A 461,373-nucleotide genomic window follows, 5' to 3' on the forward strand; every position below is an offset into this window, starting at 1 on the left:
CAAACCTAAAGCACAAACCTAAAGCACAAACCTAAAGCACAAACCTAAAGCACAAACCTAAAGCACAAACCTAAAGCACAAACCTAAAGCACAAACCTAAAGCACAAACCCAAACCCAAACCCAAACCCAAACCCAAACCCAAACCCAAACCCAAACCCAAACCCAAACCCAAACCCAAACCCAATCTTTAAACCAAAGACCTGGCGTCACTCCGGTGAAGCCTGGGGCTTTCGGCTGTATTCATCCTATAGCGAATACTTCTCAACAATGAAAATAGGTCTCTATTCCAATTAAGTGCATTTTTGTACCTTATATTCCTCATTTGAAGAGAAAAATGGAATATAAGGGCATTATTGTACCTTATTTTTGCGAAAATACACTGAAGAAGCATAGTTCCGAAGAATTAACATGCAAAAATGCACTTATTTAACTTTTCCGATTAACTGCAGCTGATTTAAGGTACAAAAATGCTTCTATTTACACTTGGGGCGCAATAAAGCAATGTTACTCTTCAATCGACGTTGTTTGTTCATACATCCTATTACATCAAGCTATTGTTACTTATGACCTTAACGTTGGTGCGCCAACAGAAAAATGCCCGGACGCGAAGACCGCGTACCGGGCACATGAAAAGTTACTTGCTTGCAGGCTGTACAGTGGGATTACCAATCCCTTTTTCACGAACAAATTCCTGCAGCATCGAGAGATACGCCTTGACGGGGTGGCTCAGGAACTTACCACGATTATGAATAATCGCTACCTGACGGTTCAGCACGGGATGAACGATGGGGATAGCGCGGATACTACCGTCATTGTAGAGATGGATCAGCGATTTGGATAATACACTGACGCCTGCACCGGATTGGATGAGGCTGAAGATGGAATCGATGGTGTTCGTCTCGATGAATGGCTCCAGCGAGAAGCCGGAGGCGCTACATGAGGCGTCTACTAACTGGCGGCATCTATGCTCTTTAGGGAACATGATGATCGGCAACTTTTGCACCTCAGCAAATTCAATCGAAGGCGAGTCGGCTAAAGGATGTTCGGCGGGTACGGTCAAATAAAATTGTTCCTCATACAGCAGGATCTGCTCTAACCTGTCATCCTCAATCGGAAGGATGGTCACGGCGATATCCATTTCATTGTGAAGGATGGGATCTACGACATTTTCAGCGGCAACGATTCTGATCTTGATCTTCGGAAAACGACGGTTGAACTCCACCAGCAGCAGTGACACAAGATGATTCAGTTCGCCTGGAAGTGAGCCGATCGTAATGGTGCCGCGCTCGCCATCCTGCAATTCTTCCAATTGTTCCTTGGCGCTATGCATTACATTGAAGATGGTGCATGCATGGGTATATAGTATAGATCCGGCCTCAGTGATGGCGATTTTTTTGCCGATTCGATCGAACAGCGGAGTGCCTAATTCATCCTCCAGCGCTTTGATCTGATGGCTAAGTGTAGGCTGGGTAACGCCCAATTTGTCTGCCGCACGCGTAAAATGCAGTTCATCGCAGATGGCTTTAAAATATTCCAGTTGTCGCAGTTCCATGTGTCCGTCTCTCCCTGTTACATTATCGTTGCCTACTATAGCAGAAGCCCTCTTGACAGGCAAATGATTTAATACTTTATAGACAACATCCGTTATAATAAGCAATGCGGAATGTCAGCAAGGGAGAGGGAGAGATGAAGATTAAGCGGATTATCTGGAAATGGTTCAGCGGAATGACGTTCAAGAGTAAGCTTCTGACCGTCTTTATACCTTTAATTGTCGTGTCGCTCAGTATTTTGGGAGTGGTGTCCAGTGAGATTTTTAGCCGTTCTCTCATCAACCGTAGCGTCAATGACGTCATTGATCAATCGGGTCTAATTATCAACAAGCTGGATTCCATTACGAAAAATATGGAGATTTGCTCCAATATGCTGGTCACGGATGTGAATCGGTTATATGATAACTTTCCCACTGAACGAAATGCTGTAGAGGAGAATCAGTTCCGGTCCACCATACAGAGCCGTCTGGCGATTGATCTGTCCTTGTTCGCGGAAACTGATGCAGCCGTTTTCATTGACAATAACGGAAAAATCTATACATCCTATCCAGCACGAAATGATGAAAGCGGAGCCATTCGCAGTGGCGTTCCTGAAGAATTGCTAAAGCAGGGCAGCTACGGTTCAGCTTACTGGCTTCCTATGCAGAAACGGAATTACATGACACCAAGTCCTGATGTGCCTGTTCTGACTTTGGGAAAGGTTGTTATCAACATCAATACGGGGGAACGCTTTGGTACGCTTTTTCTGATTATTAAAGAGCCTACGTTGTCAGCTTTTCTTGTAAGCGGGAACAAGATTAATCAGAAGAACTATTTTCTCGTGGACGAGCGCAAGATCATCGTGGCTAGCCCGGATAAAGAGCAGGTGCTGACCCCAATCACGAATCCAGTGGAGCTTGAACTGCTCCAATCGACCTCCGGCCTAGCCGACACGGCTACTCGTAATACAGACGGTAAGCGATTAATCACCGTTACAGATTATCCAGGGATGCGTTGGAAGCTGCTCAATGTAGCAGATCTGGATGTGCTGACGAAGGATGTTGGCAAAAATACAAAGCTCACGATTCTGATCGGCTTCAGCTGTCTGCTCCTGTCTTTGCTCGGGGCTCATTTTCTCTCCAAGGTGGTTTTGAATCCGTTACAGGATCTGACCAAAAGAATGCGCCGAGTCATGGACGGCAACCTGTATGTGGAAGCACCGGTTCACACCAATGACGAAATCGGTTTGATTTCGCGGGTGTTTAACTCCATGATCAAGCAAATTCAGGAGCTGCTGCAGAATAAGGAGAAGGAACAGAAGCGGAAGCGACAGTATGAGCTGGCACTGATTACTTCGCAGGTGAAGCCGCATTTTTTATATAACACACTAGATACGATTTACATTCTGAACGACATGGACCGTAATCAGGAGGCGCGGGATACGACGAAGGCCTTGGCGGATTTTTATCGGGTGGTGCTGAGTAAGGGCCGCGAGCTTATTATTCTGGAACAGGAAATCAAGATGACCACCGATTATTTGTCCATCATGCAGATGAGGTACCCCGATGTGTTCCAGTATGAGGTTCGTATCCCGCAAGAACTGCGGAATGCTCCGATTCCGAAGCTATCGCTCCAGCCGTTGGTGGAGAACGCTATCTATCATGGCCTGAAGACCAAGGGAGAGCGTGGACTCATTGTGATCTCTGCTGTGAAAGAAAAGGGGAAAATCATCATCCGGGTGGAAGACGACGGAGTGGGCATGAACGAAGAACAGTTGAAGGAGGCCTGTTGCTTCCATGACGAGGACAAGGAGGTCAAATCCATTGGCGTCTATAGTGTTCAGGAGCGAATCAAATTGTATTTTGGATCGAAATACGGTATAACCATCTTCAGTGAAGAGGGAAAAGGAACAAGGGTGGATATTACCGTTCCAGGAAGAACAACAGGAGGGCAAGGAAATGTATCGGATCATGATCGTGGATGATGAACCCTTGTTTCGGGATTATTTACGGATGAAAATGGATTGGGGAGACTACGGCTACGAGGTATGCTGTGAAGCCCGCAATGGCAAAGAAGCACTGGAGGAGGCAGAGCAGCATCGTCCCCACTTGGCTCTAATTGATATCAATATGCCGTTTATGAACGGCTTTGAGCTAGCAGAACAGCTGAAGATTCGCTTCGCGGAGATGACGATTGTCTTCGTAACGGGGCATAATGAGTTTGAGTATGTACAGCAAGCCGTTCGGCTGGGCGTTCATGATTATTTATTGAAACCGTTTAATCGGGAAGAGCTGGCGTCCATGCTGGAACGGATTCAACCGAAGCTGCCGAAGCTTCAGGAATCGCCTGAAGTAGAGCAGACTGCCCCGCTGGGGTCCGATGCGACGATCAAGCAATATCCTGCGACCGCGATCCAGGAGAGTATTCTAATCTCGCTTAGGCTCAGTGATCAGGACACGTTAAGTGAGGTGAAGCGCGCCATTCAATCGCTCCGGTCCCATGATGTGAACAGTGAATACGTGTACACCATGCTTATGGGGTTGGTCTCGATCGGGCTGTCCTTCGCTGGAGAGCGGGGAGTGGCTTTAGAACATTTGCTTGAGAATATGACTGGACCGTCTCCTGACAAGTACCTCCGCGGGTGTTCGACCTGGGATGAGATCGAGGCTTGGCTCCTAAATTTCTTCGAACGGATCATCTGCTTGACGGAAAGCACCAGACAGACCAAGTCTTATAAGCTTTATACCGATGCCAAGGCATATATTGAGCACCATTACACCGAAGAAGAGTTATCCGTTGAGGCTGTCGCTGCCATCTTATTCGTGGACCCCAGCTATTTGCGGCGCGTGTTCCGCAAGGAATCCGGCTATTCGGTGCTGGATCACATCACCCACATCCGCATGAAGAAGGCTAAGGATCTGATCCAGAAGGGCAATATGAAGCTGTCGACGATCGCCTATGAAGTAGGATACAGTGATCCGAATTATTTCAGCAAAAGCTTCAAGAAGAAATTTGGCATGACACCGACGGAGTTTGAACAATTAAGATGAAAGGGAGCCGAGTCTGCTCGGCTCTTTTATTTCTTGCTGAAATGGATACTGTCCCTTAGAGACAGCAAAGCCGTTTCTACGTATTGTCCCGTTTTTTACTTATCCGGCCCGTTTTGCTCATTCTGCGGAAGGCATGGATCATTTTATAATGAAAGCGCAAACAAGAAAGCGCTAACTAAACTAAATTAAGCTACAGGGGGAAAAAAGATGAAGAGCACATGGAATAAAACGTGGGCTGGAGTACTTGCACTGACGCTGGTTGCGTCCCTTACCGCTTGTGGCGGCGGATCTTCTTCAAACAAACCGGCGAACACAGGCGCTTCAGCTTCAGGTGGTAACGAAGCCGGAGCGAACGACAAAGTAAAACTGAAAGTATACGCTCAACATTTTGATGATGACACCTCTAAGCCGTTTGACTATGCGGTTGAAGAATTGAAGAAGGAAATGCCGAATGTGGAGATTGAGCTTGATCCGGCGGTTCAAGACGGATACCAGAAGCTGAAGACTTATGCGGCGACAGGAAATCTGCCTGATATCTACTATACGGATTGGAACACACTGCAAACCTTCTCCAAATCCCAAAATGTACAGGTGCTCGATGATTATGATACCACCAAAGAATACAAGGCAAATCTTAATCCAGGTGTCGAATCCCGTATGGTTGCTCCAGATGGTCACGTCTATGCCTTCCCGGATACAGGTGTAGAGTTCGAGCTTCTGTATTACAACAAGAAGATTTTCCAAGAAGCTGGCATTTCGGTGCCAATCAAAACGATTGACGAACTCGCCGCAGCAGCCCAGAAATTAAAGGCTAAGGGTCTTGTACCACTCTCAATCTTTGCCAAAGAAAAATGGATCACTACAGCGTTCTACAATGCCTTCTTGACACGTGAGGATGGTATCGGAACAGGCGTATTCGAAAAGGGTAACCCTACGGAAACTCCGCAAAGTGCTGTTACTGCTGCTGAGCAAGTGAAAAAGCTGCAACAAGCCGGATTGCTTGATGTCAATGCAACCAATACGAACTATGACCAGGCCTCTTCCATGTTCTATACCGGAAAATCCGCTATGATGATTAACGGCCAATGGGAAATTTACAGTGCGCAAGAGAAGATGGGCGACAATGTTGACTTTATGTACTGGCCAGCCAAAGACGAGCAGACTTACGAGAACATGAAGTTCCAAATGAACGGTTCCGGTGGTCCTCAAGGATATGCTGTATCCTCCAAGAGCAAGAATGTAGACGTGGCTGTCAAAGTAGCTGCTTTCATCGCCAAGAAATCGGCTGAGTATAAATTCACAGTACTGGGCAACCCGATTGTTGCACCAAAAATTGATAAGCCTGTTACAGCTACAGATATTCCGGCAATGATGAAGCGCCTGACTACGGATGTACTGCCTAACGCTAAGGGCTACGCTGTAGCAGTCAGCAAGTTGAGCATCAGCACGGCGATTGATGATAACACGCAAAACCTGCTGGTTGATGGATTTAGTGTAGACGACTTTATTAAAAATATGAACCGCGCTTTGGGAAAATAAAGAGATAGCTACAGAGAAACGTTTAAGAACCCTGGACTTCAAGCTTCGGCTTGGGGCTTCCGGGGTTCTAAACCAGAGAATATTTATTTTGGAAAGGAGCTGTGGAGGGCCATGAGAAATTACTTGGGCAATAAAAAAGCTATTCTATTCTTCCTTCTGCCCGCCATGCTAATCTACACCGTCATTGTCATCTATCCTGTGCTGCAAACCGTATTCCGCAGCTTTTACAATTGGGACGGTCTCAGTGAAGCAACCTTCAACGGGCTGGGGAATTTCCGCGATTTATTCACGGACCCGCTCCTGATGACATCGCTAAAAAACGGCGGGATTTTTGCTTTAGTACTTGTTGTGTTTCAGATCGGCTTAGGTACGATTTTGGCTCTGGTCTGTGCAGACGTTACGGTTAAGGGACGCAAGCTGCTAAAGACAGCTTACTTTATTCCGGTCGTATTGTCCGTGACGGTTGTCTGCCAGCTCTGGATCGCGATCTATGATCCGACCAACGGGCTTATTAATCGCCTGCTGCAAATGCTTGGTATTCCTTATCAGCAGCATTGGTTAACTTCACCGACTACATCGATTATCGCGATTGCGTTCGTTAATGCATGGCAGTTTATGGGCTATCAATTCGCACTCCTGTATGCAGGCGTCAAGTCGATTCCTGAACAATACATGGAGGCCGCGACGATCGATGGCTGCAGCAAATGGAAGGCCCACTGGAAAGTGACTCTACCGCTTATGAAAGAAACGTACAAGTTCTGCTTTACGATCGCCATCACCGGCGGGATTAGCGCCTTTACACAAATGCTGATCATGACCAACGGTGGACCGGGAACGAGCAATTATACGATGACCTTCATGGTATACCGTTACGCTTTCTTGGAAAGCAATTATGGTTATGCTTGCGCCGTAGCGGTGGTTCTGGTAATCATCTCGCTCATTGCAACTGTGGTTATCAACAAAGTATTTGATCGTAACGAGGTCTAGGCAGAAAGGAGAACGTGACATGAAAAAAGCGTTAGGCTTACTTTACCAAGTTCCGCTCTGGATTTATTTTATCGTATCGGTATATCCGCTAGTCTGGATGATTTCGTATTCATTGAAAAATAACGATGAAATCTTCTCAACCAATCCATTTGGGTTACCGACACATTTCCGCTTTGAGAACTATGTGACTGCGTGGTCACAATTCAATATTCCAAAATATTTTATCAACAGTATTGTCGTTTCAACGATCGCTACAGTCTTTATTCTGCTCTTTGCACTGATGTTTGCTTTTGCTGTAGCACGGTTGACCTGGAAGTTCAGAGAGGCTGTTCGGGTCTATATGCTGGTGGGGATGTTCATCCCGCTTCAGGTCATTATGATTCCGCTTGCGATTCTGGTTCGAGACTTCCATCTGTCCAATACGTATGGAGCACTGATCGTGCCTTATATAGCCTTGGGACTACCTTTCTCAACTATGATCTTCTATGGATTTATGCGGGGAATTCCTACTGAGATTGAAGAGGCAGCTTGTATGGATGGCGCGAACATTTACCGGATGTTTTTGCAAGTCATCATGCCAATGGTTATGCCGGCAGTTGCAACGGTTGCAATCTTCCAGTTCCTCACGAACTGGAACGAATTCACCCTGGCGTATATCCTTATCTCTAATGAAGCAATGAAAACTCTGCCGCTCGGTCTCTTGTTCTTCCAAGGACAATACAGTACAGACTGGGGTGGTATGGGGGCTGTTATGACGATGGCTTCACTGCCGATGATTATCGTGTATCTGTTCTTCAGTGAGCAGGTAGAAAGAGCGATGACTGTCGGGTCCGCGGTTAAGGGATAAACTCAATACGCTGAAAATAGCACGGAGTATAAACTTTCTGTCTTTCGAGACAGAGAGTTTTTTTATGGTTTTTTTGAAATGAATCGCCCCCATGCTATAATGTTCAGAAAAACAAACACAGGAGACTGGAATGACTACATTAATTGATAAAATAGCCTGGGTTCATATCGTAGAAGGTCGTGTGCTGGCTGCCCGCTCCATTGGAAAAGATACATATTATTTGCCTGGGGGGAAACGTGAGCCCGGCGAGACCGATGAAGAGACACTTGTTCGTGAGATAGAGGAAGAGTTGTCCGTACAGATCAAGCCGGAGACGATCTCCGCCTTGGGCGTCTTTGAAGCAGAGGCGCATGGTAAAGCGGAAGGCGTGACCGTGCGAATGACCTGCTATTTTGCAGAATTTGAAGGGGAGTTAGCCGCTGCCTCGGAAATTGAGGAACTGGCTTGGTTAACCTATAGTGATCGGGATCGTGTATCTGCCGTCAGTCAATTGATTTTCGACAAACTGCATGAGTTGAAGCAGCTAATCTAAATGAAGTCCTGAAAATTCTAAACGAAGCTCTGAGTAAAAGTCCGTTTACAGCCTATAATAGGCATGAAGCGGGCTTTTTTTGTTCAAATATAAGAATTTATATGTTTCACTTTATAAATCATCCTTATATTTCTCGCTGAAACGGATACCGTCCCTTAGAGGACGGCAAAGCTGTTTCTACTTGCTGAAAGCGGAATTTTCGAATTAAGGACAGATGTCCTTCCCTGAATGGGTCCGAATGTCTTTTAATAAGTAGGAGAGTTAGATGAAGGAGAGAGACAAGAGATGAGAGGAATTATTTTTGCATTTTTGGGTGGGGCCTGCATTACGCTGCAAGGTGTCGCAAACGCGAGAATCAGTCAGGATATTGGCACCTGGCAAGCTGCAACGATCACTCAGTTGACCGGATTTTTGATGGCATTGCTGATCCTGCTGTTCGTACGGGATGGCAAGCGGGATGGTTTTAAGAAAGTGAAGCCTTTATATTTGCTGGGAGGCTCCTTCGGGGCTATTGTTATTTTCACCGAGGTTACAGCGATTCAGATGATGGGTGTGACGTATACGATCTCTGCGCTGCTAATCGCCCAGCTATGCCTGACGTTCTTAATTGATGTTCGCGGATGGTTTGGGGTCAAAAAACTGAAGCTGCGGGTACCGCACTTCATTGGCATCGGGATGATGATCGCTGGTGTCGTAATTATGAAATTCTAAAACTTTAATACACAAATGGGGGATACACATATGCTAGCGGGAATACTACTGGCGCTTATCGCGGGTTCTTTTGTCGCCCTGCAAAATATTTTCAACAGCAAAGTTAATCAACATACGGGGTCATGGTCGACCACTACATTGGTACTTGGTATGGGTTTCATCGCTTCACTAATCATCAGCCTGATTGTTGAAGGGAAAAACACCTTTGCACTGCAAAACATGCAGCCATGGTACTGGATCAGCGGGATGATCGGCGTTGGTGTTGTAATCTGTCTCGTTCAGGGAGTGAAACTGCTGGGGCCTACCTATGCGATCTCCATTGTAATGACTTCACAACTCGCTTTTGCTCTGCTGTGGGATTCTATGGGGTGGCTTGGATTGGAGAAGGTTCCGTTTAACATTAATCAGTTTCTTGGAGTACTGGTCATTGTCGGTGGCATTATTGTGTTCAAATTTGCCGGCAAAGCAGATGGGAAGGAAGCAGCACAACCACCTGTCCTTGGCAGAACGGGTACACAGGAGTAAAACTCACATTATAGAAATACAGAAAAACCAACATCCTCGTTGCTGCGTGGCTCCCGATGGCGCAGACAAGAGGTTTGAGCACCACCTTAGGCCCCGCACCGCGCGCCGGGAGGCACACGCGGTGCGGGGGAACTGTTTAAGTACATCGAGCAAATTGTATCCATTGACTTTAACTGAATGATCATTTAAGGTGAGGTCATGAGACATAAAGACGAGAAAAAGAGTGAAGCCATCTTTGAAGCAACGATTAAACTATTGAATGAAATTGGATTTTCGGATATTTCCATATCCAAAATTGCCAAGGTGGCGAACGTCTCCTCGGCAACCATCTACGTGTATTTCGAAAATAAGGAGGATATGTTAGCCAAGCTTTACGTGAAGGTTAAGGAAAAAATGAGTCAGCAGATGAGCAGGGGATTGGATGAATCCCTGTCCTCCCAAGAATTGTGCGAGCAACTTATGCGCAATTCTCTGGATTTTATCATGAACAACAAGGATTACTTCCTGTTGCTGGAGCAGTATCAGCACTCTCCCTATGTTGAACGGCTATGCCTAGACGATACGACATCGATGTTTGTTGGGCTGTATGAACTATTCGAGAAAGGGAAGCAGAAGGGAGAGCTTAAAGCACTGGAGACTGTGTTGTTGCTGTCCTACTGCTATCTGCCCGTCACCTATTTCGCCAAAGCTGTGTTCAAGGGGCAACTAGAGGGCAGCGAAGAGAATTTACAGCAGATTATTCGTATGAGTTGGGATGCGGTTAGTGCTTAGCAATTGGAGTAACCATCCGTGTGTGGATGAGTGAGCTCAGGACTTAAATCCTGCGGTAGGTGATTACTGTGCCGGTTCGTTCCCGTCCTCGGTACTGGTAGAACAAGGGTTTCAGCTCATTTGAGCTGGAACCCTTATTTGTTTATAAGCGGTTTTGCTAACATTTTGCTAACGACGCTTCTTTTTTATCGATTTGAAGTTTCTGATACGCTCATAATTATGTTAGTACTGACTTCACGATAAAGGCTTCTTGTTTAGACTCTGTGTTCGAAAATTTCGCCTTCGTCTTGATCGTTAACACTAACCATAAACATAGTATTATAAGTGATGCTATGGCCGTCTGAATCATCTCCTACAACCTCATTTGCTTCTCCGAATTTTGTAATAATTTCTTCTTTCGTCATGATCTGCATTTTTGATAGCTCATAAACTGTGGAGTCTCCTCCTGAAGATAATGCACTGGCGGCAATGATTACAACGAAAGCCGCAAGAATCCAGAACTACCAACGTTTTAAAATGGGCTTCTTGATTTTCTTGGTCTTTGTGACTTGTTTCGCTTCAGTTGTGGACATGAGTAATAGCTCCTCTATCTATCTTTTAAGTTCAGTGATTTTTTCTTATCGACAATCATATTAGTATTGTCAATCAAGACTTCAAGTAAGATTGCTTAATCTGTTCAGGGGTAAGAACGGCAGATGATTGACTGCAAAGCGTTGTTGAACCTCCTCCCTTAGAATCAACAAATAATAACAAGTCGATTAGAGCGATTCCCAAAGCCTTGGATATTTTGTCCAAAGTCTTTATAGTAGGATTCTTTTTTCCTCGCTTTATCTGACCAATGTAGGATGTGTTAACTCCTGCATTGAGTGCAAGCTGCTCCTGGCTGAGACCATTTTTCAACCGTGAAATTCTGATGTTTTCCCCAATAGATTCGATGCTGTTCATTTCCCTTCACCCCTAATCAAACGATAGAATTTTTTGGTAGGAGGCTCAACAGGATATAGTGTGGATTTCAGTGCCTATAGTAGAGAATTGATACGGAGTGTAGTTAAACCGTGGATAAAAGTATTTAAGAGGACGTTTTTTTCATTTGATTATGTGAGGAATATACAAATCGAATTTAGAGAATTTAGAAATGACCATGCTCTTTCAAACTGTAGAAGCGATTGCCACCAATAATTACGTGATCAAGGACTTCTATTCCTATGATTTCACCAGCGGCTATGAGTCGTTTTGTCAGATTCACATCCTCTATTGACGGCTCCGGGTCACCGCTCGGGTGGTTGTGAGCGCAAATGAGCGAGGCGCTACAGCGTCTAATCGCTGCATGGAATACTTCTCTAGGATGAACGATAGCGGTGTTCAGAGATCCTATAGAGATTAACATCTTTGAAGATGAGACGGTTCTTGGTATTGAGGAAAAGGCAGATGAAGTGTTTTTTTTGTTCAAACCGTAGTTCGGATTCGAGGAGATTATAAACGTCTTTTAGACTACGAATCACATGTTGATTCTCATTAGGCAAGGCCAAAACCTTTGCAAGTTTTAACATAGAGATGATTTGACGGGCTTTTCCTTTGCCGATTCCTTTTATTAAAACCAATTGTTGTTCCGACACATCCATTAATTCTGTAGCTGTAGGAAAACGATGGAAAAGCCCTTGAATTGTGTAGCTATCAGTGCTATCCCTTAAAGATTCAGATACTAATTGTCTCAAATCATTCTCCTTAACCTGTCCCATAATGTTTATCCTCCCAAGTTATTTCTGATTATCGTATGTATAATATAGATTTATAATTTTCAAATTTACGACATATTTACATGATTCCCTTAAATAGAACGCTTGTTTGGAAGGAGATGGTAGATTATTGACGAATTATGTATTTTGGTCTAGTTCTAAAGTATGTAATTAGGTAGTTTCAATATTTAAATTATCTAGTTTTAGCATAGAATGTTTCATCGAATAGCAATATAAATGAACGGGAGAGATTAACCATTTCTATCAATACAAATAAACATGTTGTACCGGGAAGTATTTCTGGTTATTTATTTCAGCCTGAAAGAGCAGTTTTTTGGCTGGCTAAAAGTAGAATAGGAGCAAAGGTGGGAATTGAAACAGAAGATGATGTAGTAAGAATAGCTAAGGAAGATGAGGGACATGTCTACGAACAGGATAAACATTCAATCTCGGATAATATTCCCTTTGGTGATCATAGCAAAGATTTATGGAATACTCTGTGTATATGGCTTAAAGCTGCTTCAGAACCTGGATTTGATTTAGAAAATACTGAATTTCATCTGGTAACTAACAAAATAGTTAAGAATGGACTAGTAGTACTAATTGCACAGGCAGAATCGGATCAAGAGTGCGAAATTTGCTCAGACCAGATACTAGCTATTGCGACTAATGTCCCTGAAGGTATTAAAAAGTATGCCAATAAGGTATGTGAATATGATATTAGTTTACTTCGGAAAATAGTAAGTAAAATCATTTTATGTGACGGTAATAAGGGAAGTTATGGAGATAAACTGAAAGAAGAAATAAAATCATTATTACATGTATCAGCAATATTGCCTTTCGAGGAAATTTACAATTCTTTATTAGGTTGGGTTCATAATACAGCTATGCATTGCTGGCGAAATAATAAACCCGCTTGGCTGTCTAGAGATGCCTTTACAGAATATTATCAAAAAATACTAAGTAGATATAATCTTAAACGCTTTATTGAAACGGATCAGTCTCTCATCTCTCTATCTTTGGTTGATAAGGAAGCTCAATATAACGAGTTATTTGTTAGACAGCTTTACTTGCTAGCACTTGAAAAAAATGATGACCTCCTTATTAGTTCTATTGAAGATTATTTACGGTGCAATCACGAAAGAACTCGATTTAGCATCGAAGGAGATATAACAAAAGAAGAAATGGATAGGTTTGATCAAAACTTAATAGAGAGATGGAGGCTTATTTTTGCTCAGAATGTTAGAAAATACAAAAGAGCACTAAGTACCTCCCCAGATACTAACGCCCTAGGTGAAGATGCTGGATTTGAGATACTTGCCCAGACTCTTGATCATAGAGAATCCTTAGCAAACCAGCCTACGGAGCAATATTATTTGACACGCGGTAGCTATCACAGACTTGCAAATAATAAACAATTAATTTTGGGTTGGCACCCTGAGTTTACACTATTGCTTAAACAAGGAGAATAAGAGTATTGGAATATTTAGATGAGTATGAAATCGTTCAAAATGTAGCTCTAGCTTCTTTAGTTCTGTGGTCATTTACCGTGAAGTATTACTCCACAACTGAAGAAAATAAAGGTATAGATTTACAAACCCTCATGTTAGTTCTTCCACTAGTATTTAATGAGAGTATTGTTGAATCTATTCACAGGAGAAATTTCAAAAAAGGATTCTTTATAGCACTAAATGACAATAAGAGTTTTTTTGTAGGGTTGCAAGAGAGGACTCAAAACATGTCAAAAATGACTTTTAGTGCTATTAATATGTGCCTCTCTAGCAAACTCCTCATGTATGAACAGGAAACCTTCAATTTTATACCAGTACGGACTTCTGTTCCAAAATACAGTGAAAACGAAAGTATTAAGCGAATGATTGCAGCATCTGATCGTCTTGGTTATTGGTTTGCAACGATTGACTTCTCTGAACTATGTTATCTGTTAAAAGTGAGGTTTTAATTATGGATTTTAAGATAAAACATATCATATTGTGGCCAAAGGACAAAAGTAAAGAGGAAAGAATTTTAAGTTTCGATCTGACAAAAATCAACGTTATTACTGGTGATAGTCAAAAAGGAAAATCCTCTATAATCCCCATAATTGATTATTGCTTAGGGAGTTCTAAGTGCACAATTCCTGTGGGTATTATAAGAGAAAAAACCGAGTGGTTTGGTATTGTAGTGGCAATCAAAGGAGAACTGCTATTACTGGCTCGTAAAGAGCCTGGAATACATAGCCAAAGTGGCGATGTATTCATTTTTGAAAATGTGGATATGAAAAAAATGCCCAGACCCGAAGCTAAACGCAATGTTGAATTTCTGAAAAATAAACTTAATGAAATTGCTACCCTTCCTTTCCTAACATTATCCGATGAGAATGATAGTGAATCTTCTAACAAAAGAGCAAGTTTCAGAGATTTTTCAGCTTTTCAGTTCCAACCTCAACATATAGTAGCAAACCCATATACTCTTTTTTATAAGGCTGATACATATCAAAACAGAGAGAGATTGAAAAATATCTTCCCACTTGTCCTTGGTGCAATTGATAAAGAAATTTTATATTTAAGACAACAACTGAAAGAATTGGAAAAGGAGCATAAACAGAAGCAGAACGAGCTTGCTGAACTAAAAAAGATCAATTCTCATTGGTTGTATAATTTGAAAAGTTACTATGCTCAAGCAAAAGAATACGGATTACTCTTAAATCCCTCTAGTTCGGAATTAGGCTGGTCTACGCAAGTGTATATAAGTCAATTATCAGAAATACCAAAAAGAATTCAATCAAAGACGTTAACATTTAAGGACATAGATACACAGGCTGCTGTAACAGAGCTAAGTAATTTATTTAAAGAAGAACTTAATCTTTCTCATGAAATTGGCTCTCTGAGACAGAGATTATATAAAATGACAAGACTTTTTGAATCAGAAAAGCTCTATCAGGAATCTCTTGATGCGCAAAAGGAAAGGTTACAGCCGTCAAATTGGTTAGTTCAGTTACTAGAGCCTAAAACAATATGTCCATTTTGCGGTTCTGAAAACAGTAAAGCACATGATGAAATACATCGGCTTTACAATTATCAATCTAAAATCAGTTCAACATCAAATAATATTGAAAAATCCTCCGCTATGTTAGATAGGGAAATTATAAAACTTAGAATTCGACTGAAGGAATTAGAAAGTTCACTGAACTACGTTAGAAAACAAAGAACTGAATTAGAAATAGAATCAGAGGAATTAAGAAGATCCAGACAAACTGAACAAGAGATTTTTCGATTTATTGGACGTTTAGAAAAATCATTATCTGATTATAAATTAACTCATGAAAATAATGACTTAGAAACCGAAGTAAAGGCACTCGAAGAGCAAATATTTATTTTAAGGCGGAAAATAGATCCTAAGAGTATTGAGGCAAAACTTAAACTAGCTTTAAATACAATCTCAGAAAAAATAAATAGGTATGCGGACTTTTTAGGTGTTGAAGATGCAGATCAGCCAATTGAACTTGATATAACTAATTTAACCTTGAAAAAAAAATCCGGGCAAAGGGAAGATTATCTTTGGGAAATTGGTAGTGGTGCTAACTGGATGGGGTATCATGTAGCCACTCTACTCGCCTTACATGAGTTTTTTATTGATTTGAAATGGAACCCTGTGCCTCAATTCCTTATCATTGACCAACCTAGTCAAGTATATTTTCCTGAGAAGATTGTACAGAGTAGATCAGAAGATCAAGCTGAGGAAGGAGAACAAAGTACTTCTCTTCCTGTTTTTCGACAAGAAGATATATTACGAGTCCAAAAAATTTTCACTGCTCTTTCAACCTGTTTAGGTTTAACAAAACACTCAGTTCAGTTGATAATTATTGAACATGCTGATGAAATTACTTGGAGTGGCACAGAACAAGACATATTTGTAGTGGAAAGATGGAGAGGAGAAAGTGAAGCTTTAATTCCTGGTGACTGGTAAACTGGATTGTCAACAGTAACTCAGACAGCTTTTTTAAGGGCTGTAAGGCGATCATGTAGCCAAGTGTTTCGTGAATCCGATGCTTGTTAAACCAGTCGACGTAATCGAATAACTCCAATTCCCAGTGACGAAGGCTCTGGAAGCTCATCTGATGGATGAATTCCGTTTTCATGACTTTGTAGGTGGCTTCAGCCACGGCGGTGTCATAGGGGCAGCCTTTCATACTCAGAGATCGGCCGATTTTAAAGCTCTCCAGAAGCTCGTCCATCTTTTGATTTTAAAACTCACTGCACCGGTCCGTATGAACCACTGAATCTGCTGTAGATCACCCTGAACGGTTGCGAAGGCACGAGAAACCAGCGCAGCATCCTTTTGGGGACTTGCACTATAGCCTATAATCTCTCGACTGAACAGGTCGATGAGCACACAAATGTAATGCCATCTGTTTTGAACCTTCACTTACGTCAGATCGCTGACGACAAAGCGTTTGGCTTGCTTCTGTTCAAATGCACGATCAAAAACATTTGTGATCGTTGCTTCATTACAAGCCGATTTACGGGCCTTGTACGAAACTACCCGTTTAGGTAGAGACCAATCCTTGCTCTTTCAAGATTCGCCAAATCCGACGTCTGGACACGATGAGTCCTTGTTCCTGGAGCTTGACTTTAATTTTACGTGTGCCGTAGATTTTGCGATTCTTGCGAAAAATTTCCACAATCGCTGCTCTGGTTTTTCCATTTTCATAGAGCTTCACCATTTTTTTAAAACTCAGTTGTAAACGTACGTCGTTGTTGTTTTGGCATTGTAGAAATCCGCTCCTTAGCATTATAGGTTTATTCTACAAGCCCTTATTTTTTTCTGTCCAATTTAGTGTAGCCAATCCAAACAAAAGCTTTTTCAACGACAGAGAGGGTTTCTGAAATGAAACTCTGATGGAGAAAAGGATAAGAATTTTTTAATACTTTTTGTGGATAGAGATGAGGATGAGAGTGAAATATGAAAATTTCAATTGAAAATTTTAAAGGGATCAAAAGTTTGGAAAGTTTTGAACTGAGTCCTATTACTATTATTTCAGGGGTTAATAGTGGAGGGAAAAGCTCCCTTATTCAATTAATGCTTATGATTAAACAAACACTTGAGAACAATTATTCTGAGCAACTTCTTTCACTTAATAAACCCTATGTTTCTCTTGGAAGATACAAAGACATAATTTATGAAGGCAAGATTAAAAATAACCCATTAATGTGGGAGTTAATCTTCAGTAAAAAAGATATTCCTCCCTTTCTTTCAAGGACGCCTTTCTTTAGAAAGCTTGATCAAAACAGTGTTGAATCACTTACAGTTCGTGTGAGGTTCGCTTCATCAGCTATAAACAATCCTGTTTTTGTAAAAGAATTTTATGTTGGTTGGAAACTATCTAAAAAACCGTTAATATATCTAAAACTTGATAAAGACTACGGTAATATATATAGAGTTGCTAGCAACAGCCGACTTTTCTTTAAAGATAGCTATAATGAATTTATAAGGGAAAGGAGAATCACCAAACTTACTTCCGATTTGGGTGAATGGAAAGCTAGAATAGAGTTTGATAAATTTTTTCCTTTTGAAAGCATCTCTACTACTCTTGATAAGGATGCAGCATATGCGGAAGAGTATTTTTCGCCACTAGCTTTACAACTCATTAACAGGATCCTTGCAACATATTTTGAAAGGATATCTTATTTAGGACCTTTAAGAGATGAACCTCATCCATTTTATGTTAATGATGATGATACAAGTAAAAAAATTGGAAATAAAGGTGAATTTGCTGCTCATATTCTTGAGCGAAACTCCAAGAACAAAGTAATTAACTATAGAATGAGAATGAAAAAAGATGGAGTAATTGAATATTATGATGTCGAAGAAACACTTCAAGATGCTGTGAACTACTGGATATGTGATGTTTTTAAAATGGCAAATTATATAAAGGCTAATCCAATTCAGAGTGGATTGATGTACCAAATTGAGATTCAAGATGTTAGTGGAATTAAAGTTCCTATAAATCACGTGGGTTTCGGGATAAGTCAAATATTGCCAATTGTTATTGAAGGTCTGTTGTCCTCTAAAAAATATACCTTAATTTTTGAACAACCGGAGATACATTTACACCCCAATGTTCAAAGTATGTTATTTGATTTCCTCTATAGTTTAACTCTCAGAGGAAAGAATGTTATCGTAGAAACACATAGTGATCATCTGATAACAAGGCTTCGAAGAAGAATAGCAGAAGATACTAAAGACGAGTATCTTACAAAAATCAAGCTAACTTTTGTTATTAAGGAAGGGTATACTGTTCTGGAACTCACAGATAAAGGTAGCCTTACTTATTGGCCTGAAGATTTTTTCAATCAACTTGATCAAGATATTAGAGCAATTGTGAGGGCTCAAGCTAAAAAGAAAACGTTGAATAAAAGTGAGACAAGTGAGGAAATTCGATGAATTATATAGTAGCCTTAGATCCTCAATGCATAATATGGGAAGAAAATGATTATACATCAGATCCTGTTAAATACTCTCAATTATCAGTTGAATTGCTTGATTTTATGGATATGATTGAATCAATAGATAATAAATTAGTATTAAGTACAGTTATTCAAAACCAGCTTGAATATTATTTCCCACATCTTGATCAAAACTCTGATATTTCACGAGCTATATTTCGTTTTCTTTCAAGAGTATCTGATAATATTATTGATTGCCACAATGAAGCGCTACCTGGTATTATATCTTCTCCCGAAGTTATTAATTATACACTTGATACTGAAGTTCAATCTGAGATGAAAAAGTTATTATCTTATATGCATGAATATAAAAATGAAGAGAAAGAGAGGGAAATTGAAGATATAGTTTTTTTTACTATATATAATCATAATTCTCAGTCGCTTAAAATTTTCTATCGAGAAAAACAAAACCTAGTTTCAATATTAAATAATAGTGGTGAACTCGAAGATTTATTAAAAAGATCCTCAAGAAAGTTTGAAATGAATCCTAAACATGATCCTACTGTCGGGTGGGGTTCTCCGTTAAGTGTTGGAGTAACTCAAGCTCAGAAAATGTTGAATGATGCCATAGCAAGCAAAAAGAAAGAAACATCACAAGCTTTATATTACTATGATTTTGAAAAAAAAGTGACAATTGTATTTAGGCCTCATACCAATAATACATATCATGGTTATGAAAACAACGATACTGAATCTTTGCCTTCGGATATACGGAAGGAATTTAAACTATAAATTAACTTTTAGTCATTTTTAAGTTTTACTACTTAGACTTTTGAGTGGTTAGTTAAATATGATTTTAAAAAACGCCTACACCTGGCTTCTTTCTCTAATCTCATTGCCGATCAGATTTCGTCTTGACAATGTAGGGCATAGGGGACCTAACTATCCTATAGATATTTTCAACTAAAAAAGACTAAGGACACAAGGCTCCTAATCTGCTAACATAACTGCATACCCAAATCTCTGAACGCAGAAAGTATGGAACATAAAAAAGAACCTTAAATCCTTGTGGTTAAAGGCTTTATGTCCGATCTTTCCGTAGTGTAGAAAATGGACTAAGGGAGCTGTTTCAGGACTTAAAACCTTCGGTAGGTGACTACCGTACCGGTTCGATCCTGGTCCTCGGCACTAATAAAACAAGGGTCTCAGCTCATTTGAGCTGGAGTCCTTGCTTGTTTTTAAGCGATTTTGCTAACACTGCTTATTTTTCGTGCCCCGTAGAAAAAACGTTTGATACTCAATCACCTACATTAATTTGAACCCCATGCTGGTCAATTGGTTTATTACTATTAGAAATATTGGGCTTACTATTGTTATTATAGTTGTTTGAATTAGACAAAGGGATAAAGTAGTTGTTGTAGTCATTTGGGTAAGCGTCAAATTCGCCACGATATTGATTCTTGCTATCCCATATAAATGTGATTCCGAGGTTGCCACTTTCAATAAAATTCAATGGAACAAGTGTGCGCCCCTCAGATTAAGTAAAAGGAGCAGGGTCCAAAGTCTTCAAAGATTCCTTCACATAAGCTTTGGTATTATTTAAGTAAAGAGCGACATTGTTATTACCTAGTGTGAGCGAGGCTTGATGATCCGCGAAATTCTTAAATAACACTTGCGATAGGAATCATAACTCGGTTATTTCTAATTTCAGGAGTTGCATACAATTGTGAATCAAGAAGTGTAGAGGTAGTGACGTCAACTAAAAACATTCCGGTGTCATTGACTTTTAAAATAACCTTTTTGGGAGTTATGACCGATTCTGCTGAAGCGGCATTTCCATAAGCCATAATTATAGAGGCGGCGGTTATCGCCACGACCCATTTTCGCGTTCATGTAGCACCCTTTTTTCTGGGATTTTTGAAATTTGATAAGCTATGTAGCTGCTGGGGACGTTTGAAATCATTCTTCAAAGTGTCGATATGATTTCAGAGCGTTCAATGTCACCAAATCTGTGTGCTCAATTAGAACTTCCAACAGGCATTGCTTGATTCTAGCGGGGGTAAGAATTTGCATGAATTGGATACTCACTCCTTTCTTCGGATTTGAGTGCAAAAGTAAATCAAGTAAGGTTACTTTGAGAGCTAGCGCTATTTTCTCCAAAGTTTTTATCGTTGGATTCTTCTCTTCGCATTCGATTTGGCCGATATGGGAGGTGTTTACTCCTGCATTCAAAGCCTGCTGTTCCTGGCCCTGTCCTTTACCAGTCCGCAGAATTCGGATGCTTACTCCGATAAATTCGATGTTTTACAATTCCCATCACCCCTAACAAAACAATAGAATTTTTTTGGAAGGATGCTCAACAGGATATAGTGAGGATTTAAGTGGTTATAACCATGAATTAATACAGGGTGTGGCAATTCAGATGCCAGAGGTATTTATTGAGAGGTTTTTAGTAAGAGGAACATACATTAACAAGGTGGTTTTAGGATTATATCAAGCAGTGCTCCTTCAAACTGTAGAAGCGGTTGCCATCAATAATTACATGATCAAGGACCATTATTTCTATAATTTCTCCAGCGGCTATGAGTCGTTTTGTTAAATTAACGTCCTCAATTGACGGCTCCGGCTCTTCGCTCGGGTGATTGTGAGCGCAAATGAGCGAGGCACTACAGCGTCTTATCGCTGCATGGAATACTTCTCTAGGATGAACGATAGCGGCGTTCAGAGAGCCTACTAAGATGACTTCCTTAAAATTTAGGCGGTTCTTAGTGTTGAGGAAGAGACAGATGAAGTGTTCTTTCTGTTCAAAGCGGAGTTCGGGTTCAAGGAGATTACATACGTCTTCGGGAATTCGAATAGAACTGTTAGTCTGCTCAGGGTAGGTGAGTGCTTTTGCAAGTTTAAGCATATCTATAATTTGTCGGGCCTTTCCCTTGCCGATTCCTTTTATAGATATTAACTGTTGCTCTGATACATCCATTAGTTCTGTAGCTGTAGGAAAGCGCTCGAAAAGCTCTTGAATTGTGTAGCTGTCATTGCTCTCCCTTAATGATTCAGATACTAATTGTCTCAAAACATTCTCCTTAACCTGTCGCAAAATGTTTATCCTCCCAAATAATATTTCATTATCGTATGTATAATAAATAGATTTTTAATTTTCAAATATACGACATATTTACAAAATCCCCTTAAATAGAACGCTTGTTTGGAAGGTTGTGGATGTTATGATGTCGAAACTTACTATTAAAATAGTTCATAAGTCTTATTCACTTTTTTTGTGGTAGTAGCGAACTTACCTTTAGAGTTATCAACTCGGAATATACTTATAAAAAAGCCATAGATGATATTACTGTAGTTGATGTTTTTAGTTTCATTACTTAAAAGCTGGCACTATTAAAGAAGCCGGTCTTGATTCAACTACGCTTTTTAAGACGAGATGCAAAGCTAATTAGTAGTACCCTTATAAACAAGGAGCCAAAAAAATGATCAAGTCACTTAGTTTGCAGACTATAAATGATTGGTTAAATAATACTTTAAACGAATCAGATGATAAATCTTACAGGCACCTTTTGCTAAAAGAGAATTGGGCTGCTAGAACACAAGTGATTGGCACATTAACGCAGATGGTGCATGAAGCTCATGAAGATGCAAGGCTTCGCTTAAGGAAAGCTTTTGAAATTTCTTTAGATCCGATAGAGAATGATCAGAATGATATATATGATCCAACATTTGGATATCCGGAAGTGTTTGATATTACCACGCTAAAAGGATATTTTGGTGAAATTTTTGCTGGCATAATTGCAGAAAATTTCTCTCCATTTAACGAACAATCTTGGAGGGTGCCGGCATTTTCTTTTAGGTATCATGAAATAGCATTTGACCAGTTAGAGATGTTAATGATGACAGGAGAAATGATTAGTGCTATTCCCGGTAGAACCGGTGATGATTGCCTAGCATTTGTAATGGAAAATGAAAAAATAATAAAAGTTCTTTTTTGTGAGGCGAAATGTACAGCTAGTCATTCATCAACTTTAATCAGTGATGCCCATGAAAAGATAAGTAGTAAAAACTCCATCCCTGTAGAAATAAGAAGATTAATTGAAATATTGCGTGATTACGATGATGACGACGCATTAAAATGGATAGATGCTTTACGCAAATTACGGGTGAATATGGAAAAAGACTGTGAGAGATACGATCTTGTTAGTTACATATGTGGTTCATCCCCAAAAAAACCTAAAAACAAAACAACCTGGATGGCTTTGGATGTACCACATGTTAAATATACCGGAAAAAGAAATTTGGAAGCTGTTGAAATACATTTATCTGATGTTGAAGAATTGATAAAAATGGTTTACGGAAAGGAAAATTAACAATGGAAGATAACGGCCAAGCAGAAGCAAATCACTACAGTGATCTAGTGGAGCAAATATCAATTCTTCCTTCAGCTATTGCTAAGCTATATAGCCAATTTACGAGACTTAAGATGAATCAGCCTAGTCTTAAGGGGTGGTATGGCACGCAGGAGTTCAAAGATCGTTTAGATGATGCAGTTCATTTAATTGATGCTGGATTATACGAGCGGGAACTTAGTGGGAAGAAATGGAGAGATTTATTAATGCGCGCAGGTGAAATATTGGAATGGTTGTCTTATCCTGCAATTAATCAATCTAACTTACCCCTTCGTTTGTTGTCGGCTTCTGCTTATCAATTGGCCGGATACCCAGCACTTTCGCTGGGACTATTGAACAAAGATTTGGGCGAAAATAATGAATCACGAATTCTTGGTTCGTTTTTAAAAGCTAATTTTCCAGAACTAATTTCATACATACTAGATTATTGGGAAAAAAGATTCCAAACCAAAGAGACTCAAACAATCACTTATAATACAAAGATAATTGATGAAACGATTAGGGCGTTGGGAGTTATAGCCTCGTATATGAGATGGGGGGAAGATACTCGTTTAGAAAAAGCAAATAATAAGTTCATTGCTCTTTCAAAGGTAATGGTTGACGGAACAGATTCATATTCATGGTTAGTTGCTAAGTTAAGTGCTGAAGTCATTATGGAATTTAACGATAATTCTCTACGGAATCATACTGAAAGTCTATCTTTAGGTTCGACCCCGATAGGGGTAGAAGCTTTTCAAAGATATCTTCGAAACAACTTTATCAGTGGGAAATCCATAGCATGGAGTTCTCAAATTAAAGGTATTGATCGTTTAAAGACGGATAAATCATTTGCGCTTTGTACCCCAACAGGATCGGGGAAAACGACTATTGCAGAACTTGCGATAATTCAGAGTTTATTCAAATCTGATAATAAATCACTCACTGAACTCACTGGGGTATATCCCATAGCTATGTACTTAGTTCCTTCAAGGGCTCTAGCTACTGAGGTCGAGTCAAAATTATCTCGTGTGCTAAATAATTTAGGTAGTCGTCCTATTCAAGTAACAGGTTTGTATGGTGGTACAGATTGGGGGCCGACTGATGCGTGGGTTACTTCAGATAGTCCTACTGTTTTAATATGTACTTATGAAAAAGGTGAAGCCCTTTTAAGATTTCTAGGACCTTTATTTATAAATAGACTAGAACTTGTAGTAATTGATGAAGCTCACGCGGTTCAATTTAATGGGGATTATAAAACCTTAGTCACTGCTGATAATAGAGGTTTGAGGTTAGAGACATTAGCGAATCGGTTGATCAATAATTCAGAAAAAAGAAAAGTAATCGCTTTGTCTGCAGTTGCAGAACAGGGGAATCAGGCGCTGTCTGATTGGATATCTAGTTCTTTGAATTCAGCACCTGAGATTACTCCATATAAAAGTACTCGACAATTGATTGGTCGTTTAGAATGGTATAAAACTGGAAAATATGAAATTCGATACGATTTATTAAATGGTAATGATTTAAGTTTTGCAGAAGAAGAAGATATAGATAACGTTCCATTTATCCAGAACCCATTTGATAGTTTCCCTTTAGGTTATGATGAACTACCGAAGAAGTATACCTCAAAGGGTGTAGATAAACGTCAGCGTCCATTGTTATTTTGGGCAGCTTTACAATTAATTAAGCCCGATGATTTAGGAAACCAGCATTCGGTGTTGATTTCAATTACACAAAACATTAGTGGTTATGCTGAAGATTTTGTCTATTTTTTCGAGGTGATTTTAAAAAATAGAATTGAAGAAATGGTATTCAATACTCCTAGTGATCCGCCTAGAAAGAGTTTATGGGAAAAATGTTTATTATCTTGCGAGGATTACTTTGGAAAGAACTCAGACGAATATAAATTACTAGAAAAAGGAATTGTTGTACACCATGGAAATATGCCAGGCCGGATGGCTAGATTGTTAATTGAAGTAATTGAAAAACGTATAGTTTTTCTTTCATTAGCTACATCTACACTCTCAGAAGGGGTGAATCTACCTTTTGAAACAGTACTTATACCAACGATAATGAGAAATGGTAAGCCCCTAAATACTTCTGAATTTAAAAACTTGATAGGACGGGCTGGACGCCCTGGTTGGGGGACGGAGGGACGAAGTCTTATTATGTTGGAAAGTGCTTCCTCTGATTGGAGTGTTCAAAATGTACGTAGTGCATATTTTAGTGTGATTCAGGAATTATCAGAATCACATATAGACGATATGGGAACTAAAAAAAGCAAAAGTCCTCTGGCAGAGTTACTTAAATATTTAGCTACTCAATGGGAGATTCTTTCTGGCGCAAATTCTATTGAACAGTTTTGGAACTGGTTAGAAACTACAATCCCATCAGACATAATTGAAAACATGAATGCAATTGATGCTGAAAATTCTTTAGATACATTAGATGGTTTACTACTTTCAATAATAGTTGAATACGAGCAACGGAAATCAGAAGTGTTGACCCGCGCTGAACTTGAAAATCATCTAAAAGAATTATGGATCAAAATGTATACTTATTATACAAACTCCAAAAACGAGAATATATGGATGGAAAAGATTTTCTATCGCCGAGGTGGAGCTATAATTGATCATGTTTATCAAGATCCTTCATATCGAAGAAAACTTTATCGTACCAGTTTATCACCTAGGTATGGTAAACAGTTAATACATCAGCACAATGATATAATTGCTCAATTAAAAATGGGTGATAAATATGCGGTATGGTCGGTTGATGAAAAACTAAGTTTTATTTTTAATTCAGTTGAAGTAATAACAAATCTTGAAAAATTCAAGATACCGAATGGGATAGGTTCCAGAACGTCATTTAAAGAATGGAAACAAATATTGCATTGGTGGCTCCATCCAAGTAGTGCTACAAGTCATCCGAAAAACAATGAGATTTCAAAATGGATTAAGTTTATCAAACAGAAGTTTGAGTACTTATTTAATTGGGGACTCGGAAGTGTGATTTCTTTATCAATGGACTCTGCAAATGAGGGGACGTTGAGAGCGACAACAATTCAGGAATGGCCAAACTTAGAATTACCTTGGATCGTATTTTGGTTAAAGGAACTTATAGTTTGGGGTACACTTGATCCAGTCGCAGCTTATTTTCTTGCTCATGGTATTGACAACACACGCATTGAAGCTGAAAAAAGAGCTGAATCATATTATTATGATAAAAGTTCTGAGCTAGATGAAGAATTATTAAATGCTTCTAGTATTAGATCATGGGCAGAGAGTCAATATTCTAGCTTAAATAAAAGTAATCTTCTTATAGCTAAAGAAATGAAAGTAGAAGTTAATGATAGAGTCTTAAAAAGTTCTTGCAAACAGTGGAGAGTATTACCTATAAATACTGGTGATAAAATAACATGGATTGACGCTGCTGGGTATGAACTAGCAACAGGCTCAATTCCAAGTAATTGGAATTATCAGGTGGCTCACAATGTTGATTTTATCTTAAATAGTGATAAGTCAATAATATTAAGCTCAGATTATCTATAAGTGTTGTAATAGAGCCATCCTAAATATTAATAGCAGAACGGAAAGTAAGTAGATCAAATCTGCTGTTTTTTAGAAATCATTCAAGAATACTGATTTACTTAATGAGAGTGGGGAAAATTATATGTCCTATAATTCTAAAATTAAGCATTCTAAAGAAAAAGTATATAGTCATGCCATTGCAACAAAGATTCTAGACTTGATGGATAAATTGAGATTTGATGAAAATGAGGATTCTTCAAGACGCTGGATATGGGAATTATTACAGAATGCAAAGGATGTAGCCCATGATAACAGCAAGCTTAAAGTTCAAATTGATTTTAAAGAAGAATTCGGAGACAAAATTGTTGAATTTAAACATAGGGGGAAACCATTTACAACTGATAATGTAACCTTTTTAATAGAACAAGTCTCTACAAAAGAAAGGTCAACTCAGGAAAATGTAAAGAAAAAAACAACAGGAAAATTTGGCACAGGTTTTCTAACGACACACTTGCTTTCCGAAAAAGTTGAAATTGAGGGTATCTTAAAGGAAGTGGATGAACCCTATAGAAAATTTAAGATACAACTTGATCGTAGCGGTACTAATATTCACGAAATTATCAGCTCAGTAAATAACTCACACCGTTCACTTGAAGGGATTGATCTACAACCTCCATTTGATGGTTACTCACCGAATGAATATAATACTGTGTTTAGGTATGTTTTGGACGAGAATGGTGAGCAAGTAGCAAAGAAAGGGATTAATGACCTTCATACTGCCTTAACCTACACACTAATCTTTTTACCCGAGATAGAATCCGTGAAAATAGTCGATGAGAATGTTGATTATGAGTTATCACCAGATATCCGTGAATTAACTGATAATATTAATGTTTACAAAGTGGTCAAAACCATGAATGGGGATAAAGCCGAGACTTTGATTGTGGTTTTAAACGAAAACGATGTTTCTATAGCTGTCGAGATTGAATTTATTAATGATAGAATATTTCTAAAAGAGTTTAATCCATTAATTCCAAGACTATTTTGTGATTTTCCTTTAGTCGGTACTGAAGATTTTTCATTTCCTGTTATTGTTAACAGTGCGAACTTTAATCCAAATGAACCGAGGAATGGAATATATCTTACTGATCGTTCTGGGGGAAAGATCGAGGAGAATAAATCTATAATACTCAAAGCTGTTAAACTCTACAGTGTTCTGTTGGAACATGCCTCAAGAGAGAACTGGGGAAATATTCATATTCTTGCAAAGATTCCGACACAGAATGAAAAATCGTGGATTTCTAAGGAATGGTTTAACAATGAAGTGATTCAACCTATTAAAACAAAAATACTGAATACTCCAATAGTAGATACTGAAGATAATAAAAGAATTACTATTCTTCGTGGGGATGGAACAGCAAATGTATGGTTTCCATCAGCTTCTTCTGAAGATTTAAGAAAAAAAATTTGGGATCTAGCATATCAATGGATTCCGTCGATGTTGCCACGGAAGGCTCATGTTGATTTGTGGAATGAGCTTTCTTGGCTTGAAATAAGTAAGCTTACATCGAATGTGATATCTAACTCGATCCAAAAGAGACTTGATTTGGCAAGTTTGGAGAAAATGCTTGTTAAAGGAATTAGCCCAATCGATTGGCTAAATTCTTATTATGAGATATTAAATTTAGATCAGTCTTGTTTGAATGATGTGAATAACGATGTGTTTTCAGTTATCCCTAACCAGAAAGGGATATTTAAGAAAAAGTCAGAACTAAATATTGATGATAATATAGAGGAAGAACTAAAGAATGTAATGGAACTTCTAGGAATTGATACTCGGGACTACTTAATAAAATGTAAAATATATACTGGCCAACTCAAGTATAAGGTTAAACGGCAAGAAGACATGATAGAAGAAATAAACAAGATCATTAGAGAGGGTAAACGCGAAAAGATCTCAAAAGCATGCAACTATTTGGTGACTTTATTTTCAGATGCGGTCGATTTTCCAGAAAAAAGAGAATTGATCTATCAATTTTGTAAGGCAGTCTATCCAAATGAGATAAACGAAAAGAAAAAAATATATAAGTGGTCTGAAAGTATCTGGAAAGAAGTCGATAAAAAACAAATCGGTTGGATCGCACAGGTGATATCGAGAACAGAGAGCGTTCCAGCATTAACCGTACATTTAAAATTGGAAAATGATCTTCAGACTCTAAATTGGTTAGATGGGTTTATTTCATATGTAAAGAACAATTATGTTGATTTTTTAAACGATAGTTCTAATCCTATTCTTCCTAATCAAAAGGGTGAATTTATCACAATAGTCGATTTGTATTTAGATGCTGGTGGAATTGATGAGATCTTAAAAAAAATTTCTGCTGAATTAGGTTATGATTTCCGAAAAGAACTGCTTGACTTAAATATTTTCTTCGATATATTACCAGATACCAGAGTTAAGAATGAACAGGATATAGCAGATCAAATATCTACCATGTTAATAAAAAGATTAAACGAATTTCCTAGAAATCCGGATACCAAACTATTATTTAGAAAATTATATATATGGTTTAACGAAAATAAAGAAAAGGCTAAAAAGATGTTTCCTGAAATTCATAAAAACAAACATAAGCTAATAGATGATGAAGAGATTGCTGATAATATGGATAAAGCCGAAAAGTTCGATAAAATATTGGGGAAATATGGGCTTAAGGATGAGGGAGCTTTAGACAAACTATTAGCTCAATCTAAAGTAGAAAGTAATTTAATCGATGAAAAGCATAGAATAACAGAGGAACTTCTAATTCAATCTGGAATATTCTCGGATGAAGGATTGGAAAAAGCATTTGAGAACAGCTCATTCGCTGATAATTTCATCCATACATCTGATAGGGATGCTATAAAATATAACTATGTTCAAAAAATATTAAATAGATCAAAAGATCGAATTATTGAATACTTAAAAACCAAAAAAGAATATAATTTAGATAATATCATCCCAATCGATAAAACGATTTTTTTGATATCGAAAAATGACGAGGAAATATATCTTATAACCAGACCGTCGGATTATGGCCAAATAATAATTTATTATGACACAGAAAGAGATGTACTTGATTATGAAAAAGATTGGGAGATATGGGTTGAAAATGGAGAGGATGATCCTGAAAAGATAACATTTGGAAAAATACTAAAAACGACTGGTATAAATAAAATCCCACTAAGAAAAATTCGATAGGTGCTGAAAAATGTCCTTAGCAATCGATATTGAAGAAATACTAACAAATAAAAGTAATACCAATCTTATCTGTAGAGAATTTCAATTAAAACCTAGTGCTATTGCAACATATATATGTGCCTTGGCAAATACAGAAACTGGTTATATTATTATTGGTGCTACGTATGAGGATCAAAAATTTCATTTGAATGGAATTAGCCCAACATTTAATTTTCAAAATATAGTTGATAATGCCCTGAAGTTATTATCGTTTAAACCTGATATCAATTACGAGGTTCTAATTAATAAAAATAAACACTTATTTGTGATTAAGGTTCAAAAAACCGAGATAAGCATTTTGGTTAATAATAGAAAATATATGTTGGAAGGTTCTGAAATAATAAAATGTAAAGAGGAGATAATATTGGATACTACAAAAGTTTTTATTGTACATGGTCATGATAATGAGGCTAAATATACAACAGCACGATTTGTTGAGAAGTTAGGTTTAGAAGCGATTATTTTACATGAACAGGCGAGTAAAGGAAAGACAATTATTGAAAAAATTGAAGAGCATTCCAATGTTGGATTCGCAATTGTTTTATATACCTCATGTGATGTTGGAAAGTCTAAAGATGAGCAAGATTTAAAATCAAGGGCAAGGCAAAATGTTGTTTTCGAGCATGGATACCTCATTGGAAAAATAGGGCGAGAAAATGTATGTGCATTAGTGAAGGGACAAATTGAAAAACCTAATGATATCTCAGGTGTTGTATATATTGATATGGATACTCATGGTGCATGGACCATAGCCTTAGCTAGAGAAATGAAGAGTGTAGGCTATCAAATTGATATGAATAAGATTTAAATGAGTTTTAAAAGTAGTTAGACAGTTTCTAAACCCAAAATAGAGGCTTGAGTTATCTCTGCCGATTGAAAATAGGTACATTTTCAGTGAAGAAGCAAATTTAACTCCTGACCTTCATTTTGCTAACATTTTTGCTAACATGGCTGCATATCCAAATCTCTGAACGCAGAGTGTATGGAACACAAAAAAAGCCTTTAACCCGCATGGCTAGAGGCTTTATACTCGATCTTCCCGTAGTGTAGAAAAGGGACTAAGAGGGCTACTTCAAGACTTAAAATCCTGAGGTAGGTGACTACCGTACCGGTTCGATCCCGGTTCTCGGCCCCCTTGATTTATAAGGGTTTACGAATGTAGCCTTTAAAAAAGCTTCCGTCAAAAGCTAAAGATTCTGTGTATCTAGGAATTACATTCCAACACACAGGACCAAGACGATAATACTCCTTTTCAGTGCTTGTCTAATCACAAGTTCTGGAGAGGAGTTTTTATTATGGTTAGAAATACAAAAATTAAGAACACCAAGGCAGTATTTTGGACAGAGACATTGACGCAATTTTTATTTTGGAAGAAAGCACAGGGTGTCAGTGAACAAACAGGGAAGGATTATGAGCAGCATGTGATGCTCTTCTTCAAGCGGTACAGAAACTCGTTTGAGACAATGGATTATCTTAAAACAACCTGTTTGAATATCTAGAACTATAAGGTATTAAGCCATGCACCTATAACAATCACCTAGTGTATTTGAGGACGTTTCTAAATTGGTGCGTAGAACAAGAGTTGATTGACTCTAATCCTGTGAAATCACTTAAGAAACGTAAAGATGAAGGACGAGATGTAAATATAGATCAGGATATAATAATGAAGTTGCTCACAATTCCCAATAAGGATACTTTTGTTGGACTGCGGGATTTTGCTCTAATTCTCTTGACCTTGGATACTGGTATTAGACCAAAAGAAGAGTTGGCGCTTTCAATTCCAGACTTTAACGCACAATCTTAAGAGATCTATATAACCTTTGAAATGGCAAAAACAAGAGTCTCCAGAACATTACCGATTTCAGTGCCAACCATCAAGGCTATTGTTATTTTTAACAAAATGGAATATGAGGAACCCCCTTATGTCAAAAGCTCTAAAAACAATCATGACTTTTTGTCGCATCCCTGGCATGAAAGAGGCTTTAGCGCAGCCCAATGCCTTCCATACTGAATATTACTGCGATTGGACGGAAATACGTGACTCTTTTTGGTAGTTCGACCCTGTCCCAAAAACTGTAAGCATTCGTATTGTGCACAACCCCATGCTGGCTTAGCGTTCCTCAGCTGAATGAACACTTATAGAGAAATGGAGACTTCACACCAATGCTCCAATTGTCTATTACATGGAGCCTAGGTTCCCGAAATAGCGTAGTGACATTATATTCTCAAAAATGGTTGATGTTACCTTTATATACATTGTACAATGTGTAACGAGACTGGTGTTCATTATGGCGATCATTTATCAAACTAATCTGCTAAAAACCGAGGCTTCTACCGATCACCCGCTTTTAGCGCAGTTTCTATAGCGCAGCCTACCCGTTAGAAACAAATCGGACAGGCCATCGGCGTTGCAACTGACCTCAAGACTTGTTTCTCTGACACCTACAGGAAGATCTTGTCCATATCCTATTATCTGATTCTAGCAGGAAACAACTCACTCAGCCGTTTTTCTCGTGGATAGCGCATGCCAATTCACCCCTCTGTAGCAGATATTCCTTCTTAGCGAAGCAGCAAGCTGTTCCAGTCGATTGAAGAGGCTCAGAGTATGGCCTTTATCGAAAGACAGGGGAATCCAACGAAATGGAATACTGGGCATTTGCTATATATGCTGACGGTAGTCGTTTTTGCTCTCGTGGCTGTCCTCTTGTTTTGGCGTTACGTCCATATCTATGAATTGAACTTAAATATATGTTTGTGGGGTTTGCTTATGGTGAAGAGAATAAAACTTCGCACGTTGTTAATAGGAGGGTGTATTACCCTTTTTTTTCTTGCTTTGCTCGGCAGAGTATTCTGGATTCAAGTGTTGGACCGGGATTTCTGGCAAGCCAGGGCCGCAGAGCAATGGGCCCATACCTCGGTGATTAAAGCGGTGCGTGGCACGATCGAGGACCGCAACGGCAAGGTGCTGGCTAGCGATATGCCAGCCTACACGGTAGTGGTCAATCCGGCTGCGATTGCCACACTCGGCATCGGGAAAGAAGTTATCACCGGTCTGCATAAACTGCTCGGGAAGCCTGAGGATGAGCTTAAGGCGCTCGTGGAAGCTAAAGACGAGAACGGAAAGTATCTGAAGAACCGGGAGATTCGTAATGAAGGCTGGAAAATAGACCGGGAGCTACGTGACAAGGTCGATGAGTTCATTGAGAAACTGAAGGATGAACATGACACTCCAGAGACTGGCGTCGGCCTGATTAGGGAGCAGAAGCGCTATTATCCGCAACAAGCACTGGCTGCACACATTTTGGGCTATACAGACCGCGACGGCAATGCGGTGATGGGGTTCGAAAAGTATTTTGACAAGCAGCTTAAGGGTGCGGATGGCAAGCTATTCTACCAGAGCGACGGCAAAGGCATTAAGCTGCCTAACTCGGAGGATACTTACCAGCCGGTGGTCAATGGAAGTGATTTTAAGCTGACGATTGATAGCACAATCCAGTATTTTATCGAACAGGCAATGCATAAGGCCTATAAAGAATATAAGCCCAAGAGTATCACGGTAATTGCCGCGGATCCGAGCACCATGGAAATATTGGGACTGGCGAATATGCCGACCTTTAACCCAAATGAGTTCTGGAATTATGCCTCCGATCCCGGGGTATTCTTCAACCATGCCATCAAAACAAGATTTGAACCAGGCTCTACGTTCAAGATTGTACCGCTTGCCGGAGCAGTGGAAGAGAAATTGTTCGATCCGAATGCAACCTTCATGTCCGGTTCGATCCGCATTAAGGGGTACGGCAAGCCGCTGTTTGACCAGAAGAGAAGCGGCTATGGCGAAATCTCCTTCCTCGAGGGTGTTAAGCGTTCAAGTAACGTGGCCTTTGTCAAGCTTGGCTATCAAATGCTCGGCCCGAAAAGGCTGCTGAAATACGTGAATGATTTCGGATTTAACGAACTTACCGGTATTGATCTGCCGGGCGAAATCAGTGGAATCGTCAATCCGACACCAAACAATGCTTCGGAGAACGCGACGATCGCATACGGGCACGGCAAAGTACTTGTTACTCCGATTCAACAGCTTACCGCCATCTCGGCCATCGCGAACGGCGGCAAACTGATGGTGCCGCACGTGGTCAAGAAGACCACGGATCTCAATACCGGCAAGACTATCGTAACCCAGTCGCAGGTGGTACGTCAGGTTATTTCCGAGGAAAGTGCCAGAGAAACCAGCAGCTATCTGGAGCAGGTCGTTGCAGATCTGGACCATGGAACCGGCCGTCGTGCGTACATTGAAGGCTATAGGGTAGCAGGCAAGACCGGTACGGCGATTAAACCTGACGGTAAGGGCGGGTATGACCGTAACAAGGTGCACTCGTCCTTTCTCGGATTCGCACCGGCTAATAATCCGAAGATTGTGGTCTATGTCGGCATTGACGAGCCTGCTAATGCTGCTGGTGGTGGTGCTGCGGCGGGACCGGTGTTTAAAGAGATCGTATCCGAGGTATTGTCTTATATGGGTGTGCCAAAAGTTACAACGGGCGACGGAGACAGTGTTTCCATGTCCGTCAAGAATGCACATTCCGCGCAGCGCTCTACACCCGATCTTACTGGAAAAATGGTGCAGGTGGCCAGAAAATCACTGATTGATCAGGGCTTTGACTTTGAAACGGTCGGAGGTGGAAGCAACGTGGTCAGCCAGTATCCAGAGGCGGGCACTCTACTTGCTTCGGGACAGCGGATCTATCTGTTAAGTCAGCAGGGCGACCAGGCATCCATTCCTGACCTCCGGGGACAGTCGCTGCGTGATGCGCTGGAGGTGCTCAATCTGCTGAAGGTCAAGATTTCGTCGAAGGCGAAGGGTATATCACCGAGCAGACAGAATCAACATGGCACTCCAAAAGGATTGTACAGCTGAAGCTTAGCCCGATGGGTGCATACGGCGAGGATATTTCGGTATCTACGACGGAAGAGGAAGATACGGATACCAAGGAAAGAGAAGGGTAGTCGGCAGCTAAGAAAAAGGAGTCCCAGCAGCCTATTAAAAGGCTATTGGGACTCCTTTTGAATCTTTAGTGTGAACCGAACCATTCTTTGGCTTCAGTCTTATTGAGTCTCCATACAACGAGGATGGGCAGGATGATGCCTACAAGAAATCCTAAGTTGTGCCAGACAAAATATTCAACGATTCTAAGCACGATTAATATAGAGGCAAGCAGGACTGCATTCTGGCGGCGGGAAGGTGCAGGATATCCCAGGCGGCTAGCTACCCACAAGGCTACAATTCCAAAAATGATCATCACGGCTGCAAGGACAACCTTCATGGTCTGCTGGCTGCCGATGGAGTAAAAACCGTTGAATAGATTCACTACCGCAGCGAGATATAAAAGGATCTGAGTCAACATCACTGCCGATGGTTTCTTGCTTCCTGTGCGTACATTGCTTGACATAAGGATCACTCCTCTTTTGAGATAGAATCTGTGTGAGTTGCTGCTGTTAATACGGCTTCGGCCTGGTCACACCAGGCTAAGGCGGTTCGGGCGAATTCCATCCCGTATTGCTTCAGTAGCAAGGGAACGGTCAACGGAGACGTGTCTTCAGATGATTCCCAGCTTGCTCCCGGCTGTACCTCCTGAATGGTATTCAGGAACCATTGAAAGCTATCACGCCGTTCCTTGATCAGGTTTAGCAGCAGTTCAGGATCTTCCTGACTGGCGAACAATAATTTAACCAGATTCTCGTCCCTGATGTGTAAATGGGCAGAGGAAGTGGACAACCAGGCCCGCAGTGCTGCGCGGCCTTTTTCGGTTAGCTGCCACCGCTGGCGGGATCTGGGGCCTTCGACTCCGTTGAAAGGCTGAATCAGTTCTTGCTTCTCTAGTACTTTCAATTGAGGATATAACTGCCCGTCACTGATGCCCCAGAAGAACCCTGCGGATCGCTTGGCTGCTTCACGAATTTCGTAACCGCTGCGTGGTTGCAGAGAGAGAAAACCTAGGATCGTCCATGCGGTTGGCGTCTGCTCCATATGCGCCGGTTCTGGCGTCATTACTGGCTGCACAGGTGCTTGTTCACCATTGGCAGAAAGGTCATTATTCATCTATTAGTTCACCTCGCTTAATACCTCTGGCAGAGATATAATCGCATGAAAAAATGAAATTGTCAATTTTCATCATTTTTATAATTCCTGATTAGAGCTGCATTATGCAACAAAAAGGAGGAGCCCAAGGCACCTCCTTTTTGTAACAGGCGATTTATTTACCTTTAAAATAGTTCATACCCATCGCCTCGCGCACCTCAAGCATCGTTTCTTTGGCGGTCAGGCGTGCTGTCTCCGTGCCTGATATCATGATCTCATCTACACGCTTGGGATGATTCTGGTAGGTTACACGCCGCTCCCGCATCGGCTCCAGCAGGTCATTGATGGCAGTGAAAATCTTTCTTTTACACTCTGAGCAACCCATTTGCCCTTTAGTACAGTCTTCATGAATTTCCTGCGCCCCTTGTGGGCGAAAGGCCTGATGATAAGTGTAGATTGGACAGATGTCAGGATGACCGGGGTCGGATTTGCGGATACGGGCGGGGTCCGTAGTCGCTTTTTGAAGCTGCAGGCTGATTTCCTCCGGTGTGGAGTCCAGATAGATGGCATTTCCAAGACTTTTGCTCATTTTGCTGTTTCCATCCAGACCGACGAGACGAGGGATCTCCCCCACAAGGGCTTTAGGTTCGATTAACACGGGCTTATACAACTGGTTGAAGCGGCGGACGATTTTGCGGGACTGCTCAATATGGGGCAGCTGGTCTTCACCCACCGGCACCAATGATGCTTTGCAAAAGGCAATATCTGCGGTCTGACTCACTGGATACCCCAGGAATCCGTAATACATATCCTGAAAGCCGCGCTCTGATGCCTCTGCCTTGATTGTAGGGTTATGGCGCAAAGCGTTCACCGTTACGAACATGGAGAAATAAGCTGTCAATTCTGCAATCTCTGGAATCAAGGACTGTACCACAATGGTAGCTTTCTCAGGCTCAATTCCCGCTGCCAAATAGTCCATGGCCACTTGACGCAGGTTCCGCTGAATTAGCTCCGGCTGTTCGAAATGGGTCGTGAGGGCCTGCACATCCGCAAGCAGTAAAAAGGTGTCATATTGATGCTGTAAATCTACCCGGTTCTTCAGACTTCCGACGTAATGTCCAAGATGGAGCTTCCCTGTAATCCGGTCTCCAGTTAATATACGTTCTTTCATGAATAATCCTCCTCAATAATAGGTTTTTGCAACAGGAATTCGGGAACCACCAACCATCGTCCATGGACATCACCTCCTTTAAAAAATACAAAAAACCCCGTCCGTAAAGGACGAGGTTATCGTGGTACCACCTTTTTAACCGCTACCAAGCGGTTCACTAAAAGTACAGGAAGACGCCATAAATAGGCGGTCTTGCGATACTCCTCTCTTGGTAACGGGGAGAGACTCCCGGCAGCGCCTACTTAAGGTTTCAGCGTAGCGACTCAGAAGCCCATTCGGCATCAGGTGAGGATCGGTTCACAGCGACCACCGACTCTCTGGACCTCAACATCTGATGCGTACTTACTCTTCGTCAACATCGTTCATCCGTTTCACATTTCTGTTATTATAATCCATCTTATGTTGAAAATCTAGATCTCAGGCTTTATAATCTTCAATTCGTTCAGGACTGGCTTCGGCCAGGGCCTGGCGCAGACTGTCCGCACCATGCTCCCGGTAGCTCGGTGTACCCGGCTGCTGACGCCAGGACTCGTCCAGTCCGCCAGCATCTATAGCGTCAAAGCCTAGCTCTTCGACAAGTTGAAGCACAATTGTCTTGGCAGCGGGATCATCCCCGGCAACTGGCAAGGCAATGCGGTTGGGTGAACCAGCAGGCACGCCGCGTTCAAGCAGATTAGCAGCGGTAATCCCATTGAACACTTTGTTGATGGGGCGTTTCAAGTGCTGCTCGACCCAGCGACTCTCCGGCAAGCCAGCCTCGATCTCCGCAATGAGGCCGTCACGCTGACGGGGATAATAATTACCGGTGTCAATAATGACAGCGTCTGGTGCAGTGTGATCGAAGAGACCCTCGGGAAGATCAGGAATGTTCTTTTGCGGAATCGTGACAATGACCAACTGGGCTCCACGGGCAACTTCCGTAACATCTTGAGGCGTGGCACCGGTCTCTGCGGCGAGTTCTGTTAAGGTGTGAGGAGCGCGAGAATTGGCAATTGAGACTTCATGTCCTAGCTTGGTAAGACGACGGGCAAGATTTCCACCGATATTTCCGGCTCCAATAATTGCAATTTTCATATATTCCGACTTCCTCTCCCGATATAATGTGGTATTGCAATTCAACTGTAGCAGAGAACTTAGAGACTGTAAACAACTTCTTGACTGATCGTTACAAATTATCTATACTGTGATTTATCTTTACATAGAGAGGGGGGCAGATTACCATGACCAAAGGCGGGAGACCGCGAGAGTTTAAAGACACGGCTGTAATTGATGCTGCCATGGAAGCCTTTTGGATACACGGATACGAAGGGTGCTCCACTGAGGATTTGTGCAAACAGACAGGCCTTGGCAAAGGCAGCTTGTATAATGCGTTTGGCAGCAAACATGAATTATACTCACAGGCACTTCAGCGGTATCATGAGCAGGGTATACGGGAGCAGGGTGAGATTTTAAAGCGTCCAGTGTCATTGAAAGACAGGCTCCGTGGGCTGTTGGAGTGGGCCATTGAGGAGGACTTTTCTGAATCGGAGCGAAGAGGGTGTTTTTTGATCAACGCTGCGATGGAACGGGCAGGGAGCGACCCCATGGTGGAACAGGTGGCAACGCGGCATATCGCTTACCTGGAAGAGGCATTTTATTTGTTAATGGAGCAGGGCATTGCGACCGGCGAGATCACATCAGGGAGAGATGCGAAGGAACTGGGAAGCGTGTTTCTTAGCAGCTATTACGGACTGCGCGTACTTAACAGTTCTGCACAGAATCGTGTTTTGGCCAACACCATTGTCGAAGGCACATTGGCAGCCATTTATTAGCCGGATATCCGGCGCTTTTTTTTGCGCTAGAATTGTACCGATCATTACAATACTTAGATTTTACAATATATTATGAAAAGAGGAGATTAAATTGCCATTTGCCATCTATGTGCTTAGTTTGGCTATCTTTTGTATGACCACCTCAGAATTTATGGTAGCGGGAATGATGAATACACTTGCTGTAGAATTCGGAGTAACCGTATCAGCGGTGGGATATCTTATTACCGCCTTTTCCGCAGGGATGGTTGTGGGTGGCCCATTGCTCACCGCAGCTTTGCTGAACACAGCGAGGAAAAAAGCGTTTATAACCCTAATAGCCGTCTTTTTTGTCGGTCAACTGCTTGGCGCAATGGCCGGGAGCTATGAGCTGATGATGGTCTCACGTATCATAACTGGCATTGCTTCCTCGGCTGCATTTGGTGTGTCGATCTCTATCTCCGCTTCGCTGGTGGAGGAGAATCGGCGTGGACGTGCGGTGTCGATTATCTTCGGCGGCCTTATGATTGCCACTGTTCTCGGTACACCTGCTGCGACATGGGCCGCAGATGCTTATGGCTGGCGCTTCAGTTTTTGGGCTGTCGCTGTAATTGTCCTGTTGTCAGGAATTACCGCGCTGCGCATGGTTCCGGTATTGCCAAAGCCCGAACCTACCAGTCTGCGTCATGAGATGAAGTCTTTTCGCAATCGTAGTCTTTGGGCAGCATATCTCACCAGTTTTCTAATTATAGGAGCGACATTTGCAGCGTTCAGCTATTTCGCGCCTATTTTCACTGAGTTGACAGGCTTTTCTGCTGCATCGGTTCCACTGCTCTTTGTCGTTTATGGAGCTGCGACTGTAGTTGGGAATTTAATTACGGGTAGGCTGGCTGATCGATATATGATGTCACTGCTGACCATAGGTCTGGTTCTTCTGTCGGTAGCGCTCCTGATTTTTGCTATAGGTGTACATGAGCCTGCTGTAGTCATTCCGGCTGTTATCGTCATCGGACTGGCTGGGGTTCCTATGAACCCGCCTATGGTAACAAGAGTTATACGAGCGGGAGGAAGTGGTCTTATGGTTAACACCATACATACCGCGATCGTCACTTTTGGTGTAGTGGTAGGATCGTCGGTTGGGGGGCTGGCGATCAGTGCTGGCTATGGCCTGGTCGCACCGCTCTGGGTAGGTCTTATCCTCGCCCTGGCGGGTGTAATTTCCTTGCTGCCATTTTTGCCCGGAGTCTCTCGCAGTAAGGGTACAGAGATAAATTAATCCTTTGCAAGCTATGCTAAGGTCACTGATTTAGTTTTAAAAAGGGGATCCCACGACATGGAGTGAACTCCATGGGATAAGATACAGAAGAAATGACAAGCTTGGGTGGTAAAACGCCCAGTTAAAAGATTGTAATATCAGAACAAAGAACAGGCTGGAGGAAAAGAACTCTGACCTGTTTTTGCTGTGAACCTAAGTATTATTTGGAACACCTTGGAAGTAGGGCGGAAGCATCACATATGGGAAACAGGGCATGGATTGAAATTCCTACTTATGGATTATTTGACTCCATTATCATGAAAATGCCTATATTTACCGTAGGATTGCTACTTATTGCTGGCCAGTGATGCCTCTATAATGAGTGTGAATGTCATAGAAGGGAGGATCGCCTGCTATACCAGATAGTCCAAAGAAGATCGGGTCGGACAAGAAAGGGTAAGCGCTTTAATGAATGGATGCGTTTTTTTGTAACCGCTAACAACTCGTCCATTTATGGGAATTAAAGCTTTTAACGTATCCACACATTACTTGAGGAGGAATATAATGCGCAACAAGTATGTAGCGTGGTCACTCGTGTTGACGATGCTGATTTCAAATTTATTCCTGACCATTGGATCTCCCGCACCTGTATCAGCAGCCGGTGGACCAAACCTGGCACTGGGCAAGAATGTTTCTGCAAGCGGATATACTCAAACTTACAGTCCGAACAATGTGAATGACAGTAATCAAGGGACTTACTGGGAAAGCACGAACAACGCGTTCCCCCAATGGATTCAACTGGATCTCGGTTCCAACACCAGTATTGACCAAATCGTGTTAAAGCTGCCGACTACCTGGGGTACAAGAACACAGACACTTGCCGTCCAAGGCAGCACGAATGGTTCAACGTTCACAGATATTGTCGGGTCTGCGACTTATGAATTCAATCCATCCACTGCTGGCAATTCCGTTACCATCAATTTTGCTGCGACCAACACGCGTTATGTTCGTTTGAATGTGACGGCTAACACCGGCTGGCCAGCGGCCCAATTGTCCGAATTCGAAGTTTATGGTGCCAGTGGTCCGACACCGACACCGACACCGTCGCCGACCGCAACAGCAACGCCAACTCCGGTGCCAACTGCATCGCCAACCGCTGTTCCTACCGCGACACCAACAGTCACTCCAACGGTCACACCGTCGCCAACAGCCACACCGACGGTTGCCCCTACAGCAACACCTACTGCGACAACGACTCCAACGCCAACGGCAACTCCAACGCCAACGGCAACTCCGTCGCCGATTCCTACGGTAACACCGACGGCAACACCAACCTCTACGCCTCCAACCGGTAGCAATATCGCCATTGGCAAGCCGATCACAGCTTCTTCCAACACGCAGTCCTTCGTAGCTGCCAACGCCATTGATAATGACACCAATACCTATTGGGAAGGCGGCAGCAATCCAAGCAGTCTTACACTGGAACTGGGTGCAAATCATAACATTACTTCCATCGTTCTGAAGCTGAACCCGGCTTCGGTATGGAGCACACGCACACAGACCATTCAAGTGCTCGGTCATAACCAAGACACAACAACCTTTAGTAATTTGGTTGCTGCTCAATCCTATACATTTAACCCGGCTACCGGCAACACAGTAACGATTCCGATTACGGCAACGGTTAAACGTCTGCAATTGAACTTTACAGCCAACTCCGGTGCGCCTGCCGGGCAAGTAGCAGAATTCCAAGTATTCGGAACACCAGCACCGAATCCTGATCTGACGATCAGTGGCATGTCCTGGTCCCCGGCTTCTCCGGTGGAGGACAATGATGTGACCCTGAATGCTACGGTCAAGAACATCGGCTCTGCCGCTGCTCCGGCAACGACAGTTAATTTCTACCTGAACAATCAACTGGCTGGCTCTGCACCAGTATCTGCGCTTGCAGTTGGAGCAACGGCGACTGTATCGATCAATGCCGGTAAGAAAGCAGCTGGAAGCTATACACTCAGCGCCAAGGTAGATGAGAACAATATTATTTTTGAAGAAAACAAAAACAACAATAGCTACACCAATACTTCTCCGCTCGTTATTGCACCGATCAGTAGCTCTGATCTGGTAGGTACCACTTCCTGGACACCTAATAATCCGACGGTTAATAATCAGGTTGCCTTCACTGTTAATCTCAAGAATCAAGGCAACATTGCAACAACAGGTGGTGCACATGGAGTTACCGTAGTACTTAAAAATGCTTCTGGTGCAACGCTTCAGACCTTGACCGGTTCTTACAATGGTACATTGGCGCCGGGTGCATCAGCCAATATTAGTGTCGGTTCCTGGACGGCAGCTGTTGGCACATACTCGGTAACTACTACGGTTGCTGCGGACGGCAATGAAGCACCTGTCAAACAAGGCAACAACGTTAGCACTACTGACTTGACAGTGTACTCGGCGCGTGGTGCAAGCATGCCGTATACCCGATATGATACGGAGGATGCTACCCGTGGCGGCGGGGCCACATTGCAGACTGCTCCGACCTTCGATCAGTCGCTGACCGCCTCTGAAGCTTCCGGGCAGAGTTATATTGCTCTTCCATCCAATGGTTCCTATGCACAATGGACTGTTAGACAAGGAGAAGGCGGTGCAGGGGTAACTATGCGCTTCACCATGCCGGACTCTGCGGATGGTATGGGGCTTAATGGCTCGCTGGACGTGTATGTGAACGGAACCAAAGCGAAGACGGTTCCATTGACATCCTATTATAGCTGGCAATATTTCTCGGGTGATCACCCAGGAGATACGCCTGCTGCGGGCCGTCCATTGTTCCGCTTCGACGAAGTACACTGGAAACTGGATACACCGCTGAAAGCGGGAGACACGATTCGGATTCAGAAGGGCAATGGGGACAGTCTGGAATATGGCGTGGATTTCCTGGAAATCGAGCCCGTTCCAGCAGCGATTGCCCGTCCGGCCAACTCCGTCTCTGTAACAGATTTCGGTGCGGTACCGAATGATGGCAAGGATGATCTTGCAGCGTTCGAAGCGGCTGTGCAGTCCGCAGTTTCAACTGGCAAGACATTATACATTCCAGAAGGTACTTTCCATTTGAGCAGTATGTGGAAGATTGGTACGCCTGCCAATAAAATTAACGATATTACAATTCTGGGTGCAGGCATCTGGCATACGAATATCCAGTTTACTAACCCGAACGTTTCCGGTGGCGGTATTTCCTTCCGTGTTCAGGGCAAGCTTGATTTCAGCAATATCTACATGAATTCCAACCTGCGTTCACGTTATGGCGAACAGGCCATCTATAAAGCGTTCATGGACAATTTCGGTAAGAACTCCAAATTCAACAACGTTTGGGTAGAGCACTTTGAATGCGGCTTCTGGGTAGGGGACTATGCTCACACACCAGCCATCATCGCTGATGGTCTGGTCATTGAGAACAGCCGGATTCGCAACAATCTTGCTGATGGTGTGAACTTTGCTCAAGGTACCAGCAACTCTACCGTTCGTAACAGCAGCATCCGTAATAATGGTGACGACGGTCTGGCGGTATGGACCAGCAATGTGAATGGGGCACCTGCCGGTGTGAATAACACGTTCTCCTTCAATACGATTGAGAATAACTGGCGTGCAGCAGCTATTGCATTCTTTGGCGGTAGCGGACATAAGGCAACCAATAACGTGATTGTTGACACCGTTGGCGGTTCCGCATTCCGCATGAACACCGTGTTTCCTGGTTACCATTTCCAGAACAACACAGGCATTCTGTTCTCTGATACGACGATTATCAACAGTGGTACAAGTAAAGATCTGTACAATGGTGAACGTGGAGCCATCGATCTTGAGGCCTCTAATGATCCTATCAAGAACGTAACGTTTACCAACATTGATATTCAAAGAACACAGCGCAGTGCCATTCAGTTTGGATATGGCGGCGGCTTCCAGAACATCGTGTTTAACAACATCAACATTAACGGAACAGGTCTGGATGGTATTGAGACATCGCGCTTCACTACACCGCATAAAGGAGCAGCGATTTATACCTACACCGGTAACGGTTCGGCAACCTTTAATAACCTGAAGACCAGTAATATCGCTAACCCGAATATTAACTTCATTCAAAACGGCTTCAACCTGATCATCAACAACTAATGGTTAAAATCAAAAGCAGGGTGCTCTTCGGAGTACCTTGCTTTTTTTCATTGGGTTATTCCAAAAGAAAGTCTGGAATTAGAAATATAAATTCAGGAAAAATAAATAAAAAATACAATTTATTACCTCTATTATCATGAAGATGCATACATAAATCGTAGAATTACCACTTATTTCTTTGGCTATGATTCATCTATAATTGGGTGTATGTCATAGAAAGGAGGATAGATAGTAATTACGATTCGTAGACAGAGAGGCGGGTAAAGAAGGAAAAGAGCATTTTATTAAACAAATTGTAACCGCTATCAATCATTCGTTCTATGATACTATGCTTTATCGTACTCACATCTACCTTAGGAGGAATAGAATGCGTAAAAAATATATCGCGTGGTCTCTGGTATTGACTATGCTAATCACAAACTTATTTCTGACAGTTGAATCTCCTGCTCCAATGTCTGCCGCCGGTGGACCGAATCTGGCGTCAGGGAAAAATGTAAGCGCTAGCAGTTACACTCAAAATTACGGACCAGGCAATGTGAATGACAGTAATCAAGGAACTTACTGGGAGAGCAACAACAATGCTTTTCCACAATGGATTCAAGTAGATCTTGGTACGAATACGAACATTGATCAAATCGTGTTGAAACTGCCAGCGTCCTGGGGAACACGGACACAGACATTGACTGTACAGGGAAGCACGAATGGTTCGACGTTCAATAATATTGTGGGTTCTGCCAACTATACGTTCAATCCTAACGTTGCTGGCAATTCTGTTACCATTAATTTCGCGGCTGTAAGCACCCGCTATGTTCGCCTGAACATAACAGCTAACACGGAATGGCCTGCAGGACAAATATCTGAATTCGAAATTTATGGTGCAGGCGGTGCGACTCCTACACCAACGCCGGCACCTACACCAGCACCTACAGCCACTCCGGTTCCAACGCCACCAGTTAACTCCAATCGTGGAGCAAGCATGCCGTACACCCGCTATAATACTGAAGACGCAACTCGTGGCGGCGGGGCAACACTAAAATCCGCACCGAATTTCGATCAGTCACAGACAGCTTCGGAGGCTTCTGGCCAACGCTATATTGCCCTTCCTTCCAACGGTTCCAGCGTACAATGGACTATAAGACCAGGTGAAGGTGGCGCAGGTGTAACCATGCGTTTCACGATGCCAGACTCTGCAAACGGTATGGGTCTTAACGGAGCACTGGATGTCTACGTGAACGGAACCAAAGCTAAGACCATTCCATTGACCTCTTACTACAACTGGCAGTACTTCAATAGCGATCATCCTGGTGACACGCCAGCAGACGGACGTCCGTTGTTCCGCTTTGATGAAGTACACTGGAAGCTGGATACTCCGCTTAAATCCGGAGATACCATCCGCATTCAGAAGAACAATGGCGACAACCTGGAATACGGTGTAGACTTCCTTGAAATTGAGCCTGTTCCGGCAGCCATTGCCCGTCCGGCGAATTCCGTATCTGTAACGGATTTCGGCGCCGTAGCCAATGACGGCCAAGATGATATTGCTGCCTTCGAAGCAGCCGTTCAATCGGCAGTATCTACAGGCAAAACGCTCTACATTCCAGAAGGCACCTTCCATTTGAGCAGAATGTGGAAAATCGGCACAGAGACCAACATGATTAACAATATTACGATCATGGGTGCGGGCATCTGGCATACAAATATCCAGTTCACGAACCCGAATGTTGCAGGTGGCGGGATTTCCTTCCGTGTTCAAGGCAAACTTGATTTCAGCAATGTCTACATGAACTCCAATCTTCGTTCACGTTATGGTGAACAGGCGATCTACAAAGCGTTCATGGACAATTTCGGCAAGAACTCCAGAGTTAGCAATGTTTGGGTAGAGCACTTTGAATGTGGTATCTGGGTGGGCGATTATGCTCATACACCAGCTATGATCGCCGACGGCCTGGTAATTGAGAACAGCCGTATTCGCAACAACCTTGCAGACGGCGTTAACTTCTCCCAAGGTACCAGTAATTCCACTGTGCGTAACAGCAGCATCCGCAACAATGGTGACGACGGTCTGGCGGTATGGCCAAGCAGTGTCAATGGTGCGCCTCAAGGTGTGAACAACACCTTCTCCTTCAACACTATCGAGCACAACTGGCGTGCTGCGGGTATCGCTTTCTTCGGAGGCAGCGGTCACAAAGCCACTAACAATCTGATCGTTGATACAGTAGGCGGTTCCGGTATCCGTATGAATACGGTGTTCCCTGGTTACCACTTCCAAAACAACACCGGAATCACTTTTTCAGACACTACTATTATCAACAGCGGTACGAGTAAGGATCTGTACAATGGTGAACGTGGAGCGATCGACCTCGAAGCATCTAGTGATTCCATTCGTAATGTAACGTTCACGAATATCGATATCATCAACACTCAGCGCAGTGCCATTCAATTCGGGTACGGCGGCGGGTTCCAGAATATCGTATTTAACAACATCAACATTAACGGCACAGGTCTGGATGGTATTGAGACTTCACGCTTTACCTCCTCGCATAAAGGGGCAGCGATCTATACCTACACAGGCAATGGTTCGGCCACCTTCAATAACCTGAAGACCAGCAACATTGCCAACCCGAATACCAACTTTATTCAAAACGGCTTTAACCTGACCATCAACAATTAATGGTTAAAGTCCAAAGGCAGGGTGCTCTCCGGAGCACCTTGTTTTTTTATAAACTAACTGTTCCCTTTCTACATTATCCGTGCCGCCAGCGATCAATAGGAAATGATTTACTATACTGTATACATATGATACGATGCCAACAGGAGATGTTACGAAAGGAGCATGGACTGGTATGGGAGATATCCTTTAATGGCTACGTAATGGAATAGATGGGCTGATGTCTTCATTAATGGAGGGGTCAATTTTGTCTATTTTCAATTTAACCATTATAGGAATCGCTGGGTTCATGTGCTATAAATACGCCAAGCGAATGCCTGCATTAGGGTATTCGTTTTTTATTGGCAAATTACATCTCCAAGTAGTACATTATTCGGCGTTTCCGCAAGGAGATGCTATCGAATGAGATCATTAATGAATAAGATTGCGATTGTTACTGGAGCTAGCAGGGCACAAGGGATCGGTACTGCAATATGTCTAGAGTTAGCTAGAGCAGGTGCTGATATCTTTTTCACGCATTGGTCCGTGTATGATCGCGGAATGAGCTATTATATGAATGATGATTTAGACTGGCCGCAGCAACTGAGAGAGGAAATTGTCAGCTTGGGAGTACGGTGTGAGTCCATGGCGCTAGACCTGTCGCAGCCGGATGCACCACAGATATTATTGGATGAAGTCCAGAAGCAACTGGGTTCTCCGTCTATTCTAGTGAACAACGCAACCTATTCTGTGGATGTAGATTTCCGTTCCATCGATGCAGCAATTCTGGATGCTCACTATAGCGTGAATGTCAGAGGAACATGTCTCTTGATGGTTGAGTTTGCCCGCCGGATAGAAGGACAACATGGTGGACGTATTATTAATATGGTGTCAGGCCAAGACAAGTCACCAGAGCCCGGGAATTTAGCCTATGTTGCGACCAAGGGGGCGATTTCTACGTTTACCAAATCCGTTGCGCTTGAATTAGCCCCGCTGCAAATTACAGTTAATGCGGTAGACCCTGGACCTACAGATAGCGGATGGATGGACAGCGGATTGAAGGAATACTTACTGCCTAAATTTCCGATGGGTCGGATCGGTGAACCTAAGGATGCTGCGAAGCTAATCGTTTTTTTGGCAAGTGAAGATGCGGGATGGATTACGGGGCAAATCATTCATTCGGATGGGGGCTTCTGGTAAAGTAACGATTTATATACTAACAAAGGGAAGGACAACATGTCCTTCCCTTAATTGTTCGCTCAGCTATTCATTAGCTATTGTCATACTCGGTTCCAGTTCCTTAAGCGTTAGCCATTTCATCCCTATTTCAAAATCTTCTTGGAACGTTGTTTCCAATACAACTTCAGGTTCAACAGGCATATAGTGCTTGGCCCTGTACTCCTTCCAGTATTGCGCCCAATCTGCTGGGTTCATCTGTTGCTGATAAATGATAATTTTATGCGGAGCGAGAATCGCATTGGTAATATGAATCGTCTGGCTAACCGCCTCGGCAAACACCTGAAAGTCCAGAGAGCTTCCCCAATCTATATTTTGCGGGAGGAATTTAATTTCACCAGCCATGCCATCTTTTCCTTTGACAATTCTACCATCCAGATAGATGCCCATACCGGGAGGGGCCTTGTCTGGAAAATAGATGCTGACTACAGATTGTTCTTCTTCAGCCTCTCTCTCTACACAATATCCGACCACAGCGGCGTTGACGTCATTTTCAAGCACGACAGGTAGGCCAAACGCTTGCTGCAAATCATCAATGATCCGAATTCCATTCAGCCGTTCATGACTGCTTACCGTAATTTCACCACGAACAGATTGGCCAGGAATACCAAGCCCGATGACATTAACAGAAGGATGCTGCACTAGAAATTGATTAATAATTGCCAGGAAACGTTCTTTTTCAAAGAAAGCCATGACATAGTCTTCTCGTGCTAATACATCTCCTTGCAAATTGATTACTGTCGCAACAAAGGTGTGCTGCCCCTGATCTTCCTTCATATAGAGGACTAGTGCCAAATGGAAGTTGAAATTATACCGATAATTTAGAGCCGGTCTTCCTCCGCTGGATGAAACTAGCTCATCCTCTAATAACTCTCCATCCTTTACAAGATCTTTGACAAGCGAATTAATGGTCACGACACTTAACTTCGTTAACGCTGATAATTGAGGTTTTGTTGCTGAGTGTACTTGCTTCATTACTCTTCTTACGTGATTCAGGTTAATTTCTTTGATAAGGTTCTTACTCGGCTGATTCATCTGGAGCCTCCATTATTTCTTAATGAAGATTTTAATTCACTATGCCGTAAGAATGATTCTAAAGTCAAGTGCAGTTAGAGCGCGCAAGTTCATGAAACTGCTTGGAACAGTATTGCAAGAATTAATCTTGACAATAAATTCGTACTGCATTATAAATAAAGTGTATTTATAAAGTTAGTTTAGTAAGTGGCTGATCAGTCAATGAAAGCGAGGAATTAACATGTTATCATACATGATCTTATGCATGACAATATGGACAGGGACTTATTTATGCCTAAGGTTATCCAATGAACCGATAGAAGTGACACCCGTTCAATCTATTGATGATCTGTTCGAATAGGAGAGGATAATAAATGAATCATACCTTAAATCATCGCCAAGTCCAATTGTGGCGGATCGCTATATATTTTATTTTTGCACTACCCGGGTTTGCTTTTGCGTCATGGGTATCTCGTACTCCGATGATACGGGATACACTTGGTGCCTCTACGGAACAAATGGGGTGGATCATTTTCGGGCTGGCCACAGGCTCGATCATCGGGCTCCTGAGTGCCAGTCATTTGATTGCACATAAAGGCGGACGTTTTGTCATGATGATGGGCCTGATCATTAGTTCAGCTGGACTCGTTATCGTTGGTCTGGGTGGATCATGGCTGTCGAACGAATTTCTCGTATTTGCGGGACTAGCTGTTTTTGGTTTTGGAAACGGAATATGCGATGTCGCGATGAATGTGGAGGGGACTGCAGTAGAGAGAGCTGCTCAGAAGTCGCTTTTAACTGGTTTTCATGCTGCATTTAGCGTAGGTACACTGCTTGGGGCTATGTTTGGATCTGCCACAATCCATTTAAACCTTCCGCTACCACTCCACATGGTGATTGTTGTAGTCATTATTATTTGTTCTACACTATTCTTCTGCCGTCTCGTACCCGCAGGAACCGGAAAAGAAACCGGTGATTCAAATGTACCGTCAATGAGTGCGAAGGAGCGCATGGCGGTGTGGAAAGAACCACGTACTGTTCTGATTGGTACCATCGTCCTTGGCATGGCCTTCGCAGAGGGCGCAGCAAATGATTGGTTGCCACTGATCATGGTAGACGGTTATGATGTGACGCCTGCTATGGGCTCATTCGCTTTTGGAATGTTTGTAGGTGCAATGACGATAGGGCGTATTGCAGGTGGCTTCTTGCTTGATCGTTTTGGTAGAGTGACCGTTCTGCGAGCGTCTGCAATTTTTGCAATTACAGGATTACTTATTGTTATATTAAGCCTAAGTTATGAGGTCGCGATGATTGGAATTATACTTTGGGGACTTGGTGCGGCCTTCGGATTCCCGGTAGGATTGTCTGCGGCTGGCGATGATCCTCGCGGAGTCGCTGCAAGAGTAGGGGCAGTATCCACTGCTGGCTACCTCGCTTTTCTTGTTGGCCCACCGGTGCTTGGAATCATCGGCGAATCAGTTGGATTACTTCGGGCCTTGATTGTAGTACTAATTGCTGTAAGCATAGCGGGATTATTCTCACATGCAGCAAAGCCTATTCGGGAAAAAAATAGCCAATCAGAAATGTAGTGAGCCGAATTTGAAGTCCGCGATCGTCGCGGGCTTTTTTTCGTTATTCGTTATTTTTCATTTATCGGCAGGGGTACGCCCTTTTGTAACGTCCATTAAGTAGAGGCCTCTTTTCGTTTAAGTTAATCTTAAGATTTATGTAAGTAAGTTGAAAGAATGGATATGTACAATGAGATGCAAAAGGAGATATTCCTAAATTTAAAGGGAGTGAACTTATTGAGTATCAAGGCACGTAAAACGGTATTGCAATCTCTCTGGCTGCTGTGGGAAAAAGGATTTGCGCTACTGTCCCATCTTCGCAGTTCACATACGTCCCAATTTGGCATTTGCAAGGTGCTGCTAAAAAAACACAGGGGGAAGTCTATTGTTTGCGAGGATTCCACTGTGATTCATTATGGGGATTGGGTAGGGGAGATTCATCTCGATAATGAAATGGTTGTTAAGCTCCATCAATCTGAAGGAAGTGGCCGCGCTGCCTTGCAAAGTGCACGAATGCTTCGCCGATCAATGCAGCAGATTCAAGAAGCGTTCGAGACTAGGGATGAGTTCCAGGAGGTTAAGGGGTTGCTTGGAATTACGCTGCTGCATCGTGGATTGATTCACGGCTTGGGATTCGAACAGAGACCCATGAAGCCAGGCTTTTTCCGCTGGTTTACAACGATTTATCTGCGTTTACTACTGTCCTCTCTTCACCCCGATGGCAGGGACAGGGTCAACCGGCGGACTGAGAAACTGGTACCCATGCATTTGATTCACACCCGTGCTTCAATGAAGAAACGGTTCGCTCCGTTACAACAAATCAGCGGTTAAGACGAATATTCGTAAAAAAGGGAAACGAGCTATTCTCCCCTGACATTAAACGCATATATTTAATTTACCATCATTATTTTTCATATGGAGGAGAATCATGCTCGAATACCTGGCAGGTGGAATATTGTGTGCAACCTCATGTTACATGTTTATTCCCAGCATGATCAGTCGATTGACCGGTCTTGGTGTTTTTCGCAAGGGAAGAGCTCAAAAGCAGGTAGCTTTTACTTTTGATGATGGCCCGCACCCGAAATATACCCCGGAATTATTAGATTTATTGGAACTGTACCAAGTCAAAGCAACCTTTTTTGTGCTTGGAGAGCAGGCAGAGCAGTATCCAGAGCTTATACGCAGGATAAACCGCGAAGGCCATCAGATCGGCATTCATAATTATAATCATAAGACCAACTGGTTGATGCTGCCCGGTACGGTTCGGCGTGAGCATCTGGAACGTTCTGCTGATATCATAGAATCGATTGTTGGAATTCGGCCGGACCATTACCGCCCACCTTGGGGCTTAATCAACCTGTTTGATTTTTTCCATTTCAGACATTACCGTATTGTTCTCTGGTCGCTAAAAGGCGGCGATTGGAGCAGCAGGGTCTGTCGCACCCGCTTACAGTCCACACTGTTAGGCCGTATTACCGATGGTTCCGTTATTCTGCTGCATGACAGTGGAGAGACCATGGGGGCAGACCCGAATGCGCCGTACTATATGATGCAAGCGTTGGAGGAGGTACTGGGAGAGCTAAAGACCCGGAACCTGCAATTCGTGCGTCTAGATGAGATGGCTTAGGGGAGAAAGAGAGCTGGGGTCCGTTACGGACCTCAGCCTTTTTGCCTTTTATCAAAGGTGATTCGGGCGATCGCATCATGCTGATGAATAGATTCCTCATTACGGCATTCCACGGTGAATCTTTCCACAAAATCATATTCGTAGAGATCAGCTGCAACCAGCCTGGCAAGATCCTCGACAAAACGGGGGTTCTCATAAGCCCGCTCGGTCACCATTTTCTCATCCGTTCGTTTCAGTACGGGGTGAAGTGCAGCACTGGCATTCGACTCAGCAGCCTCCAGCAGTAGTACATTCCAGCTAGCGTTCACAAGCAGCGGGTCAACACTGACCTTGATCGTCACCATTCCCCGCTGATTGTGCGCACTATATTCACTAATTTCTTTGGAGCACGGGCAAAGTGTAGTGACAGCGGTAGTAATACCCACCGTAATTTCAAACTTCTGATCCGCAGACTCATCATACTTTATTTCAATATAAAGCTCGGAATGGCTTAATCCGATTAGACTAGAGGCAGGTGCCGAGCGCTCATAGAACCACGGGAACTCCATCACCAGCTTCGAGCTACTCTGATTCATGACTACCGCCAGTTCTTTTGTCAATTCACATAAATGTGCAAGATCCGTAGATAACCCCCTCTGCCGATAGGATTCCAAAGTTTCCGTCAAGCGGCTCATATTGATCCCCTTGCTGTTTTGCCCCAGGTTGGTAGTCAATTCTATCCTGGCAATGGTCGTCTGAACACGCGGCGCCATCGTTGAATGGATGGTGATGGGATGCGAGACTCTTGTAATGCCCACCTCTTCAATCGCAAACAAATAATCTTCGCTGTGATTCTGCAGGTCTGTCATCTGTTCTTTAAGAGTCGGTTTACTGCCGGGAACGGGAGGGACAGAACCGAACAAGACATGTCGTTCTTTTTTGGCTGGAAAAATGGGCTTGGTCATCTATATGAACACTCCTTATTGTAAAGTAAATGAATTATTATATTAATAGTAAACATTACTAATAACAAGTCAATAACTTTATTGGAGCAGGAGCCATATTTTATCCCATAATTCGACAAAAAGGATAAAGAATCTCGTTTATAATAATTGAAGTGTTTCTGGGTGAAGGAAGTTTGGCATTGTTAAGATACTAAAGGGGAATGGTCGATGAAAAAATGGTTGTATGTGTGTTTGTGTATTAGTTTGCTGATGAGTCTGGGTGTGGGTAAGGAACCTGTGGCCTCTGCTGCAAAGACTCAACAGGTATTTCGGATTGGGGTTGAACATCTGCCACAATCGCTCGATCCAGCATTAGCAGAGCCGGGCAGTTCTAATACGATCGTAAAAGGGTTATTTGAGGGCTTGGTTCGTCTGAATAACGCGGGACAAGCTGTTCCGGGCATGGCTGAAAAATGGACGCTTTCGGATGATGGCAGAACGTATACCTTCACCCTTCGATCTGCTGCCAAGTGGAGCAACCAGCAGCCAGTGAAGGCGTCGGACTTCGAGTATGCGTGGAAACGGGTTCTTGCGCCGAGTGCTGATAATCTGTATGCGCCCAACTTCTTCGTGATTGCTGGCGCGGAGGATTACAACAGCGGACAGCTGAAAGATCCTGCGAAAATCGGCATTAAAGCATTAAATAATAATACGCTGCAGGTAAAGTTGACGCAAAAAACACCTTCTTTCCTCCAGCTTCTTGCACATTCGATCTTTCTGCCGGTTCATGCAGACACGGTCAAGGGAAATAAGAATTGGGGCAATACGGACAAAACCATGGTCACTAATGGTCCATTCAAGCTTAAATCGTGGGATGACAATGAGGCCGTTTTGGTCAAAAATCCCGACTACTACTTGGCGCAAGAGACTTCTTTCTCTGAGGTTCGTGTAGTGGTTCCAAGAATCAGTCTGGATAGGATCAACGCTGTGACATCAGCTTATCTTATGAACGATGTAGATTGGGTGGGCGGAGAAGAGAATATAGATTACGAAGGTTTGGACAACAAGACTTCCCGTGATCTGATCAAAATGCCATACGGTAGCACGTATTTCTACCAATTCAATCTTAACAAAGCGCCGTTCAAAAATCTAAAGATACGTAAAGCGTTGGCGATGGCCATTGACCGGGAAGCACTGCCTTATGGCACGCCCGCATATGGTTTTGTTGCTCCAGGTATTCGGGGGACTAAAACGGAATTTCGCTCAGAAATTCCCGATACTGCATACTTCAAAGAGAATCTGGCCCAAGCCGGGCAGTTGCTAAAGGAAGGTCTGAAGGAAGAGGGACTGAAGGTACTTCCAAGCTTCTCCATTCTTATTAACGAAGGTGATATGCATAAGTCTGTAGCACAAGCAATTATTGGGAACTGGAAGAAGAACCTTGGCATTAACGCAAGCATTGAAGTGAAGAGTTTTGTAGAAATGATCGATAAACGGTGGAAGGGGAACTATAGCATAGCCAGAGCAGGTTGGAGTGCAAGCTTCAATGATCCAGAGACCTTTTTGGAGTATTTCACCTCTTGGAGTGATTTAAATTATTCAGGCTGGAACAGCCCTCAGTATGATAACTATATCAAACAAGCGCAGCAGACCTTTGATATTCGCAAACGCATGCAGCTTCTAGCTAATGCAGAGAAAGTTTTGATCGACCAAATGGTCATCCTTCCGCTTTATTATTATGTGGTTGATGTTTTACGTAAACCCGATATCAAGAATGTGTATATTGATTATGATAGATCGGTTATATTCAGCAGAGGATATTTTCTGTGAAATTTAACGTGTATTTTTGAAGATCATCACATAATGCCCGCGGTTTGCGGGCTTTTTTAGCTGTCTGGATACAAAAATTAGATAAGAGTGTCCGTTTCTAGTGGCCTGCGGTGTTATATAGGTATTCATATAAGAGAGGGGGACTCCACAATCGACACTACAGGGATCGAAGATTATATTCAACAGGTGCAGGAGGGGAACGTGGAAGCGTTTATCCCTATTGTAGAGGCTTATCAGCGGCAGTTATTTATCTACTGTTGTCGGCTGCTGGGTGATGAGCAGGATGCTGAGGATGCGGTTCAGGATATTTTTCTGAAAGCCTATAAGTCAATTTATAGCTATGCGCAAGCCGTCAGCTTCAGTGCCTGGCTGTACAAGATTGCTTACCATCATTGTCTGAATTTGATTCGTAAACGTCAATTGTACGATAAGCTCAGCCGACTATGGAAAGGGCATTTTGTTGCAGAGAGCGCCGAACAGGAGTATTTAAGAGGGGTTTTCAATGAGCCACTTTCTAAAGCACTGACCAAACTTTCTGCGGAGGAAAGAAGCTTGCTAATTCTGTATGTTTTTCATGAGAAGAGTTATACAGAGATTGGGGAAATTGCAGGCAAAAGCCCGGAAGCCGTTCGAAAAAAAATAACCCGGGTTCGCAATAAGGTGAAAGAAAATATCTATTCATGTCAGGAGGAAGGTCAATGGGAGCATTCATGGATTCAGACGAAGAGTTAAGAAGGTATTCCGTGTCCGACGATCATTTTCGAGAGATAGACCTCACGTCCAGCATCAGTCAGGAAATTGCGAAGATGGGGCATACCAATGCTACAAGATCCCGGCCTGTTAAAAGAAAAACGATTCTATCCATTGCTGTAAGCTGTGTTTTTCTGCTCTCATTTACCGCGTATGCGGCCTCTGGACATCTGCAAATCTTTAATAGTAAAGGGGAAGTTGTCGTTAAAACGACCGATCCATTGCCTTCGTTGCCTAATAAGCTGAGCAATGAATTGGAGATATACCATAAACAAGTATTAAGTATTTTACAACCCGGCGAAGTGGCGGCTTATTACATCAAGGATGATTATATCAACAAGCTGAACGGCTATGACACGGTAAATGAACTTAAATTCGAACAGCTTCCCATAGATTATCGATCCTATAAAGATTTCTTGGCTGAGCAGGCACGGACTTCGGCACCGAGACTTCAGCAGCCCGGATATATTCCCCAAGGGTTAAGCTTCTCTTACGGAAAAGTATTTCTTGAGGTACCTCTTGGTAAGGAGCGCGAACCGTTAAAACAAAAGCTAATCGATCGGGCGAATGCTTCCAAGAACACAGATAAATTATTTATCGAAAAATTGCAGGGGGCCAAAGCTTATTCGTCAGTCCTCCATTTAACAGATGGGAAGAACGATACCGCTGTGGGAATCATGGCCAGTTATGGCCAGGGAATAAGTCTGACCAAATCACCGGATGCTACGTCCGAGATCATACAGCTAAAGCAAGTGGAGGCGATGTATCTCAAGCAGCCTACCCTTGGCGAAACAATCACCTGGTATGACAGCAAGCAAGGCATTGTATACACGATAATGGTGAATAAAGAGGGGCTAATGAGTAAGACGGAGCTTATAAAGATGGCGGAAAGTTTGGTTTCTGAGTGATATCTGCATTGCGTTAGCAACGGCTGATTAAGAAGGAAGCCAGCCATGTGGCCATGGGCTCATGAAGTGAAACACAACAAAGGAGGCTGATCCCAAAGATATATCTTCTTATGGGACAGCCCCTTCTTTTTGTAACAAATCTAATTTGTTGTGATTCTAAACGGGATATGTGGCTGTTAATTCATCTGCATGAGTGCCTTCTTGTTCTGAAGCTTGAAATTGAATGTTATATAACTGTGCGTAAAGCCCATTTTTTTCTAATAAAGAATCATGTGTGCCTTCCTCAACAATAGTACCTTGATCTAAGACGATAATTCTAGACGCTTCTCGCACGGTTGAGAGTCTGTGCGCAATCACTAGTGTTGTTCGATCCTTCATTAACAGATCAAGTGATTCCTGAACCATTCGCTCGGACTCGTTATCGAGAGCGGAGGTAGCTTCATCCAGAAGAAGGAGTGGAGCATCACGAAGGAAAGCTCTGGCTATGGCTATACGTTGTCTTTGTCCTCCGGATAAAGTCGATCCATGTTCACCTAGCAAAGTGTCATAACCGTTAGGCAGCTTCGATATAAATTCCTCTGCACCTGCGAGACGGGCGGCGTGCTCTATATCTTCATCCGTTGCTGTACTAGAACTGTAAGCAATGTTATCCCGTATCGTCCCTGAGAACAAATAAGGGGATTGTGGGACATAGGTGATCATTGCCCGGGCTTCTTCAAGCTGATCGGGAATAGATCTTCCATAAACAGAGATGCTACCTGCATTTGGCTCATACAGTCCACAGCATAATCGAACGAGTGTCGTTTTCCCCGACCCGCTTGGTCCTACAACAGCGACGGTTTCACCGTGCTGGATGTGGATATTAACACCAGTAAAAAGCGGGGATTCATTACTCATGTTAGATGAATAGCTATAATGGACATTCTGTATTTGTAGTGCAGCCACTTCATCAGAAATTACAGGTAATACGCCCGGTTCTGGTGAAGAGTGATCGTTTCCTTCATCAGGGGAATCTAGTATAGCGAATACGCGGTCTGATGCACCTAAAGCTTCCTGTACGCTGCCCCATGTTTGGGACATATGGACAAATGGCCATTGAACCCTGCCCATCAGAATAATAAAGGCGAGTACTCCACCTGCAGTCGTCCCACCTTTTAAAGCAGATAAAGCTATTAAAGCCGCACATGTTATCATAATGATATTGTTGATAAAAGCAGAAGATTGCCATAGGAGTCCATTAAGAAGGGATCTTCTCAGCTGCATTCTTCGTAGCTTCTCACGTTCTAACGCATATTTGTCTAAGAGAATTTCTTCTAGTGAGAAAGCTCTGACGACTGCCATGCCTTGCAGTGTTTCTTGTAGAATCCCACGCAATTCTGCCTCTTTAGCATATATTTCAGTAGATAATTTACGTAGCCTGCGATCAAAGAAGCGACCAGAAAGAAATACAAGGGGGCCTGATCCGAGAGCAAGCAGTGCGAGCCAGACATCTGTTTTGGCCAAGTATAGAAAGGAAATAAAACATAAAAGAAGGTTATATCCTAAATCATATACGATGCTATTAATCATACCAATGGCTATTCCTGCATCCTGATTATTACGTGAAGTCAAATCACCGGAATGCATGGATTGTACTTGCTGAAAAGGTAGTCGGTTGCTCTTGCCAAATAGCTTACCACGGATATCCCAGGCCATCCGGCTCTGTATGACAAAGCGGAAGTAATGCTGTAGCATGAGACAGAAAATGATGATCACACAGACAATAGCACAAATAACGGTTATTCGCGTAAGCGCATCCATATTGGAGCTGTTGATCGTATCAATAAACACCTGCTGTACAGCCGCAATTCCTACATCCATTACTAACCTGGCGGAGAGGAGGAGTAAAGCAACAATAAAGCCAATACGATAAGGCCTAGCATAAGACATTAATCGACGCAGCACATATCCTAGTTTAAGCTCCTTGGATTCAGTTATATTCATTGTACTTCCTCCATGACCGCTGTAGTGTTGTCATCGTTGTTCAATGTTGTCTCTACCATGTTATAATACTTTCCTTTCAAATCCATTAGTTCCAGATGGGTCCCCTCTTCGACAATAGAGCCTGCTTCCATGTAATAAATATGATCTGCATTTCTGATGGTAGAGAGTCTGTGGGCAACAACAACGGTAGTTCGATCATGCATGAGTTCTTGTAGTGCTTGCCCGATGATTTCTTCATTGTGGCTGTCGAGCGCTGCAGTGGGCTCATCAAGAAGCAGAAGCTTAGGCTTTCGGACAAACGCCCTGGCAATGGATAGTCGCTGTCTTTCGCCTCCAGATAATGTAAGCCCCCGTTCACCGATAAAAGTCTCATATTGATGAGGGGTTGTCATAATGAACTCATGGATACCTGCGCTTTGTGCCGCTGCAATAATGTCTTCAGCAGTAGCATCAGGTCTTCCCCACGCAATATTCTCATAGAGTGTTCCGGAGAATAGATAGGATTCCTGAGATACATAAGCCAAATTCCTACGCCATGATCGATGTGGAATGCTGTTTAACAGCAGATTACCGGAGTGAATTGTACCCTCATTAGGCTCATATGAGGACAGTATTAATTGAAGAAGGGTACTTTTTCCGCTACCGCTAGGGCCGGCAAGTGCGGTTACCTTACCAGGTTGAATCGTTAGATTGACGCCTGTTAATACTTGATCATTACCATAACCAAAACCGACGTTGTTAAAAGAAATTGGATATAATCCGCTAACCGCCTGATTGGTGTTGGTCGATGTTCCGAAATGAAGATCTTTACCATTGGAATCACGGCGTACACCTTCTTCTTGTAAATCAAGGACCTCGAATAACCGCTTACCTTGCGCCAAAGAGCCTTGTAATTCGGTCCATAGATTCGCAAGCTTCGATACTGGATTCGCAATTTGCTCGAAGCATACAAGAAAGGCTGCCACAGCGCCCACATCCAAACGACCATGAATAACGAGATATCCACCATAGGAGAGAACATAGAGCAAACCACCAAGAATAACGGCAAGAGGCATATTATAAGCTACAGCTTCTAAGCGTGAGACCGGTAAATGTATTTTCAAATATTTCATAACCCGCCCTGTGAATTGCTGCTGAAGCTTGGGCGCAAGGGAGAAGGTACGAACAACCTCAGCACCCTGTACCGTATCCTGTATAAACATTTGTTGAGTAGTTTCAATGTGCTGTCTTTGCTCATGCATGGAACGTAGGCGAGAAGAAAAGGGAAGCATCACAAGCGGAACCAATGAGCAGATCAATAGCATCCCCAAGGTTAAGGCATATTGGAGAGAGAGCAGATAGGTCAGAAGAAATGTAATTTGCATCAGATTACTGAAGAGATCAATCGTCTTCTGATTGATGCCTTGTTGGGCAGCAGTCGCAGAATCATTAATACGACTGATGAGATCGCCAGAATGATAACGGTCTAAATCTTTCATTTGAACATTTAATAATCTGGACAGAACAGATACCTGAAGCTTGGAGGTGGATTTGAACTCAAGTACACCTGATAAGTAAGTTTTTAGAAAATTAGCCGAAGCCTCCACAGTAATGATTACTATTGCAATAATTGCTCCGGAAATCAAACTGGACAAGTCTTTATTCGTAGCAGCATTGATTATCCGCCGTAATGATTCAGCGATCCCAACTGCTGCAAGAGAAACGATTGCTGCCAAGATACACAATATGAGATACCAGCCAAAATAGGGTTTTCCAAGTTTCAGTAAACGCATAAATGTATTCGAAATGGCTCGTGATTTCTTTGTTGGCTCCGCTTGAGCATTCATCGATTTATTCAAATTAAATCCTCCCTGGTTCCTCATCTAGCATGACCTTGGTAGTGATAGCCAGCAGTTCTCGCAATTTATCTACTTGAAGATGGTAATATAACCGATGATCTTCTCTTTTGATCTCGATGAGGTCTAAGAAGAATAAGAAGTTGGCATGATAAGATACCGCTGCGGGTGTGATGCCAAGTGCTGTTGCAATTTCTTGCCCATAGTGAGGGCGATTGCGTAATAGTAACAAGAAGTCTAAACGTCTTTTATCCGAGAATGCCTTTAAGAATAATTCCGTTTTCTCCCGATCGGCGGCAGGGCCGAATATAAGATCATTATGTACTCCGAAGATTACTGTTACCACACGTTCAGATTCTGATGTGTTAAAAAAGAGACAATGGTTTCCAAATTGAGTTATGAAGCTAACGTGAAAATTAGTAGGGACGTCATATAAGGCAGGTTCATTTTTGTTAACCTCACGAATAAATCGTTCAGGATTATCTAGGAACATTTCTTCATACCGCCGGGAAGCTTCTTCAGATGCCTTTCTTAGTGGCTCTTTCAAAAGTGAAAACACATCTCGATAGAACTGTTTGAAGAGCTGCATATAACGTTGCTTCGTATCCTCCGGATGATTGAGGCATTCGAACAATGGTCCATGAGCCTCAATAACCTCATGATGTGGTTTTGTTCTAGTTAGAAGCTCTGTCATTAAGCGAAAATCCTTTTTAACGACCTCCCAATCGTTTCCATCGAGTAGTTCTTCTAATTTATCGTAATATACGCCATATACCATCTCTGCAACTACCTTCTTGGCTGGGCTTTCCTCCAAACGAGTGATCCATGCTTCAGCCGTTAGTGGTTCTGCCCAGGTACAGATGGACTCAAAGAAAGCAAAGTCCAGTGCTTTATGAAAAAAGTTAAATTGAAAGAAAAACAGGAGTTCCCGGTGTGCATGAGGCGACAAAAGTGACCGTGCTTCTTCATGATAGGATAAGGCAAGGGGATCCAGTTCAATTTTATAATCCGCTGCCCACGTCCGTATCTGCTCTTCATTAGCAATCATCCCCATGAAAAGAATGAATTCTAAAGCCTCGTTGTAAGCAAAATTAATGTTCTTTAGTAAGGTATTCTTCATCGTATCTGCCATCTTAGCCTCCATTTTTGAATAAAGTGAAATTTAAATATTATGTATGATTGATCAATGTTCAATAATCACTTAATGTTAAAATAAACCATATCCTATTTTTTGTAAAGATAAATATTTATTTCGTGATTTGACGATGTAATTCAATTTGAACAATTTTGAGGAACTGAAAAAGTTTGTGTGGTAAATTTTTCATGGTAAACTATGGAGAATTAAATCTCTTTTGGAGTAAGCATAGAGGAGGAAATGATGATATGGAAGTTGGAAAAATATTAGGTATAGCCTACAATGTGATTCCTGTTAAGGATCTGGAGAAATCGGCGGCATGGTTTGTCAAGCATTTTGGATTTAATATTAGACATCAAAGAGAAGATTATTTAAGCTTATTTAGAGATAACAGACCGATTTTAGATTTAATTCAAAGTGATAATGATTCACGAGCGGTCTTTGAAATAAAACAGAAGAAAAGATGGATCATTACATTTTTCACTAATGATATTGTATCTTTACATGACTATTTGAAATCAGAAGAAGTTAAGGTAGGAGATATTAGTGATGAGGGGGAATACGGGAAGTTTTTTGTGCTTGAAGATTTGGATGGTAATATATTTGATGTATGGCAACATCATGATTGTGAGCTAGTTTACTAGATATAATTCCCACGAAACGAGCCCTACAAGTGATTCTAGAGGCTCGTTTTTTCTCGTATGTTCTTAATGGAAACTCCTTCAGCGGCCTCATCACCAACAGTGTGGCTAGTTTAGTTCTTTTGATGAGACTCGTTAAACCATGCAAGTGCAAGCTGTTCTATATCCCTTACAAATCCTTTTTTAGCCGGGCTATTTCTTCAGGATGGCATCTTAAGTAATCTCTAAATATAAGATGTCGTTTAGTAATCTTCTTCCTGCAATGCCCCATTCTCCTGCAACATCATATCCGAGTGAGTTCATCTTGTCGTTAAATAAATCGACTTTTTCAATGTCTCTTACAATACACATCATGTCGATAACAGGTTTAGCTTTTAAGCCTGGAACGGATGTACTGCCGAAATGTTCAAAGCGTATTATTTCATCACCAAATATTGTTTTTAAAAATTCGGCTTCATCTTGAAACAGTCTAATCCAGTTTTCATTATAATCAGCTAATCTTACTTTCACAGGATATCCTCCTAAAAAGTCTTGATAATAGCATCGCGGAACGCCGAAAGGTGATAGATTGCCCGCTTGAAAAAAGGAGCAGTTCAGAAACTAATAAATAGTTCTGAACTGCTCTTATGTGTTTGAAGTGTCGCCCCGGTTCACTTCTTCTTGGTGTTTATTATTTTTAAAAAATCATTCCAAAAAGACTATTCCGCAGTAATAAATCTTCTGCCAAGCCACCACATTCCACTGCTGATTGCCAGGAAGTATAAAGGCATTGCCAGCAATGAACCATTATGGAGAAGGCTCATTCCCCATGTAGTCAGACTTACCAGTAAGTAGTACCCCAAGCTGAATATTGCACCCGCTGTGCCAATTACATCGTGGAATTGAACAAGGGCAAGACTCAGGCAATTAGGCAATGCCATACCGGCACCAATCAACATCACGTACATGGCTATTAAAATGCAGATCACGACCAGGATGTCCTTCACCCCGGGCAGATTACTTCCCAGCGTTAAAAGTAACGCTCCGCCAGTCATCACCAGACAACCCCGATGAATGATTGTTTCCGGTGCATACAGGGTTAACAATCTTCTGGAGATCATGGCTCCAACAACGGAGGCCAGAGCGACGATAATGCCCATAAAACCATAGACTCCCGGGGACAGCTGGAAGTGCTCGATGAAAATGAAGGGCGCTTCGGCATAATAACTGAATAATACTCCGTTAATTCCACCAATTATTCCTCCGAACACCAGCACACGAGGCATAGCAAGCATTCTTCGAACTACCGGCAGTATATCTACCTTTGATCGCTCAGAGACGTTTGTTGTCTCCGGGAGTCTCAAGTAGGAATATACAAACAACAACACACTCATTACCACTAGGACAAAGAACACCGCCCTGAAACCGAAGACCTGGTCAACCCATCCGCCAATAAGCGGTCCGACTGCTGGTGTAAACGCAATAACCGCCGATATTTGGGCGAACATGATATGTCTTCGCTCTCCTGATACACTTTCACGGAGCATCGTTTGGGTGATGACCGAGCCTGTTGCAGCACCAAAAGCCTGTATGAAACGGCTGACAAGAAGCCAATCAATGGATTTTGCATAAAAACACATCAGGCTTCCAATGCCATAGACAATAAGACCGCCCAACATCGCTGGCCTACGTCCGATCAAGTCGGACAACCAACCCCAACAGAAGACACCCAGAGCAAATCCGATAAAATAGATACTTAAAGTGGATTGTACGGAACTATTGGATACACCAAGTACCGCTGCCAGATCCGGTAGTGATGGGGTATAGATCGTCTCACTGATTTGTGGAAAAGCCACAAGAACAATCATTAAAAGCAACGATGGTACTGCATACTTCTTCATTATATTTTAGCCCTCCTACAAGCTTATACTCCGTTATGACAACAAGAATATGAGCCTAGCTAGGGAAAGGGGGGCATCATGATGGCGAGACGATTATAAATCATCATATCTTAGAATGGCCTTTCGTTCGTGATTGATTTAATGATAAGTAGGAGGGTTTACTAATAACTGCTAACGCATCGATTTAGGGTATCATGTCAAATTATTGAAGTCAACACTGACATGCTTAATAAATTTTTAATAATCTGCGCGTAAACTGACTGTATCAGTTTGGGATATCGCTAAACGATGATATCGGAGAGGATGACTATGATCAAAGTATTATTAGTAGAACAGGTGATAAGTGTAGCAAGGGTCATAGCGTCGGAACTAGAGCATGAATTGTACAGCGTAACGATTGCTAAAGATGGCGTTACAGGCCTGCAACTGGCACAAGATGAAGAGTGGGATATCATTATTCTGAGTTTAAAGCTTCCCGAGAGAAGCGGGATTGAACTGTGTAGGCAAATCCGGAGCATGAAGCAAACACCGATCATTATCATCGGAGCCCGAAATAATTTTGAGGATAAAATAAACAGCTTGGAGAATGGGGCGGACGATTATATCTTCAAGCCCTTATCCACCCGGGAACTGCTGGCACGTATGAAGTCCCTATTACGACGAACAGGTGCCTCAAGAGGAGAAGTGCTAGTGCTGGGCAATATAGAGCTGGATATTGAAGGGTGCTCGTTGAAGAAGAACAACCATGGCATAAAACTGACCAAACGCGAGTTCGAAATCCTCTTGGCCCTAATGAAGAATCGCGGGCGAGTTATGACCCGTGAAATGTTATTGGAGTCTATATGGGGCTATGATTCGGATGTGGATACGAAAATAATAGATGTGTATATCAGCTACCTGCGTAGTAAAATTGATGAGGTTGGACAACCCAGTGTCGTTCAGACGATGCGCGGTATTGGGTACATAATCCGAAATTAATCCTTTGGGTTAAAATAAGCCCAATTAGAGAAGCCCGCGAAATGGCGGGCTAGTTGAGGGGAGCGAGTCTATCCTATTGTACCTTTTATTCGTAATAGCCTTCAGTTGATTTACGGAGTTGCTTGAATTGATCCCCGTCATGGCCGAACCACACTTGAGAATTCGTTCGTGCAGCCAGGGTGCGAATTCTTTCTACCGTGTCCCGATACCCAAGCAGATCATAAATAATGCCTGGCGGCCGGACGGGTGGACCATAGCTTTCCGCTGAATAGATCGCATCCGAAGCCAGAATGATTCCTCCAGTGTCTGGTAGCTCAATATGCAAGCCAATCATGCCCCAAGCATGTCCGCTGCCAAAATTGAGGATTTTAATGCCTTCAGCTAGTTCCAGATTATCCTCCTGGCGTTTGATGGTTTTCCATTGCAGATGATTTTTGATCCAGGCATCAATGTCGTCCCAGACATAAGCACCTTCCTTGATATTACGGGCATAACTCTGCAGCGCACCGTTCAGCTCATCCTCATGCACGATAATGGTCGCGTTGGTGAACATCTCCAGACATCCCGCATGATCCAAATGCAAATGGGAAGCAACGACATACCGAATATCTTCGGGTCGTACGTTCAGCTGTTCCAGTCGGTTATGCAGATAACATTCCTCACTGGCGACCCATGGAGAGGATAATTGGGTGGATTCAGCCCAGCGCCCTTGCGGGCCCATTGAACTTGGATTACATGCGGTATCGAACAAAATCTTCCCCTCGGGATGGTCGATCAATACGGTATAGATCGGAAATTCAACAAATTGCGTCGCCGCATTAGGATTATTAATTGTAGCCGGATTGTACATGGCAATGATCCAGTTCTTGTCCATACTCATCGTTCCGTTATCCATGACATACAATTTAGGCTGTGGTTTAATTATGTTCGCCATACTCATTTCCTCCTGATGAAGAGTTATATTCATTCCATTGCACACTCCACTCGTAACAGTTACGCTAGTGTGGCAGCAGGTATAGACATACCTTAATCTAAAATCTAAACTTACATAAGGAGGCACTTTAAAGTGCCCAGGGTACCTACAAGTTCATAAGGGGGAAGAGGAATGACATCCTCAAGCAGAAAACAACAACCCGACATCACACGGGCGGGCTGTGGCTACAGCAGAGTCCTTGATATTATTTCTAATAAATGGACGGCGCTTGTTATTTACGCATTAGAGAATGGACAGATCAGATATGGGGAAATCTCCAGAAGAGTTGATGGTATTTCCAAAAAAATGCTGACCCAAACGCTGCGGAAGCTGGAGCGCGATGGAATCATAAAACGTCATATCACACCTGTGGTGCCTCCAATTGTGGACTATTCGCTAACATCATTAGGCGAAACCTTACTTGAACCGATGAAGGAACTAAGGCAGTGGGGCAGAACGAATTATTCGCAAGTTGAAGAGGCACGGTTTCACTATGATCGGACTTTACCGGAACGAGGAGGCTAAGCAAGTAAGAGCCTCTTTTTTGGCGATGCAGAGGTTCTAAATGAATTAATAATTCCTTAAGAATTGTTTCATAACCAGTTTATACTTGGGCATTACATTGGTTTAGACGAATTTTTTAATTGAAACGGAGTGAATATTCGTGCACCAATTGTTATCTTGGATATCTGAAACAGCCCTGCATCTGGTAAACACAATGGGGGTATGGGGGATATGGATAGGAATGATCTTGGAGAGCGCCTGTATTCCGATTCCGAGCGAGGTGATTATGCTCAGTGGCGGCTGGCTGGTTGCTCAAGGCTCACTTTCGTTTGTGGAGGTAGCTGTAGCGGGAATCATTGGGAACCTCTTGGGTTCAATCCTTGCTTATTATGTGGGCAGAGCCGGGGGACGACGCCTACTCCAGAAGTACGGCAAGTATATTTTGCTGAATGAGCATCATCTGGAGCAAGCGGAACGCTGGTTCGAGCGTTTTGGAGAGAGCACGGTATTCTTCACCCGTATGCTTCCCTTTGTCCGTACCTTTATCTCCTTGCCGGCAGGGATTGCAGGCATGAAGACCTGGAAATTTGCTGCATTTACCTTACTTGGCTGTATTCCCTGGAATTTGGCCTTGCTGTATTTGGGGTATCGTTTAGGAGGAAACTGGAGTATTGTGGAACAATATTTACGTCCAGTTAGTTACGCCATTTGCGGTGTGGTACTGTTGCTTCTCGTGTGGTGGTTGCTGCGCAGAAGAAAGGATCGAACAGTCTGACGTCACAACAACAGGCTTTGTACTTTTAGATGTCACATGCAATGTCGTATGATAAGTACATCCTGGAACAAATAGAGGTAGGGTGATTGGCCTGTATGTCCATTCGATTGAAGTTTCTGCTGTCTTACGCGGCAATGCTGGTAGTACCACTGTTTCTGATTCTGATAACAGCTTCGCTGCTAACTATCGTCTATCATGGGGATGTGCAAAGCCTTAAAAGTGCCTATGGAAGTAAATTTGAAGGCATGGAAGAGAGCGATACCCGCAATCTGATCAAGCACACCTTTATGCAGAATAAAGATTTACTGACAGACCCTGTTTTTTTGAATGAACTATCCGCAGATATGCTCAAGAAGAACACTTCTATTTATATTCGTGCCGACCATAAGGCATTGTATGCATCAGACGATGTCCTCCTGAAGAAAGGGCTGATAGACAGCCTGCCGGGTTTTAAACAAGCCGGAACTAATAATGAGCCCTACAGGGAGAAATATAACAATGAATGGTATCAGATTGCGCAGTTTGATTTATTATCCAAGGATGCAGAGCCGGTAAGTATTTTTTTGGTGAGTAAAATCGACCCGTTGGTTCAATTCGTGCGAACGTTTTTTCCGATTCTGTTTCTGTCCACCGTCGTTGTCCTATTTCTGACACATACCTTGCTGACAACCTATATGTCGAGACGAATTATTCGTCCCTTGCTTGAACTGCGTACAGCAGCGCGGATGGTGACCGATGGTGATCTTGATTTCAAGGTGGAGATTAGCGGCAAGGATGAACTGGGACAATTAGGCATGGCCTTTGAAGAGATGAGGTCCCGGCTTCAGGAGTCTATTCAAGTCCAGCAGCAATATGAGAACAACCGCAAAGAGTTGATTACGAATATTTCCCATGATTTAAAAACACCGATTACTGCTATTAAAGGCTATGTGGACGGGATTTTGGAAGGCGTAGCGGACTCACCTGAAAAAACTGAAAGGTACATGCGCACCATCGCCGCCAAAGCCGGTGAACTGGATCATCTGATCGATGAATTATTTTTGTACTCCAAGCTGGATATGCAGAAGCTGCCGTTTTCCTTTGAATCCGTACCGATTCTCCCTTTCCTGAATGATTGGGCGGACGAGCTGAAGGTGGAGTTGGAAAAACAGGAGGTAGATTTGCAAATTGATATGGATGGCGGAAACACAGCCAAGGTTGCTGTAGACCGGGACTCATTTAGACGCGTGCTCAGCAACATCATTCAGAACAGTCTGAAGTATATGGATAAACCGAACAAGAAGATCACCGTGAGCACCAAGGTAGAGGCGCGATCCCTTACGCTGGCTATCGGAGACAATGGTCCCGGCGTTCCTTCGGAAGCTGCTGAGCATATATTCGAACGGTTTTACCGTGCGGAGCAGTCTAGAAATACAAAAACAGGCGGAAGTGGTCTTGGTCTTGCCATCGCTAAGCAGATCATAGTAGAACATGGCGGAGCCATTTATGCGGACAGTCAGGAAGGTGTCGGAATGGTGATTACAATTGTGTTACCAATAGAAGAGGAGGCGCTGGTCAATGCAGAGAACGATACTGATCGTAGAAGATGAGCCTTCCATAGCCGAGCTTCAGCGGGATTATTTGGAGATGAACGGATATCGAACGGAGATCGCTGTGGATGGGGAACAGGGGCTAGAGCTAGGTCTTAGCGGCAAATTTGAATTAATCGTGCTGGATGTAATGCTGCCCAAGCTGAGTGGCTTTGAGGTGTGCAAAAAAATCCGTGATGCGCTGGATATTCCTATCCTAATGGTCACTGCGCGACGGGAGGACATCGACATTGTGCGTGGCCTTGGGCTTGGCGCGGATGACTATATGACCAAGCCCTTCAAGCCTGCTGAACTGGTCGCGAGAGTAAAAGCCCATTTGTCACGTTATGACCGTCTGAAGGGGAGTGGGAGTGGATCTTCCACGACAGAGCTTGAAATCAGGGGGCTACGATTGAACCCCGACTCCCGCCGTGCTTTTGTCAGAGATGAAGAGGTCACACTGACGACCAAGGAATTTGATCTGCTCTATTTTTTTGCTCTGCACCCCAATCATGTATTCAGTAAAGACCAGCTCTTCGAGCGGTTGTGGGGCATCGACTCACTTGGTGATACACAGACGGTGACCGTGCATATCCGCAAACTGCGGGAGAAAATCGAAGAGGATTCCGCCAATCCAGTGTATATTGAGACGTTATGGGGGGCTGGCTATCGATTCCGTCCTTAAAATGAATATGGCAAAGCCAAAGCTAATCTGCGGATGATGCTTTGGCTTTTTTTGTTGCCGGGGAAGTTAATATTTTTTTAAGAGTCTGTTCACAGCCATTTTAGATTTACCCTGTAGTCTAGGGTTGCGGGAAAGCTTACGGGAACTGGACATTATAGCTAAGGGGGAGTAGACATGGAGGATATAGCGAAGTTAACAGAAGTAAGCAAGGAATTCCGGAACGGTAGAGGCATTAGCGGTGTGAATCTGGTGCTGCAAAAAGGAGATATCTACGGATTGCTCGGACCCAATGGTGCCGGCAAAACAACTCTTCTAAAAATGCTGACCGGACTCATTTCTCCAAGCTTCGGAAGCATTACATTGTTCGGACAAGATTTGGAGCATTCCTTCGCATCAGGCATGCGAAAAGTGGGCTGTATGATTGAATCCGCTGATTTTTACGATTATGTCACCGCGATTCAATATTTGAAGCTGAATGCCAGCTTTTATCCGAATATCACACCACAGCGGATTGATGAAGTACTTGAGGCGGTTGGTCTTACAGCGTTTGGCAAAGAAAAAATAAGACACTTTTCCACCGGTATGAAACAGAAGCTTGCCATGGCCTCATCGATTCTGCACTCCCCCGAACTTGTCATCTGGGATGAGCCGACGAATGGACTGGATATTGAAGGGGTTGTTCACTTCCGCTTGCTAGTTAAGCAACTATCTGCTGAACAGGGAATTACCTTTCTGATCTCCAGTCACATGATTCATGAATTAGAGCAGCTCTGCAATAGAGTTGGTATTTTGAATCAAGGCGTTCTGATCCGAGAGGGCAACGTGCAGGAGCTGCTGACGGATAATCTCTCACTGGAGCAGTATTATATCGGGGAACTTCAAAAAGGAAAGGAGCTGATGAACGATGGACGGCTTGGCAGCAGGACTTAAAAACGAACTACAGCTCATGATCTATCGTAAAAAGACAATCTTCTTCTTCGCTATATCCGTATTCATTCCGGTGCTGCTGATTGCACTATTCCATTCGCTGCAGCCTGTTCTGGGACTGTTTGCAGTCAGTCCATCTTATCCGATTCAGATGCTGGAGATGTACACGATCTTCTTGATTCCGTTGTTTCTGTTTCTGGAGATTGCTGATTTATTTCCACAGGAAGTCTCCTCCCGGACTTTGAAACTGGCCCTGCTGCGACCCATTACGAGATTAGGTGCTTATACGGCTAAGTTTCTTGCGCTGGGGGTAGCCATCGGAGCATTGCTGCTTCTTCTCGGAATCGTGAGCACCCTGTGTAATCTAATGCTTGGAACCCCGGGCACAGGAAGTATCGACGCTTTCGGATTGCTAAAAGCTTACGTAGCAGCGTTCCTGTCCATGTGGTCCCTTGCAGCATTGTTTGTATGCGTGGCCCAATTTTTCCGGAGCGCTGGCGGATTTCTGGTGTTCTCAATTCTATTATACGCGGGGACCAAAGCCGCTCCTTACTTTCTGCAAGGCTTCTCCTCATTCTCCATAACTTCATATACAGACTGGTATTCTTTATGGCTCGGCCATTCCATCTCAGTTGCCAAACTGGCAACGGGTTCGGTGTTTGTGTTATCCAGCCTGGTTCTGTTTCTGGCCCTAGGCTACATCTTCTTTGAGAGGAAGGAGGTCTAGTCTGGAATTTTGACGGTAAGCAAATCACTCATGTTGTTATATGAAAGGGGAACGGGTCAATGAATAGCACAAGCACTTTAGTAGAGAGAGAAGAGCAATTATGGAACAAGGTTCCGCAGGTCACGATCTTTTTCTGGATGATTAAAATCATGGCTACGACTGTGGGAGAAACGGCCGCAGATTATCTCAATTTCAATTTGAATTGGGGATTAACCATCACCACTCTCGCAATAACGGGTCTGCTGATTGTCGCCCTGTTCTTCCAAATGTCGGCCAATAGATATATTCCTTCATTGTATTGGCTGGCAGTCGTGCTGATCAGCGTTGTAGGGACACTAATTACTGACAACCTCGTTGACAATCTCGGGGTACCGCTGGAATCAACAACTCTATACTTCTCGTTGGCCCTGCTGGTTACCTTTGTAGCTTGGTACACAAGCGAGAAGACGTTGTCGATCCATTCCATTACCACAAGAAAGCGGGAAGCGTTCTACTGGCTGGCGATTCTCTTCACCTTTGCACTGGGAACAGCAGCCGGTGATCTTTTCGCCGAAACTCTGGACCTGGGGTACCTGGTCTCTGCAGTGATTTTTGCCGCTATTATTGGATTGATCACTTTGGCACACTTCCGTCTGAAGCTGAATGCTGTTGTGGCGTTTTGGTTGGCGTATATTCTGACCCGTCCTATGGGGGCGTCATTGGGAGATTACTTGTCGCAGCCCCGCAGTGAAGGTGGACTTGAACTGGGGACGACTGGCACTAGCATTATTTTTATCGTCATTATCCTGGGCTTGGTTCTATATTTGACAAAAACTAAGAAAGACCAGATATCTCTGAACTAGAGGGCAAGCGAAACGAGGAGTTTTTCTATGAAGCAGAATCCAGTAGTACTTATTGTAACCTCCAAATTCGGAGACGGTCATTTGAAAGTCGCTGAGGCCATCGAGATCGCTTTTAAAAACAGAGGCATTCGCCGTATCCACACCATAGATATGCTTGCTGAAGTATACCCTCGTGTGAATGAGCTCTTCCGCAGATTCTATTTGAGTGGCTCTGTCCTTTCACAAGAAATCTACGGATGGGTGTATTCACTGACGAGCAGGATGAATCCGGGACACCCCTTGGGGAGCTGGGTTCATTCCATGGGCAAGCGGCAGGTGCAGGAGATCCTTGATAAGATACGACCGGATATCATTATTCATACCTTTCCGTATTTAGCTGCCGCTCAGCTTATCAAGGAGACGGGGCGTCCAGTCCCGACATTCACAATCCTGACGGATTATGTATTGCATGGTAGATGGCTACATCCCCATACCACCAAGTATTTTCTCGCCGCCGAAAGTGTGAAGCCAGCCTTCCTGGATGCAGGAATATCGGAAGAAGCACTCATGGTTAGCGGAATTCCCATTCGTCCAGATTTTGAACAGCTTCAGGATCGTGAGGACCTCTTCGATAAATATGGTCTAAGTATTAACAGGCGTTATCTTCTTCTAGCGGCAGGCGCATACGGTGTGTTATCTAACATTAGCGGTTTGATCCAGAGTGTGGTCGATAAATCCGATTTTGATGTCATCGTCGTGTGTGGGAATAATCACAAGCTTCGAACGGCGACTGATGATTTATTTCAGAAGAACAATCGTGTTCATGTGCTGGGCTATACGGATAAAATGCACGAGTGGATGTCTATCGCATCTTATCTACTGACCAAGGCGGGCGGGATCACCTTGACGGAAGCGATTGCTCAATCCCTCCCGGTTCTGGTCTATCGTCCGCTTCCGGGACAGGAAGCAGGCAATGCAGAGTCGTTGGCAAGCCAAGGAATCATTGATGTTGTTAACAATGAAGATCAGTTCATCCATCAGCTTCAGCAGTTGGAACAAAGAAGCTATAGAGAAGAGAAGCAACAATTAATGAAGAGTTTTTCGCGAAAATCCTCTGCGGAGCTTATTGTCTCAGAAGTGCTGCAAGTGACAGAGGCTCGGCAACCAGTGGCTCGGCACGCCAAACCCAGAATCACCGAAGGGCAGGCGACCACCATCCACGGTCTCTAAAAGAAAGTCCGCGAATTCATGATTTAAGATTTATTTAATAGTCTCTTCACGATGAGTTTAGGATTATCACTTAGGATTAGCATTGTGCAAGATAAAACTAGCAATGAAGGGAAGGTAGAAACATGAAGAAGAAATGGCTCTTAACCGGAAGTGCAGTTGGAATTAGTGGTGCGTTGATGTTGGCCACCGGCCTTACGGCATTTGCGGGAACCTCGGGGTATGAAGATTACAAGGCTGCGCTGAAGAATACGGGTCAGAATCTGAAAAGTGTGACTGTTCAGGCAGATGCAGTCCTTAAGGATAACGGTTCCCTGCTTAGTCAGGCACAAAGTACATTAAAGGCAAACCTGAAGAATGAAGCGGTGAGTGGAACCGTTAAGATTAGCGGAAAAGCAGGTTCTCAGAACCTCAACCTTTATAGTCAGCCTGATGGACAAGTCTGGAAAAGTGATGCCTCCGACACCTACTATGTGAAGAAAGACAAAGTGGATAAGGATGATCAGGAACATGGAAAAGAGACTAAGGATGGGGCTTGGTTCAACAGTCAGGAAGAGACGGTTATTGATGCACTGATCGGTAACTTGAAGAATGAAATCACCTCTACCACGGCAAACGACGGATCCAAGAATATCTCCTTGCAGCTGGATAATGCGCAAATTCCGGCGGTTGTTCAAGCACTCGCACCAGTTGCTTTCAAGCATTTGTCGGATCAAGCACAGCGGAGTGACCTGAAAGACAGTGGGGCCAAAACCCAGCTGAATGGTCCAGAGAATCTGTTCAAGCACAACCTGTTTAATCTCAAGGATATCGCGCTGACCGAGGGTGTGCAAATTCAAAACATCCAATTGGATGCAGTGATCAATCCAGCCAACGAAATTCAGCGCCAGCAATTTGACATAACATTTACCGGTAAAGATGCTCAAGGTGTGTCGCATACATTGACTGCAAGTCTGGATGTTCAATTGTCTGCTTTGAACACAACAACACCTGATACCATTGACTTGAATGGGAAAAAGGTGCAGCAAGTACAGGATCATCATGAAGGTAGACATCACGACTAAACGGAGCTAAGAATAGCATCTACACAGAACTAAAGACGGATAAGAGCCTTGAGTTCTTATCCGTTCTTTTTAAAAGTCACGATAAGGATGAGGAGCGCACGATAATATGCATGATTACATTACGGCAATTATTCAAGGCATTGTGGAGGGAGTTACCGAATTCCTACCGGTATCCTCCACAGGCCATCTTATTCTAAGCGGGGAGCTACTGAAATTCACAGGAGAGAAAGCCGATACGTTCGAGATCGTTATTCAGTTGGGAGCCATACTTGCTGTGGCCATTATTTACTGGCGACGGATTCTCGGCTTACTGGGTCTGGTAAAGGTTGAATCGGAATCCGGGAATTCATATGGAGGGCAGAAATTGAATCTGCTCCATGTGATCCTGGCCTGCTTGCCGGCAATGGTGCTTGGTCTTGTTCTTCATTCTGTGATCAAAACGTATTTGTTCTCTCCCTATACGGTACTTGCAGGACTGGTGCTGGGAGGGGTTTTTATGCTGTATGGACAGAAGAAACAGACTTCGATCACGGCAGGAAATATAGATCAGCTATCTTATAAGCAAGCTTTCACAATTGGTTTATTTCAATGCTTGGCGTTATGGCCTGGATTTTCTCGTTCCGGCGCGACGATTGCAGGGGGCCTGCTGACGGGTGCCAGCTACAAAGCGGCTACGAACTTTTCATTTCTCATCGCGATCCCGATGATGGTTGCTGCAAGCGGCTATGAGCTGCTGAAGAGCTATCACACACTCACAGCTGCCGACGCTAGTTTTTTCATCACTGGATTTGTAGTCGCTTTTGTTGTGGCCCTGTTAGCGGTCATTACCTTCTTGAAGCTGTTAGAACGGCTGAAGCTTGCCCCCTTTGCCTATTACCGGTTTGGACTTGCAGCGGTGTTTGCAATCTACCTGCTGGTTCGTTAATTTGGCAGAGGACAACTTTAGCTTGATTTACATGCAATTGAATCCGTATCATGGAGAGGAGCTATACAATGAACGAGGAGTAATAACGAGAACTGATTAGTCCTATGTTTTGGAGGAATCGACGTGAGTGCAATTTTTCAAATCCATCACTTGGCCAAATTGAATTGGTCGACAGATGCTAACAATCGGAACAAGTATTTATTCTCACAGATCTCTGCGGAGATCGCCGAGCCGACCAGGATTGCATTGATTGGTGCTTCTGGACAGGGGAAAAGTACGCTGCTGCGAATCATGGCGCTACTGGACACGCCGGATGAAGGGGATCTGCTGGTCAACGGTAAGTCCTATCAACATATTCATGCCCGGCAATGGAGAATGGCTGTTACCTATGTGGCCCAACAAGCGGTTATGCTTCCAGGTAGTATTGAGGATAATTTGCGCACGGTAAGCAAGCTGCATGGGCAGCCTTATGATGTTTCCCTTGCCACCGAGCTTCTGGAGCAGCTTGGACTTGATTACCTGGATCTTGGTAAAGTAGCGGAGGATTGTTCAGGCGGAGAGAAGCAACGGATTTCCCTGATTCGTTCGCTGCTGCTCAGGCCTGAGATTCTTTTGCTGGATGAGATCACAGCTTCACTGGATATGAACAGTACACAGAAGGTGGAAGCGCTGCTGCTGAAATGGCATGAGGAACAAGGGACAACCTTCATCTGGGTCACTCATGATCTAGAGCAAGCTCGTAGAATCAGTAATCGAACATGGGTAATGGACAAGGGTGGGCTTCAGGAATACAGCAGTGAATCTTTTTTTAATGAACCAGTGGCGGACTTGGCGAGAAGATTTGTTGGGCCCATGGAAGGAAGGCTCCAGCCATGACCTTAACCGCACTCAGCTTCACACTGCTCTTTGTCATGGGCACCATGATGATCTCGATCTGGCAAAAGCTTGGCCTGGAAAAGGACATTGCTGTTGGAACTGTACGGTCAGCGGTTCAGCTACTGGTCGTTGGCTATGTGCTGCAGTTTATTTTTAATGCCGATCATGTTATATACATAATCCTGATAATTCTCTTTATGATTGCTGTAGCCTCATGGAATGCCGCCAAGCGGGGAAAGGGCTTGCCAGGACTCTTCTGGAGGATTGCCTTGGCGATTTCAGTTTCGGAGGTGCTGATGATGGGGATTCTGCTTGGTCTGCATATCATTAAGGCAACCCCTCAATATATTATTCCCATCAGCGGAATGACGATCGGGAGTGCTATGGTTGTCTCCGGACTGTTCATTAATCATATCAAGCAGGAGGTTCAGTCGAACAAGGGAGAGATCGAGACCCTGTTATCTCTTGGCGCAACCGCCCAGCAGGCGATGCAGAAGGTCCGGGCAAGCTCTGTGAAATTCAGTATGATTCCAACGATTGACGGGATGAAGACGGTAGGCCTTGTACAGCTGCCCGGGATGATGACCGGAATGATTATTGCCGGGACGGATCCTATCATTGCCGTCCGCTATCAGATTCTAATCGTATTCTCTTTTACCGCCTCTGCTGCGATTACCAGCATACTGCTCAGTGTGCTGATTTATCGGCTCTTCTTCACGGCTGGTCTGCAGCTGAAGCGGTAAGGAGATTATTTCCAGATGTCGATAGGCTTCGCGTCTTTGCTTTTTCCAAGGGCGCTCAGCCCGTAGACTTCTTCAATCGTACGCAGCAATGAGAAATGATTCGTCTTTACCGAGTATGCGCCTTTTTTGACATTGGCTCCCACAATGATTGTCGGTATTTTGTTATGTTGGCTCATATCATCCTCATCCCAAGTTACAATAAGCAGGCTATTGTGGGTAGTGGCCCAGGTAGCATAAGAGGACAGATGCGTCTTTAGCCACAGATCTGCTGTTTTAATACTGCCGTCGTGCATATCATTATCCAGGTTTGGAATGACAAAAGAAACGGTAGGTAAGTTATTGAAATCCTTGGGAAAGCTGGATAAAGGCAAGTTGACGCTGGCTGGAACATTGGAGAAATTGACCCACGGATTATGCTTTCTCGCGTACTTGGTCTTCAGATCATAGGGACCTGTGTACCCTATTTTAGGCAGACCTTCTGAATAGCCTCCGAATGTATAACCATTACGAAGGAGCTCAGAAGCTAAATTAGCGTGGGCTGTAGGAGGATGGGACCGGTCATCGGTTATACCTTGATTGGAACCCGAAAACAAGTCCAAATAATTGGGCTGGCTCGGATGTTCGATCGCATAATGATTCGTAAGACTCAATCCTTGCTTGACCAAGCTGTTCATGTATGGAGCCGCCGGGTTATTTAAAATCTTTTGTGAGGAATGATTCTCTTCAACCACGATCACGATATGATCTACAGCAGCTTTAGAAGCAGCAGTGTTTGAATGGGCAGCAGGCAGAGAGATTACGCCCAGCATCGTACTTAAGGCGAGTGAAGCGATCATTAGCTTGGATTTGAACATATATTCTCCTCTTTCTTATGTAATCTTTGGAATACTCTTATTCTATATGCCATTTATTAAAATTTTCTAAACAACAGGAATAAATCCAGGGTAGCATCACGCTAGACAGGAAACTAAACATTGACTATAATTGATACTGATTATCATTATCTTTGTTAAATAGTTATTACACAAACACTGCCCAAATGGGTAGTGTTTTTTTCTAGAGAGAAGGGAGCCCGCAGGCTATGCTAACACCGGTCAAGGCAAATCAATTTCTCCAAGGTGTACTCTACGAAATCGTGGAAGCACGCCAAGATTCTTCAGTACCGGCCTGGGCGAAGAGCGAACCATTGGCTCATCATACGCTTTTATACATCGCACGCGGTAAAGGTCAATTGTACGTTGATGGTCAGCAGCACCAGTTGGAACGCAACTCTTTGCACTTGTATCGGCCGGGAACCCGTTTGCAGCTTACAGCTAGCAATATAGGGGAAGAACTGCAATTCTACTGGATTGCTTTTGATATCTATCGATTAATGGAAAGGGACATGCGTCGCAGAGAATATATTCGAGAGCTTGAATTCCCGCTTCAAGGCCACATCTCAGTCGGCGGTAGCCAGTTCAAGAGACTCTTTTACCTCATGGTTGCGGAAGGAAAGCTTGTGAACGATCGGAATCCTTTTATAAGTCAACAGTACTTGCACGATATGCTGGATGGAATATTACGGTATGCTGAGCCTCAAGCTCCCAACGATATGGATATCCGGTTGAAGCTGACGCTCGATTATTTGCAGAATCATTACCGTGAAGATATTCGGATTGACAAGCTGGCAGAGATGGCCGAGCTGCATCCGTCTTATTACTCCCAGGTATTCAAGCAGGCTATGGATAAGTCCCCGGTGGTTTTCCTTACGCATCTTCGGATGAATAAAGCCAAAGAAATGCTGCTTCAATCTGACAAGACCATTCGGGATATCGCTGTGGATGTCGGGTATAAGGATGAGTTCTATTTCAGTAGACGATTTAAAGAGTCCAGCGGTTATTCGCCAAGGGCTTTCACAAAGAACAAGGACAAAAAAGTCATTTCGCTCTCATCGCCTTATACAGATCATTTATTCACGCTTGGCTTAATTCCAAGTGCAGCTCAATTGCATCGTCATCTTCCCTCGAGCACTAAAGGTCTCACACTCCCTGAGCATGCCAGAGATCCATGGGGAATTAGCCGGGAAGTTTTTCTATCCGAGCAGCCGGATCTGATCTTGTGTAAGGATAACGTACTGTCCAAAGCTCGGGAACACATCAATGATGTCGCCCCGATTATAGCCATTCCGTGGGCAAGCCAGGATGTGTACGCTCATCTAATGATCATTGCAGAACTGGTTAATAGGGAGGCAGAAGCGGTACGGTGGCTACATAATCATGAACAGAAGGCTGAAAAATACCGCAAATCGCTCCGCTCTATCGTTGGTGAGGGCACTGTAGCGATATGCGTCTGCCGTGAGTCTGAGCTGCGTATATACGGGGCAAGGAATATCGGACATGTCTTCTACCGCTCCTTGCAGCTCACGCCTCCTGAGAGAATTCGAAAAGAGATGGAAAGGCATGACATCGGCACGGTACATAGCTGGACTGCGATATCCCCTGATGAGCTAGGGGAGTATGAATCTGATTTTTTATTTTTTGCGGTGGAGACGGAAGGGGACAAGCGCCGAGTCCTTGAACTACAGAAAACGAATCCGGTCTGGAAGCGGCATGCCGCGGTCAGAAGCAGACGGGTCTATTTTATCGACTGGGAAAAGTGGATGATCTATGCTCCTTGTGTCATTAACCAGCAGTTGGAGGAAGCTGCTTCATTGCTGAGCCGCTCTGCGAGCCTTGCAGAAATCTAAAAAAAGTCCATGTTCCGATCTTGGATATTGGCATGTACCTATCTGGGAAGTCAGATATAATAATTAAGTGATAATGATTCTCATGATCATTAGGTGAGGGGGAGGCTTTCGTAGCGCAGTCCTATGAGATTAAATCGAAGTATCTTTAAGTTTCTATGGTTTATCACCGCAATAGCAGGATTATTGCTTACGATCTTTCTGGCGATTTCCTTTGGCGCCAAGGGAATGACACTGGACACCGTATGGTTGGCCGTCTTTCAATATGATCCTTCGCTAACCAATCATCAAATTGTGCATGAACTGCGACTTCCCCGGGTTCTTGGTGCGGTTGTAACGGGGATGGCTTTTGCTGTGGCGGGCGCAATAATGCAGGGTGTAACGCGCAATCCGCTGGCAGATAGCGGCATCCTCGGTGTCAACGCAGGCTCCGCCTTTGCGGTATGTCTCTGTTTTGCTTTTATGCCAGGACTCTCCTATTGGGGACTCATTATCTTTTCATTCATGGGTGCAGCTATGACCACTTTATTCATCGTGCTGCTTGGTTCCTCAACCCGGGGCGGACTGACCTCCCTAAGACTAACCATCGCCGGGGCCGTTGTTGCTGCGATTCTTCATTCACTGAGCACAGGTGTCGCGATTTATTTCGAATTGAGCCAGGATTTGGCCTTTTGGTATGCCGGCGGTGTGGCGGGAGTGAATTGGGAGCATTTGCGCATCCTGACACCGATAGTCTTGATAACTATCCTATGGGCGATTAGTATGGGGCGGCCAATTACCTTTATGTCGCTCGGAGACGAAACCGCCGCTAATCTGGGAATACATACGAACAGAATTCGTATCCTGGGGCTGATTGCTGCTGTAATTCTGGCCGGTTCATCCGTAGCTGTAGCTGGTTCTATAAGCTTCGTAGGTTTGGTTGTGCCGCATATCGCCCGTCGTGCAATGGGAGTGGATTATCGTTTATTGATTCCATTCTCAGCCCTACTCGGAGCGATATTGCTTGTCTGGGCTGACTTTGCCTCACGAATGGTGAATCCGCCGCAAGAGTTCGCCATAGGTGCAATGGTAGCGATGGTTGGGGTCCCGTTCTTCCTTTACCTGGCCCGTAGAGAGAGGAGAGACCTCTAGCGTGGAATCTAATATAACAGCTGTGGAGACAAAAAGGAACAAACGCGCACTTTTTGTAAGTAGTATTCTGCTGCTGCTTGCTATAATCATTACTATGATTAGTCTTAACACAGGAACTGCTTCCTTAACCCCGCTAACTGTGTGGAAGACGCTGCTAGGCTATGGCACTAGTGATGAACAAATGATTTTATTTGACTACCGTTTGCCGCGGATTATCGTAACGATGCTGGCTGGAATCGGACTCGGGATCGCGGGTGCGGTATTTCAGGGCACGACACGTAATACACTTGCCGATCCAGGCATTCTCGGAATTAATACTGGGGCAGCGTTGGGACTGATCATCTTCGTCTCTTTCTTTCGGACAATGGAAGGGCCTGTTGCCCTTTTGATTCCGCTGTTTACCTTTGTTGGGGGGACGGTGAGCGCGCTAATTATTTTCCTGTTCGCGTATGACCGCTACAGAGGATTAATGCCGATTCGCCTCATCTTAGTTGGGATTGCTGTAGCCGCCGGGATTAGTGCCGTTACACTTTTACTATCCTTGAAGCTGGATGATAAGACCTATGCCTTCACAGCGCGCTGGTTAGCAGGAAGTGTCTGGGGTAGGGATTGGATACATGTAGGTGCGCTTCTGCCATGGATTGCTGTACTTGTTCCGTTAATCTATAGTCGCTCCAAAGCGCTGGATCTCTTCGTGCTTGGCGACGAAACCGCCTACAGCGTGGGCAGTCATGTTACCCGAGAACGGCTATCCTTGCTGGGCATGGCTGTTGCACTCTCTTGCGCCAGTGTGTCGGTTGCGGGTGGGATCGGATTTATTGGTCTGGTCGCTCCCCATATTGCGAGACGTCTGGTTGGTCCACAGCATCGCAATTTTCTTCCGGTAGCAGCGCTTATCGGCCTGGTCATTCTGGTTACAGCAGATACGATCGGACGATCGATTTTTCGCCCTAATGCCATTCCGGCAGGTGTGGTGGTTGCCGCAATCGGCGGCCCTTATTTTCTGTATTTATTGTTTAAAACAAAATAAAAGATTGAACGTTCTGGAGGAAATGAATCAACATGAAAAAACTCACTTTAGCTATAATCTCAATGATGTTGCTCGCAGTGTTAGCTGCCTGTGGAAAGTCTAACGAAGCGACAAGCACAGCAACAGCAAATTCCGAAGTCACTTCGGATTCAGCGCAATCGGAATCGGCTTCACCGACACATAGTCCAGATGCCAAAATCGCCTCCATGTCCATTCACATCACCAACAATCTACTAGCGCTGGGCATTACTCCTGCTGGCTCAGTAATCGGTGGTGATCTGAAAGATTTCCTGCCCCATGTGGCTGATCGACTGGAAGGTGTGACCAAGCTCGGGGTGGTAACAGATCCGGATATGGAAGCGGTACTAGGGTTAAAACCGGATGTAATCTATATTGATAAAGTCTATTCCGGCGAGGATTTGCCCAAGTTCGAGAAAATCGCCCCAACGCTGACCATTGATATGGATAGTGGAACCTGGCGTGATCATCTCTCACGGATTGCTGAGCATGTTGGACGCGAGAAGGAAGCCCAAGATTTCATTCAGGATTACGACGCCAAGGCCGAGCGGGTCAGTGGATTGATTAAGGAACAGTTGGGTGAGAACGCGAAGGTAATGGCTATCCGAATGACGGCGAAAGAACTTCGTGTGATGGGGACAAAACGTCCGCTGGGACCGATCATGTTCGAGGATTTGAAGCTGAAGATGGCAGATGGTGTAGAGAAAATCCCAGCTAGCGATCCATACCAGGTAATTTCTAAGGAAGTGCTCCCAGATTTTGATGCCGATGCGATCTTTGTGATCATTAGTAAAGGAAACGAAGCCAAGAGCAATTTCGAAGAGCTGGAGAAAAATCCGGTCTGGAAAAATTTAAAGGCTGTTAAAAACAATCATGTCTATATGCTGGACGGGCAAAAGTGGTTGGATTATTCCTCCATTGGCCAAAGTATGGCACTTGATGATGCTGAACAGCTGTTTCATAAGTAATTTTTGAAAAGAAGAGATTGTCCTTTCAGTTTCGTAGAAGGGGCAGTCTCTTTTGTGTTGAGGGGAAAAGGTATAATTGAAAAAATAAATCGTTTTTCCGGTGAACTGCGTCTTACCTTTAGAACGAGGGGGAGTGATGGTGGAAAATACAATAGATAAGATCAGAGAGACAGATTTTGCACTGTCAGAGGAAGAAGCCTTTTTTAAACGCTGTCTCAGATGGGCCTCTAGAAACTAAAAAGCTGCTACCGAAACTTATCGGAGCAGCTTTTACTTAGATGCCCAGCACGGGCATCATCTCTAAGGTGAAAGTCCTGAAAGGGAGCTTGCACAAACCTACCGTCAGCCAAGGACAAGAGTGTGTCATGAGGCGGAATATGAGGGTAAAAACCATGGCCTGTGAACGGCTTCCCGCCTCAGTGTAGATGTTTTTGCTATTTAAAACTAAATTGAGCTAAAAGCAAACATAATTTCTGCTTCACAAACGAGTTCATTGTTAACCGTAGCTACACCTTTACCTTTGACGATCTTTCCTTTGATGCGAGTTACATCGAATTCGAGCAGGAGGTGGTCACCTGGCTTTACTTGCCGTTTGAAGCGACAATTATCAATGCCCGTCAATAAGCCTATTTTATGCTCATCGCTCACTCCATTAGACATTACGATCCCACCGACCTGTGCCAATGCTTCTACAATTAAGACGCCAGGCATAACGGGATAGTCGGGAAAATGACCAAGAAAATAAGGTTCATTGACGGACACATTTTTAAGTCCAACAGCTCTCTTTCCTTCATCAATTTCCAAGATTCTATCGACCAGCAGAAATGGATATCTATGAGGAATCATCTTTTTAATGCTTTCAATATCAAACATGAACGGCCTCCTAGGAATAGTGTAATACTATTTTATCTCGATTTGGAAAAATTGACCACGAAAATCCGTGTATGCTGCGTGAACCGGTTGTTTTGATGAGGTTATTTTTGCAAACACCTGATATTGACAGTGAGCCATTTTCACAAAAAATGTTTTATAAATCCGCTCCATTATGCAAATCCTATTTAGAAGAAGCCTGCGCTCAAATTCTAACAGGAGCTGATAACAGTTATGGCGAAAAAGCAATGCTTATTCTGTGATCAAATCGTTCCATTGGAAACCAGTGGGGATTATGATAAATTTATTGACTGCCATTGTGCTCCGGGGGATTCTTACCGTTTGCTCCGTGGCAGCTATGAAACCGTTAATGCATTGTCCCATCAGGACAAGCGGCAGCTTTTCCCCATTTTGTCGGCATATATTCGGGAGCAGATTGATCGGGGAAATCAAGTGGTGCTGGCCGCCGGGGAGCTGGAGTCGATCGCCAACTCACCGGACATTCCGGCCACCATCGAGGAGAAGGGAGCGCGCTTCCTGCAATATCTGTACAGACATTCAGAGGCGGCAGGCGAAGCGGTGGTTATCCAACCGTTGGCCAACAGCTATAATATAACCTACTCGCCGAACCTACAGGAACTGGTCTATATTATAGATAAACTCGCTGGCGAAGAGCTGTTGGTGCGCGAAGGGATGAGCTTCAAGCTGACGGACAAAGGCTGGGCGGAAGCTGCCGCAAGAGCAGGTGGAAGAAGGCTTAAGCCATGCTGTGTCCTGCTGTCGGCCGATCCGGTGCTGCTCGAAGAGTGGTCGACTCATGTGCTGCCCCGAATTGAACAATGCGGGTACAGCCCGCAAGTATTCAATGCAGCGGAGCAAGACCGCCGTGAAACCTATGCCCTGGACACCATCGCCGCAAGCAAGCTGATCATCGCGGATGTGACAACTCATTCACCAGAGGTCTATTTGGGAGCAGGGTATGCTCTTGGACAGGACATTCCGGTGCTCTGGACGATGAAAAGTGTTCATCATGAGCATGGTCCACTTCTTCCAAGCGAGATACGTCTATTGCTCTGGGACACGGCAGAAGAGCTGGCAGCCATTCTGCTACAACGATTGAGTCGTTAATTGTTCGCGCCAACTCCTCCTGTTTTCCAGTTTTATACACCCGAATAAGCCATAAATCCGCCGTCTACAGGAACCGTAATTCCCGTAATAAAGCCAGAGGTCTCTTCATCGGCGAGCCAAAGCAGTGTGCCGAGCAGGTCCTCCGGCTGACCGAAGCGACGCATTGGGGTATGGGCAATAATTTTCTGCGAGCGCTCTGTTAGCTCTCCGTCTTCGCGGATCAGCAGCTTCTCATTCTGTTTGGTCAGAAAAAAGCCGGGGGCGATCGCGTTCACGCGGATGCCCGCGTCTGCGAGATGGACAGCCAGCCAACTCGTGAAATTGTTGATGCCCGCCTTGGCGGCGCTATAAGCTGGTACCTTGGTCAACGAGGATTCAGCGCTCATCGATGAGATATTGATGACAGCAGCACCTTGTCGTCCAAGCATCTGAGTGGCAAAAATCTGGGTAGGAATCAGAGTTCCGATCAGATTGAGATCAAGCACTTGCCGAAAACCCGGAACACTGAGATCGAAGAATGAATGCACGTCAGGATTATCCAGATCCCCGGGCTCATAGCTCTCTTTCGTAGTATTGGCCGAGGCATCATTGCCACCGGCACCGTTGATCAGCAGATCGCAAGGACCCCAGCGCTGCTGCACCTCATTAGCGGCACTGGCTACGCTATTCTTGTCCGTTACATCACAAGCAATTGCGTAAGCCTGCCCGCCTGCCGCTTCAATCTCGACCTGCAGAGCCTCGCCTTTCTCTAAAGTACGGTTAAGAATGGCCACCTTCGCGCCTTGCCGCGCCAGTTCAAGTGCCATCGTACGGCACAAGACACCCGCCCCGCCTGTAATCACCACTACTTTTTCTGCCAGTGTAGGATGTATTGCCAGCTTGCCCATAAGAATCGCTCCTTGTCATGTGATAAGTTATTGTGCTTATTTGGTACTGATCCGGTAAGCGGAGGGAGAGACTCCCGTATTCTTCTTGAAGCTTTTGGAGAAATGCGCCAGCTCCATCCCAACCTGCTCGGCAACGCTGGAGATACTGGAGTCCGAATAGGAGAGAAGCCGCTTGGCATACTCTATCCGTTTGAGCTGAACATACTGCATGGGAGGGACCCCGACGAATTTTTTGAAATAAGGAATAAAGTAATTCGGATGCAAATGCACAAGCTCGGCAAGATCTTCAACCTCCAGCGGCCAATTCAGGCGTTCATCAATAAAATTAAGAACATTGGCCAGCTTGCCCTGATCCCCGGTCTGAATGAATTCCTTCATGAAGTCCTGGTACCCGCCAGATTCCAGACATAGGGCCAGGAGATTCATCAGCGAAGCCTGGGTACGCATTTTGGAGAAGAAATCGTTCCGGTGAAAATTGTCGATCATCTCGGAAAAAATCTTTCGCACAGCGTCCCGGTCCGGTGCATCGCTGATGTACAGCTTGCCTGCGGCATGGAACAGCGGCCATTCCCCGATGCGGGCATCGAAATGACAGTAATAACGGGTGTATGGATTGTCACGAGAAGTATCCGTGGTCTGAGTTGTACCTGCCGGCATAATCATTAACTGCCCAGGCTTCGGGTAGTAGGTCATTCCGTTAAGTACCACCTTGCCCTCGCCCTTGTCTATGTAATAGAACCGGCCAAAGGAGGGTGTCTCATTGGTCCGGTTCCAACCGGGATATTTGGTGCTGACTTGGGCATAGGATACGTTGACTGTCAAATTTTCCAGCATACCACTTGTAAGATTGGGAGGGGTATTCATCATCAGGGCTCCTTGTGAAGCGTTCTAAATCCATTATAGCGATTATTGTGGATTTATCTAATGTATCTTATTTATTTACAAAACAATCTTAATTCCTGGCATGTTCACTTTCCGTCAGTCGTTATATTCTCAAGTCATACTTATGAACAGGGAAGTGATCCACTATGCCAACCGTACGTTATGGAATTATTGGAGTAGGGAATATGGGCCGGGCTCATGCGATTAATCTATTGAGTGAGATCAAGGGCGCGGAGCTGGCTGCAGTCTGCGATATTAGCCCGGAACGTCTGGAGTGGGCCGGAGAACATTTACCGGAAACTGTGAAGCGGTATAGCAGTCCTGCGGAACTGTTTGCAGCGAAGACTGTGGATGCTGTACTCATTGCGACACCGCATTACGACCACCCGACGCTGGCAATTGAGGCGCTTAACGCAGGATACCATACCTTGATTGAGAAGCCGGCAGGCGTTTACACCAAGGCTGTGCAAGAAATGAACGAGACGGCTGCATCTCATCCCGAGTTGAAATTCGGCATTATGTATAACCAGCGTACGAACCCGCTATACCAAAAGCTGAGAGACCTGATTCAGTCTGGTGAGCTTGGTGAGATCCGACGCACCAACTGGATCATCACAGACTGGTATAGGACGCAGAGTTACTATAACTCCGGTGGCTGGCGGGCAACTTGGGGTGGGGAAGGCGGCGGTGTACTGCTGAATCAGGACCCGCACCAGCTTGATCTGTGGCAATGGACGACCGGCATGATGCCGAAGCGTGTGCGTGCGTTCTGTCATTTCGGCAAGTACCGGGACATTGAGGTTGAAGATGATGTAACCGCTTATGTGGAGTATGAGAACGGGGCTACGGGTCTGTTCATCACGACAACCGGAGAAGCACCGGGAACGAACCGTTTCGAAATTACAGGTGACAATGGGAAAATAGTGGTCGAGAACGGCAGCCTGACCTTTTGGCGGTTACGCACCCCAGAGCCGAAATTCAATGCGGAGTACGAAGAGGGCTTCGGCGCGCCGGAAAGCTGGAAATGTGAGATTCCGGTGGAGCCGGGCGGCGGTGAACAGCACAATGGCATTCTGCGGAATTTCACCCGTGCGATCCTGCACGATGAGCCATTGCTGGCTCCGGGAGAAGAAGGCATCCGCGGCCTGACGCTTTCCAATGCGATGTATTTATCTTCTTGGACCGACAATTGGGTGGAGTTGCCGATCGATGCTGAGCTGTTCCATGAGAAGCTGACTGAGAAGATTGAAAGCTCTACTTTTCAAAAAGCAGCAGCCGGCAATAAGACTCTTGATGTCAAAGGCACCCACTAATCTACTATCATTCAGGAGATGATTCCCTATGCAACATTCCAATATCGCATTGCAAATGTATACCTTAAGAGATTTCACCCAAACACCGGATGAGCTCAGAACAACTTTTCAGAAAGTGGCGGCCATCGGCTATACTGCTGTCCAAGTATCAGGTATCGGACCGATTGACCCGGTAAAAGTGAAGGAATACGCTGACGAGGCTGGCTTGAAAATCTGTGCCACCCATGTTTCTTGGGACCGCTTGGAGAATGATCTTGACGCGCTGGCTCGCGAACATCAGTTGTGGGATTGTAAATATATAGGTCTTGGCGGGCTCCCGGATCATTATCGTACCAGTCAGGAAGGTTATCGGACATTTGCACGGAAGGCCTCGGAGATTGCCCGTCGTCTGAAGGAAGAATACGGCCTGCAATTTATTTATCATAATCATGATTTTGAATTTGAACGGGTGGATGGTGTCACAGGAATGGATATCCTGCTGAACGAGTCTGATGCGGAGCATTTCGGGCTTGAATTGGACCTGTATTGGGTGCAGGCGGGCGGTGGCGATCCAATCGAATGGACACACAAAGTAAAAGGACGGATGGGCGTTGTTCATCTTAAGGATATGGCCATCGTAGAGAGAAGGCAGACTTTTGCCGAATTGGGTGAAGGAAACATGAATTATAAGGGGATTATTGAAGCCTGTCGTGAGACGGGTGTGGAATGGTATGTAGTCGAGCAGGATGCGTGTCGGCGTGATCCTTTTGAGAGTGTGACGATTAGCCTGGATTACTTGCGAAGCTACCTTCAGGGAGGGTCCAAATGAACCGCAAGGACGGGATGAATTATGCCCCTCGCCACGCGGCCAAGCCGGTGGTGCAGTCCGGAGAATTCGTGATTGCAGCAATAGCGCTGGATCACGGTCATATCTACGGGATGTGCAACGGTCTAATCGAAGCTGGGGCACAGCTGAAATGGGTGTATGATCCTGATCCTGCTAAAGTGAAGGTCTTCATGGAGACCTACCCAGGGGTAAGGGCTGCCCGATCAGCGGAAGAAATTCTGGATGATGCTGCGGTTCATCTCGTTGCGGCCGCTGCGATCCCTTCGGAGCGCGCTGCGCTCGGCATGAAGGTCATGGCGCACGGCAAGGACTACTTTACAGATAAGACACCGTTCACGACACTAGATCAACTGGCAGCTGCCCGGGTTCAGGAGGAACGGACCCGGCAGAAATACATGGTCTACTTCAGTGAACGGCTGCATGTGGAAAGCGCAGTTTATGCCGGGCAGCTGATCCGCGAAGGACGCATTGGTCGGGTGCTTCAAGTTATAGGTATGGGGCCGCATCGTCTCAATGCGCCAAGCCGTCCAGATTGGTTCTTCAAGCGGCAGCAGTATGGGGGGATTCTCTGCGACATTGGTAGCCACCAAATTGAGCAGTTCCTGTATTATGCCGGCTGCCAGTCTGCCAAAGTGTTGCACAGTAAAGTGGGCAATTACAATCATGCCGACTACCCCGAGCTGGAAGACTTCGGCGATGCAACGCTTGTTGGCGATAACGGTGCTACCCAGTATTTCCGTGTAGACTGGTTCACCCCGGAGGGCCTTGGCACTTGGGGTGATGGACGAACGATGATCCTCGGGACAGAAGGATATATTGAATTGCGCAAATACACCGATCTGAGCCGCGCTAACAGCGGGGATCACGTCTTCTGGGCGGATGCGAAGGGCGAGCATTACGAGCATGTCGCAGGCAAGGTCGGCTTTCCTTTCTTCGGCGAGCTGATCCTGGATGTTCTGAACCGGACTGAGCTCGCCATGACTCAGGAACATGCCTTCAAGGCAGCAGAACTGTGTCTCGTTGCTCAGGACCAGGCAGTCAATCTGACGCCGGACCAATTACGTTAGCGCAGGCAGCGCGGAAGGAAGAGCGAACCATGCAAAATACGAAAAAGCTTGGCGCAGCGATTATTGGCTGTGGTGCCATCTTTCCTCTGCATGCTCAAGGTTTAGCCGGGCTGCAGAACGTAGAGCTTCTTGCCGTTGTAGATAATGATCTATCCAAGGCCGAACAGGCCGGACGTGAATACAACTGTTTGGCAATCGATGATTATCGAACCATCATCGACAACGACGATATTGATGTAGTTCATCTGTGTACCCCGCACTACTTGCATGCGGAGATGGCGATAGAGCTGCTCCGAGCCGGTAAGCATGTACTGACTGAAAAGCCTCTGGCTGATAGTCTGGATGCGGCTCACCGCCTGCTTGAGGCAGCAGCCAGCAGTACAGGGCAGCTGGGCGTAGTGTTCCAGAATCGCTACAATGACCCATCCGTGCGTATCAAGCAAATTATCGAATCCGGTGAACTGGGGCGGCTGGTCTGCCTGAAAGGCGTCGTTACTTGGCACCGGGATGAAGCCTATTACCAATCCAGCAGCTGGAGAGGTCGCTGGGCCACAGAGGGCGGAGGGGTCCTCATGAATCAGACCATTCATACTCTAGATCTTCTGCAATGGTTCGGAGGCGAAATTCGCTCGGTACGGGGAAGTGTGACAACAGATGTCCTGGACGGCGTAATTGAGGTTGAAGACACCGCACATGCGTGCATTGATTTCAGTAATGAAGCCAGAGGGCTTTTCTACGGAACGAATGCTTATCTGGTTAATTCACCAGTAGAGCTGGAAGTGGTCTTCGAGCACGGAACGCTGCTGCAACGCAGGGATTGCCTGTATCTCTGGAAGGATGAACAGGAGACACTCCTCTGTGAACCATCAGCCAAATCCGCAGGAGCTAAATCCTATTGGGGCACTGGACATTTCCGGTTGATCGAGGATTTCTATAACCACATCCGTGAGAATCGGAAATTCTGGATCGATGGTGAAGAAGGCTTTAAGGCGATGAAGTTGGCGAAGGATATTTATAGCTCATCTAATGCGAGATCCTAGAAGAATTTATGATTTCATATCCATGTTAGCACGTATTCAGCAGGCCGCGATAATTCGCGGCCTGTTCATTGTATAAGCCCAGTAACCGAAACCTCTTTACCGGAATAGAATAACAAATGGAGAATCAGCATTTCACATTCATTAAAGAGGCGGGAGGATTACTATGGCTTCCCCTGGAAGGAACAAAAAAACAACGGTTTCATCTAACAGATCAAAGAATGGAGCAAGTGCAGAACGTTCCATTCAGGCACTCCTTAATGGTGGTAAGAACTTGGAGATCATTGTTGCAGCCTTACTCTTAACCGGGAAGCTGAATGTCGATTCGGTAACTATATTCAAGCAAGCTACGCTGCTTGTCGGGCTGACTGGTAAATATAAAACGCTGATTAAGAACACCAATGTGGACAATATGGTAAAGTTTCTTAACGACAATGGTGATATGACGATCGACGAGGTACTTCAGGCTTTTACACAGAAGAGCCAAAAAGGCTAGAAGAGATCAAGACGATGGCGAGCTAATTACAAGCAAAGGAGCAGGTGAATAATGGGCGAAACTGTTGGTCCGGATTTTGGGATGTGGGTTATTTTTTTCATATTGTTTGGACTATTTTTCTTTGGCTCCACCGACATCGAGAATCTTTCTAGTCAACCGACAGAGGCCTAGTCTATGTAAGGCGTCCAGCATGTAGCTTGATCCATATTGACCTCGGCAGTTAATTGTGTCTTTAATATAAGTAGATACATGACTGGATAGAGAGAGGACTTATAATGATGGAACAAGCTATGTTTGCTGGAGGATGTTTTTGGTGCATGGTCACCCCTTTTGAAGAGTTGCCGGGCATTCACGGTATCGTCTCGGGATACGCTGGCGGACAGACAGTTAATCCTACTTACGAAGAGGTCAAGACAGGAGAGACAGGCCATTACGAGGTTGTACAAATTACGTTCGACCCCGCATTATTTCCATATGAAAGGCTGCTTGAGCTGTTCTGGCCACAGATCGATCCTACTGATGATGGCGGTCAATTTCAGGACCGTGGTTCCCAGTACCGGACAGCGGTTTTCTATTATAATGAGGAACAACGCTTGGCGGCTGAAGCTTCCAAGGTAAATGTAGCAGCCAGCGGGCGATTCGAAGGACCCATTGTGACAGAGATTCTGCCAGCACCGGTCTTCTACCGTGCGGAGGAGTATCACCAGGATTATCATAAGAAGAACCCCAAGCATTACAAGGAGGACCGGGAGCAATCCGGCCGTGACACCTTTATCGAGAAGCACTGGTAATCAAAGAGAAGTAATATTCGTTGTCTATTTCGGAGGGAGTTTGAAGGTGTGAGCAGAACATTGCAAAGTATTTTGTTTGATCTGGATGGTACGTTAACCGATCCGAAAGAGGGAATCACGAAAAGTGTAGCCTATGCCTTGAACCAACTAGATCATCAAGTAGAGGACCTGGATACGTTGCTTCCTTACATTGGACCGCCATTATACGATTCTTTTATCGAATTGAACGGTTTCTCGGAGGACAAGGCTCGCCGTGCCGTTGAACTCTACCGTGAGCGCTACAGCACCATTGGCAAATTCGAGAACGCCGTTATTCCAGGTATCCCTGAATTGCTGGAGGGATTGAAGGAGCAGGGATATCGTCTGTATGTTGCTACCTCCAAACCGACTGTGTTTGCTGAGCAGATTATCGAGCATTACGGACTTGCCTCTTACTTCAAGCATGTCGTAGGAAGTAATCTGGACGGAACGCGTTCCAAGAAGCAAGAAGTGATCCAATACGTTCTGGATCAGAATGATATCGCTCCAGAGCAGGCAGTGATGATCGGCGACCGGAAGCATGATATTATCGGGGCCATAGGCTGCGGTGTGGAATCTATTGGCGTCCTGTTCGGATATGGTTCAGAAGAAGAGCTTAGCAGTGCCGGTGCGGATCACATCGCCAGCCGGGTGGAAGAGGTTGGGGAGATTATCGCCTGCATTCGTGAAGTTGGAATCGTAAGCGGAGTCTAACCAGCATATTGTGTAGAGAAGCGAGAAGCCCGAAATGGGCTTCTTTTTTTACTTGAATGCACGATTTCAGCATTTTTCATACAGAGTTGTGAACTAAGGATCATGAGAGTTTTTTTGTACTACAACTTCATTTTTAAATTTGAACTATTACCATAAGCTTAGTGGGCAGTAAATGCTGCGCTATAGTTAAGAACGATCAGAGAGAATGTGGTTATGCGTTTATTCGAGATGATATATTTCACCGATGCCCAGCTATTCTCTCCGCTACTTCGATACCACGGTATTACGGGTAACGTTAGCGAAAAACACGGGGCAGATATCGTGAATCGTTACGTTTTGGACTTCTTCAACAAGGAATTGGAAGGGGCGGACGAAGCCCTGATCAGCGGTCAGAATGCATCATTTCCCAAGGTGAAATTCCAGCGTTCTGGCAGGGAAATTGTAGAATAAAAAACTAGTTGATTTCCCCCCCTTTGGTAAAGCATACTTGGTCTTGGAAGACCATTTTCTCAAGTTCTATCATCCTACCAAAGGGAGCGTTGGATTCACATGTGGCCTACACACCTTGATGAACTGTCAGGCGAAGCTATACGACTTGTTCCAATGGAAAAAAGTCACACTGCCGGGCTGGCTGCTGTATTGGCAAGTCCTTCAATCTGGGAGTATACCTGGAGGCAAGTCACTACGCCTGAGCAGATTGACCAATTACTATTAACCGCACTCACGAACAAAGAAAATGGCACAGAGGCTCCTTATACTATCTTCGATAGGGCTACTGATCAAATCATCGGCACGACCCGTGTTCATCACTTGGACATGAATCACCGGAATGCGGAGATTGGTTGCACCTGGATCGCTCCTGACTACTGGCGTACAAGGGTCAACACCGAGTCCAAGTTCCTGCTTCTTCAGCACTGCTTCGAAGAACTGGCACTGGTCCGCGTGCAATTCTCAGTGATCGGCAATAATCAAAGGTCCCAGCGTGCTGTTGAACGGATCGGCGGGGTTAGAGAGGGCGTACTGCGTAATCACCGTCTTCGCTCCAACGGTACCGTGCTGGACAATGTCATCTATAGCATTCTCGATTCAGAATGGCCTACCGTCAAAGACAACCTCCATTACTTGTTGAATCATAAATACTAATTCTATTATGTGAAATTAAAATTCAAACAGAAGACTAGGTGGTATTCTGGTGAGGTTAGGGCGTAAGGATGCAAATTCCTCATCCCCTTTCCCAGTCTTCTTACAGTGAAATTGGTCCATCACCTCAACTAAGAGCATTTTTGTACCTTATTTTTCTTGAATAAAGATAAATAAGGGAAATAAGAGCATTATCGTACCTTATTTTAGGGAAAATATGCAGAAAGACCTGTTTTGGAAGAATTAAGGTACAATATTGCCTTTAATTCCTACTAACTCGTAACTGCAGACGAATTAGGGTACAAAAATGCCGTTAATTTCACTTCGGGAATCAGTAATGTAAACTCTCTTTTTCCTGGCTTTGTTTGTTATTTTAATGTGTTCTATAGAGCAGTAATACTCAATTATGCTATAATAGAAACATACATTCCCGTATGCTAAGAGGTATGCTGCAATCTCCAACCCATATTGCTCCCCTTCGAGGGGCGGATATGGGTTTATGTTATTTTTTTGGAGGCTGATGGAACTGATGGATTTGCTAGAGGAGAGATTTGGTAGGAATCGCACCCAAAACATAGAGTGACTTTAAAATGGTTTGAAGAAGAAATCATTAGGATTGTTTATACGTACCGATTCGATTACGAACGTAACAATGGGTTCAGTGTACTAGCGACGGCTATTGAAGAGCTGGTGTCCGAAGGATTTTTAACACCCATCAAATCAAGTCAGAAAACCTATAAATCACCTTTTATACATACTGCTTATTGGTTAAACGAAAACGCTCCTGCATCAGGTAGCTGGAGTACGTCTGCTATGCTGAGAATGCAAGAGTTACTCGATCTTCATTTCTACGACAAACATCCTGAAACTCAGACAGAAGAGAACTGGGCAAGGATAGAGCGGGTGTATTCTTTTCTTCGTATACTAACAGACAGAGAACTTGTTACAAGAGAGGAACGATTGCTAGCAAAAAATCTGAGAGTGCCTCAGGAAATCTTAAACTACGAAGTGATGGCGAGGTTGGCTGAACGATGAACTGGTCTGATTTTGGTGAGCGGAATAAACGGCTGAATCCCTTGTGGAATCTGGGTGCTGGTATGAACCTTGGGGAGATTCATCCTTATAAAGAGATGCTGGCGCTAAGCGTTCTGCTGCAAGTCTATTATCTGGAACTAGAATCTAATGAGAGACGGTCCAAAGAGGATATTATTTCGCTGGCTTGGACTGCGCTGGAACGGTTTAATATAGCCCTGTTAGGTACAACGGAATCTGTGGAACGTCTGGTAGACGGTTTGCTGTGGAGCGGGAACGGCGGGGATTTTGAATCCTGGTATTACGACGATGCGACGCGGCAGATGACACTGCAGAAATATAAATATTTTACGGTGGATGAGGATGCAACGCGGAGTAGCTGGGAGGAGAACGGGAAGACGATCTACCGGCTCTCGGAGTACGCGATGGAGCTGATCTTCATGAGCCACGAGATTATCGATGAATTCCAGATCAGCATCAAGCTGCTGGAAATTCAGATGCATATCAAGCATGGCCGGGTGACCCGGGCGCTGCAGGATGTCAATGAGCTGATCTCTCGTGTACGCAAAATGACGCAGCAGCAACAGGAATACCGGAACGCCCTGCGCCGTAATCCGAAGCATATTTTCAGCGAATACGGGGTATCGCGCCACCAGCGGCTGGAAGAGATTCATCAGCAGTTCGATGAGGAGCGCAGGCACTTTGACAACATCCACCGCTCTTTGGCCCGGCTCGCCAATGATGAGAAGGATGTCATCGATTTTAATGAGATTCGTCTTTTGTCGGAGCGGGTGGAGCTGTCCAGGCGGGTGCATGATGAGCTGGCCGAGATGGTTCTCAATATTTTCGAGGTGGAGACGAATCTGCGGCTGAATTTCCCGGAACTGTTCTGGGGCGCGACGGGCTTCAATTTCCGTACACATGTATGGGAGGAATGGGTCAAGGAAGAGGGATTACCTGCCGGGGACAGTCTGGAGCTGATGATCGCCGGTCTGTTTGCGCCGAATCAGGATTTTGCTTATCCTCTGCCATGGGCTTGGGAGGAACAGGACGTTGGTTTTATGCCTGAACTATTGATGGATGAACTGGAAGAGGAAGAGCAGGACTTGTCTCCACCGTATGTTGCCAAAGGCATTCCTTGGGCAGAAGTGACCGAACTGTGGATGCCAGTATTTCATACCTTGGCAGAGCAGGGGACGTTTACATTCTCGGCGGAGGCATTTACAGCAGAAGAGCAACGCAGATGGGCTACTACTCCCGATGCGGTCGATCTATGGATTCAATTCTTTCACACCGACATTACAGTGCAAGAGCAGGAGGATAACAGCGGCAGTGGGAATGACGAATGTCAGCAGTTGATCGCGCGTTTGTTAACGGGCAATCCTCATCTAGAGGTGCTGCGTGGTAAAAAGCTGCGGACGTCGATCGCTGTGGAAGGGTCGCAGCGTGTGTTCTGGCCTGGTCTCGATATCAGTCCATATGAGATTACGATTGTAGAATAGAAAGGTGAGAAGCACATCATGAGTTATTCACTGGAACAAGTGCAGCAGGCGTCACGGCTGTTTTTTGAGCTGCTCCGTAAAAAGGTACTGCCCCTCGATGATCCCGCCGCCGCGGAATGCTTGCAGGATACCGCCTCATATGACGCACTCCAATATGTAGCGAGAGAAGCGGGCTGCCGGGTGATGAACTCCGGGCATCGACTTCACCTGCTGGTGAATCCGCTGGGTTCGGTATTTGCTACAAACTTTACGCAACTTAAGAATAAATACTCGCGCATCGAGCGCAAAACCCATTTACATACGATTAATATCATCATCCTAGTCTTCCTGGCAGAAATGGATCAGGACGAGACGAACTTCAAGCCGGGACAGGACAGCATGTCATATATTCAGATTGCCGATCAGGTATCCTCGTTATTTCAAGCCTGGATTCAGATGGATGAGGACGGCCGGTTCAGCCGCCAGTGGCAGCTTGATATCCAGGCCATGCACAAGGTATGGTCCAGTCTGTATATGCAGACCAAGAGCCAGGAGGAGAGCGATCTCTTGTCGAGAGGTGCCAATTCGCGGATCGGCCTTATTCATGAAGGGATGAAGCTGCTAGAAGAGGAGAAGCTGGTCTTTATCTCCGAACAGGAGAAACGGATTTTCCCGCGTGAAGAGCTTTATGAGAGAATGCGCTACCTGTACCATGATGTCGATCGTTATCAGGAATTAAGAGGCTTGATCGGCCGGACTTTGGCGGAAAAGGAAGGTGAAGTCCATGCCACGGATTGAACGCATTCGGATAACCGGACTTAAATATGAGAAAATGCTCAAGAAGTATGACGATATGGTGCTGGATCTGTGCAACGAGGAGGGACCCGCCAATACGCTGATCACGCTGATGAACGGGGGCGGGAAAGGGGTGCTGCTGCAATCCATTTTCCAACTCCTGATCCCGAAGACACCATGGGGAAAAGATAGCGAGAACCAGGTCGAGGCTTTTTTTCATAATCATAAAAAACAGCTCAAGCCCTACACCTTCCACGTGGCGATAGAATGGCGGCTCGATAACAGCGAACGCAACGAATATATCACGACTGGTATCGCTATGACGGCGCATAACTCGCTGGACCAGCAGGATATCAAGGTCGATTATCTGCTATATGCGTTGCTGGAATACGGTGAGGGTGCTGAGCTGAATCTCTCCACCTTACCGCTCTATGATGAGACCACTCGCGAACCGGCAGACTTTGAGACCATTCAGCAATTGGTTCGTGAACGTCGCAATGAGATCCTGCCATTTGGAAGTCACAGCTCGGATATGAAGAGATATTATGATTTCCTGGCGGTTAGGGATATACATATCGCCGAATGGCGCAATATGCGTAGAATTAACGGGGAAGAAGGCGGAATCAAGGGTTATTTCAAAAAGCATGATGCCTTCACGAACCACAACGTGTTCGAGAAGCTGATCATCCCCGAGATCGGTGCCAGCCTGAACGAAGGGTTGAAGGAAGACGATAACTCTCTGCAGCGGATGTTCATTGATGCGGCAACGGTAGCGCAGCGCCTACCTATGCTGGAGCAGCGGGAACAGGCGTATACTGAGTTTCTAGGCATGGCCGGTCCACTGTATGACTTGGTTGAACAGGGAACTGCTGCAGATGAAGCTGTACAGGAGACGGAGCTGCTGGGTCGGCAGATGTTCACCGTGATTCACGAGGAACTGAACAGTACGGAGGCGGAGCGCCGCCGGATCGCAGACGAACTGGCAGGGCATCATCAAGAGGCGGACCAGCTTCGTTTCGAAGGGGATAATCTCAAGTATCTTCGCAGCAAGGACGAGCTAGAGACCAAGCAAGCGGAGTTCAACACGCTGAGCGATCACCAGAATCGTGCACGCACCCGGCTTACTGACTCCAAAGAAATGGAGAAGAAGCTGGAGATCGCCTACTCCCTTGCCAAGCGTAAGCTCCAGATATCGCAAATAGAGCAGTGGCAGAAGGAAATTCAGGCCATTGAAGGCTCCATGGAAATGAAAGAACGCCAAGAAGTAATTCAGGAGACGAAGGAGAATCTGCGACAGCAGTGGGATGTTGTTGCCCGTTTATGGCAGCAGACGCTTAGTGGTTTTGCAGCTTCTCTACATTCACTTACCGGGGAAGAAGAAACGCTGCGGAAGGAGCGGGATGAATCCCTGCGGGAATTGGCTACTCTTGATGTTATGATCAATGACCTGACGTCAACCATCCGTAAGTATAGCGAGGATATGGGTACCTTTGCCGCCAAGTATGGATCGGAAGCTGCTCATGCGCCCGGCCCTGCGCTTCAGCGATCGCTTGCCACCGTACAGGAACTGGAAGAGACGAACGCATTGTTGAAAGAGCAGGTCAGAGCAGCCGAAGAACAACGTTTGACGCTGCACACAACACATACGCGGCTTTCCGAGCAATTTGCTGCCAATGAACGGGACACCGGTGAGCTAAGTGTACTACTGGATACGCAGAATCAGCGGGAATCACAGCTGTGGTCACAGCTTGTCGTGCTGTTGGAACTGTATGAAGAGCATAGCCAGCTTGGAACTACAGCGCTATATGAAGTGAAAGAAGCCATAACCGCAAGGTTCCTGCACCGCATCGAGGAGACAGGGCAGCAGAACAAGCGCCTGCGCCGGGATTACTATCACCAACTACTGGATGTGGAGCTTCAGAATCAATCGTATTGGGTGCCCAATGGGGATATTCTGACCGTTAAAGATATGCTGGATAATTTAAAAATCCAGTCAGTAGCGGGCAGCTGCTACTTAAATGATCTTCCTTATCTGGCCCGGGAAGAGGAGCTAGAGCGGTATCCGCTCCTGCCTTATGCTCTGATCCTCACCAAGCGCGAAGCGGAGAAGATCCAGCCGGATATGCTGAAGGAAGTACTGCTGAAGTCTCCTGTACCACTATTTATCCGTGAGGATATGGCAGCTATGGATTCTCCAGCCTTAATGCTTCTGGCGAGCGAAGGGCCGCAAATGGTATTACAGCCGGAACGGTTTATGAACTGGAAGAATGGAATCACCGCTAAGCTCAAAGAACGAGAGCAGGAGCTGCAGGATGGTGAAGCGTATCTATCCAAGCTGAGATCTGCTCGTCAGGAGTATGAACGACTCTTCCAACTCGATAATACGTTGGTCCTGCGCACCAAGCTGGATGCCTTGACGCTATTGGATCAAGAGCTGCGTCAGAAAATTGGGCAGCTGAATGCTGAGCTACAGGATCACGAAGATCTAATACTCCGGCTAAGTCGAGAGATTGCGGAAGGCTCTACAGCTATCCTCGAACAGCAGCAGCGCCAGCTCGCCCTGCAGAGCTGGATCGAGCGGACCCGGGCGCAGGAGGAGGCGCGTCAGGAGAAGCAGAAAGTGGTAGATCGGAAGGGGGTGCTAGTCAGAGAGCTTGCAGCCCGAGATCAGCAGCTTCTCCAGCTTGCCGGACAAAGAGAGAACATGGCCGGACAGCGTGAAAAATGGATGGGCGATACGCGATATTCGCTATTCCCAAGGCTTCAGCACTGGTTCCCGGAGCTTGTATTCCCGGTTGATCAGCCCGCGCCTCAATTGACAGAGAACACAGCCCCAACTGCTGAGACTGTAGACCCTGCGGAACAGAATACGCTGTTGGAACTGCTCAGCACCGTGGAAGCTCTTCAGCAATCGCTCTCTCGCAGCGAGCTGGATATCCGTACTCGAGGGGCGCAGATCACCGCTGCCCGGGAGAATCTGAACGAGCTGGAAGCTACGCTCGGCGGGATCGATATCGGCTGGCGCAGCGCGCCTGAGCCGGTCGACAGTGCTGATTCCCTCATGGCGGCTAGAGTACGCCAGAAAGCCGATACGGCGATGCTGGAGGAGGATTACCAGCAGATCCATGATGACTATATCCGCTGCCAGACGGTGACGGATAGTCTGCTGAAAGAGCTGAGCAAAGCGGAGAAGGCCATCAAGATGAAGCATGAGCGGCCGATTGAAATCTGGACGGAGGGGCTGGATTATAAAGAGCAAGAGATCAGCCAGCGCATCCAGGACAACGAGCGCCTGTTTGGTCAATGCAAACGAAATCTGGAGCGCACGGACCGTTTGATCCAGACCTTATCGAATCAGCGCCAAATCATGAACGCCCATATCGAAGAGCGTGTGAACCTGCGCGACATTCCCGAAGAGGTGAAGCAGCGCGTTCAGGAGAGCTGTGAGACGTTCGTATCACAATGGCTGCTCCAGATCAAGCAGCGCAGAGACAAACGGGCAGAGATATCGAAGAGAGTCAAAGAGGAGAAGAACGCACTGAGCAGCAGACTCTCCAAGAGCGGGTGGAATGCTGAACTGGAGACTAAAATTCAGGATCGGCTGAACACCGTGCACTGGGACGATTTTCATATTGCTCGCCAGGTTCTGGATTCTATGCTGCGCAGCTCCCGTGATCAGATCGAGAGTATCCAGAGCGACAAGGAAGGGATGGAGCTGTCCCGCAAGCTGTGGGTCGGTCGGGCGGCCAAGCGTGTCATTCAGATTGTGGATATCATGAAGCGGATGGAGCGGCGGATGATCATTCATAATGAGAACCAGCATGCTTTTCCACTGGTTAAGCTGAGCTATAAGAATATCAATGTGCCGCGTGCCACCGACGATGTAGAACCGCTGGTCACGGACTATTTCAATCATTGTATCCAGGATCTGTTGAAGAAATATCCTAGAATGGAGCAGGTACCGGCTGCCGCAATCAAAGAAATCATTAACGACGGCCGGATCGTCTATGCCGCCTTCCAGAATCGCTTCCCTGTTCTCCAGGTGTATAAGCCGGTTACAGAGAATTACTTCCTGTATGCTGCTCCTGAGGAATACCATTATTCCGATTGGGAAGTCATCAACAGGGGGGCCTTGGATGAAGCGGTCGGCAGCGGTGGTCAGCGACAGTCCGTTCAGCTACTGGTAGCGATGATGATTATGACACACAAACGGGTGAACCGTGAGAACAAGGGCTGGACCGTCTTTTTATATGATAATCCATTTGGCGAGATGGTCTCGAACAACGTGCTGGACCCGGTGTTTGAAATCTCCAAGGCTCTTCGGTTCCAGTGGCTGATTGTTACCCCGCCGGAGCTGGTCAAGAATGATGTAAGTATTAGATTCGGTGTATACTGGCAGCTCTACTTTGGCGGTATCAAAGGGGATATGCTAGAATCAACGCTGGTTAAAGGAGGACGGAAGCTGGTCCCTTCAGCGCTGTTCTGATCTTTTGTACAAGCAGAATTATGAAACGAGGGTCCTTTACCTTCACTGAAGGCAGGGACCTTCGTTTAGTTTGTGAATTTGCAGCTCTATTGTTCACGGTTGAAAAAAATTAAATATCTGCTACTATTAATACATAGTAAACATATGGGAAAAATGATAATAGGAGTGAGAAGATGGGAAACATTTATCAAAGCTTAACAGAGCTAATCGGGAATACCCCGCTGCTTGAGATTTCCAGATACAGCGCCATTCAGAATCTGGAGGCCAGAATATTGGCCAAGCTTGAATATTTTAATCCTGCGGGCAGCGTGAAGGATCGAACCGGATATGCCTTGATCAAGGATGCCGAGGAAAAAGGCTATATCAACAAGGATTCTGTGATCATCGAGCCTACGAGCGGAAATACGGGGATCGGGCTGGCTTTTGCCGCCTCCAGTCTGGGGTACAGGCTGATTATTGTGCTTCCTGAGACGTTCAGTGTTGAACGCCGCAAGCTGATGCTGGCCCTTGGCGCCGAGATCGTGCTGACTTCAGGTGCGGAGGGCATGAGCGGCGCTGTCAAAAGAGCAGAGCAGCTAGCCGCGAGTACGCCCGGCGCGTTCATTCCACAGCAGTTTAGCAATCCGGCGAATCGGCAGATTCATCGGTCGACAACGGCCGAAGAAATCTGGCGGGATACCGATGGGCAGGTGGATGTTTTTATTGCCGGGGTCGGTACCGGCGGAACGGTCTCCGGTGTGGGTCAGCTATTGAAGGAGCGAAATCCAGACGTTCATATCGTTGCTCTTGAGCCGTATGATTCTCCGGTTCTTTCCGGCGGCGTTCCCGGTGCGCATCCGATCCAAGGGATCGGAGCCAACTTCATCCCGGACAACTATCGTCCAGAGTTTGTGGATGAGATTCTCCAGGTAAAAAGCGAGGACGCCTTTGCCACGGCAAAGGCGCTGGCCAAAACAGAAGGGTTGCTGGTCGGCATCTCCTCCGGCGCGGCGGTATACGCGGCGGCAGAGCTTTCCAAACGTCCGGAGTTTAAGGGTAAGACGATCGTGACGATTTTACCGGATACCGGGGAACGTTATCTATCTACGCCACTATTCAACTACGGAGAGTAATTTTATTCGAGATATCATTCATGGATAATTAGGGAACGGCAGACATCCTACGAGAGCAGGAGGCCTGCCGTTTCTTTCGTGATGCCACTATAGCCAAGAAGTGAAGTGCAGCCAAAATGAAGGATACCTGGAAACCTTTGTAGAATACAGTTACTTAACGTAAGCTCTGTAATTCAGGCGAAACTATTCCCGGAGCTCACCGTATCCGATAAAGAGAAGAGGAACATACAGGAGGTGCACTTATGAAGCATAAACCACTAAAAATCGCTTGGATTGCCATTATACTTACGATGCTGTTTCCCGTAATGAGCTTCGCTAAGGGTACATTGCCGGAGCATACCGGAGCTTTTTACGTGAATGATTTTGCGGGCGTATTGAATGACAAGACCGAGAATTATCTGGTGAATTACGGAATTAAGTTACATAGGAAAAATGAGGCGCAGGTCGTGGTGGTGACTGTTGATTCTACCGGAGGAATGCCGATCAAGGAGTATGCTACATCCTTGTTCAATAAGTGGGGCATCGGCTCCAAGGAGAAGAACAACGGGGTACTGCTGCTCCTTTCCATTAAGGATGACGATTACTGGGCGGTGCAGGGCAAGGGGCTTGTGAACACGCTACCGGATAGCAAGATTTCAGAGATCCTGTCCCAGCAGTTAGAGCCTGATTTTGCAGCCAAGAACTATAGCAATGGTGTCTATAAAACATATGGATCGTTCATTCAAGCGCTAGGTGGTACTTGGATAGAAACTGTAGGCAACAAGACATATGTTTCGGATAATGCCGGGGTGTTCAAGCAAGTCACGAAGGATTACCTTAATCAGTCCAGCAACAGGTATAAAGACACCACCGGGAGCGGGATTTATGTTGTCACAGTCAAGAATACAGGCGGAAAAACCTTGCAGGATTACACCTATATGAAGTTTGCCTCTGTAGGTGCGGGACCGAAGGATACGATGCTCGTGCTGGACATTGGGGGAGATGACTACCATGTGTTGCAGGGCAAGGATGTGGATCAGGTTCTGACCAATGAAGTAATCAAAGACATTCTGAATAGCGTCCTGGAGCCTTCCTTTGCCAAAAAAGATTATGCCGGTGGAGCCACAGCGACAGCGAATGCTTTCTATAATTTCTTCCTGTCGCGAGCGGACGTCTCACCAAGCGCGGCAACTGGTAATAAAGCATCCGCTCCAGCAACTGCTACACAAACTAAAGGGGTCAGCGAGAAATCCGATAATTCGGGAGTGTCTTCTGGCATGTTCAAGGTCTTTTTGGGAATCATAGGCCTCTTCATCTTTTCTTCCTGGCGGCGGAGCCGGAATCTAGCGAAGTATGGTGTACGACACAATCCCTACACCCGGCGCAATAGACATCGTTATAGCCGCTGGGACAGGGATGACTATCGTCATCATCGTTCCTCCTCTTCAAGTGGCAGCTCTTCCAGCGGACGCCGTTCCTCCGGGGGCAGTAACTGGGGCGGTGGCGGTTCATCCAGTGGTGGTGGCGCTGGGCGTCATTCCTCTGGAAGTAGTTCTTCGGGAAATAGCGGCGGCGGCGGTTCCAGCAGCGGCGGAGGATCGGGTAGACAATCTGGCGGAGGAGGTTCTTCCGGTGGTGGCGGCAGTGCAAGCAGCGGTGGCGGCGTAGGACGGCATTAGGGCAAATTCTTAGAGAGGTGGATGTATGATGAGTGTAAACAACATTCCATGGAGCAGCGGAACCTGGACGGTAGCACCGAAATCGGCAAATACAGAAGGACACACGCTCAATGTTGAGGCAGTGGAGGGCAGCGATTATTGGGAGAAAACACTCTATGAATTTCAGCATGACAACGGCCATGCACTTCTGGCTCCCTGGGAGGACGATCAGGGCGTCGAAGTGACCTTCCGGCTAGACAGCTTCACCGAGTTGTACGATCAGGCTGGGCTAATGCTCTGGCATAGCCCTACGCAGTGGATTAAAGCAGGCATCGAGCTCAATGACGGGGTTCCTCACATTGGAGCTGTCGTTACCGACGACTACTCCGACTGGTCTTTGTCTCCGGTAGCAGAATGGGCAGGGGAGACCGTCACCATTCGTGCTTCCCGGTCCAATGATGCGGTGATCATCCGCGCTCGTACCGAGCACCATACGTGGCGAACAATACGCGTCGCTCGCTTCCCTTATTTGACAGGCAAACAGGCTGGACCCTTCCTGTGCGCACCTACACGTGCAGGGTTTCAAGTGGTCTTTACAGCATGGCGGCATACGGAGCCTGATGAGGCGCTTCACACCGATCCACCAACATTTTCCGATAAATAATGACTTACAGGTTGTTAGGAGAAGTCGAAGGGGCGCTAAAAATTGAAGAAATTGATACCTTTACTCTCGCATTTTCGTCTATGATTAAAAGATACGTTAAGTATTCTTTTTATTCATGGCAAGAATCAGGGAGGAAAGAAAAGAGTGAACTCACCATCATTACCGGAGCGCTCGACCAACCGCAACAAGAAAACGGTCAAGAAGCGCAAGAAAAAGAGCTTTTTTCGTAGACTGTTGAGAGTACTGCTATTTTTGTTAATTTTGCTCCTTGCCGGAGGAGGCTGGCTGTATTTTGCACCGTCGGCCCAAAATCTGCGCTATACGATTGCGGATACGCTGATCACAACCCAACATCGGCAGTGGGCCAAATATATCATTGGTGAGGAAGAGCTGAAGGAACGTGTAGCCGAGTACACCAAACGCTTCGATAATATGGGGGATGAGAAGGATACCCATACCATTCATACACCTCCACCGGAAGTAAAAGAGAAGCAGCTGGTGGAGATCGAACCTGTCTCCGGTACCGGCTACTCTGGATATGTCATGATCGTTAACGATCCGACAAAGATCCGGCTCGGAATTCCGAACAAAGTCGGCTCCGGGGAAAAGGTCACCAGTATGGTGAAACGACTTGGGGCGATCGCCGGAGTAAATGGCGGAGGATTCGCCGATCCGAACTGGAGCGGGAATGGTTTTAAGCCGATAGGGATCGTCATTTCTCAAGGAAAGCTCTATTACAATGGGCTAGGTGGAAAGAAATCGACGCAAATCGTAGGACTGGATAAGCAGGGCAAGATGATCGCGGGGAACTACACGCTGGATGAACTCAGTAAAATGGGGGTTCAAGAGGCCGTATCGTTCCAGCCACGTATCATTGTCAACGGCAAGGGACTGGTCAAGAACGCAGCCGATGGCTGGGGGATTGCACCACGGACAGCGATGGGTCAACGTGAGGACGGTGCGATCATTTTCGTGGTGATTGACGGCAGACAGCCAAGCTACAGCATTGGCGCGAACCTTTACGATGTACAGCAAATCATGCTCGAGCACGGCGCCGTAATCGCAGCGAATCTGGACGGCGGCTCCTCGACGGTTCTCGTCAAGGACAACGAGATTATCAACAAACCTTCTTCGCAGTATGGTGAACGTTATCTGCCTACCGCGTTTCTGGTTTTTGATCATCCGGATCAGGTGGATATCCCGAATATCTGGAAAGGCCTGGACCCTTCCAAAATCGATGCCGCGAAGAAGCGGACAAAATAGTAAAGTTTGAAATTTGTGCTACCTGTATAGGGTGAGATAAAAGATCGGAGGAATGCCTCCGGTCTTTTATTTTTGTGCGCCATCCTGGGGTTATGTAACAAACAAATCTGACGATTTTGTTAGTCAACAGGAGAAGAACACAGAGACACGGCGGCGTAGTGAAGTGCTGGAGAGCACTATTTTACAGGCCGCTTGGGTGGAACTTAACGCGGTTGGCTACGTTCCGCAGCTTATGAATTCAATAAAGGAGAACAAGCTGACCCTAATCATGAAGGCCATTCTGAATAACGCGGAGAAGTGGGGAGAGGTCGCCCTGGCTAAAATCAATGAGAGGGTGATTGCATTACCCATAGATCTGCTGAGATACGAATTGCTTACGACTCATGAGCCGTTATCTGAACAATGGATTACTGAGATTATTGACGATATTTTCACACCACTTGTGCGTGCTTAACATTGTACTTTTAAGATATTCAGGTGCGTATGGGATCGTTTTTATGGTGAAAAATTACGCCATAAAAAAAGACACGATACTAGGTACCAGTGTCTTGTAAAATATATTATTCAGATTGGGGTTCCTACCAATCTCTTTCTTGTAATGCCGTTTCAATATCGATATCCACTTCAAAAAAGTTCAAAATCTCTTCCACAGTGATCGCGATAGAATCTCTTGCAACCGTCTCTAATTCGCTGTCGTTTTGGTAGAACTCATCTTGTATATCATTAATCGCCAGAGTCATTTTATCTAGTTGTGCCTGTACTTCATCATTGTTATAAGATCCGCTTTCTAGAAACAACACAACTTTAACGATCTGTTCTTTTATTTTGTCGACGAGAAATGTGGGGTAATAGCTATCTGAGTACATATCTTTCAGGTATTGAAAATTTGAATCGAGTGTTTTCATATAAGTCTCCTTTCGATCCCGCTAAGTTTTAAAATTCGCTTTCAGGTTTGAGAATAGTTTCTCTTAAATGTGATTCTACCATTTTTTTAGTGCGAACCCCAAGCTCACATGAAATCCCTGGGAGATTCGCACCAGATTTATTACATTTATTGTATAAAAACTTGAGTCTGAAGCTGTTGACGCTTTAAGTTTTTCGTAATAAAGTTATTTTATGGAAGCTCATTAAGCGATTATACTCTTTTTAAGTCTGGAATCGCTGTCGCTCTCCGTGCGAGAGCGTGGATTGAAATACTGCTTCGCTGGCAAATTATAAGCTTTGTTCACGGGTCGCTCTCCGTGCGAGAGCGTGGATTGAAATGGCCAGTGATGTTGAAGTCGAAGACCTTGTACAAGTCGCTCTCCGTGCGAGAGCGTGGATTGAAATTATAAATCCCTTGCCAGCCAGTTCGGCCTTTACCGTCGCTCTCCGTGCGAGAGCGTGGATTGAAATTGTTCAACGCGCGGCGGACTTGCTGGCCGGAGCCGCGTCGCTCTCCGTGCGAGAGCGTGGATTGAAATAGCATGGGAATGTAGCAATGATGATCATGATCCTGACGTCGCTCTCCGTGCGAGAGCGTGGATTGAAATATACTCCGACTGTGAATAGTCAGGATTGAAGTTGTCGCTCTCCGTGCGAGAGCGTGGATTGAAATTGAATACGCCAGCCGCTTTAGTGGCCTTAAGCGCCGTCGCTCTCCGTGCGAGAGCGTGGATTGAAATTCACTAAAGTTACAGTACCTACTACAGCGAATATGTCGCTCTCCGTGCGAGAGCGTGGATTGAAATACCAATACACTTGAGTTGTTTGAATAGGAGGAACGGTCGCTCTCCGCGCGAGAGCGTGGATTGAAATATGAATGTTATAAAGGCCAACTGCCGGTGAATATCAGTCGCTCTCCGTGTTAGAGCGTGGATTGAAATAGCCCTCTTATAGCAGTTAGCTCAAAAAGCAGGGGTGTGAATCAAGTTATTCCGACTGTGAATACTCATATGTTTAAACAGACAATGAAGAATTGATTCATCTGGTGCGAACCCCAAGCTCACATGAAAACCCCGGGGGATTCGCACTAGAATTATTACAAATAATGTAATAAATCTAAACGTTGTAGTTATTGACGCTTTGTACTTAGCGTATTAAAGTAATTATACCGATCACTTTAACGAGATTATGACATTTTTACGTGTTGAATCGCTGTCACTCCCTACACGGGAGTGTGGATTGAAATTACTTTGGCAAGCTCAAGAACCGTAACGCTAAGGGAGTCACTCCCTACACGGGAGTGTGGATTGAAATAAGTTAATGCTCACGGTCATTACCTTTTCTTTCGTCACTCCCTACACGGGAGTGTGGATTGAAATCATTAATTAGCAGAGGTACAGCACAATTATTAGCGTCACTCCCTACACGGGAGTGTGGATTGAAATGATGGACGGTGTAACGAACCTATGTATGCAAGCGGGTCACTCCCTACACGGGAGTGTGGATTGAAATCTACGATATAACCGATAACCTCCGGTTCAGGCGCGTCACTCCTTACACGGGAGTATGGATTTAAATATTTTTGAGTTCTATACAGACGGCCTTCTTTCTGGCCTGCTGTTAACTTTTTCATTCTTGCCCCAACCGTCTAACCCCTTAACCTTCCAACAATCAAATATGATAAAAAGCAGTAGAAGCCTGCAGATCTCGCAGAACTTTCACTGCTTTTTATCACATACAACATCTCATTACACAAGTATCAGTGCAAGAAGACCAACCGCCAACGTTCGTACTTCTGGTTAAAAGTATTGCCTCGAAGCATCCACATTTGATTTTTCAACTGAAAATAAAGTAACAGCGCGACCCTATTAGGTCGCGTTTTTTGCATTTATTACCTCTATAACGAATGATAAATTTTATTTTACCCGGGTAATATTGATTTTTTATTTTTACCCGGGTATAATTGAGGCAATCAGAGAGGAGGTCAGCATGAGTAATTCCATAACGCACTTTAACTGCACGGCATTTTTGGGTGTGGGAGTCGTCGCCAGTGGTTCGTTACAGCACGTTGTTTCTACAGTGAAGGATGCTCTGGATGACAGAGACCTCACAGAGTTGCTTATTTTTGACGATTCCACGGGGAAGCCAATAGATGTTGATTTTCGTGGAAATACAGATGATGTGCTCAAACGATTAGGAGAACAGTATGGTGACTTACCCAGTACGGAAGTGAACCATGAGCCCGCACGGCGGGTCGGTCGACCCAAGCTGGGGGTTGTATCCGGTGAAGTTACGTTATTGCCACGGCAATGGGAATGGCTTAAGAGTCAACCCGGTGGGGCGTCGGTAACATTGCGAAAACTCATTGATGAAGCACGCCGTGCCGGAGAAAAAGAGAGCAATATCCGAGAGTCACAAGAAGCAACCTATAACTTTATGACGGCTATGGCCGGGGATTTCCATCAATACGAGGAAGCTCTGCGGGCACTGTATGCTAGTGATTTGGAACGTTTTTACCATTTCATCGATGACTGGGCACCTGATATCAGAAACCATGTCAAGAAATTAGCCGCTAATGCATTCGCTGAAGAGGACGTATGAATGAAAGCAAGTGAAGGCGTAAAAAAATAAAAGGGAAATATGAAAGGAGTCGCTATGACTGAATTAGAATCTACTCGTTACATCGAACCATCACAACGAGCTGGCATGAGGTTCATACAACGAGGCATTGAAGGTAACATCGTCATGCTGAACCTGCTGCGTTTTCGTGATGTTGCTGATTACACAGCCAATCCTGAACTAACACCGGAGGTCTCCATTAGCGGTGCCGAAGCTTTCAACCGCTACATTGAGCACACCCTCCCATATCTCCGTGAAAGCGGAGGTGAAATTGTGTTTCTTGGCAATGGCGGGGAGTTTCTTATCGGACCCGAAGACGAGAAATGGGATCTCGTCATGCTGATCCGCCAGAGTAGTGCGCAGTCATTCCTGGCTTTTTCAAGTCATCAAGACTATCTGACCGGTATCGGTCACCGCACTGCAGCGATCGAAGATTCACGGCTTCTACCTATAACAGAGCTTCCGATCCCAAATTAATTGAAGGAGAACATGATTATGAATATTATGAAAGTCAATGGCATTGAGCTAGCCTATGATAGCTTTGGTAACGAAAATGACGAGGCAATTATCCTAATTGCCGGGCTTGGAACCCAGATGATCCGATGGACGGTTCCGTTTTGTGAGCTATTAGCAGCGCGGGGGTTTCGCGTCATCCGCTTTGACAATCGCGACGTAGGTTGCTCGACACACTATAGCCATTATCCCACGCTGGATTTTGAAGCACTGGCAACTGCGCTTATGTCGGGAAAGCGGCCGGACATTCCTTACACACTCGATGACATGGCCAGCGATGCTATCGGACTGCTCGACGGACTTTCTATTGACCGCGCACATTTCGTTGGCAGGTCAATGGGCGGAATGATCGCCCAGGTTGCAGCTAGCAGATACCCTGAACGGGTGCTGTCACTCACCTCTATTATGTCTACTTCCGGTAATCCTACTCTTCCGCAAGCTTTGCAGGAGGTCATGGCGCTGATGACTACACCGGCGCCGAATCCCTTTGAGGATGAAGCAGGATTTTTGGCACACAGTTTCTCATTTGCGAAACGCATCGCCGGCACTGGTTATCCGTTTGAAGAGGACGCTTATCGGGCGCTCATTCTGGAAGAAGTCCGGCGTGCTTACGATCCAGGCAGTGTCGGCCGACAAATTGCTGCGATCGCTGTCTCCGGCGACCGTCGTCCGCTACTGGCGACCATAAAAGTACCAGCACTTGTCATTCATGGAGTGGATGATCCCTTGTTCGTCCCGGCATGTGGCGAGGACACGGCTTCTGCGATCCCTGGCGCCGAGCTAATGTTGGTTGACGGCATGGGTCACGACCTGCCGCATCAACTGTATAAAGTAACCGCTGATGCTATAGAGCGAACGGCTCGTCGCAATGGACACGTACTTCCTGAATAGGAAGCAGATCCATTTTAATTAACGGAGTTTCGTAACAGAGGATTCAACTGAACGTATATATGGAAGCAATCGAAAAAAGCGCCGGTTTCATGCTAATATCATGAGCCGGCGCTTTTTAAATTCATATTTTTCTAAAAAGAGGATGGTCACAGTCAGAAATGAATGATTCAGGTTGCGGGCACGCTGTCCCATATAACATGACCTGCGCCAGGAGAGATTTCCGTGAAGCCTGCCATTTTACGCTCCATAAATCCAATAGAGACATGGCTGCCGATCATCACGATGTTCAGCACATCGCCAGCATTGTCAGAAGGAAGGGCAAAGGCTCTCGTATAAGCAAATGTATGGCCCAGTGTAGTATGAATAGCGTTAATCATCCGGTCCTGTTCGCCTCTACCCATCAGATTCAGAATCACGGCTCCGCGTTCATCCAGCTTCTCAGCAGCCAGTGTGAAAAATTCCTCTGAGGTCAGGTGGGAAGGCGTACCCTTGTCCGTGAAGGCGTCAACGATTATGTAATCGTAGCTTTGCGGCGCTTCGCTGCTGAGAACAGAACGCCCATCTCCAACCACGACGTTGTCTCTGTTATACCCGAACCACTGTCTGCTGATCTCCAGCACCTTTTTATTGTGTTCAGCGACTTTCATCCTACGGTCTGCAAAATAACTGGCTATCGTCCCAATCCCATGTCCGATTAGAAAGGCAGCCTCAAACTCCGGAGCGTTATGTTCCATTAAGTGGATGATCGCTTGGGGATATTCAAATAAAACCCGATCCGGACGGTTCAGATCCATCGCCCCCTGGATCGCCTCGTTGGAGAATTCCAGCACCCGAAAAGCACCTTTTTCTCCATACAGTTCTGCCGTATCGTAGACCAATATCTCGTAGTTACCGCCAGAACCTTCGTCTATTTCCTTGTGCAGCAAGTTCAAATGTCCAATCTCCTTCTCTTTCTGTTGCCCAACCAGCTTCCAAGCCATCGTTACGTATTTTCTAAATATATCTTCTATTATGGATAGAGGCAACGGCAATCATCGAAATAGCTTCATCTAAAGTAATAAGGGGACCCGACACCTCATAATCTGTAAAAGGGGAACGAAGCAGCGTCTCTTTGGGAGAGGAGATACACGTCCGAGGAGCCATCCTTTACGAAGGAATGGAGGCGGACGCAGATGAGTATCGATCAGCTCATTGCATTGCTCGTTCTTGTCATCATGATCATACAGTTAGCAAACAACAACAAAGGCAAGTCCTGATTACGGCGCAGCCGGATGGCTTCCGAAGCTCAAGAACACTTGAGTCTCGGAAGTTTTTTTTCAAATTACATATTACGTTCTTGAACCTGATAATCCCCGCTCGGCATACGCCTCTCTAGCGTAAATTCTGTTTCACTATAGAGTAATTTCTCTATGCAGCTTTGAATCCGTCCGAAGAGTCCGATCTTGATTTCCCGCTCCTGATATCCTTTTAATTTTTCTATGATATATGGATGTTCCAGCATGACGTGATCCCCACTTTCTCTCTTTTGTTAAGGCTAATTATGTGCTTTTCAAAAGGGGACAAAAAGCGTATAATTGCCTCTAACGATTTCCCCTTTTAGGGGAAAAGCACGGGAAGGAGGCCACAAAAGGTGATCATGGCTGAACGTTATTTAACGCTTTATGAGCGCTTTGGAGGGAATAGCAGTGGGGGAATGCCTGTTGAGGCCACCTTGGAGGATCTCTCGGAAGCCTTATTCTGTACGTCCCGTAATGCGAAGCTTATCTTGCGCAAGCTGGAGGAAGAAGAGCTGATTGACTGGCTGCCTGGGCGCGGGCGCGGTAATCGCTCACGGATTGCATTCAAAGCCGACAAGGAGAGTTATCTACTGCAATTGGCTCAAAGCCGGGCAGAAAAAGGAGACTACAAGCAAGCTTTTGAGTTGCTGCAATCGTTCGGGGAAGGTACGTTGGCCAAGCCGAAATTTCTCGAATGGCTGAACGGCCAGTTCGGCTATCATAAAGAGGAAGCCAGCGATGGTATTTCTACCAGTGACACACTGCGTTTTCCCGTATATCGTCCTGTCACGACATTAGACCCGGCCCAGGTGAACTATTCCATTGACGCTCACCTGATGCGGCAATTGTTCAGCCGCCTGCTTCAGTTCGATGAGGGTGCTAGCAAAATTGTCCCCAGCATCGCTCATTACTGGACATCCAATCCAGAAGCGACGGAATGGACTTTCTATTTGCGTAAAGGGGTGCGTTTTCATAACGGCCATGAACTAACGAGCAGAGACGTGGCCTTTTCGCTGGAACGCTTACGTGGAGATACACTGAACCGCTGGCTGCTGCGCGGTGTGTACCAGATTGCAGTACTCGGACCACGGGTCCTGCGCATTCATCTCAAGCAACCGAACCGAATTTTTGACCGTTTCATGTGTTCCAACGCCGCATCGATCCTGCCTGTGAACCTTGGCGGTATGGAGGAGGAAGAATTCTGGCAGCTTCCGATCGGCACGGGGCCTTTTCGAATGGTCTCGCAGTCATCACACTGCATCGAGCTGGTTGCCAATGCGGCTTATCACGAAGGCAGACCTTACCTGGATGGCGTGGATGTAGTTGTTATGCCAGAGGAATGCCGGGATACAGCGGTCGACATGCCTGAGATGCTGCATAAGGGCTATGCCGGGAATCATCTTCTGGAGAAGCACATGGAGAATTGGCAGCTGCTTAAGAAGCTCTGTAGAGGATGCACGCTGCTCACCTGGAATCTGCGGCGTCCCGGCATCCAACAGTCGGAGGCATTTCGCCGGGCGGTACGCATGATCCTGAATACGAGTGACCTTGTCACGGAGCTGGGCGGGGACCGCGTAATGCCAGCCTACGGCTTCCGACCGGAAGGGAGCCAATCCCGCTCCGCAGATCCGCTTCTACCGGAGCGGGTTAAGACTGCGCTGCGTGAATCTCATTATGATGGCTCGGTTATCACTTTTACCGCCCATGAAAATTACGAAGAGGACGCTCGCTGGATTGTGGAGCGGCTTGGGCAATGGGGCATTCATATCGACCTCAAGATCCTAACCTGGGCAGAAGCGCCTGGCTGCTCTACGCCACTCCATGACGAGGACTTGAAGATCCACAGCTTTATTTTGCCTGAAGATGAAGTATGCGAGATTGAAGCCTATGAGCACGTAGATAGTGTCTTTAAGTTCTATCTGGATGACGAGCTGCACAACTGGATCCACGGGCGGATCGACGAGGCTTTAAGTGCTGATACGGAGGGCTTAAGACGCCAACACTTGAAGGTGATTGAGGAGCATTTGCGAGACGAGGCCTCCGTTATTTTTCTCCATCACAGGGAGCTACGAACCTATCTTCACCCGACCATTAGAGGCGTCAGTCTGAATGCCCTCGGCTGGATCGATTTCAAAGATATTTGGTTGGAAAAGCTGGACTGATACCAGGTGCCATCTGATCTTTGGCCTAATGACACGAGCGTTCTCTTTACGTATATTCAACTCCTCACTCGGAGATAATGGAACAATGATTCCAGTCTACAATTGAGGAGTTTTTGGTATGCCGAATCAAGACTCGAACCCAGCGCAAGATTCATCAGCTGTGCAAAGTCCGGTTTATAACCAACATGAACCGCTGTCTTTTGTGAATCGAATTAAGGATTATCTACATAGTCCGCCTGACCTTATCATTCACTCGCTAGTCATTTCGCCAGGCATTCCTTGCAGCTGCTTGTTTCTCGATACCTTAACCGACAAGGACAAGATTGAGCATGAATTGTTGTCTTTTCTATCGGAAAAAGCATCCTTCGAGGATGTCACCCATGCAGATGAAATGATTAACGTCCTCAAGAGCCGCATTCCCTTCAGTTCTATTTCTTCTTCCAACGATTTCACGTTTTGTGTCAACAGTTTACTAAAGGGCGTCTGCCTGATTGTGGTTGCCGGCGCACCTGAAGTGTTATGTATCAACGTTTCTCAAACTAGCAAACGCAGTGTAGCGGAGCCAATGACAGAATCCACCGTACGGGGACCTCAGGTAGGATTTACGGAGGATATTACAGTTAATCTGTCGCTGCTCCGCAAACGAGTCCGCAACGTGCATTTGGTTATCGAGCAGGTCACAGCCGGTACGGAAACCGAGACCAACATGGCCTTGCTCTATCTGGACAATTTAGCATCCGGCCCAGTTATCGAAGAATTTCGTAAGCGTCTCGCAGCCATCCATACGGACAGCATTCTGGATAGCGCCTATGTGGAAGAATGGTTGCGGGAGCGTGCCTATTCGCCGTTCTCCACAATCCTTAGTACGGAGCGTCCGGATATTCTGACCTCGCATCTACTGGAGGGAGGGGTAGGCGTCCTGGTAGATGGAAGTCCTATTGCACTGGTCGGCCCCATTACTTTTTTTCAATTCTTCATTGCCCCCGAGGATTATTACCAGAGTGCTGATATTGCTACACTGCTGCGCTGGGTTCGCTTCCTGTCGTTTATGCTGTCCGTATTGGTACCGGCTCTGTATGTAGCAGTCGTGTCTTTTCAACAGGAGCTACTTCCTCATTCTCTCCTGATTAGCATTGCAGGGCAGAGGGAGGGGGTTCCTTTTCCCGCATTTGTTGAGGCTGCGCTGATGATGGTGACTTTTGAAGTGCTGCGCGAGGCGGGTCTTCGAATGCCACGGATCGCCGGGCAAGCGATCTCAACCGTTGGCGCACTGGTACTAGGGCAAGCGGCAGTTACAGCCGGGCTTGTCTCGACGGCGATGGTTATTGTAGTGGCGATTACGGCCATCTCCAATTTCGTATCCCCATCATACAGCTTTGGCATCACACAGCGGCTACTACAGTTTTTTTATCTGATGCTGGCTGGCGCGCTGGGATTTTTTGGTCTGCTATGCGGGGTCCTGATTACAGTCGTACACCTTGCTTCTCTAAAATCATTCAACGTTCCATACCTGTCGCCTATAGCTCCAACCGTGTTATCAGACTGGAAGGATATTCTTGTCCGTGTACCCCGGCCATGGATGGACACCTATCCCAAAATGAACGGAACCAGGAAGAGAAGAAGGAAAGAGCCATGAATGCTACCTTCCAAAAGCTTGCAGTCGCCGGAATCACGCTGTGCTGCCTGACCGGCTGCTGGGATCGAATAGAGATCAACGAATTGGCAGTCGCCGGCCTGACGGGATCGGAGATCGATCCACACACTCATGAGCAAATCGTGTATTACCAAATTATCAATCCTGGAGCATACGCCTCGGAATCGAGCAGTCGCAGCAAGGCTCCAGTGTACACATATAAAGTGCAAGGGAAGACCAAGGGCGGACTGGCTCAATTATCCAGTGTCACGTTACCTCGCAAGCTTTTTACAGATCATTATCAGTCTCACATCGTGACCGAACAGTACGCCAGAGAAGGCCTGCGCACCTTCTTGAACTATTATGAACGGCAGTTCAACAGGCGCTCGAGCCTCTATTTGTTCGTTACAGACTCTCCGCTTTCGGATGTGATGATGACCTATACGCCGCTGGAACAGCTGCCCGGACGGCTTTTGCGGTCACTCATTTCGAATACGAACAAGACCACAGGCCGAATCAGCCTGAAATCGCGGGTGAAAGACCTGGTAGAGAATATGGAATCATCCACGTTTACAGTGCTGCCCATAATCAGTCTGAAAGGAGAGAAACCGCTTCCTAGCACGACTCGTTTCGATGAGATTAACGGCAATCAAGGGAATTTAATGCTAACGGGAGCAGCCGTGTTCAAGCAGGATCGGATGATCGGGAAGATCTCACTTTGGGAGAATGGTTATTACAATTTATTGAAAGGTCAAGCTGGAAACTTCTTCGAGTCGATCGTGTTAGATAATCGGGTAGTTGATCTATATGCTCATAAAATAAAAACCAAGCAGCACCTGTCACTTATCAAAGGTGTACCTACCTGGAATGTGGAGATCACGGCCCATCTGGCTCTGCGAAATGATGAACAGACCGAGAAGCTGACTTGGGACAACTTATCCAAGATTACCGATCAATTTGATCTCAAGCTTATCGAGACTTCACAGAAACTCTATGCACAGGCTATAGACAAGAAGTGGGATTTGTTCGGGCTGGAAGACGAGATGAAGTACAAGCGGGGAAGCGCATGGAAGAAGCTGCAACAACAAGAAAATGGCTGGACTGAGACCAAACTGAACGTAACGATTAAAAGCAAAATTGAAGATATCGGGGAAATTGTTGATCCATATAAAGGAGGGGCAGGAAATGGAAAAGAGTAGGCTAACGGTTTGGCAGTTTTTTGTGCTGACCCTTTCCTTTCTAATCGGCACCTCCTTTTTCTTCATTCCCGGTGGCTTAATCGCCGTTGCCAAGCAGGACGCATGGATCGTTCCGTTATGGGCGGGAACAGCAGGTATTCTTGCCGCGTTGATCTGGTTACATTTATCCAAACTGCATTCGGGATTGTCAATCGTACAAATCTGTATCCAGGTTGTCGGCAAGCCGATAGGTAGTCTCTTAGCACTCTTGTATATCTTCTATTTCATCCAGCTTGCGGCTTTTATTACCCGGAATCTGGGTGACTTTATGAAACAAACGCTAATGCCGTTAACCCCATTAACTGTTTTTCATGTGATGTTCCTCTTTATTATTGGTTATGCAGTTTTCAAAGGGATTGAGACCATCGCCAGATCGTCAGAATTATTGTTTCTGATCATGGTAGTCACCTTTATTTTTGTGGTCTGTCTGGCACTGCTTGAGTGGGATTGGGGACGATTTCAGGGAATATTCCGCATGGATGTCTGGAAGACAATGAAGGAGACTAGTTCTATCTTTGGATTTCCGTTTCTGGAGGGGTTGATCTTTCTTATGCTGTTTCCATTTGTTCAGAGCAACAAAGTGAAGAGCAGCTTTATTCTGGCGTATGCGTTCGCGACGATTCTGCTAAGTCTGTCGACCTTTTTGACCATAGGCGTACTTGGCGTGACCCGCGCTTCCCACGATACTTATCCGTTCTTTGTCATTGTCCAAGAGATTCATATCGGCAACTTCTTCGAGCATCTGGAATCTACCATGGCGCTGATTTTACTGCTTGCGATTTTCATCAAACTGTCGATCGCTTACTATTGCTCTGTCCTGGGAATCTGTCAATTGTTTGAGATCAAGAACAGGTTTTGGGTAACGCTCGCACTTATTCTGCTAATTTCCGGTCTCGCTATGGGCTACGATAATGTGGTCGAGAATATAGAATTCAGCAAAAAATATGATTTTGAATACACGCTCTTGTTCAGTGTAATTCTGCCGTGTCTACTCTTGCTTGTCACATGGATTCGGAGAATCCGAAAGAAGCGAACGGAGGAGCCTGCCTCATGATCTGGTTTATTCTTTTTATGGCGGCGGCGATCGGGCTGAGTCTGAGGGTAATGGTAAGGGTGCGTACCCAAACCAAGGAAATTCTGGTGTTCTTGGTTATTGTTCTGCTGGGTTTCGCGGATTGGATTAGTATATTTACAGACCACAAGTTCAAACCAACCAAGCTGATTTCAATGCTACTGGATCTTGTGGGACTGTGAGAATTGGATTTCATCTAAGAGAAGATCAGTGATGATCCGATATAGTTAATGCTGAATATGAGCGGATACATGCGAAGTTCGTGATCATTTTAAGCCGTGCTCTTGTTTAACAGAACATTAACTCCATCCCGAACGCCAGCAAAGAGTTAAGGTTCTGTTAAAGTTATGTTTTACAAGAGCTAATCTTGGGTTGCTACAATGAGGGGGAAATAAGCGGGGGGATCAAAAAAATAAAGCACCCAGAGAGGAACTAATCTATGAAGAAAATACTGTCTTTTATGCTTAAATCAATAGGCGTTCTATTCTTGGCCATTATTCTTTTTGTTGTCGGTGTGTTCGTCGTCAATAAGGTCAGCAACAACGCGGAGCTGGGGAAGATAGAACCTTATGGTCAGAAGGTGTCGGTGGATGGAAAGAACATGAATGTCTTGATTGAAGGGAAGGGAGACGAAACCGTCGTGTTACTTACAGGCTTTGCAACAGCAGCCCCAGGCCTTGATTATAAACTACTGATAGACCAGCTAGCTCCCTTTTATAAAGTGGTAGTGGTAGAGCCTTTCGGCTATGGACTAAGTGATCTCACAGACAAAGAACGCACTATTGATAATATCGTAGCTGAGACTCATGAAGCGCTGCAAAAGTTAAATATCAACCACTACACACTGATGGCACATTCGATTGGCGGAATCTATGGATTAGAATACGTGAATAAATACGAAAATGAAGTTAAAGCATTTGTTGGGATTGACAGTAGTTTTCCAGCGCAATTGAGCAAGGAAGATGAAGAGTTTCCAACAGGAGTGTATAAGTTCCTTCGGGACTCAGGGTTCAACAGATTGCTCATGAAATTAAATCCTGACCAAGTGTTTGCACCGGACGGCGATGAGCATATAAAAGATCAAACTAGAATGATTACGCTTAAAAATGCGTTTAATTCAGATATGTTGAATGAAGGGGAGAACTTCGCGCATAACTTTAGAACTGCTGCAAGCTATAGCTTCCCTAAGAACCTTCCGGTACTCTTCTTCTTAGTCAAAGATACGACAGATGTTGCAGGCTGGAAAGAAGGGCATGAAGAGCAAATCAAAGACTCTGCATATGGAAAGATAATCGAGCTTGAAGGGGAGCATTATCTGCACCATACCCGTTCCAAAGAGATCGCGCAAGATTTCAGAAGCTTTATGGCAGAAGTTAAGTGAAAAAATATAAGGGCCGAATGAATCCATACTCCTATGGGTTCGTTGGGCTTTTCTATTACTTTGGTAACAAATTGAAATAAATATGTAATTACTTGTTGCAATTATTCCCAGCAGAGTGTATAACTATTAATGAAAACGATTACATTGAATGTTTGAATAAACCTGAGCCCGCTAAATTTGACTTGTTAAGAGGAGGTGTGAACGGAGAGAGCTGGTAAAAATCAGATTCGACACTATTTTTTGCTGCAAAATGAAATCGATTTCATTTTCTGCTATTTTGCATTATAGCCTACAAATCAAAAAGGAGTTGAGTTCATGAAAATATGGAAAAAGAGTGCTCTTGTACTGCTGTCCGGTCTTTTGATCTCTGCTGGTTCAACAGTACCTAATGCGGCCCACGCTGCTGGGGAACAGGTGGAGGTATGGATTTCGACCTCAGATCCCAATTCTGAACCCGCTGTTGGACTGAGTCCGACTGCCCGGCTGACCCGGATCGCGGATAAGAATTTCAGTAGTAATTCTGGCAATGCTGATGTCACGATTACAGTGAATGAGAACCAAAGGTATCAACAGATGGATGGTTTTGGCGTCTCTCTGACGGATGCTTCGGCCTGGCTTATGAACTACAAACTGGATAACACTAAACGTGCAGAAGTGATGGAGCGGCTGTTCGGAACTACGGGAATTGGTCTCAGCCTGCTGAGGCAACCTATCGGGAGCTCGGATTTTGCTTGGGCAGCCTATACGTATGCTGATGCGCCAAACGATACGTCACTGAACCAATTTACAATCGACCGGGACAAGGCTTATATTCTTCCAATGGTGAAAGCAGCTATCGCTAAGAATCCTAATATCAAAGTCATGGGCTCACCATGGAGTGCACCAGCCTGGATGAAATATTCCAATACGTTGAATGGTGGCAAGCTAAGAGCAGAGCACTATGGAACTTATGCGAACTATTTCAAAAAATACATCGAGGCCTATCAAGCAGAGGGAGTACCTATTTATGCCGTAACCCTGCAAAATGAACCCCTGTATGAACCATCCCATTATCCTTCTATGGGCATGAATATACAAGATCAAACAGGCTTTATTGGCGACTATCTCGGACCTACGCTGCGTAATGCAGGGATCAACACCAAAATCATCGCTTTCGACCATAACTATCTGGATTGGAACTTCCCTAATCAGGTTATTACCAATCTTAAGAATGCGGGCAAAGGCAGCTACGTTTCTGGTAGCGCTTTCCACCACTATGATAGCGGGGACGGCTCGCAGATGACTTCGATCCACAATAATCATCCGGATAAGGACGTCTGGTTCACGGAGGGTGGCTTCGGCAACTGGAATGATCCGCAGAACGGTACATCGAGCGGGTTCGATAATATGATCAATGAGTTTATCAATATTACGAGAAACTGGTCCAAGTCGATCATTACCTGGAACGCTGCCCTGGATCAAAAAGATGGTCCGGCCCTGCTTGCGGCGAACAACAGCAATAAAGGTATGCTAACGATCCGCAATTCGGATAACCGTAATGACGCGCCTGAGAACAATGTAACGTATCATAAGCAATACTATTTGCTCGGTCACTTCAGTAAATTTGTTGTACCGAATGCTTATCGCATTGACAGTAACACCGGATCAGAAGTTAAAAACGTCGCATTCCGCAATCCAGACGGCTCTAAAGTCGTAGTGGCGTACAACTCTTCCAGCGCACAGCGTAATGTGAAAATCCAGTGGGGCAGCCAAAGCTTCACTGTTACTATTCCAGGCAAGTCGGTCATGACTTACAAATGGAGCGGGACCGTTTCATAAAATCATATCATCAGGCCTTCGATACTTGATATCGAGGGCCCTTTTATGATCTGATGCGATTCTTTGTATAGATTTACTTCATTTTGGAAATACCGCCGCTGATCAGGTTCACTTTGATATCGAGCTTGTCAATGCTATTCGAATCGAGAGGTACTAGCCCCTTATCATTTAACTTGTTCCACGTTTGTGCATTGTTACGATAGAAGACATCCGATAGTCCATATACATCGGCACCAATCTCTAGACCTTTTGTGTAAGTCTTCATAATTTGCTCATTAATCTCTTCTATAGCTCTCAGTTCAAGCTTTTTCTTACTTAGATTTGTGCTGATCTCAGGAAGAGTGGCCTGCATAGACAATTTTATCTCGAAGACAGGTTTGCCGTTCTTCAGCTTGGGACGAATGGAGGATTTAATTTTGTTCATGACCAACAAAGCGAGGATGTCGTTTTGTTCATCCTTAATAACCAGGGGTGTTCTTATCGTACTTTTTTCAAGCCATCTATTCCCTAAAACATCGTTATCCTTCAAGCAGCCCCGAAATTGCTGGTTCTGCAGAAAACAAATTCCCTTCATGCTAATATTGGGTGAGGACGCTTTGTTACTGGTCCAGGCCGGTATAATTTCTAGATAAGGTAGTTGAACCGTTTCCGCTTTTTCTCTCCACTTCCAAATAAACTTGTAGAGGTACATCGGAGCGATGATGGAACTCTGTTCATAAATTCGCATAGGACTGTTAAGCTGCGAGTAGATCACCGATAAATCGGCGATTGACGTCGTATTCAGCACTTTATCCATGGAATCACTAGTCCCCATGGTCCAAACGGTATAACGAAATTCATAGTATCGATCCCACACTTCCAATACCTGGTTTACAACCTCTCTCTTCTTTAGCGCTGCTTCACTAAAAACGATCGTCTTCACATTACTCCAGACAATTCTTTGCGGGCTAGTCGAATACAAATTGAAAATCGCAGTATCAAAGGATTCACCGTCAGCTTTTCCTACGTATGTTTTCTGTTCCTGGGCTTGACCTGATTCTTTCTTGGCGATGCCACTAAAGTTAACCATCTGGATGTAAACAACGACCTTGTTATCTACATAATCGACTCCGAGTGTATTCACATAGATCATGTGCTCAATTTCCTTTGCTCCCCAACAACCTGTAAGGAGTGTGGAAAGCAGTGCAGGTATAAGAATGCATCGGATTATTCTCATTATCGATCTCGTCCTTTAATCCTCGTATTGTCAGTTAATCTTTTTTTCCCCCATGGCATTCTGAAAAACACCTTATACCATTCCTTAAACTGTGGCGGGGATAAAGGAGAAAGATAGTAGGTCCCGAAGGAACGTAAATTGACCATAAAGAGGATCAGTGCAAGCAGACAAGTCATCGTTCCAAACAACCCAAGAAACCCGCTAATGATGAGCACGGCAACCCGAAACAAGCTAACAACGCTAACTAATGACTGATTTACTAATGTAAAAGTGGCAAGTACTGAAATGGCGATAACCACAATCGTACCTGGACCTGCAATCCCAGCAGATATGGCCGCCTGACCAATAATCAGACCTCCCACCACCGACAAGGTCTGGCCAAAAGCGGAAGGCAATCGCATGCCCGCTTCCCGGAAAATTTCAAACAAAATAAGCATGACAATGGCTTCTAAAGGAGCGGGAAGAGGCACTCCCTGTCTGGAGTTGACTAAGGTTGCAAGCAATGTAAACGGGATTTGATCCTGGTGAAACGTAGTGATTGCGATCCAAAAACCCGGTAAAAACAAGGAAAGCAACACACCGAATACTCTTAATAACCTCGAAAAAGCAACAAAGAAATTCACCATATGTGCATCTTCCGAGGTGTTTAGCAAAAAGTTAAAGGTCACCGGCGCCATTATTACAGTAGGTGAACCATTCGTTAAAAGTACAAATTTACCATGAAGAAGCGAATTGGCTGCATAATCAGGTCTTCCTGTATAAGTGAATAATGGAAATAACGAAAATCGGGTCAGACTTTCTTCAAGCTGGGTACTACTAATCAATCCCCTCATTTGAACATTGTTCAGTTTTGTCTTTATTAAATGTAAAACATGAGGCTTGATCGTATCCTTGAGATATAAGAGATGAACTTTAGTCGCAGTTTGGGTTCCAATCGTGAATTCTTCAACCGCTAATAATTCGGTTTGGAGTCTTTTGCGAATAAGGGCAATATTGGTGAAAGAATCTTCTGTAAAGCCATCCTTCGGTCCCCGAGTTGACACTTCCGTATTCGGCTCCTCAGGTTGACGTTTAGGTGGATCAGCCAATTTGACAGTGAAGAACTGATTCGAAGGTGTAAATATCAGAAGAAGATCACCGCCCAGCACGGTTTCTTTCATCGATTGTTCGATCTCATCCATTGGCAGGGAAGTCATATGAAACGGAACCTTCTGCTGAAGATCAAGTCCATTGGATAAAAGGATAGATTCTGGAATTTTTTTTAATTCGGGTATAATGAATTGCTCCACCTTGACTACATCGCACAATCCCTGACAATAAACCAGTTGTACGGCATAATCCGAGGTAGACAAAGAGAGATCCATTCTCAAGATATCCGAACTTGACCCGAATAATGTTATAACTACATCCTCGATTTTTTGGGAATCCTTTTGCTCTTGCCCTGTCATGATGCTGCTTTCCCCTTTCGATGAGCCAAGCTAATCAACCCCGCAATAACTACAGAAAAAATCAGCACCCCCCATAAAGAAAAGGGAAGTACGTAGGAAGATAATAATTTCAGAAAAAATTGATCACTAAAAGGGATAGCTGTGAACACTACAATCATTAAAAAAATGCATCCAAGTATCCACATCTTCATTTTTTTGCTTTGAATTTGGAATATGTCGAGAATAAGGAACATGGTTAGGGAAATTCTCAGAAAAGCACCGCTGAACCATTGGTAAACACTAAAAAAGTCCAAATGCTCAATGTAACTGCCAATCGTCAATAATCTCCATTCTTCATATGCAGGAAACCTGAGTTTACCTGCCTCATCCGGACCAAATTCAACAATTGCTCCAATAATCGGCCCCATGGTGAGACCCAAAATAAGCAGGATCATAATCAGAAATGAAATGTAGGAGAGGCGAGATTTGATGTGATGCTGCATAAATAGAAGCATGATGACCTCAACAAAACCCGCACCAACGTAGAGAGTTCCGTTCCAGACTGGTTGTAGGCCATGCTCAAGTATAGGTTTTAACAAGGAATAATCTTTATGGGTTGTGTTAGAGAACATTATAAAAAAGCCCAATATAACAACAAAAGGCAATAAAATACCGGCGGTATTAGCGAGGGAATGAATGCCTAAATAAGCATTTATGGCAGAAATAAAAAGTAAGATGAGAGTAAGTACCAGTATGGGGGTCTCCGGGGAAAAGGTGAGATGCACCCAATATACGGTGTCCCTAGTTGTAAGCATGCATATCACAAACAAATATACGCCAGCGAACACGGCAAGCATACGGCCAACGAAGGGATGATATGCTTTTGCCAGCCATTCGAAAAGATGCTGTTTCTTAATTTTGGTACTGCTAATGTGCAGAATAAAAATCCAGACTAGCGCACAGGCGCCTGCCAACAGTACCGAGATCCAAGCGTCCCGCTTTGCCGCATCCAGCAGGATAGGAATGATGATGACATGATTTAGAAGGCCAGTGCTCAGCATAATAATCATGGTGGATTGAATAAACGAGATGTTTGTTTTTATTTTCCCCATCCTCCTAAATAAACCGGCTCATCTTTACCTTATAGTGTCATTCTTTTCAGTGAAATATTCTGCTAAATCATCGAGAAGCTTTTACGAAATAAGCAATACAACGCAAAAAAACGTAGTCAGTGCACTTATTGTGCAGCGGCTACGGTTTTTTCACTGTGGGACCCTGGTTCAGTTCTTTCGAGGTTTAACTTTTGCAAATAGCTTAATATTGCCCGATAAGAATAGCCCAATCACAACAACGACAGTTGCCACGATATCAAAGGAGGTTACTTGTTCATGGAGAACAACCGCTGCCAGAATAAAGCCGAATATAGGCGTCATGAACAACCAATTGTTAGCTCTAACAGGGTCTTGTTTTAATAGATAGAACCAAAGCAACATAGTCCCGATGGAGATGACGAAGACCAACCAAAGCAGCGAGCCAAGGAGATGCATATCCGGCTTTAAGAAAAAGATATCCTTTTCGAGAAAATAGGCAATGGGCAGTGCTACGATCCCACCGATACATAACTGCCACGTGTTGATCACGATGCTGGGTAAATCCAGATTGATCTTCTTGAAATAAACACTCCCCACTGCCATTGAGAGCATCCCGATCCCTAAAATGATCAGGCCGCTTATACTAGCCTCGCCACCCGCGATAGACGGCCAGGTAGCTATCAACAATCCGCAGGCCGCGACTAACATCCCCAACCATTCTTTTATCGAAATGCCTCGTTTCAGCCAGAGATAGGAGAGGAAGGCAACGAGAAAAGGATTGGTGGCCACGAACAAATTAAACAAGCCCGCGGACACATAGGTTAACGCCCAAAAAGTCGCTCCCAAGTAAATTGTTGTGTTCAGAAGTCCCAGCACAATTAGCGGCAGCCATTGCCGGGGCTTCGGCCAGGAAAATTTCCTGTTCAATCCGTACACATACAGAAAAAGCAGCAGTCCGGCCGAAAGAAAACGAAACGTGGCCAATGCCAGTGGTGTTGTAGAGTCCAACCCGAATTTGGTGGCTATGGCCGCAGAGGACCATAAGAATGTGAATAGTAAACCCAATGTTGTCGACATGATTCTGCTCCTTCAAATGAAATGCCCAAAAACCGCGATTCACAGACAATCACAGTTATAAGGGGAACTTGCCATGTACTTGCACGGGTCAAGTTCATATTCATTTTACAGGGTCAGAAGTGGGCATTTTTGTCTGGATTTCAGGTTGATTTTACACCGTGCCAGATGTGGTATGCTGTTTACGGTATTGGCTCGGGGTTGTCTTCTCGATTTGTTGGAACAAACGGGTTAAGGAAGATTGATGCTCCAAGCCTACTTGAAGGGCAATCTGCAGCATGGAGTAGTTGGTTTCGCGCAGTAATTGCTTCGCTTTATTCAACCGGACGTCTTGCAGATAACTGGACGGTGTTGTCCCAGTTTCTCTAATAAACCAATCAGAATAATATGACCGATTATAATGCTCTAGTTCCGCTAACTGCTGCACCGTTATATTCTCGTGATAGTGCTCATGAATATACTGGATGGATCTAGGCTGCCGCTGACTGATTAAATTATGCGAAATATAAGGGTACAGCTCTTTAAGAGCGGAAGGAGAGGCCGCTTCTTGGCTCAATTCATTCAGGATAAGATACCGGATGCCTTTCCACTTGTTGTTTAACGCGTACGGGGTTCCTTTATGGTCCAGCCTGCTGGATGGAATCATCACATCTGGAATATCCAACACCAGAAACTCGTTACGTACATTGGAATGAAAAGAATGATCACATTTAGGAGGGACGTAAAATAATAGCTCGTCACCGAGCACATAATTTTCAGCACCTGCTTCGATAGCCATTTCACCTTGCAGCGGCAAAATTAATTGTGCATAGGGGTGGGAGTGTGTCACCCGAGAGGCGGTATAGGTTCGTCGTTCTGCTATAAGTTCTCTATGGATGTTCATGGTAAGTTCCCCCTCGACAGTTCAACAACGTTAATATATATATCCTTACGATTACTTTTGCCTAATTCTACGATGAATTCATTGATCTAGCAATCCCCGTATTTCTGTCTGTAATGACTTAATGCGAGCAGCGGCCAGATGTAACGGTAGCTATGATAATGGATATAAAAGTTGCCGGGGAGACCAGCACCTGTTGGATAAACAGTCTTCCAATCATCTTCATGCATGGAGGTAATAAGCTTGCGAATCCCTTGATCTATCGCGGGTATTGGCTTTGGGTGAGTGGCGATTAGCGCATCTAAAGCCCAGGCTGTTTGGGAGGGGGTGCTTTCACCTAAAGGGACATAATGAAGAAGGCGATCACTATGGCAGGATTCTCCCCAGCCGCCGTCCGGGTTTTGGATGCTTAAGAGCCACTGGGCTCCTTTTTGCACGGAATCATGACTTGTCGGCACGCCGACAGCCACCAAACCGGTTAATGCAGCCCATGTCCCATATATGTAACAAACACCCCATCGTCCATACCATGAACCATCCTTCTCCTGATTATGGATTAACCATTTACTGCCCCGTTTGATGAATTCGTGCCGCATATCTAGCCCGGTAAAGTTCCCGAGATACTCCAAGGTACGGCCTGTAAGATCTGCCTCGGAGGGATCGGTGGCTGCGGATTTGGCACCGTCGATGGCGAGCCATGTGAGCATTTCTTTGTTGGTGTTTTTTTCAAAAGCCGGCCAGCCGCCGTCTTTATTCTGCATGGACAGCACCCAATTCAGTCCGCGATTCCAGGATTCCTGATACGCTCCCGTTGTTCTTGACAAGCTATAGAGCGCCCGTAATGCAGCTGTCGTGTCATCTACATCCGGATTAATCGTATTAGACTCGGAAAAACCCCATCCTCCCGGTTCTACATTGGGATTGTGGATGCTCCAATCTCCCCGTTTATGGTGCTGTCTAGACAGCAAATAGGATGCAGCACGAGTAATCGCTTTGTGATCATCTCCTATTCGGGACTCTTGCAAAGCATAAGAGATTAGAGCAGTATCCCATATGGTGGAGGGAGAGTTTTGCATTGTTGTTTTAGCTGGGGAACGGTACTGCATCGCTGTAAGTCCTTCAATAGCTTTAGTAATCAGAGGGTGCTGCTCATCGTATTTCAGGGCCAGCAGGGCAAAAATCATCAGAATTGTACTGGTAGCGTAGCTGTAGAGGGTGCTGTCAGATTCGATGCGTTGGAGTATGAACTGTTCTGCCTTGTCCCTGGCGGCTTCATGGATAGAGCGGGGTGTTCCAATAAGTCTGCTTAAACCTGAGTGAATGTCATCTTGCATCTCCTGATACCCGTGTAAGTCCGGCTCCTCAACGTCAATTCGTGAGTCTAAGAGGTCTGACAGGTCGGGAGCATCAGCGGTTGTAATCGAGAAACGCCGGTCGGCCATGATCAGCATAGGGGTGAGGTGGACTCTTGAATAACCGGAGAACTCATAATAATTAATGGGGAAGTAATTGGGGAACATCAGCACTTCCAGCGGAATGAGGGAGATCGATAAAGGCCATTTGGATTGCCCGGTAGCAGCGAGAATGGCTTTAGTTAAAATGCTGGTGACTTTTGCAAGTCCACCTTTGGACTGGATATAACGCTTGGCTCGCTGGATAGGCTCGTCTGTGATTTTGCTGTATCCGGAATAGAGCAGGGCGTAGTAAGCTTCCACAGTTGCGGATAAGTTCCCGTCCTCTTCATCTGGGTATAATCTCCAGAACCCTCCTGGCTGCTGTTCGTTAAGGATACGGTCATACAGCTTCCGGATCAGCGCCTCATTCTGCACATTCAATATCCGGAACAGAATAATGACATAGGCATCAATGACGATTCCGTTCTCAAAACAATAATGCCACGATCCGTCTTGCCGCTGCTGCTGCAACAGAAATGATGTCAGCCGGTCAATTTCCTTATCTACTGTGCTAAGAACATCGCTCATTCTTGGGTACCTCCGAAGACCGTAATTAGTCGCATTATATGAAATTATATGATGATGGAATGGTGGAGATGATTGAGTCAACTTTATTGCAGCAGCTTGTGGCAGAGCCAATAAGAGTTTTTGTTAGATCGGATCATGTAATTCTGAATAAAAGTTATAGGGCTGCAAAGTTGCTAGGTAGCAACTCTACAGCCCTATTGTAGCTTGAAAGCGATTCCGTTTATTAATTTTCAACTATTCAATTACTATGCGGTTCAACTTGAGATTGACTGGAGCGGCAAGGGTGTCGCCTACAGGGCATTTACTCTCTAGAAATTGCACGAATTGCTCGATTCTTTCGGCAGGCGATGAGGATTTTATGTAGAAGGTGTAGCGAATATCGGAGTATCCTGGACGGACTTCAGATCGGTTGAAAAATCCATCGAGATCCAGATCACCTTCAACCTCAACTCTGAAATCTTCCAGCTCTACTTCAAACTTGGGAGCATAGACTCGGGCTACAATGGATTGGCAAGCGCCTAAAGAGGCAAGCAAAGCCTCGACAGGATTCATTCCTGTATCCGTACCTCCAAGGCTTTGAGGTTCGTCGATGATGAGCTCGAATTGTCTTGCCTTCGTTACGACTCTGACGCCGTCTTGCAGATGGGCAGTGGCTTTGAACGTTTGAACATTTGGCATGAGGTAGGCTCCTTTTTCTGGACGCTCCATAAAGTGATGGGAAGCTTCGCGGTGTTTTAAATCCTAGTATTTAACTTTGATTAATTTAGATTATAGTTCTATTGCTTACAATCTGTCAATCTTTGAGAGATTAGCACCTAGACATTAATTTGAATTGGTTATTTGACGTATAAGTAGAGTGGTGGGAGAATTAGTTAATGAAAATAATTCCCCGATGTTACATTTTCAAAGGTCAGTATAGTCATTACTAAAATGGAAAGAAGGATGACGACATGGGAATGCGTGGATATTACTTTGCTATGGATGACAGCTTGGTGCAGCAAATCGCAGCAGGCGAGATTGCATTGAAGAGTTTGAAAATAGACGATTATCCCGGACTGGACATTGATAGATCCTGGGAGGCAATCCACTATTTGCTTTGTGGAGTTATTTCCGATGGAGATGCCCCTCTTGGCTATGTTGTTCCGCTGACGTCAGACAAAGGTATCGAATTCGGCTCATTCGGGGCGTTCTCCTTACGCGCCGGGCAAGTTGCAGAAGCGCTTCAGGCTATGTCTGAGCTGGATGAAGAGCAGCTCCGCCTGCGGTATGATTTCCCGGCCATGGTAAAGGAGGAGGTATATCCCCTTGACCCTGAAACTGTTTCAGACGAGGATAAGGACGAGTTCTTTGGCTATATGCTTCAGTATTTTAACGAAATCCAGCGTTTCTACAGCCAAACTGTAGCCGAGGGTAAAGGTCTTATCTTCTATATTTTCTGATTCCAATAATTTGAATCCTCGCAAGCGGCTGCGGGGTTTATGATCATTCCTGGGGTGTGAGTCATACGGAGGGGGTCTATGAGCTAAGTCTGATATAATTAATAGATGCAGAGATTAAGGGAAGGAATGTTATTGTGAAGAAAGTTATCATCATTGGATCAGGAATTCTAGGAGCTTCGACAGCTTATCAGCTAGCAAAAATGGGTGCAGAGGTCCTTATCATAGATCGTCAGGATAGCGGACAGGCTACGGATGCGGCAGCGGGCATAATCTGCCCCTGGCTTTCTCAAAGGCGCAATCAGGCGTGGTACCAGCTGGCAAAGTCCGGCGCACGTTTCTACCCCGGATTAATTACTGAACTCTTAAACGAAGGGGAAACTGAGACGGGCTATGCACAAGTAGGCGCGCTTAGTATTCATCATGATCTGGAGAAAATCGGGAAGATGGAGGAACGGGCGCAAATACGCAAAACTGATGCACCGGAGATTGGTGAAATAACCCGACTTGATGACAAAGAGACCCATGAGCTATTTCCACTATTAGAAGAAGGTTATCATTCTGTTCAAATTAGCGGAGCCGCTCGGGTCGATGGCCGTGCATTACGCGATGCACTGCTTCGATCTGCGCAAAGAAATGGAGCTGTCCTTGTACACGGGGATGCCAAGCTACAATTTCAAGAAAACCGTGTAACAGGTGCAACTGTCGGTGCACAAAGCTTCCTGGCGGATGAGGTCATAGTTTGTGCAGGGGCATGGGCACCACAGTTGCTGCAACCTTTAGGGGTTCAATTCGAGGTTCGTTATCAAAAAGCACAAATCATGCATTTGCAGGTCGAAGACCAACAAGATATAGGTAGCTGGCCGGTTATCATGCCGCCGTCTGACCAGTACTTGCTGACTTTTGCTGGGCAGAAGATTGTGATTGGGGCGACTCATGAGAACGAGATTGAAGGCTATGATACCAGGATTACCCCCGGGGGGATGCAGGAAGTTCTGAACAAAGGGTTAGAACTGGCACCTGTTCTAGCCAATAGTACGTTTCAAGAGGTACGAGTCGGATTCCGTCCGTTCACACCCGGTTTTCTTCCGGTGCTGGGGGCTATACCTGGCTGGGAGGGACTAATAGCAGCCAACGGTCTGGGAGCGTCGGGGTTGACGATGGGGCCTTTTATCGGCAGCCAGCTGGCGAAGATGGCACTGGGATTGGATCCCGATATTAATATCCTTGATTATGATATTGGACAAGCTTTGAGCAAAATATGAGTTAAGATCACTAACTAATTCTATGAGAGCCTCCTTATCTGTACGACGTACGGGTAAGGGGTTCTTTGCGTTGCATTCGATGTGAACATAATATATGCATGTAAACCCAAAACAAGGTAATAATACAGTTGTTATCGGTAACAAATGGAGGACTCAAATTTGAAACTTACCCGAAATCAAATGATGTGGCTCGTCTTTTGCATAAATGTCGGGCTTCCGATCTATCTGTCCGGGACGATGAAAGTCACCAAGCAGGACGCCTGGTTCAGTGTGATTCTGGCGGGCGTCGCGGGCTTTATCGTGCTGGCATTGGCCGTACGTAACGCAAAATATTTCCCGGGCCAGACTTTTATAGAATTCAGCCAGGAAGTGCTCGGCAAATGGGTGGGGCGGTTTTGGGTGCTTCCTTATTTAGCCTATTGGATGATTTCACTTGGGAATACCTTGCGATCCGTCGTTGATTTTATAATCATGGCTTTGTTTCGGGAAACGCCACTTACGGCTGTAGTTATTGTCTTGTTTGTCGTCGTTGCCTTTGCTGTAGCTACGAATGGAATCAACACCATCGCCCGCTGCGCCGAACTGATGGGACCTTTCATTGTGTTGATGTTTTTTTGTATATATATATTGAACTTGAGCAACCTGGATTTTGCATTTCTATTTCCTATCGCTGCTGATACGAGTCCTTTAAACATGGCTAGAGGCACCTTCACAATGATGGAGATGTACGGGGATTCTTATTTGCTTGTGTTGGTCTATGGATTCTTGAACAAACAAAAGGGGGTAACCCCGAAGATTTATGTCGGATTTGTACTGGCGGTTGGGTTAATGGTCCTCACAACGACTTTTATCCTGTTAACCTTCGGACCGGGACTGGCCGCTAAGATGCAATATCCGCTTTATGAGCTGGTCCGGTATATTGAAGTCGGTGAGTTTCTGCAGCGGCTTGAGGTCGTGATGATCGCGCTGTGGGTCTGCAGCGCATTCATCAAGCTGGGGTTTTATTTATTTTGCCTTAGTTACGGGACTGCACAGTGGCTTGGTATTAAGCAATGGAAGCTGCTCATTATTCCCATTTCGGTGCTTGCCGTATGGGCAGCGGGTCTTACGTCCAGTCTGCTGACAACCCGGGCGCTTCTCTTGAGATACATTGATCCGATAGTGCTTCCGCTGCTTTACCTGGTCCTTCCGGTAGTTCTCTGGATCATGATTCTGCTGCACAGACGAAAGCAACAAAAAGCACAAACTGGTGTAGTCCCCAAAATCCCCAAGGTGAGCCTGGGGTGGAAATGGTCCGGGGTTACGCTGCTGATTCTTATGCTCAGTATGTATTACTATGTGTACATTCACTATTTCAAAGTCTAGCCACATGAATAAATCAGGATAAAGCGAGGGATGGTTTTGAGTAACCTGCCACGAAACCCGTCACGGTCAGATCAAACTCCAGACCACGAGTCGCATTCTATCCGTTTGACGGAAGATCTGGATCAGACTGAACAAGCGATGCGGGATATTTTTGCTGACTGTACGGATGTTATATTCAGACACTTTGAGTTTGAGGGCCCTTCCCGGCTGCTCTTCATTTATCTTCAGGGCTTTACCGATCCTCATTTGTTGAATCTCGATATTATTAAGCCTTTGAGTGAGCTTCATAGTAACGAGCCCTTTACTGCTGACGTGCTCAAAACCTACGTATCTTCTATCTCTGAACCCATCACTGATATCGATGAGGCAGCGGGTGCGATTGCTTGCGGTGACATTGTCTGCTTCAGTCATGGGGAAGCGGCTGCGTACAGTATGGAAGTTAGCCAGCCTCCTAAGCGAAGTATTGAGGAGCCCAGCAATGAGGTCGTAGTTCGGGGACCCCGGGAGGGGTTTATCGAGGATTTGAACACCAATATTACGATGCTACGCAGAGCGCTACCTAATCCAACGCTTAAGACCGAGGCTTTCCATGTGGGGGAGACCGTCAAGCGAAAGGTTGTCATCGCCTACCTTAAGAATATAACGCCCGTCGACATCGTGAATGAAGTCAGAGAACGGATTCTGAACATAAAGGCCGATCAGGTCTCGAATTACATGGAAGAGTTCATTGAAGAATCCGCGTTTACCCTGTTTCCGCAGATCCAGAACACAGAACGGCCAGACATTGTCAGCTCCAGTCTACTGGAGGGGAAAGTGGCCATTCTTATCGATGGCAATCCGTTCGTCTTAATTTTGCCGATGACCCTTTTGTCAGGCCTGCAAGCGGCTGATGATTATTACGAGCGGTTCATTTATACGTCGGCAATCCGGGCGGTTCGGCTAATCCTGTTTCTCATCTCCATCTATCTGCCGTCCCTGTACATTTCGATCACTTCCTATCATCCCCAAATGCTGCCGACTAACCTGTTACTGAGCATATTGTCCGCACGTGAAGGGATTCCCCTGCCCGTTGTATTTGAGGTGCTTATTATGGAATTTATGTTCGAAGGACTTAGAGAAGCAGGGCTCAGACTTCCGAAGCAGATCGGCTCTGCAGTCAGCATTGTAGGTGCACTGGTCATTGGACAGGCGGCTGTTCAAGCTGGAATTGTCTCCGCTCCAATGGTAATCGTTGTTGCGGCCACCGGGATTTCCTCTTTTGCAGCTCCCCGCTACAATATCGGTACAGCTGCGCGCATGCTCCGGTTTCCAATGCTGATCCTCGCGGCGTTATTCGGTCTCTTCGGGATTATAATGGGGACGATTCTCTTGATCGTTCGTCTAACGAACCTGTCTTCTTTCGGCACTCCTTATCTGAGTCCACTCGTTGACAGGGAGGGCCAGTCCCTGCGGGATACTTTCATTCGCGCTCCGCGCTGGATGATGCACCGCAGACCGCGTCCGGCCGTGCGGAAAACACCTCCAACGTCCGGCACACCACGATCAAATCCGCGTGAGGAGAGGAATTCATGAGATGGATGCTTCACAGACTGCTTCCCTTGGTTATTATTTCCTGTATGCTCGCCGGATGCTGGGATCGGCTGGAGCTTAATGACCGTGCTGTTATTCTTGGATGGGGGATGGACAAAGATAAGGATGGACAATATTTGGCCAGTGCGATGATTTTCATCCCACAATCGAATACTAACAACAACGGCGATGGGAATTTAGCTTCCCTGAGCAAGCACTTTGAAGTATTTACTGGAAAAGGAAAATCGATTATGGAATCGGCTAATCAGATTCAACCCAAGTTGTCACGTACCATTTTTGCCGGAAACCGTCGAATGATCGTCATCGGCGAGAGTATGGCCAGAGATGGGTTATCCAATATTTTGGACGAATATAGCCGGAATAAAGATGTTCGTCTTAGAACCGATATGATCATTGTGGAGAAGGGGACCGCCTTAAGCTTACTGGAGATGGTGTATCCGCTCGAGGATTCTCCGGCGACGGGAGCGCTGAAAATACATCAAAACACAGGCGGATTGGCAGACAAGGCCATGGTCTATTTTCTGCAAGCTATTAATGATCCGGGAAAGAGCCCAACACTCCCGCTTCTATCTCTATCCAGCAAGGAGCAATCGCATAAACAGGAAATGCAAATGACAGGTATTGCGGTCTTTGATAATAACCTGAAAATGAAATACAAATTAAATGTGGAGGAGACTCATTCCTTTTTTTGGCTCACTAAAAAAATCAATAAATTCAGTATCACGGTCCCCATAAAAGGAAAAGGGGTGATCAATATGGATATGCACCGCTTGTCCAGTAAAATTGCCGTGAAACTGGTTCAGGGAAAACCGCAATTTGAAGTGAAACTCAAAGGTGACGTAGTGATCGTAGAGAACGAAACTGCGCTGCATCTGGATCAGATGGAGGATTTCAGAAAGGCCGAGGAAGCACTTAATCAAAAATGTAAAACAGATATGGAAGCCTTCCTTCAACATATTCAGCAGGAGAAGACGGATGTCGTTGGGTTTAACGGTTATATTCACCGCAAATATCCTCGCACCTGGAGAAAGGTGGAGCCTAGCTGGGGGCATGATTTTGCCAATGCATCTGTTAAAGTAGAGGCGAATATGACTCTCCGCCAAATCGGCCTCACCGGAACCTCTATCGAAAATGAGGAGGACCCGGACTAGAGCAGCTTAATGTATAAAATTTCATTGATGCTATACCTTTTGAAATATGGTGCTAGAGCGTCTGTCGATGACTCGAGAAGGGCACTTCAAGAAAGAAGCTTTTTTCAGAACAAGTGAAAGTGGGCAGCCTATGTGGCATGATGCGTATCAATATTCTATCTTGAATGAAGAATGGAATGTTGATCACTGTAACAAATGAATATTCTTTCAAAAAACACTGATTCCCCACGGGAACAGTGTTTTTTTACAATGCCTTAGGGGCATTCACTGAGTCTCACTATAGATGGTCATTGACTTTCTTCAACAACTCTTTGAAGGTCTGTCGCTCATCCTCGGAGAGGGATTGAATGATTTCTGCCTCCACCTGTTGAAAGGACTGCTCGAAGGCTTCAATAAGCGCAATGCCTTTGGGCAGAACATAGATATTCTTTTGTCGCTCGTTATGGGCAGGGATTTTACGTTCGATGTATCCCTTTTTTTCAAGACCTTGAAGCATGCTGGTGATGCTCGCGCCGCGTACGTGGAAATGATCGGAAAGATCCTTTTGAATCAGACCCTTATCTTGATGTTCATAAATATAGCCGATCATCTTACCTTGCTGAGAATTTAACCCCAATTCTTTGATGCTCTCGTCGGCTCGTTTCTTTATTTTCAGTGAGACAAGTTGCAGCAAATCCAGGCTGAGTGTATCTTGCTCGGTATCCATTAAAGTGCCCTCCTTTGAAATTTGAACAATTATACTTCTAACTATCAGTAGTTGAACTATATAAGGATTTTCTAGTGTTTGTCAACCAACGCTATTAACAAACATCGCTTATAGAGCTTCTTGACAGGTAAATTGAATTAAAGTTATCATAGATACATTAGGTCTGTAATTGAAAAGATGAGCTTCTTGCTTAATATACACTGCCCTTACGACTGTGAAGGGCAGTGCTACAGTTCATTTAATTATAGATATAATATATCTGTATAGTATTTAATATATCTGATGGAGGTATTCAACTTATGACGATCTACGATTGTGCCATTGTCGGCGGCGGGCCGGCAGGATTAAATGCCGCACTGGTGTTAGGTAGAGCGAGAAAGAGTGTGGCGCTTCTTGATAACAGTCAGCCCAGAAATGGGGTGACACATGCCTCTCACGGATACCTTACACAGGATGGGGTTACGCCAGCCGAGTTTCGTCGTGTAGCCTATGAGGAGGTGTTGCGTTATCCATCTGTTCGCCATTTACCGACCGAGGTGATTGATATCCAGAAGACAGATCTTAGTTTTTCTCTGTCCACCTCTTCCGGTGAGCCTGTGATAGCTCGCAAGCTGATATTGGCTACCGGGATGAAGGAGGTGTTTCCCGAGATTGAGGGGCTTCGCGACTTTTACGGGAAAAGTCTGTTCAATTGTCCTTTTTGCGACGGTTGGGAGCTGCGAGATCAACCGCTTGTTGTCGTTTCCGACAATCCTGGTGTATTCCATAAGGTCAAGCTGGTCTTGGGCTATAGCCAGGACATCGTGGTTTGCACGAGCGGCCATGATATTCTGAATACCGATCAGCGGGAGCAGCTTACATCCAGGGGTGTGTCTATCGTGGACACGCCTGTCGCAGCTTTTTCCGGGAGAGAGGGGCTGCTGGAACGGGTACATTTTACAGATGGCACGATTGTGGAGCGCAGGGGAGGATTTATTGATCCTACTTTACTGCCTCACGCCCGGTTCGATAAATCATTAGGCTATGAGATTGCGGACAACGGTGCGATCGTTTCTGATGAGACGGGCAGAACCAAAGTAGCTGGACTATACGCAGCCGGAGATTCGGCCTATGTGATGCCTTCTCAGTTGATTTATGCCGCTGCTTCCGGCAGTAAGGCTGCAATGTCTGTTGTTGCTGATCTGATGGAAGAAGATTGGAGTAAATTCTCGAAGTAGGCTCTGAATAGAGAACTTGGGAACAAGTGAAAATCAAGAAGGCTTCTCATGGTTCGATTGAACACGTGAGGAGCCTTTTTATATGCAAACTTTGATTATGCATTTTACAAATTTATTTTGCGAATGTATCGGTCATCCATTGCGAGAATTTAGCTTTTTCTTCAAATTGAGGGTAATGAGCGGATTGATCGTATATTATAAGTTCCTTCTGAGGCGCCTCTAGCTTCTCCATATACTTATGAGCTGAATCCGCAGAAGTCATATAGTCGTATTTCCCCATAATAAAGTACACAGGTAAATTTAGTTTGGTGACTAGGCTTGGTAGAGGTTTATCCATAGCTGGCTTTAATAAAGTATCCTGTGAGTAAAATAAGCCGCGATAAAAACGGATGATATCCAGTAAGTTATACTCCGGTCCGAACAGGAAACCGTCCCTTATGTCGGTAGCTTCATCGATCAATCTTGCTGCCCCGCCATATTTTCGGAGATAATCTCGTGGAGCTAACTGCTCGCCACTCTGGATTTTATCGGTTAATCCTTGCAAATGCTGGACATCGGTTGTATTGCCGCTTGATTTGGCTTGATCGATCATGTAATTCAAGGCATCCAGTTCACTCTCTACGGTATCTGCCATCTGACCAATTCCTATGTAGGCTTCATATTTTTCAGGAGCTTGCTGTACTGCCTGTGTAGCAATATAGGTACCAAACGAATGCCCCATCAGAATAACCTTCTTCTTATCCAAACGATCACTTATATAATCTGTCAAAACCAGCAAATCCTTCACTAATAGATCACTCGTGAGATTCGAGTAGTCTTCTCCAAAGTGATACGATTTCCCGGTGGCCCGTTGGTCATAATGAACGATCGTGAAGTGCTTTTCTAATTCATCCTGGTATTTGGTCACATAAGGTATTTCAGAAACACCTGGACCGCCATGTACAAAAATGACAACAGGATTGCTCTTGTCCTGACCCCGGATCATCAATTCATGACCAGTGCCATTAATTTCGACTTGCTTGAGTTCGCTAATGCTGTTTTCTCCTTTTATTGCGGGTGTCCATGTTGGGAAGATCAACCCTATGCCCACAAGTAAAAGAATCGCGAGTCCGAGATACAGCAGAATCCGTTTTACTTTTCTAATAATCTCATCTCCTTTATCTGGTGTAAAAGAATAATATAGCATATAAAGAATTTTTACCCAATACAATAATAACCTTTAATTGGCTATAGTGGATAATTATTAAACGTGTAGAAAATATCAATAAAGTAATACACTTCTTTTATTTACATAATAGATTATGATTTTACAATAATCATTTTTTTCACAAAGGAGCTGAACAGGTCTTGATCAAAATATCCGATCACTCGCTGGACACAATGGCCAAGAAATTCGGTACCCAAATGGATGCCCTGACTTTTGTGGGCGGTGGAGGAGAGGAATCAGACGGTATTCTCTATGGCTATCGTTCCGGGTCCCGCGATATGGTTCTCAAGATTATGGCCGTTCCGAAGAAAGATGCTGATAGGGCATTTAAAGAAATGAACGAACGCACCCGGTTTATCAACTATCTAGGAACACATGGGATGGACATCGCTTATCCGGTAATGAATGCGAACAATAACCTTATCGAAACACTGGATACAGGTGACAATATCCTGGTAGCTTATACGATGGAGAGAATCCGCGGGAGTGTTCCAGGGGTCAATGATTTCACCAAGGATTTCCACACCAGATACGGAGCAATGATAGGAAAGCTACACCGGCTCACAAAGGATTATCCCACTTGGAAAGGGAATGCGCAGGAGAAAGACAGTGACGCAATGAACTGGGAGGGTGAATGGAACTCCTTTTATTCATGGTGTAAAGATGTAGAGGTTAAGCAGGCTTGGAAGAGCCTTAAGCGTGAACTGTCTGAACTTCCGATAAACCGGGATACCTTTGGCTTTATTCACAACGATCCGCATATAAATAATATTATGCTAGAACAAGACCGGATTGTCCTAATCGACTTCGATGTTGCCTGTTATCACTGGTTCGCGAATGATATTGCTATCGCTTCACAGTTTCTGTTGTTTTCGACAGCTGGTGGAATGAAAGAGCCGTTCAAGGATATGGATAGTTTGAAATCTTTCTACACGCATTTTATGAACGGTTATGAGACGGAAAATCATCTGGACGCCTTATTTCTAAATAACCTCGAATTATTTATAAATTACCGCAGATTGCTGATGTATACTGTTTCTCAGAGTTGGCTGGAATCGAACCCACAGGAAAATGAAGCGTGGAAGCGAATGATCCTGAACAGCCCGCAGCTTCATTTATTCAATTAAATCTAGTTCAGCTGGTGGACCCTTGACTAATATTATGGTTAAGGGTCTTTTGTATCTCTGAAAGTAGCGTTTCGGTCAGATCAATTACAATTCCTGTCTTTTTAATGAAGTAAATCCAAACAAATTATCGGGATTATGTCGATAAATAAATATATTGCTAGTAATTATCAACTCTGGAGGGATACTATTGAACTACTCAACGTTAGGAAAACAATTTATTGCTGGCGAATGGAGAGATGGCAAAAGCGGTAAAACGCTGGTCGACATTAATCCTTACAATGATGAGGTAATTACCGATTTTCAAATTGCGAGCGTTGCAGATATTGATGATGCTTATCAGGCTGCCTATAAAGCTAAGCTCGAATGGGACAAGGTTAACCCGTATCATAAACGTGATATCCTGGAGAATGCGGTTAAATATATTGAAGCGAATGAAGAAGAAATTACGTCCATCATTGTTCAGGAGCTGGGCGGAACACGGCTGAAGGCTGCTTTTGAAATCGGACTTGTGAAAAATATGGTTAAGGAAGCGGCGACGTTCCCACTTAGAATGGAGGGTAAGATTCTACCTTCTACAGAGGACGGTAAGGAGAATCGCCTATACCGCATTCCGGCTGGCGTAGTTGGTGTAATCAGCCCATTTAACTTCCCGTTCTTCTTGTCGATGAAGTCAGTTGCTCCAGCACTGGGGGCCGGCAATGGGGTAGTGCTGAAGCCGCATGAGGATTCCCCTATTACTGGTGGAACGCTGATTGGCAAGATCTTTGAAGAGGCGGGTATCCCGAAAGGTCTATTGAATGTTATAGTTACAGACATTAACGAAATTGGTGATGCGTTCGTCGAACATCCGATACCGCGAATCATTTCCTTCACAGGCTCGACAAAGGTCGGAAGCTATATTGGCCAGCTGGCAGTGAAGAACTTCAAGAAGCCACTGTTGGAGCTCGGCGGGAACAGTGCGTTCATCATTCTGGAGGATGCAGATATCGACTACGCGGTACAAGCGGCGACATTTAGCAGATTCACGCACCAAGGCCAGATTTGCATGTCGGCCAACCGGATTTTAGTACATAAGAACATCTATCAAGATTTTGTCGATAAATTCAGTGCGAAGGTCTCTACGCTTACAACAGGTGATCCGAGTGAGCCAGGGACCATCATTGGCCCTGTTATCAACAATCGTCAGGCTGACACGCTGCAGAAGCTGATTGCGAGGGGGATTGAGCAGGGTGCGGTTCCGCTGTTGCATGGTAAAATTACCGGTAGATTGGTAGAGCCTACAGTACTGGCCAATGTCACACGTGATATGGATGTAGCTCAAGAGGAGTTGTTCGGCCCCGTTGTGTGCATCATTCCATTCGAGACAGAAGAGGAAGCGATTGAGATTGCTAACGATACTCGCTTTGGACTTAGCGGGGCTATTCACACTTCCAATCTTGAGCGTGGTGTAGAGATGGCGAAGAAGGTCCAAACGGGTATGATCCATGTGAACGATGTCACGATTAATGACGAGCCTATTGTAGCTTTTGGCGGGGAGAAGCAGTCCGGTTTAGGCCGATTGAACGGGGAATGGAGCCTGGATGAATTTACTACGTTGAAATGGATTTCGGTTAATTATGGCCAAAGGGCATTCCCGTATTAAGAACTGGAGGAAAACGAATGAGTACAGTAACTGAAGAGCAAACACAGCATGAATTGATTAGAGCTTTTGTAAAGGTAGCTCCACTATTGAATAGCCTTACTAACGACGACATTACGATTGGCATTTATGACACGGAGAAGCTGATCATCAACATTCCAGGCGCTACCTTCTCACTGAATGTCAGCCCCGGGGACCCGCTACGGGAAGGGGATATAGTAACGAATGCAATCAAGGCTAATAAGCCTTTGTCCGCTGTCGTTCCCAAAGAGTTGTTCGGATTTCCACTTGCTGCACACGCGATCCCGCTGCATGATGAACAGGGCAGAGTTATCGGCGGTGTAGGGATGGGGACCAGTCTTGAGAAAGCAAATAAGCTTTTTGAGATGGCCGAGAGCTTCTCAGCAATTGTCGAACAGACTACTGCATCTATTGAAGAGATCAGCGAGGCTGTAACTCATCTAACCGACCGTGTGACTGACGTTACGAGTCAAGTGAAGGACGTTAGCGCCAGTGCGCAGCAGATCGGTAAAATTTCCACTGTGGTGAAGGAGATTTCGGATCAGAGTAACATGCTAGGTCTTAATGCTGCCATTGAAGCGGCACGAGCAGGGGAAGTGGGCAGAGGTTTCTCCGTTGTTGCCGATGAGATCCGGAAGCTGGCGACAAGCTCGAAGGAGAATGTAGACCAGATTAATGGGATTACGAAAAATATTCAGGAACTTCTACTACGCTTAAATAATACGTTCACTGATATTCACAAGCTAGCCGATGGTCAATCAGGCGCGATTCAGGAATTCACTGCAACCATCCAGGAGATCAGTGCTAAAGCAGAAGAATTAGCGCAGGTAGCGGAAGAATCCCTTTTTTCCAAAGATAACGGGTAATAAGGAGTAACTAGAAGAATCCCAATTTCTCAGGTTTAAAATGAGAGGTTGGGATTTTTTGCTGCTCCATTAAGGGGAAGATCAATCTCATTTGACCAAAATAACATTAAGCTTAGGGGTCACTTTAGTTCAAACCATTTTTTCTATATCATGTAAACCTAACAAATGATACGGTGAATTCATAATAATCACATGCCGTATCTGTGGGGAGGACACAATGTATACATATCGGAAAAATGAGGGTCCGTTGCACGCTATGTTGAATGATTTTACCACAAATGGTCATATACCGGCATTAGCTGTCGGAATAGTGAAGGGCAACGAAATTTACTTTACAGGTGGATATGGAACAGCCAATCTATCGACTGGTGATCCTGTTGTTCATAGCACTTTGTTCCACCAAGCCTCCGTCTCCAAAACATTCGTTGTTACGGCCATTATGCAATTGGTTGAGTGTGGACAATTAGATCTGGATTCTCCAATCACGAAATATCTTAGTTACTTTAAACTGGATGACGATCGGTATCCAAATATCACAGTTAGGCAGCTTCTGAATCATACCTCTGGCATGCCGGACGAAGAAGATTATGCGTGGGATCGGCCGGAATATGACGAGCAAAGTCTTGAAAGATACGTAAAGAGTATCAGCTGTTACAAGCTACTGAGTGAGCCAGGACTTAATTTTGCTTACAGCAATATAGGCTATGAGATTTTGGGTGACTTGATAGCAAAAGTGAGCGGTATGAGCTTCGAGCAGTACATGCAAGAATATATTCTTGCACCGGCAGGGATGCAGTCCAGTTCCTTTTTGAAACAGGAGGTGGAAGCTCAGCTTGCCGCACCCCATGTGCTAAGGACTTCGGATGGCTACGGCGGCTATATCAGTGAAGTATTTCCTTACAATAGGGCACATGGGCCTAGTTCTACTCTGTATACCAACGTTGAAGATATGTGTCAGTATATGCTGATGCATCTTAATCAGGGTCTTGCAAAGAATGGATATCGTGCCTTGCAACCTGACTGCTATGATGAAATGTGGAAGCCTCATGCTACAACGGGGTACGGGCAAGAGAAGAATCAGATTGGTCTGGGCTGGTTTATGGGGGAATATAAGGGTCACCGAATCCTTTCACATTCAGGATGGGATACTGGCTTTCTAAGTGATCTGATTCTGCTTCCTGATGAAAACATCGCTATTTCTGTGATGACCAATTGCGACTACATCTGGCTTGGTAGCGTAACCTTTCCAATTCTTGATCTAATGCTTGGTTCGAACATTCAGCAGCTAAAGAAATCAATGGCACATAAAGTTGCTGAGTTAGTCGTATCCGATGGAGTAGAGAAGGCGTTGGAAGAGTATCATCGCATCAATGGAATGGAGTATGGGCAGTATTATTTAGTCGATTTTGAATTTTTGCGAATCGCCGAAGCATTAACTTGGAATGGCCACGAAGAGGACGCTTTGCGCATTCTTACCTGTGCTGCCGCAATATTGCCTGATAGTGAATCAATTTCTAGAAGGTTGCAGCTATAGACTCTGAACGGGGAATATTTCAGGCTATCCACACAAGCCGTCGAAGCCACATGGCATCGACGGTTGAATTTTGTAAAAAACATTACAGCCGCATTGGATCAGACTTCTTTTCCGCAAGGTCTTTCTTGTATGCAAAAAAATTATCGGCATCAGCAATCCCCAATCTCAACACTCAAGCTTCTCAATCCGTTGAAGAAATTCAGGTGCATATTGATCAGTCTGTCTAAAAGACTTGGAAAGCTCCGTGATGATCGCCCCCATTTCTACAGCAGGAAGTGGCATGCCGTTCATGAGCCAGTCAACCATGATTCCGAACGTTCCGCTCAATTGATACTTCAGCGTATATCTATAATAGAGTTGTTTTCTTAATTCTTTCTCATTTCGATATAACTTACTATAGGTGCGTTCCAAACGCTCGAAATGATTCATTAATAAATGTTCAATGTTAGCTTTCATTAACCTCGTTGTGATGTTGCTCTCCCGCTCCAATTTCTCAAAGAGAAGCTTCGGAATGACATCCTCGTTGTCTTCACTGTACAATCTTTTAATATCCGTAATAAATTCATTAAAGAGTGTCTCCAGATACGTATCAACAATATCATCCTTACTCTTATAATTCCTGTAAAATGTCTGTCTGGCGACACCCGCTTTATGGGTAATGGCGGCAATCGTGATTTTCTCATAAGGGATGGTCTCAAGCAGGATCAGCAAGGCTTCCAGTATCCATTCTCTGGTTCGTTGAACTTGAGTATTGACTCTGTGTTGTAGTTGCAACACTTTCACCTCTTTTGTCCATTTTCGCCCATCCGACGGGTATTTCGTTTGAACTCCACTTCTATTCAAATTATAATACACTAGCAATAACTGTAACAAATGTCACCTTTACAACCTTATCACAGGCACGAAAGGAATGAACATTATGGGACAAAGATTAGAATGTGGTAAAGCTATAGTAATCGGCTCAGGTATTGCTGGATTAATGGCCGCACGAGTTTTGTCTGATTATTATGAGGAAGTCCTGATTGTTGAACGTGACGAATTCCCCACAGAACCTGTAAGTCGTCAAGGTGTACCCCAGTCGTTTCATCCCCACCGTGTGCTTCCCCGTGGCAGAATGATTCTTGAACGCTACTTCCCTGGCTATATAGACACTTTAATAGAGCTGGGCGCTCAACCTACCTTTGGAGAGTCAACAGTATCGGTTAATAAGTATGGGAGCTTTGTCAACCAAATCTCTGATAAAGATGCTTCTAGCAGCAGAGTTCTGCTGGAATGGGTTCTTTATCAGCGTGTTCAGCAGACTTCAAATGTAAGCTTTCTCACAAGCACAGAGGTCAAAGGGTTAATGACTTCAGAAGACCAGCAAACGATCATAGGTGTGTATACGAAATCTCGTGACGAACTGAAAACAGAAGCTTCATTGACAGCGGATCTGGTGGTAGATGCAGCCGGCCGATCTTCTAAAGTCATCAAATGGCTTGAATCGCTCGGACAACAGATTCCAGAACCGGAAATTCTGAAAGTTCCGCTTGGCTATAGCACCCGTAACTATAAAATCCCTCCACATGTTGATCAAAAATGGAAATCCTTCTTCTATGATACTCAGGCGGGCGAAGGGGTAAGTGCCGTCATGGTGCACCGGATTGAAAATCATATTGCGGGTGCAACCATCGCCAGTGCGGGAGGAGAACATTATCCTTCAACAAACACTGCTGAATTTGAAGAAGAGCTCAAGCGCTTAGTGACGCCGGATATAGCAGAGCTGCTCGAAGAATTAGAGCCGCATCAAGGACCACGGGGGTATCGGTTGGCGGAATCTGTTCGACAGCATTTTGAGCAGCTGGAGGGCTGGCCTTCAGGACTGTTAGTGCTAGGGGATGCCTTATGCAGCTTTGACCCTATTTATGGCCAAGGCATGACTGTTGCTGCGATTGAAGCCGAGACTCTGGCAGCAAGCCTGGAAGAGCAGCTAGCCAATCCTCAGCCTGAGTTTGAGCTACGTGCGCTGCGCAGAATGCAGCAAGCTCTTGAGCCTGCATGGTGGCTTAGCTCTGTTTCAGATTTACGTTGGAAAGGTGTCGAGCATGTCTATTCCAAACCATTGAAGGGCATCAGATTTGCCCAGAAATATATTGACCTATATACGAAAAAAGCGACTAAATTGGCCATTGAAGAAGGCAACAAGGCTTCCTTTTTCACCCTGTTTATGATGAACGGATTAGTCCTTCATCCTCGTGAATTTTTCAATGCTGATATACTGACCATGCTGTTGAATGACAACGGATCTGTGCAAGAGCAGCAATTAAGAGCAGAGCTGGGAGTAGAGGACCCTCAGAAGTTCCAAGACAGAATCGATGAACTTATTCCTTCTTTTGAAGCTGCCTACGATGACCGCCTGAAGGAGATACTGGCCGCAATGTATCAGCATGCAGCAGCAGAGTAATTTATGTCCCTACTAAAAGAACGATCGCGATGATTCGCGATCGTTCTTTTTTTGACTATGACAATGTTTGTCACTATTAATGGTTATACTTTCGCTTGTAAGTTCAACTTAAATCTTATTTCGAAAGGGGAAAGATTAAAAATGTCGAATTCTCATCATGAAATTACACCAGTGCGGAAATATTTTAAATCAGGAAATCTCCAGCTATCCTATCTAGACTTTGGCGGGGAGAGCGAACAAACAATGGTGATGCTTCATGGGGCGATGGCAAATGCCAGAACATTCTCGGAATTAGCGGTTAAATTCGCTAACTGGCGAGTGATTTGCTTAGATCAACGCGGTCATGGTTGGAGTGAGCATGCACCTGAGAGGGAATACTCTAGAGATCATTATGTCACGGATGTGCTGAATCTGATTCAAACTGAGCTTGGAGGGCAAGCTGTAACAATTCTGGGACATTCCTTAGGTGGGATAAACGCTTATCAATTCGCCGCCCGTTACCCTGAATTGGTCAATGCCGTGATTGTCGAAGATATCGGTGCAGAGATTCATTCGGACTTCTCCTTTGCGAACAAACTCCCATACCGATCAGCATCATTAAAAGAACTAAGAGATTCGCTTATAAACATAGGCCTCCGGGCGATCGATTATTTCTCAGAAAGTGTGCTGGAGGATGAACAGGGCTGGGGGTTCCGCACCGATCTGAAAGGTTTGCAAACTATCATAGTGCAAGTAAATGGGGATTGGTGGGAAGATTGGTTAGCATCCAGCTGTCCTATCCTGCTGATTCACGGTAGAAAAAGCTTCTTTTTCGACTTACCCCAAGCGAAACAGATGGAAGCAAGCAGGCCAAACACAAAACTTGCTGTTTTCGAAGATTGCGGACACGGTGTCCATTCCGATGATTTGAATGGTTTTTATCAAGTTATGAATGAATTTCTTAATGACCTAGGAATTCTCGATAATCCCGCCGTGTTCGGCAATATCCATAAATGTTCCAATTGCTATATTTAAAATACAGCCTCAGCAGTTCCATATCTGTGGTAGTACGAAAAAAAGACTGATGCCTCCTCACTGCCCTTCAGCAAGCTGACCATAGGAACACATCAATAACAATGAAAGCAAAACAAAAAGACGAGCTGAAAGCCCGTCTTTTTGTGCTGCCTTTGTAGTAATAACTACTTCTTTACTTGAAAATTGGAATGTTCATCATTTGATCACTTGCTGGCGCTGGCGACCCAAGACTGCTTTATCCATCTCCACCATTGGTAATGAAGTCGAGTTCATTCTTCTCGTAGCGTAATACATTAATCCTACTACAAGCCATCCAGAACCTAGCAGCAATGAAGAGATATCCAGCAGTGTTATGAGATAAAATACAAATCCAGCGCCGATGAGCGGACAGAGCAATCGTAAGAATAGATCCTTCGGAGAACGTTGTTTTTGACGAATCACATAATGGAAAATGACGGAGAGATTCACGAACAGAAATGCGGTTAATGCGCCAAAATTAACAAATTTTATCGCTGTTTCAAGACTGATGAAGATCGCGGATAACGAGATTACGCTTGCCAAAATAATGTTGAATACAGGGGTTCTTAATGTAGGGTGGACAGATGCGAATTTTCGCGGCAATAGTGAGGTTCTACCCATTACGAACAGTAGGCGAGTCACAGTCGTCATAGAAGACATCCCTTGGGACAGTACAGAGAAGATAATGACAAAGGTGAAGATGGAAGCAAGCAGACGTCCACCGATGGATTGCATAAGTTCAAATCCTGCCGAGTCCACGTTGCTGGAAGTGAAGGAAGGGTACATTTGCTGAATGAGATAGGCAGTGCCGAAATACATTAAGCCAGCCAACAAAACAATGATAAGAATGGCACGGGGGATGATTTTTTTCGGATTCTTGGTTTCTTCAGCCATCGTAGTAATGGAATCAAATCCGAGGAAAGAGAAACAGACAAGCGAAGCTCCAGCAAGGATAGATGAGAAAGACACACCTTCTTTAACTGCAAAAGGGTTCAATCCTGCAGTTATGCCACCTTGCAGCGCTTTATACACCAGCAACGCGCAGAAACCGGCAATGAAGAGGATCTGCATTAGCACAAAGATTTTACTGACATTGGCTGAAGTCTTAATCCCGATGATATTAATGATCATAACTACAAGGGTACAGCCAATAATCCAGACGGAAGAAGGGATGGAAGTGAATTGCGCATGCAGATTAATACCGAACATGAGTACTGCAATGATACAAGAGAATAGATAATCCAGTAGAATGGCCCAGCCCACCAGGAAGCCAATGAAAGGATTCATGGACTTCGTGACATACGTGTACGCAGAACCTGACACTGGGAAAGCGCGAGCCATTTGACCATAGCTCAAAGCCGTGAACAAGATCGCTACAAAGGCCAGGAGATATGCGGCCAGAAGCATACCGCCGGATCCTGCATATAACACACCGAAGCTGGTAAAAAAAATCATGGGCGACATCCAGGACAACCCCATAGTCACGACATGCACCAGAGATAAATTTCTTTTTAGGGTCAGATTATCTGACATAAAAATCTCCTCCTTCATTTCACGTAAAATACTTGCTGTTTTGCGCTTGTGTCATGACACCTCACATTTAATCAGGGTTTTTCGTAAAAAACAAGCTTTTTTTCTTTGGTTTTCAAAAATAAAAGCAATAACCTAACATTAAAATCATCGCTATTATTGAAATAACACAAAATCAAAATAATTCCTTGTCATTATGTTCATTTGTATGTTAGGATTGTTTACACAAATCGAATATCAAATGTTTTCTAGGGTTCCGAGCTGCTCTGGCGGTTGGCTGGTCCGAGAGAAAACGCATGGATGCCACTTCGCAACTATGTACACGGCGGGAAAAAAGCCCGGGAGAATTTACCAAGTCTTATCTTTGGTATTTCTCCCGGGCTTTTTTATTTTTTTCACTAACAGGAGGGAATGACATGAGTTCAATCCGTATTCAAGCAGGCGGCAAATGGTCTGGTTACATCCGTAGAGGGAAAAGCATCCGAATTACAGCAGCTGGCGAACGTGCCAATCTGACAACACTGCTATTTCATGCGTCTGATCCTTCCGAGCGCTATAACATGCCTGACACCTTAAAAGCTCAACATACGGCTTATTTGACAGCCGGCCATGTACTTATGAGTGATCAGGGCCGGGTGCTTGCCTCGATCACCGATGACACGGTGGGCTGGCACGACACTTTAGCTGGCTATACAACCCGTGATATGACGGATAGAAAATATGGTTACAGCCGTTATCAGGATGAACGTAATGCCTGGTTCCGCAGCGGTTATGAGAACCTGATCGTTGAGATGTACCGGCATGGGCTAGTCCCGCGCGATCTTAGTACTCCGGTGAACTTTTTTTCCAAAGTGGTGTGTGAGCTGGACGGCACTATGACATATGTGCAGCATCCAACGGCAGGTACATCGGTTACTCTACGCACGGAAATGGATGTACTGCTCGTGTTGTCCAACACACCTAATCCACTGGATCCGGAAGCGAGCTACCCCGATACTTCCATTGAACTCCTGTTCAGTGATGCTGAGCCTATCAGACCTGATGACCGCTGCTTGATTCACTGTAATGAGAACCGGAGAGCTTTTGAGAATACATGGAATGCCTATTCGTTACTGAAGGGAGCGAACTAACATGAGCACTTATACATTTGAACCCATCCACAGCACGCTCGACCCGGCCAAAGCTGTTTATGACAAAATTATACCGGCAGGTGAGGGCTGGATGCATGATCTTGCCGCTGGACAGGTGCTCCGCATCCTTGATCTGGAAGGAAACCAAGCGGTCGATACGTTATTTTACGCGGCTGAAGATCCTGCAGATCACTATAGCGCTATTCAGACGATCACCAGACAGCAGAATCTGTATTTGACGACAGGCTCAGTGCTGGTCGCTGAATCCGGACGGGAGCTGCTCCGGATCACCGCAGATACTTGCGGACGGCACGATACGATTGGAGGAGCTTGCTCGGCTCAAAGCAACACTGTCCGTTATGCTCACGAAACGCTTCCCATGCATAATTGCCGGGACACGTTCATGTTGATGCTGTCGGGTCGGAGTGAATTTTCCAAAAGAGATCTCGTGCCCAATGTGAACTTCTTCATGAATGTGCCCGTTACACCGGAAGGTGAGCTCACCTTCGCAGATGGTGTGTCCGGTCCGGGGCGTTATGTGGAGCTGGTCGCGCTGGTTTCTGTAACCGTGCTGATCAGTAACTGCCCGCAGCTTAATAACCCATGCAATGCCTACAACCCTACACCCGCACAAGTGCTGATCTGGGATGCAGAAGGGAGCGAATCTCATGTTTAAAAAAGTCCTCATTGCCAATCGCGGTGCCATTGCTGTAAGAATTATTCGTACGTTGCGCAGCATGGGCATTGCATCAGTTGCAGTGTATACCAAGGCTGACCGGGACAGCCTTCATGTTGAACAAGCGGACGAATCGATCCTGATCGGAGACGGTCCCGCTAAAGAAAGCTATGTGAACGCAGAGCTTATTTTACAGACAGCGGTAGCGGCCCAAGCAGATGCGATTCATCCGGGCTATGGATTTCTGAGTGAAAATGCTTCGTTTGCGAGAGCCTGCGGAGAACATGGTATCACTTTTATTGGCCCTTCCCCGGAGCATATTGAGATGTTTGGGCTAAAACATACCGCACGTTCCATTGCCGAGCAGGCTGGTGTTCCCCTGCTGCCTGGTACAGGGCTGGTTCCCTCCCTTGAACTGGCGGTCGAACAGGCTGCAGAAATTGGATATCCGGTGATGTTGAAAAGCACAGCCGGTGGCGGCGGGATTGGGATGAGAATATGCGCCGATGAATCGGCGCTGCGCGAAGCCTATGATTCTGTAACGCGTCTGGCAACGACGAACTTTAACGATGGCGGCGTTTTTCTGGAGAAATACATTGCACGGGCTCGTCATGTGGAGGTTCAAATCTTCGGGAATGCCCTAGGCGAAGCCGTTGCTCTAGGTGAGCGGGATTGTTCAGTACAACGGCGGAACCAGAAGATCATTGAAGAGACCCCTGCTCCGAATCTGCCGGATAGCACGCGTCATGAGATGCACGAAAGCGCTCGGCGTCTGGCGGCGACAGCCGGGTACCGCAGTGCGGGGACGGTAGAGTTTTTATACGATCCTGAATCGAAGGGATTCTATTTCCTGGAAGTGAACACTCGGCTTCAGGTAGAGCATGGTGTAACAGAGGAGGTGCTGGGAGTAGATCTGGTGGAATGGATGGTCATGGAGGCTGCCGGAGACCTTGCGAATCTCGCCGAACGCATCCGTACTCCGCAAGGTCACAGTCTTCAAGTTCGATTGTACGCCGAGGATTGCTTCCATGATTTTCGTCCTAGTGATGGTCGTATCGATGATATTGTATGGCCGGAAGAGGCCAGAATTGAAACGTGGATTCAAAACGGTCTTGAAGTGACTACGCTGTATGATCCAATGCTTGCCAAAATCATTGTTCATGGGGATTCAAGGCCTGCGGCTATTGCGAAAATGAGAATGGCGTTAGACCAATTACGTGTGTACGGAATAACGACGAATCAGACTTACATTTATACGTTTCTGGCTACAGACCTGTTTCAAGAAGGACTTGTCTATACGAATATGCTAAATGGGTTCAATCCTGTCGAACATGCACTTGAAGTGCTTGACGGGGGAGTCCAGACAACCGTGCAAGACTACCCTGGACGAAAAGGCTATTGGGATATTGGAGTTCCGCCTTCCGGGCCGATGGATGCTCTGTCCTTCAGAATAGGGAATCGCTTGCTCGGAAATGCCGATAGTGCACCTGGACTCGAAATGACCTTGCGTGGCGGGTCCTATCGCTTCAGGAATGAGATGGTATTTTGCCTTACCGGATCAGATATGGCAGCTACGCTGGATGGCAAGTCTGTACCCTTATATACACCTACACTGGCAGGCACAGGCTCGACGCTGGTTTTGAATGAATCTGTCAGCGGCATGCGAAGCTACTTGCTTGTAGGCGGCGGATTTGATATGCCCCTAACTCTCGGCAGTGCCTCTACATTTACACTGGGCGGATTCGGGGGCCACATGGGCAGTGCACTTCGTCCCGGCGCGGTCTTGAAGGTGCATCGCCATCAGGGTACAATCCAGCAACCGCTCTCGCTGCAAGCGATCCCTGAATTTACACAGAAGTGGACCATTGGTGTGATTCCGGGGCCTCATTGTACGGAGGAGTATTTGCTAACTGAATATTTGACGCAATTAACGGAGACGGAGTGGGAAGTGCATTTTAACAGCTCACGGACAGGAGTGCGGCTGATCGGTCCTGCGCCATTATGGGCAAGGGAAGACGGTGGGGATGCAGGACTTCACCCCTCGAACATTCACGATAATGCTTATGCTGTCGGTGCGCTGGATTTGACCGGAGACATGCCTATACTGCTTGGACCGGACGGACCGAGCCTGGGAGGATTCGTATGTCCGGTTACGACGGCTTCCGCCGAATTCTGGAAGGTGGGCCAGCTGCGTCCGGGCGACAAAATCTCCTTTAAACTGATTACGGTAGAAGAAGCAGAGCAGCTTAGAGAGGAGCAGAATTCCTTCCTGGACGCCATAGTGCACGGTCAAACCACGCCAACACTGCCCCAGTTACAGGACATTTCTTCAGGTGATTATATGCCACTGCTTGCTTATGAAGAGGCTGGGCGCCGTTTCAAGATCGGGATTCGTTGTTCTGGAGACGAGAACATTCTGATTGAGTACGGTGATCGTGAGCTGGATCTGCTTTACCGCTTTCAGGTGTATGTCTTAATGCAGGCGGTGCAGGATAGCGGCAACATTCCTTTTATAGAAATGACGCCGGGCATCCGGTCGCTCCAAATTCATCTGGATACGACCCGAATTACGGTCAAGGAAGCGGCTGCGCTCATTCTGGATCTGGACCTGCAATTGCCGTCACTGGAATCGATCGAAGTCCCTTCGCGAATTGTGAAGCTGCCCTTGTCATGGGACGATCCCGCCACTCAGCTTGCTATTGAACGTTATCAGCAAAATGTACGTCCCGATGCTCCTTGGTGTCCGAGCAATCTGGAGTTTATTCGTCGCATGAACGGATTAGGTTCATTGGAAGAAGTCGCAGAGGTAGTATTCAACGCTTCCTATCTCGTTATGGGGCTTGGAGATGTGTATTTAGGGGCACCTGTAGCCGTACCACTTGATCCGCGCCATCGGCTCGTTACAACTAAATATAATCCTGCGCGTACATGGACACCGGAGAATGCCGTAGGTATTGGCGGAGCTTATTTATGTGTCTACGGGATGGAAGGACCGGGGGGATACCAGTTTGTAGGCCGGACGGTGCAGATGTGGAACAAGTTCAGATCTACGGCGAATTTTGAGCAAGGAAAACCCTGGTTGCTGCGCTTTTTTGATCAGATTCAATTTTATCCTGTGTCCCAAGAAGATTTGCTGCAGATGAGAGAGGATTTCCCGCGTGGAGAATTTGTTGTAGAGGTAGAGGAGACTACCTTTAATCTGGGAGATTATCTCCGTTGGCTGGATCAGATACAGGAGCATTCATCCGCTTTCCGCCAAGCACAACAGGCCGCATTTCAGCAGGAGAGAGCCTATTGGAAGGAGCTTGGTATCGCAGAGCATGTGTCTGAACCGGAAAATATCGACGTGTTGGAACAGCAAGAATTGCCTGAAGGAAGTATGGGCCTGAGCAGTTCTATGTCCGGAAGTGTATGGCGGGTGCTGGTGGAAGTGGGGCAGAAGGTTCGGAAAGGCGAAGACCTAATAATAGAAGAAAGTATGAAAATGGAGTTTCCGCAAAAAGCGCCTTATGACGGAATTATCGCTTCAATCTACGTATCGTCCGGTGACCAGGTGCGTGCCGGAGACTGTATTGCTGCCTTGTATCCAGCTCAGGAGGTGAATGCTTCATGACGATGAAATCTGTACCTAATCTGTTGTCGGTCGAAGTTCTGCACAAAGGATACTGCAACCATCAGTTTACGCCTCAAGATGTCATAGCGGCCATTATTCAGCGGGCAGAGCAGACTCAGGAGAAGAATATATGGATTCTGGCGCCGTCACTAGAGAGAATTCAGCCGTATTTAGATCAGTTGGAGCAACTGGATCCGGAAGACTGCCCGCTCTGGGGCATTCCGTTTGCGGTCAAAGACAATATCGAGGTTGCTGGCTGGCCACTGAGCGCTGCCTGTCCTGACTTTGCTTATATACCGGATCATCATGCGACAGTAGTGGAACGGCTAATCTCAGCAGGGGCGATCCCTGTTGGTAAAAGCAATCTGGATCAGTTCGCAACCGGACTGGTCGGCACCAGAAGTCCCTATGGCGATACACATAACGCACTCCGTGCAGAATTGATCAGTGGAGGATCGAGCTCTGGTTCGGCAGTGGCTGTAGCTTGCGGGCAGGCTGCCTTTGCGCTGGGGACAGATACAGCCGGTTCGGGGCGCGTTCCCGCAGCCTTAAATCATCTGATCGGCTATAAACCAGCCGTGAGCGCATGGCCTACTAAGGGTGTACTACCGGCTTGCCGCTCTATTGATTGTGTGACTGTATTTACGCATGTGCTGGACGATGCGGAACGTGTGGACCTGGTCGTTCGTGGAATAGATCGAGAAGATCCGTATTCGTTAGATCGCCCCCTGCGGCGGGGAGTTATGCCTGATACTCTTTTGCTTCCGAAAGGATCGCTTCAGTTCTACGGGCCTTTTGCCGAGCAATACGAGGAAGCTTGGAATCGCAAGAAACAAGCAATAGCAGAAATGGGGGTGCGCGTGAAGGAAGTTGACATTTCCTTGTTGGAGGAAGCAGCGGCGCTCTTGTATGAAGGTCCTCTGGTGTCAGAACGCTGGACGGATCTTGAGGATTTTGTAGAAAAGCATCCAGGCTCCGTCTTTCCTGTGACAGAAACGGTTCTACGCTCGGGTAAGAAAGAGGAGTTCACCGCTGCCGCTCTTTTCAAGGCACAACATAGATTGGCTGAGATTCGCCGTAGCATTGCTGCACTGCTTGAGGGGAATGTGCTCGTGTTGCCCACTTGCGGTGGGACCTGGACAAGGGAACAAGTAAAAGCGAATCCAATCGAGACTAATAGTAAAATGGGACTCTACACCAATCATTGCAATTTGCTCGATCTCAGTGCCCTTGCGCTGCCTGCAGGGTGGGCTGAAGCCGGACTTCCCTTTGGAATCACACTGTTCACATTACCGGAAGAAGAAGCTAATCTAGTTGTTGCCTCCAAAATCCTGCTTCAGCAGGAAGACAGGATTACAGTTGCAGTGTGTGGATTGCATATGCGGGATATGCCGCTTACTAATCAAATGACGGGACTCCGAGCTGTTTTTCAGGAGGAAACCGTAACCGCACCAAGGTATAAACTGTATAAACTTCAGACGCAGCCTCCTAAACCGGGCCTCATCCGTGCAGAACAAGGGGGATCGTCTATCCTCGTAGAGTTATGGGAAATGCCCAGCGCTTCCTTCGGCGCATTTACAGCTTCCATTCCTGCTCCGCTCGGTATAGGGCAAGTGGAGTTAAGTGATGGAAGGATAGTTAGCGGGTTTCTGTGTGAACCTTATGCTACTGTGAATGCAGAGAATATTAGCTCCTTTGGAGGTTGGAGAGAGGCAGCAGTACTCGGATGATATTTGTTTGATAAAGGCGGTTTTCTAAAAGATTGTTGCTATTCTACGGGAATTGTCTGAGAAAGACAACGGAACATATCCGAACGCCAACGTTATTTATGCAAGGATTGTGAGAAAAGCTTCAACGATATAAGTGGAACGCCCCTTTCTGGCACACACAAGCCGGAGAAGTGGATGCTGTATTTACAAGAGAGAAATCCTTTTGACGTGTGATCACCTTTATCGGTCTAGACTTCTCTAACGTTGCCTGCCCAATCCTTTTTATCAAGTTTATAATAGTTATATTTTTTATTGTCAATCTCGATAATACTCTGAAAGTTAAGACCACATTTTTGTATTACTCTATTAGACGGAACGTTTTGTAATAGAGCAATAGCACTAAGCACCTTAACGTTCGTATTCTCAAATAAATAATTAATCATTCCTTGTGCAGCTTGGGTTGTATAGCCTTTATCTCTATGATCCTTGGAAATTGCATATGAGATTTCTCGGTTCGGTGGCGATAATTCGTCTTTCATCCCTGAGTAACACCAGCCGATAAATTCTCCTGTCTCTTTCAAAACAATTCCTAAACGAAGACGATGATCACCAATGTCTTCACCCTTCAAAACCGCATGAAGAAACTGTCTATTCTCTGGAATTTCATAGTTCATAAACCAATCTTTCCGTTGCTCTTTAGATACATTAAATCCTGGCAAAAACCCATGTATTTCAGGTTGCCAGGTGAGTGAATGAAAATCATCTAAATCAGTAACTAAAAATTCTCGTAGAATTACATCCTTACATTCAATCGTAAAAATGTTTTCTTTAGAATCGGAACGAGCATTAGTGTTCATAATACATCTCCCTCTATAAACTGGACTAATGTCTATAATATCTCTTTAAGTGAATCTATTGTGAGGGTAAAATTACTATAACTGTTTTTTATTTAGCAGTAATATTTCAGAAAATAGCCTTAAGAAAAGATTCTACCAAAAAATCAGAGGTTGACAGTACGCAGTGATAAAGCGAAGGATCGCGGGGATTACCCGAATCTTCTGGACATTACAGCTGCCGGACATATATTGGCTCATGAAACTGTACTTGATGGAATAAGAGAAGTACAAGAAGAAATAGGAATAGACGTTGCCATTCATGAACTAGAGCCATTAGGAGTTATTGATTATATTGCCGAGCAACCTAACTTTATTGATAAAGAGCTAGCGAATGTATTTCTCTATAGATACACACAAACACTTGAAGATTTTACATTACAAGAAGAAGAGGTAGCTGGAATTTTTAAGGTGGAATTTGATGATTTTTATGATCTTTGGTTAGGGGAGAAGGATCAGATTCAAGCCAGTGGATTTATTATAAAAAGCGGTGGGTCAAGGGTTCTGGTGAATAAGTCGTTTGACAAAAATCATTTCGTTCCTCATGAGGAATCTTTTTATCAAGAAGTGGTGAAATTAATGAAGGAAAAGTTATAAATAAAAAAGTATTGACGACTCTGAAAACGTTTTGATATATTTTGATTATCAACTAGAGCATCATTGAAAACATAATGATCGCAAAGAAGAGGAGGGAAACGTTCTGTCTGTCAACATTAAAGATGTCGCGAAGAAGGCCGGCGTTTCCATCTCGACCGTATCCAGGGTACTGAATAATGGGAAGTATGTGAAACCAGAGGTTAGGCTTATTGTGCAACAAGCAATAGAAGACCTCAACTTCGTTCCTAACAGCATTGCCCGCAGTCTGGTGAGCAAGAAGACGAATCTGATTGGTGTAATCGCTTCTGATATCTCTACCAGCTTCTTCTCCTCCACGCTAAGTCATATTGAGGAAGCTGCAAGCCAGAATCGTTACAACATTCTTGTGGGTAACATCAAAGATAATCTGGACAAGGAATTGAAGTATCTGCAGGTCTTTAAGGAGATGCAGGTCGACGGCATTATCATTATGCATGAGATGATGGATAAGCATATTGAGCGGTTTCTCCAATCGTTGACGACGCCCACCGTATTTTGCAGCGCCAAACCGAATTCATCAGTGAATTGTCCCTCGGTTAACATTGATGATATGCAGGCGTCGTATGACACTGTAAAACATCTGATCTCGTTGGGACATCGGCGTATCGCTTTTATCGGGGGAGATACGAAGGAGCTCTCGACAGGGCGCTACCGTTATGATGGCTACTTGAAAGCACTCGTGGAAGCGGGGATCTCGGTGAATCCGGATTGGGTCCGTTTCGGTAATTTCAAACAGCAGGATGGATATGACATTATGCAGAACTTCCTCCAAAGCGAACAATTGCCGACCGTTGTCTTCGCCGTCAGCGACGATATGGCCGTAGGAGTGCTCAATTGCATTGTCGACCATGATCTAAAGGTTCCAGATGACATTTCGCTTGTCGGGTTCGATGATTCGAGCATTACAGAAACGGTCCGTCCGAAGCTCACTTCATTGCATCAACCGATTCAGCAAATCGGACAAATGAGCGTTGATATTCTGATCAAAATGATCGAAGGGCAATCGCCAGGGGTCAAGGAAGTAGTACTTAGCCACAAGTTAGTAGAAAGAAACAGTCTGAGAAGCTTGCTGTAAGAATCTCGGACATCTTTTTACTCAAATCTGATAACGTTACCAGATAATCATCTGATAAAACACTTACAACTCTTTTATTTATAACTGGTAACGTTACCAGAATAAATAATGAATATTGATAGGAGGGAAGCCTTTTGGAAGCTGAAAAATCATACGATGTGCTGCTCGTGGGAGCAGGAAACATTGATATCGTCGTAAGCGGCTGCAACGCCATTCCGGATGCCGGGCAAGAGATTCGGGTTCCGAATATCTCTTTTCACATCGGGGGCGGGACTGCACTCAGCGGGTTAGGCATGGCCAAGCTTGGAATGCGTCCGATAATAACTGGACTTGTGGGCGACGACTATTGCGGAAGGTTCATCATTGATGAACTTCAGCGTTATGGGGTAGCGACAGACATTGCTTTTAGCCAAACACAAAGTACAGGGATCAGCATCGCCTTTAATCCGGAAACGGACAGGAGCTTTATCACTCACGATGGTACTGTCACAGCGTTTACGCTGAATGACGTTAATGAGCAGCTGTTGTCCGAAGTCCGGCACGTCCATATCACTGGATATAACGGGCGCTCCAACCATAAGGAATATATGACTTTCGTTAAGAAGGCGAAGCAAGCCAAACTGACGGTTTCCATGGATGTTGGGTGGGATGAATCTGGCGAGTGGTACGAGGGGATCTATGAGGTCATTCCATTCGTCGATGTGTTTTTTTGCAACGAGCTGGAAGCTCTCCACTATACACGTAAATCCTATGTCCAGGAGGCACTCTCTGTTATCGCCGTTCATGTACCTGTAGCTGTCGTCAAGCTTGGAGAGCGGGGAGCAATTGCTGCCCGTGGAGGGACGATACTGCATCATCCTTCTTACCCCGTAACAGTTGTGGATACCACAGGCGCTGGAGATTCATTTAATGCCGGTTATCTCTATGGTTATTTGAATGGTCATGATTTGAAAAGCTGCTTGACCCTTGGTACCGCCTGTGGCTCGTTCTCAGTTACGAATCGTGGAGGCAACGCAGGATTTCCTACGTTAGCTGAATTGACCGCATTTTTGGCTGGGAATTAGTCGCAGTTTCTATAGCTTCATTCTTAATTCCATATTACATTTGAGGAGGATTTACAATGAAATTGGCATTAATTGGGGGCGCGGGTGTCCGCGCGGTATTTTTCACTAAGAGTTTAACGATGTTGGCCCAAGAGATTGGCATCACGAAATTCGTCATGTATGACATTAATCGCGAGAAGTTAGAAATCATCGGCAAGCTGTGCAAGCATGTCGTTGCAGAAAGCGGCATTCCGATGGAGCTGGAATTTAGTGATGATATCGAGTATGCCCTTACCGATGCAGATTACGTGATCACAACCATTCGGGTAGGCAATGACCGCTCCCGCGTAATCGATGAGCAAATTGCCCTGAAGTACGGCGTGATCGGACAGGAAACAACGGGTCCAGGGGGCTTTTCTATGGCGATTCGTACGATCCCTGTACTGCTGGATTATTGTGAGAAAATCAAACGTCTGGCCCCGAACGCGTGGGTGTTCAACTTTACTAATCCTTCCGGGCTTGTCACTCAAGCTATGCATACCGCTGGTTATGATCGCGTGATCGGAATTTGTGATACACCAAGCTCGACCAAGATCCGCATTGCCGAAGCGATTAACGCTAACCCAGACGAACTTTATGTGGAGTTTGTTGGATTGAATCATCTCTCCTGGATTACAAGCGTCGTACAGGACGGCGAAGAATTGCTGCAGGACCTCGTATCGGATAAAGCATTTATTGCCAAGGTCGGCGAGTTCAAAATGTTTGATCCCGATTTGATCGATACACTAAAACTGCTGCCTAACGAATACTTGTATTACTACTATAACCGGGAGCAAGCGGTTGAGAATATTATGAAGAGCGGCGATACCCGCGCCAAGTTCGTCGAAGCTAATAATGCAGAGATGCTGCGTGTGCTGGGAGAAATGGACATCGACGCTGATCCGGAAGCGGCACTGCAAACCTACCTGCGGTTCATGCACAAACGTGAGTCTTCTTATATGGCTATCGAAACAAGCAAAGGCCCAATTGAGCAGCCTGCAGAGGACGAGAAGCTCGAAATGCCGAATACACTCGGTTATGCCGGTGTGATGCTAGACTTCGCAAGAGCAATGAATCAAGGCATTGAGAAGCATATTGTGCTGAACATTCCAGCTGGCGATTATGTCGAAGGTTTTGAGAAAAATGACGTTCTTGAAATCACTTGCCGCATGACAGCTGAAGGCGCGGTTCCGGTTACGCCGAAGAAACTGCCTGAGCATGCTTATCAACTGATGAAGAATGTGAAGCTATTCGAAAGATATACGGTAGAGGCTGTACTGAACAAATCCAAAGATTCCGCAATCAAGGCTTTGATGGTACATCCACTGGTTAATTCCTATTCCATGGCCAAAAGCTTGGTGAACGATTATCTCGAAGCCTATGAGGATATTCTCGGAGAGTGGAAATAAAGAGAAGCCGACAATAGGAGATACCTATATGGACATAAAAGGAATTGGAATCAGTCTGAATGCGGACATGGTGAATGGAGATTTAGAGGTGCTGGAACGCCACCTAGGATATATTGCAGATGCCGGGTGCGATTACGCCGAGCTGATCTTGCATGGGCTTGACGTAGTGATTGGGGGCCGTGTTCACCAGAAACGGCTGGAGAGAGTGCGCCAGGTGCTGGACAAATACGAGCTCGGATATACGATGCATTTACCCTATGAATTGAATTTATTGTCGTGCGCCAAAGGCGATGATTACGAAAGGGTCTTTGAAGCAGGCATTGAGCTGTCAGCTGCGATTGGCGCAGACACCATCGTGTATCATAGCTCCTATGCTGAGTTGACGGATCATAATCTTATGCAGCATTATTTCCCCATCTATGGCCGGTTGCCCCGGGAAGAGCTGTTTCAGATATTGCTTGAAGAGGATGCTACGAAGCTGCGTAGATTGGGGAGCATAGCTAAGGACGCTGGAATTACGATTGGGGTAGAGAACAACATCTGGTACGATATTAAAAATGAGTACACCTACGGCATTAATCCGCAGACAGTGGTGGAACATATTCGCTATGTCGGACTGGACAATGTAGGGATTACACTAGATATTGGCCATTGTTATCTGACTTCCATTGCTTATGGTTATGATTTTCAAAAAGCCATTGAAGCTGCGTTGCCTTATGTGAAGCACCTGCATGTACACGATAACTTTGGGGAACTGTACGATGCCAAGGCATACATGAGCAATCTGCCTTATGGTTATGGTGATTTGCATTTGCCTGTCGGCTGGGGCGATATCCCTTATGAGAAAGTTTTTGAGTGGATAAATGCGTATCAAAGTATTGTAAATATGGAGATTGAGTTCCGGCTGTATCCTCATTTTCAGGAAGCTGTCGAAGACATGAAGAAACTCTTGGCCAAGTAAGTGTATATGTACAGATTCATTGATTATCAAATGAGCAAAAGTCCGCGATTCCGCGGGCCTTTGTTCATTTTTTTGTTGATGATCTTATAGAAGAAGTATTCAAAGTAGCAGATGAAAATCTTTACGAAAAGGCCTGGATTTGGGATCGATTCGGAGAGAAATTCAACAAAGCAAGACGAAGAAAATGATTAGTAGACGCATATTGTGCAGTAAACAAAGAAAAAACGACCCATAGCGTTGATATGAGTCGAGTTAATTTAACAAGTCATCGGGCCAATGGAGTTAATAACCCTACTCATTAGGATTTATAATAGCTAACACCTGATGATCTTCCCAAATCCCATTAATTTTAACATTTTTTATTGCTATTCCTTCCTTATGAAAACCTGCTTTTTCTAAAACTCTTATAGAACCGATGTTGTGTGGTTGCACTCCGGCTTCAATTCTATGTAAATGAAGGGTATTAAAAGCATAATTGACGATTAACTTAACTGATTGTGTGGCAAAACCATTTCCATTATGTTCTTGATCTAAGAAGTATCCAATGATAGCACTTTGAAGATCACCACGCATAATTTGGAATAAACTGATGGTGCCAATGAGTTGATGAGAGTTATCTTTATAGATACCAAAATAGTATTCGATATCTTTTTGTTTATTTTTCTCACGTTTTACTATTAACTCTTGCTGTGCTTCTAAAGACCAGTAGTTAGCAGAGCGAGTCATTGAATAATTTGAAAAAAATGATCGATTTTTATTTTGCATGAGAAGTAATTCCTCAGCATCTGAGAGAATAAATGGTCTAAGAAGAATATTTTCACTTTTTAGCATCTAATCTACCTTTCATTTGTTTAATACATGACATTATATCAGAAAATATAATGGTAGAAAAATTATTCATAGCATTAGTTAATGCACAGTGCGAAGATACCGAACAATAGCCGCATATGGCGTATCAGGGGGAGGGGGCGTAAACCGATATATTAGTGAACCTCCAAAGTTGGGGACGGCTACTAAATCTTTTTCTTTTTGAATACACCAAACACCACCGCAAGAATTAAAACAACGAGTAAGAATTTCATTGATATCACCCCTTTTGGGGATTATAGCATGCTCTGCCTTGTTTGAATATTGAGGATCTGAGAGGATGAAAAACTTTGTTTAAATGAGTAGTTCATTTGAAGCACTAAGACACCAAACAGTGGACCCGAACACTGGACAAGATAACAAATCTATATGGTTTTGACAGGGGGCTCCCGGAATGAGAAAATGTTATTTCATAGAACTACAAAACATTACTTGGAGGCTTATCAATGAATCAGCGTTTTCGGATAACACGATCGATGCAGGAAAACAATGTGGAGCAATCCATCTCCTTGGAAGAGTGCAAGAACTACTTCTCATCCCAACCGGACTTTACATACTCACAGGTGCTTACGGTTAAAGGACCAGAAAGTACCATGTCTATCGATGGTGATTTTTTTATGTGGACGCTCTCGGATGTGGAGATTCCCTTCCGGCTTTACATGGGAGATATATATGTAGCTATTTCGCATGATGCTATTGTTCCCAAAATGCTTGAGATTGCGACAGATCTCCGTGCGGATATAGTTGAAGGGTAATCTAAGCGAGACCCATTGTAGCAAATCTCAATAATTAGGAGATGCGAGAAATGGTGACCATCGGTATATAAGATGTTGTTTCTGTGGTGAAGTGCTTCCGGCAATCTGGGAGAGATATAAAGAAGATCCTACGGACAAGGGCTATTAGGGTGAACCACCTAGCGAATATTGGGACCTGATATACAAATAAGAACCAAGACCCCTTATAAATGCTGGTGTGATAAGGGTCTTGGTTCTTTTTTATGAAAAGATCACGAAAAGATCACATTTCTTGTAATTGTAGGTCATTTAATCTCTTGCTGAAGTATGTTCTGACGCCTGGAGCAATGTTAGCATTCATACGCTCAGTGACGTGGTATCTGCGAGGATGAATTGCCCTTCGTGGAAATTATTATGATTTCGTCAAAATCAAAAATTCTGACGAATGTATCATTCTTTGGAGGAGTCATTTCCCACGCATATCGATTGTTAGTAAGGTGGTAGATTGTTTTATGTATATCGCAAATTGTTTTGAATATCTTGTAGTCATTGTCTATGCCATGAGGTTTAGCCTTCTGTAAAAATTCTTCTATTTCGTCTCGTTCAAGATATTTTTCTAACATTAATGTGCATTAGGGAAGAGAAGGTCGTTTTGATAACGAAATGATGTTTTTGTCCTTATCATCACCATGGTCCGCATTTTCTTCTATCTCTTTTTTCTCATCGTGAAACTCAACAAGAGCTTGGGCCGTGATGTAATCAAATGGAGTGTAATTATTACTTGGTAACTTTCTTGTAAGTAATATCTTGATAATGATGATTGCTAATAAGATATTGACAATGCCGAATGCTCCAACTAACATGAATTGTAAAAAGTTAATTGTTAACACCTCCTTTGTTTAATTTTATAATTAAATGTTAATATTTTCAATCAACAAGATTGCTCCAGGTCAGTAAAATGGTCTTGTGCTTCTTTGTAACAAAGTCCAAAAGCACGAATCCTATGTATTGTAGCTGCTGATCATAATCATGCACTTTACGAAGGGTTGATCGGTCAAGAGAACGTTCAACTTATCTATCCGCTAAAATAATATCAATTCATGGTGAGGATGATACAGATGGTAGAGCCGCAAGTATACGTCCGTTTTCCGGAAGAGGCGGATGCTGCAGAGTTGGCAGCATTGTACAAGCGTAACCGGGAGTTTTTTGAGGAGTTTTCGCCAAGTGTTCCAGAGGAGTTCTATACGGAAGAATATCAGCTTCAGAAGATTACTAAGGATAAGACCGATAGAGAAGAGGATCAGCGATATAACTTCTTGGTATGTCACAGGGAGGACGATCGCATTATTGGTAGCGTAGGATTGAGCTTTGTGTTGCGTAGCTCGCTGCAAAGCTGCATGATCGGGTATAGTCTGGATCGGGATTATAACGGCAAAGGTTATATGACAGAAGCTGTGAAGCAAGTGGTGCGCTATGCATTCGAGGAGCTGAAGTTCCACCGGATCACAGGGGAAGCCTCTCCTCGAAATCCTGGTTCTATTCGTGTGCTTGAGAATGCCGGGTTCCATAAAGAAGGCATTTCCCGAAGCAATGTGAAGATCAACGGGGCGTGGGAGGATCATCAGGTTCTGGCCATTATCAATCCTGCAGATTGAATCTAGTCCAATATTCAAATATATCAATATAATTTAAAAAAGGTCGATATTTCTGACAACAGAAACATCGACCCTTTTGCCGTGTACACCTATTTATAAGTAAAGTGCTCGTTACCGGAGCAAGTTACTGCTGACTACAGGGAGGCCAGGGATCATTTTTTCAACGGCTCGACACCGATCGTAAGACCGGTATCACCGGGATCCTTCATTTTAATATTTGTAATGTACCAGCCTTCATAGCCATCGGAGGTCAGTTTCTGCACGGTGACAACTGCAGACCCCGTGCCTTTCCAATTGGAAGCGCGAAGACCATAATCGAATGAGAATTGAGTCGTTGTCTTATTCAGAGCTTTTGTTTTGAGCTTATCAATCTCAGTCATATGTGGACTCGAGCCGCCTGTTGTCCAGTAATAATCATCGAATTCTTTCTTAGTTTTAGCGCGCAGATCAGGGGAGAAAACAGCATATTGCAGTGCGCCGTTTCGAGTCTGAATGCCTTTGACCCATGTATTCAAAGCTTCTTTGGCTGTGGATGGGACCAACCCGGATTCCAAACGTTTGATCTGAATCGCTTGTAGAGCGGAGTCAGGCAGCGTCACTTGAACTTCATTCTTTTTTGCATCATATACCGCTTTTCCTTTAAATTCTTCTGCAAGTTTATCTATCGGAACAAGCACTTTACCATCTTGGACTTGAAGATCCAGTGTGCTGGATACAAACTCCTGGCCATTAATAAATAGACTCAATTTTGATCCTGCATAAGCGGAGCCTACAGCAAGCATTGCTCCAAGACCAGTACACAGCACAATTTTTGACAGGGATTTCATAGATTGCACCTCTTCTTTTTATATACAACAATAGACGATTTTTACTGAAATTAAGTTTCATTTAAGTTTCATTATGGTAACAAACTAGAGTTATGATCATACAGCCCGGGTATAATTATACTGAGGTTTTTTTAACATGGGGTGAAGGGTCAAATAACATACTATGAATCGTTGACACGACACCAAACCGAATCTTATTATTTAAAATGCATATGCAGTTTATTTTCTTGAGACAGGAGATCGTTATGACCCAAGAATACATTGAAATCCGCGGTGCTCGGGAAAACAATCTTAAGAATGTATCTTTACGAATTCCCAAGCGCAAAATCACCATTTTTACCGGCGTTTCCGGCTCGGGTAAGTCGTCGATTGTGTTCGATACCATCGCCGCTGAATCCCAGCGTCTGTTGAATGAAAATTTCAGCATCTTCGTCCGTACTTTTTTGCCGCGTGTACCACAGCCGGATGCTGACGCCATTGAGAACCTCAGCATGGCTGTGATTGTTGACCAGAGGCGCCTGGGTGGCGGTGCGCATTCGACCTTAGGGACGATTACCGATATTTCGCCCATTCTCCGTCTTCTGTTCTCCCGTGTAGGTCAGCCGCATGTTGGTGAAGCTCACATGTTCTCCTTCAATGATCCGCAGGGCATGTGCCCCGAGTGTAGCGGCATCGGTCGTAGTATGGGGGTAGATATGGCCAAGGCAGTCGATATGTTCAAATCGCTGAATGAAGGGGCAATTATGCTGCCGGACGCCACGGTGAACGGTATGGACTGGACGATGACCGTGCAGGCAGGCTCCTACGATCTAGATAAGAAGTTGAGTGATTTTTCTAAGGATGAACTGGAGGAACTGCTGTATGGCAAGGCCAAGAAGGTAGGGACACAGTTTGGCGGAAAAACTATAAATATTACTGTAGAAGGCTTCATCGAAAAGTTCATCAACAAGTATATCAAGCGGGATATTAAAGCGATGTCAGAGCGTACCCAGAAAAAAGTGGAGCCGTTTATCATCGAAGGACCCTGCCATCTGTGCCATGGCGCTCGTCTTAGCCAAGCAACGCTCAGCTGTAAGATCAACGGCAGTAATATTGCCGAGCTTTCATCTATGGAGGTAGGCCAACTGATCGGGGTTATCAAGGACATTCAAAGTCCGATAGCTGCACCGATGGCTAAAGCCTTGTCAGACAGATTGCAGCACCTTGTGGATATCGGTCTGGATTATCTTACTCTTGATCGTGAGACCGACACTTTATCCGGTGGGGAATCCCAGCGTGTCAAAATGGTCAAGCATCTGAGCGGGAGTCTAGTGGATGTGGTGTATATTTTTGACGAGCCGAGTGTTGGTCTGCATCCCCGTGATGTACACCGGCTTAATGAATTGCTGCAAAAGCTGCGCGATAAAGGTAACACGGTCATTGTCGTGGAACACGATCCCGATGTGATTCAGGTCGCTGATCATATTGTGGATGTCGGTCCTTATGCCGGCAGCCATGGCGGTACCATTATGTACGAAGGTAGTTTCTCCGGCTTGCTGGAGTCGGATACATTGACGGGCAATCATATGAAGCAGGCGATGCCGATCAAGGAGCATTTTCGCCAGGCCAAGGATCAGCTATCCGTCATGAACGCCAGTCTGCATAACTTGACCAATGTTAATGTCGATATTCCAACAGGAGTATTAACGGTAGTGACAGGCGTTGCCGGTTCGGGAAAAAGCACATTGATCAACGATGTGTTTTTGCAAAATCATCCTGATGCAATCGTGATTGACCAGTCGGCGGTCGGTGTCTCAACCCGTTCCAATCCGGCCACCTATACGGGCATTATGGACGATGTGCGCAAGGCTTTTGCATCTGCCAATAAAGTGAACGCCGGTTTGTTCAGTTTTAATTCCAAGGGGGCTTGTGAGAACTGCCAGGGCCTTGGTGTCGTCTATACCGATGTGGCCTTTTTGGACAGTGTAAAAACAACCTGTGAGGTATGCGGCGGTAAGCGGTTCAAAGAAGAGGTACTTGACTACAAGCTCAATGGAAAATCGATCGCTGATGTGCTAGAGATGACCGTTGAACAAGCGCTTGCTTTCTTCGAAATCAAAGAAGCCAAGCGCAAGCTGCAGGCCATGAGCGATGTTGGTCTGAATTATCTGACGCTCGGTCAGCCACTCAGCACATTGTCGGGTGGGGAGTGTCAACGTATCAAGCTGGCCAGCGAACTGCACAAAAAGGGAAGTATATATGTGATGGACGAGCCGACAACCGGACTACACATGTCGGATATCACTCATCTGCTGGACATTATGAATCGTCTAGTGGATGCCGGTAATACGGTAATCGTAATCGAACATAACCTGGACGTCATCCGTAATGCTGATTGGATCATTGATATGGGTCCTGAAGGCGGCAGCAAGGGTGGTAAGGTTGTTTTCGAAGGTACACCAAGAGCGCTTTTAAGCGCAGAACAATCACTGACAAGCAAATATTTGAGCAGGAATTGATCCCCGCCTTTGTTTAATCGAGAAAAACAAACATTTCAGCCCTTTCGCTTCCCCAGAGGAAGTTGGAAGGGCGTTATTTGTGTTCCAGAGACTGACCTTACCATTTGATCTCCGACCAGTATTACATTTCAAAGCATTAAATGCTTGAATTCAAGCGGGGCATACCTAAAGAAATTAGCGAGTACGTTGACGGACTTAACCATTGGGGGATATTCTGGAAATACATGTCCCGATCACCAAGCCTGTGTTTACGATCATAGTGATTGTCGTCGGGCTTTTAAAGGCTGAAATTTGGCAGTGGTAATCATTTATCTTCAGGAAGAAATGGAGAGGTCCACATGACAGTCACACGAACAAGTGAGTTAAACAAGAGCTACACAATGCCACTAGATTATATCGAAAGCGTATATGCTGGTTGGCTCGGAAAAGTCATTGGAGTCCGGCACGGCAGCAACATCGAAGGCTGGAGTTACGAGCGAATCGCCAGAACGTATGGTGAAATTACCGGTTATGTGAATCAGTTCAAGCATTTCGCGGCAGACGACGATACTAATGGACCGTTATTCTTCCTTAAAGCATTGGAGGACTACACACATACTACCGATATCACGGAAGAACAGATGGGGCTGACTTGGCTTAATTATGCCCCCGACGGTCATGGTTTCTTCTGGTGGGGCGGATATGGAAAATCGACGGAACATACCGCTTATCTGAATTTGAAGCATGGGATAAAAGCACCGCTATCCGGTTCGATTGCCGTCAATGGTGCGGCTGTAGCAGAACAAATCGGAGGGCAGATATTTTGTGACATCTGGGGTTTGATCGCTCCGGGGAGACCGGAATTGGCTGCAAATTATGCGGGGAAAATGGCCAGCGTATCGCATGACGGTAACGGAAAATACGGAGCTATGTTCATTGCTGCCTGCATCGCCGCGGCCTTCGGGGAGAAGGATGTATCTCGTATCATTGAAACTGGATTATCTGTCATTCCGCAGGAAAGCGAGTACTTCCGGATGACACGTGACATCATGGCTTATCATAGCAGCAACCCCGATAATTGGAGAGAGGCATTCGCTTTCGTGCAAGGCAATTATGGGTACGATCGCTATCCAGGAGCTTGTCACATCATTCCGAACTCGGCGGTCATTGTTCTTTCCCTGTTGTATGGAGAAGGCGACTTCTCACGCAGTATCAACATTTGCAATATGTGCGGATGGGATACCGATTGCAACGTAGCAAACGTAGGGACGATCATAGGTGTTCGGGTAGGACTGGAGGGCATCGATGCCTCCTGGCGTGAACCGATCAACGATATCCTGATCTGTTCCGGCGTGATTGGCACGCTCAATATTCGTGATCTTCCCGATACTGTTTTTGAAATCGCACGAATCGGTTATACGATAGCGGACGAAGCTTACCCGGAGCGTTGGGCGCCTTGGCTGAACCGGGATCACCTCCGCCGTGGCCCTCGTTTCCATTTTGAGCTGCCGGGTTCTACGCACGGATTCAAGGTGGAATGTGATGAGGGATCGAATGTTACCGCATTCGTCCAACATTCAAACGCCATATCTGCATCGGGCACCAGTTCCCTGAAAGTCGTGTTCGACAATGCATTTGAGGGGAATGGGTATCGGGCTTATTATAAGACCTATTACATACCAAGTGACTTTAACGACAGTCGCTATGACCCTAGTTTTTCTCCGCTATTGTATCCTGGTCAGTGGATAAGCGCCAAAGTCAGCTTGCCTGCCGATACGACCGTACAAGCGATAGCGCGTCTGTATGTGAAAGACATCTATAGCAAGCAGAGATTCTACAGTCCAAATGTTCCATTGGAAGCGGGGAAATGGACAGAACTACAATATGGGATTCCCTCCATGGCAGATGTCTGTCTTGGAGAGATCGGCGTAGAGGTCATCCCAGTTGCAGAAAATTCGAATCTGGGCCCAATGAGTCACAGCCTCGTTTATTATGTAGACCACTTCGATATTACCGCAGGTGGAGCTGCTTACTCCCTTCAATTCCAACGTGTACCGATGGAAAAGTGGACCCCCCTTCATCAAGAAGTTAGCCAGTTTACATATCTGCGGGGTTTATGGTCTGTGGATGAAGGAAAACTCGTGGGCAGTTATTACGGGGAGCCGGCAGAGATCTATACAGGTGATATTGAGTGGAGCAATTATCGTTTCGATGCTGTGCTTACCCCGAAGCGAGGTGACGAACATCATCTGCTTTTCCGCGTCCAGGGGGGCATTCGTTCATATGCAGTCGGATGTGCAGAGGGTGGAAAAATCAAGCTGTACAAAAACAACAACGGGTATACTGAGTTGGCTGCGGTCGACTTTCCTTGGGTCATCGATCAGAGTTACCAAATCGGGGTTGAGGCGATCGGCAACCGATTTAGCATTTTTGCGAACGGAGACAAAATATTAGAGTTTGAAGATGAAGAGTCTCCATATTTGACCGGGCAAATCGGGTTTGCTAATTTTCAGGCAAGCCGGACAGAGTACGAATCCTTTCATATTAAGTGCACGTACTGACGTAGTAGGAGTGTTCGGAACGTAAATCATCTGCAAAGTATTGATATATTCAAAATATGGGTTATAATGTAATAAAATAACGGATCGGTGGGATATATATAATGATGATGATGACAGTGTTCCTGACAGAAGTAAAAGGGTGATCTTTTAACCTAATAACGTATGAGCCAGACTCAAGCACTCTTTATTTTATCTAGGGTTTGTTTGCGAATGACTTGGTTCATACACTCTGTTATGAATTGTCATCATTATCATTGCTTTCGTACTCTATGCTATGGACAGGTATGTCTTATTTAGCATAGATGCGATGAATAAGCCGTGGAATGAACGTTGGTTCATTCTGCGGCTTTTTTTGTTTTCACACAAGAATATGAATTAAAGAGGAGAGATTGAGAATGAGTCAAACGAAACCGGAAGTATCGATGGACAAAGTGCAAGAGTTGATTAAAGCTCGCTTGGGGAAATCTGCTGAGAACATAGGGACGATCGAAGGAGGCAATTTTAGCAGTGTTTTCTCATTTGTAATTGATCAGAGTGAGTACGTTATTCGTTTTAGTGCCGACGAAGATGCCTATGTAACAGAAGAATATGTGTCGAATTTGCTTACTTCTAATCATGTGTTATTTCCAAAGATAGTTGGATCAGGGAAAGAGGGCAACTTGAAATTTTGTATTTCAGAAAAGATATCGGGCAAGGTACTGGCTGAGCATGACGTAGAACAGAGAACTAAGCTACTCCCGGATCTGATCCATCAAATTACGAGAATGAACCAAGTGCCTTTGAAAAGCGCAACAGGTTTCGGTTCTATGCGTCCGGATGGCTCTGGAAGCCATGAGAGTTGGGAGGATTTTATTACAGCATTTTATGGAGAGGATCAAACGGGCACCTTTTGGGAAAATTGGCATGCGTTATTTGATACAAGTTGTCTTGAGCGTGATGTATTCAACGAATGTTATGCCCGGCTACTGGATTACAGCAAATATAACGCTCCGCATCGCTACTTCGTACACGGTGATTGTCATGAATGGAATATTCTTGCCGATGGCAGCAACATCACAGGGATTATAGACGGCAACTTTATGTATGGAGATTTTGTGATTGATATTGTTACGATTGAGCATATTGTTCCTAACAAGGATTTAGCCGTTGATTTTGGGAACTATTACGAGAAAATAGGCATATCTATTCCTGATTTCACCAACCGTTTGACAGGCGCTCGATTATTTAAAGGCTTAGACGGTCTACGATTCTTCGCAAAAATGGGCTGGGATCATGCGTATATCGAATTGCGTGACAGCTTGTTAGGTAAGCGGGGATAGAAATTGATTAGAACTATTTATTACCACGCACAGGATAGAAAAAATAGTAAAATACTACTATTGGACCTTCAAGTAGAATAAAATGGTGGTGTTTTGGAATGAATGAAATAGAAGTAAGGATTTTTACGGAAGATGATATGCAGAAGTTAGGCGATTTGTATCATGCCGTAACCTATAATCATAACTCCGTCTTTTGGTGGGTTGGAGATGAAAAAAATTGGCCGAACGTATTTATAGCGATTGAGGATGAACATATGATCGGTAAGGGCCAAGTTAGTATTATTTCCACGGTCCTGCCGGGCAGCCCAGAGGAGCGTTCGCACTATATTTATTTCAATTTGAAAACACTTCCACAAAGAGAAGACGACTATTCACTGTATGATCTCCTATATGAACGCTTGTTGAATAGGGCATACGAGTTAAAAGAAACACTTCCTGGTTCGAATAGAACTATTATTGGAATAGGTAATCAATCGACTGAAGAGTGTAACAATAACTATTTCATCTCGAAGGGCTTTATCTATGCGAAGAGCCTGTATACAATGCGGAGAGACTTATCCGAGAAGATTGAAGAGACCGTTCTTATTGATCCTTATCGATGCTCGAGAGAGACAATGGACTCAGAGAAACGTATCGAGGAATATTTAGCAGTAGACTTGGAGATTTGGCCGGATGCCCCGATTGGGTATCAGCAGTTGATGGATAGAAAGAAGAATTCTTCGTGGACTATTTTTATTGCCCGGGAAAATGAAACCTTAGTCGGGAGCATCATGGCTTGGATTGATGAGGATGGGGATGGGATTATTGAAGATCTGTTTGTGAGAAATCCTTATCGAAAACAAGGGATTGCAAAGTTTTTGCTATCTCAAGCATTAACATATCTCAAAGATCGTGGATGCTCGTCCGCAGAACTGCAAGTCGAGACAGCCAATAGTTCCGCGCTATCTGTATATCACTCCACTGGCTTCAAAGAAATATCTGAAGAAGTGCGTTACCATCGAGAACTTTAATTCCTGGAGCAAAAGGAAGCAAAACCCCAGCCAAGTGGCTGGGGTTCTTATTACGCTGCGAAAATGAAATGCGGCATCTTCATCAGCAGTGAATGACAGTTAGCCATTAACTTTGATGCTAACTTCCCCGCTTGAAAGATATTCTTCCTCGCCATTCTCATACCTGACTTTCAGGCGACAATTGTCATCAATATCAATGGCTGTTGCCAGGCATTGTTGGTTCTCCTTAAGTACAGTAACGGTTTTGCCCAGGAAAAATATACGTTTTTTATACTCAGGTAGAAATAGCCTGTCCGTCAACCGCGCATAAAAAGCCATGAAATTATTGAGTATTTCTGCCGCTAGCCGGTTACGAAGATCCCCGCTATTCTTGTCATCAGAAAATACAGATGCAGCGATATCTGTAATCTCTTCAGGGAATCCGTGAGAGGGTAGCGATACATTAATTCCTATGCCGAGAACTGCATAATCAAGCCAACCACTTTCTAGTGATAAGGAGGCTTCGGTAAGGATCCCACAGACCTTTTTACCGTCCATAAATACGTCGTTAACCCATTTTATCTTCGCATCTTTATGGGCTACACTCTCGATGGCCATCGAAACTGCGACTGCCGCGGAAGTCGTTAGAAGAAAAGAATCTTGCGCCGAAATCTTCGGGCGTAAAAGGATGCTCATATAGATACCCGTTCCCGAAGGAGAAAAGAACTGGCGGCTTTTTCTACCGCGTCCGGCTGTCTGCTCCTCCGAAAGGATCACTATTCCCTCAGCTGCTCCGTTCAAGGCGAGCTTTTTAACAGCTTCATTCGTTGATGGTACTGTCTTGAGAACTTCAATTTGCAGGTTCTTACACTCGATATTTAAGTAATTCGAAATTGCAACAGCAGATAAAATATCCGTATTAGGTGATAGTGAATATCCTTTATTTGTTACAGCGGTTATGGAGTAACCTTCGTTCTGCAGCGATTTGATGGACTTCCAAACCGCGCTGCGCGTAACGGATAGCTTGGCAGCTAACTCCTCGCCGGAGATATATTCGCCTCTGTTGCCGTCGAGTAAAGCTAAAATACGTTCTTTTACCGTCATGGCAATAAACCCCCACTAGTATATGTCTAACAACCCTATCCCTATATTTTAACATGCCAGGCTGGATAATAACCAGTTGCAAAAGTTAACCGCATGAATGGCCTAGTTTGCCTATTATTGCTCCTAGTTAGGTCATTTCTCATAGTTATAGCTAACGATAATATGTTAGGCCAAGGCAGGCTCTTATATAGCATATTTGAACACTCTTTGGTTGCACGTTTACGTCACTATTGTAAACCAATAATTATTTTTAGGTTTACAATCATAGATTGCTCTATTATAATTCAGCGTATGGAACAGTTTCGATAACATCATCAATACATTTTATGTTCCCAATGGAGGTCTATTTCTTGAAAACAAAAGAACTTGTCTATGCTGCATTATTCGCCGCTCTAATCGCGGTGCTGGGTCTGATTCCACCTATACCACTTGGCTTCATTCCCGTACCAATCACTGCCCAGACACTTGGTGTCATGCTGGCTGGATGTTTTCTAGGCAAAAAAACGGGCGGTCTGAGTCTTGTTATTTTCATCATTCTCGTGGCGATCGGTTTACCTGTGCTGACAGGCGGACGCGGGGGTCTGGTGGCGTTGGTTGGACCGTCTGCAGGCTACATATTCAGTTGGCCGATTGCGGCCTATCTTATTGGTTGGGCTACTGAGAAAATCTGGCCCCAGGTCAAAACATGGAAGCTAGTTGTCATCAATCTGATTTTTGGTGTAATAGTGGTGTATCTCATTGGCGCCCCTGTCATGGCTCTGATTACGAATACGTCGATTTGGGCTGGATTAATAGGTTCGATAGCCTTTCTTCCAGGTGACATCATAAAAGCCATTATTGCAGCCGTCATTACGATGCAGCTTAAAGCGATCAGTCCCATTGAAGAAAAAGTATATAACTCTTGATACTTTACAGAAATTTTTTCACGGCTTGGAAGTAGTGAAGGGAGCAAGACAAATGCTTGTTTTTGATCAAGTTGATTATTATTACCGCCGAGGAAATCCCGTTCTTCAAGATGTAAGCTTCGAGATTCACCCCGGAGAATTTGTCGCCATCGTCGGCGGGAACGGAAGCGGAAAGTCCACACTTGCCAAGTTAATAAACGGTCTGCTGCAGCCGCGAAAAGGGCAAGTTAGGCTCAATCAACTGAATACACTTGACAATGTGGATCTGAAGATGATTCGTGAGCAAGTTGGGCTGGTCTTTCAGAATCCTGAAGATCAATTTATTACGACAACCGTTCTAGATGAAATCGTCTTCGGGTTGGAGAATCTTCGCATAGCAAGAGAAGAAATGCTGCCTCGAGTGCATGGGGCTTTGCAGGCCGTTCGTATGGAAGAATATTTAGACGCCATGCCGCATCAGCTGTCAGGAGGAGAGAAACAACGGGTTGCGATTGCGGCCATTCTGGCCATGCGCCCTTCTGTTCTAGTATTCGATGAGGCTACTTCTATGCTTGATCCGCAGGAGAGAAAAGACATCCTTGAGGTCATGCGCACCGTTCACCGGTCAGGGATGACGATCATTCATATTACTCACCACATGGATGAGATTCTGTCAGCAGATCGGGTGCTGCATCTAAGCAACGGAGTTATCCATTTTGATGGTACTCCGTCAGCCTTCTTCAACAACTTGTCCCTGACTGACCAACTGCCTCCTCCTTTTGTAGTAAGACTGCATCGTACGCTCGGGTTAAATGCTCCCTTGTGTTCTGAATGGAAGGAGACGATCACCACCTTATGGTCTATGAACTAAGGGATGTAAGTGTATCTATGAACGACAGAGAGGTTCTGCAATCGGTAAGCTGCACGCTTCAGGAAGGGAAATGGATCTCTGTCATAGGTCACAACGGGGCAGGGAAGTCCACCTTCGTCAAAGTTATAAAAGGTTTGATTCCATCATTTAGCGGAGAGTACACGATTAATCAACAGCCACTTCCTCGAGATCGTAAAGGGAACATGAAGGTCGTTCCGCAGATTGGTTATGTATTTCAGAATCCGGAGCAGCAAATTTTTGAAACAACTGTCTATAAAGAACTGGCCTTTGCTCTGAAGATAAGAAAGGATCACACTGGAAATAGGGAGCAGGAAATAGAAGCTGTTATGAAGCAAATGGAGCTCTCGTCAGACCTTCTGAATATGTCTCCATACCAGCTAAGCGGGGGACAAAAGCGGCGTGTCGCCATAGCTTCAGTGCTTATTGCAGATCCCGAGTTGCTGATTCTGGATGAACCAACGGCTGGACTTGACCCCTTAAGCAGGGTTGCGCTCCTAGAGCAGATCAAAGCATGGCAGAGGATGAAGAATCGGACGGTAATCTTCATTTCTCATCAGATGGAAGATGTTGCGGAATATTCGGATGAGGTTATGATCTTTAATAGAGGACGTTTATTGGTCCAGATGAATGCGAATGAGCTTTTTTTGCAGCATACAGCGTTCATGGAGCAAGCAGGTCTTCCTTTACCGGAGCCGGTACAACTCCTTAAGCTGATCGAGGAACTATCCGGTCAGATCATAGAACCAGCTAGTTGCAGGGAAGAAGACATTATGCAACAGGTTAGAGCAGTCTGGCAGGCAAGAGGTGTTCAAGACGATGGATAAAATCATACTGGGGCAATATGCAGATACCGACTCAATCATTCACCGACTTGACCCTCGAACCAAACTATTGAGCATTCTTGCTATCATGATTAGCATTGCTCTGATTAAGACGTTTGCCGGATATGTAGCGACAACTATTCTGATGGCAGGACTGGTCCTGTCCGCTAGAGTGCCGATTGTGATGGTTTTCAGAGGATTAAAGCCCATTCTCTTCATTCTTTCCTTCACCTTTATGTATCATATCTTCTTGACTACTGGAACCCCCATCTGGCCTGGATTCTTTCTAAATGTCACACAAGAAGGGATAAAGAACGGAAGCTTTATTGTCTGGAGGATGGTATTGCTTATATTACTAGCTTCGCTTCTAACGTTGACAACCAAGCCGCTTGATCTGGCACAAGGTCTTGAAAAGCTGCTTAAACCGCTGTCACGGTTAGGTGTTCCGGTCGAAGCTTTTGCACTGATGATCGTGCTTGCCATCCGCTTTATACCAACAATTATGCAGGAGCTTGATCGCGTGATGCTAGCCCGGAAGGCTAGAGGTTATGACGAAATGTCTGCCAAGGGCTTCGGGAAGATATTGGCTTATACATCCATTCTGATCCCGCTATTCGTTACGACGATTCAGCGAGCGGAGCAACTGGCTTTAGCGATCGATGCAAGAGCCTACGGGGATGGAAGGGGCCGTACTTCATATAAGGAGCTGAATTTCGCACGGGTGGATTATGTCGCTAGCGGACTAACACTTGCTTTTGTATCATTTATCCTTTATTTGTAAGTAAGTTGGGATCATTTTCATTTTACAGCTGCGTTAATCGCGGCTTTTTTTGCGTTTAGATTAGGAATTTCAATGATTTGTTCGTTTTCTACTTGACAGTAGATAGAACCTGGCTTATATTTAATCATGTGGTTAATTAACCAAAAGGTTAAACAATAAAATCTAACTAAAGGCAGGTTTTTAATTATGGCGACCGTATTGTACATCACTGCAAATCCGAATGATCAAGAAGCATCTTATAGCTTGACTGTAGGAGAAGAATTCGTAGAAGCTTATCGCTCCGCCAATCCCAATGATGAGGTTATTCGTCTGGATCTCTATAAGAATGATATTCCGCAACTGGATGCTGATGTTTTTAGTGGCTGGGGCAAACTGGGAGCAGGAACTGCCTTTGAAGAATTGACCGATGCTGAAAAAGCGAAAGTAGGTCGTCTTGGGCAACTGGTTGATCAATTTGTAGCTGCCGATAAATATGTTTTTGTCAATCCGATCTGGAACTTTTCTTTCCCACCTGTTTTGAAAGCATATATTGACGCGATCTGTGTTGCTGGCAGAACGTTCCGATATACCGATAAAGGTCCGATTGGCCTTATGACTGATAAAAAAGCTGTTCACATCCAAGCTAGCGGAAGCGTATTGTCTCCAGGCTCAATGTATGCAGATTCAGAAATGGGCCACCGTTACTTGGATTCCATTATGAAGTTCATCGGCGTTCCTAGCTTTGAAGGCATCTTTGTTGAAGGCATGGCTAAGTCTCCGGACCAAGCACCAGCGATTAAAGAAAAGGCGATTCAACAAGCGCGCGAAGTTGCCCAAAGTTTCTAATTAACCCTTTGCACAGCCGAGCCGAGCGAGTTTCAGGTCTTTAACCCTGAACCGCTTGGCTCTTTTTTACGCCTACCCGTTTGTATACCTGATTGGGTTATGTAGATGTAACTTCTTGACAATAGATAGGAATGGGAATAAAATTAAACACATGGTTAAATATGACGATGAACTTTTGGATAATGTTTTCCACGTGCTCTCTGATCCGACGAGAAGGGAAATTCTAAAACGTTTGGGTGTCGGAGAGATGACCGTTATGAACTTGGCGAAACCTTTTGATATGTCATTGCCAGCGATCTCTAAGCATTTACGGGTGCTGGAAAAGGCTGGTTTAGTTTCGATTCGGAAGGAAGGAACCTATCGATATTATTATTTGAATCCAACGACTGTGGACAGGGCGCACGAATGGTTAATGGAACTCAGGAATTTCTGGACTCCGCAATTGTCTAACCTGGAGCTTTTCTTGGACAATCAATCAAAAGAAGACTGACGGAGGCACTCTTAATGATAACTATGCTGAATGGAAAATACTCGCTTACGCTTCAACATGTTTACAAAGCGAGCAAGGAAAGAGTGTTTCTGGCCTGGACGAAGAAAGAACAGCTAGAGCAATGGTGGGGGCTGGTAGGCTTTACGACGACGGTTGAACAAATGGAAGTAACCGTGGGCGGAAAATACCGTTTTCATATGCAAGCTCCAAGTGGTAAGGTTTATACTTTAGAAGGTCGGTATGCCGACATCGTTCAGAATGAAAAGCTATCGTTCACCTGGAAGTGGTTAAATGAAGGAGACGATGCAGAGGAAACGCTGGTTACCATAGATTTTGTTGAAAAGGAAGACACAACGGAGCTTGTTATTAAGCACTCTGCTTTTTCTGCAGAGAAGGTAGCTAAGAGACACAATAATAACTGGAACAATGCTCTGGAAGCAAGCCTGTATAATTATATTAATTAAGAGTGTAATGCCCTTGTAACAGCGCCATACTTTTGGACACGCTTCTATAGCGTACACTGAAAGTTGGCGCTGTATTTGTGTTAGCAGGATTAATTAGTTTTAACTGTTTTCTACCGTTCAATTGGAAGGGAAATATTGGTAAAATGTATATATATTGAAGAAGTGTAGAAGGGGAGATTGAATGAATTATAACGAAGTTGTACAAATTGGTGAGACATATTTACTTCCATTAGTAGTAGAGCTTTACGGGCTGGGGGACTATGATATTAGCCGGATTGCGCCCCATGAGGGAGGGCGGAATATCGCCTATTCCTGTGCAAAAGAGGGTGCTGATGCCAAAATAATCAGACTCGCTTACTTAACGGACAGAAGCCGGGAAGATATTCTGGCCGAAGTGGAGTATGTCCGGTTTTTATTTGAGCATGGCGGCAGCGTTTCGAATGTCATCAGTTCTCAGAATGGGAACCTGCTGGAAGTGATTACTCATCAAGACTACAACTTTTATATTACAGTGTTTGATAAGGCCAGGGGAAAGAGGCTGTTGGATAATCATTATCAATACCGGGAAGGCGTCCCTATTACCGAATATTATTATAACTGCGGTAAAACCTTGGGAAAACTGCATCAACTATCAAAAGAGTATACGCCAGTCCATCGCCGGTACAGTTTTTTTGATAAGTACAATGCCGAGTATATTAATGAACTGATTCCCGATTCCTTGTCTCTGCTGAAGGAGAAGATGGTTGAGCTGCTTACAACCTTGCAAGGATTGCATCAGGATAATGAGTCCTATGGGATGATTCATTGTGATTATGGGGACGGAAATTATCATATCGATTTTGATACCGGACAAATTACAGTATATGATTTTGATAACTCGTGTTTCGGTGGGTACATGTTAGACCTGGCATCGACCTGGAGAAATGGAGTGGGTTGGACACAATTTGAACCAGACGTAGACAAGCGCAAAGCGTTTATGGATGATTACTTTAAAGTAGTCCTTGAGGGATATCGATCCGAGACCCAACTCGAACAAGCGATGCTAAGTCAATTGCCTTTATTCATCCAAACGCACCTTATGGAAAACATAGTAGATATCTTCGAGTATAAGCGACACGCCGGTGAAGAGCCAAAGTGTGATGAGGAATTGTCCTATCTCATAAAATGTATGGAAGACGATATTCCGTATTTCGGATTCTTTCATGAGATATACTCGTGTGCGGAACCTTTTGAATATGAGAAACGAGAGATCTAGACTGTATATAGGTTGACGGCTGCCCCGCAGTGCTGGAGTTACAGCACTGCGGGGCAGCCTGCGTATACAAGCATATGTGGAGTAGTCCATCAAGGGAAGATACTTGGCATAAAGGATAAGATATGGGATGATGAAGGTTCAGAAGGAATATGAGCTGAATAATGGAGAAGTTGAGGATGGAGGGGCATATGGAGATTTTTGCAGAGTATTTGGCGAAAATAGATAACCCGCAGCACCGGTCGCGCACAGAAGAAGTGTTGACTTGGGTCGCAGAGAAGTATCCGGAATTAGGGCAAAGAGTGGCCTGGAATCAGCCGATGTTTACCAATCATGACACATTCATAATGGGCTTCAGTGTATCCAAACAGCACTTAGCTGTTGCACCTGAAGGTGCCGGGATCAGCCGCTTTTCGGATGACATCGTACAGGCCGGTTATGACCACACGAAGCAGTTGCTGCGGATTCGGTGGAATCAGCCAATTGACTTTGCATTGCTGGAGCGAATGATTGACTTTAACATTTCGGATAAAGCAGATTGTTTAACATTTTGGCGGAAATAGTATCTAACAAGCACGCCAAGTTGTAATCAGGCTATCGTTTACGGGACGTATAAAGACTCTACACCGGAACGTGACATTTCTATAAGAGAATTAAATAAGGTGAACGGCAGCCCCACTGAGTTACAGCACATTGGGGCTGCTTGTGTCTGCGCGGACATAGGATTAATCGCAGTCGGTTTAAATATCGGTTTCGTTGAGCATGCTTTTGAAAGAGCAATGATCTTGAAGAGGACATTCTGGAAAGGAAGCACTGTTCACCGGCAGTACAGGCTGAATCTCCCTTGTAAGACGTCTAATACTTTTTCCGGGATCTCCCTGACCGTAATATCTTCACCCAGGAAAAGCAGCCAGTTGGTTATTTCCGTTAATTCTTCTGAATGATGAACATTGATAAAAGTTTTTAAGATCGCTGTGGTTTGGTAAGGATTCGTGTATGCGATTGAAAACTTTAGAGGATGGTATTTTTTGAACTGGGCGATTGCCGTTGGACCTAGCTCAAGGACGAGGTTAATTTCTTCTTCCTGCTTGCTGAGTTGTTCCAGGATCTTTTTTTTGCTTACTCTTTTTTTCGTAGGATATGGCTCTACACTCGTGAGATTGTCGACAGAAAACATCCGCCGCTTCTCTTCCACGATGTCAAAGCCTTCAATGATCCATAAGCTTTTTTCACGATAAAGGTGCAGGAGATGGATCGGGTAGGACTTGATTTCCTGCTCTTCTTGGATGGACACCAATAAACAACTGTCCTGCAGAATCATTTGAATGAGGTTCTCTAACATCGGATGGGGCAAATCAGATAATTCAAGCAAGTCGGGATTATTGGGATTGGTTCCTTCAAAGAGCAGGATTTGATTTAGAAGAACAAGGTCATCTTGCTGGTTTTCCGAGATCAGACCTAGCAGTTTTTCAGCTAGTGACTGTCGACTTTTCAGATAAGGGAGCTGTTGATTTCTTGTAGCCATGAAGGCAAGGAACAGCGCCTTAATCTCATTATCGGTAAAGCGGACCGTGGGCAGGACAGAGTTGTTCATGACAGAATAACCCCCATCCCGCCCAACTTCGGCGACTAGCGGCATCCCCATTGCTTCAATTTCTCTGACATCACGAATCGCCGTCGAACGTGAGATGTTGAATTCTGTCATGAGCTCAGAAATGGTAAAGTGGGCGCGGTTGTTGATATAGCGCATGATGATATTAATCCGTTCAACCTTTTTCATAAAGCCCCCTAAACAGTATCACTTTTTGACATGGTTTGAGATTATTATAAACCCATCAAGTGAAAAGACAAAGCAATGGATAAATTTATAAAAAGGAAGGTTTTGAACATGGCAAATTATACGCTTGAAGAAAAAGACAGCTTTATCGTATTAGGTATTGGAACGGAGCTGAAGAGCCATTACACAGACTTTGCTGGCATCAATAAAGAGAAGGCGGATTTCTGGGAAGCTGTGCAACAAGACGGAAGACTTGACGCATTAAAGGCACTTGCCACGAATGACTACATTTTTGCCGTGAACGAAGCGGTGAATAATAAGATGATGTACTATGCTGGCGTGCTGACAGAGGCGACCTTACCAGAAGCAACTAGAGTGATCCAATTTCCTAAGGGAGAATATCTAGTTGTAAAAGGGGAAGGGAACTCAGGGGAAGAGCTGAGCAATAAGCTTACCGGCATTGCTTTTGGCCAAGCCTTGGGAGAAGCCCAGGATGTTGCTTATGTGGGCGGGCCAAATACAACGGTAGAGATGGGGCAGCGTGACGGCGTCGTCTTTGGTGAAATGTGGATTCCCGTTGTTAGAAAATAGAAAATAAATAGAGCGAAGGGGGATGAACATGTCCTATATCGTTGATTTTAAAAATGTGTCTACGGTTGGTTTAGAATCTTCACCGGTCGTAGAAGCACTTGCTGGCTTAAGAGCGAATGAAGCCCGTTATTTTATGAACAAATATAAACATGAGTTTACGGTGATTCCCGCTAGCGAAAGCCAGGAAGCCCTGGATTATGTGAACCGGATTTTGAAAGAAGAACGGGATATCGTGTTTGCAGCCAAGCCTTTAGAAACGTCACGTTTTCAAGTGGAAAATATTCAATTTACCTACGTTTTCTATGAGGATGGGCTTGCGCTTAACGTTATGTATACGGTGGATGATGCTAAGAAGCGGGCTGTCGGGTTCAAGCTTTCTGAGGGAATGGATATTCCCAAGGAGCTGGAAGAGAAGTTTAAGTTCGCAAGGCAGAAATCCAAATTAGCCGGAACGATCCGGGGCTCGTTTTTTGTGATTAAAGGAGAGTATTAAAGCACTACCAGAGATTAGAAACTCCTAGATTTAGCGTAAAGACTAATAGTTATTCACTGAAAAGGGCTGCGATCTAACGCGGCTCTTTTTTTGATTAATGAAGTCATGTTATAACAATTGTTGTAAACACAACAGTTGTTATATAATAAACAAGCTTCAGATTATATATTGCTAAGGAGAAGATCGATAATGGCTAGCGCTGTATCTCATAATCCCAAGGATCTCCGCGTTATTAAGACACGACAACTTATTCTAGATTCTTTTATAAATCTGCTCGGTAAAAAAGATTTTATGTCGATCACAGTGAGTGATATCACAAGAATTGCACTTATTAACAGGGCTACTTTTTACGCTCATTTCCCTGATAAATATGGGCTGCTTAAAGCGCTTCTGTCTGACGCCTTCATGAATTATGTGGATAGAAGAGTGCCAAATGATGCAAAACTAACAGAAGAAACAATAAAACAACTGGTTATTGCTTTATGTGATTATCACGAAGAATCAAGCAGGCAGTGTGTCAAAAACTATGAATCGGTTGCACCATTGGTAGAAAAAAATATCATTTCTGAACTGGAAGAATTCGTCTTTCTTTTATTGTCTAGAACCTGCCAGTCGGAAAATAGCGGACGACTGGAGCGGGCAGCCACAGTAATTAGCTGGTCCATCTACGGTTCCGCTTATCGTTGGTATCTTAATGGCAAAAAGGAGACCCCGGCTGAATTATCGAATGATATTGCGCCTTTGTTTGCTTCATGGATTGTTTACGCCTAATATTGACGCAACAATTATTACGACTTGTATAATATACGACAAATTTGCAAACTTGCTGGTTGAAGAGCCTCAAAGCGCACTGATATTATAACACTTGTATTATAAATAACAGTTGCTGCTTAAGGAGGAACCAACATAAGTACTAATTTTAAACCGTTGAATCAAGTCCCTAGTGCTTTTCATAAAAAAATCGGAGGCATTATCGTTACGGTATTATCAGATGGTAATTTGGAATTTCCATTGGATGCTTTCTTCGAACTAGATAAAGAAGAAGCAATTCAAATGCTGAGAGATAATCTTCAGGCTGTGCCTCCACACATGAATACAAATGGATTTGTAGTGAATAACGATGGCCATATAACTTTAATAGACACGGGATTTGGATCAAGTTATGGACCGTCAGGAGGCCATCTACTTAATAATTTAAATGCTGTTGGTTACTCAGCCAATGATGTTGATGTTGTACTTTTGACTCACATGCATCCAGATCATGTGAATGGCTTATCGCTAGCAGATGGAACTAAAGCTTTTCCAAACGCTAAAGTCATTGTTCATGAGCAGGAATACGAATTCTGGACAAATGAAAATGCTGAGGAGAGTTTCAAGGAAAGCTTCCAAGAACAAGCACAAATGATCGTCCAAATGGTTCAATCAGCCATTGCTCCTTATAAAGATGACATCGTAACCTTCTCCGATTCCGTTGACATTCCTGGAATTACGGCAATAGAAGCTCATGGGCATACGCCTGGTCATACAGCATATCTAATTGAATCTGAAGGAGAGAGATTGTTAATATGGGGTGATATCATCCAGAATGTCACCATCCAGTTCTCCCGGCCACAATTGAAGATTGCCATGGATATTGACTCTGAGCAAGCTTTCAGATCACGCATTAAATTGCTCGACCTCGCTTCAGAGAAACAAATCCGAGTAACAGGGATGCATCTGGATTTCCCGGCTTTTGGTTACGTCAAAAAAGAAGACAACCACTATGTTTATGTGCCAGAACAATGGAGACCTAATGATATCTAAGGGCAGATGCCTAAGCAAAAAAAGAACCTGAATGAAAGATTCAGGTTCTTTTTTATTGCATATGACCAGACATGATGATATAATCTGATCGCGACTTTTAAATTATAAATGGTCATAGAAAGTCTATCTTATAATTTAATCTTACTATGTCGGCCGAGCTCTTGTCAAATGTTTTTTTCTCAAATGAAGGTAAGGAGAGATGTGGAATGCGATCTTTGGTTCTGGATTTTCAGGAAGTGGACAATACACAGCTATCACTCGTGGGAGGAAAAGGGCTTAATCTAGGGACGCTTTCCAAAATGGATGGCATACAAGTGCCGGAAGGATTTTGTGTTACTACTGCGGGATATCAGCAAGCAATGGCACGAAACAAAACATATCCTGTCTTGCTGGATCAGCTCAACACGCTGACTGTAGAAGATCGGGATCAAATCGCTGATCTCAGCAGAAAGATTCGCCAGACAATTATCGAAGCTGAAATTCCTGCTGACGTTGTGAAGGTAGTGACTTATTATCTCTCCCGGTTTGGCAAGAACCAAGCCTATGCCGTACGTTCCAGTGCGACTGCTGAAGATTTGCCCCATGCCTCTTTTGCCGGTCAACAAGATACGTATCTAAATATCATTGGTCTAGAAGACATCTTGCAGCATATCAGCAAATGTTGGGCTTCTCTATTTACGAATCGCGCGGTGATCTACCGGATGCAGCATGGTTTTGAGCACAGACAAGTTCATTTATCTGTTATTGTGCAAAAAATGATCTTCCCAGCGGCCTCAGGGATTATGTTCACCGCTGATCCGATTACAGGTAACCGGAAGCTGTTATCCATCGATGCCAGTTATGGACTTGGAGAAGCACTGGTTTCTGGCCTGGTCTCGGCTGATGGCTATAAAGTACGTGAAGGCGAAATCGTGGAGAAGAGGATTGCAGCTAAGCATCTCGCTATTTACGGGCGAAAAGAAGGCGGAACAGAGACTCGGCCCATCGATCTGGATCAGCAAAAAACACAAACCCTAACGGATCAACAGATTTTAGAGCTGGCACGCCTCGGAAGAGAGATCGAAACTTATTTTGGCAGCCCACAAGATATTGAATGGTGTTTAGCCGAGGATACCTTTTATATTGTCCAAAGCCGGCCGATCACGACATTATTCCCGATCCCTGAAAGTAATGATCAAGAGAATCATGTCTACATCTCTGTGGGTCATCAGCAAATGATGACAGATGCCATTAAGCCACTGGGACTGTCATTTTACCTGTTAATAACGCGTGCACCTATGCGTACCGCTGGAGGAAGGCTCTTTGTGGATGTTACACCTCAGCTGGCCTCACCCGCCAGCAGAGACATAATAATAAACACGTTGGGGCAATCCGAGCCGCTCATCAAAGACGCGCTAAAGACCGTCGTAGCACGAGGCGATTTTATTAAAGAGTTACCGGTGGATACCGCAGTGCCTAACCCAGCCAAAAATTACGCAAGTATGCCAGCACCAATCGAAGCCGATCACTCAATTGTTGCGGAATTGATTAAGAATAGTGAAGCATCATTAGCGGCATTACAACAAAATATCAAAGGAAAATCGGGTGTAGACTTATTTGACGTTATTCTGGAAGATCTCCAGGAATTAAAGAGACTTCTCTTCGACCCGCAAAGTATAAGAGCCATTATGGCTGGGATGAACGCGTCCGCATGGATCAATGAAAAGATGCAAGAATGGCTGGGCGAAAAAAGTGCAGCCGACGCCCTTGCTCTATCTGTGCCGAATAACATTACTTCAGAGATGGGACTGGCGCTCCTGGATGTTGCAGATGTCATTCGCCCTTACCCGGAAGTCATTGCTTATTTGCAGCAAGTCAAAGAGGGCGGCGCTCTGGATGAACTGATTAAGGTTCAAGGGGGACAGGAAGCTTATGAGGCGATTTCTGTTTTTCTGGACAAATACGGAATGCGGTGTGCCGGGGAAATTGATATCACAAGAACTCGCTGGAGCGAACAACCTTCAGCCCTTATCCCGATCCTTCTTGGCAATGTTAAAAACTTCGAGCCTAAGGCTAGTCAGCAGAAATTTGAGCAAGGGCGGCTTGCAGCTTTGAGAAAAGAACAAGAGCTATTAGAGCGACTCAAAGCAATGCCCGATGGCGAGCAAAAAGCAACAGAAACCAAACAAAGGATTGACCTCATCCGGAATTTCAGTGGGTATCGGGAGTATCCAAAGTACGGAATTGTAAATCGCTATTTCGTCTATAAGCAGGCTTTATTAAGAGAAGCTGAAGCACTCGTACAGACAGGCATTATTCATCAAATAGAGGATATCTTCTATCTTTCTTTTGATGAACTTCATGAAGTCGTACGCGCTCATAAACTGGACTATCAGGTCATCAGTAAACGACAAGAGGAGTACAAATTATTCGAAAAACTATCCCCTCCGCGTGTGATCACGTCGGATGGTGAGAACATTACAGGGCAATATAAGCGAGCGCATCTGCCCGCCGAAGCGATTGCAGGTCTGGCGGTCTCCTCTGGAGTGATAGAAGGCCGAGCACGTGTCATCTTAAACATGGAAAAGGCGGATATAGAAGACGGAGATATTCTAGTCACTGCCTTTACTGACCCTAGTTGGACACCACTCTTTGTATCTATAAAAGGCCTGGTCACCGAAGTGGGCGGACTGATGACTCATGGAGCTGTGATCGCCCGTGAATATGGCTTGCCAGCTGTTGTCGGGGTGGAGAATGCTACTAAAATGATCAAAGACGGGGATCACATTCGGGTGAATGGAACTGAAGGGTATGTTGAAATTTTGAAATCCAATTAGACAAAGGAAGCGATGCACGTAAAGAAGCTAACCTCTAGATTGATGGTTAGCTTCTTTTATTATGAGATGAACATTTATTAGAAGTAATAGACAATCAGTTCTCCTTGTTACTGAGACTTTGTTTTCGATATTCCTGCGGAACGAGACCCAATTGTTTACGGAAATTATAAGTGAAGTAACTGGCACTTTGAAAGCCGCATGCCATCGCAATCTCACATACAGATCTCTTTGTTTCCATTAACATCTCGCAGCTCTTTTGAATCCGATATTTCGTTAAATATACATTTGGCGTTTGACCTAAATGCTTGTTGAATAGAGCAACACAGCGGCTTCTGCACACAGCTCCTGCTGCTGCGATATCATCAAGGCTAATTTTATGTTCATAATTCTGATGAATGAAGCTAGTCATCTTCTGGATGAACGTCCACAGTTGTACCTCTTCAGCATGCTCTTCTTTTTGTTGTAATTGATCTCCCATGCCAGCACACAAGGATAAGGCTTGAGCTATTAATCGCAGCGGATTGGGAAGAAGAGGGGCATGCATTTCCTCGTAAATCTCCTGTAAAGAACTCAGGATTGCTAGTTGCCATTCAATCTGAGCATTAAGCAGAACAAAGTCCTCCATCAATGAGCTGAATTTACTTTCCCAATATTTTTTTGCCAGTGACGTACTCTCGCCAAGAAGCGATGGATGAATAACAACGACAATGTATTTGCAGTCTGTGCGATTTTCGGAAAAACCACAATGGAGACGATTGCTATTCACGAATATCCCATTCCCCTGTTCAATGCGAACGGTCTTCCCATTCACAAAATAGTCCATGGTACCTTCAAGAACAAGAATGAACTCCACATCCGGATGCCAATGCGCAGTAGCTGAGTAATTATGAAATTGCTGCAAGTTTCCTTTTCGAACGTAGAGTGGTAGGTCAGAAAGATTATAATTTAAGCGCTCTGATAAATCAGAGAACACTTCTAAGGGTTGGTTCAACGGAATGATCTCCTCTAGTGATATACGATTTTGATAGAATTATATTCGATATTAATGGATAATGCCAATTTATTTAGTCTATATTGATATTGTGACAAGTACAGGAGAAGAAAGGGTTGTGAGGTGAAAAGAAATAATATTAATACTAGGGCGATAAATCCATCGTTTCACCGTGAGTTGTTAACACTAGTCATTCCCATTGCACTGCAAAACCTAATCTCGGCGATGGTCATTTCAGCGGATGTAGTCATGCTGGGGATGATTAGCCAATCTGCAATGTCAGCCGTATCGCTTGCAGGTCAGATTACGTTTATTTTGAGCTTGTTTTATATGGGGATATCAGCAGGAGCAGGAATCCTAACTGCACAGTATTGGGGGAAAAAGGATCTTCGAACCATTCAGCGTGTGCTGAGTATTGCATGCCTATTCTCGTTATGTATCTCTCTGCTTTTCTTCATGTTTTCCTTTTTGTATCCGGAGATGCTGATGAGTTTTTTTACAAGGGACAGCGAGTTAATTCAGTATGGAGCACATTTTTTGCGCTATAATTCGATTTCTTTTCTTGCAATGAGTATCTCTCAGATGTATCTCGGTGTGATTCGAAGTATGGAGAACGCGCGGCTTTCGGCTTGGATTAGCTCGATGTGCCTGATTTTGAATATAGGGCTTAATGCAATATGTATCTTTATACTCTATCCAGGGAACCCGATTAAGGCTATTCAAGCAGTTGCACTTGCCACGGTCATTGCGCGTTTTATTGAACTCGGATGTTGCTTGATTCATTCTGCTACAAGAGGTTCCATTGGCTTCAAATTTCAGAAATGGGATCATGTAGGACGTCATTTGTTCAAGGATTTCATGAAGTACACCTTACCGGTTCAAGGTAATTATCTGGTATGGGGCGGGGCGATCACGACAACCACAGCGATTATTGGTCATGTCAGTGCGGATATGGTGGCAGCGAATTCGGTCGCTTCTGTAGTGAAGAATTTGGCTATTGTACTGTGTGGGGGTATTGCCACCGGCGGAGCGGTGCTCGTCGGGAAATATCTTGGGAATGGGCAGTTGGATAAAGCGAAGCAAGCTGGCAGCAGAATGATTCTCTACGCGCTGATTTTCGGGGTCTTGGCTGGCTGTACGATTTTATTGTTGAAGCCGCTAGTTTTGAATGCCGTGAATTTAAGCGGAACCGCACAAGATATTTTAGGGCCAATGCTTTATATCTGTGCTTATTATTGCATTGCAAAATCCTTGAATGCTACAACCATTGCAGGGCTCTTCATCGCTGGCGGAGATTCCAAGTTTGGTTTTTGGTGCGATACGATTGTCATGTGGGGCATTATACTGCCGCTTAGCTACATGTGTGCTTTTGTCTGGCAGGTACCTCCCGTTATTTTATATGCCGTTATCAGCCTAGATGAAATCATTAAATTACCAGCGGCTTATTATCGGTATCGTCAATATAAATGGCTTAACAATATTACAAGGAACTTTGCGGAGAACGGATAACATCAGCAAATGCTAAAGGAGATTAAGTAATGAATATAAGAGAACGAATGGCTGCCTGCCAACTATTTACGGATCATGATAATAATTATCCAGAGGAAGCTGCTGAATTGGAACGAGCGCGTCAGCGCGGCAAGGTACTTTGTTATGAGATCAATCGTTTACATCCCGACGATATCGAAGGGCGTAAGACCTTAATGAAACAACTCTTTGGCAGAATGGGCAATAACGTGTGGATGGAACCTCCGATTCGTATGTCTTACGGCTCAAATACAACGGTGGGCAACAATGTGTACATGAACTTTAATTTAACAGTAGTTGATGATTATAAGGTGGATATTGGAAACGATGTTATGTTTGGCCCGAATGTTACGATCGCAGTCACCAGTCATCCTGTTCATCCTGTGAAGCGAAAAGAAGGTGCAATGTATGCTCTGCCCGTAGTGATTGAGGATGGAGCCTGGATCGGCAGCGGTGCAATTATTCTGCCTGGGGTAACGATTGGTAGAGGAAGTGTAATCGGAGCAGGAAGCGTCGTCACCAAAAGCATTCCCGCTAACGTTATTGCTGTAGGAAATCCATGCAAGGTACTCCGCGAGATTACAGAGCATGACAGAGAATATTATTACAAGGATATGCGTTTTGATGAGGTGGAGTGGTAAATGAAATTCGATAAGGAGATGAACGAATGAGTATTAGAGAAAAGCTTCACGATGGAAGTTTGTATTTGCCAGGGAATGATGAGCTGAGTAAAGAACAGACCCAGTGTCTAGAACGACTGTACGATTTTAATCAAACGCGTCCCTTAGAAAGTGACAAAAGAGTAGCACTGCTAAAGGAGATGTTCGCAGAGATTGGCGAGGGTTGCTATATCGAACCGCCTTTTCATGCGAACTGGGGTGGGAAGCATGTTCATTTTGGTAAAAACATTTATGCGAATTTCAATCTGACTTTAGTGGACGACACGCATATTTACGTAGGAGACTACACCATGTTCGGTCCTAATGTTACCGTAGCAACCGCAGGTCATCCCATTTTGCCAGAGCTACGCGAACAAGCGTATCAATTCAATTCTCCAGTATCCATTGGAAGAAACTGCTGGATCGGAGCAGGAGTAATTATACTTCCAGGGATTTCTATTGGTGACAATACAGTAATCGGTGCAGGCAGCGTAGTTACTAAGGACATTCCTTCTGATGTAATTGCAGTGGGGAATCCTTGTAAAGTTCTGCGTGAAATCAATGAGCATGATCATTTATATTACTTCAAGAATCGCAGAATCATCAGCGAAGACTTAGGATAGGGGACTATATGAGAACAGAAAAACAAAAAATGCTAGCTGGTGAGTTATATTTGGCGAGCGATTCTGAATTGGAACGTGAGCGAACCCATGCCAGAAGGATGACGAGATTATATAATCAATCAACGGAAGCAGATGTTGAATGGAGAGTACAATTACTTAAAGAATTATTAGGAACAACGGGGAAGAACGTATATATGGAGCCCAATATTCGCTTTGACTATGGATATAACATCCATGTAGGCGAGAACTTCTTTACCAACTTTGACTGCACGATTCTAGATGTCTGCGAAGTACGCATTGGCGATAACTGCATGTTCGGTCCAGGTGTTCATGTGTACACGGCTACCCACCCAATCGACCCTTATGAACGGATTAAGGGACCTGAGTTAGGACAACCGGTAACGATCGGGAATAATGTATGGGTAGGTGGAGGAGCTATTATTAATCCAGGAGTAAGCATCGGAAATAATGTTGTTATTGCTTCAGGGGCAGTGGTTACTAAGAGTGTACCAGATCAAGTGATTGTGGGCGGTAATCCAGCTAAAATTATTAGAACCATCGAGATAATGGAATAATACCTTTACATAAGCGCCATGCTTTCGAACGCGTTCTCAGAACGTCTACAAGAAAGCATGGCGCTTTTAATTATGATAATAATCTATATAGAACGAGAGAAAACTCACTATAAATATTAGGGACCGAAGTTTAGATTGAAATATTGCTAGATATATAAAATAGAGATGCCTGGCATCTTGTTTCTGCATTTTTCATGATAACAAGAATGATGTATCATCATAGAAGACACCTGGGTGTCTGCACATAATAAGGTGAATATCTGTTGAGCAGTTGGGGATAATCACTGGTAATAGGAGGTTATCATATGACGACTTATCATTCAGTAGAGATAGAAGGATTAAAGGTGTTTTATCGTAAAGCTGGTGATCCTGATAAACCGGTCATTGTATTGCTTCATGGCTTTCCGTCTGCTAGTCATATGTTCAGAGAACTAATCCCTGTGTTGGAGAACGATTATTATGTCATTGCTCCTGATTATCCGGGGTTCGGGAATACATCATCACCTGACAGAGAAGATTTTCAGTATACATTTGACCATATTACTGAAATTATGGAGTCCTTTATTGATAAACTAAAGCTGACTCAGTATGCGTTATATGTCTTTGATTATGGGGCTCCGATTGGTTTTCGTATAGCCATGCATCGTCCAGAGCGTGTAACAGCCATAATCAGCCAGAATGGGAATATCTATCGTGAAGGATTAGGAGAGAAGTGGGCAGCACGAGAAGAATATTGGAGTAATCCTACTCCTGAAAAAAGAGAAAGTTATCGAACTGCTTTTGCACCTGACACGATCAAGAACCAATATGTTCAGGGGACCCAAGACAAGAGGGTTTCTCCAGATGGTTATACTCTTGATATTGCGTATATGTCTCGACCGGGAAATGATGAAAAACAATTAGATTTAATTTTTGATTATCAAAGCAATGTAAGACTGTACTCGCAATTTCAAGATTATCTCCGAACACACCAGCCGCCCTTATTGGCAGTATGGGGTGAAAATGATGTTTCCTTTATTCCGGCCGGCGCCAAAGCATTTAAAAAAGATGTACCTAAAGCGGAGGTGCATTTATTGGATACAGGACACTTTGCCCTCGAAACACACGCGCTTGAAATCGGAGAACTAATGCTTCATTTTTTGAAAAGGAATGGAGTGTAAAATAGATCTGAGAACGCTCGGTCAATTAGGTCAGCCAGAATATTCTGGTTGGCCTTTTTAGGTAGAGCACTTTTCTCCTCCTCTTATGTTTAATACTGAGCAAATGTTTCACCTTTATATTTACATAAGCGAAACATCAGAACAACAATTACTTCTCTGGCTTTAAGGAGGTTACAGCCATTAAGATCCTCCGCTTCAGGCGGAGCTTGTCGCTTCGTCAAAAAATAAATATTACCAACATCCTGATTGTCTCCCTGGCACTGGTCTTCTTCACGGTCAACATCTACCGGGTTGTATTTAACCAGACGTTGGAGCGGACGGCTGCGGGTTCGCAGCAAGAGATCAACCTGATGGCGAAATCGCTGTCCACGGCACTCCTCTCGGTACAAAATTTCTCGAAACTAGCACTGATCAATCAGGCTACTCAGAACGTACTTAGTCAGAAGACGGGGACAAGCTCAGATGGAGCCGCATTGAAATCGATTTACAATACGCTGGCTGCCATGCTGGAGTCGGAACCGAACATCGACTCGGTCATTATAGAGTCCAATCAAGGCGAGCTATATTATACGTCGAACTTAACCAATGTTACGCTGCAAAGCCTCTCCGTGTATCCAAAGGAAGCCATCGATGCAGCAAGAGGCGGTGCAGTCTGGGTGGATACGTTCAGTCCATCTTTTCAATCGGGGTTGAAGAATAAGCGTATGATTAGCGTGAGCAGAGTCATCAAAAGTATGGAAAAAGGAACGCCGCTCGGCTATTTATATGTGAATATGGATGAGCGGATACTTGAGCAGTTATATCGTAATGATCAGAATGAGCAGAATTCTACATTAATTGTCAACCCGGACGGGATCATATTGTCCTCTACTCAGCAAGCACTGGTGAGCACATCGATTAAAGATTATTCTTTTGCCCATTGGGTCAATGGTACTGATGAAGGCAGTAAAATTTTTGAGGTGAAGGGACAGCGGTATCTAGTCTCCTTCCAGCAGCTTAAGCCCTATGGCTGGAAGGTTGTCCATCTGGTGCCGACCTCGACGTTGACGCAAGGCTTCTGGAAAATCACGCTGTTAATGATCGTTTTTGGTCTCATCAGCATCTTAACGGCAATCGGGCTGTCTACCGTCTTTTCACGTCTGCTCACCCGTCCGCTTAATCGCTTGAGCAAGGCCTTTGTCGAAGTGGGGGCTGGAAATCTCGATACGCGCGCGCCGGTTGAAACGAAGGATGAGTTCAGCCAGCTCGGCACGACTTTTAACGAAATGGTAGATCGGATTCAGCATTTGGTCCATCGCGTTGAAGATGAGGCCAACAAACAGCGGCTTCTGGAGCTTAGGTTGTTATATTCTCAGATCAAACCTCACTTTCTGTATAATACGCTGGAAACGATACGTTCAATGGCGGTCATGGCCAATGCCAAGGACATTAGCAAGATGCTAAAGGCCCTTGGTGACTTTTTCCGTATCTCGCTTAGCAACGGTCAGGAGCTTATTAGTGCCTTGCAAGAGGAGAAGCATTTGCAGAGTTATCTGTACATTCAGCAAATCCGCTTCAATCGTCTGCAGTACCGCATTCAGTTTGACCCTGATATCAGCGATTATCAAGTGCCAACAATGCTGCTGCAGCCGCTCGTCGAGAATGCCATCCAACATGGCATCAGGATGATGCCGGGTGGAGGAATGTGCGAAATCCTGGGCTATATAGAGCAGGATGGGGAGAATCGTAACCTTTGCTTTATTGTTCGCGACAACGGCATAGGGATGAGCGCTGAACAGCAGCGGCATATCTGGTCCAACAGCGGGGAAGGGGAACTGTACAGTTTTGGATTGAAAAATATTCAGGACCGGATCAGGCTCCGTTTCGGCAAGCCTTACGGCATTGAGATCTCCTCAGAACCCGGACAAGGGACAGAGGTGCTGGTCCGTTTGCCCATTATCCTAAAAGTCATTGAAGCCAAGGAGGTTGACCAATAGATGAATACTCCGCCGATTAGCCGCGTCCTCATCGTGGATGATGAGTATTATTTTAGACAGCTGCTGATGAATCTCATCGACTGGGAACGTCTTGGCTTCGAGGTGACTGCCGAGGCGGAAGATGGCGCAGCTGCCATCAAGATTATTGAGGAGCAAGAGATTGACCTTATTATTACGGATATCGAGATGCCGCAGATGAACGGTCTTGATTTTATAAAGGCGATACGTGGTATGCAGTCATCGGCGAAGCTGATGTTTATCACAAGCTATGATGTATTTGGGTACGCACAAAGGGCGATTTCACTCGGAGCAGACTACTATTTACTGAAACCTATTGATGAAGAAGCGCTTGAAACAGCACTGATGAAGATCCGGGCGGGACTGACTGAGAAATGGGAAGAGCTTCGTTATATTAACCGGTTAAAAAAAGAGGCGGGCTACACATCTCCCCAGGAGGAAGGGCAGCAGCCTGCCGGGGGGAAACAACTGATCAAGAATGCAATGGCTTTCGTAAAGGAACGGTATGCCGACGACAAGCTTTCGCTTCAGCACACCGCTGGCGCTCTATTCGTTAATCCCAGCTATTTAAGTCATGTCTTCAAGAAGGAAACCGGAGAATCTTTTGTGGAGTATGTAACGAATGTGAGGCTGAGTAAAGCAATGGAAATCTTACGGAAGGAAACCTCTGATGAGCCGCCAAAGGTTGCAACCGTAGCTTATCAGGTTGGCTATAACGATCCGTTCTACTTCAGCAAATGCTTTAAGAAGAAATTCGGCATCACTCCCAATAAAGTGAACAGCGGCTCCTATCCAGTGAGAACCTGATCATGTACTGGCAAAGTCCGGCATTCTTGCCGGGCTTTTTTAAATATAAGAATTTACACTGAAACGGATACCGTCCCCTAGAGGACGGCAAAATCATTTCTACTTGTATTAATTACAAGTAAACTTTCAGTGCTATATTTTTCTATACGTAAATTCTATGTTAACTACTATGACATAGCTAAAAATATTACAGGTGGAACAAAGATTTATCCATTCGAAGGCTGCTGAGGTGTTGATAAGATTGTACCTGTAATTCAAATCCGCTAACTTGTTGAAAGGTGGTCCAAGACAGATGATTGGTAAGAAGCTTGGCATGGTTGCAGCATCGGTTACATTAGTGAGTACGGTGCTTACGGCTTGTGGAGGAGCTGCAGAAGAGAAGGTAGATGGCACCCAGACAAAAGAGACACAGGAAGCAAACAGCGGCAAATCGCTAACCTTATGGACATTCGATACAGATCCTATTTTCCAGGCCTCTGCAGAAGCTACTGCATCCGAAATGGGTATTAAGCTGAACTACGAGTATATCCAGGATGAAACCTACAAAACCAAGCTGAGTGTAGCCCTTGCGGCGAACGAACTACCAGATGTCTTTGAACAGCATGCCGGATTATCATTCCGGACCCCTGTGTTGCAATTAAAGACGGCTGCACCGCTGAACGATGTGCTGGAATCCACCGGCCTTGGCTCGAAATTTCTGGACGATCGGCTGGTCAAAGAAGAGGATGGTAACATTTACTCCGTTCCAGCCAATATCAGCACTACGCTGGTGCTCTACTACAACAAAAAGCTGATCAATGAGCTTGGGGTTTCTGCTCCGGCCACATGGGATGACCTCCAGTCTGTTGTTAAAGCTGCGAACGATAAAGGCCTGATTCCGATTGCACTTGGCGGTAAGGAAAGATGGCAGGGAGATCTGCTCTATAACATGTTAGTATTGCGTGAGAATGCGGATGCATTTGATAATGCCATGAGCGGCCAAGGTAAGTTTACCGATGCACCGTTTGTTGAAGCAGCAAACAAGATTCGCACGCTGGTTGACACGAATGCTTTCCAAAAGGGATTCCTCGGCTCGGCCTATCTGGACGCACAGGAATTGTTCAAGAACAATAAAGCTGTAATGTGGGTTGACGGCAGCTTTAACTTCTCCTCTCTGACAGAAGCAATGGGTGATGATCTCGGGTACATTGTGTTTCCAAAGACAGGTACAGAAGATCCGTACAGTGCAACGATCGGCTTCCAGAATCCTAAAGCGCCATACTCCCTATTTGCTAACAACAGCTCAGAGAATGTAGAAGCAGCCAAGGAATTTGCCGTCCGGATGTCCCTGAAGCTCAACGATGAATTTCTTAAAAAAGGACTTCCTGGTTATGCAAAAAGTGATGTAAAACCGGAAATCCAGAACGAGCAGCTTTCCGCATATTCGGCGGATATCGGCAAAACGAAAAAAACACAGGCAATCTGGTTTGGTCTTGTACCAGCCGCTGTCGGCCAGGAATACCGCGATCTGACACAACAACTATTTGGATCTGTGTTAAACCCGGAACAATTTACGGCTCAACTCGAAACAACACTCCGCAAGACGGAGTAGGACCCGGTAACGTACAAGCTCCAAGAAGTTAAGGATTTTAAAAAAAAGAGAGTTACATTTTGGAGAAAAGCGGTGCAGTCGCTTCAGGCCGCATCGCTTTTTATTTAACCTGATAGGTGGATCATTCATGGAAAAGGCACTATCAAGCAAAAAGATGCTCGCTTTGTTCTTACTGCCCGGCCTGATACTATTTTTGACGTTTTATTTTGTACCAATATTAATTACGGCTTATTACAGTCTCCAGAAATGGGATGGCATCAACCCGATGACATTCATTGGAATTGATAACTATATTCAGATGTTCACGAAAGACACGAGCTTTTGGAAAGCGGTCTGGAACAGTCTGGCCTTTATCGCTGTCGGCGTGTTCATTCAGCTGCCACTCTCCTTTGGTCTAGCTCTCCTGGTGTCCAGGAAAGTAAAGGGGCATAAATGGTTCCGCAATATCTACTTCTTCCCTGTGGTGATGTCGACGACAATGGTGAGTTTGCTGTGGGTCAAAATTTATGATCCCAATATCGGTATGCTGAATGAATTACTGGAAGTCATCGGGCTGGGAGGCTGGACTCAAGCATGGCTCGGTGATACCGCGACTGCATTATTGTCCGTTCTCATCGTAACCACGTGGCATTATGTAGGCTACAATATGCTGATGCTTTTTGCAGGCATTCAAGGCATACCGGAGCAGTATTACGAAGCGGCGAAGCTGGACGGAGCTACAGGCTGGATCGCCGTGCGTCATATTACGCTACCGCTGATTGCCGACGTGATTCGGGTATGTGTTGTTCTGAATGTCATCTACGCACTCAAAACGTTCGAAAGTGTGTATGTAATGACCAACGGCGGACCGCTTCATTCTACGACCGTGGTTGCGCTGAAGATGTTCCAGGAAGCGTTCCTGAAGCAAAACTTCGGATACGGAAGCGCGCTGGCCGTATTTATGGTACTGGAATGCCTCGTCATTTCCTGGGTACTGAACAAGGTCATGACCCGGGAAAAAATCGAATATTAAGGAGGACCGATCATGTTCAAGACTACTAAAAAATTCAGTATTTACTTCTTAATGTCCATCATCGCTGTCCTCCAGTTGTTCCCGTTGTACTGGCTTATTGGAAGTGCATTTAAAGACAATTCGGAGATTATCGGCGGAGCGGTGTGGTCACTCCCGAAGGTATGGCGTTTTGACAATTTCACTGAGGCGTGGGTTAGCGCTAAAGTTAGCCAATACTTTTTTAACAGCGTATGGGTTACGGTCATTACACTATGCTGTGTGCTGCTGCTGGCAGCTATGATGGCGTATGCCCTGACTCGAATGAGATTCAAATGGAATAATCTTATTTTGTTTGTCCTGCTGATGGGCGTCATGGTACCGATTCACGCGACGCTCATCCCGCTCTTTATGATTCTGAAAAATCTCAATATTCTCAATTCAAGATTGTCGATCATTCTGCCGTACATCGCCGTCAATCTGCCGATCAGCGTATATATCCTGACTGCTTTTTTACGGAGTATGCCCAAGGAACTGGAGGAAGCTGCTTTTATGGACGGCTGTGGTGTCTTGAAGTCGTTCTTCCGGGTGGTGCTGCCGCTTCTCAAACCGCCGCTCGCTTCAGTTGCCATTTTCGTATTTCTGGCTGTATGGAACGAGCTTCTGATGGCTACCACCTTTGTTCAAAAGTCCAGTTTGCGGACATTGCCGCTCGGTCTGATGAGTTTCAGCGGGCAATACAGTATCAGTTGGGGACCGCTGGCAGCAGCTATGGTCATTTCAACAATTCCGATCATAATAGCGTACGTACTATTCAGCGATCAGATGGAGAAGAGCTTTACGGCAGGTGCGATATTGAAGTGAATGTCATAAGAATGGAGAACGAGAAACATGATGGTTGAAGCAGGCGGAACAGAAAATATAGTCAACATTGCGATCATTGCAACCTCCGATCTCCACGGCAACATTTGGGGATACCGTTACGAAGACAACACGGAGACGGCCAATGATGGAATGGCGAGAGTGGCGACATATGTCCAGGAGGTGAGGAAGAGCGGGTCAGAAGTCATTCTGATTGATAACGGTGATTTGTATCAGGGAAATATCCTGACCGATGATGTGTTTAACAAACAGCCGGATGTCGTTCATCCGGTGTCACAAGTACTTAATGCAATGAAGTATGACGCCATGACCTTGGGCAACCATGACTTTAACTTCGGACTGGACCTTGTCCACAAATGTATACGGGAGCTGGATTTCCCTGTCCTGGCAGCTAATGCATCATACATCAGCGGGGAGTCGTTCGCGGAGTCTTATACCATCGTGGAGGTACAAGGCATTAAGATTGCGATTGTCGGTCTGACGAATCCGAATGTGCCAAGATGGGACGGAGATAAGGTGAAGGAGCTGTGTTTCAGCCCAATGGATGAAACCGCACTCGAACTGGTCACATCGCTCAAAGCTGATGGATTAGCAGACATCGTCATTGTTAGTGCCCATGCTGGAATGGTCGCGGAGTTCGATGAAGAAGGCGGCTCCGATTCCGCAGAATGCATCGCCACACGAGTTCCGGGTACCGATGTCCTGGTGGTTGGGCATATGCACATTCCCGTTAAGGAGCGGATCGGCGATACGATCATTGGAGGTCCACGCAATCTGGGGCGTGAAGTTGTCCGATTCGATCTCACCGTTCAGCTGGACGGCAGAGGGCCAACAATCGTCGGACGCGAAGTCTCGCTTATTGATATGGGAGCTTACGCGCCAGATCCAGACATCCGGGCGCTCGTTCAGGGTGCACATGAAGAGACGATTACCTTCGTTGAGAATGGAGGAGGCGCTTCATCTGATATAGCCGGTGGAGGTATTCTGGGTCAGGCAACCGCCGATTTCCAGCCACAGGAAGAGATCAGAGGAATCTCGGAATGGAAGCTAAGGGATACCGCCATCGTCAAGCTGATCCAAAAAGCAATGCTACAGTATAGCGGCGCGGACGTAGTTGCGACAACTCTTTTTTCAGACAGGGCGGATCTTAAGCAGGGAGACATTACCTACGGGAATATATACAGCGTCTATCCTTTCGATAATCTGCTCTACGTTGTTACTGTAACCGGCAAAGAACTGAAAGCATACATGGAAGTCTCTGCGGCCCATTATAATCAATGGAAAGAAGGCGATCTATCAATCAGTTTTGATCCGGAGGTACCGGGCTATCTCTATGATCTCTTTGCTGGCATTAATTACGGAATTGATCTGTCTAAGCCTGCCGGTGAACGTATAGTTGATGTTATGTTCGAGGGTCGTCCACTCACGGATACGGAAGAGCTACAGCTGGCGGTCAACAATTACCGTTACAGCAGTTTGTTAAAGGCTTCTAAGCTGGTGAGCGCTAAGAAACATTGGGAATCGCCAGGCAGCATTCGTGATTACCTTGTGGAGTGCATTCGGGAACGTCAAAATATATCTCCCGAAATCGATAATAATTGGTCCATCGTAGGAATCGATCTAAGCAGCCCTTACCGGGAAGAAGTCATTAGACTCGTCAACGAAGGCAAGCTTGATCCGCCACATCATAAGTCCCTAAATGTTAATGAAATGCTGGAAGCCGGTTGGCTTCAGAGAATGGAATAATACCTATACATAAGCGCCATGCTTTCGAACGCGTTCTCAGAACGTCTATAAGAAAGCTGGCGCTTTTTTTGTGGTAACATAATAGAGGTGGCTATTTTACAATAAATAAGCAAGCAAAAGATATTTGAAAAGGCGGTATAGGCATGAAAGAGCTATTCACCATAGGTGAAGTATCAAAATTATTCCAGGTTAAAATCTCCACGCTTCGATATTACGATGAGATCGGGCTCTTGAAACCAGAATATATAGATAAGAACAATAATTATCGCTATTATTCAACCCAACATTTCGAAAGATTAAGTACGATCAAATATTTAAGAGCACTAGGCTTGCCAATCAGCGACCTTTTGGATTTCTTTGACTACCGTGATACGGATAAACTGATTGAGATGTTAGAAAGACAACAAACTGAAATTGCTAATAAAAAGAGAGAATTAGAACTGGTCGATCGAAAAATCAAACGCCGTCTGACTCAGATTCATGATGCGATAAATCATCCATTAGGAACCATTATGGAAGTGAAGCTGCCGAAACTTAAAGTGGCCCATCTAACCCATGATTATAGACCTGGTGATGATATTGAGTATCCTATTGCTGAATTAAGAAAAAATTTCAACATTGAAGAAAGTATATTTTTGGGTAAAATCGGGATTTCGGTTGCACTTCAGGATATTGGGGCAAATAAATTTGACCGCTACAACAGTATTTTTATGATTTTAGAGGAAGGCGATGAAATTCCAAAGGCTGCTGTTATTTTTCCCGCTCGTGAATATTTAAGAGTTCGATTCAGTGGGACACATATCAATGCTGCTCCATATTATGAAGAACTACTTAAGTATAGTGTGCAAATGGGTTATCATATCGTCGATGATTCCATCGAAATAACACTGATTGACTACGGAATCACTAACAGCGTGGATAAGTACGTTACAGAAATATTATTGCCTTTTAGTCGAAAAGAAATGTCTTGACCCTCTAGTTACTAGAGGGTTTATTTTTTTGGATATGCCTATTTTGAAAGGAGAAAGAGAGAATGTTGGGTACAGCCTTTAATGTACTAATGATTATTCTGGGTAGTATTATTGGAAGTGTTTTTAAAAAGGGGATCAAGAACGAGTACCAAGAAATGTTGATGAACGCAATGGGATTAGCCGCGTTAGCGCTTGGGGTAAATTCGATTGTACAGCATATGCCTTCTAGTAAATACCCGGTTCTATTTATTGTTAGTTTAGCCCTGGGGGTATTAATTGGGCAAAAGATCAACTTGGAAGAGAGATTTTCTACAGTTGTTAGTAGGTTTTCAAAAGGGAAACTGGCCGAGGGATTATCAACGGCTATTTTATTATTTTGTATGGGTTCACTTTCTATACTTGGCCCGATCGAAGCGGCTCTAAAAGGTGACATGACTTATTTATTTACGAATGGAATGTTGGATTTTATAACTTCTATCGTTTTAGCTTCAACATTTGGTATTGGTATAGCGCTATCTGCTCTAGTCTTATTCTGCTGGCAAGGTTCATTCTTTTTAATCGCGAAACTAGTAGAGAGTTCTTTAAATGCAGATCTGTTAAATGAGATATCTATCATTGGTGGTGTTTTAATATTATGTTCAGGGCTAAGTATTTTAGGGATTAAAAAAATGAAAACATTAAATATTTTGCCCGCATTAGCGATTCCTCCACTTATGTTTTTGATCATGTTTGTTTTTAATATAAAGTAAGCACGGATTCTACATTCCTTTACAACAGCTTTACCTTGTCCTCATGCTAAGCTAACAAATCAATGTTAATTTTATAAAGTTAGTAATCGCAACCCCATACCAACGGGGCAATACGAAAACCTGGAGGACAACATGAGAGACATCAAGAAGAAATTAGGTTTAGCTTTAGCAGTTACGATGACAACCGTTACCTTTGCAACGGCGTATGTGACAACGACAGCACCAGTAAGAGCTGCAGGCGCAGAGAATACCGCTGTACAACAGATTAGAAACGATGAGCCGACATACCAAAGAATTAATCAATATAAGGACCTGGCCATGTATTACTACTGGCATGGTGGCGATGTTCAACAGTCAGAGAAGGATATTTTCAAAGGGATTACGCTTAAAGGAAAGTATGACGTTGTTGAGAACGCCTTTAAGGAAGCAACACTGCTTGACCCGTTTGATTTGGATCTGAAATTCTCTCTAGCTTCCACATTAATCATTGAGAAGAAAGTTCCGGAGGCTTTGCAAACCTATAGACAGATTTTGAATTTAGCGCCTAACAATTTTAATGCAAACCTACTTTATGGCGTGTATTCGAAAGCCAATGGAGACGGAGCTGCCTACAAAGCTGCAATTTCCAAGCTGAAACAGATCGACGCTCAGAAAACAAATCAGTACCTGCAAAAGTTAGAGCGGACAGAGAAGGTATTTAATGAAAAGCTGATTACAACTGTTCCAACAAACGTACAGTCCAAGAATCATGCGATTGTAATTCTGGGATATGCACTTGCTGATGACGGCACGATGAAGGATACGTTGATTGAGCGTTTGAAATCCGGTCTCGCTGTAGCGAATAAATATCCGAATTCTAAAATTATTGTAACAGGCGGAGTTCCGAAGCAAGGTGTTACAGAAGCCGATGCTATGAGCCAGTGGTTGATCGCACAGGGCATTAATAAAGATCGGATTATTCTTGAAAATAAATCTACAGATACCGTTGAAAATGGTCTGTTCTCGACAGCTATTCTGGAAAAAGAAGGCCTGAAAGATGTGACGATCGTGACAAGCGCAAGCCACATTCGCAGAGCAATTGCGGTCTTCAAAGAAGCTGATAGTTTCTATAGCAAAATGAACGGTAAAGCAGCAAGCAGAAACTTCACCAACGCTGTGTATTTGGATTACAAATCGCTTGAAGAAGCACAAAAGGTGACCAGCGATGAGAAGCTCGTGATCTACCGTGACCTGCTTAGAACTTCTGGCATTTGGCAGTATCCTGGCTTGCAAAGATAATCCATTGATCAATTAGCGCAGGCGTGCGCATTCAAGGCACATTTGTGCAGTTCTGTTCAGTATTACCAATCCTCAATTGTATCTCAGTTAGAAATTGATCGGTAATGATCGTATCGCGATTGTCGATTTCATAAATTTCGAAAGGGTCTCCTAAGAGTTGGAGCCCTTTTTTGTTGGCATGCGCAACGACCTCAAGCATTTTCTCATAACTTTGGCGGTAACTGCCCCGATAATAGAATGACAAATAATCACCAGCTGGCAGGATGTAATCATAGTCAAGCTCTCCATCTTCGGCAGGATCAAAGATAAAAAAGACGGAGTTGAAAACATCCCTCATCCCATGGTTTAACTCCTCAAGCGACGCAGATGCACCGTACAATTGGTTGCCTAAATCCAGAATGTGTCTTTTATGCTTCTGATGCAGCTTCTTGATGGCATAATCCATTTCTTCGTCTCTTGTAATACGCGTATTGAGTTGTAGACACGGCCGGTCCGGGTACGTTTTGATGGAGAAGACCCCCGTTTGAATTTGTCGCGCGTCGGTCAGTACTTTGATTCTGCTTTGAATGATACGCTGCGTGGTTTCAAGCTTTGTCATCCGTTCTTTAATCAATTCCTGTTCAGTGTATAACAATTCAAGTGTATTCTCGACGCTTTGGTCATCCAAATACGTTTTGATCTGTTGCATCGTAAAATCTAGTTGACGCAGGTCACGGATAATATTCAATTTATAGATATCATGAAGGCTGTACAGACGATATCCGTTGTCGTCTCGCCGGGGGACCAACAAGCCAAGTTTTTCATAATAACGCAGGGCATCGACACCTATTCCATAGAGCTTCGAAATTTCATTGATTTTATAGTCGTTTTTCATCGTTTTCCTTCCTGTTTGCACTTAGCTATTCAAGGCGTTAACGTGTGCCAAAGACACGCCATACACATCCTTATACAGTAATTTTCTCACCATTTCAAATTGCGTTAGAGTCAAGCCTACCGGATAGCTCATGATCTGTAGTGGCAAGGATGGCTGTTTTACTCGCAGCGGCGGTTGAACATAAGGATAGTCTAACAAACAGAATCCCAGACGCTTGTAAAATCCGATCCTTCTCCGCTTCAGCTCATCATCGGGCAATTCGACTTCCAAGATGATTGGCATGTCGGACTGCTTCATGAAGCGTTCCATTAACCGCTTGCCTATGCCACCACCGCGAATGTTCGGAGAGACAGCCACATTCTCAACGTACCTGAACGTTTCGAACTCCCAACCTGCGAGAAAACCAATCACTTCGTTCTGCTCGTTCTCCTCGGTGATAAGGCGATAGCGAGGATCCGACAGCAGCTTCTTTTGTTCCAAATATTCTCGATACTCTGTTTCGGGAAAAGACTGCTTCATAATTTCAAATACTTGATCAAACCGTTCTTTAAGCATCAACTTAACCACCCTGATTCGTAGAATTCATATTTGATATGAATCACGATAAACCCTGGTACAGTACTAGAGTCAAGGGGGTGGGAGAAAAGGATGATGGAGACAGACACTTCTACTTACGATCTTAAATGTCAATTACATATTTAATGGGGTAGAGAAGCAGTCGCCTCAGTCGATCATCTATAACGGACAATTATACGTCTCGGCAAGCTCCTTTGCCAAAAACTCTGGACAGGATTTTTCTTATGATGGTAAGACCAAGACAGCATGGGTTGGAAAAAAAGAAGGGGCCTTTAAATATCTTTCAGATATTAATTATGCAAGAACAGATGTAAATAATGTGAAATTTCATTTCAACAAATGGGTAAGTGCGGGTGATAATATTTTAAACCCTTATACTGGGAAATTCACAATCGCAGATAATGAATACATTCATGGGATTGGTATAGAAAATGTATTTTATATGTCGAATAATGGTACTGGGTCAATCGAATACAATTTAAACGGTAAGTACAACAAACTTACTGGATTTGTAGGAATAGATGATCACTCGAAGAACAGTAAAAACCCTGGAGTATTAAAATTTATTGTGGATGGAGAAGAGAAATATACCTCTTCTGAAATGTTAGGTGGAGACTTGCCGAAAGAAGTTAATTTAAATATAACTGGGGCGTTAAAATTAAAAATAGAGTTTTCTACAACTGGCGAAGATTACCGTGCTGCACGATGATAGACTTTGTGGAAGCAAAACTATTCCAATAGTGGAGGGGATAACAATCATCACTAAACTTCCGTCCTAATATGACGTTGTTTGCTTTGCGCCTTTGCCTTACCAGAAACCAGGCTTTATTCGCGGTTCAACTTGTGAAAGAGAATAAAGTATTTTCTTAGTGCTTAAGTTAAGATGAGTCCCTGTTTAAGCACTACATGCTACCCGCGTACGTTCTTTAATAGGTGATTGGAAATGGAATATAATGAGGAGGACGTAGCCCAAGCGAAGGCGCGGGAGCGTTCTTTTTATTGAACTAACGGGCAGTTATGCGTAACTTCCAGGGAATGTAAACATCTAAATAACGTAAGGAACGAGGAGGCAGACAATTCATGGGAGGAACGAATGTATGGGATGCGGAGTGGGAGGTTAACGAAGAGCAGGCGCGGACGCTGATCGGCAGACAATTCCCTCAGCTGTCATCGAAGCAAGTGAAGCGATTGGGCTGGGGCTGGGACAATACGGTTTTTCTCATCGGTGACGAGTACGTATTCCGGTTTCCAAGAAGAACGATTGCAGTTGGCTCGATTCGTATGGAAGGGAAGCTGCTCCCGCAGCTGGAGGCATATATGACCATCCCCTATCCTAAACCGTTGTTTTATGGCGAAGCAAGTGACGAATACCCGGCACCATTTCTTGGCTATTCCTACGTGCCAGGAGATTTCCCAATCGGTTTGACGGAAGAACGCCGGGCTTTATCGGCAGAGACGCTGGCGAAATTTTTGCGGAGATTGCATGAGTTTCCGGTCCAGGCGGCGCTGAAGTGCGGAGTTCAGCAAGATCATCGAAACTTGACGGACATAGCATCGCGCAAAGTGAAATTGAAGGGCTTTCTATCGAAGCTGGTTGAACACTTGTCGCCGGAGGAGTCCGGTGTGATCGAAGCGTATATTAGCAGACTGCAAAAGGACCGTGTCGAGGTGGTGAATGCACTGCTACATGGCGATCTTCATTTCAAAAATATGCTTGTGAATGAGAACGGGATCGTTTCCGGCATCATTGATTGGGGCGATCTGAGCGTAGGCCATCCAGCTTGCGATTTGAGCGTTGCTTATAGCTTTTTACCACCTTACGCTCGCGGCGTGTTTTTCGAAACGTACGGAGGAGCGGACGAGGAAACGAAGCTGCTGGCGCGGCTGATCGCGGTATACATCCCCATACTAATCTTAATGCAAGCGGTCGACGACGGGAATGAAGCGATTGCGGCAGAGGCGAAATCCAACATCATGCGGGCACTGTCGGATTAGGCTCATTATTTCGTTGCGGCTATGGGGCTATGGCTATCGGCACCTTTTTGTCGTTTAGAGGCCGTGATAAGGTACGATCCGCCTTCTCTGACGCCGCTTTATGTTGAGGAACAAGAACAACGGCAGCCGACTAAAATCATCGGTTGCGGTTGTTTGGTTAGCGGGCAGATTTCGTCACTGTGACTTTTTTCATAACGTATATCTCCTGAGGCATAGGCCAAAAGATTGATTTACATAAGTTTACAGAAATCTATGTTCCTCCTAATTCTTTGGCGATAGGATAGTAGACGACAAGCAGGAGCTTAATTTTGGAAAGTCCTGCCGATCTATCACTAAAGGAGGAAGGGTATGAAGAAGCATTCAGATTGGAAAAAGAAGCTGATGAAAGGCATGTTCGCAGCGGCGGTAGCTGTTCCGTTGCAGTTGTTCGCATTCGGAACTGGTCCGGCGGCATATGCTGAGGGACCAGCCGATCCTGCGCCGTTCATTGAAGCCAAAATAGTCAATGAGAATGCGGGCAAAAAGATTTTGTTCGATAATACCCATGAGCAGACTGCAGGTGCAGCCGACTGGGTGATTGACGGTGCTTTTTCCGATTTTGGTAACGCACTTGCGCAGAATGGTTATTATGTCAAGGAGCTTCGCAAGACAACACCAATTACGTTAAGCGATCTTTCCGCTTATGACGTCTTCATCACAGCCGAAGCCAACGTGCCTTACAAAGCCAGTGAACAGCAGGCGATGGCGCAATACGTGCAGAATGGCGGTAGCATTTTCTTTATCGCTGATCATTACAACGCAGACCGCAACAAAAACCGCTGGGACGGTTCAGAGGCGTTCAACGGATATCGCCGTGGAGCATGGGAGAATCCGGCCAAAGGCATGAGCGTCGAAGAGGCTGCCTCTGATGCGATGCAGGGTGTGGTTAGCTCTGACTGGCTGGCGAACGAGTTCGGCGTCCGGTTCCGCTACAATGCGCTTGGGGATATCAATGCGACGAACATTGTCGCCCCTAACCAGTCCTTCGGCATCACAACAGGAGTATCGGCTGTAGCGATGCATGCGGGCTCCACCCTAGCCATTCTGGACCCGACCCGGGCTAAGGGCATCGTCTATCTGCCGCAAACCAATGCAGCCTGGCCCAACGCTGTGGATCAAGGCGTCTACAACGGCGGTGGCGTAGCGGAAGGCCCTTATGTGGCTGTTGCGAAAAAAGGGGCCGGTAAGGCAGCCTTCATCGGCGACTCTTCCCCGGTAGAGGATGCAACACCGAAATACCTGCGAGAAGATACGGGCGCCAAGAAGACAACTTATGACGGCTTCAAAGAAGTGGACGATGGCAAGCTGCTGGTGAACACTGTAAACTGGCTCGCCAAAAAGGAGAGCTACACGAATTTCACACAGATTAGCGGTTTGACATTGGATCAGCCGACGGTGCTTCACTCGTTCGAGGAGCCGGTGCTGTCCACCGAACCACAGCCTGAGCCATGGGCTGCGCCAAACGCCGGGTATAAATGGTATGACCGCAGTACGTTCAAGCCAGGCTCTTACGGCGGACCGACAACTAGCGCAAATGCCGTGTACAAATTCACGCACCAGGCTGTGTTGCCAAATGCACAGAATTTTAAAATTCGGGTGATTGCGGATAATTTGCCTGCTGGTTCTACAGTTTCTGGCTTCCAAGTGGGGATCTACCAGGTAAGCGGAGGCGCACAGATTGCGAAGATTCAGAATGATGACGGTACCTGGCCGAGCAACTATGGCTACAGCTCTAACTTTAGCTTGACTTCTGACCTGAATGGCCATGCCTTCAAGGATCTGACAGTACAGATCAAGCCAGGCACGACTGCTGCTTCGAACCTGCGGCTGCGCCTTAATGGTAACAACCTGACGACCGAAGCGGTGACACTGGGGAATGTTCCGGCCGAGCCTCTCCCGGCAGAGGAAGATCCGATTCCAGCCGCGATCTCCGTCAGCGAAGCTCGGAACAAGGCTACAGGAACACTGGTGACTGTGGAAGGAACTGTGACGACGGAGCCGGGTATATTCGGCGGTCAGAGTTTTTACTTGCAGGATGAGACTGGGGGACTGTATGTCTTTCAGAGCCAGAGCGGCTTTCATGCCGGTGATAAGGTTAAAGTGACAGCGCCTACTACTCTGTACAATACAGAGCTGGAGCTGTCCGATGTGGTACAGATTGCGAAGACCGGAACGGCAGCACTCCCGTTGCCGGTTTCGGCAACAGCGGTGAACGATGCTAATCAAGGTCAATTGCTCAAGCTGTCGGGTGTGACAGTAAGCAACATCGTCAGTGCGGCTCCGAGCGGTTCGTTTGAATTTGACGCTATAGCCGCAGATGGGACAAGCAATCATGTACGAGTAGATGCCCGGACGGGCATTACACAGAGCAGCTTCCCATATACGGAAGGGCAGAAGCTGGATATTACAGGTGTTTCCGCGATTTTTAAAGGCGTCTATCAGCTCAAGCCGAGAAGTCTCGAGGACTTCAATCTTGTAAAAGAGGAGAACGCCCCGGTGACGACAGTTACGCTGTCGTCACCGCCGGGGTCTTCTGGCTGGCTGAATCAGCCCGTTGAAATTACCCTGAAGACAGAACCTGCTACGGCAACCATCCATTACCTACTGAACGAAAATACGGACAAGGTGTATAGTGCACCAGTGAATGTGAAGGAAGATGGCCGGCATACGTTGACTTACTATGCGGTGCCAGGTAAGGGCAAGGCGGAAGAAGCCAAGACACTCAGCTTTAATATCGACACAACTCCGCCGACCGCAGTACTGACAGAGTCCGGGCATGCAGTTGTAGATGTGGAGGAAGGGGCCCAGCTTCAATTTGAATTGACCGCCAGCGATACGTTGTCCGGAGTTGCTTCCAAACAGCTTCTGCTGGACGGACTACCAATCACCGAAGGCCAGATCTTGAACGCCTCCGATCTGGGCGCAGGAGCCCATAAGGTTGAATACGTCGTTACTGACAACGCAGGCAATAAGGCTGAGAAGAGCTATTCTTTTCAGGTAACTAGCGGTGCTTCTCTGGCTACAGGCAAACCTGGACAGCCGGTGCTGTCCTCGAACAGCGGTTATGCCAATGGACTTAGCGACGGCAATTATACCGTCACCATGAACCTCTGGTGGGGCAACAATGGCACCAGTTACAAGCTTTATGAGAACGACGTGCTGATCGACAGCAAGTCGCTGAAGGATGCTTCTCCGTCAGCCCAGACCGCAAGTACGGAGCTGCACGGTAAGCCGAACGGAACGTATGTGTACACCGCAGAGCTGACCAACAAATACGGTACGACCAAGAGCAATATCCTCACGGTCACAATCCGCGACGCATCTCCGGGCAAGCCAGTATTGTCCCATGACAATTGGGATGGTGATGGCGACTATAAGGTGACAATGAACCTTTGGTGGGGCACCAATGGTACGGAGTATCGCTTGTATGAGAACGGTCAGCTTATCGACACGCAGGCACTGAACGCTGGTACACCATCGGGACAGAGCGCAGTGACAGACGTCAGCGGTCATGCTCCTGGCCTGTATGAGTACAAGGCCGAGCTAATCAATGCGGCGGGAACGACCGTAAGTGAGACGATAAAGGTAACGGTCAACCGTTAAGCAAATTAAATGTTGGTCAGTTGGTCATGACGTTAATAAAGAAGAGCAGCGCATAACTGGCTGCTCTTCTTTATGCATTGAAGGTAGATTATAGGCGTATTCCACTCGATCCCGACTAGCGTAACGAGTGGAATGCGGCGCGAAGTTCTGTAGTGAACAGCTCTGGCTGCTCCCAAGCCGCGAAGTGTCCTCCCTTGTCGAGCTTGTTGAAATACATAAGTTTGGGGTATGCGCGCTTTGCCCAGCTCTGCGGGGCCTGATAGAGCTCGTCAGGAAAGACGCTCACAGCAACCGGGATCTCGACGCCCTTGACGCCAAAAAAGGAGAGCTTGTTCTCCCAGTAGAGGCGAGCCGAAGAAATCGCAGTGTTCGTCAGCCAGTAAAGTGAGATGTTGTCGAGGACATCATCTCGCGAAAGGCCACCGGGGTGTCCGGCAAAGGCCTGCGAGATCAGTTCCAGACTTTTCGCGTCATGGTCAAGCATAAAGGCGGCCAAACCAACGGGCGAATCAGCCAATCCGGTCAAGGTCTGCGGGCGAGTGCCCATCATTTCAGCATAGCCGATGTGATTGTATACGTACTCTAGCTGCTTGTACGCACGCTTTTCGTCTTCTGAGAGACCGGAGGGCATTGGTCCTCCGCATTTCAGCGCCTTTTCAATATCGGGTGGAACTGTGCCAGGCATGTTGGAGTGAATACCGATCAATCCTTTGGGCTTCTGTACAGCCATCATATCTGTGATTATTGCCCCCCAATCGCCGCCTTGCGCCACATATTTATTATATCCAAGGCGCTCCATCAGCTCTGCCCAGGCACTTGCGATGCGTTCGGGGCCCCAGCCGGTCGTGGTCGGCTTGCCCGAGAACCCGTATCCTGGAATCGACGGAATGACCACATGAAAAGCGTCCGATTCCTTCCCACCATATGCCGTAGGATTGGTAAGCGGATCGATAATCTTTAGTAGCTCGATGATCGAACCGGGCCATCCGTGCGTGATGATGAGCGGCAAAGCGTCTTTATGCTTCGACCGAACGTGGATGAAGTGAATGTCCTCACCATCGATCTCGGTCTTGAACTGCGGCAAGGCATTCAACTTCGCCTCGACCTTGCGCCAGTCGTATTCCGACGACCAATAGCGCGCGAGCTCCTGAATCGTTGACAGCTGCACGCCTTGCGATTGATCAGCTACCGTTTCCTTCTCTGGCCATTTTGTCGCGAGTATACGCTGGCGCAAATCGGTAAGATCTGATTCTGGGAATTTCACATGAAACGGAGTAATCGCGTTCTTGTCTGTAGATTCCTTTAATAGCTCCTTTTGATTAGCTATGTAATCTTGGGAGGGTATTATCCCACCACTTGCTTTGACATTCGTACCCCAGGCCATCAATCCTAAAGACAGAACCAGAGTCATGGCCAAGCGAAACCAGTATCTGCTGCTCATAAGTAGAAACGCTCCATTCGGAAAGTATTATTGGTTACCCTTCCGTTAGGTTCCTCCGAATAGTAATTCTTATTCCATGTTCTCATACAGGTGCTTCACTAACAGCAGATATCAAATGGGACTAACGTAACCCGTCACTCACTTCCATAGAGAGCAGATGACAATCACAAAGACCTAAACTTCAAGACGTCTGTCGGAACGGAGGAAATTCGACAAAATTTTTCTATGGGAAAAGGTGGAAGGATGGTATAATAGACCCATGCTTTTTAGAAACATTAGTAGTCTGGAAGGAGTATGAAAATTGTGATTAAAGGGATTCACATAAAAAACGTTGCAACATATAATCATACCGGTGTTGTTTATGATGAACTTAAAAAAGTGAACTTTTTCTACGGATCAAATGGAAGCGGGAAGACGACATTATCTAATGTTCTCAAAAATGCGGAGAGCTTTCCAAACAGCGTGATTGAGTGGACATCACAGCCATTGAAAACATTAGTCTATAATCAAAAATTTGTTGAAGAAAATTTCCACCAAGATTCAGACATCAAAGGTATCTTTACATTAGGTAAAGAATCAGCCGATATTAAGCAATCCATTCTTCGTAAAAAAAACCTTATTGATAAAGTGGATGAGGAAATTAGGAGATTAACAGCAAACCTAATTATAAAACAAAGCGATTATGAAATGAATGAAGCTGAATTTACGGAAGATTGCTGGAAGCTAAAGAGAAAATATGATGACGTTTTTTCAGCAGCATTTACAGGTTTAAGAAACAATAAAAATAACTTTGCAAAGAAGTGTAAACAAGTACAAGCAGTAGACCCTATATGTGATCTTATTGATCTGAAAGAGCGGGCAAACAAGTTGTTTAGGGGAAGTATTGAGAAACTCCCCCTTATCGATACGATAAAGATAGACAGTCTTCATTCGATTTGTAATCACCAGATATTTCGTGATCAAATTATTGGGAAACAAGAAGTAGATATTGCAGCACTTATATTCAAACTTTCAATAAGTGATTGGGTGAAACAAGGACATCAACATATTGATGCAACGAATGGGATATGCCCATTTTGTCAACAGGAACTGCCAGAAAGTTTTATTCAAAAGCTCAATGATTATTTTAATGAAAATTACGAAAAACAAATGTTAGAACTTCATGATTGCATTGAGACCTATATCCGTTTAATTGATAAACTTGAATCTCAACTTTTGGAATTGATGACTAAACATGGAAATTCATATATGGAACTTAGCGTGATTAGGCAGCAGTATGAACTCATCCAATCTAAAAAAGAACATAATCTTGATTTAATCAAGCAAAAGCAAAGTCAGCCTAGCAAATCGATCGAACCTTCATCCTATGAATCGTTTGTTAATGTGGTTAACACAGAGATTGACAGAGTCAATAAAGAAGTCATGAAGCATAACGACTTTGTCGAAAATCGAGTAAATGAAGAGAAATTATTAATTAAACAGATTTGGGAGTATATTTTTAATGTAAATCAACAAAATCATGAAAAATATATTCGTAAAGAATTTAGTTCAGGAAGCGCGATTGCAAGGCTAACTAGTACCCTAGAATTAAAGAAGGCCGAAAAAAACACGTTAATTTTGGAAGTCGAAGGTTTAGAAGCGCAAATAACCAGCGTCATTCCTTCTGTGAATGATATGAATCGTTTATTGAAAGCATATCATTTTACCAATTTTAAGTTTGCTCATACACAAAATCAAGGGAACTATCGCTTGATTCGTTCTAATGGCCAGGATGTTAATCAGACTTTAAGCGAAGGAGAAAAAACGTTTGTCACTTTTCTTTATTTTATGCACTTATTAAATGGTAGTAACAACAGAGAGCGGATAACGGAAAATAAAGTAGTTATTATTGATGATCCGATATCAAGCTTGGATAGCAATGTGTTGTTTATTGTTAGCAATCTCATTTTAAAGCTTATAAATGAAGTGCGAAGTAATCTAAATAATGTTACCCAACTTTTTATTTTAACTCATAATATTTATTTTCACAAAGAAATAACCTTTAATAAAAAGAGGTCTAAAGGTAGAAGAATGCAAGACGAAACATTTTGGATCATTAGAAAAATCAATGATGTTACCGAGACTAAAACATACGAAATTAATCCTATTAAAAGTTCCTACGAGTTAATGTGGCAAGAATTAAGATTAGCACAAGACAGCTCTTCTATGACAGTCCAAAACATAATTCGTAGAATCATTGAAAATTATTTCAAGTTATTCGGAAATTACAGTGAAGATGATATATTAAATAAATTTGATGAAGAAGAAAAAGTGATCTGTAAATCACTTCTTTCATGGGCAAATGATGGTTCGCATTTTGCTGGTGATGACATGTATATTGAGCATCCAATGGATACGGTGAATAAATATTTGAGGATATTTGAGAAGATATTTGTAGTTACTAATCATCATTCGCATTATAAGATGATGATGGGAATTGATGAAAGTATTGAAGAGGGGTTGGATCAAACACAGATATCATGAAAGGATATGATTCAGTTCTAGTCACTTAGGAGGTTGCCTCCCATCGTGAGACTGTCAGTTCTTAGAACAATTCTGATAAGCGTTACATGTAACCAACTTGAAGTTTCCACAGGTGGCAATCCAGGATATGAAAAATATCCATAAAATAATCTTCTAAAATATCCTCGAATGCTATGAGCTGATGTTTCAAATCGTTAAATTTTCATTTATTGATTAGGCTGGTACTTAAATACAAATTGAGACTTGATCAGGTGTTAAGGATAAGATTAGAGGATGTTTACTTAAATGAGTCTTGAAAACCTAGATTGCGTCTTCGTGATCATCCTCCCGATAAACCATTCCAGAAGGTCTTATAACTGTAGCCCCTTCAAATAAAAATGTTCAGTTAAATACACCCAAGATTGGTTACTACCTTATATAGATTTCTAATACGACTTATTCGATGATAGATCAATAATACTAACAAACCCAAGGAAATATGGAAATAGAAACCCTAGAGTAACTGCTGAGGTGGAAACTCAAGTAGCTAAGACCTTTAGGATTTTCCCTCCAAGGCTTATCTTTTTATTGAATTTAATATGGTTGTGAACAGATGTCGGAGAAATGATAAAAATATGATTACTTTGAAAGTCACACTCTATGTGACTTTTTTGTTCTATGTATATGACAATAACATGGTTACATAGTTGATTAGATAATTACCTATTTGGACATGTAGTCTCAATTGTTAAATAAACAAGGGAGCACAAACTCCAAATTTTGTATTTATATTTAAAAATTCAGTATATAATTTTATTTGTAGATAGTTCAGAGGTGATTTGAATATTGAGAAATTTCACATATAAGGTCATGTGAACAGATAGAAACTATAACAGTAATTTCACGTATTACAATTAAATGAAAAAGAGGAGTAGTTTAGTATGTCAAGAACAGTACTACCAGAAAAGGTGAAAATAAGGCTATGGGGAAAGGCTTCAGGACGTTGTCAGTATGAGGGATGTAATAAGCCTTTATGGTACGATTCGACCACTAAATCTGAATTTAATTCAGCGTACATAGCTCATATTGTGGCAGATAGTCCTGATGGCCCAAGGGGAGATAAGAATCGCTCAGAATTATTAAGCAAAGAAATCAAGAACCTTATGTTACTGTGTGATACTCATCATAGAATGATAGACCGTGATCAAGTAGATGAACACCCAGAAGAAATACTGTTGGAGATGAAAAAAAGACATGAAGAAAGAATGGAAATGCTAACTTCTTTAACAGAAGAAAAACAGTCGTATGTTCTACTTTATGGTGCAAACATTGGGAAAAATGGTGCGAAAGTTAGTATGGAAAAAGCTATACATGCTATGTTACCTGAGAAATATCCTGCTGACAAAATGGGAATAGAGCTTGGTCTCAAAAGTAGTATGTTTAATGATAAAGAACAGATGTACTGGGCTATGGAAGCAGAAAATCTAAAGCGACAATTTAAAGAAAAAGTATCGCAGCGCAGTGAAATTGGCTTAAATCATATGTCTGTTTTTGCTTTAGCACCTCAACCACTGCTGATAGAATTAGGTAGATTATTATCGGATATACAGACCGCAGAAGTATATCAATTAAATCGTGAACCATGTGATTGGAAATGGCAAGAGACACAGTCTGAGGAATTCGAATACCGTCTTGTGCCGCCTGACACAATTACAAATATAGTTGCACTTAATATTTCATTAAGTGCAACTATAGATAATAGTCGCATTCGGGATGTATTAGGAAACGATGTATCGATTTGGACGTTAACGATAGATAATCCATATAATGACTTTTTAAAAAGTAAAGAGCAATTGAGATTATTTAGAGAAATGTTCAGAAAGTCAATGAATCAAATTAAAAGTTTGCATGGTCATAATAATGAACTTCATTTATTCCCTGCTGCGCCAGTATCTATAGCTGTAGAAGTCGGAAGAGCATGGATGCCAAAAGCTGATTTACCTTTAAAGATTTATGATGAAAATAAAGGGTTCAACCTTGTTTGGAGTATTGATTAGATATTTAAGGGAGTTGTTTCGAGTATGGATGAACGAAAAGAATGGATATTAGAGGAACTAGTTGAGAGATTAGACTTACCAGATTCAGCTTATGATAAAGCTAAAAAGCGATATGAGGATTTAGGGGAATGGTTTAACAGGGATAACTCTAAACTAAGTAGTTATGATGTTCATATATTCCCTCAAGGCTCTTTTATGCTAGGGACTGCTATTCGCCCTATTGGTGAGGAAGATGAATATGATTTAGATCTTGCATGTAAATTACGCCAAGGTATCAGTAAAAGTTCTCATACACAAGAACAATTTAAAAAAATTGTTGGCGAAGAGTTAGAAGCTTACAGAAAAGCAAGAGGAATTACAGAACCGTTAGTATCAAAACATCGTTGCTGGAGACTTGAATATCGTGACGATATTAGCTTCCACCTAGATATTGTCCCAGCCATACCACTTGACGAACTTAATAAAGCTATACTACTCGAGTCTATGAATAATAGGGGAACAAAAGAGAGCATTGCAAAAGGTGCATCTGAAAAGGCTATTTCAATTACTGATGACCGAGATCCGAATTATAATAAAATTGTTGTTGAATGGAATATTAGTAACCCTGTAGGATACAGCATGTGGTTTAATGAGCAAAACTACATAACTGAAAGTTATGCGTTATTAGAGAAAGCTCAAGTGGACGAGGTACCAATATATAGACACAAAACCCCCCTGCAAAGGTGTATACAAATATTGAAGAGACATCGAGATATTATGTTTGGAGATGACGAATCAAAGCCGATTTCTATTATTATCACTACATTAGCAGCAAGAGCCTATAATGGCGAAAGTAATATATACATTGCTTTAACTAACATTTTAGAAAAGATGGCTAGTATGATCAATAGTCATTCTCCTCGTGTTCCTAATCCTGTTAATCCAGAAGAGGATTTTGCAGATAGGTGGTCTATGCCTGAGTGTAGACATTTAAATTTAGAAGAGAACTTTACGATTTGGTTGCAGCAAGCTCAGAGAGATTTAAATAGTATAACGACATCGACAGATCCTGTGTTACTAACTGAATCTATTCTCAAAGGTTTTTCTGTATCTATAAATAGCGAGGATCTTAAGAAAAAACTTGGTTTAAGTGATTCATCAACCTTTTCTAGAAAACCAAAGGATCATTTTATCAGTGAACCTGCTAAACCATGGAAAGAAAATATTTAGGTGAACGTATATGAATTTAAATGGTGCTCTAGATTTTCTGAATGACTACCCAGAAATGGGGTTTCGACCCATTAAAAATGGGGAGTTAGTTCTTAAAGGGAATTTTAGATTTAGTGCAAATTATGTAGGTGGTCCAAAAATAGAAGATAGCTATGATCTAGAAATTTTAGTTCCTAAAAGGTTTCCATATGAACTACCCAAGGTTATTGAGTTAAAAGGGAAAATACCAAGAGATCATAATTATCATATTAACCCTGATGATACACTGTGTGTAGGTTCACCACTAAGAGTCATATTGAAAATTAAAAATTCGAATACATTGATTACTTATGCTGAAGAATGTTTAGTGCCATATTTATATGCCGTATCTTACAAGTTGAAAAATGGTGGTGACTTTATTTTTGGTGAACTTGAACATGGCAAAAAGGGAATATTGAATGATTACTGTGATATTCTAAATCTTACTAATCCAAAGCAAGTAGAAAAGGCGCTAAGATTACTTGGTATTAAAAAAAGAGAAGCAAACAAGATGCCTTGTCCATGTCAGTGTGGTAACAGGTTAGGAGCATGCGTTTTTCATCATAAATTAAATTTATTAAGAACTATTGCTCCAAGATCTTTCTATAAAAAACACTTATTAGAATTAAACTCGTGATTAACATTTGCTAAATAGATGTTCATTAATCTTTAAAATCGTGATAATTGAATCTAGTGTAAAATGAAAACTTTCTAAATTAAAAGCACACTGCTCTTATCCCCTTTTAGTAGATTCTCATAAAACCTTATGTGTTAACATGAGGAAATGAGTGACTTTGAAGGGGATTTTTGTATGGCGAAAAAGTGACCAGTCTTTCAATCGTACACAGAGGAATTCAAAGTAAAGGCTATTCAAACTTATCTCACTGGAGTAGAAAGATATAAGGTAGTCGCAGAGAAGTTGAATTACAAACTGTACCCAACTTAAAGTATGGGAAGGAAATATCGAAATGCAGAGCCATTTGATACACGCGAGGGTGCAACAAAAGCTATGAAAGGACGCCTTCGTACGACGTTTGCCAGTATCGAAGAAGAACGGGATTACTTAAAGGCACATAGGTGGATTACTTAGATAGTGATATCCAAATCTATTAACGGAGCGGCGATTGGACTTCAAGACAAAACGCCGTAATCGAGGAGTACGCGACCTGTATGGAGTTACCCGCCTATAATCCGTTGCAGGTCTATCTCGAACAAACTACTACAAGTGGCGAGGTAACACTCTCAGCAGACATAAGCTTATGAACAGGAGCATACAATCAAAGATCATATTTGGCCATTCACTTAGACCATCCCCATTTGAGTATCCTCGAATGCGAATAGCCATGTGGGAAGCGGGTTATACTGTTAACCATAAGAAGGTATGGCGGCTTATGGAGAGATCTAGATTCAGTTGGTCATTCGAAAGAAAAGGAACCGCTCCAACTACGCCCCTTCCGTACTTTATCCTAATGAATTAAAGCGACAGGTATTCTGCAGAAGCTTGGGAGCGATAATACGTATCTCTCGCATGGTACCCATGTTATTATAGTTGTCCGCCATTTAAGATCTTTTTAACAAAGAGACAAGTGTCTAAACGTAATGATGTAAAGTTGGTACTGGGTAGGATTGAACAATGGACGAAAAATAGACTTGTCCTAAGAAGTGTTTCATTTGGACCAAGGCCTCTAATACAACACACAAATAGAAGCATTCAGCGTCAAGGGCAGTACCCTCGCAAGCAACCTCCCTGGATAACACCTGTATCGAATTCTTTTTTACATCTAAAGTCAGAAAAGTTGTACCTTCACCAGTGTGAGTCAGGGGCAAAGATTCATTTGAGGAATATATTCACTTCTATAACTACCAACGTCTTCAGGCGAAACTCAAACTGCGCGTGCCGAATGAGCTTCGGCATGCGCGGGCTGCTTAGCTTTTTCATCAGTCTACTTGACAGGGGTATGACCACAGTCCTCGCTGGCAGCGTTTTTTTATTTTATCGGTATAGTTCTTGTTATTTGCTCAGAAACAGAACTTGATCCTATTGCCGATTCGATATTTGTCAAAATTGCAAATAAACTCAAAGTCAGCTTGGCTCCCATGATTAAAGCACAGTTCTCCTTAAATAGTGAACAGATGTGTATATCATTCAATGAGTAGTTCGTATGGGATCTACGATAGAATGTAATTTAATATATGAAGTACAAAATAAATTATTTTGGTATAGTGAATCCCCTCGCTCGATTAATATGGTTATCACTTGTGGTTTTTCTTTTCTTTAAGACCTTCTCAGGATGAAATATTGTCGACAGATCTCGTTGTTAGTAAAAAGTTCTAGACTTGAACTGTTGATTTTATGTAGTTGTTGCCAATAAAATAATAATTCTGGGATAAAGAATTATACAAAGAGATTCAATAAATGAAATAGTGGCCATCTAATACCTAAAAATCATAAAGTCGTAAACCTCTTCTGTTTGAATTCGCTACATCAAGTTGCTTGAATCTTCCTACATTGATATTCCTTCAATCGAATTCGTTCGGGCGTATAAATCATAACATTGACCCAAGTCCTCAAGAGGCACGAGTTGAATAATACGACAATCTTAACAATGATAGACACTGTATTTGAGTTTAGCTGAGCAGGTAAAATATCTTTTTAAAGCGGCAGGAACTTCATTGGTACGTTCTTTAGCCAGACCCTGGAAATAGCAAACCAACATATTAACGGTACCTGTAAAAAAACTTTTGACAAGTTCAACAGGTACCGTTATCATATAAATCAACAGGTACCGTTACATTGATTAACAGGTACCGTAAATAAAATAACCAAACCCAATTAGGAGGATTCATTATGGAAATGAATACTGAACTGTACGAAAAACTCGCGAAATTGCAATGGCTGCTGCAGAGAAAACAATTTAAGACCCACGCGGCTGTCGGCCCTATGGCAGACACCTCACGGGGACAAGGTAGAATCCTGGCGTTTCTCCGGATGAAAGACGGGATCAGCACAAAGGATTTGTCCTATATGCTGGACATTCGGGTATCATCCCTCAACGAGTTACTGGCAAAATTGGAGAAAGCCGAGTATATCACTCGTAGACCTTCAGACTCAGACAAACGTATTATTTTGATTTACTTGACGGAAAAAGGACAAAAGGAAGAAGAGCAGGAGATAGACGGTGGCAATATCTTTTCTGGTCTGTCACCAGAAGAGCAGGTTACTTTCGGGGAATATCTCACCCGCGTCATAGCCGCCTTAGAGAAGGAGCTTGGAACCGAAGAAGAACGTGACATCATGGCGATATGGATGAAGGCTGCGCGGGAGCGTATGGGAACAGAGGAATTTGATCGATTAATGGCCATGCGCGAACAGATGGGCAGAGAGTGGAGAAATTCTGGGGACGAGCGCTTTGGCGGAAGATTCCCCGGGTTTGGACGGGATGGACGCGGTAACGACATGCGCGGATTCGGCTGGCCTTCTAGAGACGATAGAAATGCTTCGATAGACAATTCGCAAGACCCGGAAGATAAATAACTATATCTGATGAGCAAGAGAACGTAATAAAAAGCGAGAAGGAACAAAGGAGAAGGCCCATCAAATCCTAAATAAATAAAGATAGTGGTGAATCATATGGATGCAGAAAACCTCCATTACTTTGAAAAAGCACCGGTTGCAAAAGCCGTAGCTCACTTCGCAATACCAATGATGTTAGGCACGTCACTGAGTGTCATATACTCTATCTTAAATGCCTACTTCCTCGGCACACTCGGCCATACTGCCATGTTAACTGCACTGGCGCTAACCTTACCGTTATTCGCGATCATTATGGCGCTAGGCAACTTGATTGGCGTCGGTAGCGGTACATTCATCTCCCGTTTACTGGGAGAGAAGCGATATGAGGATGTAAAGCATGTGTCTTCATTCGCTTTTTACAGCAGCTTGATTCTAGGTATAATCTTGATGGCTGCCGGCTTCCCGTTAATTGAACCAATCGTTCATAGCCTGGGAGCAACACCTGACTCCTTTGGATTTACGAAGGACTATGTCACGATCATGTTAATCGGTTCGCCATTCATCGTATTATTCTTCACGTTGGAGAATATCGTACGTTCAGAGGGAGCAGCCATTACATCAATGGTTGGTATGATTCTCAGTGTTGTCGTGAATATTATCCTCGATGCATTAGTGATCTTCGTGTTCCATTGGGATGTGATCGGCGTTGCGTCTGCTACAGTCATTTCCAACTTGGTTGCGAGTGCATTCTACGCTTTCCATATCAGATATAAGAGCCAATTCTTTACCCTCTCCGTAAAATGGTTCAAGGTTACCAAGGAGATTCTCAGCAATGTACTCAAAATCGGAATTCCCATTTTTATCATGAGTGTCTTTATGGGAGCAATGTCACTCATCTTTAACCATTATCTTATCGAATACGGGGATCAGGCCGTAGCGGCCTTTGGTATTTCATCACGTTTATTGCAATTTCCTGAGTTTATTCTGATGGGATTATGTGAGGGTGTCGTGCCGCTCATAGCCTTCACTTTTACAGCGAATAAATTACGCATGAAGCATACTATAGGATTTACCATCAAAACGATGGTGGCGTTGGCCATCGTGTTTGGCATCTTCGTCTATCTGATTTCCGACCACTTAATCGGTTTGTTTACCAATGACCCGCTATTAATTGAAATGGGCAGCTACATTCTGCATGTGACGTTCTTATCCTTGTTCATTACAGGGATGACGTCGTTGTTCACAGGGATCTTCCAAGCAACTGCGCAAGGAACCGCAGCGTTTATTATGTCAGTCATTCAAGGACTCACGCTAATTCCTGTGCTCTATATCGCCAATCGTATGAACGGCTTTCACGGGGTGATCTGGTCGCTTGTCATTTCGGATGCTGTCGCATTCCTTGTTGGTGCCATCATGTTGTATATTCTACGAAACAAATTGCAGCCGGATTTAGAAGCATTAGCACAGTAGGAAAAAAGAAAGCAGAGCACATGCAAAAAGACAGGATAAGGGTGTCCCTTGATTCTGCCTTTTTTTGTTTTATAGATGAAATTAAACCTTCATAAGAGACTCATTCCGATTCTGCAACTTCTTCAAGTGAATAGATGAGGGGCAGATGCTCAATCGGTGACGACATGATGATCTGAATGGTATAAGTTCCATACTTATCGCACTGTTTACCAAACTCTTCAATGGAGGATGTAGAGTCAGTCACGACTTTTAATAAATAATTGTAATCACCACTGATGCGATGACACTCCTTTATATACGGGGAAGAACGTGCAAAATCAAGAAATGCAGAGCAATCTCTAGTTCGCAAAAGCATATATGCCGCAGCGTTTTTGCCTATTTTTTCAGGAGAAATGACTGTCCGATAACCCTCAATAACCCCTTTTTCCTCCATTCGTCTGACTCGCTCCGATACAGCAGGTTGGGACAGGCCCACATATTTGCCGAGCTCTGTCATCGATATTCTTCCCTGTTCCTGAAGATAAAACAGAATTTGCTTGTCTATTTGATCCATTACAACTAGCTCCTTTTAAATCCAAAGTGAAGTACATATAATTCAAAGTATTCCTTAGCAATATGGCTATAATTCATCGATTACGCTGTGCAAATTATTCAAATTCATTATTATAATAAACTTGTATCAATCAAGTATCAATACACTAAACATTCAGATAGGAGTAATGTTATGAAAGAGTCATTGTTAAAAGCACATCGTCTATTTAAAGATAATCTGCCAAGTTATTCAGCATCCGTTGATGAGGTTCGCCGAATTACAGAAGAACAAATGTGGGGCTCACTGCCGGTAGCAAGTGATTTGATGACAGAGGAGGTAGACATTGATGGAATGCAAGGGGAATGGCAATTTTTCCCTGAGTCCAGCGAAGAATGTGTACTACTATATTTGCATGGCGGTGGGTATATGATGGGAAGTATCAATTCACATCGGAGTGAATCCAGCGAAATAGGAAGAGCGGCTAAGGCTCGTACATTGGCTATAAATTATCGTCTGGCCCCAGAACATCCTTTCCCTGCTCCAATTGAAGATGCGATGAAAGCTTACAGTTGGTTACTGGACCAAGGGTATCATCCCAAAAATATTATTATTGCTGGTGAATCCGCAGGGGGGAACCTTACGGCAGCCTTTTTAATGTACATCCGTGATACCGGGACACCATTACCGGCAGGTGGGATAATGATCTCCCCATGGATTGATTTAGGACTAACCGGAGAGACTTACACCACCAGAGAGGGAGTAGACCCGATTAATACCAAAGCAGCCATCCAACAATTAGCTGATAATTATTTAAATGGTGTCTCACCGACAGTTCCGTATGCCTCGCCGATTTACGGCGATTTGAGAGGATTGCCCCCAATCTACGTCATGGTCGGAGAAGCTGAAATTATGTTAAGCGAGTCATTAACGTTCGTGACACGTGCAGCATTGGCAGGCGTTGATATCCGTTTCAGATCTTGGCCGGGGATGATCCATAACTGGATCTTCTGTCACTCTTTCCTGGAAGAGGCGAGAGAAGGAATAGATAGTGCAGGGGCATTCATGGAAGAACTGTACTCAAAACAATAATTAGTTTGAATCCAAAATAAGAAGATGACATTCTCCCCTCCGGTAAACAGTGAACATGAACTCATAAAAGATGAGCCTTATAACTGAAAGCCGGAGGGGGCTTTATTATTTTCAAACTGCAATCCCGAATGTTAAAACCCTGTTATAGTTCTTCTATAAAAGAACTCAGCGTGTTCGTTAAAAAGGTATCTTTTCGCCGGATAAATACGGTTGTAACCTCATTGTATGGTTTAGGTATTCCAAATCCATTGATTTTACCTTCGTCAATTAGTCGAATGACCGATGATTTCGGAACAATGGTAACGCCAATTCCGGCAGTGATGCTGCCGATTATGGTTTCAAATGAACCGAATTGCATAATCTGCCTCGGAATAACGCCCTCTTCCTTTAACCAACTTTCGAGCCTTTCACGATACCCGCATCCTTTGTTGAACAGCAACAGAGGTTTTTTTGTGATGTCCTCTTTTGCAAAAGATTCGCTCTTAGTAACGAGGATAAGTTCCTCTCGAAAAACCTTTTGACATTCGATCAAAGGATGCTGCACAGGCCCTGTCACAAAAGCACCGTCTAGTTTCAGACTCAACACATCTTGAAGGAGCTGCTCGGTCACACCTACGGTCAGTGATAGATCGACATTTGGGTTCTTTTCGAGGTAGGAGGATAAAATTCCAGGCAAACTGATTACCGTTTCAACGATCCCAATATTGAGGATTCCTGAAGGAGTATCTGTACCCTGAAAGACATTCCTGATCTCATCTATTTTCCCTAATATTTCTTCTACATATACGTTCAACCGTTTTCCTTCAGCGTTTAGTACCATGCCCCGTTTATGTCGATAGAAGAGTTCAGTTTGTAGTTCCTTTTCGAGTTGCTTGATTCTTGCTGTTACGTTGGATTGAACATAACTTAATTTAACTGCAGCTTGACTTACGCTACCTAATTCGGCAACGGTCTTAAAAATTCTCAAGTCATTGAGTTCCATATTCCTTCTCCTATGTTAGCTTGCTTTTAAGGTAAAAATGATTCCATTCAAATTTCAAGTATCATTGTAAATGATGATAACTTCAACTTTCAATCATTTTACTGCTGATTTTGAATCCCTTATGATTAATACCGTTAAATAAATTAGAGATCATGTGGGGGATGAACGATTTGACAAGAAAGCAAGTATTCCTGGGCTCGGCTCTTTGCCTAACGGCCAGTGTATCATGGGGGGCCATGTTTCCAGTAGCGCATAGCGCACTACAAAATATCGATCCATTCTATTTTTCTTTTATCCGGTATTTCCTTGTGACCGTTATTCTCGTGTGTTTGCTATGGTTCAAAGAAGGGAAAGCTGCCTTTCGCTTTGAAGGAAAGGGACGAAAGCTTCTGATTTATGGGACCATGGCATTTACAGTGTACAATTTCATGGTTTTTTCAGGGCAGCACCTAATGGGGGAAGCAGGTACGATAACAGCATCGATTATGGAAGTACTTATGCCTTTAATTTCAATCCTTATTGTCTGGTTCAGAACAAAAATTAAACCAACTAGAAGTACACTCATCACCATAAGTATAGCTCTAGCAGGTGCTTTACTTGTTATTACCAAAGGGGATCTTTCATTTTTCACAATGGCGACGCAGCATCTTTTCCCCGTGTTACTAATCTTTATCGGTGTAGTAGGGTGGGTGCTGTATTCATTAGGAGGCAGCGAGTTTAAAGAATGGTCCACTTTAAGATATTCAACCTTAACTTGCTTGCTAGGCACAACCGTTTCTATGGTTATTGTTTCTCTAGCAACTCTATTCCATCTTATCCCTGCTCCGGATTGGAATACGCTATCCTCCATAAAGTACGAGATGTCTTTCATGGTACTCATGCCCGGGCTTGTTGCGTTATTAAGCTGGAATGCCGGCATTAAGATACTTACGCCGCTGAATGGTATCCTTTTTATAAGCATGGTTCCTATAACAACGTTTATTCTTATGGTTTTCCAAGGCTATGTGATCAGTCTTTATGAATTTTATGGTGCCTTATTAGTGATTTTTGCTTTAATTCGGAACAATCTCTACCAACGTAAAAATACAAAAATACATATTCCCGTAGATATCAAGACTACCTGAATTTAAGGAAGTGTCGGTAAGTGAGTTCCCAGCAAAACCAAGACAAACCAAAGGTCCTATACAGAAAAATTAATAGTGTACTCATCATATTGATAGTTGTACTATTGGGAATGCTCTTTTTCAATCCAGCAGAAAAGCGAAACGAACCGGAACCAACACCGGATGTACTACCTAGCGCGAATGATGAATCTCCTCACATTCCGAACATACCCGCCGAGGATCAGACATCTGCTAACAATGAAAAATCTCGTAAGCTGGCATATCTCACATTTGATGATGGACCAAGTAAGTACACCAATGAGCTCCTGGATATTTTGAAACAGTACAATGCGAGAGCAACATTTTTTCTGATTGGATCCAAGTTGAATCATTATTCGGGTGAAGTGCAAAGAATTGTTGAGGAGGGCAGCTATCCCGGGCTTCATAGCATAACGCATGATTATAACAAGTTGTATAAGAGCGGTAGTTCCTCCAATTTTATAACGGAATTCAAACAGGAGCAGAAGATGGTTGAAGACATTGTTGGATTCGCTCCGGATCTGATTCGTGCGCCATATGGAAGCAAACCACAGATTGATGAAGCATTCCGTGGGGACATATCTGCAGCAGGTTTTCGCATGTGGGATTGGACTGTGGATTCTAGAGATTGGGACTTTCCTGAGCAGCCTGATAAAATTGTGGAATTGATAAGCAGCCTTCTGAACCGAGAACAAGAGATCATTCTACTACATGAGCGCAAGCAGACAGTGGAGGCATTACCACATATTTTGGAGCTGCTTAAGGAACGTGGTTATGAGTTTGAGGTGTATGATCCCAATGCTCACTTCATAGCTAATTTTAGTGGTGATATACGATTGTAAAGCAGAACAAACAGAAACTGGATAGAGGCTTGCTGAAGGAAATTATACCGATTGGTTAATAATGACATTGACATCCGCAAGATTTTCCAGAATAATAGAGTCTAATTGAATACTGGTACCTTTAAATCAGTCCAGAGAGGCTGGCAAGGGCAGCGGATGTTTATAATCACGCGTGAATCAGGGCATATTCCGACAAGGGCTGCTCTGTGTCTTCGCGCGGGTTATGATGCAAAAAAGAGGCTACTTGTCAGTTTGAGACTTGACGAGTAGCCTCTTTTTTCTGCTTTTTGGTATCAGAACACTTTAAGTTGGGGGTATTCTGATGAGCAAACAAGATCAAGAATTTTCATGGCAAGCGGTGCCGAAATCGCAGAGAAACCATTTTTGGAAGACGTTATCCGTAATGCTCGGATTCACATTCTTCTCGGCAAGTATGCTGGCAGGGGGAACGCTCGGAGTTAGCTTGACGTTCATGGAGTTCATTGGCATCGTACTTGCAGGGAATTTGGTGCTTGGTATTTATACGGGAGCGCTGGCGCATATCGCCGCCAAAACGGGCTTGTCCACGCATTTGTTAGCAAAATATGCATTCGGTCAGAAAGGGTCGCACCTGCCTTCGTTCCTGCTCGGCTTCACGCAGGTCGGTTGGTTCGGTGTTGGTGTAGCGATGTTCGCGATTCCAGTCGCTAAAGCGATGGATTGGAATGTGTACCTGTTGATCATCCTGTTCGGTCTTGCAATGACAGCATCAGCCATCTTCGGGATGAAGTCACTTGTCATTCTGGGTTATATCGCGGTTCCGGCGATTGCCATTCTTGGTGGTTACTCCATGTTCGAAGGTGCAAGTACGCTTGGTGGTCTGCAAGGGTTGTTCGATTACACGCCGACTCAGAGTCTCACTGCGGCAGCGGCATTGACTATTTGTATCGGATCATTCATTAGTGGCGGAACGCTGACGCCCGATTTTGCCCGGTTCTCCCGGACGTCCAAGCAGGCGGTTACTGCAACGGTAATTGCCTTCTTCCTGGGGAACTCACTCATGTTCTTGTTCGGCGCAGTTGGTGCAATGGCGTATAATCTGGCAGAAATCTCCGAGGTTATGTTCCTGCAAGGTTTGATCATTCCCGCGATCATCGTTCTGGGGCTGAATATTTGGACAACCAACGATAACGCTTTATACGCTTCCGGACTGGGCTTTGCTAATATCACTAAAATTTCGAAAAAGTTCTTCGTCATCGTAAACGGCATCGTGGGTACCGTATTCGCTATGTGGATGTACAACAACTTCGTTGGTTTCCTGAATGTACTGGGTGCGGCAGTACCATCCATCGGGGCTATCATCATCGCGGACTACTTCTTCGTGAAGCGCAGAAACTATAAACCGTTTGCCGATATGACTTTCAAAAGTGTAAACTGGATAGCGATGCTGGCATGGGCTATCGGTGTTGCATTCGCCCAACTGGCTCCTGGAGTAACACCACTAAACGCACTGATCGGTACGGCGGTAACCTATATCGTGTTGATGACTATCGTTCCTGCGAAAGAATCCAAAGAAAAGGGGAAGAAAAATGATTATACAGAACGCCAAATTGCGGGGTAAAGAAGGACTATGGAATATCCTTGTTAAGGATGGAAAGTTCGAGAAAATTACACAAACGCTTGAAGCTACTGCAAATGAGGAAGTAATTAACGTTAATGGCTCGCTTGTGCTGCCACCGTTCATTGAACCTCATATTCATCTGGATACCACACTAACGGCGGGCGAGCCGGAATGGAATTTGAGCGGAACGTTATTCGAAGGCATCCAGCGCTGGTCACAGCGCAAGGCATTCCTGACGCATGAAGATGTTAAAACGCGTTCCAAAACGGCACTGAAATGGCAAGTTGCACAAGGTATCCAACATGTGCGGACACATGTGGACGTTACAGACCCAAGTCTGACCGCAGTCAAAGCGCTGCTTGAAGTGAAAGAAGAAATGGCGCCATACATCGATATCCAACTGGTTGCGTTCCCACAGGAAGGCATTCACTCTTACCCGAACGGTGCGGCATTAATGGAAGAAGCATTGAAAATGGGCGTTGACGTAGTCGGGGGCATTCCGCACTTCGAATTCACACGGGAATACGGCGTTGATTCCATGAAGGTCGCATTTGATCTCGCAGAAAAATACGACCGTCACATCGACATCCATTGTGATGAAATCGATGACGAACAATCCCGTTTCTTGGAAGTGGTAGCGAAGGAAGCTTTCGAACGTGGATTGGGTGCCCGTACAACGGCAAGCCACACAACGGCGATGGGCTCTTACAATGACGCATATACGTACAAATTGTTCAGATTGCTGAAGATGGCTGACCTGAATTTTGTCTCCAATCCTTTGGTCAACATCCATCTGCAAGGACGTTTCGATACATATCCGAAAAGACGGGGACTTACCCGTGTCAAAGAATTGCAGGAAGCCGGCTTGAATGTATGCTTCGGTCATGATGACATCTTCGATCCATGGTATCCACTGGGCACGGGCAACATGCTGCAAGTGCTGCACATGGGTATCCATGCCTCGCAATTGCTAGGTTACGATCAGATCGTGAATTCAATTGATCTCATTACAAAGAACAGCGCTAGAACATTGCAGATCGAGGAAGTGTATGGCATTGAAGAAGGTAAGCCGGCCAACTTCATCGTGCTAGAAGCAGAGAATGAATATGAGGCCATTCGCAAACAGGCCGGAGTGCTTTATTCCTTCAGAGGCGGCCGCAAAATCGCAGAAACAAAGCCGCGGGAAACGTCGATTATTCTTGAGAACGGTTCGGAGAAGGTTACTTTCAATAAATAATGTAATGAAGCAAGCAATGCAACAAGCAGAGCCTGCGCATTAGTCAAAAATCCCCTCGTAGTGAACAGGGTAACGAGAGTTAGCGTGATTCTAAACTCTTCCTGTAAACTCGAGGGGATTTTTGAATTCTGGTAGGATGGAATCCTTTTTCACATTTCCACTGAAATAATGTATGTACACTTCCCATTTTCAAAATTTTGAAGTCGCCCAGAGTTTGCTTCAATAACCTTTCTTGATGATATGTTTAATTCATTACAGGTTAAGAGCAATTCTCTAATTTCCTTCTGTTTTGCCGCCTTAATCAATTCATTAAGAATAATCCTCCCGTATCCCTTGCCCCTCTCGCTTGGTCTAATGGTATAGCCGATATGTCCTCCTGATCTTCTTAAGTCGTCATTTAGATAATGGCGAAGCTTACCAATCCCGACAGGTCTCGAATTAATCAATAACCAGTATGTTGTTTGGGGGACACTCGACAATCATTTCATAAATGTCTTCACCGTCATCTTCGTTAGCTGGGCGTAACTCAATTAACAACTATCCCAACCTCCAGTCATAATATCGAGTTATATTTTAATTACACTAACCGTATTCCCGTGGTTCTTAATAACACTTAGTAAATCCTCAAGTGCAAGCCAGAGTGTGGCTGTATTTTCGTTGGGATGGATTCCAATGTTGATGAGCGGGAATAAATCCTCATCCATAATGACCTCGACTTTTCGATCTGTATCGTTCAGTATACCGAAAGGGGAAACTGCTCCTTTTTTTAAGCCCAGGTAATTTGACAGATCATCTTCTGAAGCAAAGCTGAGTGGTCTTGAATGAAGCAGATTACGCAATTCTTTAAGGTTCACCGTTTTATCCTTTTGAATGGTTAGCAAGAAATAACTTCTCTTTTTATCGTCTCGAATAAATAAGTTTTTCGCAATCTGATCTGCATGGGGCATTCCAAAGCTATCCATATCTTCAATGGTGTATACGGGTGGATGCTCAATGATATTATAGCTAATGTTTGATTGTTCAAGTAATCTTAGAATCTCATGTTTATTCATTTTCTTCGCCTGCCTCATAGAATATTAGGTAACATTACTAAATAGATTCCACTTTGTTTAATGATTTTGCCCAAAAATAGATCCCCATCCCGCATAAAACCATTAACCCACCTGCGAGTTGGAAGAATGGTATTGTTTCACTTAAGAATAAGTAAGCAAGAATGATAGCGAGAATAGGTTCGCCAATAATCCCTACTGAGACTGTGGTTGCCCCAACGGATTTTAACAATAGATTAAAAATATGTTGTCCAAAAATAGTTGGAAATATCGCCAGTAACAAAAAATAGGTCCATTCGCTAGAGTTGTATTCGATCAAGGAATACTGATTCAGCCCATTATAGACCAATAAGACAGCGCCACCAATGATAAAAACAATAACACTATATATATTTGCGTCTATTTTATGGCTTACTTTTTGTCCCGCCAACATATAGGTTGAAAATAATAGCATTCCTATAAAAGATAATACATCACCAAATTGCCCAGAATGTCGGTTTTAATCATGTCACTCATTTTATTCAATCTTTTAAAAAGCATCAGAGTAGAACGCCTAAAGAATTTCGTAAATACAGAATTGAGCAGATTCAATAAAGTAACCTGATCTAACCCGCAAACCCATTAGGTGAGATACAGGAAGGCAATAAAATGATTTGTATATGAAAACAAGAGCCGTGGGATAACTCCGGCTCTTGTTCGTCGTTTATTTCTCTTCTGCTTTTTCAAAATACACGATTTCACATAATCGAATGTGATGCTTTTTTCCTTCAACTACAAGAGCAACATGATCAAGGAAGACGTCATCCAGAGTACCTACCAATTTGCCGACAGTAGTTGTGATAACAATCATTAATCCTTTGTTATAAATTGAATTACACATCTATAACATATGACAAATACCTGCATGCTGTTAGAGCATCTATAAATCTTTTCTTAGGAAAAAACAGAGATCAAGGAACCACCGGCTGCCGATAACAACACGATCACCCAAGGGGGAAGCTTCCATAACATAAGTAAACCGAACGCTGCGATAGCAAGACAAAAGTCGTAAGGCGTTTGAATTGCCTTCATCCATACGGGATTAAATAGTGCAGCGAGCAAAATACCAACTACTGCGGCGTTAATCCCTTTAAGGCATGATTGAAAGTTCGGACGTCGGCGAATCGTATCCCAGAACGGTAATGCACCAGTAATCAACAGAAAGGACGGGAGAAACATCGCGATTAGAGCGATCAAAGCGCCGATCCATCCGTTCATAACGGTACCTAAATAAGCAGAGAAGGTAAATAAAGGCCCCGGTACAGCTTGGGCTGCACCATAACCGGCAAGAAATTGGGAATCCGTTAACCAGCCGGAAGACACTACTTCAGCTTGAAGCATTGGAAGCACAACATGGCCGCCACCAAAGACAAGCGAACCAACACGATAAAAGCTGTCAAACACAGCCAGCCAATGGGAAGAAACCACTGTTCGCAATAGCGGTAGTCCGATCAACAATCCGAAGAACAGAACCCAAGCACCAACCGCTGTACGGCGGCTAACGGATATACGAATATCAGGCGTTTCCGGAATTTCAGATTTTTTAAAATAAAATAAGCCAAATAGTCCAGCAGCGGCAATGAGTATCAATTGACCGTAAGCGAAAGGCCATAATAAGGTAAGGATAGCGGTTAAGATAGAGATCGTTCCCCGAGTACGATCAGGGGCGAGGCTTCGGGCCATCCCCCAAACAGCTTGTGCAACCACGGCGACAGCAACGATCATCAGCCCGTGAAGCCACCCGGCATTGCCTACATCGTAGTTGTTTAATGCCAATGCGAAGATCATTAATGCTAGTGCGGATGGCAAAGTAAATCCGATCCATGAAGCGATTCCGCCAAGCAGCCCGCCGCGCATCATACCGATAGAGATTCCGACTTGGCTGCTAGCCGGTCCCGGAAGGAACTGACACAAGGCGACCAGGTCGGCATAGCTTTTTTCATCGAGCCATTTCCTGCGTTTTACATATTCGTCGCGAAAATAACCTAAGTGGGCGATTGGACCGCCAAATGATGTTAAACCAAGTTTTGTGGATGCTGCAAGAATTTCAAGAATAGAACTTTTATGTTGCTCCTGGGTTTGTGTTTCAGTAAGCGATTTAGCATCCGTTTGGTTCGCCATCTTTTGTTCTCAACCTCTTTTAACAATTTATTAGTGATTACTAAAATCACCTAACTTAGCAGCTTGTTCTGGAACTGAATATATACATTTGATATACTAACCGAAAGCTTGTGTATGGAACTGTCAGATCCTAATAATGAGAGTATAACAAATTTAAAATAGAATGAGTTAGTGATTCTAAATCAGTTCTGATCGAAATGGGGATTTCAAAAAAATGATTTCATTACGGAATGTTCAACTTACGGATTTGGAGCATCTGCTTTTCATTGAAAATGAAGGTTTTTCCAAAGAAGAAGCGGCCACCAAAGAAGCTTTTGTGGAGAGAATTGGATTAATCGCTGACACTTTTATTGTAGCGGAACAAGAAGGGCAAATCATTGGTTATATTAATGGACCTATTATTAGTCAACCGTATATAACAGACGACCTTTTTACGAAAATAAAAGAAAATCCAAAGAAAGGAGGTTATCAAAGTGTTTTAGGATTGGTAGTATCCAAGCAGGCGAGAAATCAAGGGGTTGCGAAGTACTTAATTGATAAAATGGAGTATATTTCTTTAGAGAATGAACGATCAGGAATTACTTTAACGTGTAAAGAAGAACTTGTCCCTTTTTACGAGAAGTTAGGATTTGTGAACCACGGACTGTCTGAATCCAAGCATGGTGGGATAAGCTGGTACAACTTGCTGAAAGTCTTGTAGTAAAAAAGAATTGGAGAACTGGTTTGACACACTTAGCTTTTAGTTTGGGCAGTAAGGAAAAAGTCGATCTGTTAACCTGTCAACTGGCGGAGGCTGGATATAGAACGCTAAGGGGCCCCCGAACAGCAGGTGACGGTTACTACGAAAGTTGCTTCATTGGACTAGTGAATATCCAAATTGAACTTACGATTTAACTTAAGCCTCGGATAATATTTCCGAGGTTTTTATATTTCATCCTTGACAAAATGGTGGGGATCGAGCATATTAATACATAGTCTTTATAAAGTGTGTTTATTAAGTGGTTGAAGAATAAACCGATTCAGCTTCAGGCGTATTCACAATCATCAAGGGGGTAAAACTATGGTATACGTTATTTTATGTGCAATCATCTGGGGAGCTGCTTATGCATGTTTGTCCTTATCTAACGAGTCTGTAGAAGTAAAACCTATTCGCTCAATTAATGATTTGTTTGAATGATGTTTAATTGAACAAAAATTTAATATTCCCACTTGGGTTCGAAGATAAAACAAACCTATATCAAGGGGTTGTATAGATGACAGAAGAAGAGCGGATTTTTCGAGGCATGTTTTTTAGTCCTGGCCACCCTGAACTAAAAAAGATCAAACGGCGTGCTCACAACCTTAGCCAACAATATAGCAGTACGTTCGAGGAGCAGACTGAAGAACGTGAAGCCATCCTTCGGCAATTGGTTGCTCGTAAGGGAGAACACGGCTTTATGCAGGGTCCAATTTTTTTTCATTATGGAGTCCATACCGAGATCGGCGATCATTTCTTCGCCAATTATAACCTTACCGTGCAGGATGATGCCAAGGTTACGATCGGAAATCACACAATGTTTGGTCCCAATGTAACCATTGTCACCCCGAGTCACCCTTTCATTGCTGCAGAGCGTCAACAGATGATTGACCAGCATGGAGATATCAAATCCTTATGTTATGCAAAGCCCGTAACTATCGGAAACAATGTATGGCTCTCTGCCAATGTGACGGTTTGTGGAGGTGTAACCATTGGTGATGGATGCGTGATTGGTGCAGGGAGCGTTGTAACACGTGACATTCCAGAAAACTCATTTGCTGCAGGTGTTCCGTGCAAAGTGATTCGTTCTATTACCGAAGCAGATAGCATGCGTTATAAGCCCGAAATATTAGGGGATTGTCATATTCTTGAATGAAATCTGTAATCGGTGGGAATGCATGTGGTAATGAAGGAGAACTACTATGGATCATAAATTAACTATTAATCAAATTAGGTTATGGCGTCTTGCAATCTACGTTATTTTTGCATTGCCGGGTTTTGCAATATCCTCCTGGATTTCACGTACGCCAACAATTCGGGATGCATTAGGTGCTACTACATTACAAATGGGCTGGATTATTTTGGGCTTGTCGGTAGGCTCCTTTATAGGTTTGTTGTCTGCTAGCCATTTGGTTGCTCATAAAGGTGGACTCTTTATTATTGCATCAGGTTTGTTACTCAGTTGTATTGGAATATTCGTTGTAGGCATAGGCGGATCATGGTTGCCCAGTAGCATCACGGTGTTTCTGGGGTTAGCAATATACGGATTCGGGCATGGGATATGCGGCGTCGCCATGAACGTGGAAGGAACAGCTATTGAAAGAACTGTACAAAAATCCATTCTGACCAGCTTTCATGCTGCTTATAGCTTCGGGATGTTATTGGGTGCATTAGCCGGTGCCGGTGCAATTAAGCTGGGGATTTCAGTTCCAATTCACATGGGTTTTGCTATTGTAGTTATCATTGTTTGTGCTTTATATTCCTGGCGGAACATACCTGAAGGCACCGGGAAAGAGAACGGAGCTGATGTTACAGAAACGCCAATGAGTGCTAAGGAACGGATGGCCGTTTGGAAAGAGCGCCGAACCATTCTGATTGGAATTATCGTCCTTGGCATGGCTTTTGCTGAAGGTTCAGCAAATGATTGGATTCCACTTATAATGGTGGATGGGTATCATGTTACACCAGCTCTAGGCTCTATTGCTTACAGTCTATTTGTAGCGGCTATGACAATATTCCGTTTAACAGGCGATTTCTTGCTTAATCGGTTTGGTAGAGTTGCTATCCTGCGACTTTCATCCATTTCAGCAATTATTGGTCTACTCATTGTAATATTTGGCCAAAGCTATCATTTTGCTATTGTTGGCGTTGTGTTTTGGGGAATAGGCGCAGCATGTGGCTTCCCGGTAGGAATGTCTGCAGCTGGAGATGATCCACGCGGTGTAGCAGCAAGAGTGGGTGTAGTATCGACGCTCGGTTATCTAGCTTCACTCGCCGGACCACCTTTAATAGGAGTGATAGGGGAGTCTGTTGGTTTGCTTCGTGCGCTCATGATTATACTTATCGCGGTAACCATTGCCGGTTTACTGTCACAGGCAGCACGGCCCATTAGTGTGACAGGAAAAACTACGGGTCAATAAAATTAGTCGAATTTAATTTCCTTTCATAGGAAACAGCGGAAGTCTGGGATTCTTTTCTCTCAGGAATTCCGCTGTTTTTTTAATAATTCATTCAAATTTAGAGGTTAGCAGATTATTTCAAAGCTTTTATATACCACGCATTCATAGCAGAATGCTCAGAACCTGACAGTGGTTCAGGTAAAAGTGTAAACCCAAATTTCTCATATAGTTTGCATGCAGCTTTTAATTCATGCTGTGTTTCTAAATAGCACTTTGTGTAATGATCGGAGGCAAATAACAAAGCTGTCTCCATGAGTTTTGTGGCAAGTCCTAAACCTTGGGCTTTGGGGGTTAAGTAGAGCTTTTGCAATTCGCATACTTGTTCATGTTCGCTGAACGGTGCTATACCTATACCACCAACAACTTCGTTTTCCATTTCTACTACCCAGTAATTTGCGTGTTTAATATTATTATAATAATGATGAAGGTCGTTAAGTTGAGGGTCAAAGTAAGCTGTCCCAGGAATATCTAAGCCAAGCGATCGTAATGAATCTTGTATGATTTTTTTGATTTGTGCATTGTCTTCATCTTTAATTTCTCGAATATTCATATTTGATCTCCTTCATTTAAATGTTAATACAATGCAAGTAATTTATACTTAGAAAGTTGACTTAGTCCACGTTTAAAAGATATAATTATGTTAATGCTAAATGTGGACTATGTCAACTAAAGGAGCATGTGATGGATAAAAAAATGATTTATGAAATCAGAGAATTCAATCGATTTTATACAAAGATACTCGGTTTGTTCAATAATCATCTTTTAGATACGAATTATTCATTAACTGAAGCAAGAGTGCTATTGGAGATAAGTGCGAGGACTGATTGTATAGCGAATCAACTCGTGCAAGAACTTAATATTGATAGAAGCTATATGAGTAGAATTTTACGTAAATTAGAGAGGGAAGAATTAATAGAGAAAAAAAGCTCAACAACGGACAGTAGAAAAAGCTTTCTCTTGTTAACAAAAAAAGGTGAGGAAATATTAGGTGAAATTCATAGGCAGTCTGATAAACAAATTGATCAATTGTACAATGGACTGAGTGATAGTGAGGTTAATGAAATTCTTAATTCGATGATGAAAATAAAAGAAAAATTAGACAGTAAAATTAAACGCACATAAAGAGCTTTAAGTGGATGTTTATTTAGACAGATAGGGAGGAACTATAAATGGATTTAGGATTAAAGGATAAAGTTGCACTAATTACAGGCGGCAGCAAAGGAATTGGACTTGAGACAGCAGTAATCTTAGCAGCGGAAGGCGCAAAGGTGGCGATCGTTGCTCGTAACGTAGAGGCGCTTCAAGCTGCGGCCCAACATATTAAAGAAACTACAGGAGCAGATGCACTTGTCATCTCCGCAGATATTTCTGTAGAAGCAGAGGCCCGTGGTGCGGTAGAACAGACTGCACAGCATTTCGGTGGATTGGATATTTTGGTCAACAATGCCGGAAGATCTGCGGCGAAGCCGTTTGAAGAGACCAGTGCCGAAAGCTGGGCAACAGATTTGGATTTGAAATTGTTAGGACCCGTCCAAAGTTCAAAGGCAGCAGTTCCTCATATGCGTCGAAGAGGTGGCGGTGCCATTCTGAATGTGACAGCGATTCAGGGAAAGACGCCATCTGCGTCGTCTTTGCCGACATCAGTCAGCCGGGCTGCAGGACTTGCGCTTACGAAGGCCATGAGCAAGGACCTTGCCGGGGATAATATTCGTGTTAACGCCGTGTGTATCGGTCTGATTCGTAGTGATCAGATTGAGCGGATGTGGCAGGCTTCAGCACCAGAGCAAAGTTGGGAGGAGTTCGCGTCCAACCCGCGCCATGGTATTCCATTAAAGCGAATAGGTCAGACGGAAGAAGCAGCGAAAGTGATTGCTTTTCTGGTGTCGGGAGCTGCCTCCTACGTGACAGGAACTGCCGTGAATATAGACGGGGGTACATCAGCTGTATTGTGAGGAAGGCCGAGCTAGAATATATCAGAAGACAAGAACATAGTTTCAAAAGAACCCGCGCCCCGCGCGGGTTTTCTTTTACGCTTTTGTATTAAATTATTTATGTCCCTATCGTTTTTTCGCTTTGATTACAAACGTTACAGGGAGCATCTTTGCTTTTTTGGCAAAATCACTGCTTTCATCATGCGATTGCAAAATATCTTCATCGGATTCCTCAATCATTTCCTCTATGACAAATCCCGCTTTTGCCAGCGCATTCACATAGGTTGATAGTTTGCGATCCGATAAGGTTATTTCACCCTCACCAAGAGATACCGAATACCAAGATTCATCGAAATAACATTTTTTAAAAGCAAGCATATCATTTTCTGCAGCAACACATTTATGTATAGGGTGAGACCAGCTGAAAATAAACATACCGTCTTGTTTAAGATAAGAAGCAATCCGGCTAAAAGTACCCTCAAGATCAGTGGTCCAGCCTATGGCATAAACGGAATAAACAAAGTCAAAATAAGCCACGGGTATGCCACATTCTTCTTCCATAGGAGAACAGATAAACTCTGCTGAAAGACCGGAGGCCTCTAAATATTGCGCCGCCTTTTCGATTTGTCGTTCTGAGATATCTGTACCCCATAGCTCAGATGCTCCCCGTTCCCCCAGATAGTGTAAGGAATGTCCGCTTCCACAGCCGATCTCCAGCACTTTTTTCCCTGAAACATCACCGAAAAGCTGGAGTTTTTCTTCTGTGACAAATGCTCCATAGAGAGGGAGCGCGGTTGCTCCTATGACGTCATTTCCTTGTGTGTCCCAAAAAACACTGTTCGTTTTATGAATAGAATCCCTATCCATGTCAACCGAGATAGCGCTACCAACCTCACCAGCACCTATAATGTTTGTTCGATAAGCAGAATTGTTAGCCATGTCGATACCCTCCCAAATATAAATAAGATGAGACAAAATGTATGTCCCGACTTGCCCGTGATGCCAATAACACATATCGAACACGAACACCTGTGCTATTGATCCCAAAATAATGTACCACTTATCTATGTGAAAATCTACCCAAAATTATCCATTCGTACATTGTAGTCAGACTTAATCTGACCGTTCTTTCAATGTAGGGTTGCATTTCTAATATAGGTTAGCTATAATCCTTGATATATCAATTGATGTATCAATGATTAATGAGGTGATAATATCGTTAGGAAATGTTCTGACCGGGAAAAGGCGTTTTATCGCTTGCATGTATTGAATAAAGAAATGAACCAAGCCTTTAGCGCACAAGTTAACACGAGCTGCACCAAGCTCGAAATACTAGACTACATTCATGATCGTGGTGAGCTTAGCCAACCTGATTTGCAAGCGTTGATTGGTCTGGATGCTGCTGCCATTACAAGGCATTTACAGCAGCTGAAGCAGCAGGAATTGATTACAACGCGCAAGAGCGAAGCCGACAAGCGGATTACGCTGCTTTCACTGACCAAGCTGGGTGAAACAGAGCTGAAAGAGCTGTGGCAGCGCAGTGAGGAATTTTACCAGAAGATGACTGATGATTTTTCTGACGCCGAAATTCAGGCACTGACCGACTTTATTGAGCGTATATCACGCAATGTACACCAGAAATAAGGAGGTTTTACAACCTATGACAACCCGCAGCACACGTTTATCGATCCTTGATTTGGCGCCGGTAATAGAGGGCAAGACGCCTGCCGATTCTTTTCGCAATTCCGTTGATTTGGCACAGCATGCGGAGAAGTGGGGTTACCACCGCTATTGGCTGGCCGAGCATCACAATTCACTAGGTGTAGCCAGTTCGGCTACTTCATTGATTATTGGGCAGATCGCTGCCAATACAACCAAAATTCGCGTAGGTTCGGGAGGCATCATGCTGCCTAACCATGCTCCGCTGGCGATTGCTGAGCAATTTGGTACGCTGGAATCAATGTTCCCGGGACGTATAGATCTTGGACTCGGTCGCGCGACAGGTGCTGATTCTTCGGCCATACGCGCACTTAGCAGAGGCTTATCTATCAACAGTAACGATTTCCCCCTACAGCTGAATGAGCTTCGTTCCTATTTCAATCCAGCGCTTGGCGGCGCGGCACCTGGCGTCAGAGCCGTGCCCGGCGAAGGCTTGGATATTCCAATTATTTTGCTCGGCTCCAGTGACTTCAGCGCACAGCTAGCAGGTCAACTGGGCTTGCCGTTTGGGTTCGCGAGTCATTTTGCGCCCGACTATTTGCTGCAGGCACTGGAACTGTATCATCGGCAATTCCGTCCTTCCGCAGCACTGGAAAGCCCGTATGTCATTGTTGGTGTCAATGTGGTAGTCGCTGCTACGGATGAGGAAGCGGAGTGGCTGGCAACCTCGCAACAAATGCAATTTTTAAGCGTACTGCGCGGCAGGAACGGTCGCTTGCAGCCACCGACTGACAAGCTGGATGAAATGTGGAATGCGCAGGAAAAGGCGGTAGTCCAAGGCAGAATGCTTCGCTATTCCGCGGTTGGCAGTCCAGAAACGGTGCGGCGCAAGCTTGAGGCTATCGTTGAACAGACAAGAGCCGATGAGTTGATTGCAGCAGCCATGATTTATGACGATCAGGCAAGATTGCGCTCGTTTGAGCTGCTTGCAGACCTATTCTAACCAAGCTGTGAACAGGGGGGAAGGGAGAGTGGACATGGAGAATTTAATTAACAGGATTAATGAACTGTCCCGAAAAGCAAATCCAGCGGCTTGAACGAGCAAGAACTTGCTGAACGCGATGGCTTGCGAAAACAATACTTGGCAATTTTCAAAAGTAACTTCCGACAGGAGCTCAATCGGATCGAATTCGTCGACGATAACACAATCAAGCACTACTAGATAATTTGAAGGCCCATGGTGTTATACGCCATGGGCCTTTTCTATTTCCGTTAATAATCTTTGATGGTTCCTCATAATCCCAGTATCAAAGATCATACTTTTACATCCAAAAGACCTAACACCCTAATAAACTCCCGGAATGCGCTCGTCTTAGCAATATCTTTATGGTAAACGAACTTTGTTGACACCTTAGCGTATTCATTTGGCAATGCAAACTGTTTGATATTTTCATCCTGATTAAGATGTTCTGCAGCAGATTTGGTTAACAGAGAGATACCCAACCCTGCTTTAACACAACCGATCATTCCATCCAATGTGTTTAGTTCCATTAATTTTGATGTACCAATCCCCTTAGATTGTAACCACTTTTCAAATGTGTCCCTGTAAAAACACCCCGACTCAAATACGATCGTTGTTTGATTCTTAAGCTGGTCAGAATCTAGATCGGATAAAATGTTTTTCTTCGCAATGATGACCAGCTCTTCCTCAAAAACCTCTATTGCCATTAACTCCGAATGATTGACTTCCCCGGCAACAAAGGCTCCATCGATCTCACGATTCAATGCTGCTTTGATAAGGTCTTCTGTGGTTCCGGTTCGAAGAGATAACTCCACCTGAGGACACTCTTCGTGATACGTCGATAAAACATGGGGTAACCGTGTAGCAACAGTAGTCTCCATAGAACCGATAGATAATGTTCCGCTTGGGAATTCTGTGCTTTTCAATGTTTTTTCCGCTTCGTCCATCAATAGTAGAACTTGTTCGGCGTAAGACAAGAGGATCTTACCTGGAGAAGTCAGTGTGACACCATATCTGTGCCGATAAAACAGTTTATTTCCATAGAATTCTTCAAGTCGTTTCATTTTTGCCGTTACATTAGATTGAACAAATTTTAAGTTCTCAGCTGTTTTTGAAATATTACCTTCTTTAGCAACTTCTTTAAAGACACGCAGATCTTCGAGATTCATTTCTTTCTCTCCCTAATCAACCTAGATATTAAAAATAATGATGCCAAACAGCAAAAACCATCATTTTACTAGATATTATATCAGATTTATAATATTCCTAGGAAGCAATTAAACGAATAATTGCTAAAGGAAATAAATCATATTATATCCAAGGAGTGGACCCACATGAGTACAAAGGTAGGAAAAACAGATGCATTTGAGGAACTGATGGCCATTCGAGATGGGGGCAAACTTTCAGAGAAGGAAGTTACCTTCACCGGGGAAGATCCTTTGTTTGAAACTCCATTTCGTATCGGGGAAACAATAGCTGATGCATTAGCTGCGCGAGCTGTTGCCGCCAATGATTTATGGGAGCTTCGAACCGGCAGAAGACAAGCTATCGATATCAATGTGAGAGCTGCCGCGGCTACATGCCTCGGGGGAGAAGATATGACTCAACGTCGCAATGCCGATGGTCAGTATCAACCGATTTCCATATCGGATGATGTGGAGCACATGGTTGCGCTAACTCAGCCCTGGAAAACGGCGGATGGACGCTGGTTCGTACCACACTTCAACCTCCCACATCTTGAACGACGGGTACTGGATGTATTGAAATGTGAGCCTACACCGGAATCTGTTGCTAAAGCCGTAAGCCAGTGGAATGCTGACGATCTTGAAGAAGCTATAGCTGCCGCAAATGCCTGTGGAGGAATTGTTCGTACTCCAGAAGAGTGGCTTAAGCATCCTCACGGTGCATATCTGGCTACACGTCCTGTGGTCGAAATCACCAAAATCGCTGATGGGGAACCGGAACCACTTCCCAGCGATGGCTCTGAGCCGTTATCTGGACTTAGGGTGTTAGACTTAACCCGTATCTTGGCCGGTCCTACTGCGGGAATTGGAATGGCCGAGCATGGTGCGGATGTGCTAATGGTCACAGCTCCCGATCTACCACAAGTAGCAGGTTTCGTTCGGGATACAAGCCATGGGAAGCGCAGTTGTTTCCTAGACTTTACTAAAGCTGATGAAGCAGCGAGACTTAGAGAATTAGTACAAGAAGCTGATGTATTCATCGAAGGATATCGTCCTCATAGTCTTGAAGCTCACGGTTTTGGGGCTGAGGAACTTGCACAACTTCGTCCAGGCTTGGTGTATGTGACTGTGAATTGTTTTGGTTCTGGAGGACCTTTTGCTTCACGCGCTGGGTGGGATCAGGTGGCTCAAGCAGTGACTGGTGTCAGCTATACTCAAGGTAATGCAATAGAGGCTGGTCAGCCTAAGTTAACGCCCGTGTATCTGTGTGATTTTCTTACCGGTTTCCTCGGCACATTCGGTGCAATGGTTGCATTAGCACGTCGTGCCAAGGAAGGGGGATCCTACAGAGTGCAGGTCTCATTGAGTCAATCAGCAATGCTCATTCAGAGACAAGGATTATTGGAACACTTTACTGATGCCCCAGGACAATTGACTCCAGAAGAGTTTGAAGCGTATGCTGTATACGATAATAATACCTCCTACGGAGATTTAAAAAGCTTAGGACCCGTGATTCGAATGAGCGAGACTCCTCCTCAGTGGTCTAGAACTACTCCGGCGCTTGGTAGTGATAAAGCTGAATGGTTGCCGCGATAAAGAAATATTTCTCGATAACAGGAGGCGTTCATCAGTGTTTGAAACGGAGTTAACACGTACGCTTAAAATTAGGTATCCAATATTTCAAGCACCGATGGCAGGTGGTCCCACAACGCCTGAGTTAGTAGCAGCTGTTTCGAATGCTGGAGGCTTGGGCAATCTAGGAGCTGGATACTTAACGCCGGAACAGATCCGAAGTACGATCCACAAGATCAGAGAACGAACAGATAAGCCTTTCGGTGTAAATTTGTTTGTGCCTGAGCAACCGGAAGAATGTGAAGAAGCAGTCGTTCAAATGATGGATCAACTCAATAAATACCATGTCAGATATGGAATTACTCAAAATCCAGTGACCCCTAAGACTTTGGTATCGTTTGATGAGCAGGTGCAAGTATTGCTTGAAGAGAAGGTTCCGGTATTTAGCTTTACTTTTGGTATACCCGCACAAGATGTGATTCAAGCCATGAAGCAGCAGGGGACAGTCGTAATAGGCACTGCAACAACAGTTGAAGAAGCTAGACATTTAGAGCTCGCTGGTGTAAATGCAATCGTAGCTCAGGGATATGAAGCAGGAGGGCATCGCGGCACATTTTTAAAAAATGTCTCTGAATCCCTGATCGGTACCATGGCCCTTGTTCCACAGATTGTGGATTACGTGTCGGTTCCGGTCATCGCATCGGGGGGCATCATGGATGGTAGGGGACTTGTTGCAAGTCTCGCATTAGGGGCTGGAGCTGTACAGATGGGAACTGCATTTCTGGCGTGTCCAGAGAGCGGTGCTCATCATACGTACAAACAGAAGATCCTCTCATCCAATGAGGACTCCACTGAAATTACATGGGCATACTCGGGAAAAGCAGCAAGAGGGATTGTAACAAAGTTTATGAATGACATGCACCAATATTCCGGAACAATCCCTGCCTACCCCATTCAAAATGCATTAACGCGAGAACTTCGACAGGCAGCCGCAAAAGCGAATGACCCTGAGTATATGTCGCTGTGGGCAGGACAGGGTCTTAGGTTAGCCAGTAAGCAACCTGCAGAAACAATCGTCAAACAAATCATCGAGCAAGCAAGTATCGTACACAAGAACTTCCGCTAGTTAATGATTCAATTAAAAAGGAGATAACAACTATGCCGTTACTTCGTTTTGATCTTATTGAAGGGCGCGATAAAGCAGAACTGAAAAAGCTTTTAGATGTTGCTCATACTGTAGTCGTAGAGGTATTCGACGTTCCTGAGCGGGATCGGTACCAAATTGTTCATGAACACCCCGTAGAGCATATGATTATTGAAGATACGGGTCTAGGATTTAACCGTACAAATAATGTGGTTGTTCTATCCGTTGTAAGCAAAGCCCGACCAAATGAGAAGAAACAAAATTTCTATTTCTTACTTTCCAAACGGCTAGAAGCTGAATGTGGTATCGCTCCAAGTGATTTGATGATAAATATCGTAGAAAATACAAGTGCGGATTGGAGTTTTGGTCTGGGCGAGGCACAATTTTTAACCGGTAAGTTGTGAGGTGGAAGTATAAAGGAGACGATTTCATGGGAATGGGAAAGACATTTCAAGCTTTAGTCGTCGATAACAACGACACTTTCTCCGTCGGTATCAAAAATGTCTCGTTCGAGCAATTGCCGGCGGGAGGTGTGCTGATTAAAGTAGCATATTCCAGCGTAAATTATAAAGACGGTTTAGCAAGTATTCCGGATGGGAAGATTGTCAGGTCGTATCCTTTTATCCCAGGCATTGATTTGTCTGGTTATGTAGTTTCCTCCGCTGACCCTAGATTTCATAAGGGTCAGCGGGTGTTGGTCACTGGTTATGGATTAGGGGTATCACACTACGGCGGATTTAGTGAATATGCGCGTGTTCCAAGTGATTGGGTTGTGCCGCTTCCAGCCGGATTGACCTTAAAAGAAGCTATGATCTACGGTACGGCTGGGTTTACTGCGGCTTTATCCATCATGCGCTTGGAAGATAACGGAGTGTCTCCAGAGAGAGGTAAGATTTTGATTACAGGAGCAACTGGTGGTGTTGGCAGTGCAGCTGTATCCATGCTGAATAAGAAAGGCTATGAAGTTGTTGCTAGCACAGGAAAGCTGGATGCTATAGAATACTTGAAGTCACTCGGAGCAAGTGAGGTTATTTCTCGCGAGGATGTTTTGGAGAACAGCGGTAAGCCGCTCAATACACAGGTATGGCAAGCCGCAGTTGACTCTGTCGGTGGTCATATGCTCGCTGCCATTCTGAGCAAAAGCACGTATGGAGGTTCTGTTGCTGTTAGCGGCTTGACGGGAGGAACAGAGGTGCCGACAACCGTGTTGCCGTTCATTTTACGGAGAGTCAATCTATTAGGTATCGATTCTGTTTATTGCTCTGCAGAGCGGAGAGTTAATCTGTGGAAACTTATGGCGCAAGATTTAAAGCCGGAACAATTGGAAGCGATGGTGGATCGTGAGGTCACTCTGCAGGAACTGCCTGAAGCGCTCTCTGATATTTTGAAATCTAATACTTGTGGCCGCATTCTGGTACGTGTGTCTCAAGAGGAGGCCAGAATATGATCATTCTAATAGATGCTTACACGGAAGAGAAACTAACGGAAAGTCTGGCAGGACATCCCGGTTTTTTTAAGCTTTTTTATGATACCGAAAATTGCGGATGCAACGGGGTGTTGGCCATCGATATTCTTGAGCAACCGCTTGACACTGACATTACGGTTACGGTAAAAAACTTCACATTTCTGATCGACAGGCAGCAGGAAAGCTTGTTCGACAATGTACTGAAGCTAGAAGCAGACCCGACATACCCGTCATTCAAGGTGACCAGTGATTCGGCATTATACAGTACCAATGTCAGAATTAGAGACGTTAGGGACATCGCTAATAGGGAGTCACTTAGAGTTAGATGAACACTGGAGTATGTGTAATAAGACAAGAACAAATACACTTAATAGCCGCGTACTTGCGGCTTTTTGTGTTTTGTCTTCAAATGATTGTTTTGTATACCGCAAACATTTATGGGGTTAGATTTAAAGCGGCATGTAGCTGGCTATGGTGATATGAAGATGATGAAGCGCGTGCTATTGGAAAAGTTAGGTAGAGTACTGGCGCACCCAAAGAATTTTGGCATCCAACAAGTATTAGAGACTATAAAGAAGTACATGGTACAGTTAATCTAATAGAAGAAGCCTGTTCTCGATTGAGAGATGCTCTCCAGCGTGAAATCGCATAGTTCAGTTAAAACCATTTATTCAATTTTATTAAATTTTCTGTATGTTATTATTAAAATCAGCAATGCAAATTATGTTGTATGAAAATACAAACCAAAGATATAACAGGGGGATATTATGAGCGGAAATAACTTTCTGAATGATGTCGCTTTTGAAAAAATTAAAACAGAAATTTTAAATACTTATAATGTAAAGAACAATGTAACAAAACCAAAGGTGATTTTTAATGAAATTGATATAGCAAATGATAAAGAGCGAATGTACGATTCATTTTCTGATTCCTACATTCCACTGAAATATATTCAATTTGCAGACGGTGAAATTGTAATTTCAGTCATATCTGACTATATAGACTTCGCAAAAGGTTTTTATCGATTATTTTCTGAAAATCTCTTCAGTGAAGAAGCTTTTGATTACGTATTTGAATTTTTAAGTGTAGAAGTGAAAAGGTTTAAATTAGCCCCTTATACAGGGCATCAGGAAAAAGAAAAATATTTATCTATATTTGGATTAAGTGCAAAAGCTAATATTACATCCTCGAACATTCAAAATTCAACGATTCCGTTCAATTCAGACACTTCAAATAAAAACATAACCCATTCATATGAAGAATTAATGCTAGATAGAGTTTATTACGGTACTTTACACGACAATAAAATTGTTTCAATTGTAGGCTGTAATAACGCACCCTCATTATCTCCTATTGTTGTGGACATTGGCCTTGAAACACATGAGGATTACAGACAAAAGGGCTACGCTCTTTCAAATGTTGCCGCAATGTCTAATTATTTAATCAGCAATGGACATGTCGTTAAATATTGTTGTAATAATAAGAATACAAATTCAATCAAAACAGCTATTTCGAGCGGGTTTAAAGTCGTTGCAAATGAAAAGACCTTTTGGTGTGTAAATCCGTGATGATTAAGCTAGCTTTAATCAATTAGTTTGAAGAAAGGGGAAGTTTATGAATCCCATTTGTATTCGTGGTGCAAAGCTACATAATTTAAAATCTCTCTCTATAGATATTCCAAAGGGAAAGTTTGTCGTCATCACTGGCGTAAGTGGTTCAGGGAAGTCAACGCTGGCGTTTGATCTCATATATCAGGAAGGTAAGCGCAGGTACGAGCGTGCAGTTGGTTCATCTTATTTTACAGAAGAGGATAGTTTCGACGAAATAACGGGTTTAGTACCTACCGTGGCAGTAGAACAGAGAATCATTCGGCAGTCAAATCCTCGAAGTCTTGTAGGAACACGCACGCGATTACTTAGTCTGATGCAAATTGTATTTTCCTTGGCGGGAAATTACCGCTGTATTTGCGGTGGTGAGACGGATGAACAAAGGCTCTGTCATGATTGTGGCCTGACGGTAGAGCCGTTACCAGCGGCATATTTTAATTTTAACTCCCCGCTTGGAATGTGTTTGAAATGTTTCGGCACAGGACAAGTATCCACCTTATCGGTAGAACAAGCAATAAGTGAGCGGAATTTCGATAGATCGTCGGTTTTGCGCGGCACACCTGGCAAGTTGAAAGATGGAGTGAAACGACTTGCGAAGGCTTACGAATTCGATCCAAATGGCTCTTACTACAACTTGTCTGATAAAGCCAAAGCCGCATATCTAAATGGAGATTTATCTGCAGGGTATGAGGGATTGATGCCTTTTTTACATCGGATCAGCATTGGGGCAGAGGGGGGCGTTTCTTCTGTTTGTCCTTCCTGTCACGGCTCTAGAATTGGGCAAGAGGCTCAAAATGTGACCATTGAGGGATTACATATAAGTGCATTAGCCGAGAAAACATTAAAGGAACAAGCGGATTTCTGGGACGATGTATCGGGTACTATACTCGAAATAGAACCGTCTCTTCAAGGCGTTCTTAAGCGAATTGTGATGCAAATCAATCATCTATGTGACGTGGGACTCTCCCATCTATCACTGTACCGGCGGATGCCGACTTTAAGCGGTGGTGAACTGCAGAGATTATTCCTCGCAGCACATCTAGAATCAGAGTTGGAAGGACTAATTTATATTTTCGATGAGCCTACCGTCGGATTACATGAAAGTGAGAAAAATCAGCTTATAAAGAGGTTGACAGAATTACAAACTCAAGGGAACAGTGTCATCGTCGTTGAACATGATCTTGGCGTTATTCGGTCAGCTGACTGGATCATTGAGATTGGACCTGGCGCTGGAGAGGAAGGGGGAAGCATTGTCTATCAGGGGAATTACGCAGGCTATCTGAATTGTACGGATTCACAAATTACCCCTTTTCTTAGTCGGGATAACGAAATGACATGTGCAGGATTTCAGAGGGAACGACAAGCTTTTACTTTCACGGATGCAGTACCAAGGCTGAAGATTAAAAACGCTACAACCCATAATTTAAAAGACATTGATGTATCCTTTCCCTTAGGGTTCATGGTAGGGGTAGCTGGAGTTTCAGGGAGCGGCAAAAGTTCTCTGATTGCCTCAACGCTAGCGCCATTGCTGACTAAATCTTTTGGTTCTGTTAGTGCTGATAATAATCAGGAAACAGATGCGGAAGATGAACAAGGGTTCGCAATAGAAGCTAAGTCCGCTGTGCTTGAAGGCACTAGTTTATTGAAAGGGGTATCATTCATTACTCAGTCGTCTATCGGACGATCAAAGACATCTACACCTGCCAGTTATATTGGGATTTGGGATAGAGTTCGAACCCTATTCGCTAATCAGAATGAAGCCAAAGAGCTGGGGCTAACCTCGGGGGATTTTTCTTTTAACTCAACTGGCGGATGCTCTGAATGTAATGGAGAAGGGACGATCAAGAAAGAAACCCGGGGATTTACATTTGTATGGCCGTGCCATGCTTGCAATGGAACTCGCTACTGTTCGGATGTGCTAGATATCACTGTTAGTGGAAAAAACATTGCAGATATATTAGAAATGTCTGTAACGGAGGCTGCGGATTTTTTTCGTAATGAGGCCGTTATTTCTGGACCACTTCAGGTACTGGAAAAGGTAGGCATGGGATATTTGAAGTTAGGCCAATCCTCTACGACCATTAGCGGCGGGGAAGCTCAACGGATTAAATTAGCCAAGGAGCTAGGACGCAGCCGTACAGGTGGGATACTATATATATTGGATGAACCAACAACCGGACTAAGTTGTGTGGACGTGGAGCGACTTATGGAAGTATTGAGAAACCTTGTTGATCTAGGCAATACGGTGCTAGTTGTTGAACACGACTTGTCCGTTTTGCGCAAATGCGATTGGCTCATTGAGATGGGACCTGGCGGTGGAGACGCAGGTGGGTTGGTCATTGCGGAAGGTACTCCCGAAACGCTTGCCTTACTACCGAATTCTATCATCGGTTCATATTTTAGAGGAGGTGGGGGTTAATGTCGTGGAATATCTTAACTCCTGACGAAGGAAGACTCGATGCCTCGAAATTGGCACTTGCGGATCGAGAGATATTCGCTAAATTCCCCAATGTCTTAAGTATGTTAATCGTGCGAGACGGATCTATTGTGTACGAGCGATATTATCGAAATATGGGCCCGGATGATGCGGTTCCAGTTATGTCGGTGAATAAAAGCATCTTATCAGCATTAATTGGAATCGCGCTTCAAAAAGGAATATTATCTAGCCTTGATCAGCCTGTGTTAGACTTTTTTCCGGAAATGGTTATTCAGGATATTGATCCAAACGTACTAATCTTGAATTTGAGGCATTTACTTACCATGAGTTCAGGGTTGTATTATCCACGTTTAGCAGGTGACTCCCAGCCAATATGGCAGAGAACGATACTTAGCCGTAATTGGATTGAATTTAGTCTGAAGTTACCTGTACGTGATGCAATGGGGATGCAAGTTAACTACAAAAATACAGATGCTCTTATACTAGCTGCTTGTTTGTGCCGGGCGACCGATGCTACAATAGGCGATTTGGCACAGGAGTGGTTATTTGAACCTCTTGGTTTAAACATTCATCAATGGGAAGCAGAAGATCCTCAAAGACTTGGCATTGGAGCTTTAAAAATGACTGCGCGGGATATGGCAACATTCGGCCAGCTTTATTTGCAGAAGGGGACATGGGAAGGGTATCAACTAATTCCTGAAGAATGGATAGTAACATCTACAAGCTCTCAACTGGGGAATTTCGGATTTTTGTGGTGGATTGAAAAGGACGGTTTTTCTGCTTCCGGCGCTGGTGGTTCATTGATCAGAGTAATTCCTGAGAAGCGAATTGTAGTCGTATTTCAAACCAAACATCTCAAGCGATTCAAGGACCCGCGAGATATTATAGATCGCTACGTAAGGGCCGCAGTATATTAGATAACAGCTGTATGCATTTTTGCTTTCATTTTTAATTCTTCTGTGTACGCTTGAGGTGTCTGTCCTTTTTTTATACAAAAACCCCCTCCAAGTTCACTTGTTTTCTCATGTTAACGCAAGGTTATTTTGAGTGTCTATTTAAAGGGGATAATACCAGACCCGCGCTAAGCGCGGTTTTTTTGTGTTAAGGGATTAAGTTCTTGTCCTTTCGTAATTAGGAGCAAGGTATGTTTGATTAAGATTTTGATCATTATTCTGGTTTGTTGCCCACATTAAGATCGGTGACGCGGGTTTACCTTATTGCTTCGGGCTACCGGCGGTTTCTTTAGTAACCTTTAGGATTACGAAAAAAATTTATTCTAGACCGTTATTAAATCAATTAGAGGATTTCTGCTAATAATATGTATAGTTGGAAATCCTCTTTGTTTATGTCTGGCGTGAAGAATTTGTGGAGAACCATGAGCGGAATTGTAATATTAACATCACGATTTGCTCAAACTTGCTCCCTAGAATGAAGAAGAGACAAACAAGTTAAGGAGCGCTTAATGATGTGTGGAATTACTGCAATATATAACCGAAATCAAGTACCTGTACAGACACAAATGCTCAGACAGATGACGGAAATCATCACTCACCGTGGGCCTAATGACTCCGGTATACATGTGGATGGACATGTGGGACTTGGCTTTCGAAGACTGAGCATCCTTGACCTGGAGCATGGCGCACAACCGATGCACAATGAATCAGGTGAAATATCGCTTATTTTCAACGGTGAAATTTACAACTACCGTGAGCTTCGTGAATCGCTACAGAAGAAGGGGGTTCACTTTCATACAGAAAGCGATACAGAGGTCATTCTTCGGTTGTACGAAGCGGAGGGAGAGCGCATTGTCAAACAGTTGCGCGGAATGTTCGGGCTTGTCATCTGGGATCAAAGGCAGCAATTGTTGCTTGCAGCCCGTGATCCGTTCGGCATCAAACCCGTTTATTACTGTGAAACGCAGAGTGGAATCATGATCTCTTCTGAGATCAAATCCCTTCTAGCATCAGGCAAGCTTGACAGGGAAGTGGACGGACAAGCCTACTCCCATTATCTGACCTTCCAATACGTTCCGGAACCGGCCACGATGTTTAAAGGCATTAATAAATTGATGGCTGGACATATGCTAATCATCAAGCAAGATCAATTCTCCATCAAACCTTACTTTCAGGCATCTTTTTACGCGGAAGACAGTGTTTCTTTTTCCGATCTTGTGGAAGAGACCCGTACAGTGCTAATGGAATCAGTTCAGCTTCACCGGAATAGTGATGTGCCCAGAGGCGCCTTCCTATCCGGAGGAATCGACTCCAGCGGTCTGGTAGGAATGCTGCAGCGTTTGGAGCCGACCCGCACTTTCTCGGTTGGTTTTGATGTTCAGGGTTACAGTGAGTTGGAGCTTGCCCGTAAGACTGCTGCTTATCTGGGTACAGAACACCATGAGGTATCAGTAACTGCTCAAAGCTACCTCGAGGTACTTCCTCATATTCTTTGGCATATGGATGAACCGGTTGCTGATCCTTCAGCAGCTGGAATTTTCGTTGTTTCTGAACTGGCAAGCAGGCATGTCAAAGTGGTTTTCTCTGGTGAAGGAGCAGACGAATTTTTCGGCGGCTATAATATTTACCGGGAACCGCAATCCTTGCGTATGTTTGACTATATGCCAGCATCAGTACGGAAGCTTGCTGGTGCAATATCTAAAGGGATGCCGGATGGAATGAAGGGGAAGAGCTTTCTGGAGAGAGGGAGTCTAAAGTTACAGGAACGTTTCTATGGTAATGCCAAGATATTTCTCGATGCCGAGAAGAGAGAAATCATGCCTGATGACCTGACGGGAGCCTTTCAGCCGGCACAAGCAGTGACCATGCCGCTTTATGAAGCTGCTACCCATTATGACGATATCACTAAGATGCAGCACATTGATATTCATACTTGGCTACGCGGTAATATTTTGATGAAAGCGGACAAGATGTCGATGGCGCATTCTATTGAGCTTCGGGTCCCCTTCGTGGATCATCGGGTCTTTGAACTGGCTTCCCGTATCCCAAGCAAATACAAAGTGAATAGGGCAACAACCAAGCTGCTTTTGCGGGAAGCGATGAAGGATTTCGTACCGCCGGATGTGCAGAGTCGCAAAAAATTGGGCTTTCCGGTTCCCATCCGTATTTGGCTCAAAAACGAATGGTACCCATGGGCTAAAGAGGTTATCGGTTCTGCGGAAGACATCCCATGGCTTAATACAAAGCAAGCGCTTGGCATGCTGGAAGATCATCGATCGGGCAAAGTGGATGCAAGCCGCAAGCTATGGACGATATTAGTATTTATTTTATGGCATCAAATGTATATTGCTGCTCCAACGATTACAGGTACATTACACTAAAGGTAACGCAGGATGATTAAAGATTCCTTTAATCCGATCTGTTACTGCTACCGTTCTTGGTAAAATTCCGACGATGCTCGTTTTCACCTTTGTTGGCGTTTCCGCAGTATCCTTGGACGAGATTAATGGTAAATATACAGAATTACACTCATTCGAGAACGATCGGTAAATAATTAATATTGACCGATCGTTCTCAATATGATAAATTTGCTTTGAAAGGAGATGGGGTAGACAAACCAAGTCAAATTAAGCTTGACCTTAGCAAGGTGTCATCATTTCAAACTACTTCAATTCGGTTGCTACTTTCTTGTCGAATGTTCGACTTAAGCTAGTGCTGAGATTGTAAGTAGCATGCTATTGCCTTTTTGAGAATGATCGTTCTAAATTATTGTGCCGATTGTTCCAGCTAATTTGTTTTGAAGGGAGGGAGAAGGATGCCCCGGACAAAGGAATTTGACGAAGATGCTGTTTTGCTTAAAGGCATGCGGTTATTCTGGGAACAAGGATATGAGAAAACATCGTTACAAGAACTAGTATCACACATGGGAATTCATAAGAGGAGCATATATGATACCTTTGGCGATAAGAAATCCTTGTATATCAAAGCATTGAAACGCTATAGCGAAAAGTTAGAGCGATCGTCTAAACTTCAGGTGGATGGGCTTTCGGCAAAGGAAGCCATTCGAGTGTTGTTTGAAAGGGTGATTCATCCGGGGGAGGAGTCACCTGTGGGCTGCTTCATAGTGAATACCGCGGTTGAGTTGGCAAAACGTGATTCAGAGGCAAGCGAGTATGTTCATCAGTTTTGGGACTATACGGAACAGTTAATACATGACCTTATCATACAAGGGCAAGAGTCGGGGGAACTTTCCAAGACACTCGACGCCAAAGGACTTTCTCAATATTTTAACAATTCACTGATAGGACTTCGCGTTATGGTGAAAACTATAAAGGACAGGGAAAAATTACAACAAATTATTGAAATGACTTTGTCTGTATTAAAATGACGATAATCTAATGATGCTATAACGCTGAATAATAAACATTAATTGTTGAACAATATCAGGATGGGCGTTTCAATGATAATGGGATCTGGAGCGAGGACATCGGGTTTCTTTTTGAATAAAAACTATTGTTAACAATAAAAGGAGTGTACATCCATGACAAACGTGTACGATAAAACAACGACAGGTCTTCTTTTGGTTGATCCTTATAATGATTTTTTGTCAGAGGAAGGCAAACTTTATCCTCGTACGAAAGAAGTATCGGAATCCGTAAACATGATTGAACATTTAAAGCAGACCGTTGAAAGTGCTCGTAAAGCCGGCATTCGTGTTTTTTATGTGCCTCATCACAGATCTGAGCCGAATGATTTTGATACTTGGCTACATCCAACGCCTTATCAACTTAAAGCAAAACAAGGTCAGGTGTTTGCTAAAGATTCATGGGGAGGCGAATTCCATCCAGATTTCCTGCCTCAACAAGGCGATGTGATTATTAAAGAGCATTGGGGCAGCAGTGGATTCGCGAACACAGACCTGGATCATCAGCTAAAGATGCATGGTGTGCAAAAAATTATCGTTGTTGGTATGTTAGCCAATACTTGCATCGAAGCGACTGCGAGATTCGGTATGGAGCTCGGCTACCACGTTACGCTCGTCAGAGATGCTACATCAGCTTTTACAAAAGAAGCACTACATGCGGCGCATGAAATTAACGGCCCGACATTTGCCCATGCCATACTCACAACAGAAGAACTTCTTGCCAAACTATAAGAATCGATTTAAAACTTCTGATTCTGACTGACGTTATTGCAGCGATCATTCTTCCAACTGGTAGTCGTAAGAATGATCGCTGTCCATATCAATTTTGTGGAAAACTTGGCTTTCAGAAGTTCATCATTTGATAAACTGACCCTTAACGTGAGAGAATGCTTCTCATTTTTTCTTGAATAAACCCGTCTAAGCAGTCTGATAATAACCATGAAATTAAATTAATGAAGGAGGCTTTTGGAATGCCCGTGATTCGCCAAGACCTTACACTTACCCAATCAGTCTGTAGTCATGTTATCGACGTTCCTGTTGAGAAAATCGATATTGGGAAGTGGTTGTTCTCGCTTTCCGATGCTGAATATCAACGATGCTGCCCCCCTGATCATATTGCAGTAGGTGTTACTCAAACGGAAGATGGTCGTCCAATGTCTATCAATGTTGAGACAATCGGCACCAGTCTCGCTGTACAGCATTATGTCGGAGAAATCGTCAATAAGGATTTTTGCCGGCTTGTCTCTACATCTGACATCTTCCTTACCAACGGAAGAACACAAATGCAAGTCATATGGGAGCTTAGCGCAAAGCCCATTAATGACAATCAGACAGAATATACGAATTCTGTAAAATCACATCCTACCGAGGATTTTTTGAAAACCATCGAAAGTCAGGGGTTAGTATTCGAAGAGGTTGCCAAAGCTAGGCAAAAAATCGTAGAGGATCACAACGAACGTGAAACACCTCTTTTTGCAGAAAGCATCGCACGTGCTGCACGAAAGTAATTTCATCTGATAGTTCGCAACCTTTGATTACGGAAACTTGAAGATTTAGTTCTAATCTTGAGAATGAACGAGTTAACGAACGAAATATTACTTTAAAGTAGGAGGCTTGTTTATGTCCAAGATTCGCGAAGACCTAACGCTCGCAAAATCAAGTTTTAGTCACATTATCGATGTTCCAGTGGAAAAGGTCGATATTGGAAAATGGATATTTTCACTTTCTGAGCCCGAATATCAACGATGCTGTCCCCCGGACCATATTGCGGTAGGAACAACCACGACGGAAGACGGACGTCCAATGTCGATAAACGTGGAGAAAATTGGCACCAGTCTCTCGATCCAGCATTATGTCGGAGAGGTCGTCGAAAAACACAAATGCCGGATGGTCTCCACGACCGATATCTTTATTACGAACGAGCAACGAACCCAAATGCAAGTGATTTGGGAGCTTAGTGTAAAACCCGTCAACGCCAATCAAACCGAATTTACAAATTTTGTGGTAACCCATCCGTCGGAACATTTATTGAGTATTTTCGAGAGTCAGGGACTTACGTTTGAGCAGGCGGCCGAGTCCCGTCAAAAAATATCGGAAGATCATAACAGACGAGAGGCTCCTCTTTTCGCAGAAAGTATCGCGCGCGCTGCACGTGGGGAAGTGCATTAGATATTAGAAGCGACAAGATCGTTATCCTACCACATTTCTTCCAAAAAACCATCGTCAGTGGAAATTGACGATGGTTTTTTCGGTTTCGGTAAACCGAAAAGGTTAGAGTTAATGTATATGAAATGATAGTCTCATCCATCATCATAGAAAAGAAACTATATGTTATACTAGCCAGTATAACGAAATTACACTTCGATGAAGGGAAGGAAAGCACCAGTGCTTCAAGATGAGAAATTCATTAAAGGGGGCGGTCCTCCATGGAAGCTCTTTTTCGGGCTCAAGCTCATATTGGGTCTACTCGTCTCCGGCATTTTTTATTTTGAGACGTCAATTGAGGCCTTTTGGCGGTTCAGTTTCCTTGTATTTTCGGTTGCTGTGTTCCTTCTCGTTAATCTGTTCTACTCCAGGGCAGAGAAGCGGAAAAAATGGATGTTTCACCTGCTGATCCTGGATTTTCTGGTATCCGCTGCTTATGGCTATATCTTTATCGGCGGATATTTTCCGAATCAGTTATTTGTTGGGGTTACGGCATTGGCGATCCTCATGTTTTTTAACAATTTCCGCATGCTTATCATAACTTGCATTTTTTTGCTGATCCTCTACCTGGTGACAATGGGTAGTGTCGACTGGTATTTATATAAGCAGTTTGACAGCATGAGTTACTTCATTACCTGCTCATTCATTATATTCGCAGGCATTGTCAGTACACTGATCCATTTCTATCAGAAGGCGCGTAAGGATACACTGATGTTATATGAACAGTTGAAGGAATCTCATGAGCATCTTCAGGAGTATGCCATCAAGGCGGAAGAATGGGCAGTCTCCAGGGAGCGTGTACGGATTGCCCGTGAGATTCATGATACGGTCGGCCACAAGCTGACGAGCCTGATTGTGCAAATGCAGGCCGCCCGCAAGCTGAGCCTGGTAGATGCCAAACGCAGTGAGAGTGTCTATCTAGAATGCGAGGACTTGGTACGTTCTGCTCTTCAGGAGGTCCGGTTTGCAGTTCGGACGATCAGGGACGAACCGGTCCAACCGATGTTTTTGCATGAAAGCCTGGACAAGCTGTCGGTGGAATTCACAAAATATGCGGAGGTTGCGACTCGCTTTGAGGTCGAAGGCAGCGCTGTGCAATTGCCGGGCGAGCTTCAACTTACTGCTTACCGCATTGTACAGGAATCGCTCACAAATGCCAAGAAACACGCCGATGCAGCACATGCCCTCATTCGGATTGGCTATTCGGAGGGTGGCTTCTCGCTTTGCATCAGCAATGACGGTGACGTGCCAGACGAAGTTAAGCCGAGCTTCGGATTATTGAATCTGCAAGAGAGAGTAAAGGAATGGAATGGCTGGGTAACCTTTGGGAAGGATGACCATATGCAGTTTGTGGTCCAAGCGAACATTCCTTACCCAAATACAGACACGGGAGGACAGGTTCTTGAGAATACTGGTAGTTGACGATCAACGGCTAATGCGGGAGGGTCTGGCGACCATCCTCAATTTGGAGCTAGGTATGGAAGTAGTTGGAACAGCCGTCGATGGACGGGATGCGTATGCCAAAGTAACAGAACTGCAGCCCGATGTCGTATTAATGGACATTCGTATGCCAGGTATGGACGGTGTGGAAGGCTCCGAGCTGATTCTCAGGCACTTTCCCGAGACGAAAATATTGATTTTGACCACATTTGATGATGCAGAACTGATACTGCAGGTACTGGAGAAGGGTGTGCATGGCTATTTGCTGAAGGACATGCCCTCTGAGGCTATCGTCAGCGCTATTCAAACGATATACAATGGAGGAACGGTCCTTCAGCCTGATATTACGGCCATGTTGCTGAAGGAGTTGAATAAAATGCCGGCTATCCCATCCGTGCAGCCACCATTACTTAGTGCGAATGACGATGTGCTGCTGGGGAGTCTGACTGATCGGGAGAAGGAAATCCTGGCTTTATTGGGTCTGGGCCTGAATAATAAGGAAATTGCCGACCAGCTGTTTATTTCGGAAGGGACAGTCAAGAACCACGTATCCAGCCTGATGGCCAAACTCGGGCTGCGCGACCGAACGCAGGCAGCGGTATTTTCAGTACGTCATTTTAGGTAACCGTATAGCATGACTTTTGGCAGGGGGGTGAAAATCCTCCTGTTAAATCGCTTAAAAAACAGTTTAGAATTCATCAAATTCATGAAAACCCGCACATTTGCTGCGGGTTTTTTCTTGATAAAATTCAAATTAAGAAAAAGGAGGTGGCTGGATTTGAAGTTCAAAAAAACTCGATATTTCGTATTACCCGTTGCTTTTACTGTCGTCATGGCCTATTCCTTCTATAATGCACCTATTAAATCCACAAACATGATGGAGGAACATAAACCTGTGAATATCGCTCATGCCAGTTCCACAACGAAATATGAAACCGCAGTTTTTGCAGGAGGTTGCTTCTGGCAGCTAGAGCCGTACTTTGAGGACCTCGAAGGCGTTCTGAGTGTGTCGACTGGTTATACCGGAGGTCATACTCAGGATCCGACCTATAACGAAGTATCTTCTGGAGGAACCGGACATCTCGAATCTGTGGAAATCCGTTATAATCCGAGTCAGATTTCGTATAACAAGCTACTTCAGGTATTCTGGCATAGCATTGACCCTACGAATGCAGACGGCCAGTTTGACAACCTCGGTCCACAGTATCACACCGCTGTGTTCTATAACAGCGAGGAGCAAAAAGCCGCCGCTGAAGCTTCCAGAGATGAAATTGCTATCTCCGGTAAATTTAAAAAGCCAATTGTAACCGAGATTGCGGCTGCAACTAAATTCTACATGGCGGAGGAAGAGCATCAGGACTACTATAAAAAAAATCCGATCAGTTATAAGATTACCCAGTTTGTATCGGGTCGAGACGCCTATTTGGACCGTACCTGGGGAGCAAAACTTACAGTAGCGGTGGCTGATCAGGTGGGCAACGAAAAGGACTTCAACAAAGCGGAGAGGCTAAAAACATTGACAAAGCTTCAATACAATGTAACCCAGAACGACGCAGATGAGCGACCGTTCGAGAATGAATATTGGGATAACAAGCAAGAAGGCATATACGTGGATATTGTGTCCGGTGAGCCGTTATTCAGCTCCAAAGACAAATTCGATGCCGGAACAGGCTGGCCCAGCTTCACACAGCCGCTAGACAAGGAGCATGTTCTGCTGAAAGAAAAAGGTGGCTTGTTCTCGGCAGCTACCCAGGTCAGAAGCCGGGATGCCGATTCATTCCTGGGCGATCTGTTTGAGGATGGTCCTGCGCCTACAGGGCTTAGATATTGTATCAACTCGGCAGCGTTGAAGTTCATTCCAAAAGCTGAACTTGAGGCCAAAGGCTACGGCGCATATGCCGGACAATTTGAAGAATAGGTTAACCATTATGAGGAGGCAGGAAACATGAGAACAGATTTTATTTTCGACATTTTGAAGAATCGTCATAATCAATTCATAGAGCTGGTTGCTGAGTGTCCGGAGGACAAACGTAAACTTGTGCCAGAAGGCTTCAAGAACAGCATTCATTGGCATATTGGTCATGTACTTACCGTGACAGAGTTCCATGTATTCGGTCTTTCGGAATTCGCACAGAATAAGAGGCTTCCTGCAAGCTACCAGGACTTTTTTGCTTATGGGACGAAACCCGCGGATTGGCAGGATGAACCGCCAGCTTGGGATGTGTTGATTGATCAATTAAGAAAACAACCAGACGAGATCCTTGAATTGCTGGTGGACAAGCTGGACGTACGGGTAAAAGAAAACTTTTTGAATGCCGAGACGTTTGGTGAGCTGATTGTTTCCACGGTGCTGCATGCGACCGATCATATCGGCTTTGTCTCTGCTATGCTGAAGACATTGAAATAATCATCCGAGTCCGATCCATGACAGCAGTTCAAAGAGTACTTTGGACTGCTGTTTTTTCATCCGATTTCAATATACGATATGCTGTTTTGGGGCTGAAACTTAAGGAGCTCTACGGGGGGATAATCATGAAAACAAAGGCAAAACCAAATACAAGACAACGGCGGTTCACCATCCGGAATAAATTACTGGTCGTCGCATTCGCAATCCTGAGCATTCCGGCATTGCTAATAGGAAGCATTAGTATCTGGATTTCAGACCGTGAGAGTAATTTGGAGACGGAGACTAATCTCCGAAACACGGTTCATATGGCTGCGGTGCTTATCGATTCGTTCGAGGATGCCACCAAAAAAGATGCCCTAAGCAAGGAAGAGGCACAAGAGAAGATGAAGCAAATGCTGCTTGGGCCAAAACAGCTGGATGGTACACGGACAATCAATACAAAAATAGATATTGGCAAACACGGGTATTTTTTTGTTCTAAACGACCAGGGTGATCTTGTTGCCCACCCGACCCAGGAAGGGGAGAGCTTTTGGAACAAGCAGACCATTGACGGCTTCTATCATATCCGGGATATGCTCCAAAAGGGGCAGCAGTCTGGGGGTGGAGTTACACTATACAGGTGGCCGCTACCAGACTCGGGAGCTGACGCTATGAAAATTGCATATTCGTTAAGGGAACCAAACTGGGGCTGGACGATTGTAGCTGGCTCCTATATCAAGGATTATAACGCAGGACAGCAACATATAGTCCAAGCCACTGTGTATTCGCTGGTGGGCTGCATTGCAATCGGCGGGATTATTGTTATTTTGCTTGCGAGGCGTCTTACCAGGCCGCTTGTCCAGTTGACGCAGCAGGCGAAACAGGTCGCCTCTGGGGATTTGTCTCAAAGAGCGATTGACATACATAGCCAGGACGAAATCGGTGACTTGTATACTTCTTTCCAGACCATGCATAGCAGATTAAGAGATCTGACGCAGGGGCTGTTGTCCCATGCTGATGCCCTGTCATCAGCCTCCCGCAATTTGTCCATCACCTTCGGGGAAACGACATCGGCAACAGACCAAATTTCTGTATCTGCACAAGAAGTGGCCTTGAGCAATGAAACACAAAAGAAAAGTCTGAAGGAGAGCACCTATGCCATGGAGGAGTTATCAGCCAGCGCACAGCGCATCACATCCACTTCATCAACAGCCTTTGAGGCTTCACAAGTTACCTTGAGTCATGCTGAACATGGAAACGAGCTGATTACACAGTCAGCGGAGCAAATGCTTGCCGTATCCACAACGGTGGGCGACCTCTCACTAATCGTCAATCAGTTGAAAGAGCGGTCGCATCAGATTGGCGAGATTATTGATACGATGACGACTATTTCGTCGCAAACCAATCTACTGGCGTTGAACGCAGCAATCGAGGCTGCACGGGCTGGCGAGGAAGGCAAAGGATTTGCAGTTGTTGCGGATGAGATCAGAAAGCTAGCGGAGCGTTCCAGGATATCCGCAATGGAAGTTACTGAACTGATTCAGGTCATTCTCGCTGACATTAATAAAGTCGCCACGGCTATGGATCAAGGGGATCAGGAGGTACAATCTGGCGTTGATTCCATCCGTCACTCAGGTGAGGCTTTCCAAAGAATTCTTCTTGCAACACGCAGCGCTGTGTATCACGTACAGGAGACCTCTGCTGCCGCCGAACAAATATCAGCAAGCTCTCAGGAGTTCAATGCTTCTCTGCAGGAGATTGATCGTATGGCGGCTTGGTCCAACGATCTGGCACAGACGATTTCCACCGCCACGGCCGGACAGCTCACAGCTATGGAAGAAATCTCCGCATCGGCGGACTCGATGAGCCAGATATCCGAAGAAATGCTTCTGCTCGTGAAACAGTTCAAGTTATAGCTTAGGCAACTTTGAAGAGCCATAAGATGACCTCTGACGCCACCATGCTCCAAAAATCGTCTGATGACGAATGAGTGGTCGAACAAAGACAAGCCATACTCCGTATTGATTAGGGCATGGCTTGTGGTGCCGGAAGAATCGGACTCTTAAGAAGGTTCCTATTCTCTTTTGTCGTCAAGAGATCGCTCGATGGGTCTACTGCCGATTTGATACCACTTATTATTTGAGAACGATCGGTAAAATTATTCTTGACCGATCGTTCTCAATATGTTAAATTTGCTTTGGAAGGAGGGAAGGGAGCCAAGATGCTCAACGCGGAATGGCTTGCTCATTATTTAACAATGCTCGTATAGGGATTCACGTTATGGTAAAAATATATCGGACAGAGAAATGACATTAAATTTATTGAAATGAATCTGTCTGTATTCAATTAAATCTGATCAATCAGAAGGGAATGTATATCCATGACAAAAGTATACGATCAAACAACAACAGGGCTCCTTTTAGTTGACCCTTACAATGATTTCTTATCACCGGAAGGCAAGAGTTTCCCACGTGCTAAAGAAGTAGCAGACTCCGTACACTTGCTTGAACATTTAAAAGAAATCGTTAACGCTGTGAGAGAAGCAGGCATTCAAGTTTTCTTTGTTCCTCACCACAGATCTGAACCCGATGATTTTGAAAATTGGTTGTACCCAACACCTTATCAGCTTGGGGTTAAAGAAAGACAGACATTTGCTAAAGGTTCATGGGGCGGGGAATTCCATCCGGATTTTCAACCTCAGAAGAGCGATGTAATTATTAAAGAGCACTGGGGCAGCAGCGGGTTCGCAAACACTGACCTGGATCATCAACTTAAAATGCATGGTGTACAAAAGATAATCGTTGTAGGTTTGTTGGCGAATACGTGCATCGAAGCGACAGCACGCTTTGGCATGGAGCTTGGTTATCATGTCACACTTGTTAAAGATGCAACAGCTGCTTTCAGTAAAGAAGCTATGCGTGTCGCGCATGAAATTAATGGCCCTACCTTTGCACATGCCATTCTAACAACAAAAGAACTTCTTGCTGAGATGTAATAGCTTATAGACCTTACTTTAGAAGGGGAGAGATGTACCATGAAAACTGTTCAGCTAAAAAACACTAATATCCCGGCTGTGGCCCTAGGAACCTGGTCTTGGGGGACCGGTGCTAACGGAGGGGATGCAATTTTTGGGAATAACCTGATGGACCAGGATCTAAAGCCCATATTTAATGAGGCAATGAATGCCGGATTGAATCTTTGGGATACGGCCGCAGTTTATGGCATGGGCGCTTCAGAAACGATTCTAGGAAAATTCATTCTTGGGAGAGATGATGTCCTGCTCTCAACGAAATTCACACCGATGGGAGATCAGTCAGACGATGCTGTTGAACAGTCCTTCGCAGGAAGCTTAAAGCGCCTTGGAAAGGATCATGTGGATATTTATTGGATTCACAATCCTAAAAACGTTCGGCGTTGGACTTCCAAACTGATCCCGTTAATGAAAAGCGGAAAAGTCAAATATGTAGGTGTTTCTAATCACAGCTTAGAGGAGATTAAGATCGCGGTGGACATATTGGCACAAGAGGGACTTCAGCTCTCTGCCGTCCAAAACCATTACAGTCTACTCTATCGCTCCTCAGAAGAAGCAGGCATCATTGAGTATTGCAAAGCCAATGACTTGCTATTTTTCTCCTATATGGTATTAGAACAAGGGGCTTTGACCGGTAAATATAGTGCGCAGAATCCTTTTAAGGCTGGAACCCGAAGAGGAGACGCCTTCAATGAAGAGGTATTTACCAAATTAGAAGATCTGATCGAAGTGATGCGAGAAATCGGTTCCCGGCATCAAGTTAATCCTGCTGAAGTCGCTATTGCCTGGGCAATCACTAAGGGAACAGTACCGATTATCGGAGTGACTAAACCATCGCATATCGCCAGTGCTATATCTGCCGTTGACGTCAAGTTGACGAATAAGGAAATTGAAGACCTGGAACAAGCCGCTAAAGCGAGCGATGTGGAAATTCGAGGTTCATGGGAAAATAGCATGATCTAATATTGAAAAGGAGAGATCGAAAATGAATAAAATAGAAAAGAAATTGTATACAGCTACTGTGATGGTGGAAGGCGGAAGAGAAGGCAAAGCGGTGTCCAGCGATGGCATCCTTGATATTGACTTAAAAGTTCCTAAGGAAATGGGAGGCCCCGGCGGAGACGGAACCAACCCTGAGCAACTGTTCGCAGCTGGATTTGCCGCATGCTTTGAAGGTGCGCTGGGTGTTGTTCTGAGAAAACATAGAATCAGATCGGAAGGTATAAAAATAACGTCACATGTTACGATCGGCAAAGATGCAAATGACGGCTTTGTCTTGTCAGTAAACATGGACATCGCTATTAAGGGTGTAGAAACGAGCATTGCGAAACAAATCGTCGAGGAAGCTCACGATGTTTGCCCTTATGCTCGGGCAACCCGCGGTAATATCGAAGTCATCACGAACGTGGTAGGTTAATCTGATCTTAGAGTATGGATTATAGAGTTTACGATGATTGCAAAAATATCGAGGTTAAATGGTTTTAAATTTAAGAACGACCATTCGAAGGGGTTTTTGAATGATCGTTCTTAAATTGATTATTTTAGAAAGGAGGGGCAAGATGGCTCGACCCAAAGAATTCGATGAAGATGTCGTTCTGCTCAAAGCCATGCATTTATTCTGGGAACAAGGATATGAGAAGACCTCCATGCAGGAACTGGTCTCCCATATGGGTATTCATAAAGGGAGCCTATACGATACCTTTGGCGATAAAAGGTCCTTGTTCATTACAAGCCTAAAGCGCTATTCCGATATGCTCGAGCAATCGGTAACGCGAAGGCTGGCGGCAACCCGTACAGCCAAGGAAGCGATCCGGTTGTTGTTCGAAATAGCTATTCAACAGCGGGAAGAGTTACCCGACGGCTGTCTCATCACGAATACCGCAGTTGAGTTGGCCATGAATGATGACGAAGCCAGAGAATGTGTTCAACTGAATTGGAGCTTCACGGAACGGTTGATATGCGACCTGATAGTAAAGGGCCAACGATCGGGAGAACTTTCCAAGACTCTCCAATCGGAACAACTGTCTTCTTTTTTGAATAATGCCTTAATCGGACTTCGCGTTATGGTGAAGTCGAGCACGGACAAGGAAAAATTAGAAGGCATCGTAGAGATGAATATGTCTTTATTGGAATGACGCGGTTTTACTTTTTAAATAGAATCACGTGATGAAAGAAAGACTACATCAAGGAATAAACAACACGATAGGACGGTATTCACATGAAAGACAAGATCGTCATACTGGTATGGACAATCGGCACGTTCATCGTCATTATGAACACGACAATGTTTAATGTCTCCATTCCAAGCATCATTCGGGATATAGGAGTTTCAGCGGACCTCGGCTCCTGGATTGTTTCCAGTTACTCGATAGGCTACGCCTTGTCAACGGTCATTTATAGTAGGCTTTCCGACACGCTGCCGATTCGAAGATTGTTGTCAGTCGGGCTCGTGATACTCGGGCTATCTTCCGTTTTCGGCATATTCGCGAATAGTTTTCACACATTGCTAATAGCGCGGATCGCACAGTCCGCCGGTGCCGGTTCTATGGCGGGACTCGGTCTCATCATCGCCAGCCGATATGTTCCTTACGAAAGACGCGGTAGAGCGATTTCTATGATATCTGCGGGATCTGCTATGGCATTCGGGCTTGGTCCAATTATAGGTGGACTGATCAGCGAGTACATCGGTTGGAACGGTTTGTTTGCCATCACTTGCCTCGTGCTTGTACTTCTTCCGATTTTGCTGCGTTTGCTCCCTAAAGAGCAGCCCAAGCCGTTTAAGTTTGACATCACAGGTGCCCTTCTGACCGTCGTGAATGCCGTGACGATTTTGACAGCCGTATCGCAGCGCTCGATCGTATGGCTGGGTGCGGGCCTGTTATCGATTGCGGTCCATGCTGCCTACCTCAAACGTGCCAAGGCATCATTCATCAATCCAGCTGTATTGGCTTTACCCGCGTATCGAAAATTGCTTGTAGTTGGATTCTGCATTCTGTTCATGAATCTCGGCAATCTGTTTTTAATGCCGCTTGCGCTAGCGAACCTATTCGGCAGATCACCGCTGGAAATCGGCTTTACGATCGCGCCGGGGGCTGTTTTATCCACCATCCTCACGAGTTTCGTAGGACGCTGGATCGACCGCTACGGAAATTTGCGGTTTCTGTTGATCGGGCAAGTCATTTTGGCTTTGGTATTGATCACTTTTTGGACGAGCCTCGGCGTGTCTTCGGCTGTCATTCTCTTCGGGTATCTTTTCTTCTCTCCGGCAGTCTCGACCTCATTATCGTCTTTAAATAACGAAGCCTCTCGTATTTTGCCTGCTGAGCTGATCGGTTCGGGTATGGGCTTTATGCAGCTAATTCAATTTTTCGGCGGTTCATTTTCCGTTGCCGTTTGCGGAATGCTACTTACTTTTCAAGATAAGGTTTCGCTGGTTCATGCGTACAAATATGTGTATGTAGTCTTAACTGTGATCAGCATTTGCTCATTAATCGTGCTGCTGCGGTACTATGTATCCGGTCGTCAACACGCCCAATCCAATTAAAAAAAGGAGAATTTGATATGAATGCAAACACTCAACTAACTGTCAATCGCAAAACGCCTGCTTACTGGCGCATAACGTTTCATAATCCACCGATTAATTTGGTCGATCCTGATACGGTGTATGAGCTTTTGGAGCTCATGGATCAGATCGAGAGTGACCCCGAGTTGAAGGTCGTCGTATTCGATAGCGCCGATCCTGATTTTTTTATCTCTCACTATGACATGACACGCGCCGGAGAGAAACAAAAAACGCCGAAAGACATCGAACTCCCAGCGCTAATTGACTTCACGACACGGCTTTCCAAATCTTCGGTTGTCAGTATCGTTGAAATTCGGGGCCGGATCCGTGGAGTCGGCAGCGAGTTTGCCCTTGCATGCGACATGCGGTTTGCCAGCCTAGAGAAAGCCGTCTTCGGACAGCCGGAACTGGCAGTCGGTGTCGTGCCGGGTACTGGTGCGATTGAGCGATTGTCACGTCTATCAGGTCGTGCGCGAGCGTTGGAAATAGTCCTGGGAGCGAACGATTATGATGCCTTGACGGCGGAACGTTACGGATGGATAAACAGAGCGATCACCGACTCGGAATTGGGGGGATTCGTGGAAAACTTGGCTCTAAGAATTTCAGCCATGGATCGCCAGGTGTTAACTGATGCTAAAAACCTAATCAATCGTATCGGATTACCCGAGACTTCGGAATTACAAGAATCTAGATCGGCATTTATCAAGGGAGCTATGTCCCCAGGAACGCAGGAAAAAGTTTCGAAAGCAATAGCACTCGGATTTGGACAACAAGGGGACTTTGAGCTTAATTTAGGGCAACGATTGCTGGACGTAAATTAAGCTGAGTGCTAGGCAACGGATAGATCCCTCGCATCTTCAGATGAACGAAAAGGAGCACATTAGGTTTTCAACCGTGTGCTCCTTTTCTATTTTGTCTAATGACACAAAATCTAAAACCACGAAAACATCGCACCATATGGGCAGTTTGATAACTTTTCTAAACTTATGAGAGAAGAGAAGATAGAATTATTGCCCAACATCAGACCTTCCTCTGTATTCACTTGGAGTTAGACCTACGAACTTTTTGAATTGCCGCATAAAATGTACGTCGTTCTCATAACCGCAAATGCCAGAAATATGGCTGATTGTATACGATGTGTTCTTCAATAAATAGGAGGCATACCCTAGTCTGTTAAGGATGATATCGTTAATTACCGGTATGCCGAAGATTTGCTTGTACATATGCTGAAAATAAGACCTGCTCATATTCATCTTATCTGCCAAGAATTCGACAGTATACCAAGTAGTAGGAGAGCTGAACACTTCATTTCTCAGGTTTAAGAACGAATCATAGTATTTACTAATTTGATTGTGGGGCTCCACATGATTTCGAATATCGCTAAGCTTCATGAACAGAGAACGAATGGTATAATCGATAATCTCATTGCGAAAGGTTCCGTTCTGCAGATTCTCCCAATGAATCTCATTCACTTTTCTGGAAATATAGAAGGGATCGTGTGCTCTGATTAAGGTATCCAGAGGCAGATTCAGCCGAGCAAAAAAAGCATCTGCAGCCTCCATCTCAAAATGGAACCAGTCATGGATCAGAGGACGTTCGGCATCTCGGTAGAAATAGGGGCTGTTTTTGTTAAAAATAATAAAGGAATTTGGTTCAGCAAATACCGTTTGTGATTGAATTCTAAGCTCCATTCTGCTCCGGAATAATATAAAGACGTAATCCCCTGACCCGGCCGGTCGGTCGACGGTAAAGCCCTCAGGATGGATTACATTATATCCACACCGCTTTAAGTGTATCAATGGATTTCGCTCCTTAATAGGATAATAGATCAGTCATTAGATAGGATAAATCATTTTCTTTCTCTGAACAAGATAGTAATCTGTGAAAGGAATACAGATAATACTTCAGTGACCAGAGAGAGGAACGATGCAATAGTGAACGCAGCAGCTACGAAATTTTATATGAGAAACTATCCGAGACCCCAATTTGTACGGAGCCAGTGGCTGGATCTGAACGGGGAGTGGGATTTCAGCTTCGATGATGACAAAGTCGGCGTTGCCGAACGTTGGATGGACCATTTTCCGGCCGCACTCAAAATAAACGTTCCGTTTACCTATGAAACTAAGGCGAGCGGGATCGGCAACGAGAAATTTCATCCACAGATCTGGTATCGGAGAAACCTGACGCTTTCTCCAGAGGCGGTAGGGAAACGGACGATATTGCATTTTGAAGGTGTGGATTATAAAGCTACCTGCTGGGTGAACGGTAGTTTTGCGGGGGAGCATGAAGGAGCGTACGCCCGTTTTTCATTTGACATAACCGATCTGCTGGGGCAAAACGGCGAAAATGAGATTGTACTGAAGGTGGAAGACAGCCACAGCTGTCTGCAGCCCCGGGGCAAGCAACGCTGGGCCGGCCGGAACCATGACTCGTTCTATGTACAGACAACAGGTATTTGGAAAAGCGTCTGGCTCGAACATGTCCATGAAACCCATCTGGATCTGGTGAAAATGACGCCGGACATTGACCGCCAAATGATCCGCTTTGATTTTCGCATGCACGGTACGACAAACAAGAAGGATCTCCGGCTAGATACAGAAATTACATTTAAGGGCGAAACGGTAAGAAAGCTGAGTCTTTCGGCCGACAGCGCCTGGCTAACGGTGGAAACCAGCATGATGAACGGCATTAACGGACCTTGGCTGCAAAACCTGTGGTCACCGGGCAATCCGAATCTGTTTGACGTGGAATTTGTGCTGTACGAAGGCGAACGAGAAATCGACCGGGTGGGTTCTTATTTCGGCATGCGCAAAATCTCGATCAAAGACGGCCAAATCCTGCTGAACAATATTCCCCTATACCAAAGATTGATCCTGGATCAGGGTTACTGGACTGAAAGCCATCTGACGCCTCCGTCTGAAGAAGCGCTAATTGAAGATCTCGAAACGATTGCCAAGATGGGCTATAACGGTGTGCGCAAGCATATGAAAATCGAAGACGCCCGGTTCCTGTACTGGTGCGATGTTAAAGGTATGCTGGTCTGGTCTGAAATGGCGGCAGCTTATGAATATAATGATGAGGCCGTGGAGCGTTTTACCAAGGAATGGCTGGAGGTCGTGCAGCAGCAGTACAATCATCCCTGCATTATTACCTGGGTGCCTTTTAACGAATCCTGGGGCATTCAAAATATTCTCCATGACGTGCGGCAGCAGAAATTTACGGAAGGCATTTATCATTTGACCAAATCCTTTGATCCGTATCGCCCGGTTATCACCAATGACGGATGGGAGCACACCGTTTCTGATATTTTGACCCTCCATGATTATGTGGAGCGGGGCGAAGACTTGTACAATACTTACAAGGATAAAGACTCGATCACAGGTAGCAGCGGTACGTACAACGAGTGGAAATTCGCATTCGCCCAGGGCTACAGTTATAAAGGCCAGCCCATTATCATCAGCGAGTTTGGAGGAATTGCTTTCAAGGGTGAAAAGGGTTGGGGGTACGGCAATCAGGTGGATAGCGAGGAAGCTTTCCTGGAGCGGTTTGGCAGCATAACCGGAGCGATTAGAGCCATACCGTTTATTTCTGGCTATTGTTATACACAAATTACGGACGTGCAGGATGAGGTAAACGGCCTGTTGACCGAAGACCGTAAACCGAAAGTACCGTTGGAGAAGATTCGGGAGATTAATTTGGGATAGAGGCCCGATTCAAAGAGCTATTTAACTATTGTCAAAAAAAGTTTATTCTCTTACTGAACCTTTTTCCCCACGGGAGCGAATTAAGAGTTGTAACATGTTCAGGAGGGGCCCCCATGAATGATAAAGAGTTACTCTCGTGGCTTGAAAAAGCGACATTAGGCGACGAGTCATCTTTTCATCTTGTCTATCAAGCGACTCACCAAGACGTCTATCGGACGGTTGCTTTTCTCGTCTACAACAAACAGGACATTGAGGATATCGTAAATGAAGTTTACATGCGCTTGTGGCGGTCGTTTGACAAATACGACCCGAGCCGGCCGTTTCGATTTTGGTTGCACGGAATCACAGTCCGTCTTGTCCAGGATTGGAAAAGAAAGGCCTGGCGGCGAATTCGTCTATTTGAACGAAACCGCCAGATGACTTGTGAACAGCTTGACTGGACAGACAAAGCTGTCTTGCAGTCCGAAATGCAGCAAGATCTGTTCAGTCTTGTCCACCAGTTATCGTACAAACTACGCGTGGTCGTCATCCTGCGCTATTTTCACGACTATACCATGGAAGAAATCGCTGACATGCTGCAGATCCCCGTGGGCACAGTGAAATCCAGGCATCATCTGGCACTGAAAGAACTCCGGAAACGATTCGAAATGGCGGGAGGAGACGCATATGTCCATTGACAAGGAATTGCGTGAGGAGCTTCGCCAGGCTGCAGATTCGATGCACTGCCCACCGGGATTGTATGGACGTGTCAAGCAGTCCTATCAAGACTATGTGAGCGAAAAGAGAGGTAGATCTCCCATGAAAAAACGCATACTGACAAGTATTGTCGCAGTAGCAATCCTGATTCCGTCTGCCGCACTAGCTGCTTCTTATCTGGCCGATGATATTTTCGGTTCTTCTGCGGCCATTGAACAGCGCGGTGGTACACAAGAAGACTATCAAGAGATTGAAGAATTCATTCAGGCCGCAAAAGGTAAGCTCACCAAAGACGAATTCAAGGAGTATGTGGAGCTGACCAAGCAATTGATGCAATTAAAGCTGAAGATCACCGATGAAAAGGGGATCCCGCATGAGGAGAAGCTGACCAAAGAAGAACAGCAGCAGTGGCAGCAGCTCGCCTCCAAACTGGGTCCGTACTTCGAGAAGATTAACGAAACCGCCAATCCGTAAGAAAATGCAGGGACCCGTCCGAGGTGGATGAGGTCCTTTTTCTTGTCCAGGAAGTTTAGTGTTATCACAGCGCCAACCGTGGCACGAGAATACTAGGTGTTTCGATACCAGAATGTGTTAAAATATGTTATTGACTTCATTAAGGTGGCGATTAGAATCAATCCATTATTAATAAGTGACCTGCTGGATATCAATGAACCTGCCGATCATCAGTTGATGTAATATAAGTGCTTTGATACACTATGAGGACAGCAATTTTAGAGAGTGGTAGGTGTTTGAATTGACAACAATGCGTAAAAATGCGCGGCAGCGCATCTTAGAAGTGGCTTGCGATATGTTTTATCACAAAGGTATACGTTCGGTAGGTGTTGATACAATTGTTGAGAAATCCGGAGTTGGCAAGGCGACCCTTTATCGCCATTTTCCAACCAAAGATGATTTAATAGCCGCATACCTCTTGGAATTGGAAAGACATGACTGGAAACAATTTGACGAAGTAATTGCAAAGCATGAGGGATCCCCAAAAGAGCAATTGTTAGCTTTTATCGATGTAATTGTGAATACAATGATGAGTCCCGATTATCGTGGCTGTGCTTTTTCAAACGCGCTTGCGGAATTTCCCGAAGAGAGTCATTTTGTCAAGCAATTGACTGTTGAATACAACTCTGCAATGCGTTTACGCTTGAACCAATTGACTCGGCAGGCCGGTGCGAAAAATGAAATTTTGACGGATCAACTGATGCTTGTAATCACTGGAGCACTGTCGTTAGCTCATGCACTGGGCTCTGCCGGTCCGGCATCCCAACTCAAAGCACTTGCAACACATTTGATTGATTTGCATATAGCTTAAATCCTTAATTAAGAGATCATAATATATACACTCCTAAGAATACCATTGAATCTAATGTTCATTCTAAGGGGTGTATTTTTAAATTTTCATGACTCTTGACACAGAACAAGACTGTATTGTATTCTAAATTCGGAACAGAACAGTTCTGTTCCGTTTAAAATGGTGTTTAGCACCATTATATATAAAACGAATAAAGGAGAACATACGATGTCAGAAACTATTTCTGCAGCACATGCGGGCACTATTTCAATAGGTGATTTCACTGTCAATCGAATTGGCTTGGGCACCAACCGCATCACCAACACACCGGATGCACATAATTTACTTAAACGTGCGCTAGAACTAGGCATCAATTTTATTGACACAGCACATCTCTATGGTGATGGAGAAAGCGAGGAAGGTATTGCCAGCGCACTTGTACCTTACGGTAACGGCCTATTGGTGGCTACAAAAGGTGGTGCGAAAGGGAATGACCCCCAACAATTACGGCGCGAGTTGGAAGATAGTTTGAAGAGACTCAAAGTAGACCGCATTGACCTTTATCAACTCCACCGTGTAGATGCTAATATTCCACTGGAAGAAACGATACAGTTGCTTAAAAGCTTCCAAGATGAAGGGCTTATTAAGCACATTGGCTTGTCTGAGGTAACGGTTGAGCAGCTTCAACTGGCACTGCAAATTGCACCGATAGTTAGCGTTCAGAACGAATTCAATGTGTTCAATCGCAAATATGAGGATCTTGTAAACTTTTGTACCGAACACCAGATTGTCTTCATTCCTTGGTTCCCTTTGGGTGGCTTGTTTGGTGATACTGCCAAGGTAGAAGAAAGGGTAGCAGATATCGCCCGCAAATTGAATGCTACAACGCAGCAGGTGGCATTAAAATGGCTGCTCCAGCGCTCACCTATAATTTTACCGATTCCTGGGACACTTTCTCCTGTTCACTTGGAAGACAATCTGCGTGCAGCCACTCTCGAACTAAGTGAGGAAGATTACGCAGCTCTAACAAACTAATTAGAGAAACAATGCACTAGGCAATAACAAATTCGTAACCAACGGAGGTAATTATGAAAGTTGCTGCTATTGTAGGAAGTATCCGAAAAGATTCTTATAACCTTAAGCTTGCTCAATTTATCAAGAAGCGTTACGGCGATAAGTTTGATCTTGAAATCCTAAGCCTTAACTTACCGTTTTATGACCAAGATATTGAGAATGATCCACCTGAAGCCGTTCGGGAATTTAAAAATCAAGTGGCCGATGCAGATGCAGTGTTGTGGGTGACGCCAGAATACAATGGTACGATTCCGGGTGTGCTAGGGAATGCCATCGATTGGTTGTCCCGTGTGGACAGAGTGATGAATGGTAAACCATCATGGATCGTCGGAGCCTCTATGGGTAATTTAGGAACCGTTAAAGCCCAATTGCATTTGCGCGAAATTTTATTCTCCTTTGGTATTTCATCTCCGCTTCTTCCTGGAAATGAAGTCTATATAGGGGCCGTTCATGAAAAATTTGATGAAGCGGGTAATCTAACGCACGAGCCGACAATTCAGTTTTTGGATTCCGTGGTAGATAACTTCTTGACTTGGTTTAATCAAAATAATCGATAATTCAAATATGATATTAAAAGGAGTTGTTCAACGGTCCATTAAGGGACTTAAGGACAACTCCTTTTATTAATAATAACAACTGGGGCAATAATACTCGAATCAAAGCTATTCAGGAGCTGTGGGAGTGGATATGAAAATGAAGCCTGAAAAATTTTCTACAATTGACGTAAAACCGATTATTTCAAGCGATAGTCAGGGATGGAATAAAATTAAGCTATCCAAGTGGGATGATATTTCTCCCCATCAAGCATACGATACCTCACTGGATTCCAAACATCTTATAACAATACATGGTTCTTCGGAGCCGGTTAAAATAAATCATTTTGAAAATTCAGGAGTGAATGAAGGTCTTACGAAACCAGGCGACATTCAAATAATGCCATCTGGTCAAAACACATATTGCCAATGGGAGCAAGCGATATCTTTTTTGAAAATGGAAATCACACCTTCTTATATGGATGAAGTTGCGTATGAATCAGGATTAGGATGGACAGGCCATATTGAATTAGATCATAAATTTCTTGTGCAAGACCCTAAATTGCTGCAGCTTAGCCAGTGGATGTTTGAAGAGCTCAGTAATAACGGGGCAAGCGGAAAATTATATATAGATTCTTTAGCGAACATGACGATTATTCATTTGCTTCAGCATTACACGACAAGCTCCCAAAAATGTTTGAAACCCAAACATGTGACCAACCAGCAAATCTCCTTGGTTATTGAATACATGCATGCTCACCTTGAAAAGGACATTTCTCTTGATGAAATATCTGCCGTAGCAAATGTTAGCACATCCCATCTTGTTCGGCTCTTTAAGCAGCACACCGGGTTTACGCCGCACCAGTACTTAATTCAGCTACGGATCGAACGATCTAAGTTTTTGATTCGGTGCGGAAAAATGAGTTTTAAAGAGATAGCGGCTCAAGTCGGGTTTTCAGATCAAGGCCATTTCACCAAACTTTTTAAGCGGACGGTTGGTTTAACACCTATGCAATTTGCCAATATATCACGGTAACAAAAAGCCAGTTGTGACAGTTGTTTTGTTGAGCATTTTATACAAATACTAACGCCTTTTGCTCAATCCTTCATAGCCGTATAAGACTATACTTTAGTTAGAGTTCTTAATTGAACTCAGCACACTAAGTGAAAAGGGGAAAACAATATGAACGCAACAGAGATCGTCGTAAAACTTTTTGAAGCAGAAAACAATCAGGATGTACAAGCCATGGCTGCACTTATGGCTGACGATATCGCATATGAAACGCCTTTTGCCCTGCCAGGAGTACCAAATCGTGTGGAGGGAAAAGAAGCCTTAGTACAGATGCTGGATCAGTTTATCGGTAAAGAACAAGGAATGTATTCTTCGTGGAATATTTTCAATGTTAAGGTGTATCCTGCTGGCGAACCGGATTTGTTTTTTGCTGAAATGGATGGAAACGGAGTTGTGGCTCAGAGTGGCCATTCATACGAACAATCCTATATTAGCTTGTTGCGCATAACAGACGGTCGTGTCAGCCTCTGGCGTGAGTACTTTAATCCTATCCACCTGAAGAATGCACTCGCTTCTCTTCAAGCTTAATATGAAAGTGCCGGGATTATGGTATCGTAATTGAACAGCCGATTTGATTGCTAAAGCTTACTTCGAAGACGGGCTTGATATTGGTAATATCAATGTATTATTGCAAATTGCCGGTGACGCCGGATTGGACCAAGTTGACATAAAGAGAAGGTTACTGAACAAAGAAGGGGTTTCAGAAATAAATGAAGATGTAAGGTTTGCACAAAAAGCAGGCATACGGTCGATTCCATATTTTATTATCAATGATCGATATGCGATCCAGAGTCCTCAGTCTGCCGACACCTTCCTGCAAGCTTTTCAACAAATTCAAACTCAGGAAGTGAAAAAGCAGGATTAAAATATAAGCTTTGATAACGGGCTATGATTCTACCATATTTTCATATCGTGTTACCATTATATAAGGACATCCACAAAAGAGAGTGTGGGTGTCCCTTTTTTGTGGAAAATAGAGCGTGGCGGTTAATTAAAAATCTAATTTTTTATGACGGTAGTATTCTGTATGATTTTTAAAAGGATTTAAAAGATGATCAATTGACATTAAGTGAACGATCATTTATTATTCATTTATGAGAAAAAGGAACATCTTCTCTTTAAAACTTACTTAAAACTACAAGGTACGCCGAGTAATGTTGCGTTCATATTAACGTTTAAAAATATAATGATGATGGAAAAATAATATAATATTGTTTTTTAAAAGAAAGGGTGTCCGTATGAAAGTAATCTTATATGGTGCAACAGGTATGATAGGACAGATAGCATTAAGAGAATGTCTATTAGATCCAGAGGTTGAGCAGGTCGTGGCAATTGTTCGTAAGCCAACGGAAAAACAGCACCCTAAATATCAAGAAATTGTGTTACCAGACATCTCAGACCTCTCTTCCGTAAAGGAAAAAGTGACGGGGTTTGATGCATGTTTATATCTGATTGGTGTTTCCTCGACGGGTATGTCGGAGGCTGAATATACACGTATCACCTATGAAATGACGATAAAGGCTGCTAAGCAATTAGTGCAACTAAATCCGAATATGAAAATCATCTATGTTTCTGGAATGGGAACAGATAGCACAGAGCAAGGAAAAGAGATGTGGGCACGAGTAGAAGGGAAAACGGAAAACACATTACTGAGTATGCCATTTGAAGCTGCCTACATGTTACGTCCAGCTGCAATTTTGCCTATGAATGGTGAACGTTCAAAAACAACTCAGTATCGTATACTATACAATTTAATGAAACCATTAAATCCGTTGTTAAAACGCATGAAGTCGGTAGTAACTTCTGAACAATTAGGTCAGGTCATTTTACATTTAGCTAAAAAAGGAACAACAAAAGAAGTTCTGGAAAGAGAACAACTAAAAGAACTAGCAGTATCGATTCAATAAGACTTGTGAAGATGTCAGAAGACAAAAACATAGTCCCATAAGAACCCGCGCCTAGCGCGGGTTTTTAATTTTGAGGAATCAGTTTGGTCAAAGTGTCAACAAATTAACGTACGATATTGATATAATCATAACCAATTTTGAAAGAAAGAACGCAATATTTATACTATTCTCAAAGTAAGGAAAGAAGGATGTGAGTGTAGGGAAGTGACGGACAGGAGGGGTTGCGAAAATGAACATTCTAATTATTGATAATGATCCCATAATTAGAAAAGGTATGATCCGTACCCTATTTAATCTTTATTTAGAGCATAACCTGTATGAAGCGGCTTCCGCGAATGAAGCTTTGATGATTATGGAGAAGGACAACATACATATCGTACTTACAGATATCACTATGCCAGGAATGGACGGGCTGACATTCATTGAAGCTTACCGCAACAGGTTTCCAGATACTCAATGGGTAGTAGTATCGGCGCTAAGCGGATATATCCACGTTAGAAGAGCGATGAAGCTCGGTGTCAAGGATTACTTATTAAAACCTTGTGATGAAGCATTGCTGTCTGAAGTATTAGATAAGCTACTTTATGTAAGGTTCGATAAAAATTGATTATAACTATTTAGCACCAAACGAAATATCAATAAAATGATAAAATTATAACGTTATAACAAGAAATGAAAGTGGGAATCGCGTTGATTGAACATAGCAATCTCGAAGAATATCAAGATCCGGTAAATTACGATCTTGAATTTGACGGTGAAATAGACAAATATCAGTTCTATCTTGAGCTTGCTAGATCGAGTCCTGGAGAAGTATTAGAACTTGCTTGTGGTACTGGTTTAACAACGATACCCCTGTCGAAAGCCGGCATAACGATGACCGGTGTAGATATCTCTTCAACGATGCTCGCATATGCGCGTTTGAAGTCAGAAGGGTTGACTGTTACTTTTATGGAAGGCGATGCCCGTACGTTCAAATCAGACAAGCGATTTTCGATGATTTATTTGACTGGTAATGCATTCCAGGCATTTTTAAGTGATCAAGATCAGATCGATTTGCTCACGACCGTTCACAAGCATTTACAACCCCATAGTATTTTTGCATTCGAGACCCGCAATCCGGAGGGAACGGATTTATCCGATCAAGGGGAGACAGAATGGGGAGCATTTATTGATAAGGATGGGAATTACGTCAAGGTATCAGGCACACAATGTTACGATGCTACCCAGCATATCATGCATTGGGTCACGATGCGTGATTGGGGGTATAAGCGAACAACTTCCAGAATTGCTTGTCGTTTCACGGATCAGGATACGCTGCATTCTTTATTAACTCGTCACGGCTTTCGTGTCGAACATCAATATGCTGACTGGAATAAAACGCCGTTCTCTCCGTCATCTTCATCTATTATTAGCGTTTGTAGGAAATGTTAGGAGAGACGTAAAGCATTGCAATAGAAAATTGAAAGTCGCTATTATAGCGGCTTTTTTTATTTCAAAAAAGCACGTTCATGTATATAAAGAGGTGGATTCTATTGTAAACCTTTCATTTGTTACGGGTTGACAATTATGAATCAAGAAGAATATAATGCATCTGCATCCATAATATCAGAACTCATGGCGAAAAGTAGCCAAGTGTAATTCCGCCAATTCCATTAGGCTTTATTGAAGGTACGGTGCGAGAGCTCGTAAGGTAAATTTCTTTAAGTAGGTGAAAATTGTAATGAATCTACTAACTTTTCTACTAAGTCATTCTTCACGAATACCCGATCGGGTTGCCATCAGCCACGACCGGGGCAGTCTTACCTATTCGGCATTGGCAGAGCGGGTCCAGAGAATTGCTAATGGTCTGAAGCGACACGGTCATAGCAACCGGAAAGTAGCGATCTTGACTGGCAATCGAGTGGAGTTTGTGGAGATTTTTCTAGGGGCTGTCTACGCCGGGTATGTACCTTTACCTTTGGATCCCAAGTGGAGTTCTAATGAAACAAACGCCGTGTTACGGCAATGTGAACCGGATATTATTTTTACAGAAGATTCTTATGCTCAACATATTCATTTGTCTAGCGGGCAAGCTGGTCAAGTTGAAATCATTACTTTATCTCAAGATAACTCGGGGACTTATGATCAATGGGTAGCCTCTTTCCCGCCGGGAGCAGAACTGAACGCCAGTAATGAATTGCTGTTCATCGGCTTTACTTCAGGAACTACAGGTGTTCCGAAGGGATATATGCGAACTCCGCTCTCTTGGCTAACAAGCTTTGAAGCCGCGAAGGAAGCATTCCAACTCGATATGCAGCATTGTATGGCCCCTGGACCCCTTGTGAACTCGTTGTCGTTGTTTGCCTTGATGCAAAGCCTTTACTTCGGTGCGACCTTTCATCTCGTCGAGCAGTTTCAAGCGAATAAGGTGCTGGAGCTATGTATGGCTGTTCCTGATATGATCTTGTTTGTCGTCCCAACGATGATTGAATCTCTTCTGCAACAGGCTGATTCCCGAAGAACGTCTATCCAAGCCCTCATCAGCGGAGGCGGAAAGTGGTCAGAGCAGTCGAAGCAACAGTGTCAGGAAGTGTTTGGACCGTCCAAGCTGTATGAATACTATGGCTCTTCTGAGGCGAGTTATATCAGCTACATGGACATTAATGAGGCGAAGAGACCTGACTCTGTGGGGCGGACTTTTCCTGGTGTTGAAATATCGATTCGCGATGATCATTTTCAGGAGGTTCCTACCGGAGAGGTGGGCCAGCTTTACGTTCGAAGCAGTATGATGTTCTTGGGGTATTATCAGTTAAGCGAAGAGACTTCAGCGGTATTTCGAGAGGGATGGCTTATGACTGGGGATTACATGTCAGTCGATCTTGACGGGTATTTATATTTGGCAGGTCGTTCTCAAAATAAGATGGTCAGCGGCGGCCTGAATGTTTTTCCTGAAGAAGTGGAGACGGTATTGCAGCAGCTTCCCGCTGTTCAGGAGGTTATGGTATTGGGAATGCCGGACGAGCACTGGGGGGATAAGGTAACCGCAGTTGTTCAATGGCGTGAAGATCAACGCTTAAGCCTGAATGAAGTGAAGGAACACTGTCGGGGCTATTTGGCCAACTACAAGGCTCCCAAGCAGCTCATTACCGTGGATCAATTCATCTATACAAGCAGCGGTAAAATAGCGCGTCAGCAGATGAAAGAATATGTGAAAGAGGTGATGAAATGACAGAGGTTGTAATGGTCATGGCTAAACGTACGCCTATAGGGAAAATTGGCGGTCAATTCAGTACGCTGGAGCCTGAGCTTTTGATAGCACCGTTAATTCGCCATATCATTGCAGAGACACAAGTGCCCCCGGAGTGGATTGATGACGTGATCCTCGGTAATGTTGTAGGACCTGGGGGGAATATTGCACGGGTTACTGCTCTGGAAGCAGGGCTTCCCGTTACAGTGCCGGGTCTGACGATTGACCGCCAATGCGGTTCGGGACTGGAAGCTATTCATCTCGCTGCCCGTTTTATTCAGAGTGGGGCCGGAGAAGTTTACCTGGCGGGCGGGGTTGAGAGTACAAGCCGGGCACCGTGGAAAATGTTCAAGCCTGAAGTGCTTACAGGTACACCTCGGCTGTATACACGAGCTCCTTTTACACCAAGTAGTTATGGTGATCCTGATATGGGCGTGGCAGCAGAGAATGTTGCCCGTAAATACGGAATTTCCAGAGAAGATCAAGACCTGTACGCCTTGAAAAGTCATCAGAAGGCCGTTCACGCACAACAAACAGGCAGATTTCTGCAGGAAATTGTGCCTCTTCAAGTGAACGGCCACTGGGTTACAGAAGATGAATGTCCAAGGCCGGATACCAGCATGGAGAAACTGCAAAAGTTAACGCCTGTCTTTATGGAAGAGGGCACCGTAACCGCCGGCAATGCATGTCCCATGAATGATGGAGCTGCTCTTGTACTGCTCATGTCACGAGAAAAGTGCGAACAGCTCAACCTGCGACCTGTATTACGCTTCGTAGATGCACAGACCGCTGGTGTCGATCCCCATTATTTAGGGATTGGACCTGTCCCAGCTGTACATAACTTGCTAAGCCGCCAGCAGCTCAGAATCACCGATTTGGACCTTGTAGAATTCAATGAAGCTTTTGCTTCCCAAGTTCTAGCGTCGCTGGGAGAGCTGCAAATTCCGCAGGACAAGGTTAATCCTGGAGGTGGGGCGCTAGCGTTAGGACATCCTTATGGAGCATCGGGCGCTATTCTGATGACTCGCCTTTTCGCTGAGATGCTGCAAAATCCCTTTAAGCGGGGGATCGCTACATTAGGGATTGGCGGAGGAATGGGGCTTGCCGTATTAGTGGAGGCGGCCAAATGAACAGCATTCGATTCCAGGTTCATCTTACTGAGGATGCTATTGTTCAATATGCAAACTGCATTGAAGCACCCTTGCAACGGATGGGCGGCGTTTTGATCGCACCCTCTACCATGCCGATCACATTCTGGAAAATATCTGACGCCCCATGGCTGGATATGCCTGGACCGCTGATTCACGGGAAACAACAATTTCATTATGAGGCGCCGCTGACAGCAGGCATGGAATTGGATTGCGATCTATCTTTAACCAAGGTGGAGAAAAAGCACGGTCGTCAGGGCATTATGGTTTTTTACACACATGCTCTGACCTGTACATGCGCTGGTAAACATATCGTTACCGTGGAAACTGTGTTGATCTCAGTAGGTGACCAATGATGAGAAAACAAATGTTGAGAAAACGAATTACGGCAACAGCCATTCGGAAGTATGCAGATCTCACCGGAGATCGGGCACCGATTCACCTTCAGGACGAAGCAGCAAAACAAGCCGGGCATCAAGCTCCGATTGCCCATGGGATGTATCTGATGGGACTGGCACAGTCTATCTATTTGGCAGAACATCCCACCCATTGGATTCAGTCCTATTGCATGAAGTTTCACAAGCCGCTCATTCAGAATACAATGGCATACTTTGGATATGAAGCTTGTAACGATGAAATTCAGGTCACGATTACGGTAGAAGAAGAAAAGGGGGAAGTCATCGCTACAGGTGTTTTCTCCGTGAAGGAGGGGATCTGCTCACCATGAGAACAGTATTGGTTACCGGAGCAAGCAGGGGGATTGGTCGCAGCATCGCAATGGAGCTCGGGCGCGGCGGCTATCAGGTTGCGGTTAATGGTTTACATGAAGAGCGGATAAGCTCTGTCGTGGAGGCCATTCGTCAAGCGGGAGGTGTAGCCGAGGGTTACTGTGCGAATGTTGCGGACCCTACAGCGGTGACGGTGATGATGGAGGCTGTTGCGGCACGTTTTGGTGCCATAGATGTCTTGATTCATAATGCGGGTCACTTGCAAGATCGCAAATGCGAGCAGATGACAGATCAAGAATGGACATCCGTTCTGGATGTTCATTTGAGTGGGGCCTTCTACAGTATTCAGCGAGCCCTCCCTTTCATGAAGCCACATGGGGGTGACATTCTGCTGATGACTTCAACAGCGGGATTAATGGGCTCTGTGGGTCAAGTCAATTATAGCGCATCGAAAGCTGGTATGCTCGGGATGGTGTGGACACTCGCAGAGGAGCTACGACGAGAGCAGATACGGATCAATGCGGTTGCTCCTGCGGCCTTGACTGATATGACACGCCCGGTTATTGAATATTTAAAAGAAAAACACGCTAAACGCAACGAGCCGTTACCGGCATTCTGGCAGGTTGGCGAAGCGGAGGATATCGCTCGGTTTGTGAGCGTGCTTTTGCAGCAGCAGGATCCGAATCTGACCGGAGAGGTCTTTGGAGTTAACGGTTCTCAAGTAACCCGCTGGCAGAAGCCGCAGCCTGTCATGACCGTCAATGGAGCAGAGGCTTTCTTTGCAGCATGGAATCATCAGGAGGAATCACAATGAATTGGAGTACACGGTTGACTGATTTGCTTCAAATCAAGTTTCCGATTATTCAAGGCGGGCTTGCTTATTTAGCTTATTCTGATCTTGCGGCTGCTGTCTCCAATAGCGGAGGATTTGGCCAAGTTACCGCCATGAGTCTTCCAGATGCTGATGCCTTGCGAAAGGAAATCAGACGCACTCGCACTCTGACTGACAAGCCTTTTGGCGTCAATTTTGCCATCGGTATGCATCCCGGCGACATTGAGGAGCGGCTTCGAATTGCTATGGAGGAAAACGTTTCGGCGGTTACCCTTACAGGTGGTAATCCTGCACCATTTCTCCCTCTACTGCAGTCAGCAAATCTAACAACGCTCGTATTAGTCTCGTCACGCACACAGGCTCAAAAAGCCGAACAGCTTGGCGCATCCGCAGTAATCGTTGTCGGGCATGAGGGGGGAGGGCATTTAGGGCGTGATGAAGTCGGGACGATGGTTCTTGTTCCCCAGGTAGTGGATGCTGTACGAATCCCCGTTGTCGCTGCAGGCGGTATTGGCGATGGTCGAGGCTGGATGGCTGCCCTGGCCCTAGGAGCGGAAGGAATTGTAATGGGAACTCGGTTTATTGCCACTCGGGAATGTGTGCAAGCTTCCTCTTCCTATCAAAATGCTTTAGTCAAGGCGTCTTCAGCAGATACCGTTGTTATCAAACGTTCCATCGGTTTTCCTGCTAGGGTGCTGAGAACCCCTTTAACCGACAAGATTTTGGAGATTGAAAGTGAAACGAATGACTATGAGGCACTCAAGCCTTATATCAGCGGAGAAACGAATAAGCGCTGGATTTATGAAGGCATTCAAGAAGAGGGTTTCGGCTGGGCTGGTCAATCCGTTGGCTTGATTCATGATGTACCGGAAGTTTCTGAGCTGATCCAGAGGATGGTTAAAGAGGCGGAAGATGTTCGTCGCAGATGGACCTATTAATGAACCCGTAACATCATACAGAAGGGCTGCCGTATGCCACAATCAATCGGCGGCCTTTATGATTGGCAATGGCAATCGTTATCGGAACAAGTTCTTATCCCAAGTCAAGGACTTGTTCCGATTATGGATTAGATGATGATCTAAATCCTCATCCTTTATTTTTCGAGTACCTTAGTATCCTGTTGTACATCGTTTTGTTCTTCAAGGTATTAAAGATGCTCTTGTCAGGCTGGGTATTAATCTCTAAGACCCAGGGGTTCATTTTATTATCAATGGCTATATCAACTCCGAATGCTCGTTTACTTCTATATTTTTTACCAAGAACAATGCTTGCATCTTTCCCTAGTCTCTCCATTCTATGAATGTACTGCTTCCTTGATTCGTCCTTCAAATGTGATTTGAGTAAGGTATCTATAGGTAAGGGAGTTCCTCCAGAATGATAATTGGTTACTATTTTATTACGCTTCGCTTGTCTTCCAATAATCCCCGTAACCTCCAATGTTCCTTTTCCATTCTTTTGTACCATAACTCTAATATCGAACGGACGATCATTGTGTTTTAACAGTTCAATTCCTTGTTGAACAATATATTTATCCTTAATTAGAATTCTTTGAATTCGTGTATATAAGTCATTTAATGAGCTAAACATACGTGAATTCGAACCGGTATGCAAAATAAGACTACTTTTGCCTTTAGTGATTTTATATATCCCATGACCGCCTGTTCCCTCATCGGGTTTTAAGAAAACTGATTTATACAATCTCAGCATTATTTTAATGTTAGACAAAGTTGCTTTTCGGGTGTCTGGCAAGAATACGCTTATCAATTTATACTTCTTCATGAATTCGTGCTTTCCCAATTTCCCCATTCTATATTTTACCTTCTTCACACGTTCTACCTCCAATTACTTTGCAGAAGTCACTTGGATCATTTTGTAAGTGATAAAGTATTCGCTTCTATCTAAGAATTGACCGGCCTCCTTTATTCACATACATACGCTACAGACTTTACTCAGGACTGTGCGGATACCTATTTGTTTGCGTGTCATAGGCAATATCCGCCACTTTTTCTAGTGATCAATATAAAATAAACAGATGACAAAAGTGGGTAGATGAATGGCTAGCATTAGGGGATCGAAATCTTGAAGGCTTGGAAGACGAGACGGGGGACGTACACGTATGTCAAAGTCCGGGGGGACCCTGTCGACCACGAGTGCATTGCAGCGGAAGTTGGGTATCCGGAGCAAGCCAACCTTGGTTAGGCAAATGAATCTATCAAAACCAGCATGGCAGCCTTGTATTTTTACAAGACTGCCTTTTTCTTGCGAGGAAAATGTAATTCGAAACGCGTACCCATACCGGAACTGGATTCGATACGAATCGTTCCACCGTGGGCATCAACGATCCATTTGGCAATAGAAAGTCCAAGACCGGTTCCTCCGTCGATTCGGGAACGCGACTTGTCTCCGCGGTAAAAGCGATCGAACAGATAGGGGATCTCTTCCTTCGGTATACCTCTGCCTGTATCTAAAACAACAACCGATATGTGATGAGCGGAAGCTTTGCCAGTTACTTCAATTTTTCCGTTAGATGGTGTATATTTCAACGCATTATCTAGAAGGATGACAAGCAGTTGGCGGATACGACTTTCATCTCCCCAAAACTGCAACTGCTCCTGAAGCGTCACATCAATGTCAATTTCTTTAGTAACTGCGAGCAGACGGAATTGCTTCGTCAAATCCAACAATATGGTATCCAGCGACAGCAAGGAGCATTGCAGCTCAAGTTGCTTGGAATCGGACCGGGCTAGCGTCAACAAATCTTCGAGCAACTTGCCCATGCGTTTGCTTTCTTTCAGAATAACGGCAATATTGTCGCTTTCCCTTTCAATCGAATGACCGGGATGGTGGAGCAGCAGCTCAGTATGCGCGCGAATGATCGAAACCGGCGTTCGGAGCTCGTGCGACGCGTCTGCAACGAATTGTTGCTGCTTGTCCCAGGCTTTACGGATCGGTATCCATGCTCGACCTGCAAGGAAAAAACCAGCGACAATCGAGATGAGCACGCCAGAGCAAACACCGGTGATGATGTCCAACAGCAGGGAATGGAGTGTGCTCTCATCGTCCTCGAGACTGGTGAGAACTGCGAGCGATTCGATCTCTCCCCAAGGTGCTTGCGGAACTGGTGCAAGATAAACGCGGTAATGTTTCCCTCCGACATCAAGCGTTTCATAAGAAAACGAACCTTTACGATAGAAAAGACGGTCGATCTGGGCTTGTGTGAAAACATGAGACGGCGACTGACCTTCAATTCGTCCTTCGGCATCCCGGAAAATGTAGGTTAGTCGGTCATCTTGCTCCAAAAGGGGATGGTTCTGCCTTAGAATCGCTGACGCGTCGCGAGCGGAATCGACCTGCTTGGCCGCATTCCGTAGCATCTCGTCCGTTTCCGAATACAATCTATATCGCATGTGCAAATAGAGGACGGAACTGAGCACAACTAGGATGAGGAAGAGCACAGCGGCATTCAGTACAACTAACCTAATGCGGACGTTATTGAACATCATGTTCTCCTTTTAGCATGAACCCAATTCCCCGTATCGTTCGTACACACTGCTCGGATCCGGTGACGGCCAGTTTTTTGCGTAGGTGATGTATGTAAACGTCAACCGCCGAGATGCCGGCATTCGAATCGAATCCCCATATCCTATCAAATATTTGCTCACGCGTAAGAATTCGGTCTTTGTTGCAAACCATAAATTCCAACAACTCGTATTCGGTAGACGTAAGGGAGAGCGGCGTTTGTCCGATAAAAGCCTCACGCGTAGCCGGCGAAAGACGGTACTGGCCGTAAACCAAATCTCCCTCAGACCTGATCGTACCGCGTCGCCGCAGAACGGATCTCGAGCGCGCCAGAAGCTCCTCGACAGCGAACGGCTTCGTGATATAGTCGTCTGCGCCGGCATCTAATCCTACCACTCGGTCTTTGACCGCGTCTTTGGCCGTGAGCAGGATGATCGGAACCGTCTGACCATCGCTGCGCAGCTTTCTAACGATTTCGATGCCGTCCATACCTGGCAGCATGACATCGAGCACAATTAAATCATAAATTTCCTGCTGCGCCAGGAAATAGCCGTCGTCACCCGTTTCCGCCGTGTCGGTCTGGAACGATTCGCTTTCGAAAATACTGCGGATTGCGCCGAGCAAGGATGGATCGTCTTCCACCGCGAGAACTCGCATACCTTTTGTCAGCTCCCTTAAAATCTTATTTTCAAGTATTAGTTTACGTCTTGTTTTTTAAAAAAACTTTAAGCTTGCATCTTTATAATATGTCCTAAAGTGATCAAAGTGAAGATAAGAAACCTTACCCGAAGGAGGCCAAACGATGGCGAAAATGAACAAAAAGTGGGTGGCGTTGTGTTCGACGGCCATTGTTGCTGTCTATACCGCTGGTTATTGGACGACAGAGGCCGAAAAGCCGAACGAGTTGACGTCTCCGATTCCCCATGTCCAGGCGGCTAATAGCAATTCGGTATCAAGCCCGATATCCTCAAAGTATAACGACGGAACCTATACCGGAACCGGGAGCAATCGTCGCGGCACGATTCAGGTAAAGGTCGCCATCACGAACGACCAAATTACGGATGTCGAGATTAGTGACTTCGCTATGCACTATACGATCGATGATATTGCCGGAATGCCGAATGAGGTACTGCGAATTCAAACCGCAGACGTAAAAAACGTCTCCGGTGCGACCTACAGCACTCGTGCGTTCTCGGACGCCGTGCAGGATGCGTTGAACCTGGCGCTTCGATCTTGAGGGAGCTCCGATGAAAAAAACTAAATTATACATGGACACGGTTGTCCAAATCGAAGCTCACAGCGAAGACACGATGACGGGGGAAGAACTCGATTTTCAGATCGGAAGGGCGTTTGATGCCTTTCGGCAGGTTGAACAAGCGTGTAGTCGTTTCAATCCTCAAAGTGAATTGATGCAAGCATGTCGCAGGGCTGGGAAAGCGACGATAGTTAGCCCTTATTTGTTTGAACCTCTCAGATTCGCGCTGGAGATGGCAAAATGGACGGATGGTTCATTCGATCCCTCCATCGGTGTGCTACTAGAGAAGAGGGGGTTCAACCGCCATTATTTGACTGGCAAGAGGATGAACAGCGATGCTGACGACTCCGCCACTTATAGAGATATCGAGTTAGACGAAGTGAACCGCACCATATGTTTGCATAAACCGCTCATTCTGGATCTAGGCGCTACCGCCAAAGGCTTTGCCATCGACTTGGCGGCAAGCGAACTCATCGGTTGTACCGGATTCGTAGTGAACGCGGGCGGTGATTTGTATGCAGGCGGGACGGACGAACAAGGCGATAACTGGACAATCGGCATACGTGACCCGATGAAGGTAAACGGCCTCTTGCAATCGCTCTACATTTCCGGCGCCGCGGTGTGTACATCTGGTAGCTATGAAAGAAGAAGTGAGACGCTCGAGGGTGAGCATCATATCGTTCACCCCGCGACAGGGAGATCGCCGAACGAATGGATTAGTTGCAGTGTGATCGCTCCTTACGCCATGATGGCGGACGCTTTTTCTACAGCGGCGTTTGCGATGGGTGGGGAAGAAGGGGTTGCATTAATCACCGAGGCCGATCTGCAAGGCTTGATCTTGGACTCGAATTCACAAATCTTGAGGATCGGAGGAATTTAACATGAAAGCGAGTCAATGGATCAAATCACCCAAAGCTTATGTTCTTATTGCCATCACTTTATGCCTTTTGGTCATTTCCTTAGTGTCGCACAACATAAGCAGCCTCGAAAATGTAGCAATCGCGGTTGGTACTGCAGTTGTTGTTGACCTCTTTTTTTCACTCATCAAAAAGCGGAAACGCATACTGCCGGACGGCGCAGCCATTACGGGACTGATCGTTGCTCTGATTTTAAGCACGAATACTGTTTGGACCATTATTGCGAGTACTGCAGCTCTTGCGATCATCTCTAAGCATTTGCTCATTTATAAGAAAAAAACCATTTTTAATCCAGCGGCTTTTGGACTGTTCCTGTCCATTCCGATCTTTCACACGGAACAAAGCTGGTGGGGAGCCTTTGGTGACCTTTCCGGCTGGTATATGCCACTGCTGCTGATCGGCGGATACGTCGTAATCAATCGCGTAAATAAGTATCCGCAGGTGTTCGCATTCCTCATGACGACGTTCGCGATATTGCTGGCTATGGCGTACTTCCATATTGGCGACGCCTTCGACGCACTCCGGTCGCCGTTCATTAACGCAACCTTGTTCTTCAGTTTCTTCATGCTGACGGATCCTCCGACTTCACCAGCCAAGCCCGTGGGGCAAATCGTGTTCGGAATGCTTGCCGCTGTGGTCGGCACTGCCGTCTACGGGTTTTACGGCGGACTGATGTATCTGTTTATCGGTCTATTCGCCGGCAATCTATATCATTTGCTCCGGGTACGCTTCTCATCGAAAGGAGCCGTGAAGACACGTTCTCCGGAGACAAATCAGCGCCGAATGACGGTTTGATTTTGAACAATATTAAGACCAGAAAATCAAGGGGGAGATCAATTGATGAATGATATTCTGAATCACATGCATCCTATTCTTGTCCACTTTCCGATCGTACTGATTACCATCGGCTTGCTGTATGATTTGACCATATCTATCCGCCGGCGCGCACTACCACTTAATCAGGGGATATGGATTTGGATTATAGCCGCTTTATCCGCATGGCTATCTGTGGCTACTGGGCCCGAAGAAGATGCTCGTGGCAATACTTCACTCTTGGAGATCCATAGTACGCTAGCGGATGTCACAGCATGGCTTACCACCATTCTCGTAGTGATTAGGTTATTCATGATGCTTCGAGGCAAACAATCCTTTGTCAAATTCTCTCTTGTCATTTATCTAGCGTTTGCCGTCGCGTCATGCGCATTAGTTTTGGGTACGGGATATTATGGCGGCAAAATGGTCTACGATAACGGTATCGGGGTGAAGGTAAACGGAACTTTAGTTAATCCCCCGAAGGGACACGATTGATGGCTCGCTTTTAATATGACTAGATACAAGCAACTTTTCTGAATGTTAGGAACAGACATGGGCAGATGCTCATATACTTTCTATAAACTAACGTTTGGAGGAGACAAACTTGTATCAAATACCTTCTTACTGGGGAATTTCATACTATATGCGAGCCGAATTTGTACCGATCTGGAACACAGGATTTCCGGAAGCAGTACAAATGATAAAGGAAGCGGTACAAGGCGAGCGTAACGATGAGCTGTTCTACGATGAATTGATCAACCTGGCTCCCACAAAAGAACAGGTGGCCATCATCGAAAGCATTCGTAACGATGAGCGTGGCCACAATAAAATGTTCAGAGAGATGTATCGGGCTTTGACGGGACAAGAAATTTCAGGCATCAGTAATGAACAATATGAAAAGGTGCACTCCTATACAGAAGGTCTACAGCGCGCTTTGATGGGGGAGTTGGAAGCGGTAGAGCGATACCGTAACATCTGGTTTGGATTGCCTGCTGGGATCTATAAAGATACGGTGTACGGTATCATATTGGATGAGCTTAAACACGCTGCCAAATACAATTACCTGATTACGTTGAATCTCAAATAGTTTTTACCGAAAGCTTATTTCTTGGATCGAATGACTTCTTCAATCGCTTGCTTCATTAATGCCCCTGCCCGGTTCCAAGATAACTGAAGCATATCCTTTCTGCCTTGGCGTCCTTTTTGTTTGCAAAGTCCGGGATTTTGGTACGCTTTCCTCATGAGTTTTTTTAAGCTGCCCAGATTCGGCTCCGCCCATAGTTGTCCCTTTTGCGCGAACAGGTTGCTAAATTTTTTCGAGATGGCTCTGTTCATGCTGCTTGACGGGCTCCGAAGCTGGTATGGAATCAGGAACGAGTTGCTAGGAGTAAGAAAATCCATTTGCCCGCCCCAACTTGTAGTGATGACCGGTACGCCGCTCGCAAGCGCTTCTAGAAAAGGCAATCCAACCCCCTCGCCACGAGTCGGGAGGACGAAAACATCGCCGAGCGTATACAACCCTTTTAGCTGGCTTTCGCTAAGCTTTCGGCCGATAATGATAACGGGGGCCGTATCTTTTTGAATACCCAGTCTTTTTTTGTATTGCGATATTTTCGCCTGGATCCATCTTTCGTTCTCATGTGCCGCATATCCGTTTGTTTTGATCACAAGCACGACGTTATCTTTAGAGGAAAACTCTTCCCAATATGCCCGTAGCAGGCCCTCCGGATTTTTGCGATGCTGGAAGCCAAATACGGACACGAACGTAAACCTGCCTGCCGTACCCGGCAAAGACATCTTCTTATTGTTCGGATGAAACTCCTTTGTATTTACGCCATGAGGAATGATAAAAATCGGGACTTTCACGCCGCTGTTCCTTAGTGTTCTTTTATTATGCCTAGAGGGTACGCAAACGGCATCAAATTTGTTCATATGTGGAAGCCAGCCCTTGGGGAGCTTGCTTGTTTCCCAAACGGTATTCAAAATTATGAGATCATATATGCTGCGCTCTTTTTTCCATTGAATGCTGCTGGGAATGTGGTGATAGATCAGCACCTTTTTGCCTTGGGCACCGTTTTTGCGATGGCTTGGTGCTCCTATACTAACGGATATGCCCTGCCGCTTTAGTGATTGGGCATACGCTCTTGTGGCACGGCCAAGACCACTTGCTTTGTGTGCAGGTCCCTTCCAGACGACATGATAGGGTTTCATTTGAATTCCTTCTTCAAAGCTCCTGTCTCAATCGCTTGGATTAACACATCCATTGGATTTGTCATTTGCTCATCTCCATATATCTAATATATGGATTATCGTATGCCGGAGGAATGAAACCGGATGGGTGTAGTGAGCGTGAAAAACACACAAAAGTAAAGGTTTGTAACTGAAGAAGTGTGGAATAATTTAAAGGATTATTTCTCAAAAAATACTTAGATGAATATTAAGACAATATGCTACACGCAGGTGTTACAACTCCATAAACCTATAAGTACTGTGATAATAATAAAAAGTGCCACATTAGAGTGTATTCATTCTATGTGGTACTTTTTTTATTTGCCGGACAAAAAAACGCATTTCACGGGTTTATTTAATCACATGAAGTAATTGACGAATAATTACAAAAACGATATCCTAGTATAAAGGAGGGATTCCATAAATAAACAAATGAAAATTTAATATATGATCTGTATTGATGAACAGCTCTCTGTAGAATGCATCATTTGTCGACAACCAAAAACGTGAACTTGCCCCCGCAATACTTCTTCATTATCATCTCAATTGTATATTATTATATAAATAGGAATGATATACCATCAGGAGGAATTCGAAAATGACTGAAGCTCACGATAATAACAAAGGAATTCAAACTATTGCTAAAGGGGTCAAAATTAACACTGTTGCTTTCTATCAGCCCGATCATAAGGTTGATAATCAGTACTATATCGACCGTTACGATGCTTTAGGTGTCGATGTTCGAGGACTAATTAAAGCTCTCGGTAAAGATGTTCGATATATTGTTGATAATGAAGATGAGAATGCTGTAACTATGGCTATTATTGCTGCTAAATCTGCTCTGGATAAGGCAGGGCTCCTTGCTGAAGATATTGATATGATTCTTTTCGTATCTCAAACTCCTGAGTATCTTATTCCTACAAATGCTCTTAAGATTCATGCAGCTATCGGTGGTAAGCTTACAACATCCTGCTTCGACTTGAACGGTAACTGCTCTGGCATTCTTGTTGCCGTCGAACAAGCAAGTAGAAATATCATCGCTAATAACTATATTAATCGTGTACTGGTTGTAGGAGCCGACTACATTTCAACTCATAGTTTTGGGGAACCTATCTTCGATAGTAACTTTGCTGATTCCGCACTTGCTGTTATTGTTGAGCGAGCAGAAGGAACCGGGTTTATCGATTCTGAGTATCAAACAGACACATCTGTAATTGATAATGCGCTATTCCCTGCAAATGGGCTTTCCAGTTGGGGTAAACCTGAGGAGGGTCCCCGGATGAAGTTTAAAACGTTCGATACCAGCGCACCTGTGAAAATCGCTGTGTCTTCAATCGAAAGGTTGCTCGAGCGTAATGGACTGACAAAAGATGATATAGCTAGTTACTATTTATCTCAATTCGCTCCTGGCAACATCGAAGGTGTTGTCGAAGGTTTGGGCATTGATAAGGATAAAGCTCTATACATAGGCGACAAATACGGGTATACAGCAACTAACAGTCCCTTCACCGCTCTGTACGAGGCTATTGAAACTGGTAAAGTTTCTCGTGGCGACTATATTATCCTGTGGACAGTTGGTGCAGGCTGGCAGAACGTAAGCCTCCTGTTCCAGTACTAACATTTTTTTCATCATGCAGAAACAGGTTATAAAGAAAACATACACACACATCGGAGGTTATTAACATTATGACAACAGTTTTCAAAACAGATAGTGCTACGGTCTCATGGAATGAGAAAGCTAAGGCGGTTCATGTTGAATTCAACACTTATGTACATAGTGACCAACTACGTGCCATCTGTGATAAAGCTATGGAGCTTCAGCAAGAAAAGGGAGCACAACGGATGATTTCTGACAATCGCAAACTCAGCGTCATCAGTCAAGAAGATCAAAAATGGATCAGCACCGTACATAATCAACGTGTTCAGGATTCTGGTATCAAATTTGTAGCTATCATTATGCCAGAGAAGACCCTCGGAAAAATGAGCATGAAGCGCGTTGTTGCTTCCTCAGTAGCATTTGACGACATCAAAACTGTCTTTGAATCCTTCGAAAGTGTTGAAGAGGCTGAAGAGTGGTTGAATTCCTAATATCATGGATTGTAATCAGCAATGACAGTGTTCGCAACCTAAGGAGTAGACGCTCCAGTTCGAGAGATTGCGGATAAGGCGTTGCGTTTCCATGCGAACCTCTAACACCTCTCTGGCGCAACGTATGGCCATAAGCTGGAGGAGCCCGATTAAGAATATATAAAAGATCAGCGTTACCCTATAAAGTGGTAACGCTGATCTTTTATATTCGTTTACAAATACAAACCAATATTTTTATATGGTCTTTTAAGAGGAGGCCGGATATTGGAAATCGACTCTCAATAACATAATTGTTGCACACCTTTGAACCACACGGATTCAATTGACAAGGAATTCGAGATGTTAGTTGTCGGGTCCCCCTTTACTAATATAAGGTCAGCGCGTGAACCTTCGGTAATGCGGCCGCGATCACTAAGTCCAAAGCAACGGGCAGGTTTCGCGGTAGCCGACTGGAGCGCCTCAATCGGGGTAAACCCGGCCTTCACCAGTAATTGCATCTCATGGTGGACACTGGCTCCATGAGCAAGGCCGCCAAGGTTTGGAACGGGAACCGGTGCAACATCTGTCCCTACCAGAATATCAACTCCGGCACGGTGAAGGTCCATTACATTCTTAAAGCTGTTTTCCATATTTCCCTGGGGGAACGTATTGAAATTTGAGTTCAAAATATCGATCCAATCGGGACTTAATTTGGAATGAACACGTGGATCATTCGCCAATTCCGCTGCCGGATTCCCAATAATCGATGAATTCAAGACCAAGCACGGTATAACAAAAGCGCCTGATTCTGCTATGGATTTCACTAATTCGGACGTATTATCAGGTCTATCGATAAACAAGTGTCCCAAACCGTCGACTCCAAAATCGATGGCTTCTTTCGATGAAAGAGCTGTCAAGACGTGGGCAATGACCAGCTTATCCCATTTGTGAGCTTCTGTCACAGCTGTTTTTAAAATCTCGTCGCTTAGGAGAGGAAGACCAGGTGCACCCATGACTGTTCCTTCTTCAATCATGATTTTAATATAGTCGGCACCATTCTCCACTTGGGTACGCACGTGTTTAATTGCTTCCTCCAGCGTCGTCACTTGCGGGATTTCTTCGTGATCGTGAGCGTATCCAGCCAGCATCGCTTGCCGATCTTCCTCGGATAACTTCTCTAGTTCTTTTAGAATGAATTCAGGTATCTCATCTCCATCCGGCAATAATTCATCGGGATGTCCGCCCGGAGCAGTGATAGCTGTACCAGCAGAAAGAACGTCTGCAACATCATTCACATTTTTCAACTGAATCTCGCGTCCTCTTCTAGTAAAATCTCCGTTCATTTCAAGTTCTGTTGTAACGCCGAATTTTAAGGCATCTCGTAACCCCCCGATTGAAGTGTGCACATGTGCATCAATCAGACCAGGAATCAGAGTCCCATTGTTTCCATCGATAATTGTTGCATCGGCAGGGATGTCTCCGCCCACTGAAATAATAGATTCCCCTTTAATGACAATATGTCTAGGCGCAATAATTTGATCTCCATTAAAGATGCGTACATTTGTAATCGCAGTGACTTGTTCTAACACGGTATTTTGAATTGCCTTTTCCATTTAAATTCCTCCAAGTGATTTGTTTTATCAATTTGAATCGTAACTGTTAGTTACCTAACTGTCAATAAACTAATATTCATTTGACAAGCCTATAGGATCCCCTGTATAGTTTTGTTACTTACAATTAGATTGCTAACAATTATAGGAGGGACGATCATGCAATCCCGAAAGGATTCGCCTTATTTGGATTTATTTCAGATTATCGGTCTTAAGTTAAAAAAGAGAGCGGACGAGAGTATAAAAGAGTTCGGTTTAAACGCTCAGCAAGGAAAAGTAATTGATTATATATACCAAAATCAAGATAATCAGATTATTCAAAAAGACCTTGCAGATCGGTTTCATCTACGTGGGGCCAGCATTACAAGCATGCTTCAAGGTCTTGAACAAAAAGGGTTTATTGAGCGCAAAATCCCGGCCAATAATGAACGGCAAAAAAATATATATGTTATGCCAAAAGGGATTGAACTGATTAATGACTTTCAAGACTCATTCCAAAAGGTCGAAGAAGAAATCGTTCAAGTCCTTACCGAGGAGGAGAAGCAAGTCTTAATGAAGTTGTTGCTGAAAATCAATGAGCGCATATAGACAAGACTATCAATTATCGAGTATTAACACTTGCAACACGAACAATCGTCTATCCAAATTGAGTTCGCGCCTCCGTTAGCATCCTCCATTATTACCGTTTGTAGAAAAAGTCAGGAGAAACTTACTGCACTACAATAGGAAAGGCATTAACTGATGGGAATAATCACTTGGGATGACTGGCCACCGACATAAAGGGTCTGCTCCGCAATTTTAGACTCCACCTGCTCTGACCATACACCCGGATAATTGGTGTGGATCGAATATTGAGGAAAGTCTGAGGAAGCGATATCGATACGAATCCGTGAGCCCGTGCTGAATTTCCAGGTAATATCCCATAGATCAATGACAGCTTCTACCTTCGTCTGCGGAGTATAGGTCATCCGTGAAGGAGTCTGGCTGTTTCTGTAAGCCTGTGTCGTAATCCCCTTGCGAATATTGTACGCTTCTCCGTCAGGACGAACTTCTATCACCTTTGCCGTAAAGCAAATATCCTCAGCAGTGGATGATACCTGTAATTTAATTTTAATGGAGCCAAGGACCCGGATCTCTTCTGGGAGCGGCTCAGACAAGAAGCTAATAACATCGTCACGCCAACCGCATTCCGGTTGCTTAAGGCTTCCGATTTCTTTGGTTGTCTTAAGCAGCGATTCGGAGCCATGAGAGAGGATCGGCTTCTCGGGATCATAAATATACGACAATTCCGAGCCGTGTTCTTCCTCTAAGGTTATAAGTCCGTATGATTTGTCCTGTTGCTTAGCAGCGGCGGAGAAGTAGTAAGTTAACGTTTTATCGCTAGGGAAGGGATAAGAGGGTGCCTCCAGCCACTGGTTTCCACCAATTTCATAATAATGCACTTTGCCTTCAGGCCATTGTTTTTTTCGCAAAATGTTGTCAAACCAGATAAAGGCCGACTGTATATCACTGTGATTCATGTTCAAGCATTCCTTGCCCTCAACACATGGATTGAAGAAATGATTCCATGGCCCAATCTTGACTACACTATGCATCCTGCTCTCAGGAGAGAGCGCTTCATAGGTTTGTAAGGCGCTGGAGAGATGATGATCGAACCAACCTTCTCCGATATAGATAGGCCGTATGATGCGAGCCGGAACCTCCTTTAATATTTTCCAGTACCCGCTATTCCAGAACTCATCACTGGGATTGGTATGGGTAATTTGTTTAGCAGGTTACTGCATTTATAAGCAAAGGAACCAGGTTCTTATCCTTTTCTCAGGACAAGAATCTGGTTCCTTTGCTGATTTTATATTCATCTAAACCTATCGACTCGGCTTACCAAGGTAGCTTGCCGTATTCATCGAAGTAACCACCGGTCGGCCCCTCTTCAGAAATCGTGGCTAGATCAACGATAATTTTGGCGGCTTGGTCCGCCGAACGAAAACCAGCGTTTCCGGTTAAATCAGTGGACGTAGGGCCAGGTTCGACCGCGTTGAATTTCAAGGGCGTATTTTTAAATTCTTTTGCAAACATTAATGTTAATACATTTACTGCCGCCTTGGAGCTTGAGTAGGCAAGTAAATGAAAATCAGCAAATTGGGACGCAGCATCGTTCAATAACGTCAATGAGCCGACGCCGCTAGAAACATTGACTACTCTGCCGGCCAACGATTTAGTCAGCAAAGGAATCATTGCTTTCGTTACAGCAAACATACCGAAATAGTTTGTCTCGAAGGTTGCTTTCAGATCGGATAGCTCAAGCTGGCTTGGAAAAGTTCCCTGTTCTAATAAAACTCCCGCATTATTGATCAACACATCCAGTGATCCGAATTGTTCATCTATTGTACGGAATGCAGCATCAATCGTTGCTTGATCCGTCACGTCCAATACAATGTTGGAAGCGATAATACCTTCACTTTCCAGTTTCGCTGCAGCTTCCTTGCCTCTCTCGTCGCTGCGTGCACCAACCAATATCGTGAAGCCTAACGCACCCAACTGTTTTGCTGTTTCGTACCCGATCCCTTTGTTTGCTCCGGTAATCAGAACAGTCTTCTGCTGCATATAGTTTCCTCTTTCTATTTTTGGGGAAATCCATTATTAATTATGAATTAATAGATTACCTCATATTGATCACGTTTTTCGAATAGGTCCCAGTATACATTTGCGATTCGTTCTGGATCAAAATCAGTCCCAGCTTGAACGACACCTGAAATCGTAACTGTACCTACAAAAATGCCTTCCGGTGCCAATTCGGCAGCTAAAGTTAGGGCCAGATTTCGCATGGCTGCTTTTCCAATAGATAAAGAAGAATAATCTGGAGATGGGTGCAAAGCAATGCTGCCACCTGTAAACAGAATAGTTCCTTCTTTTCGTTTTCGTTGATCCGGAATTACTTGCAATGCACTTGTTAATGCACCAGCTACATCAACACTTAGATTGTTTAACAGTGTTTCTGGAGTCAACGTGGTTGGTTTACCAACAACAAGGGTAACAGCATTGTAGACCAACACATCGGTAACACCGTAAGTTTGTTTGATCTGATCAAACGCTTTTTCCAGTGATTCAACACACCCAGCATCGGCAGTTATACCATATGCTTCAATCCCTTCAGATCTTAGAGCATCAACATATGTGTTCAAAGAGTTCAAGCTACGAGAGATAAGAATAACGCGGAAGCCGTTTAATCCGAATTTTTTAGCAACGTGGTTTCCAACACCTGGTCCTGCACCAACGATTACGGCTAGTTTTTTACTCATAAGTGCCTCCTGAAATTCTATTTGTAGCATTCATAAAGAAAAAGTTTAATTCTCAGTCGAAAGAGATACAAATCTTGCCGAAATAATCTCCATTTTCTAAAAATTTAAAAGCATCAATTGCCTCTGCGAATGGGAATACACGGTCAATAACAGGTCGAAGGACATTATGTTCAATAGCACGGTTCATCGCCTCGAACATTTCACGATTACCCGTTCTAACGCCATGGATACGTACTTTTCTTGTGAAAATAGGCAACAGTGCCAGATTCTCAACTTCTTTGCCCGATAGAGCACCAATTAGATTAATTTGTCCATTGGGTCTTACCGCTTCAATTGAACGATTTAAGGTTGAACCGCTAACTTCTATAATCAGATCAGCGCCACGATTGTTTGTATACTCCAAAACGGCTTTCTCCCAATCAGGGTTTGTTTTATAGTTAATGGAATAATTTGCACCTAAAGCCTTGGCTTTCTCAAGTTTAACATCGCTGCTTGAAGTAATAATAACGTTAGCACCTGATATTTTTGCAAATTGCATTGCAAATAAGGATACACCACCGGTACCTTGAATAACGACAGTATCTCCAGCCTTAACCTTGCCGTCTTCAACTACTGCATGCCAGGCTGTAACTGCGGCGCAAGGTAATGAGGCTGCTTCCACGTAAGATAAATGCTCAGGAATTCGAACTAATCCCTCTTGGGGTAATACAACATATTCGGCAAGCATTCCATCTAATGATCCACCAAGTTCACCATCATTGTACTCAGATAACATTTCTCCAGTAATCCATTTTTGATTAAAAATTCCGGCAACGCGATCACCGATTTGAAATTTGTCTGCGCCATCTCCTAAAGCAAAAACCTCCCCGGCTCCATCTGATCCCGGAATGAAAGGAGCCATCGACTGATTATTAAAATAACCATGAAGTGCAGGGATATCTCTTGCATTAAGGGATATTGCTTTCATACGGATAAGAACTTCGCCTTTCCCTGGAGTAGGAATTTGAAGATCAACTTCTTTCAAATAATCAATTCCAAGTCCATCTTTTACAACATATGCTTTCATAGTAATCTCTCCTTTTATGATGATAGCCATTAGAATGGGATGAATAGGGCAAAGGGCAAGAAAAGCTAAATAAATCTGGGCTTAACTTTATCATTGACGATTCATAACGTCTAATTGATAATTATAATAAAAATAATAAATAATAATTATGAATTTCGAATATGCGGGGGAGATTATGGAGTTAACTCAACTGGAATATTTTCTTACAGTGGCACGTTATCAACACATGACAAGGGCGGCTCAGGCTCTATCCATTACGCAACCGGCGCTTAGCCAAGCTATCTCCAAACTGGAGACTGAGCTCGGCGTTCCATTGTTTGAGCGAAAAGGCAGGAATGTTCAACTGAGTAGATATGGCAGTTTGTTTTCCCAGAATGTGGAGCGGGCTTTACGGGAGTTGGAGCACGGCAAAAAAACGTTGGAAGAATGGACGAACCCTGAGACGGGCCTTATTAGCATGGCCTTTCTCAATATTTTGGGAGCTGATCTTGTACCTAAACTGGTGAGAAATTATCAGAATATCTATCCCAAAATCAAATTTGAGTTGGAGCAGGGTAACCATGAGCTTATTAATGAGGCGTTAAACCAAGGCAGGTGCGATCTGAGTATCACTTCTTTAAGGCCGACGTCCGAGGAATATCGCTGGATAACTTTAGAAACGGCTCCGCTCTACATTATCGTTTCCAACAATCATAGACTTGCTGGCGCATCATCTCTCAGTATTCATGAGCTGAAGAATGAGAACTATATCGGACTGAAAAGCAGTTGCGGTCTAAAGCTTTTGCTTGAATCCTGCATTATCCGATCTGATGCGGAGCTAACTCAAATTTATGAAGCAGAGGATTTGACTACTGTCACAGGCTTTGTTGCTGCAGGCCTCGGTGTTTCACTGGTGCCTAGAACGGCAGGAATGCGGTTAGAGGGATTGTCCTGGATTCCCATTCAAGAAAAGCATTGGAATTGGGAGGTAGGGCTGCAGTGGCGAACTTCTCAACATCTATCACCAGCAGTTAAACAATTTATTGATTATGTAAAACAGTCATGTGAAAGATTAATGAGTCACTAACTTAACCAATCGATGGAGCCGGCTACTGCTGTTACTGCAACCTTAGGAAGTAGATAGTAGAGACCACTGAAAAAGTAGCCTTTAAAAAACTAATATTATGGGGACGAACATATGTCTCCTGATACGCAAACGAGCCTTAGAATCAATTCTAGAGGCTCGTTTTTTTATTATTCTCTTCTTTAGAAAAAAGTCGAACTTCCAATTACACAGCCAACATCAAATTTGAGCTGGAGCAGGGCAACAGAATAATGCTGTGCTAATGAGTAGATACAAGTGAAGGATGAAGGATGTTAATATCCGATTTAAAAACCTTGATTAGACGTGGATGTAGTAAAGTGCTAGATTGAATCTTGTATTTATTTTGACTAAACCTGTAGGAATATTCTTGAAGGAGGAATTGCATTGGTTATTACTGTAAGCTGTCAGTTGTCCACTAGTTGAGGAAAAGACCAAAAGATGCCTATCAAATGTAAGAATGCAGGAGAAGTGTTGCCGATCTGCTCCTCACGAGTTGTACATTTTTGTTTTTATTCTTACTATATCTATGCGAATTATGAGTTTATAACAAAAGGATAAAGGGGTAAAGAAATGAAAAAAAACTTGGCTTTGTCTATAGCTTTAGTACTAGTGCTTATAATCTCCGGCTGCGGCAACAAAAACAACGAGTCTTCTAACGCTGCTAAAGAATCGCCTTTAATTGAATCTGCTTCGGCAAACTTGGAGAAGCCAATCAAAGTTAAAAAAGTTATTGTCGGTACGACAAGTAGTTTCCCACAAGTGCTCTTTTACGATAAGGATGGTAAGTTAACCGGCTATGACATTGAGCTAGTCCGCGAGATCGATAAGCGTCTCCCGGAATATGAATTTGAATTTAATGTGCTCGATTCGCTACCGAGCCTGCTTCTTAGCTTGGATACGAAGAAGATTGACATGATCGCTCAAGAAATCGAGAAAACCCCGGAGCGTGAAGAGAAGTATTTGTTCAACAAAGTGCCCTACGCTTATTGGCAAAATAAAATTGTCGTAGCAAAGGACAACAATGACCCTATCAAATCGCTGGACGATATCAAAGGCAAGAAGTTTCTTACATACCCTTCCAGTGCAGCTGAGCAAATACTTCTGAAATACAATAAGGATCATAACGATGCGATAAATCTCGTGTACACGAGCGGCGCTGCAAATGATACCGCAGAGCAAATCGCCTCGGGGCGGGTATATGGAACGCTCACTGCCGACTTCTCCTTGTCCCTAATTGATCCGCAAGGCAAATTAAAGGCAGTCGGAGAACCGCTTAGTAAGGCGGAAATCCTGTTCTTGTTCGCACAGAATGATCCCGAAAAGCAGGCACTGGCCGATGCTATTGATAAAGCGCTACTTGAAATCAAAGGCGATGGCACACTGAGCGCCCTAAGCAAGCAATGGCTCGGTCAAGACTTTACAACGGTGGAATGACACTCCCACAGCTAAAGAAGGGCAAGCTGGGATGGGATTTGTGGTCAGCTTTTGTAATATTTCCGCTTGCTTGAGAGGGTGAATTGTTTTGACTTTCGATATTTCGTTTGTGTTCGAATATGTAATTAAACTGCTTCCCTTTATTCGCATATCCTTGTTGATCGTTGCAGGTTCCTTGTTCGTAGGTTTGGGCGTCGGGTTACTCGCCGCCCTAGCTCGAATATACCGCATTCCCGTACTACAGCAGTTGTCTCAACTGTACACTTCCTTTTTTCGAGGCACACCCATACTGATTCAGCTGTTTTTGTTTTACTACGGGCTGCCGGAAGTATTGAAATTTCAAGGTATTGATCTTTCTCGGGCACCCGTGCTCTATTTTGTCATTGCGACATATGGACTGAACGCCGGGGCATTTATTTCGGAGGCTATTCGAGCAGCGGTCACCTCCGTGGATCGGGGACAGATCGAAGCCGGATATACGATCGGAATGACGGGATATCAGGTATTCTCGCGGATCGTGTTGCCGCAGGCACTGGCTATCTCCTTACCGATTTTTGCAAACGTAACGATAGGAACACTGAAGGATACGTCGCTCGCATTTACGCTCGGTGTAATGGAACTGACGGCGAAGGCGCAATCGCTCGGGAAGGTAGCCCAGCATTATATAGAGTCCTATATTGCACTAGCGGTCATTTACTTGATCATTAGCCTACTGCTTGAATGGGCGTTCCGGTACGTCGAGCACCGCATGCTCCGATACGAACGGCCGCTTTCAACTTCACAGACAGTCAAAGACGGAAAATCGTGGCTGCTTCGTCTTCTTACACCTAATGCTTCGCTTAACAAAGGAGGTACGGGCAAATGAATCTGGACCCTTCATTTATTTGGACCGCATTCATTCAACTGCTGAGCGCAGTGCCTACAACGCTGAAACTGACACTTGTGTCGATGGTTTTCGGTTTGCTTATTGGCACGGCCATCGCTTTAATTCGCATTTACCGGGTGCCAGTTTTGAATCAAGTTGCAAGTACATACGTGACCGTTATTCGCGGCACGCCGATGTTGACGCACTTGCTTCTCATTTATTACGGGCTTCCGATGCTCGTTAATGGACTGTCAGAATCACTTGGCATAGCGTTCCGTGCAGCATCCATTCCGATGATCGGCTTTGCCTATCTTTCCTTTTCGATTACGTTTGGTGCCTATCTATCTGAAGTGGTTCGCTCTGGAATACTGGCTGTGAACCGTGGACAGATCGAAGCAGCTTACGCCGTGGGTATGACGACATACCAAGCATTACGTCGCATCGTACTCCCACAGGCTTTTGTAGTCAGCTTGCCAAATTTGACGAATTCGTTGATCGGAGCTCTGCACGGCTCGACAATTGCCTTCACGGTTTCTGTTGTCGACATCAACGCCAAGGCTCAGATCATCGCTTCGACAAACTGGAATTTCTTAGAATCTTATTTAGGGGCAGCTATCTTGTTCTGGGGACTGACCGTGCTTATCGAACGGTTATCTGGTGTGCTAGAGAAACGGATCAACGTCTATAATCGCGGAGGTGTCGCATGATCAAGCTTAAAAACATAACAAAGTCATTCGGACGGCAAGCGGTGCTGAAAGGCGTAAATCTGGTCGTTGAGAAGGGGCATGTTGTGACGATCCTCGGCCCGAGCGGCTCCGGTAAAACTACGCTGCTGCGCTGTATTAATTATTTGGAACGGCCGAATGACGGTGAAATTACAATCGACGAACTTACAGTGAACTGCAAAAGTCCTTCCAAGAAGGACATTCACATGCTGCGTGGGAAGACGGCAATGGTGTTCCAGCAATACAATCTGTTCCGCCATAAGACTACGCTTGAGAACGTGATGGAAGGTCTTGTCGTTGTCCAGAAGGTGTTGAAGGAGGAGGCGCGACGCCGGAGCATCGAGCTCTTGGAAAAGGTAGGTCTCGGCAACAAGCTGGACGCCTATCCGAGTCAATTATCTGGTGGTCAGCAACAGCGCGTCGGCATAGCGAGGGCGCTGGCGCTGAACCCGGAAGTCATTCTTTTCGATGAGCCGACGTCCGCACTAGATCCTGAACTGGTTGGCGAAGTACTTGGTGTTATTCGGAAGATCGCGAAGGAAGGCATAACAATGATTATTGTCACTCATGAGATGGGGTTCGTGCAAGAAGTTTCGAACCATGTCGTATTCATGGATGAGGGTGTAATTGTGGAGGAAGGCAAGCCGAGCGATATATTTGTCTCGCCAAAGGAGGATCGTACGAAGCAGTTCTTTAAGCGCATTACACCGGAAGGCATGTACTCTATTTAAAGATAGGAGCAAATTCACATGACACTCAAATTCGGAATATTGGATCAAAGCACTGTATTTCCTGGACAAACGCCTAGGGAAGCATTAGAGAACACTACTAAATTGGCTCAGTTGGCAGAACGTCTCGGCTATGAGCGGTTCTGGGTAGCGGAGCATCACGATACTGAAACGTTCGCGGGCTCTTCACCCGAGGTGTTAATCTCTCATTTGCTCGCACACACCGAGCGTATTCGGATCGGCTCCGGCGGCGTGATGCTACAACATTACAGCCCATACAAAGTGGCTGAAAATTTCAACGTGCTGGCACTGTTGGCACCAGGCCGAGTAGATCTTGGAATCGGCCGCGCACCAGGCGGCCTTCCACGCTCGACCAAGGCGCTGCAAAAGGGGATCACCGAGGCTGACACGCTAGACGTGAAGCTGGCTGAACTGGTGCAATTTTTACACGGTTCTGCGGGCGAGGAACATCCGCTTGCTGGTCTGCAAGCAAGTCCGCTCCCGGACGTTCCAGCCGATGTCCATCTGCTCGGCGCGAGCCTGTCCAGTGCAGAGCTTGCAGCAGAACTTGGATTGCCGTACGTTTACGCACTATTCATCAATAGCGATCCAGAAGTAGCATTAAAAGCGTTCGGGACGTATCGGAGCAAGTTCAACCGGGCAAGGGGAACGGAGCCAAAGACCATTCTGGCGCTATCCGTCATCGTATCAGATACGGAAGAGGAAGCCGCCGAGCTCGCAGGCACGTTAAAGAGCATTCACGTTACGCTGGCAAGCGGCAAAACGGTTAATGTTACATCGCTTGAGCAAGCGGAAGAATTCGCAAAGCAATCGGGTGAGACATATGAGACTGAAGAACGCGACGTCGAAGTTATACAAGGGACGAAAGAAACGGTCCGCAAACGGCTCCTGGAATTAGCTGAGCGGTATGAAACAAATGAGATGATCTTCGCAACAGTTGTGCCTGATTTCGAGAAGCGGGTTCGTTCGTTCACGCTGCTCAAGGAAGCGTTTGAAGATCACACGGTATAACGCAATAGAGAACGAGTACCGTGATCCGGTTTGACTTCGCATCGATAGAGGGGAAATTGCTCGATCTGATCCAAGGAATCGTTGATGTGGGATTGTCAAATGTGATTAGAAAGCAGGTGGCAGGAATGCCGGAAAGCCGTATCGTTATCCGCTCGGGAACGTCATTGGACAGCGAAGCGATCAAGCATGTATTGCTTGACGCTAACGGACATTTAGAGAACACGCTTTCCCGGAAACAGTGGGAAAATTACAAAGCGAATATCGAAGCAGCGGCATCCGGCAAAGGCAACGCAACGAAAGCACGTCTGGTTGCCGAACTGGATGGGGAAATCGTCGGAACCGTTTTCCTGTTCGAATCGTCGGAGCTGGCCTATGGGTATGCGGGTATTCACACACCGATTATCCGCATGCTCGCAGTGGCCAAAAAAGCGCGTGGTCTGGGTGTAGCGACAGAACTCATTCGAGTCGTCGCTGCGCTGGCGCGTGAGAGTGGAGCGGAGTTAGTTCATCTTCATACATCGGATATGATGGAATCGGCCGTTCGTCTGTATGCGCGGCTGGGCTTCGAGCGGGCTTACGATTATGACACGCTCAACGGTGAAGTTCTTGCAATGTGCTATCGACTGCCTCTGAACGAGACGGAGCTGCTGAAATGTATAAATTTTAAATAGGGAGGATCTGCAATGGATATTACTGTAAGTGTTCTGGATAGCAGTCCACGACTCGAGGGAGAAACAACAGAGGAAGCACTTGCTCTCACAGTCAAGTTAGCCCAAAAAGCTGAGCAATTGGGATTTTATCGTTTTTGGGTGGCCGAGCATCACGGTATGGAACATGCAACAGGCTCATCGCCTGAAGTTTTGGTCTCTTATCTTCTGGCCAAAACAAATCGGATTCGAATTGGTGCGGGAGGAGTTATGCTTCAGCACTATAGTCCGTATAAAGTTGCAGAAAATTTTAATGTTTTGGCTGCACTTGCTTCAGGGAGAGTGGATCTTGGGATTGGTCGTGCTCCTGGAGGCCTTCCACATAGTACAAGAGCATTACAGCGAGGGGCTGCAGCAGACCCGCTGGCAATTGAGGAAAAACTCAGCGATCTGAAACATTTAGTACATGACAATCTAGGGGGAAATCACCCACTTGCTGGTCTGAAAGTAATACCAAGTCCAACGGTCGTACCAGATATTTATCTTCTGGGAGCAAGCGTCGGCAGCGCTGAACTGGCTGCAAAGCTGGGCCTGCCTTACGTGTTTTCTTACCTGATCAACAGTAATCATGAAGAAGTCCAGAAGGCTATTCATGTCTATCGCAGCAGCTTTCAATCTGAGCAGGACACAAAACCAGAGATAATTGCTAGCCTGACAGTTGAAATAGCGGAAACTGAGGAGGAAGCCCAGTCGCTCACATCTGAGCAAAAGGCATTCAGAGTTAACCTATCCAGCGGAAAGGCAGCGACACTACTTACACGAGAATCTGCCGAAGAGTTTGGTAACCAAAGTGGCGAAGACTTCACGATTGTTGAGCGTAAATTCGGGATTATTCAAGGGACGAAAGAGTCTGTCAAAGAACAGCTTCTTTCGCTGCAGAAAGAATTTAGTGTAAACGAGTTTATTATATCGAGTAATGCAACTTCGTCCAGTAAACGATTGCGCTGGCTGGAGCTACTAAGTGAGGCTTTGTCAGATAATTGATAAATTAATCAAGTCGAAGTAAATCCAATTCATAATAATTATTTATTAATTAAATTCATAAGATGAATTAGACGCTGACTATCGTCAATGATACAGTTAAGCCCAGATCAAACATTATATATTCCCTAATAGATCTTAAACGATTACAGGAGGCACAGATTCCTTATGACAGCACGTACAAAAAACATATCGATTATGGATGCCACGGGGGTAATCGATGGCGCAACACCGACAGATACGTTTCGGAATTCCGTTGACTTGGCGCAGCATGCAGAGCGTTGGGGATATCGTCGCTACTGGCTTACCGAGCATCACAATATAGCATACATCGCCAGCGCGGCTACTTCGGTCGTAATTGGCCATATAGCCGCTAACACTAGCACCATTCGTGTCGGTTCTGGTGGCATTATGCTGCCGAATCATGCGCCGCTGGCGATAGCCGAACAGTTCGGCACGCTGGAGTCGCTGTTCCCGGGCCGTATTGATCTTGGACTAGGCCGTGCACCCGGCGCCAATCAACCTGCCGCACGTGCACTGCGCCGAGGTGTGACCAGCGACGATTTCCCCGAGCAGTTGAATGAACTCCGTTCCTACATGAATCCAACGCTTGGTGGTGCGGCCCCCGGCGTGAGAGCCATTCCCGGCGAGGGACTGAATATTCCGATTATACTGCTAGGCTCCAGCAACTACGGTGCCAAGCTTGCCGCACAACTCGGATTGCCGTTCTCATTTGGAGGCCATTTCTCCCCCGACTATTTGCTGCCGGCGCTGGAGCTCTATCACCGCAATTTCCGTCCGTCGGCGATATTAGATAAACCTTACGTCATTCTGGCTATTAATGCCGTAGTAGCGCCTACCAATGAAGAGGCGGAATGGTTATTCACGACGGCTGAGCAGGAGTTTCTGAACGTCATGCGTGGTAATCAAGGAATTCTTCTACAACCTCCTACGGATATGGATGTTCTGTGGAATCAACAGGAGAAGGCGGCCATTCGCGGTAGAATGCTTCCCTACGCAGCTATTGGTAGCCCAGATACTGTGCAGCGCAGGCTAAAACGGGTTCTAGAGCAGACGAAAGCAGATGAACTGATGATAAGTGGCATGGTGTATGATCATGATGCCCGACTTCGCTCATTCGAGTTGCTAGCAGACCTATTATAAAACACACCATATAACCGAAAACCACCATCATAATCCGTGGCAGTCATTTGGGCGCACCTTGCTCAAATGGACTGCCTCTTGCTTATGTATCTGTTCAATTTCAACGATAAAAGTTTGAATATCTTAATTCATATTGGAGGTGCTTAGTTGAATATTGAAAACATAGAAGCATTTGTGTATATCAATCACTATGGCAGCTTCAACAAAGCTGCCGAAGCTCTCTTTATCTCTCAGCCTACCGTTACAACCCGTATACAATCGCTAGAGCGGGAGTTAGGTTGCCAGTTGTTCAATCGGATGGGTAAACAAATTACACTCACTGATAAGGGCCGGCAATTTATGCCGTATGCACAGCAACTTGTCGAGACCTATCAAAAAGGGAGACAGCGCCTTGTGTCCAAAAACACGATACCAAAGGAAGTACGCATCGGAAGTACGATTTCGGTTTCCAACTATCGGATGGCTCCCATGCTGGTACATTTGAGCAAACGGTTTCCGCACATCCTGTTCAATTTGACAACAGGGTCGACCCAAGTCCTGATCGACAAGTTAATGGATAAGGAGATCGATTTGGCTTTCGTTCGCAAAGTGGCTATTCCGGCAGTGTATAGCTATCGCTTTCTTGATGATCCGATAAATCTCTATGTATATGCTGACCATCCTCTAACTAAAACTAGACGTGTTTCCATAGAAGATATCAGTCATGAAAGCCTGGTCTTTTTTGAGTGCGGATCACTGGACTGGGAGCGAATTCATCGTGTATTCGACAGTATGGAACATCCCCCAAAAATCAAATTCATGGTTGATAATTCTGAAACCGCCAAGAAGCTGATCTTGAATAAGGCGGGGATTGCTTTCTTGCCCGCTACTTGCGCCGAGAAAGAGGTTAAGGAGAACAAGCTTGTACCCATAGAAATAGTAGAAACCGCAGGCGTCTCCGTACAGACTGATCTCATCTCGTTGGATGGTAACCATTTGAATATCATTGAAGCGTTACTTGAGCTGAATACGAATTGTAATGAGTGATTATTTAGTTTCACACAGCTTTATTCATTTTGGAAGAGAAAGAGCCGATCAGTTAGATGGGCTTTTTTTTATGAAACTCTATCTACAAAAGAATTGTCTTAACTGGAAACGTTTCTTTATATTGTGTTAATCTGTCTAATGGTAAGTTCAATTTAGAGAGAAGGATGTTACTTGAAAAGAAACGTATTATATATTGAAGATAATGAGAAAATAGGCAGCTTTCTAAAAGAAGAATTGGAACAACGGGGATTTTCAGTTCAGTGGTTGCTCTCTGGTGAAGGAGCGGATAAAGAAGTGCATCAGCATGAAATCGTTATTTTGGATATCATGTTACCCGGTTTAGACGGATTTACTATAGGAAAACGATTGAAAAAGTTAGCTCCTGCTGTTCCTATTTTGCTGCTATCTGCTCGAACATCGATAGATGATAAGGTGGATGGTTTACAGTTTGCTGATGACTATTTAACGAAACCATTCCATACGGATGAATTAGTTGCAAGATTAGAAGTGTTAATCCGGCGAAGTGGTGGAACACATTCCGAACGTATTTCATTAGGAAATCATATTGAGGTAGATCCAGAAGTCCAAATGGTATTTGACAAAAGCACAGGAGAAGAAATTATATTGACCGGGAAACAACATCAAATTTTAATGTACTTCATACGTCACCCTAATCGAGTTTTACCAAAAGAACAAATTTATGAAGCGATTTGGGAAGAAGCTTATCTAACGGGTGATAAAACATTAATGGTACATATCCATCGACTGCGTCAAAAGCTGGAACGTCATCCCGGTTCTCCAGAGATTATTGAAACGTTGAAGGGAATAGGCTATCGGGTGAAACTATGAGACAGACTAGATCATTATTTGGTCGTTTTCTAAAAGGACATTTTCTATTTATCTTCTTTCCTCCAATTGTGCTTCTCTTCTTCTCTACGTTCATTGGGTTTTCTATCAATGGAGAAGAGCTGAATAGGTTTAATCAATTTAAAGTTGTACTACTTCTGTTTGGTTTTATTATTGTCTTTATTGTTGTCGCTTTTGTTATAATATCTTGGATTTTCTTCTTGAGACTTCGCAAACGTCTCACCCGCTTACAGGAGGTCATGTCATTTTCAGCTAATCATAACTCATTTCCTATACCCATATCTATTCAAAGTGATCGTATGGATGAAATAGACCAGTTAGGAAGTTCATTTAATTGGATGATTCAGCAGCTTGAAGACAGTCGCAAGCGTGAATATGAAGAGGAATTGTTACGCCATCGACTCATTGCGAATTTATCTCACGACTTACGAACGCCACTTACCATTTTGCGAGGACATATCACCAGATTAAATAAAGAATCAATGAGTCTAGAAGGACAAAATTCATTAACAGAGATGAATCATACAATTACAAGAGTCGGAGATCTCATGGATGATTTACTTTCCTATACATTGCTTACATCAGGGAAACATCCTTTTGGACCCACTTCAACAGATATCGGTCGTTTAGTAAGAGCATCTGTTGCTGCGTGGTATCCTGTTTTTGAAGAAAAAGAAATTCAGATTCATGTTGATTTACCTACAGATGAGACTTTTTATTGGGAAGCAGATCCTAAATGGATAACACGGGTTCTGGATAATTTATTTCAGAATGTTGTTCGTCATGCAGCAGAGGGGAAATATGCCAACATTGTGGTTGATGTAGAAAAAGAACAGATCATAATTGCAGACAGAGGTCCAGGTATGGATAACTCTTCCTATGAGCGTGGGGCAGGAATTGGTTTATCCACTTTAAATTATATGTTGAAAAAAATGAAGCTGAAAGCTGACTTTACATCAAATGAACATGGCACAAGAGTAGTTATTGGTAGGGCTTAACCTAAAGTTAACCTAGAAGTAAACCTGATGATAACTGAGATGTAACTTTGCTTCTTTATAATTAGAACCATAACCGAAAGGATGTGTTATGGTTGCTTACAATTAATAACTTAGTCAAACATCGTGGAACTGGGGAAATCTTATCAGGTATCAGCTTTAAAGCTAGACCAGGTAGAGTAACTGGGTTTTTAGGTCCAAATGGAGCGGGTAAAAGTTCTACACTTCGTATCCTGCTTGGGTTAGATCGTGCCACCTCAGGGAGTGCACTGATTAATGGAAAGCCATTCGCAGAATTACATAATCCTCTGGCAATAGTAGGTGCTGCACTTGATGGATTTGGAGCTCATCGTATGCGAACAGGACGGGCACACTTGCGTTGGATTGCTCGTGCTGCAGGATTGTCTAACTCACGTGTCGAGGAGGTTCTGGAAATAGTAGGTCTTACTAATGCAGCTGGTAAAAGAGTTGGGAAGTATTCCCTTGGTATGGGTAGAAGACTTGGAATGGCAGCTGCACTACTTGGTGATCCCAAAATATTGGTTTTAGATGAACCTGTAAACGGGCTCGACCCAGAAGGAATTCGGTGGATTCGGACGTTTTTACGTGAACGTGCTGAGTCTGGAAACACGGTGTTATTATCCAGTCATCTATTGGGAGAGCTTGCAGAGATCGTTGACGATGTGGTGATTATTAATCATGGAGAAATCGTTGCAGATGGAACCTTGGAAGAAGTAATAGGTAACCATTCCACGCTAGAGGAAGCCTTTTTTGCCCTGACATCTGAAAATGCAGGTGATGTTGTATGAGAGCATTCAACGCGGAACTATCTAAATTGTTCTCCCTGCCGGGCATTTGTCTTGCCTTTCTTATTGGAGCATTTGCCCCAGCGGTTATTGCTGCCTTGGACAGTATAGCACAAAAAGAGGAGATTATTGCTGGAGTTAGCACACGGCTATCGGAAGTTGGCTATATTGGACTCGCTCTTGGTGTACAAGGGGTCATTATACTTGGTGTGATTGCTGTCAGCAGCGAGTATTTGACAGAGAGCAGTGAATCTGGTGGAGGAGGGCAGATTACAACAAGTTTAACTGCTGTTTCATCCCGACTTCATTTTTTGCTGGCAAAAGCAGGCGCTGTGACAGTGGTCAGCATACTGCTTTGTATTGTTGCTATTATGACAACTGTGTCAGCAACACATCTTATTCTTGGTGAATATGCCCCTGCATATGAATGGTCTAGACTTATCGGTGCAGTTTGTTACTGGACATTCACTGCTCTTTTAGCACTTGGGATTACTTTACTAACTAAGAATGGCATCATCCCGCTAACTGTGCTTATGATAAATTCATCCCTCGTATCATTTAGCGTCCTGCTTTATAAGGTTACAAAGTTGGCGTTTTACTTACCAGATAGGGCTGGCGCTGAAATGTTTATGTTTACGAGCGACACCCTGTTTACAGGCAGTTTATTTGACAGATTTCACACTCCGTACACAGGCGGTTTAATCATGTTTGCCTGGGTCGTCGTTATTTTCATTGTTGCAGCTATTGTGTTCCATAGGAGGGACGTTGCATCATGAGTGTCTCATCCAGTAGAAAAATAACACAAATCCTTGGTGCTGAACTGGATAAATTAATTACATTACCATTGATATGGCTCACTCTTATGGGGACATTCATTCTTAATTTAGTGTTAGCCGTAGCTTTTACTTCTGCTGGTCTACAAGAGGCTGCAGGAACGCAAAGTGTACTGAATGTAGGACTCGCTTCTATGGAATATCTTCAGGCAGGGTTCATTATTCTTGGTATCTTAACTACTTGTTCGGAGTATATTGGTGGACAGATTCGAACTACTTTAATTACGATACCTTGGCGTGGGATTCAATTATCCACGAAGCATTTGGCAGTGCTAATGGTAACCATTCCTGCGGCGTTTATAATTACTGCATCAGGCGTACTCTTTACTTTTATTATGATGAGAGACACAGCAGAAGTGATTGATTTAAACACAATATTTAAAGCATTGGTAGGTGCAACAGGCTATCTAACATTAACCACACTTCTCAGTGCAGCTATAGGTGGTTTAGTAAGACGAACTACTCCTGCTTTAGTGGTACTACTTGGTTATTATTTCATTGTCAGTCCATTGACGAGAGTTTTTCTACCTAGTATTAAAAAGTTTTTAAATTATTTTCCGGATACGGCAGGATATTATATGTATATGCCGCTTTCCTCAGATGAAATAAATGTCCTTACACCAATGCAAGGGACGGGTATTTCAATGTTATGGACACTGAGCTTTATTACAGCAGCTATTGTATTTTATCGGAAAAGAGATGCCTAAGTTTTCAGCCAGTATTTATGAGCATACGATCGCAATCACGTCAGACAGACCGCTGATTTTAACAGCTCAGCAATAATAGATACGAACGGACGGGACTGCGTCATTTCAGGAAAAAGATCCTGCGGACCAATTTTTTGAATCCATTATTGTTTTGGAGAACTACGAGAACTCAAATACACACTTTGATTTTACTGTATATACATCGTTGGAGAGCTTCGGTATCACCATTACGTACAACGAGGGATTTCTGCAGGACACCCCTGTTGAGAGCTATGTTGAATAGTTTATCAACAGTATTAATCTTCTCCGTGAAGCTTCAGGAATGGAGGGATTTAAGCGGCGGTGAATTCAGCTTGCATTTGTTTCAAGGAAATCATTTCTTCCTGAAAAATCGGCCATGAAAATATACGCGGGATCACACAGGAAACTCAAGAGAGGACTGAAATCCCTACTCGTCCGTCCGCCAAGATAAAACAAGCTGCCCCGATATCACGGAAGCAGCTTGTTTTTCCCTCAACCCTTATGTAAAATGCTCATCTGCTAAACAAATGCTTGTCTGATCTCCAGACGGCAGCTTATAGCTTTATTGCGTAAGCTGCTGATAGGCGCTCTCAGACAAATAGTTCTCCATGAAGCTTACATCACGGTTTTGAAGTTGGATCACTTCTCTGATTACTTTGATACGTTCTGGTTTGGCCAGTTCATAATTGGAATGCAACTGGACTTCCAACGGGGCTACGGGGATCGACATTCCTAAATAATCCTCAACTCGTCTCATTTTCCACACCTTGGAACTCAGTTCCAGATATTCATCCGAAGCGGTGTTCGCAATTTCAATGATAACCCCATCAATATTCAGTCGTAAAAACGACCATTTATTCTCTCCTTCGTTCATTGAGTAGGTCGGTGCATCCGTTGTGGATAGCCAATGCTTATTAAATATAGGAGACGGGTTTGTTTCTGGTAGGTAGTCTGTAAACAATTGGGCAATTCGCTCTACATCAGCACTTTGTTTGAGCAGGATATCCAGGCCATTCGGCTGTATATCTTCACAACCCTGGATCTTGGAAGCTACGGAGCCAACCACAATCCAATCCATATCCGTATGAATAGAAACACGGTCATATACAAGCTTTAAAATCCCATCAATTTTTGTCACAAATTCGATCTCCTATCATATTAAGTTATTAATACCTATATAATACAGTAGCATAAATTATGAGGTATTTCGATAGGAATAAAGTCATCCCTATCTCCCAATACAGCGGTCAGGTTGGAGAAGGCGTTGGGTGCTGATCGGAAAAGGCGAGTGACTACTAACAGTGCGAGCAGTTATGCTTGAGAGGGAGTTTGACGCTAAAGATAAGACCCTTAACCGGATGAACTACAGCTACTTACAGGGCAAAAGGTGGGTGTCGATACTTCCTCATTGTTCCCTGTGCACGGCTTGGTTGATGGTAAATCAGAAGGTGGATCTCTTGACGACAAATGTCGAGAGACAAGAACTTGTTCCATTTCCGAGTAGATGGATATCTAAACTTCAAGCAAGGAAGGGCGAAACGTTCTTCCTTTTCTCGCATGTAAGCTTTAGATGACAGTGTTGTAGGTGTAACGTAGATCTGCATCTGAGATGGATTGTTCGCATTGAATATGATCGCGTCCAAGCGAGCAGCTTCATCAGTTCTGTCCCCGAACCTGCTTCGGCTTGAAGAGAGGAACGGGATATCATTTACATAATCATCTGCAACAAGTATATGACACTTTTCTCGATGTACTCTCCTTCTTCATCTCTAATTTTCACGATAATCAGTAAGCTACCAATCGTGTATTGACACAAATTTATCCTAATGATAGGATGAATATATTCTAAAGTTAGGATAAATAATATTAGGATATCTAGAATTATGGTAAATTAGTTTTGATTATTACTAAGACAAAGGAAATATTAATAAAGGCAAGTAAAATATTAACTTGCTTACACACAAGGAGTTGTTAATTTATGACAAACACCTATTCAGAAAAACAAAACACAGTCGCGATTACCGGCGCGGGAAGTGGTTTGGGACGAGATATGGCCCTTGGTTTTGCCAAGAAGGGCTATCAAGTCTTTGGTACGGCACTCTTACAGGCAGAAGTTTTGGATTTGGAGCAAGCATCTGAAGGCAAAGTATCTCTTAGTGTCTGCGATATTACAGACAAAGAGGGAGTGGCCGCTTGGGTACATCAGGTATCCGATATTGTCGGCAATAGAGGATTGGATATTCTTATCAGTAACGCAGGCATACTAACTCCTGGACCACTTGAAGTGTTATCTATAGAAGCGATTAGACGTGAGTTCGAAGTTAACGTCTTTGGTGGTTTGTCTGTAATTAATGAATTCCTCCCATTATTAAGAAATGCTCGTGGACGTATCGTTCAAATTGGTGCGATGACAGGTCGTTTCCCACTTCCATTTAACGGGCCTTCGAGTGCTTCAAAGGCAACTCTTGAGGCATTTGCAGATGTTTACCGTACTGAATTGAAACCCTTTGGTGTGGAGTTCATAATGATTCAAGCAGGAAACATGGTGACAGGGGGACCCGAAAAAACAGCCAGAGCACTTAAAAAAGTGGCAGAATCAATGACTGAAGAACAACGTGAGCTCTATGGAAAATCTTTCGAGGATTTTACCCATGCTCTTAACACAATGCAAGGAAATGGGCTCGCGTCTTTAAAGGCTGCTGAGCGTATAATTCAGGTTTCCGAACAAACGCCTGCCCCAATACGAGTCGAATTGGGTGAGGATGCAGCAGAGATTCTAAGACTTGTTCGTGAAAAATCTGATGAAGAATTAGATTCACTTCGAATCAAAATTAGCGGTCTTAATTACTAATAAAAAATAAATTTTAGGAGTTGTAAACATGACAAGCTTAACAAAAACCAGCCTTGATGGCTTTCATGCAACAACAACAGCGCAAAATGCGGATCAACTTGTACGCAATTTTTTCAAAGCAGTTAATGAACAAAACTATGATGAATTCAATACTATTTTAGCACGTAACTTTTTGTCATATTCACTCGAAGGAATGACAAGTCTTACATCAACAAAGGAATATTACTCTAAACTTCACGAAACTTTTTCAAATCTAAAATTTCAAGTACATGAGAATATTGGAGTATTAGTTGAAAATGATTTAGTTGCTGTACGTACAATTGTAACTGGTACTCATACAGGAACTTATGAAGGTGTAGAAGGAACTGGGAAGGATATTCAAACCTCAGTATCTCACTTCTTCCGTTTCCGTGACGAACGGCTAGTTGAACAATGGCATTTAATGGACACTTATCGTATTCTCGTTACAATAGGTAAAATTCCAGGGGTAGCTGCAGGATTCCAACAAATGTTAGGAGTCCCAGAATCGCCAAATGGTATTTTCCAAGAAAGATTAGGGACAGATTTCGGAGCGACTCGTAGTGGCCGTCCAGCAACCCGCGAAGAATCACGTGCAATTGGTCGTCGTCTATATGACGGTGTTATTACTACAGGAAACGCCAAAGATGTAGATGCGTTAGCTGAAGGATACATGCAAAATACAGGATGGACACCTGATGGACGAGATATTTTTGGCCATGGATGGGCGGTTGGAAGAAGTGCAATGCCTGATGGACGTGCAATTCATACTCACGTTGTAGCTGAAAATGATCGTGTCGCTTCTTTAAGTGTCTGGGATGGTACAATGACTGCGAGTGGACAACCTGTTGATTTCATGACAGTTGACTTCCTGCGAATTGAAGATGGTCTTGCGGCCGAACATTGGGATACTGTTGACTACGTACGTTTGTATCAAGCGTTTGGCATGCTGCCAAAAAATATTTAACCAAGATTGAATGGTCATCTGATACGAATAAATAAAAGAATATCGAATATTGCTATATGACATGTGGTTAATCCTTAAATATAAGAAAAATCCTAATGTTAGGATATATTCAAATCATAGAAAGGAGCATTAGTTATGATTTCGAGTTTAAAAAGAATTAATGAACTGGCTGCAAAAGCACGCAATGAAGGCTTAACAATTGAAGAAACGAAAGAAAGAGCACATTTAAGGCAAGAATACTTGCGTGAAATTCGCGGACAACTATTGACGACTATGACCAGTTTAACGCTTGTAAATGAGTCAGGAGAAGACATCACGCCGACAAAGTTAATCGTCGAAAAAACAAAAAAATATAGAAGTACATTTCCATTTTAAGCTGTTAATAATAAAAACGTCTGATTAGATTGATTGGGAATAAATCATATTTCAAGGGAGGTTTTTAAATGAAAAAACATCGAATTTATCCTGAAAAAGGAATGGAAATTGGCTTATATTCAATCGGGGATCATTTAAGAAACCCGTTAACTGGTCAACGGGTTTCTGCCCAGCAGCGGATTCAAGAAATAATTGAAACAGCGAAGCTGGCAGAAGAGGCAGGTCTTGATGTATTTGCGGTAGGGGAAAGTCACCAACCTCTATTTGCGACAAAAGCACATACTGTTATTCTTGGTGCGATTGCACAGGAGACAAAAAACATTAAAATTGCTAGCTCTGCAACGGTACTTAGTACATCGGATCCAGTCCGTGTTTATGAAGACTTTGCAACGCTAGATTTAATTTCAAATGGACGTGCAGAGATTGTGGCAGGACGAGGCTCCCGACTAGGTGCATACGAATTACTTGGTTTTAATATACAGGATTATGAAGAACTTTTTGAAGAGAAACTTGAACTGCTTCTGAAAATTAACGAAGAAGAACGAATTACTTGGAATGGACAGTTCCGAACACCATTAAATAATGCAGAAATATTACCACAGCCACTTAATGGTTCAATGCCTATTTGGCGTGCAGTAGGGGGACCGGCGGCTAGTGCCATTAAGGCTGGTTACGCAGGGGTACCGATGATGCTAACTACACTTGGGGGGCCATCCAGAGCTTTTAAGCCAGCAGTAGATGGTTTTCGTGAAGCAGCCGGACAGGCAGGTTTTGATCCTGCAACATTACCAATAGCAACAACAAGCTTAATGTATGTAGCAGATGACAGTCAAACCGCGTTACGCGAATATTATCCACATCTAAATAGTGCAACAATTCAATTAAAGGGTGGAGGCTATCCTACACAACAATTTGCTGCAGCAATAGATCATCGGGATGCGTTGATGGTGGGATCTCCACAACAAATTATTGAAAAGATTTTATATCAATACGAAATGTATGGACACCAACGTTTCTTAGGTGAAATCGATGCAGGCGGTGTTACCATGGATCAAATGAGGAAAAATATTGAGCTCATTGCAACAGAAATTATGCCAGCCGTAAAAAAATATACAGCGAAGTCATAATAGGAGGTATACAAATGAATATTGAAATTATCAAACCACAAGATCAAGCTAAAGGAGAGTTTGACGGAGGGAAAATAAAAGAGCAAAAACCGATTGGCTTTTCTGGAGAAGGATCTATAATTGATCGGCTAGGTTCATTATTTTACTGGGCTTGGGCGAACTCGAATGAACCTGCAGAAATTGGCTTTCACCCACATCAAGGTTTTGAAATAATCACTTATGTGATTGAAGGTAAAGCTTATCATCGTGATACACTTGGAACGGAAAGTATTGTAGAAAAGGGTGGAGCCCAGCTAATGCAAACTGGCTCTGGGGTTCAACATGCTGAATCATTAAAAGAACCATCTGAAATTTTTCAAATTTGGTTTGAGCCACATTTAAGCCAGGCAATAAAACGTACACCTATCTATTCTCAATACCGTTCTGACGAATTTTCTGTAATCGATAAAGAAGGAATAACGATTAAGACAATACTTGGTCACGATTCACCAATGAAAATTGCAACTGATGCAAAGATGTGGGAAATCAGTATACCTACTGGTAAGGTATTTACCCATAATCTTTTAGAGAATCGAATATTAGCTGGATTAGCTATTAGAGGCGATGGAGCTGCTTCATTAGATGCAAAAGCACCCACTCGATTTGAACATAAAGATTTCATTATTGTTCAATCAGGACAGGCTGGAGAAATAGCAATTCAAGCTTTAGAAAAAGATCTGACCATCTTTTTAATTGAAGTACCGACTGAAGTAGAGTATCCTTTATACAGAAAATAACGCAATCCTAGTGGGATATTTTGTTTTAAATAGGAGGATTTAGTTTCATGTATCAGGAAGATGAACAAAGTCAGATTGATTTAAGACTTTTCCGAGTCTGGTTAAAGGCGAGCAAAACTATTTTTGATAATGTCGTAAAAAAAATAGAAAGTTACGGAATTAGTCCAGAGAATTTCATGGTTCTGGAACTTCTTTATAATAAGGGACCTCACACAATCCAAATAATTAGTGAAGTATTGTCTATTCCTAGTGGGAGCATCACTTACGTTGTAGATAAGCTTGAAAAGAAGGAATTCGTAAAAAGGGAGCCAAGTCCAACAGATCGTCGAGTTTCAAAAGTAGTTCTAACAGACAAAGGTAATGATTTATTTCAAGAGATCTTTCCTCAACAAGTTGAAGTGATTTCTAAAAATTTATCTTTTATTAGTAATGAGGAAAAGATTCAATTAACGGAACTTCTCAAAAGGCTTGGACTTGGTGCTAGAAGTTTACGTTAATAAAATTTCTTATGAAAATAAAATGATCAGTGAATATATCGATCAGTATGTTTCCAAGTTGAAAATATAATGTAAAAAGGCACACAAAAACATCATCGAATAAACCGATGGTGTTTTTCTTTTTTTGCGTACCAATCGGGAATGGGATAAAGTTCTTGTCGTCTATGACATCAAGTTCTTGTTGTCAACAACTGTAAGAAGACAAGAACCTGATCCGATTACCGATTTGATATTCGTCTAAATAGTAAAGTAGTTCAAATTTGAGTACTAAGACGTTTGGATCTCTATCAAAGAGTTTTCATGAGAATCTGGAATTCAGACTTGTTTTGTACGTTTGCCATGATGTTAGAGAACAGACAGTCGTTTACAGATTGGGAAAATCCGCAGATCACGAGCATTAACAAGGAACCTCCACATGCAAATATGCGGATTTACTCATCGGAGGCGAATGCTCTTACGCAGCAAGAAGGATTGATAGTATCCCCTTTGAGTAGATTAAAACGCGATCTTCATTCCCGGCCCCCTTAATCTTCGTGCAGATATTTATGTCGAAGAAAAAGGGGGATTTGTGTGGGTTGAACGAAATTGTGTAATGCTTTGACTTTTACTTATAACGATTATGTAATTTCTCTTGATGAGATTTAAAAATATCCTCAATACCAATGTCGTACTTGTTGGCAATTACTATGACGTTCCCAAGTACATCACCAAGTTCTTCGATTAACTCCTGCTTATTTTCAGCGTATGTCCCGACGGATTCATCTGGACGATCTCGACCAATTTCTAACGCTCTAATAGCACGTGCTACTTCTCCCGTTTCCTCCGCTAAAAAACCAATGCGAATGAAAATATCGAGTTCTGACCACCCCCGTGCTTCATAATAATCCTTTACCCATTTTTGAAATGCATTTACGTCCAAGTTAAGTACCCCCTATTTTTATTAAACGGAATTTAACTATGATTATATAATAATCTTCAGAATGAGGATAATTTTATGAATCAAATAGCTATTTTTTGTGAATCTAACCCAGGAAGTAACCAATGATGATTACTATAGCGATTAGTATGAAAGTGCTCGATGCCCTTGGAGGATAAGGATTTAGGACTTGTATAATATTCAAACTTTATTGCAATCATAGTATCAGTTCTAATCTCAATGACTTGAATTAGACGATATGAAAAGATAAACTGAAACACATATTGCTCACCTTTTACTGATATTACAAATTAAACGATGCTAATTATGCTAACGATACATACAAGGGGTTTTCTATACTTTGGAAAAGGGAGAGTGCTCGATGAATATCTTATTGGCCGAGGATGATCCACGCTTTGGGCGTCTTTTTACTCATTTGTTAAAAAATAAAGGGAAATATAAAGTGGATTGGGTTACAAATGGCGAGGACGCTTATAATTATGCGCTTGCTACTCACTATGATATTCTAATTCTGGATTGGATGATGCCAGTAGAAGATGGCGTACAAGTATGCCGGCGTTTACGGAAAGAAGGATATAATGGAGCCATTCTGCTTTTGACAGCAAAGGATTCTGTGCTAGATCGAGTGGAGGGATTAGATGCAGGGGCTGATGATTATTTGATAAAACCCTTTGAGTTTGATGAGCTCAATGCCCGATTACGTGCTCTTTCACGCCGGAATTTCGCTCCCCTGCTGGAAGAGATTATCCATATTGATAACATTACTATCAATCGTACAAGCCGTACAGTGCATAGAAAAGGACAAGAAGAAATTCAACTAACACAACGGGAGTTTCAATTATTAGATTTACTAATGCAAAATAAAGGGAAAGTCTTAACCCGCGAAGTCATACTGGATAGAATTTGGGGATATGATACTGAAGTCACAAGCAATCCAATTGATGCCACAATTAAATTATTAAGGAAAAAAATTGATACTGTAGGTGAAAATACACTGATTCAAAATATACGCGGGGTGGGTTTCAGATTTGATTAAGTTCGTGTTTGAGCGAATGCACAAGCGTCGGCAAAGCGAAGATATGTTTGTGAAAATGCGTAATCGATTAACCATTATGTATAGCGGGATGCTTGTGCTCTTTCTTCTAGTATTCATTATTATTGTTTATTCTTCACTTTTTTGGATGGTCTCTTATCAGCAGAAAAAAGAGGTTAATACTCTGGCAGATCAAAAATTACTTGAAAGCCAAAATCTTTTAAAAAGTGATATGAACGGGAATGATTCGAATGTCGATGGCATAAAGAAAATAACTCTTAATAATAATTACTTCTTTTATTATGTTTACAATCAGCAGGGTGAACTTATCGCTGCAAATGAGACTATACCAGACTTACGTCAATCCCTATTACAAATGCTCAAGGATTGGAGTGTCAAATATACAGACGTAAATAGTAAAACTGAAAACCTAACTTATTCAGAAAATGGGAATGAGTTTTGGAGGCAAAAAGATTCTAAGGATGGTAATCTCGATAATCGGGGATGGGAAAAGGATCTTCAAAATAATTGGGATAAGGATACTACCTTAACCGTTTCTTCTGGTAAAAAAATTCACATGGCCATAATGGCGCGGATCATTTATGATGGGGACCAGCGAATTGGGAAGATGTACCTTGGACAAGATACTACTTATTATTGGACTATAATAAACTGGATGCTTACGATTTTTATCGGACTAGCCATTTTATTCTTTATTATCTCTTTCTTAGTAGGTTCTTCTATGTCCAAACGGGCCATGGTCCCTATTATTAAATCATATACTCAGCAACGGCATTTTGTTGCAGATGCTTCACATGAGCTCCGAACTCCACTTAGCATACTTAATTCATCTATAGATGTTCTTGAACTTGAGGAAGGCGAAAATATTTCGGAATTTTCCCGGAATGTTCTAATGGATATGAAAGATGAAGTGAAAAGGATGGCAACTCTTGTTAATGATTTATTGTCTTTAGCTAGATCCGATGCAGGGTTAACTAATATTTCTTTTGAGACATTTGATTTTATACCCATTGTAGAACAGCTTGACCGTTCGATTCAGCCTTTGGCTGTCTCACGACATATTAAGCTGAATCTGCATACTCCTGCCGATCTTTTGGTCTCTGGAGATAAAGAAAGACTAAAGCAGCTGCTGTATATTTTACTTGATAATGCCATCAAATACACGCCTCAGCATGGAACGGTCAATCTCTTTCTTTCAATGGTTGTTAATGATGATGATGAAAGCTTACTTATTCAAGTGCAAGATACTGGCATTGGAATACAACCGGCAGATCAGAAAAAGATATTTGATCGTTTCTATCGAGTTGATAAAAATCGTACAAAAAAAATTGAAGGAACTGGAATTGGTTTAGCTATCGCAAAGTGGATTGTAGAAGAACACAAGGGTACCATACAATTATCAAGTCATTTAGGGGAGGGGAGCGTTTTTACGGTAAAAATCCCACAGATCAGCCGAAAATAACAACATGCAAAAAGCATAACCCTATTCATTTACGAATAGGGTTATGCTTTTTTTTGCGTATATACAAAATTCGGAATATGCATTTTTCATTAACTTTTCATTCTTTTACTATATTATTACCTCAGATCGAAGCACTAATTCTCAGTTTACTAAACTTGAAAGATTGGAGAGAAAACAATGAAAAAAAATAAAAGTTCTGATTTCTTACTCATTTTGTTAATTATTATTCTAGTTGGGGGTTTCATCTATTATAAAACTGATGGTCATTATCTAATGAATATCCGATCATTTAATGATCATTCCTCAATGAGTAGCAATTCAAACAATAATGATTCTTCGAATATCAGTTCCAACGAAGATCATTCTTCAATGAATATGGGTACAAATACCAGTCCTTCAATGAATGGAAATTCGAACTATATGTCTATGGATAAAAGTAATGGAATGAATATGGGATCTACAGATCCCAATGCAACACCCGTAACAAAGTTAGTGGCACAAAATTTGAACGCTCCAGTTAAAACCTTCAATATTACCGCTCAAGTAGCCAATTTAAATTTAGGTGGCGGAGCTATGGTCGAAGCATGGACATACGGCGGAAGTGCACCAGGTCCAGAGATTCGGGTCAAAGAGGGGGATAGGGTGGTAGTGAATTTGACAAACAAGCTGCCTGAGGGTGTGACCATCCATTGGCATGGTCTGAATATACCAGGGGCAGTGGATGGAGTTGCTGGTGTTACACAGGACGCTATTAAACCTGGGGAAACCTACACTTATAATTTTATAGCAGACCAGCCTGGAACGTATTGGTATCATTCTCATCAACAAAGTGAAGTACAAACGGGATTAGGACTTTTTGGAGCTGTTGTCGTAGAACCCAAAGAAGAAACCATCAAATACGATAAAGATTATACCGTGGTTCTCCATGAATGGAATATCAACGGACTCTCCAAAAAGAAAAATAAAGACAAATTCAATGATAAAGGCAGTTTCAACAGCGGTAATCTAAATAATGAACTAGTGGAAGCCATGACAGATGTGAAATACAACATGTTAACGACCAATGGGACTATTGATAGTAAACATTTCGATGCAAAACCAGGTGATCTTGTTCGTCTCCGCTTGGTCAACACAGGTAATACAACTCATTTATTAACCTTACTAGGTATTCCATTCCAAGTTGTGTCTCTTGATGGAAGGGATCTTGTTGGTGGCCAAACAACTAATCAAACGTTACTGCCAATTGGCGGAGGTAACCGTGTTGATATTAGCTTTAGAGTACCCGATAGCGGGAATGTTCAACTAGTAAACGCTGGACCGGATGCCAGTCAACCAAACAAGAAGGTATCCGTTAGTATTGGGAACCGGAACTCGACGGGTACAGCCACTTCAGATAATCCAAACAATTATAAACTGTTTGATTTTATGACATACGGTACCCCACAAAAGGGAGTATTTAATTCCGATTCTACCTTCACTCAAACAGTTGACATGGAATTGAGTTCAGGTAAAGTACCAGGCATGGATTGGGCATTTCTAATCAACGGTCAAGCCGCACCAAATATTCAGCCGCTTGTAATTAAAGAAGGCGACACCGTAAAGATAAAGTTTGTAAATGATAGTAATGTTATTCATCCTATGCACATTCATGGTCACACTCTCCAAGTCCTTACGCGCAATGGAAAGGCAGCAGAAGGAAGTCCGGTCTATTTAGATACACTGAATGTGTTACCGCATGAAACATATGAGGTTGCATTCGTGGCAGATAATCCCGGCATTTGGATGATCCATTGTCATAATTTAAAACACGCGGCAATGGGGATGAATATGATGGTTAATTACGAAGGCATATCCACTCCGTTTGTAGTTGGAGGAACATCTGGTAATCACCCTGATTAAGGTGCAAAACAATCAATTTTCATCAAAAAAAGGTGTTGGTCACGTTATGAAGAGAAATCCAATCACACGATATCGTATTGGCGTTTGGAAAGGAATTGCCCCGCTGTTGCTACTTTTGCTTATGCTGGCATCATGGGTATCCATTCCGACTCAGGCACATGCGCATGCCATCGCCGAATTGAAGGTACCGGAACCGAATACACAAATGAACGAAAGCCCCCCAAGGGTTGAAATACACTTTAATGAGCAGATTGAAATGGGTATGGGCGGGGTCCAGGTATTAGATTCCTTGTCCAAATCCGTCACTGAAGAGAAGAGTTCCACTTCGGTGGACCGCCGTATCATTTCACTTGCCTTACCCAAGCTTGACGAGGGGATCTACACCGTATCCTATTCGGTTGTATCAGCGGACGGACATCCAGTATCTGGGTCCTATATCTTTGTGGTAGGAAATCCACCTAATGCTAAAGATGCATCTGTTTTTGATCAGCACGAGCAAATAGATCATTCCAGTAATGGTACATCAACTGAGATCAGCGCCAACAAACTACTTTTATATACGAGCAGGGGGCTATACTACGCGTTTTTAATGATGAGTACCGGATTGATGTTTTGGTACGGATTATTGCGGAACAACACAGAAGCTCAGGAGAGACTTCTCTATAAATGGGGTTTATGGGTGGTTAGGGTATTTGTGATTGCTAGTATCTTCTACGTATTTATTCATGCTCGCGATTTGATGCAGGACCAGCCGAGCACGGAGTGGAGCAAGCTATTCACAACGACCGAGATTGGTATCTCCTGGCTGATATTAATTGTCCTTGTTTTTGTTGGTATCCTTGTATTAAAATCTGGAACTGCCGTCAAAATGATCTGGGCAACCGCGCTTCTGATATTGGAAGGCTTGAACGGGCATGCTGCCGTTTATGAGCCGAAATGGTACTCGCTGTTGTTGGACGTTGTGCATCTCGGGGGAGCAGCGATATGGGCAGGAGGACTATCGTTTCTACTGTTGTTATGGTTGAAGGATCGTAAAGAAGCCGGCCGCTTTGCCGTAGCGTTCTCACAAGCCGCATGGATCAGTATCATCTTGTTGACGCTGACTGGCACTTTGAGTGTTCTGTTGTTTCTCCCAAGTTTGTCGTATTTATTCTATACATCCTGGGGTGTTTTACTTCTTATTAAGACTTCGCTTGTACTGATGGTTATTGTGATCGGAGCTCTACTCAGGCTTAGAGTGCGTCGCGGCGATCTTCTGTCGGGAAATCTACTTAAACTTGATGGAAGCCTTATGGCGGCAATTTTAATTGTAGTGGGTATATTCACTTACATTAGCCCGCTTCCTGCCAATACACCATACTCCAAGCATGTGATTGAGGCGGACAAGCAAATTACCTTACGTATTACTCCGAACGTTCCGGGAGAAAACCAATTTATCGTCAAAGTCTGGCTACTGGAGAAAACCGGAGAACCAAAGCGGGTCAAACTGTTGCTCCACTCACTAGACAAGCCGAAACTGGGGGCGATTGAAATTCCCTTAAACAAATCTGAGGACAAAGACAATGATAACATTCCAGATTTTATTAAATCAACTTATCAGGCAACAGGTCAATTCATTCCATTTCCGGGTAAGTGGAAGGCTGAAATTCGAATTCTGACTCAAGAAGATAACGAAATGGTACACGAAGAAGCCTTCCGGAATTACTGAGCTGTAAAAAGAGGATGAGTCAGGAAATTAGAGTTTGCTTATTAAAACTATATGGATAGGATGTTGATTTTTATGAAAAAATGGTTGATTGCAGGATTTACCTATATGTTTTTGTTCCTGTTCGCAGGAATTGCTAGCGCCCATGTGACAGTTAAACCAATTGAGGTGAGCCAAGGATCATATGAGGTATTTACAGTTCGTGTACCCAGTGAGACGAGCGGGACAACGACCAAGCAAATTGAAATTAAAGTTCCAGACGGTGTCGAGGTGCTTCGAATTGAACCGAAATACGGCTGGACATATTCTCTAAATAAAGGTACAGGCGATAAAATTATTGGAATTGTATGGAAAGCTGAAGGTGAAGGACTGAAAGTAACTGAATTTACGGAGTTCCGTTTTCAGGGGAAAGTCGGTGTTGATGTAAAAGAACTGAACTGGAAAGCGTATCAAACCTATGCGGATGGTAGTAAGGTAGACTGGGTTGAAGCTTCTGACGGTCAATACCCTGCTTCTATAACGGTTGTTACGCCAGCGACCGGTACGGATCAAGGTCACGGGGGTAGCACTGTAGCACAGTCAGGTGCTGCTACAGGTCAGACAATTATCAGTGGAAACCAACAGCAATCGGCAGCTAACGGTTTTAATCGTGGAATGACTATTTTTGACCGTGGAATCGCTATAGCAGCATTTATACTCGGAGTCATTGCTATTGTTATTTCCTTTGTCTGCAAACCACGAAAAGGTTGAAGCGGCGGCGCCAATAATGAAGGATGCTGAAAACACGTCAACAAGAGTATAATAAAAACAAAATTGCGTCTTTTAGATCTGTCTCCTAATGTAATTAATTGGATGCTGGGAATCGATCGTGCAGATCAGCGGATTTCATGTTAGAAATTATTATTCATCTTTAGTAGATGCCAGCAATGGACCATTGCTCTTATCTCACCATGAAAGTGGAAAAACAGAGTGAAATATCAGAAAGAGACGGCAGCCTCAGGGCTGTCGTTTTTGGTGGTATATTATTCTCTTGAAGGATTAATATGGATGATGTAATATTTATATCTATATCTTCCTGAAAGGAGAGCTTTACCCCAAATGAATATACTTTTTAAAAGGGCACTTTGTATGTTTTTGGTTGTGTCCATGCTAGTTATTCCAGGTCTTACCCAAACTTCCTATGCTTCTGCAGAGGATGTTGTTGTTACCAAAGCTTTTATCCAAAGTGTAAAAACAAATCTTCCTGCTCTTTACAAAAAAGAGTACAAAGCTTTATCTAAAAATGAAGCTAAGAATCTAAACGCTTTAATGTCACTGGACCGCAAACAACTCTTGCATGCCCTTGCAGAAGTAGCAGGAGAGTCCCAAACGTCTCAAAAGATGGTCGTTGATTTCTTCTCACGTTACTTAATGAAGGATTATGTGTTATTTCTAAATGAGCTCGAGCCTCATCCTAATAGTCAAATAGCCAAGAGTGTTTCTGCGTACAAGATCCTGCTGGCTGTCACTACGCCCAAGCAACAAGCAGTCCTGGAGAAAGAATTGGCTGAGAATAAAAACTTCGGGGTTCGATGGATCATTTACAATCTTTTTGTCGATAAATACGGAGATTCAGCTGTAAATATATTTGTTAAGTTTATCCCTACAGAAAAGAATCAAGATATTCGAACCCAAATGATCGTGTTTGCATTTGAAGCCGGAGACCGGAATCCGGAACTGCTGCGCGTAATCGTACAACCTTATCTTGAAGTAGGGGGGAGTAACGCCAAGAATGTGTATCGTAATTCTATTGTCCTCATTAATCTCGATCAACATGAATACAGAGAAAAAATATGGGCTAAATACTTGATTTATAATCTCGACGATCCGGCTTCCGCCAAGTTATGGAAAGATTTAGGTTGGTCGGCAGCGGGACTTAGAGATATATTCAAGGACGATCCGGTTGTTATGAAGCGATTAGTAGAGATGGACCCTAAGATCCTGTACGAATATGATTATGTAGATGAATATGATATATACCAGGGTTAATTAGTGAGGTTAATAAAATAACATGCCCGATTAACTTAAAGGATAGCCGGCTCGTTGTGAAGCCAGCTATCCTTTTTACGTTATACTGACTTCTGGAAAATCGCAGCGCTAAAGATCCCTGCCGTTACATTATTCGTACTCGTATCCGAGTTGATATGCACGTTCCAGTAGGCCCTCAATATGCTGTGTAGATTCCGAAAGCGTATCAGTCAACAGCTCGACCCGGGATTCCTTCATTCTGGCATAGCCAGCGAGAATAACATTGAGATAGTGTGTCAGCGTTTCTTCACGCTTATATTTGGCCATGTGCTCCTGATCTCCGCCAGTCAGGCAGATCCACAGCACTTTCTTTTCTTCAACTTTCCCGAACAAGCCGAGGTTCCATACTTTATCCAAGTACCCCTTAAGCATCGAAGGTACACTATACTGCCATAATGGAAATACGAAGATAAGAGTGTCTGCAGCCAAAATTCGGTCCATTTCCTTGCGGACCTCGGGAGTGTGAGCTTTGTTCGGATTATACCAGTCTCGTTCGTCTTCCAATGTATACACAGGGTTAAATCCATCATGATGTAAATCGAGCAGATCTACCTCATGGTTATTTTTCTTCAAGCCTTCTACAAAACGCTGCATGACCTGATGTGTGAGAGAATCTTGACGAGGGTGAGTGACAGTAACTAGGGCTTTCATGAGTTAACGACCTTCCTTTGTGTCATATTTCCGGCTGCTTCTAGGTAAATCAGTAGTCCATAACCGGTTACAGATGCTATTATGGATGAAATACAACTTAACGTGAAGTATGCACTTTTAAGTGCAGTAGGTACTTCGAAGTCTATTAGTATATTTTTTATACTGTTAGTGAGATAGGAGTGTTGGTTACTTGAAGAAGTATAATAATGGTATGGATGTCGCACTGGAGATCGTCGGGGGGAAGTGGAAAAGCAGCATCTTATATCATTTGGACACCGGCAAGAAGCGAACCAATGAACTGAGAAGATTAATTCCCGCCATCACCCCTAAAATGCTAACACAGCAGCTTCGTGAGCTCGAAAAGGATGGCATTATCCATCGGATCGTACACTATGAGATTCCTCCCAAAGTGGAATATGAAATAAGCGAATATGGTTTTAGTCTAAAAACAGTGCTGGAGAGCTTTTGCTCATGGGGTGAGAGCCACATGGAGAAAACTTATGGTGACCGTTCAGTTTTCTTGGAGAAGTGACAGACGACCAAACACCTTCAAGAATGGACAGATAAATAAGTCTCAAGACTCAAGCTGGCGCCAATACTCATTGGTACCAGCTTGTTTTGGGTTTTCTTTAATTTTTTTCACATCAATCAAAATATCCTCTTATTCATCCACAATATGGTATAGTAACAAATAGTGACATAGGTCTATTAACCTATATCCTTCGAGTAAGAGTCAGCTATTAAATAGATTTGTGTATAGTAAGAAAAAGAACTGCGGGGGGAGCAAGGTGTTTTGTCATCAGTGTGGGGCCAAGAATGCCTCGGATCAGAAAATATGTGAAAATTGCGGGGCCAGATTATTAACGGAAGAAATGAGATTGGCTGTTTTGGAAATGGCGGCAGATACAGAGGTGCTTCGGCAGCCGAACACTTCAGCAGGAAAGCAAGAAGAGATTGCGTTGCAAGGGACGTCAACATCCACTCCTAGAAAAGGCAGCAGTCAGGTATTCCAGTGGGTCATTCCGTTATTGCTCGCAGGGGTCATTGGTACAGGACTTATGCTTTACTACAATCATGAATTGTCCGTGAATCAGGAGGTAATGGCTCTACAGCAGAACGCGAAGAAGGAGGCTTTGGCTGGACGTTATTCGGATGCGGTTCAACTGCTGGAGCAGGCTATTGAAAAAAGACCCAGCTACGCAGCCCTGACTCGGGACCGGGAACTGGCCGGTCAAGGCTGCTCAAATTAAGACTCGGTTGGATATTGTCCCTAATCAGTTAAAATCACAGAAACTAAATGAAGGCGAGAAATCGCTGCAAGATATTGCAAACATGATCGGCAAGCGGGAAGAACCGCTATTCGCTCCCCTTCAGAAGGGACTTGCAGAACAGCAAACGATGCTGAAAGTGCTTCGCATCAAGGGCGAATTGGATAAACTGAGTACAATTAGTGCATTGGCGGACAAGTTGGATAGTATTCGCAGTCTTAATGGCCAGGAAGCTGCAGCAGTCAAAGCACAGATTATAAACAAAATTACCGGGATTAGTTATTCATCCGCTGAGGCCAAGCTGCGAAAGAAAGACTTTGCCGGAGCGCTGGCAGAAGTGGATAATGGATTGTTTTATAATTCGGATAATGAGAAGCTGACGGCATATCGAAAGCAAATTACTGAAGCAAAACGGGAATTCGAGAAGGCTCAGGCGAAGCGAATACAACTTGCCGAGCAGAAAGCAGCGGAAGAAGATTTGAAGAACCGTACGGCAGCAGTCAATGTGTCAGATCTCCGAGTGATTCTTGATGATTACGGTGATCTCTCAATCACTGGGACGGTCACGAACACCGCCACTCGCCCAATCTATTCCATTAGCCTCAATCTGGAGATTTATAGCAGCGATTCGGGAAGCTATATTGGAAGTACATATGCTGACGTTTCACCGTATAAGCTGAATCCTGGAGAATCAGGATTGTTTTCAACCTCATACTATGGGGTGTATCAACAGGTACAGGTCTCGGCTGCCAATGCATCTTGGTATCTAGAATAGGAGTATCGAAGAACATGAGTAAAGGAATTTGGATAAGCACATTGACATGTCTGCTTCTTGTTGGTTTGGGAGGCGGGGGCGCCTACATGATTCACCGGATGGCCGAGAACCAATTGACTGGGCAACCGCTACTTGCAGTACAAGCCCCAGTGAAGACGACAACAGAGACTACCAAAACACAACCGGCAAAGACTCGGAAAGCCATCATTGATGACAGTCAGAAGCTGGTGGTCACTATCGAAAGTGGGACCGGACTCGGGTCAGGTTTTCTATATAACGATCAAGGCGACCTGTTGACGAATGCCCACGTCGTAGCTGGTTCGTCCCAAGTGACGATTCGAACACTGAATCATGAAGAATATAAAGGGAACGTCATTGGAATCGGCACGGACACGGATATTGCTGTGGTTCGTGTACAGGAGCTTAAGAAGCTCAATCCGCTCCCTTTGGCAGAGGGTTACAGGGCAGCAGTAGGGGACGAAATTCTTGCACTTGGCAGCCCGCTGGGACTGGAGAACACGGTGACAACGGGTATTATTAGCGGACTTGGTCGCAGTTTTGATATTGATCCTTATACATACAGCAATTTGTATCAAATCTCTGCACCCATTACTCACGGGAATAGCGGAGGACCACTGGTTAGCGCTGAAACGGGAGAGGTGCTGGGCATTAATTCGGCTTCCGTCACCGAGGAATCAGGATTCGGATTCAGTATACCGATCTCCAGCATTCTACAGCAGGCCAGAGAGTGGTCTAAGACCCCAATGAGCAAACTTCCAGATGTGGCTGGTACGGATGATTATGGTACGGATAACGATGGGGCCATAGTGGACGAGCGGGATATTGTCTCATTTTTCTATCAATGTCTGAACAATGGTGATTATGTTACAGCCTATTCTCTTTTGGGTAGTGAATGGCAGGGTGGAACAAGCTACGATAAGTTCCGGCAGGGATACCTGAATACCGGTTACATTACACTCGGACGCCCCTCCCTTGAAAAGCAAGCGGACAGTACTTTGGTCAAGGTTGACATTACTGCCGAAGAGCGGCGGAAGAGCGGTACCGTCTATCAAAATTACCGGGTGAGTTACACGGTGGGTTATGAAAACGGAGAGATGAAGATTCTTCACGGTAAGGGTAAGAAATTTTAGTAAGTTTAACTCATACTTTTATGAACAATCTTCATTAAACTCTTACTTTAGCAATTTGGACATGAAGGTTGAGGTAAGACCACCCAATAATCGAAGCTATCGTATGAGGCGTAGCCCCATCCTTTAAGGATGGGGCTTTTTATGTATATGGTGGGGTATTATTGAGTCTCGTAAACCCGTAGCGTCTCCTCTGCATTGAAGTCAAAATTTTCAGCAAACATTCAGTTGGCACTCATGGAGAATTAAGCCAAGAATCTTATGATACCTGTGTAATCCAAAAAAACAACACCACGGGAGGAACTTAGCATGAAGAAGAGATTTATTGTAGCAAGCGCATTGGCTCTGTCAGTAACGTTAGGTGGAGCCACATTTCTATCCGGAAATGTTCAAGCAGCCACAGTCGCCCAACCCACTAAGACCCAAAAGGTAGCTGCACAAGGTTCGGAATCCGGAAATGTAAAAGGAAAAGGCTTCGAATGGCGTGGCTTCCGTGGTAATCAGGGAAGACTGGATCAAGCAGCGATCGCTACACTTCTTGGAGCAACTGAATCGGATCTGAAGACAGCAGAGCGTGACGGGAAGTCACTGGCGGTGATTGCTGGAGAGAAAGGAGTAGCGGTGCAATCCGTTGTTGATCTTGTGACAAAAGAGCTGACAACGGCACTGGACAAGCAGTTGGCTGACGGGAAGATTACACAAGCCCAGTATGATACGAAAAAATCTGAAGTCTCCACAAAAGCATCGGAGCTTGTAAATCGCACGTTTACAGCCAAAGGTGATCATAAGAATCACGGAAAACTGGATCAGGCGGCAATCGCGACACTTCTAGGACTGTCAGAAACAGACTTGAAGACAGCTTTGCACGAGGGTAAATCGCTCGCAGCTATTGCCGGAGAGAAGGGTGTATCGGTGCAAGCAGTTGTCGACCTCCTCAGCAAGCAATTTACGATGGCCCTGGATAAACGCTTAGCTGACGGCAAGATTACACAAGCCCAGTATGATAAAGAAAAAGCTAATATAACTACAAAAGTTACAGAGATCGTGAACCGCACACATACGGATAAAGACGGACACGGCAAATTTAACCACAAGAGAGATTAGTACAGAGAGTAATTAATTTTTCATAGTAGTGCTACAAGGTCTTGTCCTTTGCTAAGGGCAGGACCTTGTTTTGTTATTCGCTTAACCAACGACTTCGATTTAAAGAACGTATGTTCCCATACCTGAAAAAGCTGACCTCTACTGCTGGGTTCATCGATTTATGTATCGTACATCGGCAATAGGTACAATCGTTGTGAAATCAAGAATAGGCTGCTCGTATTATGGCAATATAATAAAAACAGAAAGGAGAGATTCCCTTGAGAAGAACGATCGCGGATTCCATTGTGGAATCCCTTCTGAACGCCGGCGTGAAGCGGATTTACGGCATTATCGGCGATTCACTCAATGCATTGCTCGATGCGATTCGTCGTTCCGGAAAAATAGAATGGATCCACGTCCGCCACGAAGAGGTTGCAGCGTTCGCGGCTGGCGCGGATGCTACCCTCAGCGGAGCCATCGCCGTATGTGCGGGTAGCAGCGGACCAGGTAATTTGCATCTCATTAACGGATTGTACGATTGCCATAGAAACCGGGTGCCAGTACTTGCGATTGCCGCTCATATTCCGAGCAGTGAAATCGGTAGCGGATTTTTTCAAGAGACCCGTCCGGACATGTTGTTTCAAGAATGCAGCTTCTTTTGTGAGGTCGTAACCGGGCCGAAGCAAATCCCTCGAGCGGTGACGATGGCGATGCAAACCGCGACGGCAAGGTCGGGAGTATCTGTTTTAGTTCTCCCTGGTGATGTAGCCGCATTCGAATACGACGAAAGTTCGGTTCCGGAACGCGTCATCCATTCCACCCGGCCGATTGTCAGCCCTTCTACAGACGAATTGAAGACGCTTGCTGATTATTTAAATAAAGGCAAGAGGATTACCTTGCTATGCGGTGCCGGCTGCGCGGGAGCTCATGCTTCACTCATGAAGCTGTGCGAGAAGCTGCAATCCCCAATGGTCATAGCACTGCGAGGAAAAGAATATCTGGAATACGACAACCCGTATTCCGTCGGATTAACCGGCCTCATTGGATATTCTTCCGGCTACCACGCCATGATGGAATGCGATGTTTTACTCATGCTGGGTACCGATTTTCCATACCGGCAATTTTATCCGCAAGAAGCGACCATTCTTCAGGTTGACTTGGATTCCTCCCGACTAGGCCGGCGAACGCCGCTCGCATACGGGGTGTGTGGAGACGTGAAGACGACGGTCGAAACGCTGTTACCCCTGTTAAAGGAACCGCACTCCTCTAATCATCTGCAGCACTTTGTCGCACATTATGCCAAAGTCCGCGAGGAACTGGACAATCTTGCAAATCCCGGCCGAGCGCCTATTCATCCGCAATACCTCATGAAGGTAATCAGCGATCTCGCAGATGAGGATGCCGTTTTGACTTGCGATGTTGGGACGCCGACAGTGTGGGCTGCCCGATACTTGAGCATGAATGGAAAAAGAAGGCTTTTGGGCTCGTTTAGCCACGGGACAATGGCGAACGCCATGCCTCAGGCGATTGGGGCACAGGTTGCACAGCCGGGACGCCAGGTCGTATCGCTGTCAGGGGACGGGGGACTCACCATGCTGCTCGGAGATCTATTGACCCTTCGTCAGCATAAGCTCCCGATCAAGATCGTTGTCTTTAATAATGGTGCACTTGGATTCGTCGAGTTGGAAATGAAAGCAGCGGGCTTTTTAGAATTCGGAACGGAACTCGACAATCCAAACTTTGCGGTGCTGGCTAAAGCTATGGGAATCGAAGGAATCCGGGTCGAGGATCCGAATGACTTGGAAAGCGCCGTTCGCCGAGCGTTCGAACACAGCGGTCCGGTAGTGCTGGACGTCGTCGTCAATCGTCAGGAGCTGGCTATGCCGCCGAAGATCAACTTCGAGCAGGCACGCGGATTTACGATGTGGATGCTGAAAGCCGTTTTGAACGGGCAAGGCAACGAAATCATCGAACTGGCGAAAACCAATCTCCTCCGGTAATAAATAGTGCAACCCAGACGATGAGAATATACAGTTCACAAAAATCCGTCGTATGTAAAAAATGAATTTTTAAGCCGTTGATCTTATAAAAGTTCAACGGCTTTTTATTTGAATAAAAATTGGAGTTATAGCACTAATGATTTCGTCACTTTTATTCATTTATGACATAGGGTGACGTAATTAAGGTCTACAATGGAGGGGTAGATTAACGGGAGGAGTTACGAATGTATGGGAAGAAGAATCATTTTAGATTTAGCCGTGACTTTAGATAGTTTTATTGAAGGGAAAAATGGTGAAATTGATTGGTGTATTATGGACGCTGAGATGGATTTTACTCATTTTTTAAATCAAGTGGATACCATTTTGTATGGAAGAAAAAGTTATGATTTATGGGGACAATTTACCCCGGAAATAGAACATACGAATTCAGAAAAAGAATTCTGGGAATTGGTTCATAGTAAAGAGAAGTACGTGTTTTCCAGGACGCAAACGGGGACAGATGATAAAGCAATATTCATAAATGATAGTATTGTTGAGGAAGTAGAAACATTGAAGAATAAGCCTGGTAAAGACATCTGGTTATATGGCGGAGCAAGTCTGATCACAACTTTTATCCATTTAGGACTTGTTGATGAATTTAGATTATCTGCTCACCCTGTTGTATTAGGGGAAGGTAAACCACTATTTGTGGATATCAAACAAAGGTTGAATTTGAAATTGGTTAATACAAGACCATTTTCTTCAGGTGTTGTACAATTAATTTATCACTTTGATGGGAAATAAGAATGTTACCTTTTTTTGCATGGGGGATGATGGTGTATGGGGCACAGCCGGGTAGAGGGTCTGGTCTGGCAATGGGATCATATTTGGGAGAAGGAAGAATGGATCGTTCCGGTGTCTACCGTGTTGGAGGGCATACCAGCGGCGGCAGCCGCATGGACACCACAAGGGGGAGGTAACTCGATCTGGGAGACGCTCTTACATATGAATTTTCATAATGAACGCAGGCTGCTTCGGCTGAATGGAGCCCAGCTCGGACCGCCGGCTATCTCCAATGAGAAGACGTTCCAAGGCAGTATAGATCCAGAAGATGAGGCGGAATGGAAAGCGTTGGTGAATCGAGCGAAGCGCGTGGCCTCGGAGCTGCGTGATGCGCTTGACCGTTTGACGGAAGAGCAGCTGGATGCACCATATGCCAAAACCGAAATTACGCTCGGGCAAGAATTGCTCAATTGGATCATGCACGATGTGTATCACGCAGGACAGATCGTTCTGATTCGGAAGCAGCTAGGGGTATGGCGTAAATCTTAATGATCAGCGCTTTCTGATAAATTGTTTGTCAGAATGCGGAGGGGTTCGGTCACTATCCGAAGACAGTTCATAGGCAGTACATAAAGCCATCCATTAACCTGGGTGGCTTTTCGCATCTGTAATAATCTTTTGCCGAACAACACATCATAACTAGGAGGAAAAGGAAAGTACTTAGGAGGAACTTAGGAGCCAACTATGAAAAAACCGATTGAAATGATCACTCACCCTCCATTCAACCCCATTCACGATAAAGTTTATCAACCATTGGAATTGCTTAAACACTTTGACCCGGACAATGCGCTGAGTGTAACGGCTACGCCCGATTTTCAGAACTATGTATATTTTCAGCAACAAGGACGTACTACCATCTTGGACCCTTACGCTGCGATGATGGAAGCGTTACATGACGCTTCAGTTGTGCGGGGAATGAATGCATTCCTGGCAGCGGAGGTGCAGACAGGGCGGCGTCCTGTCGGAATCATGGGAGGGACCCGGGAGCCACGTGGCAGCAAGACATATCGCGAGATTGCGCGAATTGCTCAGTTGCTTTCTGAATCCGGCTTTATCGTCGCCAGCGGCGGCGGCCCGGGCTGTATGGAGGCAGCCCATCTTGGTGCACTTTACGCGGGACGTTCCGCAGACTCGCTTACTTCCGCCATTGATAGATTGGCAGATGGATCATTTACCGAATTGCCGCAGAACATGGAGAATGTCCTCGTTAAAGAAAAAGAAGGGACGACGTGGGCAATCGATGAAGATATTGCACGTGAACTTCACGCATGGATGCTTCCCGCTTGGAAAATTGCTAAAGAGCTGGAGGGTCAACTCACACCAATCAATTACAGTTTGGCAGTGCCGACTTGGCATTTCGGTCATGAACCTTTTACGCCGCTTACGACCCATGTTGCGAAATATTTTCTTAATAGCATAAGGGAGGATGTCCTCCTGACGCTGGCTTCATGCGGTATCGTTTTTTCTGAAGGGCGGGGAGGCACAATCCAGGAAGTGTTTCAGCGGGCGGAACAAATCTATTACCGCGACAAGAAAAATAACGCTCCGATTACCTCAATGGTGTTCCTTGACAGCAAATTTTGGACACTGCCAGAAGCCCCAGATGGCAAGGTCCACATGCCAGTAACGGATTTACTTCAGCAACTCTTCGTTGGTACGAAGAACATGACAATGAGGGAATACAACCGCTATGTTCGCTTTGTCGATGATGTTGATGAAGTAGTGAACATCATTATTGAAAATGCGCCGTCTGATGACCAGGTGGTGCAAAAACTCACCAAGATCGGCATCAACTGTATCGACCCTGAGCTCATGGCCTGAAGGGCTAAACACTTTTATTGTAGAAGAAGCCGCTCTCTCCTGATTGGAGGGATCGGCTTTTTTATTACAACGGATCAAGTTTTAGTTCAGAAACACAAGCTATGCAGTATATATAATGAATGACTCACGTATAAGGAGGGGAGATGAGTAAGAGGAACTACCGTGTCAACTGTACGTTAATTTCTTAGATCGATAAAATTTAGAAGAGGTGATTGGTTTGTCACAAGCGAACATCCCGAACATTACACCTACGATTAGTCTCACAATTGACCAGACGGTAGCCTTACTGTTAGGCTCCATAGCACTTGAAGAGCTGGCCCTCGCCCATATCATAAATGCTGAGGCAGAGAAGATCCAATTCGTACTGGGAACACTAAAGCCTGGTGTCACCTCACATGCTACCTTAGCTGATTTGTTGGCAATTGATAATAGTGTTCGCAAGACGCTACAGGAAGTGGTCCGAAAAGAAGTTCTGCTACAGCAGAAGTTGGAAGGGGTTTTACCGCTTGTGCCTGTAGTTTAAAAATAAATTATGAATGAACGTGGTAGGGATACTGATGCGGACTAGTCCCTACCACGTTTTTTATGACTTCATTTTTGGAAAAGCTCATGGATAAAATACCCTGTACATATACATCATTGTACATTAGGAAAACAGGTTCTACTCTTCAAGTCAACAGAAAGGGGTAAAACCTCGCAAGAAGCTATACGCACGGTAAGAATACTGTTAAGGACTATATCGAATAGAGAGGAATGAACAAGATGAGTATGCCGAATGTTCCGGATATCAAGCCGGAGATCGTTCTGAAGAGACCGGAGGTTGTTAATCTTCTCCTCACTTCTATCGCTCTGGAGGAGATCAGCCTGTCACATATTGTGAATGCGGAAGCAGAGAAGCTGCAGAAGGTGATCCAGGAGCATTGCTTCAGTCTGCAAGATGCGCTTGCAATCAATGACAGTGCCGAGCGGACATTAAGGACGGTAATCAAGAATCAGATGCTGCTGCATTTCAAGCTGGAAGATGTAGTGAGGTTGGAGGAACAGCGTGTGTTTATAGAGGAATTCATCGAAGAATAATAAAGTTTTTTGAATTTTCAGTTCAGTTGATCAAGCCATGCAGCATATAAAAATTAACAGAACGAAGAGGAAGAGCAATACTGCTCACTACAGTATTATCTTCCTGTCGTTAGTAATGAAGTTTCACCAAAAAAATGAATGAGGTGATTAGTTTGTCACAAGCGAACATCCCGAACATTACACCTACGATTAGTCTCACAATTAACCAGACGGTAGCCTTACTGTTAGGCTCCATAGCACTTGAAGAGCTGGCCCTCGCCCACATCATTAATGCTGAGGCAGAGAAGATCCAATTCGTACTGGGAACATTGGGGCCTGGTCTTACCCCGCCAGCTACGTTATCTAATCTGTTGACCATTGATGATAGTGTGCGTAAAACACTACAAGAAGTTGTGCGTAAGGAAATTCTACTGCTGCAGAAACTGGAAGGCGTCGTGCCGCTTGTGCCAGTAACTACGACAACACCTTAAAAGTCAGAAAAGTGGATTGGAAGAGCGTGATGAGTGCTGATGAGAATCAGACCCGCCACGCTTTTTTTTTATGATTTTTTTCGGAAAAGCTCATGGATGGAACGACTCGTACATAGATATGATTGTATAATACCCGCCCGGCTTAGTAACCATCATATGCAGATGCAGCCGTTTCGTGCATCCGGCATCATGACGGGAGTGATAGTAGCAGAAAGGGATGAACAAGATGAGTATGCCGAATATTCCGGATATTAAGCCTGAGATTATTTTAAATAGGCCCGAGGTTATCAATCTTCTCCTTACGTCCATTGCTCTGGAGGAGATCAGTCTGTCACACATTGTCAATGCAGAAGCAGAGAAGCTGCAGAAAGTGATTCAAGAGCACTGTTTCAGCCTGCAAGATGCACTTCAGATTAATGACAGTGCCGAACGGACATTAAGGACGGTAATCAAGAATCAGATACTGCTGCATTTCAAGCTGGAAGATGTGGTGAGGCTGGAAGAACAGGTTGTGTGTGTGAAGGAGTGCATGGAAGAATAGGGGTGAAGGAGGAGAAGCATGGAGATCAAAGGAATCACGTCAATCCGCTCTGTTCCTGCAAAGGACGAAGCTGTATCTCATCTGATTGAATCCATTGCATCCGAAGAAAAAGCCCTATCAAGACTGCTGGAGACGAAAGCGGAGCAGATCCGTGTCTTCTCCAAGCAAAATCAGGACCAGAAGAGCAGTTCTACAGCAGCAGATACCATTCAATTCAACAAATCGATTACCCAGTTCATGGACTCTGTTGTGATGTCTGAATGGATGCTGCTCAAAAAGCTGGAGACTGTGCTTCAACTGGATCAGGAAAAATGGAAAGGTTATTCTCAGGAAAAAAGCCGTAAAGAACTGAGAAATTTAGAGGATATGCAAGATATATATTGGGAAGACGGGTGTATTTTCGATGATGATTGGAAGTAGCATGCAAGGTGGAGCAGAAGGACAACAAATCGGGTAAGAAAAGGGTGGAGACTGTGAAGAATAAACCCGGGCTGAACGATCATAATTCTCTTAAGCAAATGACAGCCTCCGTCGTTCACATTTGCACTGGAATCATAGATAGAACAAGAGCAGGCACAGATAAAGAATATAGGCAGCTTGAATTTCAGATGATGAACATGTTTCACACACTCGTTCAGCTTCATATTCAAGCGAAGCGAAAGCAGATTGCCATGGATTATATGGATGCAACCGCTGGATTGAGCGATTACAGGGATGATCAGCTTAGCGGCTCTGCCCTTGAGCATACCCACTTGCCTGAGCTTTACACCTTTATGGAAAAGCTGCAGCAAAAGCCGTTACAGAACTCGTATTGTATGGAGCGTGTGTTCGAGAACCTTGACTATTTGTCCACATGCTACGCTCCTCAACCAGACGTGCATGAACAGCCACAAGCGCAAGTAGAAGCTCTCATTGAAGAGCAGACGGCAATTCAAGCAAAAGATCAAATAGAGCCTCAGACAGAAGCGCATATCGAAACACAGATCCGGTCTATTCATGAGGAGCCTGGGGATAATCAACAGATAGCGGACAAAAACTCTCCGGACCCTCAAGCGCCTCAAGAAGAGGATGATCTGAAGAATACCCAAGCTAAAGTGTTCAATAATCTGCGCATTGGAGTGAAAGAGAAGAGCAGGAACACAGCTTCTCCCTCTAATCGTGGAAAGCGTTCTCCAGCTATGCATCCTCCGGAAATTTTTGGTGAAATCAGTATTAGCATCGGCCAGACTCGTTACATTCGTTATCTAAAATCTTTCTAACGGAAGGTAAGGAAGAATAGGAGATGGAGGAAGATCAAGATGATGATCAAAGAAAACGAATCAGCCACACCTGTTCCTCCAATGAACGAAGCCATAACTCATCTGATCGAATCCATTGCATCTGAAGAAAATGCACTTTCCAGTCTCTTGGAGACGGAAGCCGGGCATATCCGCGCTTTCTGTGAAGATAAACTTGGTGAGGGCGGATCAACGGCAGGAGAAATTATCCAGTTCAACCATTCAGTTATCCAGTTTATGGACTCGTTCATGATGGCCGAATGGCTGCTGCTCAAAAAACTTGATACTGCTCTACAATTGGATCAGGGGGATAAGAATGTTGCTTCGGGACTTTACGAGGCACAGAACCGCAAACGCGATAATGTGAATGAAAAACATAAAGGGGACTACATGGAGTGGGATTATTGGGACCTTAACGACGGTTGGTAGTCTTAAAAAGGGAATGACAAATGTTCTGCATTTTATCATCCTGCCATAGAATCGCGCTTATTAGCTGTATTCGGCAGAGGTCAATTAGTGGAGCAGATAAGAGCGAGCTTATCTATTTATTGGCTTTCAATGCGGCTTCGTAGGACTTTGTGCTGTGGCTCGACTAGGGGATGAGATCAGGGTGATCGAACGACGGAAGTTCAGTAGCGTGCCATACATACACGATGCAGATCATGTATATACTGCTCTATAATTGAGCTTCTCCTGTGGGAGGGGCTTTTTGCCTTTTGCCGAGTATTTTGTCACCTAAATTCTTGAACAGCATAGTATAACTGAGAAGAATGAAGGTAATAAGGGAGGGTGACGTTGGTGTCACAAGCGAATATTCCGAATATTACGCCAAGTATTACCGTAACAAGACAAGATGCGTTGAATCTGTTGTTGGCGTCAATTGCGATCGAAGAACTGGGTCTGGGTCACGTTATTAATGCCGAGGCTGAGAAAATCCAATATGCGATAGGTACTTTGCCGGGTCTCAGCGTTCCGGCAACCATCGACGATTTGCTTGCGATTAATAGTAGCGTAAAAAGTACAATGACGGAGCTTATCAAGAAAGAGCTACTGCTGGCTACCAAATTGGATAGCGTTCTTGCAGCACCATCGCTTCTCGGCCCGACAGGGGCAACAGGCCCAACAGGGCCAGCAGGCGGACCCGTTGGTCCTACAGGGCTAACGGGCGCTACGGGCACAACAGGCGCTACGGGCACAACAGGCGCTACGGGTGTAACTGGAGCTACAGGAGCTACAGGAGCTACTGGGGCTACTGGGGCTACTGGGGCTACTGGGGCTTCTGGAGTTACTGGGGCCACCGGACCAACAGGACCAACAGGACCAACGGGACCAACGGGAGCTACTGGAGCTACTGGAGCTACTGGAGCTACCGGAGATACTGGGACTACAGGAGCTACTGGGGCCACCGGACCAACAGGACCAACGGGAGCTACCGGAGCTAGTGGTGCTACTGGGGCTACTGGGGCTACAGGCTTGACAGGCGTTACAGGTCCAACTGGAACTTTTTCTGGTGTCCACGGTTCATTTACAAATGTCACTACCATCGGACCGTTTATCCCTTCCGGTGTCATGACTTCTGGAACTATTATTCCTGTGACTGGTGCAAGTGCAGCACCTATAAACACTCCTGGAGCATTTACATTAAATCTAGATGGTTCCGTTACCGTAAATGTAGCTGGTATTTATGAAGTATCAGCAATGGTCAATCTCGCTGCAGAAAATTCTGGAACTTTTGGAATACAGGTCAATGGGGGAGGGATAGCAGTACCGTTTTTAAATTCTTTTGGTAATGCAGGAAACATAAACGGAACAACGCAACTTAATCTAACTAATATTCTTAGTCTAGCAGCAGGAGACCATGTTTCAATTGGTTTAATCTCTAGTAACTTACCGACAGTAACCCTATCATTTGCACCAAATGGTATAAGTGGTTCTAATGCGTCTTCACTAACATTTGTACAGATAGGGTAATCTTCAATCCATACTGACGCCTGAAGAAGTCGCACTCGTTGTCCAATCGGTTGGCTATGTGGACACGGCTCGAAAATTCACGGTTTACCACTTTGTATGTCTCTCTCAATAGAGCTTTACTGAGAGCCTTTGTGTTTGCTTATTCGAACTTGTCAACGAGTGTGGAAGAGGCTACGAACCATTTCGCCGTGGTGTAGTCCTCATCCTCACTCGTTTTTTCTTTGTTTAATTCAAAGAGTACAACAGTAAGAAAACTACAACAAACATTATCGCCTTGCGTTTACTTTTTTGGTCGCGTATAAGGATGTTTGACCGATGCCAACCCACTCGGAGGAGGCGGGTATCCCGGCAATAACAAGAGCCAGTTCATCGGGTATTATGAATTCGAGCCCGTCAGCCGATTCTCACGAAAATTAACCCTTATTAAGCTATACCAGCTAATAGCTTGTCAAGATTACCAGCAAAACAACTCGAGGACTTGTGTTATATTGATTAATAAGCATGCCAAACAACCCTCCAATTCGAGTTATATTGGAAGGTTATACCATCATTGTTTTGTTATGCTGGACGGAATGATTTCTTACTTTTTAAAATGGCATACAACCAATGAACTAACTTATTTGCACACGCCACTAGAGCCACCTTGTGAGGTTTTCCTTCAGCTCTTTTGCGTTCGTAAAACTCTTTTATCCGCGTGTTGCGAGAGCGGATCAGGCCACACTGTACCGCCATTACAAGTGCGTATCTAAGCTGCCTGGAACCACGTTTGGTGATTCGATTACGTGTCGCTGTAAATTTTCCTGAAGCAAAAACGCTGGGGTCTATTCCTGTAAAGGCAACCAGTTTCTTTGGATGATCAAACCTGTCGACTTCTCCAATTTCCGCTAAAATTGTTGCAGCAATTTTAGGACCAATACCGGGAATCGACTGGATTAAATCATACTCTTCAATCTTAGAAGCCAGGGCATCTATGGTCTGTTCCAACTCAGAAAGATGCTCTTGGTACTGAAGGATAAGGCTGATCAAGATCTTAAGATTAATTAAGTGGCTCTCATACATCGTTTGCTGAAATGGGTTTCGCTTTGCAGCTTCCATCAACCGTTGAACTCGTTCATTAATCCACCTCTCTGATCGTCCACGTTTTGAAGTTAGAAGAGCATTGATTTTGATTTTAAGCGTCTCTTCACTGACTTGTAGGACAGAGGATGAAGTCGGAAACTCAAGTAAGAAGCGAAGGGATGCGTTAGAATACATAGCCCCGAAAACACCTTTGTACGCCGGGAAAACCTGATCCAGAACGGCTTGGAATTGCAGCTTCGTCTGCACGCACATCTTAGAGAAGGACTCGTGTTGTCGCGTCAGATAACGCATATTAAGCAGTTGCACACCTCTTTTTTTGAATGGTTCGAATTCCTCCCTATAGTAAAGTTCACCCAGAAGATAAGCGTCAGCAGCATCCGTTTTCACTTTACGAAGATTGGTTTTGCGAAGTCGATTAGAAATGAGCGGATTGATAACGATAAATAAATAGTGATGTTCCTCTAGAAATTGAACAACAGGGCTTTGATAGTGCCCGGTTGCTTCCAGAATCATTGTAGGTCGATGCCCCGATTCATGTTCAATGTCATGAATAACTTGAAGCAATATCTCGAGACCATCCCGTGTATGTTCGAAATGGAATACCCCTCGGTATGGTTTTCCTCGATCTAAGAAAGCTTGTCCGTGGCTTTCTTCTTTAGAAATGTCTAGTCCTATAACAGGGTTCATTTTATCTCTCCTTGAAATAGATTTACCAGTAGCCCCCTATGAATCTCCTTGTCGCTCCACAGCATCGCATGTGATACGGGATCTTTGTCCCAACTAGCCTCAATCATGGTCATGACAAGTAGGGTGAACATTATAGCGCTCGGGATCAAGTCCCACGGGCAGGTACGTTCGCCCCGGCTACCCTAATCCTCGAAGCAAATTCAAAAAGGATCAACCAGAAAGAAATGGTTGATCTCATAATACGAACGGGCAGGATAGTTCAATCGTTTCTCGAATATACTTTGGGTTGGATAATTTTATAAAATTTGCGAAATTAACATATCCATTAGATACATAAATCTTATAAGTGCGGGTGATTCGTTTGAAGCAAGGACTCATTGTGTTGATGAACGGAACTTCAAGTTCAGGGAAGACAACCTACAAGAGAAGTAGATGACCAAGTTGTGGCACGAATAACTTTTGATCCCTTAAACTCACTGTACTATTCGAAAATTAAAAGATGAATCCAATAGAATGTGCCGAAAAAATATTAAGTTTTATTAAGTCCAATAAGGAGTACTCAGCATTTAAGAAATTAAGTAAAAGAAACGTTAGTGTTTCCTAGATGCAGAATAGTTGAATATACACAGCGGCAGCCGGTCATGATAATCATCCGAGGAAAGAAAAAAGAATCCTTGGCGAGAGAAGACTACTCCTTTGTGTCTGCTTCATTTTTATGGAGGTTACAAAATGATACGAGAAATTGAAGAGCAATTCACTGAAGAGATCCTTACCGAAGCAATAAAGCGATTTAACATTAATAGTGATACTGTTCGTTTATTGGGCGGTTATGAAAGCTTTGTTTATGAATATCAGAAAGACAATGCATTTTTCATATTAAAAATCACACATACAATTAGAAGATCAATAAATTATATACGGGGTGAAATTGAATTTCTAAATTATTTGTCGAATAAAGATCTGGCAGTTTCAAAAGCTATTCTATCGGCCGAGGGTAATATGGTTGAAGAAATTACTGCAGAAAAAGGTTCGTTCCTAGCCATTTCATATGAAAAGTCTCTTGGAAAAGAAGTGTCGGATGAAGATTGGAATGAATCGCTTTACGAAAAATGGGGAGAATTTCTTGGGAAAATCCATCATGCCACAAAGGGTTATGATTGGAGTAAGCCGGCGTTTAAACGACAAGCTTGGGAGCAAGAAGTTCAATTAAAGGTAGATAAATACCTGCCACCTGATGATGTAATGATACCAATTCTTAAAGAGAGATTAACAAAACTTACTCCTCTGCCTAAGTCCAAAGATACATACGGTTTGACTCATACTGATTTTCATCAAAGTAATTTTTATCTGCATAACGGAGACATTTATTTGTTCGATTTCGATGATTGCGGTTATACGTATTTCGTAAACGATATTGGGATTACATTGTATTATGCACTTTTTTATCCGTTTAAAGAATTTGAAAATAAAACGGAATATTTTAGGTTGTTTTTCCACCATTTTATGAAAGGATATCTAAAGGAAAATACAATCCAAGAAGAAGAAATAGCATATTTACAAGATTCTATTAAACTTCGTCATATATTGCTGTATGTTTATATTCATCAAGCAAACGATGTGTCAAATTTGGATGAAGAATCAATGAACAGGTTAAAAGAGCTGCAACGAGTAGCCGCTTCTGATGACCCTATGCTGCCGATTGATTTTGTTCAAGAATTTAAAAGCATTTATAATAGCATTCATTAACCTGGGAGCATCTCATTTTGCTAACGTAGGGGCTGATTTGCGAAGGGCAACCGTTTTCAGCCCAATAAGCCGCTGATCCGTGAGGAATTGGCGAGTATGCTCGCTGCTGTAATCGAACAGGAAAAGGGTAAAGGAGCGGGACGAGGCCTGATATCTTACAACGAACAATCAGACCAACAAAATGCTACAATTGTCGGGTGATAAGAACATTATCTCATTAATTGCCGCGTAAATTGCGGCATTTTATAATACAGGGGTTGAGATTCTGAAGCCGATTTCCTGTAAGTTAAGGAAATCGGCTTTTACTAATTTAGGTATTTATTTTCCTAGCTTTCATCTATGAGCATTTTGCTTAAGCTCCTCAAGCTAGTTCGTACTCTTTTTTTACTCTATGTCTGCACTGAATTACCAAATTACCATCTCGGATCCAGGAGACTTATAAAATAACTAAAAATATCTTAAGCATCAAATTTAATCTCTTTGAGCAATACGATAGTCTATACTAATATCACCACCATCAGGCGTTGGTACAGCTTTAAATTTATATTCTCTACTTAAGGAACCAACTGGAGCACTAATGTGGCCACTCTTACCTGGTGCGAGAGTTCTTTTCTGATCACCATTAATTGAGATTCTCACGCTTACATTCCCAGTATTTTTAATCCAGAAGTTCACTTTTGCCCCATTACTCTTTTTTAATGGGAATGAATCCTGAAATTCAGTTCCTGAAGAACTGCCACTTTTAGCTGCATAATCTTTCGACGAACTTTTAGTCGACTCCGCAAAAGCAGGTATATTACTTGTCCCAGCAATTAGACAAACTACCAGAGCAGATGATACTACTCCTTTGAAAACGGACTTAAGATTCACGATCAAGCACTCCTTATTAAATTTATTTGTAGCTATCCCGCCTTGAGATAGTTACTTTTTAAAATTACATGTCTGTACATTCCTATGTCCGTAGAGGTAGTGCCGTAACGGAGTGCCTCTATTTGTGCTGTCTGTCAAATAAGATCGAAACAGGCTAAACAGTTACAATTTTAATCCTATCAACAGAAATCCTCTTCTGTAATATTTTTGTATTCATTCATATTATATATTAGATATAATAATATAGTAAAAAAATACCAGGCTGAACTTTTTTAGATCTGGATTTTGCAAAATTCGATTCCGGCTACTGATTGAGAAGAAATCTATTCTAGTTAGCAAGTGAGCAAACAGGAGAAAAGATAACTTTATAGTAGGAGTGTGAGATATGAAAAAAACATTATTGGTTTGTATTATGATAATGCTGATGCTAGCAACGGCTTGTGGAAATGTTGAAACGACATCAAATCCAAATACTTCTAGTGAGCCTAAACCTGAAACGGAAGAGTCTATTATTCCAAAAAACACATCCGATTGTCTTAATGCAGAACTTATAAATTTGGATAGCGAAACTGAGAAATATTTCTATGGAACTTGGAAAGTTGAGAAGCATTTAGGATTTGCAAATTCATATAATGATGCTTCTGAATATCCAACAGGGCAAAAATTTATTGGAGATGAAATTATAATCAAAAAAGACTTTTTTTCATCAAAAGGGCTTAAAAACTATAGTAATTATCAATATGAACTAAAAAATCCACTATATGAGATCACAGCGACATGCTATAACTCTGACTCTTTTTATAGATTATACAAAATAGATATCCCAGACTTAAATATAAATGATGAAGTAAAAGCAATAATTATAAGTGACCCTTCTACAAAAATGAGCATACCTGTAGGTTTAAGCTTTTTAGCTGTTAATAATGATAGGCTTATCTTGTTATCAGAGGCAACTATTTTTGAGCTTAAAAAAATTACTGATTAAATGAATTAAGGTTATGTAATGAGCGCTGTGCTAATAGAGCGGTAATCTATTTACATGGGACACGAGTCAGACAATCGTTCACCGGCGCGCCCGATAGCTGACCACATCTGATTATTGTAGGATTACATTTAGCACGACACTGCTGCTAGCTAACCAGATCCGAATCCGCATATTGTTATATCGGAAGAGGAAAGGGGGAGGATATCCGGCATTCTACCAGTTCCAGTATTCTTGTCCCTGACAGATAATTAGACGATCTAACCATTCGGTAAAGGTAAGCGGAATTGGAATGGCGTCTTCAATATGATCCATTGCGTCTAAAAAGAACAGATATGGTGTTTCTCCCTGCTGACATTTCACAGAATCAATGCATATTGCTCCAATCCGATGATCTGTCCAAGCAATTGGATAACAAATGGACGGGATCTGCTCGTATGTCTTGGATATTAGTAATATTTGTTCTAGACTCAATAGTTCAGTTCCCCCACCATAGTAGGGATGCTGAAATAAAACTGCCCCGTTATGTTTCAAAAGAAATTGCTTATAATCCTCTGGAAAGTGCCAATCATTATCCTGTAAGAACTTATTAACTTCTATCGCACTTACTGGATCTTTCCAGGTGCATTCCAAAGGCCCCTCACCAAGCCCTGGAATAAGTCGTTGGAAAGTGTGATCGGGAGAAGCATTCCGTTTAAGGAATTCTATCAGATCCAATACATTTGAACCCATACAAAATCCCACCCTCGTTACAATGAATAGCTCAGCCACCATGCTCCACAATGGAATAAAATTAGACATAGTGTCTTGTCCATTATACTTGAGTGGACGCATATGGTGAATCTGTACATCAGTCCATTTAAATTTAGTTGGTTTACCCCAGTTCTTTTCATAATATTCTATGAAGTCATCTCGATAATACCAGACTAATAAGAGGGATATTTAACCCCTTATTTATTAAGGAGCATTGGATCACTGATTACGCGAGATTCGGGTACCGGCGGTGTGCCCAGCTCCTGCAGCTCCGAGCACCTGGTTGCTTCCCGACGAAGCCGGGAAAAGATCGACGCCGGTGAGGTAGTCAAGCAAAGCGGGCTGCTTGCACTTAGTCGGTCTTTAGAGTAGGAGCGTTTGAAGTCGATCGAACAGAACCCATATGGAGCTTGAGGGAAGAGAGCGTCAGCAAATCGGGTTATCTGGAAATATCTTCATCCCGAGTACTACGAGCTCTATTTGCTAACTTTTACTGCTTCCAGGTCCCCTTTGAAATGTTTGAAGAGAATATAGTTGCAGGGGACAAGCGGAAAAGAGAAGAGGTGGTTTCATATGAATAGAGCATTGCCGGAAGTCCAAATTTGCTGCAGTGACTGCTCTGCAACACTAGAGCTACACGTGAGTTATATAAGTGCATTCTAATAAAATGCTGAACCCAAAGTCATATCCATGACTTAGGCTCAGCATTTTAAAGCTGTCTCAAACCCGTTAAACCGGGCAGTTATTTACAAGCATGGAGTCTATTCGGATTCAGAACGAGGAAATCACCGGGCAGCTCGGACAGCTTGGCAACCAGTTCATCCATACCGGACTCCAGTTTGAATTCCATTTCCTCCCGGTAAAGCGGAACCAAGAAATAAACCTGAACCTGATTGCCATCTTTCGTATGGACTGTGCTGACCTCTTCCGGCAGAGCAAACAGGATCACGCCAGACAGCTCAGTGTTTGGCGCATATGGCTCGTAATCCTCCGTGTTGGGAATGGTATGCCCGTATCCAAGCCACGTCTGATACATATGCGGGAACCGAGCAAGCATCTTCATCAGCCGGATCGGCCAGTAGTTCTCCTCCGCTTCAAAATCCTTTTGCGTAAGCGGCCAGTCCGCCGGCAAAAACATCATCAGCTCCGTGCGTTCAAGATGCTTGTACTCATGTCTGAAATCAGTTCATGGAACACGCCGGTTTCCCGGTTTGGAAAGACTTTATTAAAATGTTCGTTTAATTCTTCCATGTACAAAATTCCGGAGGGAGGCGTAAGCTGTCGCTCATCCGGAGCGTCATAGCCGTAAATTGTGGTGCCGTCTTCCGATTTACCTATTTCTTTGCCGCCAAACAGTTTTTTGAAAAAGTTCATGTCTTTGCGCTCCTCTGTAAGGGTTTTGAATTTACGAGCGAAATAAAGAATGCTGCGATTAAATTCCTGATTCTAGGAGGTTTGAAACCCCACTTGAAAGTATAACAAAAGGCATAGCCCCGGAGCGATGGGTCTGTCATCGGTAGATCACTCATCCCAATGAGAAGACTCGTTCTATTTCTTCACGCATCGCTTGACGGTTTTGTAGAAGGGCCGAATGGTGAAATGGACATTGGTTGGGTTTCCTACGATGCTGATTTGGAAAAACATTCGAAAGAAATTCTGAGTACTGCCGACACTGTCATTTGGGGACGTGGGACTTATCAGATGATGCACAGTTACTGGCCATCTGTGCCTTCGAACCCATCAGCTTCGCAGCATGAACGGAATCATGCCGAGTGGATCGAAAAGACAGCCAAAATCGTTTTTTCCACGACGCTGGAGAAAGTCGAATGGAATAATTCAAGACTCGTGAAAGAAGATGTCGAGGAAGAGATCAATAACCTCAAACAGCAGCCAGGCAAGGATATAGTCATCCTCGGCAGTCCTAGGTTTGCACACCACCTTATGCAGCTTGATTTAATTGATGAGTATAAAATTACGGTTTCTCCCGTCCTGATCGGTAAGGGATTGCCGTTATTCCAAGGTCTCAAAGAGAAGATTAATCTTAAACTAATCGAAAACAAGACCTTTGATTCTGGAGCCATAGGTCTCGTTTACCAAACGGTAAGATGACCTTGTCACTTAAGGTGATTACGCTTACGGGGAACGTTAGTGGAACGACAACAGCGGCAGTCTAAGACTTTGTTTTCATCAAACAGTGGGGAGCAGCAGAGGGCGGAGTACCAGCACAAACTAGTGAGCATGAGTAACCTAGATAAAGAAGGATGGGAGATTGGGATACCAAAAATAAAAAGGATATGGCCTCTCAATACGACATACTAAAGACAAAGAGACTAACCAAAGACATCAAAGGGATTATACCCTTTACTTTGGTAGGTCTCTATTTGTTTTGACAGTTCGTTGAATGAGATCGAACCGGCGGTGGCGGCGCTTGCTTTGGACACCGAAGCCATTTAGGAATCAAAAAGGGATATGACTTTCGAACATGTGATAGTCCATCCGCAATTCGGCGGATTAAATGTGCTCGAATGGTTGAGAAAGGAGCCGGTTCCCCAGGCGGATAACGTACCCGCCCCTCGGAAAGGTTAAAGCAGAGATTGGTAGATGAAGAAAGGCATATTTATTTTGAAAGCTGAATGGAACCAATTAATTCATTCAATTCGGACTGTAACTGCAGATGGAGGTTCTCTACGATTGAAAAATCTGTGGCCGCAACATAGTAGGCCTTAATTTTAGAATCGATGGCTTCGGCCTCCGCTAGATGTGAGGTGGCCTCTTTCATTTTTGCCGAGTAGCGTGCTTTGATACCGGCTATTTCGGCAGCATGGGCTTCATCTGTTCCAGGAGCTATAGCCCATGCATACATATCTAGGATCTCATCCCCGTCCTGATCTGGAAAGTATTCATGAGGAGCTGTACTGTCGAAGATAGCTGTTCCAAGTCTCGGGAATATCAGCATATCAAGACTGTTCGGATCAAAGCCGCAATGAAACACCTGGACTTCGATTCCTTTTGTTTCGGCAGCGGAGGCAAGCTTTTTCAGCAGAGTCGATTTGCCAGATCCCGCCCTTCCTTTAATGAAAATCCGTCTTTCCAGCTGAGCCGTCAAGCTTTGAATAAAATCGAAAGCCCCCCTCGGAGTCGCGGCTCCGAAAAACAAGTGACGCGGAGCCGTTGGCGAGTCGCTTTCATGTTCGGCGTATAATTCTTGAATCAAATCCTGCGCAATCTGATCGGCCTTTGAGAAATCCATGTTTTCGATATAAATTTTTTCCCATTCGTCATGAATCCGCAATGCTGTTGCGAACGTTTCATACGTTTTTGAATAGGTCCTCTCAAGCTTGCCTCTAAGATCCTCTATCGTTATGTTGTGTTCCGGTAAAATAAGACTATTATCCAACGCTTCCCCGAAATGAACATAGATGATTTCACAGGCTCCGATATCAGAAATCCCCTTACAGACTTGCCCGTCGACAATACCAACCTTCAATTCCGTTAAAATAATGCCATCCAGTTCTTCGGGACGGAGAGGGGAGTGGAAGCATTGCACATGCAAGCCTTTATCCAGCAGACTATCCGCCAAACTTTGAATGACCGTCGATTTCCCCGTACCTTCGGGCCCTGTAAGGACGAATATCTTGTTTAGCCCATCAAATGCGGATTTATACAAGAAATGAGCTCCGCGTGCAGTGTTGCCTCGGGCAAAATAGTGAGATGATTTTAATGCCAACCTGAAACACTCCTTTGTGCCTATTCCGATTCGCAAAGATTACAGAATAAGCATGATTGGGATAAGTGCCTATTCAATTGTATATTCTGTATTGTAAAAAATGGTGTTCGTCCTCTCCCATTTTTTCGTTATTTGTTGACGGGACTACAGAAGATCCATTTTCACCCGGTATGATAACACCGGTTGTTTTTGTTAGACATGCACTCTGGCGGGAACGACCGTTGAATCAACCAGCGACACTTAATCTACTACTTTACTTTCTTTGTTCAATGATGGCTGAAGAGGGGGCTTACTGCTTCAATTTTTAGGTTGCGATTATTTAGCACATGATGGATTCGGATGTGACGCTGCAGCGTCGTCGATGCAGGTAAAATAAAACCCAATTCGGTAAGAGTAACAAAACAAAATGTATGGTCATTGGATTAGGCTTTGGAAATACCTGAAGCCGATGCTTATACAGATTCAGTCAAAGCAGACATCGTCGAAGCTAAGAAGCTAAACATTTCAGACGTGCCATTCTTCGTGTTTAATAACAAATACACCCTGTCAGGTACTCAGCCTGAGGAGGTTTTCTTAAATGTGTTGAACTCGGTCTGGGATGAAGAGAAGAAGCTTCAAGAATAGGAAGAAAAGAATGTGTCAGATGGTGATAATAGCTGCATTGACGGAGTTTGTAATGTGTAGTATTAGTCATCAATTCGTAGACGTCCTGAATCTGTTAATATAAAAATACTGTAAGAGCAAAAGAGCTTATATCCAACAGTGTAGTTGTTAGAAGAATATAAACCTGCCGGATTCATTTGAACTCGGCAGGTTTATTTAAATGCACAAATTTAACAATGAATAATCATTATAAAATTTCTACATACCAATAAATACATTTCTACTTGCGGGGCCCCAATTCGCCCCCATATAACCTGTCATTCCCTCAAGGCTAACAAAACAGGGTAGTACGGTATACAAAACACCTGACACTGCATTAACCCTAAACGTGATATGAAATCTCATATTTGAGTTATCAATTGGTGTAATCTGGGCCATATCTGGACGTATTGAGTTGGAAGACATGAGGGCATCACTCATTCCCACAGTTGCAATACCTGAAGGAGTTTCCATAGTACTCCTAATCCAGTAGTTTGAAATATGCGTTGCTGATCCTAAATCTGTCCGCTGATCATACGTAATTAGAATTTGATTTGCTGCACTCTGTGTTGCTTCCAAAAGAATTGGATGAGACATCATCTGGCGTTCATTTAGGGTATAAATCATTAATAATGACCTCCTTAAGTTAAATTACTCCACAACCTATACATTTTATGATCATTAAATTACTCATATTCCATTAAGTAAGCCATTAGAGTTAACTAGAGGAAAGGGGAGAACTACTGTACATAGCTTTTTACGCCAGCGTGCTGAAATTAAAAATGTGAAATATGGGAATCTAATGGGGTGAGGGTAAAACCTCGACAAATCGATTAAATCGTTATGTTATGATAGCCGACATAGATGACAGTTCATCATTATGTAAAGTAATATTTGAATGATTGTCTGTTGTCGTTGTGCTCATTAACAGTTTACCGGGCGGCAGCAGGGTTGGGGAACCCTGATCTGTACGTCGCTGGAAGGGGGAGTAGGGGGACAACTGGGGAAGTGGCTATCGCCCAAGCCAACGCCAGCATGCTGACATATACATAAAAAGAAGCACTCATATGAAAATGCAGATACGAATGTATACTCAGAAAGAGGATGAAGCATATGGCGGAGATTCCCAACTTTCCCCAAAGGCTTATGGATGAGCATGCCCGATGGCATATGAGCCATATGAATCGGGACGTGCGTCCGGGCGATGGCATTTCGTTCCTTCGGTTTCATCGAAGTTTTTTGAGAAAAGCCCTGCGATGGTATAAGGCCCAAGGGCTCAATCTCCAAAGAGTGACACCATGGTCTCGGATCCCATCGGCTGTCAAAGCCAACCCCGGCTGGGACAGCCAGCTACAGGAAGCCGAGGACCGTATCGTGGAGAGTATGGGCTCGTTCAAGTCCTCGGATGAACTGGGCCGGTTCCTGCTGACGTCCTCGCTCCACGACTCCATTCATGTCCTCGGCTCGGAGGTTTACGGAGACCCAGATTTCGGAGTCATCCATAGATCCCCTCGAAGCACCCTGTTCTATCGCTGGCATGGCCTGATCGAACGATGGTGGAGGAAGTACCAGCAGTTGAACAAGAGCAAAAAGACACAGACCAAAAAGACAAAAACCAAGAAGAAACAGACCAAGAAGCCTGCTCGGTGAGCGGGCTTCTTGGTCTGTTTAGCGGGCAGTGCAAATTGTCATTGAGAAGGTCGGGCCGGACGGGAGCGTGATAGACATGAATACTTTATCATCGTTGGGAAATCTCGTCTGAACATCGATCGAGTCTTTAAGCTCCCTCGGGAAACGATAGTTGAATGTACACCGATGCAGTCGGCATGTGATCATCCAGTGAAGTACACCAAAACACAATAATCAAGGAGCAAGATCCACGGAGATCTTGCTCCTTGATCTACATTTAGGGAAAGAAAAATGAATCTTGGCTGCGACGAAGACTCAAATGTGGGATAAACTTCATAAGAAGAAAAACAACTTAGTTAAAGACTGAACGTTTTTATCGTTCCGATATTCGAAGCAATGATGTAGCCCGAAGTGGAGGACGATTTGGATATGAGCTGCTTACTAATGCAATAACTGATGACATCAAATTGTTATTGGAAGAATATGTTATTATAAGTAAGGGAAAACGGGTATATAAAGATACATTGGAGTGGATTCAAGAACAATGGTCATATTATACAAAGAAGCATGATTATTGAAAACAGCTCCAATTGAGTTGTTTTTTATGGCCAGAATAGGGGCTTTGTCGAAAATGGACAAGAACATGGTACTATTGCAGATTTGATAATCATCGAATATGTGGGGTGGGAATTCATACCACATAAAAGTACAATTTGCTTGCAACGCCGATTCAGTGATTAATCCCTTAGGTTAACTCATTTAGCGTGGTCGTTCTAGTCTGTACTCGTTTTCATTATATTTAGAGGTGCTGAGGAAACTGTGTTCCTGAGGAACATAAGAGGGAAAGTTATGATGTGATAATACAAGCTTCATTGCCAGATGGAGTCGACACGTTCTGGGAGCTGTACAAAAGAATTCTGATGTAAAAAAGAAAGCTGCTGGCCCGATGCATTTAGCTGTATCAGGCCGATGGCTTAATTCTTGTGCTGCCATTGCCTCCAGAAACAAACTTTGGTTGATTAATAGCAATATCGGCTACAAAATATAAGAAATCCACACGATAAAAAAGGTTGCTATTAAATGCACTTATTGGCTGCGATAATAAGCTATCATTAGGCTGGGATTGAGTAGAGAAGATCTGTTCTACACGATTGGTATCGGTGTCAACTGAATAAAGAACGGTCTCTGATCCAATAATTTCTGCATCATTATAGGAATTCAAAAGACTATCAAAATCGACGTTTGACTCTGAAAGATCATCCGCTTCTTCAGACGATAATATTTTGTCTTGAACCAATTGTTCAAACTCAGATTGAAGAAAGGTCGACAACGTAAATTCAGAAGATAGTACCAATACCAATTAGGTAATTATTTCAAAGGGGCACATAGAGACAGTATTACGATTAGAAGTTTAACTAAATAAAGTTTCACTCTATATCAAAAAAATCAAGTGTCATTTTGGCCATTTCTTCTTTAGATTCCGTACAACCGCGTATAATCCACTTTTTTAGTATGCTCCATAACCCCGCAGCCATCATCGTTCTCCTATAATCTTTTTCTAATTCGCTATGATACTCTCCCTGAGTTCCTATGATATGTTCCATGGCTTCCAAGTAAATAACATATTGATCATTAAGAAGTCCAAATAATTGATTTTGAATTAAAATGTGCAGAAAAACTTTATGTTTTTCCCAAAATGTGAAATAGGCAAGGGGCATTTCATGAGGGCCTACGTTCTGATCACTAATATAATCTAAAAAGTCTTGAAACATCAAATCAATAATTGCGACGAGTACAGCTTCCTTGGATGTGAAGTTGCGGTAGAAGGTTTTTCTAACAAGTTCGGCTTTATCACAAATCTCTGTAATCGTGATATTGCTATAGGGTTTCTCCTGTAAAAGTTCAATTAAAGCATCGCATAACCATTTCTTTGATCGTTGCGCAATAGGATTAACGCGAGTAGACATGTCACAAATCACCTCTAATGTGTAACCTCTGTCACACTTATTGACTGCTTCATAGACATCCAATTATAATCTAATTCAACAAGTTACACAAGTGTGACATTTATGTATAGAGGAGGTATTTAGTATGAATAAGCTAGTGAATTTAGCACATACCAATGAAGATTACAAAAGATTAGGAATCACGAAAGAACCTGCTGAATGGGAAGATGGTATGAGGACAGATGGTCAAGCGGGAAGTTACGAATGGTGGTATTTTGACTCCGAATTTACAGATGGAACTAAAATTGTAGTCGTGTTCTTCACCAAGTATGAGTTCGACCTTAAAGGTGAGGCTTGCCCAACGATACGATTTGATGTGACATTGCCGGATGGAAGAAGCATTTCGAAAAAAATATCCGAAGAGAAGGGGAGTACAATTCGAGCTTCCAAAGAAACATGTGATGTGAAAATTGATAGAAGTAGTATCCAATATTCCAATGGCAATTATTTGATTCATTTTGTTGATGATGACATTGAATATCGCTGTACCATGAAATCTATCGTGCCCATGTGGAGACCCAAAACAGGACATGTATTTTTTGGAGAGAAACAAAAGGACTTCTTCGCATGGTTCGTTGCCCAGCCTTCTGCCGATCTGGAGGCCGTACTTACTGTGAATGGTCAACGCCGCGAATTAGTCGGTAACGGATATCATGATCATAATTGGGGCAACGCAGAAATGAATAAGCTCATCAATCATTGGTACTGGTGCCGTGCAACTATTGGACCTTATACCATAATCTCGTGCGATATCATTGCGGAGAAAAAGTATGGTTATACACGTATGCCTCTCATCATGATCGCTAAAGACGGTGAGATTCTGGATGATCGTGAGGAGAGTACGAAGATAGAACGTAAGGACACGATTAAACATCCCTTTACAAAGAAATTTATGGATAACCAATTGAAGTTTATTCAGTCATCTTACAATAACACTTCTTATCAAATTGAGTATCATCGGGAAACTGACATCGTTGCGGCTTCATTATTAGAAGGTATGAAACTTTCTGTACCTATGCGATTGGCAATAAAAGTATTGAGAATAAATCCAACGTATGTTCGATGTATAGGGACAGTAAAGCTGACAGTCAACGAGAATGGGAAGCAAGAGGTGTATCAGCAGGAAGGTCTATGGGAGCAGATGTTCTTTAGTTATATTAAAAACGCAATTATTCGTGAATAACAGAAGGAGACAAGTTCATATGAAAGTACTAATTATTTTTGACCATCCTTACACAGCAACGGCGTCAGAGAATATTCCTCATCAAAGAAGCTATTCAGCAGCATTATTGGCTGCGGCTACTAGAGGTCTTCATTCTGGTGGACACCAGGTAGATCTCATTGACTTGCACGCAGATGGATTTAATCCTGTGATGTCAGGAGAAGAACTGTCGGCGTGGAGACAAAAGAAAACCCTCGATCCTCTGGTAAAAGATTATCAAAAAAGATTGCTTGCAGCGGATCATATAATCTTTATTTTCCCAATATGGTGGGAATCGATGCCTGCATCAACGAAAGGCTTTTTAGATAAAGTGTTTGCCAAAGGAATCATTTATGAGGAACCTAAAAAAGGTAGACCCTTTGTTAGCGAGTTAAAAAGGCTTAAGGGTGTATCACTATTAACGGTAATGGCCACCCCAGGGTTCTTCTATAGATGGATATTTGGTAATCCTATTACTAAAATACTATTTCGTGGTACATTTCGGAAAATGGGGTTTCACAAGTTGAAATGGTATAACTATGCTGGTATGGATGGTCATACACTAGAAGTTAGAACGAAAGCATTAGAAAGAACAGAGAAACGCTTTGCATCACTTTAAATTTCTGGGGTTAAAGAGGTTTTTTTAATTAACTGACTAGGGAGCTTTGACAATCGGGTGACAAGGACTGATTCGTTTATCAATTAGATAATATTTAAAAAAGATATCTATCCGGGTCATGTTTCAGCATGTTTACGGTCTTATTAAGGTCAGGTGATGTACTTCACGGGAAACTTTTGCTTTTGAGAATCAAATGCCCCTCCTCTTTATTTTGCGGAAGGGGCCAAATTCAAAATAATGCTTTTATAATTTTGCGTCGATCTCCAGCTTGAAATCATTTGACTATACGGGAACATTTTTTCTTTTCTCTGAAGTCTCCGGCTAAAATCAAAAACAGACCTGACCATCGTCGTTTTAAACCTTTTTGCCGGGATGAAAAACGGTGTCAGGACGAAATGTTCATAGCAGTTTGAATGTTTTTCAGATCGAGCTGGATTTGCTCTGGAATATGGTAAGGATGGTATAAGCCATGCCGCATCATGTAAGTGGTTATCTTTTCATAAGAATCTATGGCCTCATCGAGCTGTTTCATCAAAATTTGCTTGATTTCAGGGGTGGCACATTCGGTCACGGCCATGGCGTAGTTTCTGACTCCGCTCTTGGCGTTCATCAAAAAATCCATTGCGATGACGTCATCGGTCAGCGTATGAAGCCCTGTCATGTGTTCTAATATTGGGTTCATTTTTTTATCTCCTATAAAGTCGTTTTAGTCAGCACTCCACCGAGCTCCTGAAGCTGCTGTTGTGATATTTTTACTTCTTGTTGCAAAATTTGTAAAAGATCTGGGTCGGTTACCAGTGTTTGCATGGTCTTGGATTTAGTCATGCAAACCGTCTTGAACGCAGCCATTTCATGAACCTCGAGTATCTCATGCAAAGCGTAATTGGAATTCATTCGGATTTCCTCCCATGTATCTATCCATATTCAAGGCTTTAAGATGACTTTAATGCAATCGTCCGTTTTCGTATCGAACACTTCATAGCCTCGCTTGGCCTCGCTAAGCGGAATGACGTGCGTAACAATGTCGCCAGGGTCCACTTTGCCAGACGTAACCAACTCGTACATATATGGCATGTAGTGAATGACCGGAGCTTGTCCGGAACGGATATTCACGTTTCGCTGCATGATGTCACCGAGCGGGAATCCGTTATAGCGTCCGCCGTATACCCCAGTGACTTGAATGGTTCCGCCTTTGCGGACAGCTTGAGATGCAATGATAAATGCGCTCATGGTGCCGCCTTGCAGTTTCAAACCGCTGGCTAAAAATTCAAGATCGCTCATCTTGCCGTCCATTCCTACCGCATCAATCACGACATCGGCGCCGCCTTTGGTCATTTCCTTGAGAGTGTTCCCAATATTCTTATCCTGTTCGAAGTTTACGATTTCCACATTGTTCGTTCGCTTCGCATGCTGTAAGCGGTAATCGACATAGTCGACGGCTATTACACGTTTAGCTCCTTTCAGCCAGCAGAATTTCTGGGCCAGGAGTCCGACCGGACCGCAGCCGAGCACGATGACCGTATCTCCATTCTTTACGCCGGCGTTATCTACGCTCCAGAATGCCGTCGTCATGGCATCGGCGATCAAGCTTAGCTTTTCGTCTGGTTGTTCGCAGTTTTCAGGAATCTTGAAGTGGGTAAAATTGGCAAATGGAACCCGTAAATACTCGGCTTGCCCGCCAGGATATCCGCCGGTCGTTCCGGAGTAGCCGAAATATGCGCCCATATCCCCGTGTTCGTTTGAATTGTCACATTGGCTTTCAAGCTGATTTTTGCAAAAAAAGCATTCTCCGCATGCGATGTTAAACGGAATGATCACACGGTCGCCTTTTTTTACCTTTGTCACGCCAGGACCTACTTCTTCTACGATCCCCATCGGCTCATGTCCGATGACATAGTTCTCCTGAAGGTTAGGGATCATCCCGTGAATAAGATGAAGGTCAGAACCGCAAATGGCGGTACTGGTGATCTTTACGATCATATCGTCCGGTTTCACAATCTTCGCATCAGGCACCTCTTTGACCACGACATTTTTAATCCCTTGATACGTTACCGCCTTCATGCTTTATGTCCTCCAATATGCTCATCTGGGGTCCGATCAAACATCCCTTTACGCGACGTATCATCCGGGAACAGATTCATCTGCCCGATCATCACCGTATTTTTCGCCGAAAGCTGGTCGAGTTGGTACTGTTCATTTAGCTCGTAAGGATGGAACCATTTTTTGCGAATCATGAGCTCCGAGATTTCTTGGTGCATTGCAATTCCCAGCTTAAGGTGATTGTGCAGCAGGGCTCTTACATCAGGTGAAGCCGTTTCCGTCAGGGCGATGGACAAATTACGCACACCCTCTTTGGCACGAATAAGGAAGTCCATGGCAAAAGTCATGTCAGCCATTTCCGGCATATTTAATGAATTAATCGGATCTAAATAATCGGTATTCATCTGAGTTCCCCTTAATGTGTTATAGGTATCGGATTATTCGGAACGGGTGCTTGGAAAGGAGCTCTTGCATATATTGCTTGCAGCTCAGCGATCTGTTGTATGGATTGAGTTACGTCTTTCTGCATTAAGGCTTTTAGCTCTTGGTCAAAGACCAGGCCTTGCATAAGTTTCGACTTAGCAAGGCAGAGCGTTTTGAAGTTTAACGCTTCATGCAGTTCCATCGATTCGTGCGGCGCTAGCGTTGGATTAGCCATTCAGAGATGAACACCTCCTTTTTTCATCAACGTTAGATTTTCCAATGCATTGGATCTTATACTAAAATGGAATGCCTGAGAAGTAAGATCCGAATATTCCCATGCAGTCGCAGGGATATAAACAAAATCTCAACCGCATACTTGATCTAGCCACAGAAAATGCAAGAAAACCGGCAGAAGGTGCACTTAACTCGAGTGGTAATACGCTGGAGCAGCATGCATCTAACGCGGTTTCTGAGGTGCAGACGGCTTGAAATCAGGCAATAAGCTCGATGAGAGAATCTGAGAGAGTCACCGTAAAATGCTTCGGCTTGCGCCGAAGTTTTTTGTTTCTTTAAGATGTCTCGACATTTTCAAAAAGACGTAAAAATGATTAAGACCCAGGGATTAGAAAAAGTCTTGAACATTTTATAGGTAATCGAAACCGGGCGTATCTTTATTTGCTTTCCGAAATGGGGAGATGACGTTACATTTACGGTTGCGGAAGTTGTTGAGGGTCGGTTGCATATCACTAGGTCCTTCATCAGTGTCCAAAGTGTAATTACTGATGGAAGGGGAACCCAGTGGGTACTGGATACCGCTGCGACGGGCTTTTGCCTGCAATGCAAAAAAAGAAACCCAGGATATTTAAATAGCCTGGGTTTCTCGGCACTCTAAAATAGAGCTTCTTTTTGTTTGAATTAACGATCAGCGAACGGGTTGGGGAAACCTAAACTCGTATGTGCTTGATTTGCATAGTTTTGGTTATATCCGACATTTGCGTTATTAATATTTGGAAAATTATTGGAGTTACTTTCGATTTGGTTAACCGCTTGAATCATTGATTGTAATTGCTGTATAGCAACCTGGTGTCCTTGAAGGGCGGATTGAATCGTATTGGCAGCTTGTCTTTCACGTTGAGCTAATTGTTCTAATTGTTGGGTATTTTGCTGTTCTTGTTGAAGCAAGCGTTGGTAGTTCTGACTTGCTTGCTCAGTTTGATGAATCAGCTGTTGAATAGAGTTTTTAATTTGTTGAGTGGATTGGTATGACATTGTATACCTCCTTTAAATTTTAAATCTATAATTAGATTGCTTAATCAAAATTAAATTATACATGTAAATTTCTTTATTTTGGTATGTAGTATAACAACGCTAATAGTTAGGTAAAGGCAGGTAGAATCATGATAGCCATTTAAAATAACATTATAAATAGAAAAGAAGCTTGTCATCCTTTCTGGTAACAGTTTTTTTATTATGTTTACCTTAAATAACAATCTCGCCTGTGGGGGATTCTAGAGAAATATCTCAAATTCTAATCAGAATGAGGACGGAATTCATGAAGCAAACTTCCAGTAAAATTGAAGAAGACAAAAAACTGAAATGGTGGCAACTGAGCTTGTTAGGCATAGCAGGCACTATAGGAATTATTGCGGTGATTGCGCTGAGTGATTGGATCGTTCAACACTTCCGTGCCAAGAAGGACGGTTCTGTTAAGGAGCACGCTGTAGACGGACAGACCAATGAATATCGTTCACTGAAGGGTGGTGCTGAGTTTCGAATCAAAAGTATCAGGTCACGAAAGAACAAGGTCTAATGAAAAAAGAGCAGCCGTGCAGCCTGTACACCAAAATAAAAACCAAAGCCAATCAGTGACAGACCTGATAGAACGGAGATCGCCTTTAATACATGGACGGTCAGGAATTTACGAAAGAGGCTGGAGGCTGCAGCCATCGTTGCGTCCCAGAGCAGAATTCCGAAGACTATTGCTCCACTGTAGATCAATAACTGCTGCATCGGATACTCGCTAACCGCCTTGGCTAATATTGAGCCGTAGATACCCAGCCAAAATAGGATGGAGAGGGGATTAAATAAGGACATCAGGAATCCCGACAGATAAGGTTTGGATAGTGAGGCATCGATTCCCCTCAGTCCAACAGCTGAGATTTCTCCTGAATTTTTAATGCTGTCTACACCTGAATAGACGAGAACAAAGAACCCGAACAGCCACAAGAAGACTTTAACAAATGGGGCGTTCAGCAGATGAATGAGGCCAAAATAGACGAGCAGCATGTAAATAATATCGGCGCATACTGCCCCAAGGCCAACAGCCCAGGCATGCATGAACCCTCCGCGGAGTCCCTTATCCAACTGCGCCGCATTAATGGGACCGATAGGAGCTGAAAGGGATAGCCCCAGAAAAATATAACCTATAAATACGTTAATGTTGTCCGCCTCCTTTATGTAGATAGCTTATTCCCATAAAGATAGTTGTAGGACAACCAAAAAAAACGTGAAAAATCAAGGCCAAAGTACTTAAAAGAAACTTTGAAGTTAGCCAAATAAAAAACACATATCTCATAAAGTTGAAAACATGAGAAGACGGCATCTCCCTTATAAAAAAGAAAAATGCCGTTTTTTGAAAGTTCTTTTAAGCGAACTTAGAAAGCCATGTTTTTCACTGGCTTTGAAGATAACACTTTGCGCTAGACAAAGAATGTCTGGAAGGGTGGCACTCAGCCTTTGACATGTAATGGGGGAGGAATCAGCCAACCTTTTTTCTTGTTCATGTGCAGGATTCCCATAATGGTACTGCAGCCCACCAGCCCAGCGGCATTATCTGCAGCGATTTTGGATGCGATCTCCACATCGGTGAACCTGGCACCTACGGGAATATCCTCCACCTGTACTTCCGGACGGTCAGGGAGTGTGGGCACTGAAGCAATACCGACTGCCCCAAGGAGAGCGTCACACTCACTGCTTTCCAGCTCAGCCTGGTTAATTAAATCGCCAAGTACTTTTTTTAGGTCATCGTCGCCAGCATGAGATTGAAATGCTCGATAGAGTGATACTAGCCCTTTTGCAGCCGTTGATGTCGTCCACACATTAAAAATCTCTCCATAATGCATGGGCTCTTCTTTTGAATTTCCGCCTAAAATCCCTGTCATTAATAGGCTCCTTATTGTTAGATTTGAACAAGTACTAGCATGCCCAAAAATAATATAGTTATTAAATTCCTCTTTAGAATGACAGCATTGCCTTTGGAGTAACAATGCTATAAATACAACCTTAAAGACCACAATAATCAGTATGATCATCACCATTTATGGACTTGTCGCTATCTTGATGATTCCAGTGGCTGGATATTTATCTGACTGTTTTGGTCGGAAAATCGTCATATTACCAAGTCTACTGCTTGCTGCCATAGGCGGAGCCGTTTGTGTTGCCGATGCCTGGTTCTTAACTGGAGTTAATGCTTATTGGGTAATACTTAGAGGGCGTTTTCTCCAAGGAATCGGAGCAGCTGGCTCATTTCCGATCGTACTTCCTTTCATAGGGGATCTATTCAAAGATGAAAGGCAGGTCACTAAAGGATTGGGAGTCATTGAGACTTCCAACACCTTCGGTAAAGTGTTAAGTCCAATCCTTGGTGCTTATCTCGGTACATTGCTATGGTATGCGCCCTTTATAGCGATTCCGGTCTTGTGTCTAATTTCTTTTACGCTGGTTGTATTTCTTGTTAAAAAACCAAAAATAGAGGAGAGGGCTGAAACGAAAAGCATTGGGCAATTTTTGAACGGCATCAAAGGAATCTTGCATGAGAAGGGTCGATGGTTGTACGCCATCTTTACCATTGGAGGAATTTGTATGTTTGCGACCTTTGGAGTGTTGTTCTATTTATCCAAGACCTTGGAGTCGAAGTATAAACTGCATGGAGCTTCAAAGGGATTTGTGCTGGCAATTCCTCTTGCGCTATTGTGTCTGGCCTCTTATGGAAGCGGCAGAATCATTGGGAAAAACAAGCTGTTGATGAAATGGCTCGGTTTTATCGAAATGGTTCTGCTCATGAGTGCAATGCTGATTACAGGCATTAGTAAGAATATTTATTTCATGGTAGGATTCTTAAGTGTAAGTGGGATTGGGAATGGTGTTGTATTGCCTTGTATGGATGCACTGATCACGGAAGGAATTGATAAAGAGAACCGCGGTACGATTACTTCCTTAAACAGCAGCATGAGATTTATAGGGGTTGCAATGGGGCCACCGGTCGTTTCACTTTTAATGAGTCAAGGGCATTGGGTCTTATTCGGTACCATGGCTGCCGTAGGAGCAGTCGGGGGACTATTATCCTTATTAGCTGTTACTCCAAGCAAGGGGAAGACAGGTGGAGAGAACGATCAGAAGCGAAGTAGCATCAAGCATACGAAAGGGGATCCAATGCGCCGACGTGTGCGGTAGTACAGCTTGGATCGTTCAAATTTTGTGGCGAACTTATCAGTTTAAGTAACGAAACAACTTTTGAACCTACAAGTCGGAATATCATTATTTAATCTTATGAATCAATACGATGAATATGTAGAACAACAGCAAGGCAGACTGAAGATTCTTTGGATAGGAAGTCTAGAAAAGGGGAGAATATTTTTGGGTGCTACCCTGCCCAATAATTTTTGGAGGGAAAAAAATATGAAGAAGGTTGCTGCTCTTGCATCAGTTGTATGTCTTAGTTTGCTTTTATGTATTCCAGCATTTGCATACCAGGATAGTACAAACACTGGAATTCAAGCATACTACTCAGTCAATCAAACTTATGACAACTTGAATGCAAAGAATGTTAATACAACGGGGAATGAGAATTCAACAGATATTCAGAATGGGAATTACAGAGCCCAAGCAGTCTCAGATGAAAATCGGGGGAATAATTGGAGCTGGTTGGGTCTTTTGGGCTTAATTGGACTTACAGGTTTACGGAAAAGAAGCTCCGAAAGAAGCTAAGCTTTTTAATGCCACAAGGGAACAACTTTTTTCAACAAAACCCTATCAAGTTTATGCTTGATGGGGTTTTGCATTGGCAGCTTGAGTTGAGCGTAACTTGAGGATATCATAAGCGAAAACGTGAACATTTACACTTCAATAATGATCGGAAGAATCATTAGACGCCGTTTTGTTTTCTCATAAAGAAATTTGCTTAAGGTCTCCTTGATGAGTTGCTATGGACAAGCTGATTGATTTCTTCCATCAGCTTGTTGGTGTCCGGTTCGTTTAATAGGCGGGCGTCTGTCTCGCTCAGCGTAATGACCGTAATCAGGACACCGTCCGCAGACAATTCCGATTGAAATAACATAAATAATGGTCAGCAGTTAGGTTTACTCCTTGAAGCAAAGAAAATGAAAATCGCAAAAAATAGAGCTAAAAACGAGCTTAAGGAAATCCAACTGATAGAGAAATCTCAAAGGGATGGTACATATGCGTCGGAAATCCGTATCTCAAACAAATTTTATGAAAATCGTCCTGATGTGAAAGAACTGATTAAGAACCAAAATATTAAGGTGATATCCTGGAAAGCAATTCGTGATCTTCATTGGAACAGTTTAAAATAACCGCCTCTGATGATCAGACACCGACTAAAAGAAAAAGTTTATCAAAAGGCCGCTTATCCAAATGGGATTGAAGGCCAGTACAACCAAAACCCAAAACTTATTATTTTACAGTGTAAAAATGCATATAATGTAATTGATACCATGAGGAGGGTTAATTCTTACCTACATACATATGTACAAAATACGGGTTTTGTGAATAAGTATAAGAATAACAACCAGGAGCGCTTGTTTGAGCTGTTATTTGTTGTATATGTTCAATGATTTCGAACTTGTTTATATCCGTTTCATATTTACAATTATACACTTTCGTCTTATCCCAAATTTAATTCATGTTAGTTTTCACACGGTTTATTCTTAGTTGAAATTGCTTTTTTGAATCTCGCGGTTATTTCTGAGTGATTCCAGCAAAAATGGTTATTTGTATGACTTGTAACTGTTATTTATATTTCGATTATTTACTTTAATTTTTGACTTTAATAAATGTAGTTTACACCACAAGCTCTGAGTTCCACCGATATTTATTCAATTCTGCTGGCTAATCCTAAATCAGAGTTCTCGATTCAGATCAAAAAATCTGATTTTGTGAAAGCGCTATTATTCATTGGGAATCTCTTCTCTAATAGCATAATCGCTATCTCCTTTTCATGATGTGTCTATCCCCTAACCGTTCTCAATTTCCGGAGAATCTCTAAAAGCATAACATTGAGACTGACCCATACACCGCCGAATACATATCCTGCAAAGACGTCGCTGGGATATTGCATCCTGAAATAAATCCGACTGATCCCTACTGCCAGGCAGATTAGGATTACGCTCAAAATGATGGGCACCCGGATATATCGAAAGCTATAATATCGCAGCAGTAAGAAAGCCGAAAAACCGCATACTGTCAGCGAAATCAACGTCTCTTTACTTGGGAAGGTGTTCAAAAACTGAAAGCCAGCCGTTACAGGTCCTAAACGATGGAACACCATGCGCAAAATCTCGTCAATTAACTCTCCTCCGGCAACTACCCATACAAGAAAGTTCAAGTCTAATCTACGCTCTTTACTGTGCCGCATGATCCAAAGTGCTGCCAAAACAAGCACGGGACCATAGAAATAAAATGTGCCTAGCTTCGTAAAGGTATGCATCCATCCCCTCCATTCGGTACCGAATGTGACTGCAACCAGATAAGACACGATCTCATCAAACTGCCCGAATTCCTGGGCCAGAAAGTCCTCGATCAAAACGAGCATCAGCGAGAAAAATAAAACGAAAAAGGCAAACGATGCGAGCAATAGAAACCGAACCCTACCGAACGAGTTAAAGTGGCGCCCACCCTGTATGAGTAACTGCATGAGTGTTTCGACTACCTTAATTTTATACTTGCGATACACATAGATTACGATGGTCAGGAGTGCCGATGCGATACCAAAGATGATCATATAGCGGTTGACCGTTGAATGATACTTCTCCCATTTGAGGCCAAGAACTTTACCCAAGGAGATGAACAAGCTCACCCAAAAGATCGCGCCGGTATAGGCAAAAAGAGCGTAACGCTTAAATGGCATGCGTGTCACGCCGCAAAAATACCCGGTAATATGCCGGACTCCAGGGATGAAATAAGCTACTAAAAGCAGTTTATCCCCATATTTTTCAAACCAGAAGCTCATTTTGTCCACGCGTTCTTCCGAAAGATGGACACGTTCTCCGTATCGCGCGATGAACGGCCTCCCCAAACGGTAACCAATCCAATAAGAGAGAGTTACTCCGATCAAGACCCCTAACCCGGCAGCCACGATGCTAAGGAACCAGTTCAGCTTATGTTCATATACAGAGAGGCCGATATAGCTCATCAACATCTCCCCCGGAAGCGGCAATGCCAGCATTTCGAGGCACAAGAACAAAAAGATAAGCCCGTATCCGTAATGTTCCAGCAAATTCGTCAATATGTAGTCACCTTCCGAAATATAGGCGGATTGCAGACGATCACCCCGCCTTGTTCTGTTGGATTTTAACGTGGACGTGATCATAGCGCTGATGACGACGACACCCAGCAACCTTGGGAATTACCGTTCCGTCATCCCCGAGAGGACGAACGAAGTACCTTATTAATATCATTCCTACTCACACCAGCTTTTAATACTTTTCCCCAATCCAGCGCAATTGAAAACCCATGAATCCCGTTTGGTGGCGTATCGTTATCTAACTGAAGAAGCTCCTGAACTGTCGCAAGAACGAGTTCAGGAGCTTTTTTATTGAAATTGTATTAGCAACTGACCATTGGGATCAGCTTCTGATAATTCATTTCTTTTCTTATTATTGTCCTTTTTCCATGACAGCAAAATAATTCTGTTCATTATCTGCGAAGTTGAACACTCTTCCATTGGGAAGTTCTACAATATCTCCAACGGTGACATTTTTGTCCTTCAAATCACGATATAATTGATCGAAATTTTCGGTGAAGTACATTAAAGATGGTGCTCCCAGGTTCATTCCAGGATTCATATTGGCAACGAACTCTTTATTATGAAGAACAATGCTAGTTGCTGCACCTTCAGGAGCAAGCTCGATAAATCTCATCGGGCCATTGGTTACATCCGCAATCACTTCAAACCCCAGCTTTTCTGTCCAGAAATCTCTGGACTCGTCTTGATTATTCACATACAACATAACTTGGCCAATTTTGTTAATCATAATATATGCACCCCTTAGATGGATTAATTAATCTCAAACCTTCGCATTTTAACAAACAATCATAGTCGACTTGTGGGACAGACCTTTACTTAAATGACTCCAACCGTTCTTCCAGTCGATCCCAAGTTTCAGTGATTCCTTGCAGCATGCCCATGTCCATTACGGTTTTAAGCGCCTCTGCCGACACATATTCAGAACGATTTACCAGTTTAGTCTTGCCGCCCAGATCTATAAATTCCAACGTGATTAAGGTCGATGGCAGGGATTCATTTACATTACCTTCAGCATCCGAAAAGTAATCAGTGTAGATGATCTTCTCCGGCTCGACAATCTCACTATAAATGCCTTTCCCCCACGATTCCATCCCGTAAAATGTACCTAGATTCTGATCTACGCACTTCATACAGTAATGCCATACGCCACCCGGACGGAAATCGATGGTGCATACCGGGATCTCCCAGCCTCTTGGTCCCCACCAATGTTTGATATGCTCTGCTTCTTTAAACATCTGGAAAACAAGTTCGCGTGGAGCGTCGAATACACGCTCTAGCACCAGGACGCGATCGTTCTCTACGCTTGACACCATTTTGTTTGACATTGTTATTATCCCTCCCAATCTAATGATGTTACGGTTTGTCCTTATTTTGCAGTTCACGTAAGTAATTATCCAAGTTATCTAACCGTTCTTCCATAATATGACGGAAGGACTGGACCCAAGAATCCATTGCTTGGAAGGGCTCAGGCCGGAGTGTGTAAATCCGGCGGTTCGCATCAATTCGCACTTCCACAATCCCGCTATCGCTAAGCACTTTCAAATGCTTCGATGCTTGTGGCTGACGAAGCCCCAGTCGGTCGGCGATTTCACCCACGGCTAGAGGACCGTTACTCAACAATTGAACAATATTCATGCGATTAGGTTCAGCTAAAGCACTCAGCGTCGTTATGTCCATTCCCGGACGTATGCCGGACATGTTACTCACCTCTGTATACAATGGTTTCTTGTCTAATCATCTCCTTGATTTAGGGTAACTTTCAACCTGACGCTCATAATATACCTTATACTGAATATTCCTGTCAAGGAATATTGAATGTAAACTTCATGGTAATTATTAGTTGACTTTGTATTTAAATCGTAATTTAGAAAGTAGCATTCCGGGAAGGATTTGTAATCAACATGAACGCCCCTACCCCCTTATTATTTGCTCGCTTTTTCTATATTAATCCGAATTTTACATCTGAAATTTCAGTAGTAAAAGTAAACATCAACATATTCCGTTTCATGAGTTAAGAAGCGCATCGCCATAGTTTTCCTGCCCTTTTCTATATCTCATCAAAGATAAAAAAAAGCCCTCCTTCACCCGTCCGAAGACGCAGGGAAAGAGAGCTCTCTTATATAGTAGAAAAATAAAAATCCGGGCATTAAATGCACTTTCAGTTACACGCGGAGCGTAGTATAACGATTGGCGGGACGTTTAAGTCCCAGATGGTCACGCAGCGTGCGTCCGGTATACTCTGTGCGGAACACTCCTCTGCGTTGCAGCTCAGGAACAACCAGATTAACGAAGTCATCCAGGCCGCCCGGCAGGTGAGAGAACGAGACGTTAAAGCCATCCGCTGCTCCCTTCAGGAACCATTCCTCCATAATATCGGCGATCTGCTCCGGCGTTCCAGCAATTGAGCGTTTGTTAGTCACTCGCTCATATAGCTGGCGAAGCGTCAGTCCCTTGTCCATCAGATCAAGAATGCCCTTGAGAACGGTTTTACTCTGATTATATTGATCAAGATCCGGTCGAATTGGTAGCGGCTCATCAAGGGGGTAAGAGGAAACATCCTGGCCAAGATGATGGGAAAGGATATCCAGACCTAACTGCGGCGGCGTCAAGCTCTCAATGAGCGCCTTCTGCTCATTCGCCTCTTCCTCTGTCCGGCCGATAATCGGCATAATGCCAGGCAATATTTTTAGATCATGCCGGCTTCTTCCGTACTTGGCCATTCTCCCCTTAAGATCCTCATAAAACTGCTGACTAGCCAGTAGTCCCTCGGCAGAATAAGAGCTGACAAGTGCGAAGACGACCTCCGCTCTAGCTGCTGCCATCTCCTTGCCAGCCTCCGAAGCTCCCGCCTGAACTAACACGGGATAACCTTGCGGGGGTCTTGCTACATTGAGCGGACCCTGCACCTGGAAGTGTTTGCCCTTGTGCTGGATATTATGCAGCTTGTCCTTATCTGCGAAATATCCGCTCTCTTTATCAAAGAGCAGCGCATCATCTTCCCAACTGTCCCACAGTCCTTGCGTCACATCAACGAACTCCTCGGCTCGTTCATATCGATTATGATGTTCCGGATGCTTCTCAAGGCCAAAATTGCGCGCCTCCTCATCCGTTTGCGAGGTAACAACATTCCATGCGGTCCGCCCATTGCTGATGTGATCCAGTGTAGCCATCTTCCGGGCGATATGATATGGCTCATTGTAGGTGGTGGATATTGTCGCCGCCAGCCCGATATGCTTTGTGGCAACGGCCAGCGCCGAGAGCAAGGTGAAGGGCTCAGGGCGAATGGTGCTGGAATGGCTGATGCCCGATTCAAAGCGATCCCATACATACAGATCATCTGCATAGAAGAACATATCGAATTTCCCGCGTTCTGCAGTCTGAACGATATTCTTATAATAGTTAAAATCAAGCAGTCCTTCGGGAATCGAGCCCGGATGCCTCCAACTGGAGATTTGCCCTCCCGCCGGGTAGAACATCATTGCCCCAAGCGTCATTTGCCGTTGCTGTGTGCTCACATTGTTAGCCTCCCTGTCATGTGTTTGATTCTTATATGATTAATTTCAAACTAGATTTACACCTTATCGTGCATAACGACTGACAGGCCTGGTCAATCCCAGGGTGTCCCGCAACGTACCACCAGGATATTCCGTACGGAATAGTCCTCTGCGCTGGAGTTCAGGCACTACTAGCTCTATAAAATCGTCAAGGCCTCCCGGCAGATTAGGGAATGGCATAATAAACCCATCCGCTGCCCCTTCTTTAAAATAAGTTTCCATAATATCGGCAATTTGTTGCGGAGTACCGGCAACTCCATTGTTGTAGATTTTTTTGAAAAGCTGACGTGGCGTCAGGCGCTCTTTCTCCAGTAAACGAATAACACGCTCCATCCGACTTTTGCTTTGGTTGTGCTGATCCAGGCTCGGGATAAAAGGAAGCGGCTCGTCCAGCGACAAATGAGTAATATCCTGTCCTAAATAATGCGATAGCAGATCAGCAAGTAAAGAATCGGGGATCAGTCCATCGATAAGCTCACGCTTTGCTTGGACCTCAGCTTCTGTTCTTCCGATAATAGGCATAAATGAAGGCATGATTTTCAATTCGTGCTGCTCTCTGCCGTATTTAGACAGGCGTCCCCTCAAATCTTCAGAGTAGGCCTTGGCCTCTTCTAATGGTACCCAGGGGGTAAAAGCCAATTCAGCGCTACTTGCTGCTAGCTCTCTTCCGGAATCGGAAGCCCCAGCCTGAACCAGAACCGGATACCCCTGAGGCGGGCGAGTAACGTTAAGCGGACCGCGGACCCGGAAAAACTCACCTTCATGGTTCAGATAATGTACCTTGTCGGGATCGGCAAATTCCCCCCGCTTTTTATCTGCTACGATGCTGTCTTCTTCCCAGCTGTCCCATAAGCCAAGTGTGACATCGACGAACTCCCGAGCCCGCTTATAACGTGTGCTGTGCTCTAGGTGACTCTCTTTATTGAAATTACGAGCCTCTTCATTGGCTGAAGAAGTGATCACGTTCCATGCCGCCCGACCCTTACTGAAATGATCCAGTGTGGCCAGTTTACGCGCAATATGGTATGGGTCGTTATACGATGTAGAAATCGTAGCTGCTAGTCCAATATTTTTCGTTACCGAAGCCAGAGACGCCATTAACGTGATCGGTTCTGGACGAATGCTATTGGCCCCGCGGATACTTGAATCAAAACGATCCCAAACATAAAGATTGTCCGCATAGAAAAACAAATCGAATTTAGCGCGCTCTGCTGTCTGAACGATATTCTTATAGAAATCGAAATCCAGCATTTGTGAGGCATCCACCTCTGGGTGACGCCAGCTAGCAATATTCTCACCGGATGGATAAAACATCATGGCTCCAAGTGACATTTGACGGTTATGATTACCCATTTACGAGTTCCTCCCAATCGATTATTTCAAAAAGCCTTCCTGCTTCAACCATGCTTTGGCCACATCTTCCGGCTCTTTCTGCTCAGCGTCGACCTGTCTGTTCATCTCGCGAATGGCTTCAAGTGAAACTTTGTTGCTCAGCTTATTAAGTACTTCTTTAAGCTCAGGATGTGCTTCTAGCGTCTCATTGCGTACGAGCGGTGCAGCATAGTAAGGAATAAAGATATGTTTATCGTCCGCCAGCGGAACGAGATTGTTCACCTCAAAAATACCTTTCGTAGCCAGGGTGATCATTACATCTGCTTCTTTATTTTTAAGAGCTTCCAGCTGTAGCGGTGGACTGGAGATCCCGAGAAGCTTCTTAAAGTTAAAGCCGTACGCTTCCTTAACGAGTCTATAGCCGTCTGGACGGTTGGATTTCTCGATCATCGGATCTGCTGCAAATATTAGTTCGTTGGAATGCTCTGCCAATTGCGTGAGGTTAGTAATCCCGTATTTATCCGCAACTTCCTTCCGTATAGCAAAAGCGTACGTACTGTCAAATCCGAGCGGATCCAGCATTGTCAAATGCTCCTGCTCGTTCAACATGGTCTTAACCGTGTTATAGACCTTCTCTGGGTCACGCTCTGGCGGCTGTTTCAAAATATTCATTAGAGCTGTGCCCGTATACTCCACATAGGCATCGACATCGCCCTTCTTAATCGCTTCCCAAAGAATATTGTTATCGAGCTTCACCGTTTCAACATTAAGCGAGGTATTTTCCGTCACAATAAATTTCAGCAACTGTTGCATAACATTTGACTCGGTATTCCCCTTAGTCGCGATAACGATTTTAGAGGGCTTAGCGTTACTGCAACCGGCAATAACAAGAACAATGATAGCTAACAGTAGAATGCTTACCTGTTTAAACGTTCGCTGTTTCAAATTATGAACTGATGATCTCTTAGATGATTGCATAAATTTCTCCCCATTCTTAGTTGTTTAGTTGGATTTATTCTTACGAAGCCCTTTAGGCGTTAAGAATCGATTGAGTTGTAGCAAGCCAATATTGATCAGAATAACCAGCAAAGATACAGGGATTGCACCTTCCAGAATTCGTGCAGTGTTCATATCATTAATCCCTGTCGTAATAATATCTCCTAGTCCGCCAGCAGCAATGAAGGTCCCGATTGTAGCCATACTAATCATCTGAATGGCCATTAGCCTTACACCGGCCAAAATATAGCTGCGTGCAATCGGTACTTGAACCATCCATAGCAGCTGCCAGTTTGACATCCCCATCCCGCGACCTGCTTCAGTCAGTGCAGGACTGACCGAAGTGATACCCACATATGTATTCTGGAGTACCGGCAAAATTCCATAGAAGGTTAACACGATCAGCGCTGGTTTAAAGCCAATGCCGAACACTGGAACCATAAAGCCGAATAGTGCCAGAACGGGAATCGTCTGTACGGCAGAAACAACTGTAATAATAGAATTGGCCAATCGCTTATGGCGCGAAAGATAGATTCCAAAAGGAATTGAAATCAGACAAGCCAATGCCAAAGAAAGAAGAGACAATTCAATGTGCTGTAAAGTCTTTTCAATGACGATTGGCCAATCCTCCTGTAGCGTGTTCCAAAAATGGTTCAAACGACAACCTCCCGTTCTTGGGCAAATCCCTTGCAGGCATAGATTTTGCTCCCTTGTTTAAACTCCACATCCATAACTCTTATCATCTTCAAATCCTTTCTCCATATAAAAAAAGGACTCATCTTCCCGTCGCGTTAGCTTACAGGAAAATGAGACCTCCGAATGGTATGGTCGACCTCTTGAATTATTATATTGTAATAATTGATAATCACAATTTAATATTATATTCACACTAGTAAATTGTCAACAACTAATATTATATAATCTTATCGGATTTATATGTTTTTCTTATAAATGAAACACGTATACGTATATTTATGTTAGAGCTCCTTGTTCAGCTCCACCCTTTCACTGCTCCAATCCCATAGCTCAAGCGCACGACTGAGATCATAGGATTCTTCGGAGGAGGCAATTTCCTTCGGGCCGTCCCAGTACGTTCCGCTCTGCAAAGAATTTTTTAATACCAGTTGCGCAAGGTCATTGCCGGACTGCTTAGTTGTACGAATAGCCGAGCTGACGAAGCGAAACAGCGGCATGACATGATTCCAGATAAACTGCATAAAGGGCTTGTAGTCTCTGGCCAATGCCGAACCTTTACCAGGCATCGCGCCAGGATTAAAGGCGACAACGGAGATGGATGGCTTGGACTGCTGAACTCGGCGTGACAGCTCATACGTAAAGTACAGGTTAGTAAGCTTGGAGGTCGCATAACGTACCATTCCCTTGGAAAAGTCGTTCAGATCGTGCAGGTACTGATCCGAAGCCACAGGATCGGCCATAGTTCCGGGGCTTGCGTAGCGAACAGACATCGCAGAATTCCCCCTTGACTGGTGCGTATCACTACTAACAACAACGATTCGTCCTGGCTCCATCAGTTGATGATACAGCAGCCGCACGAGCAGAAAATGACCCATATGATTAACTCCAAAGGTTGCTTCAAGGCCATCCGCTGTTACTTGAGTGCCCTGTACAAAAGCCGCGCCGGCATTGCAGACGATTGCATGCAGCGGAGGATGATCCGCCTTCGTGAATTGGTCTGCAAATTGCTTAATCGACGAGAACGAGGACAAATCCAGTACCATCGCAGAGATATGGGGATTCCGAGTATCGTGAATCAAGGCTTGCGCCGCTTCGTTTCCTTTTTGCTGACTGCGTGATGCGATGATGACATGCCACTCGGTTGAGGCACTGGCTATGACTTTTGCCGTTTCAAACCCGAGACCTGTATTGCCTCCTGTAATGATGACCGTTTTTGCAGCTGTTTGCATTTATCTTTCACCTCTCCTCTTCCATTGAAGTTTCTGTACAATTCTTATCGCTTGGGTTTTCGAAAAGCTCCCGAAAGTGTTCAATCTTAAAGGCAATGATTTTTTGAATTTCAGACAATCTAGCAATTTCGCATTGAATATTTCGGTTATGCTCCTCCAGTAGGGACAGTCTTCCAGGTATAGTTTCATCACCGGAACTCGTCATTTCCTGAAAACGTTTCATTTCTGCTAGCGTCATCCCCGTCGCTTTCAAGCGGGTTAGAAAAAGAATACTATGAATTTGTTCACGACTATACACCCGATGCCCGTTTTTCTTACGATCCGCATAGGGCAGCAAGCCTATTTTCTCATAATAACGAATTGTATCTTCCGTCAGCCCTGTCAATTGTGCGGCTTGCTTGATAGAGGTAACAAGCTCCGGAATTTTCTGGGTGAGACTAGCCCATTCAGTGTTACCAGTTAAGTGGGACATTTTCGTTAAAGAAGCCTCCTTGTAGATATATATCCAGGGTTCGCCGTACTGCAGATCGTAAATCCCTGAGTTTCTAATTGCTTAGCCGTTTAAATGTACAACTTGGAGTACACTCCAAGTCAAGCAACCAGGTGTAGCGGCTGTATTTCAATGTTTTCCTAAAAGGCTCTCGTTTAGTATGCTTTACCGTGCATAAGAAAAAACACCTTCAAAGTTGTTCGCCACGTCCGCTGACATGGGAGCATCCTCTGAAAGTGTTTTGTTTTGTCCAACTCAAGTGGGCTTGAATCCACTGCATTATGTGTTAAGCTGTTCACGGCTTTTTACTCAACATGATTTGTTCAAAAAGTTTTCTAACTTCCTCAGTAGAGAAAGCTTCAGACAATACTTCATTGAACGTGGCCATCGCGCTGTCTATTTTAGACTGTCCGATATCTGTCAAAGCTGTATAGCTGCTACGGCGATCTTCATCACAAATGATTCTTTCCAAAGCACCACAACTTCGTGCCTCGAAACGACTCACAAGTCTTGATACAGCACTTTGACTCAGTCCGATCATTGATTCCAGTTGCTGTAATCGAAGTTTTTTCTCGGGCGCTTGCGATAAAAACATCAGCATATAAAAATCATTTAAAGAATAATTGTGTTTTTCCAAAAGCTTGGCCTCTAATTTATTCGCAACATTCATTTGCATTTGTGTGAAGGCTAGCCAGTTAGCGATAAGATTAGGATTAGACGTAGTAGACATCTTATACTTCCTTTCTAAAGGTAATGCTGTACACCATCTCTCCTATAATATCATAAGACTTAATGATGCACTACGCAGCATACCTCGCCCAATACACAGCAAGTGTAGCAATAAAATAGCGTAATAAATTGTTAGAGATGCAGATTCGCTTAATTAAAACCCCTAGCATATTGCTTAGGAATGTTAGTTTCCTGTTTGAGTGAATCTGCAGCAGTTAATGCCCAATATGGATTTCTCAGCATTCCTCGTCCAATGGCTACAAGGTCAGTATCTTCATTAGCAATAACTGCGTTCGCAACTGCCGGCTCATCTAATCTACCAACGGCAATAACCGGAACTTGCAAGGTTTGCTTGATCTCTCTGGCTAGTGAAATCTGATATGCGGCTTGTGTTCCTGGGGCATTAGCAGGAGATACAGGACCTTCGCCCCCGGAGCTGACATGGAAAATATCCACCCCTGCTTCTTTGTACGCTTTGCTAAATTCCACACTCTCCGGCAAATCATACCCGCCATCCGTGTATTCCTTGGCAGAGATTCGCATAATTAATGGCATACCCTCAGGCATCTCGCCTTTTACGGCAGCAATCACTTCTTTACCAAACAATGTTAAATCCTGACCGTATTCATCTGTTCTGCGATTCGTTAACGGAGAATGGAATTGATGAATGAGATAACCATGTGCACCATGCAGCTCAATGACATCCACTCCGGCCTGCACCGCACGTTTAACGCCAAGGCGGAACTTCTCCACCATTCCTTTCACTTCTTCAGTAGTTAATGCCCGTGGAGTCTTGGATTTAGCGCTAAAAGGAATAGCTGAAGGCGCAACCGGAACGGCAGCATCCTCTGCCTTACGTCCCGCATGAGCAATCTGAATACTCACCTTTGCGCCTTGCGCATGAATGGCATCGACAATTCTGGACAAGGCAGGAATTTGCTCATCATTCCAGATCCCGAGATCGTAATCAGAAATACGACCATCCGGATCTACATCTGTCATCTCTATAATGATCAATCCAGCTCCCCCAACCGCTCGGCTTACATAGTGATTGTAGTGCCATTCATTAGCAATACCATCTTTATTGACTACGGAATATTGACACATTGGAGGCATAACGACACGGTTCTTCAATTGCAAGGATTTGAATTCAAACGGGCTGAATAAATAGTTCATGTTCTCTCTCCTCTTTATATGCATATTGATCAATGATCAACTTGCTTGTAATAGTTATCAACACACCAAAATTAAATGCATGCAGATGCATATAATATATTAAATAAAAAATTCATTGTCAACTACAGCTCTAAGAAAAGAAAAAACATCGCCTCCAGGCGATGTAAATTCTTATTTTTCTCCAATTATCTGATAACACATCTCACCATTTATTTTTGGAGCTATAGCGGATTTTTAGTTATCACTATCTCTTAGGTCCTTACTCCATCTGGAAAAAAATCTGCTCTATTCAGATATACAACGTCGATTTTCTCGTGTAAGGGTCCGTTTTGTTCCGTTCTCTCTTTAAGATCGAGCCATTCCTGATCTTCCTGGAAAGCCTTAAAGTTCTGTTCACGTGAAGCCAAATCACGATGCTCAAGTACGTAGTACAACCGATTCGTGGATTCATCCGCTTCGACCCAAAACTCAGTGACCTTCATATGATGCTTGGCAAAAATTGATATCGTACCATCCCGGAATCGATCCAGTATGGATTGCATGCGACCAGGAATTACATGGTAAATCCGCAGTTCATATAGCATAAACACCATCCTCCGTTCATTTTATGAATCCAAGTATGATCTCCATCTGCAAGATGTTCTATAGCTTACCACCGGCCAGCACTTTGGCCGCCATCGACGTGAAGGATCTCACCGGTTACGAATTGTGCAGATTCCAGATATAGAATAGCATTCACAATATCTTGAGCCTCGCCCATTACACCAATAGGATGCAACTTAGCCAAGAAATCATGTGTCTCTACAGGGTGCATCGGTGTTTTGATAATCCCTGGCGCTACTGCGTTTACGCGAATGCCTTTATCGGCATACTCAATGGCAAGTGATTTCGTTGCCGCAGCCAAGCCCCCTTTGGTCAGGGCCGCAAGAACGGATGGCACACCTTTAATCGGCTGCTCAACAACCCCACTCGCCGTGATGTTAACGATGTGACCAGAACCCGTCTTCAACATCTCATTCACCGCATGCTGGGTCACGTGGAAGAATCCTGTGAGATTGACCGCCAGCTTGGATTCAAGGTCCTCCTTAGTGTAGTCTGTGAATGATTTCGATATAAAAATGCCGGCATTGTTCACCAAGGTATCGATACGTCCAAAACGGGATAATCCTTCAGCAATTAAACGTTCTGCGATTTGTGGATCTGAAATGTCGCCGATAACATAAGCGATATGCTTACCTGTTGGATCGATTTCCTTAGCGGCTGCAGCCAAGACTTGCTCACGGCGCCCGTTGATCACTACATTTGCACCTTGTTGTACCAACTCAATCGCTACTGCCTTACCGATACCGCTGCTTCCGCCTGTAACTACTGCCACTTTATCTTGAAAACTCATGTTGTTATCTCCTTTGTCTACCTTTTAATAGGTAATTGAATTTATCTGCCCACTCATAATACAATGATATCTGCTATCATGTATAATACAGAATCACGATGCCAAGTATCTATAATCAAGATACCCAAGCTAACTTTACAGGAGGACTATATGGATATTCAGTTGCTCAAAGTGTTTTTCACCACAGCTCAGGAAGGAAGCATATCCAAAGCTGCGAATAAATTAAACTTTGCCCAATCCAATGTGACGCATAAGATTCAACAGTTGGAAGCCGATTTGCAGACACAGTTATTTTACCGTCACAATCGAGGAATTACGCTTACCCCTTCCGGACAGACCCTGATAACGTATGCGGAGAAAATATTGCATGTCATTCAAGAAGCTAGGTTGGCCGTTGGAGACACTGCCGTCCCTTCGGGACAGCTTCACATCGGGTCCCTGGAAGTCACTGCTGCCGTTCGGCTACCTGCGCTGCTTACTAAATATCACGCCGAATATCCGGCGGTCGACTTTTCTTTAATCACAGGTCCAACCGAGCAGCATCTTCATGGGGTTCTTCACTATGAGTTGAACGGAGCATTCGTATCTGGTCCTGTGGAGCATCCAGAATTGGTTCAAGAAACTGTCATTGATGAAGAGATGGTTCTTGTCACCCCACTCTCCCATCCGCCCGTTCAGGCAATCCGTGACATACAGCTTAGCACGGTTCTTGTCTTTCCAAGCGGCTGCACCTATCGGTCCAAATTAAGTCAGATGCTCCAGGAAGAAGGGATCTCGCCTGAGAAGATGATGGAATTCGCATCGCTTGAAACGATCATTGGTTGTGTCAGCGCCGGCCTGGGGATTTCGCTTATGCCGCGTTCCATAGTAGCCGTGTCGGAGCAGCAAGGCCGTGTCCGCTGTCATACCATCTCTGACAAACATGCTTTGGCGCAAACCGTGTTCATTATGCGAAAGGACACTTTAATGACACCTGCATTATCAGCCTTTTTGTCGGAGATGCGGTCCCACTTCAGCTAAATTATTGGAATAGCTATTCAAGTAATGACTAGGCCCGTAAAGCAATGAGGGTCAAGCAGAACCTATACATTGCTTTGCCTGGGAAGCACAAATAAAATGCGATTTTTAGCAATACAGAACATATGTTCTGTATACGTAAAAACAGCATTTTTCGATCGTATTGGTTAAAAGCGTCCATAAATGTCGTAAATAAGTCGTAACACCTATAAAGCATCGACCTGGGCATCCAAATAGAGTCAGTTTTTAAGCCAAAAAATGCGATATTCACCGATAAAGAACATATGTTCGGTTTGTAGAATAGATTGCAGCATAACATCCGATCTCCAGAATGGTATGCAATCAGCCATTTCAGCGCCTCTCCTTCTCAGGTCAGGTTATGTCTTGCTACGCCGAAACCATGAGATTAGCATTAGTATCATGGGCAACACGAACATTAATGATAAATAGATCGGATTATGCGGAACGACTTTCTCGACAACGGCAATATGTTCAAGTGCATTTGGAGCCATCGTGATACCTACCAGGAACACAATGATGACGACAGGTATTATGAAAACACGATAGTTTGAAGCATACGTGAGTTGTTGAATGCACCGGACCGCTGCAAACAAGTAAATATAGGTCTTCAGGAATGCCATAAAGCAAAAATACAAGACGCCTGTCGCATCAAGCTGCGTAATGAAATCCGCTACAGATATTACTTGGATTAAGGCATACATCGGGTATGTTGCACGCTTGAAAATCTCTTCTCCGAATACGGAAACGGCCAAAGCATCTGTGAAAGCAATGAAGCTACCAGCCAGGAATGTCGAGATTAGCATTGTCCTTCCGACTTTCCCCTTGGGCTGAACGGAAGTCCAGATTGTTGCCAGCGCGAGAGACTCCCCGTAGGATTGAATGATCCCCAGCGGCCATACCACTTTCCATACTCTGCCCCACCCTTGATCAAGCAATGGCAACAGATTATTGGTGTGCACTACTCCAGAGCTAAAAATCAAGATAACTTCCACTGCATAGATAATGCCTAGAATCGGCAGCATCAGCTCGGCAAGTCTCCCCATTACACGCAGCCCTAAAAACAGACTATACGTGAGGACCAGCATAAAGACGACTAAAATCGCCCAGGATGGCGTACGCGGCAAAATGGTCGAGGGCACCAAATTGTTGATATCCGCGAGGATTCTTCCCGCAATATACAAGAATAAAAGCGGATGCAGCCAAGCCAAAGGTGTGCCCAGTAAGGTGCCAAATTGCTTCGGATAGCATTCAATATAGGTCAGCCCCGGGTTTAATTTTGTGATATAAACATACATAAGGACGACGCCTGCCCCTAAAATCGTGGAGATCAGAACAGCTAGCCAGGAATCTTGTCCTGCGCCTGCAGCGAAACCAAATATGATGGTCGTCCCAATTTGATAAATAATCGAAATGGCCAACAATTGGTGCCGTGAGATGGTATTCATAGCGTCGTCCCTATTCCTTTGTTAAATTTGTTCCGGACTATTTCTCTTTTTTCTCTTCATCCCATAACATGGAGTCATTCACACGTCCGGTACCGACAATTTCAAACTGCACGTTCGTATGAAATTCTACATTTGGGAATACCTCTTGCCAACGTTTGGAATAATTCTCATTCCATGCTTTTTTGTTAGCTCTATGCAAGTAAGTTCCAAAGCCAATAACATCCGATTTGTATTTCTTTTTTAACTGATCTAAAGTAGACATTACCCTGTTCTCAGCCTCTCGCTCCAGCGCCTGTTGAGCTTTTTTTAAACTTTCCGTCTCAGTGAAGCTAAGTTTGGTTGTATTTTCAAATAACTCACCAGACATCTGAAGGTTGATATTAAAGCTTATCTTCTCACCTTGAATGATGGGCTTTATCTTTGTTTTGATCTTGTAGAGCTGAGCACTGATTTTACCGGATATCTTCTCTGTTGAAGTCTTTTCATCAGGTAGCGTGGCGGTTAGTACAGCAGCATTTTTTGCTTTACTTTGAAGCCATAATAAGGTCTCTGCCTCTCGCCGTTTCATCCATCCGATCAGCTTATCATTGTTAAAAATGCCTACGCCAACCACACCAAATCCTGACTGATCGCTTTGAGATTGACTGCTTTTGGAATTGCTTAAGGGTACTATTTGAATTTGTGTGCTCATGGGCTCGATCCCTTTTTCAAGCAGGCAAAAAATAAAACCCCGAATCGTGGCGCTATCCATAAACAAGGCTTTCTCTTCTTCCCGGATCTCCTCGGCTGCAAAGATTTCAAAATTAGGGCGAGCCATTAATACATCTTTCGCCTCTCCTTTAGTCGTCAATAAATAGTTCGTCCCCCGCGCTTCCCGGTGCCTGGAGAAGAATTCGAGCACAGGTGTGATCCCCGCGCGGGCGAATTTATCGCCTACGATAACCACCCGATTATGAGAGAAAATAATAATACGTGACATCTTCTTCTGAAGGGTCTGATACGCATCCAGAATAGATTCTCCCGTCCCGGAGACGATGAGCGTTGCACTTTCGCCAGAGCCTCCTTTTTCACTGATCCCCTTGGTCATCTTAACCTTCAAAATCTGCAAACTTAACTCCAGCCTATCATCCTCAGCAAGATCTATTGCAGTTCCCGTGACGATCGCCACGTCATTTAATTCCACTCTGCTCCAACAGCCCGTCAGTGATACAAGTATTATAAGACTAACTAACAGAAGCATCAGTTTTCTCATCAAGACCTCAAACCCTTTTGTGACATAATATTTTTGTTGTCTTTGACGAAAATGGGTTTAGAACCGGCGTTTAACACCTGCTTTATTTTAACGAGACGAGTGTTTAAACCTACGGAGCCTGTTGGCACGAATAACGACATCTTTAATGCCGTTGAAGCGTAAAGGCGCCAATGGCGCCATGTACGGATGACCGAAAGACTGGAGACTCAGCATATGAAGCAGGAGCATGATAAACAGCATTAAGATACCATAGAGTCCCAGCGTTGCTGCGGCAACCATCATGGGGAAACGAAGCAAGCGGAAGGAAAGCCCTAATTGAAAGCTTGGAAAGATAAATGAAGCAATACCGGTCATCGACACAATAATAACTAGTGGTGAAGACACAATACCGGCCGCTACAGCAGCTTGACCAATTACTAATGCTCCTACGATACTTACAGCTTGCCCAACCGGCCTCGGAAGCCGCACCCCCGCTTCCCGCAAGGCTTCAAATGAAGCTTCCATCAGCAAGGCTTCAACAAAGGCAGGAAATGGTACAGTTTCTCGGGAAGATGCTATACTGATTAGCAGCATAGTCGGGATCATCTCGTGATGATATGTCGTCAAAGCAATGTACAGCGAAGGCAATAACAGTGATGAGACAACGGCCAATAGACGCAATAATCGGATAAACGAAGCAACGAGGTATCTCTGATAGTAATCCTCGGGAGATTGTAACAGTTGAAAAAAAGTACCGGGAACAATGATTACAAACGGCGTATTGTCAATCATGATCCCGACCTTGCCTTCGAGCAGATTGCCGACCACCTTATCCGGCCGTTCTGTAATCACCACTTGCGGGAAGGGCGATAACGAATGATCCTCGATCAGTTCTTCTACATATCCGCTTTCCAGAATCGCATTAATGCGAATACTACCGATTCTTTTTTTCACTTCGGCAATTAAGTCATCCTTCGCCACGCCTTCCAGATAAGTAATTGCTATATTTGTATTGGATAATTTGCCGAGCACAACCATCTCCATTTTGAGCTGTGCCGTCTTTAGCCTTCTGCGAATGAGACTGATATTGGTACTCAGATCTTCTTGAAAGCCTTCTCTCGGACCCCGGATTACCGCTTCGGTAGCGGGTTCTTCAATCGCCCTTTTCTCCCAGCCTTTCGCATTCATAATCAGAACCTGAGTCCACCCGTCCAATAGTAAAGCCAGATCCCCAGATAAAATATGTCCAACGACTTCTTGAAAATCCTTCGCCCAGCATACTTGAGAAATGAAGCTCAGCTTAGACTGAATCGTATGCTTAATATCATCCGTTAACCTAACGATATCCCCGGTAATACTGGACTCCATGAACTGTCTCATGATATCCAAATCGATGTTTTTGGTATCAACCATTCCGTTTAAGTAAATAAGTGAACCTTTTTGCCCAACATTGATCTCAAAAGGACGATATTGAATATCCGCACATTTATTAAAAACAGCTTGAAATTGCTCGAGGTTCTCATTCAAGTTACTGCCTAGGCTGTAGCTGGGGGTAGCCGTGTCATGTTGCAGGTTGGGTGCCATTACAATTCATTCCTTTTTTGAACAGCTAATTTTTGTTAATATAACCAACCTACTTTTTTAATATACAAACAACTAGTTGTCTAGCGATGGTTAGGAACACAACATTTGGGGAGCCGGGAGTAAGAGGGGAATCAGAATATTGGCTTCGCTCAGCGTTACACATTCTCCAGCAACTGTTGGATTTGCTTCACTTCATGGCTGAATTTTGTAGCAAGCCTTGTTTTGCCCAGATTGGATTTTACGATTTTTTGGATTCGTTTATCCGTTGACACAGCAAATTTGGCCAATAGCGCGAAACCAGCATCAGGGGCCCTTTCTACAAACAGGCTGACCGCATACTCCAACCCTTTGGATAATACCCGGTAATCCTCTGCTGCGTAGTTCACTTCGACGACAGTAATCTCATCCAATATTTGTTCCGATAATTGTAAGGCGTACTGTACGTGGGAGGGGTCTTTAAGTAGAGGTGGGTGGGCCAATGTCGCGACAAACGCGCGTTTCTCCAGTGGATTGGCTCGGGGAGCGATTGAATCAAACAAGGATTGAATGACATTAAATTCTCGTTCCCCTATCCGTTGGAGCGCCATCGCTGCAGCTTCGCGCATTCGCCATCTGTCATCATTCATAGCCGCTTGGCACTTTTCGAGGATGATCTGCTTTCTTGGAAGCTCTGCATAATCGAAGTAAGCCCCCATCGCCTGCAGCCCACAAAAAGGTAAAAACTCACCGGGATTATTGGTAGGCGCATTAGCAGCGGTTGTGTTGACCCACTTCAAGATAAGATTCCAAGCCTCGCTCGTGACCTCACTAGATTCAAAAGCAGCCGCAAAGACAGCAGCAGTTCCCAGATTTGCACGCGGTCCTGGCAAATTGGATTCGCTTAACAATACAGTTTCTAGCTCTGCGAATTGGTTGGCATCCTGGAGATCATCATAGAATCTATTTCTTAGCACTTTGCCGTTCATAGTACCCCTCCTTCATTTGGTAAAGCCTATTTTGTCCAAGTTATGGGTACTATTTTATAGGATTAATATGGATATAAAAGGAAGTTTGTCATAAAGAAACAGCTATCCCTGAAGTATAATTACATAGCCGGGATAGCTGTTAATATTTGAATACATCATAATGATTCGATAGCCATTATCATGTAAAATATAGGCAAATACTGTAATCCATTTCGTAGTGAAAGGTTGGTGTACTAAATTAATGAAGAGAATTCGATTTATTTTTTCTCTGATGGTCTTGCTTATTGCTATTCCTACTGTTCCTGTATCGGCTGGATCAGTTTCTAATAACACCCTAAACTCAAATATACTTATAAGACTTAATCAATTTTATGTGGTCTTTACTTCTCCAATAGCGCCTTATATGGATAAAAACAATCGAATAATGGTTCCTTTGCGTAGTCTTTCAAATTTATTATCAGCAGATGTAACTTACAACCCAGAGAGCAAAACAGCAGTGATTTCGAGAAAAAATCTTCTGAACGCTACTGAAAAATTCTACACTATAAAAATGGCCGTAAGCGAAAAACGTGTTGAAATTAATGGTGTTCGTTCAGAAATGGATACAACACCCACTTTATACAAAGGGAGTATGTTTGTTCCTTTATGTATAATTACAACCGCTTTTCACATTAATACTGAATGGGATCAAATTAACAGCATAATGAAGCTAAATGTTGATCCCGCTTATTTGCCATCTGAAGTTGTTAGTGATGAATTGCATTTTCTATCTGATAAAATGAACGAAGATCTCAGGCCAATAAAATCCTCAGCTATCACAAATACGAATCCCTATGGTACACATTTAACTAATGTTCGATTAACTGCCGTAAATGAGGGGACCTCGGCTGTTTTGAGCAACAAGCTATACTTCCTCTTTTATATAAAAGAGGATTCTCATTTTCATCAAGTGGAAGTTGTTAACCCATCGTTGATTCAGCCTGGAGGGACACTAACGCTAGAAACAGGAGATGCAATTCTATCCGACTCACTTCAATATGTTCTTGTTGGTGTCTATAACTATTGATTAAATGCCCTACAAGAAGAACTAAACAAGTGTCTTCTTGTAGGGCATTTCTATTTTCAGTTGAGAGCGAGAAATTGACTCCCTCAATCACTGAGTCGGTATCGAAGCACACTTCACTAAAAGAGCCAACTTCCGAGTATTATTATCCAGTTTACAATCGACAGCCCCCGCCATCCACCATCAACGTTTGACCCGTAATATAATTGGAATCATTGCTGGCAAAGAAAACAACGGCGCGTCCAATATCAGTCTCTACATCCCCTACTCTTCGCATCGGGATCTTGGATAACGTTTCTTCAAAATGCTCCGGCATATGCTGCGCCCACTGCTGAACACCTGGAGAATTAGCGAATGGACAGATTACATTGACTTTGATGCCATACGGTCCAAATTCATTAGCTACAACACGGGACAATCCCCGTACTGCTTCTTTGGATGCTGCATAAGCAGCCTGGTTCAGGTCTCCATTAATTCCCGCTCCAGAAGCAAAGTTAATGATGTGACCCTGAGTTTCCTTTAGATAAGGAAAGGCTTGCTGCATGAGAAAGAACGTGGGAAAGAATCCGGTTTTGAACGGCAACTCCAGGTCAGCCGGAGTGAGCTCCATGAAAGGTTTCACACGAGATGCTTGGGCATTGTTAACGAGGATATCCAGTTGTCCAAATGCATCGATCGTCCGACTGACAATTTTCGAATGCGTACTGAAATCAGCCAGATCGGCATGAATGAAAATAGACTCCGGCCCAATCTGCCTCAGATCCTCAATTGCTAGATTGCCTACCCCCTCGTTGTAGTCCACGATTACAACCTTTGCCCCTTCTTTTACAAAAGCTTTGGCAATTCCATTCCCTACGCCTGACGCCCCACCCGTAATGATCGCTACCTTATTCTCTAGTTTTCTCATATTATCACCTCAGATTTTTTTGTTGTTGCTTGATGCATAGACAAAGTATAGTGATAACCATTGACTATAAAAAGAGCAGATAATTTGTCGATTAACAAGTGTAACGGTATAATTTCATAATAAGCCTACAGAACCAGCATATAAGGAGAGCATATTATGGAGCTTCAGCAGCTTAAATACTTTGTCGAGGTAGCCAATCAATTACATTTTGGGCGTGCGGCCGAACGGTTACATGCTTCTCAGCAGTCTGTCAGCCATCAGATCGCGCAATTGGAAAGTGAGCTTGGCGTTCAACTCTTTAAACGCACTACGCGTAAGGTCGAGCTGACACAGTCTGGGGAAGCCCTGCTTGAGCAGGTTCATCTCGTCTTCAAGCATTTGCAGCGGGGGATTGACGAAGCCATACGGGCAGAGCACGGCCGCAGAGGCCGGCTTACGATTGGTTACTTTGGCATTATGCTCTACAGCATTTTACCAAGCGTCGTTCGACTGTACCGGGAACGTTATCCAGAGGTTGAAATTGTTATGCAGGAGCTACCCTCCCACCTATTGGAGGAGAAGCTGCTACAAGGAGAAATTGATGTCGGTTTCTCAGTGTATCTCAACGATAAGCATAGCGAGCTGAGTATGAATTGGCTTCCATTTTCAACAGAGTCTATCGTCTTTGCCCTGCCCAAGCATCATCCCTTAGCCACAAAAAAAGAGCTTTCCCTAGCGGATCTGGAAAAAGAGCCCTTCGTCATGCTGAACCGGAACGATTCACCGGTGTTGTTCGATATTTTCGTCCTCATTTGCCGTCAGACCGGCTTCAGTCCAAATATAGTACAGGAAGCTGCAAGCGATCAGGCCGTGATCGGGTTAGTAGCCGCTGGTGTGGGTACTGCTCTGGTGCTGGGCTGTATGAGCAGGCTGTTCGAAAATGATATTACCTACGTTCCAATGGCACAATCGATGTTTAACATTCAGCTCGCGATTTGTTGGCTTCACAACAACGAGACGGCACAGGTAGAACAATTCGCAGAAGTCGTAAGAAGCTTTATCCCTTGAATGCTGATCATAGAAAAGCAAACAAAAAAGAATCCCGCCGATTCTACGAATGGCTGGGATTCTTTCTTATGCTACAATCATTATCGTAACCGCTGCTTCTTATCCATTGGATTGAATCTCCTCCGGCGCCTTCGTCCGTTTAACAAAAAGACCTAGCACGAGTGCAACAAGGCAGAGGTAAAAAGCAATCTGAAAGGCACCTTGCATGCCTGATACCAACCCCTTCATTGCCTCCTCAAGTCCAGTTGGATTAGCCGAAGATTCCAAATACCGCTTGGTTCCATTCGAGAAAATACTAATGAACAGCGCTGTTCCGATGGCGCCTGACACCTGCTGTAGTGTGTTCATAATCGCTGTTCCGTGCGGATACAGATTTCTTGGCAGCTGATTCAAACCCGTCGTCTGCGCCGGCATCATAATCATCGAAATACCGATCATCAGAATGACATGCAGCGCGATTAATGTTCCTTTGGATGTTTCTAGATCCATTCCTGTAATAAGAAAGAGTGAAATCGCCGTGATGATGAGACCGGGTATGATGAGTACCTTCGGACCAAACTTATCAAAGAGTTTACCCGAGACAGGCGACATAATTCCGTTGACGATACCGCCTGGCATGAGTGTCAGCCCCGCGGCGAATGCTGTCATTAACAAAACCTTTTGCATATAAAGCGGCAATATGATCGTTGTCGAGAATAAGGTCATCGTCATCACAAGCATGAGCACCGTCGTAAGCGCGAACATCGGATATTTGAACACCCGCATGTCCATCATCGGCTCCTTAACAACCAATTGGCGCCAGACGAATAGTAAAATGGATACTCCGCCTGCAGCAATGGTCCAGATCACCTCATGCTCCGACCATGAGACCTCTCCCGCCTTGCTGAAGCCGTACACAATCCCGCCAAAGCCTATGGTGGACAGCAGAATAGACAGAAAATCTACTTTCGGTTTGGTAATATCCGATACATTCTTTAAATACATGAAGCCAAAAACAAGCGATACCACAACTAGCGGAATAACCAGGAAAAATAACCAATGCCAAGACAAAGAATCAATAATGAGTCCGGATAAAGTAGGACCGATGGCTGGACCAAACATGAGTACCAGTCCTATCATCCCCATAGCCGCTCCCCGATTATCCGACGGATAAATAATCAGGATCGTATTCATCATCACCGGAATTAAGAGCCCTGTACCCGCAGCCTGCACAATTCGCCCAATGAGGAGAAGTTCAAAGGAACCGGAGAATCCGCAGATTATAGTGCCGACCAGAAAAAGCATCATGGCAGATAAGAACATCTGGCGCGTGCTAAACCATTGCTGCAGCAATGCCGTTACGGGCACCAATATACCGATCACCAACATATAGACCGTAGACAGCCACTGAATGGTCGAGGTTTCTACATTGAACTGCTTCATTAAATCCGGAAAAGCGATGCCGATTAGCGTCTCATTCAAAATCGCTACAAAAGCACCGATGATCAGAGCCGTAATGATCGGTCCACGTTTAATCGTACTTAAATCTACTTTGGATGATATGTTGCTTCCTGTGATCATCTTTTTGCCCCTTTACATTGTATTTGTTGGATTACATACAAATTATAAGGAGTGTTATTAACTTGAAAAAGAATGTATATTTTGTTGATTAACAATTTAAATTGTATAATCGAAAGAAACTGCTCACCTGATTTCCGTAAAAATGTACATCGCCGCACTAAAAAAGCCGCGATATACGCGGCTTTAAGCTCATTCTCTTTTACACCTTATCAAAGCTCAATTACCTTAGTCGCAATATTGTTGCAGAACTCACTATCATGCTCTACAAAAAGAATAGTCGGTGCATATTCTTGCAACAGCTCTTCAATCTGCATCCGGGAAATCACATCAATAAAGTTCAGCGGCTCGTCCCAAATATGCAAATGGACCTTCTCACACAGACTTTTGGCAATCAGGACTTTTTTCTTCTGGCCACCGCTGTAATCCTCGATGTTTTTTTCAAATTGCACTCTGGAGAAATCCAGCTTTCTTAGAATCGCTTTGAACAGACTCTCATCGATGTCATTCCGCCTCGCATAATCTGTCAAATTACCCTCTAGATGTGAAGTGTCCTGGGATACATAGGAGATCTTAAGCTGACTTCCTTTTCTGAACGTACCAGTATAATCAAGCTCTTCCCCGCAAATCAATTTGATAATGCTCGATTTACCGGAACCGTTCTTCCCTGAAAGCGCGATCCGCTCGCCTTGCTCAATGGTAAAACTGACATCCTCACAAACTGTCTTCTCACCATATTGGATCGAAACTCCAATCAGCTCAGCAAGCTGGTTTTTGTGATAGGATAGCTGTGAGATCTTCAGATTCTCGGAGCTTTCAACATTTTTGAGCAGATTGGAACGATCGTCAATGGCCGCCTGCTGTCTTTGCTCAATGCCTTTAGAACGTTTCATCATTTTGGCCGCCTTATGGCCCACGTATCCTTTGTCTAATTTGGAGCCGGAATTCCGGGTACCATTTTTCGATTTTTCCACTTTATCCGACCAGTCACTAGTTCGTTTAGCTGCTTCTGACAAACGCCGGATATCTTTCCGCAGATGCTCGTTCTCAGCCAGCTCCGATTGATCCTGACGCTGTTTGTTTTCCCACCAATCCGAGAAATTCCCTTTTTGAATCTCTATGTTGGTCTTGTTAATGGAGAGGATATGATCCACACAGTGATCCAGAAAAGACCGGTCGTGCGACACGAGGATAAAACCGCTTTTGCCGTTCAGATAGCGGCTAACCAGCCGTCTTGCCTTCATGTCCAGGTGGTTGGTCGGCTCGTCGATGAGTAGGAAGCTATCCTCTTTCAGGAATAAAGCAGCCAGCAACACCTTGGTTTGTTCCCCGTTTGATAAGGAATTGAAGGGCCGGTACAACACATCCTCAGACACTTCCAGCAATGACAGCTCACGCATCAACTCCCAATGCTGATAATCCGGGTAGATCTCCTCTACGACATCTATCGTATGGTACTCCTTGTGCTCAACGTGAAACGGAAAATAATCAAAGCTGACTTTAGCAGAAATATGTCCGCTGTATTCGTATTTACCGAGTAAGAGGTTCATAAAGGTGGTCTTCCCTCTGCCGTTTCTGCCCGTAAATCCTAACTTCCAATTGGTATCGAGCTGAAAGCTTACATTCTCAAATATATTATCGTAGCTGCCCTCATGGGCAAACGTGAGGTTCGTAACATTAATTAATGACATACAACCATCTCCTTGTGTAAAAAAAAATAAGAGCTACAAGAAAGTTACTTTCTCGTAGCTCAAATAAACACAACAAATCTAACCCCTTGAGGGCATAGATAAGAAGATATTGTTTGAGTGAAAAGAATACGTAACTTTCTTGCATCACAAATAAAACATGCGAAAAATCATCGCTTTTGTTGTTTTATCGCTTCGCAAGAATCCTACATATTCCTTTCAACCCCTGTCATAAATAATTAGGTTAATTTTAACATGTGTGTCGTTAAATTTCAACTTTTAAATCCGCTGCCTCTCCAATCTTACCCATAGCGAGTTTTTTCTCGAACCTCGGAATTATTTTTGCAGCAATAAAAGCGACAATCGGCACAGTCAGAACAACCCCAAAGCAACCGGCAATCCCCTGAATCACTTCGATCGTCACCATATTCATATTGGCTAGCTGATTAAACGAAGTTTTTATGGCATAGAGGATCATCAATGAGGCAAGTGTAGTCCCGGTGATCGCTAAGATTAGCGTGTTGGCCATCGTCCCCATCATATCCCGACCAACGTTGATTCCGGATTTGAAGAGCTCTTTTTGCGAAAGATTAGGGTTCGTATTATAGACCTCATGTACCGCCGCCGCAATAGAGATCGCTACGTCAATAATGGCGCCAAGTGAGGATATTAAAATCCCTGCGAAGAGCATCCCGCCGAGCTGTAGGCCTGTCTCATCAGAGATCGTGATAAGCACGTCTACTTCTGCCGTATTATACCCGGAGATATGGACTAACGAACCGAAAATATAGGCAAGCGCTCCTGAAATTGTTATCCCGCAAATCGTTCCCAAAATCGCCGCCCAGGATCTGGCGGTCCATCCGTTCAGCAGCAATAAGGTGACACAGGTCGTCAGAATGACAACCAGCACTGAAGCAAGTACGGGAGAATAGCCTCTATACAACATTGGAATGAACAAATAGATAATGCAAGCAAAGGTAAATATGATGCCCAAGACAGATTTCAAGCCCTTTTTGCCGCCAACCCACCACAGCACCCCAAAGAACAGCAAGATCATTGCTGCTATATACGGAACTCTATAATAACTATACACAGAGATTATGTAATAAGTTGCGTCGGCTGAATCAATGTTAACGATAACGGTCTGCCCTTCTTTGGCGATTACATTGAGGTATACACTGACGTTATTCGTAATCTGGTGGATCTCACCCTGATGTTCTCCGGTTAAAACTTTGATCTCAAGCTCTTGTGAACCGTTGTATAAATCGCCTCGTTCAGAATCTCTGGTTAAATTCTCGCTAATGACGCGTAACACTTTAGCTTTCTCGAACGTTTTGGAAGCGGTACTGCTCCCATGCTCGTTGTGCTTAATTTCGGAGGACTGGTTGAACAGATACATGCCTAAAGAGATACACAGAATAAACACGATGAACAGCGTGACTCTTAATTTCTTAGACGCCAGCATACTCTACCCCCATTTGTTATCCATAAGCATCGCTCAGATTACACCAATAATCTATCCTATCATTTCAGGATTAACAAGAAATATTTTTTCATGCTTTCATTTCATGAGATTTTGATGATAATATGTGTGCGTCGGTGAATCTATCAAAAATGGGTGTGGGAGGACATCAATCCGTATGAAAAAGTGGCTCAGGCTCGTGGTACTATCGTTTCTCATTTGTGGAGTTTGGTTAAGTACGGGCATACCGGTGTCACTAGCCCACGGCAATGTGAGTGTAGCCTATTCGGAGATTACCCTGGAGCATAACACGATCAAATATGTACTCCAGTTAGACATGTATGACATGATGGCCGAGGTGAATCCGGATGATCCCGACCTTGCCTTGACCACTGAGGAAGTCTTGAATAAATTTTACAGCAAACATCAGACCGAGGTGGAGCACCTGCTGCTTACGAAGATTAAACTGTATGGTGACAGTCTACCTCTGATAGGGAAAGTGACTCAGTTTCGCTACATAGAGAAAGAGAACGAGGTACAACCTTTTGCCGAAGCCGTAATTGAGTATCCTATCAAAAGAAATCCCCAGCAGTTTACGCTCGACTACAATCTCGTCTTTGACCGGGATCAATGGCATGTGAATTATGTCAATCTCAACCTTGGGGAGCTGAAGAAAGAGGCTGTGCTGATTGCCCAGATTACGGAGCTGCAAGTCGGCGAGATGAAGCTGCCCAGTATACTCCAATATTTTTCCCTACTAGGGATAGATCAATTTTTCCGCAGCTACGAATCGATTCTTGTGCTCGCCATCCTGATCCTTGGATTTCAAAACAACAATCAAACACTCAGAACTCTCGCTATATTTGCCATTACCCAATCTATAACCTTACTTCTCAGCGGTCTGCATGTCATAGCCCTGCCTGATCGCTTGTTGAATGCCTTGATTCCGTTAAGTGTTGTCTTTCTGGCGTTAAGTATTTATTACAATCGGGCTATGAAGCAGTTGCCCTGGATTGCCGGCGGACTTGGTATTATTCATGGCTTCTGGTATGCCAAACAGCTAATAGGACTTAGAGAAGACGGTGGGCATTTCGCCCTTTCTGTGACTGCTTTTTATGCCGGTCTTGAAGCCACAGTGGTCCTCATTTCGTTAAGTTTATTAATCATCATCAATTGTTTTCGGAAGGTAAAATATGCCACCCCCTTGATTTTGAGCGCAGCCGCGTGCGTCGGACTAATCTCTTTTACGATAAAGGTTTTCTTCTAAATCCTTAGCCGGGCAGCCAAAATGTAATTTCCGATCCGAGTACTCGCACTTTCACATGGAATTAATAGAGTCTAGCATCACTTTTAACAACTGCAAGTTATATTGGTACAGGTGCTCTTAAGGAAAACACCGTTAGAGCGTCCAAAATTGTCCAAGGGGTGGTTGTTAGATGTTGAAGAGGTTCAGTCAAAAGAAACGCCGTGTATACACCGTCAGTATCTTGGCTTTATCCATGCTCCTGATCATCGCGTTGTTGCCACCGGGGATCTTAGGCTTTAATTCCAAGATCAGCCCGCTTAATGTGGCCAGAGCCGCCTCCTTCCCTTATTCGATCAGGGATATTGCGCTTAACCCCGGGGCAGATGAGAGCAAATTGAACTTTGCTTGGCTATCCCCAGGCCAACCGGTAGCAAGTATTGTGCAGATGGCCAAAAAATCGGATTTGAACGGTACGGCTTTTCCGGAAGCCACCAAGGTAATGACCTTTACAGGTACAGCAATACCCGCCACAACAGTTACTGATTCGGTCTATTATTCTAACAAAGCAACAGCCACCGGTCTGGCCAACCAAACGGAGTATGTGTACCGTGTCGGAGATGGCAATGAAGACCACTGGAGCCCAGTCTACAATTACACCACCCAAGATCCTACCAACTACACCCTCATGTTTGTCGGCGATCCGCAGATCGGCTCCTCAGGCAGCGTAACCAATGATACTTACGGATGGACGAAAACACTCAACCAAGCCGTAAAGAATTTCCCCAATTTCAGCTTTATCATGTCCGCAGGTGATCAGATTGAGAATAAGTCCAGCACCTCTCTTGAAACAGAATATGATGCCTTTGAAAGTCCTGATGTGCTAAGAAACCTGCCTATGGCAACTGTCGTCGGCAATCATGATGTCAACGTCAATTACAAATATCATTTCAACGTGCCCAACGAGTCGACCCTCGGCATGATGAAAGATAATCGCAATAAAGATGTCCTTGCCGACAATACCTATGGCGGTGACTACTACTACACCTACGGCGACACCTTGTTTATGGTACTGGACACCAATAATTCCAATGGTGCTGAGCATGCCAAATTCATGCAGGATACTGTGCAAGCTGTTCCCAATACGAAGTGGAGAATCGTTACGTTCCACCACGACATTTATGGCGGTGGACAAGCCCACTCTACAGAGCAAGTAATCCTCAATCTGCGGGCAGCACTCTTCCCTACGCTTGATGCTTTGGATGTGGATATGATCTTCATGGGTCATGACCACTCTTATGTCAGAACTTATGTCATGAACGGAGATAATGTTCAGGGCAGACAGCTGGTAGATAGCCAAGGCAGAGACGTCAACCCTAACGGCTCCACTTACGTTACTGCCAACTCGGCAAGCGGAAGTAAATACTACGAATTGAACACAACCCCGGAAAGATATTCGGCCAGCCGGAGCCAGCTTCATACTCCAACGTTCTCCACGATCAAAGTAACACCGTCCAGCATTACAGTGGATACATTCCGTTCGGATACGCTAGAGAAGCTCGACACTTACGGATTCGTAAAAGAACCAGAAAGTGTAAAAGTGTACTCCAATACGACACAACAGAAAGATACTTCGGCAGCAATTGACTTCAATTACGCGATCAGCAACGCCAATGCCGTGAAGAATCTTGATACTACGTTTACGTATGACAGTACGAAAATCAAGTTCGATAGTGCTTCAGCAGTCTCAGCAACCCTGGGTACACTGACCATCACCGAAAAACCAGGTGAGGTTAATATCAAAGCCAATCCTGAAACGCCTTTCCGTTCTGAGGCTTATGGCAAGTACGAAGATTTGATTAAACTAAGCTTCAAGCTTGTCGATCCGAAAAACCCTGCAGTAGCTAGTGTGAAGCTTAGTGCTTCAGCCCTTACGACGCAGAATAAGCACATCGCTGTCCCATCCAACCGGGATGTGGAAACAGCGTCTGTAGCGGTGGGTACCCAAGTTAGTGAAATCACACTAAGTAAAGATGCGCTTAGCTTAAACGTAGGCGAAACAGCTAATCTGACCGCCGTTGTCGCACCAGCAGATGCAACGAATCCGGCAATCAGTTGGATCTCCAACAATGATTCAATCGCAACCGTTGATGCAAACGGCAAAGTGACAGCTAAGTCGGCAGGAACAGTTGAAATCACTGCAAAAGCACTGGATGGATCAAATCTTGTCAGTAACATCAGTAAAGTCGTCGTAGCTGCACCTTCAGGTGGTGGTACACCAACTACAGCCCCAACTGCTGCACCTACAACTGCTCCAACTACCGCACCTACAACTGCACCAACAACCAAACCATCTGCTTCACCTACGCCTGCGCCAACCAACGCACCTTCGTCGGGATCGGGGTCGAATACTTCGCCAACTGCTTCACCTACAGCCTCACCGACAAAAACACCTGCGCCGACGGCAACGACTGCACCAGCAGCAAGCGCTACGGCGGCACCAGTCGCTACACCAGCACCTGGAAAAGGAAACACACAGACCTTTACGGATGTTCCTGCGTCCTACTGGGCCGCTGCTGCAATTCATGATCTTGTCTCCAAAGGCATTCTAAATGGAACCAGTGCTACTTCCTTTGAGCCTGGTCGCAGCGTAACGCGTGCAGAATTCACAGCAATGCTCGTCAGAGCGCTCGGTCTTACAGAGAAGGCGACCGTGGCATTCTCAGATGTTAACAATGGTGATTGGTATGCCGATGCCGTTGCGGCAGCGGTCAAAGCAGGGATTGTGCAAGGCACTAGCCCTTCCCAATTCGGCTCTAAAACAAATATTACCCGTGAAGAAATGGTAACCATGCTGATGCGCGGATACGAAAAGCTGCATGGCAAGTCTTCAGTAAGCTCCGGCAGCACCTTCAACGATGAAGCGAAAATTTCAGCTTGGGCTGCGCAATTTGTTAAGGAAGCCGCAGCACTTCAGCTGATCAACGGCCGTGCCCAAGGTCTATTTGAGCCTAAGGGAATCACTACGCGTGGGGAAGCCGCTCAGGTTATTTATAACTTACTCAATAAATAGTGAAGGACAACAGGGTTTACGGGAATACCGTTCATATGAACGGTATTCCTGTTACTCTTTACAGGGAGGACGAACGATGATCCGTATTCATTCTGCATTAAAGTTTTCCTGTTGTCTGGTGCTAGCGCTGGTCATTCTCCTGATACCGTTTGAACGGCAAGTGGATGCCCATGCGTACAGCGCCGGTTACACTACCGTTACTTTGACCCAATCAGCCTTGGAAATGACCTATGCCCTTGATGACTTATCAGTAATTGAGCTTATCGGCGGGGATGACAACAAGAATGGCAAGCTTGAGGCGAGTGAATTTGCTGCAGTGAAAGACCTTCTTGAGGCTTTACTGCAAGAAAATCTGCTGATCCTAATCAATAATAAGCCTCAAGAGTGGACTCAAGTACACAGTTTGACACTGGAACAGGAATCAGGTGCAGAAAAAGCCGTGCTTAAGGTCTCCTTCCCGCCTGTTCAAGCCACCCAATCCGTATCCTTAACAGACCATCTGTATTCCCAAGATGCCGCAGCCAACTACGTTAATTTGTTAACCATTCATTATGGCAGCTCCAATACTACGCAGGCTTTATCCGGCAAGTACCGTGAATGGTCCATGGTGCTCAGCGACAAGGATTATGCGGGTTTACCGCAAGATTTGCAGATTACATCCGAAGGTTCTGATTCGACGGAAGTCCTGTCAGGCTGGTTCTCTTTCTTCAAACTCGGTATGAACCATATTTTGAGCGGATATGATCATTTACTCTTCCTCTTCTCCCTGCTTCTTGCCAGACAGACGTTCAAGCAGTATGCGGCTATGATCACCGCCTTTACTGTTGCGCACAGTATTACCCTGACATTGACAGTACTCGGAATCATCAGTCTCTCGCCAAGAATCGTCGAGCCGGCAATTGCGCTGAGTATTTGTTTCGTGGCAATAGACAATATGATTCGCAAAGAAGTCAGTTACCGCTGGGTACTAACGTTTCTGTTCGGCCTCATCCATGGGATGGGCTTCGCCGATATTTTGACCGAGATGGAATTGCCCAAAAGTCAGCTTGCCGTAGATTTGGTCAGTTTTAACCTTGGCATCGAGGCAGTTCAGGTTATCCTGATTGCAATTCTGCTTCCGGTACTAGGATTGCTACATAAATGGAGATTCTCCAGGCGTGCGGTGCTCGCAGGTTCGTCGATTGCTTTTCTATTAGGCGGAGTCTGGTTGCTGCAACGACTGGTTTTTGCCTGATAGCAGGCGTATTTGATTGCCTTTCTTCTATTATAAATAGAGCAGGAGGCGGCAGAATATTATTGGTGTTTTGGGACATTACCATGTACCTCGCCTGAAGTTCTCCAACGTGAAAAAGGACAGACAAAAAGCCGCGCAAGCGGCTTTCGTTATTACTCTGTAGCTCAATTCTGTTTTCCGGTTATTTTAGTGTAATCGTCTTTTTCCACGTCAGTTCCTGACCCTGATCGTTCTTAAAGGTGAACTTCACTTCACCTTGCTCCTTCTTCATTTCATCCGGGTAAATAAAGCCCATAAACTGGCCGTCACCGCTGATGTAGAAGCCATCGCCTCCGCTCTGACCATGCTCCACAGCTTCTTGCAGCGTATTTACGATATCATGTTTATCCGATTTCCATTCCATCTGCGACAATGCATACCCTTCAGGCCGCTGCTTAACGGAAAAATCAAAGCTATTTCCCTCAATGGGCTTGGGTGTCTGGTCGATTACGATCAGAATCTGTTTCTCTGTCACTCCATTATTTCCATTATCGCTAGGGCTTGCCACTTTTGCTGTTGGTGCCCCTGTGGGTGCTGTTGCCGGTTCTTCTGTAGGTACGGTGTTAGGTTCGCCCTGTGTCACCGCATTTGGCGAAGGGGAGGGCGCACCGCCATTGGCAGCAGACTCCGGTTTTGCTCCGCAAGCACTCAGTAGTAGTGTTGTTGCAAGTACTGCCAGCACATTCATGGTTGCTATTTTGTTCATTTGATGCATCCTCAGCTTTCTTCTGCTATTATCATTGGCTTTGCTTGTTCCAGCGTAAAGTTAAAGGCGACGCCCTGCTTCGTGTTCTCGGCACCGTACCGACTTCCGTGCAGGTCCAGAATATTCTTCACAATGGCAAGTCCGAGGCCGGTTCCTCCGAACTTCCGGTCCCGGGAGCGTTCAGCACGATAGAACTGATCCCAAATCCGCTCCAGATCATCCTCAGGAATAGACGGACCATCATTCTCGATGCGAGTCATAATAATGCCGGGTGATTCCTGCTGTATTTGAATTCTTATCGTGCTATGTTCCTCGGCATACCGGACGACATTGCTCAACAGATTCAGGATAACCTGTTCCATACGCCTAGGGTCTGCCTGCACGGCCCATTCTTCGGTCTCCAGGATATCGATGTGAAGATTCTTGCTTCCCAGCTGATGCGCGAACGATGAGGTCACATTTCGTACAAGACGTCCCAGATAAATCTCCTTGGGATTCAGGCGGACAGCTTTGGCCTCAAATTTGGACAGCTCCAGCATGTCCATGATTAAGGCGTTCATCCGATCTGTTTCGTTGACAATCAGATTAAGGTATCGCTCTCTTTTATCCGTGGCCACATCATCCTGCAGTCCCTCTGCGAAGCCTTTGACAATCCCGAGCGGAGTCTTGAGCTCATGCGAGATGTTCGCAATCAATTCCTTGCGCAGCTGCTCAGAGCGCTCCTTCTTAGCCACTTCCTCCTGTAGTTCCTGGTTGGCTTCCGTAAGCTGCTTCAAGGACGTATCCAGATTTCGGGACAATGTATTCATGCTCCGTGACAGATCACCGAACTCGTCCTTGGAAGTAATTGAAGGCTGCTGGCTGAAATCCAGTTTTGCCATGCGTGTAGCCGCCTTGCTGAGCTTTACTAGCGGGTACGAGACGATTCTGGAATAGATCAAAGATAGCAATGTCACCAGAATTAGAATCACTGGGGCCAGAAAAAGAAAGTACTGGGTCAGGATACTAACCGCTTCTCCGACCGGCTGAAGCGAAGTCATTGCAAAGACATAACGACCTCCCTCTCCGGCTTCAGGAAGTGAAAGAACCACCACAGCGTACACGATACCGCTCCATTTGTCGGTCCATTCCATCTGAACGGGAAGCCCTTTTGTCAAACGATCCCTGTCTTTGTCCATCTGGTTCATCCAATCGCCAAGCGCGTTCTGAATTAGCGTATCTTGGTAATATGGGTTGAATGACCGATCCTCAGGCAGCAACAAATCCGTGATCGTGCCCGTGACACGGGACAATCCTTCCTCTGGCTGTGACCCGGTCGTCTGTAGCTTTGCAGGCTGCATAATCGTATCCTTTTCATCCATATAAAATCCGTCTACGACCAGGTGATCACCGATATGGAGACCGGCTGGAATATCGTTCAGCATGGTTCCGTCCGATGATATGCGGATCGTAATGCTTGCGGCAGGAGACTCAGGTGAAGCTATCCGAATAAAATAAGGCTCTACACTTATACGTTCAAACTGATGATTGAATATCGCGAGACTGACATCATGCTGGTTCATAAAGTCTCCGAGCAGACGAGCGGCTTGATCTCCACCTGAAGGCACCGCCCCATACTGGCGGCCAAAATCCTGTACATTCTGTTCCAGCTTGCTGATCTTGGTCGTGCGGTAAAAACGTTCGAAGAACAGTCCTTCCACCAGCATGGCAATGGAAAAGACAATCACAATCATCACGGAGGTCACGACGAACAGCTTCAGAACTACCCCGTTCTTCTTCATGGCTCCAGCTCGAATTTATAGCCCGAACGGATGACCGTGCGGATCAAAGTGCCTTCACTGCCCAGCTTGGCCCGCAGCTTTTTGATGTGGGTATCCACCGCCCGGTGATCGCCAAAGTAATCCAAGCCCCACACCGCGTTCAGAATATGGTCACGGGACAGAACGATGCCATAATTTTTGATCATCATCAGCAGCAAATCGTATTCTTTGGGCGACAGGTTGAGAAGTTCACCGCTTAACGTTACCGTATGAGCTTTTTGATTCACCGACAATTCTCCATAAACCAACGTATCGCCTTTCCGCCCAATCGTCCCTTCCGTTCGCTTCATCAAGGCCGTGGCGCGGGCCACCAGTACCTTTGGACTAAACGGCTTGGTCACATATTCATCCGCCCCGAGCTCAAAACCCATCAGCTGATCATCATCTTCTGTTCTCGCCGTGATGATAATAATCGGGACATCCGACTGCTGGCGAATCCGTCTACACACCGACCAACCATCCATTTCCGGCATCATAATATCGAGCACCACCAGATCAACCATCGACTGTGCAAAAATCTCCAGCGCCTGCCGTCCGTTCTCCGCTTCATAGACTTCCCATTGTTCTTTCTTGAAATAGTCCGTTATAAACTCCCGTGTCAGCACATCGTCTTCCACCAGCAAAATCGTTCTCTTCATGTCTTGAACACTCCATATTTACCGATTCACCGCGATCACACCGATTTTCTTGTCAACTTGACCGATCCACAGCTCGCCGTCGCCTACCATAACACCCTGCCAGTTCACGAATAGCTTGTCTTCCTGCTGAGACAGCAGCTTCTTCTTCACTTTAGCGGTCATGATGTTATTGTATTGGGAGATAAACTCTTTTTTTGTTTTGATTTGCACACTTTTTTCCTTTAGTGTTCACGCGCAGCGGATAGGATATGCTGTCGGCTACCGCTGCTTTGTTATTGGCGGCTACATCCTTTTGCAGCTTGCTCAGAAAGTGTGTGAATGCGAAGGGATTATCGATCCCAGCTACTTCATATGGATTTTCTATAACGTTGACTGCATACACAAGCACACGATTATTGATCTTGCTGATCCACAGTTCTCCATCCCCGATCATGATGCCATTAGCATTGGAAAAGGCTTGATTCGGCTGCTGAGCCAGCAGCTTGGCACGCACATTAGCGGTCATAATCCGCTCATATTTTTGCACAAATTCTTCTTTGGTGTAAATGGGGAAGGTTTTGCCGCCCTTGTTCAAATTAAGTGGATAGGACATCAGCTCAGCAACTTCTTTGCTTTTGTCTTCAGAGACTGCTTTTTGTAGTTTGGCTAGGAAGGTCGTGAATTCCTTAGGATCGTCAAACCCAGCATTGTAGTATGGATTATTGTTGCTTTGCTGTACGGCAGAAGCTGCTGCTACTTTAGTGGAAAAAGCTTCTGTGAAACCAGCCTTTTGATCGGCCCATACCGGTCCTGTCAATGCGGTTGCAGCTACTGTGAGTCCTAGCAAAAATGCGATTTTTTTCATTGTTTATTACCTCCAGGGGTCATTTGATAAACCAAGTATAGTCCCCGCATGTGTACAACAGGTGTACATGAAGTGTTATTTCAATATGGTTTGTCCTTGTGAGGTTTTAAAAATAAAACAGCGCCCTCCGTCAATTACGGAGGACGCTGTTTACTGCTATGCAGTGGCTTAATTCAGCCCAAAGGCATGAATGAGCAAGAAGCCGAGGATGGAGAGCAATATAGACCCGATCAGTCCAGCATAGAAAGGCTTTTTGCCCAGACGCCGGAAGGTAGCGACATCTACGCCCAGTCCGAGGCCCGCCATGGCCATCGCCAGCAGCATATAGGACAATACGAGAAGAGCCGATATCACCTCGCCTGGGATGATTCCCAGCGTGTTCACCCCGCTCATGAGCAGAAAGCCAAAAATAAACCATGGCACCGGCAGCTCACGCCACTTGAATGTATGGACCTGTCCTTGTTGTTCCTGTGCTTGTTCCTTACGCGCCTGCCGCGCATCCCAAAGGCCAATAACCAAAGCGATCGGCACCAGCATCGCTACACGTGTCAGCTTCACAATCACCGCCATATCCAGTGCTCCCTGACCTCCCGGTGCCGCCGCCGCGATAACATGCGCTACCTCGTGCAGCGTTGCCCCTGAGAATATCCCGTAGCCAGTTACGGTTAATCCTAGCAGCGGATACAACAGTGTATATGCAAGCGTGAAAATAGTGCCCAGAATGGCTACCGTAGCGGCACCGACTGCCGTCTCTTCATCCTTCGCCTTAATTTGTGGTGCAATGGCGACCACTGCTGCAGCGCCACAAATGGCCGTTCCACATGCGGTCAACAGCCCAAGGGACTTGTCGACCTTGAGCCACCTTGCCAATCCATAGACAACCACAAGCGTGAACACAATATTGATGGCAGCAATCGCCACTACTTTATAGCCCGCATGAACGATGTCCAGTAAATTCAGCTTTAATCCAAGCAGTATGATACCGAACCTTAACAGTTTTTTACTGGAGAAGGCTATTCCGGTCTGGGCCTGCACAGGTACACCCCAAACCGCTCGAAACAGAATACCAAGTAGAATCGCAATAACCAATTGACCCATGATGCTCAAAAATGGCAAGTACGACAGCACCTTAGCTATGATGGATAGTAGTATCGTCAAACCTATCCCCTGCAAAAATCCGCCGTTCTTCATACCTTTTAAAGACATTCGGTGTGTAAGTCCCATCATCTTCGTTGCACTTCCTTAATGAGATAAATTATACTCTCACTATAGAAGGAGTGAAGCCGAAAGGGAAATACGACTTTGCGATAATAATCATTACAAAAACTTATTATTAGACGAAATAACTATGCTAAAATGGCTGTAACAAGCCTAATAGGCCCCAGAATCTATTTTAAAAATGAGGGATTATAATGATCACTGATGCACTGCGCGTGTTTGTAACCGTTGCAGAACAACGTCATTTCTCCAAAGCCGCAGAGCTGTTGAACCTGTCTCAGCCGGGAGTTAGTCTACATATCAAGAATCTGGAGAATGAGCTTGGAGCCAAGCTGCTGCACCGTTCACCGAAGCAAGTCTCCCTGACCGAAGCCGGGTCCATTCTCTATAGACATGCCAAGCGGATTTTGTCCCACTACGAGGACGCCCGTCAGGAGATTCAACTGCTTCAGGATGAGGTCACAGGCAGTATCCTGATCGGGGCCAGCTTTACGATTGGCGAATATATTTTACCGGGGAAGCTTGCGGCGTTCGCCAGCCAATACCCACAGGTCAATATTCAGGTCACGATCGGTAACACTCAGGAGATTATCGGGGCTATTCGAGGAAATCAGCTGGATATCGGTTTTGTTGAGGGTGAAGTGCAAGCTTCCACTGACCTTGAGATTATCCCTTACATGAAGGATGAGATGATTGTTGTAGCCTCCTCTGATCACCCGCTGTCCGAATCTGTTGTTGTAGAGCAGGCCATGCTACAAAATCAGGTCTGGGTACTACGTGAACTAGGCTCAGGAACTCGCGCCTTCAGTGACCATTTCATCCAGGAGACGGGGATTGAAGCGAAGCGATCCCATGTCTTCACCAGCAGTCAGGGCGTGAAGGAAGCCGTCGCTGCCGGGCTTGGAATCGCTCTTTTATCAAGATGGGTGGTACGAAAGGAACTTGCTGCGGGTGAAATTACTGAGCTACGCATCCGGCAGCTGCAATTAGAGCGAAGCTTCTCCATCATCCGTCATAAGGAACATTCCCGTTCGATGGCGGTGGATGTGTTTTTGCAAAAGCTGCTTTTTGGCAAAAAAGAAGGCTGAAGGCTAAACGCCTTCAACCAGTATTCCCTCTTCTAAATGCAGTACACGATCACACCATTCCAGCATTCGCTCGTCATGCGTGACCATCACTGCTGCCTTACCTTCTCTCTTTACCTCGTCGGCAATCATGCTGACGACCTCTTTGCCTCGCTTAAAGTCGAGGCTAGCCGTCGGCTCATCCGCGAACAGAATCGCCGGCTTGTTCATCCACGCCCTGGCGATGGCGACCCGCTGCTTTTCCCCACCGGAGAGTGCCTCTGGGTATTGGTTCCGCCGTTCCCAGATCCCCAGGCGCTTCAGCAAGTAATCTGCCCGCTGCTTGGACTCCTTCGTCCCAAGCTTCGCCAGCTTGGCGACATACAGGAGTTGCTCTTCCACCTTCAGATACGGGAGTAGCTGAGCGCTTTGGAACATGAAGCCGATTTTCTCCAGCCGCAGCTGAGTCAATGCGCTTTTATCCTTGTCTTTTAACGATTCCCCGTCAATCAGGACTTCACCGCTGGTCGGCGAGAGGAGTGCACCTGCTGTAGACAAAAAGGTACTTTTCCCGGAACCCGAGGGTCCCAGCACCGCTACGAATTCCCCTGCCTGAACTTCCAGGTTCAGCTTGTTCAGCACCGATATGGTCGTGTCCCCGTCACCATAAGTTTTAGTTACTTGCTTCATTGTTAGTTTCGCACTCATGCGTAAGCCCTCCCTATCGCTTCCAATGCATCGACTTTCGCTACCCGTACCACCGATATGAGCGATCCACACAAGGACATACCTACGAATAATAAGCTGGTCCACAGAATCGTCATCGGTTCAAGTTGGAATGGCATCGAAGCCGGCAGCGCCATGTTCATCCCAAAGGTCAGCGCCAGACTGATAACCAAGCTCGCAATGGACAGAATCATAACCTGACCTACGACGCTCCAGGCGAGGTAAGACATCTTGGTGCCCATGGCTTTGAGAATGCCGAACTGGCTTGTTTTTTGAATGGTGATGACATAGAAGAACACAGCCAGTACAAAAGCAGCAATAACAAACAGGAAGACAATCATCATGAGTAGAGAGCCTTGCTCGGCGGAATATCCCGGAATGCTCTTGATCGCCTGCTTCTGGGTAATAATCTCCACATGATCCAGCTTGCCATTCAGCTCGGCGGCCTGATCACCAGTGATCTTCAGTGCAATAACATTAAAGGATGCTGCTTGCGGAGAACCTTCTCCTTGGCTAGCACCTTGCTTCATCTCCTGCCACTCTTGTTGATTGATATAAACCACAGGGGTATGGCTATAGGAGCTGTCCTTCACGAATCCGGCTACGGTAAAACTTCGGCCAGTTGCCTGATCGCGGAGCGTGCTTCCGATGGTAATACCGGACTTCTCCAACTTCTTGTCTACGAGCACGCTGCCTGTGGTGTCATTCGTGAGCTTATCGCCCTGCACCACCTTAGGAGCCAACATTCCGTTCATATCTACTGCAAAATAAGTAATGTCAGCCTTCACGTCATCGGCGTTGCCACTCCCTGCGGTAACCGTGCTCATCTGAACTGCAAGCGGGGTTGCGTTATCCTCTCCGGTGACGGCCCGAACCGCTTCAAGCTCTGGATCGCCCAGAACGGAACGTCTGAAGGTATGCTCCGCATCGCTCTGTACCGCGAAATAATTCGCCGGCATGTTCTCAATAGCGGAGATATTAGCATAGGCCAGGCCTCTTGCTAGTCCAGTGACAAACAGGACCAGAAATGAGACCAGGAGCATAATCACCATGATCAACGAATATCTGGCTTTGGAATGCCTCATCTCTCTCAGGGCTAAAAACATAATACCACTCCTTCTACTCTGTATAGCTACAGTGTAGAAAGTGAAAATGAACGGAGTATGAATAACGAATTACAAAAACCCACTATTTACAATAGTGGGAGGGTCACGGTGAATGTCGTCCCTTCACCTACGCTGCTCGTAACCTCCACGGTTCCGGCATGTGCTTCAACAATCTTTTGCACAATGGCAAGTCCGAGGCCGCTGCTATGCGTCTCATGGGTGCGCGCCCGGTCGACTTTATAGAAACGGTCGAAGATCATCGGCAATTCTTCTTCGGCGATGCCTTCACCGGTATCTGTGACCGATACGACGCAGTTTCCCCCAACCAGCTTGGAGGTAATGGCAATGGAGCCACCGACAGGAGTGTATTTGATGGCATTGGACACCAGGTTCATCCACACCTGATAGAGCAGATTGGAATCAGCTCGGATGTTGATATCCGCCAGATTGAGACGTACGGCGAGCTGCTTTTCCGTTAGCCTCCACTCCATAATCTGCACAACCTGACGTAACTGGGCCTTCAAATCGAAGTCTTTCTTAGTCAGCGCCTCGGCATCATAGTCCAGCGAAGACAAAGTAAGCAATTGCTTGCTGAGCAGGGATAGACGACGGCTCTCTCCGTCAATGATGGTGAGATACTCCAGCCGCTGCTCTTCTGGCAGCGATGTTTCTCTAAGCGCATGCGCAAAACCCTGTATCGACGTAAGCGGCGATTCGATCTCATGCGAGACATTGGCGACAAACTCCTGCCGTGCCTGGTTCGTCCGTTCCAGCTCCCGGCTCATCACCATAAAATGCGAAGCCAGTTGGCCAATTTCGTCCTTCCGCCATGTGTTCAGTCTGATATCGTAACGGCCCTTGGAGATCCGCTTCGTGGCTGTAGTCAGCCGTGTAATTGGTCGTACAATATGAAGTACACCGATCATCACAAAGCCCAGACTGATTAGAAGCGTGAACCCAATAATCATCGCAAAAAAGATCCGCAGCTCTCCGAACTGAACCTGAGCATCCGGCCGTAGGAACAGCGCATAAGTGCCTGCCGCCGTGTTGATCGGCACGCCAATTGAATTCCGCAGCTGGTTGTCAAAAAAACCAGTGATAAACGGCTTGCTAGGAAACTCAGCAATTCCGTGGTATATCTGACCTCCAAGCACTGTGTCGATCTGCTCTTTCTCCAGATCCTTGACCCGGAAGGGCTCGCCATAGGTGCGCTCGTTGCCTTTTCCATCCGTCAAGTAGAGCCGGTAGCCGAGGGCTGCCGTGCTTTGCAAATAATCCTCTTGCGACTCAGGGTGCGTGGCAATAAACTGCTGGATTTGTACAGCCATCCCGGTTAGCTTCGCATCGTTCTCCGGCTTGACCTGAGACTGATAGTAGAGATTAGAGATCAGGAAGCCGAGCAGACTGCTCACAACAATGATAGAGCAAAAGACAATACACATCCGAACATACAAAGATTTCATGTGTTGATCATCTCCACCTTGTAGCCGATGCCCCGCACCGTCCGAATTACAAAATCATCTTGATACGCCGCAAACCGCTGCCGCAGCCGTTTAATATGTACATCAACCGTCCGCTCATCTCCCTCATACCCCGCCCCCCAGACCAGCTCAATCAGCTCGGAACGCGAGAACAGCCGACCCGGATATTGAGCTAACTGCGCCAGCAGCTCGAATTCCTTTACAGGAAGCAGCAGGACATCATCCCCATCGTTAATCTCATAATTTTTGCGGTCAATGACAAGGGAATTCAGGCGGATCTTATCGTTGGAAGCCACAGAATAACGCCGGAACAACGCCTTCATCCGAAACAACAGCTCCTCCGGCTCAAAAGGTTTGGTCAAATAATCGTCGGTTCCCCGCAGGTAACCTTGCTCTTTGTCACTGAGCTGCTGACGTGCCGTCAGAAGAATAATCGGGATATCATACGTCTCACGGATATGTTGGCATAGCTCCAGCCCATCGACATGGGGCATCATCACATCGACAATCGCCATGTCCACCGTGTGCTCTTTTAAGACCGTAATTCCTTCCCGGCCATCCTTGGCCTCCAGCACCTGATATCCTTCTCTCGTTAGCACATGCTTTAATAAAGTACGGATGTTCATATCATCATCGGTCACTAGAATTTTCTTCATCTCTTCTCACTCACTCTCTGCCATACCTGGACATCATATAATGCTCCCATAGTATCAACATTAGAGCGATTCAACAACTCTTTGTAAGTCTGTGAAGCGCTAGTTCAATCGCCTGTGGTACGGATAAAGGGAATAATACTCTCTTTTAGAGAAAGCAGAGGTCCGCCAATAAAAGTTTCCAGATCTCGTGAGGTAGAAGAGGTATCGAGCTTGACGAGGAATGGGTAGATCCAGTGCTGCACCCCTGCGTCTTGCTTATGAACCACTGGCTGACCAGAGATCTCCGACAGTACTGCAGCGAGATGGCCGAAACCCCACGTCTCTGAGGCAGACAATTCATAAACGGTATTCTCATGGCCGGTTGAAGCCAGTATGCTGGCTGTGCCCAGTGCAAGATCACGACGGGTTGCCGTGTTAAATGCCCATTCCCCCGGTGCAGTAATCAGTTCGCCGCTCGTTATCGCTTCATTCAATCCAAGTACGCCAACAAAATCCGTATATAAGGCATTGCGAAGAAAAGTATAGTTCAGACCGGAATTAAGAATTGCCTGCTCCGTGCGCAGATGCACATTATGCTGCGGATCGGCACCAGGCTTCGGAAAAGCAATACTTGTGTAAAGGAAATGCTCCACCTTCGCATTCTTCGCTGCTTCAATGACATGGCTATGCTGAACATAGCGGATATCGTCATCCGTATTCGAGCTGGAGATGAGCAGCAGCTTGGTAACCCCGGCGAAGGCTTCACCAAGGGTATCTGGAAGATCATAATCCACAACCCGGATCCCCGCTCCGAGGGACCGCAAAGGCTCTGCCTTCTGCAGGTTCCGCACACCTGCTATCACCTGCCCCGGAGGGACAAGTTCCACCAGTCTCTTTACAATCATTGTTCCCAGCTGCCCGGTTGCTCCGGTAATAAGTATCGACATAAATAACATCCTTTCAAATATGCGAATTTAGTTAAGTTATTAACTATTCGGACAAAAAGAGCGTGCTGAAAATTGGCAGTTGAACTATGGCTTACATGTCTACGAACCTGTTGACCATGAAGGCCATCGTCCAACTCCGGCAAGCAACGTTTTCTTTAGCTACGCTCTATTCAATTTCCGAAGTAATCCCATCAATTGCTCCATTTCCTGCGGCTCCAGCCGCTGCATCCGCTCACCCACAGCAAGCCGATTTTCCGGTAAATGCTCCTCCAGCAAGGCTTCACCTTTACCAGTCAAGGAGATCACCGTCTTCCTGCCATCTGCTGCATCACTGGCCCGACTGATGTAGCCGTCCTTTTCAAGAGGAGTCAGTAGCAGGCTAATATTGGCCTTGGTAACCCCTATGGTCAACGCCAGTTCGGAGGGTAGGATGCTGCCGCCCTGCTTGGCGATCTCTACCAGAATGCGGATTCTCGCCCCATTCAGACCCTTGGATTGCCAGTACTTCTCGGAAACAGCCACCAGATTGGCTGTCGTCTCCACCAGAGTGAAGAACGCTTCCGTATGCAATGGCTGGTTCAGTACATATTTCTGCAAATCATCCATAACTTTGTTGTCAGCTCCAATTAGTTAATAGCTTAACTATATTCAAAATACATCAGCTCTGCGGCTTTGTCAAACTATGCAGATCATCGCGCTACCATCATCTTAAAAAAATAGGCCAACCTCAAGTATCCTGTTGACCTGGTACTACTCCCTCCACATTAAGGAGGTTATTAAAAATAAAACAAATCTTCAAATTTTTTATCCAGCGCAATGCATAAGATCAAAGCCAGCTTGGCGGTGGGATTAAATTGTCCTGTTTCTATAGAGCTTATCGTATTTCTTGAAACGCCAACCATTTCAGCCAATTGTGCCTGAGATAATTTCAGCTCTGTTCGAGCTTCCTTTATAAAGGAATACTGAACTTCACCGGCATAAAAAATACACCCCTTAAATAGCATCGGATAAACCAAGGGTTTATTCCAATGTCATTTCTAAGGGGTGTATTTCACATAGACTGAGGGGTACTGTTGTTACTAAATCAACACAGGATTGACTGTCACAGGCTCCTCACTATAACGCTTGCGGCCTTCCGGCAGCACTTCCAACTTAATCAGTTCTGAGCGGCTCGCGAGGCGGATTGGTGGTCCCCAAGTGCCGAAGCCGGAGGAGACTACGACATGCAGGTTGTCTTTTTGCAGATATCCCCAATCAAGCTCAAACAATCGTTTGGTGATCCAGTGATTCGGTGCAATCTGACCGCGGTGCGTATGGCCCGACAATAGAACATCCACCCCGGCCTCGGCTGCAGCTCCAAAACCGGTCGGTTGATGGTCCATCATGATAACAGGCTTGGAATGATCAATTCCCTCTAACAGTGCAGGTACGCTCAATCTGCCACCGGCTTCCATCGTTTCCGCAGTTTTGTCCTTACGACCTACGATATAAACACCAGCTGTCTCCACAACCTCATCTTGTAGCACTCTAATCCCGATGCTCTTCATCACTTGAGTATATTCCTGGATGGAGCCGCCATAGTATTCATGGTTCCCCAGCACAGCATATACACCATAACGGGCTTTGAGCAGCTTTAACTGCTCACTCATCCGATTCCGAACGAACGGCTCGATGCTGTCATCCAGCACATCCCCGGCTAGCAAGACAATGTCCGGCTGCATGCGGTTGATCTCTGCCACCATTTTTTTCAGATGACGATTGCCCACGATATTCCCCAGATGCAGGTCGGATGCTACGGCGACGGTCAGTGGCTTCCGAGTTCCACGCGATTTGGCGATGGGCAATGAATGATTCCGCACAACCGTACTCCAAGCATTTCTGGAGCCCCAAATCAAGAACAGGGCCAACAGCACTAGCAGCACCCCGCCAGCATCAGACACGAAGGAATAAGGCACTTTACCACTCCAGTGGAGCAGCAGATAAACCAAATCTGTCAAAGGCAGCAGGAGAATAGCAAATTCCATACAAGCCAAATAGTATGAACCTACGACTTTAAACAGTCTTCCAACTGGTTTAATCCCCTGCGGCCATGGAATCATTCCGATGACGTATGCCAGTGCAACAATTGTAAAGAGACTCCAGAACCAAGCCGGAGACGATCCTGGCAGCCATTCCTGAACCAGCAGCCACAGGTGATAGCCGATGTAATAATTCACTAGAACCAACCCAAGCAGCATTAATACTCCCGAGGCTATTCTTTGCAAAATCTTCATTGTGTTTCTCCCCTTTACTGCATTCTTCTGTATCTAACTCAAATCATAACACAAACCGTTAACACAGTATAAATTCCACGCATGGGATCGTCAAAAACCGCAGATTTATTCCTGCTGTAATGGCCCTAGCTCGTTTCTATTTTTGAAACTTTTATGCATTTTTTGAGGTTTATTTTTAACTTCCGTTATTATAAAAACAGCTTTTGCTGCAAGACTTCTCCGGAGAAGTAACTCAAGCAACAGAGCTTCAAGAGAGGAAGTGACTTGATCCCTAATGTCAGCCAAGATTTATATCGCTCTACTCTCCCTTGCCATCAGCGCGTTTGCTATCGGCACAACAGAGTTTGTCCTGGTAGGGCTACTGCAAACGGTAGCGGATGATCTTTCCATCAGTATCACACGAGCAGGAACACTTATTTCCGGCTATGCCATCGCAATTGCCGTAGGAACTCCGCTCATCGCGACCTTTTCAGGGCGTTTTCCCAAAAAGCAGCTTCTGCTCCTTTTGATGGCCATATTTACCTTAGGCAACTTGCTGGCAGCATTCTCGCATTCGTATGGTCTGCTAATGTTGTCACGGATCATTACAGCCATCGCCCACGGTGTGTATTTTGCAGTAGCAGCTACCGTTGCTGTGGACATGGTTCCGGCCAGTCATAAAGGTACCGCTGTCTCGATCATGTTCACCGGACTAACCGTAGCCACCATTGCCGGCGTTCCCATGGGAACGTATATCGGCCAGCATTTCGGCTGGCGGGCTACCTTTGGCGTTGTGGCCGCACTTGGCTTCATCTCTTTGGTCTCCAATGGTCTGGCGATCGGTAAGGTTAGTCAGGATTCGAGCAAGCTTCGCTTAAGCGATATCAGAAAGCTGGTCTTTAACAACCGTATCCTGCTGGCCTTACTGATGACCGTACTCGGCTTCGGGGGAACGTTTACCTTATTCACCTACCTTACGCCTATTCTGGAAAATATCAGCGGCTATGCACCCAGCTCCATTACGCTTCTGCTGCTAGTCTATGGAGTTGCTGTTGCGATAGGCAACCTAGTCGGCGGAAGACTCGCCAATGCGCACCCTGTAAAATCGCTGCGGCTTGTGTTTTTGTGCCAAAGCATTGTATTGCTGCTGCAAATCGTACTGCTGCCGAGCAAGCAACTGACCATTCTGGGGCTTGTCTTAATGGGCTTCTTCGCCTTCATGATGTCTCCGGGAGTTCAGGCCTACATCCTGACACTCGCTGAAAAGTTCGCCCCGTCAGCTAAAAATCTGGCATCAGCACTGAATATTTCCGCCTTTAATATCGGCATTGCGGCTGGATCTACCATAGGAGGCTATGCCGTGGACCATCTGGATTACTTGGACACTGCTTGGCTTGGAGCCATCATGGTGTGTGGAGCTATGCTTTTGGCCATGCTCAACTATCGTCTAGACCGACAACAACAACTTTTTGAGGAGTGAAATTATGATGAATCTTCAATCGCTGGAACAACTGGAGAACCAACTCCAATTAGATCATTTTACTAACGAGGATGCCCTGGAGCTCGGACTTACCATTATCAACTATGCCAAAGAACAAGGCACCTCAATTGCCGTTCATATTGAGCGGAACCGCGTCCCATTGTTCACCCATCTGATGGAAGGCACCTCTGATGAGAATCACCACTGGATCTTCCGCAAAAAGCGGGTAACTGACCACTACAACCGTAGCTCCGCTTACATTGCCGAACGTTTCGCCCAAAGTGGAACTACGCATACAGAGAGCTCTCTTCTATCACCCGCTGAATATCAGGCGGTAGGCGGAACCTTTCCGCTACGCATCAAAAACGTAGGTGTAATAGGCTCCGTTACAGTGGCCGGACTAACAGGTCAACTTGACCATGATTATGCGGTAGAGGGCCTAAAGCGATTTATAGATAGTAATTAATTCAGGGGAAACGTCGGGAAAATACGGCTGCATAATGCCAAGTCAATTTCCACGACGTTTCCCCTGTTTTTCCAACTTTCTGGTATTGGTGACATCTTAGACAAGAACATTCAAGAACAATGAGAAGCTTTTTATGATTGCTATTGCGCTAAATCAAGGATGTAACGGCTTCATCTAAAGATTAATCTTCAATGATAAAAAGCGAGGCCCTCCCTGCCGGCATTGTTATTCATTCTCCAGCAGTTTCGATATCTGCATGCTGCATTCCAGTAATTGTCTGCTCAGCGCCCGGTCTTTCTTTTTGGTCATCCGCGCAGAAGGACCTGAGATGGCAACAGCAGCTATAGCAGTCCCTTTATAAAAAACAGGAGCCGCAATACAGCGGAGGCCGATTTCCGTCTCTTCGTCATCAATGGCATACCCTTGCTGGCGAATCACTTTAAGATGCTCTCTCAGCAAGTGGAAATCGTCAAAGGTATTTGGGGTATTTTTGTGCTGGATAACGTTCTTCAGTATAGCTTCCAGCTTGCGTTCATCCAGATGTGCAAGAATGGCTTTGCCGAAGGCGCTAAGATGTGCGTAAGCCTGGTCGCCCACCTTGGAATGAATCCGCATCGTATGTGTTCCTTCTACCACTTGGGTTGTCACGACATGGATACCGTTAAGAATCCCAATGTAGAGGGTCTCACCGACCTCACGGCTCAAATGATACAACGGTGGGACAGCCACCCAGTCCAGCCTGGGGGAAGGGTGACTCACGGCTCCGCCTATTTTCTCCGTCACACTATAAGCGAAATCCGTCTTTTTCACATAGCCTGCAAGCTCCAGGGTATGCAGCAATCGATATGCGGTAGATTTATTCAGATTAACGATCTGGATGATCTCACTTAGTTTCATGGACTCTGTCTGCTGCAGCGTCTCCAGGATCAGAAGCCCTTTTTTTAAAGTGGACGATTCATATTGCTTCAAGATACTCACCTCTTGTCTGTGGTGTAGCCATAATAAGTCAAAGGCAACAGAAGATCAAATATTGATCCATTCATATCAACTATTGAAATATAATTTCTGTATGCAAAAAGCCAGCAAACTCCGGCTAGGAAGCTTGCTGGCTTTAAGTCATGTTATACGGCTTTGCCGCGGCTGGCCATGTATTCACCGATCAGCTTGTCACATTTATTAATGTGATTAACAAGCCAGTCCGTCAAGGTTCGGTTCAATTTGATCGTAGACAGAACGGATACGCCCTTGGCGTTGATCGTTTCTTCAAGCTCAAGCACTGTTTTCACAAAATCCGCGTGGGTCTTGCGATGCTCTGTCAGCTCCGGAAAATCAATCTCTCCCATCAGTTCTTCTTCGTCGCCGAAATGCTCGAGTGTGTACTCTTTCAGGAATTTCAGAGTTTCCATAATCTTGTCCCGGCCCTGCTGATTCGAGCAAGCTTCGAAAAACTCATTGAGCTTCGCCAGAAGCTGTCGGTGCTGACAGTCAATCTTTTCTACCCCAATATCATAAGAATCTTTCCAGGCAATCATGGCCTCATCCCTTCGTTATCCCAAACCATTCAAATGGGAAATAAGGTATATTCTCCACCTTTTTGCATGAAAATTCTGTTAACAACATCACACGACAATTTTCTACAAGAAATATTATCAATGCTGGCTATCTATGGCTCCACTCCGAGTTAAATCGGTACAACTTCGATGGGCGATGTCCAGCATCCTTGGTGTACTCTTCGGTTTCGGTAACGGCATCGGCCATTTTCCGGCGAAAAGCTGCAGCCAGCAACTCTTTTCCGAGAATAATCTCATACACTCGCTGTAATTCTGACAATGTGAACAATGGTGGCATCAGGTTGAAGACAATATCGGTATATTCAGCCTTGCCCCGCAGACGCTCGATCGCATACTCAATCATGATGGAATGGTCAAAAGCTATTCCTTGGCTCTCTATAACCTCACGTGATAGTTTTTTGACACGGCCCTGTACGGACTCCACGATTCGCACAACTCCAGATAGGGTCTCTTGCTCATTCTGAAGCTTGATGCGGACCCGCTTCTCTGTATCCCTTCCTTGTTCAGTGGTTCTTGTGTGTTCTTCTTCTATCGAATAGGACACATCGAACCAGGCAGCCTCTGTCGCATCGTCCCCAGCTCGTACATCCAGCGTAGCTCGGTCAACCAGCGCCATGTACGAGCAGCTAATGACCCGAGTACGCGGATCACGATGCACATCTCCCCAAGTAAATAGCTGCTCCATATATAGATCCTCTATATTCGTTTCGCTGTACAACTCGCGCCGCGCCGCATCCTCAATGCTTTCATCTACAGCAACGAAGCCGCCCGGCAATGCCCACTGGCCCAGGTACGGGTGCTCGCCCCGTTTGATCAATAGCAGCTGGAGAGATTTTTGGGGAAGCTTGCGGTAGTTGTCTTGTTCCAGATCCATAACGGTAAAAATCAGCATATCTACTGTTAGAGAAGGGTGTTCATAGGCATTAGCATCATAATTCGCTAGAAATTGTGCTTCAGTCAACCCACTGGCGTCCGTCAGGCTTGAATCAGGCATAAGTTTCATGCTCCTTTTCTATAAAAACATTAATATTATCCAGTTGTTAATATCATATTGTAATTATACACTCATCTCCCTGTACCCAGTCAACAACATAGAAAAACCGGGAGCATCCTCATAAAAAGGACAGTTCCCGGTTCCAAAGATTCTTGTGTATCTTCTTCTCTAAACACAGTTGAGCGCCAAAGACTTAATCCTATATCTGTATACAAATAAAAAAAAGAGTATACCCGCCCAGAGAAAATATCTGTCAGCCATAAATAGTGACAGTACCTCTTAGCAGATATACTTTTTTTGCGAACGAACAGTCAACTATATTTTTTAAGCTTATTGTTAAATTGGCTCAATGTGTACATGCACGTAGGAGACCCGGTGCTGGTCCTTCAATTGATCCTCAATTTCTTCCGTAATATCGTGGCTCTGAACCACATTCAGCCTGGCATCCACCAGCACGGTTGTATCAACCAAAATGTTATTGCCGTGGACACGGGCTTTAATATCCTTGATCGACTGCACACCGTCAATTTCGGCTACCGTACACTTCATCCGTTCAAGCTCCGTCGCGTCGAATCCATCTGTCAAGTCATGAGTGGCCTTGCGGAAGATATCAAATGCAGTCTTGCAGATCATCAGGCCAACGATGGTCGCTGTAAGCGGGTCCAGCCAGGGAATCCCGAATTGGGAACCGATAATCCCGATAAAAGCACCTATGCTGACCAGCGCATCCGAGCGGTTGTCCTGCGCCACAGCTTCAATAGCATTGCTGTTGATACGCCGCGCCAGCTTTATGTTGTACATATAGACCGCCATCATGATGATTGCACTTCCCGCCGCGGTCCAGGCAGCGATGAGATCCGGTGTCGCAAGTGACGGCTCCATGAATTTGTTCACACCTTGGTACAAGACCTGAAGTCCGACCGCGATCATAATAAAAGAGGCAATCATTGCCGCAATAGTCTCTGCACGGAAATGTCCGTATCGGTGATTGGAATCCGGAGGTCTACGCGAAATTTTCAGCCCCGTCAGGACAGCTATCGAAGCTATAATATCCGTAGTATTGTTCAATCCGTCGGCAAGCAGCGCCTGGGAACCCGAGATCGTTCCTATGAACAGCTTGACGGCGGATAACAAAATATACGTTGCTATGCTTAGCCAGGCACCTCTTTCACCCTGTTTTATGTCTTTGTAATTATCCAAAACCAAGTACCCCCAAGCAATAGTATTGTTCTATATTACACGCAGCTAATCGGGTGGGTCTAGAGAAACAGTGTTGCCGAACGGCGCAAGAGTTACCCCTACCAAATAGAGTTGGGACACATGAATTTTTTTGTCGTGTGCAACAATATTTGACTCCGTTCAACTTTTTTTAGTCTGGCGGGCGATAACAAACATAAAAAAGCGGTTGTCTCAAAGCCATAGGCTCTAAGAACATCCGCTTTTGCATGAGCTATCCATTGAGATAGCCGATATTTACTGGCGACTAGATGCTCATGGTTAGTGCCTAGAAACTCACGCTCGTAGCTGGTGGCTCATAACCCATGGCTCATAACCCATGGCTGATGATTCAAGACTTGCGACTTGAAGACCCATACTCGTTGATAGTGATCCACGACTTGTGGCTTGTACTCATACTCATGGATCGTGACCCATGACTTGTAGCTAGTAACTCGCTCACGGCTTAAAATAATGGCAATTTTGCACCTTAATTCAAGATACAATTCATATATTTGGAAAATAAATGCAATTTCGCACTCTATTTTCGCGGATATAGCCTATTTCAGGGAAAATCTGGAGAATTAACATACATTTCTGCCCTTAATTCCTGTTTTGCATGTATTAATCACAAATTAAGGGGCGAATTTGCATCTATTTCTTAAGCCTTTGACCTTCTTGACGCTAGCCAACCGCATGGATCAAAGGCACAGAGCAACGGTTTTCCAGAAACGCAAAGCAGCGATTCTCCAATAATGGAAGATCGCTACTTTGCTGTGTCATTGCTTTTTCAAATGAAGCAAGGCTATCTCTATCGAGGAAACACCACTTAGGTGACGTCCTCAATAAGTAGTCTGATATTACTCTGCTGGAGCAGTAAAGCTGCGAGTAGCAAACTCAGCATCTAGCATATAGAAAGCGTTGCTGTCTTTTTCGATACGTTTCAGCTTGGAGATGATGTTGCTAAACAATGCTTCTTCTTCCACTTGCTCGTCAATGAACCATTTCAGGAAGTAGATGGTCGCATGCTCGCGCTCGTCCAGGGCAATATCCGCAAGATGGTAGAACTTCTTGGTGTTCTGTTGCTCATGGGCATATGCATGCTCAAACGCATCCAGCATCGAAGTGTATTCATTCTTCGGCTCCTTAAGCGCCGCCAGTGTTGCCCGTTTGTCGCGGTCATTAAGGAATCTGTAAATTTTCATTGCATGAAATCTTTCTTCTTCAGCTTGAACCAAGAAGAAGTTAGCAAATCCGTCGAGACTCTCACCGGAACAATAAGCAGCCATCGCAAGGTATACGTGAGCAGAATAGAACTCAAAGTTCATCTGTTCATTAAGTGCATTAAATAATTCGTCTTTCATGGACACGTCACCTCAAAATTTAAATTTAAAAATATGTATCGTCTCACATATATCTTATCACCCAGACTGATAAAGGGGCAAGTCTACCCTCACGGCTACTGCTCAGAGCCCCTTCTCCTTGGGACAGATAGACGAATAATGGTATTATGGAATTTAAAGGTGGATACACTAAAGCGGGTTCCGATATCAATCCACATTACTTCATGAAGACGAAAGGAAGATTCCAACGATGAAATCAGCAGATCGCCTGACGATGCTTTCCACATATAAAAAACGCATTCCCCTTATTGCTTCAGTGCTTCCCATTGCTTCCGTACTACTCTTGTTTCCCCTTCTTAGCGGCTGTGGCAGCGGCACTTCGTCATCCACAACATCCGTACAGACGCCTCCAGTAACGCCATCCATATCAGCAGCGGAGCCGTCCAAAACAGAAGGTAACGTCTCAACACCTACGCCCGCAGCGCCTACGGCGGAGCCTGATCCTACAGCCCTGCAGCTTCAGAGCCTGACCCTTGAGGAGAAGATCGGACAAATGCTGCTGGTCGGCATTAATGGCACTACCCTGGATGCGGGAGCCAAACGAATGATCACAGAAGATAAAGTAGGCGGCATTATCCTCTATGGCAACAACATCGACAATTTGCAAGATATGGTCAATTTAGTTAATGCCATGAAGAAAAGCAATGCAGCCAATCCTGCTCCTTTGTTCATGAGTGTCGATCAAGAAGGTGGAAAAGTCAGCCGTATGCCTACGGAGTTCGCTACCATCCCCTCTAACGCCAAAGTTGGCCTTACCAATGACGTGAATGCCGCACGAACCATGGGCACACTGCTGGCTCGGGAGGTACGATCGGCCGGGTTCAACATGAACTTCGCTCCTGTGCTGGATATTAACAGTAATCCCAAGAACCCTGTTATCGGCGACCGTTCCTTCGGCAATTCGGCGGATAGCGTTGTGAAACTGGGCATTGCCGAGATGAAAGGCATTGAGAGTGAACGGGTTATCCCAGTAGTGAAGCATTTCCCTGGACATGGCGATACCTCCGTAGACTCTCATCTGGAGCTGCCTGTTGTAAATAAAACAAGGGATCAGCTGGCTCTGTTAGAATGGCTTCCCTTCCAGGCTGCCATTAAGGAGAATGCCGATGCGGTCATGGTGGCTCACATTCTGTTTCCTAAACTGGACCCTGACAGACCTGCATCCTTATCTCGCAGTATCATTGGCGACCTGCTTCGGAAAGAGATGGGCTACAAAGGAGTCGTTATCACTGATGACCTGACGATGGGCGCGATCATGAAGCATTTCGACCTGGGCCAAGCTGCGCTTGACAGTGTCAATGCTGGCAGCGATATCCTGTTGGTCGCCCATGAATATGACAATGAGAAACGTGTTCGCGAGGCGATTCTGCAGAACGTAAAGAACGGTAAGCTCAAGGAATCGAGAATCGACGAGAGTGTCTACCGTATTTTAGCGTTGAAGCATAAATACGGCCTGACTGACAACTCCGTCCCCGTTCCTGATCTTACCGTTCTCAACAAAGATATTAAGGCTTGGCGCTCAACAATTGCTAAATAACTGTGTTCCTATTGGAGAACAACCGTATCACCAGGCTTAACCCCGGTCAGAATCTCTGTCTTGTCAGTTGTCTCCAGTCCAATCTTGATATCTTTCCGCTCGACTTCACCGTTACCCTTGTCCAGCATGACATACGCGGCATCTCCTTCATGGATTACGGCCATGCTGGAGACCACCGTAGCGTTCTCTTTTCTTATGGCTTCAATCTCGCCATTCAGACTTAGACCGCCGATGAGATGCTCATTGGCGTCAAGCTTAATAATGACTTCAAATTGCGGAACCTGACTGGTGTTATTTCCCTGTCCCGCTGCGGTAGTAGCAAACTTGGCTACCTTAGTCACTTCACCGGACAATTTCTCTTCTTTGAGCGCAGTCATTTTCACGTCTACCATCATGCCGGTTTTGATCCGGAACACATCCTGCTCTCCTACCAGAGCGACAAATTCAACCTTGCTTAGATCGACAATCTTGCCGATGTACTGGTTGTCCGATACCGTCTGTGGACGTTCGCTGGTGCTGTCAAAGAGGAAAATCCCACTTGCCGGAGCTCGATAAATGGCTGTATTCAGCTTTTCTTTCTTGCTGGCAAGCTCCCGGGCCTGAATCTCCGCAGTCACCTCATTCAGTTCATCGCCGATCCGCTTCGCCTCCTGGGAAGCCAACACCTTCAAACGATCTGCCTCGGTTGCGCCCAGCACGGCGCTCTCCTCATCCTGCTGACTCACGAAAGCATTCAGCTCCGCTTCCAGCTTGCCTTTACGGATAGTCGCTTCCGTTGTCGCAATATCGTTCTTCAGCGCCTCTTGATCCAGTGTATACAAGATATCGCCTTTTTTAACTTGTCCGCCATTCTCTACCTTCCAGGCAGTCACCTTGGAAGCAAACGGCGCGTAGACGAGTGTTTCATGTTCGTACTGTGATTTCCCTTTGACCTGAATCGTCTTATTAATCGTCTCCTGGGTAACCGGGAAGGTGATGCTTTGCACCGGCTCCTCAATCGGCAACGCTTCCTCCTTTTTGAACATTTTGTCATAAGCGAAATAACCGGCTACGGCAACAATCGCTAGGATGAAGACCCACTTTATAATCCTTTTCATTCCCTCGGCTTCCTTTCTGCCACAAAATACTAATCCCGTTTGATGGCCGTAAGCGCATTGGTTCTCGATGCACTAATGGCCGGATAAATCCCTGATAAGACGCCGGTCATGATGGCGAATGCGATGCCGATCGGAATCGTCATCAGTGGAATGGCGATGACAAGACCACCTTCACTTCCGCCCATACCGCCGGAGGAGCTGATTAGCTTGTTCATGCCGGTCACGATCAAATACGAGAATACCACGCCCAGCAATCCGCCCAGCAGACCAAGCAATGCCGCTTCTGTAATGAACATGTTGCGAATCTGCCGCATATTGGCACCCAATACTTTCATGATCCCAATCTGACGTCGACGTTGATGGGAAGACATGGTCATAGCAACAATAATTGAGATCGACGCGATAATCAGAATAAATATCCCCACGCCTAGCGCTACTTTTTTAATCATACCGAATTCCTCTGCAAGCATTTCCTTCTGGTACAGATTTGTACTTGTGTTCAGGGTAAGCTTCTGAATGACCTTCTCCAAAGCTACAACGTTATCAGTATTGTCAACCTTAATGATTGCATTGTTATAGGCACCTGCTTGTACATTGGGATTATTGTTCAGATTGAGCTCCTCCAGCAGACGATCCGCTGTTTCTAGAGACACATAGATCTTCTTGTCATACATCGCCATATTGTCATCCATTCCCTTAGGCTTGGCGAGGACCCCCATGACTCGAATGGAGGAGCTAAGAATAGTCTTGCCGGTGTTATAGTCCATCGATTGGAGCTGAATCTGCTGCTGGTACAAATTCGATGGCAAGCGGCTAAGATTATCATACTGCTGCCTGAGATCATTGTTGTAAGGATCATTCCCCATCGCCTCGAACAGACTTTGCCTTGTCTCATTATCAATCAGACCCAGTGTCGCCCCATAATTCAGTACAGCCATTCCTGCTAGCTCAGAAGGACCTCCCTGCTTGAAGGTATTATCGTACTTTGTCAGCAGGCTCAGATTGGTGCCAATGACCTGAATATCCGTTATTTTATTATCAATCGTGAGCATTTGAAACCAGCCAATTTCCTGAAAAGGTGCTGCCGCATTCACATGTTTCAATCCAGAGATGATCTCCAGCTTTTGCCGGGTCAGCTTGCCGGGATCGAGCTTCTCGTTATCTTCTCCTCCCTGACCCCCATTCTTGCCCTGGTTGGGTACACCACTATTGGGGGTTACGGTGATCTCATCCATCTTGAATCGGCTGTTGATCTGTTTCTCAGTGTACGCCTGCGCTGAATCTCCGAGACTGAGTGCAACGATAATGGCAGCACATCCGATAGAAATCCCTGCCATACACAGTCCAGTAACCACCTTCCGGCGTTTGATCTGATCCCAGGCCAGGCGCGAAATATCTCTAACTCTCATCCTGCTCTCCTCCTTTGGACTCCGCTTCGGCAGGAGGCTGGTCTTCGGTGATCATAAATCCGTCCTTCAGTGTGAAGATACGTTGCATCTGTTCTGCGACCTCGATCTCATGGGTAACAACGATAAAGGTTGTGTTCATTTTCTTATTCAATTCAAGCAGAATCGTGATGATCTCTTCTTCTGTTCTGGAATCCAGGTTCCCTGTCGGTTCATCTGCGAATATTACGGAGGGCTCCGTGATCAGGGACCGCGCGATACTGACACGCTGCTGCTGACCACCAGACAACTGTGCAGGGAACAAATTGGCTTTATCCGGAATCCCCACCGCTTCCAGCAGCTCCAATGCCTTTTTCTTACGCACGGATGGAGCCACAGACTGGAAAACCAGTGGCAGCTCCACGTTCTCACGTACGGTCAGACTGGTAATAAGCTCATAAGCCTGAAAAATAAATCCGATGTTCTTCCGCCGGAACTCAGACAGTTTGTTCTCGCTCATTTTCACAATATCATGGTCGGCAATGTAAATATGCCCTTCCGTAGGCTTCATCAGCCCCGCCATCAGGTTGAGCATAGTCGACTTCCCGGAGCCTGAGCTGCCCAGAAGTGCGACCATCTCGCCCTTCTGAACCGAGAAGTTGATGTCATGCAGAACGGCAGTTGTTTCACTGCCATTCTTGAAAGAATGGGTTACTTTTTCCACTCGCAACATACAAGCTGCTCCTTCTGTACTTTAATAGAGGGTTTATTTTTCTGGCGTAGGCGCTCTGTCAATGAACAGGGAATACGCCTGACTGGCCAACTCAATCCGCTCGCCCTGGAACTCGTCATAGAGCGTGATCCGGTAGGCTCCTCCGGCCAGTTTCTTGTAAACCGGGTTACTGAAGGATAGATTGATCGTATTGGTACTGCCCTCTGTAAGATCTGTGCCAATAACAAGACTCTTTTCTTGGGATAGGCCATAAGGATCTGTCATTTTGAGTACCAGCTTGTGGTTAAAGGTCCCCATATCATAGCTGGCATCGCGCAGCAGATTGTAGTTCATCACAATATTGATCGTATCTGTACCTTGCAGGTTCCGGCCATCCGAACTAAGCATGGACAAGGTGTAAGGGTACAGCTTGACATTCAACAGATTGTTCTCCGGCGGAGTCTCCACAGGATTGAGATCGAGTGATGCAATATTAATGAAGCCGGTTGGCTCCTGACCTGGCTCACTGAGCTTGTTGCCGGTAATGCCTGGCCCCAGGTACAAAGCAATGTTATCCGTGTTCACGGACTTCGGAAGCTTCGCCCAGAACGTGACCAACTGCTTGCCTCCTGGTGTTGCCGAAGTATCGGGCTGATTGGATAACGCTTCAAACAGCTCACCGTTCGGCGTCGCAAAGTAACCTTGGATGCGGGCCATCTTGCTCTGTCTTTTCTCTTCGCTGCTAAGGAGCAATTCGGAGTATACAATGTTAGAGTTAACCCCTTCATAGATTGTGGTCTTGTGCTCCTGAACTTTGGCATTCTTACCCTTGGCAATGATCTCGTAGCTTCCTCCGCGCTCAATCTGCGTCACGGCATTGATCATATTGTCTGTAGTGAACGTCAGGAAGGAGACAGTCTCTTCTTTGACGGTTGTATACAGGTTGATACTCAGTTTATCAAACCTCTGGGTGTATGGAATTTTGGCCATCACGTAGATGTCGGCCGATTTACCCGGTGCGAGTGATTGGAACTCCTTGTCCATAAACAGTTCGGTCGAAGTAGCAAGATCGCCATTGTCTAGCTTCATAGCACCTTTTAGATCTGGGAGAGACAAGTTTACAGACTGAGTGTTGTTAATATTCAGCTTCGCAACAACGATATCGTCATCTTTCCATGGAAAACGCTGCACGGAAAGCAGACGGTAATTGAAAGTTCCGTAATCATTCGTTGTTCTATAATCCTGCCCCTTCTGTGTATCCGGTCGTAACGTATACGGGATAGAGAAATACGCCACTGGAATCGTCAACTTGGCCGTATTGCTACCAGTTCCCTGGCCTGCGCCGGCATCGATGCCGCCATTTCCGGTATTGTCTGGAGATATAGCCTTATCCGGCATGGAGCCAACGGATTCAATCATTTGCAGCTGCAATGTGTTCTGTTCAACCGATAGTGGAATCTGGGCCTTAAGCGAGATCACTTTCTCCTCAAGTGGCTTCAAGACGAGTCCGTTAATTCCCTTTGCGTTTACAGGGAACGAGGTTCCTTTAGCAGACTTAACTGCCAGCTCATAATTCGGCAAAGTGACGGCCTTGTTCCCGGTATTCTTGAAACGGAGCTGGAAGGTCCACATGCCGGTTTCATTTTCTGCGTAGACTGCTGCATTGCTCAGTTGGGTCTCTACAGAGTTATTGTTGATGATGATTTTTTTGGTGATACCCTTGGCGACCGTTAAATCAGGTGTTGTCGCTGCTGGAAGCTTGTAAGCAGACTGCGGAAGGTCCACCTTCAGCGTCTCGTCTCTTTGCACAAATTGCAGCCTCATATTATCGGTCTTAAGGTAGGATGGAATTTCGGTTAAATAATAGATCGTTTTCTTCTCTTGCGGTTGTATCTTGTACCCTGCCTGCGAACTGTCGAGTGCCAGCTCAAAAGCGGTGCCGCTTGCCGAGACCAGATAAGCCTTATAACCAGGATCACCGAGCACTTTGTTCCCTTTATTAGTGACATTCAGGCCAATCTTGGCATAAACTTTGCTGCTATATTTATAGATTTGGAACGATTCTGAAGACGTAGCAACGGGAATGTCACTCATCGTGGTGTTCAGGATTTTTCCATGCAGAGTCGACTGGGAGTAGCTTGCAGGAACGCTCATGGAACCCGCTTGTCTCAGATAGCCCTTGGCTTTGGCGTCCCAGACATACATAGAGATCTTGATGCCGTTCAGAGTGTTGGTCTTGCCAACGTTAACATAATAGGTTACACGCAGATTTTGCTTCGCATCGATACTTTTTTTCAGTGCATCCGCTGTGATCGGGCTACCGGGAATGACTGTGCCACCTGAAGTGACAACACGTGAAAAATAGTGGATCAGACCGGCATTGCTGCTGCCCCCGTTGGCATAATTAAGGGTGTACGTGAGGATATTCCCCCCTGCTTGTGGCCACAACCTGATGTCCTCAAGGGTAGCATTGACCCCTGCTCCCAGTTGCACACTGCCTAAATTGGTTGTTGTGCCTGGTTCCAGGGCCGCTACTTTGATCGGTGCATTGACATTATTAATAGTGTTGCCTGAAGAAGCTGCAGACGCTGAGTAAGCCGATAGTTGACTGATAATAAAAGTGCTGAGTAGCATGGCTACATATGTACGTCTATGTTTTCTCATTCATTTCCCCCCAAACGTATTTACATGGATTATTATAGATGCTTAGTCCTATGGGAATTGTGTCCAAGTTGTAACCCTTATGATAAAGTTGTAACCCTTGCTATGTACTTAGATTGCTGGAATAGCTTCACTTATGATTTTACGCTTCTTGTTCTAATTGGGTTTCAACTGGGAATTATTTCTTAAGAAAAACAGCAGCAACCAGATGATGGCTGCTGCTGTTTTGGGACTTGCTATAGAACGTTCAGGATTTCGATTTCTGAAAAACTATGATCTGTGCCACATCGGCATCAGTAGGTTCTTCCTGACCGTACCTGGCCTGATCATACAGATCAAGCAGCCTCTCTTCCGGCATGGTGGCAGTGTCCCTGCCTTCCTTGCGTTTACGGTTTCTGCTGGCACTCCATACCGCTAAGTCAGCACCGGTCTCTTGGGGGGTCAGATGCTTCTTGATCTCATAGCCATGCTCCTGCTTGGAGTGCAGCCACTGGCGGTACAACCACCTTACCTGCTCCCGATTACCCTGCATATGCTCCCAACGATCCCGGCGGCCTCCACTAACGGCTGTGGTCCAGAATTGTCTGAAATTTTGCACCGTTTTCTCCCAGGCAAAAATGCTACTCTCTTCATCCTGATAAGTCTCGTTGCCACGGCTCGGCTGCTTACGCATCAACATGGCTAGAACAGCGGCAATGGCCTTGTGCAGCATACCACCGGTATTTCTGTAGAGCCAGCGTAAGAAATAAAAGGCAACTATCGCAATTACGGCTGCTACGATAACATAGGACAGCAAGTTAAGAATATGCGCAATAAGACCGGGGTCATTGGCTTCCGCGGGAGGCAGTGCCGGTGTGGCACGTGCTGGTTCATTCGGCTGCAGCGGAGTTTCTTCCGAGCCAGATAACAATCGGACGATCCATGACAATAACTGGCGAAGAGCGCTGAAGAGCAAACCACCGATTATCCGGCCCGCTCCTGCTGCCAGAGCTACCGCAGCAACAACAACGAGAAGCACAGAGATACGATTATGAAGTCGCAGGCCTGGCGGTAAGGATGAGGTCTTTCCGGAAAAAGAAGTATAACGCAAATGATCGCTATTGGATGCTAGGAGAACAATAATGACGCTCAGACTTCCGCACCAAGTGAGGAGTGTCGTCCATGACTCAAGCTGAGAGACTCTTGGAAACACTATAGCCGCTACAAAATAGAGACTGATCCCGGTGAAATAAGTTCTATTCCCGCCAATTCTTGACTCAGTAGTCAGACCGAGGTAGGTCCAGATGATGCAAGCAACAGCCATAGAAATGCCTGATAATGATATGCCTGAAGACAGAAGTCCGGTCACTGCTCCAAGCAGTATGGACACTAATAAATGCTTCCACCTGATATTACACAAGGATCGTAGCAATACGCCAGCCAATGACAACAGTGCAAGTAAGAACATCCATAGTGGTGTCGTGTACTCAGACAGAAGGAATGTGGCGTACAGCATCATAAGGGGCAGAAATAACAATAGTTGTAGCAGCGCATGAGCCCAAAACATCAACGAATCTTGCAAAAATCGCCGGGACGGCCCCTTCATGCGCTCTCCCTCCCTTGCTCCGGAATGGTAAGCCATTCCACACCATTGCCTTCCTGTATCAGTCGACCAGCCGCTTCCAGCAGCTCCGCGCCCTGATGGCAAGTAATGATCAGATAGTCTGTATCTCGGGTCCCGTTCTCGGCTTGTATCTCCAGCAGGCGGCTCATTGGCAGTGTCCGGTCAAGCGTCAATCGTGCCAGAAGTTCCAGCATCTCCTCCTGATGGGCAATAGGACCGGAAAGGACCGGCTCACGGACATCGCCATCTATAAGCCTCCCATTACAGATGAACGCGGTCTCAATGCCATGGTCCAGTGCATATCCGGCCACAGCTGCGGCATAACGGATGCCCAGCTCTATTCGTTCCACATCTGTTATGTTCCTCCACATGGATTCGCTAACCTCAATGTTGAGACAGATCATCAGCCGGGAATCCGCCGAATAATCATTCTTATGAACCTGCATGACTCCGGTACGTGCCGTAGCCTTCCAGTTGATCATGCCCATGGAATCTCCCAAGTTGTACTCACGGATGCCGGCAGTCAGGAATGGATCTTCTACGATCCAGCGCTTGACGGCCAATTCGCCCAGCCAGCTATGCACCGGCAGGGGGATCTCATCAAAGCTGATAAGCTCGGGGTACACCAACAGTTCCAGCTGAAGGGGAAAGGTCTTAACGACTTGACTGAAGCCGAACAGGTCTCCAGTAGTCATTGTTACCGATTCCAGTGTATAGAAGCCCCTCCGCTCACCTACCAAGGAATGGCGACGTTTGATGTGACGGTAGGAGCGCAAATAGAACAAACTTATATGGTTCTGGTAAATGTCACCGGAGCTGATCCCCAAATTCTCCTGTCTGCCGAACTCCAAGCCTGTAGCGATACTGGATTCCATTCGCAGCCAAGGAAGCGGCAGCAGCTTCGCATTAACAATCTCTTCAACCATCTCTAGCTCTTCACCTGCGTAGACGGCTTTTCTAGAGAAATAACGGTCGTAGCTTAACGCCTTCAGGGCATTCTTCTGATAAATATGAGATATGATTAGCAGCAACGCTACAGCGAAGAGGATGAACCACACTAAAGCCATGGCTTAGTCCGCCCTTCCGCCTTTGGCTGCCAGCAGCGGTTCAGCAGGCACTTCCACTTCGCGCAGAACCTGTTCTACAACTTCTGCCGCCTGCCCCTCTCGAGCCTTCATGCCTTGATGCAGAAGCAGGCGATGTGCCAATACCGGGACTGCCACGGCCTTGATATCATCCGGTGTTACGAAGGAACGCCCCTGAATAAGCGCATACCCTTGAGCAGATCTTAATAACGCACCGCTGGCCCGTGGACTCGCCCCCAACCTCACCGCCGTAGATCTGCGGGTAGCTTCAGTGATGCGGACGATATAAGCGAGAAGATCGTCGCTGACACTAATCTCAGCTGCCAGCTGCTGTGCTGCACGAATCTCCTCTCCCGATGCCACCGCTGTCAGGCTCTCAAGCGGGTTGCCAAGCCGGAACCTTTGGAGAATATGTACCCCTTCTTCAAGCGAAGGATAGCCAGTTTTGATCCTCATCAGAAAGCGGTCGAGCTGCGCTTCCGGCAGCGGAAAAGTACCTTGATTGTCCACAGGGTTCTGAGTTGCGATGACAAGAAACGGTGCTCCCAGCTCGTGCGTAACCCCATCGATCGTGATTTGCCGCTCCTCCATACATTCCAGCAGACTGGATTGTGTCCGGGGTGTAGCACGGTTTATTTCATCAGCCAGCAAGATGTTGGCGAAAACAGGACCGGGACGGAACTGAAATTCTCCGGTCTTCTGATTATAGTAATTAATGCCGCTCAAATCAGAGGGCAGAAGGTCCGGTGTGAACTGAATTCGTTTGAACTGGCAATCCAGTGACTTGGCCAGAGCCTTGGCTAGCAGAGTTTTTCCTGTTCCGGGCACATCCTCAAGCAGCACATGGCCATTAGCCAGTAGTGCGGTCAGCAGCAGATCCACTCCATCTATTTTCCCAACGATAACTTTGGCCAGATTCTGGCGAATATCACTGATAAGTCTCTTACCTTCAAGGATATCTATCATGGATAACACTTCCTATCTGATTAAAGGTATCTACTATAGGATAATCATACCAGAAAGCGTATACATTATAAATGTCCAGATAATGTCTATTTCAACGGTCTTTTTCGAAAACGGACAAGGGCAACGATAAAATAAAACACCGGAAGGCAGTCTACTGCGAACCAAATCCAGATGGCAACCGCGGAGTTATAGTCCCGGTTGTATTTCGCCACATTTTGCGAATAGAGATAGGCAATCACTAAGGCAATCAGCGTCAGAACCTCCACCATGTATTTCTTCCCTTTGTTTTTAGTCAGATTTGACAAGCACCGAACAGCAACATAAATGAGAAAAGCACTGTGGATAAACAGTGAGGAAGACCATACTCCGATGAGAAGCGGGTCAATATTTCCTATAATATTGTCATGCGTAGAACTGCGGATCATCTCTAGAAAAGGAAACTGAATTTGGGGACCAAGATAGGCTCCTAGGCTCAGTAGAGTCAGCAACCACCCTATAAGTATCGATACCATAACCAACAGAGAGGCCACCGTCAGCTTTTTATAGACATTCTTATCTAGTTTGAGTTCAGGCACAATGAATAGAAAGACGACCCACTCGGAGACCCAAGACGTCACAATCCACGAATCCTTAGCGGCAATGATCGGGTCATGATAATGTATCAACGCAGGCAGCATGTTAAGGTCCACTTCCTGTACGAACAAAAACACTGTGAAGAGCGATGCCGACACTATTAGCAGAAACAACCCGTCCGTCATATAGATCAAGCTCGAGAACCGAAGCTTCGCTGTGTACATAATGACCAGCCCTATGAGTAGCTGAATAAACCATGGAGGAGTTCCACGCAGGTAATTGGAGCCGAAGAACAATACGAAATTCTCCAGATCCAAAGACACATAGTAGATACACCAGCACAACAGCAGCACAATGACAATCTTATGAACCCATTTGCCGACAATACTGCCCCCGAAATCCACCCAGGCCTGTCCCGGCTTCAGCCGCCCTACATAAACCGCACAGAACATCATCCCAATGCTAAGCAATGTGCCGCCCATTACCGCCATCCATGATTGATAGGTGGGACTTGAAATCAGCGTCGGCACGAGGAAAATGGACGCTTGTGAATTCATATAAATAAACGCGAACCGGGTAAGCTGCCATTTAGTTGTGCGCATGGCGTACTCCTTTCACATTGAATCATACTTCGGTGCCATAATCTCCAATCTGGAAGTTCGCCTTCACTCGGATTTCGGCATGATTCTTATAGTAATCTTCCCAACGATCACGTATCTTCCGCCATTCCTTTGGATAGTTCCACTCCATGAGCAGGCCAAGTTCCAGCACATCCGCGCCAGCTGCCTTTGTCTTTTTCAGCGCTTCGTTCAAATCTTGAACAGCCTTCTTTTCCAACGCTTCTATTACGATGCGACTGAACACGGTCTTGCTTCGCCTCTCGATGTCCTTCTTGTAGACCAGGCTGGCCCGCCCTTTGAGCGTGACATAGAACACAGGCCCTCTCTCCGTCATACGTATGGTTCTGGACCCTTTAGAAGTGAAGAACACGGCACTCACCTTGCTTTTCCCCTCATCCCAGGTTACAGTCATCACCGGATCATGGGGATGCCCCAGTGCCCAAGCCAATGACCTGGCGTCCTGCAGGCCAACCATGCCTCTCATTTTATCCTTTTGAAAAAGCATTGCTCCCTGCATCCCTACCCAATATTCAGGCATAGCTGGAACCGTATTATCCGGATTGTTTCCAAAGGACAGGTAGTTGATGGCATAGCCCATTCCACTGGCCTCCGCAATCAGACACTGCTTGGCTGTGGTGCCCAGTACATAGTTGCTTTGACCGAACTTCATCAGGACCTCGCCCGGAAGTGTCTCGAAGGTTGGTGTAAGTTTTGAAATCATCTGCGCCCTTCCCGGTGCGGCGAAAATGTAGGTGCCCAGCGGTAAGCTTGGTTCTCTTCTTATCCATTCCAAGAGTTCGGCCATCCGGGTGCTGGCATATTCCTTACCAACCACTATCGCTTTGATCTTCGCCAGGCTGATATTTCTCGTCAAATCCTTCTGAATCAGCATCAGTGCGTCAGTGACCGTCTCCGCCGTTTTGGTGACTTTCGCATAAGTCTTGCTGCTGCCGCTGCCAGCGCCGCCGCCCGACTGCTGTCCATTCATTAAACGGTTGGTCAAGGGTGAACTGATCGACAACTCGACCGTATTTGGCTTATTGCCCACATCAAGGTATACGGCGTAGACGAAGCTTAATTCATTCAGTTCCACCTTCGACCAGCAGCCCGTCAAATTCAGCATTAGCATTAGGGTGATCCCCAGCTTCAGCATATTCATTTTTTCCGCTGTCTCCTTTGATCCCGCTTCGTAAAGGCATCGCTGCGCTTGTTCATATAGGTTGAAGGTACCCGCAGTAACGTATCCTTCCAGTCCTGATAGACAAAGGGCGCAATCGGCTGCATATATGGCGACCCAAAGGAACGAAGATTAGCAAGGTGTCCGTAGATCACGAAGGTAGCCGTGAATACACCAATCAAGCCCATGGTGCCCCCGAGAATCAGCAGCGGAAAGCGCAGGAGCCGGAACGTTAATCCAAGCTCCAGATGCGGAATAATGTAGGAAGCAATGCCTGTGATCGATACAACAATGACCATCGGAGCCGACACAATCCCTGCCATCACCGCCGCCTGTCCAATAACGATCGCCCCAATAATTGATATGGTCTGCCCGACAGGCTTCGGAATACGTGTCCCCGCTTCTCGCAACGCCTCAAAGGTCAGCTCCATCAGCAGGGCTTCTGTCAATGCGGAGAAAGGAATATTCTCCCTAGCTGCTGCAATGGTAAGTAGCAAATTGGAAGGAATAATCTGGGCGTGAAAGGTGGTGATGGCGACATACAGTGAAGGAAGCAGCAAAGCGATAATGGAGAATACGAATCGTACTATCCGAATCCAGCTGCCCGCGAAATAGCTCTGATAATAATCCTCGGAAGATTGCAGCAGAGAAAAAAGAGTTACCGGGGCTAGCAGCGCAGAGGGTGTACCATCCTGCAGCAAGCCGATTCGGCCCTCCATGAGCGAGGCCGCCACAGAATCCGGGCGTTCTGTATACTGAAACAGCGGAAATGGTGTCAACACATCATAGGTGATATGCTCTGCCAAATAGCTGATGCCCAGGATGCCATCGATGGACAAGTCCTGTAGCTTACGGTCAATCTCCTCCAGAATCTCTGGTTTATAGAGCCCTTCTATGTACAGTACGTAGACGTCAGTCTTCGTATATTTACCGATGCTATAATGTTTCATTTTCAGGTCAGGATGCTTGATTTTATGACGCAGCAGCGATAAATTCGTCTCTATATCCTCAATGAAGGCTTCCTGGGGACCGATAACCACCAGTTCATTCTGTGATTCGCTGACTGATCGCTTCTGATATTTGGTGATATCAAAATAGTAAAGGAACGGAAAGCCCTCCATCCCCAGCACCACATTTCCCATGACGACCAGATCTGCTGCTGCGGTGATATCAAAGCATTTCAAGCTAGGGATGGAGAACGCCGACCCGCGTTCCAGCCGTTCGAGAAATTGCGGCCAATCCAGTTCGGAGTTGCTCTCTCTTTTTAATACGTCGCTAATGCCTACCTGAAGACTCCGAGGATCAATAATAGAAGGAATGTAAATTAGCGTACAGGTGTGTCCATGTACTTGGAAGACCTGATAAACGATGTCGCTACATCCGGTCAATTGCTGCTTGATAGTATCGAGCATCTGAGCATCCAAGGTCTTCGCCTCCGGTCATAAGTTAAGATGGAAATCTGCTTTAGTTTGCCAATTTAACAATAAGTTATACGATACGAGGCAATGGGACGGATTAAGTTGATATGCAAAAAAGCCAGCCCCACTTGTTAGAACTCCCCCTATTTGTTAGACACGACTAACAATGGAGGGGTAGTTCAGTCCGGGAACTGACTTTATGTTTATGTGTAACTTGTAGCTGTGGTAAAGGCTCTGTTAAAAAGCGCGCCCGAGTCCGCCGCTGACTTCGTGCGGCACATAGGCTGATTCCAGCCGCTCTACTTCATCCGGGGTCAGCGTGATATCAACGGCTGCCACCGCATCCTCCAGATGCTGCATCTTGGTTGCGCCGATGATCGGCGCCGTGACCGGTTTCTTCTGCAGCACCCAGGCTAAGGCCACTTGCGCGCGCGGAATGCCGCGCTCTTCGGCAATCTCCTTCACCTGTGCGGCCACGCGGTGATCGGCTTCGTCAGTCTTGGCGTATAATTGCTTCCCAAACTCATCGGTCAGGGAACGCGCGCTCGACTCTTCCCAGTCCCGTGTCAGCCGGCCGCGGGCTAGCGGACTCCACGGGATCACACCAATACCCTCAGCTTCACAGAGTGGCAGCATTTCCCGTTCTTCTTCACGGTACAACAGATTGAGATAATTCTGCATGGAGACAAAGCGAGTCCAGCCGTGAATTTCCGCTACATGCAGCGCTTTAAGAAACTGCCAGGCATACATGGAGGAAGCACCGATATAGCGGGCTTTACCTGCTTTGACCACATCATGGAGCGCCTCCATGGTCTCTTCAATAGGCGTTTCGCTGTCCCAGCGGTGAATCTGATACAGGTCAACATAATCCGTACCCAGCCGCTTCAGGCTATGGTCGATTTCACTCATAATAACTTTACGCGAAAGTCCGCCACCGTTGGGACCTGGTCGCATCCGGCCATGAACCTTTGTTGCGATGACCACATCATCACGGGCCGCAAAATCCTTCAGTGCCCGCCCGACGATCTCTTCGCTTGTCCCATCGGAGTACACATTGGCCGTATCAAAAAAGTTAATGCCCAGCTCAAGCGCCCGGCGGATGAACGGCCGGCTCTCTTCTTCCCCCAGTGTCCAGGCATGGTTCCCGCGCTCGGGTATCCCGTAGCTCATGCAGCCCAGGCAAATACGCGAAACCTCAAGACCTGTCGAACCCAGCTTTGCATAATCCATTGAACATCATCCTCTCAACCAGAAGTTATGACGAACACTTACGTTACTAGTATAGCTCCCACAATGAGGAAATAAAAATACAACAAGCTTCCGTACAACATAGAGACCCTTGCCTTGGTAGTATTCACGGTCAAATAATATCACCCTATGCAAACGCCAATCCGGGAAGAGCCGATTTATCCGGGACTAGTGTTTTAAGCTTGCTTGTCACTATTGTAACGAGAGAACAAACGCCAGATTAGCTCTCTACGGCTCGTAACACCCGTCTTGATGAAAATCGACTTGAGATGATCCTGAACGGTGTAAGCAGAGATATGCAGCTTGCGGGCTAATTCCTTGGTGGATTGCCCCATGGCGATCTGCTCTACAATTTCTTTCTCCCTAGACGACAATCCATACGACTCAGCAATTAGCGGCAGAATGTCGGCGGTTCGGGCTGGCTCAAAGGTAACGGCCAGCTGAATCTGGCCGGATGTCTCCTCCATTCTGCTGGCGGCAATAACCAAATAATGACCCGCTGGCAACCGTAGACAGATCTTGGCCTTCGAGGGCTGATTGTCCTCAGGAGCAGTCTGTTCCGCAAGCAAGCGCGAACAGACTGCCCGCACCGGACTTGGCAGTGCCTCCGCCCCAAGCTGTTCCCACTTCCCTAGCATGGACAGCCATTTTCTGGCTTGGCCATTAGTCGCGAGCGGGATCAGCTCATGGGACAGCACCATGATGCCGATATCCTCCTGCAGCCCTTGAATATCCTCCGGCGGCGTGCTTAATGCATACCCCCGCAGAGTTCGGGCTATCCAAGACGCGACAGCCGCCAGAAAGTCTTCCTCCTCTGCCTGGAAGACAGGCCTTTCCACTGACCTGAACAATGTCAGGTATCCCCAGCACGCCCCTCCGCTCAGCAGGACTGCACGGATTTCATCTCCGAGCCCTGCGGGCTTTAACACAGCAAGATAACGCCCGCTTCGCTCCAGCTCTCCCTCCGTAGCTCCGCTAAGCGTTGCCACTGGGACCGACCGCTGGACCAAATCATCATATTTGTTGAAATCTTCATGCAAATATTCATATTCAAACAGCCGGGCATGAATAGCATCAATGCCTTCCCCTGCAATGGCTCCAGTGGACAAGAGTGTGTACGGATCAACCGTTGTACAGCATGCGGCATCAAAAGGTATCCAGTCCTTCAGCTTGCTAATCATCGCCTCCCTGTATTCATGCGATGATGTCGCTCTTCGCTCCAGGCGCTCCAGCTCTTTCTTGAATGCTTCCAGACTCTGTAACATGCCCTTCTCCTTCTGAATCCCACAAATGTGGGATGGTCTCATTCTGACTTCACGCTGATAATTACTAATTATAAAGCAGCGCATCATATCATCAAGTCAGGAGAGGTTGTATATGAAGAAGCAAGACTCGAAAGAAGACAACGGAAGCAGAAATTGGGAGCACCCCAATGTTAATAGATACGAAGAGACCATTGCCTTAAAGATACCCGGTTATCACATGATGTACGAGCTGTTAGAACGGCTGCTAGCCGTAAGATTGGGGAACCACACTTCAGCGAAAGTGCTGGTTGTCGGTGCAGGTGGCGGTCAGGAGATCGTTACAATAGGTGCCAAACATAAAAATTGGCATTTTACTGGTATCGATCCTTCCAGCCGCATGCTGGAAATAGCTTCTCGGCGGATCAGGGAGGCCGGCTTTGAGCAGCAGACCACCTTGCTGCAAACCGGACTGGAAGGTTTTCCACACCAAGAGCCATATGATGCTGCAACCTGTATGTTGGTGCTTCATTTTGTAAAGGAGCGGGAACAGAAAAAGCAAATGCTCGCGCAGATTGCCAATCAGCTGAAGCCTGGGGCCCCCTTCTTCCTGTCATCCATTAACGGAGAAGCCAGTTCCGAGGCATGGACCCATATGATGAGAGCTTGGCAAAGCCATATGCTGGACCAAGGCATCAGCAACACGGAGTGGCAGCAATTTGCGGATTCCTTCGGAGTTACCTCTCACCCGCTTCCATCCAAAGAGGTTGAACTGCTTCTGGAGGAAGCCGGATTCAATACTATTTCACGTTATTTCAGCTCATATCTGGTTGAAGCATGGTTTGCCTTCAAAAAAGATGAGGAGAATGCCTGATGAACAAGGATATTATCGTCATCGGTGGTTACGGTCATGTTGGCTCACAAATCTGCTCCCTGCTCAGCGAATACTATCCTGGGCATGTCTATGCGGCAGGTCGTAGTCTGGAACGTGCAAAGCAATTCTGCATGACTACTGATGGCAAGGTTAAACCACTGCGCCTGGACCTCGTAGAAAAAGCGGACCCAGAGCTGCTTAAACGGACAAAAATAGTAATAATGTGTATGGATCAACAAGATACTGCTTTTGCCGAAGCATGCTTGCAAAACGGAGTGTATTATGTGGATGTATCGGCTAACGGCGCTTTTCTTACCTGCCTTGAAAATCTGACATCTCCCTCCAAACCGCTCCCTGGAACGGCTGTATTAAGTATCGGACTAGCCCCCGGTTTAACTAACATGCTGGCTCGTCAAGCCAGTGAAGCTATGGACCATACAGACCGCGCGGACATCACCATTATGCTGGGCCTTGGTGACAGCCATGGAAAAGCAGCCATTGAATGGACCTTGAACAATCTGCGGGCAGACTTCGATATTGTGGAGAACGGAAGCAAGGTTGCAGTGACCAGCTTCACAGGCGGCAAGATAAGTGATCTTGGTGAGGGATTGGGACGTCGTATAGCCTACCGCTTTCCTTTTTCCGATCAGCAGACCTTGCCCCGGACACTCGGCATCCCTTCCATCTCCACTCGTCTGTGCTTTGATTCCCGGATCGTTACTGCTTCCGTAGCGTGGCTGCAGAAATTCGGGCTGAGCAAAATGCTCCGCAGCGAACGAATGCGAAAAGCGGCAGTATGGTCTTTTGGCAAACTCCGCTACGGTAGTGATCAATTTGCCATCAAGGTGGATGCCTATGGCACGAAGAATGGTCTCCCCTATACAACGGAATATGGACTTCAAGGGGAAAATGAAGCCCAGATCACGGCCCGGGTAGCCGCTTCCGTGGCGGGAGCGATTTATAGCGCAGCATTGCCTCCTGGTGTTTTTCATATCGAAGAGTTATTCACCATCACTCTTGCCAGAGATCGTCTTTCACTGAGGCTGGCAGATACCACTGGGACTGGGCAATCCTATACCATTGACGAGATTACCTGCTGGACCCGTGAGGTGCCCCAATAACGTAAATTAATACCGGATACTGACGAGCGACGCTTCTTTAGCCCTGAAGATAAGGCTTTAAAGTCTGCACCATCTCCAGCAGCTGCTTGGAGGCGTCCTCGTACATCTGTTTGGCTTCCTTGTTCTGTGTGGACAGACTGAACATCTCCATGTCTGCTTCAGCTTTTTTGAGAGTGGCGTAGAGCTGCGGCTTCTCCTGCGCCTTCGGCACCTTGATTTTGTCGGCATAGAGGTCCACTGTCAAATCACCATAGGAATCCACCTGTCCCAAAAATACATCTTCGGTTTTCAATCCCATTAGTTCCAGCTTACCTTGCAGCCAGCCTCGAGTCTGACCCAGATTGTCCAGCGGTTCATCCAGAACCTTCCCGTCCATGATGACTGCCAGCGGTTCTTTCTCCTGGGGAACGATAATTCCCAGATCCTTGGGCGTTAACGGCTGGTTTTCCTTTTTCAGCAGGACGTTAATCGAGCCGGAGGATTCCATAATTGCAAACTCGACATCAGCGAGTCTGAACACATCCTTCTTGCGTAATTCCGCCAACAATTCATCCGAAGTCAAACGCTCCTTCTTCAGATTCTCTTCCATAATCTTGCCATCCTTGACAACAACCATGGATTTGAAGTCGATGAAATCCCTTGCTTTCTTGCTCTTGATCTGCAACAATTCAATGCCAAGCGAGACGGTCACCCAGACCGCAAGGGCAATCAGACCAATATACCAGGTCGTCTCGGTATCAAGGGAAATATAGGCCGCCAAGCTCCCGATGGTAATGCCCGTAATGTATTCGAATAACGAGAGCTGAGACACCTGTCTCTTCCCGAGCAATTTGGTTAAAAAGAAAAGAATCACCACGGCGCATAACGTCCGCACAATAACCTCCAACCATAACGGCAACTGTAACTCCTCCTTTGATTTAAGTGTCCTCGTTGCTTAACAGATTCATTATTTGTTAATTGAACCGGAAGAAAACAGGGATTTTTTCCCCTGAATAATGCTGCAAAGCGGAGCGAATCATATTCAACGTTAATTAGTTTTAATCACCCGAAGGAGGAACTTACAAATGACGGTAGCTTCACAGGTAAAAACATGTCTCTCTTCTCTAAAAGGCGCTCAAGCCAGCTTGGAACAGTTCGCGCTTGAAACTCAAAATCAGGATGCCAAAACCCTGTTCACCAACGCTGCAGCACAAGCACAGCAGATCGTACAGCAAGTAGAGAGCCGAGTTCAGGACCTCGAAAAAGAAGAGCCGCAATATAAAGGTTTCTAAATAAGAAAAGCCCTGCTCCAGTAAAGGAGCAGGGCTTTTCTTATTTAGCGGAGACCACTTCGGTTTGTGCGGAACTCTCCGTATCGATGTCACTTTTTTATGCTTGAATTTTTTAAGTATCATCCGCTCATAAAGTATCTGAATTTAATTATTTTAAATAATATTACGACTACGCTTAAAAATATTATTGATTTCGGCACTCGTATTTTCATTATTTCGGTTTTTTGTATAATTAACCTAAAGGAGTGAAAGCAATGGACGAAATCGACCTTCAGATCTTAGAAATGCTGAAGAGCAACGGCCGCATGACAAGTTCCGAAATTAGTAAAGTCATTCATTTATCCGTGCCTGCCATCACTGAAAGAATCCGAAAACTTGAAAAAAACGGAGTGATTGATCAATTCACGGTCAAATTAAATCGTAAAGCAATAGGGCAAAACTTCGTCGTTTTTATTTTTGTACAATTGCACGGCTCGGCCGAAACTCAAAAATTCCGTGAGAATATTATTCAATCACCGTTAGTTCTGGAGTGTCACCATATCTCGGGAGAATACGATTACCTCCTGAAAGTTGGGCTAGCGGATTTATCTGAAATGGAGGAGTTTATCACGCATACGCTAAAGGCCAATCATGATGTTGTAAGATCCAATACGATTTTTATATTATCCTCGCTAAAAGAAGAATAACGAAAGGAGTTCATCCTTATGTCATGGGAGTGGCTGGTCAGAGGAATCCTGTTAGGGGTTTCTATTGCAGCTCCTTTAGGTCCAATCAGTATATTATGTATCAAGGAGACCTTAAGCTCAGGTTTCAAAATCGGTCTATTCTGCGGTTTGGGAGCGGCCACAGCAGATGCAGTCTATGGTTGTATCGCCGGGTTAGGCTTATCCACCCTCACTGCTTTTCTAGTCGATTATAAAACGGTGCTACAAGCCTTAGGCGGACTATTTATTTGTTATCTTGGCATAAAGTCGCTACGAACTACTCCCCATACGGGAAGTAGCACAGAACCTTATAATCCAAAAAGCTCATTCAATTCATACATAGTAACGCTGCTGCTGACGCTATCCAATCCTATGACGATTATTTTTTTCCTCGGCGTTTTTAGCGCTTCCGGTGTTCAGTTGTCACGTAGCAGTTCCGATATGCCATTGTTGATAGGCGGTGTCTTTCTGGGTTCCGTGTTATGGTGGGTCTTTTTACTAGGGAGCACCGCTTTGTTCAGGATCCCTATGACGACAAAACGCTCGAAGCAGAACTGGTTCAACAAACTATCCGGATTGGTGATGTTATCTTTCGGTGTGATTGCTCTCATTCAATCTCTTGGTGAAATCTGGTGACAAATGGGAGCGCTGCGCTCCTACAGTTCCAAACTTCCCCCTTCGTTCCTCCTCGATTTTCGTTACTTTCTTTTGTTCATCTTATATAGTTTTTACTCAAACAAAGGAGGGTGTCCCAATCAGCCACTGGCTGTTTGGACACCCTCCTTTGTTATTTAGCAGAAACCACTTCGGTCTGTGCAGAATTTGTTGTATCCCCGTGACCTGGACCAAACAGATTCAGGACGACTACACCAATTACGATCAGAGCGATGCCGACGAGGCTGCCAGTCGATATTTTCTCCTTCCAGATCAGTACCGAAATAATGACAGTAGCCACCGATCCGACCCCTGACCAGATGGCGTAGGCTGCATTCAACGGAATCGTCTTCAGCGTCAGCGATAAGAAGAAAAAGGCCACCACAAAACCTACAACCACGCCGATAACGGGCAAGGGCTTGCTGAATCCCTGTGATGCCTTAAGCATCGACGTGCCGAACAACTCAAATATGATAGATAAAGCCAGATACAAATAACCCATTATTCTTTATTTCCTCCAGACCATGAAATTAATTGTTCAAACACTTGATCCCGCAGCTTCTCGTCCAGTTGGGCCATTCCGAACAGTTCCGTAAACCATATGCCGTCGGCGGCTAGTCTGATGATGGTGGCTTGAACGGGATCGATACCATCATGGATAATGTTGTTCTGCCAGCCCTTGAACTGCTCCCTCATTCCGTCCAGCAGCTTGGGGTTTGCAAAAGCGGCAGCAAATAGCGCTGAGCTCCTGTCAAGGCCCCGCTCCACGTCCTTAAAGGCAGTTCTCACATATGCACGACTCCATGAGCCTTGTGCATTAGGATCAGCCTCTGCTGTTTGCTGGACATTCTGTCCGTACTCTTCATTGAACTTATCCACCATACCGGTAATCAGAGCATCTTTACTAGCAAAATGATACAATAGTCCGCCCTTGCTGACGCCTGCCTCCTTCGCTACCGCATCTAGCGTCAGTTGAACCATCCCGTCCCGCTGAACAATGGTTGAGGCTGCATTCAGAATCGCTTCCCGTTTGGAATTGGCATTATGAGCTGTCAAAAGCATCACCTCTTTACATTTAGTGTACCGTCTGGACGGTTTGTGGGTCAACAGTAAAATGCTAATCGGTAGTTTTTTTATTAATATATGCAAAAAAGCCAGCAAATACGGTTGTAGCCGCTTTGCTGGCGCTCTTCTATTCCTTATAACTATCCTCTAAATGTTCATCAGATCCGCAATATGAATCTTCTGCCCAGTCCGAGCACTCTCTAGCGCTCCGAACACCATGGCCATGCTGTAACGATTATCCCTGCAATCTGTCTCTGCCGGACGTTGCTCTTTCAGCGAGAGGAACATTTCATCGAGGCAGCCAGGGTGGAACGTATTCTTCATTTCCATCTCCGGGCCTTGCACAGTTTCATAATCATAGAGAAACTTTCCGCTCTGGTCGCCAGTTGACACCACTTCCGCATAAGGCATACCGTTGCCGTCCCAAATCGCAGTCCCCTTCTCACCGGTGATCCGCCAAGAAGCTTCCCATGAGGTTGGAGCACCTTCTGCACACCAGGAACCTTGATAACTAAACACAGAACCATCTGACATTTCAAAAATGCATATGGCCGCAGCATTTCCAGCATACCATGATCCCGGAGGATTAAACTCCTGGCAGTAAACCGTCACCGGATTGGCTCCACTGATGTACCTCGCCTGATCAAAGGTATGTATCGCCATGTCCAGCAGCAATGGGCTTTCCATCGCATCACGAAATCCACCGAAATGGGGAGCCAAGAAAAAGCTTGCGCCGATATAGCCGGTCCTGCCGATAGTTCCCTGTTCGATCAAGCTCCGTAGTGAACGAATCCGCTGATCAAAGCGACGGTTCTGCATCACAGCATGCGTCATACCTGTCCGTTCCGTTAAGGCCACAATCTCATTACACTCTGCCATTGTGCTTGCCAGTGGCTTCTCTCCGAAGACCTGACACCCCATTTCCAGGGCGATGCGAGCAATCGTGAAATGACTTTCTGGAATCGTAACGTCAAATACTAGAGTGGCGCCAGTCTCGCTGATGGCTTGCTTCAGATCAGTGAACGTTGGGCAGGTTAGATTGTACCGCGCGGCCATCGCCTGTGCAGCTGAGGGGTACAGATCAACCAATGCAACAATTTCCGCATCCTCCCGCCCAAGTGCATATTCCACCCAGGCATTCGCCATTCCTCCGCAGCCAGCTACAGCGATGCGATATGATACTGTCACTTTAGCGCCTCCTTTGATTAGGTCGGATTCGGAACGAAGCTTCCGCCGCGGCAATGTTTAAGATAGTTAAGGGCATGAACTTGCCCGGTCATCTCCAGCTCATCCTTGTAGACCGGATCATGCCAGCCTTCAATATCAATGGTACCTTTGTAGCCCGCTTGGCGCAGGATAGTGATAATATCCGCCCAGTTCGTATCTCCGAAGCCCGGTGTGCGGTGCCACACATACTCCTTGGACCCATGAATACCATATTCCTTGACAATATCCCAGGCGATGGTTGCGTCCTTGCCGTGTACATGGAATATTTTATCCGTCCATTTGCGCAGCTGCGGGATTGGATCAATCAAGGCCACCATTTGGTGACAGGGTTCCCATTCCAACCCCAGGTTGTCGGCAGGCACGGCGTTGAACATTTTCTCCCAAGCCTGTGGGTTGTGAGCGATGTTCCAATCGCCGGATTGCCAATTGCCACCCATGGAGCAATTCTCGAAGGCAATGCGCAGGCCACGGTCAGCTGCTTTCTTCGATAGTTCACCGAAGACTTCTGCAAACTTCGGCAGGGAGTCATCGATGGATTGACCTGGTAAACGACCGGTGAAACCGGATACCATATCCGTACCGAACAAGTGGGCTGTGTCGATTAGACGTTCCCAGCTTGCCAATGCATCTTCGTTGCCGTTAGTGTTGATGAGCGGATTGCCAAATATGCCGACAGAAGAAATGACAAAGTTATGTTGATCCGCCAGTTCACGCACGCGTTTGGCCGTCTCCGCTAAGTCTGTCTCTCCTGTTGTTTGCCAAAAGGTCAAGCTAAAGGATTCAAAGCCATGTCCTACGATTTGCGGAATCACACGCACGGCATCGCCGCCGCCCACCAAAGTACCGATTCTAAGTGTATCTTGCATCTTGTGTACCACTCCAATATTGGTTTATATTAAATTCAATATCACAAGTATATCCGTCATTTTCACCTAAATCTCTGATTATATTGTGTTATTATAGTTCAATCTTGTGGTGGAGGCTGAAGTCGTTGACATACCCGAAGGAGCTTAAAGAATACCCGCAACTGGAACAAAAGACGTACCCGTTCCGCTTATTCATCAACGATCGCCAGGAGGCAAAGGCGGGTGAGAACATTCTTTTCATACACTGGCATGAGCATTTCGAGATCATTGTGATGCAGCGTGGCAGCGCTATTTTTCATGTGGACAGTCATCCTTATGAGGTTCAGGCGGGTGAGGTCCTGTTCGTTCCCTCAGGGGGACTGCATGTCGGCTACACTACCAAGGATGGGCCTCTTTGCTATACCTCTATCGTGTTCCATGGGTCGCTCTTCGAGGACTGGAAGCAGGACCCGCAGCATGAGCAATTCGTTGAACCTTATGTGAGCAACCGATATCAGTTTCCGGTAAGGCCTGCCGAGTATATTCCGTCCTTTGCCGCACAATCTGTACTGCTTCAGTCCATTATCGAAGAGGATCAGATCAAGGGGCCAGCTTATCAACTGGCGATCAAGAATTACCTCCACCTGCTGTTCACCTTGCTGTCACGCCATTTTTTGCCTCAACAGCTCGTTGGCAGTTCCAAAGAACATCATTCATTCAACCGGGAACGATTCAAGCCGCTGCTAACCCATGTAGAGAAGCATTTCGCTGAAAAAATCACTATTGAACAGGCAGCCAAAACCGTCAATCTCAATCCTTATCATTTCTGCAAAACGTTCAAGAAGCTAACCGGACGTACCTTTATTGATTATGTGAATCTGTGCCGGGTTAATGAGGCCGAGCGTCTATTGCTGGAGAGCAATCTTACTATTACCGAAATCGCTGGACAGGTTGGCTGTGACAATCCCAATTATTTTACGAAGCTGTTCAAACAGTACAAGGGCATGACTCCGTCAGGGGTTCGTAAATTTCCATGATTTACACTGCGAAATCTTACGAAAATTGGTCAATCTAGCGGGAGAATGTCAGCAAATACGATACGATCTGGAGATCACGCCTGATAGACTCAATTTCACTCTATAGGGTAATCGAATAACGGGAAAACCTCCTGTTAGTTTCAGTGAAATCCCTTCTTTTCTAAAAATAACTGGAAATTATCCTGTTGATTATCTCTTTTCTAGGGAATTACGGGATATATGAGGTTCATAACTGGAGAATTTCCCTTTATTTATCACAAGGAAGGTGAAAGGACACATTTAACGGGATATTTTCCTGTTATCAAAGCCTCTCTTAAGATTCGAACGTGGCTCGGGTAGTTATTCTGGTGAAGTGTAAACTTGCGATCGCTGTTGTTCTCATATTCTTCTATGTTAAGCCGCCTCTATGCGCTGAACTTAAGAAAAAAAGCCCGCCCTCATAAGAATGGAAGTGATGAGTAACCATTCCTACGGGGCGGGCTTCTTTTATTGACTGAATCAATATTTAATCCAGTGTATATGGCGTCAAACCAACTGGAAGCGCTGCAGGACGGCTGCAGGTACTCTCCATGGCATAGAAGCTGCGGGAATCAGAGGAGTCGTGGAACGCCCACATCGCTTCCAGTACATGATAGGCCAGTTCTCCGCTAGCCCGGTGAGGTCGCCCGGTGCGAATGGCATATGCCATATCGGCTGGACCAATGCCACGTGTATTCTGGTCATAACCTGGCAGCAGCGGCTGCTCGCTCCATTCACTCTCACCTGTGCGCCGGAATTTTACCGGTCCGCCAAAGTTATTTGGATCGGGAACCTGAATCGTTCCCTCAGTCCCGTATATTTCAATATGAGGCAGATCACTGCCCCCGAAGACATCGAAGCTGGTGATAAGGGTCGCAATGGCACCCTCTGCGAATTGTAAGGTTCCTGCCACATGAGTCGGGATGTCCACCGGAATCTTCTGCCCGGCTTTTTTCTCACTGGTGATGGTCCGTTCCGCGAGTGCCTTGCCTGTCATCCCTGCTACGGCAGAGATTGGCCCCAGCAGTTGAACCAGCGCTGTCAGGTAATAAGGCCCCATGTCGAACATTGGTCCGCCACCTGCCGCATAGTAAAATTCCGGATCGGGATGCCAATTCTCATGACCTCTCGACATCATGAACGAAGTGGCTGCCATAGGTCGGCCAATTACTCCATCCTCTATTAGCTTCAGCGAAGTCTGGATGCCCGAGCCGAAGAATGTTTCTGGCGCACTGCCCACCAACAGCCCTTTGGCCTTGGCCGTTTCCAGTACTTTGCGCCCCTCTTCTCTCGTAACCGCAAGAGGCTTCTCTACATAGACATGCTTCCCGGCTTCCAGCGCCCGGAGACAAATCTCAGCATGAGCAGCCGGGATCGTGAGGTTGATCACAATCTCGATTTCGGGATCTGCAAGCAGCTCCTCTGTTGTATACACACGTGGGATATTGTATTTCTGTGCCTGTTCCCGCGCTCTTTCAAGATCCATATCTGCACATGCGACTAGCTCCAAAATCTCAAACTTGTTGCAGTTTTCCATATAGATGCCGCTGATTTTTCCGCAGCCGATAATGCCAACTTTTACTTTATCCATTGGTCTTCTCTCCCGAATTATAGTTGACTGTCCGCCATGCCGCTGTAGCTATTCCCTGCACCTGCTGTGGTTCGTCCGCCAACCTGTTTTCCTTCAGCTGCCCACAACAGTCCTCTTCTCATCAGTTCCTTCACCTGTGGCAGCTCCACGATATCAGCGTGATGACCAAGCGAATTGTAGTACACGCGTCCTGCACCCCAGCGCTTGGTCCAGACCACTGGCATATCCACCGCTCCGTTAGCGGAGTGAGGCCCTTCTGCTACAGGGAAACGGGTAGTCGCCAGAACTTCGATAGCGGGATCAATATGCAAATAATATTGCTCAGATGTAACATTGAAATCTGGAATGTCCTGCACCAGCGGGCTGGAGCTATGACGGATGTTCACTGTATATTCCACTCCGTCATTGCCAGGATGAGCTACCCATTGCCCGCCAGTCATGAACTGCCAGTCCACATTGGTGCGGAAGGAATCACACATGCCACCGTGACAGCCTGCCAGCCCAGTACCACTCTGCACGGCCGCAGATACATTATCGACAAGCTCCTGCGAGATCTCGCCCATCGTCCACACTGGGACAATCAGATCCAGGCCCAGCAGCTTCTCGCGGTCTGCAAACGCCTCCAGAGTATCCGATACTTCCACTTCGAAGCCTGCCTCCCGCAGAACACCAGCGAATACCTCGCTTACCTGCTGCGGTTCATGGCCATCCCAGCCGCCCCATACGATCAATGCCTTTTTTGCGCTCATTAGAAATCTCCTCTCAGGTCTGTAAGCTACATTTCGGACAGGCTAACCCAGCGACGCTCTTCAATCGAACGTTCCACGGCTTCAAGCACTGCCTGACATTTCACACCGTCCCGGAAGTTGGGTTCCGGCAGACGGCCTTCTTCAATGGCATTGGACAATTCCAGCACTTCATGAATAAATGTATGTTCAAAACCGATGGTATGTCCGGTTGGCCACCAGGCCGCCGCATATTCATGAACAGGATCAGTGGCCAGCACACGGCGGAAGCCCTGCACATCTTCGTCATCTGAGGTCAGAAAGACCTCCAGTTCATTCATGCGCTCAAAGTCGAACTTTACACTGCCAAGACTTCCGTTGATTTCAAAAGAATTGGTAGAACGGTGTCCCGCGGCAAAACGCGTAGCCTCGAAGCTGCCCATGGCACCGTTTGCAAAACGGGCCAAAAAGAGCGTAGCATCATCCACCGTAACCTCACCACGTGGTCCTTCTGCGCTTCCCTTAGCAGTAAGACCTGTCATTTCAGCAGCTAGCGGACGCTCCTTGATGAAGGTCTCACTCATACCGATCACTTCCTTAATATCGCCTACAAGGAAATGTGCTAAATCAATGAGATGCGCCCCCAGATCACCATGAGAACCGGACCCGGCAATTTCCTTCTGGAGCCTCCAGACTAGCGGGAATTCCGGATCGAGAATCCAGTCTTGCAGGAACCAGGCCCGGAAGTGATAAATCTTGCCGAGACGTCCACTCTCCACCAGCTTCTTAGCCAACCGTACGGCTGGGGAAAAGCGGTAATTGAAGCCTATCATATGGAGGACGCCAGCCTCCTCTGCGGCCTGAAGCATTTCCCTGGAATCCGCAAGCGACAACGCCAGCGGCTTCTCGCAGAACAGATGCTTGCCCGCTTTGGCCGCAGCCAGCGCAATTTCCTTATGGACATTACTTGGTGCATTGATATCCACCAGATCAATATCCTCTCGGGTCACCAGTTCCCGCCAGTCCGTAACGCTATCCTGCCATCCAAGCCGCGCGGCCGCTTCCTGCAAATCTTCGGCATTACGTCCGCAAAGCACGGACATTTCCGGCTTCAACGCCTGAGGAAAAAACATCGGAAGAGTCTTGTAGGCATTGCTGTGAGCCTTGCCCATAAATTTATACCCGATCATGCCAACGCGCAGTTGTTTCATTTAATACCTCCTAGGGAATTCAAATGAGGGTTGAAGCACGAACAACAAGCTCTGTCGGAAGCTTGATCCGAAGCGGCTTGTCTTCTGCAGCCCCGTCCTCCGGCGTATCCAGCACACGGGCTGCAGCCAGCTCGCCCAGCCGGTAAAATGGCACACGCACACTGCTCAAGGCAGGTGTGGTCAATTCAGCTGCATCGGAATCGTCATAGCCGATAATAGCAGGCATGTTTTCTCTAGTAATTCCCAATTCGAACAACCCTTGCTGCAGACCGATCGCCATTCGGTCATTGGCTGCAAACACAGCATCAATCTCGCCCAGCACGGCTGCAATTTCCGCTGCCGCACGGATGCCGCTTCTGCGGCTAAAGTTTCCCTCAAACTGCAAGGAAGACTGCACGGATAAACCGGCCTCGCGTAGTGCACGGGAATACCCTTCCATCCGATCGCGGCTGTTCGAATAGACCTGCGGCCCATTCAGAAAGGCAATCCGCGTAAAGCCCTGTTGAAGCAGATGCTGAACAGCCAGCATACTGCCCTGAACATGATCTGCATCCACCTCGGGGAAGTTCTCTCCTTCAAAATGCTGGTTAATAAGACAGAAGGGATATCCATCTTCCTTCAACCGGCGCAGTGCTTCAAGCTCTTCCTTCTCTTCTTTGGCACCAAGGACAATACAAGCATCCACCTTGCGCATCCGAAATAGCTCGCTGTAATCCATAGTCCCGTCTGAATTGCGAAAGAGCATCAGCAGATCATAACCTTCATCCCGTGCTTTGTTCCCGATACCGCTTAGAATCTCAGAAAAATAATAAGCAGAGAACAGACGTGCCTTGGGCAAATATGGCATAACCACACCCAGATTGCCGCTGCGTTTACGGGCAAAGCTTCGGGCTAGCGAGTTTGGCGTATAGCCCAGCTGTTGGGCTGCTTCCAGCACCCGCTGCTTCGTCTCTTCCTTAAGCGGACCGACATCATTCAGCACACGTGATACGGTAGCTTCAGATACACCGGCCAGCTCGGCCACCTCTTTTCGGCTGGCGATAGGAATCAACTCCTTTACAAAATGTACACGCGTACATTCTCTCATGCAAAGCTCACTTCGTCAATTCTTTTCTGCATGAACCTCCACCCATTCTTGCACATGCCGAACGAACTTTTTCGTTGCAGGTGAAGCGTGTTTCATCGAATGAACGGCGATTCCCAGCGATCGAAAGCTTGGCTCCTCGAGTTCCAGCATCACCACGTTATGATTTTGGCGCATCAACACCAGCTCCGGCAGAATACTTATGCCAAGACCTTTATCTACCATGGCAATGATCGCATAATCATCCCCAGCCGAGAATTTAACATTAGGTTCAATGCCAGCCTTCTCCAGCACCCGCCGAACATCATAATCCGAGCCGGCCTTGGGAATAATGAAATCCTCATGCGCAATTTGCGACAGGGGAAAGTAAGGTGCCCCGCTGATCGGATGCTCCTGTGAAACAATGGCAAGCATACGATCTTTTTTCAAAGGAAAAACTTCGAACTTGTCACGCGTAGGTAGCGATATAAAGCCGCAATCGATCACCCCTGCCTCGATCCATTGTTCAATCTCCAGGTAGTCGCCCTCCATGAGCTTGAACTCAATATAGGGATACTGACTACGGAACTGCTTGATCATCCCGGGCAGCCAATGGACAGATACGCTGGTGAATGTACCGATGGTGATCGTTCCCGTCTCCAGTCCATGAATGTGAGTTACCTTCTGTTTCAATTGCTCATTCCAGTTCAGAATCTCGCGGATTGGCTGTAGCACCTGTTCCCCGTTCACAGTGAGTCTGACACCTGAACGATTGCGGATCAGCAGCGAGAAGCCAAATTCTGTCTCCAGACTGTTAATGGTGTGACTGATACCCGATTGGGTGAACCCAAGAACTTCTGCTGCTTTGGTGAGGCTACCCAACTCCACTACTTTTAAAAACACTTCGTATTTACTGAGACTCAAGCCAGTATCCCCCTCGTTCATATGTATGATATTTATTCATGTATTACATGATAAACATTCAGTTAACTTATATAATCAGGCATATTATACTATACTCACTTCGATGATTAAAAGGATGATGAACTGATGAAGCCGTTTAAGGCTGATCTCTTGCTATTGGTTGTAACTGTATTTTGGGGCTCCTCCTATCTGTTTATGAAAATGGGGCTGGATAGCCTCGGCGAATTTAATCTGATTGCGCTCCGATTCGGACTTGCTTTTATATTGTCTGCCGCGATTTTCCACAAGCGTCTGCGCATGATTAATGTTAAGACCTTAAAATATGGCGCCTTGCTTGGCTTCCTGCTGTTAGGCGTGTTCACATGCATTACGTTCGGGCTCAAGACAACCACTACTTCCAATGCCGGGTTCCTGGTCGCGTTAACCGTCATTTTCGTTCCGTTGCTTCAAGTGCTGTTCTTCAAAAATAAAGTCGGATTCCCGCAAATCTTCGGCTCCCTGCTCGCCATCGGCGGAATCGGTCTGCTAACGCTGAATGCTTCGCTAACCGTACGGCCCGGTGATCTTCTCTGTACGCTGTCGGCAGTATTCTATGCAGTACAGATCATCGTTACCGGCAAAGCGGTCAAAGAGCATGACTCGTTAAGCATCGGTATCCTGCAGCTCGGCTTTGCTGGCGGTTACGCACTGGTGCTTTCCCTGCTGTTCGAGACGCCTCATCTGCCCTCTACCTTGCCAGGCTGGACCGCCATTTTGGCACTGGGCATTCTGTGCAGTGCTTTCGGCTTCATTTTGCAGCCGGTTGCACAGAAGTACACTTCTCCTGCACGCACCGGACTCATTTTCTCGTTAGAGCCAGTCTTCGCCGCCTTGTTCGGCTACTGGTTCGTCGGAGAGAAGCTGAGTCACCAAGGGTATGCCGGAGCGGCACTCGTTCTGCTCGGTATTGTTGCTTCTGAGCTGCTGGGTAAAGCATCCTTCGCCCCGGCTTGGATACAGGGGAAACGCGGCGCCAGTTAATGCCGCAGTCATGATTGGGCAGGACAGCCGTGCTTGTCCCCGCGCCTCAAATTTTCTACATAGCGAAAACCGCAAGCCTCCATGAAAGGAGACTTGCGGTTTTTTGTGCCACAACTATGGCTGCGTTATGCGTTACACATTCCTGAGCTAAGTGGCTTAGTGCCCCATCATCATAGCCGCATCAGCCTTATCGCCCTCTCCAGGGTTCGCGGTTGCCACCTTTGGCTTGCGCAGGATGATACTGATGACTACACCAGCCACAGCGATACAGCCGGCCAGGAAGAAGACATCATTGAAAGCCAATACTGAGGCCGCCAGCGGATTGCCGCCTTTGCCCATTTCACCCATATGGGTTGTAATTTGACTGGTTAGGTAGCCGGTCATACCTGCTACAGCAAAGGAAACAACAACTTGTTGTGCAGCTGCAGTAAGCGGCGTTACACGGCCAACCCATTCACGCGGTGCGGAATTGAGTACATGCGTGTTCAGTGGCATCATGGTCAAGCCCATACCCAGACCCATCATGAACAGGTATACCATAATCTGTGGAAGCGCGGTGTCCATTGTAATACCCGACAGCATGAATAGCGCAACAGAGATAATCGTCAGGCCGACAAAAGCCAACGGACGTGCACCGATCTTATCGAACAGACGACCGCCAATCGGCATACCGAATCCGGCAGCCAGCGCCTGTGGCAACAGAATCAAGCCAGTCTCAAGCGGTGTGAAATTGCGGATCTGCTGAAGATAGAGCGGAACGAACAGCATGGTACCGAATAGTGCCGCTTGTGTTACCCAAGTCAGGATAATACCGCGGGTAAAGTCGGAAGAACGGAAAACGCGCAGTTCCAGTAGCGGATGCTTATGCAGCAGCTCAACGATAACGAACAAGACCAGTGCTACGCCACCAACGGCCAACCCTACGATTGTCGATGTGGACGACCAACTGCCGCTACCGCCTTCGTTAACGCCGTAAGCCAGCATGGAGAAGGCGATTGGCGCCAGGATCATGCCCAACAGATCGAGGTGTGTTCTGCCTGTTTTCTCGGAAGTCGGCAAGTATTTAATGCCCAGAATGACAGCTATGATACCAATTGGCAGGTTGATCAGGAAGATCCAGTGCCAGCTTACGTACTCCACCAGCCAACCGGAGAGAATCGGTCCAAGTGCTGGGGCAAGCAGCATCGGAATCCCGAGCATCCCCATAATGGAGCCTCTGCGTTCCGGCGGTGCCAATTTGAAGACCATTGCCATCCCGATTGGAGCGACCATCCCGCCGCCCAGACCTTGGATTACACGGAAAAGAACAAGTTGGCCCGAGGTTTGGGCAATGGAGCACAGTACGGAACCCAAGACGAACATGATTACCGTTGCCAGAAAGACCTGCTTAGAGCCAAAACGGTCTGTCATCCAGCCAGCCAGCGGAATAACTGCAGCCAGTGCTAGCGTGTAGCCTGTAATGGCCCATTGCACTGTTTTGAGGTCTGTCGAGAAGTAATCGACAAGTTTAGGGACGGCGACATTGACGACTGTACCATCCAGAATAACCATAATCATACCCACGATAATCGCGAGCAACGGAGGAATAATTGCTTTCAATGAGAAAGCCTGTCCTCCTGCCGTATTTCCATTCACACTATTTGACATGCTTTTCTCCACTCTTTTCTCTATAAAGTATATTTACTAAAATAATGCTCAAACAGACAATCGATCTGCTCATCGAGAGCCGGAAGGTCAAACACCGGTGTGATCTTTTCCTTCTTGCCCGGAAAGTTCGTAATCAGCGCCGGAATCACAACAGCCCCATATAGCTGAAGCATCATTAGTTGCAATCTGCCATCGTCCTCTACATGAGTGATCTCCTTCAATGTATTGTGCATTTTCTTGACCCTCAAGATCTTGGCATAACGGTCATATTCTGTAGGTGAGCACATGATCTGGGGTCCCTGTTCCAGCACCTGTCTGGCCAATCCGGGATATCGGAGAAGATTCACAACATACCGGCTTAAGAATTGCTTGAGCCGCTCCTCCGGCAGCAAGGAAGCATCTTCAAGTGCCTGGAAGGCATCATCGAACGTTGAGAGCAATACACGAACGGCATCACTCATTAGACTTTCCTTGGAACCGTAATAATAATTCACCAACGCAAGATTAGTGTCTGCCCTGGAAGCAATTTTACGCAGAGTCGCGCATTGGAACCCTTCCTCTTTGATCAACATCACCGTAGCATCCAAAATCGTCTGTTTAGTATCTTTATCTGAATGGTCTGTGCCCTGGTCCAGTGTGTTCATCGCTACCGTTTCCACCTCCTCTCATGATTTAATCATTGTTTTAAACACTGTTTAATCGAACATTAATGTACTCCTAAACACCTGTTATTGTCAATAGTCAACATCAGGCAACGAGTGTAATCTGTTCCTTCCTGTCCGACAGCTTGTTCATCACACGTTATACTTTCCCTGGAGACGTAATAAATAATTCATTAGTACAATCTCCTTTCTTCATGTAATCACTGTTTTAAACGCCGTTTAACCGAACATTAATGTACTCCTGAACCCCTGTCCTTGTCAATAGTCAAGATTAGGTACCCCCATCTGGTTATATGTAACCATAAAGGATATTTGAATTATGATAAAGAATTCATAGTGCAACATCGATCTTATTTTGAAAGGAGCTAACTATGATACCACAAATAGTCGAAAAATCTATGAATGCGCTATGCAGCTCTTTAGTTACGAACAATTCCAACATCGATTCAGTTTATATCTACGGTTCGGTTGCATTGGGAGACTTTATTGAAGGTTCTAGCGATATTGATTTCATAGCAATTCTTCGAGAGCCACCAACGATGTCTGATATCCAGTCCATCTCGGCAGCTCACGAAGAGCTGGAAAACATGTTTCCACAGACTGATATTATGGGAGCTTATCTGCCGGGGAGTGAACTTGGTAAACCACAATGTGAAATTAGTTCTTTATTGACCTACTATAATAAACAAGTGCATACAAATGGCTTTGGTTCTGATATTAATCCAATTACTTGGTGGATTCTCAAAAATCATGGCATCAGAGTTTATGGATCGACACAATCCTTAAATTATGAAGTAGACATTAAAACTTTAATCACATACGTCATTGAAAACTTAAATACCTATTGGGCTGGCTGGATAAATCGACTAGAGAATC

Annotated in this window: 437 protein-coding genes, 5 pseudogenes, 1 CRISPR repeat array, 1 riboswitch and 1 other annotated feature (1 of these 445 only partly in view); of the genes and pseudogenes, 284 read left to right on the forward strand and 158 right to left on the reverse strand. The window is 44.7% G+C overall.

Features of this window, described 5'->3' with window-relative positions:
- Window positions 1-635: 635 nt before the first annotated feature.
- Window positions 636-1,553: a LysR family transcriptional regulator gene (locus ACFORK_RS08665; protein ID WP_379197718.1), complete on the reverse strand. Its 918-nt coding sequence runs from the start codon at window positions 1,551-1,553 to the stop codon at window positions 636-638.
- A gap of 134 nt (window positions 1,554-1,687) precedes the next feature.
- On the opposite strand from ACFORK_RS08665, the gene ACFORK_RS08670 reads away from it, so the two are divergent.
- The 9 genes from ACFORK_RS08670 to ACFORK_RS08710 all read left to right on the forward strand — a co-directional run bounded on the left by ACFORK_RS08670 (window position 1,688) and on the right by ACFORK_RS08710 (window position 10,492).
- On the forward strand, window positions 1,688-3,514 hold the full coding sequence (locus ACFORK_RS08670; RefSeq protein ID WP_379197720.1) for a sensor histidine kinase: 1,827 nt from the start codon (window positions 1,688-1,690) through the stop codon (window positions 3,512-3,514).
- Window positions 3,489-4,580, forward strand: a complete 1,092-nt coding sequence (locus tag ACFORK_RS08675) for a response regulator (protein ID WP_379197722.1) — start codon at window positions 3,489-3,491, stop codon at window positions 4,578-4,580. The genes ACFORK_RS08670 and ACFORK_RS08675 overlap by 26 nt, the downstream gene beginning before the upstream one ends.
- A gap of 207 nt (window positions 4,581-4,787) precedes the next feature.
- The gene (locus ACFORK_RS08680) at window positions 4,788-6,119 is read left to right on the forward strand and encodes an ABC transporter substrate-binding protein (protein WP_379197724.1); all 1,332 of its coding nucleotides are present in this window, start codon (window positions 4,788-4,790) and stop codon (window positions 6,117-6,119) included.
- Window positions 6,120-6,230: 111 nt separating this feature from the next.
- Window positions 6,231-7,106, forward strand: a complete 876-nt coding sequence (locus tag ACFORK_RS08685; RefSeq protein WP_379197726.1) for a carbohydrate ABC transporter permease — start codon at window positions 6,231-6,233, stop codon at window positions 7,104-7,106.
- Window positions 7,107-7,125: 19 nt separating this feature from the next.
- Window positions 7,126-7,953, forward strand: coding sequence for a carbohydrate ABC transporter permease (locus ACFORK_RS08690; protein ID WP_379197728.1), 828 nt, complete (start codon window positions 7,126-7,128; stop codon window positions 7,951-7,953).
- A gap of 130 nt (window positions 7,954-8,083) precedes the next feature.
- Entirely contained in the window at window positions 8,084-8,485 is a 402-nt protein-coding gene (locus ACFORK_RS08695) for an NUDIX hydrolase (RefSeq protein ID WP_379197730.1), read from the forward strand.
- Between the two features lie 285 nt (window positions 8,486-8,770).
- Entirely contained in the window at window positions 8,771-9,196 is a 426-nt protein-coding gene (locus tag ACFORK_RS08700; protein WP_379197732.1) for a DMT family transporter, read from the forward strand.
- Between the two features lie 30 nt (window positions 9,197-9,226).
- Window positions 9,227-9,721 (forward strand): DMT family transporter, encoded by a 495-nt coding sequence (locus ACFORK_RS08705; RefSeq protein ID WP_379197734.1) that lies wholly within the window; start codon window positions 9,227-9,229, stop codon window positions 9,719-9,721.
- 198 nt (window positions 9,722-9,919) lie between these two features.
- Window positions 9,920-10,492, forward strand: a complete 573-nt coding sequence (locus ACFORK_RS08710; RefSeq protein WP_379197736.1) for a TetR/AcrR family transcriptional regulator — start codon at window positions 9,920-9,922, stop codon at window positions 10,490-10,492.
- 254 nt (window positions 10,493-10,746) lie between these two features.
- On the opposite strand, the gene ACFORK_RS08715 is transcribed toward ACFORK_RS08710, so the two are convergent.
- From ACFORK_RS08715 to ACFORK_RS08730, 4 genes are all read right to left on the reverse strand, one after another.
- Window positions 10,747-10,905 carry a hypothetical protein gene (locus ACFORK_RS08715; protein WP_379197738.1) on the reverse strand — a complete coding sequence of 53 codons (159 nt, stop codon included), beginning with the start codon at window positions 10,903-10,905 and terminating at the stop codon, window positions 10,747-10,749.
- 232 nt (window positions 10,906-11,137) lie between these two features.
- On the reverse strand, window positions 11,138-11,437 hold the full coding sequence (locus ACFORK_RS08720; RefSeq protein ID WP_379197740.1) for a helix-turn-helix domain-containing protein: 300 nt from the start codon (window positions 11,435-11,437) through the stop codon (window positions 11,138-11,140).
- Between the two features lie 184 nt (window positions 11,438-11,621).
- Window positions 11,622-11,879: a JAB domain-containing protein gene (locus tag ACFORK_RS08725; protein ID WP_379197742.1), complete on the reverse strand. Its 258-nt coding sequence runs from the start codon at window positions 11,877-11,879 to the stop codon at window positions 11,622-11,624.
- Window positions 11,833-12,231 carry a JAB domain-containing protein gene (locus ACFORK_RS08730; RefSeq protein ID WP_379197744.1) on the reverse strand — a complete coding sequence of 133 codons (399 nt, stop codon included), beginning with the start codon at window positions 12,229-12,231 and terminating at the stop codon, window positions 11,833-11,835. The genes ACFORK_RS08725 and ACFORK_RS08730 overlap by 47 nt, the downstream gene beginning before the upstream one ends.
- Window positions 12,232-12,593: 362 nt before the next feature.
- Between ACFORK_RS08730 and ACFORK_RS08735 the strand changes: the two genes are divergently transcribed.
- The 3 genes from ACFORK_RS08735 to ACFORK_RS08745 are packed head-to-tail and all read left to right on the forward strand — an operon-like array spanning window position 12,594 to window position 16,194.
- A complete protein-coding gene (locus ACFORK_RS08735; RefSeq protein ID WP_379197746.1) occupies window positions 12,594-13,700 on the forward strand; it encodes an ABC-three component system protein in 1,107 nt (368 codons plus the stop codon).
- Window positions 13,701-13,705: 5 nt separating this feature from the next.
- A complete protein-coding gene (locus ACFORK_RS08740; protein WP_379197748.1) occupies window positions 13,706-14,188 on the forward strand; it encodes a three component ABC system middle component in 483 nt (160 codons plus the stop codon).
- 2 nt (window positions 14,189-14,190) lie between these two features.
- Complete coding sequence (locus tag ACFORK_RS08745; protein WP_379197750.1) at window positions 14,191-16,194, forward strand: DUF3732 domain-containing protein; 2,004 nt, start codon at window positions 14,191-14,193, stop codon at window positions 16,192-16,194.
- Here ACFORK_RS08745 and ACFORK_RS08750 read toward each other — a convergent pair.
- From ACFORK_RS08750 to ACFORK_RS08760, 3 genes are all read right to left on the reverse strand, one after another.
- Complete coding sequence (locus tag ACFORK_RS08750; protein ID WP_379197752.1) at window positions 16,109-16,462, reverse strand: IS3 family transposase; 354 nt, start codon at window positions 16,460-16,462, stop codon at window positions 16,109-16,111. The two genes, ACFORK_RS08745 and ACFORK_RS08750, sit on opposite strands and share 86 nt — an antisense overlap.
- Window positions 16,420-16,653 (reverse strand): hypothetical protein, encoded by a 234-nt coding sequence (locus ACFORK_RS08755; protein ID WP_379197754.1) that lies wholly within the window; start codon window positions 16,651-16,653, stop codon window positions 16,420-16,422. The genes ACFORK_RS08750 and ACFORK_RS08755 overlap by 43 nt, the downstream gene beginning before the upstream one ends.
- A 121-nt stretch (window positions 16,654-16,774) precedes the next feature.
- Window positions 16,775-16,948: an IS3 family transposase gene (locus ACFORK_RS08760; RefSeq protein ID WP_379197756.1), complete on the reverse strand. Its 174-nt coding sequence runs from the start codon at window positions 16,946-16,948 to the stop codon at window positions 16,775-16,777.
- Between the two features lie 242 nt (window positions 16,949-17,190).
- Between ACFORK_RS08760 and ACFORK_RS08765 the strand changes: the two genes are divergently transcribed.
- Together ACFORK_RS08765 and ACFORK_RS08770 are read left to right on the forward strand one after the other, a co-directional pair.
- Window positions 17,191-18,672, forward strand: coding sequence for an AAA family ATPase (locus tag ACFORK_RS08765; RefSeq protein WP_379197758.1), 1,482 nt, complete (start codon window positions 17,191-17,193; stop codon window positions 18,670-18,672).
- Window positions 18,669-19,466, forward strand: coding sequence for a hypothetical protein (locus tag ACFORK_RS08770; RefSeq protein ID WP_379197760.1), 798 nt, complete (start codon window positions 18,669-18,671; stop codon window positions 19,464-19,466). The genes ACFORK_RS08765 and ACFORK_RS08770 overlap by 4 nt, the downstream gene beginning before the upstream one ends.
- 869 nt (window positions 19,467-20,335) lie before the next feature.
- Here ACFORK_RS08770 and ACFORK_RS08775 read toward each other — a convergent pair.
- From ACFORK_RS08775 to radC, 3 genes are all read right to left on the reverse strand, one after another.
- Window positions 20,336-20,521, reverse strand: coding sequence for a hypothetical protein (locus tag ACFORK_RS08775; protein ID WP_379197762.1), 186 nt, complete (start codon window positions 20,519-20,521; stop codon window positions 20,336-20,338).
- Between the two features lie 112 nt (window positions 20,522-20,633).
- Window positions 20,634-20,975, reverse strand: coding sequence for a helix-turn-helix domain-containing protein (locus ACFORK_RS08780; RefSeq protein WP_379198560.1), 342 nt, complete (start codon window positions 20,973-20,975; stop codon window positions 20,634-20,636).
- A 187-nt stretch (window positions 20,976-21,162) separates the two neighbouring features.
- Window positions 21,163-21,771: a RadC family protein gene (radC, locus tag ACFORK_RS08785; RefSeq protein ID WP_379197764.1), complete on the reverse strand. Its 609-nt coding sequence runs from the start codon at window positions 21,769-21,771 to the stop codon at window positions 21,163-21,165.
- Between the two features lie 385 nt (window positions 21,772-22,156).
- On the opposite strand from radC, the gene ACFORK_RS08790 reads away from it, so the two are divergent.
- The 7 genes from ACFORK_RS08790 to ACFORK_RS08820 all read left to right on the forward strand — a co-directional run bounded on the left by ACFORK_RS08790 (window position 22,157) and on the right by ACFORK_RS08820 (window position 34,784).
- A complete protein-coding gene (locus ACFORK_RS08790) occupies window positions 22,157-23,047 on the forward strand; it encodes a hypothetical protein (RefSeq protein WP_379197766.1) in 891 nt (296 codons plus the stop codon).
- 2 nt (window positions 23,048-23,049) lie between these two features.
- Window positions 23,050-26,613 carry a DEAD/DEAH box helicase gene (locus ACFORK_RS08795; protein WP_379197768.1) on the forward strand — a complete coding sequence of 1,188 codons (3,564 nt, stop codon included), beginning with the start codon at window positions 23,050-23,052 and terminating at the stop codon, window positions 26,611-26,613.
- A gap of 121 nt (window positions 26,614-26,734) precedes the next feature.
- A complete protein-coding gene (locus tag ACFORK_RS08800; protein WP_379197770.1) occupies window positions 26,735-29,830 on the forward strand; it encodes a sacsin N-terminal ATP-binding-like domain-containing protein in 3,096 nt (1,031 codons plus the stop codon).
- A gap of 10 nt (window positions 29,831-29,840) precedes the next feature.
- Window positions 29,841-30,677, forward strand: a complete 837-nt coding sequence (locus tag ACFORK_RS08805) for a TIR domain-containing protein (RefSeq protein ID WP_379197772.1) — start codon at window positions 29,841-29,843, stop codon at window positions 30,675-30,677.
- Window positions 30,678-31,164: 487 nt separating this feature from the next.
- Window positions 31,165-31,368 carry a hypothetical protein gene (locus tag ACFORK_RS08810; protein WP_379197774.1) on the forward strand — a complete coding sequence of 68 codons (204 nt, stop codon included), beginning with the start codon at window positions 31,165-31,167 and terminating at the stop codon, window positions 31,366-31,368.
- A gap of 101 nt (window positions 31,369-31,469) precedes the next feature.
- The gene (locus ACFORK_RS08815) at window positions 31,470-31,673 is read left to right on the forward strand and encodes a hypothetical protein (RefSeq protein WP_379197776.1); all 204 of its coding nucleotides are present in this window, start codon (window positions 31,470-31,472) and stop codon (window positions 31,671-31,673) included.
- A gap of 1,029 nt (window positions 31,674-32,702) precedes the next feature.
- Complete coding sequence (locus ACFORK_RS08820) at window positions 32,703-34,784, forward strand: penicillin-binding transpeptidase domain-containing protein (RefSeq protein WP_379197778.1); 2,082 nt, start codon at window positions 32,703-32,705, stop codon at window positions 34,782-34,784.
- A gap of 154 nt (window positions 34,785-34,938) precedes the next feature.
- Here the strand turns inward: ACFORK_RS08820 and ACFORK_RS08825 are convergent, their stop codons facing one another.
- The 4 genes from ACFORK_RS08825 to ACFORK_RS08840 all read right to left on the reverse strand — a co-directional run bounded on the left by ACFORK_RS08825 (window position 34,939) and on the right by ACFORK_RS08840 (window position 38,235).
- Complete coding sequence (locus tag ACFORK_RS08825) at window positions 34,939-35,316, reverse strand: hypothetical protein (RefSeq protein ID WP_379197780.1); 378 nt, start codon at window positions 35,314-35,316, stop codon at window positions 34,939-34,941.
- Window positions 35,317-35,321: 5 nt separating this feature from the next.
- Window positions 35,322-35,966, reverse strand: a complete 645-nt coding sequence (locus ACFORK_RS08830; protein ID WP_379197782.1) for a PadR family transcriptional regulator — start codon at window positions 35,964-35,966, stop codon at window positions 35,322-35,324.
- Window positions 35,967-36,120: 154 nt separating this feature from the next.
- The gene (trpS, locus tag ACFORK_RS08835) at window positions 36,121-37,116 is read right to left on the reverse strand and encodes a tryptophan--tRNA ligase (protein WP_379197784.1); all 996 of its coding nucleotides are present in this window, start codon (window positions 37,114-37,116) and stop codon (window positions 36,121-36,123) included.
- Between the two features lie 103 nt (window positions 37,117-37,219).
- Window positions 37,220-37,481, reverse strand: a binding site (T-box leader).
- A gap of 52 nt (window positions 37,482-37,533) precedes the next feature.
- Window positions 37,534-38,235, reverse strand: a complete 702-nt coding sequence (locus tag ACFORK_RS08840; RefSeq protein WP_379197786.1) for an NADPH-dependent F420 reductase — start codon at window positions 38,233-38,235, stop codon at window positions 37,534-37,536.
- A gap of 101 nt (window positions 38,236-38,336) precedes the next feature.
- Between ACFORK_RS08840 and ACFORK_RS08845 the strand changes: the two genes are divergently transcribed.
- The 5 genes from ACFORK_RS08845 to ACFORK_RS08865 all read left to right on the forward strand — a co-directional run bounded on the left by ACFORK_RS08845 (window position 38,337) and on the right by ACFORK_RS08865 (window position 48,166).
- Window positions 38,337-38,927, forward strand: coding sequence for a TetR/AcrR family transcriptional regulator (locus ACFORK_RS08845; protein WP_379197788.1), 591 nt, complete (start codon window positions 38,337-38,339; stop codon window positions 38,925-38,927).
- A gap of 91 nt (window positions 38,928-39,018) precedes the next feature.
- A complete protein-coding gene (locus tag ACFORK_RS08850; RefSeq protein WP_379197790.1) occupies window positions 39,019-40,179 on the forward strand; it encodes an MFS transporter in 1,161 nt (386 codons plus the stop codon).
- A 543-nt stretch (window positions 40,180-40,722) separates the two neighbouring features.
- On the forward strand, window positions 40,723-44,319 hold the full coding sequence (locus ACFORK_RS08855) for a discoidin domain-containing protein (RefSeq protein ID WP_379197792.1): 3,597 nt from the start codon (window positions 40,723-40,725) through the stop codon (window positions 44,317-44,319).
- 367 nt (window positions 44,320-44,686) lie between these two features.
- Entirely contained in the window at window positions 44,687-46,990 is a 2,304-nt protein-coding gene (locus ACFORK_RS08860) for a discoidin domain-containing protein (protein WP_483874846.1), read from the forward strand.
- A gap of 399 nt (window positions 46,991-47,389) precedes the next feature.
- Entirely contained in the window at window positions 47,390-48,166 is a 777-nt protein-coding gene (locus ACFORK_RS08865) for an SDR family oxidoreductase (protein WP_379197794.1), read from the forward strand.
- 63 nt (window positions 48,167-48,229) lie between these two features.
- Here ACFORK_RS08865 and ACFORK_RS08870 read toward each other — a convergent pair whose 3' ends face one another.
- Window positions 48,230-49,237: an ROK family protein gene (locus ACFORK_RS08870; protein WP_379197796.1), complete on the reverse strand. Its 1,008-nt coding sequence runs from the start codon at window positions 49,235-49,237 to the stop codon at window positions 48,230-48,232.
- 353 nt (window positions 49,238-49,590) lie between these two features.
- Here ACFORK_RS08870 and ACFORK_RS08875 point away from each other — a divergent pair, with 353 nt between their 5' ends.
- The 3 genes from ACFORK_RS08875 (at window position 49,591) to ACFORK_RS08885 (ending at window position 52,411) form a co-directional block, all read left to right on the forward strand.
- Entirely contained in the window at window positions 49,591-50,805 is a 1,215-nt protein-coding gene (locus ACFORK_RS08875; protein WP_379197798.1) for an MFS transporter, read from the forward strand.
- A 207-nt stretch (window positions 50,806-51,012) separates the two neighbouring features.
- Window positions 51,013-51,615, forward strand: coding sequence for a YkoP family protein (locus ACFORK_RS08880; protein ID WP_379197800.1), 603 nt, complete (start codon window positions 51,013-51,015; stop codon window positions 51,613-51,615).
- Window positions 51,616-51,760: 145 nt separating this feature from the next.
- Window positions 51,761-52,411, forward strand: a complete 651-nt coding sequence (locus tag ACFORK_RS08885; RefSeq protein WP_379197802.1) for a polysaccharide deacetylase family protein — start codon at window positions 51,761-51,763, stop codon at window positions 52,409-52,411.
- Window positions 52,412-52,443: 32 nt separating this feature from the next.
- Here ACFORK_RS08885 and folE2 read toward each other — a convergent pair whose 3' ends face one another.
- Window positions 52,444-53,355: a GTP cyclohydrolase FolE2 gene (folE2, locus tag ACFORK_RS08890; RefSeq protein ID WP_379197804.1), complete on the reverse strand. Its 912-nt coding sequence runs from the start codon at window positions 53,353-53,355 to the stop codon at window positions 52,444-52,446.
- 207 nt (window positions 53,356-53,562) lie between these two features.
- On the opposite strand from folE2, the gene ACFORK_RS08895 reads away from it, so the two are divergent.
- The 3 genes from ACFORK_RS08895 (at window position 53,563) to ACFORK_RS08905 (ending at window position 56,822) form a co-directional block, all read left to right on the forward strand.
- Window positions 53,563-55,164, forward strand: a complete 1,602-nt coding sequence (locus ACFORK_RS08895) for a peptide ABC transporter substrate-binding protein (protein WP_379197806.1) — start codon at window positions 53,563-53,565, stop codon at window positions 55,162-55,164.
- 87 nt (window positions 55,165-55,251) lie between these two features.
- The gene (locus ACFORK_RS08900) at window positions 55,252-55,896 is read left to right on the forward strand and encodes an RNA polymerase sigma factor (RefSeq protein ID WP_379197808.1); all 645 of its coding nucleotides are present in this window, start codon (window positions 55,252-55,254) and stop codon (window positions 55,894-55,896) included.
- A complete protein-coding gene (locus ACFORK_RS08905) occupies window positions 55,863-56,822 on the forward strand; it encodes a DUF4367 domain-containing protein (protein ID WP_379197810.1) in 960 nt (319 codons plus the stop codon). Before ACFORK_RS08900 ends, ACFORK_RS08905 begins: the two co-directional genes overlap by 34 nt.
- A 156-nt stretch (window positions 56,823-56,978) precedes the next feature.
- On the opposite strand, the gene ACFORK_RS08910 is transcribed toward ACFORK_RS08905, so the two are convergent.
- The 3 genes from ACFORK_RS08910 to ACFORK_RS08920 are packed head-to-tail and all read right to left on the reverse strand — an operon-like array spanning window position 56,979 to window position 61,772.
- Window positions 56,979-58,805, reverse strand: coding sequence for an ABC transporter ATP-binding protein (locus tag ACFORK_RS08910; RefSeq protein WP_379197812.1), 1,827 nt, complete (start codon window positions 58,803-58,805; stop codon window positions 56,979-56,981).
- On the reverse strand, window positions 58,802-60,667 hold the full coding sequence (locus ACFORK_RS08915; RefSeq protein WP_379197815.1) for an ABC transporter ATP-binding protein: 1,866 nt from the start codon (window positions 60,665-60,667) through the stop codon (window positions 58,802-58,804). Before ACFORK_RS08915 ends, ACFORK_RS08910 begins: the two co-directional genes overlap by 4 nt.
- Window positions 60,645-61,772: a helix-turn-helix domain-containing protein gene (locus ACFORK_RS08920; protein WP_175372685.1), complete on the reverse strand. Its 1,128-nt coding sequence runs from the start codon at window positions 61,770-61,772 to the stop codon at window positions 60,645-60,647. Before ACFORK_RS08920 ends, ACFORK_RS08915 begins: the two co-directional genes overlap by 23 nt.
- A 251-nt stretch (window positions 61,773-62,023) precedes the next feature.
- Between ACFORK_RS08920 and ACFORK_RS08925 the strand changes: the two genes are divergently transcribed.
- On the forward strand, window positions 62,024-62,419 hold the full coding sequence (locus ACFORK_RS08925; protein ID WP_379197817.1) for a VOC family protein: 396 nt from the start codon (window positions 62,024-62,026) through the stop codon (window positions 62,417-62,419).
- Window positions 62,420-62,629: 210 nt separating this feature from the next.
- Here the strand turns inward: ACFORK_RS08925 and ACFORK_RS08930 are convergent, their stop codons facing one another.
- Both ACFORK_RS08930 and ACFORK_RS08935 read right to left on the reverse strand, forming a co-directional pair.
- On the reverse strand, window positions 62,630-62,926 hold the full coding sequence (locus tag ACFORK_RS08930; RefSeq protein WP_379197819.1) for a GrpB family protein: 297 nt from the start codon (window positions 62,924-62,926) through the stop codon (window positions 62,630-62,632).
- Window positions 62,927-63,114: 188 nt separating this feature from the next.
- A complete protein-coding gene (locus ACFORK_RS08935) occupies window positions 63,115-64,296 on the reverse strand; it encodes a multidrug effflux MFS transporter (protein WP_379197821.1) in 1,182 nt (393 codons plus the stop codon).
- Window positions 64,297-64,605: 309 nt separating this feature from the next.
- On the opposite strand from ACFORK_RS08935, the gene ACFORK_RS08940 reads away from it, so the two are divergent.
- A complete protein-coding gene (locus ACFORK_RS08940; protein ID WP_379197823.1) occupies window positions 64,606-65,274 on the forward strand; it encodes a response regulator transcription factor in 669 nt (222 codons plus the stop codon).
- Between the two features lie 85 nt (window positions 65,275-65,359).
- Here ACFORK_RS08940 and ahlS read toward each other — a convergent pair whose 3' ends face one another.
- A complete protein-coding gene (gene ahlS, locus ACFORK_RS08945; RefSeq protein ID WP_379197825.1) occupies window positions 65,360-66,208 on the reverse strand; it encodes an AhlS family quorum-quenching N-acyl homoserine lactonase in 849 nt (282 codons plus the stop codon).
- 171 nt (window positions 66,209-66,379) lie between these two features.
- On the opposite strand from ahlS, the gene ACFORK_RS08950 reads away from it, so the two are divergent.
- The 12 genes from ACFORK_RS08950 (at window position 66,380) to ACFORK_RS09005 (ending at window position 77,089) form a co-directional block, all read left to right on the forward strand.
- Window positions 66,380-66,772 (forward strand): winged helix-turn-helix transcriptional regulator, encoded by a 393-nt coding sequence (locus ACFORK_RS08950; RefSeq protein ID WP_379197827.1) that lies wholly within the window; start codon window positions 66,380-66,382, stop codon window positions 66,770-66,772.
- Between the two features lie 193 nt (window positions 66,773-66,965).
- On the forward strand, window positions 66,966-67,526 hold the full coding sequence (locus ACFORK_RS08955; RefSeq protein WP_379198564.1) for a DedA family protein: 561 nt from the start codon (window positions 66,966-66,968) through the stop codon (window positions 67,524-67,526).
- Between the two features lie 95 nt (window positions 67,527-67,621).
- Window positions 67,622-69,115, forward strand: coding sequence for a sensor histidine kinase (locus tag ACFORK_RS08960; protein WP_379197829.1), 1,494 nt, complete (start codon window positions 67,622-67,624; stop codon window positions 69,113-69,115).
- The gene (locus ACFORK_RS08965; protein ID WP_379197831.1) at window positions 69,084-69,779 is read left to right on the forward strand and encodes a response regulator transcription factor; all 696 of its coding nucleotides are present in this window, start codon (window positions 69,084-69,086) and stop codon (window positions 69,777-69,779) included. The genes ACFORK_RS08960 and ACFORK_RS08965 overlap by 32 nt, the downstream gene beginning before the upstream one ends.
- Before the next feature lie 174 nt (window positions 69,780-69,953).
- Window positions 69,954-70,709: an ABC transporter ATP-binding protein gene (locus ACFORK_RS08970; RefSeq protein ID WP_379197833.1), complete on the forward strand. Its 756-nt coding sequence runs from the start codon at window positions 69,954-69,956 to the stop codon at window positions 70,707-70,709.
- Window positions 70,684-71,433: an ABC transporter permease gene (locus ACFORK_RS08975; RefSeq protein ID WP_379197835.1), complete on the forward strand. Its 750-nt coding sequence runs from the start codon at window positions 70,684-70,686 to the stop codon at window positions 71,431-71,433. Before ACFORK_RS08970 ends, ACFORK_RS08975 begins: the two co-directional genes overlap by 26 nt.
- Before the next feature lie 59 nt (window positions 71,434-71,492).
- Window positions 71,493-72,275 carry a COG4705 family protein gene (locus ACFORK_RS08980; RefSeq protein ID WP_379197837.1) on the forward strand — a complete coding sequence of 261 codons (783 nt, stop codon included), beginning with the start codon at window positions 71,493-71,495 and terminating at the stop codon, window positions 72,273-72,275.
- Window positions 72,276-72,302: 27 nt separating this feature from the next.
- Complete coding sequence (locus tag ACFORK_RS08985; RefSeq protein ID WP_379197839.1) at window positions 72,303-73,484, forward strand: MGDG synthase family glycosyltransferase; 1,182 nt, start codon at window positions 72,303-72,305, stop codon at window positions 73,482-73,484.
- Between the two features lie 122 nt (window positions 73,485-73,606).
- The gene (locus tag ACFORK_RS08990) at window positions 73,607-74,545 is read left to right on the forward strand and encodes a hypothetical protein (protein ID WP_379197841.1); all 939 of its coding nucleotides are present in this window, start codon (window positions 73,607-73,609) and stop codon (window positions 74,543-74,545) included.
- 106 nt (window positions 74,546-74,651) lie between these two features.
- Complete coding sequence (bacA, locus tag ACFORK_RS08995) at window positions 74,652-75,470, forward strand: undecaprenyl-diphosphate phosphatase (RefSeq protein ID WP_379197843.1); 819 nt, start codon at window positions 74,652-74,654, stop codon at window positions 75,468-75,470.
- Window positions 75,471-75,593: 123 nt separating this feature from the next.
- Entirely contained in the window at window positions 75,594-76,346 is a 753-nt protein-coding gene (locus tag ACFORK_RS09000; RefSeq protein ID WP_379197845.1) for an ABC transporter ATP-binding protein, read from the forward strand.
- Window positions 76,343-77,089 carry an ABC transporter permease gene (locus ACFORK_RS09005; protein WP_379197847.1) on the forward strand — a complete coding sequence of 249 codons (747 nt, stop codon included), beginning with the start codon at window positions 76,343-76,345 and terminating at the stop codon, window positions 77,087-77,089. Before ACFORK_RS09000 ends, ACFORK_RS09005 begins: the two co-directional genes overlap by 4 nt.
- Window positions 77,090-77,094: 5 nt before the next feature.
- On the opposite strand, the gene ACFORK_RS09010 is transcribed toward ACFORK_RS09005, so the two are convergent.
- Complete coding sequence (locus ACFORK_RS09010; RefSeq protein WP_379197849.1) at window positions 77,095-77,943, reverse strand: alkaline phosphatase family protein; 849 nt, start codon at window positions 77,941-77,943, stop codon at window positions 77,095-77,097.
- Window positions 77,944-78,170: 227 nt separating this feature from the next.
- Between ACFORK_RS09010 and ACFORK_RS09015 the strand changes: the two genes are divergently transcribed.
- The 4 genes from ACFORK_RS09015 (at window position 78,171) to ACFORK_RS09030 (ending at window position 82,958) form a co-directional block, all read left to right on the forward strand.
- A complete protein-coding gene (locus ACFORK_RS09015) occupies window positions 78,171-79,814 on the forward strand; it encodes a helix-turn-helix domain-containing protein (protein WP_379197851.1) in 1,644 nt (547 codons plus the stop codon).
- Window positions 79,815-79,937: 123 nt separating this feature from the next.
- The gene (locus tag ACFORK_RS09020) at window positions 79,938-80,942 is read left to right on the forward strand and encodes a FecCD family ABC transporter permease (RefSeq protein WP_379197853.1); all 1,005 of its coding nucleotides are present in this window, start codon (window positions 79,938-79,940) and stop codon (window positions 80,940-80,942) included.
- A gap of 1 nt (window position 80,943) precedes the next feature.
- Entirely contained in the window at window positions 80,944-81,972 is a 1,029-nt protein-coding gene (locus ACFORK_RS09025; RefSeq protein ID WP_379197855.1) for a FecCD family ABC transporter permease, read from the forward strand.
- Between the two features lie 32 nt (window positions 81,973-82,004).
- Entirely contained in the window at window positions 82,005-82,958 is a 954-nt protein-coding gene (locus tag ACFORK_RS09030) for an ABC transporter substrate-binding protein (protein ID WP_379197857.1), read from the forward strand.
- A gap of 444 nt (window positions 82,959-83,402) precedes the next feature.
- Here ACFORK_RS09030 and fabZ read toward each other — a convergent pair whose 3' ends face one another.
- Window positions 83,403-83,831 carry a 3-hydroxyacyl-ACP dehydratase FabZ gene (gene fabZ / locus ACFORK_RS09035; RefSeq protein WP_379197859.1) on the reverse strand — a complete coding sequence of 143 codons (429 nt, stop codon included), beginning with the start codon at window positions 83,829-83,831 and terminating at the stop codon, window positions 83,403-83,405.
- 71 nt (window positions 83,832-83,902) lie between these two features.
- Here fabZ and ACFORK_RS09040 point away from each other — a divergent pair, with 71 nt between their 5' ends.
- Window positions 83,903-84,091 carry a hypothetical protein gene (locus ACFORK_RS09040; RefSeq protein ID WP_379197861.1) on the forward strand — a complete coding sequence of 63 codons (189 nt, stop codon included), beginning with the start codon at window positions 83,903-83,905 and terminating at the stop codon, window positions 84,089-84,091.
- Complete coding sequence (locus tag ACFORK_RS09045; RefSeq protein ID WP_379197863.1) at window positions 84,063-84,956, forward strand: hypothetical protein; 894 nt, start codon at window positions 84,063-84,065, stop codon at window positions 84,954-84,956. Before ACFORK_RS09040 ends, ACFORK_RS09045 begins: the two co-directional genes overlap by 29 nt.
- 32 nt (window positions 84,957-84,988) lie before the next feature.
- On the opposite strand, the gene ACFORK_RS09050 is transcribed toward ACFORK_RS09045, so the two are convergent.
- The gene (locus tag ACFORK_RS09050; protein WP_379197865.1) at window positions 84,989-85,843 is read right to left on the reverse strand and encodes an SDR family oxidoreductase; all 855 of its coding nucleotides are present in this window, start codon (window positions 85,841-85,843) and stop codon (window positions 84,989-84,991) included.
- Between the two features lie 36 nt (window positions 85,844-85,879).
- The gene (locus tag ACFORK_RS09055; protein ID WP_379197867.1) at window positions 85,880-86,710 is read right to left on the reverse strand and encodes an AraC family transcriptional regulator; all 831 of its coding nucleotides are present in this window, start codon (window positions 86,708-86,710) and stop codon (window positions 85,880-85,882) included.
- Between the two features lie 161 nt (window positions 86,711-86,871).
- Between ACFORK_RS09055 and ACFORK_RS09060 the strand changes: the two genes are divergently transcribed.
- The 18 genes from ACFORK_RS09060 (at window position 86,872) to ACFORK_RS09145 (ending at window position 107,051) form a co-directional block, all read left to right on the forward strand.
- Complete coding sequence (locus tag ACFORK_RS09060; protein ID WP_379197869.1) at window positions 86,872-88,038, forward strand: Gfo/Idh/MocA family protein; 1,167 nt, start codon at window positions 86,872-86,874, stop codon at window positions 88,036-88,038.
- A gap of 28 nt (window positions 88,039-88,066) precedes the next feature.
- Complete coding sequence (locus ACFORK_RS09065; RefSeq protein WP_379197871.1) at window positions 88,067-88,846, forward strand: sugar phosphate isomerase/epimerase family protein; 780 nt, start codon at window positions 88,067-88,069, stop codon at window positions 88,844-88,846.
- Window positions 88,843-89,931: a Gfo/Idh/MocA family protein gene (locus ACFORK_RS09070; RefSeq protein WP_379197873.1), complete on the forward strand. Its 1,089-nt coding sequence runs from the start codon at window positions 88,843-88,845 to the stop codon at window positions 89,929-89,931. The genes ACFORK_RS09065 and ACFORK_RS09070 overlap by 4 nt, the downstream gene beginning before the upstream one ends.
- A gap of 29 nt (window positions 89,932-89,960) precedes the next feature.
- Window positions 89,961-90,971: a Gfo/Idh/MocA family protein gene (locus ACFORK_RS09075; RefSeq protein ID WP_379197875.1), complete on the forward strand. Its 1,011-nt coding sequence runs from the start codon at window positions 89,961-89,963 to the stop codon at window positions 90,969-90,971.
- Window positions 90,972-91,134: 163 nt separating this feature from the next.
- On the forward strand, window positions 91,135-91,464 hold the full coding sequence (locus ACFORK_RS09080) for a hypothetical protein (RefSeq protein ID WP_379197877.1): 330 nt from the start codon (window positions 91,135-91,137) through the stop codon (window positions 91,462-91,464).
- Between the two features lie 278 nt (window positions 91,465-91,742).
- The gene (msrA, locus tag ACFORK_RS09085) at window positions 91,743-92,255 is read left to right on the forward strand and encodes a peptide-methionine (S)-S-oxide reductase MsrA (RefSeq protein ID WP_379198566.1); all 513 of its coding nucleotides are present in this window, start codon (window positions 91,743-91,745) and stop codon (window positions 92,253-92,255) included.
- Window positions 92,256-92,303: 48 nt separating this feature from the next.
- Window positions 92,304-92,987: an HAD family hydrolase gene (locus tag ACFORK_RS09090; RefSeq protein WP_379197879.1), complete on the forward strand. Its 684-nt coding sequence runs from the start codon at window positions 92,304-92,306 to the stop codon at window positions 92,985-92,987.
- Between the two features lie 228 nt (window positions 92,988-93,215).
- Window positions 93,216-93,437, forward strand: a complete 222-nt coding sequence (locus ACFORK_RS09095) for a hypothetical protein (RefSeq protein WP_379197881.1) — start codon at window positions 93,216-93,218, stop codon at window positions 93,435-93,437.
- 99 nt (window positions 93,438-93,536) lie between these two features.
- Window positions 93,537-94,130, forward strand: a complete 594-nt coding sequence (locus ACFORK_RS09100) for a GNAT family N-acetyltransferase (protein WP_379197883.1) — start codon at window positions 93,537-93,539, stop codon at window positions 94,128-94,130.
- Between the two features lie 576 nt (window positions 94,131-94,706).
- Window positions 94,707-95,162, forward strand: a complete 456-nt coding sequence (locus tag ACFORK_RS09105) for a hypothetical protein (protein ID WP_379197885.1) — start codon at window positions 94,707-94,709, stop codon at window positions 95,160-95,162.
- Window positions 95,159-96,661: a hypothetical protein gene (locus tag ACFORK_RS09110; protein ID WP_379197886.1), complete on the forward strand. Its 1,503-nt coding sequence runs from the start codon at window positions 95,159-95,161 to the stop codon at window positions 96,659-96,661. Before ACFORK_RS09105 ends, ACFORK_RS09110 begins: the two co-directional genes overlap by 4 nt.
- Window positions 96,662-96,679: 18 nt before the next feature.
- Complete coding sequence (locus tag ACFORK_RS09115; protein ID WP_379197888.1) at window positions 96,680-97,438, forward strand: DUF6063 family protein; 759 nt, start codon at window positions 96,680-96,682, stop codon at window positions 97,436-97,438.
- Window positions 97,425-101,921: a coiled-coil domain-containing protein gene (locus tag ACFORK_RS09120; RefSeq protein WP_379197890.1), complete on the forward strand. Its 4,497-nt coding sequence runs from the start codon at window positions 97,425-97,427 to the stop codon at window positions 101,919-101,921. Before ACFORK_RS09115 ends, ACFORK_RS09120 begins: the two co-directional genes overlap by 14 nt.
- 173 nt (window positions 101,922-102,094) lie before the next feature.
- Window positions 102,095-103,033, forward strand: a complete 939-nt coding sequence (cysK, locus tag ACFORK_RS09125; RefSeq protein WP_379197892.1) for a cysteine synthase A — start codon at window positions 102,095-102,097, stop codon at window positions 103,031-103,033.
- Window positions 103,034-103,275: 242 nt separating this feature from the next.
- A complete protein-coding gene (locus ACFORK_RS09130; RefSeq protein WP_379197894.1) occupies window positions 103,276-104,691 on the forward strand; it encodes a TPM domain-containing protein in 1,416 nt (471 codons plus the stop codon).
- Window positions 104,692-104,719: 28 nt separating this feature from the next.
- The gene (locus tag ACFORK_RS09135) at window positions 104,720-105,334 is read left to right on the forward strand and encodes a DUF1349 domain-containing protein (RefSeq protein WP_379197896.1); all 615 of its coding nucleotides are present in this window, start codon (window positions 104,720-104,722) and stop codon (window positions 105,332-105,334) included.
- Between the two features lie 144 nt (window positions 105,335-105,478).
- A complete protein-coding gene (locus ACFORK_RS09140) occupies window positions 105,479-106,597 on the forward strand; it encodes a phosphodiester glycosidase family protein (protein ID WP_379197898.1) in 1,119 nt (372 codons plus the stop codon).
- Window positions 106,598-106,649: 52 nt separating this feature from the next.
- Complete coding sequence (locus tag ACFORK_RS09145; protein ID WP_379197900.1) at window positions 106,650-107,051, forward strand: TetR-like C-terminal domain-containing protein; 402 nt, start codon at window positions 106,650-106,652, stop codon at window positions 107,049-107,051.
- A 124-nt stretch (window positions 107,052-107,175) separates the two neighbouring features.
- On the opposite strand, the gene ACFORK_RS09150 is transcribed toward ACFORK_RS09145, so the two are convergent.
- A complete protein-coding gene (locus ACFORK_RS09150) occupies window positions 107,176-107,502 on the reverse strand; it encodes a DUF5713 family protein (protein ID WP_379197902.1) in 327 nt (108 codons plus the stop codon).
- Window positions 107,503-107,760: 258 nt separating this feature from the next.
- Window positions 107,761-108,462: direct repeats of the CRISPR family, unit length 32 nt; unit sequence GTCGCTCTCCGTGCGAGAGCGTGGATTGAAAT.
- A gap of 1,048 nt (window positions 108,463-109,510) precedes the next feature.
- Between ACFORK_RS09150 and ACFORK_RS09155 the strand changes: the two genes are divergently transcribed.
- The 3 genes from ACFORK_RS09155 to ACFORK_RS09165 all read left to right on the forward strand — a co-directional run bounded on the left by ACFORK_RS09155 (window position 109,511) and on the right by ACFORK_RS09165 (window position 111,544).
- Window positions 109,511-110,122, forward strand: a complete 612-nt coding sequence (locus ACFORK_RS09155; RefSeq protein ID WP_379197904.1) for a DUF2239 family protein — start codon at window positions 109,511-109,513, stop codon at window positions 110,120-110,122.
- Between the two features lie 105 nt (window positions 110,123-110,227).
- Window positions 110,228-110,617 carry a DUF1330 domain-containing protein gene (locus tag ACFORK_RS09160; RefSeq protein ID WP_379197906.1) on the forward strand — a complete coding sequence of 130 codons (390 nt, stop codon included), beginning with the start codon at window positions 110,228-110,230 and terminating at the stop codon, window positions 110,615-110,617.
- 18 nt (window positions 110,618-110,635) lie between these two features.
- A complete protein-coding gene (locus ACFORK_RS09165; protein ID WP_379197908.1) occupies window positions 110,636-111,544 on the forward strand; it encodes an alpha/beta fold hydrolase in 909 nt (302 codons plus the stop codon).
- 167 nt (window positions 111,545-111,711) lie between these two features.
- On the opposite strand, the gene ACFORK_RS09170 is transcribed toward ACFORK_RS09165, so the two are convergent.
- Together ACFORK_RS09170 and ACFORK_RS09175 are read right to left on the reverse strand one after the other, a co-directional pair.
- On the reverse strand, window positions 111,712-112,524 hold the full coding sequence (locus ACFORK_RS09170) for a spermidine synthase (protein ID WP_379197910.1): 813 nt from the start codon (window positions 112,522-112,524) through the stop codon (window positions 111,712-111,714).
- 341 nt (window positions 112,525-112,865) lie between these two features.
- A complete protein-coding gene (locus ACFORK_RS09175) occupies window positions 112,866-113,045 on the reverse strand; it encodes a hypothetical protein (protein ID WP_379197912.1) in 180 nt (59 codons plus the stop codon).
- 135 nt (window positions 113,046-113,180) lie between these two features.
- On the opposite strand from ACFORK_RS09175, the gene ACFORK_RS09180 reads away from it, so the two are divergent.
- From ACFORK_RS09180 to ACFORK_RS09210, 7 genes are all read left to right on the forward strand, one after another.
- The gene (locus ACFORK_RS09180) at window positions 113,181-114,983 is read left to right on the forward strand and encodes an SgrR family transcriptional regulator (RefSeq protein ID WP_379198568.1); all 1,803 of its coding nucleotides are present in this window, start codon (window positions 113,181-113,183) and stop codon (window positions 114,981-114,983) included.
- A gap of 118 nt (window positions 114,984-115,101) precedes the next feature.
- The gene (locus ACFORK_RS09185; RefSeq protein WP_379197914.1) at window positions 115,102-116,619 is read left to right on the forward strand and encodes a spore germination protein; all 1,518 of its coding nucleotides are present in this window, start codon (window positions 115,102-115,104) and stop codon (window positions 116,617-116,619) included.
- Entirely contained in the window at window positions 116,616-117,815 is a 1,200-nt protein-coding gene (locus tag ACFORK_RS09190) for a Ger(x)C family spore germination protein (RefSeq protein WP_379197916.1), read from the forward strand. Before ACFORK_RS09185 ends, ACFORK_RS09190 begins: the two co-directional genes overlap by 4 nt.
- Complete coding sequence (locus tag ACFORK_RS09195; RefSeq protein ID WP_379197918.1) at window positions 117,802-118,908, forward strand: GerAB/ArcD/ProY family transporter; 1,107 nt, start codon at window positions 117,802-117,804, stop codon at window positions 118,906-118,908. The genes ACFORK_RS09190 and ACFORK_RS09195 overlap by 14 nt, the downstream gene beginning before the upstream one ends.
- Window positions 118,905-119,108 carry a hypothetical protein gene (locus ACFORK_RS09200; RefSeq protein WP_379197920.1) on the forward strand — a complete coding sequence of 68 codons (204 nt, stop codon included), beginning with the start codon at window positions 118,905-118,907 and terminating at the stop codon, window positions 119,106-119,108. Before ACFORK_RS09195 ends, ACFORK_RS09200 begins: the two co-directional genes overlap by 4 nt.
- Before the next feature lie 257 nt (window positions 119,109-119,365).
- Window positions 119,366-120,307 carry an alpha/beta hydrolase gene (locus tag ACFORK_RS09205; protein ID WP_379197922.1) on the forward strand — a complete coding sequence of 314 codons (942 nt, stop codon included), beginning with the start codon at window positions 119,366-119,368 and terminating at the stop codon, window positions 120,305-120,307.
- A gap of 315 nt (window positions 120,308-120,622) precedes the next feature.
- A complete protein-coding gene (locus ACFORK_RS09210; RefSeq protein ID WP_379197924.1) occupies window positions 120,623-122,125 on the forward strand; it encodes a glycoside hydrolase family 30 protein in 1,503 nt (500 codons plus the stop codon).
- Between the two features lie 73 nt (window positions 122,126-122,198).
- Here ACFORK_RS09210 and ACFORK_RS09215 read toward each other — a convergent pair whose 3' ends face one another.
- From ACFORK_RS09215 to ACFORK_RS09245, 7 genes are all read right to left on the reverse strand, one after another.
- Entirely contained in the window at window positions 122,199-123,341 is a 1,143-nt protein-coding gene (locus ACFORK_RS09215; protein ID WP_379197926.1) for a Ger(x)C family spore germination protein, read from the reverse strand.
- The gene (locus ACFORK_RS09220; RefSeq protein ID WP_379197928.1) at window positions 123,341-124,789 is read right to left on the reverse strand and encodes a spore germination protein; all 1,449 of its coding nucleotides are present in this window, start codon (window positions 124,787-124,789) and stop codon (window positions 123,341-123,343) included. The genes ACFORK_RS09215 and ACFORK_RS09220 overlap by 1 nt, the downstream gene beginning before the upstream one ends.
- On the reverse strand, window positions 124,786-125,880 hold the full coding sequence (locus ACFORK_RS09225; RefSeq protein ID WP_379197930.1) for a GerAB/ArcD/ProY family transporter: 1,095 nt from the start codon (window positions 125,878-125,880) through the stop codon (window positions 124,786-124,788). Before ACFORK_RS09225 ends, ACFORK_RS09220 begins: the two co-directional genes overlap by 4 nt.
- Window positions 125,881-126,048: 168 nt before the next feature.
- A complete protein-coding gene (locus ACFORK_RS09230; RefSeq protein ID WP_379197932.1) occupies window positions 126,049-126,936 on the reverse strand; it encodes a DMT family transporter in 888 nt (295 codons plus the stop codon).
- A gap of 151 nt (window positions 126,937-127,087) precedes the next feature.
- Window positions 127,088-127,816 carry a helix-turn-helix transcriptional regulator gene (locus ACFORK_RS09235; RefSeq protein WP_379197934.1) on the reverse strand — a complete coding sequence of 243 codons (729 nt, stop codon included), beginning with the start codon at window positions 127,814-127,816 and terminating at the stop codon, window positions 127,088-127,090.
- Between the two features lie 86 nt (window positions 127,817-127,902).
- Window positions 127,903-129,795 (reverse strand): squalene--hopene cyclase, encoded by a 1,893-nt coding sequence (gene shc, locus ACFORK_RS09240; RefSeq protein ID WP_379197936.1) that lies wholly within the window; start codon window positions 129,793-129,795, stop codon window positions 127,903-127,905.
- A 234-nt stretch (window positions 129,796-130,029) separates the two neighbouring features.
- Window positions 130,030-130,473: an OsmC family protein gene (locus tag ACFORK_RS09245; RefSeq protein ID WP_175371058.1), complete on the reverse strand. Its 444-nt coding sequence runs from the start codon at window positions 130,471-130,473 to the stop codon at window positions 130,030-130,032.
- Window positions 130,474-130,745: 272 nt separating this feature from the next.
- On the opposite strand from ACFORK_RS09245, the gene ACFORK_RS09250 reads away from it, so the two are divergent.
- The 5 genes from ACFORK_RS09250 to ACFORK_RS09270 all read left to right on the forward strand — a co-directional run bounded on the left by ACFORK_RS09250 (window position 130,746) and on the right by ACFORK_RS09270 (window position 136,602).
- Window positions 130,746-131,234 carry a YfbM family protein gene (locus ACFORK_RS09250; RefSeq protein ID WP_379197938.1) on the forward strand — a complete coding sequence of 163 codons (489 nt, stop codon included), beginning with the start codon at window positions 130,746-130,748 and terminating at the stop codon, window positions 131,232-131,234.
- Window positions 131,235-131,368: 134 nt separating this feature from the next.
- On the forward strand, window positions 131,369-132,496 hold the full coding sequence (locus ACFORK_RS09255; protein WP_379197940.1) for an NAD(P)/FAD-dependent oxidoreductase: 1,128 nt from the start codon (window positions 131,369-131,371) through the stop codon (window positions 132,494-132,496).
- Between the two features lie 159 nt (window positions 132,497-132,655).
- The gene (locus ACFORK_RS09260) at window positions 132,656-133,861 is read left to right on the forward strand and encodes a GerAB/ArcD/ProY family transporter (RefSeq protein ID WP_379197942.1); all 1,206 of its coding nucleotides are present in this window, start codon (window positions 132,656-132,658) and stop codon (window positions 133,859-133,861) included.
- A 36-nt stretch (window positions 133,862-133,897) separates the two neighbouring features.
- Window positions 133,898-135,433, forward strand: coding sequence for a spore germination protein (locus ACFORK_RS09265; protein WP_379197944.1), 1,536 nt, complete (start codon window positions 133,898-133,900; stop codon window positions 135,431-135,433).
- On the forward strand, window positions 135,430-136,602 hold the full coding sequence (locus ACFORK_RS09270) for a Ger(x)C family spore germination protein (RefSeq protein ID WP_379197946.1): 1,173 nt from the start codon (window positions 135,430-135,432) through the stop codon (window positions 136,600-136,602). Before ACFORK_RS09265 ends, ACFORK_RS09270 begins: the two co-directional genes overlap by 4 nt.
- 277 nt (window positions 136,603-136,879) lie before the next feature.
- Here the strand turns inward: ACFORK_RS09270 and ACFORK_RS09275 are convergent, their stop codons facing one another.
- The gene (locus ACFORK_RS09275; protein ID WP_379197948.1) at window positions 136,880-137,308 is read right to left on the reverse strand and encodes a MarR family winged helix-turn-helix transcriptional regulator; all 429 of its coding nucleotides are present in this window, start codon (window positions 137,306-137,308) and stop codon (window positions 136,880-136,882) included.
- Window positions 137,309-137,607: 299 nt separating this feature from the next.
- Here ACFORK_RS09275 and ACFORK_RS09280 point away from each other — a divergent pair, with 299 nt between their 5' ends.
- A complete protein-coding gene (locus ACFORK_RS09280) occupies window positions 137,608-138,525 on the forward strand; it encodes an NAD(P)/FAD-dependent oxidoreductase (RefSeq protein WP_379197950.1) in 918 nt (305 codons plus the stop codon).
- 112 nt (window positions 138,526-138,637) lie between these two features.
- Here ACFORK_RS09280 and ACFORK_RS09285 read toward each other — a convergent pair whose 3' ends face one another.
- Window positions 138,638-139,669 carry an alpha/beta fold hydrolase gene (locus ACFORK_RS09285; protein ID WP_379198570.1) on the reverse strand — a complete coding sequence of 344 codons (1,032 nt, stop codon included), beginning with the start codon at window positions 139,667-139,669 and terminating at the stop codon, window positions 138,638-138,640.
- Window positions 139,670-139,872: 203 nt separating this feature from the next.
- Here ACFORK_RS09285 and ACFORK_RS09290 point away from each other — a divergent pair, with 203 nt between their 5' ends.
- The 4 genes from ACFORK_RS09290 (at window position 139,873) to ACFORK_RS09305 (ending at window position 144,919) form a co-directional block, all read left to right on the forward strand.
- Complete coding sequence (locus ACFORK_RS09290; protein WP_379197952.1) at window positions 139,873-140,859, forward strand: phosphotransferase enzyme family protein; 987 nt, start codon at window positions 139,873-139,875, stop codon at window positions 140,857-140,859.
- Between the two features lie 187 nt (window positions 140,860-141,046).
- Window positions 141,047-142,501: a benzaldehyde dehydrogenase gene (yfmT, locus tag ACFORK_RS09295; protein WP_379197954.1), complete on the forward strand. Its 1,455-nt coding sequence runs from the start codon at window positions 141,047-141,049 to the stop codon at window positions 142,499-142,501.
- A gap of 17 nt (window positions 142,502-142,518) precedes the next feature.
- Window positions 142,519-143,385, forward strand: coding sequence for a methyl-accepting chemotaxis protein (locus tag ACFORK_RS09300; protein ID WP_379197956.1), 867 nt, complete (start codon window positions 142,519-142,521; stop codon window positions 143,383-143,385).
- 256 nt (window positions 143,386-143,641) lie between these two features.
- Window positions 143,642-144,919, forward strand: a complete 1,278-nt coding sequence (locus ACFORK_RS09305) for a serine hydrolase domain-containing protein (RefSeq protein ID WP_379197958.1) — start codon at window positions 143,642-143,644, stop codon at window positions 144,917-144,919.
- 165 nt (window positions 144,920-145,084) lie between these two features.
- Here ACFORK_RS09305 and ACFORK_RS09310 read toward each other — a convergent pair whose 3' ends face one another.
- Entirely contained in the window at window positions 145,085-145,693 is a 609-nt protein-coding gene (locus tag ACFORK_RS09310) for a TetR/AcrR family transcriptional regulator (RefSeq protein ID WP_379197960.1), read from the reverse strand.
- 136 nt (window positions 145,694-145,829) lie between these two features.
- Here ACFORK_RS09310 and ACFORK_RS09315 point away from each other — a divergent pair, with 136 nt between their 5' ends.
- Complete coding sequence (locus tag ACFORK_RS09315; protein WP_379197962.1) at window positions 145,830-147,362, forward strand: FAD-dependent oxidoreductase; 1,533 nt, start codon at window positions 145,830-145,832, stop codon at window positions 147,360-147,362.
- Window positions 147,363-147,503: 141 nt separating this feature from the next.
- Window positions 147,504-148,376 (forward strand): alpha/beta fold hydrolase, encoded by an 873-nt coding sequence (locus ACFORK_RS09320; RefSeq protein WP_379198572.1) that lies wholly within the window; start codon window positions 147,504-147,506, stop codon window positions 148,374-148,376.
- 195 nt (window positions 148,377-148,571) lie between these two features.
- On the opposite strand, the gene ACFORK_RS09325 is transcribed toward ACFORK_RS09320, so the two are convergent.
- On the reverse strand, window positions 148,572-149,927 hold the full coding sequence (locus ACFORK_RS09325) for an APC family permease (RefSeq protein ID WP_379197964.1): 1,356 nt from the start codon (window positions 149,925-149,927) through the stop codon (window positions 148,572-148,574).
- A gap of 234 nt (window positions 149,928-150,161) precedes the next feature.
- Window positions 150,162-150,271: riboswitch (guanidine-I (ykkC/yxkD leader) on the forward strand.
- A 69-nt stretch (window positions 150,272-150,340) separates the two neighbouring features.
- On the opposite strand from ACFORK_RS09325, the gene ACFORK_RS09330 reads away from it, so the two are divergent.
- The 5 genes and pseudogenes from ACFORK_RS09330 to ACFORK_RS09350 form a co-directional block, all read left to right on the forward strand.
- Window positions 150,341-151,054 carry an urea amidolyase associated protein UAAP1 gene (locus ACFORK_RS09330; protein ID WP_379197966.1) on the forward strand — a complete coding sequence of 238 codons (714 nt, stop codon included), beginning with the start codon at window positions 150,341-150,343 and terminating at the stop codon, window positions 151,052-151,054.
- 1 nt (window position 151,055) lies between these two features.
- On the forward strand, window positions 151,056-151,730 hold the full coding sequence (locus ACFORK_RS09335) for an urea amidolyase associated protein UAAP2 (RefSeq protein WP_379197968.1): 675 nt from the start codon (window positions 151,056-151,058) through the stop codon (window positions 151,728-151,730).
- The gene (gene uca / locus ACFORK_RS09340; protein WP_379197970.1) at window positions 151,723-155,343 is read left to right on the forward strand and encodes an urea carboxylase; all 3,621 of its coding nucleotides are present in this window, start codon (window positions 151,723-151,725) and stop codon (window positions 155,341-155,343) included. Before ACFORK_RS09335 ends, uca begins: the two co-directional genes overlap by 8 nt.
- A complete protein-coding gene (locus ACFORK_RS09345) occupies window positions 155,340-157,073 on the forward strand; it encodes an allophanate hydrolase (RefSeq protein ID WP_379197972.1) in 1,734 nt (577 codons plus the stop codon). The genes uca and ACFORK_RS09345 overlap by 4 nt, the downstream gene beginning before the upstream one ends.
- A gap of 81 nt (window positions 157,074-157,154) precedes the next feature.
- Window positions 157,155-157,262: pseudogene (locus tag ACFORK_RS09350) on the forward strand (IS1595 family transposase); the annotation flags it as partial.
- 38 nt (window positions 157,263-157,300) lie between these two features.
- On the opposite strand, the gene ACFORK_RS09355 reads toward ACFORK_RS09350, so the two are convergent.
- Complete coding sequence (locus tag ACFORK_RS09355) at window positions 157,301-157,909, reverse strand: GNAT family N-acetyltransferase (RefSeq protein WP_379197974.1); 609 nt, start codon at window positions 157,907-157,909, stop codon at window positions 157,301-157,303.
- A 150-nt stretch (window positions 157,910-158,059) separates the two neighbouring features.
- Between ACFORK_RS09355 and ACFORK_RS09360 the strand changes: the two genes are divergently transcribed.
- The 5 genes from ACFORK_RS09360 to ACFORK_RS09380 all read left to right on the forward strand — a co-directional run bounded on the left by ACFORK_RS09360 (window position 158,060) and on the right by ACFORK_RS09380 (window position 163,108).
- Window positions 158,060-158,542, forward strand: coding sequence for an NUDIX hydrolase (locus ACFORK_RS09360; protein WP_379197976.1), 483 nt, complete (start codon window positions 158,060-158,062; stop codon window positions 158,540-158,542).
- A 115-nt stretch (window positions 158,543-158,657) separates the two neighbouring features.
- Complete coding sequence (locus ACFORK_RS09365; RefSeq protein ID WP_379198574.1) at window positions 158,658-159,656, forward strand: LacI family DNA-binding transcriptional regulator; 999 nt, start codon at window positions 158,658-158,660, stop codon at window positions 159,654-159,656.
- Window positions 159,657-159,790: 134 nt separating this feature from the next.
- Window positions 159,791-160,720: a carbohydrate kinase family protein gene (locus tag ACFORK_RS09370; protein ID WP_379197979.1), complete on the forward strand. Its 930-nt coding sequence runs from the start codon at window positions 159,791-159,793 to the stop codon at window positions 160,718-160,720.
- A gap of 56 nt (window positions 160,721-160,776) precedes the next feature.
- Complete coding sequence (locus tag ACFORK_RS09375; RefSeq protein WP_379197981.1) at window positions 160,777-162,147, forward strand: family 4 glycosyl hydrolase; 1,371 nt, start codon at window positions 160,777-160,779, stop codon at window positions 162,145-162,147.
- Window positions 162,148-162,175: 28 nt separating this feature from the next.
- Window positions 162,176-163,108, forward strand: a complete 933-nt coding sequence (locus tag ACFORK_RS09380) for a sugar phosphate isomerase/epimerase family protein (RefSeq protein WP_379197983.1) — start codon at window positions 162,176-162,178, stop codon at window positions 163,106-163,108.
- A gap of 291 nt (window positions 163,109-163,399) precedes the next feature.
- Here the strand turns inward: ACFORK_RS09380 and ACFORK_RS09385 are convergent, their stop codons facing one another.
- Complete coding sequence (locus ACFORK_RS09385) at window positions 163,400-163,939, reverse strand: GNAT family N-acetyltransferase (protein WP_379197985.1); 540 nt, start codon at window positions 163,937-163,939, stop codon at window positions 163,400-163,402.
- Between the two features lie 482 nt (window positions 163,940-164,421).
- On the opposite strand from ACFORK_RS09385, the gene ACFORK_RS09390 reads away from it, so the two are divergent.
- Window positions 164,422-164,730: a hypothetical protein gene (locus ACFORK_RS09390; RefSeq protein WP_379197987.1), complete on the forward strand. Its 309-nt coding sequence runs from the start codon at window positions 164,422-164,424 to the stop codon at window positions 164,728-164,730.
- A gap of 611 nt (window positions 164,731-165,341) precedes the next feature.
- On the opposite strand, the gene ACFORK_RS09395 is transcribed toward ACFORK_RS09390, so the two are convergent.
- Complete coding sequence (locus ACFORK_RS09395; RefSeq protein ID WP_379197989.1) at window positions 165,342-165,572, reverse strand: DUF3951 domain-containing protein; 231 nt, start codon at window positions 165,570-165,572, stop codon at window positions 165,342-165,344.
- 255 nt (window positions 165,573-165,827) lie between these two features.
- On the opposite strand from ACFORK_RS09395, the gene ACFORK_RS09400 reads away from it, so the two are divergent.
- The gene (locus ACFORK_RS09400; protein WP_379197991.1) at window positions 165,828-166,364 is read left to right on the forward strand and encodes a GNAT family N-acetyltransferase; all 537 of its coding nucleotides are present in this window, start codon (window positions 165,828-165,830) and stop codon (window positions 166,362-166,364) included.
- 152 nt (window positions 166,365-166,516) lie between these two features.
- On the opposite strand, the gene ACFORK_RS09405 is transcribed toward ACFORK_RS09400, so the two are convergent.
- A complete protein-coding gene (locus tag ACFORK_RS09405; RefSeq protein WP_379197993.1) occupies window positions 166,517-167,191 on the reverse strand; it encodes a stalk domain-containing protein in 675 nt (224 codons plus the stop codon).
- A 245-nt stretch (window positions 167,192-167,436) separates the two neighbouring features.
- Between ACFORK_RS09405 and ACFORK_RS09410 the strand changes: the two genes are divergently transcribed.
- The 4 genes from ACFORK_RS09410 to ACFORK_RS09425 all read left to right on the forward strand — a co-directional run bounded on the left by ACFORK_RS09410 (window position 167,437) and on the right by ACFORK_RS09425 (window position 174,558).
- Window positions 167,437-169,689 carry an ATP-binding cassette domain-containing protein gene (locus tag ACFORK_RS09410; protein WP_379197995.1) on the forward strand — a complete coding sequence of 751 codons (2,253 nt, stop codon included), beginning with the start codon at window positions 167,437-167,439 and terminating at the stop codon, window positions 169,687-169,689.
- A gap of 338 nt (window positions 169,690-170,027) precedes the next feature.
- Complete coding sequence (locus tag ACFORK_RS09415; RefSeq protein ID WP_379197997.1) at window positions 170,028-172,229, forward strand: ADP-ribosylglycohydrolase family protein; 2,202 nt, start codon at window positions 170,028-170,030, stop codon at window positions 172,227-172,229.
- 395 nt (window positions 172,230-172,624) lie between these two features.
- Window positions 172,625-173,548, forward strand: coding sequence for a phosphotransferase family protein (locus ACFORK_RS09420; RefSeq protein WP_379197999.1), 924 nt, complete (start codon window positions 172,625-172,627; stop codon window positions 173,546-173,548).
- Between the two features lie 98 nt (window positions 173,549-173,646).
- The gene (locus tag ACFORK_RS09425) at window positions 173,647-174,558 is read left to right on the forward strand and encodes a GNAT family N-acetyltransferase (RefSeq protein WP_379198001.1); all 912 of its coding nucleotides are present in this window, start codon (window positions 173,647-173,649) and stop codon (window positions 174,556-174,558) included.
- A gap of 99 nt (window positions 174,559-174,657) precedes the next feature.
- Here the strand turns inward: ACFORK_RS09425 and ACFORK_RS09430 are convergent, their stop codons facing one another.
- Window positions 174,658-175,641, reverse strand: a complete 984-nt coding sequence (locus ACFORK_RS09430; RefSeq protein ID WP_379198003.1) for a biotin--[acetyl-CoA-carboxylase] ligase — start codon at window positions 175,639-175,641, stop codon at window positions 174,658-174,660.
- 350 nt (window positions 175,642-175,991) lie between these two features.
- Here ACFORK_RS09430 and ACFORK_RS09435 point away from each other — a divergent pair, with 350 nt between their 5' ends.
- The 9 genes from ACFORK_RS09435 to ACFORK_RS09475 all read left to right on the forward strand — a co-directional run bounded on the left by ACFORK_RS09435 (window position 175,992) and on the right by ACFORK_RS09475 (window position 182,613).
- Window positions 175,992-176,546, forward strand: a complete 555-nt coding sequence (locus tag ACFORK_RS09435) for a biotin transporter BioY (RefSeq protein ID WP_379198005.1) — start codon at window positions 175,992-175,994, stop codon at window positions 176,544-176,546.
- 52 nt (window positions 176,547-176,598) lie between these two features.
- Entirely contained in the window at window positions 176,599-177,396 is a 798-nt protein-coding gene (locus ACFORK_RS09440; protein ID WP_379198007.1) for an ATP-binding cassette domain-containing protein, read from the forward strand.
- A gap of 17 nt (window positions 177,397-177,413) precedes the next feature.
- Window positions 177,414-178,241, forward strand: a complete 828-nt coding sequence (locus tag ACFORK_RS09445; protein WP_379198009.1) for an ATP-binding cassette domain-containing protein — start codon at window positions 177,414-177,416, stop codon at window positions 178,239-178,241.
- Window positions 178,234-179,019, forward strand: a complete 786-nt coding sequence (locus tag ACFORK_RS09450) for an energy-coupling factor transporter transmembrane component T family protein (protein WP_379198012.1) — start codon at window positions 178,234-178,236, stop codon at window positions 179,017-179,019. The genes ACFORK_RS09445 and ACFORK_RS09450 overlap by 8 nt, the downstream gene beginning before the upstream one ends.
- A gap of 186 nt (window positions 179,020-179,205) precedes the next feature.
- On the forward strand, window positions 179,206-179,844 hold the full coding sequence (locus ACFORK_RS09455) for an FMN-dependent NADH-azoreductase (RefSeq protein WP_379198014.1): 639 nt from the start codon (window positions 179,206-179,208) through the stop codon (window positions 179,842-179,844).
- 151 nt (window positions 179,845-179,995) lie between these two features.
- Entirely contained in the window at window positions 179,996-180,334 is a 339-nt protein-coding gene (locus ACFORK_RS09460; protein WP_379198016.1) for an ArsR/SmtB family transcription factor, read from the forward strand.
- Window positions 180,335-180,348: 14 nt separating this feature from the next.
- The gene (locus ACFORK_RS09465) at window positions 180,349-180,798 is read left to right on the forward strand and encodes an SRPBCC family protein (protein WP_379198018.1); all 450 of its coding nucleotides are present in this window, start codon (window positions 180,349-180,351) and stop codon (window positions 180,796-180,798) included.
- 181 nt (window positions 180,799-180,979) lie between these two features.
- A complete protein-coding gene (locus ACFORK_RS09470) occupies window positions 180,980-182,053 on the forward strand; it encodes a phosphotransferase enzyme family protein (protein ID WP_379198020.1) in 1,074 nt (357 codons plus the stop codon).
- Between the two features lie 188 nt (window positions 182,054-182,241).
- Window positions 182,242-182,613, forward strand: coding sequence for an iron chaperone (locus ACFORK_RS09475; RefSeq protein ID WP_379198576.1), 372 nt, complete (start codon window positions 182,242-182,244; stop codon window positions 182,611-182,613).
- A gap of 254 nt (window positions 182,614-182,867) precedes the next feature.
- Here the strand turns inward: ACFORK_RS09475 and ACFORK_RS09480 are convergent, their stop codons facing one another.
- Window positions 182,868-183,830 carry a helix-turn-helix transcriptional regulator gene (locus ACFORK_RS09480; protein ID WP_379198022.1) on the reverse strand — a complete coding sequence of 321 codons (963 nt, stop codon included), beginning with the start codon at window positions 183,828-183,830 and terminating at the stop codon, window positions 182,868-182,870.
- A 108-nt stretch (window positions 183,831-183,938) separates the two neighbouring features.
- Between ACFORK_RS09480 and ACFORK_RS09485 the strand changes: the two genes are divergently transcribed.
- From ACFORK_RS09485 to ppsA, 5 genes are all read left to right on the forward strand, one after another.
- Window positions 183,939-184,418: a GyrI-like domain-containing protein gene (locus ACFORK_RS09485; protein WP_379198024.1), complete on the forward strand. Its 480-nt coding sequence runs from the start codon at window positions 183,939-183,941 to the stop codon at window positions 184,416-184,418.
- A gap of 28 nt (window positions 184,419-184,446) precedes the next feature.
- Window positions 184,447-184,911 carry a phage tail protein gene (locus ACFORK_RS09490; protein ID WP_379198026.1) on the forward strand — a complete coding sequence of 155 codons (465 nt, stop codon included), beginning with the start codon at window positions 184,447-184,449 and terminating at the stop codon, window positions 184,909-184,911.
- Window positions 184,912-185,100: 189 nt separating this feature from the next.
- Window positions 185,101-185,682 (forward strand): TetR/AcrR family transcriptional regulator, encoded by a 582-nt coding sequence (locus tag ACFORK_RS09495; protein WP_379198028.1) that lies wholly within the window; start codon window positions 185,101-185,103, stop codon window positions 185,680-185,682.
- A 156-nt stretch (window positions 185,683-185,838) separates the two neighbouring features.
- Window positions 185,839-186,714: an MBL fold metallo-hydrolase gene (locus ACFORK_RS09500; protein WP_379198030.1), complete on the forward strand. Its 876-nt coding sequence runs from the start codon at window positions 185,839-185,841 to the stop codon at window positions 186,712-186,714.
- A 206-nt stretch (window positions 186,715-186,920) separates the two neighbouring features.
- A complete protein-coding gene (ppsA, locus tag ACFORK_RS09505; RefSeq protein WP_379198578.1) occupies window positions 186,921-189,530 on the forward strand; it encodes a phosphoenolpyruvate synthase in 2,610 nt (869 codons plus the stop codon).
- A gap of 94 nt (window positions 189,531-189,624) precedes the next feature.
- Here the strand turns inward: ppsA and ACFORK_RS09510 are convergent, their stop codons facing one another.
- The gene (locus ACFORK_RS09510; protein WP_379198032.1) at window positions 189,625-190,521 is read right to left on the reverse strand and encodes an AraC family transcriptional regulator; all 897 of its coding nucleotides are present in this window, start codon (window positions 190,519-190,521) and stop codon (window positions 189,625-189,627) included.
- Between the two features lie 177 nt (window positions 190,522-190,698).
- On the opposite strand from ACFORK_RS09510, the gene ACFORK_RS09515 reads away from it, so the two are divergent.
- From ACFORK_RS09515 to ACFORK_RS09580, 14 genes are all read left to right on the forward strand, one after another.
- The gene (locus ACFORK_RS09515) at window positions 190,699-192,030 is read left to right on the forward strand and encodes an MATE family efflux transporter (RefSeq protein ID WP_379198034.1); all 1,332 of its coding nucleotides are present in this window, start codon (window positions 190,699-190,701) and stop codon (window positions 192,028-192,030) included.
- A 29-nt stretch (window positions 192,031-192,059) separates the two neighbouring features.
- Window positions 192,060-192,689 (forward strand): sugar O-acetyltransferase, encoded by a 630-nt coding sequence (locus ACFORK_RS09520; RefSeq protein ID WP_379198037.1) that lies wholly within the window; start codon window positions 192,060-192,062, stop codon window positions 192,687-192,689.
- Window positions 192,690-192,715: 26 nt separating this feature from the next.
- Window positions 192,716-193,330 (forward strand): sugar O-acetyltransferase, encoded by a 615-nt coding sequence (locus tag ACFORK_RS09525; RefSeq protein ID WP_379198039.1) that lies wholly within the window; start codon window positions 192,716-192,718, stop codon window positions 193,328-193,330.
- 8 nt (window positions 193,331-193,338) lie between these two features.
- Window positions 193,339-193,905, forward strand: a complete 567-nt coding sequence (locus ACFORK_RS09530; RefSeq protein ID WP_379198041.1) for a sugar O-acetyltransferase — start codon at window positions 193,339-193,341, stop codon at window positions 193,903-193,905.
- Window positions 193,906-194,210: 305 nt separating this feature from the next.
- Entirely contained in the window at window positions 194,211-195,065 is an 855-nt protein-coding gene (locus tag ACFORK_RS09535) for an alpha/beta fold hydrolase (protein WP_379198043.1), read from the forward strand.
- Between the two features lie 206 nt (window positions 195,066-195,271).
- Window positions 195,272-197,041, forward strand: a complete 1,770-nt coding sequence (locus ACFORK_RS09540; protein WP_379198045.1) for a cache domain-containing sensor histidine kinase — start codon at window positions 195,272-195,274, stop codon at window positions 197,039-197,041.
- On the forward strand, window positions 197,042-197,866 hold the full coding sequence (locus ACFORK_RS09545) for a response regulator (RefSeq protein ID WP_379198047.1): 825 nt from the start codon (window positions 197,042-197,044) through the stop codon (window positions 197,864-197,866).
- 292 nt (window positions 197,867-198,158) lie between these two features.
- Window positions 198,159-199,457, forward strand: a complete 1,299-nt coding sequence (locus ACFORK_RS09550; protein ID WP_379198049.1) for an ABC transporter substrate-binding protein — start codon at window positions 198,159-198,161, stop codon at window positions 199,455-199,457.
- A 127-nt stretch (window positions 199,458-199,584) separates the two neighbouring features.
- Complete coding sequence (locus tag ACFORK_RS09555; protein ID WP_379198051.1) at window positions 199,585-200,469, forward strand: carbohydrate ABC transporter permease; 885 nt, start codon at window positions 199,585-199,587, stop codon at window positions 200,467-200,469.
- Between the two features lie 12 nt (window positions 200,470-200,481).
- Window positions 200,482-201,309, forward strand: a complete 828-nt coding sequence (locus ACFORK_RS09560) for a carbohydrate ABC transporter permease (protein ID WP_379198053.1) — start codon at window positions 200,482-200,484, stop codon at window positions 201,307-201,309.
- Between the two features lie 27 nt (window positions 201,310-201,336).
- The gene (locus ACFORK_RS09565; RefSeq protein WP_379198055.1) at window positions 201,337-203,073 is read left to right on the forward strand and encodes a bifunctional metallophosphatase/5'-nucleotidase; all 1,737 of its coding nucleotides are present in this window, start codon (window positions 201,337-201,339) and stop codon (window positions 203,071-203,073) included.
- A 143-nt stretch (window positions 203,074-203,216) separates the two neighbouring features.
- Window positions 203,217-204,044, forward strand: a complete 828-nt coding sequence (locus ACFORK_RS09570; RefSeq protein WP_379198057.1) for a MerR family transcriptional regulator — start codon at window positions 203,217-203,219, stop codon at window positions 204,042-204,044.
- A gap of 62 nt (window positions 204,045-204,106) precedes the next feature.
- Window positions 204,107-204,793, forward strand: coding sequence for a DUF554 domain-containing protein (locus ACFORK_RS09575; protein ID WP_379198059.1), 687 nt, complete (start codon window positions 204,107-204,109; stop codon window positions 204,791-204,793).
- 132 nt (window positions 204,794-204,925) lie between these two features.
- Complete coding sequence (locus ACFORK_RS09580; protein ID WP_379198061.1) at window positions 204,926-206,071, forward strand: ElyC/SanA/YdcF family protein; 1,146 nt, start codon at window positions 204,926-204,928, stop codon at window positions 206,069-206,071.
- Window positions 206,072-206,102: 31 nt separating this feature from the next.
- On the opposite strand, the gene ACFORK_RS09585 is transcribed toward ACFORK_RS09580, so the two are convergent.
- A complete protein-coding gene (locus ACFORK_RS09585) occupies window positions 206,103-206,945 on the reverse strand; it encodes a MerR family transcriptional regulator (protein ID WP_379198063.1) in 843 nt (280 codons plus the stop codon).
- A 21-nt stretch (window positions 206,946-206,966) separates the two neighbouring features.
- Window positions 206,967-207,500, reverse strand: coding sequence for a GNAT family N-acetyltransferase (locus ACFORK_RS09590; RefSeq protein WP_379198065.1), 534 nt, complete (start codon window positions 207,498-207,500; stop codon window positions 206,967-206,969).
- Window positions 207,501-207,810: 310 nt separating this feature from the next.
- Here ACFORK_RS09590 and ACFORK_RS09595 point away from each other — a divergent pair, with 310 nt between their 5' ends.
- From ACFORK_RS09595 to ACFORK_RS09605, 3 genes are all read left to right on the forward strand, one after another.
- Window positions 207,811-208,230 (forward strand): NPCBM/NEW2 domain-containing protein, encoded by a 420-nt coding sequence (locus ACFORK_RS09595; protein ID WP_379198580.1) that lies wholly within the window; start codon window positions 207,811-207,813, stop codon window positions 208,228-208,230.
- A gap of 371 nt (window positions 208,231-208,601) precedes the next feature.
- On the forward strand, window positions 208,602-209,516 hold the full coding sequence (locus ACFORK_RS09600) for a phosphotransferase (RefSeq protein ID WP_379198067.1): 915 nt from the start codon (window positions 208,602-208,604) through the stop codon (window positions 209,514-209,516).
- Between the two features lie 348 nt (window positions 209,517-209,864).
- A complete protein-coding gene (locus ACFORK_RS09605; RefSeq protein ID WP_379198069.1) occupies window positions 209,865-213,158 on the forward strand; it encodes an endonuclease in 3,294 nt (1,097 codons plus the stop codon).
- A 115-nt stretch (window positions 213,159-213,273) separates the two neighbouring features.
- Here the strand turns inward: ACFORK_RS09605 and ACFORK_RS09610 are convergent, their stop codons facing one another.
- On the reverse strand, window positions 213,274-214,599 hold the full coding sequence (locus ACFORK_RS09610) for an epoxide hydrolase family protein (protein WP_379198071.1): 1,326 nt from the start codon (window positions 214,597-214,599) through the stop codon (window positions 213,274-213,276).
- Window positions 214,600-214,902: 303 nt separating this feature from the next.
- Between ACFORK_RS09610 and ACFORK_RS09615 the strand changes: the two genes are divergently transcribed.
- The 6 genes from ACFORK_RS09615 to ACFORK_RS09645 all read left to right on the forward strand — a co-directional run bounded on the left by ACFORK_RS09615 (window position 214,903) and on the right by ACFORK_RS09645 (window position 225,369).
- Entirely contained in the window at window positions 214,903-217,122 is a 2,220-nt protein-coding gene (locus ACFORK_RS09615) for an AAA family ATPase (RefSeq protein WP_379198073.1), read from the forward strand.
- Window positions 217,123-218,042: 920 nt separating this feature from the next.
- Complete coding sequence (locus tag ACFORK_RS09620) at window positions 218,043-219,158, forward strand: SAVED domain-containing protein (RefSeq protein WP_379198075.1); 1,116 nt, start codon at window positions 218,043-218,045, stop codon at window positions 219,156-219,158.
- A 24-nt stretch (window positions 219,159-219,182) separates the two neighbouring features.
- Window positions 219,183-220,367, forward strand: coding sequence for a nucleotidyltransferase domain-containing protein (locus ACFORK_RS09625; RefSeq protein WP_379198077.1), 1,185 nt, complete (start codon window positions 219,183-219,185; stop codon window positions 220,365-220,367).
- Window positions 220,368-220,377: 10 nt separating this feature from the next.
- A complete protein-coding gene (locus tag ACFORK_RS09630; RefSeq protein WP_379198079.1) occupies window positions 220,378-221,022 on the forward strand; it encodes a hypothetical protein in 645 nt (214 codons plus the stop codon).
- 2,211 nt (window positions 221,023-223,233) lie between these two features.
- Window positions 223,234-223,920 (forward strand): MarR family winged helix-turn-helix transcriptional regulator, encoded by a 687-nt coding sequence (locus tag ACFORK_RS09640; protein WP_379198081.1) that lies wholly within the window; start codon window positions 223,234-223,236, stop codon window positions 223,918-223,920.
- A gap of 96 nt (window positions 223,921-224,016) precedes the next feature.
- The gene (locus ACFORK_RS09645; protein WP_379198584.1) at window positions 224,017-225,369 is read left to right on the forward strand and encodes an MATE family efflux transporter; all 1,353 of its coding nucleotides are present in this window, start codon (window positions 224,017-224,019) and stop codon (window positions 225,367-225,369) included.
- A 100-nt stretch (window positions 225,370-225,469) separates the two neighbouring features.
- On the opposite strand, the gene ACFORK_RS09650 is transcribed toward ACFORK_RS09645, so the two are convergent.
- On the reverse strand, window positions 225,470-225,922 hold the full coding sequence (locus ACFORK_RS09650) for an Lrp/AsnC family transcriptional regulator (protein ID WP_379198083.1): 453 nt from the start codon (window positions 225,920-225,922) through the stop codon (window positions 225,470-225,472).
- A 171-nt stretch (window positions 225,923-226,093) separates the two neighbouring features.
- Between ACFORK_RS09650 and ACFORK_RS09655 the strand changes: the two genes are divergently transcribed.
- Window positions 226,094-226,990 (forward strand): alpha/beta hydrolase, encoded by an 897-nt coding sequence (locus tag ACFORK_RS09655; protein ID WP_379198085.1) that lies wholly within the window; start codon window positions 226,094-226,096, stop codon window positions 226,988-226,990.
- Window positions 226,991-227,132: 142 nt separating this feature from the next.
- Here the strand turns inward: ACFORK_RS09655 and ACFORK_RS09660 are convergent, their stop codons facing one another.
- Window positions 227,133-227,972 carry a LysR family transcriptional regulator gene (locus ACFORK_RS09660; protein WP_379198087.1) on the reverse strand — a complete coding sequence of 280 codons (840 nt, stop codon included), beginning with the start codon at window positions 227,970-227,972 and terminating at the stop codon, window positions 227,133-227,135.
- Window positions 227,973-228,133: 161 nt separating this feature from the next.
- Between ACFORK_RS09660 and ACFORK_RS09665 the strand changes: the two genes are divergently transcribed.
- From ACFORK_RS09665 to ACFORK_RS09680, 4 genes are all read left to right on the forward strand, one after another.
- Complete coding sequence (locus ACFORK_RS09665) at window positions 228,134-229,096, forward strand: DMT family transporter (protein ID WP_379198089.1); 963 nt, start codon at window positions 228,134-228,136, stop codon at window positions 229,094-229,096.
- Between the two features lie 110 nt (window positions 229,097-229,206).
- Complete coding sequence (locus ACFORK_RS09670) at window positions 229,207-229,956, forward strand: polysaccharide deacetylase family protein (RefSeq protein ID WP_379198091.1); 750 nt, start codon at window positions 229,207-229,209, stop codon at window positions 229,954-229,956.
- A gap of 322 nt (window positions 229,957-230,278) precedes the next feature.
- Complete coding sequence (gene codB, locus ACFORK_RS09675; RefSeq protein WP_379198093.1) at window positions 230,279-231,556, forward strand: cytosine permease; 1,278 nt, start codon at window positions 230,279-230,281, stop codon at window positions 231,554-231,556.
- The gene (locus tag ACFORK_RS09680; protein WP_379198095.1) at window positions 231,525-232,793 is read left to right on the forward strand and encodes a cytosine deaminase; all 1,269 of its coding nucleotides are present in this window, start codon (window positions 231,525-231,527) and stop codon (window positions 232,791-232,793) included. The genes codB and ACFORK_RS09680 overlap by 32 nt, the downstream gene beginning before the upstream one ends.
- A gap of 149 nt (window positions 232,794-232,942) precedes the next feature.
- Here the strand turns inward: ACFORK_RS09680 and ACFORK_RS09685 are convergent, their stop codons facing one another.
- The 3 genes from ACFORK_RS09685 to ACFORK_RS09695 all read right to left on the reverse strand — a co-directional run bounded on the left by ACFORK_RS09685 (window position 232,943) and on the right by ACFORK_RS09695 (window position 234,275).
- Entirely contained in the window at window positions 232,943-233,272 is a 330-nt protein-coding gene (locus ACFORK_RS09685; protein ID WP_379198097.1) for a GNAT family N-acetyltransferase, read from the reverse strand.
- Between the two features lie 87 nt (window positions 233,273-233,359).
- Window positions 233,360-233,845, reverse strand: coding sequence for a prolyl-tRNA synthetase associated domain-containing protein (locus ACFORK_RS09690; RefSeq protein ID WP_379198099.1), 486 nt, complete (start codon window positions 233,843-233,845; stop codon window positions 233,360-233,362).
- Between the two features lie 37 nt (window positions 233,846-233,882).
- Entirely contained in the window at window positions 233,883-234,275 is a 393-nt protein-coding gene (locus tag ACFORK_RS09695) for an EamA family transporter (RefSeq protein ID WP_379198101.1), read from the reverse strand.
- Between the two features lie 44 nt (window positions 234,276-234,319).
- Between ACFORK_RS09695 and ACFORK_RS09700 the strand changes: the two are divergent.
- Window positions 234,320-234,436, forward strand: a pseudogene (locus ACFORK_RS09700) (AraC family transcriptional regulator); the annotation flags it as partial.
- Between the two features lie 109 nt (window positions 234,437-234,545).
- On the opposite strand, the gene ACFORK_RS09705 reads toward ACFORK_RS09700, so the two are convergent.
- Entirely contained in the window at window positions 234,546-234,722 is a 177-nt protein-coding gene (locus tag ACFORK_RS09705) for a DUF2642 domain-containing protein (RefSeq protein ID WP_379198103.1), read from the reverse strand.
- 53 nt (window positions 234,723-234,775) lie between these two features.
- Complete coding sequence (locus ACFORK_RS09710) at window positions 234,776-236,002, reverse strand: chromate transporter (protein ID WP_379198105.1); 1,227 nt, start codon at window positions 236,000-236,002, stop codon at window positions 234,776-234,778.
- A 214-nt stretch (window positions 236,003-236,216) separates the two neighbouring features.
- On the opposite strand from ACFORK_RS09710, the gene ACFORK_RS09715 reads away from it, so the two are divergent.
- The 3 genes from ACFORK_RS09715 to ACFORK_RS09725 all read left to right on the forward strand — a co-directional run bounded on the left by ACFORK_RS09715 (window position 236,217) and on the right by ACFORK_RS09725 (window position 239,158).
- Window positions 236,217-236,702: a GNAT family N-acetyltransferase gene (locus tag ACFORK_RS09715; protein ID WP_379198107.1), complete on the forward strand. Its 486-nt coding sequence runs from the start codon at window positions 236,217-236,219 to the stop codon at window positions 236,700-236,702.
- Between the two features lie 553 nt (window positions 236,703-237,255).
- Window positions 237,256-237,894, forward strand: a complete 639-nt coding sequence (locus ACFORK_RS09720; RefSeq protein WP_379198109.1) for a sugar O-acetyltransferase — start codon at window positions 237,256-237,258, stop codon at window positions 237,892-237,894.
- A 46-nt stretch (window positions 237,895-237,940) separates the two neighbouring features.
- Window positions 237,941-239,158 (forward strand): MFS transporter, encoded by a 1,218-nt coding sequence (locus tag ACFORK_RS09725; RefSeq protein ID WP_379198111.1) that lies wholly within the window; start codon window positions 237,941-237,943, stop codon window positions 239,156-239,158.
- A gap of 112 nt (window positions 239,159-239,270) precedes the next feature.
- Here the strand turns inward: ACFORK_RS09725 and ACFORK_RS09730 are convergent, their stop codons facing one another.
- The gene (locus ACFORK_RS09730; protein WP_379198113.1) at window positions 239,271-239,747 is read right to left on the reverse strand and encodes a GNAT family N-acetyltransferase; all 477 of its coding nucleotides are present in this window, start codon (window positions 239,745-239,747) and stop codon (window positions 239,271-239,273) included.
- A 131-nt stretch (window positions 239,748-239,878) separates the two neighbouring features.
- Here ACFORK_RS09730 and ACFORK_RS09735 point away from each other — a divergent pair, with 131 nt between their 5' ends.
- Window positions 239,879-240,319, forward strand: coding sequence for a MarR family winged helix-turn-helix transcriptional regulator (locus ACFORK_RS09735; protein ID WP_379198115.1), 441 nt, complete (start codon window positions 239,879-239,881; stop codon window positions 240,317-240,319).
- A gap of 47 nt (window positions 240,320-240,366) precedes the next feature.
- Entirely contained in the window at window positions 240,367-241,149 is a 783-nt protein-coding gene (locus tag ACFORK_RS09740) for an SDR family NAD(P)-dependent oxidoreductase (protein WP_379198117.1), read from the forward strand.
- A gap of 105 nt (window positions 241,150-241,254) precedes the next feature.
- On the opposite strand, the gene ACFORK_RS09745 is transcribed toward ACFORK_RS09740, so the two are convergent.
- Entirely contained in the window at window positions 241,255-242,067 is an 813-nt protein-coding gene (locus ACFORK_RS09745) for a class I SAM-dependent methyltransferase (RefSeq protein WP_379198119.1), read from the reverse strand.
- 339 nt (window positions 242,068-242,406) lie between these two features.
- On the opposite strand from ACFORK_RS09745, the gene ACFORK_RS09750 reads away from it, so the two are divergent.
- The 3 genes from ACFORK_RS09750 to ACFORK_RS09760 all read left to right on the forward strand — a co-directional run bounded on the left by ACFORK_RS09750 (window position 242,407) and on the right by ACFORK_RS09760 (window position 244,009).
- Window positions 242,407-242,772 (forward strand): MarR family winged helix-turn-helix transcriptional regulator, encoded by a 366-nt coding sequence (locus ACFORK_RS09750; protein ID WP_379198121.1) that lies wholly within the window; start codon window positions 242,407-242,409, stop codon window positions 242,770-242,772.
- Between the two features lie 16 nt (window positions 242,773-242,788).
- The gene (locus ACFORK_RS09755; RefSeq protein ID WP_379198123.1) at window positions 242,789-243,790 is read left to right on the forward strand and encodes an LLM class flavin-dependent oxidoreductase; all 1,002 of its coding nucleotides are present in this window, start codon (window positions 242,789-242,791) and stop codon (window positions 243,788-243,790) included.
- 123 nt (window positions 243,791-243,913) lie between these two features.
- Complete coding sequence (locus ACFORK_RS09760) at window positions 243,914-244,009, forward strand: hypothetical protein (protein ID WP_379198586.1); 96 nt, start codon at window positions 243,914-243,916, stop codon at window positions 244,007-244,009.
- A 92-nt stretch (window positions 244,010-244,101) separates the two neighbouring features.
- Here the strand turns inward: ACFORK_RS09760 and ACFORK_RS09765 are convergent, their stop codons facing one another.
- The gene (locus tag ACFORK_RS09765; RefSeq protein ID WP_379198125.1) at window positions 244,102-244,977 is read right to left on the reverse strand and encodes a LysR family transcriptional regulator; all 876 of its coding nucleotides are present in this window, start codon (window positions 244,975-244,977) and stop codon (window positions 244,102-244,104) included.
- A gap of 120 nt (window positions 244,978-245,097) precedes the next feature.
- Here ACFORK_RS09765 and ACFORK_RS09770 point away from each other — a divergent pair, with 120 nt between their 5' ends.
- The 24 genes from ACFORK_RS09770 (at window position 245,098) to ACFORK_RS09885 (ending at window position 271,039) form a co-directional block, all read left to right on the forward strand.
- Window positions 245,098-246,588 (forward strand): CoA transferase, encoded by a 1,491-nt coding sequence (locus ACFORK_RS09770; protein ID WP_379198127.1) that lies wholly within the window; start codon window positions 245,098-245,100, stop codon window positions 246,586-246,588.
- 34 nt (window positions 246,589-246,622) lie between these two features.
- Window positions 246,623-247,690 carry an NAD(P)H-dependent flavin oxidoreductase gene (locus ACFORK_RS09775; RefSeq protein ID WP_379198129.1) on the forward strand — a complete coding sequence of 356 codons (1,068 nt, stop codon included), beginning with the start codon at window positions 246,623-246,625 and terminating at the stop codon, window positions 247,688-247,690.
- A gap of 32 nt (window positions 247,691-247,722) precedes the next feature.
- The gene (locus tag ACFORK_RS09780; RefSeq protein ID WP_379198131.1) at window positions 247,723-248,112 is read left to right on the forward strand and encodes a tautomerase family protein; all 390 of its coding nucleotides are present in this window, start codon (window positions 247,723-247,725) and stop codon (window positions 248,110-248,112) included.
- Between the two features lie 32 nt (window positions 248,113-248,144).
- Complete coding sequence (locus tag ACFORK_RS09785) at window positions 248,145-249,155, forward strand: acrylyl-CoA reductase family protein (RefSeq protein WP_379198588.1); 1,011 nt, start codon at window positions 248,145-248,147, stop codon at window positions 249,153-249,155.
- The gene (locus ACFORK_RS09790; RefSeq protein ID WP_379198133.1) at window positions 249,152-249,502 is read left to right on the forward strand and encodes an iron-sulfur cluster biosynthesis family protein; all 351 of its coding nucleotides are present in this window, start codon (window positions 249,152-249,154) and stop codon (window positions 249,500-249,502) included. The genes ACFORK_RS09785 and ACFORK_RS09790 overlap by 4 nt, the downstream gene beginning before the upstream one ends.
- A gap of 438 nt (window positions 249,503-249,940) precedes the next feature.
- Window positions 249,941-250,741, forward strand: coding sequence for a GNAT family N-acetyltransferase (locus ACFORK_RS09795; RefSeq protein ID WP_379198135.1), 801 nt, complete (start codon window positions 249,941-249,943; stop codon window positions 250,739-250,741).
- A 46-nt stretch (window positions 250,742-250,787) separates the two neighbouring features.
- A complete protein-coding gene (locus tag ACFORK_RS09800; protein ID WP_379198137.1) occupies window positions 250,788-253,199 on the forward strand; it encodes an excinuclease ABC subunit UvrA in 2,412 nt (803 codons plus the stop codon).
- Window positions 253,199-254,134, forward strand: a complete 936-nt coding sequence (locus tag ACFORK_RS09805; RefSeq protein WP_379198139.1) for a serine hydrolase domain-containing protein — start codon at window positions 253,199-253,201, stop codon at window positions 254,132-254,134. Before ACFORK_RS09800 ends, ACFORK_RS09805 begins: the two co-directional genes overlap by 1 nt.
- 545 nt (window positions 254,135-254,679) lie before the next feature.
- A complete protein-coding gene (asnB, locus tag ACFORK_RS09810) occupies window positions 254,680-256,551 on the forward strand; it encodes an asparagine synthase (glutamine-hydrolyzing) (protein ID WP_379198141.1) in 1,872 nt (623 codons plus the stop codon).
- A gap of 434 nt (window positions 256,552-256,985) precedes the next feature.
- Window positions 256,986-257,558 carry a TetR/AcrR family transcriptional regulator gene (locus ACFORK_RS09815; protein WP_379198143.1) on the forward strand — a complete coding sequence of 191 codons (573 nt, stop codon included), beginning with the start codon at window positions 256,986-256,988 and terminating at the stop codon, window positions 257,556-257,558.
- 153 nt (window positions 257,559-257,711) lie between these two features.
- The gene (locus ACFORK_RS09820) at window positions 257,712-258,326 is read left to right on the forward strand and encodes a cysteine hydrolase family protein (protein WP_379198145.1); all 615 of its coding nucleotides are present in this window, start codon (window positions 257,712-257,714) and stop codon (window positions 258,324-258,326) included.
- A gap of 239 nt (window positions 258,327-258,565) precedes the next feature.
- Window positions 258,566-259,102, forward strand: a complete 537-nt coding sequence (locus ACFORK_RS09825; protein ID WP_379198147.1) for a hypothetical protein — start codon at window positions 258,566-258,568, stop codon at window positions 259,100-259,102.
- A gap of 112 nt (window positions 259,103-259,214) precedes the next feature.
- Window positions 259,215-259,763 carry a hypothetical protein gene (locus ACFORK_RS09830; RefSeq protein ID WP_379198149.1) on the forward strand — a complete coding sequence of 183 codons (549 nt, stop codon included), beginning with the start codon at window positions 259,215-259,217 and terminating at the stop codon, window positions 259,761-259,763.
- Between the two features lie 195 nt (window positions 259,764-259,958).
- On the forward strand, window positions 259,959-261,221 hold the full coding sequence (locus ACFORK_RS09835) for a histidine kinase (RefSeq protein ID WP_379198151.1): 1,263 nt from the start codon (window positions 259,959-259,961) through the stop codon (window positions 261,219-261,221).
- Between the two features lie 13 nt (window positions 261,222-261,234).
- Entirely contained in the window at window positions 261,235-261,864 is a 630-nt protein-coding gene (locus ACFORK_RS09840) for a response regulator (RefSeq protein ID WP_379198590.1), read from the forward strand.
- A 252-nt stretch (window positions 261,865-262,116) separates the two neighbouring features.
- On the forward strand, window positions 262,117-263,157 hold the full coding sequence (gene msrA / locus ACFORK_RS09845; RefSeq protein ID WP_379198592.1) for a peptide-methionine (S)-S-oxide reductase MsrA: 1,041 nt from the start codon (window positions 262,117-262,119) through the stop codon (window positions 263,155-263,157).
- A 27-nt stretch (window positions 263,158-263,184) separates the two neighbouring features.
- Window positions 263,185-263,646: a DinB family protein gene (locus ACFORK_RS09850; RefSeq protein ID WP_379198153.1), complete on the forward strand. Its 462-nt coding sequence runs from the start codon at window positions 263,185-263,187 to the stop codon at window positions 263,644-263,646.
- A 125-nt stretch (window positions 263,647-263,771) separates the two neighbouring features.
- Window positions 263,772-265,541: a methyl-accepting chemotaxis protein gene (locus ACFORK_RS09855; protein ID WP_379198155.1), complete on the forward strand. Its 1,770-nt coding sequence runs from the start codon at window positions 263,772-263,774 to the stop codon at window positions 265,539-265,541.
- Between the two features lie 464 nt (window positions 265,542-266,005).
- On the forward strand, window positions 266,006-266,620 hold the full coding sequence (locus ACFORK_RS09860) for a cysteine hydrolase family protein (protein WP_379198157.1): 615 nt from the start codon (window positions 266,006-266,008) through the stop codon (window positions 266,618-266,620).
- A gap of 39 nt (window positions 266,621-266,659) precedes the next feature.
- On the forward strand, window positions 266,660-267,619 hold the full coding sequence (locus ACFORK_RS09865) for an aldo/keto reductase (RefSeq protein ID WP_379198159.1): 960 nt from the start codon (window positions 266,660-266,662) through the stop codon (window positions 267,617-267,619).
- Window positions 267,620-267,641: 22 nt separating this feature from the next.
- Window positions 267,642-268,073: an organic hydroperoxide resistance protein gene (locus ACFORK_RS09870; RefSeq protein ID WP_379198161.1), complete on the forward strand. Its 432-nt coding sequence runs from the start codon at window positions 267,642-267,644 to the stop codon at window positions 268,071-268,073.
- Window positions 268,074-268,215: 142 nt separating this feature from the next.
- The gene (locus tag ACFORK_RS09875; RefSeq protein ID WP_379198163.1) at window positions 268,216-268,791 is read left to right on the forward strand and encodes a TetR/AcrR family transcriptional regulator; all 576 of its coding nucleotides are present in this window, start codon (window positions 268,216-268,218) and stop codon (window positions 268,789-268,791) included.
- Window positions 268,792-268,874: 83 nt separating this feature from the next.
- Window positions 268,875-270,200 carry an MFS transporter gene (locus ACFORK_RS09880; protein WP_379198165.1) on the forward strand — a complete coding sequence of 442 codons (1,326 nt, stop codon included), beginning with the start codon at window positions 268,875-268,877 and terminating at the stop codon, window positions 270,198-270,200.
- 17 nt (window positions 270,201-270,217) lie between these two features.
- Window positions 270,218-271,039, forward strand: coding sequence for an enoyl-CoA hydratase/isomerase family protein (locus ACFORK_RS09885; RefSeq protein ID WP_379198167.1), 822 nt, complete (start codon window positions 270,218-270,220; stop codon window positions 271,037-271,039).
- A 186-nt stretch (window positions 271,040-271,225) separates the two neighbouring features.
- Here the strand turns inward: ACFORK_RS09885 and ACFORK_RS09890 are convergent, their stop codons facing one another.
- On the reverse strand, window positions 271,226-271,909 hold the full coding sequence (locus ACFORK_RS09890) for a helix-turn-helix domain-containing protein (RefSeq protein ID WP_379198169.1): 684 nt from the start codon (window positions 271,907-271,909) through the stop codon (window positions 271,226-271,228).
- A gap of 270 nt (window positions 271,910-272,179) precedes the next feature.
- Between ACFORK_RS09890 and ACFORK_RS09895 the strand changes: the two genes are divergently transcribed.
- The 18 genes from ACFORK_RS09895 (at window position 272,180) to ACFORK_RS09980 (ending at window position 287,379) form a co-directional block, all read left to right on the forward strand.
- The gene (locus ACFORK_RS09895; RefSeq protein WP_379198171.1) at window positions 272,180-273,922 is read left to right on the forward strand and encodes a glycoside hydrolase family 2 protein; all 1,743 of its coding nucleotides are present in this window, start codon (window positions 272,180-272,182) and stop codon (window positions 273,920-273,922) included.
- A 113-nt stretch (window positions 273,923-274,035) separates the two neighbouring features.
- Window positions 274,036-274,599, forward strand: a complete 564-nt coding sequence (locus ACFORK_RS09900) for a sigma-70 family RNA polymerase sigma factor (protein ID WP_379198173.1) — start codon at window positions 274,036-274,038, stop codon at window positions 274,597-274,599.
- The gene (locus ACFORK_RS09905) at window positions 274,589-275,092 is read left to right on the forward strand and encodes a DUF3600 domain-containing protein (RefSeq protein ID WP_379198175.1); all 504 of its coding nucleotides are present in this window, start codon (window positions 274,589-274,591) and stop codon (window positions 275,090-275,092) included. The genes ACFORK_RS09900 and ACFORK_RS09905 overlap by 11 nt, the downstream gene beginning before the upstream one ends.
- 289 nt (window positions 275,093-275,381) lie before the next feature.
- Window positions 275,382-275,942, forward strand: coding sequence for a TetR/AcrR family transcriptional regulator (locus tag ACFORK_RS09910; protein ID WP_379198177.1), 561 nt, complete (start codon window positions 275,382-275,384; stop codon window positions 275,940-275,942).
- A gap of 207 nt (window positions 275,943-276,149) precedes the next feature.
- The gene (locus ACFORK_RS09915) at window positions 276,150-276,956 is read left to right on the forward strand and encodes an aldo/keto reductase (RefSeq protein ID WP_379198179.1); all 807 of its coding nucleotides are present in this window, start codon (window positions 276,150-276,152) and stop codon (window positions 276,954-276,956) included.
- A gap of 53 nt (window positions 276,957-277,009) precedes the next feature.
- Window positions 277,010-277,552, forward strand: coding sequence for an NADPH-dependent FMN reductase (locus ACFORK_RS09920; RefSeq protein ID WP_379198181.1), 543 nt, complete (start codon window positions 277,010-277,012; stop codon window positions 277,550-277,552).
- 130 nt (window positions 277,553-277,682) lie between these two features.
- On the forward strand, window positions 277,683-278,564 hold the full coding sequence (locus ACFORK_RS09925; protein WP_379198594.1) for a helix-turn-helix domain-containing protein: 882 nt from the start codon (window positions 277,683-277,685) through the stop codon (window positions 278,562-278,564).
- 147 nt (window positions 278,565-278,711) lie between these two features.
- A complete protein-coding gene (locus ACFORK_RS09930) occupies window positions 278,712-279,128 on the forward strand; it encodes a nuclear transport factor 2 family protein (protein WP_379198183.1) in 417 nt (138 codons plus the stop codon).
- 43 nt (window positions 279,129-279,171) lie between these two features.
- The gene (locus ACFORK_RS09935) at window positions 279,172-279,465 is read left to right on the forward strand and encodes a DsbA family oxidoreductase (RefSeq protein ID WP_379198185.1); all 294 of its coding nucleotides are present in this window, start codon (window positions 279,172-279,174) and stop codon (window positions 279,463-279,465) included.
- Between the two features lie 373 nt (window positions 279,466-279,838).
- The gene (locus ACFORK_RS09940; RefSeq protein ID WP_379198187.1) at window positions 279,839-280,507 is read left to right on the forward strand and encodes an NAD(P)H-binding protein; all 669 of its coding nucleotides are present in this window, start codon (window positions 279,839-279,841) and stop codon (window positions 280,505-280,507) included.
- A 229-nt stretch (window positions 280,508-280,736) separates the two neighbouring features.
- A complete protein-coding gene (locus ACFORK_RS09945; RefSeq protein ID WP_379198189.1) occupies window positions 280,737-281,114 on the forward strand; it encodes a response regulator in 378 nt (125 codons plus the stop codon).
- 65 nt (window positions 281,115-281,179) lie between these two features.
- Window positions 281,180-281,938, forward strand: coding sequence for a class I SAM-dependent DNA methyltransferase (locus ACFORK_RS09950; protein ID WP_379198191.1), 759 nt, complete (start codon window positions 281,180-281,182; stop codon window positions 281,936-281,938).
- Window positions 281,939-282,227: 289 nt separating this feature from the next.
- A complete protein-coding gene (locus tag ACFORK_RS09955) occupies window positions 282,228-283,715 on the forward strand; it encodes an AMP-binding protein (RefSeq protein ID WP_379198193.1) in 1,488 nt (495 codons plus the stop codon).
- The gene (locus tag ACFORK_RS09960; protein WP_379198195.1) at window positions 283,712-284,863 is read left to right on the forward strand and encodes a thiolase family protein; all 1,152 of its coding nucleotides are present in this window, start codon (window positions 283,712-283,714) and stop codon (window positions 284,861-284,863) included. Before ACFORK_RS09955 ends, ACFORK_RS09960 begins: the two co-directional genes overlap by 4 nt.
- On the forward strand, window positions 284,860-285,237 hold the full coding sequence (locus ACFORK_RS09965; RefSeq protein ID WP_379198197.1) for an FAS1-like dehydratase domain-containing protein: 378 nt from the start codon (window positions 284,860-284,862) through the stop codon (window positions 285,235-285,237). The genes ACFORK_RS09960 and ACFORK_RS09965 overlap by 4 nt, the downstream gene beginning before the upstream one ends.
- Window positions 285,237-285,608, forward strand: a complete 372-nt coding sequence (locus tag ACFORK_RS09970) for a MaoC family dehydratase (RefSeq protein ID WP_379198199.1) — start codon at window positions 285,237-285,239, stop codon at window positions 285,606-285,608. The genes ACFORK_RS09965 and ACFORK_RS09970 overlap by 1 nt, the downstream gene beginning before the upstream one ends.
- Window positions 285,605-286,423 carry an SDR family NAD(P)-dependent oxidoreductase gene (locus ACFORK_RS09975; RefSeq protein ID WP_379198201.1) on the forward strand — a complete coding sequence of 273 codons (819 nt, stop codon included), beginning with the start codon at window positions 285,605-285,607 and terminating at the stop codon, window positions 286,421-286,423. Before ACFORK_RS09970 ends, ACFORK_RS09975 begins: the two co-directional genes overlap by 4 nt.
- Entirely contained in the window at window positions 286,420-287,379 is a 960-nt protein-coding gene (locus ACFORK_RS09980) for an NAD(P)H-dependent flavin oxidoreductase (RefSeq protein ID WP_379198203.1), read from the forward strand. The genes ACFORK_RS09975 and ACFORK_RS09980 overlap by 4 nt, the downstream gene beginning before the upstream one ends.
- A gap of 148 nt (window positions 287,380-287,527) precedes the next feature.
- Here ACFORK_RS09980 and ACFORK_RS09985 read toward each other — a convergent pair whose 3' ends face one another.
- The 3 genes from ACFORK_RS09985 to ACFORK_RS09995 form a co-directional block, all read right to left on the reverse strand.
- Window positions 287,528-288,268, reverse strand: coding sequence for a YheC/YheD family protein (locus ACFORK_RS09985; RefSeq protein ID WP_379198205.1), 741 nt, complete (start codon window positions 288,266-288,268; stop codon window positions 287,528-287,530).
- A gap of 413 nt (window positions 288,269-288,681) precedes the next feature.
- Entirely contained in the window at window positions 288,682-289,941 is a 1,260-nt protein-coding gene (locus tag ACFORK_RS09990; protein WP_379198207.1) for a sensor histidine kinase, read from the reverse strand.
- Window positions 289,931-290,617: a response regulator transcription factor gene (locus ACFORK_RS09995; RefSeq protein ID WP_379198209.1), complete on the reverse strand. Its 687-nt coding sequence runs from the start codon at window positions 290,615-290,617 to the stop codon at window positions 289,931-289,933. Before ACFORK_RS09995 ends, ACFORK_RS09990 begins: the two co-directional genes overlap by 11 nt.
- A 145-nt stretch (window positions 290,618-290,762) precedes the next feature.
- Between ACFORK_RS09995 and ACFORK_RS10000 the strand changes: the two genes are divergently transcribed.
- The 5 genes from ACFORK_RS10000 to ACFORK_RS10020 all read left to right on the forward strand — a co-directional run bounded on the left by ACFORK_RS10000 (window position 290,763) and on the right by ACFORK_RS10020 (window position 294,032).
- Complete coding sequence (locus tag ACFORK_RS10000) at window positions 290,763-291,197, forward strand: FMN-binding protein (protein WP_379198211.1); 435 nt, start codon at window positions 290,763-290,765, stop codon at window positions 291,195-291,197.
- Between the two features lie 73 nt (window positions 291,198-291,270).
- On the forward strand, window positions 291,271-292,095 hold the full coding sequence (locus ACFORK_RS10005) for an FAD:protein FMN transferase (protein WP_379198596.1): 825 nt from the start codon (window positions 291,271-291,273) through the stop codon (window positions 292,093-292,095).
- Between the two features lies 1 nt (window position 292,096).
- Window positions 292,097-292,927 (forward strand): RnfABCDGE type electron transport complex subunit D, encoded by an 831-nt coding sequence (locus tag ACFORK_RS10010; RefSeq protein WP_379198213.1) that lies wholly within the window; start codon window positions 292,097-292,099, stop codon window positions 292,925-292,927.
- 45 nt (window positions 292,928-292,972) lie between these two features.
- Complete coding sequence (locus tag ACFORK_RS10015) at window positions 292,973-293,440, forward strand: DUF2231 domain-containing protein (protein WP_379198598.1); 468 nt, start codon at window positions 292,973-292,975, stop codon at window positions 293,438-293,440.
- 148 nt (window positions 293,441-293,588) lie between these two features.
- Window positions 293,589-294,032, forward strand: coding sequence for a ferritin-like domain-containing protein (locus tag ACFORK_RS10020; RefSeq protein ID WP_379198600.1), 444 nt, complete (start codon window positions 293,589-293,591; stop codon window positions 294,030-294,032).
- A gap of 14 nt (window positions 294,033-294,046) precedes the next feature.
- On the opposite strand, the gene ACFORK_RS10025 is transcribed toward ACFORK_RS10020, so the two are convergent.
- On the reverse strand, window positions 294,047-295,156 hold the full coding sequence (locus tag ACFORK_RS10025) for a glycosyltransferase family 4 protein (protein ID WP_379198215.1): 1,110 nt from the start codon (window positions 295,154-295,156) through the stop codon (window positions 294,047-294,049).
- Window positions 295,157-295,772: 616 nt separating this feature from the next.
- Here ACFORK_RS10025 and ACFORK_RS10030 point away from each other — a divergent pair.
- A complete protein-coding gene (locus ACFORK_RS10030; RefSeq protein ID WP_379198217.1) occupies window positions 295,773-296,792 on the forward strand; it encodes a 3-oxoacyl-[acyl-carrier-protein] synthase III C-terminal domain-containing protein in 1,020 nt (339 codons plus the stop codon).
- A gap of 68 nt (window positions 296,793-296,860) precedes the next feature.
- On the forward strand, window positions 296,861-297,262 hold the full coding sequence (locus ACFORK_RS10035) for a hypothetical protein (protein ID WP_379198219.1): 402 nt from the start codon (window positions 296,861-296,863) through the stop codon (window positions 297,260-297,262).
- 278 nt (window positions 297,263-297,540) lie between these two features.
- Here ACFORK_RS10035 and ACFORK_RS10040 read toward each other — a convergent pair whose 3' ends face one another.
- Window positions 297,541-298,854: an amidohydrolase family protein gene (locus ACFORK_RS10040; RefSeq protein WP_379198221.1), complete on the reverse strand. Its 1,314-nt coding sequence runs from the start codon at window positions 298,852-298,854 to the stop codon at window positions 297,541-297,543.
- A 156-nt stretch (window positions 298,855-299,010) separates the two neighbouring features.
- Between ACFORK_RS10040 and ACFORK_RS10045 the strand changes: the two genes are divergently transcribed.
- Complete coding sequence (locus ACFORK_RS10045) at window positions 299,011-299,439, forward strand: MarR family winged helix-turn-helix transcriptional regulator (RefSeq protein ID WP_379198223.1); 429 nt, start codon at window positions 299,011-299,013, stop codon at window positions 299,437-299,439.
- A 146-nt stretch (window positions 299,440-299,585) separates the two neighbouring features.
- On the opposite strand, the gene ACFORK_RS10050 is transcribed toward ACFORK_RS10045, so the two are convergent.
- From ACFORK_RS10050 to ACFORK_RS10065, 4 genes are all read right to left on the reverse strand, one after another.
- Complete coding sequence (locus ACFORK_RS10050) at window positions 299,586-300,614, reverse strand: CocE/NonD family hydrolase (protein ID WP_379198602.1); 1,029 nt, start codon at window positions 300,612-300,614, stop codon at window positions 299,586-299,588.
- A 115-nt stretch (window positions 300,615-300,729) separates the two neighbouring features.
- Window positions 300,730-301,455 (reverse strand): SDR family oxidoreductase, encoded by a 726-nt coding sequence (locus ACFORK_RS10055; RefSeq protein ID WP_379198225.1) that lies wholly within the window; start codon window positions 301,453-301,455, stop codon window positions 300,730-300,732.
- A 47-nt stretch (window positions 301,456-301,502) separates the two neighbouring features.
- Window positions 301,503-302,150, reverse strand: coding sequence for an SDR family NAD(P)-dependent oxidoreductase (locus tag ACFORK_RS10060; RefSeq protein ID WP_379198227.1), 648 nt, complete (start codon window positions 302,148-302,150; stop codon window positions 301,503-301,505).
- 52 nt (window positions 302,151-302,202) lie between these two features.
- Window positions 302,203-303,216 (reverse strand): zinc-dependent alcohol dehydrogenase family protein, encoded by a 1,014-nt coding sequence (locus ACFORK_RS10065; protein WP_379198229.1) that lies wholly within the window; start codon window positions 303,214-303,216, stop codon window positions 302,203-302,205.
- 175 nt (window positions 303,217-303,391) lie between these two features.
- Here ACFORK_RS10065 and ACFORK_RS10070 point away from each other — a divergent pair, with 175 nt between their 5' ends.
- The 15 genes from ACFORK_RS10070 (at window position 303,392) to ACFORK_RS10140 (ending at window position 317,170) form a co-directional block, all read left to right on the forward strand.
- Window positions 303,392-304,282, forward strand: coding sequence for a LysR family transcriptional regulator (locus ACFORK_RS10070; RefSeq protein ID WP_379198231.1), 891 nt, complete (start codon window positions 303,392-303,394; stop codon window positions 304,280-304,282).
- 588 nt (window positions 304,283-304,870) lie between these two features.
- Window positions 304,871-305,734: a transporter substrate-binding domain-containing protein gene (locus ACFORK_RS10075; protein ID WP_379198233.1), complete on the forward strand. Its 864-nt coding sequence runs from the start codon at window positions 304,871-304,873 to the stop codon at window positions 305,732-305,734.
- Window positions 305,735-305,843: 109 nt separating this feature from the next.
- Window positions 305,844-306,599: an amino acid ABC transporter permease gene (locus ACFORK_RS10080; protein WP_379198235.1), complete on the forward strand. Its 756-nt coding sequence runs from the start codon at window positions 305,844-305,846 to the stop codon at window positions 306,597-306,599.
- Window positions 306,596-307,306 carry an amino acid ABC transporter permease gene (locus ACFORK_RS10085; protein ID WP_379198237.1) on the forward strand — a complete coding sequence of 237 codons (711 nt, stop codon included), beginning with the start codon at window positions 306,596-306,598 and terminating at the stop codon, window positions 307,304-307,306. Before ACFORK_RS10080 ends, ACFORK_RS10085 begins: the two co-directional genes overlap by 4 nt.
- Complete coding sequence (locus ACFORK_RS10090) at window positions 307,303-308,055, forward strand: amino acid ABC transporter ATP-binding protein (protein WP_379198239.1); 753 nt, start codon at window positions 307,303-307,305, stop codon at window positions 308,053-308,055. The genes ACFORK_RS10085 and ACFORK_RS10090 overlap by 4 nt, the downstream gene beginning before the upstream one ends.
- Before the next feature lie 18 nt (window positions 308,056-308,073).
- Window positions 308,074-309,084, forward strand: a complete 1,011-nt coding sequence (locus ACFORK_RS10095; protein ID WP_379198241.1) for an LLM class flavin-dependent oxidoreductase — start codon at window positions 308,074-308,076, stop codon at window positions 309,082-309,084.
- Window positions 309,085-309,104: 20 nt separating this feature from the next.
- The gene (locus ACFORK_RS10100; RefSeq protein WP_379198243.1) at window positions 309,105-309,755 is read left to right on the forward strand and encodes a GNAT family N-acetyltransferase; all 651 of its coding nucleotides are present in this window, start codon (window positions 309,105-309,107) and stop codon (window positions 309,753-309,755) included.
- A gap of 12 nt (window positions 309,756-309,767) precedes the next feature.
- Window positions 309,768-310,775, forward strand: coding sequence for an LLM class flavin-dependent oxidoreductase (locus ACFORK_RS10105; RefSeq protein WP_379198245.1), 1,008 nt, complete (start codon window positions 309,768-309,770; stop codon window positions 310,773-310,775).
- A gap of 165 nt (window positions 310,776-310,940) precedes the next feature.
- Window positions 310,941-311,936, forward strand: coding sequence for an LLM class flavin-dependent oxidoreductase (locus tag ACFORK_RS10110; protein ID WP_379198247.1), 996 nt, complete (start codon window positions 310,941-310,943; stop codon window positions 311,934-311,936).
- A gap of 147 nt (window positions 311,937-312,083) precedes the next feature.
- Window positions 312,084-312,962 (forward strand): LysR family transcriptional regulator, encoded by an 879-nt coding sequence (locus tag ACFORK_RS10115; protein ID WP_379198249.1) that lies wholly within the window; start codon window positions 312,084-312,086, stop codon window positions 312,960-312,962.
- A 171-nt stretch (window positions 312,963-313,133) separates the two neighbouring features.
- The gene (locus tag ACFORK_RS10120; protein ID WP_379198251.1) at window positions 313,134-313,811 is read left to right on the forward strand and encodes a response regulator transcription factor; all 678 of its coding nucleotides are present in this window, start codon (window positions 313,134-313,136) and stop codon (window positions 313,809-313,811) included.
- Window positions 313,808-314,827: a sensor histidine kinase gene (locus tag ACFORK_RS10125; protein ID WP_379198253.1), complete on the forward strand. Its 1,020-nt coding sequence runs from the start codon at window positions 313,808-313,810 to the stop codon at window positions 314,825-314,827. Before ACFORK_RS10120 ends, ACFORK_RS10125 begins: the two co-directional genes overlap by 4 nt.
- Window positions 314,828-314,910: 83 nt before the next feature.
- Window positions 314,911-315,633: an ABC transporter ATP-binding protein gene (locus ACFORK_RS10130; protein ID WP_483874847.1), complete on the forward strand. Its 723-nt coding sequence runs from the start codon at window positions 314,911-314,913 to the stop codon at window positions 315,631-315,633.
- Window positions 315,630-316,406, forward strand: coding sequence for an ABC transporter permease (locus ACFORK_RS10135; protein WP_379198257.1), 777 nt, complete (start codon window positions 315,630-315,632; stop codon window positions 316,404-316,406). The genes ACFORK_RS10130 and ACFORK_RS10135 overlap by 4 nt, the downstream gene beginning before the upstream one ends.
- On the forward strand, window positions 316,403-317,170 hold the full coding sequence (locus ACFORK_RS10140) for an ABC transporter permease (RefSeq protein ID WP_379198258.1): 768 nt from the start codon (window positions 316,403-316,405) through the stop codon (window positions 317,168-317,170). The genes ACFORK_RS10135 and ACFORK_RS10140 overlap by 4 nt, the downstream gene beginning before the upstream one ends.
- 583 nt (window positions 317,171-317,753) lie before the next feature.
- Here ACFORK_RS10140 and ACFORK_RS10145 read toward each other — a convergent pair.
- Window positions 317,754-318,329, reverse strand: a complete 576-nt coding sequence (locus ACFORK_RS10145; RefSeq protein ID WP_379198260.1) for a hypothetical protein — start codon at window positions 318,327-318,329, stop codon at window positions 317,754-317,756.
- Between the two features lie 840 nt (window positions 318,330-319,169).
- Between ACFORK_RS10145 and ACFORK_RS10150 the strand changes: the two genes are divergently transcribed.
- The 6 genes from ACFORK_RS10150 to ACFORK_RS10175 all read left to right on the forward strand — a co-directional run bounded on the left by ACFORK_RS10150 (window position 319,170) and on the right by ACFORK_RS10175 (window position 323,802).
- Window positions 319,170-320,042: an SDR family NAD(P)-dependent oxidoreductase gene (locus tag ACFORK_RS10150; RefSeq protein WP_379198262.1), complete on the forward strand. Its 873-nt coding sequence runs from the start codon at window positions 319,170-319,172 to the stop codon at window positions 320,040-320,042.
- Between the two features lie 28 nt (window positions 320,043-320,070).
- Window positions 320,071-321,027, forward strand: a complete 957-nt coding sequence (locus ACFORK_RS10155; RefSeq protein WP_379198264.1) for an ester cyclase — start codon at window positions 320,071-320,073, stop codon at window positions 321,025-321,027.
- Window positions 321,028-321,162: 135 nt separating this feature from the next.
- Entirely contained in the window at window positions 321,163-321,402 is a 240-nt protein-coding gene (locus ACFORK_RS10160; RefSeq protein WP_379198266.1) for a DUF896 domain-containing protein, read from the forward strand.
- A 68-nt stretch (window positions 321,403-321,470) separates the two neighbouring features.
- Window positions 321,471-322,529, forward strand: a complete 1,059-nt coding sequence (locus tag ACFORK_RS10165) for an LLM class flavin-dependent oxidoreductase (RefSeq protein WP_379198268.1) — start codon at window positions 321,471-321,473, stop codon at window positions 322,527-322,529.
- Between the two features lie 14 nt (window positions 322,530-322,543).
- On the forward strand, window positions 322,544-323,305 hold the full coding sequence (locus ACFORK_RS10170) for a pirin family protein (RefSeq protein ID WP_379198270.1): 762 nt from the start codon (window positions 322,544-322,546) through the stop codon (window positions 323,303-323,305).
- Between the two features lie 47 nt (window positions 323,306-323,352).
- Complete coding sequence (locus ACFORK_RS10175) at window positions 323,353-323,802, forward strand: MarR family winged helix-turn-helix transcriptional regulator (protein ID WP_379198272.1); 450 nt, start codon at window positions 323,353-323,355, stop codon at window positions 323,800-323,802.
- A 604-nt stretch (window positions 323,803-324,406) separates the two neighbouring features.
- Here the strand turns inward: ACFORK_RS10175 and ACFORK_RS10180 are convergent.
- Window positions 324,407-324,721 (reverse strand): MazG nucleotide pyrophosphohydrolase domain-containing protein, encoded by a 315-nt coding sequence (locus ACFORK_RS10180; RefSeq protein ID WP_379198274.1) that lies wholly within the window; start codon window positions 324,719-324,721, stop codon window positions 324,407-324,409.
- Between the two features lie 379 nt (window positions 324,722-325,100).
- On the opposite strand from ACFORK_RS10180, the gene ACFORK_RS10185 reads away from it, so the two are divergent.
- From ACFORK_RS10185 to ACFORK_RS10210, 6 genes are all read left to right on the forward strand, one after another.
- Complete coding sequence (locus tag ACFORK_RS10185; protein ID WP_379198276.1) at window positions 325,101-325,775, forward strand: response regulator transcription factor; 675 nt, start codon at window positions 325,101-325,103, stop codon at window positions 325,773-325,775.
- Window positions 325,768-327,255 carry a sensor histidine kinase gene (locus ACFORK_RS10190; RefSeq protein WP_379198278.1) on the forward strand — a complete coding sequence of 496 codons (1,488 nt, stop codon included), beginning with the start codon at window positions 325,768-325,770 and terminating at the stop codon, window positions 327,253-327,255. The genes ACFORK_RS10185 and ACFORK_RS10190 overlap by 8 nt, the downstream gene beginning before the upstream one ends.
- A 177-nt stretch (window positions 327,256-327,432) precedes the next feature.
- Window positions 327,433-329,154 (forward strand): multicopper oxidase family protein, encoded by a 1,722-nt coding sequence (locus ACFORK_RS10195; RefSeq protein ID WP_379198280.1) that lies wholly within the window; start codon window positions 327,433-327,435, stop codon window positions 329,152-329,154.
- A gap of 46 nt (window positions 329,155-329,200) precedes the next feature.
- Entirely contained in the window at window positions 329,201-330,862 is a 1,662-nt protein-coding gene (locus ACFORK_RS10200) for a copper resistance CopC/CopD family protein (RefSeq protein ID WP_379198282.1), read from the forward strand.
- A 72-nt stretch (window positions 330,863-330,934) separates the two neighbouring features.
- Window positions 330,935-331,609, forward strand: coding sequence for a YcnI family copper-binding membrane protein (locus ACFORK_RS10205; protein WP_379198284.1), 675 nt, complete (start codon window positions 330,935-330,937; stop codon window positions 331,607-331,609).
- 396 nt (window positions 331,610-332,005) lie between these two features.
- Window positions 332,006-332,887, forward strand: coding sequence for a hypothetical protein (locus tag ACFORK_RS10210; RefSeq protein ID WP_379198286.1), 882 nt, complete (start codon window positions 332,006-332,008; stop codon window positions 332,885-332,887).
- Between the two features lie 129 nt (window positions 332,888-333,016).
- Here the strand turns inward: ACFORK_RS10210 and ACFORK_RS10215 are convergent, their stop codons facing one another.
- Entirely contained in the window at window positions 333,017-333,577 is a 561-nt protein-coding gene (locus ACFORK_RS10215; protein ID WP_379198288.1) for an NAD(P)H oxidoreductase, read from the reverse strand.
- Window positions 333,578-333,788: 211 nt separating this feature from the next.
- Between ACFORK_RS10215 and ACFORK_RS10220 the strand changes: the two genes are divergently transcribed.
- From ACFORK_RS10220 to ACFORK_RS10305, 18 genes and pseudogenes are all read left to right on the forward strand, one after another.
- Complete coding sequence (locus tag ACFORK_RS10220; RefSeq protein WP_379198604.1) at window positions 333,789-334,109, forward strand: winged helix-turn-helix transcriptional regulator; 321 nt, start codon at window positions 333,789-333,791, stop codon at window positions 334,107-334,109.
- Window positions 334,110-334,365: 256 nt separating this feature from the next.
- Window positions 334,366-334,431 (forward strand): annotated as a pseudogene (locus ACFORK_RS10225) (zinc-ribbon domain-containing protein); the annotation flags it as partial.
- Window positions 334,432-334,449: 18 nt separating this feature from the next.
- Window positions 334,450-334,827, forward strand: a complete 378-nt coding sequence (locus tag ACFORK_RS10230) for a hypothetical protein (RefSeq protein ID WP_379198616.1) — start codon at window positions 334,450-334,452, stop codon at window positions 334,825-334,827.
- Window positions 334,828-334,909: 82 nt separating this feature from the next.
- Window positions 334,910-335,620: an FxLYD domain-containing protein gene (locus tag ACFORK_RS10235; RefSeq protein ID WP_379198290.1), complete on the forward strand. Its 711-nt coding sequence runs from the start codon at window positions 334,910-334,912 to the stop codon at window positions 335,618-335,620.
- A gap of 14 nt (window positions 335,621-335,634) precedes the next feature.
- Window positions 335,635-336,771, forward strand: a complete 1,137-nt coding sequence (locus tag ACFORK_RS10240; protein WP_379198292.1) for a S1C family serine protease — start codon at window positions 335,635-335,637, stop codon at window positions 336,769-336,771.
- 306 nt (window positions 336,772-337,077) lie between these two features.
- The gene (locus tag ACFORK_RS10245) at window positions 337,078-337,872 is read left to right on the forward strand and encodes a hypothetical protein (protein WP_379198294.1); all 795 of its coding nucleotides are present in this window, start codon (window positions 337,078-337,080) and stop codon (window positions 337,870-337,872) included.
- Window positions 337,873-338,129: 257 nt separating this feature from the next.
- Window positions 338,130-339,851, forward strand: coding sequence for a ubiquinone-dependent pyruvate dehydrogenase (gene poxB, locus ACFORK_RS10250; RefSeq protein WP_379198296.1), 1,722 nt, complete (start codon window positions 338,130-338,132; stop codon window positions 339,849-339,851).
- A 228-nt stretch (window positions 339,852-340,079) separates the two neighbouring features.
- A complete protein-coding gene (locus tag ACFORK_RS10255) occupies window positions 340,080-340,634 on the forward strand; it encodes a dihydrofolate reductase family protein (RefSeq protein ID WP_379198298.1) in 555 nt (184 codons plus the stop codon).
- A gap of 36 nt (window positions 340,635-340,670) precedes the next feature.
- Window positions 340,671-341,162 carry a DinB family protein gene (locus tag ACFORK_RS10260; protein WP_379198300.1) on the forward strand — a complete coding sequence of 164 codons (492 nt, stop codon included), beginning with the start codon at window positions 340,671-340,673 and terminating at the stop codon, window positions 341,160-341,162.
- 195 nt (window positions 341,163-341,357) lie between these two features.
- Window positions 341,358-342,494 (forward strand): hypothetical protein, encoded by a 1,137-nt coding sequence (locus tag ACFORK_RS10265; protein WP_379198302.1) that lies wholly within the window; start codon window positions 341,358-341,360, stop codon window positions 342,492-342,494.
- Between the two features lie 217 nt (window positions 342,495-342,711).
- Window positions 342,712-343,017 carry an alpha-helical endospore appendage domain-containing protein gene (locus tag ACFORK_RS10270; RefSeq protein ID WP_379198304.1) on the forward strand — a complete coding sequence of 102 codons (306 nt, stop codon included), beginning with the start codon at window positions 342,712-342,714 and terminating at the stop codon, window positions 343,015-343,017.
- A 239-nt stretch (window positions 343,018-343,256) separates the two neighbouring features.
- Window positions 343,257-343,571: an alpha-helical endospore appendage domain-containing protein gene (locus ACFORK_RS10275; protein WP_379198306.1), complete on the forward strand. Its 315-nt coding sequence runs from the start codon at window positions 343,257-343,259 to the stop codon at window positions 343,569-343,571.
- 152 nt (window positions 343,572-343,723) lie between these two features.
- Window positions 343,724-344,041 (forward strand): alpha-helical endospore appendage domain-containing protein, encoded by a 318-nt coding sequence (locus ACFORK_RS10280; protein ID WP_379198308.1) that lies wholly within the window; start codon window positions 343,724-343,726, stop codon window positions 344,039-344,041.
- A 226-nt stretch (window positions 344,042-344,267) separates the two neighbouring features.
- Window positions 344,268-344,582, forward strand: coding sequence for an alpha-helical endospore appendage domain-containing protein (locus ACFORK_RS10285; RefSeq protein WP_379198310.1), 315 nt, complete (start codon window positions 344,268-344,270; stop codon window positions 344,580-344,582).
- 18 nt (window positions 344,583-344,600) lie between these two features.
- On the forward strand, window positions 344,601-345,002 hold the full coding sequence (locus ACFORK_RS10290; RefSeq protein WP_379198312.1) for an alpha-helical endospore appendage domain-containing protein: 402 nt from the start codon (window positions 344,601-344,603) through the stop codon (window positions 345,000-345,002).
- A complete protein-coding gene (locus ACFORK_RS10295; protein WP_379198314.1) occupies window positions 344,993-345,841 on the forward strand; it encodes a hypothetical protein in 849 nt (282 codons plus the stop codon). The genes ACFORK_RS10290 and ACFORK_RS10295 overlap by 10 nt, the downstream gene beginning before the upstream one ends.
- 39 nt (window positions 345,842-345,880) lie before the next feature.
- Window positions 345,881-346,288: an alpha-helical endospore appendage domain-containing protein gene (locus tag ACFORK_RS10300; protein WP_379198316.1), complete on the forward strand. Its 408-nt coding sequence runs from the start codon at window positions 345,881-345,883 to the stop codon at window positions 346,286-346,288.
- A gap of 369 nt (window positions 346,289-346,657) precedes the next feature.
- Window positions 346,658-347,830: an alpha-helical endospore appendage domain-containing protein gene (locus ACFORK_RS10305; RefSeq protein ID WP_379198318.1), complete on the forward strand. Its 1,173-nt coding sequence runs from the start codon at window positions 346,658-346,660 to the stop codon at window positions 347,828-347,830.
- Window positions 347,831-348,388: 558 nt separating this feature from the next.
- On the opposite strand, the gene ACFORK_RS10310 is transcribed toward ACFORK_RS10305, so the two are convergent.
- A complete protein-coding gene (locus ACFORK_RS10310) occupies window positions 348,389-349,597 on the reverse strand; it encodes an IS110 family RNA-guided transposase (protein ID WP_379198320.1) in 1,209 nt (402 codons plus the stop codon).
- Window positions 349,598-350,326: 729 nt separating this feature from the next.
- Between ACFORK_RS10310 and ACFORK_RS10315 the strand changes: the two genes are divergently transcribed.
- Window positions 350,327-351,343, forward strand: coding sequence for a phosphotransferase enzyme family protein (locus ACFORK_RS10315; RefSeq protein ID WP_379198322.1), 1,017 nt, complete (start codon window positions 350,327-350,329; stop codon window positions 351,341-351,343).
- 471 nt (window positions 351,344-351,814) lie between these two features.
- On the opposite strand, the gene ACFORK_RS10320 is transcribed toward ACFORK_RS10315, so the two are convergent.
- Window positions 351,815-352,213, reverse strand: a complete 399-nt coding sequence (locus ACFORK_RS10320) for a hypothetical protein (RefSeq protein WP_379198324.1) — start codon at window positions 352,211-352,213, stop codon at window positions 351,815-351,817.
- 385 nt (window positions 352,214-352,598) lie between these two features.
- On the opposite strand from ACFORK_RS10320, the gene ACFORK_RS10325 reads away from it, so the two are divergent.
- On the forward strand, window positions 352,599-353,198 hold the full coding sequence (locus ACFORK_RS10325; protein WP_379198326.1) for a hypothetical protein: 600 nt from the start codon (window positions 352,599-352,601) through the stop codon (window positions 353,196-353,198).
- 213 nt (window positions 353,199-353,411) lie between these two features.
- On the opposite strand, the gene ACFORK_RS10330 is transcribed toward ACFORK_RS10325, so the two are convergent.
- The 3 genes from ACFORK_RS10330 to ACFORK_RS10340 form a co-directional block, all read right to left on the reverse strand.
- Entirely contained in the window at window positions 353,412-353,927 is a 516-nt protein-coding gene (locus tag ACFORK_RS10330; protein WP_379198329.1) for an SMI1/KNR4 family protein, read from the reverse strand.
- Between the two features lie 763 nt (window positions 353,928-354,690).
- Window positions 354,691-355,089, reverse strand: coding sequence for a suppressor of fused domain protein (locus ACFORK_RS10335; RefSeq protein ID WP_379198331.1), 399 nt, complete (start codon window positions 355,087-355,089; stop codon window positions 354,691-354,693).
- Window positions 355,089-355,322, reverse strand: coding sequence for a hypothetical protein (locus tag ACFORK_RS10340; protein ID WP_379198333.1), 234 nt, complete (start codon window positions 355,320-355,322; stop codon window positions 355,089-355,091). Before ACFORK_RS10340 ends, ACFORK_RS10335 begins: the two co-directional genes overlap by 1 nt.
- 159 nt (window positions 355,323-355,481) lie before the next feature.
- Here ACFORK_RS10340 and ACFORK_RS10345 point away from each other — a divergent pair, with 159 nt between their 5' ends.
- On the forward strand, window positions 355,482-356,057 hold the full coding sequence (locus ACFORK_RS10345; RefSeq protein ID WP_379198335.1) for a dihydrofolate reductase family protein: 576 nt from the start codon (window positions 355,482-355,484) through the stop codon (window positions 356,055-356,057).
- 508 nt (window positions 356,058-356,565) lie between these two features.
- Here ACFORK_RS10345 and ACFORK_RS10350 read toward each other — a convergent pair.
- Window positions 356,566-357,675 carry a PRK06851 family protein gene (locus ACFORK_RS10350; protein ID WP_379198337.1) on the reverse strand — a complete coding sequence of 370 codons (1,110 nt, stop codon included), beginning with the start codon at window positions 357,673-357,675 and terminating at the stop codon, window positions 356,566-356,568.
- Between the two features lie 429 nt (window positions 357,676-358,104).
- On the opposite strand from ACFORK_RS10350, the gene ACFORK_RS10355 reads away from it, so the two are divergent.
- Window positions 358,105-358,299 carry a DsbA family oxidoreductase gene (locus tag ACFORK_RS10355; RefSeq protein WP_379198339.1) on the forward strand — a complete coding sequence of 65 codons (195 nt, stop codon included), beginning with the start codon at window positions 358,105-358,107 and terminating at the stop codon, window positions 358,297-358,299.
- Window positions 358,300-358,536: 237 nt separating this feature from the next.
- On the opposite strand, the gene ACFORK_RS10360 is transcribed toward ACFORK_RS10355, so the two are convergent.
- Entirely contained in the window at window positions 358,537-358,944 is a 408-nt protein-coding gene (locus tag ACFORK_RS10360; protein ID WP_379198341.1) for a hypothetical protein, read from the reverse strand.
- Between the two features lie 552 nt (window positions 358,945-359,496).
- Here ACFORK_RS10360 and ACFORK_RS10365 point away from each other — a divergent pair.
- Window positions 359,497-359,967: a hypothetical protein gene (locus tag ACFORK_RS10365; protein ID WP_379198343.1), complete on the forward strand. Its 471-nt coding sequence runs from the start codon at window positions 359,497-359,499 to the stop codon at window positions 359,965-359,967.
- Window positions 359,968-360,907: 940 nt separating this feature from the next.
- Here the strand turns inward: ACFORK_RS10365 and ACFORK_RS10370 are convergent.
- Complete coding sequence (locus ACFORK_RS10370) at window positions 360,908-361,306, reverse strand: hypothetical protein (RefSeq protein ID WP_379198345.1); 399 nt, start codon at window positions 361,304-361,306, stop codon at window positions 360,908-360,910.
- Window positions 361,307-361,373: 67 nt separating this feature from the next.
- Window positions 361,374-361,913 carry a TetR/AcrR family transcriptional regulator gene (locus ACFORK_RS10375; protein WP_379198347.1) on the reverse strand — a complete coding sequence of 180 codons (540 nt, stop codon included), beginning with the start codon at window positions 361,911-361,913 and terminating at the stop codon, window positions 361,374-361,376.
- A 124-nt stretch (window positions 361,914-362,037) separates the two neighbouring features.
- Here ACFORK_RS10375 and ACFORK_RS10380 point away from each other — a divergent pair, with 124 nt between their 5' ends.
- Together ACFORK_RS10380 and ACFORK_RS10385 are read left to right on the forward strand one after the other, a co-directional pair.
- The gene (locus tag ACFORK_RS10380; RefSeq protein WP_379198349.1) at window positions 362,038-363,135 is read left to right on the forward strand and encodes a hypothetical protein; all 1,098 of its coding nucleotides are present in this window, start codon (window positions 362,038-362,040) and stop codon (window positions 363,133-363,135) included.
- 19 nt (window positions 363,136-363,154) lie between these two features.
- Window positions 363,155-363,772, forward strand: coding sequence for an NAD(P)H-dependent oxidoreductase (locus ACFORK_RS10385; RefSeq protein ID WP_379198351.1), 618 nt, complete (start codon window positions 363,155-363,157; stop codon window positions 363,770-363,772).
- Window positions 363,773-364,157: 385 nt separating this feature from the next.
- Here the strand turns inward: ACFORK_RS10385 and ACFORK_RS10390 are convergent, their stop codons facing one another.
- From ACFORK_RS10390 to ACFORK_RS10410, 5 genes are read right to left on the reverse strand one after another with little or no spacing between them, the layout of a single operon-like run.
- Window positions 364,158-364,454 carry a spore coat protein gene (locus ACFORK_RS10390; protein WP_379198354.1) on the reverse strand — a complete coding sequence of 99 codons (297 nt, stop codon included), beginning with the start codon at window positions 364,452-364,454 and terminating at the stop codon, window positions 364,158-364,160.
- 11 nt (window positions 364,455-364,465) lie between these two features.
- Window positions 364,466-364,666, reverse strand: a complete 201-nt coding sequence (locus tag ACFORK_RS10395) for a hypothetical protein (protein ID WP_379198355.1) — start codon at window positions 364,664-364,666, stop codon at window positions 364,466-364,468.
- A 30-nt stretch (window positions 364,667-364,696) separates the two neighbouring features.
- Entirely contained in the window at window positions 364,697-365,833 is a 1,137-nt protein-coding gene (locus ACFORK_RS10400) for a zinc-dependent alcohol dehydrogenase (protein ID WP_379198357.1), read from the reverse strand.
- Window positions 365,830-366,216 (reverse strand): spore coat protein, encoded by a 387-nt coding sequence (locus ACFORK_RS10405; protein ID WP_163753828.1) that lies wholly within the window; start codon window positions 366,214-366,216, stop codon window positions 365,830-365,832. Before ACFORK_RS10405 ends, ACFORK_RS10400 begins: the two co-directional genes overlap by 4 nt.
- A gap of 11 nt (window positions 366,217-366,227) precedes the next feature.
- The gene (locus ACFORK_RS10410) at window positions 366,228-366,470 is read right to left on the reverse strand and encodes a spore gernimation protein GerQ (protein WP_379198360.1); all 243 of its coding nucleotides are present in this window, start codon (window positions 366,468-366,470) and stop codon (window positions 366,228-366,230) included.
- Between the two features lie 414 nt (window positions 366,471-366,884).
- On the opposite strand from ACFORK_RS10410, the pseudogene ACFORK_RS10415 reads away from it, so the two are divergent.
- Window positions 366,885-367,064, forward strand: a pseudogene (locus ACFORK_RS10415) (L-dopachrome tautomerase-related protein); the annotation flags it as partial.
- Window positions 367,065-367,150: 86 nt separating this feature from the next.
- Here ACFORK_RS10415 and ACFORK_RS10420 read toward each other — a convergent pair.
- A complete protein-coding gene (locus tag ACFORK_RS10420; protein WP_379198362.1) occupies window positions 367,151-367,504 on the reverse strand; it encodes a hypothetical protein in 354 nt (117 codons plus the stop codon).
- A gap of 283 nt (window positions 367,505-367,787) precedes the next feature.
- Between ACFORK_RS10420 and ACFORK_RS10425 the strand changes: the two genes are divergently transcribed.
- Window positions 367,788-368,045: a hypothetical protein gene (locus ACFORK_RS10425; protein WP_379198364.1), complete on the forward strand. Its 258-nt coding sequence runs from the start codon at window positions 367,788-367,790 to the stop codon at window positions 368,043-368,045.
- On the opposite strand, the gene ACFORK_RS10430 is transcribed toward ACFORK_RS10425, so the two are convergent.
- Window positions 368,042-368,674 (reverse strand): LysE family transporter, encoded by a 633-nt coding sequence (locus tag ACFORK_RS10430; protein WP_379198606.1) that lies wholly within the window; start codon window positions 368,672-368,674, stop codon window positions 368,042-368,044. The genes ACFORK_RS10425 and ACFORK_RS10430 overlap by 4 nt on opposite strands.
- 290 nt (window positions 368,675-368,964) lie before the next feature.
- On the reverse strand, window positions 368,965-369,396 hold the full coding sequence (locus ACFORK_RS10435) for a DUF3231 family protein (RefSeq protein ID WP_379198608.1): 432 nt from the start codon (window positions 369,394-369,396) through the stop codon (window positions 368,965-368,967).
- A gap of 142 nt (window positions 369,397-369,538) precedes the next feature.
- Here ACFORK_RS10435 and ACFORK_RS10440 point away from each other — a divergent pair, with 142 nt between their 5' ends.
- Both ACFORK_RS10440 and ACFORK_RS10445 read left to right on the forward strand, forming a co-directional pair.
- Window positions 369,539-370,687, forward strand: coding sequence for an MFS transporter (locus ACFORK_RS10440; RefSeq protein WP_379198366.1), 1,149 nt, complete (start codon window positions 369,539-369,541; stop codon window positions 370,685-370,687).
- A 96-nt stretch (window positions 370,688-370,783) separates the two neighbouring features.
- Window positions 370,784-371,221 (forward strand): WGxxGxxG family protein, encoded by a 438-nt coding sequence (locus ACFORK_RS10445; protein ID WP_379198368.1) that lies wholly within the window; start codon window positions 370,784-370,786, stop codon window positions 371,219-371,221.
- Between the two features lie 128 nt (window positions 371,222-371,349).
- Here the strand turns inward: ACFORK_RS10445 and ACFORK_RS10450 are convergent.
- Together ACFORK_RS10450 and ACFORK_RS10455 are read right to left on the reverse strand one after the other, a co-directional pair.
- Window positions 371,350-371,430, reverse strand: a pseudogene (locus tag ACFORK_RS10450) (hypothetical protein); the annotation flags it as partial.
- Window positions 371,415-371,570, reverse strand: coding sequence for a hypothetical protein (locus ACFORK_RS10455; protein WP_379198370.1), 156 nt, complete (start codon window positions 371,568-371,570; stop codon window positions 371,415-371,417). The gene ACFORK_RS10455 and the pseudogene ACFORK_RS10450, both read right to left, overlap by 16 nt.
- A 43-nt stretch (window positions 371,571-371,613) precedes the next feature.
- Here ACFORK_RS10455 and ACFORK_RS10460 point away from each other — a divergent pair, with 43 nt between their 5' ends.
- Window positions 371,614-371,826: a hypothetical protein gene (locus tag ACFORK_RS10460; RefSeq protein ID WP_379198372.1), complete on the forward strand. Its 213-nt coding sequence runs from the start codon at window positions 371,614-371,616 to the stop codon at window positions 371,824-371,826.
- A 653-nt stretch (window positions 371,827-372,479) separates the two neighbouring features.
- Here the strand turns inward: ACFORK_RS10460 and ACFORK_RS10465 are convergent.
- The 14 genes from ACFORK_RS10465 to ACFORK_RS10530 all read right to left on the reverse strand — a co-directional run bounded on the left by ACFORK_RS10465 (window position 372,480) and on the right by ACFORK_RS10530 (window position 385,373).
- Window positions 372,480-373,841 (reverse strand): VTT domain-containing protein, encoded by a 1,362-nt coding sequence (locus tag ACFORK_RS10465; protein ID WP_379198374.1) that lies wholly within the window; start codon window positions 373,839-373,841, stop codon window positions 372,480-372,482.
- A 286-nt stretch (window positions 373,842-374,127) separates the two neighbouring features.
- Window positions 374,128-374,505 carry a VOC family protein gene (locus tag ACFORK_RS10470; protein WP_379198376.1) on the reverse strand — a complete coding sequence of 126 codons (378 nt, stop codon included), beginning with the start codon at window positions 374,503-374,505 and terminating at the stop codon, window positions 374,128-374,130.
- An 85-nt stretch (window positions 374,506-374,590) separates the two neighbouring features.
- Window positions 374,591-375,103 (reverse strand): SRPBCC domain-containing protein, encoded by a 513-nt coding sequence (locus ACFORK_RS10475; RefSeq protein ID WP_379198377.1) that lies wholly within the window; start codon window positions 375,101-375,103, stop codon window positions 374,591-374,593.
- A 28-nt stretch (window positions 375,104-375,131) separates the two neighbouring features.
- Entirely contained in the window at window positions 375,132-375,476 is a 345-nt protein-coding gene (locus ACFORK_RS10480) for an ArsR/SmtB family transcription factor (RefSeq protein ID WP_379198379.1), read from the reverse strand.
- A 464-nt stretch (window positions 375,477-375,940) separates the two neighbouring features.
- The gene (locus tag ACFORK_RS10485; RefSeq protein WP_379198381.1) at window positions 375,941-377,293 is read right to left on the reverse strand and encodes an LLM class flavin-dependent oxidoreductase; all 1,353 of its coding nucleotides are present in this window, start codon (window positions 377,291-377,293) and stop codon (window positions 375,941-375,943) included.
- Window positions 377,294-377,356: 63 nt separating this feature from the next.
- Complete coding sequence (locus ACFORK_RS10490) at window positions 377,357-378,685, reverse strand: LLM class flavin-dependent oxidoreductase (protein ID WP_379198383.1); 1,329 nt, start codon at window positions 378,683-378,685, stop codon at window positions 377,357-377,359.
- A 21-nt stretch (window positions 378,686-378,706) separates the two neighbouring features.
- Window positions 378,707-379,642 (reverse strand): ABC transporter substrate-binding protein, encoded by a 936-nt coding sequence (locus ACFORK_RS10495; RefSeq protein ID WP_379198385.1) that lies wholly within the window; start codon window positions 379,640-379,642, stop codon window positions 378,707-378,709.
- Window positions 379,643-379,666: 24 nt separating this feature from the next.
- The gene (locus ACFORK_RS10500; protein ID WP_379198387.1) at window positions 379,667-380,317 is read right to left on the reverse strand and encodes an ABC transporter permease; all 651 of its coding nucleotides are present in this window, start codon (window positions 380,315-380,317) and stop codon (window positions 379,667-379,669) included.
- A gap of 320 nt (window positions 380,318-380,637) precedes the next feature.
- Window positions 380,638-381,585 carry an SDR family NAD(P)-dependent oxidoreductase gene (locus tag ACFORK_RS10505; RefSeq protein ID WP_379198389.1) on the reverse strand — a complete coding sequence of 316 codons (948 nt, stop codon included), beginning with the start codon at window positions 381,583-381,585 and terminating at the stop codon, window positions 380,638-380,640.
- A gap of 7 nt (window positions 381,586-381,592) precedes the next feature.
- Window positions 381,593-382,057, reverse strand: a complete 465-nt coding sequence (locus ACFORK_RS10510) for a MerR family transcriptional regulator (RefSeq protein WP_379198391.1) — start codon at window positions 382,055-382,057, stop codon at window positions 381,593-381,595.
- A gap of 313 nt (window positions 382,058-382,370) precedes the next feature.
- Window positions 382,371-382,805, reverse strand: a complete 435-nt coding sequence (locus ACFORK_RS10515) for a MarR family winged helix-turn-helix transcriptional regulator (protein ID WP_379198393.1) — start codon at window positions 382,803-382,805, stop codon at window positions 382,371-382,373.
- Window positions 382,806-382,954: 149 nt separating this feature from the next.
- A complete protein-coding gene (locus tag ACFORK_RS10520; RefSeq protein WP_379198395.1) occupies window positions 382,955-383,980 on the reverse strand; it encodes an NADH:flavin oxidoreductase/NADH oxidase in 1,026 nt (341 codons plus the stop codon).
- 251 nt (window positions 383,981-384,231) lie between these two features.
- Window positions 384,232-384,564: an NIPSNAP family protein gene (locus ACFORK_RS10525; protein ID WP_379198397.1), complete on the reverse strand. Its 333-nt coding sequence runs from the start codon at window positions 384,562-384,564 to the stop codon at window positions 384,232-384,234.
- 65 nt (window positions 384,565-384,629) lie between these two features.
- Window positions 384,630-385,373, reverse strand: coding sequence for an SDR family NAD(P)-dependent oxidoreductase (locus ACFORK_RS10530; RefSeq protein WP_379198399.1), 744 nt, complete (start codon window positions 385,371-385,373; stop codon window positions 384,630-384,632).
- Window positions 385,374-385,523: 150 nt separating this feature from the next.
- Between ACFORK_RS10530 and ACFORK_RS10535 the strand changes: the two genes are divergently transcribed.
- Window positions 385,524-386,393 carry a LysR family transcriptional regulator gene (locus ACFORK_RS10535; RefSeq protein WP_379198401.1) on the forward strand — a complete coding sequence of 290 codons (870 nt, stop codon included), beginning with the start codon at window positions 385,524-385,526 and terminating at the stop codon, window positions 386,391-386,393.
- 374 nt (window positions 386,394-386,767) lie between these two features.
- On the opposite strand, the gene ACFORK_RS10540 is transcribed toward ACFORK_RS10535, so the two are convergent.
- The 4 genes from ACFORK_RS10540 to ACFORK_RS10555 form a co-directional block, all read right to left on the reverse strand.
- Window positions 386,768-387,856 carry a GerAB/ArcD/ProY family transporter gene (locus ACFORK_RS10540; protein WP_379198403.1) on the reverse strand — a complete coding sequence of 363 codons (1,089 nt, stop codon included), beginning with the start codon at window positions 387,854-387,856 and terminating at the stop codon, window positions 386,768-386,770.
- Window positions 387,857-387,893: 37 nt separating this feature from the next.
- Complete coding sequence (locus tag ACFORK_RS10545) at window positions 387,894-389,108, reverse strand: Ger(x)C family spore germination protein (RefSeq protein WP_379198610.1); 1,215 nt, start codon at window positions 389,106-389,108, stop codon at window positions 387,894-387,896.
- 87 nt (window positions 389,109-389,195) lie between these two features.
- Window positions 389,196-390,671, reverse strand: a complete 1,476-nt coding sequence (locus ACFORK_RS10550) for a spore germination protein (protein ID WP_379198405.1) — start codon at window positions 390,669-390,671, stop codon at window positions 389,196-389,198.
- Window positions 390,672-390,826: 155 nt separating this feature from the next.
- Entirely contained in the window at window positions 390,827-391,636 is an 810-nt protein-coding gene (locus ACFORK_RS10555) for a hypothetical protein (protein WP_379198407.1), read from the reverse strand.
- A 271-nt stretch (window positions 391,637-391,907) separates the two neighbouring features.
- Here ACFORK_RS10555 and ACFORK_RS10560 point away from each other — a divergent pair, with 271 nt between their 5' ends.
- On the forward strand, window positions 391,908-392,702 hold the full coding sequence (locus ACFORK_RS10560; RefSeq protein ID WP_379198409.1) for a copper amine oxidase N-terminal domain-containing protein: 795 nt from the start codon (window positions 391,908-391,910) through the stop codon (window positions 392,700-392,702).
- 151 nt (window positions 392,703-392,853) lie between these two features.
- Here ACFORK_RS10560 and ACFORK_RS10565 read toward each other — a convergent pair whose 3' ends face one another.
- A complete protein-coding gene (locus ACFORK_RS10565; protein ID WP_379198411.1) occupies window positions 392,854-393,606 on the reverse strand; it encodes an SDR family NAD(P)-dependent oxidoreductase in 753 nt (250 codons plus the stop codon).
- Window positions 393,607-393,762: 156 nt separating this feature from the next.
- Here ACFORK_RS10565 and ACFORK_RS10570 point away from each other — a divergent pair, with 156 nt between their 5' ends.
- Complete coding sequence (locus ACFORK_RS10570; protein WP_379198413.1) at window positions 393,763-394,653, forward strand: LysR family transcriptional regulator; 891 nt, start codon at window positions 393,763-393,765, stop codon at window positions 394,651-394,653.
- Between the two features lie 99 nt (window positions 394,654-394,752).
- On the opposite strand, the gene ACFORK_RS10575 is transcribed toward ACFORK_RS10570, so the two are convergent.
- The 3 genes from ACFORK_RS10575 to ACFORK_RS10585 all read right to left on the reverse strand — a co-directional run bounded on the left by ACFORK_RS10575 (window position 394,753) and on the right by ACFORK_RS10585 (window position 399,363).
- Window positions 394,753-396,213: a DHA2 family efflux MFS transporter permease subunit gene (locus ACFORK_RS10575; protein ID WP_379198415.1), complete on the reverse strand. Its 1,461-nt coding sequence runs from the start codon at window positions 396,211-396,213 to the stop codon at window positions 394,753-394,755.
- 209 nt (window positions 396,214-396,422) lie between these two features.
- Window positions 396,423-397,901: an Lsa family ABC-F type ribosomal protection protein gene (locus ACFORK_RS10580; RefSeq protein ID WP_379198417.1), complete on the reverse strand. Its 1,479-nt coding sequence runs from the start codon at window positions 397,899-397,901 to the stop codon at window positions 396,423-396,425.
- Between the two features lie 262 nt (window positions 397,902-398,163).
- Window positions 398,164-399,363: a YibE/F family protein gene (locus ACFORK_RS10585; RefSeq protein ID WP_379198419.1), complete on the reverse strand. Its 1,200-nt coding sequence runs from the start codon at window positions 399,361-399,363 to the stop codon at window positions 398,164-398,166.
- A gap of 175 nt (window positions 399,364-399,538) precedes the next feature.
- Between ACFORK_RS10585 and ACFORK_RS10590 the strand changes: the two genes are divergently transcribed.
- From ACFORK_RS10590 to ACFORK_RS10600, 3 genes are all read left to right on the forward strand, one after another.
- Window positions 399,539-400,627, forward strand: coding sequence for a HupE/UreJ family protein (locus ACFORK_RS10590; RefSeq protein WP_379198421.1), 1,089 nt, complete (start codon window positions 399,539-399,541; stop codon window positions 400,625-400,627).
- A 169-nt stretch (window positions 400,628-400,796) separates the two neighbouring features.
- Window positions 400,797-403,676, forward strand: a complete 2,880-nt coding sequence (locus tag ACFORK_RS10595; RefSeq protein ID WP_379198423.1) for an S-layer homology domain-containing protein — start codon at window positions 400,797-400,799, stop codon at window positions 403,674-403,676.
- A gap of 76 nt (window positions 403,677-403,752) precedes the next feature.
- Window positions 403,753-404,910, forward strand: coding sequence for a HupE/UreJ family protein (locus tag ACFORK_RS10600; RefSeq protein ID WP_379198425.1), 1,158 nt, complete (start codon window positions 403,753-403,755; stop codon window positions 404,908-404,910).
- 181 nt (window positions 404,911-405,091) lie between these two features.
- Here ACFORK_RS10600 and ACFORK_RS10605 read toward each other — a convergent pair whose 3' ends face one another.
- From ACFORK_RS10605 to ACFORK_RS10630, 6 genes are all read right to left on the reverse strand, one after another.
- On the reverse strand, window positions 405,092-405,655 hold the full coding sequence (locus tag ACFORK_RS10605) for a hypothetical protein (protein ID WP_379198427.1): 564 nt from the start codon (window positions 405,653-405,655) through the stop codon (window positions 405,092-405,094).
- Between the two features lie 11 nt (window positions 405,656-405,666).
- Window positions 405,667-407,436, reverse strand: coding sequence for a sensor histidine kinase (locus ACFORK_RS10610; protein ID WP_379198429.1), 1,770 nt, complete (start codon window positions 407,434-407,436; stop codon window positions 405,667-405,669).
- Window positions 407,433-408,113: a response regulator transcription factor gene (locus ACFORK_RS10615; RefSeq protein ID WP_379198431.1), complete on the reverse strand. Its 681-nt coding sequence runs from the start codon at window positions 408,111-408,113 to the stop codon at window positions 407,433-407,435. The genes ACFORK_RS10610 and ACFORK_RS10615 overlap by 4 nt, the downstream gene beginning before the upstream one ends.
- A gap of 18 nt (window positions 408,114-408,131) precedes the next feature.
- Complete coding sequence (locus ACFORK_RS10620; protein WP_379198433.1) at window positions 408,132-408,275, reverse strand: hypothetical protein; 144 nt, start codon at window positions 408,273-408,275, stop codon at window positions 408,132-408,134.
- A 4-nt stretch (window positions 408,276-408,279) separates the two neighbouring features.
- Window positions 408,280-408,957, reverse strand: a complete 678-nt coding sequence (locus tag ACFORK_RS10625; RefSeq protein WP_379198435.1) for a hypothetical protein — start codon at window positions 408,955-408,957, stop codon at window positions 408,280-408,282.
- Window positions 408,958-409,125: 168 nt separating this feature from the next.
- The gene (locus ACFORK_RS10630; RefSeq protein WP_379198612.1) at window positions 409,126-410,163 is read right to left on the reverse strand and encodes a YeiH family protein; all 1,038 of its coding nucleotides are present in this window, start codon (window positions 410,161-410,163) and stop codon (window positions 409,126-409,128) included.
- Window positions 410,164-410,369: 206 nt separating this feature from the next.
- Here ACFORK_RS10630 and ACFORK_RS10635 point away from each other — a divergent pair, with 206 nt between their 5' ends.
- Window positions 410,370-411,263 (forward strand): LysR family transcriptional regulator, encoded by an 894-nt coding sequence (locus tag ACFORK_RS10635; RefSeq protein ID WP_379198437.1) that lies wholly within the window; start codon window positions 410,370-410,372, stop codon window positions 411,261-411,263.
- A 3-nt stretch (window positions 411,264-411,266) separates the two neighbouring features.
- Here the strand turns inward: ACFORK_RS10635 and ACFORK_RS10640 are convergent, their stop codons facing one another.
- From ACFORK_RS10640 to ACFORK_RS10675, 8 genes are all read right to left on the reverse strand, one after another.
- Window positions 411,267-411,947 carry an ABC transporter ATP-binding protein gene (locus tag ACFORK_RS10640; protein WP_379198439.1) on the reverse strand — a complete coding sequence of 227 codons (681 nt, stop codon included), beginning with the start codon at window positions 411,945-411,947 and terminating at the stop codon, window positions 411,267-411,269.
- Window positions 411,944-413,050: an ABC transporter permease gene (locus ACFORK_RS10645; RefSeq protein WP_379198441.1), complete on the reverse strand. Its 1,107-nt coding sequence runs from the start codon at window positions 413,048-413,050 to the stop codon at window positions 411,944-411,946. Before ACFORK_RS10645 ends, ACFORK_RS10640 begins: the two co-directional genes overlap by 4 nt.
- Window positions 413,051-413,157: 107 nt before the next feature.
- Complete coding sequence (locus ACFORK_RS10650; protein ID WP_379198443.1) at window positions 413,158-414,534, reverse strand: sensor histidine kinase; 1,377 nt, start codon at window positions 414,532-414,534, stop codon at window positions 413,158-413,160.
- Window positions 414,531-415,208, reverse strand: coding sequence for a response regulator transcription factor (locus ACFORK_RS10655; RefSeq protein WP_379198445.1), 678 nt, complete (start codon window positions 415,206-415,208; stop codon window positions 414,531-414,533). Before ACFORK_RS10655 ends, ACFORK_RS10650 begins: the two co-directional genes overlap by 4 nt.
- Before the next feature lie 104 nt (window positions 415,209-415,312).
- The gene (locus tag ACFORK_RS10660) at window positions 415,313-416,134 is read right to left on the reverse strand and encodes an NAD(P)H-binding protein (protein WP_379198447.1); all 822 of its coding nucleotides are present in this window, start codon (window positions 416,132-416,134) and stop codon (window positions 415,313-415,315) included.
- 159 nt (window positions 416,135-416,293) lie between these two features.
- Window positions 416,294-416,740 (reverse strand): MarR family winged helix-turn-helix transcriptional regulator, encoded by a 447-nt coding sequence (locus tag ACFORK_RS10665; protein WP_379198449.1) that lies wholly within the window; start codon window positions 416,738-416,740, stop codon window positions 416,294-416,296.
- A 170-nt stretch (window positions 416,741-416,910) separates the two neighbouring features.
- Entirely contained in the window at window positions 416,911-417,138 is a 228-nt protein-coding gene (locus ACFORK_RS10670) for a helix-turn-helix transcriptional regulator (RefSeq protein ID WP_379198451.1), read from the reverse strand.
- Window positions 417,139-417,213: 75 nt separating this feature from the next.
- Window positions 417,214-418,407, reverse strand: a complete 1,194-nt coding sequence (locus ACFORK_RS10675; protein ID WP_379198453.1) for a metallophosphoesterase — start codon at window positions 418,405-418,407, stop codon at window positions 417,214-417,216.
- 274 nt (window positions 418,408-418,681) lie between these two features.
- On the opposite strand from ACFORK_RS10675, the gene ACFORK_RS10680 reads away from it, so the two are divergent.
- Complete coding sequence (locus ACFORK_RS10680; protein ID WP_379198455.1) at window positions 418,682-419,866, forward strand: MFS transporter; 1,185 nt, start codon at window positions 418,682-418,684, stop codon at window positions 419,864-419,866.
- Between the two features lie 4 nt (window positions 419,867-419,870).
- Window positions 419,871-420,332: a heme-degrading domain-containing protein gene (locus ACFORK_RS10685; protein ID WP_379198457.1), complete on the forward strand. Its 462-nt coding sequence runs from the start codon at window positions 419,871-419,873 to the stop codon at window positions 420,330-420,332.
- A 225-nt stretch (window positions 420,333-420,557) separates the two neighbouring features.
- On the opposite strand, the gene ACFORK_RS10690 is transcribed toward ACFORK_RS10685, so the two are convergent.
- The 5 genes from ACFORK_RS10690 to ACFORK_RS10710 all read right to left on the reverse strand — a co-directional run bounded on the left by ACFORK_RS10690 (window position 420,558) and on the right by ACFORK_RS10710 (window position 425,476).
- On the reverse strand, window positions 420,558-421,301 hold the full coding sequence (locus tag ACFORK_RS10690; protein ID WP_379198459.1) for an IclR family transcriptional regulator: 744 nt from the start codon (window positions 421,299-421,301) through the stop codon (window positions 420,558-420,560).
- 152 nt (window positions 421,302-421,453) lie between these two features.
- Window positions 421,454-421,864: a bacteriohemerythrin gene (locus tag ACFORK_RS10695; protein ID WP_379198461.1), complete on the reverse strand. Its 411-nt coding sequence runs from the start codon at window positions 421,862-421,864 to the stop codon at window positions 421,454-421,456.
- 127 nt (window positions 421,865-421,991) lie between these two features.
- Window positions 421,992-422,897, reverse strand: coding sequence for an NUDIX hydrolase (locus tag ACFORK_RS10700; RefSeq protein ID WP_379198463.1), 906 nt, complete (start codon window positions 422,895-422,897; stop codon window positions 421,992-421,994).
- A gap of 336 nt (window positions 422,898-423,233) precedes the next feature.
- On the reverse strand, window positions 423,234-424,097 hold the full coding sequence (locus tag ACFORK_RS10705; RefSeq protein ID WP_379198466.1) for a cation diffusion facilitator family transporter: 864 nt from the start codon (window positions 424,095-424,097) through the stop codon (window positions 423,234-423,236).
- An 875-nt stretch (window positions 424,098-424,972) separates the two neighbouring features.
- Window positions 424,973-425,476 carry a ferritin gene (locus tag ACFORK_RS10710; protein ID WP_379198468.1) on the reverse strand — a complete coding sequence of 168 codons (504 nt, stop codon included), beginning with the start codon at window positions 425,474-425,476 and terminating at the stop codon, window positions 424,973-424,975.
- Between the two features lie 229 nt (window positions 425,477-425,705).
- On the opposite strand from ACFORK_RS10710, the gene nagZ reads away from it, so the two are divergent.
- A complete protein-coding gene (gene nagZ / locus ACFORK_RS10715) occupies window positions 425,706-427,052 on the forward strand; it encodes a beta-N-acetylhexosaminidase (RefSeq protein WP_379198470.1) in 1,347 nt (448 codons plus the stop codon).
- A gap of 8 nt (window positions 427,053-427,060) precedes the next feature.
- Here nagZ and ACFORK_RS10720 read toward each other — a convergent pair whose 3' ends face one another.
- The 12 genes from ACFORK_RS10720 to ACFORK_RS10775 all read right to left on the reverse strand — a co-directional run bounded on the left by ACFORK_RS10720 (window position 427,061) and on the right by ACFORK_RS10775 (window position 442,862).
- Window positions 427,061-428,149 (reverse strand): efflux RND transporter periplasmic adaptor subunit, encoded by a 1,089-nt coding sequence (locus ACFORK_RS10720; RefSeq protein ID WP_379198472.1) that lies wholly within the window; start codon window positions 428,147-428,149, stop codon window positions 427,061-427,063.
- A 29-nt stretch (window positions 428,150-428,178) separates the two neighbouring features.
- Window positions 428,179-429,558: an ABC transporter permease gene (locus ACFORK_RS10725; RefSeq protein WP_379198474.1), complete on the reverse strand. Its 1,380-nt coding sequence runs from the start codon at window positions 429,556-429,558 to the stop codon at window positions 428,179-428,181.
- A complete protein-coding gene (locus ACFORK_RS10730; protein ID WP_379198476.1) occupies window positions 429,548-430,267 on the reverse strand; it encodes an ABC transporter ATP-binding protein in 720 nt (239 codons plus the stop codon). Before ACFORK_RS10730 ends, ACFORK_RS10725 begins: the two co-directional genes overlap by 11 nt.
- A 33-nt stretch (window positions 430,268-430,300) precedes the next feature.
- On the reverse strand, window positions 430,301-432,910 hold the full coding sequence (locus ACFORK_RS10735) for a hypothetical protein (protein ID WP_379198478.1): 2,610 nt from the start codon (window positions 432,908-432,910) through the stop codon (window positions 430,301-430,303).
- A 244-nt stretch (window positions 432,911-433,154) separates the two neighbouring features.
- Window positions 433,155-434,492 carry a DUF4129 domain-containing protein gene (locus ACFORK_RS10740; RefSeq protein ID WP_379198480.1) on the reverse strand — a complete coding sequence of 446 codons (1,338 nt, stop codon included), beginning with the start codon at window positions 434,490-434,492 and terminating at the stop codon, window positions 433,155-433,157.
- The gene (locus tag ACFORK_RS10745; protein WP_379198482.1) at window positions 434,489-435,577 is read right to left on the reverse strand and encodes a DUF58 domain-containing protein; all 1,089 of its coding nucleotides are present in this window, start codon (window positions 435,575-435,577) and stop codon (window positions 434,489-434,491) included. Before ACFORK_RS10745 ends, ACFORK_RS10740 begins: the two co-directional genes overlap by 4 nt.
- Before the next feature lie 3 nt (window positions 435,578-435,580).
- Window positions 435,581-436,561, reverse strand: coding sequence for an AAA family ATPase (locus ACFORK_RS10750; protein WP_379198484.1), 981 nt, complete (start codon window positions 436,559-436,561; stop codon window positions 435,581-435,583).
- An 86-nt stretch (window positions 436,562-436,647) separates the two neighbouring features.
- Window positions 436,648-437,736 carry a GerAB/ArcD/ProY family transporter gene (locus tag ACFORK_RS10755; protein ID WP_379198486.1) on the reverse strand — a complete coding sequence of 363 codons (1,089 nt, stop codon included), beginning with the start codon at window positions 437,734-437,736 and terminating at the stop codon, window positions 436,648-436,650.
- 22 nt (window positions 437,737-437,758) lie between these two features.
- Window positions 437,759-438,913, reverse strand: a complete 1,155-nt coding sequence (locus ACFORK_RS10760; protein WP_379198488.1) for a Ger(x)C family spore germination protein — start codon at window positions 438,911-438,913, stop codon at window positions 437,759-437,761.
- Window positions 438,910-440,343: a spore germination protein gene (locus ACFORK_RS10765; protein WP_379198490.1), complete on the reverse strand. Its 1,434-nt coding sequence runs from the start codon at window positions 440,341-440,343 to the stop codon at window positions 438,910-438,912. The genes ACFORK_RS10760 and ACFORK_RS10765 overlap by 4 nt, the downstream gene beginning before the upstream one ends.
- A 243-nt stretch (window positions 440,344-440,586) precedes the next feature.
- Window positions 440,587-441,579: an aldo/keto reductase gene (locus ACFORK_RS10770; RefSeq protein WP_379198492.1), complete on the reverse strand. Its 993-nt coding sequence runs from the start codon at window positions 441,577-441,579 to the stop codon at window positions 440,587-440,589.
- 194 nt (window positions 441,580-441,773) lie between these two features.
- A complete protein-coding gene (locus tag ACFORK_RS10775) occupies window positions 441,774-442,862 on the reverse strand; it encodes a LuxR C-terminal-related transcriptional regulator (RefSeq protein ID WP_379198494.1) in 1,089 nt (362 codons plus the stop codon).
- A 112-nt stretch (window positions 442,863-442,974) separates the two neighbouring features.
- Here ACFORK_RS10775 and ACFORK_RS10780 point away from each other — a divergent pair, with 112 nt between their 5' ends.
- Both ACFORK_RS10780 and ACFORK_RS10785 read left to right on the forward strand, forming a co-directional pair.
- Window positions 442,975-443,712: a class I SAM-dependent methyltransferase gene (locus ACFORK_RS10780; RefSeq protein WP_379198496.1), complete on the forward strand. Its 738-nt coding sequence runs from the start codon at window positions 442,975-442,977 to the stop codon at window positions 443,710-443,712.
- Complete coding sequence (locus ACFORK_RS10785; RefSeq protein ID WP_379198498.1) at window positions 443,712-444,833, forward strand: saccharopine dehydrogenase family protein; 1,122 nt, start codon at window positions 443,712-443,714, stop codon at window positions 444,831-444,833. Before ACFORK_RS10780 ends, ACFORK_RS10785 begins: the two co-directional genes overlap by 1 nt.
- Before the next feature lie 37 nt (window positions 444,834-444,870).
- Here the strand turns inward: ACFORK_RS10785 and ACFORK_RS10790 are convergent, their stop codons facing one another.
- Entirely contained in the window at window positions 444,871-445,731 is an 861-nt protein-coding gene (locus ACFORK_RS10790; RefSeq protein ID WP_379198500.1) for a DUF421 domain-containing protein, read from the reverse strand.
- A gap of 166 nt (window positions 445,732-445,897) precedes the next feature.
- Here ACFORK_RS10790 and ACFORK_RS10795 point away from each other — a divergent pair, with 166 nt between their 5' ends.
- The 3 genes from ACFORK_RS10795 (at window position 445,898) to ACFORK_RS10805 (ending at window position 447,444) form a co-directional block, all read left to right on the forward strand.
- Window positions 445,898-446,104, forward strand: a complete 207-nt coding sequence (locus ACFORK_RS10795; RefSeq protein WP_379198502.1) for a DUF1657 domain-containing protein — start codon at window positions 445,898-445,900, stop codon at window positions 446,102-446,104.
- A gap of 254 nt (window positions 446,105-446,358) precedes the next feature.
- Window positions 446,359-446,790 carry an Lrp/AsnC family transcriptional regulator gene (locus ACFORK_RS10800; RefSeq protein WP_379198504.1) on the forward strand — a complete coding sequence of 144 codons (432 nt, stop codon included), beginning with the start codon at window positions 446,359-446,361 and terminating at the stop codon, window positions 446,788-446,790.
- Between the two features lie 18 nt (window positions 446,791-446,808).
- A complete protein-coding gene (locus tag ACFORK_RS10805) occupies window positions 446,809-447,444 on the forward strand; it encodes a LysE family translocator (protein WP_379198506.1) in 636 nt (211 codons plus the stop codon).
- A 151-nt stretch (window positions 447,445-447,595) separates the two neighbouring features.
- Here the strand turns inward: ACFORK_RS10805 and ACFORK_RS10810 are convergent, their stop codons facing one another.
- From ACFORK_RS10810 to ACFORK_RS10825, 4 genes are all read right to left on the reverse strand, one after another.
- Window positions 447,596-447,964, reverse strand: a complete 369-nt coding sequence (locus tag ACFORK_RS10810) for a DMT family transporter (protein WP_379198508.1) — start codon at window positions 447,962-447,964, stop codon at window positions 447,596-447,598.
- Entirely contained in the window at window positions 447,964-448,518 is a 555-nt protein-coding gene (locus ACFORK_RS10815; protein ID WP_483874848.1) for a TetR/AcrR family transcriptional regulator, read from the reverse strand. Before ACFORK_RS10815 ends, ACFORK_RS10810 begins: the two co-directional genes overlap by 1 nt.
- Before the next feature lie 156 nt (window positions 448,519-448,674).
- Window positions 448,675-449,715, reverse strand: coding sequence for a Gfo/Idh/MocA family protein (locus ACFORK_RS10820; protein WP_379198512.1), 1,041 nt, complete (start codon window positions 449,713-449,715; stop codon window positions 448,675-448,677).
- Between the two features lie 17 nt (window positions 449,716-449,732).
- Window positions 449,733-450,620 (reverse strand): sugar phosphate isomerase/epimerase family protein, encoded by an 888-nt coding sequence (locus ACFORK_RS10825; RefSeq protein WP_379198514.1) that lies wholly within the window; start codon window positions 450,618-450,620, stop codon window positions 449,733-449,735.
- Between the two features lie 125 nt (window positions 450,621-450,745).
- Between ACFORK_RS10825 and ACFORK_RS10830 the strand changes: the two genes are divergently transcribed.
- Window positions 450,746-451,636 carry a helix-turn-helix domain-containing protein gene (locus ACFORK_RS10830; protein ID WP_379198516.1) on the forward strand — a complete coding sequence of 297 codons (891 nt, stop codon included), beginning with the start codon at window positions 450,746-450,748 and terminating at the stop codon, window positions 451,634-451,636.
- Between the two features lie 505 nt (window positions 451,637-452,141).
- Here ACFORK_RS10830 and ACFORK_RS10835 read toward each other — a convergent pair.
- From ACFORK_RS10835 to ACFORK_RS10855, 5 genes are read right to left on the reverse strand one after another with little or no spacing between them, the layout of a single operon-like run.
- Window positions 452,142-453,245, reverse strand: a complete 1,104-nt coding sequence (locus ACFORK_RS10835) for a Gfo/Idh/MocA family protein (RefSeq protein WP_379198518.1) — start codon at window positions 453,243-453,245, stop codon at window positions 452,142-452,144.
- Between the two features lie 17 nt (window positions 453,246-453,262).
- Window positions 453,263-453,994: a ThuA domain-containing protein gene (locus tag ACFORK_RS10840; RefSeq protein WP_379198520.1), complete on the reverse strand. Its 732-nt coding sequence runs from the start codon at window positions 453,992-453,994 to the stop codon at window positions 453,263-453,265.
- Between the two features lie 26 nt (window positions 453,995-454,020).
- Entirely contained in the window at window positions 454,021-455,181 is a 1,161-nt protein-coding gene (locus ACFORK_RS10845; protein ID WP_379198522.1) for a Gfo/Idh/MocA family protein, read from the reverse strand.
- Between the two features lie 19 nt (window positions 455,182-455,200).
- Entirely contained in the window at window positions 455,201-456,268 is a 1,068-nt protein-coding gene (locus tag ACFORK_RS10850) for a LacI family DNA-binding transcriptional regulator (protein ID WP_379198524.1), read from the reverse strand.
- Between the two features lie 15 nt (window positions 456,269-456,283).
- Complete coding sequence (locus ACFORK_RS10855; RefSeq protein ID WP_379198526.1) at window positions 456,284-457,168, reverse strand: LysR family transcriptional regulator; 885 nt, start codon at window positions 457,166-457,168, stop codon at window positions 456,284-456,286.
- Window positions 457,169-457,294: 126 nt separating this feature from the next.
- Here ACFORK_RS10855 and ACFORK_RS10860 point away from each other — a divergent pair, with 126 nt between their 5' ends.
- Window positions 457,295-458,188, forward strand: coding sequence for a DMT family transporter (locus tag ACFORK_RS10860; protein WP_379198528.1), 894 nt, complete (start codon window positions 457,295-457,297; stop codon window positions 458,186-458,188).
- Window positions 458,189-458,344: 156 nt separating this feature from the next.
- Here ACFORK_RS10860 and ACFORK_RS10865 read toward each other — a convergent pair whose 3' ends face one another.
- Both ACFORK_RS10865 and ACFORK_RS10870 read right to left on the reverse strand, forming a co-directional pair.
- Complete coding sequence (locus ACFORK_RS10865) at window positions 458,345-459,835, reverse strand: DHA2 family efflux MFS transporter permease subunit (protein WP_379198530.1); 1,491 nt, start codon at window positions 459,833-459,835, stop codon at window positions 458,345-458,347.
- 20 nt (window positions 459,836-459,855) lie between these two features.
- A complete protein-coding gene (locus ACFORK_RS10870) occupies window positions 459,856-460,479 on the reverse strand; it encodes a TetR/AcrR family transcriptional regulator (protein WP_379198532.1) in 624 nt (207 codons plus the stop codon).
- Window positions 460,480-460,868: 389 nt separating this feature from the next.
- On the opposite strand from ACFORK_RS10870, the gene ACFORK_RS10875 reads away from it, so the two are divergent.
- Window positions 460,869-461,373, forward strand: the 5' portion of a protein-coding gene (locus tag ACFORK_RS10875) for an aminoglycoside adenylyltransferase domain-containing protein (RefSeq protein ID WP_379198534.1). It continues 326 nt past the right edge of the window; the window shows 505 of its 831 coding nt (coding positions 1-505); the start codon lies at window positions 460,869-460,871; its stop codon lies beyond the right edge, outside the window.

Source organism: Paenibacillus sp. GCM10012306 (assembly GCF_042649265.1).
Taxonomy (GTDB): Bacteria; Bacillota; Bacilli; order Paenibacillales; family Paenibacillaceae; genus Paenibacillus_AQ.

What these genes read in the sequence shown, in the direction of transcription:
- ACFORK_RS08940 (WP_379197823.1), top strand. Translation starts at nt 64,606, where the DNA reads ATGATCAAAGTATTATTAGTAGAACAGGTGATAAGTGTAGCAAGGGTC.
- ACFORK_RS08705 (WP_379197734.1), top strand. Translation starts at nt 9,227, where the DNA reads ATGCTAGCGGGAATACTACTGGCGCTTATCGCGGGTTCTTTTGTCGCC.
- ACFORK_RS09780 (WP_379198131.1), top strand. Translation starts at nt 247,723, where the DNA reads ATGCCGTTACTTCGTTTTGATCTTATTGAAGGGCGCGATAAAGCAGAA.
- ACFORK_RS10835 (WP_379198518.1), bottom strand. Translation starts at nt 453,245, where the DNA reads ATGGATAAAGTAAAAGTTGGCATTATCGGCTGCGGAAAAATCAGCGGC.
- ACFORK_RS09390 (WP_379197987.1), top strand. Translation starts at nt 164,422, where the DNA reads ATGAATCAGCGTTTTCGGATAACACGATCGATGCAGGAAAACAATGTG.
- ACFORK_RS08855 (WP_379197792.1), top strand. Translation starts at nt 40,723, where the DNA reads ATGCGCAACAAGTATGTAGCGTGGTCACTCGTGTTGACGATGCTGATT.
- ACFORK_RS09570 (WP_379198057.1), top strand. Translation starts at nt 203,217, where the DNA reads ATGAAAGAGCTATTCACCATAGGTGAAGTATCAAAATTATTCCAGGTT.
- ACFORK_RS09900 (WP_379198173.1), top strand. Translation starts at nt 274,036, where the DNA reads ATGAATGATAAAGAGTTACTCTCGTGGCTTGAAAAAGCGACATTAGGC.
- ACFORK_RS09740 (WP_379198117.1), top strand. Translation starts at nt 240,367, where the DNA reads ATGGATTTAGGATTAAAGGATAAAGTTGCACTAATTACAGGCGGCAGC.
- ACFORK_RS10850 (WP_379198524.1), bottom strand. Translation starts at nt 456,268, where the DNA reads ATGAGAGAATGTACGCGTGTACATTTTGTAAAGGAGTTGATTCCTATC.
- ACFORK_RS10630 (WP_379198612.1), bottom strand. Translation starts at nt 410,163, where the DNA reads ATGTCTTTAAAAGGTATGAAGAACGGCGGATTTTTGCAGGGGATAGGT.
- ACFORK_RS10580 (WP_379198417.1), bottom strand. Translation starts at nt 397,901, where the DNA reads ATGTCATTAATTAATGTTACGAACCTCACGTTTGCCCATGAGGGCAGC.
- ACFORK_RS08765 (WP_379197758.1), top strand. Translation starts at nt 17,191, where the DNA reads ATGAAAATTTCAATTGAAAATTTTAAAGGGATCAAAAGTTTGGAAAGT.
- ACFORK_RS09195 (WP_379197918.1), top strand. Translation starts at nt 117,802, where the DNA reads ATGGAAAAGAGTAGGCTAACGGTTTGGCAGTTTTTTGTGCTGACCCTT.
- ACFORK_RS10805 (WP_379198506.1), top strand. Translation starts at nt 446,809, where the DNA reads ATGTCATGGGAGTGGCTGGTCAGAGGAATCCTGTTAGGGGTTTCTATT.
- ACFORK_RS09330 (WP_379197966.1), top strand. Translation starts at nt 150,341, where the DNA reads ATGAGTTCAATCCGTATTCAAGCAGGCGGCAAATGGTCTGGTTACATC.
- ACFORK_RS09940 (WP_379198187.1), top strand. Translation starts at nt 279,839, where the DNA reads ATGAAAGTAATCTTATATGGTGCAACAGGTATGATAGGACAGATAGCA.
- ACFORK_RS09765 (WP_379198125.1), bottom strand. Translation starts at nt 244,977, where the DNA reads ATGAATCTCGAAGATCTGCGTGTCTTTAAAGAAGTTGCTAAAGAAGGT.
- fabZ (WP_379197859.1), bottom strand. Translation starts at nt 83,831, where the DNA reads ATGTTTGATATTGAAAGCATTAAAAAGATGATTCCTCATAGATATCCA.
- ACFORK_RS10575 (WP_379198415.1), bottom strand. Translation starts at nt 396,213, where the DNA reads ATGATCACAGGAAGCAACATATCATCCAAAGTAGATTTAAGTACGATT.
- ACFORK_RS08965 (WP_379197831.1), top strand. Translation starts at nt 69,084, where the DNA reads ATGCAGAGAACGATACTGATCGTAGAAGATGAGCCTTCCATAGCCGAG.
- ACFORK_RS10220 (WP_379198604.1), top strand. Translation starts at nt 333,789, where the DNA reads ATGGATGTCGCACTGGAGATCGTCGGGGGGAAGTGGAAAAGCAGCATC.
- ACFORK_RS10515 (WP_379198393.1), bottom strand. Translation starts at nt 382,805, where the DNA reads ATGTCTACTACGTCTAATCCTAATCTTATCGCTAACTGGCTAGCCTTC.
- ACFORK_RS10470 (WP_379198376.1), bottom strand. Translation starts at nt 374,505, where the DNA reads ATGATTAACAAAATTGGCCAAGTTATGTTGTATGTGAATAATCAAGAC.
- ACFORK_RS10465 (WP_379198374.1), bottom strand. Translation starts at nt 373,841, where the DNA reads ATGATCACGTCCACGTTAAAATCCAACAGAACAAGGCGGGGTGATCGT.
- ACFORK_RS10750 (WP_379198484.1), bottom strand. Translation starts at nt 436,561, where the DNA reads ATGATAGATATCCTTGAAGGTAAGAGACTTATCAGTGATATTCGCCAG.
- ACFORK_RS09545 (WP_379198047.1), top strand. Translation starts at nt 197,042, where the DNA reads ATGAATACTCCGCCGATTAGCCGCGTCCTCATCGTGGATGATGAGTAT.
- ACFORK_RS10765 (WP_379198490.1), bottom strand. Translation starts at nt 440,343, where the DNA reads ATGCTCGATACTATCAAGCAGCAATTGACCGGATGTAGCGACATCGTT.
- ACFORK_RS10725 (WP_379198474.1), bottom strand. Translation starts at nt 429,558, where the DNA reads ATGAGAGTTAGAGATATTTCGCGCCTGGCCTGGGATCAGATCAAACGC.
- ACFORK_RS08670 (WP_379197720.1), top strand. Translation starts at nt 1,688, where the DNA reads ATGAAGATTAAGCGGATTATCTGGAAATGGTTCAGCGGAATGACGTTC.
- ACFORK_RS10215 (WP_379198288.1), bottom strand. Translation starts at nt 333,577, where the DNA reads ATGAAAGCCCTAGTTACTGTCACTCACCCTCGTCAAGATTCTCTCACA.
- ACFORK_RS10640 (WP_379198439.1), bottom strand. Translation starts at nt 411,947, where the DNA reads ATGAGTGCGAAACTAACAATGAAGCAAGTAACTAAAACTTATGGTGAC.
- ACFORK_RS09170 (WP_379197910.1), bottom strand. Translation starts at nt 112,524, where the DNA reads ATGGCTTGGAAGCTGGTTGGGCAACAGAAAGAGAAGGAGATTGGACAT.
- ACFORK_RS09100 (WP_379197883.1), top strand. Translation starts at nt 93,537, where the DNA reads ATGTGGCCTACACACCTTGATGAACTGTCAGGCGAAGCTATACGACTT.
- ACFORK_RS09280 (WP_379197950.1), top strand. Translation starts at nt 137,608, where the DNA reads ATGACGATCTACGATTGTGCCATTGTCGGCGGCGGGCCGGCAGGATTA.
- ACFORK_RS10005 (WP_379198596.1), top strand. Translation starts at nt 291,271, where the DNA reads ATGACGGGGGAAGAACTCGATTTTCAGATCGGAAGGGCGTTTGATGCC.
- ACFORK_RS10275 (WP_379198306.1), top strand. Translation starts at nt 343,257, where the DNA reads ATGAGTATGCCGAATGTTCCGGATATCAAGCCGGAGATCGTTCTGAAG.
- ACFORK_RS10615 (WP_379198431.1), bottom strand. Translation starts at nt 408,113, where the DNA reads ATGAAGAGAACGATTTTGCTGGTGGAAGACGATGTGCTGACACGGGAG.
- ACFORK_RS10710 (WP_379198468.1), bottom strand. Translation starts at nt 425,476, where the DNA reads ATGAAAGACGAATTATTTAATGCACTTAATGAACAGATGAACTTTGAG.
- ACFORK_RS10730 (WP_379198476.1), bottom strand. Translation starts at nt 430,267, where the DNA reads ATGTTGCGAGTGGAAAAAGTAACCCATTCTTTCAAGAATGGCAGTGAA.
- ACFORK_RS08895 (WP_379197806.1), top strand. Translation starts at nt 53,563, where the DNA reads ATGAAAAAATGGTTGTATGTGTGTTTGTGTATTAGTTTGCTGATGAGT.
- ACFORK_RS10165 (WP_379198268.1), top strand. Translation starts at nt 321,471, where the DNA reads ATGAAAAAACATCGAATTTATCCTGAAAAAGGAATGGAAATTGGCTTA.
- ACFORK_RS10490 (WP_379198383.1), bottom strand. Translation starts at nt 378,685, where the DNA reads ATGGGTAATCATAACCGTCAAATGTCACTTGGAGCCATGATGTTTTAT.
- ACFORK_RS10235 (WP_379198290.1), top strand. Translation starts at nt 334,910, where the DNA reads ATGATCGGCAAGCGGGAAGAACCGCTATTCGCTCCCCTTCAGAAGGGA.
- ACFORK_RS09220 (WP_379197928.1), bottom strand. Translation starts at nt 124,789, where the DNA reads ATGACAGGGCAAGAGCAAAAGGATTCCCAAAAAATCGAGGATGTAGTT.
- ACFORK_RS09430 (WP_379198003.1), bottom strand. Translation starts at nt 175,641, where the DNA reads ATGACGGTAAAAGAACGTATTTTAGCTTTACTCGACGGCAACAGAGGC.
- ACFORK_RS10455 (WP_379198370.1), bottom strand. Translation starts at nt 371,570, where the DNA reads ATGTTATTTCAATCGGAATTGTCTGCGGACGGTGTCCTGATTACGGTC.
- ACFORK_RS09960 (WP_379198195.1), top strand. Translation starts at nt 283,712, where the DNA reads ATGACAGAGGTTGTAATGGTCATGGCTAAACGTACGCCTATAGGGAAA.
- ACFORK_RS08975 (WP_379197835.1), top strand. Translation starts at nt 70,684, where the DNA reads ATGGACGGCTTGGCAGCAGGACTTAAAAACGAACTACAGCTCATGATC.
- ACFORK_RS10505 (WP_379198389.1), bottom strand. Translation starts at nt 381,585, where the DNA reads ATGCAAACAGCTGCAAAAACGGTCATCATTACAGGAGGCAATACAGGT.
- ACFORK_RS10335 (WP_379198331.1), bottom strand. Translation starts at nt 355,089, where the DNA reads ATGATGTTTTTGCCGGCGGACTGGCCGCTTACGCAAAAGGATTTTGAA.
- ACFORK_RS08675 (WP_379197722.1), top strand. Translation starts at nt 3,489, where the DNA reads ATGTATCGGATCATGATCGTGGATGATGAACCCTTGTTTCGGGATTAT.
- ACFORK_RS09955 (WP_379198193.1), top strand. Translation starts at nt 282,228, where the DNA reads ATGAATCTACTAACTTTTCTACTAAGTCATTCTTCACGAATACCCGAT.
- ACFORK_RS08865 (WP_379197794.1), top strand. Translation starts at nt 47,390, where the DNA reads ATGAGATCATTAATGAATAAGATTGCGATTGTTACTGGAGCTAGCAGG.
- ACFORK_RS09300 (WP_379197956.1), top strand. Translation starts at nt 142,519, where the DNA reads ATGAGTACAGTAACTGAAGAGCAAACACAGCATGAATTGATTAGAGCT.
- shc (WP_379197936.1), bottom strand. Translation starts at nt 129,795, where the DNA reads ATGAGCGATGTTCTTAGCACAGTAGATAAGGAAATTGACCGGCTGACA.
- ACFORK_RS10635 (WP_379198437.1), top strand. Translation starts at nt 410,370, where the DNA reads ATGATCACTGATGCACTGCGCGTGTTTGTAACCGTTGCAGAACAACGT.
- ACFORK_RS09245 (WP_175371058.1), bottom strand. Translation starts at nt 130,473, where the DNA reads ATGCCAAATGTTCAAACGTTCAAAGCCACTGCCCATCTGCAAGACGGC.
- ACFORK_RS10585 (WP_379198419.1), bottom strand. Translation starts at nt 399,363, where the DNA reads ATGCTGGCGTCTAAGAAATTAAGAGTCACGCTGTTCATCGTGTTTATT.
- ACFORK_RS09625 (WP_379198077.1), top strand. Translation starts at nt 219,183, where the DNA reads ATGGATGAACGAAAAGAATGGATATTAGAGGAACTAGTTGAGAGATTA.
- ACFORK_RS10330 (WP_379198329.1), bottom strand. Translation starts at nt 353,927, where the DNA reads ATGGGTTCAAATGTATTGGATCTGATAGAATTCCTTAAACGGAATGCT.
- ACFORK_RS09580 (WP_379198061.1), top strand. Translation starts at nt 204,926, where the DNA reads ATGAGAGACATCAAGAAGAAATTAGGTTTAGCTTTAGCAGTTACGATG.
- ACFORK_RS09465 (WP_379198018.1), top strand. Translation starts at nt 180,349, where the DNA reads ATGATAACTATGCTGAATGGAAAATACTCGCTTACGCTTCAACATGTT.
- ACFORK_RS10125 (WP_379198253.1), top strand. Translation starts at nt 313,808, where the DNA reads ATGAGACAGACTAGATCATTATTTGGTCGTTTTCTAAAAGGACATTTT.
- ACFORK_RS10810 (WP_379198508.1), bottom strand. Translation starts at nt 447,964, where the DNA reads ATGGGTTATTTGTATCTGGCTTTATCTATCATATTTGAGTTGTTCGGC.
- ACFORK_RS09165 (WP_379197908.1), top strand. Translation starts at nt 110,636, where the DNA reads ATGAATATTATGAAAGTCAATGGCATTGAGCTAGCCTATGATAGCTTT.
- ACFORK_RS09925 (WP_379198594.1), top strand. Translation starts at nt 277,683, where the DNA reads ATGAAAATGAAGCCTGAAAAATTTTCTACAATTGACGTAAAACCGATT.
- ACFORK_RS08830 (WP_379197782.1), bottom strand. Translation starts at nt 35,966, where the DNA reads ATGAATAATGACCTTTCTGCCAATGGTGAACAAGCACCTGTGCAGCCA.
- ACFORK_RS09020 (WP_379197853.1), top strand. Translation starts at nt 79,938, where the DNA reads ATGAGATTAAATCGAAGTATCTTTAAGTTTCTATGGTTTATCACCGCA.
- ACFORK_RS10510 (WP_379198391.1), bottom strand. Translation starts at nt 382,057, where the DNA reads ATGTCCCACTTAACTGGTAACACTGAATGGGCTAGTCTCACCCAGAAA.
- ACFORK_RS09120 (WP_379197890.1), top strand. Translation starts at nt 97,425, where the DNA reads ATGCCACGGATTGAACGCATTCGGATAACCGGACTTAAATATGAGAAA.
- ACFORK_RS09440 (WP_379198007.1), top strand. Translation starts at nt 176,599, where the DNA reads ATGCTTGTTTTTGATCAAGTTGATTATTATTACCGCCGAGGAAATCCC.
- ACFORK_RS10535 (WP_379198401.1), top strand. Translation starts at nt 385,524, where the DNA reads ATGGATATTCAGTTGCTCAAAGTGTTTTTCACCACAGCTCAGGAAGGA.
- ACFORK_RS10095 (WP_379198241.1), top strand. Translation starts at nt 308,074, where the DNA reads ATGACACTCAAATTCGGAATATTGGATCAAAGCACTGTATTTCCTGGA.
- ACFORK_RS09485 (WP_379198024.1), top strand. Translation starts at nt 183,939, where the DNA reads ATGGCAAATTATACGCTTGAAGAAAAAGACAGCTTTATCGTATTAGGT.
- ACFORK_RS10380 (WP_379198349.1), top strand. Translation starts at nt 362,038, where the DNA reads ATGAATAAGCTAGTGAATTTAGCACATACCAATGAAGATTACAAAAGA.
- ACFORK_RS09155 (WP_379197904.1), top strand. Translation starts at nt 109,511, where the DNA reads ATGAGTAATTCCATAACGCACTTTAACTGCACGGCATTTTTGGGTGTG.
- ACFORK_RS09060 (WP_379197869.1), top strand. Translation starts at nt 86,872, where the DNA reads ATGCCAACCGTACGTTATGGAATTATTGGAGTAGGGAATATGGGCCGG.
- ACFORK_RS09920 (WP_379198181.1), top strand. Translation starts at nt 277,010, where the DNA reads ATGAAAGTTGCTGCTATTGTAGGAAGTATCCGAAAAGATTCTTATAAC.
- ACFORK_RS10675 (WP_379198453.1), bottom strand. Translation starts at nt 418,407, where the DNA reads ATGAAGATTTTGCAAAGAATAGCCTCGGGAGTATTAATGCTGCTTGGG.
- ACFORK_RS09575 (WP_379198059.1), top strand. Translation starts at nt 204,107, where the DNA reads ATGTTGGGTACAGCCTTTAATGTACTAATGATTATTCTGGGTAGTATT.
- ACFORK_RS10360 (WP_379198341.1), bottom strand. Translation starts at nt 358,944, where the DNA reads ATGATTTATACCCTAAATGAACGCCAGATGATGTCTCATCCAATTCTT.
- ACFORK_RS09150 (WP_379197902.1), bottom strand. Translation starts at nt 107,502, where the DNA reads ATGAAAACACTCGATTCAAATTTTCAATACCTGAAAGATATGTACTCA.
- ACFORK_RS08730 (WP_379197744.1), bottom strand. Translation starts at nt 12,231, where the DNA reads ATGGGACAGGTTAAGGAGAATGATTTGAGACAATTAGTATCTGAATCT.
- ACFORK_RS09130 (WP_379197894.1), top strand. Translation starts at nt 103,276, where the DNA reads ATGAAGCATAAACCACTAAAAATCGCTTGGATTGCCATTATACTTACG.
- ACFORK_RS09805 (WP_379198139.1), top strand. Translation starts at nt 253,199, where the DNA reads ATGTCGTGGAATATCTTAACTCCTGACGAAGGAAGACTCGATGCCTCG.
- ACFORK_RS10040 (WP_379198221.1), bottom strand. Translation starts at nt 298,854, where the DNA reads ATGGAAAAGGCAATTCAAAATACCGTGTTAGAACAAGTCACTGCGATT.
- ACFORK_RS09070 (WP_379197873.1), top strand. Translation starts at nt 88,843, where the DNA reads ATGAACCGCAAGGACGGGATGAATTATGCCCCTCGCCACGCGGCCAAG.
- ppsA (WP_379198578.1), top strand. Translation starts at nt 186,921, where the DNA reads ATGCGATCTTTGGTTCTGGATTTTCAGGAAGTGGACAATACACAGCTA.
- ACFORK_RS10105 (WP_379198245.1), top strand. Translation starts at nt 309,768, where the DNA reads ATGGATATTACTGTAAGTGTTCTGGATAGCAGTCCACGACTCGAGGGA.
- ACFORK_RS10860 (WP_379198528.1), top strand. Translation starts at nt 457,295, where the DNA reads ATGAAGCCGTTTAAGGCTGATCTCTTGCTATTGGTTGTAACTGTATTT.
- ACFORK_RS10205 (WP_379198284.1), top strand. Translation starts at nt 330,935, where the DNA reads ATGAAAAAATGGTTGATTGCAGGATTTACCTATATGTTTTTGTTCCTG.
- ACFORK_RS10695 (WP_379198461.1), bottom strand. Translation starts at nt 421,864, where the DNA reads ATGATTGCCTGGAAAGATTCTTATGATATTGGGGTAGAAAAGATTGAC.
- ACFORK_RS09010 (WP_379197849.1), bottom strand. Translation starts at nt 77,943, where the DNA reads ATGTTCAAATCCAAGCTAATGATCGCTTCACTCGCCTTAAGTACGATG.
- ACFORK_RS09160 (WP_379197906.1), top strand. Translation starts at nt 110,228, where the DNA reads ATGAGGTTCATACAACGAGGCATTGAAGGTAACATCGTCATGCTGAAC.
- ACFORK_RS09110 (WP_379197886.1), top strand. Translation starts at nt 95,159, where the DNA reads ATGAACTGGTCTGATTTTGGTGAGCGGAATAAACGGCTGAATCCCTTG.
- ACFORK_RS08700 (WP_379197732.1), top strand. Translation starts at nt 8,771, where the DNA reads ATGAGAGGAATTATTTTTGCATTTTTGGGTGGGGCCTGCATTACGCTG.
- ACFORK_RS08920 (WP_175372685.1), bottom strand. Translation starts at nt 61,772, where the DNA reads ATGGCAGATACGATGAAGAATACCTTACTAAAGAACATTAATTTTGCT.
- ACFORK_RS09930 (WP_379198183.1), top strand. Translation starts at nt 278,712, where the DNA reads ATGAACGCAACAGAGATCGTCGTAAAACTTTTTGAAGCAGAAAACAAT.
- ACFORK_RS09755 (WP_379198123.1), top strand. Translation starts at nt 242,789, where the DNA reads ATGACAACCCGCAGCACACGTTTATCGATCCTTGATTTGGCGCCGGTA.
- ACFORK_RS10000 (WP_379198211.1), top strand. Translation starts at nt 290,763, where the DNA reads ATGGCGAAAATGAACAAAAAGTGGGTGGCGTTGTGTTCGACGGCCATT.
- ACFORK_RS09055 (WP_379197867.1), bottom strand. Translation starts at nt 86,710, where the DNA reads ATGATGAATACCCCTCCCAATCTTACAAGTGGTATGCTGGAAAATTTG.
- ACFORK_RS09305 (WP_379197958.1), top strand. Translation starts at nt 143,642, where the DNA reads ATGTTGAATGATTTTACCACAAATGGTCATATACCGGCATTAGCTGTC.
- ACFORK_RS10090 (WP_379198239.1), top strand. Translation starts at nt 307,303, where the DNA reads ATGATCAAGCTTAAAAACATAACAAAGTCATTCGGACGGCAAGCGGTG.
- ACFORK_RS10610 (WP_379198429.1), bottom strand. Translation starts at nt 407,436, where the DNA reads ATGAAGAAGAACGGGGTAGTTCTGAAGCTGTTCGTCGTGACCTCCGTG.
- ACFORK_RS10230 (WP_379198616.1), top strand. Translation starts at nt 334,450, where the DNA reads ATGAGATTGGCTGTTTTGGAAATGGCGGCAGATACAGAGGTGCTTCGG.
- ACFORK_RS10025 (WP_379198215.1), bottom strand. Translation starts at nt 295,156, where the DNA reads ATGAAACCCTATCATGTCGTCTGGAAGGGACCTGCACACAAAGCAAGT.
- ACFORK_RS09180 (WP_379198568.1), top strand. Translation starts at nt 113,181, where the DNA reads ATGGCTGAACGTTATTTAACGCTTTATGAGCGCTTTGGAGGGAATAGC.
- ACFORK_RS09735 (WP_379198115.1), top strand. Translation starts at nt 239,879, where the DNA reads ATGGATAAAAAAATGATTTATGAAATCAGAGAATTCAATCGATTTTAT.
- ACFORK_RS10030 (WP_379198217.1), top strand. Translation starts at nt 295,773, where the DNA reads ATGACTGAAGCTCACGATAATAACAAAGGAATTCAAACTATTGCTAAA.
- ACFORK_RS08770 (WP_379197760.1), top strand. Translation starts at nt 18,669, where the DNA reads ATGAATTATATAGTAGCCTTAGATCCTCAATGCATAATATGGGAAGAA.
- ACFORK_RS10755 (WP_379198486.1), bottom strand. Translation starts at nt 437,736, where the DNA reads ATGCGCACAACTAAATGGCAGCTTACCCGGTTCGCGTTTATTTATATG.
- ACFORK_RS08875 (WP_379197798.1), top strand. Translation starts at nt 49,591, where the DNA reads ATGAATCATACCTTAAATCATCGCCAAGTCCAATTGTGGCGGATCGCT.
- ACFORK_RS10365 (WP_379198343.1), top strand. Translation starts at nt 359,497, where the DNA reads ATGAATCGGGACGTGCGTCCGGGCGATGGCATTTCGTTCCTTCGGTTT.
- ACFORK_RS09600 (WP_379198067.1), top strand. Translation starts at nt 208,602, where the DNA reads ATGGGAGGAACGAATGTATGGGATGCGGAGTGGGAGGTTAACGAAGAG.
- ACFORK_RS08795 (WP_379197768.1), top strand. Translation starts at nt 23,050, where the DNA reads ATGGAAGATAACGGCCAAGCAGAAGCAAATCACTACAGTGATCTAGTG.
- ACFORK_RS10155 (WP_379198264.1), top strand. Translation starts at nt 320,071, where the DNA reads ATGACAAGCTTAACAAAAACCAGCCTTGATGGCTTTCATGCAACAACA.
- ACFORK_RS10410 (WP_379198360.1), bottom strand. Translation starts at nt 366,470, where the DNA reads ATGGCTAATCCAACGCTAGCGCCGCACGAATCGATGGAACTGCATGAA.
- ACFORK_RS10445 (WP_379198368.1), top strand. Translation starts at nt 370,784, where the DNA reads ATGAATCAATACGATGAATATGTAGAACAACAGCAAGGCAGACTGAAG.
- ACFORK_RS10560 (WP_379198409.1), top strand. Translation starts at nt 391,908, where the DNA reads ATGGTCTTGCTTATTGCTATTCCTACTGTTCCTGTATCGGCTGGATCA.
- ACFORK_RS09425 (WP_379198001.1), top strand. Translation starts at nt 173,647, where the DNA reads ATGAATGAAATAGAAGTAAGGATTTTTACGGAAGATGATATGCAGAAG.
- ACFORK_RS09275 (WP_379197948.1), bottom strand. Translation starts at nt 137,308, where the DNA reads ATGGATACCGAGCAAGATACACTCAGCCTGGATTTGCTGCAACTTGTC.
- ACFORK_RS09640 (WP_379198081.1), top strand. Translation starts at nt 223,234, where the DNA reads ATGGAAATGAATACTGAACTGTACGAAAAACTCGCGAAATTGCAATGG.
- ACFORK_RS09205 (WP_379197922.1), top strand. Translation starts at nt 119,366, where the DNA reads ATGAAGAAAATACTGTCTTTTATGCTTAAATCAATAGGCGTTCTATTC.
- ACFORK_RS09495 (WP_379198028.1), top strand. Translation starts at nt 185,101, where the DNA reads ATGGCTAGCGCTGTATCTCATAATCCCAAGGATCTCCGCGTTATTAAG.
- ACFORK_RS10150 (WP_379198262.1), top strand. Translation starts at nt 319,170, where the DNA reads ATGACAAACACCTATTCAGAAAAACAAAACACAGTCGCGATTACCGGC.
- ACFORK_RS09410 (WP_379197995.1), top strand. Translation starts at nt 167,437, where the DNA reads ATGACCCAAGAATACATTGAAATCCGCGGTGCTCGGGAAAACAATCTT.
- ACFORK_RS10785 (WP_379198498.1), top strand. Translation starts at nt 443,712, where the DNA reads ATGAACAAGGATATTATCGTCATCGGTGGTTACGGTCATGTTGGCTCA.
- ACFORK_RS10735 (WP_379198478.1), bottom strand. Translation starts at nt 432,910, where the DNA reads ATGAGAAAACATAGACGTACATATGTAGCCATGCTACTCAGCACTTTT.
- ACFORK_RS10020 (WP_379198600.1), top strand. Translation starts at nt 293,589, where the DNA reads ATGCGAGCCGAATTTGTACCGATCTGGAACACAGGATTTCCGGAAGCA.
- ACFORK_RS10240 (WP_379198292.1), top strand. Translation starts at nt 335,635, where the DNA reads ATGAGTAAAGGAATTTGGATAAGCACATTGACATGTCTGCTTCTTGTT.
- ACFORK_RS09800 (WP_379198137.1), top strand. Translation starts at nt 250,788, where the DNA reads ATGAATCCCATTTGTATTCGTGGTGCAAAGCTACATAATTTAAAATCT.
- ACFORK_RS09715 (WP_379198107.1), top strand. Translation starts at nt 236,217, where the DNA reads ATGATTTCATTACGGAATGTTCAACTTACGGATTTGGAGCATCTGCTT.
- ACFORK_RS09610 (WP_379198071.1), bottom strand. Translation starts at nt 214,599, where the DNA reads ATGAGCAGCAGATACTGGTTTCGCTTGGCCATGACTCTGGTTCTGTCT.
- ACFORK_RS09815 (WP_379198143.1), top strand. Translation starts at nt 256,986, where the DNA reads ATGCCCCGGACAAAGGAATTTGACGAAGATGCTGTTTTGCTTAAAGGC.
- ACFORK_RS10285 (WP_379198310.1), top strand. Translation starts at nt 344,268, where the DNA reads ATGAGTATGCCGAATATTCCGGATATTAAGCCTGAGATTATTTTAAAT.
- ACFORK_RS09535 (WP_379198043.1), top strand. Translation starts at nt 194,211, where the DNA reads ATGACGACTTATCATTCAGTAGAGATAGAAGGATTAAAGGTGTTTTAT.
- ACFORK_RS09385 (WP_379197985.1), bottom strand. Translation starts at nt 163,939, where the DNA reads ATGCTAAAAAGTGAAAATATTCTTCTTAGACCATTTATTCTCTCAGAT.
- ACFORK_RS10655 (WP_379198445.1), bottom strand. Translation starts at nt 415,208, where the DNA reads ATGAAGAAAATTCTAGTGACCGATGATGATATGAACATCCGTACTTTA.
- ACFORK_RS09875 (WP_379198163.1), top strand. Translation starts at nt 268,216, where the DNA reads ATGGCTCGACCCAAAGAATTCGATGAAGATGTCGTTCTGCTCAAAGCC.
- ACFORK_RS10625 (WP_379198435.1), bottom strand. Translation starts at nt 408,957, where the DNA reads ATGAAAAAAATCGCATTTTTGCTAGGACTCACAGTAGCTGCAACCGCA.
- ACFORK_RS10175 (WP_379198272.1), top strand. Translation starts at nt 323,353, where the DNA reads ATGTATCAGGAAGATGAACAAAGTCAGATTGATTTAAGACTTTTCCGA.
- ACFORK_RS08845 (WP_379197788.1), top strand. Translation starts at nt 38,337, where the DNA reads ATGACCAAAGGCGGGAGACCGCGAGAGTTTAAAGACACGGCTGTAATT.
- ACFORK_RS10170 (WP_379198270.1), top strand. Translation starts at nt 322,544, where the DNA reads ATGAATATTGAAATTATCAAACCACAAGATCAAGCTAAAGGAGAGTTT.
- ACFORK_RS09475 (WP_379198576.1), top strand. Translation starts at nt 182,242, where the DNA reads ATGGAGATTTTTGCAGAGTATTTGGCGAAAATAGATAACCCGCAGCAC.
- ACFORK_RS09455 (WP_379198014.1), top strand. Translation starts at nt 179,206, where the DNA reads ATGGCGACCGTATTGTACATCACTGCAAATCCGAATGATCAAGAAGCA.
- ACFORK_RS08990 (WP_379197841.1), top strand. Translation starts at nt 73,607, where the DNA reads ATGAAGAAGAAATGGCTCTTAACCGGAAGTGCAGTTGGAATTAGTGGT.
- ACFORK_RS10345 (WP_379198335.1), top strand. Translation starts at nt 355,482, where the DNA reads ATGAGAAGACTCGTTCTATTTCTTCACGCATCGCTTGACGGTTTTGTA.
- ACFORK_RS08695 (WP_379197730.1), top strand. Translation starts at nt 8,084, where the DNA reads ATGACTACATTAATTGATAAAATAGCCTGGGTTCATATCGTAGAAGGT.
- ACFORK_RS10700 (WP_379198463.1), bottom strand. Translation starts at nt 422,897, where the DNA reads ATGCCTGATTCAAGCCTGACGGACGCCAGTGGGTTGACTGAAGCACAA.
- codB (WP_379198093.1), top strand. Translation starts at nt 230,279, where the DNA reads ATGAGCAAACAAGATCAAGAATTTTCATGGCAAGCGGTGCCGAAATCG.
- ACFORK_RS09565 (WP_379198055.1), top strand. Translation starts at nt 201,337, where the DNA reads ATGATGGTTGAAGCAGGCGGAACAGAAAATATAGTCAACATTGCGATC.
- ACFORK_RS09850 (WP_379198153.1), top strand. Translation starts at nt 263,185, where the DNA reads ATGAGAACAGATTTTATTTTCGACATTTTGAAGAATCGTCATAATCAA.
- ACFORK_RS09830 (WP_379198149.1), top strand. Translation starts at nt 259,215, where the DNA reads ATGTCCAAGATTCGCGAAGACCTAACGCTCGCAAAATCAAGTTTTAGT.
- ACFORK_RS10605 (WP_379198427.1), bottom strand. Translation starts at nt 405,655, where the DNA reads ATGAACAAAATAGCAACCATGAATGTGCTGGCAGTACTTGCAACAACA.
- ACFORK_RS09420 (WP_379197999.1), top strand. Translation starts at nt 172,625, where the DNA reads ATGAGTCAAACGAAACCGGAAGTATCGATGGACAAAGTGCAAGAGTTG.
- ACFORK_RS08885 (WP_379197802.1), top strand. Translation starts at nt 51,761, where the DNA reads ATGTTTATTCCCAGCATGATCAGTCGATTGACCGGTCTTGGTGTTTTT.
- ACFORK_RS10865 (WP_379198530.1), bottom strand. Translation starts at nt 459,835, where the DNA reads ATGTCAAATAGTGTGAATGGAAATACGGCAGGAGGACAGGCTTTCTCA.
- ACFORK_RS08905 (WP_379197810.1), top strand. Translation starts at nt 55,863, where the DNA reads ATGGGAGCATTCATGGATTCAGACGAAGAGTTAAGAAGGTATTCCGTG.
- ACFORK_RS10245 (WP_379198294.1), top strand. Translation starts at nt 337,078, where the DNA reads ATGAAGAAGAGATTTATTGTAGCAAGCGCATTGGCTCTGTCAGTAACG.
- ACFORK_RS09785 (WP_379198588.1), top strand. Translation starts at nt 248,145, where the DNA reads ATGGGAAAGACATTTCAAGCTTTAGTCGTCGATAACAACGACACTTTC.
- ACFORK_RS10680 (WP_379198455.1), top strand. Translation starts at nt 418,682, where the DNA reads ATGTCAGCCAAGATTTATATCGCTCTACTCTCCCTTGCCATCAGCGCG.
- ACFORK_RS09555 (WP_379198051.1), top strand. Translation starts at nt 199,585, where the DNA reads ATGGAAAAGGCACTATCAAGCAAAAAGATGCTCGCTTTGTTCTTACTG.
- ACFORK_RS09705 (WP_379198103.1), bottom strand. Translation starts at nt 234,722, where the DNA reads ATGTGTAATTCAATTTATAACAAAGGATTAATGATTGTTATCACAACT.
- ACFORK_RS09970 (WP_379198199.1), top strand. Translation starts at nt 285,237, where the DNA reads ATGAGAAAACAAATGTTGAGAAAACGAATTACGGCAACAGCCATTCGG.
- ACFORK_RS09910 (WP_379198177.1), top strand. Translation starts at nt 275,382, where the DNA reads ATGCGTAAAAATGCGCGGCAGCGCATCTTAGAAGTGGCTTGCGATATG.
- ACFORK_RS10670 (WP_379198451.1), bottom strand. Translation starts at nt 417,138, where the DNA reads ATGCTATTTAAGGGGTGTATTTTTTATGCCGGTGAAGTTCAGTATTCC.
- ACFORK_RS10870 (WP_379198532.1), bottom strand. Translation starts at nt 460,479, where the DNA reads ATGAACACACTGGACCAGGGCACAGACCATTCAGATAAAGATACTAAA.
- ACFORK_RS08680 (WP_379197724.1), top strand. Translation starts at nt 4,788, where the DNA reads ATGAAGAGCACATGGAATAAAACGTGGGCTGGAGTACTTGCACTGACG.
- ACFORK_RS08925 (WP_379197817.1), top strand. Translation starts at nt 62,024, where the DNA reads ATGGAAGTTGGAAAAATATTAGGTATAGCCTACAATGTGATTCCTGTT.
- ACFORK_RS10520 (WP_379198395.1), bottom strand. Translation starts at nt 383,980, where the DNA reads ATGAACTATTTATTCAGCCCGTTTGAATTCAAATCCTTGCAATTGAAG.
- ACFORK_RS10340 (WP_379198333.1), bottom strand. Translation starts at nt 355,322, where the DNA reads ATGAACTTTTTCAAAAAACTGTTTGGCGGCAAAGAAATAGGTAAATCG.
- ACFORK_RS10590 (WP_379198421.1), top strand. Translation starts at nt 399,539, where the DNA reads ATGAAAAAGTGGCTCAGGCTCGTGGTACTATCGTTTCTCATTTGTGGA.
- ACFORK_RS09135 (WP_379197896.1), top strand. Translation starts at nt 104,720, where the DNA reads ATGAGTGTAAACAACATTCCATGGAGCAGCGGAACCTGGACGGTAGCA.
- trpS (WP_379197784.1), bottom strand. Translation starts at nt 37,116, where the DNA reads ATGAAAGAACGTATATTAACTGGAGACCGGATTACAGGGAAGCTCCAT.
- ACFORK_RS09460 (WP_379198016.1), top strand. Translation starts at nt 179,996, where the DNA reads ATGGTTAAATATGACGATGAACTTTTGGATAATGTTTTCCACGTGCTC.
- ACFORK_RS09645 (WP_379198584.1), top strand. Translation starts at nt 224,017, where the DNA reads ATGGATGCAGAAAACCTCCATTACTTTGAAAAAGCACCGGTTGCAAAA.
- ACFORK_RS09520 (WP_379198037.1), top strand. Translation starts at nt 192,060, where the DNA reads ATGAATATAAGAGAACGAATGGCTGCCTGCCAACTATTTACGGATCAT.
- ACFORK_RS10685 (WP_379198457.1), top strand. Translation starts at nt 419,871, where the DNA reads ATGATGAATCTTCAATCGCTGGAACAACTGGAGAACCAACTCCAATTA.
- ACFORK_RS09905 (WP_379198175.1), top strand. Translation starts at nt 274,589, where the DNA reads ATGTCCATTGACAAGGAATTGCGTGAGGAGCTTCGCCAGGCTGCAGAT.
- ACFORK_RS10600 (WP_379198425.1), top strand. Translation starts at nt 403,753, where the DNA reads ATGATCCGTATTCATTCTGCATTAAAGTTTTCCTGTTGTCTGGTGCTA.
- ACFORK_RS10210 (WP_379198286.1), top strand. Translation starts at nt 332,006, where the DNA reads ATGCTAGTTATTCCAGGTCTTACCCAAACTTCCTATGCTTCTGCAGAG.
- ACFORK_RS10315 (WP_379198322.1), top strand. Translation starts at nt 350,327, where the DNA reads ATGATACGAGAAATTGAAGAGCAATTCACTGAAGAGATCCTTACCGAA.
- ACFORK_RS09860 (WP_379198157.1), top strand. Translation starts at nt 266,006, where the DNA reads ATGACAAAAGTATACGATCAAACAACAACAGGGCTCCTTTTAGTTGAC.
- ACFORK_RS09880 (WP_379198165.1), top strand. Translation starts at nt 268,875, where the DNA reads ATGAAAGACAAGATCGTCATACTGGTATGGACAATCGGCACGTTCATC.
- ACFORK_RS10665 (WP_379198449.1), bottom strand. Translation starts at nt 416,740, where the DNA reads ATGGATGATTTGCAGAAATATGTACTGAACCAGCCATTGCATACGGAA.
- ACFORK_RS09185 (WP_379197914.1), top strand. Translation starts at nt 115,102, where the DNA reads ATGCCGAATCAAGACTCGAACCCAGCGCAAGATTCATCAGCTGTGCAA.
- ACFORK_RS10620 (WP_379198433.1), bottom strand. Translation starts at nt 408,275, where the DNA reads ATGACCGCTAAAGTGAAGAAGAAGCTGCTGTCTCAGCAGGAAGACAAG.
- ACFORK_RS09655 (WP_379198085.1), top strand. Translation starts at nt 226,094, where the DNA reads ATGAAAGAGTCATTGTTAAAAGCACATCGTCTATTTAAAGATAATCTG.
- ACFORK_RS10720 (WP_379198472.1), bottom strand. Translation starts at nt 428,149, where the DNA reads ATGAAAAGGATTATAAAGTGGGTCTTCATCCTAGCGATTGTTGCCGTA.
- ACFORK_RS08805 (WP_379197772.1), top strand. Translation starts at nt 29,841, where the DNA reads ATGTCCTTAGCAATCGATATTGAAGAAATACTAACAAATAAAAGTAAT.
- ACFORK_RS10495 (WP_379198385.1), bottom strand. Translation starts at nt 379,642, where the DNA reads ATGCAATCATCTAAGAGATCATCAGTTCATAATTTGAAACAGCGAACG.
- ACFORK_RS09745 (WP_379198119.1), bottom strand. Translation starts at nt 242,067, where the DNA reads ATGGCTAACAATTCTGCTTATCGAACAAACATTATAGGTGCTGGTGAG.
- ACFORK_RS08955 (WP_379198564.1), top strand. Translation starts at nt 66,966, where the DNA reads ATGGGGGTATGGGGGATATGGATAGGAATGATCTTGGAGAGCGCCTGT.
- ACFORK_RS09190 (WP_379197916.1), top strand. Translation starts at nt 116,616, where the DNA reads ATGAATGCTACCTTCCAAAAGCTTGCAGTCGCCGGAATCACGCTGTGC.
- ACFORK_RS10660 (WP_379198447.1), bottom strand. Translation starts at nt 416,134, where the DNA reads ATGTCGATACTTATTACCGGAGCAACCGGGCAGCTGGGAACAATGATT.
- ACFORK_RS09835 (WP_379198151.1), top strand. Translation starts at nt 259,959, where the DNA reads ATGAAGGGAAGGAAAGCACCAGTGCTTCAAGATGAGAAATTCATTAAA.
- ACFORK_RS09990 (WP_379198207.1), bottom strand. Translation starts at nt 289,941, where the DNA reads ATGTTCAATAACGTCCGCATTAGGTTAGTTGTACTGAATGCCGCTGTG.
- ACFORK_RS09470 (WP_379198020.1), top strand. Translation starts at nt 180,980, where the DNA reads ATGAATTATAACGAAGTTGTACAAATTGGTGAGACATATTTACTTCCA.
- ACFORK_RS10390 (WP_379198354.1), bottom strand. Translation starts at nt 364,454, where the DNA reads ATGAACCCAATATTAGAACACATGACAGGGCTTCATACGCTGACCGAT.
- ACFORK_RS09870 (WP_379198161.1), top strand. Translation starts at nt 267,642, where the DNA reads ATGAATAAAATAGAAAAGAAATTGTATACAGCTACTGTGATGGTGGAA.
- ACFORK_RS09825 (WP_379198147.1), top strand. Translation starts at nt 258,566, where the DNA reads ATGCCCGTGATTCGCCAAGACCTTACACTTACCCAATCAGTCTGTAGT.
- ACFORK_RS10595 (WP_379198423.1), top strand. Translation starts at nt 400,797, where the DNA reads ATGTTGAAGAGGTTCAGTCAAAAGAAACGCCGTGTATACACCGTCAGT.
- ACFORK_RS09840 (WP_379198590.1), top strand. Translation starts at nt 261,235, where the DNA reads ATGCGGGAGGGTCTGGCGACCATCCTCAATTTGGAGCTAGGTATGGAA.
- ACFORK_RS10795 (WP_379198502.1), top strand. Translation starts at nt 445,898, where the DNA reads ATGACGGTAGCTTCACAGGTAAAAACATGTCTCTCTTCTCTAAAAGGC.
- ACFORK_RS10645 (WP_379198441.1), bottom strand. Translation starts at nt 413,050, where the DNA reads ATGAGGCATTCCAAAGCCAGATATTCGTTGATCATGGTGATTATGCTC.
- ACFORK_RS10540 (WP_379198403.1), bottom strand. Translation starts at nt 387,856, where the DNA reads ATGAATACCATCTCACGGCACCAATTGTTGGCCATTTCGATTATTTAT.
- ACFORK_RS10545 (WP_379198610.1), bottom strand. Translation starts at nt 389,108, where the DNA reads ATGAGAAAACTGATGCTTCTGTTAGTTAGTCTTATAATACTTGTATCA.
- ACFORK_RS09590 (WP_379198065.1), bottom strand. Translation starts at nt 207,500, where the DNA reads ATGCTTAAAGAACGGTTTGATCAAGTATTTGAAATTATGAAGCAGTCT.
- ACFORK_RS09400 (WP_379197991.1), top strand. Translation starts at nt 165,828, where the DNA reads ATGGTAGAGCCGCAAGTATACGTCCGTTTTCCGGAAGAGGCGGATGCT.
- ACFORK_RS09405 (WP_379197993.1), bottom strand. Translation starts at nt 167,191, where the DNA reads ATGAAATCCCTGTCAAAAATTGTGCTGTGTACTGGTCTTGGAGCAATG.
- ACFORK_RS08860 (WP_483874846.1), top strand. Translation starts at nt 44,687, where the DNA reads ATGCGTAAAAAATATATCGCGTGGTCTCTGGTATTGACTATGCTAATC.
- ACFORK_RS09395 (WP_379197989.1), bottom strand. Translation starts at nt 165,572, where the DNA reads ATGTTAGTTGGAGCATTCGGCATTGTCAATATCTTATTAGCAATCATC.
- cysK (WP_379197892.1), top strand. Translation starts at nt 102,095, where the DNA reads ATGGGAAACATTTATCAAAGCTTAACAGAGCTAATCGGGAATACCCCG.
- asnB (WP_379198141.1), top strand. Translation starts at nt 254,680, where the DNA reads ATGATGTGTGGAATTACTGCAATATATAACCGAAATCAAGTACCTGTA.
- ACFORK_RS08970 (WP_379197833.1), top strand. Translation starts at nt 69,954, where the DNA reads ATGGAGGATATAGCGAAGTTAACAGAAGTAAGCAAGGAATTCCGGAAC.
- ACFORK_RS09450 (WP_379198012.1), top strand. Translation starts at nt 178,234, where the DNA reads ATGGATAAAATCATACTGGGGCAATATGCAGATACCGACTCAATCATT.
- ACFORK_RS09005 (WP_379197847.1), top strand. Translation starts at nt 76,343, where the DNA reads ATGACCTTAACCGCACTCAGCTTCACACTGCTCTTTGTCATGGGCACC.
- ACFORK_RS09585 (WP_379198063.1), bottom strand. Translation starts at nt 206,945, where the DNA reads ATGAAAAACGACTATAAAATCAATGAAATTTCGAAGCTCTATGGAATA.
- ACFORK_RS08690 (WP_379197728.1), top strand. Translation starts at nt 7,126, where the DNA reads ATGAAAAAAGCGTTAGGCTTACTTTACCAAGTTCCGCTCTGGATTTAT.
- ACFORK_RS09895 (WP_379198171.1), top strand. Translation starts at nt 272,180, where the DNA reads ATGAGAAACTATCCGAGACCCCAATTTGTACGGAGCCAGTGGCTGGAT.
- ACFORK_RS10405 (WP_163753828.1), bottom strand. Translation starts at nt 366,216, where the DNA reads ATGAATACCGATTATTTAGATCCGATTAATTCATTAAATATGCCGGAA.
- ACFORK_RS10065 (WP_379198229.1), bottom strand. Translation starts at nt 303,216, where the DNA reads ATGAAAGCATATGTTGTAAAAGATGGACTTGGAATTGATTATTTGAAA.
- ACFORK_RS09445 (WP_379198009.1), top strand. Translation starts at nt 177,414, where the DNA reads ATGAACGACAGAGAGGTTCTGCAATCGGTAAGCTGCACGCTTCAGGAA.
- ACFORK_RS09200 (WP_379197920.1), top strand. Translation starts at nt 118,905, where the DNA reads ATGATCTGGTTTATTCTTTTTATGGCGGCGGCGATCGGGCTGAGTCTG.
- ACFORK_RS10260 (WP_379198300.1), top strand. Translation starts at nt 340,671, where the DNA reads ATGGGGCACAGCCGGGTAGAGGGTCTGGTCTGGCAATGGGATCATATT.
- ACFORK_RS09080 (WP_379197877.1), top strand. Translation starts at nt 91,135, where the DNA reads ATGGCTTCCCCTGGAAGGAACAAAAAAACAACGGTTTCATCTAACAGA.
- ACFORK_RS10045 (WP_379198223.1), top strand. Translation starts at nt 299,011, where the DNA reads ATGCAATCCCGAAAGGATTCGCCTTATTTGGATTTATTTCAGATTATC.
- ACFORK_RS10310 (WP_379198320.1), bottom strand. Translation starts at nt 349,597, where the DNA reads ATGAACCCTGTTATAGGACTAGACATTTCTAAAGAAGAAAGCCACGGA.
- ACFORK_RS08685 (WP_379197726.1), top strand. Translation starts at nt 6,231, where the DNA reads ATGAGAAATTACTTGGGCAATAAAAAAGCTATTCTATTCTTCCTTCTG.
- ACFORK_RS10395 (WP_379198355.1), bottom strand. Translation starts at nt 364,666, where the DNA reads ATGAATTCCAATTACGCTTTGCATGAGATACTCGAGGTTCATGAAATG.
- ACFORK_RS10035 (WP_379198219.1), top strand. Translation starts at nt 296,861, where the DNA reads ATGACAACAGTTTTCAAAACAGATAGTGCTACGGTCTCATGGAATGAG.
- ACFORK_RS10110 (WP_379198247.1), top strand. Translation starts at nt 310,941, where the DNA reads ATGACAGCACGTACAAAAAACATATCGATTATGGATGCCACGGGGGTA.
- ACFORK_RS09950 (WP_379198191.1), top strand. Translation starts at nt 281,180, where the DNA reads ATGAAAGTGGGAATCGCGTTGATTGAACATAGCAATCTCGAAGAATAT.
- ACFORK_RS10760 (WP_379198488.1), bottom strand. Translation starts at nt 438,913, where the DNA reads ATGAATATGCTGAAGCTGGGGATCACCCTAATGCTAATGCTGAATTTG.
- ACFORK_RS08910 (WP_379197812.1), bottom strand. Translation starts at nt 58,805, where the DNA reads ATGAATATAACTGAATCCAAGGAGCTTAAACTAGGATATGTGCTGCGT.
- ACFORK_RS10140 (WP_379198258.1), top strand. Translation starts at nt 316,403, where the DNA reads ATGAGTGTCTCATCCAGTAGAAAAATAACACAAATCCTTGGTGCTGAA.
- ACFORK_RS10070 (WP_379198231.1), top strand. Translation starts at nt 303,392, where the DNA reads ATGGAGTTAACTCAACTGGAATATTTTCTTACAGTGGCACGTTATCAA.
- ACFORK_RS09315 (WP_379197962.1), top strand. Translation starts at nt 145,830, where the DNA reads ATGAACATTATGGGACAAAGATTAGAATGTGGTAAAGCTATAGTAATC.
- ACFORK_RS10800 (WP_379198504.1), top strand. Translation starts at nt 446,359, where the DNA reads ATGGACGAAATCGACCTTCAGATCTTAGAAATGCTGAAGAGCAACGGC.
- ACFORK_RS09335 (WP_379197968.1), top strand. Translation starts at nt 151,056, where the DNA reads ATGAGCACTTATACATTTGAACCCATCCACAGCACGCTCGACCCGGCC.
- uca (WP_379197970.1), top strand. Translation starts at nt 151,723, where the DNA reads ATGTTTAAAAAAGTCCTCATTGCCAATCGCGGTGCCATTGCTGTAAGA.
- ACFORK_RS10425 (WP_379198364.1), top strand. Translation starts at nt 367,788, where the DNA reads ATGAAGCAAACTTCCAGTAAAATTGAAGAAGACAAAAAACTGAAATGG.
- ACFORK_RS08915 (WP_379197815.1), bottom strand. Translation starts at nt 60,667, where the DNA reads ATGAGGAACCAGGGAGGATTTAATTTGAATAAATCGATGAATGCTCAA.
- ACFORK_RS10840 (WP_379198520.1), bottom strand. Translation starts at nt 453,994, where the DNA reads ATGAGCGCAAAAAAGGCATTGATCGTATGGGGCGGCTGGGATGGCCAT.
- ACFORK_RS09050 (WP_379197865.1), bottom strand. Translation starts at nt 85,843, where the DNA reads ATGGGCAAGCTGGCAATACATCCTACACTGGCAGAAAAAGTAGTGGTG.
- ACFORK_RS09885 (WP_379198167.1), top strand. Translation starts at nt 270,218, where the DNA reads ATGAATGCAAACACTCAACTAACTGTCAATCGCAAAACGCCTGCTTAC.
- ACFORK_RS09355 (WP_379197974.1), bottom strand. Translation starts at nt 157,909, where the DNA reads ATGAACACTAATGCTCGTTCCGATTCTAAAGAAAACATTTTTACGATT.
- ACFORK_RS10565 (WP_379198411.1), bottom strand. Translation starts at nt 393,606, where the DNA reads ATGAGAAAACTAGAGAATAAGGTAGCGATCATTACGGGTGGGGCGTCA.
- ACFORK_RS09660 (WP_379198087.1), bottom strand. Translation starts at nt 227,972, where the DNA reads ATGGAACTCAATGACTTGAGAATTTTTAAGACCGTTGCCGAATTAGGT.
- ACFORK_RS09795 (WP_379198135.1), top strand. Translation starts at nt 249,941, where the DNA reads ATGAGCGGAAATAACTTTCTGAATGATGTCGCTTTTGAAAAAATTAAA.
- ACFORK_RS09945 (WP_379198189.1), top strand. Translation starts at nt 280,737, where the DNA reads ATGAACATTCTAATTATTGATAATGATCCCATAATTAGAAAAGGTATG.
- ACFORK_RS09730 (WP_379198113.1), bottom strand. Translation starts at nt 239,747, where the DNA reads ATGAATATTCGAGAAATTAAAGATGAAGACAATGCACAAATCAAAAAA.
- ACFORK_RS10780 (WP_379198496.1), top strand. Translation starts at nt 442,975, where the DNA reads ATGAAGAAGCAAGACTCGAAAGAAGACAACGGAAGCAGAAATTGGGAG.
- ACFORK_RS10480 (WP_379198379.1), bottom strand. Translation starts at nt 375,476, where the DNA reads ATGTCCGGCATACGTCCGGGAATGGACATAACGACGCTGAGTGCTTTA.
- ACFORK_RS10475 (WP_379198377.1), bottom strand. Translation starts at nt 375,103, where the DNA reads ATGTCAAACAAAATGGTGTCAAGCGTAGAGAACGATCGCGTCCTGGTG.
- ACFORK_RS09215 (WP_379197926.1), bottom strand. Translation starts at nt 123,341, where the DNA reads ATGAGAATAATCCGATGCATTCTTATACCTGCACTGCTTTCCACACTC.
- ACFORK_RS10085 (WP_379198237.1), top strand. Translation starts at nt 306,596, where the DNA reads ATGAATCTGGACCCTTCATTTATTTGGACCGCATTCATTCAACTGCTG.
- ACFORK_RS09560 (WP_379198053.1), top strand. Translation starts at nt 200,482, where the DNA reads ATGTTCAAGACTACTAAAAAATTCAGTATTTACTTCTTAATGTCCATC.
- ACFORK_RS09710 (WP_379198105.1), bottom strand. Translation starts at nt 236,002, where the DNA reads ATGGCGAACCAAACGGATGCTAAATCGCTTACTGAAACACAAACCCAG.
- ACFORK_RS10185 (WP_379198276.1), top strand. Translation starts at nt 325,101, where the DNA reads ATGAATATCTTATTGGCCGAGGATGATCCACGCTTTGGGCGTCTTTTT.
- ACFORK_RS10015 (WP_379198598.1), top strand. Translation starts at nt 292,973, where the DNA reads ATGAATGATATTCTGAATCACATGCATCCTATTCTTGTCCACTTTCCG.
- ACFORK_RS10265 (WP_379198302.1), top strand. Translation starts at nt 341,358, where the DNA reads ATGAAAAAACCGATTGAAATGATCACTCACCCTCCATTCAACCCCATT.
- ACFORK_RS10435 (WP_379198608.1), bottom strand. Translation starts at nt 369,396, where the DNA reads ATGACAGGGATTTTAGGCGGAAATTCAAAAGAAGAGCCCATGCATTAT.
- ACFORK_RS10770 (WP_379198492.1), bottom strand. Translation starts at nt 441,579, where the DNA reads ATGGATTATGCAAAGCTGGGTTCGACAGGTCTTGAGGTTTCGCGTATT.
- ACFORK_RS10525 (WP_379198397.1), bottom strand. Translation starts at nt 384,564, where the DNA reads ATGCTATATGAACTGCGGATTTACCATGTAATTCCTGGTCGCATGCAA.
- ACFORK_RS09415 (WP_379197997.1), top strand. Translation starts at nt 170,028, where the DNA reads ATGACAGTCACACGAACAAGTGAGTTAAACAAGAGCTACACAATGCCA.
- ACFORK_RS09270 (WP_379197946.1), top strand. Translation starts at nt 135,430, where the DNA reads ATGAGATGGATGCTTCACAGACTGCTTCCCTTGGTTATTATTTCCTGT.
- ACFORK_RS09145 (WP_379197900.1), top strand. Translation starts at nt 106,650, where the DNA reads ATGCCTCCGGTCTTTTATTTTTGTGCGCCATCCTGGGGTTATGTAACA.
- ACFORK_RS10135 (WP_379198257.1), top strand. Translation starts at nt 315,630, where the DNA reads ATGAGAGCATTCAACGCGGAACTATCTAAATTGTTCTCCCTGCCGGGC.
- ACFORK_RS08960 (WP_379197829.1), top strand. Translation starts at nt 67,622, where the DNA reads ATGTCCATTCGATTGAAGTTTCTGCTGTCTTACGCGGCAATGCTGGTA.
- ACFORK_RS08950 (WP_379197827.1), top strand. Translation starts at nt 66,380, where the DNA reads ATGACATCCTCAAGCAGAAAACAACAACCCGACATCACACGGGCGGGC.
- ACFORK_RS09175 (WP_379197912.1), bottom strand. Translation starts at nt 113,045, where the DNA reads ATGCTGGAACATCCATATATCATAGAAAAATTAAAAGGATATCAGGAG.
- ACFORK_RS09250 (WP_379197938.1), top strand. Translation starts at nt 130,746, where the DNA reads ATGGGAATGCGTGGATATTACTTTGCTATGGATGACAGCTTGGTGCAG.
- ACFORK_RS08980 (WP_379197837.1), top strand. Translation starts at nt 71,493, where the DNA reads ATGAATAGCACAAGCACTTTAGTAGAGAGAGAAGAGCAATTATGGAAC.
- ACFORK_RS08720 (WP_379197740.1), bottom strand. Translation starts at nt 11,437, where the DNA reads ATGAACAGCATCGAATCTATTGGGGAAAACATCAGAATTTCACGGTTG.
- ACFORK_RS10255 (WP_379198298.1), top strand. Translation starts at nt 340,080, where the DNA reads ATGGGAAGAAGAATCATTTTAGATTTAGCCGTGACTTTAGATAGTTTT.
- ACFORK_RS09015 (WP_379197851.1), top strand. Translation starts at nt 78,171, where the DNA reads ATGCTAACACCGGTCAAGGCAAATCAATTTCTCCAAGGTGTACTCTAC.
- ACFORK_RS08800 (WP_379197770.1), top strand. Translation starts at nt 26,735, where the DNA reads ATGTCCTATAATTCTAAAATTAAGCATTCTAAAGAAAAAGTATATAGT.
- ACFORK_RS10060 (WP_379198227.1), bottom strand. Translation starts at nt 302,150, where the DNA reads ATGAGTAAAAAACTAGCCGTAATCGTTGGTGCAGGACCAGGTGTTGGA.
- ACFORK_RS09210 (WP_379197924.1), top strand. Translation starts at nt 120,623, where the DNA reads ATGAAAATATGGAAAAAGAGTGCTCTTGTACTGCTGTCCGGTCTTTTG.
- ACFORK_RS09680 (WP_379198095.1), top strand. Translation starts at nt 231,525, where the DNA reads ATGATTATACAGAACGCCAAATTGCGGGGTAAAGAAGGACTATGGAAT.
- ACFORK_RS08985 (WP_379197839.1), top strand. Translation starts at nt 72,303, where the DNA reads ATGAAGCAGAATCCAGTAGTACTTATTGTAACCTCCAAATTCGGAGAC.
- ACFORK_RS10290 (WP_379198312.1), top strand. Translation starts at nt 344,601, where the DNA reads ATGGAGATCAAAGGAATCACGTCAATCCGCTCTGTTCCTGCAAAGGAC.
- ACFORK_RS09550 (WP_379198049.1), top strand. Translation starts at nt 198,159, where the DNA reads ATGATTGGTAAGAAGCTTGGCATGGTTGCAGCATCGGTTACATTAGTG.
- bacA (WP_379197843.1), top strand. Translation starts at nt 74,652, where the DNA reads ATGCATGATTACATTACGGCAATTATTCAAGGCATTGTGGAGGGAGTT.
- ACFORK_RS09865 (WP_379198159.1), top strand. Translation starts at nt 266,660, where the DNA reads ATGAAAACTGTTCAGCTAAAAAACACTAATATCCCGGCTGTGGCCCTA.
- ACFORK_RS09665 (WP_379198089.1), top strand. Translation starts at nt 228,134, where the DNA reads ATGAACGATTTGACAAGAAAGCAAGTATTCCTGGGCTCGGCTCTTTGC.
- ACFORK_RS09530 (WP_379198041.1), top strand. Translation starts at nt 193,339, where the DNA reads ATGAGAACAGAAAAACAAAAAATGCTAGCTGGTGAGTTATATTTGGCG.
- ACFORK_RS08725 (WP_379197742.1), bottom strand. Translation starts at nt 11,879, where the DNA reads ATGTTAATCTCTATAGGATCTCTGAACACCGCTATCGTTCATCCTAGA.
- ACFORK_RS09325 (WP_379197964.1), bottom strand. Translation starts at nt 149,927, where the DNA reads ATGTCAGATAATCTGACCCTAAAAAGAAATTTATCTCTGGTGCATGTC.
- ACFORK_RS10845 (WP_379198522.1), bottom strand. Translation starts at nt 455,181, where the DNA reads ATGAAACAACTGCGCGTTGGCATGATCGGGTATAAATTTATGGGCAAG.
- ACFORK_RS08825 (WP_379197780.1), bottom strand. Translation starts at nt 35,316, where the DNA reads ATGTCAAGCAATGTACGCACAGGAAGCAAGAAACCATCGGCAGTGATG.
- ACFORK_RS09045 (WP_379197863.1), top strand. Translation starts at nt 84,063, where the DNA reads ATGGCGAAAAAGCAATGCTTATTCTGTGATCAAATCGTTCCATTGGAA.
- ACFORK_RS09670 (WP_379198091.1), top strand. Translation starts at nt 229,207, where the DNA reads ATGCTCTTTTTCAATCCAGCAGAAAAGCGAAACGAACCGGAACCAACA.
- ACFORK_RS09975 (WP_379198201.1), top strand. Translation starts at nt 285,605, where the DNA reads ATGAGAACAGTATTGGTTACCGGAGCAAGCAGGGGGATTGGTCGCAGC.
- ACFORK_RS10300 (WP_379198316.1), top strand. Translation starts at nt 345,881, where the DNA reads ATGATGATCAAAGAAAACGAATCAGCCACACCTGTTCCTCCAATGAAC.
- ACFORK_RS10825 (WP_379198514.1), bottom strand. Translation starts at nt 450,620, where the DNA reads ATGCAAGATACACTTAGAATCGGTACTTTGGTGGGCGGCGGCGATGCC.
- ACFORK_RS10740 (WP_379198480.1), bottom strand. Translation starts at nt 434,492, where the DNA reads ATGAAGGGGCCGTCCCGGCGATTTTTGCAAGATTCGTTGATGTTTTGG.
- ACFORK_RS10555 (WP_379198407.1), bottom strand. Translation starts at nt 391,636, where the DNA reads ATGAACGGCAAAGTGCTAAGAAATAGATTCTATGATGATCTCCAGGAT.
- ACFORK_RS09115 (WP_379197888.1), top strand. Translation starts at nt 96,680, where the DNA reads ATGAGTTATTCACTGGAACAAGTGCAGCAGGCGTCACGGCTGTTTTTT.
- ACFORK_RS09075 (WP_379197875.1), top strand. Translation starts at nt 89,961, where the DNA reads ATGCAAAATACGAAAAAGCTTGGCGCAGCGATTATTGGCTGTGGTGCC.
- ACFORK_RS09230 (WP_379197932.1), bottom strand. Translation starts at nt 126,936, where the DNA reads ATGTCGACAACATTGGGTTTACTATTCACATTCTTATGGTCCTCTGCG.
- ACFORK_RS09790 (WP_379198133.1), top strand. Translation starts at nt 249,152, where the DNA reads ATGATCATTCTAATAGATGCTTACACGGAAGAGAAACTAACGGAAAGT.
- ACFORK_RS10200 (WP_379198282.1), top strand. Translation starts at nt 329,201, where the DNA reads ATGAAGAGAAATCCAATCACACGATATCGTATTGGCGTTTGGAAAGGA.
- ACFORK_RS09225 (WP_379197930.1), bottom strand. Translation starts at nt 125,880, where the DNA reads ATGGGGAAAATAAAAACAAACATCTCGTTTATTCAATCCACCATGATT.
- ACFORK_RS09030 (WP_379197857.1), top strand. Translation starts at nt 82,005, where the DNA reads ATGAAAAAACTCACTTTAGCTATAATCTCAATGATGTTGCTCGCAGTG.
- msrA (WP_379198592.1), top strand. Translation starts at nt 262,117, where the DNA reads ATGGAGGAACATAAACCTGTGAATATCGCTCATGCCAGTTCCACAACG.
- ACFORK_RS10440 (WP_379198366.1), top strand. Translation starts at nt 369,539, where the DNA reads ATGATCATCACCATTTATGGACTTGTCGCTATCTTGATGATTCCAGTG.
- ACFORK_RS10075 (WP_379198233.1), top strand. Translation starts at nt 304,871, where the DNA reads ATGAAAAAAAACTTGGCTTTGTCTATAGCTTTAGTACTAGTGCTTATA.
- ACFORK_RS09995 (WP_379198209.1), bottom strand. Translation starts at nt 290,617, where the DNA reads ATGCGAGTTCTCGCGGTGGAAGACGATCCATCCTTGCTCGGCGCAATC.
- ACFORK_RS09620 (WP_379198075.1), top strand. Translation starts at nt 218,043, where the DNA reads ATGTCAAGAACAGTACTACCAGAAAAGGTGAAAATAAGGCTATGGGGA.
- ACFORK_RS09695 (WP_379198101.1), bottom strand. Translation starts at nt 234,275, where the DNA reads ATGTTGGCGGGACAAAAAGTAAGCCATAAAATAGACGCAAATATATAT.
- ACFORK_RS08715 (WP_379197738.1), bottom strand. Translation starts at nt 10,905, where the DNA reads ATGCAGATCATGACGAAAGAAGAAATTATTACAAAATTCGGAGAAGCA.
- ACFORK_RS09915 (WP_379198179.1), top strand. Translation starts at nt 276,150, where the DNA reads ATGTCAGAAACTATTTCTGCAGCACATGCGGGCACTATTTCAATAGGT.
- ACFORK_RS09380 (WP_379197983.1), top strand. Translation starts at nt 162,176, where the DNA reads ATGGACATAAAAGGAATTGGAATCAGTCTGAATGCGGACATGGTGAAT.
- ACFORK_RS10650 (WP_379198443.1), bottom strand. Translation starts at nt 414,534, where the DNA reads ATGAAATCTTTGTATGTTCGGATGTGTATTGTCTTTTGCTCTATCATT.
- nagZ (WP_379198470.1), top strand. Translation starts at nt 425,706, where the DNA reads ATGAAATCAGCAGATCGCCTGACGATGCTTTCCACATATAAAAAACGC.
- ACFORK_RS10400 (WP_379198357.1), bottom strand. Translation starts at nt 365,833, where the DNA reads ATGAAGGCGGTAACGTATCAAGGGATTAAAAATGTCGTGGTCAAAGAG.
- ACFORK_RS10570 (WP_379198413.1), top strand. Translation starts at nt 393,763, where the DNA reads ATGGAGCTTCAGCAGCTTAAATACTTTGTCGAGGTAGCCAATCAATTA.
- ACFORK_RS09040 (WP_379197861.1), top strand. Translation starts at nt 83,903, where the DNA reads ATGCTGCGTGAACCGGTTGTTTTGATGAGGTTATTTTTGCAAACACCT.
- ahlS (WP_379197825.1), bottom strand. Translation starts at nt 66,208, where the DNA reads ATGGCGAACATAATTAAACCACAGCCTAAATTGTATGTCATGGATAAC.
- ACFORK_RS08665 (WP_379197718.1), bottom strand. Translation starts at nt 1,553, where the DNA reads ATGGAACTGCGACAACTGGAATATTTTAAAGCCATCTGCGATGAACTG.
- ACFORK_RS09690 (WP_379198099.1), bottom strand. Translation starts at nt 233,845, where the DNA reads ATGAATAAACATGAGATTCTAAGATTACTTGAACAATCAAACATTAGC.
- ACFORK_RS08935 (WP_379197821.1), bottom strand. Translation starts at nt 64,296, where the DNA reads ATGAAGAAGTATGCAGTACCATCGTTGCTTTTAATGATTGTTCTTGTG.
- ACFORK_RS09235 (WP_379197934.1), bottom strand. Translation starts at nt 127,816, where the DNA reads ATGAACATCCATAGAGAACTTATAGCAGAACGACGAACCTATACCGCC.
- ACFORK_RS09605 (WP_379198069.1), top strand. Translation starts at nt 209,865, where the DNA reads ATGAAGAAGCATTCAGATTGGAAAAAGAAGCTGATGAAAGGCATGTTC.
- ACFORK_RS10055 (WP_379198225.1), bottom strand. Translation starts at nt 301,455, where the DNA reads ATGCAGCAGAAGACTGTTCTGATTACCGGAGCAAACAAAGGGATCGGG.
- ACFORK_RS10745 (WP_379198482.1), bottom strand. Translation starts at nt 435,577, where the DNA reads ATGGCTTTAGTGTGGTTCATCCTCTTCGCTGTAGCGTTGCTGCTAATC.
- ACFORK_RS10460 (WP_379198372.1), top strand. Translation starts at nt 371,614, where the DNA reads ATGAAAATCGCAAAAAATAGAGCTAAAAACGAGCTTAAGGAAATCCAA.
- ACFORK_RS09725 (WP_379198111.1), top strand. Translation starts at nt 237,941, where the DNA reads ATGGATCATAAATTAACTATTAATCAAATTAGGTTATGGCGTCTTGCA.
- ACFORK_RS09480 (WP_379198022.1), bottom strand. Translation starts at nt 183,830, where the DNA reads ATGAAAAAGGTTGAACGGATTAATATCATCATGCGCTATATCAACAAC.
- ACFORK_RS10385 (WP_379198351.1), top strand. Translation starts at nt 363,155, where the DNA reads ATGAAAGTACTAATTATTTTTGACCATCCTTACACAGCAACGGCGTCA.
- ACFORK_RS10195 (WP_379198280.1), top strand. Translation starts at nt 327,433, where the DNA reads ATGAAAAAAAATAAAAGTTCTGATTTCTTACTCATTTTGTTAATTATT.
- ACFORK_RS08750 (WP_379197752.1), bottom strand. Translation starts at nt 16,462, where the DNA reads ATGGACGAGCTTCTGGAGAGCTTTAAAATCGGCCGATCTCTGAGTATG.
- ACFORK_RS09820 (WP_379198145.1), top strand. Translation starts at nt 257,712, where the DNA reads ATGACAAACGTGTACGATAAAACAACGACAGGTCTTCTTTTGGTTGAT.
- ACFORK_RS10325 (WP_379198326.1), top strand. Translation starts at nt 352,599, where the DNA reads ATGAAAAAAACATTATTGGTTTGTATTATGATAATGCTGATGCTAGCA.
- ACFORK_RS10550 (WP_379198405.1), bottom strand. Translation starts at nt 390,671, where the DNA reads ATGGCACCCAACCTGCAACATGACACGGCTACCCCCAGCTACAGCCTA.
- ACFORK_RS09490 (WP_379198026.1), top strand. Translation starts at nt 184,447, where the DNA reads ATGTCCTATATCGTTGATTTTAAAAATGTGTCTACGGTTGGTTTAGAA.
- ACFORK_RS09650 (WP_379198083.1), bottom strand. Translation starts at nt 225,922, where the DNA reads ATGGATCAAATAGACAAGCAAATTCTGTTTTATCTTCAGGAACAGGGA.
- ACFORK_RS09630 (WP_379198079.1), top strand. Translation starts at nt 220,378, where the DNA reads ATGAATTTAAATGGTGCTCTAGATTTTCTGAATGACTACCCAGAAATG.
- ACFORK_RS08790 (WP_379197766.1), top strand. Translation starts at nt 22,157, where the DNA reads ATGATCAAGTCACTTAGTTTGCAGACTATAAATGATTGGTTAAATAAT.
- ACFORK_RS10530 (WP_379198399.1), bottom strand. Translation starts at nt 385,373, where the DNA reads ATGAGTTTTCAAGATAAAGTGGCAGTAGTTACAGGCGGAAGCAGCGGT.
- folE2 (WP_379197804.1), bottom strand. Translation starts at nt 53,355, where the DNA reads ATGACCAAGCCCATTTTTCCAGCCAAAAAAGAACGACATGTCTTGTTC.
- ACFORK_RS09345 (WP_379197972.1), top strand. Translation starts at nt 155,340, where the DNA reads ATGACGATGAAATCTGTACCTAATCTGTTGTCGGTCGAAGTTCTGCAC.
- ACFORK_RS09720 (WP_379198109.1), top strand. Translation starts at nt 237,256, where the DNA reads ATGACAGAAGAAGAGCGGATTTTTCGAGGCATGTTTTTTAGTCCTGGC.
- ACFORK_RS09980 (WP_379198203.1), top strand. Translation starts at nt 286,420, where the DNA reads ATGAATTGGAGTACACGGTTGACTGATTTGCTTCAAATCAAGTTTCCG.
- ACFORK_RS10010 (WP_379198213.1), top strand. Translation starts at nt 292,097, where the DNA reads ATGAAAGCGAGTCAATGGATCAAATCACCCAAAGCTTATGTTCTTATT.
- ACFORK_RS08710 (WP_379197736.1), top strand. Translation starts at nt 9,920, where the DNA reads ATGAGACATAAAGACGAGAAAAAGAGTGAAGCCATCTTTGAAGCAACG.
- ACFORK_RS09965 (WP_379198197.1), top strand. Translation starts at nt 284,860, where the DNA reads ATGAACAGCATTCGATTCCAGGTTCATCTTACTGAGGATGCTATTGTT.
- ACFORK_RS08810 (WP_379197774.1), top strand. Translation starts at nt 31,165, where the DNA reads ATGGTTAGAAATACAAAAATTAAGAACACCAAGGCAGTATTTTGGACA.
- ACFORK_RS10420 (WP_379198362.1), bottom strand. Translation starts at nt 367,504, where the DNA reads ATGTCATACCAATCCACTCAACAAATTAAAAACTCTATTCAACAGCTG.
- ACFORK_RS09065 (WP_379197871.1), top strand. Translation starts at nt 88,067, where the DNA reads ATGCAACATTCCAATATCGCATTGCAAATGTATACCTTAAGAGATTTC.
- ACFORK_RS10375 (WP_379198347.1), bottom strand. Translation starts at nt 361,913, where the DNA reads ATGTCTACTCGCGTTAATCCTATTGCGCAACGATCAAAGAAATGGTTA.
- ACFORK_RS09855 (WP_379198155.1), top strand. Translation starts at nt 263,772, where the DNA reads ATGAAAACAAAGGCAAAACCAAATACAAGACAACGGCGGTTCACCATC.
- msrA (WP_379198566.1), top strand. Translation starts at nt 91,743, where the DNA reads ATGGAACAAGCTATGTTTGCTGGAGGATGTTTTTGGTGCATGGTCACC.
- ACFORK_RS09890 (WP_379198169.1), bottom strand. Translation starts at nt 271,909, where the DNA reads ATGGAGCTTAGAATTCAATCACAAACGGTATTTGCTGAACCAAATTCC.
- ACFORK_RS09525 (WP_379198039.1), top strand. Translation starts at nt 192,716, where the DNA reads ATGAGTATTAGAGAAAAGCTTCACGATGGAAGTTTGTATTTGCCAGGG.
- ACFORK_RS10160 (WP_379198266.1), top strand. Translation starts at nt 321,163, where the DNA reads ATGATTTCGAGTTTAAAAAGAATTAATGAACTGGCTGCAAAAGCACGC.
- ACFORK_RS08870 (WP_379197796.1), bottom strand. Translation starts at nt 49,237, where the DNA reads ATGAATCAGCCGAGTAAGAACCTTATCAAAGAAATTAACCTGAATCAC.
- ACFORK_RS08775 (WP_379197762.1), bottom strand. Translation starts at nt 20,521, where the DNA reads ATGGCTTATGGAAATGCCGCTTCAGCAGAATCGGTCATAACTCCCAAA.
- ACFORK_RS09320 (WP_379198572.1), top strand. Translation starts at nt 147,504, where the DNA reads ATGTCGAATTCTCATCATGAAATTACACCAGTGCGGAAATATTTTAAA.
- ACFORK_RS09750 (WP_379198121.1), top strand. Translation starts at nt 242,407, where the DNA reads ATGAACCAAGCCTTTAGCGCACAAGTTAACACGAGCTGCACCAAGCTC.
- ACFORK_RS09375 (WP_379197981.1), top strand. Translation starts at nt 160,777, where the DNA reads ATGAAATTGGCATTAATTGGGGGCGCGGGTGTCCGCGCGGTATTTTTC.
- ACFORK_RS09095 (WP_379197881.1), top strand. Translation starts at nt 93,216, where the DNA reads ATGATATATTTCACCGATGCCCAGCTATTCTCTCCGCTACTTCGATAC.
- ACFORK_RS10775 (WP_379198494.1), bottom strand. Translation starts at nt 442,862, where the DNA reads ATGTTACAGAGTCTGGAAGCATTCAAGAAAGAGCTGGAGCGCCTGGAG.
- ACFORK_RS08745 (WP_379197750.1), top strand. Translation starts at nt 14,191, where the DNA reads ATGGATTTTAAGATAAAACATATCATATTGTGGCCAAAGGACAAAAGT.